Genomic DNA, 333,040 nt, shown 5'->3' with positions numbered 1-333,040 from the left:
GTTATCGCCAGAATCATTGTCTTACCAAAGAAATCCGTATCCCATGATCCAAAGACCACAGAAGACGGGGCATAACAAACTAATTCGTCGACTATGACACACTGTTGAGTTCTCAAGAATCAGACGCGCTCCGTCCCGGCTCTCTCGAGCCAGCGGCGGGGCAACCTGCAGAAACTTACCGGGTCCGATCCTGCTCGTCAACTCGGGGCTGACCGGGCGGATCCTCACGTACGAAGCTCCTGGTCGAGGCGCGCCGCACCCACGTCGTTCTGGCCTCTCGACCTGTTGTGGGAGCCGCTTGCCGCGACAAGAAGAACGTTAGCAGCGTCTGAACGCAGAGCCAAAACTGGGGGGTTTGGAGCGCCCCGGCCGGGGGTATGCGCGCTCAGAGCCGCTTGGCGGGGCGGTAGGTCGACACGCTCCGCTCCCCCGTGATCCAGAACCGCCACGGCCGTTCGGGAGCGCCCCGGAGCCCCACCCTGGGCCCCGTCGACACCTCGTCTACCGGCTCGCCGAGGCTCAGCGTGAGGGCCCCGCCGTCAGCGAGGTCGGCACCGTCGTGGGTGAGGCCGATGCCCAGGGCCCGGCAGAGCCGGGCGGGGCCACGGGCGAGGTCCCGGTCGGACGCGCCGGGACGTCGCCGCCGAGCGAGCTCGAGCCCCTCCACCACCTCGCCGGCACGGACCAGGACGGCGCTCGGTGTCTCCTCGGGGCCGCACACGACGTTGCAGCAGACGTGCATGCCGTAGGTGAAGTAGCAGTACAGGTGCCCGGCCGGACCGAACATCGTCGCGTTGCGCGCGGTCCTGCGCCGGTACGCGTGGGACCCCGGGTCGTTCGGCCCGTCGTACGCCTCGACCTCGGTCAGGCGTACGACGACGTCGCCGTGCCGGAGCGTCGCGCCGAGCAGACGCGGAGCCACCTCGAGCACGGGCGCGGACAGCAGGCCGCGCAGGTCACTGCAGGCGGTCACGGTGAGAGGCCACCACGGTGGTCAGCTCCACGAGCTGCTCACCCACCCGGTCGGGGGACGTGCCGCCGCGACCGTTGCGGGAGGCGACCGATCCCTCGGCCGTGAGCACGTCGCGGACTCCCGGCGTCAGGTGCGGCGAGATCTGCGCGAACTGCTCGTCGCTCAGCTCGTGCAGCTCGACGCCGAGCTCCTCGCAGCGCCGGACGCAGGCGCCGGCCACCTCGTGGGCGACCCGGAACGGCACGCCCTCGCGCACCAGCCACTCCGCCACGTCGGTGGCCAGGCTGAAGCCCTGGGGCGCCAGCTCGGCCATCCGCTCGACGTTGAAGGTGAGCGTCGCGACCATGCCCGTGAAGGCCGGCAGCAGGACCTCGAGGGTGTCGACGGAGTCGAAGACCGGCTCCTTGTCCTCCTGGAGGTCGCGGTTGTAGGCGAGCGGCAGCGCCTTGAGCGTCGCCATCACCCCGCTCAGGTTGCCGATCAGCCGGCCGGCCTTGCCGCGGGCCAGCTCGGCGATGTCGGGGTTCTTCTTCTGCGGCATGATGCTCGACCCCGTCGACCAGGAGTCGTGCAGCGTCACGAAGTCGAACTCCCGGGTCGACCAGAGGATGACCTCCTCGGCGAGACGGCTGACGTCGACGCCGATCATCGCGGTGACGAAGGCGAACTCCGCCACGAAGTCACGCGCGGCGGTGCCGTCGATCGAGTTGGCGCTCGAGCCGGTGAAGCCCAGCTCGGCCGCCACGGCCTCGGGGTCCAGCCCGAGGCTCGAGCCGGCAAGGGCCCCGGATCCGTACGGCGACTCCGCGGCGACGCGGGCGTCCCAGTCGCGCAGCCGGTCGACGTCGCGCAGCAACGGCCAGGCGTGCGCCAGCAGGTGGTGCGCCAGCAGCACCGGCTGGGCGTGCTGGAGGTGCGTGCGGCCGGGCATGATGCTCGGTGCCTCGGGCGCGAGGTGGCCGCGCGCCTGGGTGGCGAGCGCGTCCACGAGGTCGAGCACCTGCCCGGCGACCGCGGCGGCGTGGTCGCGCAGGAACGCCTTGAAGAGCGTGGCCACCTGGTCGTTGCGGCTGCGCCCGGCGCGGAGGCGGCCGCCGATCTCAGGACCGACCTCCTCCAGCAGCAGCCGCTCCAGCGCACCGTGGACGTCCTCGTCGGACGGGTCGGGCAGCAGGGTGCCGGCGGCGTACCGCTCCCCCAGCGCGTCGAGGCCGCGGTGGAGCTCGGCCGCGTCACTGTCGCTGAGCAGGCCCGCCGCGCGCAGCACGTTCGCGTGGGCATGGGAGCCCGCCAGGTCGTACGGCGTCAGCCGCCAGTCGAAGTGCGTCGACCGCGACAGGGCCTCGAGCTCCGGGGCGGGCCCGCCGGCGAAGCGGCCGCCCCAGAGCTTGCCCTCGTTGGTGGTGCTCACGTGTCTCCTCTGACCGCGGCGATCGCGGTGGTCATGATGGCGGGCAGGTCGGGCGAGGCCGCGGTGCCGTCGGCGGCCAGCGAGTCGGGCGTCCACCAGGCGGCACGCAGGACGTTACCGACCTCGGCGGGCTCGAGCCCGTCGAGGCTCACCTCGACGTCGCGCTCCATCGCCATGGCGAAGAAGGTCGAGTGGTTGAGGTAGGCCACGCCGTCCCACGAGAACTCGTGGGAGCCCCGGTGCACCGGGACGCTCAGGTCGGCCGCGACCGCCTCGATCCCGGTCTCCTCCAGCAGCTCGCGCAGGGCGGCCTCGACATGGGTCTCCCCCGGGTCGACGGCTCCCCCGATGCTGACCCAGTGCAGGTCGTCCGGCCGGGCCGGGTCGCGGCCCTGCAGCAGCAGGACCTCACCGGTGGGGCTGACCGGCAGCACCCGCGCCGCGGTGCGGTGGATCGGCACCATCAGTCGGTGCCGAACTCCATCGCGGCGTGGTCCAGGGCCAGGTCGCCGGCGTCGCCCTCCGCCTCGGGGTTCTTGGCGATCCGGGCGTACCCGCCGGGCTCGAGCTCGCCGTACAGGGTCCCGTTCTCGACGAGGACCTGGCCCTGGTCCAGCGGCTGCGCGGCGTACGCCTCGAGCTTGTCGCGCGAGTCGGCGATGTCGAGGTTGCGCAGGGTGAGCTGGCCGATCCGGTCGGTCGGGCCGAACGCGGCGTTGTCGGTGCGCTCCATCGACAGCTTGTCCGGGTGGTAGGAGAAGTGCTGGCCGGACGTGCGCAGGACCGTGTAGTCCTCGCCGCGGCGCAGCCGGAGCGTCACCTCGCCGGTCACCAGCGAGGCGATCCAGCGCTGGATGGACTCGCGCAGCATCAGCGCCTGCGGGTCGAGCCAGCGACCCTGGTAGAGCAGGACGCCCAGGCGCCGGCCCTCCGCGTGGTAGTTGGCGATCGTGTCCTCGTTGTGCACCGCGTTGAGCAGCCGCTCGTAGGCGATCCAGAGCAGCCCCATGGCGGGCGCCTCGTAGATGCCACGCGACTTGGCCTCGATGATCCGGTTCTCGATCTGGTCGGACATGCCCAGGCCGTGCCGGCCACCGATCACGTTGGCCTCGTGGACCAGCGCCACCGGGTCGGCGTAGTCCTTGCCGTTGATCGCCACCGGGCGACCGGCCTCGAAGCGGATCGTCACGTCCTCGGTGGCGATGTCGACGCTCGGGTCCCAGAACTTCACGCCCATGATCGGCTCGACCGTCTCCAGCGAGACGTCGAGGTGCTCGAGGGTCTTGGCCTCGTGGGTGGCGCCCCAGATGTTGGCGTCGGTGGAGTAGGCCTTCTCCTGGCTGTCGCGGTAGGGCAGGTCACGCTCGGTGAGCCACTGGCTCATCTCGGTCCGACCGCCGAGCTCGTGGACGAACTCGGCGTCCAGCCACGGCTTGTAGATGCGCAGCGCCGGGTTGGCGAGCAGCCCGTAGCGGTAGAACCGCTCGATGTCGTTGCCCTTGAACGTCGAGCCGTCGCCCCAGATGTCGACGCCGTCCTCGTGCATGGCCCGGACCAGCATGGTGCCGGTGACGGCGCGGCCCAGCGGCGTGGTGTTGAAGTAGGCGCGGCCGGCCGAACGGATGTGGAAGGCACCGCACGCGATGGCGGCCAGGCCCTCCTCGACCAGCTGGGTGCGGCAGTCGACCGCGCGGGCGATCTCGGCGCCGTACTGGAACGCGCGTGCGGGCACACCGGAGATGTCGGGCTCGTCGTACTGGCCGATGTCGGCGGTGTAGGTGCAGGGCACGGCACCCTTGGCTCGCATCCAGGCCACGGCCACGGAGGTGTCGAGGCCGCCGGAGAAGGCGATGCCGACGCGCTCGCCCTTGGGCAGGGAGGTCAGGACCTTGCTCACGTGTGTTCCTTACGTTCGGGGGTGTGGTCGCGACGGCTCGGCCGTCGGGAGTGGTCTGGGTCAGGGCGCCGGCGACTGGTGCGTGTCGGCCAGCGCCACGATTCGTCGCGCCAGCTCGTCGCCGCCGGTGGCGTCGCGGCTGATCAGCAGCACGGTGTCGTCGCCGGCGACGGTGCCGAGCAGTCCGGGGAGGTCGGCGCGGTCGAACGCGGAGGCGAGGAACTGTGCGGCTCCCGGCGGTGTCCGCAGGATCGCCATGTTGGCGCTCGCGTCCGCGCTGACCAGCAGCTCACCGAGCATCCGGCCCAGCCGGTGGGTCGCCGCGGCGGACTCCCCGGGTGCGGCCGGCCGCCGGTCCCCGCCCTCGGCGGGCACGGCGTACACGAGCGCGCCTGACTGGGTGCGGATCTTGACGGCGTCGAGCTCCACCAGGTCCCGCGAGAGCGTGGCCTGGGTGACGTGGACGCCGCTGGCGGCCAGCAGCTGGGCGAGCTCGCCCTGGCTGCGGACCTCGTGCTGGGTCACCAGCTCTACGATCCGGCGGTGCCGGGCGTTCTTGGTCGTCGGACGCAGCGAGGCCTCACTCATCGCGGGCCTCCAGCAGCCAGGTGAGCACCGCCTTCTGCGCGTGCCGGCGGTTCTCGGCCTCGTCCCACACCACGCTCTGCGGACCGTCGAGCACCGCCGCGTCGATCTCCCTGCCGCGGTAGGCCGGCAGGCAGTGCAGGACGATCGCGTCCGCAGACGCCTTGCCCAGCAGCTGCTCGGTGACCCGGTAGGCGTCGAAGACGTCGGACCGGGCGTCGGCCTCGGCCTCCTTGCCCATCGAGACCCACGTGTCGGTGACGACCACGTCGGCCCCGGCGACGGCCGTGCACGGGTCGGGCTCGAGCACCGCGGAGCCGCCGGTGGTCGCGGCGATCGCCGAGGCGGCCTCGACCATGTCAGGACCGGGCGCGTAGCCGTCCGGCGAGCTGACCCGCACGTGCATCCCGGCGGTCGCGCCCGCGAGCAGCCAGGAGTTGCCCATGTTGCAGGCCCCGTCGCCCACGAAGGCGACGGTCAGGCCGGGCAGGTCGCCCTTGTGCTCACGCACCGTGAGCAGGTCGGCGAGGAGCTGGCAGGGGTGGAAGTCGTCGGTCAGCGCGTTCACGACCGGGACGCCGGCGTGGGCCGCCATCGCCTCGAGGCGCGCCTGCTCGAAGGTCCGCCACACGATGACGGAGGCCTGGCGGCCCAGGACCCGGGCGACGTCCTCGACGGACTCGCGCACACCGATGCCGGCCAGGGTGCCGTCCACGAGCATCGGGTGGCCGCCGAGCTCGGCGACCCCGGCCGCGAACGAGGCCTGCGTGCGCAGCGTCGGCTTGTCGAAGATCATCGCCACCGTGCGCGGCCCGGAGAGCGGGCCCGGGTGGTGGAGCGCGTCGTACGGCGCCGCCTTGAGGTCGGCGGCCAGGTCCAGCACCCGGGCCTGCTCGGCCGGGGTCAGGTCGTCGTCGCGCAGGAAGTGCCGGGTCATGGCGTCGCGCCCAGGCCCTCGTCCAGGATCGCCGGCCAGGCCGCCAGGAAGGAGTCCACGTCCTCGCGGGTCAGCACCAGCGGCGGGGCCAGCCGGATCCGGTCGGGTGTCGGGTTGTTGATGATGAACCCGTGCCGCAGCGCCGCGGCCGTCACCTCGGCGGATGCCTCCGCCGAGAGGTCCAGCCCGATCAGCAGGCCCTCGCCGCGCACCTCGGTCACCCGGGGGTCGGCGGCCAAGCCGTCGCGCAGCACCCGGCCGAGCTCGGTGACGTGCTCGAGCAGGTGGTCGGACTCGATCGTGTCGATGACGGCGAGCGCGGCCGCGCAGGCCACCGGGTTCCCGCCGAAGGTGGTGCCGTGGTTGCCCGGCTGCAGCAGCCCGCCGGCCTCGCCCAGCGCGATGCAGGCACCGATCGGGATGCCGCCGGCCAGGCCCTTGGCCAGGGTGACGATGTCGGGGGTCACCGCGGTCTCGCCGGGATCGACCGCCGAACGGTGCGCGAACCAGCGGCCGGTGCGGCCGATGCCGGTCTGCACCTCGTCGATCCAGAGCAGCGCCCCGTGCGCAGTGGAGATCTCGCGAGCGGCCGCCAGGTAACCCTCGGGCGGCATGACCACGCCCGCCTCGCCCTGGATCGGCTCCAGCAGCACGGCGGCGGTCTCGTCGGTGACCGCGGCGGCGAGCGCCTCGGCATCGCCGTACGGCACGAAGGTCACCTCGCCGGGCAGCGGCTCGAACGGCGTCCGGTAGGCCTCCTTCGAGGTCAGCGCCAGCGCACCCATGGTGCGGCCGTGGAAGCCACCCTGGGCAGCCACCACGTGGGTGCGCCCGGTGCGCCGGGTGAGCTTGAACGCCGCCTCGTTGGCCTCGGTGCCGGAGTTCGCGAAGAACACCCGACCGTCGGCGTCGAGCAGCGACAGCAGCTTCTCGGCGAGCCGGACCTGCGGCTCGCTGGCGAAGAAGTTCGAGATGTGGCCGAGGGTGCCGAGCTGGTCGGTGACGGCCTGGACCAACGCCGGGTGCCCGTGGCCGAGCGCGTTGACGGCGATGCCGCCGAGCAGGTCGACGTACTCCTTGCCCTCGGTGTCCCACACGTGGGCGCCCTGCCCGCGCTCGAGGACCAGCTTGGGCGGGCCGAACGTGTTCATCAGGGCACCGGCGTACCGGTCCTGCCACGTGGTCTGCAGGGTCTGCTGGTTCGTCAACGCCTGGCCTTCCTGATCTTGGTGGTCACCCCGGGCAGGACCTGGGTGCCGACGCCCTCGTCGGTGAACAGCTCCAGCAGGACGGCGTGCGGCTCGCGGCCGTCGACCACGGTGGCCCGCGGGACCCCGTCCTGCACCGCCTTGAGGCAGGCGCCCATCTTCGGCACCATCCCGCTGGCCAGGGTCGGCATCAGCTCGGCCAGGGACTCGGGGCTGATCTCGTAGATCACGTCGTCGCTGTCGGGCCAGTCACGGAACAGGCCCTCGACGTCGGTGAGGACCAGCAGCTTCTCGGCTCCCAGCGCGGCGGCCAGGGCCGCGGCCGCGGTGTCGGCGTTCACGTTGTGCACGAGGCCCTCCGCGTCGGGCGCGACGCTGGAGACGACCGGGATCCGGCCGGCGTCGATCAGGTCCACCACCGACTCCGGGCGGACGTGGGCGACCTCGCCGACCAGGCCGAGGTCGACCTCCTCGCCGTCGACGACGGTGTTGGTCGCCTGGGCGGTGAACAGTCCGGCGTCCTCGCCGGAGAGCCCGACGGCCAGCGGCCCGTGCTCGTTGATGAGGCCGACGAGCTCACGCTGGACCTTGCCGACCAGCACCATCCGGACCACGTCCATGGCCTCGGGCGTGGTGACCCGCAAGCCGCCGCGGAACTCCGACTCGATGCCGAGCCGGTCCAGCATCGTGGAGATCTGCGGGCCGCCTCCGTGCACGACGACCGGCTTGAACCCCGCGAACCGGAGGAAGGCGATGTCCTCGGCGAACGCCCGCTTGAGGGTGTCGTCGGTCATCGCGTTGCCGCCGTACTTCACCACCACGATCTTCTGGTGGTAGCGCTTGAGCCAGGGCAGCGCCCCGGCCAGCGTCTCGGCCTTGGCCGGGTCCGCCGGCTTGGGCTGGTGGATCTTGCCGTCGGGGTGCAGGTCGGAGGGCAGAATCTTGTCGTCGCTCATGAGGAGTAGGCGCTGTTCTCGTGGACGTAGGCGTGGGTGAGGTCGTTGGTCCAGACGGTGGCCCGTTCGGAGCCGGCCTTGAGGTCGATGGTGACGCTGACCTCGCGGGGCTTCAGGTCGACCGTGGCGGGGTCGGCGTGGGGCGTGGACTGCTTGCAGACCCACACGCCGTTCATGGCCACGTCGAGGTCGGCGGGGTCGAAGGCGGCGTCGGTGGTGCCGATGCTGGCCAGCACCCGACCCCAGTTCGGGTCGTTGCCGAAGACGGCCGCCTTGAACAGGTTGCTGCGCGCGACACTGCGGCCGACGGCCACCGCGTCGTCCTCGGTGGCGGCGTTGAGCACCGTGATCGCGATCTCGTGGTCGGCGCCCTCGGCGTCACGCAGCAGCTGCATCGCGAGGTCAGTGCACGCCTGGGTCAGCGCCTCGGTGAAGTCCGGCAGCGACGGGGTGATCCCGCTGGCGCCGCTCGCCATCACCGTCACGGTGTCGTTGGTCGACATGCAGCCGTCGGAGTCGAGCCGGTCGAACGAGACCCGGGTGGCCGCGCGCAGCGCGGCGTCGAGGTCGGCGGCCGGCACGACCGCGTCGGTCGTGAGCACCACGAGCATGGTGGCCAGCTGCGGAGCGAGCATGCCGGCGCCCTTGGCCATGCCGCCGACGGACCAGCCGGCGCCCTCCACCACGACCTGCTTGCTCACCGAGTCGGTGGTCATGATCGCCGCGGCGGCGTCCGACCCACCCGCCGCGCTGAGCGCCGCGGTGGCCGCGTCGACCCCGTCGAGCAGGTTCTGCCGGGGGTTGGCCAGGCCGATCAACCCGGTGGAGCAGACGACGACGTCGACGGCACCGATGCCCAGGTTGTTCGCGACCTGCTCGGCGACGGCGTGCGTGGTCTGGAAGCCCTCGGCACCGGTGTAGCAGTTGGCGCCACCGGAGTTCAGCACCACCGCCCGGACCGTGCCGTCCTTGACGACCTCCTGGCTCCACAGGATCGGGTTGGCCTTGCAGCGGTTGCTGGTGAACACGCTGGCCGAGTCGTGGGTGGGGCCGTCGTTGACGACGAGCGCGACGTCCTTGGCGCCCGTCGACTTGAGGCCGGCGGGGACGCCCGCCGCGCGGAAGCCCTGGGGGTTGGTGACGCTCACTTGTTGGCCTTTCCGGTCGCGGGGACAGCCGGGGCGACCTCGTGACCGGCAGCCCGCCAGGCCTCGGCGGCGCGGTCGGCTGCGTCCGAGGGGACCAGGATCCAGTCGGTGTCGTGGGTCGAGAGGGTGAAGACGCTGATCGAGGCCTCCGCCAGCGGGGCGAGGAGCCCGCTGAGGATCCCGGTCAGCGCGAAGTCGAGCGGGCCCTCGACCTCGAACGCCGTGAAGGGCCGCTGCGCCACGGCCTTCGTCGGGACGCTGCGGGCAGCGCACACGACGGAGGTCTCGGTCGCGGTGGCGGTCACGGAGAAGATCGAGGACGACTCCGCCCACCTCGGCACCTCGGCGCCGGGGCCGAGCCGGACGACCGCGAGGGTCTCGGGGAACCGGTTGAGCTTCACGGGGCGACCCCCACCGTGGTGAGGCCGAGGCCCTCGTCGAGGCCCAGCGCGAGGTTCATGCACTGCACCGCGGCTCCGGCCGTGCCCTTGGCCAGGTTGTCGACGGCACCCACGGCGACCAGCCGGCCGGCGGCCTCGTCGACGGTCACCTGCACGTGCACGACGTTGGAGCCCGTGACCGACTTGGTCTGCGGCCACTGGCCCTGGGGCAGCAGGTGCACGAACGGCTCGTCGGCGTAGGCCTTGGCGTAGGCGTCGTACGCCGCGTCCGCCGAGAGGCGCTGCCCGTCCCCGGCGGCCAGCGGCGCCGAGCAGGTGGCCAGGATGCCGCGCGGCATGGGGACCAGCAGCGGGGTGAAGCTCACCCGCACCGCCCCGTCGACGAGGGCCGAGAGGTTCTGGACGATCTCGGGCGTGTGCCGGTGGGTCCCGCCGACGCCGTACGCGCTGGCGTTGCCCATGATCTCGCTGCCGAGCAGGTGCGGCTTCGCGGCCTTGCCGGCGCCGCTGGTGCCCGAGGCGGCCACGACCGTGACGTCGGGCTCGACCAGTCCGGCCGCGACGGCCGGGGCCATGGTCAGCGTGGAGACCGTGGGGTAGCAGCCCGGCACGGCGATCCGGTTCGCACCGGCCAGCTGCTCGCGCTGCCCGGGCAGCTCGGGGAGCCCGTAGGGCCAGGTGCCGGAGTGCTCCCCGCCGTAGAACTTCGCCCAGGCGTCCGGGTCCGAGAGCCGGAAGTCGGCACCGCAGTCGATGACCACGACCTCCTCCCCCAGCTGGGCGGCGATCGCGCCGGACTGGCCGTGCGGAAGCGCCAGGAACACGACGTCGTGGCCGGACAGCGTGTCCAGGTCGGTCGGCTCCAGGACGCGGTCGGCCAGCGGCACCAGGTGCGGCTGCAGGGTGCCGAGCAGCTCCCCCGCGTTGGACGCGCCGGTCAGCGCGCCGATCTCGACCTCGGGATGTGCGACCAGGTGCCGGAGCAGCTCTCCCCCGGCGTACCCGCTGGCGCCGGCAACGGCGACTCGTTTCCTCGTCATTTGCATGACTATACGGGATTACGTATGTGTATGTGCAAGTCGGTCGGCCCTGTCGAGGTGTCGGCGAATCCGGTTACCTTGCAGGGCATGGCCAAACTCGAGTTCTCCGACTACCTGGTGCGCATCCGCGAGGAGTCCCGGCGCTTCCGCGACGTGCTGGCGACCTGCGAGCCCACAGCACGTGTACCCAGCTGTCCCGACTGGGATGCCTCCGACCTGCTCTGGCACCTGGCCGGCGTGCAGTGGTTCTGGGCCACGACCGTGCGGACCAGGCCGGCCGGACCCGACGAGACCGACACCGGTCCGCAGCGCCCGGGCTCCTACGACGGGCTCCTGGCGGCGTTCGACGAGTACTCCGCGGCCCTGGTCTCACAGCTGGAGTCGGCCGACCCCGCGGAGACCGCCTGGACCTGGTCGACCGAGCAGTCGGTGGGCTTCATCTACCGGCGGCAGGCCCACGAGGCGCTCATGCACCGGTACGACGCCGAGCTCACGGCCGGCGCCGTGACCCCGCTTGACCGCGAGCTGGCGGCGGACGGGGTCCTGGAGTGCCTCGACGTGATGTTCGGGGGGTGCCCGCCCTGGGGCGAGTTCGCCGGTCTGCCGCACTACGTGCGCGTCGACATCACCGACACCGACGAGTCCGTGTGGGTCCAGATCGGCCGCTTCTCGGGCACCAACCCCGACGACGACGTCCACTACGACGAGGACGACATCCGGGTGGTCGACGACCCCGGCACGGAGCCCGACGCGACGGTCGGTGGACCGGCCGGCGCCCTCGACGCCTGGCTGTGGCGACGGGGCGACGACAGCGAGATCCACATCCACGGCGACAAGGCGGTCTACGACCACTTCCGGCTGGCGGTCAACCACCCGATCACGTGACGGGGTCGCCCGGCCCGTCCGGGCCGGGCGGTCCTCGTCAGGCGCGCTGGACGGCGCCGGTGCGCTCGGCGGCCAGGGCCACCGCGGCGTCTCGCGCGGCGGTGGTCTCCTGCTCGGTGAGCGTCCGGTCGGGAGCACGGAAGCGCAGCGCGAAGGCCAGCGACTTGTGCCCGGGGCCCACCTGGTCACCGGTGTAGACGTCGAAGAGCCGGATCGACTCGAGGAGGTCGCCGGCGCCCTCGCGCAGGGCTGCCTCGACCTCCGCCGCGGTGACCGATCCGTCGACGACCAGCGCGACGTCCTCCTTGGCCACCGGGTACGTCGAGAACTCCGGGCCTGCCACGACGTCCTGCGCGTGGCGCATCAGGAGGTCGAGGTCGACCTCCACCGCGGAGGTCCGCGGCGGGAGACCGAAGGCCTGGCAGACCCGCGGGTGCAGCTCGCCGGCGTGGCCGAGCTCCTGTCCCGCGACGGAGAAGCGCGCGCAGCGCCCCGGGTGCCAGGGCATCCGGGCTGCCGACTCCACGGTCAGGTCCACGCCGAGCTCGGCGGCCAGCCGGCGGACGAGGGCGATCGCGTCCGCCCAGCCGGCGTCGCGGCCCGAACCCCACCAGCCGGAGCGCTCCCGCTCCCCCGCCAGGACCGCCGCGAGGTGCAGCGGCTGCTCGGGGATCGCGTCGAACAGCTTGGCGAGCTCGTCCTCGGTCGGTCGCCAGTCGACGCCGTAGATCGGCGCCGGGCCGCGGTCGACCGGGAAGGCGACCGTGCCCGTCTCGAACAGCGCCACCCCCGGCGCACCGCGGCCGATGTTGCGGGCGGCCGCCTTGAACAGCCCGGGCAGCAACGTGGTGGTGTACGCCGGCTCCTCGGAGGAGAGCGGGTTGGCCAGCCGCACCGTCCGGCGCAGCACGTCGTCGTCCGGCAGGCCGAGCGCGTCGAACGCGGCCTCGCCGACGAACGGGAAGCTGAGCACCTCGACGCAGCCCGCCCCGGCCAGGGCGCGTCCGACGCGTCGACGCAGGCGCTGCTCGCGGGTCAGGCCGCGCCCCGACGTGGCGGTCGGCAGGATCGAGGGGACCTGGTCGTAGCCGACGATCCGCGCCACCTCCTCGACGAGGTCGAAGGGGTCGTTGAGGTCCGGGCGCCACGAGGGCGGGGTGGCCGTGAGCCCGTCGCCGTCGGTCTCGACCCGGCACCCCACCGCCCGCAGGTGCGCCACGGTGGTCTCGGCGTCGATGTCCATCCCGGTCACCCGGGCCGGGAGGTCGTAGCCGATGCGGATCTCCGGCCGCGCCGGCGCGGTGCCGACGTGGGTCGCCCCGGGCGCGACGCTGCCGCCGCCGTACGTCGTGAGCAGCTCGGCCACCCGGTCGGCGGCGTACGGCGGGAGCTCCGGGTCGACCCCCCGCTCGAACCGCTTGGACGCCTCGGAGGGCAGCTTGTGCCGCTTCTGGGTGCGGAACACCGAGGTCGCGTCGAAGTGGGCGGCCTCGATGACCACGTGGCTGGTCGTGGCGGAGAGCTCGGTGGTCTCGCCGCCCATCACCCCGGCCAGCCCGATCGGGCCGGAGTCGTCGGTGATCAGCAGGTCCTCGGTCGAGAGCGTTCGGTCGACCCCGTCGAGGGTGCGCAGCCGCTCCCCCTCGGTCGCACGGCGGACCCGGATCGGTCCGGACAGCTTGTCGCCGTCGTAGCCGTGGATCGGCTGACCGAGCTCGAGCATGACGTAGTTGGTCACGTCCACCGCGAGCGAGATCGGGCGCATCCCCGCGAGGAACAGCCGGCGCGACATCCAGCTCGGGGTGGGGGCGGCCGGGTCGAAGCCGGTGACGGTCCGCGTCACGAAGACGGGGCAGCCCGCCGGGTCGTCGACGACGACCGGGTAGCCGTCCGCGTCGGGCGCGGGGACCGGGCGCACCGCCGGGTCGGTGAACGGGATCGAGAAGGCGAGCGCCGACTCGCGGGCGATCCCGCGCAGCGAGAGCGCGTAGGCCCGGTCCGGGTTGATCTCGAACTCGATGACGTCGTCGCGCAGGTGCAGCAGCTCGAACACGTCGTCACCGGGCTTCCCGGCGTCGGCGGGCAGCACGATGATGCCCTCGTGGTCGTCGCCGAGGCCGAGCTCGCGCGACGAGCAGATCATGCCGGCGGACAGGTGACCGTAGGTCTTGCGCGCCGAGATCTCGAAGCCGCCGGGGAGCACAGCGCCGGGCAGCACGACCACCACCAGGTCGCCGGGCGCGAAGTTGTGGGCTCCGCAGACGATGCCCTGGGGCTCGCCGGTGCCGTTGGCGTCACCCACGTCGACGGTGCACCAGTTGATCGTCTTGCCGTTCTTCTGCGGCTCGGGGTCCATGGTCAGGACCCGGCCGACGACCAGCGGACCGGCGATGTCCTCGCCGGGCTTCTCGAGCGCCTCGAGCTTGAGCCCGAGCGCAGTCAGCTCGGCGGCGAGCTGCTCGGAGGTCAGCTCCTCCGGCAGGTCGACGTAGTCGCGGATCCAGGAAAGGGGGGCACGCATGCGTCTAGATTTCCGTTCCGAAAGCGGTGGTGAAGCGGACGTCTCCCTCGAAGAAACCGCGCAGGTCCTCGATGCCGTGACGGAACATCAGGGTGCGGTCGATGCCCATGCCGAAGGCGAAGCCGGTGAACCGCTCGGTGTCCAGGCCGCACGCGGTGAGCACCCGGGGGTTGACCATGCCGCAGCCGCCCCACTCGATCCAGCCCTCGCCGCGACAGGTGCGGCAGGTCTCGACGGCCGGGCTGGCGCCACGGCAGACGAAGCACACCAGGTCGACCTCGGCGCTCGGCTCGGTGAAGGGGAAGTACGACGGCCGGAAGCGGGTCGTGATCCCCTCACCGAACATCGCCTCGGCGAAGTGGTCGAGGGTGCCCTTGAGGTGCGCCATGGTGATGCCCTCGTCGACGACGAGGCCCTCGACCTGGTGGAACATCGGGCTGTGCGTGGCGTCGTACTCGTCGGTCCGGAAGACCCGGCCGGGGCACACGACGTAGATCGGCGGCGTCCGCGTCAGCATCGTGCGCGCCTGCACCGGCGAGGTGTGGGTGCGCAGCACGATGCCCTGGTCCTGCGGCGCGGTCCAGAAGGTGTCCTGCATGGTGCGCGCGGGGTGGTCGGCGCCGAGGTTGAGCGCGTCGAAGTTCAGCCACTCGGCCTCGATGACCGGCCCCTCGGCGACCTCCCAGCCCATGGCGACGAAGACGTCCGCGATCCGCTCGGACCCGGTCGTGATCGGGTGCCGGGCACCCGTCGGCTCGCGATCGGTCGGCAGCGTGACGTCCACGGTCTCCTCGACCAGCATCCGCTCCTCGTGCTCGACCTCGAGCACCGCCTGGCGCTCGGCGAGGGACTTGTTCACCGCACCCCGTGCCTGGCCCACGCGCTGGCCGGCCTCCTTGCGCGCCTGCGGTGGCAGGGCGCCGATCTCACGGTTGGCGAGCGCGAGGGGCGACCGGTCGCCCGCGTGCTCGAGCCGCACCCGCTTGAGCTCCTCGAGGTCGCGCGCCCCGGCGATCGCCGCGAGCGCCGCGTCGCGAGCGGCCTCGACTTCCTCGGGCTTCAACGGGGTGACCTCCACGGGGTCGTAATCGGTGTTCGGTCCCGACATGACTGCCTTTCGGGCTGTGCCTGCTCTTGTGCCTGCTCTGGGGGCTGCTCACGGGGTGACGACGGTCTGGTCGGCCGCCGGCGTGCGCGCCAAGTCTAGGAAGCCCGGCCCGCCGACCGCGACCGGGTTGCGCCCGGTGGGCACCGGCCCCCGGGTCATGCCTGGGGACGGCGGTCCTCGCTGGGCCAGGTGAGCACGATGCGGGCACCGCCCCCGGGAGCCTGGTCGATCGTGACGGTCCCGCCGTGCGCGCGGACCAGCCCGTTGACGATGTAGAGCCCGAGCCCCGACCCACCGCGGGCCCCGTCCTTCCAGAACTTCGTGAACACCCGGCGGCGCAGCTCGGGCGGGATCCCACTGCCTTCGTCGTCGACCACCAGGCGTACGCCGCGCCCGCCGTCCGCCTCGGCGAGGCCGGTCCCCTCGACAGCCACCCGGACGGTCCCGTCCCCGTGGCGCACGGCGTTCTCGACGACGTTGGTGACCACCTGGGTGAACTTGTCGGGATCGGCACTGACCTCGGGAAGGTCCGTGGCCACGTCGAGGTCGATCACCCGGCTGGTGCTGGCGCGCACCGACTCCACCACCCGGGTCACCAGCGTCGCCGCGTCGCACGGCCGGGGGTAGAGCTGCAGCCGGCCGGTGTCGATCCGGGCCACGTCGAGCAGCTCGGCGATCAGCCGGCTGAGCCGGTCGGAGTCGGAGGCGACCGTGGTCAGCATCAGCTTCTTCTGGTCGTCGTTCAGCTTGTCCCAGCGGTTGAGCAGGGCCTGCACGAAGCCCTTGACGCCGGTGAGCGGCGAGCGGAGCTCGTGCGCGACGGTGGCGACCAGGTCGGAGCGCTCCCGGTCCAGCCGGGCCCGGCCGCGGCCCGACCTCAGGCTGACGGCGACCCAGTCGACGGACTCGGCCAGGGCCGGCCGGTGGATGCGGGCCACCACCAGCACCTCGCTGCCGTCCGGGAGCAGCCACGGCTGCTCGGGCACCGCCGTCCGGGTGGCCAGACCCAGGTAGGGGCAGTTGGTCGAGAACCAGTCCCGGCCGTCCTGGTCCTTGAGGGCGAGGACCTCCGCCAGCGGCCGTCCGACCGCGTCGTCGGGGCGGACCCCGAGCAGCTGGCCGGCCGCCAGGTTCACCCGGGTCACCACACCGGCCGCGTCCGCGATGACGGCTCCGTCGGCCAGGGTGTCGAGGTCGGCTGCGGTCACCCGCTCACCTTACGGCCGACCTCGCGCACCGGCAGGGCCCGGCGCAGGCTCAGCGGCGCTGCTCGCGCGCCGAGGCGTAGAGGCAGAGCGCCGCGGCGGTCGAGAGGTTGAGGCTCTCAGCACGGCCGTGGATCGGGATCCGGACCCGGTGGTCGGCCAGCTCGGCGAGCTCGGGCGGGAGGCCCCAGGCCTCGTTGCCGAACAGCCAGGCGGTGGGCCGGGCCAGCAGCTCGTCCGACTCGTACAGCTCGACCTCGCCGGCGCCGTCCGCGGCAAGCACCGTCAGCCCGGCGTCCTGCGCGGCGCGCACGGCGGCCGCAGGGTCCGGCTCGACCGCCAGCGGGAGGTGGAACAGGCTGCCCACGCTGGCCCGCACGGTCTTGGGGTTGTAGGCGTCGACGGACTGCCCGGCGAAGACGACCGCGTCGGCGCCGGCCGCATCCGCGCACCGGACGACGGTGCCGGCGTTGCCGGGGTCGCGGACGTCGGCGCAGATGGCGACCAGCCGCGGGGCCCGGTCCAGCACATGGGCCAGGGGCCGGTCCACGAAGCGGCAGAGGGCCACCACACCGGCCGGGGTGACGCTGTCGCTGAGCGAGGCCAGGGCCCTGTCGTCGACGAGGGTCCAGGCGGGACCTGCCGCCGCCAGCGCGGCGTACTGCTCGGCGGCGGCGGGCGTCGCGTAGACCTCGACGACGCAGCCGGGCAGGGCCAGGGCGCCCTCGACGGCCTTCGGCCCGTCGGCAAGGAAAAGCCGCCGCTCGGCGCGAACCGAGCGGCGGCTGAGCTTCCGCGACTCCTTGACCCGAGTGTTGCCCGAGGTCAGGGGGAGCATGATCAGGCGGAGACCTTGGGCGCGTTGACGTCCTCGGGCAGCGCGGCCTTCGCGGTCTCGACGAGCGCGTTGAACGCGGCCACGTCGTTGACGGCGAGCTCGGCCAGGATCTTGCGGTCGACCTCGACACCGGCGAGGTTCAGGCCCTGGATGAACCGGTTGTAGGTCATCCCCTGGGCGCGGGCGGCAGCGTTGATGCGCTGGATCCACAGCTTGCGGAAGTTGCCCTTGTTCTTGCGCCGGTCGTTGTAGCTGTAGACCAGCGAGTGGGTGACCTGCTCCTTCGCCTTGCGGTAGAGGCGCGAACGCTGTCCGCGGTAACCGCTGGCGCGCTCGAGGACGACCCGGCGCTTCTTCTGGGCGTTCACTGCCCGCTTGACGCGTGCCACGTTGTTACTCCTTGTTGCTTGGTTCGGGGTGCGCTGGTCTCGACAGGCTCGACCGGCGGTGGTTCAGGGTCGGCTGAGGTCAGAGACCCAGCATCTTCTTGGCGCGCTTGACGTCGGACTTGGCGAGCTCGGTCGTGCCCGTCATCCGACGCGTCACCTTCGAGGGCTTCTTCTCGAGGTTGTGGCGCTTGCCGGCCTTCTCGCGAAGGATCTTGCCGGAGCCGGTGACCCGGAACCGCTTGCCAGCACCGGAGTGCGTCTTGTTCTTCGGCATCTCTCTGCTCTCTATCTCGTGGTCAGGCCGCGCAAGGGCGACCGATCGTGCGTCAGCGTGGGTGACACGGCGGGGCCGTGTCAGGCGTCGATCTCGGGGTCGAGGTTCTCGGAGCGGCCCCGCTCCTTCTTCTTCGCCACCGGACCAGCGGCGTGCGCGGCGTCGCGCTCCGCCTTCTCGTCGGCCTCGAGCGCGGCCCGCTCGGCGGCCTTCGACTCCTTGGCCGCCTGCATCTCGACCTTGGCGTCGGCCTTCTTCTTGTGCGGGCCGAGCACCATGATCATGTTGCGCCCGTCCTGCTTGGGCGCGGACTCGACGAAGCCCAGCTCCGTGACGTCCTCGGCCAGGCGCTGCAGCAGCCGGAACCCGAGCTCGGGACGGTGCTGCTCACGACCGCGGAACATGATCGTGATCTTGACCTTGTCCCCGGCCTTGAGGAACCGCACGACGTGACCCTTCTTGGTCTCGTAGTCGTGCGCGTCGATCTTCGGACGAAGCTTCATCTCCTTGATGATGACGTTCGTCTGGTTCCGACGTGCCTCACGAGCCTTCTGGGCGTTCTCGTACTTGAACTTCCCGTAGTCCATGAGCTTGCAGACCGGCGGACGGGCCATGGGAGCGATCTCGACGAGGTCGAGGTCGGCCTCCTGCGCAAGGCGCAGCGCGTCGGCGGTGGGAACGATGCCGACGGTCTCGCCACTGGGGCCAACGAGGCGGACCTCGGAAACCCGGATCCGGTCGTTGATTCGAAGCTCGGTGCTGATGTGTCCTCCTGGTGGAAATGTGGCCGGAGGTCTCTGCCAGTCCGGGCACCTGCCCGGAAATCAACAAAGGCTTCCGCTTGTCATCCAAGCGGAAGCCAGTCGCGACACACTCCCCGTCGGGAAATGCACCACCGAGGGGGACGGTCGGCGCCTCCGCGCCTCACGCAACTCTCGGGACCGGACCCGACGACCTGTTCACCGTGCGGCGAGGCGGTCGATGCGGGTGGGAGGCCTGTCGTACCGGTCTCCGCTTGTTGGATCTGCTCCGTCACCCCGTCGGGACAGGAATCAGGAACTGATCGGTCAACACGGAATGCTAGCGGATCATTCCGGATCCGGCCGAATCCACGCCGGACGGTCCCCCACCAGCGCGAGACGCCACCCTCTGGCCAGGGCCTCGAGGTCCTCCCCCTCCACCACCATGGTGGCAGGTCCGGCCACGTCGACGACGAGCGCCGCCGCACCGTCCTGCAGCGCCGACTGGGCCGCCACCCGGGCCGGGACCGGCACCGGCCGGGCCTGCGGGTCCCAGGCCGTCAGCGACGCGGTGCCGGTGAACGCCAGCAGGGCGAGGCGACCGTCCTTGCCCGTGAGCAGCACCGCCGCCATGTCGCTGGTCTTGTCGTGGGCGAGACCGGCCTCGTCGTACTCCACCTCACCGAGGACCGCGACGACCGGCACCAGCAACCGGGCCTCCTGCAGCGCGGCCAGCACCTCTACGTAGGAGCCGCGCGGGTCGGCGGCGTACGCCGCGAGGGCCTCCGCCACCGGTGCGGGGACCTCGCCCGTGTCGCCGGCGAAGCCGGAGTCGGGGATCCGTCGGGGCAGGTCGGCGTCGGTCATCCGGTCATTTTCACCGATCGGCCACGGGCCTCGACCTCCAGGGCCTGCCCCGCTCCGGAACGGTCCGCCCGATCGTGGGGTCTTGTGCCACGCTTGTGGTGTGGACGACGTGACCTGGGGTGCCTTCGCACTCACCCTGACCCTGCTCGGGGGGATCTGGACCTGGTACGCCTTCCGCCGGCGCGGCGTCGCGTCGGGGTTGCGGGCGGCCGCCTTCACGCTGCTGCCGATGGCGGCGTACCTGACCCGGACCCTGCGCCTCTTCACGCGGGTGGCCGGCGCGATCGGGGACTGGGCCGCCAGCCTGGTGTTCAACCCCTTCGTCTGGGTGGGCTTCGTCCTGTTCGGTGTCTCGGCGGGGCTCTTCGTGGTCTCCGGGCTGCTGCGCGCCCGTGAGCTCGGCGGCCGCCCCGAGAAGAAAGCACGGCGCGGCAAGCAGCTCCCGCCCGGCGGCAAGGGCGCACCTGCCATCGACGACGACATGGCCGAGATCGAGGCGCTCCTGCGCAAGCGCGGCATCTCCTGATGGGGCAGTCCTTCGTCGACCGCAACCGGTTGTGGGCGCGGCTGAACGGAGCCGTGGCCGCGCACGGCACTCCCCTGCCCACCCCGACGATGGTCGTGGACCTCGACGCCTTCGACGCCAACGCCGACGACCTGGTGCGCCGTGCCGGCGGCAAGCCCGTGCGGGTCGCCTCCAAGTCGCTGCGCGTGCCGGCGCTCCTGGAGCGGGCCCTGGACCACGACGGGTTCGACGGCGTCCTGGCCTACACGCTGCGCGAGGCGCTGTGGCTGCACGAGCACGACCTCGCCGACGACATCGTGGTCGCCTACCCGACGGTCGACCGGGGCGCCCTCGCCGACCTGGTCGGCTCCCCCTCCGCCGCCGCGCACATCACGCTGATGATCGACGACCGGGCCCACCTCGACCTCGTCGACTCCGTCCGCGCCTCGCTGGCGGTGCCGATCCGGATCGCCATCGACATCGACGCCGGCCTGCGCGTCGGCGGCCAGCACGTCGGGCCGAAGCGGTCCCCGCTGTGGGACGTGGCCGCCGTCGTCGGGCTCGCCCGCACCGTCGAGGCTCGCGGCGGCTTCCGGCTGGTCGGCGCGATGACCTACGAGGGCCAGGTCGCGGGGCTGCCGGACCAGCTGCCCGGCCAGCGCACCCGGTCGATGGTGCTGCGCCGGATGAAGACGCTGTCGCTGAGCCAGCTGCAGGAGCGCCGCGGCGAGATCGACGAGGCCCTGCGCCAGGTCGCCTCCTTGGAGTTCTGGAACGCGGGCGGCTCCGGCTCGGTGGAGGAGTCTGCCCACGACCCGATCGTCACCGAGGTGAGTGCCGGGTCGGGACTGCTGGTCCCGACCCTGTTCGACCACTACGCGTCGTTCCGGCCGCACCCCGCGTCGTACTTCGGAGTGCCCGTCGTACGCCGGCCCTCACCGCAGGTCGCCACCGTGCACGGCGCCGGCCTGGTCGCGTCCGGTGCCGCCGGGGCGGACCGGCTGCCCACGCCGTGGGCCCCGGCCGGCCTGCGGCTGACCGGGCTCGAGGGCGCCGGCGAGGTGCAGACCCCGGTCACCGGGCCCCCCGCTTCCCTGCTGCGGATCGGCGACCTGGTGTGGTTCCGGCACGCCAAGTCCGGCGAGCCGTTCGAGCACACCGCGACCGTGCACCTGCTGCAGGGTGACTCGTTCGTGGACTCGGTCCCGACGTACCGCGGCCTCGGCCTCGCGTTCTGACCCGTGGGTCCCGCCGACGCGGCCGCGCTGCTGCTGGACCTGGCCGAGTCACGGCCGCCCACGCTCGGGCCGGGGCGGCTCGTCTGCGTCGACGGGCCGGCGGGCTCGGGGAAGACGACGCTCGCCGGCGCGGTCGCGGCCCTCCGACCGGGTACCCGGGTGGTCCACATGGACGACCTGTACGACGGGTGGGCCGGGCTGCCGCACCTCGCCGACCAGCTGACCGGCCTGTTGCGCCCGCTGGCCGGTGGCGAGCCGGGCTGCTACCGGCGCTACGACTGGCACGCCGGCCGCTTCGCCGAGACCGTCGACGTCCCGCCCGGCGACCTGCTGGTGCTCGAGGGCGTCGGCTCGGGGTCACGGACGCACGCGGACCTCACCACCGCCCTGGCCTGGGTCTGGGCGCCCGCGGAGCTGCGGTTGCGGCGCGGTCTCGAGCGGGACGGTGTCGCGCTCCGTGGCCGGTGGCGGCAGTGGATGGTGGACGAGGACGCGTACTTCTCCCGGGACGCGGTGGCCGGGCGCGCCGACCTGCTCGTGGACGGGACCGGGCTGACGCCCCCACGGCTGCGATGACCCTAGGGTTGGGGCCATGCTCTCTCCCAGTGGCGACCAGTTCGAGATCAGCGGCGGTGGCTACCGCGCGGTCGTGACCGAGAGCGGCGCCGCGCTGCGGCTCCTGGAGTACGCCGGCCGGCCGCTGGTGGACGGCTTCGACGCGGACCGCATGTCGCCGGGTGGCCGGGGCCAGCTGCTGATGCCGTGGCCGAACCGGATCCGGGACGGCGCCTACACCTTCGACGGCCGCGACCTGCAGCTGCCGCTGACCGAGCCGGCCCGGCACAACGCCTCGCACGGACTCGTCCGCTGGGTCGCCTGGACCCTGGAGGAGCACACCGACAACTCGGTCTCGCTGGTCTACCGGCTGATGGCCCAGACCGGCTACCCGTGGACGCTGGACCTGCACGTGCTCTACGACCTGTCCGCCGACGGGCTCACCGTCACCCAGACCGCCACGAACATGGCGGCCGAGCCCGCGCCGTACGCCAGCGGGGCGCACCCCTACCTCGCGGTCGGCCCGGGCCCGATCGACTCGCTCGAGCTGACCCTGCCGGCCGGCACCCGGTCGCTGGTCGACGACCGGCTGCTGCCGGTGGGCCGCGAGGACGTCGAGGACACGGCGTACGACTTCCGGGTCGCGCGGCCGGTCCGCGACACGGCGTTCGACGACGCCTTCACCGACCTCGAGCGGGACGAGCAGGGCATCGCGACCGCGGTGCTGCGCGACCCCCACACCGGTCATGGCGTGGCGCTGTGGGTGGACGAGCGGCACCGGTGGCTGCAGGTCTTCAGCGCCGACCAGGCGCCCGGCACGGCCCGGCGCTCGCTGGCCGTGGAGCCGATGACCGCGCCCGCGGACTCGTTCCGCTCGGGCGACGACCTGGTGACGCTCGCGAGGTCCGGCGAGGCCGGCGACGAGCACTCCGCCTCCTGGGGCATCCGGGCCCTCGACTGATACCGGACGCTCCGGCTCAGCGGTTGACCAGGGCGCGGAGCTGGCTCACCGCGGTGCGGGCCCGGGCTCCGTCGGAGCCCTGGATGCCCAGCGCCGCCATGGTGGTGCCGTCGCTGAGGTCGAGGGTGACCCACGGCGCGCCGGGCGGCAGGTGCACCGCCACGATCTCGGCCCAGTCGAGCTCGCGGCGCCGGTAGCCGTTGACGACCACGAGCCGGTCCTCCTCGGCGACCACCCGGGACCTCACCAGGGCGAACCAGGCGGCGAAGGCGAGCAGCCCGAGGAAGACGAGCGTGCCGCGCTGGAAGGGCGTGAACTTGGCGCGCGTCTCGGGGTCGAAGGAGAACCAGGCGAAGGCGCACACGACGAGGAGCGCGCCGCCGAACACGACCCCGGCCAGGCGGGCGCCGAAGGGCCGCCACGTGTGCGGCAGCGAGACGAGGCCGGGCACGTCAGAGCCGGCAGGCATGGATGTCGGTGAGCAGGATCCCGCGGGCGCCGAGGTCGAACAGCTCGTCCATCAGGCGCTGGGCGCCGTCACGAGGAACCATCGCGCGGACCGCGACCCAGCCCTCGCGGTGCAGTGGCGAGACCGTCGGACTCTCGATGCCGGGCGTCAGCGCCACCGCCGCGGTGACGTCCTGGCTCCTGATGTCGTAGTCCATCATCACGTAGCTGCGGGCAACGAGGACGCCCTCGAGGCGGCGCTTGAAGACCTCGAAGCCGGACGGCACCGAGCCCGCGCGGGTGATGAGCACGGCCTCGGACTCGAGGATCACCTCGCCGAAGGTCTCCAGCCCGGCCTGGCGCAGGGTGCTGCCGGTCTCGACGACGTCGGCGATCACGTCCGCGACCCCGAGCTGGATGCTGGTCTCGACCGCGCCGTCGAGCCGGGTCACCGTGGCGTCGATCCCCCGCTCCTCGAGGAACGCCCGCACGACCCCGACGTACGACGTGGCGATGCGGGTGCCGGCCAGCTGGCCGAGGTCGGAGAACTTCCCCGTCGGGCCGGCGAAGTGGAAGCGGCTGCGGCCGAAGCCGAGCTCGAGCACCTCGTCGGCCTTGGCCCCGGAGTCACGCAGCAGGTCGCGGCCGGTGACGCCGACGTCGAGGGTGCCCTCGCCGACGTACAGCGCGATGTCGCGGGGGCGCAGGTAGAAGAACTCGACGCCGTTCTCGGCGTCGATCAGCGTGAGCTCCTTGGAGTCGTGGCGCTGGCGGTAGCCGGACTCGCGCAGGATCTCGGACGCGGACTGGGACAGCGAGCCCTTGTTGGGGACCGCGACCCGGAGCAGGGGTGCACTCATGGCAGACCTCAGAGGTGGGTGTAGACGTCGTGCAGGCTGATGCCGCTGGCGATCATGAGCACCTGGGCGTGGTAGAGCAGCTGACTGATCTCCTCGGCGGTGCGCTCCTTGCCCTCGTGCTCGGCCGCCATCCAGGACTCGGCCGCCTCCTCGACCAGCTTCTTGCCGATCGCATGGACGCCGGCATCGAGCTGCGCGACGGTGCCGGATCCCTCGGGGCGCTCCCGGGCCTTCTCGTTGAGCTCGGCCCAGAGCTCGTCGAACGTCTTCACGGTCGCCCAGCCTACGGCGTCCGCCGACCCGTCGCTTCTTCGCGTCCAGCCGCATCGACCCGTCGTTACCTGGGCCACACTCGCGGACGCAGCCGGCGACGGGTCGGCGTCAGGTCTCGTAGCCGCGCTTGATGGTGCGCAGGGTCTGGGCGGTGAGCAGGGCGGCGGACGTGGCCTCGTAGCCCTTGTCCTCCTTCGACCCCTCGAGCCCGGCCCGGTCCAGCGCCTGCTGGTCGTCGTCACAGGTGAGGACGCCGAAGCCGACGGCCGCCTGGTGATCGAGGGCGACCCGGGTCAGCCCGTCGGTGGCGGCGTTGCAGACGTAGTCGAAGTGCGGGGTCCCGCCCCGGATCACGACGCCGAGGGCGACCACCGCGTCGTACCCCTGGGCCGCGAGCGCGGCGGCGACCACCGGGAGCTCGAAGGTCCCGGGCACCCGGACCACCGAGGGTGCCTCCACCTTGAAGTCGCGGCACGCGCGCAGCGCGCCGTCGAGCAGGCCGTCCATGACCTGCTCGTGCCAGCTCGCGGCGACCACGGCGACACGCAGGTCGTGGCAGTCGACGGGCTTCTGGTCGGGGGCTCCGGCTCCGCTCATGGGCGGGCTCCTTCCTCGAGGGGCAGGTGGGGCAGGTCGTGACCCATCCGGTCACGCTTGGTGAGCAGGTAGGCGATGTTGTGGTCGTTGGGGTGCGGCGTGAGCTGGACCCGCTCGGCGACCGCGACCCCGAAGTCCTCGAGGTTGCTGACCTTGTCGGGGTTGTTCGTCAGCAGCCGGACGCTCTCGATGCCGAGGTCGCGCAGGACCTGGGTCGCGGTGCCGTAGTGGCGCGCGTCCGCGGGCAGCCCGAGCTCGAGGTTGGCGTCCACGGTGTCCCGGCCGCCGTCCTGGAGCTGGTAGGCCTGCAGCTTGGCCACCAGGCCGATGCCACGGCCCTCGTGCCCGCGCAGGTAGACGACCACGCCACGGCCCTCCTCGACGATCCGCTCGAGGGCCTCCTCCAGCTGCGGGCCGCAGTCGCAACGGTGGCTGCCGAAGACGTCGCCGGTCAGGCACTCGGAGTGGACCCGGGTCAGCACCGGCTCGGGGCCCGAGACGTCGCCGTACACGAGGGCGATGTGCTCGGAGGCGTCGACGGTGATGCGATAGCCGTACGCCGTGAAGTCGCCGTGGCGGGTGGGCAGCCGGGTCTCGGCCACCCGCTCGACGAGCGTCTCGTGGCGGCGGCGGTAGCGGACCAGCTCGTCGATCGAGATCATCGCCAGCCCGTGCTCGTCGGCGAACTCGCGCAGCTCGGGACCGCGCTTCATGGTGCCGTCGTCGTTGACCACCTCGACCAGGACGCCGGCGGGTGTCAGGCCGGCCAGCTTGGCGAGGTCGACCGCGGCCTCGGTGTGCCCGCGGCGGACCAGGACGCCGCCTTCGCGGTAGCGCAGCGGGAACACGTGGCCGGGCCGGGTGATCTCCCAGGGCTCGGTGGCCGAGTCGGCGAGCACGCGGACCGTGTGCGCGCGGTCGGCCGCGCTGATCCCGGTCGTGACGCCGTCCCGGGCGTCGACGGAGATGGTGTAGGCGGTGCGCAGCCGGTCCTTGTTGTGCGGCGTCATCAGCGGGATCTCGAGCCGGTCCAGCATGTCGGCCGGCATCGGCACGCAGATCACGCCGCTGCTGTAGCGGATCGTGAACGCCATCAGCTCCGGCGTCGCCTTGCTGGCGGCGAAGATGATGTCGCCCTCGTTCTCGCGGTCCTCGTCGTCGACGACCACGACCGCCCTCCCGGCGGCGATGTCGGCGATCGCGCGCTCGACGGGGTCGAGCCTGACCTTGTCGCTCATGCGTGTGCTCCTTGCTGGGGGGTCTCGGCTGCCGTGGGGGACGGGTCGGTGGTGGTGTGCCCTCGGTGGTCGAGCATCAGAGGTCCTGCCCCTCGGTCCCGCCTCGGAGCCGCTCGAGGTAACCGCCGGCCAGCAGCCGCTCGACGTGCTTGGCGATGACGTCGGTCTCGAGGTTCACCCGGTCGCCGGTCCGGCGGAAGCCCAGGGTGGTGCGGGCCAGGGTCTCGGGGATGAGGCTGACGGTGAAGCGGTCCTCGCCGGCCGCCACGACGGTCAGGCTGACCCCGTCGACGGTGATCGAGCCCTTGTCGACCAGGTAGCGGGACAGCTCGGGGGGCATGGCGATCTCCACGACCTCCCAGTGCTCACTGGGGGTGCGGCTCACGACGGTGCCGACGCCGTCGACGTGCCCCTGGACGATGTGGCCGCCGAGCCGCTTCTCCACGGTGACGGCACGCTCGAGGTTGACCCGGTCGCCCGGCGCGACGCCGTGCAGGCTGGTCTTGTCGAGCGTCTCCTGCATCACGTCGGCGGTCCAGAGGTCGGCGGGGCCGTCCTCGGTGGTCGACCCCGTCGACACCACGGTCAGGCAGCACCCGTTGACGGCGATCGAGTCGCCGAGCCCGGCGTCCTCGAGCACCGTGGCGGCGCGGATGGTGAGCCGGATGGCGTCACCCTGGTCCTCGACCGCCTCGACGGTGCCGAGCTCCTCGACGATTCCGGTGAACATGTCAGTGGCCTTCCTGGCGGGGCCCCGGGCACGGGGTCATGGTGAGGCGGACGTTGGGCTGCTCGCCGTCGACACCGTCGAGCACGGTCACGTCGGTGACCGTGGGACGCAGCGCGTCGGCGATGGTGGTGATCCCGAGGTCGGCGACCGCGTCGCGGCCGGCGCCGAGCAGCACCGGCGCGACGTACGCGACGATCTCGTCGACCAGGCCGGCGCGCACGAAGGCGGCCGCGAGGGTCGGGCCGCCCTCGAGGAAGACGTGCTGCCGGTCGCGGGCGTAGAGCTCGGCGAGGGCGGCGTGCGGGTCGCGGGTGCGCAGGTGCACGGTCTCGGCCCCCGGGGTCAGCTCGGTGTCGAAGATGCGTCGGCCTGGGTCGAGCTGCCGCTCCCCCATCACCGCGCGCAGCGGCTGCCGGTCCAGCGGGCGGTCGTCGGCGTCGCGGACCGTCAGCCGGGGGTCGTCGACCGCCACGGTGTTGGTGCCGACCAGCATCGTGTCGCAGAGCGCCCGCAGCCGGTGGGTGTCGTGGCGCGCGGCGGTGCTGGAGACCCAGCGGCTGGTGCCGTCGGCGGCGGCGCTGCGGCCGTCGAGGCTCGCGGCGAACTTCCAGGTGACGAAGGGCCGGCCGTGGTCGACGGCGAAGGTCCAGACCCGGTTCAGCTCGCGCGCCCGGTCCGCGAGGAGGCCGCCCTCGACCTGCACGCCCGCGGCGCGCAGCGTCTCGCCGCCCCCGGCCGCGACCGGGTTCGGGTCCGCCTGCGCGAAGACGACCCGGCGTACGCCGGCCTCGACCAGCGCCTGCGCGCACGGGCCGGTCCGGCCGGTGTGGTTGCAGGGCTCGAGGGTGACCACGGCAGTGGTCCCGCGGGCGGCCGGGCCGGCCTGCGCCAGCGCGTCGGCCTCGGCGTGGTCGGTGCCCGCGCCGCGGTGGTAGCCCTCGGCCACGGTGCCGCCGTCGGCGTCGAGCAGGACGCAGCCGACCCGCGGGTTCGGACCCAACGGCACGCCCGGGGTGGCGGCGAGCTCGAGCGCGCGCTGCATGGCGCGCCGCTCGGCATGGCTGGAGGTCATCCGCCGGGCCCCTTCCTGGTCCGCTCACGGGACTCCGGGGCGACGGCGGGGCCACGCGCTCACCGTCGATGACGGAGGGCGGCAGTCCTGCCTGCGTGCGCTTCCCATCCGGACTTTGACCGTCGGTCCAGGAGTTCCACCTGGTCAACCGGTCACTGGCTGTGACCGGGTCGCGGACTTCTGAGCGAAGCGAAGGAGCATTCGATCAGTCACCGCCGGCTCGGAATTGCACCGACCCCAGAGCACGCGAGCTCACTGAACTCGTCGCGGCAAGTTTGCCACAGGGCCCGTGATCGCGGCCCGTGAGGTGTCGCACACGAAGGACCCGTGCGGCCCGGGGCAACTCAACGGGCCCGGCGCGCGTCACACCGGCGTGACCCTGCTGCCGCGCGCCGTCCTCGTCCTGCTCACCGTGGCCGTCGTCGCCCCCGGCTGCTCGAGGGCCGGCACCGCCGCGACCGATCCGGGCGACACCCGGGTGACGCTCTCTCCGTCAACCGCCCGGCCGGGGACGGCGCCGCCCCGCACCCCTGAGCAGGTGGTCGAGGATCCGGAGTCCTCCCTGCTGGGCGTCGCGGTCGCTCGGACCCCGGCGGGACTCCGGGTGACGACCGGCTGGGCCTGTGTCCACCCCCACTGCCGCCACGACCGCGCAATCGCCGTGACCGACGACGGCTTCGTCACCGCGCGCTACGTGCGGTGGGACCGTCGTCATGGGGAACGCCTGCTGCCGGGCCCGGGGCAGGAGTCGACCTACCCCGCCCGGGCGACCGGCCTGACCGGGCTGCTGCCGTGGCCTGCGGCTTCGCTGGACCCCGGCGTGGTCGGGGTCATCGGCGGGGGTGACGGCGCCACGCTCTTCCCCTTCATGCGGACCGCGCGGTCGACCGACGGCGGGAGCACCTTCACCACGGTCGACGTCCCGGCGTCGCAGGGCGCGCGTGCCTTCGGCAGCGGCTTCGTCGTGCTGGCCGACGGCCGGCTGCTCGCCCTGCTCGACCACTGGAGCGACGACCGTGCCGGCCGTCCGAGCGACCGGTGGCACGGCCTGTACGCCAGCGCCGGCCGCGACTGGTCGGCGTACACCCCGGTGCGCCCGGACTTCACTCCGGAGCCGGGCCCTGCGCCGCGGGGCTTCTCCCCGCTGGTGTCCCTGGAGGCCGACCCGGCCCGGGGCGGCGTCATCTGGACCCGGACCTGGGACGGCCGGCTCTACGTGTCGACCGACGGCGCCCGCACGTTCGAGGAGACGGCTACGCGGTGACGGCCGCCTCCGCCTTGGCCCGCAGCTCGGCGACCATGGCGTCGGGGTCGTCGGCGGAGTAGACGGCCGAGCCGGCCACGAAGACGTCGGCACCGGCCTCGGCGCAGCGCTCGATGGTCTCCAGCGACACTCCTCCATCGACCTGGAGCCAGGTCTCGACGCCGTGCTTGTCCATCAGCGCGCGCGCCCGACGGATCTTGGGCAGGCAGAGGTCGAGGAACTTCTGGCCACCGAAGCCGGGCTCGACCGTCATCACCAGCAGCATGTCGAGCTCGGGCAGCAGGTCCTCGTAGGGCTCGATCGGGGTGGCCGGCTTGAGCGCCATGCTGGCCCGCGCGCCGTGGGACCGGAGCTCCCGGGCCAGCCGGACGGGCGCCTGGGCCGCCTCGACGTGGAAGGTCACCGACCCGCAGCCGGCCTCGACGTACGCCAGCGCGTTGTGGTCGGGGTCCTCGATCATCAGGTGCGCGTCGAGCGGCGTCTGCGTGGACCGGGCCAGGGCCTCGACCATGGTCGGGCCGAAGGTGAGGTTCGGGACGAAGTGGTTGTCCATGACGTCCACGTGCACCCAGTCGGCGCTGCCGATCCGGGCGACCTCTTCCCCGAGGTTCGCGAAGTCGGCGTTCAGGATGCTCGGCGTGATCTGGATTCCCACGCGTGGAGTGTAGTGACGGCCCTCAGTCCTGCTCGGAGGCGGGGACCCGCCAGTCCAGCGCCCCGCCGAGGAAGGTGTGGACGTACCCACAGACCAAGCACAGGAGCCTGCGTCCGGCGACGTGCACCTCGGTCAGCTGCTCCTCGGGAATCGCGAACTCGTCAGGCACTGTCGTCCCCCTCGGGTTCCGCGGGCGGGGCGGCGCCCTCCCCCTCGTCGCGCTCGGCCCACTCCAGCAGCGGGGCGATGTCGAAGACGTGGTCGTCGATGTCGGCGTGCAGGTCGCCGAGATCGGCGAACCGCTCGGGCACCGTGAAGATCGTGAAGTCGCGCGGATCGGCTGCGTCCACCTCGTCCCAGCGGATCGGCGTGGAGACGCGGGCGTCGGGTAGGCCGCGCACGGAGTACGCCGCGGCGATGGTGTGGTCCCGCGCGTTCTGGTTGTAGTCGACGAACAGGTGGTGCGGGTCGCGGTCCTTCTTCCACCAGGTCGTCGTCACGTCGTCGGGAGCCCGCCGCTCGACCTCCCGTGCGAACGCCAGCGCAGCCCGTCGTACGTCCTTGAAGCCGTGGTCCGGGGCGATCCGGACGTAGACGTGCATGCCCTTGCTGCCGCTGGTCTTCGGGAAGCCGGTGGCACCGAGCTCCTCGAGGACCTCGTGCGCGACGTGGGCGACCCGACGCACGGTGGCGTACTCGCACAGCGGCCCGGGGTCGAGGTCGATGCGCCACTCGTCGGGCCTCTCGGTGTCGCCCCGCCGGCTGTTCCAGGGGTGGAACTCCACCGTGGACATCTGCACGGCCCAGATCACGCTCGCCGGCTCGGTGACGCAGAGCTCGTCGGCGGTGCGGTTCCAGCGCGGGAAGTGCAGCTGCACGGTCTCGACCCACGGCGGGGCACCCGCGGGCAGCCGCTTCTGGTGGACCTTGTCCCCGGCCAGCCCCTTGGGGAAGCGGTGCAGCATGCAGGGCCGCTCGTAGAGCGCGTTGACGATGCCGGGCCCGACCGCGAGGTAGTACTCGACCAGGTCGAGCTTGGTGGCGCCGCTCTCGGGGAAGTAGACCCGGTCGGGGTTGCTGACCCGGACCACCCGGTCGTCCACCTCGATCTCGACGGAGGGCGACTTGGCGGCGGGCATGGCAGCACCGTACGACGTAGCGTGCGGGCATGAGGTTCGACCAGCCGCCGGTCGTGCGGATCTCCCTCGACCCGGACGCGCCGATCGGGCGCCGCACCTGGCCGATGACCATCCCTGCCGTCGCCGAGCTGGCCCGGGACGGGCTCGACCTCGCTCCCGGGGTCACGTTCCTGGTCGGCGAGAACGGCTCCGGGAAGTCGACGCTGGTCGAGGCGGTCGCGATGGCCTACGGGATGGCCGCGGAGGGCGGGTCGACGGGAAGCCAGCACAGCACCCGCGCGTCCGAGTCACCCCTGGGCAACGCCCTGCGGCTCCAGCGCGGCATCGGGGCCGCGCGCTGGGGCTTCTTCCTGCGCGCGGAGACGATGCACGGGTTCTACACCTATCTGGAGGACCACCCGAGCGAGCACGACCCCCGGTTCCACGCGATGAGCCACGGCGAGTCGTTCCTGGCGGTCCTGGAGCGGCGCTTCGACTCCCCCGGCTTCTACTGCCTCGACGAGCCCGAGGCGGCGCTGTCGTTCTCCTCGACGCTCGGGCTCGTCGCGGTGCTGCACGGGGTTGCAACCAGCGGTGGCCAGGTCCTGTGCGCCACGCACTCTCCCGTGCTGGCGGCGATGCCCGGCGCCACGATCCTCGAGGTCGGCGACTGGGGGCTGCGTCGTACGACGTGGGAGGAGCTGGAGCTGGTGCAGCACTGGCGGGCCTACCTGGACGCCCCGGGTCGCTACCTCCGGCACGTCATCGACGACTGAGCCGATCAGGACCTGCGGAACAGCGCCATGAACATGGCGTCGGTGCCGTGCCGGTGCGGCCACAGCTGCACGGTGCCGGGCGTGGGGCCGGCGCAGTTGGGCACGCCGGGCAGCAGCGTCGTGGCGTCCTCGAGGGTCGCCTCGGGGTGGGTCTGCAGCACGGAGGTGACCACCCCCTCGGTCTCGGCGAGGACCGGCGAGCAGGTGGCGTAGAGCACCACGCCCCCGGGCCGCACCAGCTCGAGCGCCGAGCCGACCAGCGCCCGCTGGAGCAGGACCAGCGCGAGCAGGTCGTCGGCCTTGCGGCGCCAGCGGGCCTCCGGGCGGCGGCGCAGCGCGCCCAGCCCGGTGCACGGGGCGTCGACCAGGATCCGGTCGAAGCTCCCGGACCGCCACGGCGGGGCGGTGCCGTCGGCCGCGACGACGCCGAGCACGCCGTCGGCACCCTCGAGCGCGCGGGTGACCAGCCGGGCACGGTGCGGCTGCCGCTCCCCGGCCACCAGCCGGGCACCCCGGCGGCCGGCCAGGGCCGCCAGCAGCGCCGCCTTGCCACCGGGACCCGCGCACAGGTCGAGCCAGGTCCGGTCCTCGCCCTCGACGGGAGCGGCGGCCAGCGCCATCGCGACCAGTTGCGAGCCCTCGTCCTGGACGCCGGCGCGGCCCTCGGCGACAGCGGGAACCGCGCCCGGGTCGCCGCCCTCGAGCACCACGCCGTACGGCGACCAGGGTGTCGGCTCGCCGGGCAGCTCCTCGCGGGTCGCCCGCCCGGGGCGGGCCACGAGCGTGACGCGAGGCGGCTCGTTGTCGGCCGCGAGCAGGTCGTGGAGCTCGTTCCAGCCCACGGCGTTGCGCAGCTCCTCGACGACCCACTGCGGGTGGCTGTAGGCGATCGACGCGAACCGGACCGGTGCGACCCGCGGGTCGGGCGCGACCCGGCCGATCCACTCGGCCAGCTCCTGCTCCGCCACCCGGCGCAGCACGGCGTTCGCGAACCCGGCCGCACCCGAGCTCACCTTGGCGCGCACCAGGTCGACCGTGGTGCTGATCGCGGCGTGGGTCGGGACCCGCATCGAGAGCAGCTGGTGGGTGCCGAGGCGCAGCGCGTCGAGCACCTTGGCCTCGACCTTGCTCAGCGGCCGGTCGACGCAGGCCGCGAGGATCGCGTCGTAGGTGCCGCGGCGGCGGATCGTCCCCGAGGCCAGCTCGGTGACAAAGGCCGCGTCGCGGCCCGTGAGCCCGTGGTGGCGCAGGACCGCGGGCAGCACGAGGTTGGTGTACGCCTGGTCGACGCGCACCGCCTTGAGCACGTCCAGCGCGGCCAGGCGGGCGGGGTCGACGCTCCCGCGCGCCCCCGAGCGCTGCTCGCCGGAGCGCTGCTGGCCCGAGCGCTGCTGGCCGGAGCGCTGCTGGCCGGAGCGCTGCTGGTCGGGCTGCTGGGTGCCGGTGCGTGGCTCAGCCATCGAGGTACGTCCTGGCCAGCGACCTGGGCGCCTTCGCTGCCCAGGCGTCGGTGATGATCTCGGCCAGCTCGTCGCGCTCGATCTCGTCGAGGCGGGACTGCTGGACCAGGACCGCGTTGAAGCCGCGGAAGTGGTCGATGGTGAAGAACGGGAGGCGCTCGTCCTGGACCAGGGACTCCTTCTCGACCGCCGACGGCGTCATGATGACCAGCAGGTCGTCGTACATCTCCCCGGTCGCGGGGTCGACCGCGGTCCGGTGCGGGGCCCGGAACAGCAGGAACCCCTTGCCGCGGACCTTGTACGTCGGCCGGTCGCCCCAGGACGTCCCGAGCTCGACCTCCGGGAGCGACATGCAGATCTCGTCGATGTCGTCGGTGCGGGCCCGGCGGGTCATGACCCCGACGGTATCGGGAGCCAGGGCGGCATTCATGCGAAACGGGCCCCTGTCTCGAGGCGTACGCCACGCGCCCAGTCGGCGGCGCCCATCTGCTTCTTCCCGAAGGCCTTGACCTCGCCGAGGCGGACCGGGACGGTGCCGGTGCCGACGTAGACGGCGTTCTTGGTGACGTCGAGGACGCCCGGGGCCAACCCGTCGCGGTCCGGGCACACGGTGACCGGGCCGATCTTGATGCGTTCGCCCTCGTGGGTCGACCAGGCACCCGGGCCCGGCGTGCAGGCCCGGATCCGGCGGTCGACGCCGACGGCGGGCTCGTCCCAGACGACACGGGCGTCGTCGACGGTGATCTTGGGGGCGAGGCTGACGCCCTCGGCCTGCTGCGGCCGTGCTTCCAGCGACCCGTCCTCGATGCCGTCGACGGTCGCCACCAACAGCCCGGCTCCGCCCTCCGCCAGCCGGGCGAGCAGGTCGCCGGCGGTGTCGGCGGGACGGATCCGCTCGGTCATCACCCCGAACGTCGGGCCCGCGTCGAGCTCCTTGACGATCCGGAACGTGGTCGCCCCGGTGACCTCGTCGCCGGCCCACAGCGCGTGCTGCACGGGGGCGGCGCCGCGCCAGGCGGGGAGCGCCGAGAAGTGCAGGTTGACCCAGCCGTGCACCGGGATGTCCAGGGCGGACTGCGGGAGCAGTGCGCCGTACGCCACCACGGCGCAGCAGTCCGGACGCAGGTCGCGCAGCGCCGCCTGGAAGTCGGGGTCGCGCGGGTGCCCGGGCTTGAGGACCGGCAGCCCTAGCTCCTCGGCGCGCTGCGCGACCGGGCTCGCGACCAGCTTGCGGCCGCGGCCGGCGGGCGCGTCGGGCCGGGTGATGACGGCGACGAGCTCGTGGTGGGACCCGGCGAGAGCGTCGAGCGAGGGGACGGCCACCTCGGGGGTGCCGGCGAAGACGAGGCGCATGGGCGTCTAGAACCCCAGCCCGCGGGTGGCGTGCGGCGAGACCTTGACGGTGGGCTTCTCGAGGCCGAACCAGTGCGACTCCCGGATCGCCTTCATCGCCGCCTTGCGTGCCTCCGCGTCGAGCCGGTCGACGAACAGCACGCCGTCGAGGTGGTCGGTCTCGTGCTGGATCGCCCGGGCCAGGTAGTCCGAGCCGCTGATCGTGACCGGCTCGCCGTACATGTCGAAGCCGTGCGCGACCACCGAGAGCGCCCGACGGCAGTCGATCGTGAGGCCCGGGATGGACAGGCAGCCCTCGGGCCCGTCCTGGATCTCCTGGGAGAGCTCGAGCCGGGGGTTCACCAGGTGGCCCACCTCGCCGTCGACGTTCCAGGTGAACGCCCGCAGCCCGACGCCGATCTGGGGCGCGGCCAGGCCGGCCCCGGGCGCCTCGAGCATCGTGTCGGTCAGGTCCGCGACGAGCTTGCGCAGCTCCTTGTCGAAGTCGACGACCTCGATCGCGGGCTTGCGCAGGACGGGATCACCGAACAGACGGATCGGCTGGATGGCCACAAGACTCCTTGGCTGGGGGGATGCGGGGACAGTCTAGGAGAGGGGCTCCTACAGGGTCGGCGGGTCCACCTGGATGCGCACGGCCGCGAGCTTGCGGCTCGACCGCATCCGCTGCAGGTCGCCGAGGGCGTGCGACAACGCGCTCCCCTGGGCCCGCGGGACCCGGATGACGACCCGGCTCTCCTCCTCGTCCACGTCCACCGGCCCGAGCACCTCGGCGGCCGGTGGCGCGGTGAGCAGGGTCAGCGCGTCGTCGACGGCGCCCGGCTCGCCGGTCACGGTGGCGATCCGGCTGGCCGGCGGCAGGTGGGCCTCCTGGCGCTCCTGCATCTCGCGGGACGCGAACCCGGCCGGGTCCCAGCGGACGAGCGCCTGCAGCGCGGGATGGGCCGGGTCACCGACGACCACGACCGTGCCCCCGGAGCGCACCAGCCCGGCCGCGTTGCTCCACCGCCGCAGCGCCTCCTCCTCGGTGCGCAGGTCGGTGCGGCCGAGCAGCAGCCAGGTGTCGAGCAGGACGACGGTGGCGTACCCGCCCGCCGCGACCGGCTCGGCACCCGGGGTGGCCACGACGACGGCCGGGCTGTCGTCGACGCCGGCGAGCACGCGGTCACCGCTGGACGTGCGGACCCGGACAGCCGGGAACGAGCGGCCCAGCTCCTCGGCGGTGCGGGCGTCGCCCAGGACCGGGGCACGCAGGCCGCGGTGCCCGCACTCCGGGCAGGACCAGCGCTCCGCCTCGGTCCCGCACCAGCGGCAGGCCGGCGGCGACGTCGCTCCGGTGAGCGCCAGCGGCCCGGCGCAGGAGGCACACCGCGCGGGGGTGCGGCAACGCTCGCACGCCAGCGAGGCGACGTACCCGGTCCGGGGTGTCTGCACCAGGACCGGCCCCCGCTGGAGCCCGGTCCTGATCGCGTCGTGGACCTGGCGCGGGATGCGGGCACCGCGCGCGAGCGGGTCGCGGTCGAGGTCGCGGTCGGCGGCGCCGGCGACGCTCACGGTGACGCGCTCGCGGACGACCGCGCGCGGCGGGGCGAGCTCGCGGGCCCAGCCGGTGCGGAGGAGGTACTCCGCCTCGACGGTGCGGGCGAACCCACCGAGCAGCGCCGCCGCGCCCTCGCGCTCGGCGCGCAGCAGCAGGGTCTCCCGGGTGTGGGGGTACGGCGCGCGTGGCTCGGCGTGCAGGTCGTCGCCGTCGTCCCACACGGCGACGAGCCCGAGGTCGCGCACCGGCGCGAAGCTCGCCGCGCGGGTCCCGACGACGATGCGCCGGGCACCCCGGCTGACGGCGAGGAAGTCACGGTAGCGGCGGGCCGGGCCGGCGTCCGCGGTGAGCAGCACGTGGTGCCCCTCCCCCAGCACCGCGGTCAGCGCCTCGTCGACGCGGGCGGCGTCCTTGCCGTCGGGCACGCAGATCAGCGTGCCGCGGCCGCCGGCGTAGGTCGCGGCGGCGGCGTGCGCGAGCGCGGTCGGCCAGTCGGTGGCCGGCGCGGCCGACCACACCGCCCGCGGGGAGCCGCCCTCGGCGAGGTGGTGCTGGAACGCGGCGGCCGGCTCGTGCCCGGCCCAGGCGGCCGCGGCGGCGTCGCGGTCCCACGGCCGCGGCGGCGGGGCCGGCGGCGACGGCTCCTTCTCGGTGGTGGCGTGCCGGGCCGGGACGGCCAGGCGCAGCACGTCGGAGCGGGTGCCGGCGTACCGCTCGGCGAGGTCCGCGGTGAGGCCGGCCACCTCGGGGCTGAGCACCGGCTCGGGGCTGACCACGCGCCGCAGCGGCATCAGCCGACCGGAGTGGTCGGAGGTGGCGGCGCGCGCCACGACGTACCCGTCGACGTCCTGGCCGGCGAAGCGCACCTTGACCCGGACGCCGGGGCGCGCGGCCCCGGCCATCGCCTCCGGGACGGCGTAGTCGAACGGCCGGTCGAGGTGGGCCAGCGGCACGTCGACGAGCACGCGGGCCACCGGGTCGACCTCGGTGATCGCCTGTGCGGCGGCCTTGCGGGCCCGGGTCGCCCGAGCCTTGGCCTGGGACTGCTTGACGGTGGCCCTGACCATCCCGGGCAGCAGCTCGGGCTGCTCGTCGGGCTCGGTCATGGGCGCAGTTCTACCAGCGGGCGCCGACGGGTCGGTCAGCCCGGTGGCCGCCTCGAGCTCAGCGGCCGGTGGCGGCCCGGAGGTCGTCGGCGCGGTCGGTGCGCTCCCACGTGAAGTCGGGCAGCTCGCGACCGAAGTGGCCGTAGGCGGCGGTCCGCGCGTAGATCGGGCGCTTCAGGTCCAGGTCGCGGATGATCGCGGCCGGGCGCAGGTCGAAGACGTCGAGGACGGCGCGCTGGATCTGCTCGTCGGGGACCGTGCCGGTGCCGTAGGTCTCGATGAAGACACCCACCGGCTGGGCCTTGCCGATCGCGTAGGCGACCTGGGCCTCGCACCGCGCGGCCAGGCCGGCGGCGACGACGTTCTTGGCGACCCAGCGCATGGCGTACGCCGCGGAGCGGTCGACCTTCGACGGGTCCTTGCCCGAGAAGGCGCCGCCGCCGTGGCGCGCCATCCCGCCGTAGGTGTCGACGATGATCTTGCGACCGGTCAGGCCGGCGTCGCCCATCGGCCCGCCCACGACGAAGCGTCCGGTCGGGTTGACCAGCAGCCGGTAGCCCTCGGAGGGGATCTCGAAGGTCTCGAGCACCGGGTCGATGACGTGCTTCTTCACGTCGTCCTCGAGGGTGCCGAGCTCGATCTCCTCGGCGTGCTGGGTGGAGAGGACGACGGTGTCGACGCGAACCGGGCGGTTGTCGGCGTCGTACTCGATGGTGACCTGGGTCTTGCCGTCGGGGCGGAGGTACTCGAGCGTCTTGTCCTTGCGCACGTCCGAGAGGCGCTCGGAGAGGCGCTGCGCGATCACGATCGGCAGCGGCATGAGGACCTCGGTGTCGTCGCAGGCGTAGCCGAACATCAGGCCCTGGTCGCCGGCACCCTGCTTGTCCATCGCATCCACCGAGCCGGTGCGGCTCTCGTGGCCGGTGTCGACGCCCTGGGCGATGTCGCCGGACTGGCCGCCGATCGCCACCATGACGCCGCAGGAGTGGCCGTCGAAGCCCTTCAGCGAGGAGTCGTAGCCGATCTCGAGGATCCGCTCGCGGACCACCTTCTTGATGTCGACGTAGCCGGTGGTGTCCACCTCGCCGGCCACCACGACCAGCCCGGTGGTGAGCAGCGTCTCGACCGCCACCCGGCTGTGCGGGTCCTGCTCCAGCATGGCGTCCAGGACGGAGTCGCTGATCTGGTCGGCGATCTTGTCCGGGTGACCCTCGGTCACCGACTCCGACGTGAAGAGACGTCCAGCCACTGTGCTACCCACTCCCGTTCGATGGCGATGATCCTCAACGATATCGACCGTCCCGAAATGCGGAACGGTTGTCTCAGTCTGGCAGCCGACCGGCCACTTCGTCCCAGATACGGTGCGCGAGGGCCGTCTTCGACCCGTACGGTACGTCGACCGCGGCACCGTCGGCGCCCAGGATCACCGCCTCGTTGTCGGGACTGCCGAAGACCGCTCCCCCGCTGACGTCGTTGACGACCAGCAGGTCGCAGCCCTTGCGCGCGAGCTTCGCGCGGCCGAGCTCGAGGACCGATCCGGTCGCGTCCCCGGTCTCCGCCGCGAAGCCGACGATCACCGCGCCGGGTCGCGCCCGGTCGGTGCTGATCTCGTGGAGGATGTCGGGGTTCTGCGCCAGCTCGATCGCGGGCGCCGACCCGTCGGCCGCCTTCTTGATCTTGGCGTCACTGACCTCGGTGGGCCGGAAGTCGGCCGGCGCGGCCGCCATCACCACGGCGTCTGCCGCGACGGCCGCGGCCACGACCTCCTGGCGGAGCTGCGCGGTGGTCTCGACCCGGACCACCTTCACCCCGGCCGGGTCCGGGAGCGTGACGTTGGCGCTGACCAGGGTGACCTCGGCTCCGCGGGCGGCCGCGGCCCGGGCGAGGGCGTAGCCCTGCAGCCCCGAGGAGCGGTTGCCGAGGAAGCGCACCGGGTCGAGGTACTCGCGGGTGCCACCGGCGGAGACGACGACCCGGCGACCGGCGAGGTCCGGGGCGGCGGTGCCGCGGGCGAGCACGCCGGTGCAGAGCTCGAAGATCTCGGCCGGCTCGGGGAGCCGGCCCTTGCCGGTGTCCTTGCCGGTCAGCCGGCCCTCGGCGGGCTCGATCACCACGCAGCCGCGAGCCCGCAGGGTGGCGACGTTGTGCCGGGTCGCGGCGTGCTCCCACATCTCGGTGTGCATCGCCGGGGCGAGGACGACCGGGCAGCGCGCGGTCAGCAGGGTGTTGGTGAGCAGGTCGTCGGCCAGCCCGTGCGCCGCCTTGGCCATCAGGTCGGCGGTCGCCGGGGCCACCACGACCAGGTCGGCGCTCTGCCCGATGCGTACGTGCGGCACCTCGTGGACGTCGCTCCACACCTCGGTCGAGACCGGCTTGCCGGAGAGGGCGGCCCAGGTCGGCGCGCCGACGAACTCGAGCGCCGCCGCGGTGGGCACGACGGTGACGTCGTGGCCGGACTCGGTGAACCGGCGCAGCAGCTCGCAGGCCTTGTAGGCGGCGATCCCGCCGGAGACACCGAGGACGACACGAGGCCGTCCCCCGGCACGGGAGACGGCCACGTCGTCGATGCTGGTCATGCGGCCCAGCCTGTCAGAGCTGGGTCACTCGGCGGCGGGGAACGACGACTCGAGGGCAGCGGCCTTGGCGGCGGCCTCCTCGGCGGCGAGCTCGGCGGGGTCGACGTCCTCGCAGGTCAGCAGGTCCTCGTTGATCTCGCGCAGGGCGATCGAGAGCGGCTTCTCCTGGACGTGCGTGTCGACGAGCGGCCCGACGTACTCCAGCAGGCCCTCGCCGAGCTGGGAGTAGTAGGCGTTGATCTGGCGGGCGCGCTTCGCGCTGTAGAGGACCAGCTTGTACTTGCTGTCCGTCTTGGTGAGCAGGTCGTCGATCGAGGGGTTGGTGACGCCCTCGGCGGCGATGTTGGGAGCAGACACGCGTGCAGCCTCGCTGGGTCAGATAGGGGGCAAAGTCAGAACTGGTCGGGAGCGAGCGGAGGACGCTCCTCTCCCACCGTCATCAAGGTTACCAACTGCTCGGCTGCAGCGTGAACTTCGTGGTTGACGATGGTCACGTCGAACTCGGGCTCGGCGGCCAGCTCCTCGCGGGCGGTCTCCAGACGGCGCTCGCGCTCCTCCTCGGTCTCGGTCCCGCGCCCGACGAGGCGGCGTACCAGCTCCTCCCAGGACGGCGGGGCCAGGAAGACGAACAGCGCGTCCGGCATCGTCTCGCGCACCTGCCGGGCGCCCTGGAGGTCGATCTCGAGCATCGCCGGGCGGCCGGAGGCCAGCGCCAGGTCCACCGGCTGCCGTGGGGTGCCGTAGCGGGCCGCCTTGTGCACGACCGCCCACTCGAGCAGGTCCTCCTCGGCGATCATCCGGTCGAACTCCTCGTCGGAGACGAACCAGTAGTGGACGCCGTTGATCTCCCCGGGCCGCGGCTTGCGGGTGGTGGCGGAGACGCTGATCCACACCTCGGGGTGCGACTCGCGCACCGCCGCCGCGACGGTGCCCTTGCCGACGGCGGTGGGACCCGCGAGCACGACGAGCCGGGAGCGGCGCTCCGGTTCAGTCACGCGCGGCGAACTCGCGCTCGAGCGCGGCCACCTGCTTGGTGCCGAGGCCGCGGACCCGGCGGCTCTCGGCGATGCCGAGCCGATCCATGACCTGCCGGGCGCGCACCTTGCCCAGCCCGGGCATCGACTGGAGCAGCTCGACGACCCGCATCTTGCCGATCACCTCGTTGTCCTGGCCCTCGCGCAGGACGTCGACGATGGAGGCGCCGGAGTTCTTGAGGCGGTTCTTCACCTCGGCCCGTTCCCGGCGGGAGGCGGCGGCCTTGTCGAGGGCCGCCTGGCGCTGTTCGGGGGTGAGCGGGGGCAGAGCCACGTGCGTCAGGTCCTTCGGTCGCGGTGGGGGCCGTCGGGACTGGCCCGGGCAGGGATCGGTGCTGGCTCAATCTAGTCAGAACCCTGCGGCCACAGCAATTAACTGGCGTGGCGCCCCGCGGCCCGCCGCGTCTCAGAGAGTGAGCGGCGTGTGGCAGACGTCGAGGACCTCCTGCTGCAGCCCCTCGAACGCCGCCAGCGTGGGGCCGCTGCCGAGCTCTCGGGCGGCGGCGTCGATGCGGGCCCGGTCCTCCCGGCCGAGGTCCTCGGGCGGATGGTCGCGGTCGTACGTCGCGGGGTCGACGCCGGCGTCGGCGAGGGCCCCGTCGAGGGTCTCGATCCTGCTCACCAGCTGCTGCCACTCGTCGCTGACGTCGCTGGGCGACTTGTCCCGGAGGTCCTTGAAGATGTCGAGGGCCCGGATCAGCGAGTCCTCGTCGCCGTCGCCGGTGATGGTGGTCAGCTCCTCCTGGTGGTCCTTGACCGCCGCGCAGTAGCTGTCCTGGCCGTCGCCGCACCCGGCCGCCAGCGGCAGCAGCGCGAGCACCAGCACGGCCGCGCCGGCCCTCGTCCGCCTGGTCACCTCGCGAGCCCCGCGAGCTCGTCGTTGACCCGGCGGGCGGCCTCCCCGAGGGCGCGGGGGTCCGGGCCGGCACGGAGCAGCTCGCGGCTGGAGCTGGGCAGCACCGCGCCCGAGGCCGCTCCGAAGATCCGCTTCAGGTCCGCGACGGTGCCGCCCTGGGCGCCATACCCGGGGGCGAGCAGCGGTCCGTTGATGTCCAGGTCCTCGCCGGTGTCCCCGATGGTGGCGCCGACGACGGCACCGAAGGAGCCCAGTGGCGCGGCCCCCTCGTTGAGGGCCCGGAGGTGGTCGAGCATCCGGCCGGCGACGGTCCCGTCGTCGACGCGGGCGTGCTGCACCTCGGGGCCCTCCTTGTTGGAGGTCAGGGCGAGCACGAACACGCCCGCGTCGTGGCGCCGGGCGGTCTCGATCATCGGGTCGAGCGAGCCGAAGCCCAGGTACGGGCTGGCGGTGATCGCGTCCACCGCGAGTGGCGAGGACGCGTCGAGGTAGGCGTCGGCGTAGGCCTGCGAGGTCGAGCCGATGTCCCCGCGCTTGACGTCGAGCAGCACCAGGGCGCCGGCGGCCCGCGACTCGGCCACCACCCGCTCCAGCACCGCGATGCCGCGGCTCCCGAACCGCTCGTAGAACGCGGACTGCGGCTTGACGACCGAGACGTGCGGCGCCAGCCCCTCGACCGCGGTCAGCGCGAACCGCTCAAGGCCGGCCACGTCGTCGGCCAGCCCCCAGTCGCGCAGCAGCGCGGCGTGGGGGTCGATCCCGGCGCACAGCGGGCCACGGTCCGCGATCGCGGCGTGGAGTCGGGTCCCGAAGGTCATCTGGGTGCCTCTCAGTCGATCGTGGGCTCGGGGACGACGTCGTGCAGGTCGGCGACGATCCGCGCGGCCGCGGTGGGGTCGTGCAGCAGCGCGGTGCCGAGCTGTACGGCGACCGCGCCGGCGGCGAGGAAGCTGCGCGCGTCGTCGGCCGAGGTGATCCCGCCGGCCCCGACGACCTGGGCGCCGGGCAGCTCGGCGCAGACCTCGGCCACGCAGCGCAGCGCGACGGGCAGGATCGCGGGTCCGCTGAGACCGGCCTGCCGCCCGTCCGGCATCGCCGCGGGCAGCGCGTTCCCGACCACGACCGCGTCCGCACCGGCGTCCAGGACGGTGCGGGCGCTCTCGACGACGCGGACCACGTCGGTGCGGAGCTTGGCCAGCACCGGGACGCCGCGGGGCAGGTCGCGGTGGACGGCGGCCACGACGCTGGCGGCGTGGAAGGGCTCCCGCACGTCGAACACGCCGGTGGTCGGCGCGTCCGGCGAGGAGAGGTTGACCTCGATCGCCGAGACTCCCGGCGAACGGCCCAGCCGCCGTGCCAGCTCGGCGTACTCCCCCAGCGAGCTCCCGGCGATCGAGACGACGACCCGGGTGCCCTGCTGCGCCAGCCACGGCAGCTCGGTGGCGAGGAACGGCTCGAGGCCGGGGTTCTGCAGGCCCACCGCGTGCACCAGCCCGGACGGGGTCTCCGCGATCCGCGGGAGCGGCCCGCCCGGGCGGGGGTTGAGCGTGATCGACCGGGTGACGAATCCGCCCAGGTCGGCGAGCGGGCCGTACGCCGCGAGCTCGCGGCCGGTGCCGCCGCAGCCGGAGGCCACGAGCACCGGAGCGGCGAGGGTGAGGCCGGCGAGCTCGGTCATCGCACCTGCCCCAGGTCAGCCCCGAGGTCGGCCCAGCGCACCCGGTCGCCGCGCAGCACCGGGCCGTCGTGGCAGGCGCGGACGGTCCGGGACACCCCGTCCTCGCCCACGACCGGGACCACGCAGCCCTGGCACAGGCCGGTGGCGCAGGTCAGCGGGCGTTCGAGGGCGGTCTGGCTCCAGGCGCCGTGGGCCTCCGCGGCGGCCGCGACCGCGTGCAGCGTCGGCACCGGGCCGGCCGCGTAGACCACCTCGGCGCCCGCGCGGGCGAGCACCTCGTCGACGGCGTCGGCGACCGTGCCCTTCCGGCCGACCGACCCGTCCGCGGTCACGACGGTGACCGCGCGGGCGGACCGGCGGGCCTCGAGCGCGGACAGCAGGTGGGCCTCGTCGGAGCCGGCGACGAGCAGGGTCACGGGGCAGTCGCGCTCCCGCAGCCGCTCGGCGAGCGGGAACAGCGGCGCGGCGGCGTACCCGTCCCCGACGAGGAGGCAGCTGACCGGTTCCTTGGGCAGGGCGAAGGGACGGCCGAGCGGCCCCGTGACCTCGAGCCTCGCTCCCGGCGCGAGCCGCGTCAGCCAGGTGGCGCCGGGTCCGGTGGCCTCGACGACCAGCTCGAGCGCGGCGCCGTACCCGCCGACCGGCTTGACCCGGTGGATCCAGAAGGACCGCCGGGCCAGCCGGGACTCGCCCACCGAGATGGCCACGAAGTTGCCCGGCCGGAAGCCGTCCGCGACGCCCGGCGCCACCAGTGTCAGGTGGTGGTAGGCACCGACCTTCTTCGTCGCCAGCAGCTCGCCGGTGACGTGGACGGGACCGCGCCGCGGGGTCTGGGTCACCCGGACACCCCGGCGACGATCCGTCGCGGCCAGAGCGGGCCCTCGTAGATGAACGCGGTGTAGCCCTGCAGCAGGGTGGCACCGGCCGCCAGCCGGGCCCGGGCGTCCTCGACCGTGGTGATGCCGCCGACGCCGATGAGGGTGAGGTCGTCGCCGACGCGGCCGCGGAGCAGCCGCATCACCTCGAGGGCGCGCTCGGTGAGCGGCTGTCCGCTCAGTCCGCCGGCGCCGATCTCCTCGACCTTCGCGCCGGGGGTGCGCAGGCCCTCGCGGGAGATGGTGGTGTTGGTGGCGATGATGCCGTCGAGCCCGATCGCGCCGGCCAGGTCGGCGACGGCCAGCACGTCGTCGTCGCTGAGGTCGGGGGCGATCTTGACCAGCAGCGGGACCCGTTGCTCGGTGACCGCGTCGGCCGTACGGCGTACGTGCTCGAGGAGGGGTCGGAGCCGCTCCACCGCCTGCAGGTTGCGCAGGCCCGGCGTGTTGGGCGAGCTGACGTTCACCACCAGGTAGTCGGCGTACGGCGAGAGCAGCCGCGCGCTCTTCTCGTAGTCGGCCAGCACCGCCGCCTCGTCGTCCTCGGGCACCACCTTCGTCTTGCCGATGTTGACCCCGAGCACTGGCCGCGTTCGCTGGTCGAGCCTGTCGAGACCACGGACCCGCTCGGCGAGCCGGCGGGCGACCACCTCGGCGCCGTCGTTGTTGAAGCCCATCCGGTTGACGACGGCCCGGTCCTCGGGCAGCCGGAACAGCCGCGGCCTCGGGTTGCCGGGCTGGGCCTCGCCGGTGACCGTGCCGATCTCGACGTGACCGAACCCGAGCGCAGCGAGCGCGTCGATGCCGACCGCGTTCTTGTCGAAGCCCGCGGCCAGGCCCAGGACGTTGGGGAAGGCCAGCCCCATCGCCGTGACCGGCGAGGAAGCGACGGGTCGACGCCGGGTCAGCGGTTCGGCGGCCCGGATCGCCCGGAACGCGGTGTGGTGGGCGCGCTCGGGGTCGGTGCGGGTGAGGACGTGGTCGAACAGCAGGCGGTAGGGCTTCACCGGCGGTTCCCGCGCAGCGCCCAGTCCTGCAGGCTGCGCACCCCGATCTCGCCCCGGGAGAGCGCCTCGATGCCCTGCACGGCGGCCCCGAGCCCCTGCACCGTCGTGATGCACGGGATGTTGGCCATGATCGCGGCCGTGCGGATCTCGTAGCCGTCCACGCGCGCCGAGCCGCCGCCGGTGGAGCCGTGCGGGGTGTTGATGACCAGGTCGATCTCCCCGTCGAGGATCAGCTGCACGGTCGTCTTCTCGCCGTCGGGGCCGGTGCCCTCGAAGTGCTTGCGCACGACCCGGGCACGGACCCCGTTCCGGCGCAGCACCTCGGCGGTGCCCTGGGTCGCGAGGATCTCGAAGCCGTGGTCGGAGAGCACCTTGATCGGGAAGATCATGTGCCGCTTGTCCCGGTTGGCCATGCTCACGAACACCCGGGCGCCCCCCTCCTTCGTGGCCAGGGGCAGCGAGCCGAACGCCGCGGTCTGCGCCTTGGCGAAGGCCCTGCCGAAGTCGGCGTCGAGACCCATGACCTCACCGGTCGACTTCATCTCCGGGCCGAGCACGGTGTCGACCTGGGCGCCGTCGGGGGTCCGGAACCGGTTGAACGGCATCACGGCCTCCTTGACCGCGATCGGCTGGTCCCCCGGCAGGGTGCCGCCGTCGCCCTCGGCCGGCAGCATTCCGGCCTTGCGCAGCGACGCGACGGACTCCCCCAGCATCACCCGGGCCGCGGCCTTGGCCAGCGGCGTCGCGGTCGCCTTGGACACGAACGGCACGGTGCGGCTGGCGCGGGGGTTCGCCTCGAGCACGTAGAGCACGTCGGAGCCCAGGGCGTACTGGATGTTCAGCAGCCCGCGCACCCCGACCCCACGCGCGATCGCCTCGGTGGCCTCGCGGATCCGCTGGATCTCGGCGGCGCCGAGCGTGATCGGCGGCAGCGCGCAGGAGGAGTCCCCGGAGTGGATGCCGGCCTCCTCGATGTGCTCCATCACGCCGCCGAGGAAGAGCTCCTCGCCGTCGAAGAGCGCGTCGACGTCGATCTCCACCGCGTCGTCGATGAACCGGTCGACCAGCACCGGGTGCTCCGGGCTGATCTCGGTGGCGCGCTCGATGTAGCCCTCGAGGGCGGAGTCGTCGTAGACGATCTCCATGCCGCGGCCACCCAGCACGTACGACGGCCGCACCAGCACCGGGTAGCCGATCTCGGCGGCGATCCGCTGCGCGTCGGCGAAGCTGGTCGCCATCCCGTGCTTGGGCGCCGGGAGCCCGGCCTCGGCCAGCACCCGGCCGAAGGCGCCACGCTCCTCGGCGAGGTGGATCGCGTCGGGCGAGGTGCCGACGATCGGCACCCCGGCCTCCTGGAGCCCCTTCGCCAGGCCCAGCGGCGTCTGGCCGCCCAGCTGGCAGATGACGCCGGCGATCGGGCCGGCCTGCCGCTCCGCGTGGACGATCTCGAGCACGTCCTCCAGCGTCAGCGGCTCGAAGTAGAGCCGGTCGGAGGTGTCGTAGTCGGTCGAGACGGTCTCCGGGTTGCAGTTCACCATGATCGTCTCGTAGCCCGCCTCGGCCAGCGCCAGGCTGGCGTGCACGCACGAGTAGTCGAACTCGATGCCCTGGCCGATCCGGTTGGGCCCGGAGCCGAGGATGATCACGGCCTCGCGCTCGCGCGGCTGCACCTCGGACTCCTCGTCGTACGACGAGTAGTGGTACGGCGTGGCCGCGGCGAACTCGGCGGCACAGGTGTCCACGGTCTTGTAGACGGGCCGGATGCCGAGCGCGTGCCGGACCCCGCGCACGACGTCCGCGCGCATGTCGCGGATCTTGCCGATCTGCGCGTCGGAGAACCCGTGCCGCTTGGCCGTGCGCAGCACCTCCGTGGTGAGCTCCGGCGAGACCGCGATCTCGCCGGCGATCTCGTTGATCAGCAGCAGCTGGTCGACGAACCACGGGTCGATCGCGGTGGCGTCGAAGATCTCCTCCGGTGTCGCGCCGGCGCGCAGCGCGTCCATCACCTTCTTCAGCCGGCCGTCGTGCGGTGTGCGGATCTCCTCCAGCAGGGCGGCCTTGTCCAGGTCGACCCACTCGTGGGTCCAGTCGAAGACGGCGTCCTTGCTCTCGAGCGAGCGCAGCGCCTTCTGCAGCGCCTCGGTGAAGTTGCGGCCGATCGCCATCGCCTCGCCGACCGACTTCATGTGCGTGGTCAGCGTCGGGTCGGCGCCGGGGAACTTCTCGAACGCGAAGCGCGGCACCTTCACGACCACGTAGTCGAGCGTGGGCTCGAAGGCCGCGGGCGTGCTCTGCCCGTCCTCCCGGGTGGTGATGTCGTTCGGGATCTCGTCGAGCGTGTAGCCGATCGCCACCTTGGCGGCGATCTTGGCGATCGGGAAGCCGGTGGCCTTCGAGGCGAGCGCGGACGAGCGGGACACGCGGGGGTTCATCTCGATGACGATCACCCGCCCGTCGGCGGGGTTCACGGCGTACTGGATGTTGCAGCCGCCGGTGTCGACGCCGACCTCGCGGATGATCCCGATCGCCAGGTCGCGCAGGTGCTGGTACTCGCGGTCGGTGAGCGTCATCGCCGGCGCGACCGTGATCGAGTCACCGGTGTGCACGCCCATCGGGTCGAGGTTCTCGATCGAGCAGATGATGACGACGTTGTCCGCCTTGTCGCGCATCACCTCCAGCTCGTACTCCTTCCAGCCGATGATCGACTCCTCGATGAGGACCTCGGTGGTCGGGCTGGCGGCCAGGCCGGCGCCGGCGATCCGGGCCAGGTCGGACTCGTCGTAGGCGATGCCCGAGCCGGTGCCGCCCATGGTGAACGACGGCCGCACCACGACCGGGTAGCCGAGCTCGCCGACGGCCTTCTCGCAGTCGTCCAGCGAGTGGCAGACGAAGCTGCGGGCCACCTCGCCGCCCACCTTCTCGACGATCGCGTTGAAGAGCTCACGGTTCTCGCCGCGGTGGATCGCCTCGAAGCTGGCGCCGATCATCTCCACGCCGTACTTGTCCAGCACGCCGTTCTCGTGGAGGGCGATCGCCGCGTTGAGCGCGGTCTGGCCACCGAGGGTCGGCAGCAGCGCGTCGGGGCGCTCCTTGGCGATCACCTTCTCGACGTACTCCGGCGTGATCGGCTCGACGTACGTCGCGTCGGCGAACTCCGGGTCGGTCATGATCGTGGCCGGGTTGGAGTTCACCAGGATGACCCGGACCCCCTCGGCCTTGAGCACCCGGCAGGCCTGGGTGCCGGAGTAGTCGAACTCGCAGGCCTGGCCGATGATGATGGGCCCGGAGCCGATCACCATCACGGACCGGATGTCGTCACGCTTCGGCACCTCAGGCCTCCTTCGTCATCAGGTCGGCGAACCGGTCGAAGAGGTACGCCGCGTCGTGCGGGCCGGCGGCGGCCTCCGGGTGGTACTGGACCGAGAAGCTCTTCAGCCGGCCCCGGTCGTCGCGGAGCTCGAGGCCCTCCACCACGTCGTCGTTGAGGCAGACGTGGCTCACCGTGGCCACGCCGTACGGCGTCGGGACCGGGTCGCCGAGCGGGACCCCGTCGGGCCACCGGACCGCGAACCCGTGGTTGTGCGCGGTCACCTCGACCTTGCCGGTGGTGCGGTCCATGACGGGCTGGTTGATGCCGCGGTGGCCGTACTTCAGCTTGTAGGTGCCGAGGCCGAGCGCGCGCCCGAAGAGCTGGTTGCCGAAGCAGATCCCGAAGTAGGGCAGCCCGCGCTCGAGCGCCCCCTGGAGCAGCGCGATCTGGTGGGTCGTGGCCGCCGGGTCGCCGGGCCCGTTGGAGAAGAACAACCCGTCCGGCTCCACGGCCAGCACGTCCTCGAGGCTCGAGGTGGCCGGCAGCACGTGCACCTCGATCCCCCGCTCGGCCATCATCGCCGGGGTCATCCCCTTGATGCCGAGGTCGAGGGCCGCCACCGTGAAGCGGCGCTCGCCGACGGCCGGGACGACGTACGCCTCGGACGTCGACACCTCACCCGCCAGCTCGGCACCGGCCATCTGCGCCGACTCGCGGACCCGCTGCAGGAGCGCGGCCGGGTCGGCCTCGGCCGAGGAGATCCCGACCCGCATCGCGCCGGCCTCACGCAGGTGCCGGGTCAGCGCCCGGGTGTCGATGCCGGAGATGCCGACGACCCCCTGCTCGCGCAGCTCGTCGTCGAGCGACCGGCGGGAGCGCCAGCTCGACGGGACCCGCGCGGGGTCACGCACGACGTAGCCGGACACCCAGATCCGGCGGGACTCGGGGTCCTCGTCGTTGATCCCGGTGTTGCCGATGTGCGGAGCCGTCATGACGACGACCTGACGGTGGTACGACGGGTCGGTCAGCGTCTCCTGGTAGCCGGTCATGCCGGTGTTGAAGACGGCCTCGCCGAAGGTCTCACCCCGGGCGCCGTAGGCCTCGCCGCGGAAGGTCCGGCCGTCCTCGAGGACCAGGATCGCGGACGATCGGGACGATCCGGTCGGGGGAACCGGGTGAGCGGGGGCATGCAGTGGCACGCCGTACCTCCTTCTCCGCCTCACGGGACGGATCGTTAAAGGATGCCGAGCGACCCCGACCCTACCAGCGCGGGCGGCCGTACCATCGAGGCGTGTCCGAGGGCCGGGTGCTCGAGCGGGAGACCGAGCTGGCGACGTTGACCGACGCCGCCCGGCTCGCCGCGGGAGGATCCGGCTCGGTGGTCCTGGTCTCCGGCGAGGCCGGCATCGGCAAGTCCAGCCTGGTGCGCGAGCTGCGCCACGAGCTCCCGCCCGACGCGCGGCTCCTCGTCGGCCAGTGCGACGACCTGGCCACCCCGCGCGTCCTGGGCCCGATCCGGGACCTCGCCGGCAGCGTCGGGCCCGACCTGGCCAGGGCGCTGCGCCACACCGGGGGCCGGGACGCGCTCTTCACCGCGCTGCTCGACGAGCTCGACTGGTCCGGGCACGCCACCGTGCTGGTGGTCGAGGACGTGCACTGGGCCGACGAGGCCACCCTGGACCTCCTGCGCTACCTGGTCCGGCGGGTCGCCGACCTGCCCGCGGTGCTGCTGCTGACCTACCGCGACGACGAGGTGGACGGCGGGCACCCGCTGCGGCGGCTGCTGGCCGGCGCCGCCGGCGCACCGGCGACCCGCCTGCCACTGCGGGCGCTCTCGGCGGCCGCCGTCCGGGACCTGTGTGTCGGCACGAGCGCCGACCCGGACGTGGTCCTCTCGCTGACCGCCGGCAACCCGTTCCTGGTCCGCGAGGTGCTCGAGTCACCGGACGGCGGCGTGCCGGCCAGCGTGGTGGACCTGGTCCTGGCCCGGCTGCACCGGCTGGACCCGTCCACCCGGGACGCCGTCGAGCGGCTCAGCGTCGTGACGTCGACCGTCGACCGGGCCCTGGTGGACGCGCTCGTGCCGGGTGGGCTGACCGCCCTCGCGGCCGCCGAGGACCACGGGCTGCTGGTCGTCGAGCCGCGCCGGGTGTACTTCCGGCACGAGATCACCCGACGCGCGGTCGTCGACGCGCTGCCGGCCGCCCGTCGTACGGCGTTGAACGCGGCAGCGCTCGCGGCCTTCGAGGGGACCGCCGCCGACCCCGCCCAGCTGGTCCACCACGCGGCGGGGGCCGGCGACGTGGCCGCGGTGGTGCGCCACGGCCCGGCGGCCGCGCGCGCCGCTGCCTCGGGGGGCGCGCACCGCGAGGCGGCCGCGCACCTGCGGCTGGTGCTGGGCCATCGCGAGCACTTCCCGGACACCGAGCTGGTCGAGCTGCTGGAGGCCTCGGCCTTCGAGTGCTACACCGTCGGCGACCAGGGCCGCAGCGCGATGACCGACCAAGCCGAGGCGGTGGAGCTGCGCCGGACGCTGGGCGACCCGGTGGCGCTGGGGGCCTCGCTGCGCTGGCTGTCCCGGATCTGCTGGTGGTGCGGCGACCGGCCGGGCGCCGAGGCCGCCGGCGCCGAGGCGGTCGAGGTGCTCACGTCGACAGGCCACCGCCGCGAGCTGGCCCTCGCCTACAGCAACACCTCTCAACTGGCGATGCTGGCGGACCGGTGCGACGAGGCCACCGAGGCGGCCCGGCGGGCCATCGACCTGGCCCGGGAGGTCGACGAGCCGGCGGTCCTGACGCACGCGTTGAACAACCTCGGCACCGCGCTGTGGTCGGGTGGTGACGCGTCGGGGCAGGCGATCGTGGAGCAGGCGCTCGAGGTCGCGGTCGCGCAGGGACTCAGCGAGCACGCCAGCCGGGCCTACTGCAACCTGGCCTGGCAGCTGCTGCTCGACCTGCGACCCCGGGAGGCGGCACGGCACGTCGAGGCGGGCATCCGGCACGCCGAGCAGGCCGAGCACGTCGTGTTCTGGAAGTACCTCCACGTCGAGCGGGGCCTGGTCGCGCTGGCGGACACCCGCTGGGAGGACGCCGTCGCCGACGCCCGGGTCGGGCTGGACGCGACGAACCCCATCCGCTGCACCGCGCTCTTCGTGCTGGGCCGCACCACCCTGCGCACGGGCAACCCCGCGCAGGACCTGGTCGACGAGTGCTGGTCGCTGGGCCAGGCGCTCGACGAGCTCCAGCGCACCGCCCCGGCCGCGGCGCTCGCCTGCGAGGCGGCGTGGCTGCGTGGCGACCTGGCGACGGTCCGCGAGGTCGGCCGGCCGTCGTACGACGAGGCCACCCGGCTCGGGTCGCGCTCGTGGCGGACCGAGCTGGGCCACTGGCTGGTGCTGGCCGGCGAGCGGGTCGACCTGTCCGACCTCGACCACCCGTACGCCGCCCTGGCCCGGGGCGACTGGCGGGCGGCGGCGTCGGGCTGGGAGCGTGCGGGCTATCCCTACGAGGAGGCGACGGCCCTCACCCACGCGCCCGAGGTCGACGTCGCGCTGGACGGGCTGGCGCGCCTCGACGCACTCGGCGCGGTCGCACTGGCGAACCGGGTCAGGGACGACCTGCGCGAGCGCGGCGTCCGCGTCCCCCGCGGCCCGTCGGCCGCCACCCGCGGGAACGTCGGCGGCCTGACCCCGCGCCAGGTCGACGTGCTCGGCCTGGTCGCCCAAGGCCTCTCCAACGCCGAGATCGCCGACCGGCTGGTGCTCTCGGTCCGCACGGTCGACCACCACGTCGCCGCGATCCTGCAGAAGCTCGGCTCCCACACCCGCAGCGAGGCCGTGGGGCGAGCCGCCGAGCTGGGCTGGGCGACGGGCTGAGCTGCCGGGGCATGCTAGTCGAGCTGGACGCGCCCCAGGTCGGGCGCAGGGTCGAGGATGGCTCCGTCTGCTGCCGGCTCCGGGTCCGGGACGGCCCCGTCCGCAGCTGGTTCCCGATCCGGGATGCCGGCCCGCGGCACCGCGGGGTCTGCGGCGTGGGCGGCGGCCTCGAAGTAGCGCAGCAGCTCCACCGGGAACGGCAGCACCAGGGTCGAGTTCCTCTCGGCCGCCACCTCGACCATCGTCTGCATCAGCCGCAGCTGCAGGGCACCCGGGGTCGCGGTCATCGCTGCCGCCGCCTGCGAGAGCTTCTGGGACGCCTGGAACTCACCGTCGGCGGTGATGACCCGGGACCGGCGCTCCCGCTCTGCCTCCGCCTGACGCGACATCGACCGCTTCATCGCCTCGGGCAGCGCGACGTCCTTGATCTCCACGCGGTCGATCTCGATGCCCCAGGGGGCGGCCGGACTGTCGAGCATCACCTCGAGGCCCTGGTTGAGGCGCTCGCGGTTCGACAGCAGGTCGTCGAGCTCGCTCTTGCCGATGATCGACCGCAGCGAGGTCTGCGCCACCTGGGAGATGGCGTACTGGTAGTCCTGCACCTCGACGACCGCCCGCATCGGGTCAGTCACCCGGAAGTAGACGACCGCATCCACCCGCACGGTCACGTTGTCGCGGGTGATGCCGTCCTGCGCCGGGACCGGCATGGTCACGACCTGCATGTTGACCCGCCGCATCCGGTCCGCGAACGGGATCAGCAGGGTCGGACCCGGTCGCCGCACCTCCCGCTGGGCCCGGCCCAGCCGGAACACGACGCCGCGCTCGATCTGCTTGACGACGCGGACGCTGGCCAGCAGGCCCACGGCGACGAGCACGAGCAGTGCCACGAGGACGAGCAGCAGGACGTCCATGACGACCTCCGGGGACGAGTAGTACCTCGTCCTCGAGCGTACGTCGGCCTCCCCGCAGGTCCGCTCCGTCCAGCCCGTCAGAGGGCGAGCGCGACGCGGACCGCCGGCCGCTCGAGCATCCGCGCGCACCACTCGAAGTGCCCGTCGCTGCCAGACGCGCTGAAGCAGTTGCTCGTCGTGAGGGCGTACGCCGCGCGGTAGGCCGCCAGGCGCTCGGGCCTGTGGCCGAACCGGTCCGTGAGCGCCTCGTCGAGGACGGCCTCGGTCTCCGCAGCGCGGGGGCCGTACATGTCGTAGATGCTGGCGGTGACAGCAGCGTCGAAGGCCGGGTCCCCGAGCGTCGTGAGGAAACCGAAGTCGAGCACGGCCTCTGGTGCCGTGGTGTCGTCCACCAGGATGTTGGCCGGGATCAGGTCGCCGTGAACCAGGCTCACCTTTCCCGGCTCCAGTCCTTCGAGCCGATCCACGACCGCCGCGGTGAGGGCGTCGAGCTCCGGCAGCCGGGCCAGCAGCGGTGCGCGGAACCGCTCCACGCGTCGCCTGACCAGCTCGGCCAGTGACCGGGCGAACGGGACCGTGGCGGCCTCGAACGCCCGCTCCCCCTCGAGCACCGGCAGGATGCCCAGGTCCGGGTCCGGGTCGACGGACGCAAGGGCGGCCAGGACGTCCGCCACGCAGGAGACGTCCCGGTCGGTCAGCGTCGGCGAGCTCCCGTCGGCGGTCCACAGCGGCCGGCCTCGCAGCCGTAGCTCGACCGTCGCGTGCTGCCCGTCGAGGGTGAGGACCTGCAGGATCCTCGGGGTGCGGATGCCGGGCGCCGCTGCCGTCACCGCCTCGTAGAAGCGCTGGAGCGCCTCGAGCTCCTGCAGGGTGCGCCGCTGCCAGATCTTGGCGACGCGGTCGCCGCGCAGTGCGACGACGGTCCCCTCCATGCCGGAACCCAGCACCGAGTGCGGCTCCAGGCCGGATCGACGCAGGAGCTCGGTCCACGGGGTCGTCAGGTCCGGCTGCACGGGGCGAGGATGCCATGCGTCACCCGTCGCGGAATCGCGCGCGCTCAGCCGGGGAGGCGCCCCACGGCCTCCGAGACGATCCCGGCGACCACGGCCGGCTGCTCGTTGAGAGTCAGGTGCCCGGCGTCCCGGACCACGCGCAGGCTGACAGTGGGGCAGCTCTCGAGCACTGCGCGCTCGTCGTCGCGGAGCCCGACGTCGTCGCGCTCGCCGAACACCACCCAGGCGGGCGCGCCGGACCGGCAGAGGGCCGGCGCGAGCGTGCCGTGACGCTGGAGGTACTCGAAGTAGCTGCGGATGGCCTGCCGCACGAAGCCCGCGTCGTTCTTCTTCAGCTCCCCCACCAGCACGTTCCGCCGCTCCGCGGACACCTTCACGTTCTTCAGGGCGGGACCGATCATGGCGAGCATGAACCGGAACGGCAGCTGGCCCGACACGGTGGCCATCTGGTCCATGACCCGTAGGAACCGGGACTCGTCCTCCCGGGAGAAGCTCGGCGACAACAGGACCAGCGGACCGGCGAAGCCGCCCGTGCGCGCCATCTCGATGGCGACGTTGGCGCCCAGGCTGTGGCCGACCACGACGTCGCAGCCCAGGTCGCGCACCAGCTCGACGGCCATCCGGCCATAGTGCTCCAGGCTGAGGTCGGCCGGCTCCGGCGTACCTCCGTGGCCGGGGACCGCCGTGACGACCAGCCGCAGCGACACTTCACCAAGCGCACGCTCGGCGACGAGGTCGTCGTAGAACACCGCCGTGCACATCCCGCCGGGCAGCAGAAGGACCGTGTGGGCGGCGTCCGAAGGTCCCGACTCGTGCAGGATCCAGCCCTGGTGCTCCCGTGCGTTGCCGGCCATGGCGCGCCTCATCTCCTCGACGGCACCCCTCATCCACGTTGGCACACGGGCACCTGGGTGTCACTCGCAGCGGCGTCTGCTTCTGATCCACTCGGGTGGTGGGTGCCCGTGTTTGGGTGGTGGGAGGAACTCGGGTCGGCCGTCGTCGGGGTTGAGGCGGACCTGCCAGGGGGTGTGGTGGATGACCCGGTGGTGCTGGCCGCAGAGCAGGACCAGGTTGTCGAGCTTGGTGTGGCCGCCGTCGACCCAGTGGGTGATGTGGTGGGCGTGGCACATGATCGGGGGCCGGGTGCAGCCGGGGAAGGCGCAGTGCCGGTCCCGGCAGACCACGGCCCGCCAGATCGCTGGGGTGACCAGCCGGCTGGTGCGGCCGACGTCGAGGACCTCGCCCTTGCTGCCGAGGGCGACGGGGATGATGTCGGCGTCGCAGGCCAGCCGCCGGATCACCGAGGGCGCCAGCTCGAGCCCGTCATCCGTGACGGCGGGGGTGCCGAGGGTGGCCCAGTCGATCTTCTGGCGCAGCACCTCCAGCGACGTGGTGACGGTGACCCGGGGTCTTGCGCCGTGGCAGTCCGGGGGCAGGTCGGTGTCCAGGGCGTGCTGGGCGGTCGCCACGAGCGCGTCCCAGAGCCGGGCGCCGTGGTCGCGGGGGTCGACGTTCTCCTCGCAGGTCTCGGGGTCGACGGCGGGTTCGGGCTTGGTCAACGGCAGAAACGCGGCCTTGAGGATCGCGGCGTCCTCCACGGTGCCGCGGCCCCGGAGCCGGATCCCGCCGGCGCCGTCCTCGGTGATGGACAGGTGCCGGTGCAAGTGCGCGGCCCGGTCCTCACGGTCCAGGGCCTTCTCGGCGTCACGTTCGGCCTTCTCGGGGTCGACCACCAGCACCAGGCGCTTGGCGGCATGGTGCAGCTCGGTGGCGGTCAGCCGGGACGCCGCCTCCAGCAGCAGCTGTTCGCCCTCCGCCCGGACCGACGGGTTGAGGGGGAGCTTCTCGACCGCGGCCACGATGATCGCGGCCTGCTCCGGGGAGACCCGCCCGGCCAGCAGCCCGGCATGGGTGGCGGTCCGCTCCGTCACCAGGAGCGGGGCCTGCTCGACGGCGCGGTGCCCCTGCCCCCGTTTCATCCCGGCCAGGTGGGTGAACCAGCCGGCGGTCGAGGACCAGGCCAGCTCCTGCTTCGGGACCTTCCGGGCCTCGATCTCGGCCAGCATCGAGGCCTCCAGGCCGGCCAGGTGCGCCCGGAGCGTCTCGGCCTCGGCGACCGCCTCGACCAGCTCCTCCGACGTCTTCGCCGCCCACAGCGCCTCGTCCAGGCAGGCCAGCCGACCGTTCACGTCCGCGACCACCCCGGCCGGGGTGGTGAGGAGATCGGTGGGCTGCTCCATGTCCTGACTCAACCAGAGCCCACCGACAGTCCCGGGCCCCTGACCTGTGCCTATCTCATCAGGTGAGACGCTATGAGAAAAAACTTTCGAACTCTTCGACGGGGCGCCAACCGTGAGCCGGCAGGCGGCCGGACCCCCGAGGAGGCCCCCGCCGTAGCCAGCCAAGACCGCAACCAGAGCAGACCCGCCTGCCGGGGACCGGCCCGAACCCCGAGCGGCCCCCGCCGTACGGCGACGCTCGCAGCCGAGTGCCGCGTTACCTCGCCTCGGGATCAGGCTGGTGGATGCCGAACGTGTTCCCCTCGGGATCGAGGTAGTACCCCTGCCAGGCCATCCCGGTGAGCGCCATCTTCGGCAGCGCAACCTGGCCACCCGCCTCGAGGATGCGGCGTTCGGTCTCGTCGTAGTCACCCACGCCGACGGTGCAGACGAAGGCATTCGTGCCCTGCTGCGCGGCGGGCGCGGGAGCCGGGCGCTGCAGCAGGCCGCCGTTGATGCCGGGCTGGTCCTCGGGACCGGTCACGATCCCCCAGTACGTCGTGCCGGTGAACGCGCCGTAGTCCTCGAAGGACCAGCCGAACGCCGCGCCGTAGAACGCCTTGGCGCGCTCCACGTCGTCGGCCTGGATCTCGAAGTGCACCACGCGGGACATGCAGGACCTCCTCGGTCGGGTTCGGACCGCCAGTCTCACACCGCAGTGGCGGCAGCGCGCGCGGGAACACCCGCTGATGTGGGCAGTCGGTGATCCCGACATGGGCAACCGCTGCGGATCCCGCCCGGCCTGCGACCGCCGTAGAACGGAACCAGGCGGCTCGGAGGGAGCCGCCACCGGAGGAGGATCAGCATGAGCCAGACCAGCCACCCGACCGCCGCCGAGCTCGACGCGGACCGGGCCCTGAAGACCAAGCACCGCGCCATGTGGGCGCTGGGCGACTACCCCGCCGTCGCGTCCGAGGTGATCCCGTCGCTCGGCCCGGTGCTCGTGATGGCGGCCGACGTGCAGCCCGGCGACCGGGTCCTCGACATCGGCGCCGGCTCCGGCAACGTCGCCGTCCCCGCAGCGCGGGCCGGTGGTCACGTGATCGCCTCCGACCTCACCCCCGAGCTGTTCGAGGCCGGACGGGCGTACGCCTCCGCCGAGGGGGTCGACATCGAGTGGCGCGAGGCGGACGCGGAGGGGCTGCCCTTCGCCGAGCACACCTTCGACAAGGTGCTGTCCTGCGTCGGTGTCATGTTCGCGCCCCACCACCGGGCCAGCGCCGACGAGCTCGTGCGCGTGAGCCGGCCCGGCGGGACGATCGGCCTGATCAGCTGGACGCCTGAGGGCTTCATCGGCCAGATGTTCGCGACCATGAAGCCGTACGTCGCGCCGCCGCCGGCCGGGGCGCAGCCCCCGCCGCTGTGGGGGCGCGAGGAGCACGTGCGTGACCTGCTCGGCGACCGTGTCCAGGACGTCACCGCCGAGCGCAGGACGCTGACGGTGGACCGGTTCGCCGACGGCGCGCAGTTCCGCGACTTCTTCAAGGCCACCTACGGGCCCACGATCGCGGCCTACCGCGGCATCGCCGACGACCCGGCCCGGGTGGCCGAGCTCGACGAGGCGCTCGCCCAGCTCGGCGACGCCGCGATCGGGACCGATCGGACCATGGAGTGGGAGTACCTCCTGTTCACCGCCCGCAAGCAGGGGTGAGCGCAGGTCAGGTCAGCTTGCCGTCCAGCACGGTGGCCTTGCCCCGCAGGAACGTGGCGACGACCCGGCCCGGCAGCTCCATCCCGGCGTACGGCGTGTTGCGCGACAGCGACGCCGTCTCCGCGGCCTCGACCGTACGTCGTGCGGCCGGGTCGTAGAGCACCACGTTGGCCGGGGCGCCGACCTCGATCGGGCGACCATGGTCGTCGACCCGGCCGATCCGGGCGGGGGCGTAGGACATCCGCTCGGCCACGCCCGTCCAGTCGAGCCGGCCGGCGTCGACCATCGTCTCCTGCACGATCGACAGCGCGGTCTCGAGGCCGAGCATGCCGAAGGCGGCGGCTGCCCACTCGCAGTCCTTGTCCTCGTGCGGGTGCGGCGCGTGGTCGGTGGCCACGATGTCGATGGTGCCGTCGGCCAGGCCGGCCCGCAGCGCCTCGGCATCGGTCGCCGAGCGCAGCGGTGGGTTGACCTTGTAGATCGGGTCGTAGGTCGCGGCCAGCTCGTCGGTGAGCACGAGGTGGTGGGGGCACGCCTCGGCGGTGACGTCCCAGCCCTTCGACTTCGCCCAGCGCACGATCTCGACCGAGCCGGCCGTGGACACGTGGCAGACGTGCAGGCGGGAACCGACGTGCGCGGCGAGCAGGCAGTCGCGGGCGATGATCGCCTCCTCGGCCACCGCCGGCCAGCCGGCCAGGCCGAGGCGGCCGGAGAGCTCGCCCTCGTTCATCTGCGCACCCTCGGTGAGGCGCGGCTCCTGGGCATGCTGGGCGACGACGCCGTCGAACGCCTTGACGTACTCCAGCGCCCGCCGCATCAGCACCGCGTCGCTCACGCACTTGCCGTCGTCGGAGAAGACCCGGACCCGGGCCGCGGAGTCGGCCATCGCGCCGAGCTCCGCGAGCCGCTCCCCCGCCAGCCCGACGGTGACCGCGCCGACCGGGTAGACGTCGCAGTAACCGGCCTCGCGGCCCAGTCGCCAGACCTGCTCGACGACTCCGGCCGTGTCGGCGACCGGCTCGGTGTTCGCCATCGCGTGCACGGCGGTGAACCCGCCGAGCGCGGCGGCCCGGGTGCCCGACTCCACCGTCTCGGCGTCCTCGCGACCGGGTTCGCGCAGGTGGGTGTGCAGGTCGACCAGCCCGGGCAGGGCGATCAGCCCGGAGGCGTCGATGGTCTCGACCTGCTCGACCGACGACCGCGACTCCGCGGAGAGGCCGGGACCCATCTCCTGGACGACGCCGTCGGCGAGCAGCAGGTCGGTGGGCTCGGCCCCGAGGACCGAGACGTTCTTGACGAGGTAGGTGGTCACTCCGAGAGCCCTTCGGTCGAGACGGCGGGCTGGCTGCCGCCGAGCAGCAGGTACAGGACGGCCATCCGCACGGCGACGCCGTTGGTGACCTGCTCGACGATCACCGACCGGTCCGAGTCGGCGACGTCGGCGGTGATCTCCATGCCGCGGACCATCGGGCCGGGGTGCATGACGATCGTGTGGTCCTGGAGGGTCGCCATCCGGCGACCGTCGAGCCCGTAGCGACGCGAGTACTCGCGCGCGGTCGGGAAGAAGCCGCCGTGCATCCGCTCGCGCTGGACGCGCAGCATCATCACGACGTCGGCCTTCGGCAGCACCGCGTCGAGGTCGTACGACGTCTCCACCGGCCAGCTCTCGATGCCCACCGGCAGCAGCGTGGGCGGCGAGACCAGGGTCACCTCGGCCCCGAGGGTGCGCAGCAGCAGCGCGTTGGACCGGGCCACCCGGCTGTGCAGGACGTCGCCGACGATGGCCACGCGCCGCCCGTCGAGCGAGCCGAGGTGCCGCCACATCGTGAACGCGTCCAGCAGCGCCTGGGTCGGGTGCTCGTGGGTGCCGTCACCGGCGTTGACGACACTCGACCGGACCCAGCCGGAGTTGGCCAGCCGGTGCGGGGCGCCGCTCGCGGAGTGGCGCACGACCACCGCGTCCGCCCCCATCGCCTCCAGCGTCAGCGCGGTGTCCTTGAGGCTCTCACCCTTGGAGAGGGAGGAGCCCTTGGCGGCGAAGTTGATGACGTCGGCGGAGAGCCGCTTGGCCGCCGCCTCGAAGGAGATGCGGGTCCGGGTGGAGTCCTCGAAGAACAGGTTCACCACGGTGCGGCCCCGTAGCGCCGGCAGCTTCTTGATCGGCCGGTCGGCCAGCGAGCGGAGCTCCTCGGCGGTCGTGAGGACGAGCTCGGCGTCGTCACGGCTCAGGTCGGCCGCGCTCAGCAGGTGCCGTTTCATGCGCCCTCTCCTTCGGTCGAGCCCAGGATCGTCACGGCGTCGACCTCGTCGACACCCTGCAGGCGCACCCGCACCCGCTCGACGAGCGAGGTGGGGAGGTTCTTGCCAACGAAGTCGGCGCGGATCGGCAGCTCCCGGTGGCCGCGGTCGACGAGCACCGCCAGCCGCACCGCCTTGGGGCGGCCGATGTCGTTGAGGGCGTCGAGCGCCGCGCGGATCGTGCGGCCCGAGAAGAGCACGTCGTCGACGAGCACCACGGTCCTGCCGTCGATGCCGCCGCTGGGGATCTGGGTGGGGAGCAGCGCGCGGGCCGGCTTCATCCGCAGGTCGTCGCGGTACATCGTGACGTCCAGCGAGCCGACGGGCACGTCGTACCCCTCGACCGAGGCGATGCGCTCGGCGATCCGCTCGGCCAGTGGCACGCCCCGGCTCGGAATCCCGAGGAGCACGAGGTCCGAGCCGCCCTTGTTGCGCTCGAGGATCTCGTGGGAGATGCGGGTCAGCGCCCGACCTATGTCGCGGGCGTCGAGGACGGTGCGACCGTCGTCGGTCGTCTCGTCGGGTGCAGCGTTGGGCGCAGGCATCGAGTGCCGGACCTCCTTCTCCGCCTCACGGGACGGCTCGTTAAAGGATGTCGATCGGGGCCGACCCTACCAGTGCCGCCGGGCCGCGCCCCTGCGGCGACGAGGGCCGCGTGCCGACGATCGGCCCCGCGCCGACGGGACCATCGGCCGTGGGCACGGCAGCCGCACCCCCGCGACCGTGGGACTGTCCACCCGGCTGCGCCGGAACGAGGAGGAGCCCGTGAGCGTCAAGTTCAACCTCGCCTACCGGTTCGGCGTCACGCCGTGGGACAAGGCCGGCGCCGGCAAGGACGAGGCCTTCCAGCGGCTCCTGGACCGCGAGGAGCAGGAGCGGGAGCGGCCGCTGGGGCGGGCGCTCGACCTCGGCTGCGGCACCGGCGAGTACACCCGCCAGCTGGAGAAGCGCGGCTGGCACGCGGTCGGCATCGACAACATCCGCCTCGCGGTCGACATCGCCGAGCGGCGCAGCGGCCCGGAGAGCCGGTACGTCATCGGGGACGTCACCCACCTCAAGGGCAGCGGTGTCGGCACCCACTTCTCGTTCTTCCTCGACGTCGGCTGCTTCAACAACCTCCAGGACGACGACCGGCTGGCCCTCGGTGAGGGCGTCACCGCCCTGGCGAACCCCGGCGCGACCATGCTGCTGCTCTGCACGGCCCCACACCCGACCGTGCTGCACCCACCGGGTGCCGGCCGCGACGCCGTCGAGACGGCCCTGCCGGCCTGGCGGGTCGTGGCGGCCGACCCGGCGGACGGGGCCGGGCTGCCGCACTGGCTGCGTCGGAACTCCCCGACCTGGTACCGGCTCGCGCTGAGCTGAGCCAGTTCAGCCGACGTCGACCAGCACCTTCCCCACGGCGCCGGTCTCCACGGCATCGTGCGCCTCGGCGAGGGACTCCAGCGGGTAGTGGTGCAGCGGCACCCCCGACTCCTCCCCCACCCGCAGGGCTCCGGCCGCCACCGCGGCGTTGATGTCCTCGGCGGCCGCGTCGACGAGGTCCTGGCCCAGCGTGTACAGCAGCACGAACTGGTAGCGCAGGTTCCGCGAGAACGTCGCGCGCAGGGGCAGGGTGACCTCGTCGCCGCCGTTGTTGGCGTAGATCGCGATGGTGCCGCGGATCCGGGTCACCGCCAGGTCGAGGGCGTTGTTCTGCGCGGGGGCCACCTCGACGACGATGTCGACCCCGTCGGGCGCGACCGCGAGAATCTCGGCCTGCGCGTCGGACTCCCGGTAGTTCACCGTGTGGTGCGCACCGGCCGCCTTCGCCAGCCGCGCCTTCTCCTCGCTGCTGATCGTGGTGACGACGGTGGCCCCGGCCCACCGGGCGAGCTGGATGGCCGCGTTGCCGACGGCACCGGCGCCGCCCGCGACCAGGACGACCTTGCCGTCCAGGGCCCCGGGGGACAACCGGCTGGGTCCACCGTCGGACGCGGTGAGGGCACGGTGGGCCGTGACCGCGGGGACCCCCAGGCTCGCGCCGAGGTCGTACGACGCGGCGTCGGGCAGCGGCACCACCCGGGCGGCGGGCTGCACGGTGTACTCCGCGGCCGAGCCGTGGGCCCGCTCGTGCTGGGCGAGGACCAGCCACACCCGCTGCCCGACCTCCAGGCCGGTGACGCCCTCACCGACCGCGTCGACCACACCGGCGCCGTCCTGTCCGGGCGTGACCTCGTCGTACGCCATCGCGGCGCCGCTGCGGAACTTCCAGTCGGTCGGGTTGACGCCGGCCCGGACGACCTTCACCCGCACCTCACCGGGGCCGGGGTCCGGGACCTCCCGGTCTACGACCTCCAGCACCGACGACGGGCCGGTCTCGCGGTACACCACTGCGCGCATTCGTTCGCCTCCGTAGTCTCGACTCCTCGAGCTCCAGTAACCCACAACGAGGAGGATCCATGCCCGAGCTGCCGTTCCCCGACCACGTCCGCGAGCTGCTGACCAAGCCGAACCCCGCGGTCGTCAGCACGCTGCGCTCGGACGGGCAGCCGGTGTCGGTGGCGACGTGGTACCTCCTCGAGGAGGACGGACGGGTGCTTCTGAACATGGACGGCACCCGCGTGCGCCTCCAGCACCTGCGCCGCGACCCCCGGCTGACGCTGACGGCCCTGGACGAGTCCAGCTGGTACACCCACGTCTCGCTGATCGGCCGGGTGGTCGAGATGGCCGACGACGACGCCCTTGCCGACATCGACCGGCTCAGCACCCACTACAACGGCCGGCCCTACCCGAACCGCGAGAGCCCGCGGGTCAGCGCCTGGATGACCGTCGACCGCTGGCACGGCTGGGGTGCCGCCACCAGCTGACGGGCCGGAACAGCGACCGCCCCTCAGAGCCGACCGCCCCTCAGAGCGCCGCGGCCATCCCCGCGCACGCCTTGAGCCACTGCCTCCGGGTGTTGGCCGAGAGCTGGCTGTAGGGCACCACCGAGCCCGAGACCAGCGCCGGGTCGTAGGGCACGCGGTAGACCCCGCGAGTGCGCTGCTGGTAGACGTCGACCAGGTCGTTGGCGAGCTTCGTGTCGACCTGCGCCGAGGGGTCCGAGAGCACCGTGACCGTCTTGTACTTGAGGTTCTGGTAGCCCGCGTCCTGCAGCGCGTCGAGCATCCACAGGCCGCTGTACCCGGTGTCCTCACGCACCGTGCTGGTCACCACCAGCAGGTCCGCGGCCTCGGCCGCGGCCAGCCAGTTCTCGGCCCGCATGTTGTTGCCGGTGTCGACCAGGATCACCCGGTAGAAGCGCTCGAGCAGCCGGTGCACCGCGCCGAAGTCCTGCGCCTTGATCATCCCCGTCACGTCCGGGCGCTCGTCGGAGGCCAGCACGTCGAAGTGGGCGTCGCCCTGCGACCGCACGAACGCGCCGAGGTCGCCGATCCGCGACTGGTAGACGTCGCTGAACCGCTCGAGGTCCTCCAGCAGCTCGCGGGTGGTGTTCCGGTGCGAGCTGCGGGTGCCCCGGATGCCGAGGGTGCCGCGGGTCTCGTTGTTGTCCCACGCGACGACACCACCGCCGCGGACGGTGCCGAAGGTGTAGCCGGCCGCCAGGACACCGGTGGTCTTGGCCGCACCGCCCTTGGGGTTGATGAACGCGATGGTGCGCGGGCCCTCGAAGTCCTTCTGGATCATCGACCGGTCCTGCTCGAAGGAGAGCTCGGCCGGGCCCATCCGCGGGCTGACCAGGCCGCCGCTCCAGCGACGGACCGCACCCCGCCAGCCCCACGTCGCGGGTCCGTTCTCCTGGGACTCGGCCCGGCGGTCGAGGAAGTCGGTGGCCGTCATGAACCGGCGGGGCTCGCCCGTCTGCTCACCGTCGGCGGGGGTGTCGACCGGGGTGCCGGTCGGCGACGGCTGGGTCTCCGGCGCCGCTGCGGGCGAGTCCTGGGCCGGTGGCCAACCGGCCGACGTCCCCGCGCGCTCGGAGCTCCAGGGGGCCGGTGCCGGATGCGGGTCCGGCGGTGCGCTCGGGGCACCGGTCGGCGGGGCACTGGTCGGCGAGACACTGGGCGGACCGCTCGGCGGAGCAGTCGGCGGAGCGCTGGGCGGTTGGGGCGAGCGCCGTGCCGCGGGCGCCGCGGTGCCCGGCATCGGGTCGGTGAGCGGGTCGCCGTACACGGTCCGCTGCGGCGGGCCGGAGGGCGGCTGCGAGCCGGACTGCCGCGCTGCGGAGTAGGCGCCGAGCTCCTCGGCTGTGTAGAGCCGGTCGCTGGTGTCCGACAGGTCGTGGTCGGTGCCCTGACCCCCCGAGTCGGGGTGCGACGGGTCCTGCGGTACCTGCGTCATGCCGTGCTCCTCGATGACAGGGTGGTGGTTCCTCGCGTGCGGGGCCGGGCCGCCGTCGAGCCGGCGGGCGCCAGGCGGTCGGTCACGCGCACAGTCGCTCCGCGGGCACCGGTGGCGTCTGGACCGGGGTGAACGGCTGCGCGTCGGCGGGGGCCAGCGAACCGCTGACCACACGTGCGAGCAGGACGCGCAGGCGCGTGAGCGATGACATGAGCCCACAGTTCCCTCTTGTCCCACACGTCAAACCCGTCCCCTGAGGTGTCAGAGGCCCAGGTCGACAAGGGCCCCGAGCACGACCCGGTGGAAGGTCGGGTAGGCGAAGTGCATCCGGCGCAGCGTGCCCACCGGGATCTCGGCGTGCACGGCGGCGGCCAGCAGCCCGAGGACCTCCCCACCGCTCGGGCCGACGGCCGTCGCGCCGACCAGCACGCCACGTCCCGCGTCGGCGACCAGCTTGACCAGGCCGTCGCCGCCTGGCCCGTGGATCCAGCCGCGGCTGGACCCGCCCAGGTCCGCCGACCCGACCCGGACGTCGAGACGCGCGGCCCGGGCCTGCTCCTCGGTCAGCCCCACCGAGCCCACCTCGGGGTCGGTGAAGGTCACCCGGCTAACCGCCCGGTAGTCCGCCCAGGGACCGTCCTCACCGAGGAGGTCACGCACGGCCACCCCGGCCTGGTAGAGCGAGACGTGGGTGTACTCCCCCTTGCCGGTGATGTCGCCCACCGCCCACAGCCGCTCCCCCGCGCGCATCCGCTCGTCCACCTCCAGGGTCGGCGCCGTGGGGTCGAGCCCCACCGTCTCCAGCCCGAGGTCGTCGAGGTTCGTCCGCCGCCCCGTCGCCACCAGCAGCGCCGACGTGGCCAGGTCCCCGCCATCGGTCCGGATCCGGAAGGCGCCGTCGTGGTCGATCCTCCGGATGTCCACCCCGGTGCGCACCTCGACGCCGTCCGCCCGGAGGGCTCGGGCCACCACGGTGCTCGACTCCGGCTCCTCCGGCCCCAGGATGCGGTCGGCGGTCTCCAGCAACGCCACCGCGACCCCGAACCGCGCGAAGAGCTGGGCGAGCTCGGTCCCGATCGGCCCACCGCCCAGGACGACGAGGCTGTCCGGCAGCTCGGTGACGCGGACGACCTCGCGGTTGGTCCAGTACGGCGTCGCGGCGAGGCCGTCGATCGGCGGGACGCCCGGCTCGGTGCCGGTGTCGAGCACGACACCGCGGGCGGCGGCGTACTCCCGGGGTCCGGAGCCGGTCTCGACGACCACGCGTCCCGGCCCGGCCAGCCGACCGTGACCACGGACCACGCTGACGCCGGCCTCCTCGAGCGGCCGGACGTGCGTGGCGTCGTCCCAGTCGTGGTTGGCATCGCGGATCCGCGCGGCGACGGGCGCCCAGTCCGGGCGGACGTCGACCTCGCCGGCGAGCGCCGCGGCTCGGCGGCTCTCGGCCAGCAGGTCGGCAGCACGGATCGCCAGCTTGGTGGGGGTGCAGCCCGCGAAGGGGCACTCCCCGCCCACCAGGCCGCGCTCGACCGCGACGACGCGCAGGCCCGCTGCGGCCAGCCGCGCCGCGGCGAGCTCGCCACCTGCGCCGAGGCCGACCACCACCACGTCGACGTCAGTGGGCGCTGTCTGGTCCACGCTGTCCGTCGTCCCCCGGGGTCGTCGCGGTCAGCGGGACAGGTGCCGCGCCCGGGCGAAGCAGAACAGCCCGTAGCAGCCGATCCCCACCGCGATCAGACCCAGCAGGTAGGGGCCGAACGGCTGCTGGAGCACCTTGTGCAGCGCGACGTCGAGGCCACCGGACTTCTTGGCGTCGTGGGTCACGGCCGCATAGACGAACAGCCCGCCGACGATCGCGAACGCGATGCCCTTGGCCATGTAGCCGACCTTGCCGAACCAGATGTAGGCGCGACCGGTGTCGCCGCTCTTGCCCTCGGCCGTGAGGTGCTCGCGGAACTTCTCGGTCCAGGCGCGGCGGCCCAGGTTGAGACCGTACGCGATGATCGCGAGGCCGATCAGCCCGACGATCCACTGCCCCGCGGGCCAGCTCATGACCGTGGCGGTGGTGTCGTCCGTGCCGCTCTTCTTCGAGCTCGAGCCGGAGCCCATCGCGATCTTGAGCGCGGTCAGGGCGACCGAGCCGTAGATGATCGCCTTGCCGAGCGAGGTCAGCTGCTTGCGAACCTTCTTGGTGCCCTCCTCGTCGCGGTGGCCGACGGCCGCCTCGAGCAGCCGCCACAGCACGAGGAGGAACATGCCGATCGCCACCAGCCAGATCAGCACGGCGCCGAACGAGCTCTGCGCGAGCTGGTGCAACGCTCCGGTGCTGCTCGCCGACCCGGACTTCTCACCGAACGCCAGCTGCAGTGCCAGCCACGCCACCACGAGGTGCACCACCCCGTAGACGACCATGCCGAAACGAACTCCCCGGTCCACCCACGGGTCGGTGTCCGCCCGTCTCCCCAGTGCAGTCGCCGACTGCTTCATGTCCACCATGAGCGACTTGTACCCACTGGAGTGGGCGGTGAATCACGACAGGTCGGCGAGAGCCGTCTCGATGGCCCGGTGGAAGGTGGGGTAGGCGAAGATCATCGAGCGCAGTGTGTCCGTCGGCACCTGCGCGTGCACCGCCACGGCGAGGAAGCCGAGGATCTCCCCGCCCGCCGGGCCCATCGCCGTCGCCCCGACCAGCACGCCGCGGTCGGCGTCCTCGACCACCTTGATCAGTCCGCGGGCGCCGGGGCCGTGCACGAACCCGCGAGACGACTGCTCGATCGGGGTGCTGCCGGTGCGCACGGTGAGGCCGGCGTCACGGGCCTGGCTCTCGGTCATCCCGACGCCACCCACCTCGGGATCGGTGAAGGTCGTGTGCGGTACGGCGTGGTAGCGCGCCGGCGGTCCGTCCTCGCCGGTGACGTCGCGCAGGGCGATCGCGGACTGGTACATCGACACGTGGGTGAAGGCGCCCTTGCCGGTGACGTCCCCGATCGCCCAGAGCTTCTCCCCCGCCCGCATCCGCTCGTCGACCTCCAGGGTCCGCGCCGCGGGGTCGAGGCCGACGGTCTCGAGGCCGAGGTGGTCGAGGTTCGGCGTCCGCCCGGCCGCCACCAGCAGCTTGTCGGCCGTCAACCGCTCGCCGTCACCCAGGGACACCGTGAACGCCCCGTCGGCGTGCGCGACCGAGCGGATGTCCGCCCCGGTCAGCACCCGGATGCCCTCGCCCACGAAGACGTCCGTCAGGATCTCGGCGGCCTCGGGCTCGTCCGGACCGAGGATCCGGGGGCCCGCCTCCACCACGGTCACCCGGACCCCGAACCGGGCGAAGACCTGGGCGAGCTCGCAGCCGATCGGACCACCGCCGACGACCACCAGCGAGGCCGGGAGCGCGGTGGCACGCACCGCGTCCCGGTTGGTCCAGTACGGCGTACCGGACAGCCCGTCGATCGGCAGCTCGGCCGGGCGGGTGCCGGGGTTGAGCACGACGCCGCGACGTACGACGTACCTCGCCTCCCCGCCGTCGGCCAGCGCCACCCGGACCCGGCCCGGGCCGTCGAGTCGTCCGACGCCGTGGTGGACGGTCACGCCGGCGTCCTCGAGGCGCTTGACCGCGATGGTGTCGTCCCAGCCGCTGGTGGCCTCCTCGTCGAGCCGTCTGGCCACCGGGGCCCAGGACGGCGTGACGACGGCGTCGCCCGCGAGCGTCGAGACCCGTCCCGCCTCGGCCAGCGCGTCCGCGGCCCGGATCATCATCTTCGACGGGATGCAGCCGTAGTAGGGGCACTCACCGCCCACGAGGTGACGGTCGACGACCACCACCTCGAGACCGGCGCCGGCGGCGCCGGAGGCCAGGGCCTCTCCCCCGGGGCCGGCCCCGATCACGACGAGGTCGACGGTGACAGCGTTGTCTGCGCTCATGCTCCTCAGCATGGCCCAGCCGATCAACCCAGCGGACCAACCCAGTGGATCGACCCGGCGGTCGGGATCAGCCCAGCGACGCCTTGTTGCGCATGATGTTGCCCAGGATGCCGTTGACGAACGCCGGCGACTCGTCGGTCGAGAGCTCGCGCACCAGCGCCATCGCCTCGGTCACCGCGACCGGGTCCGGCACGTCGTCGGCGTACAGCAGCTCGAACACCCCGAGCCGCAGCACGTTGCGGTCGACGGCGGGCATCCGCTCCAGCGTCCAGCCCTCGGAGTACTCGGTGAGCAGCTCGTCGATGCGGGCCTGGTGCTCGACGACTCCACGCACCAGCGCGACGGTGTAGGCGTTGGTCGGCGCGTCGCCCTCTGCGATCGCGGTGTCGAGGGCGTCGTTGGCCGACTCACCCCGCACGTCGGAGGCGAAGAGGACGTCGAGGGCGCGCTTGCGGGCCTTGGAACGGGCAGCCATCAGCTGGTGACGCGCCCCAGGTAGGAGGAGTCGCGGGTGTCGACCTTGATCTTCTCGCCGGTGGTGATGAACAGCGGCACCTGGACCGTCGCGCCGGTCTCGACCGTGGCCGGCTTGGTGCCGCCGGTGGAGCGGTCGCCCTGCAGACCCGGCTCGGTGTAGGTCACCTCGAGCTCGACCGACGCGGGGAGCTCGATGTAGAGGACGCGGCCGTCGTTGGTGGCGACGATCGCCTCCTGGTTCTCCAGCATGAAGTTGGCGGCGTCGCCGACGATCTCGGGCGCGACCTCGATCTGGTCGTAGCTCTGCACGTCCATGAAGACGTACGACGTGCCGTCGTTGTAGAGGTACTGCATCGTCCGCTTGTCGACGTTGGCGACCTCGACCTTGACGTCGGCGTTGAACGTCTTGTCGACGGTCTTGCCGGACTCGACGTTCTTCAGCTTGGTGCGCACGACGGCACCGCCCTTGCCGGGCTTGTGGTGCTGGAACCAGATGACCTGCCAGAGCTGGCCGTCGAGGTTGAGCACCATGCCGTTCTTCAGGTCGTTCGTCGTAGCCATGCGCGCGTGTCAGCCTTCAGTCGAGAGGGTCGTGAGTTCGGGTCGGCCACCGTGCCGATGGGGCCCGGGGCAACAGCGTCCGAGTCTATAGGCCGCCCGTCCCCGGCGCCGAACCAGAGCTACGTGCGCCCGGGCTCAGCCCAGCTGCCAGACGACCCGCACGGTCACCGTGAGCCGGTCCTTGCCGGTCCGGATCGGCATCGGCTTCGCGGCGGCGAGGTCCATGACACCGCGGCCGTTCTGCAGCAGGTAGCCCTCCGCGACGTCGGCGCGGCGGGGGGCGCTGACCTCCCGCAGGGTGACCACGTCGCCGAGCTCCCGGCCGGCGGCGGCGGCGTACTGCTCGGCCTTGGTCCGGGCCTCGGCGACCGCGGCGTCGCGCGCCTTCTTCATCGCGGCGTCCGGGTCACCCACCCGGAGCCGGATGTTGCTGACCCGCACGGCGTTGCCCCCGGTGGCCACCGCGGTGCTGACTGCCCGGCCGCCCTGCTCGAGCTCCTTGACCAGGACCGAGGCCCGCTGGGTGACGCGGTAGCCGCGGATCGTGGGCGGGGAGTACTGGTGGTAGTCGTAGACGGGGTACATGGAAAGTCCGGTCGTCTGCACGTCCCCCTTGGCCACCCCGAGGTCCTCGAGCGAGGCCAGCACCCGGTCCATCACCCGGCTCGCGTCGGAGAGCGCGGTGTCGAGGTCCGGGCGCATCAGCCCGACCGCGAGGTCGAAGGAGAGCTGGTCCGGCACGGCGGTGCCCTCCCCGGTGCCGGCCATCGTGAGGGTCCGCGGGTGAGCGTCGTCCGCCGGCGCCACCGGCGCCGCGGCCTGGGCCGGCGACCCGCCGTTGCCGGCGTTGCCCACGAGGTAGGCGCTCAGCAGCGCCAGTGCCACGACCACCGCGAGCAGGATCCCCCGCACGCTCACCGTCACCGTCTTCTCACCCATGCCGACCACGCCTCCCAGTTCGCTGGTGTCGGCGGTTGGACGGCGGCCCGGGCGAGCCGGTTCCCTCGGCGAGGGGTCAGCCGGCGTCGTGGGCGATCCGCTCCAGCGCCATCCGGTAGCCCTGGATGCCGTGCCCGGCGATCACCGCGACGGCGTGCGGCGAGACGACCGAGCTGTGCCGGAACTCCTCCGGCCGCTGGAACGGGTCGGAGATGTGCACCTCGACGAGGGGCGCCTCCAGCTGGGCGCAGGCGTCGTAGATCGCGTACGAGTAGTGCGTCCAGGCCGCAGCGTTCAGCACCACGGGGGTCGCGTCGTCGGCCGCGGCGTTCAGCCAGTCGACCATGACCCCCTCGTGGTTGGTCTGCCGCACCTCCACCTCGAGCCCGATCTCGCTCCCCCACTCCACGCACCGCTCGGCCAGCTCGTCGTGGGTGGTGGTGCCGTAGATCTCCGGCTGACGGCGCCCGAGGCGCCCCAGGTTGGGACCGTTCAGGACCAGCACCTTCATGCGTCCACCTCCTGCTCGCCTCCGGACAGCACGTCGTACGCCGCGCGCAGGTTCTCCTCGGACGGGCCGGCCAGCACGGTCGGGACCGCCAGGTCGGTCAGCACCACGAACCGCAGCTGTGACCCGCGCGCCTTCTTGTCCACCCTCATCGCGGCGTGCAGCTCCTCGAAGGACGCCCCGGAGTACGTCGTGGGCAGGCCGACGTGCGCGAACGCCCGGTGGTGGCGCTCCACGACCTCCGGCGCCAGCGTGCCCGCGCGCCGGGCCAGCTCGGCGACGTACACGCAGCCCAGCGCGACCGCCTCGCCGTGCCGGACCGCGTAGTCCTCCGCGCGCTCGATGGCGTGGGCCATGGTGTGGCCGTAGTTGAGCACCTCGCGGCCGGGGTGGCCGTCCTGGCCGCCGGTCTCCTTCAGGTCGGCCACCACCACGTCGATCTTGACCCGGATCGCCCGCTCGACCAGCTCGCGCAGCACCGGCGAGTCCGCGGTGAGCTCGTCGGGATCGGTGCCCTCCACGAGCGTGAGGATCTCCGGGTCGGCGATGAAGCCGCACTTCACGACCTCGCCGAGGCCGGCCACCAGCTCCGCCCGCGGCAGCGAGCGCAGCGTGGCGAGGTCGCAGAGCACCCCGGCCGGCTCGTGGAACGCCCCGACGAGGTTCTTGCCGCTAGGGGTGTTGACCCCCGTCTTGCCGCCGACCGCGGCGTCGACCATGGCGAGCAGCGTGGTCGGGACGTGGACGACGCGCACCCCACGCAGCCAGGTGGCCGCCACGAAGCCGCCCAGGTCGGTGGTCGCGCCGCCACCCACGGTGACGACGGCGTCGGAGCGGGTGAAGCCCGCCTCGCCCAGCGCGTCCCAGCAGGAGGCCGCCACGGCGGCGGTCTTCGCGCGCTCGCCGTCGGGGATCGGCAGCCGGGTCACCTCGTGGGCGCCGGCCAGCGCGTCGAGGACGGGGCGCGCCAGGTCGGCAAGGGACTCGGGGAAGACCACGCCCACCCGCTGCACGCCGCTGCCCAGCATCGCGGGCAGCCGGCCGGCGAGGTCGGTGCCGACGACGACGTCGTACGGCGAGGCGCCGGCGACCGGCAGCACGGTGTCACTCACGCCTGCTCCTCCCGATCGGCGAGCGTCGCCCGGATCTCCCCGGCGACATCCTCCGGACTGCGCCCGTCGGTGTCCACGACCAGCGTGGCGACCGACTCGTAGACCGGCGTGCGCTCGTCGAGCAGGGCCTTGATCCGGCCGCGGACGTTGCCGAGCAGCAGCGGGCGCGCGCTGCCCAGGCCGACCCGCTTCACCGCGTCGCTGAGGCCGACGCGCAGGAACACGACCGTGTGGCCGGCCAGCCGCGCGCGGGTCGACTGGTCGAGGACCGCGCCACCGCCGAGGGCGAGCACGCCGTCGTGGCCCTCCAGGGCCCGGGCGACCGCGTCGCGCTCCAGCCGCCGGAACTCCGGCTCGCCCGACTCGACGAAGATGTCCGCGACCGTGCGGCCCTCGGCCGCCTCGATGTCCGCGTCGGTGTCGCGGGCGCTCAGCCCCCAGGCCTCGGCCAGCAGGTTCGCCACCGTGGTCTTGCCGGCCCCCATCGGACCGACCAGCACGACCCGCGGTCGGTGATCGAGCTTGTCGAGCCGGTGATCGAGCTCGTCGAGATTCACTTGAACCTCAGCGTGTCCAGGTAGCCCTCGGCGTTGCGCCGCGTCTCGCGCACCGAGTCACCGCCGAACTTCTCCAGCACCGCGTCGGCGAGCACCAGCGCGACCATGGCCTCGGCGACGATGCCGGCCGCCGGCACGGCGCACACGTCCGAGCGCTGGTGGTGGGCGACCGCTTCCTCGCCGGTGGACACGTCGACGGTGCGCAGCGCCCGCGGCACCGTCGCGATCGGCTTCATCGCGGCCCGCACCCGCAGGACCTCACCGGTGGTCATGCCACCCTCGGTGCCACCGGAGCGGCCGCTGGAACGCCGGATCCCCTCGGCGGTGGGGACGATCTCGTCGTGGGCCCGGGAGCCGGGGGTGGCGGCGAGCTCGAAGCCGTCGCCCACCTCGACACCCTTGATCGCCTGGATGCCCATCAGCGCTCCCGCGAGACGGGAGTCGAGCCGGCGGTCCCAGTGCACGTGCGAGCCGAGACCCGGCGGCAGCCCGTGGACCACCACCTCGACGACGCCGCCGAGCGTGTCGCCGTCCTTGTGGGCCTGGTCGATGGCCGCGACCATCGCGGCGCCGGCCTCCGGGTCCAGGCAGCGGACCGGGTCCTCGTCGAGCCGGCCGACGTCCTCGGGCGCCGGCCAGAGGCCCGCGGGTGCCCTCACGCCGCCGAGCTCGATGACGTGGGACACGACGCGCGCCCCCACGGACTGCTCCAGGAAGTTCGAGGCCACCCGGCCCAGCGCCACCCGCGCAGCGGTCTCGCGCGCCGAGGCCCGCTCCAGGATCGGGCGCGCCTCGTCGAAGTCGTACTTCTGCATGCCGGCCAGGTCGGCGTGGCCGGGCCGCGGCCGGGTCAGGGCGGCGTTGCGGGCCAGCGCCTCGAGCTCCACCGGGTCCACCGGGTCGGCCGACATGACCTTCTCCCACTTCGGCCACTCGGTGTTGCCGACCTCGATGGCGACCGGGCCACCCAGGGTCAGGCCGTGCCGGACGCCGCCGACGATCGTGACCTCGTCCTGCTCGAACTTCATCCGGGCGCCCCGGCCGTGGCCGAGCCGCCGCCTGGCCAGGGAGTCCTGGATGTCGGCGGTGGTGACGTTCACGTGGGCCGGGAGCCCCTCGAGGATCGCGACCAGGGACGGTCCGTGGGACTCGCCCGCGGTGAGCCAACGCAGCATGCGGTCAGTGTTTCACGACCGAACCGCTTCGGTTTCAGGCTCCCCCGCCGACGAGATGGCCCCAGATGCCGGCCCCGATCCCGAGGCCGAGTACGGCCCCGACCAGCATCGCGGGGCCGAACGGGTACGCCGTGCGCAGCAGGCTGCGGTCCCGGCGTACCAGCGCGACCACCAGGCCCGGGAGGCCGAACAGCAGGAACGAGGCGTAGGTCCCGACGACCAGCTCCCCCCAACCGAGGTAGGCCAGCTCGAAGCCGAGCAGCGCGGAGAGCCGGACGTCCCCGAAGCCCAGGCCGGCCGAGCGGATCCACCACAGCACCCAGAAGACGGACCGGGCCGCCACCATGCCGATCAGGGCCCGCACGAACGCGTCACCGTCGGCGGTGACCAGGGCACACACGCCGGCCAGCACGATGACCGCCGCGTGGGTCGGCAGCAGCACCCGGCTCGGCAACAGCTTGGTGCGCAGGTCCACGTAGCCGAGCAGGACGCCCACCGGGACGGTCGGCAGCCAGAACAGCAGCGGCCAGCTCCATCCGAGCGCCGCCCCCACGGCCGCCCCCGCGACGGCGGCGACGACCGCCGTCCACCGGGCCAGGCCGGGGCGGGCGGCGAGGTCGACGTAGAGCGCCTTCGGCTCCGCCGCCGGGCCGTCCGCCGGCTCGGGGGCCGGCTGCGACGGCGAGTCGGCCGCGGGCTGCGGCACGGGCTTCGGCGCCGGCTCCGGGATCCGGGCGATGACCGACGGGACAAGGGCGCCGGCGAGACCGCACGCCACCGCCGCGAGCGCCGTCGCGCCCCCCGCGGACTCGAGCACGGTCATCCGGCCCGCCGCTCGGCGAGGGCGTCGACGCCGGCGGTCCGCATCGCCTCGAGCGGCGCCGGGACCCCGGTGAAGAGCTCGAACTGCAGGGCCGCCTGGTGGACCAGCAGGTCCATGCCACCGACCAGCACCCCGTCCGACACCGCTGCGGCGAGCGGGGTCGGCCACGGCTCGTAGAGGACCTCGAAGAGGACCGGCGCGCCGGCGCAGCGGGCCACCAGCCCGGCGTCCTGGGCCGCGGCCGGGACCGTGGACACCACCACCTCACCGCTCACCGGGTCACCGGCGAGCGAGCGGACCTCGACCCGGGGGGCCGACGGGTGTCGCGCGATGGCGGCGGCCGCCTCCGCCGCCCGCTCCGGCGAGCGCACCATCAGGGTGACCGTGCGGGCGCCGAGCTCGCAGAGGGCCAGGCCCGTGGAGGCGGCCGTCGCACCACCGCCGAGGACCGTGCCGGCGGTGACCGGGCCGTCGTACCTCTCCCGGACGGCCGCGACCGCCCCGGGCAGGTCGGTGTTGTCGGCCAGCACCACGGCGCCGCCCTCGAGGACCAGGGTGTTGGCCGCGCCCGCCAGGCGCGCGCGGCCGGTGGTCTCGGCCGCCAGCGTGAGCGCCGTCCGCTTCAGCGGCATCGTCAGGGACAGGCCGCGCCAGCTCGCGTCGAGCCCGCCCACGAACGCCGCGAGCCCGCGCTCGTCGACCCGCACCCGCTCGTAGTCCCAGTCCAGCCCGACCGCGGCGTACCCCGCCCGGTGCAGGACCGGCGACAGCGAGTGGGCGATCGGGTCCCCGAGGACGGCGCAGTGCATCTCAGCAGGCGCCCGCCGACTCGGTGGCGCAGTACTGCCGCAGCTCGTCCTTGTACTGGAGAAACTCGTCGTAGGTCGTGGCGAACATGGTCTCGCCCGTCTTGAGGTTGACCGTGACGTAGTAGTACCAGTCGCCGTCACTGGGGTGGGTCGCCGCGTACAGCGCGTCGTCCCCGGGCGCCTCGATCGGGGTCGGCGGCAGGCCGGGCCGCTGGTAGGTGTTGTACGGCGAGTCGATCTGCGTGTCCGAGGTCGTCGGCACGGCGGTCAGGTCGTTGTCGGCGGCGTAGTTGATCGTGGCGTCGATCTGGAGCAGACCGTTGGTCTCGTCCCCCTCGAGCCGGTTGTAGATGACCCGGGCGATCTTCGGCATGTCGTCACCGCGGCCCTCGGCCTCGACGAGGCTGGCGACGGTCATCAGCTCCGCGGGCGTGTAGCCCAGCTGCTCGGCCGCGCCCTCGAGATCCGCGTCGTCGGCCGCCTGCTTCCACCGGTCCACCATGTCCTGGAGGATCGACTTCGGCGTGGCGTCGGGGCCGAAGTCGTAGGTCGCCGGGAAGAGGTAGCCCTCGGGGTTGCCCTTCGCGTACCGCGGCAGCCCCAGGCTGCCGGGCGCGTCCAGCACCTTCTCGAACGCCGCCTGCTTGAAGTCGGTGTTGTCCGCCAGGATGCTGACGATGTCGGTGACGCGCAGCCCCTCCGGGATGGTCACCGTGTCCTTGATCAGGTTGTCCGGGTTCGCGAGCACCGTGACCGCGTCGGAGGCCCTCATCTCCTTCTTCAGCGGGTAGAAGCCGGGCTGGATCACCGAGCTCCCGGCCGCCGCGGTGAAGGCCCCGACGGAGGCCACCACGCCCTCCGCCTTCAGGTTGCGCCCCATCGCGGAGATGCTGTCGCCCTCGTGCACCTCGAAGGTGAGCTTGCCGTGCCCCGGCCCGGCGAAGTCCTCCGGATCGGCGAACTGGTCCTTGATCATGCCGACGCCCTTGGTGACCACGAACGCCGCGCCGCCCACGACCACCACGAGCGCGACGATCACCGCCAGGCAGCTCTTCATGGTGCGACGCTTGCGGCGACGTCGACCGCCGTGCATCGGCACCACGTCGTCCTCGCCCGGGTCGGCAGAGGTGCCCACGACCTCGTCGTCGTGGGGAGCCCGCGGCGGTGGGACGTACTGCCCCTCCTGCTCGGCTGCCTCGGGGTGCGCTTCGTCGTGATGGGTCACTCGTTCGTCTCCTCGACGATCTCGCCGGGCGCGGCCCCCGTCGCGCGTTCGGTGTCCAGTGCGTGCTGCAGGATCAGGACGGCCGCTGCCTGGTCGACGACGGCCCGTCGTTTGCCGCCCTTGCGGCCCCGGTCGCGCAGCATAGCCTCCGCCGAGACCGTGGTCAGCCGCTCGTCGCACAGCCTGACCGGGACGGGGGCCACCCGTCGCGCCAGCTTGGCCGCGAACTCCCGCGTCTTGACGGCCGCCGGGCCCTCGCCTCCCGACAGCGATCGCGGCAGCCCCACGACCACCTCGACCGCCTCGTCCTCGGCGACCAGTGCCGCGATCCGGGCCAGGTCGCCCTTGCCGCGCCGGACGGTCTCGACCGGGGTCGCGAGGAACCCGCTCGGGTCGCTGCGCGCGACGCCGATGCGGGCGTCCCCGGGGTCGATGCCGAGACGGACGCCGAACCTCAACCGATCGCCTGACCGGTGGCCCGGGCGACCTCGGTACGGACCAGGGCGAGCGCCTCGTCGATGCGGGAGGTGTCGGTGCCACCTCCCTGGGCCACGTCGTCCTTGCCGCCGCCGCGACCGCCGACCAGCGGGCCGATCGCACGGACCAGCTCGTTGGCGCTCACGCCGCGGTTGCGGGCCTCGTCGTTGACCGCGGCCACGACCGACACCTTGCCGTCGGTCCCGGCGCCGATGATGACCACGGCGCCGGCCTCCCCGACCGGGAGACGTCCGCGGACGTCCAGGGCGAGCGTGCGCACGTCGCCACCACCCGCGCCGTCGGCACGGTGCGCCACGACCTTCACGCCACCGACGTCCGTGGCGGACGCCGCGAGCTCGCCACCGGCCGCCAGCAGCTGGCCGAGCCGGACCTTCTCGATCTCCTTCTCGGCGGTGCGCAGCTTCTCGACGATGTCGTGGACGCGCTCGGGCAGCTGCTCGGGGCGCACCTTGAGCGCCTCGGAGAGCTGGGCCACCAGCACGTGCTCACGCGCCAGGAAACGGTAGGCGTCGCCACCCACCAGCGCCTCCACGCGGCGTACGCCGGAGCCGATGGACGACTCGCCCAGCAGCTTGACCACGCCGAGCTGGCCGGAGCGGTGCGCGTGGGTGCCACCGCAGAGCTCGCGCGCCCAGTCACCGACCGAGATCACCCGGACCTCGTTGCCGTACTTCTCGCCGAACAGCGCCATCGCGCCGGACCGGACGGCCTCCTCCTGGGTCATCAGCTCGGCGTGCACGGCCAGGTCGGCCAGGACCAGGTCGTTGACCCGCGCCTCGACGTCTTGCATGACCGAGGTCGGGACCGCGCCGGTGGCGGAGAAGTCGAACCGGAACCGGCCCGGAGAGTTCTCCGAGCCCGCCTGGGTCGCGGTCTCGCCGAGCGCCTCGCGGAAGGCCTTGTGGACCATGTGGGTCGCGGTGTGCGACCGGGAGATGGAACGCCGGCGCTCGACGTCCACCTTCGCGTGCGCGCCGAGGCCGGGCGCGACCTCCCCGGACAGCACCAGCGCCTGGTGGACGATCAGCCCGGTCACGGGCGACTGGACGTCGCGCACCTGCAGCAGCGCGCCGTTGTCGAGCTCGATGACACCCTGGTCGGCGAGCTGCCCGCCACCCTCGGCGTAGAACGGGGTGCGGTCGAGGACCAGCTCGATCTCGTCGCCCTCGCGGGCCGACGGCACCACGCCGCCCGCGGTCACGATGCCCCGCACCGAGCCCTCGCTGACGGTGTCGGCGTAGCCGGTGAACTCGACGGCCCGGCCGAGCGAGTCCGCCACCTCGCGGTAGGCGCGGGCGTCGCGGTGCTGGCCCTTCTTGGCCTTCGCGTCGGCCTTCGCGCGCTCCCGCTGCTCGGTCATCAGACGACGGAAGCCGTCCTCGTCGACGCTGAGCCCCTGCTCGGCGGCCATCTCGAGGGTCAGGTCGATGGGGAACCCGTAGGTGTCGTGCAGCGCGAACGCCTTGTCGCCGGACACCTGCGAGCCGCCGCCGCGCTTCACCTCGGTGGTCGCCAGGTCGAAGATCGCGGTACCGGCCTTCAGCGTCTGGCGGAAGGCGTCCTCCTCGGCGAACGCGACGCTGGAGATCCGCTCCCAGTCCCGGTGCAGCTCGGTGTAGGTCTCCCCCATCTTGTCGCGGCTCATCGGCATCAGCTCGGGGAGCGCGCGGTCCTCGTAGCCGAGCAGCCGCATGGAGCGCACGGCGCGGCGCAGCAGCCGACGCAGCACGTAGCCGCGGCCGTCGTTGCCGGGGGTGACGCCGTCACCGATCAGCATCATCGACGACCGGATGTGGTCGGCCACGACCCGGAACCGCACGTCGTCGCCGGGGTTGGCGCCGTAGCGGCGGCCGGTCAGCTCCTGGGCCTTCTCGATCACCGGGAACATGACGTCGATCTCGTACATGTTCTCCTTGCCCTGAAGGAGGAACGCGACGCGCTCGAGGCCCATGCCGGTGTCGATGTTCTTCTTCGGCAGCGAGCCGGCGATGTCGAAGTCCTCCTTGGACCGCACCGCGCTCAGCTCGTCCTGCATGAAGACGAGGTTCCAGAACTCCAGGTAGCGGTCCTCGGCGCTGAAGTCGCCGTCAGGACCGTACGCCGGGCCGCGGTCGATGAGGATCTCCGAGCAGGGACCACCGGGTCCGGGCACGCCCATGGACCAGTAGTTCTCCTTCTTGCCCAGACGGATGATCCGCTCGTCGGGCAGGCCGGTGATCTTCCTCCAGAGCTCGACCGCCTCGGGGTCGTCGTCGTACACGCTCGGGTAGAGCTTGTCCTCGGGCAGCCCGAAGCCGCCGTCGGCGATCGGGCGGGTGACGAGCTCCCAGGCGAGCTCGATGGCGCCGTCCTTGAAGTAGTCGCCGAACGAGAAGTTGCCGCACATCTCGAAGAACGTGCCGTGCCTCGTGGTCTTGCCGACGTCCTCGATGTCCGGGGTCCGCACGCACTTCTGCACGCTCGTCGCGCGGCGGTACGGCGGGGTCTCCTGACCCAGGAAGTAGGGCTTGAACGGCACCATGCCGGCGTTGACGAACAGCAGGTTCGGGTCGTCGAGCAGCAGCGAGGCAGACGGCACCGCCGTGTGTCCGTTTCGCTCGAAGTGAGCGACGAACCTCCGGCGAATCTCCGCGGTGTCCATCAGTGGCTGCCTTCCTGATCCTCGGTGGTCGACGCTGCCTGACCGTCGGTGGTCGAGCTTGTCGAGACCACACCGTGTGCGTTCGTGTCGGCGGCGGCCCGGTGCCGTCCGCCCTCGAGCTGGGGAGCTCCATCAGGCACGAGGCCGTAGCGCTGCCGCAACTCGGTTTCCTTCTCGACCCGGCCCTGGGCCACCTCGTCGCGGAACATCCTGGCGCCGACCTCGAGACCGTTGAGCCGGTCGCGAAGACCGTCGACGGTCAGGGCCTCGGCGGCCCGGCGGCCACGCACCATCGCGTAGACACCTGCCCCGGCCCCGGCGACGAACCAGAAGCCTCGACTCATGCTGCGTCCTCGTCCGCGAGCCGCGCCCGCTCGGTGGCCCGCACCTGCTGGGCGAGGTCCTTCATCTCGCGACGCCGCCGCTTGCGCGCGGCACGGATCTCCCGCTTGACCTCGAACCGGATCCGGTTGCGCGTCTCGGGGGCCAGGGCGCGGCGCAGGCCGTGGGCCAGCGAGGCGGTCTTCACCACCGTCTCCCGGAGGACGAGGTCGGCGAAGAGCGTTCCGTCGACCCGCGGCGCGCCGACGACCGCACGGCTCTCGTCGGGTTCGCGCTCCTGCTCACCGAGGTGCGTGATCACGTAGCCCGCCTCGATCCGGGGGCGGGCTGCCGGTTCGGCCAGCCGCCTCTCGATCTCCTCGACCTGCGCGCGCAGCGCGGCGGCCTCGGCGCGCGCCTCCCGGAGCTCGCGGGTGGTCCGGGCTCTGCCCCGCACCAGCAGCAGCACGAGGACCACGGCGAGCAGGGACAGCGCGCCGATGACGGCGGGCACGATCCACTGCTGCATGGTGCCCGACCCTATCGCGCGCGTCGGGACGTGCCGCTCCTCGGCCCGGAGCCCCGCACCAACCGCCGGATCCGCTCCCAGCGCTCCTTGACCGCGGCCTCGGCACCGAGGGCCGTGGGCCGGTAGTACTCGGCGTCCGCCACCACGTCCGGGGCGTACTGCTGCTCGGCGATGCCGTACGGCTCGTCGTGGCTGTACTTGTAGGTGCTGCCGTGCCCGAGCTTCTTGGCGCCGGAGTAGTGGGCGTCGCGCAGGTGGGCGGGCACCGGCCCGATCTTGCCGGCGCGTACGTCGGCCGTGGCGGCACCGATGGCGGTCGTCACGGCGTTCGACTTGGGCGCGACCGCCAGGGCGATCGTGGCCTGCGCCAGGTTGAGCCGGGCCTCGGGCATCCCGATCAGCTGGACGGCCTGGGCCGCGGCCACCGCCGTCGTCAACGCGGTGGGGTCGGCCAGGCCGATGTCCTCGCTGGCGAGGATCACCAGCCGTCTGGCGATGAAGCGCGGGTCCTCCCCCGCCTCCATCATCCTGGCCAGGTAGTGCAGGGCGGCGTCGGCGTCGGAGCCGCGGACCGACTTGATGAAGGCGCTGGTGACGTCGTAGTGCTGGTCGCCCTGGCGGTCGTAGCGCACCGCCGCCTGGTCCACCGCGGTCTCGGCGGTCTCCAGGTCGACGCTGTCCAGGCCTCGCGACGTGGCCGCGCCCGCGGCCGCCTCGAGGTAGGTGAGCGACCGTCGGGCGTCCCCTCCGGCGAGGCGGACGAGGTGGTCGAGGGCGTCGTCGGCCACCGACAGCCGGCCGGCCAGCCCGCGCTCGTCGGCGATCGCCTGCGCGAGCACGCCCCGGACGTCGTCGTCGGTCAGTGACTCGAGCCGCAGCAGCAGGCTCCGCGACAACAGCGGCGAGATCACCGAGAAGAAGGGGTTCTCGGTGGTGGCGGCGACCAGCGTGACCCACCGGTTCTCGACGCCCGGCAGGAGGGCGTCCTGCTGGGCCTTGCTGAACCGGTGCACCTCATCGACGAAGAGCACCGTCTCCCGGCCACCGCCGACCAGCTCGGCGCGCGCGGCGTCGATCGCCGCCCGCACCTCCTTCACGCCCGCGGAGACCGCCGAGACCTCCACGAACCGGCGGTTCGTCTGCTGGCTGACGATCGAGGCGATCGTCGTCTTCCCGGTCCCCGGGGGCCCCCAGAGCAGCAGCGACATCGACTGGTCACCCTCGATGAGCCGGCGCAGCGGCGCGCCGGGGGCGCGCAGCTGCTCCTGGCCCACGAGCTCGTCGAGGGTACGAGGACGCATCCGCACCGCGAGCGGTGCGGATGCGTGTGTGTTGGCGGCCAGTGACCCGCCGCCTCCACGAGGCGTGCCGGGTGCGTCGAAGAGTCCCTCCACACCGGTCACCGTAGGCGGTCGGTCGAAGACCGGTGCCCGCGACCGGTCAGGCGGACACCGTCTTCTGGGTCTTCACGTCGAACCACTCCTTCTCGAACCCCGGGTCGGTGCTGACCGTGGTGGCGGTCTCGCCGGAGACCGGGCTGCCCTGGCGGTCGACGCCGAGGAGGCCGGTGGTCACCGGAGCGGTGGGGTGATTCCCCAGCTCGCCGGGGAAGTGGCAGGCGACCTTGTGACGCGGCCCGATCTGGAGCAGCGGCGGCTCGACCTTGGCGCAGATCTCCTGTGCCAAGGAGCAGCGGGTGCGGAACCGGCAGCCAGACGGCGGGTTGATCGGGCTCGGCACGTCGCCCTCGAGGCGGATCCGCTCGCGCCGGCCACCGATCGCCGCCTGCTTGACGTCCGGCACGGCCGAGAGCAGTGCCTGGGTGTACGGGTGGTGTGCGTGGCCGTAGATCGTCTCGCGGTCGGCGACCTCCACGATCTTGCCGAGGTACATCACCGCGACCTCGGGGCAGAAGTGCCGCACGACGGCCAGGTCGTGGGCGATGAAGAGGAACGCCACGTCGAACTCGCGCTGGATGTCCTGGAGCAGGTTGATGACCTGCGCCTGGATCGACACGTCGAGCGCCGAGACGGGCTCGTCGGCCACCAGCAGCTTGGGGTTCAGGGTCAGGGCACGGGCGATGCCGATGCGCTGCCGCTGACCGCCGGAGAACTCGTTGGGGTACCGGTTGTAGTGCTCCGGGTTGAGGCCCACGACCTCCAGGAGCTCCTGGACGCGAGGCAGGATCTTGTTCTTCGGCACCACGTTGTGCACCGCCAGCGGCGCCCCCACGATCGCGCCCACGGTGTGCCGGGGGTTCAGCGAGGTGTAGGGGTCCTGGAAGATCATCTGCACGTTGCGGCGCAGCGGCTTGAGCTGGCGGTTGGACATCTTCGCGATGTCGTCCTCGCCGTCGCCGAACTTCATCGAGCCGCCGGTCGGCGTGTAGAGCCGGGTGATCAGGCGACCGGTCGTGGACTTGCCACAGCCGGACTCACCCACCAGGCCCAGGGACCCGCCCTTGGGCACCTGGAAGGAGATGCCGTCGACCGCCTGGACGTGGCCCACGGTGCGCCGGATGATCCCGGAGGACCTCACGGGGAAGTACATCTTGAGGTCCTGCACCGACAGCACCGACTTGGCGTCCGGGTCCAGCGTGGTCGCCGTGTGGCCCTGCTGGGCCACGTCGGCGAAGGTGAGGCCGGCAGCGCCAGCGGTCGGCGCCTCGGCCCCGTTGGTCGCGCCCAGGTCGGGGCGCTCTTCGCTCTTCTCGAGGTTCACGTCGGACATCAATTCTCCTCGACCAGCTCGGGCGCGATCTCGGGGAGCACCTCGGCCTGGTACACGGCATCGGGGTTGGCCAGGTGGCAGCGCTTCACGTGCCCTTCACCCCGGCTGCCGGGCGTCAGCAGCGGGAGCTCGGTCGAGCAGAGGTTGGCCGGCACCTTGTCGGCGTGGACGCACCGGGGGTGGAAGGCACATCCGGTGGGGGGGTTGAGCAGGCTCGGTGGGTTGCCCGGAATGGGGATCAGCCGAGCACTCGTGTCGGCCGCGACGTCCGGCACGCTCGAGAGCAGGCCCCAGGTGTACGGCATCTCGGGGTGGGTGAGGATCTCCTTGCCCGGGCCGTACTCCACCGCGCGACCGGCGTACATCACCAGCACGTCGTCGGCCATCTCCGCGATGACGCCCAGGTCGTGCGTGATGATGATGACGGCGGAGTTGAACTCCCGCTGGAGGTCCTGCAGCAGGTCCAGGATCTGGGCCTGCACGGTCACGTCGAGCGCCGTCGTCGGCTCGTCCGCGATCAGCAGTGACGGGTCGTTGATCAGCCCCATGGCGATCATCGCGCGCTGGCGCATGCCGCCCGAGAACTGGTGCGGGAAGTCGTCCACGCGGCGGTCCGGCTGCGGGATGCCGACGCGGTCGAGCATCTCGATCGCCTTGCGACGCGCGTCGCGCTTGGAGGCGTTCGGGTGGTGCTGGAGGTAGGCCTCGGCGAGCTGGCCCCCGATCTTGTAGAAGGGGTGCAGCGCCGCGAGCGCGTCCTGGAAGATCATCGCGACCTGGTTGCCGCGCAGCTTGCGCATCCGCGACTCGCTCAGCCCGACCACCTCGGTGCCGTCGATACGGATCGAACCGGTGATCTTGCTCGACTTCGCGTCGTGCAGGCCGAGGACGGCCATGCTCGAGACCGACTTGCCGGAGCCCGACTCACCCACGATGCCGAGCGTCTTGCCCATCTCGACGGAGTAGCTCAGGTCGGTGACCGCGGTCACCGCACCGTCCTCGGTCGGAAAGGTGACCGTGAGGTCCTCGACCACCAGGAACGGCTCGGAAGGATCTCCGCCGGTGCGCTTCGGGGCGACGGCGGTGCTGGTCTGCTCGGTCACGAAAGCCTCACCCTCGGGTCCAAGATGCTGTAGACGACGTCCACCACGATGTTGCTGACGATCAACATCGCAGCGGAGAACAGGGCCGTGGCCTGCACGACCGGCAGGTCGCGGCCGTAGACGGCCTCGAGGCTCCACCAGCCGATCCCCTGGATCTCGAAGATACGCTCCGTGAAGATCGTGCCGGCGAGAAGGGTGCCGAACTCGATGCCGAAGATCGTGATGATCGGGACCAGCGCCGCGCGCAGTCCGTGCTTGTAGACCACCGTCCGCGCCGGCAGGCCCTTGGCCTTGGCCGTGCGGATGTAGTCCTCGCTCAGCGTCTCGACCATGGCTCCGCGCGAGTAACGCGTGTAGGTCGTGCAGCCGAAGATGCCCAGGGCGACCCAGGCCAGGAACAACCCGGAGAACCACTTGGCCGGATTCTCGGTGATCGGGAAGTACCCGGTGTCGCTGACGCCCGGTAGCTCGAAGATCACCGTGAAGTAGAGCCAGGTCAACAGCGCGAACAAGTAGTAGGGGATCGAGCTGAGGAACAGGAAGCTGGAGACCAGCGCCTTGTCCGACAGCGATCCGCGTCTTCGGGCTGCTGCCACCCCGATGGGCACGCCGAAGAGCAGGTAGAGGGCACCGCCGCCGATGGCGACGGAGAAGGTCGCGGGCAGCCGCTTCTTCATCTCGTCCCACACCGGCACCTTGGTGCGGTAGGAGTAGCCGAGGCACGGCGCGTGGCACGGGTAGGTCGACGGGCCGATCTTGATCTCTCGGCCGACGAAGATCCCCTTGACGTACTTGCCGTACTCCTCGTAGACGGGGTTGTCGAAGCCCAGGCTGTGCTCGTAGCGGGCCAGGCGCTCGGGGGTGCAGTGGTTGCTGGTCTCGCGATCACAGATGGGCTGGGCCGGGCTGGAAGGGCCGTACCAGAACAGCAGGAAGATCGCCATCGAGACGAGGGCGATGACCACGACACCGGCAAGCACGCGCTTGACGACATAGGCAAACATCGGGGGGACTCTCTCCGGTCAGGAAAAACCGCGGGCCGGCAGGTGGGGGCTCCCAGTGTCCTGGGAACCCCCACCCGTCAGTTGTGTCTCAGATCAGCTCAGGGGAGCTGATCACTGCATGACGTACAGGTCCTTGTAGTCCGGCGCACCGATCTGGCCGTCGCCAGCGGGGTTACCGATCTTGGACCCGAACACGTACAGGTCGTTGCGGAAGGCCGTGGGGATGATCGGGAAGTACTTGGTCCCGATCTCCTCGTCCAGGGCACCCCACTCGTCGGCCTGCTGCTCGAGCGGCATGGTCGGGATCTCCGACATCTTGTCGTCGATCGACTTCTCGGAGAACTGCGCGGTGTTGTACGCAGCACCCGTGCGAACCAGCGGCGGGAGCATGGTCAGACCCGACGGCCAGTCCGAGCACCAGTTGACGCCGCGCATGTTCAGGGTCTTGTTGACCTTGTTGTCGGGGTCCAGCCAGATGTTGTACGGCGAGTCCTGGACCGGGATGCCCTTGACCGTGAAGCCGGCCTCCTGCATGCCCTTGACGAGGACCTTCTGACCGGCGACGGCCAGCGGGTCGGGCTCGTAGTAGACCATCGTGATCTTGAACTCGCCCGGCTCGTAGCCGGCCTCCTTCAGCAGCTCCTTCGACTTCTCCGGGTTGTAGGTGAACTGCTCACCGTCGACGAAGTAGTCGTGCTTGCCCGCCATGCCCGGAGGCATGATCGAGTTCGCGGGAACGCGCGTGACACCCGGGACCTCACCGGTGGCGAGCCACATGTCCTGGTAGGGGTACGCGTAGGCGATCGCCTTGCGGACGTTGATGTCGGTGATCTTGGTGTAGTCCGGCGACAGGAAGCTGGTGCACTGCGAGGACTGCTGGACCAGGCGGTCACCGAGCTCGGTGTTCGCACGGTCGTAGTTGTTCGAGCCCAGGGCGTTCGACAGAGAGGTCTGCGACTCGGTGTTGTCGCTGAGCATGATCTGGTCGACCTTGGCCTGGTCCTGGTTGAACTTGAAGATGAACTTGTCGGCGTACTGGTGACGCGCCGGGTCCGTGTTGGGGTCCCACTGGTCGTTCTTGACCAGGACGAGCTCCTCCTGCGGGCGGAAGGACTCCACCTTGTAGGGGCCGTTGGACATGATGTGCTTGCCGTAGTCCGGCGGGGTGCTGGCCTTGCCGAGCGGCACCGGGCCCATGGCCATGAACGCGCCCCAGTAGTCCATGTCCGGGAAGGTCTTGGCCATCTTGATGGTGACGTCCTGGCCGTCGACCGAGACCCCGTCCCACTTCTTGCCCTTGTCGGTGTAGGGGCCCTTGTACTCGCCCGCACCAGAGAAGTAGCTCTGCGAGTACTCCGTGCCCGGACCGGCCGGGAAGGTGTCGGAGTCCATGGAGCGCTGGATGCCCCAGGCGACTTCGTCGGCGGTGACCGGCGAGCCGTCCTCCCACTTGGCGTCGTCACGAATGGTGAAGGTCCACTCGGTGAAGTCGTCGTTGGGGGTACCCAGGTCGGTGGCGAGGTCCGGGACCAGCACCATCTCGCCCGTCTTCGGGTCGCGGGAGTACTGCGTCAGCGAACGGCTCGTCAGCGCCTGCTGGATCGAGTTGCCCGTGACCGACCAGCCGTCGGTCGGGTCCATCGAGTCAGGGCCCGGGTCGCCGGGCAGGTACACCGTGATCGTGCCACCGGCCGTCGCACCCTCGACGTCGGCGGCCGGAGCCTGACGCTCCGGGTCCTTGGTGACCTCGGCCGCGCCGGTGTAGGTCCTGTCTGCCTTCGGGTTGCCGCCGTCACTACCCGAGCCGCCACACGCGGCCAGGGCGAACAGCGCAGCACCGGCGACTACCGCCAGTGGCTTGGTCCGTCTCATTGTCCAGCCTTTCTTTTCATGAATCGCGTCCCCGAGGAGAATCGAGGACGACGTCTGTGGTCGCGTCAGCGACGTGTCTTCGGGTCGAGCGCGTCGCGGATCGCGTCCCCGAGGAGGTTCAGGGCCAGCACCAGCGCCACGATCCCGATCACCGGCTCCCAGAGGTAGAGCGGGTAGGACTCGAAGAACGGGGTGGCCTTGTTGATCGTCTGGCCCCAGGAGATGCCCGAGGTGACACCGATGCCGAGGTAGGCGAAGCCGGCCTCGGCGGCCACGAAGGTCGGGAGCATCAGGGAGATCGACACCACGATGGGCGCCGCCAGGTTGGGGAGCAGCTCCTTGAGGAGGATCCGCCGCGCCGGCATCCCGATCACGCGGGCCGCCTGGACGAACTCGCGCTCACGCAGCGAGAGCACCTCGCCGCGGATCAGGCGGGCCACACCCATCCAGCCGAAACCGGCCAGGACCACGATCAGCGCCCAGAACTGGATGCGCGGGTAGTTGTCGCTGGCGTTGAAGTTCTGGTTGATGATCGGCGCGATCACCAGGCCGGCCAGCAGGAACGGGATCGTCAGGAACAGGTCGACCAGGAACGAGATCGACTTGTCCACCACGCCGCCCACGAAGCCGGCGATCAGCCCGAGGAAGATGCCGAAGACCGAGGCGAACAGCGTCGCCGTGAACGAGATCTCCAGCGACGTGCGGGCGCCGTACACCCAGTAGGCCAGGTTGTCGGTGGCCGACTGCGGCGCGATGCCGAAGGGGTGGTCGATGGTGAAGCCACCGTTGGGCGGGCCGTACTCCGGGAGCGGGAGGCCGCCACCCAGGGTGTCGAGGTACTGGCTCGGCAGCACGGTGTCGGTGCTCACGTTGAAGATCGAGCAGATCGCGCCCGCGAAGACCGCGACCAGCACGAAGATCACGACGACGAACGCGCAGACCAGTGCGATCTTGTCGCGGGCCAGGCGGCCCATCGCGATCCGCATCGGCGACTTGCCGGTGATCGACTTGGCTTTCGTGCTGTCCTGCGGCTGCTGCGGCGGCTCGTCGCTGAGGTGTCCCAGCGTCTCGGGCCCGGCTGTCTGTGCCGACATGCTCTCCCCATCAAGGTCTGAGGTCAGGGATCTCCCGACCTGCGCCATGCGCGCCGAAGCGAGACTCTATGTGACACGGACCGCACCCGCGATCACCCTCGCGTAACGATCTGGTCTCGACCCTCGACGCACGATTGTTCGTGGAATCAGCCCTCGGAAGGGACATCCTTCGTCGGCTTGGCGTCCACGCCTGCCTCCTTGCGCTGCTCCGGCGTGATCGGTGCCGGGGCCGCGGTGAGGGGGTCGAAGCCCCCTCCGGACTTCGGGAACGCGATCACGTCGCGGATCGAGTCGCTGCCCGCGAGCAGCGCCACGATGCGGTCCCAGCCGAAGGCGATGCCGCCGTGCGGGGGCGCGCCGTACTTGAAGGCCTCGAGGAGGAAGCCGAACTTCTCGTCCGCCTCGTCCTCGCCGATGCCCATGATCTCGAAGACTCGCTTCTGGATGTCCTCGCGGTGGATACGGATCGACCCGCCACCGATCTCGTTGCCGTTGCAGACGATGTCGTAGGCCCACGCGAGGGCGTTCCCGGGGTCCTTGTCGAAGGTCTCGAGGTCCTTCGGCGAGGTGAAGGCGTGGTGCACCGCCGTCCACGCGCTGTAGCCGAGCGCCACGTCACCCGAGGCGGTCGCGTCGGCGGTCGGCTCGAAGAGCGGCGCGTCGACGATCCACAGGAAGCTCCAGGCGCTCTCGTCGATCAGGCCGCAGCGGCGACCGATCTCGAGCCGCGCGGCGCCCAGCAGGGCACGGCTGGACTTCACGGGACCCGCCGCGAAGAAGACGCAGTCCCCCGGCTGGGCACCCACGTGGGCGGCCAGGCCGGCCTTCTCCTCGTCGGTGATGTTCTTCGACACCGGGCCGGTGAGCTCGCCGTCCTCCTGGACCAGCACGTAGGCCAGGCCCTTGGCGCCGCGCTGCTTGGCCCACTCCTGCCAGGCGTCGAGCTGCTTGCGGGGCTGGCTCGCTCCCCCGGGCATGACCACGGCCCCGACGTACGGCGCCTGGAAGACGCGGAACGGCGTGTCCTTGAAGTACTCGGTGCACTCGACGAGCTCCTGGCCCATCCGCAGGTCCGGCTTGTCGGAGCCGAAACGCGCCATGGACTCGGCGTACGTCATCCGCGGCAGCGGCGTCGGCACGTCGTACCCGACGAGCTTCCACAGCGCCACCAGGATCTCCTCGGCGACGGCGAGGACGTCGTCCTGGTCGACGAAGCTCATCTCCATGTCGAGCTGGGTGAACTCGGGCTGGCGGTCGGCCCGGAAGTCCTCGTCGCGGTAGCAGCGCGCGATCTGGTAGTAGCGCTCCATGCCGGCGACCATGAGCAGCTGCTTGAACAGCTGCGGGCTCTGCGGCAGGGCGTACCAGCTGCCGGGCTGCAACCGCGCCGGCACCAGGAAGTCACGGGCACCCTCGGGCGTCGAGCGGGTCAGCGTCGGCGTCTCGATCTCGACGAAACCGTGGGTGTCGAGCACGTCGCGCGCCGCCTTGTTGACCTTGCTGCGCAGGCGCAGGGCCTCGTTCGGGCCGGGCCGGCGCAGGTCGAGGTAGCGGTGCTTGAGCCGCGCCTCCTCCCCCACCTCCACGTGCTCGTCGATCGGGAACGGCAGCGCTGCCGCGGCGCTGAGCACCTCGACGTCCTTGGCAACCACCTCGATCTCGCCGCTGGGCAGGTTGGGGTTCGCGTTCCCCTCGGGCCGCAGGTTGACCTCACCGGTCACCCGGATGCAGTACTCGCTGCGCAGGTGGTGGGCCACGTCCGGGTCGTGCACCACGACCTGGACCACGCCGCTGGCCTCGCGCAGGTCGAGGAACGCGACGCCTCCGTGATCGCGACGTCGGCCCACCCACCCGGCGAGGGTGACGGTCTGGCCGGCGTGGTCGGCGCGAAGGGCGCCGGCCTCATGGGTGCGGATCACTGCTTCTCCTCGTTGCTTGCGGTCTGCTCGGTGTTGCCTGCATGCGGCTCGTTGTTGCCTGCACTCGGCTCGGTGCTGCCTGCATGCGGCTCGGTGTTGCCTGCACTCGGCTCGGTGGTCGAGCCTGTCGAGACCACGCGGGGCCTCAGGTCCTGCTCCGGCGGCGTCCAGGTCGCCGGATCGGCCGCGACCTGCTCCCCCGAGCGGATGTCCTTCACCTCGTGGCCGCCGTCGCGTCCGGTGAACCAGACGTACGGGATGCCCCGGCGCTCGGCGTACCGGATCTGCTTGCCGAACTTCTGGGCGCTCGCGGCGACCTCGCAGGCTACGCCGTTGGCGCGCAGCGCCTGCGCGATGGCGTCGCTGGCGGGCCTGCTCTCCTCGTCGGGCAGGGCCACCAGGACGACGCTCGGGACCCTGCGGTCGGAGCTCAGCAGGCCGCGGCTCATCAGCGGCACCAGCGACCGGGAGATCCCGAAGGAGATCCCGACCCCCGGGTAGGTGCTGCGGCCGTCGGAGGCGAGCGCGTCGTACCGCCCGCCACCGCCGACGGACTTCAGGAACTCGAAGCCGACCATGTAGATCTCGAAGACGGTTCCGGTGTAGTAGTCGAGCCCGCGGGCGAGGCTGAGGCTGGCCTCGACCTCGAACCGGTCGCTGCGCACCGCGGCGCACCCGTCGATGACCGCGGCGAGCTCGGCCAGGCCCGTGTCCAGCAGCTCGTGCTCCACGCCGAGGGCGCGGACCTTGTCGACGAACCCGGAGTCGGTGGTGCTGATCGTGGCCAGCTGCAGGCACTGGTCGGCCTGGGCCCCGGACAGGCCGGCGTCGCTGCGCAGGAGCGCGGCCACCTGGTCGGCGGGCAGCTTGTCGAGCTTGTCGATGATGGTGATGACGGCCTGCGGGTCGGCCGCGCCGATGCCGCGGTAGAAGCCCTCGATGAGCTTGCGGTTGTTCACGCGCAGGCGCAGCGGCGGCAGGGGCAGCCCGGACAGGGCCTCGGCCATGACCCGGGCGACCTCGACGTCGAAGTGGAAGGGCAGCTCGTCCTTCATCACCACGTCGATGTCGGCCTGGGTGAACTCGCGGTAGCGGCCCTCCTGGGGCCGCTCCCCACGCCAGGCCTTCTGGATCTGGTAGCGGCGGAACGGGAACTCCAGCTTGCCGGCGTTCTCCAGCACGTAGCGGGCGAACGGCACGGTCAGGTCGAAGTGCAGCCCCATGCCGGAGTCCGCACCCTCGGCATCGGCCTGCAGCCGGCGCAGGACGTAGACCTCCTTCGAGGTCTCCCCCTTGCGCAGCAGCTGGTCCATCGGCTCGACGGCCCGGGTCTCGATCCCGGCGAAGCCGTGCAGCTCGAAGGTACGACGCAGGGTGTCGATCACCTGCTGCTCGACGAAGCGTTGTTCGGGCAGCAGCTCAGGAAACCCGCTCAGCGGGGTCGGTTTGGCGCTCATGGGGTGGTCAAAGTCCTCGGGTGACTCGTCCCGCGGAACCGTCCTGGATCAGGTCCTGCAGGAAGGGGTTGGTCGCGCGCTCGCGACCGATGGACGTCTGCTCGCCGTGGCCGGGGAGCACCACGATGTCGTCGGCGAGCGGCAGCACCTTGTCGGTCAGGCTGCGCAGCATCGTGGCGTGGTCACCGCCCGGGAGGTCCGTGCGACCGATGGACCCGGCGAACAGCAGGTCGCCGGAGAACATCACCTCGGAGACCTCCGCGGCGTCGTACGGCGTACGGAAGGTGACCGACCCCTCGGTATGGCCGGGGGTGTGGTCGATGACGAATCGGAGGCCCGCCAGCTCGAGGACCTGGTGGTCCGCCAGCTCCTGGACGTCGTCCGGCTCGGCCCACTCGTAGCTGCCGCCGAGCAGCATCTGGGTCGTCTCGCGGGACATCCCGGCCATCGGGTCGGTGAGCAGGTGCCGGTCGCGCGGATGGATCCACGCGGTGGCGTCGTAGGTCCCCGCGACCGGGGCGACGCACCACATGTGGTCGACGTGGCCGTGGGTGACCAGGACGGCCACCGGCTTGAGCCCGTGCTCCCGGACGACCTGGTCGACGCCCGCCGCGGCGTCCTTCCCGGGGTCGATGACGACGCACTCGCTGCCGGCGGCAGTGGCCGCGACGTAGCAGTTGGTGCCCCAGGGACCCGCGGGGAAACCGGCGATGAACACCCCCGCACACTATCGAGCGGCCAGGGCCCGCGCCGCATCGGTGCTGGCCCGCGTGCACGGGAGCCTCGAAGACCGTGACTAGCATGGGACCCTGAGGCCTTCCGCCGCCATGCGAACAGATCGATCGGGGTACATGCAGTGACGAGTCATCAGTGGGGTCGAGTCGACGACGACGGGACCGTCTACGTGAGGACCGCCGACGGCGAGCGCTCCGTGGGTCAGTACCCCGAGGGCACCCCCGAGGAGGCCCTGCACTTCTTCACCGAGCGGTACGCCGCGCTGGCGTTCGAGGTCGAGCTGCTCGAGCAGCGCATCAAGTCCGGCGTGCTGTCCCCCGAGGAGGCCGCCGAGTCGGTGAGCACCGTCCGTGGTCAGGTCACCGACGCGAACGCCGTCGGCGACCTGGCGTCGCTGCTCACGCGTCTCGAGGCCCTGGCCCCGGTCATCGAGGGCCAGCGCGAGGCCCGCAAGGTCGAGAAGGCGCAGCGCGCCGCGGCCTCGCGCGCGGACAAGGAGAAGATCGTCTCCGAGGCCGAGAAGCTGGCCGAGGGCACCGACTGGCGCCACGGCGCCAACCGGCTGCGGGAGCTGCTGGACCAGTGGAAGGCGCTCCCCCGGATCGACCGGTCCTCCGACGACGCCCTGTGGCGCCGCTTCTCGACCGCGCGGACGTCGTACACCCGTCGCCGCAAGGCCCACTTCGCCGAGCAGCACGAGAAGCGGGACGCGGCGCGGGTCATCAAGGAGCGCCTGGCTGCGGAGGCCGAGTCGCTGGCCGACTCCACCGACTGGGGCCCGACCGCGGGCCGCTACCGCGACCTGATGCAGCAGTGGAAGGCCGCCGGTCCGGCGCCCCGCGACGTCGACGAGGCGCTGTGGCGCCGGTTCCGCGGAGCCCAGGACGCCTTCTTCGGCGCCCGCGACGCCGCCACGAAGGAGCAGGACCAGGAGTTCGCGGCCAACGCCGAGGTCAAGGAGAAGCTGCTCGTCGAGGCCGAGGCGCTGGTCCCGGTGACCGACGTGGACGCGGCCAAGCGGAGCTTCCGGGACATCGCCGAGCGCTGGGACGCCGCCGGGAAGGTGCCCCGCGACCGGATGAAGGAGCTCGAGGGCCGCATCCGCAAGGTCGAGCAAGCCATCCGCGGCGTCGAGGACGAGCAGTGGCGACGCTCCGACCCGGAGAAGTCGGCGCGTGCCGACGACATGGTCAGCAAGCTCGAGGCCGCCATCGCCGACGTCGAGGCCGACCTGGAGCGGGCCCGCGCGGCCGGCAACGAGAAGAAGGTCCGCGAGCTCGAGGAGAACCTCGCCTCGCGCCAGTCCTTCCTGGAGATGGCGAAGAAGGCCTCCGCCGACTTCTCCTCCTGACCCGACGTCGAGTCGGCGCAAGCTCCCGTCTGAACAACGTCGAGTCGGCGCAAGTTCGTACGAGCTTGCGCCGACTCGAGCCGTTCTGCGCCTGACTTTGCGCCGACTCGACCTCTGGTTACTGGGTGACGCGGTAGGCGTCGAAGACGCCGGGGACGCCGCGGACTGCCTTCAGGACCGTGTCGAGGTGCTTGGCCTCGGCCATCTCGAATGTGAACCGGCTCTTGGCCACGCGGTCGCGGGTCGTCGAGAGGTTGGCGCTGAGGATGTTCACGTGGGCGTCGGACAGCACCATCGTGATGTCGGAGAGCAGGCGGGCGCGGTCCAGCGCCTCCACCTGGATGTTCACCAGGAAGGTCGACTGACCGGTCGGCGCCCACTCCACCTCGAGGAGCCGCTCGGGCTGTGACTGAAGGCTGGCGGCGTTGGTGCAGTCCTGGCGGTGCACGGACACCCCGCCGCCCTTGGTCACGAAGCCGAGGATCGCGTCGGGTGGCACCGGCGTGCAGCACTTGGCGAGCTTGACCCAGACGTCGGGGGCGCCCTTGACGATGACGCCGGCGTCACCGCCGGCCTGCACCTTCGACCGGCCGCGGCGCCCGGTGATGGTGACGCCCTCGGCGAGGTCCTCCTGGGCGCCCTGGTCGCCGCCGTGCAGGTCGATGACCCGGCGTACGACGGCCTGGGCGCTGAGGTTGCCCTCGCCGACGGACGCGTAGAGCGCGGAGACGTCGGCCAGCTTGAAGTGGACGGCCGCGAGCATCAGCGACTCGTGCGAGAGCAGCCGCTTGAGGGGCAGGCCCTCCTTGCGCATCAGCCGGGCGATCTGGTCCTTGCCCCGCTCGATGGCCTCCTCGCGCCGCTCCTTGGTGAACCACTGGCGGATCTTGGAGCGGGCCCGCGGCGACTTCACGAAGGTCAGCCAGTCGCGCGACGGGGCCGCGGTGGGCGCCTTGGAGGTGAAGACCTCGACCACGTCGCCGTTCTCCAGCGTCGACTCCAGCGGCACCAGCCGGCCGTTGACGCGCGCCCCGATGGTGTGGTGGCCGACCTCGGTGTGGACGGCGTAGGCGAAGTCGACCGGAGTGGCCCCCGTCGGCAGCGCGATCACGTCGCCGCGCGGGGTGAAGACGTAGACCTCGGCCCGGTTGATCTCGAAGCGCAGCGACTCGAGGAACTCCCCCGGGTCCTCCACCTCGCTCTGCCAGTCGAGCAGCTGGCGGACCCAGGTCATGTCGTCGAGGTCGGCGCGGCGCTCGGTGTCGACCCCGTTGCGGCCGTCCTCCTTGTACTTCCAGTGCGCCGCGACGCCGTACTCCGCGCGGCGGTGCATGGCGAAGGTGCGGATCTGCAGCTCGACCGGCTTGCCCTGCGGGCCGATCACGGTGGTGTGCAGCGACTGGTACATGTTGAACTTCGGCATCGCGACGTAGTCCTTGAACCGCCCGAGCACCGGGTTCCAGCGCGAGTGCAGCACGCCGAGGACGGAGTAGCAGTCCCGGTCCTCCTCCACGAGGATCCGGATGCCGACCAGGTCGTAGATGTCGGAGAAGTCGCGGCCCCCGACGATCATCTTCTGGTAGATCGAGTAGTAGTGCTTCGGCCGCCCGGTGACGGTGGCCTTGACCTTCGCCTCGCGCAGGTCGGCCTCGACCTGGGCGATCACCTCGGCGAGGAACTGGTCGCGCGACGGCGCCCGCTCGGCGACCATCCGGACGATCTCGTCGTAGATCTTGGGGTGCAGCGTCGCGAAGGCGAGGTCCTCGAGCTCCCACTTGAGGGTGTTCATGCCCAGCCGGTGGGCCAGCGGGGCGTAGATGTCCAGCGTCTCGCGGGCGGTGCGCTCCTGGCTGGCCTGCGGGACGTAGCGCAGCGTCCGCATGTTGTGGAGACGGTCGGCCAGCTTGATGACCAGCACCCGGATGTCGCGCGACATCGCGACGATCATCTTGCGGATTGTCTCCGCCTGGGCGGAGTCGCCGTACTTGACCTTGTCGAGCTTGGTCACCCCGTCGACGAGCTGGGCGACCTCGTCACCGAACTCGGTGCGCAGCTGGTCGAGGGTGTACGGCGTGTCCTCGACGGTGTCGTGCAGCAGCGAGGCGACCAGGGTCGGCTCGGTCATGCCGATCCCGGCCAGGATCGTGGTGACCGCGAGCGGGTGGGTGATGTAGGGGTCGCCGCTCTTGCGCATCTGCGACCCGTGCAGCTTCTCGGCGGTCACGTAGGCCCGCTCCAGCAGCGCCAGGTCGGCCTTCGGGTGGTTGGCCCGCACGGCCCGGAACAGCGGTTCGAGGACCGGGTTGCCGGGCTGGTTGCTGCGGCCCATCCGGGCCAGGCGCGCCCGCATGCTGCGGGTCGAGCCCGGGCCTTCGGGCGCTCGTTCCCGCGTCGGCTGCACGGCGCGGTCCTCGGTCACGGGACCAGTCTAGGGACGACGGTGGTCAGACCGTCATCAGCGTGGCGACCGGGAGGTCGCCGATCGCGTCGCGACCGGCCAGGACGCCCAGCTCCATCAGCACGGCCAGGCCGTGCGCCGTGCCGCCGCAGCTCTCGATCAGCTCCCGCGTCGCCCGGGCGGTGCCGCCGGTGGCGAGCACGTCGTCGACCATCAGCACCCGGTCCCCCGGCGCGATCGCGTCGCGGTGCAGCTCGAGCGTGGCCTCGCCGTACTCCAGGGCGTAGGAGACCGCGTGGGTGCCGCGCGGCAGCTTGCCGGCCTTGCGGACCGGCACGAAGCCGGTGCCCAGGGCCAGTGCCACGGGCGCCGCGAGGATGAACCCGCGGGCCTCCATCCCCACGACCTTGTCCACCACCGGGGCGCCGGACTCGTCGCGGCCCACGGCGGCCAGGGCCGTGATCACCGCCGTGAAGGCGGTGTGGTCGGCGAGCAGCGGCGTGATGTCCTTGAAGACGATCCCCGGCTCGGGGAAGTCGGGGACGTCGACGACCAGGCTCTCCAGGGCGGCGCGGGCCGCCGCCGCCCCGTCCGTCACTTCTTGCCCCGCTTCGACCTGGTCTGTCGCGACGGCTGCTGCCGGCCCGACGCGCCGCTGGGGCGGACCGGACCACGGGAGGGAGGTGCCACCCGGCCCCGACCGGCGGCCTCCGGGGACCGCCGCGCGCTGGGGGTACCCGAGACCGAGGCGTCCTCGGGCTCCTCCCCCGTCCCACGGCCCTCGGCGCCCGGCTCGGCGTGGATCGGCATGTCCTCGGTGAAGGCCGGGACCGAGGCGTACGGGTCCGCCTGGCGAGCACGGGCCGCGGCCCGCTTCTCGGCGAGCTGCACGTCGGACTCGCTGGACTTCAGCTGCACGAGCAGCGGCGTCGCGATGAAGATCGAGGAGTAGGCACCGGCCGCCATGCCGACGAACAGGGCCAGGGCCAGGTCCTTCAGCGAGCTGGCACCGAGCTGGACCACGCTGACGTAGAGGATCGCGCCGACCGGGATCAACGCCACGACCGAGGTGTTGATCGAGCGCACCAGGGTCTGGTTGACCGCCAGGTTGGCCTCGGCGGCGTACGTCGTACGACGCTCGCGCAGGCCCTTGGTGTTCTCACGCACCTTGTCGAAGACCACCACGGTGTCGTAGAGCGAGAAGCCCAGGATGGTGAGCACACCGGTGACCGTCGCGGGGGTGACCTCGAAGCCCGACAGTGCGTAGACGCCGACGGTGATCAGCACGTCGTGCGCCAGCGCCACGATCGCCGCGACCGACATCTTCCACTGCCGGAAGTAGGCCCAGATGAAGAGCACCACCAGCACCAGGAACACCACCAGGCCGGTCACGGACCGCTTGGCGACCTCCTTGCCCCAGCTGGCGCCGATCTCGTCCTGGGAGATGGCCTTGTCGGCGTTGACTCCGGTGTTCTGGACGATCGTGTCGACGATCTTCGCGCTCTCGGCGGAGGTGACCGGCTCGACCTGCACGAGGATGGCGCTGTCGCCGGACGTCGTCACGACAGGCGACGCGGCGCTGTCGATCCCGGTGCCGGCGACCGCGTTGCGGAGCTTGTCGGCGTTGTCCTGGGTCACCTGGCTCGAGTCCAGCGACACGCGGTACTGCGCGCCGCCGGTGAACTCGATACCCATGTTGAGGCCCTTGAGGTAGAGCCCCGCCACGGCCAGCACGATGATGACGCCGGACATGGCGTACCAGAGCCACCTGCGGCCGACGAAGTCGATGGACCGGCGACCCGAGTAGAGGTCGTTGCCCAGACGCGAGAACTTGCCCATCAGGCCCTCCCTCCCACGGTGATGCGATCGATACCGAGGTTCTCCGCGTCGAGCCCGGAGAGCTTGTGGCCCCGGTTGAAGAACTTGAACCGGGCCAGCCACGAGACCATCGGATGGGTGAACCAGAAGAAGATCGCCAGGTCGATGAGGGTGGAGAGCCCGAGTGCGAAGGCGAAGCCCTTCACCACGCCGGCGGCGAAGATGTAGAGGACGACCGCCGCCAGCAGCGAGACGGTGTCGGCGGCCAGACAGGTGTTCCGGGCCCGCTTCCAGCCGGCCTCGACCGCGACCCGCATCGACCTCCCGTCACGCATCTCGTCGCGGATGCGCTCGAAGTAGACGATGAAGGAGTCGGCGGTGATGCCCACCGCGACGATCAGGCCCGCGATGCCGGGCAGCGAGAGCGTGAAGCCGGCACCCTTGCTGAGCAGCAGCACCATCGCGTAGGTCACCGCACCCGCCACGAGCAGGGAGGCGATCACGACCAGGCCGAGGCCCCGGTAGTAGATGAGGCAGTAGAGCATCACCAGGAGCAGGCCGACGATGCCGGCAGTGATGCCCGCGCTGAGCTGGTCACCGGCGAGCGAGGGGCCGACCGTCTCGACCGACGTTCCGTCCTTCTCGAAGGCGAGCGGGAGCGCGCCGTACTTCAGGCTGGTGGCGAGGCTGTTGGCGCTGTTCTCGTTGAAGTTGCCGGTGATCTGCGCGCTGCCGTTCGGGATGACGCCGTTGAACGTGGGCGCCGAGATCACCCGGCCGTCGAGCACCACGGCGAACTGCTTCTCCGAGCCGGCCATCGCCCGCGAGAGGTCGGCGAAGACCTGCTTGCCGTCACCGCCCAGCGTGAGGTTGACCTGCCACTGGACCTGACCCTGCGCGACGCCGGCGCTGGCGCTGTCCAGGTCGGTGCCCTCGATCGCGGCCGGGGAGAGGAGGTACTTGGTGCCGGCGTCGTCGCCGGTGCCGCAGGTCACCAGCGGCTGGTCCGGGTTGTCCTCGACGACCTTGTCCGAGGGGCACGAGTAGGCGTTGAACGCCTTGACCGCGGCCTGGTCGGGGCTGTCGATGAACGCCAGCGCGGACTGCGCCGGGTCGCCGCTGTCGGACGGAGCCGGCGAGGGGGACGTCGAGGCCGACGGCGACTCCGAGGCGGAGGCGGAGGCCGAGGACGAGGGATTGCTCTGCTTGTCGTTCTTCTTGTCCGCCATCAGGAACGGCGCCCGGTTCTTCGAGCCGCTGCTCGACTTCCCGGACGACTGGGACGACGGCGCGCTCGGCGCGGTGGGCGCCGTGGGGGCCGTGGCGGCGGAGGCGCACGAGCCGGTCACCCCGCCCGGGCCCTCGGTGCAGGCCACGGTCCGGAAGCGCAGCTGCGCCTGACGCTTGACGGTGTCGACGAGGTCGCTGCGGCTCTTGCCGGGGATCTCGACGACGATGAGGTTGCCGCCCTGCGTGGTCACCTCGGCCTCGGTGACGCCGGTGCCGTTGACCCGCTGGTCGATGATGCCCCGCGCCTCGTCGAGGTTCTCCGAGGACGGGCTGCCCTTGGCGGTCAGCGTGATCCGCGTGCCGCCCTGCAGGTCCAGGCCCAGCTCGGGCTTCCAGGTGCCGCCGAGCGCCACCAGTCCGTAGGCGATCGCCAGACCCAGGAAGAACACCACGACGGTGCGTCCCGGGCGAGCGGTCTTGCGTGCCATGTCAGTTCTCCTCCGGACCGCGCTCGGCGGTCTCTGGCTGTGCGACCTGTCCCACGGCGCCGCGGGCGACCTTGACGGTCACTCCCTCGGCGATCTCGACCCGGACGTGGTCGTCGTCCGTGTCCCGCAGGGTCCCGAAGATGCCCGACGTCAGCATCACCTCGTCACCCACCTTCAACGAGGCCTGCATGCGTGCGAGTTCCTTCTGCCGCCGCGACGCCGGTCGCACGAGGAGCAACCAGAAGAGCAGGGCGATGGCCACCAAGGGCAGCAAGGAGACGAGCTCCGGCACGAAACAACCTCTCGAGCGAGCAGAAATGGTGTGTGATCGGTCGGAGCGGGCCGACCGACGGGCAAGCATAGCCGCGACTGTGATCCAGACCGCTATTGGCCGCGCTCAGTCGTCGAAGAGCGGCGCGTCGCCGCCGCCGAGGACCGCGGACGGCGGCACGGCGAGTCCGAGGTGCTGCCAGGCCGCGGGCGTGGCGACCCGCCCCCGGGGGGTCCGGGCCAGGAAGCCGTTGCGGACCAGGAACGGCTCCGCGACCTCCTCCACGGTCTCCCGCTCCTCCCCCACGGCCACCGCGAGGGTGGAGATGCCCACCGGTCCACCGCCGAACCGGCGGCACAGGACGTCGATGACCGAGCGGTCCAGGCGGTCCAGGCCGAGCTCGTCGACCTCGTAGAGGTCCAGCGCCGCCTGCGAGACCGGCAGCGTGACCACGCCGTCGGCGCGCACCTGGGCGTAGTCGCGGACCCGGCGCAGCAGCCGGTTGGCGATGCGCGGGGTCCCCCGGGAGCGCGAGGCGATCTCGGCGGCGCCGTCACCGGTGAGCTCCACGCCGAGCAGGCCGGCGGAGCGGTGCACGATCAGGTCGAGCTCGTGGGGCTCGTAGAACTCGAGGTGGGCGGTGAAGCCGAACCGGTCCCGCAGCGGCCCCGGCAGCAGCCCGGCCCGGGTGGTGGCCCCGACCAGCGTGAACGACGGGATCTCCAGCGGGATGGCCGTGGCGCCCGGGCCCTTGCCGATGACGACGTCGACCCGGAAGTCCTCCATCGCCATGTAGAGCATCTCCTCGGCCGGTCGCGACATCCGGTGGATCTCGTCCACGAACAGGACGTCGCCCTCGTTCATGCCGGAGAGGATGGCGGCCAGGTCGCCGGCGTGGGTGATCGCCGGGCCGCTGGTGAGCCGCAGCGGGGCGCTCATCTCGGCGGCGATGATCATCGCGAGCGTGGTCTTGCCGAGGCCGGGCGGACCCGAGAGCAGCACGTGGTCGGGCGCGCGGCCGCGCCGGCGTGCCGCCTCGAGGACCAGTCCCAGCTGCGCCCGCACCCGGGACTGGCCGACCACCTCGTCGAGCGTGCGCGGGCGCAGCGCAGCCTCCACGGCCCGCTCGTCCCCCTCGGCCTCGGCCGCGGTCAGCGAGCGGAGGTGCTGCTCCTCCGCCGCCTCGAGATGCTCGTCGTACACCGGCTCAGGCCTTGCTCAGGGTGCGCAGGGCGGCCCGGAGCAGGGCGCCGACGTCCGGAAGGTCGCCGGCCTCGGGGGCGACGGCGTCCACCGCCTTCTCGGCGTCCCGCGCGGGCCAGCCGAGGCCGACCAGGCCCTGGTGCACCTGGTCGCGCCACGCGGCCGGCGCGGCCGCCGCCGGCGTGGCGCCACGACCGCCGACCGGGGCCCCCAGCCGGTCCTTGAGCTCGAGGATGATCCGCTGCGCGCCCTTCTGCCCGATGCCCGGCACCCGGGTGAGGGTCTTGACGTCGTCGGAGGACACCGCACGACGCAGATCGTCGGGCGCGAGCACGGCGATCATGGCCTGGGCCAGCTTGGGGCCGACGCCGGAGGCGGTCTGCACCAGCTCGAAGACGGACTTCTCGTCCTCGTCGAGAAAGCCGAACAGCGTCAGCGAGTCCTCACGGACCACCATGCTCGTGGGCAGGGTCGCCTGCTGGCCGGTGCGCAGCGTCGAGAGCGTGCCGGGGGTGCACATGAGCTCCAGGCCCACGCCGCCGACCTCCAGCACCGCGCTGGACAAGGTGACGGCGGCGACCTCGCCGCGGACGAACGCGATCATCTGTCGGGACTCCTGCTCTGTCTGCCTGCCGCGGCGAGGGCGGCCTCGATGCGCGCCTGCGCGCCGCCGCGCCAGATGTGAGTGATGGCCAGCGCGAGCGCGTCGGCGGCGTCCGCGGGCTTGGGGGGCGCGTCGAGCCGGAGGATGCGGGTGACCATCGCCCCCACCTGGGCCTTGTTGGCGCGGCCGCTGCCGGACACAGCCGCCTTGACCTCGGTCGGCGTGTGCAGCGCGACCGGCAGTCCCCGCCGAGCGGCGCAGACCAGGGCGATCCCGCTGGCCTGGGCGGTGCCCATCACGGTGGAGACGTCGGAGCGGGCGAACACCCGCTCCACCGCCACCGCGTCGGGGGCGTACTCGTCGAGCCAGGCGTCGACGCCCTTCTCGATCGTGACCAGGCGCTGGGCGACCGGCAGGTCGGAGGAGGTCCGCAGCACGTTGACGTCCACCAGCGTGAGCGGGCGGCCCACCTGGCCCTCGACCACGCCCATCCCGCAGCGGGTCAGGCCGGGGTCGATCCCGAGCACGCGCATGAGCCAGCCTTCCGTCCGAACGTTTGTTCGGAGCAACGCTAGCCGGGGGGTCCGCCGGGCGGACCGCCGACACGCGGAGACCGGCGGATCGGCGTCACGCGTCGATGGCCTCGAGCACGTCGTCGGAGATGTCGGCGTTGCTGAACACGTTCTGCACGTCGTCGAGGTCGTCGACCGCGTCGACCAGACGGAACACCTTGCCGGCGACGTCGACCTCCGCCACCGGGATGTCCATGGTCGCCACGAACTGGACCTCGGCGGACTCGTAGTCGATCCCGGCGGCCTGCAGCGCTGTGCGGACCGCGACCACGTCGGAGGAGTCCGTCTGGATCTCGAAGTTCTCCCCCAGGTCGTTCACGTCCTCGGCACCGGCGTCCAGGGTGGCCTCGAGGATGTCGTCCTCGGTGACCTCCGCCGGCTTGCCGGCACGCTCCTGGCTCTTGCCGACCACGACGACACCCTTGCGGGTGAACAGGCGCGAGACCGAGCCGGGGTCGGCCATGGTGCCGCCGTTGCGGGTGACCGCGGTGCGGACCTCCATCGCGGCGCGGTTGCGGTTGTCGGTGAGGCACTCGACCAGGAGCGCCACGCCCTGGGGCCCGTAGACCTCGTACATGATGGTCTCGTAGTCGACGCCACCGCCGTCGAGCCCGCCGCCGCGCTTGACCGCGGAGTCGATGTTCTTGTTCGGCACCGACTGCTTCTTCGCCTTCTGGATGGCGTCGTAGAGCGTCGGGTTGCCGGAGGGGTCGGGCCCGCCCATCTTCGCGGCGATCTCGATGTTCTTGATCAGCTTGGCGAACAGCTTGCCGCGCTTGGCGTCGATGACCGCCTTCTTGTGCTTGGTGGTCGCCCACTTGGAGTGGCCAGACATGCGTCCCTCTTCTACTCAGCTCTCGGTGACCAGGTCCACGAACAGTCGGTGGATCCGGTTGTCCCCGCCCACCTCGGGGTGGAACGAGGTCGCCATCAGCGGGCCCTGCCGGACCGCGACGATCCTACCCGCGGCGGGGCCGTGGTCCACGCGGGCGAGCGGCTCGACGTCGTCGCCGACGGACTCGACCCAGGGTGCGCGGATGAAGATCGCGTGGACCGGCCCGTCGAGACCGGCGAAGTCCAGGTCGCCCTCGAAGGAGTCGACCTGGCGGCCGAAGGCGTTGCGCCGCACGGTGATGTCGAGCCCACCGAGCGTCTCCTGCCCGGCAGCGCCGTCCTCGATCCGGTCGGCCAGCATGATCATCCCGGCGCAGGTGCCGAACGTGGGCATCCCCTGCTTGATCCGGTCGCGCAGCGCTTCGAACAGCTCGAAGGTGCGGGCCAGCTTGGCCATCGTCGTCGACTCCCCGCCCGGGATCACGAGGCCGTCGCAGGCCTCGAGCTCGGTCGGGCGTCGTACGGCGAGGGGCTCGACGCCCAGCTCGCCCAGCATCCGCAGGTGCTCGCGGACGTCTCCCTGGAGGGCGAAGACCCCGATGGTCGGGCCGGTCACCAGCCGCGCTCGGCGAGCCGGTGCGGCTGCGGGAGCTCCTCGACGTTGATGCCGACCATGGCCTCGCCCAGGCCGCGGCTGACCTTGGCGACCACGTCGGGGTCGTCGTGGAAGGTGGTGGCCTTCACGATCGCCTCGGCACGCTGCGCCGGGTTGCCGGCCTTGAAGATGCCGGAGCCGACGAACACGCCCTCGGCGCCGAGCTGCATCATCATCGCCGCGTCCGCCGGGGTCGCGATCCCGCCGGCGGTGAACAGCACGACGGGGAGCTTGCCCTTCTCGGCGACCTCCTTGACCAGCTCGTACGGCGCCTGCAGCTCCTTGGCGGCGACGTACAGCTCGTCGGCCTCCAGCGCGGCCAGGCGGCGGATCTGCTTGCGGATGGTGCGCATGTGGGTGACCGCGTTGGACACGTCACCGGTGCCCGCCTCGCCCTTGGAGCGAATCATCGCCGCGCCCTCGGTGATCCGGCGCAGCGCCTCGCCGAGGTTGGTGGCACCGCAGACGAAGGGGACGGTGAAGGCCCACTTGTCGATGTGGTTCTCGTAGTCGGCCGGGGTGAGCACCTCGGACTCGTCGATGTAGTCGACGCCGAGGCTCTGCAGCACCTGCGCCTCGGAGAAGTGCCCGATCCGGGCCTTGGCCATCACCGGGATCGAGACGGCCTCGATGATGCCGTCGATCATGTCCGGGTCGCTCATCCGGGAGACGCCACCCTGGGCGCGGATGTCGGCCGGCACCCGCTCCAGCGCCATCACGGCCACCGCGCCGGCGTCCTCGGCGATCTTCGCCTGCTCGGGGGTGACCACGTCCATGATCACGCCGCCCTTGAGCATCTCGGCCATGCCGCGCTTCACGCGCGTGGTGCCGGTGCCGTCGCCGGGGGTGTGGAGTGCGTTCTCGGGGGTGTTGACCATGCCGCAATCCTACGGCGACACGCCGAAGGTCCCGCATCCGGGGACGGGGTCAGGAGGCCGCCCGGGCCAGCGCCTGCTTGCGCACCACCCAGACCCGCTGGACCACCGTGACGGTGCTCGCGACCGCCAGCGCCCACAGCGCGACGTACATCAGGACCGGCAGGTCGAAGATCGCGCTGAGGCCGGTCATCACCAGGATCGCCACCAGCCGGTCGGCCCGCTCCGCGATGCCGACCTTGGCCTGGAAGCCGAGCCCCTCGGCCCGGGCGCGGGCGTAGGAGGTGACCCCGCCCATCACCAGGCAGACCAGGCTCAGCACCAGGTAGAGGCGGCTGTCGCCGTCCCACGCGAAGTACAGCGCCAGGCCCGCGAAGATCGCGCCGTCGCCGATCCGGTCCAGGGTCGAGTCGAGGAACGCGCCGAAGGGGCTGCTCTTGCCGGTCAGCCGGGCCATGTGGCCGTCGAGCAGGTCGCTGAAGACGAACGCGGTGATCACCAGCACGCCGGTGAGCAACTTGCCCTGGGGGAAGAACACCAGCGCTCCGGTGCACACGCCGAGCGTGCCGACGAGCGTGACGACGTCGGCGCTGACCCCGAGCTTGATGAGCAGGTGGGCAACCGGTGAGATGACCTTCGTCCAGAAGGCGCGGAAACGATCCAGCATGGTCGGAGCAGGCTACCCGGACACCGCCCCGGCGCCGCGACGCCTCCCCGGCATGGGATCAGACCAGCTCCGGCAGCCTCAGGTGCGCGAGGGCCAGGTCGAGCTCGGCCACGTCGAGCACGTCGACGCCGGCGTCGCGGACCCCGGCGTCGCGGATCGTCCAGCTGCGCTCCCGGCTCGCGTCCAGGGCGGCGCGCGAGTCGTACGTCGTGGTGTTGCACGCACGGCCGAGCGTCCGGTTCACCAGCAGGCTGGCGCTGCAGAACCCGTCGATCGACTCCATCTCGGGCAGCATCGCGGCCCGGTAGAGGTCGATGCCCCGGTCGATGTCGTGGTGGTTCAGGCGCATCCAGGTCACCCGGCAGCAGGAACCCTCGGGCGCTGGGTGGTCGCGGTGCATGACCGCCACCTCCCACTCGTCGACCTCCGGCGGGCCGCCCATGATCTGGCCCCCACGCATCCGCATGGGCGCGAGGTGCAGGTTGCTGGCCTGCATGGCCTCCTCGGAGTCCCAGGAGCTCGTCACGATGCACTGGCCGGTGTCGCGGTCGATCAGCATGGACAGGCCGAGACACCCGTCCATGGCGGTCACCGTCGGCAGCACGTCGTCGCGCACGTAGGCGATGCCGTCGTCCAGGCGTCCCGGCTCGCCCATGATGGTGGTGGAGCGTGCGTACATTGGCCCGCCTCCTCGGGTCGGGGCAGCGCCCGACGGCGCCGCCGCTGACGTCCAGACTCCTCCCGATCGCCGGGAGGGACAATGGCCCGCCGGCGGTGCCGACGGGCCATTGCCTCGCGGTGTCAGACCAGCTCGGGCAGCCGCAGGTGGGCCATGGCCAGCTCGAACTCGGCGACGTCGAGGAACTCGACGCCCACGGCGCGGGCGGCCAAGTCGCGGATGGTCGCAGCCTCCGCACGGCTGGCCTCGAGCGCCGCGCGGGAGTCGAACGTCACGGTGCCGCAGGTCCGGCTGCCCACCCGGTCGATGAGCATGCTGGCGCTGCAGAACCCGTCCATCCGCTCGAACTTCGGGAGCAGCTCGTTGCGCCAGAAGTCGACCGTGGTGTCGAGGTCCGGGGCGTGGGTCCAGGTGATCCGGCAGCAGGAGCCGTCGCGGCTGGTGTGGTTGCGGTGCATGGCCGCCACCTCCCAGTTCTCGACCAGCGGCGCCTCGGCGTTCATGATCTCGGTCGCGCGCGACCGGATCGATCCGACCCGCTCGGCGCTGGCGTTCAGGGCCTCCTCGCTCTCCCACGCGGTCGTGGCGATGCCGCGGCCGGTCTCACGGTCGATGACGAACGACATCCCGAGGCAGCCGTCCAGCGTCGTGACCTTGGGGAGCACCTCGTCGCGGACGTGGGCGATCCCCGCGTCGACGGCGCTCGGGTCACCCTTGATGGTGGTGGAACGTGCGTACATGCGCACGCCTCCTTCGGGGTCGGGGGCAGCACCCCCAGCGGCGCCGCCGCACCCTCACCACGATGCTGCGGGGCCCGCGGGCAGGCAATCCCCAGAACGGGTCACCCCGCCTCGAGCGCCGCGCAGACCTCCGCCACCGCCGTGGGCGCACCGGCCACCGACCAGACGACGCCGCCGGCCGTCGTACGCCGGGCCTCGCCGCCGACCCCCCGGATGATGGCCGCACCGGGCAGCCGGTCCCAGTCGGACACGGTGTGCTGGAAGCTGACGCCGAGCTGCCCCTGCGCGATCGCCATCGCGTCCATGGTCCCGGAGCCCAGCATGCGCAGGGTGGCCGTGCCGGAGGCCGCGCGGACGAACGCCGCGCCGATCGCCGGATCGTGGAAGGGCGGGTGCAGGTAGGTCGTCGCGCACGTCTGGGCCAGGGCCACGTCGGCCAGGCGCGGCAGCGGCTCCCCGTTGCGCGTGGACGGCAGCTCCGGGCCGCCGACGAAGAGGGCGTCGTCGTGGGGATGGAACACCGCACCGAGCAGCACGTCGTCGGCGTCCTCCAGCGCGATGGCGGAGCACCACCAGCTCAGCCCGTGGTGGAAGTTGTAGGTGCCGTCCACGGGGTCGATCACCCAGGACCGGCCACTGGAGCCGGGCCGGTCCGTGCCCTCCTCGCCGACCACCGCGTCGTGGGGTCGCTCGGCGGCCAGGCGGTTCACGATGAGGCGCTCGGCGGCCTTGTCGGCGGCCGTCACGATGTCCGAGACCGAGGTCTTGTGCTCGGCGACCAGCCCCTCGGCGCGCATTCGCCTGGCCAGCAGCCCGGCCTCGTGGACCAGGTCTGCCGCCAGCGCGGCGTCGTCGGCGAGATCGGTCATCGGCCGTCCTCCCAGGCCTCGGCCAGCAGCGCCCGTGTCTCCCCCAGCAGCTCCGGCAGGGTCTTGGTCCGGCCGATGATCGGCATGAAGTTCTGGTCACCGGGCCAGCGGGGCACGACGTGCTGGTGCAGGTGGGCAGCGATGCCGGCGCCCGCGATGTGTCCCTGGTTCATGCCGATGTTGAAGCCGGCCGCGCCGGAGACCTTCCGCACGACCCGCATCGCCTCGCGGGTCAGGTCGGCCATCTCGGCCGCCTCCGCGTCGGTGGTCTCGGTGTAGTCCGCGATGTGACGGTAGGGGCAGACCATCAGGTGGCCGGGGGCGTAGGGGTAGAGGTTGAGCACGGCGAACGCGTGCTCGCCCCGTCGTACGACGAGCCCCTCGGCGTCGTCGAGCCGCGGGATCCGGCAGAACGGGCACTCCCCCGTCGAGTCGTCGGCCGGCTTGCTCTCCCCGCGGATGTAGGCCATCCGGTGCGGGGTCCAGAGCCGGTCTAGGGCGTCGGGGTCCCCCACTCCGTCCTGGCACACCGTCTCGTCGCTCATGGCCACCGATCCTAGGGTGGCGCCATGGAGACCCCGACCCTGCGCCCCGCCACCGTGGACGACGTCCCGGTCGTCGCGGACCTCTGGCACCGCGGCTGGCACGACGCGCACGCCGGGCACGTGCCGGACGGGCTCACCGCCGCCCGCACCCTCCCGGCGTTCCGGGAACGGACCGCGGCGGCGGTCCCGGTCACCACGGTCGCGGAGGTGGGCGGCAGGGTGGCCGGCTTCGTGATGGTGGTCGACGACGAGGTCGAGCAGGTGTTCGTCGACGCCGACCACCGGGGCACCGGACTGGCGGGCCGCCTGCTCGACGAGGCCGAGCGGCAGGTGGCCCAGGGCGGCCACGACGTGGCCTGGCTGGCAGTGGTCGTCGACAACGCCCGGGCGCGCCGGTTCTACGAGCGGCGGGGCTGGGCCGACGAGGGCGACCTCCCCTACGAGGTGACGGCGGCCGGCGAGACGTTCATCTCGCCGTGCCGCCGCTACACCAAGAAGGTGCGTTAGCTCAGACCTGCTCGCGGGACTCCACCGCGGCCACGACCCGGGCGATGGCCTCCTCGATCGGCACGCCGTTCTCCTGGTGCCCGTCGCGGTAGCGGAACGACACCGCACCCGCCTCCACGTCGTTGTCGCCGGCGATCACCATGAACGGCACCTTCTGCAGCTGCGCGTTGCGGATCTTCTTCTGCATCCGGTCGTCGGAGTGGTCGACCTCGACCCGTAGGCCGCGCGCCTTCATCTGCCGCGCCACGTCGTAAAGGTAGTCGTTGTGGCGCTCGGCCACTGGGATGCCCTGCACCTGGACCGGGGCCAGCCACGGAGGGAAGGCGCCGGCGTAGTGCTCGACCAGCACGCCGATGAAGCGTTCGATGGACCCGAACTTGGCCGAGTGGATCATCACCGGCTGCTGGCGCGAGCCGTCCTGGGCGATGTACTCGAGGTTGAACCGGTCGGCCGAGGGCTGGTTGAAGTCGTACTGGATGGTCGACATCTGCCAGGTCCGGCCGATGGCGTCGCGCGCCTGGACCGAGATCTTGGGGCCGTAGTACGCGGCACCGCCCGGGTCGGGCACGAGCTCGAGACCCGAGTCGGTCGCGACCTTGGCCAACACCGAGGTCGCCATCTCCCAGTCCTCGTCGGAGCCGATGAACTTGTCGGGCTTGGAGTCGTCACGGGTCGAGAGCTCGAGGTAGAAGTCGTCCAGCCCGAAGTCGCGGAAGAGACTGAGGCAGAAGTCCAGCAGGTGCTGGATCTCCGCCGGGGCCTGCTCAGGGGTGACGTAGGAGTGCGAGTCGTCCTGCGCGAAGCCGCGCACGCGGGTCAGGCCGTGGACGACGCCGGACTTCTCGTGACGGTATACCGAGCCGAACTCGAAGAGCCGCAGCGGCAGCTCCCGGTAGGAGCGCTGGCGCGAGCGGAAGATCAGGTTGTGCATCGGGCAGTTCATGGCCTTGAGGCGGTAGGCCATCTCGTCCACGTCGAGTGCAGGGAACATGCCCTCGCCGTAGTAGGGCAGGTGTCCGGAGGTGTAGAACAGCCCCTCCTTGGCGATGTGGGGGGTGCCGACGTACTCGAACCCCTCCTCGATGTGGCGCTGGCGGACGTAGTCCTCCATCACGCGCTTGATGACACCCCCCTTGGGGTGGAAGACCGGCAGGCCGGAGCCGATCTCGTCGGGGAAGCTGAACAGGTCGAGGTCGCGGCCGAGCTTGCGGTGGTCCCGACGCTCGGCCTCCTCGATCCGGTGCAGGTGCTCCTCGAGCGCATCCTTGGACTCCCAGGCGGTGCCGTAGATGCGCTGGAGCTGCTTGTTCTTCTCGTCGCCGCGCCAGTACGCCGCGGCCGAGCGCATCAGCTTGAACGCCGGGATCCGCTTGGTGGTCGGCAGGTGCGGACCGCGGCACAGGTCGCTCCAGGCCACGTCGCCGTTGCGGCGGACGTTGTCGTAGATCGTCAGCTCGCCGGCGCCGACCTCGACGCTCGCGCCCTCGGCGGCGCCCTCGGCGTGCCCGGAGCCCTTCAGCCCGATCAGCTCGATCTTGTAGGGCTCGTCCTTGAGCTCGGCGATCGCGTCGTGGTCGGAGACCGGGCGCCGGGAGAAGCGCTGGCCCTCCTTGACGATCTTGCGCATCCGGGTCTCGATCTTCTCGAGGTCCTCGGGGACGAACGGGGTCGCCACGTCGAAGTCGTAGTAGAAGCCGTTCTCGACCGGCGGGCCGATGCCGAGCTTCGCCTCAGGGAAGAGCTCCTGCACCGCCTGCGCCATCACGTGCGCGGTGGAGTGCCGCAGGATGTCGCGGCCGTCCGGGCTGTCGATGGCGACACCCTCGACCTCGTCGCCGTCGCCGAGCTCGTGGGCCAGGTCCTTGAGCGAACCGCCGACGCGCGCCGCGATGATCGTGGGGTCCTCGGCGTACAGCTCCCACGCCTTGGTGCCCGTCGTGACCGTCCGGTCCTCACGCGCGTCGGCGTGGACGAGGACGACCTTGATGTCGGACACAGGAATGCTCCTTGATGCGGGGATCTGGTGGACCCGTCGATCGTATCCGTCGGCCCTGTGGCGACGCGCCCCGGTTTCCTGTCGGACCGTACCCAATGCTGGGGACGTCTCCCCAACTGCTCGACGCACCTCGCCGCGCTTACACGACATTGGCCACGCCTCCGTCTGGGGAGGCGTCGGAGTCACATCAGTGGGGGGCGTGCGCGCATGTTCGGATCAGGGTTGTCCAAGAGGCCGGTACGGCGGCCGCGCACGACGTGCGGCGTGTCCCGGAGGTCCCGCCGGATCCCGCTCCTCGCCGCCGTCGCGCTCGCGGCGGGTCGCTAGGCATCGTCACGCCGGCGTCGGCCGCGAACGCCGCCCTGACGCTGACGGTCGTCGGGCTGAGGTGACCGTCCGGCCGGCCCCGGTGGCACCCGGGGCCGGTCGGGCTCACCCCGCCATGTCGCGGTAGCGCTGCGCCTTGGCCAACAGGTCCCGGACCCGGTCGGCGTCGCCGGTGCGCGGCTTCATGTCCGCGGTGCCCCAGCCCTCGGTGTACGGCGTGCCGTACGCCGCGGTGTCGCGCTGGTAGCGCCAGCCCTCGGACAACGGACCGGCGTCGACGGTGTCGTACCCGATGTCGTCGAGGAAGTCGGCCACCGCCTTCTTGGAGCCCTCGTCGTCGCCGGCGATCGCCAGGGCGCTGCGGTCCTCGCTGCCCGACGGGCGGGCGAGCTCGAGGAGGTGGCCGAAGTAGATGTTGTTGAACGCCTTGACCACGTTCGACTCCGGCAGGTGCGCCTGGAGCAGCTCGGAGACGGTCGTGGACTCGTCGTCCAGCTCGGCGATGTGGCCGTCGCGCTGCGGGTAGTAGTTGTTCGTGTCGATCACGATCTTGCCGCGCAGCGGCTCGACCGGGACCTCGCGGTAGCTCTTGAGCGGGATCGTCACGACGACGATGTCCCCCGCGGCCGCGGCCTCGGCGGCAGTGGCCGCGCTGGCGCGCTCCCCCAGCTCGTCCACGAGATCGACGAGGGTCTCCGGCCCCCGGCTGTTGCTGAGCACGACGACGTGCCCCGCGGCGACCGCGAGGCGTGCGACGGTGCTGCCGATGTGTCCTGCTCCGATGAGTCCGATGGTTGTCATGAGATGCAGAACGGCCCGGAACGAGTGATCATTCCGGTCCGTGCTGGATGCTGTTCGGGGGGCGACACCGGTTTCGGACCAGTGACCTCTTCGGTGCAAACGACAGAGCCGCGCTACCACCTCGTAGCGCGGCCCTCATCGTGGAACTGGTGGGCGATACTGGGTTCGAACCAGTGACCTCTTCGGTGTGAACGAAGCGCGCTACCACTGCGCCAATCGCCCCGGTTGTGCCTCACGGTAGCTCCCGTGCTGCGGTCGCAGACTTTAGCGCATGCGTCCGGCGTACTCACATTCTGGGGCCCTTGGTCCCTTTTGCGTCACGGCACCACGGGTGCACCGTCTTGTCACAGGACCGACTACGGGGGCCGGTCAAGATCCAGGACGGGGCGAGAGCCGACGTGACCCACCAGCCGATCTCTCGGACGCTCTCCCAGGAGCTGACCCTGCAGTGCGTGGACGCGCGCGGGCGCGGGGTCGAGCTCGTGGCGTCCTTCGGGTACGACCCCGACGACCCGTACGCCGTGTGGATCACGTTCCCGTCCGCCCAGGGCGACGTGCGCTGGGCGATGTGCCGCGCCACGCTGCTGCGGGCGCTGACCGATCCCGCCGGCCAGGGCGACCTCGAGATGTGGCCGAGCATCGACCACGAGGGGCGTGCGGTCGTCGTGCTGGAGTTCCGCTCCCCCGGCGGCCAGCTGATCGCCCAGGCGCACACGCACGAGGTGTACCGGTTCCTCACCCGCACCCTGGCGGCCGTCCCGGCCGGCACCGAGAGCGACCATCTCGACCTGGACGGCCTGGTGGCCGACCTGCTGCGTCCGGCGTAGCCCGACGCCTCAGCTGCCCAGCAGCTCGGGCTCCCGCTCGGCCCACAGCGCCGCGACCTCGCGGGTGACCGGTCCGGGCGCGGGCAGCTCGCGGGCGTCCCACGCCGAGACGCCCTGGACGTCGCGGGTGGTCGAGGTCAGGAACACCTCGCTCGCGGCCTCGACGGCCTCGATCGGCTCGTCGACCTCGACGCCGCCGAACCACTCCAGGACCAGCGCGCGGGTGACCCCGGCCAGGCAGCCGCTGGCCAGCGTGGGGGTGCGCAGCTCACCCTCGACGACGTAGAACACGTTCGAGCCCGTGCCCTCGCACAGGTGGCCCGCCAGGTTCGCGAAGATCGCCTCCGTGGCACCGCGCTCCTTGGCGGCGGCCAGCGCGACGACGTTCTCGGCGTACGACGTGGTCTTGAGGCCGGCGAGGGCCCCGCGCTCGTTGCGCGGCCACGGCACCGTCGCCACCCGGGTCGTCGCCGGCCACGGCGCCATCGCGTCGGCCACCACGACCAGCGTGGGCGGCTCGTCGCCGCGGCCGGAGCCGAGCGGGGCCGGGCCACCGGTGTAGGTGATCCGGATCCGGCCCAGCGGCAGGTCCTGGCCCTCCAGCACCGCGGCGACCCCCCGGCGTACGGCGTCCTCGTCGAGCCCGGGGAGGCCGAGCCCCGCTGCCGAGCGGGCGAGGCGCTCCAGGTGTCGGGTCAGGGCGAACGGCAGGCCGTCGACCACCTTGATCGCCTCGAAGACCCCGTCCCCCACGGTCAACCCGTGGTCGGTGACCCGGACCGCCGCGGCGGTGGGGTCGGACATCAGATGACCGTTGATCCAGGCGCGCATGAGGGCCACTCTAGGAGTCGGAACGGGCCGCGAACCGCAGGTGAACACGCCCACCGGGGGTCGATTTTGCACCCCCACAGGCATCGGCTACTGTTCTCACGTCGCCGCGGCCCGGGCAGCCGGGAAGCGGAGAGACAAGCGGACGTAGCTCAGTTGGTAGAGCGCAACCTTGCCAAGGTTGAGGTCGCGAGTTCGAGCCTCGTCGTCCGCTCGGAGAGGTCTCTCTCACGGTTTGGCCTCCACGGTGGAGTGGCCGAGAGGCGAGGCAACGGACTGCAAATCCGTCTACACGGGTTCAAATCCCGTCTCCACCTCGAACACCATCGGTCCCACCTGTGGGATCGTTGTTGCTCACGGGCGATTGGCGCAGTGGTAGCGCGCTTCCTTGACACGGAAGAGGTCACTGGTTCAAACCCAGTATCGCCCACCAGCACGAAACCCGCCCCTGACGCGAATCACGCGATCAGGGGCGGTGCTCATTTCGGCGCCGGGCGGCGGGCACTCAGTCGAGACAGAACTCGTTGCCCTCGACGTCCTGCATCACGAGGCACGACTCGTTGTCCTCGTCGGCGAGCAGCAGTCGCACGCGTGTCGCGCCCAGCGGGAGCAGGCGTGCGCACTCGGCCTCCAGTGCGGCCAGGCGCTCCTCCCCCACGAGCCCGGTGCCGACCCGCACGTCGAGATGCAGCCGGTTCTTGGCGACCTTGCCCTCGGGAACGCGCTGGAAGAACAGTCGCGGGCCCACGCCCGAGGGGTCGACGCAGGCGAACGCCGAACCCTGGTCCTCAGGGGGCAGCGCGCGATCGAAGTCGCCCCACGTGGCGAACCCCTCCGGTGGCGGCGGCACGACGTACCCCAGCACCTCGCACCAGAAACGAGCGACGCGCTCGGGCTCTGCGCAGTCGAAGGTGACCTGGAACTGCTTGACCGACGCCATGGGGCAACACCCTAGGGGCTCGTGGCGTGAGCACCGCAAGGCAATTGGCCGGCCGTCCGGGACCGGAGCGCCCCCGCCGACGGTTGTCGTGCCGACGGGGGGCTCCGGTCTGGTCTCAGGCCAGGGTCGCGGTGTCGATGACGAACCGGTACCGGACGTCGGAGGCCAGGACGCGCTCGTAGGCCTCGTTCACCTGGTCGGCCGGGATCACCTCGACCTCGGCCCCGATGCGGTGCTCGGCGCAGAAGTCCAGCATCTCCTGGGTCAGGGCGATGCCACCGATCATCGACCCGGCGTAGGACCGACGCGCGCCGATCAGCGAGAACACGTTCAGGCTGAGCGGCTCAGCCGGAGCACCGACGTTGACCAGGGTTCCGTCGACGGCGAGCAGCCCCAGGTAGGCGTCGACGTCGATCGGGGCGCTGACGGTGTTGACGATCAGGTCGAACCGGCCGGCGAGCTGCTCGAAGGTGTCGGGGTCGGACGTCGCGTGGTAGTGGTCCGCGCCCAGCCGGAGGCCGTCCTCCTGCTTCTTCAGCGACTGCGACAGCACGGTGACCTCTGCGCCGAGGGCGTGGGCGATCCGGACCGCCATGTGGCCGAGTCCGCCGAGACCGACGATGGCCACCTTCCTGCCCGGTCCGGCGCCCCAGCGGCGGAGCGGTGCGTAGGTGGTGATGCCGGCACACAGCAGCGGCGCTGCGGCGGCCGGGTCGAGGCCGTCGGGGACGGAGAGCACGTAGTCGGCGTCGACGACGACGTGGGTGGAGTAGCCGCCCTGGGTCGTGGTGCCGTCGCGGTCGGTGCCGGCGTAGGTGGGGACCATCCCGTCGAGGCAGTACTGCTCGTCGCCGTTGCGGCAGTTGGTGCACTCGCCGCAGGAGTTGACCATGCAGCCGACGCCGACCCGGTCACCGACCTCGTGGGTGCTGACCGCGGCGCCGACCTCGGTCACGGTGCCGACGATCTCGTGCCCGGGTACGACGGGGAACGGCTGCGGCCCCCAGTCGCCGTTGACGGTGTGGATGTCGGAGTGGCAGATGCCGGCGTACTCGATGTGGATGAGGACGTCGTTGGACCCGACGTCGCGGCGCTCGATGACGGTCGGGGCCAGCGGCTGGCCGGCGGCGGGTGCGGCGTATGCGTTGACGCGCATGGGGTGGTGCTCCTTCGCGGGTGGTGGTGCAGGGTTTCGGACGTGGCTGCTGTCAGCCGACGGGTGCCGCTGCGGCGTACTCCTCGTCGCTGACCGGGTCGAGCCAGTGCACGAGGTTCGCGGTGACCCGGGACGGGGCCGGGGCGGCGGCTACGGAGTCGATGTAGACGTCCCCGGTGAACCAGTCGCCGGGTCCCTTGGCGGTGTCGATCGAGCTGCGGGTGATCTGCATGGCTTCCTCCTTCGAAGCTGCGCTCTGGGCGCGTGGGTGGGCGTCGGGTGGGCATCGGGTGGCGGTGGGCAGGGCCGTGCCGGCACCGCTCCCGGTGTCGGGAGGGCTTGGCGGTTGCGGGGCGGTCCCTACGCGGGGACCTGGGTGGCGGCCCAGCTGGCCAGCAGCTTGAGCCGGTCCGCGGAATCGGTGCCGGGCTCGGCGGTGTAGATGGTCAGGTCGAGGACCCAGTCGTCGTCGGCGGCCAGGTCGAGCGAGTGGTAGACGAGATCCAGCGGGCCGACCTCGGGGTGGTTGAACTGCTTCTTGCCGGCGTGGTGGATGCGGACGTTGTGGGCGGCCCACCGGGTGCGGAACTCCTCGCTGACGGTGGAGAGCTCACCGACGAGCCGCCGCAGGTCCTTGTTGTGCGGGTCGCGGCCGGCCTCGGCGCGCAGCAGCGCCACGGTGACGTTGGCGGCGGCGTCCCACTCGGGGAAGTACTCCTGGGCCGTGGGGTCGAGGAACTGGTACCGGGCGATGTTGGCCGCGAGACTCCCGTCGTCGGTGGCCTCGGGCGAGAACATCGGCGAGTACAGCGCTCTGGCCAGGGCGTTGGTCGCGAGGATGTCCATGCGGCCGTTGCGGACGAAGGCGGCCGAGTCGCTCATCGAGTCGAGCATCCACTGCACCCGGGGCCGGACCTCGGCCTGCTTGCGCGGCCTCGGGGCCCGGTTCCGGGGACGCGCGGCTCGGGCCAGGTCGAACAGGTAGGCCCGCTCGGCCTCGTCGAGCTGCAGCGCGCGGGCGACGGCCTCCAGCACGTCTTCGGAGACACCGCCGATGTGGCCCTTCTCCAGGCGCGTGTACCAGTCGGTGCTCACCCCTGCCAGCACCGCGACCTCCTCGCGCCGCAGGCCCGGCACCCGTCGGCGACCGCCACCGGCCGGCAGCCCGACCTGGTCGGGACTGATCCGGGCCCGGCGAGTGGCCAGGAAGTCGCGGATCTCGGCGCGGGTGTCGGGTTGGTCGGTCACGCCCTCCAACGTACGTGGGATGCCAGCCGGAGGGAGGTTGAGCTTCTACCCCCATCGGCCCGGCCTCACTCCACCGGCACGTAGGTGTCCTTCACGATCGTGCGCAGCTCGTCGCGGGTCTGGCGCCCCACGCCCTTGTGGACGTACCAGTCCCACCCGATCGACGTCCCGACGCGGTGGTAGCCCTGGGCCAGGGTGGGGTCGAGCCAGTCCGGCACCGTCCCGCCGTTGCCGAGGGCGATCAGCGTCGGCTTCTGGCGCCCGACCCAGCGGCCGTAGCCGTCGCGTCCGCCGGGCCAGGTGTCGTCCACGTAGTCGATGAGTCCGTTGCCGAACAGCTGGAGCCTCGAGAGGTTGCGCTGGTGGGCGAGGACCAGCGGCTGCGGCGCCTCGACCGACAGGATGCGAGCGCCCGGGGGCAGCGCGTCGAGCACCGCGTCCACCGAGGCCCGCTGCTGGTCCAGCGTGTTGTCGCGGGTGCTGATCGCGTACGTCGCGCCGATGGCCGTCGCCGCGACGGTCCACGCCGCGGTGGCGAACACGGCGGTGCGCAGCGACACCCGGTGGGCGAGGCCGGCCACCAGGCCACCGATGCCGAGCGCGGCCGGCGGCAGCATGATGAACGCGTCCGGGAAGCCGTTGAAGGCCCGCAGCGACCACGCCACCCCGGCCAGCAGGATCGCGCCGGTCGCCAGCACGTTGACCCGTACGGCGTCGCGGCGGTCCGGCGACGGCCACAGCGCCCGAACGGCCAGGACCGTGATGGCGACCAGACCGGTGAGGAAGAGCGCGAGCGAGGGACCGTAGCCCTCGACCAGCATCCGCCAGGCCTCGTCGGGGTTGGTCACGAGCGAGATCTGCCGGGTGTAGCGCGCGTTGATGAGGAAGAAGTCGTCCCAGAAGACGTCGAAGGCGCCGACCGCGGCGTAGCAGGCCACCGTCACCGCGGTGGGGATCAGCCCCCCGACCACGACCCGTGCGAGGGCCTTGACCCGTCCCTCCGACTGGCCCAGCACGATGGCGGTCACGGCCCCGGCCATGACCACGAAGAGCACCGGCTGCCAGCAGAGCGTGGCCAGCGCGGTGAAGAAGCCCACGGTCAGCCAGCGCCGATGCACCATGGCGAGCATCGCGCCGAGCAGGAAGAGCACCATCGTGGTCTTCTCACGGGGCCCGTCCGACGCGTAGGCGATGAAGCCCTGGCAGCCCAGCAGGCTGGCGGCGGCCGCCACGCCCGCCAGCCGCGACCGGAAGACGTCGCGGCCGAGGAGGTAGGCGACGGCGATGGCCGCGATCGCGAAGAGCATGAGGAACACCCGCATGCCCACGACCTGGTCGACCCCCACCCAGCCCGACAGCAGGGCACCGATGCCGGGGATCAGGTGCGCCAGCGGGCCGGCACGGTTGACGACCGCGACGTACGGCGGCACGCCCTCGGCGACCTGCTGGCCGCCGTACGCGTAGTCGCCGAGGTCGCGCGAGAGGTAGCCGTCGAACCCGTGCAGCACGTAGAGCGTGGTCGCCACCGCGCACAGGAGCGGGACCAGGGGGTCCGTCCGCGCGAGCCGGTCGCGCACACCAGAGAGGGAAGTCATCGTGCGCACCACGATGTCAGAGCGCAATGAAGGCATGGTGAAGCGTCCGTGAACCTTCCGTTCGGGGGCACTGGCGATGCGACGGCCCGCCCCCGCGCGGCTGCGGGAGGCGGGCCTGTGCCGCGAGGACTACCGGAAGATGTGCCGCTTCGAGCCGGTGTTCCTGCCCGTGAGCGTGGAGGCGGCCACGACCAGGACGGCCGCGACGATGACGGCGACGATCCAGCGGACCCAGTCCACTCCGTTGGTCTCGCTGCCGCCGAACGCGGTGTAGACGTACCACCCGAGGATCACGCCACCGATGCCGCACAGGACGGTCAGCCAGATCGGGATGTTGTCCTTGTCGCCCGGGGCGACGAGCTTGCCGAGCAGGCCGATGATGATGCCCGCGACGATGACACCGAGGATTTCCATGCTTCCCTCCCCTTTCGGGTTAGGCCGCCTCGTGCGGCCTGACAGGCTCGTACCCCGGAAAGCCCCTGGTCAAGCCGTCAGGCGATCCGCTCGACGTGCTCCGGCTGCAGCTCGGGCATCTCCGCCATGACCGTGAGGTCCGGGTAGCTCTCGGACTCGACCCAGATCCGCGAAGCGCCGGACTCGACCAGGGCGGTCTCGAGGGAGGTCAGGATGGCGTCGATGGTGCTGTCACCCAGCGGCGGGTGGAGGGTGAGGATCTTGCGGGTGCTCGACACGGCGGGCTCGCTTTCCAGCGCGTTGGCAGGACCGGGCAGTTGAGACACGGGTCCAACGAGCGGGTGCCCGTCGAGTGATGGCACCCGCAGCACCTTTCTGACGCGGTGCAGGCTCACGCGGACCTGACTCACGCGCGGCGCGGGCGGCCGGAAATATGACGAACCGCCGGCGTCTCGGGTCACCGGCGGTTCATGAAGAACACTACTCGCGCGAACCTGAAGAGAGCCTCGATTTTCCTTCAAGATTCGCTCAAGTCTCCGGCTCGCGCTGCCCGGAGACAGAGCGAACGGCTGGCGTCTCGGGTCACCAGCGGTTCTGCCTCCCAGTCTAGCCACCACGAGCGCCAGATCCAGAGGGTCGAGGCAGGAAATCGGGTGGTCCAGTCAGCTGTCCCGGCCGACCCCCCCCGTCCACAGCCCCCGCCGAAACTTGTGGCATCGGGGCCGGACAGGCGTACTGTCGAGGCAGCCGAGAGTCTTTCGTGTCCCGCCAACCAAGGCGACTCCGTTCTCGGCCGCAGAATGAACCAGAAGTCTCGCCGTTCCGCATGGTGCCTGGCTTCGGGAATCCGGCTCTCATGCAGTTCTCGCTCCGATCGACCGTCTCACCGCCCGAGGTCCACCTGTCCATGGACGGCGAGCTCGACATCTTCACCGCCGGCCAGGTACGCCGCACACTCAGCGACGCGGTGGGGAACGGCTGCCGGAGCGCACGCCTGGACACCGCCGGCGTGACGTTCGTGGACGCCTCGGCACTCGGCGTCCTGGTCCGCGCACGCGAGCTGATGAGGTCGTGCGCCGGGACCATGGAGATCGTGGCGTTCAGCCCGGTCTTCCTCCGCCTGTGCGTGCTCACCGAGCTGATGACGCTGCTGTCGGTGCCGAGCGCGGAGCCGGAGCAGGTCGCGGCCGGCTGACCTCGCACGGGCCCACCGTCCCCGAATGCCCCCGTGGTTCGGGGACGGCGAGCACGCTCGGTGCGCTGCACGGCCCAGCCTGAAGCGCGCGACCGGCCCGGACCACACCCGGAAGGGTGAAACAGCTTCTACTCGTGCTCGCTCGCGAGGTCCTCGCCGTGGGTTCCGGGGCGGGGCGCCCACGGCAGCTCCTTGGCGGGACGGACGACGATCAGCCGGTCCCCGCGGGCGAGCTGGGTGACGACCGGGTCGAAGTACCGGTAGACCTTCTCGTCGCGCACGACGGCGATGACCTGGTCGGGCAGCGTCTGCGGCTGCTTGCCGACCTCGGAGACCAGCAGGTCCCGCTCGGCGACCTCGAGCCCCTCGCCGTACGTCAGCAGGTCCTCCATCACCGAGCCGAGCGTGGGCGACAGCGACGACAGCCCGAGCAGCCGGCCCACGGCGTCGGAGGAGGTGATCACCGAGTTGGCGCCGGACTGGCGCATCAGCGGCACGTTCTCCTGCTCGCGGACCGCGGCCACGATCCAGGCGTCCGGGTTCAGCTGGCGGACCGTGAGCGTGGCGAGCACGTTGGAGTCGTCGCGGTTCGTGGTGATGATGACCTGGTTGGCCGTGGCCACCCCCGCCCGCCGGAGCACCTCGCGCCGGGTGGCGTCGCCGGTGACCACCGCGAGCCCGTCCGCGTGGGCGTCCTGCAGGGCGATGGTGCTCGGGTCGACGACGACGATGCCCTCACGGTCCTGGCCGTTGTTGACCAGCGTCTCGACGGCGCTACGGCCCTTGGTGCCGTAGCCGACCACGACGACGTGCTCTCCCATGCTCTTCCTCCACCGGGCGACCCGGAACATCTCGCGGCCCTGGGAGGCGAGCACCTCCAGGGTGGTCCCGATCAGCAGCACCAGGAAGGCGATGCGGGCCGGGGTGATGACGAACGCGTTCACCAGTCTGGCCCGCTCGGTGACCGGGGCGATGTCGCCGTAGCCGGTCGTGCTCAGCGTGACGGTCGTGTAGTAGATCGAGTCGACCAGGTTCACGCCGTAGAACGGCGGGTCGTTGCCGTCCCGGTAGCCGTCACGGTCGAGGTAGACGATCAGGACAGTGCCGACGAGGATCGTCATCGCGGCGAGCAGGCGGCGGCCGAGCTCCCACCAGGGAGACCGCGACCGGTCCGGGAGGGCGACCTTGCCGCGGGTCGTTCCCGGGGACGCGTCGCTGGGCTCGTCGGGCACGGGCTGAATGTAGTCGACGGGTGGGCCGGCAGCGCGCACGACCGTCAGCTCGGCCGGTCCCGCACCGCCATCGAGCGGAGCCGCTGCACCAGCTCGAGCCGGGCGCGGGTCGTGGCCTTCTGGGGGAACACGGTGTCGAAGGCGGCGTTGACCGCCGCGCCGACGAGCACCGCGATCGCGACCAGGTAGAGCCAGACCAGGATGGCGATCGGCGCCGAGAGCGGGCCGTAGATCGACTTCGAGTCGGCCGCGGTGGCCGTCAGGAACCAGCGCAGCAGGTAGGAGCCGAGGATCCACACGACCAGGGAGAACGAGGCGCCGGGGAGGTTGAAGCTCCAGTTGGTCCGCACCGGCACCGACACGTGGTAGAGCGTGGCGAGGAAGCAGACGCACACCACCACGACCGTGGGCCAGTAGAAGTGCATGACGAAGTCGAAGCGGGTCGGCAGCCAGTCCGCCACCAGCGTCGGCCCCGCGATCACGAGCGGGATCGTCAGCACGCCGGTGACCATGGCCAGCACGTAGAGCGCGAAGGACAGGGCCCGGGTCTTGACGATCCCCCGGCGCCCGCCGAGCCCGTGCATGATCGTGATGGTGTCGACGAACACGTTGAGCGCCCGCGAGCCGGACCAGAGCGCCAGCACGAAGCCGAGCGAGATGACGTCGAAGCGACCGCCCTTCAGCACGTCGTCGATGGTCGGGATGATGATCCGGTTCACGGCGCTCTCCGTGAGCGCGCGCTCCGAGAGGTCGATCACGGCCGCGCGGACGTCGGCCACCTGCGCCGGGGTGAACCGGTCGGTGACGTAGCCGATCGCGCCGGCCATCGCGAAGATCAGGGGCGGCACCGAGAGCACCGCGAAGAAGGCCGCCTCGGCCGCCAGCCCGGTCACCCGGTAGCGCAGGCAGGAGCTCACGGTCGTCACGACCAGGCGCCAGACCACCTCCCGGGTGCTCTGCACCCAGGCCGCGCGGGTGGTGGTCGGAGCCGCCCCGGACGGGCGGATCTCCGACTGGGCCATGGGCCTACGGTATCCGTATGACGCCGCACACTCCGGACGACATCCGGGTCGTCACCAACCAGTCTCCCCCGCTCGTCGGCCACAACGTGGTCACCTCCGACATGGCGCTGGTCGAGGCCGTCGAGCGGCACGGGTCGGCCGAGGTCGTCGCCGACCTCACCGCGCTCGGGGCCGAGGCCGGCACGGCCGAGGCACGCGAGCACGGCGTGCTCGCCAACGAGAACCACCCGCAGCTGACGCCGTACGACCGCTACGGCAACCGGATCGACGAGGTCCGGTTCCACCCGTCGTGGCACTGGCTGATGGAGCGGGCCGTCGGGCACGGCCTCGCGGCCGCACCGTGGGAGTCGGACTCGCCGCACGCGCACGTACGCCGCGCCGCCGGCTTCATGGCCTGGTCGCACACCGAGCCCGGGCACGGCTGCCCGATCTCGATGACGTACGCCGCGGTGCCGGCGCTGCGGGCCGACGATGCCATGGCCAAGGAGTGGACGCCGCTGCTCGCCTCGACGACGTACGACCCCGGGGTGCGGCTCGCGTCGACCAAGCGCGGAGTGCTGGCCGGGATGGGGATGACCGAGAAGCAGGGCGGCTCGGACGTGCGCGCCAACGTGACGCAGGCGCGCCCGACGTCGACCGACGGTGAGTACACCCTGCACGGGCACAAGTGGTTCACCTCGGCGCCGATGAACGACGTCTTCCTGGTGCTCGCCCAGGCTCCCTCGGACTCAGGCGAGGGTGGCGTGACCTGCTTCGTGGTGCCGCGGGTGCTGGCCGACGGGACCCGCAACCAGCTCGACGTCGTCCGCCTCAAGGACAAGCTGGGCAACCGGTCCAACGCGTCCTCGGAGCTGGAGTTCAACGGCACCGTCGCCCACCGGCTCGGCGACGAGGGCCGCGGCGTCCGCACGATCATCGAGATGGTGGCCGCGACCCGGCTCGACTGCGTGCTCGGCTCGACGTCGCTGATGCGCCGGGCGCTCAACGAGGCGACCTGGCACGCCGCGCACCGCTCCGCCTTCGGCTCGCTGCTGATCGACAAGCCGCTGATGCAGAACGTCCTGGCCGACCTCGCGGTCGAGACCGAGGCCGCCACCGCGGTGGCGGTCCGGCTGGCCGCGGCCGTCGACGGTCTCGACAAGCTCGACCACCGGGAGCGTGCGCACGAGGCCGCGCTGCGCCGGATCGCGCTGCCGCTGGCGAAGTTCTGGGTCTGCAAGCGGACCCCGTTCATGGTCGCGGAGGCGCTGGAGTGCCTCGGCGGGAACGGGTACGTCGAGGAGTCCGTGATGCCGCTGCTCTACCGCGAGGCACCGCTGAACTCCGTGTGGGAGGGCTCCGGCAACGTCAACGCCCTCGACGTGCTCCGCGCCCTGTCGCGGGAGCCGGAGGTGCTCGAGGCGTGGATCACCGAGGTGGGCCTGGCCCGCGGCGCGGACCCGCGCCTGGACCGGGCCGTCGACGAGACGCTGGCGCTGCTCGGCGACGCCGCCACGCTCGAGTCCTCCGCACGACGGTTGGCCGGCCGGATGGCCGCCTGCCTCCAGGGCTCGCTGCTGGTCCGCTTCGCTCCCCCGGAGGTCGCCGACGCGTTCTGCGCCTCGCGGCTCGGCACGTCGTACGACGGCACGTTCGGCACCCTCGACGGCGGTGACCTGAAGGCGATCGTGGAGCGCGCGACGCCCACGCTGTGACGTGACGACGCCCCCGCCCGCAGCGTGCGGGCGGGGGCGTCGTGCGCAGGTCACACGGGCTGCGTGGCGACCGGCGACGGCTCGAGGACGGCGTGGTCCTCGTCCTCGTCGAGCATCGTGGTCTCGTCGAAGGGCTCCTCGCCGACGAGCACCCGGTCCAGCCGGGCCCGGTCGAGGCCGCCGGTCCAGTGCGCGATCAGCACGGTGGCCACCGAGTTGCCGGCGAAGTTGGTCAGCGCCCGCGCCTCGGACATGAACCGGTCGATGCCCACGATCAGGCCGACCCCGTCGAGCAGCTCGGGGCGGTGCGAGCTCAGCCCACCGGCCAGGGTGGCCATGCCCGCACCGGTGACGCCGGCGGCGCCCTTGGAGGCGATCATCATGAACAGCAGCAGCGAGACCTGCTCGCCGATGCTCAGCGGGTCGCCCAGCGCGGAGGCGATGAAGAGCGACGCCATGGTCAGGTAGATCGCGGTGCCGTCGAGGTTGAAGGAGTAGCCGGTCGGCACCACCACGCCCACGGTCGGCTTGTCGACGCCGGCGTGCTCCATCTTCGCGATCAGGCGGGGCAGCGCCGACTCGGAGGACGAGGTCGACAGGATCAGCAGGAACTCCCGGCCGAGGTACTTGAAGAGGCTGAAGACGTTGACGCCGGTGACCGCCTTGAGCAGCGTGCCGAGCACCACGAAGACGAACAGCGCGCAGGTGACGTAGAAGCCGAGCATCAGCACGGCCAGGCTCTTCAGCGCGTCCACGCCGGTCTCGCCGACCACCGCGGCCATCGCGCCGAAGGCACCGACGGGTGCGACCCACATGATCATGGACAGGACCCGGAAGACCAGCCGCTGCACGTGCCCGACGCCGCGCAGGATCGGCTCGCCGGTGCGGCCCATGGCCTGGACGGCGAAGCCGACCAGCAGCGCGACCAGCAGCGTCTCGAGCACCTCACCCGAGGTGAGCGCGGAGAACAGCGAGGTCGGGACGATGCCCAGCAGGAAGTCGGTGGTGGTGCCTGCTCCCTCGGCCTGCGCGGCTCCGGCGCTCGCGGCCTCGTCGGTCAGGTGCAGGCCCGAGCCGGGGTGCAGGATGTTGCCGACGACCAGGCCGATGGCCAGCGCCACGGTCGACATCGCGAGGAAGTAGGCCAGGGCGAGCCCGCCGACCTTGCCGACCCGGGCGGCGCTGCGCACCGACCCGACGCCGATCACGATCGTGCAGAAGATGACCGGCTGGATCATCATCTTGATCAGGGCGACGAACGCCGTGCCGAGCGGCTTCAGCTCGACGGCGAAGTCGGGGAACAGCAGCCCGACGAGGATGCCGAGGCCGACCGCGGCGACGACCGCGACATAGAGGTAGTGGGTGCGGTTCTGGCGCCGCGGCCTGGCTGTGCCGCGCGGCTCGGGGACGGTGACGCTCATGAGTTCCTCCAGGTCTTCGCCGGGCTGGACCCGGCTGGTGCGCCCATCGTGGGACGGCTAGTGACGCCGGTCACTGTTGTGGTCGTTGTGGTCGCCGGCGTCCGTACCCGGGGCGGTGCGGCACAATCCCCCGCATGGGCAGGCGTGGCACCGGACGGGAGCCGTCGGTCGCGCGCCAGATCCTGGTCCTGCAGGTGCTGGTCGTGCTCGTCCTCGTCGTCGGGGCCCTCGTCCTCGCGGCGTACGACGCCCGCCGGGACGCCCGGACGACCGCCACCGACCGCGCGGTGGCCGTGGCCGAGGCGGTCGCCGACTCCCCCACCGTGGTCGCCGCCCTCCGGGACACCGACCCGTCCGTCGCGCTCCAGCCGTACGCCGAGAAGGTCCGGCGCGACACCGGCGTGGACTTCGTGGTGGTGATGAAGCTGGACCGGACCCGGTACACCCACCCCGATCCCGACCGGATCGGCCAGCCCTTCGTCGGCGACCTCGGCGGCGCGCCGCAGGGCCAGGTCTTCACCCAGGAGTACACCGGCACCCTGGGCCCGTCGATGCGCTCCGTCGTCCCCGTCCTCGACGACCACGGCGACGTGGTCGCCCTGGTCTCGGTGGGCATCACCGTCTCCCGGATCGACCAGCAGCTCCGCCGCGACCTGGCGTTGATCCTGCTCGCCGGGGCGGCGGTGCTCGCCGCCGGGCTGGCCGGTGTCTGGCTGGTGAGCCGGCGCCTGCGCCGCCAGACCCACGGGCTGGGTGAGCGCGAGATCACCCGGATGTACGAGTACTACAGCGCTGTCCTGCACGCGGTCCGCGAGGGGCTGCTGCTGATCGACGACCGCGGCCGGGTCCAGCTGGTCAACGACGAGGCCCGGCGGCTGCTGGCGCTGCCCGACGACGTGGTCGGGCGCCCCCTCGACGAGCTCGACCTGCCGCCCGGGCTGGTGGCCGCGGCGCTCGGGCGGACCACCGAGGCCGACGACATCTACGTCGCCGGCGAGCACGTGCTGGTCGTCAGCTCGGCACCCGCCTCCTGGCAGGGCCGGGACGTGGGCGCCGTGGTGAGCCTGCGCGACCACACCGAGCTGCGCTCGGTCACCGGCGAGCTCGACGTGGTGCGGAGCCTCACCGAGTCGCTGCGCTCGCAGAACCACGAGGCCGCCAACCGGCTGCACACCGTGGTGTCCCTGATCGAGATGGGCCGCCCGGAGGAGGCGGTGGCGTTCGCGACCGAGGAGCTCGAGGTGGCCCAGCACCTGACCGACCGGATGGTCGGCGCGGTCGGCGACCCGGTGGTGGCCGCCCTGCTGCTCGGCAAGAGCGCGGACGCCGCCGAGCGCGGGATCGACCTCACCATCGAGGGCGACCTGCCCGACCTCGGCGAGGCCGTGGCCGGGCGCGACCTGGTCACCGTCCTCGGCAACCTCGTCGACAACGCCCTCGACGCGGTGACCGGCCGGCCGGACCGACGGGTCACGGTGCGGCTCGGCGGCGACCTCGACGCGGTCCGCATCGGCGTCGGCGACAGCGGTCCCGGGCTCACCCCCGAGCAGGCGGCCCGCGCGATGGACCGGGGCTGGACCACGAAGACCTCGGCCGACGACCTCGGCGGCCGCGGCGTCGGCCTCGCGCTCGTGGGCCAGGTGGCGCGTCGCCACGGCGGCGACGTCGCCATCGGCACCTCCGCGCACGGCGGCGCGGAGTTCACCGTGACCCTGCGCCCCGCCCGGGTCCCGGCGAGTGGTGGGCCGGGATGACCGTCCGGGTGCTGGTCGTGGAGGACGAGGCGCTCGCCGCGGAGGCACATGCGGCGTACACCGCACGGGTCGAGGGGTTCGAGGTCGCCGGCATCGCCCGCTCGGCCGCCGAGGCGGCCCGGTTCCTGACCCAGGACCGGCACGTCGACCTGATTCTGCTCGACATGCACCTGCCCGACGGCCACGGGCTCGGGCTGCTGCAGCGGCTGCGGGCCGCCGGGCACCTCTGCGACGTCATCGCGGTGACCTCGGCCCGCGACGCGGACGTCGTGCGCCACGCGGTCGCCCAGGGCGTTGTGCTCTACCTGCTCAAGCCGTTCACCTTCGCGACGTTCCGGGCCAAGCTCGAGCAGTACGCCGCGTACCGCGCCCGGCTCGCGGCGGCCCCGACCGAGGTGGTGCAGGACGAGGTGGACCAGCTGTTCGGCTCGCTGCGCCCCGCGTCCGGTACGGCGCCGCCCAAGGGCATGAGCGCGGAGACGCTCCGCGAGGTCACCGCGGCGCTGCGCGACGCCGGCACGCCGATGTCCGCGACCGAGGTCGCCGACGCGGTCGGCGCCTCCCGGGTCACCGCCCGCCGCTACCTCGAGCACCTCGCCGAGACCGGGCAGGCCGAGCGCCGCCCCCGGTACGGCGGCAGCGGCCGCCCCGAGATGGAGTACCTCTGGCGCTGAGCGTCAGCTGAGCTCCAGACCCGGGTAGAGCGGGTGCTTGTCGAGCATCTCGCCCGAGGCGGCCTTCACCTTGTCGGCCACCCCGTCGGCGAGGACGTACGACGCCTTCGACGGCCCGCCGGCCTTGGTGGTGCCCGGCTGGGTGTTGGAGAGCACCTGCACGATCAGGTCGGCGACGTTGTCGAACTCGTCGTGGCCGAAGCCGCGGGTCGTGAGCGCGGGTGTGCCGAGCCGGACGCCGGAGGTGTACCAGGCACCGTTCGGGTCCTGGGGCACCGAGTTGCGGTTGGTGACGACTCCCGCGTCGAGCAGCGCCGACTCGGCCTGGCGGCCGGTGAGCCCGAAGGAGGACACGTCGAGGAGCACGATGTGGTTGTCGGTGCCGCCGGTGACGAGCTTCGCGCCGCGCGAGACGAAGCCCTCGGCCAGCGACTGGGCATTGTCGGCGACCTGCTGGGCGTAGGTCTGGAACGCCGGCTGGCGCGCCTCGGCGAGGGCCACGGCCTTGGCCGCCATCACGTGCGAGAGCGGGCCGCCGAGCACCATCGGGCAGCCGCGGTCGACGTCGGCGGCGTACTCCTCCTGGGCCAGGACCAGGCCGCCGCGCGGGCCGCGCAGCGACTTGTGCGTCGTCGTGGTGGTGAGGTGCGCGAAGGGCACCGGGTTCTCGTCGCCGGTGAACACCTTGCCGGCGACCAGGCCCGCGAAGTGGGCCATGTCGACCATCAGCGTGGCGCCGACCTCGTCGGCGATCTCGCGCATCTTGGCGAAGTTCACCCGGCGCGGGTAGGCCGAGTAGCCGGCCACCAGGACGAGCGGCTTGAACTCGCGGGCCTTCGCCGCCACGGCGTCGTAGTCGAGCAGCCCGGTCTCGGGGTCGGTGCCGTACTGCTGCTGGTGGAACATCTTGCCGCTGATGTTCGGGCGGAAGCCATGGGTGAGGTGGCCGCCGGCATCGAGGGACATGCCCAGCAGGCGCTGGTTGCCGAACTCGTGGCGCAGCGCCTCCCAGTCCTCCTCGCTCAGCTCGTTGACGTTCTTGGCGCCGAGCTTCTGCAGGGCCGGGGTCTCGATGCGGTGGGCGAGGATCGACCAGAAGGCGACCAGGTTGGCGTCGATGCCGGAGTGCGGCTGGACGTAGGCGTACGGCGCGTCGAACAGCTCGCGGGCGTGCTCGGCGGCGAGCGACTCGACGGTGTCGACGTTCTGGCAGCCCGCGTAGAAGCGGTGGCCGACCGTGCCCTCGGCGTACTTGTCGCTGAACCAGGTGCCCATCGTCAGCAGCACCGCCGGCGAGGCGTAGTTCTCGCTGGCGATCAGCTTGAGCGAGGCCCGCTGGTCGGCCAGCTCCTGGCGGGTCGCGTCCGCGATGCGGGGTTCGACCGAGGCGATGACCTCGAGGGCCTGGGTGTACGCGCTGCTGATCAGGTCGTCCGTCATGGCCCCAGCGTAGTGACGTCGGCGCCGACCGCCAGCCCGCCCTCGCCCGGGGCCATGGTGTGACGTGGGCCGCACGCCTTCGCGGCTCAGGCGTGACCCGCCACGACACGTCTCACATTCTGGAGCAGCGTCTCACTCCACGAGATTCGAGTTTGTGGTCGGGACGTCCGAGCCCTGAGACTCCTTGACATGATCAGCGCTGCAACACACGCCTACCTCGTGGTTCGACGCCACGTGGACCTCGGGCGCACCCGCAGCATGATGTGTTGGCCTTCCTGACCGCCGTCGATCCTCCCCCGCGAGCCGACGGCCGCCCGCCCGACGACCACCAGTCCCCGGGCGCCCGGTCCGGAAGGTCAACCCGACGACGAGGTCGGGCCCTGACGAGTCGCGCGTCTCACAACCGCCCAAGGATCCGTCTTCATGTCGAACCAGGCCACCGCTCCTCGCCCCGCCCGTCCGCGTCCCAAGCGCGGTGAAGGCCAGTGGGCGCTCGGCTACAGCGAGCCGCTCAACGCCAACGAGCAGTCCAAGAAGGACGACAACCCGCTCAACGTCGAGGCCCGCATCCGCAACATCTACTCCAAGCGCGGCTTCGACTCCATCGACCCCGCCGACCTGCGCGGCCGCTTCCGCTGGATGGGCCTCTACACCCAGCGCGCCCCCGGCTTCGACGGTGGCAAGACGGCCACCCTGGAGCCGCACGAGCTCGACGACCGGTACTTCATGATGCGCGTCCGCAGCGACGGCGCCCTGCTGGGCCCGGCGCAGCTGCGCACCCTCGGCGGCATCTCCACCGACTTCGCCCGCAACACCGCCGACATCACCGACCGGCAGAACATCCAGTACCACTGGATCGACATCGAGAACGTGCCCGAGATCTGGTCGCGCCTCGAGGCCGTCGGACTCAGCACCCTGGAGGCCTGCGGCGACTCCCCGCGCGGATTCCTCGGCTCCCCCGTCGCCGGGGTCGCCAAGGACGAGATCATCGACGCCACGCCCGCGCTGGCCGAGATCAAGCGCCGCTACATCGGCAAGCCGGAGTACGCCAACCTGCCGCGCAAGTTCAAGACCTCGGCCTCCGGGCACCCCTCGCTCGACGGCGCCCCCGAGATCAACGACGTCTCGTTCGTCGGCATCGACCACCCCGAGCACGGACCCGGCTTCGACCTGTGGGTCGGCGGCGGGCTCTCCACCAACCCGATGCTGGCGCAGAAGCTCGGAGTGTGGATCGCGCTCGAGGACGTCGCGGACGTCTGGGAGGGCGTGATCTCGATCTTCCGCGACTACGGCTACCGCCGGCTGCGCTCGCGCGCCCGGCTGAAGTTCCTGGTCGCGGACTGGGGCGTGGAGAAGTTCCGCGAGGTCCTCGAGTCCGAGTACCTCCACCGCGCCCTGCCCGACGCCGAGTCGCCCGGGGTCGCCGAGCACAGTGGCGACCACATCGGCGTGCACGAGCAGAAGGACGGCCGGTTCTACATCGGCGCCGCTCCCACCGTCGGCCGCATCGACGGCGACGTGCTCACCGGGCTCGGCGACCTCGTCGAGGCGTACGGCGCCGACGGCGTGCGGCTCACGTCGTACCAGAAGCTGGTCGTGCTCGGCGTGGACGCGGACAAGGTCGAGGACGTCGTCGCGACGCTCGACCGGATCGGGCTCGCAGCGCGGCCGTCGCAGTGGCGGCGCTCCACGATGGCCTGCACCGGCATCGAGTTCTGCAAGCTCGCCATCGTCGACACCAAGCAGCGTGCGCACGACCTCGTGGCCGAGCTCGAGCGCCGCTTCCCCGACCTCGACACGCCGATCAGCATCAACGTCAACGGCTGCCCGAACGCCTGCGCCCGCACCCAGATCGCCGACATCGGGCTCAAGGGCCAGCTGGTGATGGACGGCGACGGCAACCAGGTGGAGGGCTTCCAGGTCCACCTCGGCGGCGGCATCGGCCTGATCAGCTCGCTGGGCAAGAAGCTGCGCGCCCACAAGGTCACCAGCGCCGGGCTCGACGACTACGTCACCGACGTCGTCTCGGCCTACCTGCAGCACCGCGAGGACGGCGAGTCGTTCGCGGCCTGGGTCGCCCGCGCCGACGAGGAGCACCTGCGCGGCGAGCGGAGCCTGGAGGCGGTCGGGTCATGACTGAACGCGCCGTCCCCTACCACTGCCCGTACTGCGGGGACGAGGACCTGCGCCCCCACGAGGTCGTCTCGGAGACCGGCGAGGTCACCTCGCCGCACGGGACGTGGGAGTGCCGAGCCTGCCGGCGCGCGTTCTCGCTGAAGATGCTGGGCCTGCTGCGCCCGTCGGGTGGTGGCTCGTCATGACCGCCGCCACCACCGCCTCGGCCCGCAGCTTCCGCGGCACCCACACCGCGGGCCGCTCCCCCGAGGAGCTGCGCGAGCTGGTGTCCCACGTCGGCGCCGAGCTGGAGCTCGCGCCCGCCGAGAACATCATCGAGTGGGCGGTCGCGACGTTCGGCGAGCGCTTCTGCATCACCTCCTCGATGGGCGACGCGGTCCTGGCCCACCTGGCGTCGAAGGTCGCGCCGGGCGTGGACGTCGTCTTCCTCGACACCGGCTACCACTTCGCCGAGACGATCGGCACCCGCGACGCCGTCGAGGCGACGCTCGACGTCAACCTGCTGACCATCACGCCCCAGCAGAGCGTGGCCGAGCAGGACGCTGCGTACGGCAAGGACCTCTACAAGACCGACCCCGACCTGTGCTGCGCATTGCGCAAGGTGCAGCCGCTGGCCGAGTCGCTGGAGCGGTACGACGCCTGGGCGACCGGGCTGCGCCGGGCGGAGACCCACAACCGGGTGATCGCCCCCGTCGTCGGCTGGGACGCCAAGAAGGGCAAGGTCAAGGTGTCCCCGCTGGCTCGCTGGTCCGACGAGCAGGTCGAGCGCTACATCGCCGACAACGGCGTCCTGGTGAACCCGCTCGTCCACGACGGGTACCCCTCCATCGGGTGCTGGCCCTGCACCCGTCGCGTCGCGCCCGGTGAGGACCCGCGCAGCGGGCGCTGGGCCGGCACCACCAAGACCGAGTGCGGGATCCACTCATGACGTCCCGCACCCTCCTGATCGACAGCGCCGTCGGTCGTCACACCACCACCCCGGTAGCACCGGCAACAACGAGGAGGCCGTACTGATGGCTGCTCCTGCCCTGGTGGCCCTGGCTCACGGAAGCCGTGACCCTCGGTCTGCTGCAACGATCACCGCCCTGGTCGACGAGGTCCGCGCGATGCGCCCGGACCTGCGCATCGAGCAGGCCTTCCTGGAGCTCTCCAGGCCGTCGTTCGCGACGGTCGTGGACCGGCTGGTCAGGGCGGGTCACGACGAGATCGTCGTGGTGCCGCTGCTGCTGACCGAGGCCTACCACGCCAAGGTCGACGTGCCGGGCGCCATCGCCGCGGCCACGGCCCGGCACGAGGGCCTGAAGATCCGGGCCACCTCGATCCTCGGCCTGGAGCCGTGCTTCCTCGAGGTGCTCGACGTGCGGATGCGTGAGGCGCTGAAGGCGGCCCGGGTCCGCGAGCTCGACGCGCTGGTGCTGGCCGCGGCCGGCTCCAGCGACCCGCTCGCCAACCAGGCGGTCGCCCGCCTGGCCCGGGTCTGGGGACAGCGCCACAAGCTGCCGGTCACCGCCGCGTTCGCCTCCGCCGCTCCCCCCGCCGCGGGCGAGGCGGTCCGCCAGTTCCGGGCCGAGGGCCGCCGAAACATCGCGGTCGCCTCGCTGTTCCTGGCGCCGGGCTTCCTGCCCGACCGGGCCGCCGAGCTGGCCACCGAGGCCGGCGCGATCGCGGTCTCCGACCCGCTGGGGGCCCACCCCGAGCTGGCCCGGACCATCCTGGCCCGCTACGCCGTGGGCGCGGTCGAGCTGGTCCCCGTCTGAGACGCCGAGTCGGCGCAAACTCACGAGCAGAGAGCTTCGAGTCGGCGCAAGCTCGTAGGAGCTTGCGCCGACTCGACCCCATCTGCGCCGGAGCTTGCGCCGACTCGGCCTCTAGGTGACGAGCTTGGACAGCAGGTGGTCGAGCTGCCGCGCGGGGTCGGTGGTGACGCCGCCGTGGACCGGACCGGGCTGGAGCACCGTGCTCCTCGGGGCCTTCAGGAAGCCGAACCGCTGGCCGGGCGGCTTCGCACCGGCCGCTCCCCCGCGTTCGTCGCCGGCGCACACGCCCTCGACGAACGTCAGCGCCTCGCAGACCTGGTCGAGGTCGAGGCCGGGGTCGAGGGCCGCGAGCCGGTCCCGGTCCACTTCCCAGGCCACCTCGAGGTAGTCGGCGGACTGGCAGTAGACCACCACGCCGACGTTCAGGAACTCCTCGCGGTCCACGCGCGGGACGCAGCGCAGCACGACGTACTGGTAGGCCAGCCGGGTCGAGGCGGTCATGCCCCCACCCCCGCGGGCAGCCACTGCCGGGTCGCGAGCCGCGCGCCCAGGAACGACACGTACGCCGCGCGCACCGCGGCCGGCGACTCCGCCCCCGGCACCGGCTCGAGCCACTCGTCGGGCACCGCGTCCAGCACCTCCGCGAAGACCGACTCGTCGAGCAGTCCCCGGATCCGGTCGTCGGCGGACGGCAGCTCGGCCGCGTGCGACCCGAGCACGTGGTCGGAGGGGTCCCAGGGCTGGGCGGCGAACCGTGCCGGAGCGCCCTCCCTCGACAGCGCGCCCCCGGACCAGCCGTGGTGGAAGTAGAGGGCCGCACCGTGGTCGATCACCCACAGCTCACCGTGCCAGAGCAGCAGGTTGGGGTTGCGCCAGCTGCGGTCGACGTTCGCGGTGAACGCGTCGAGCCACAGCACGGCTGCGCCGACACCACCGCCCGCGGGCAGGTCGCCGTCGAAGCCGAATGCGCCGGGCAGGAAGTCCACGCCGAGGTTGAGGCCCGCACTCGCGTTGAGCAGGTCCTGCACCTCCTCGTCGGCCTCGTACCGCGCGATCTCGGGATCCAGCTCGAGGGCGACGAGCCGCGGGGTCTGCAGGCCGATCCTCCGGGCCAGCTCGCCCACGACCACCTCGGCGACGAGGACGCGCAGCCCCTGGCCGGCGCCGCGGAACTTGCAGACGTAGGTGCCGAGGTCGTCGGCCTCGACGAGGCCCGGCAGGCTGCCGCCCTCGCGCAGCGGTGTGACGTAGCGGCTGACCGAGACGGTGGGGATCACGAAAGCGGCGCCTCGTCGACCAAGCGCTTCTTCTCGACCTCCACGTCGAAGTCCGCGACCGGCCACTGCAGGTCCATGCCCCGCAGCGTGTCGTCCAGGAGTCGCCCGATCGCGAGGTTGCGGTACCACTTTTTGCCGCTCGGGATCACGAACCACGGCGCGTGCTCGGTGTTCGTGCGCTCCAGCGCGATCTCGTAGGCCTCGCGGTAGCGCGGCCACTGGGCCCGCTCGTCGATGTCCGACGGGTTGAACTTCCAGTGCTTGCTCGGCTTGTCCAGGCGCGCGAGCAGGCGCTCCTTCTGGTCGTCGGCGGAGATGTGCAACATGCACTTCACGACGGTGGTGCCGGAGTCCACGAGCTCGCGCTCGAAGTCGTTGATCGCGGTGTAGCGCCGCTCGATCTCCTCGGGCGTCGCCAGCTCCCGCACCCGGGCGATCAGCACGTCCTCGTAGTGCGAGCGGTCGAAGACCCCGATGTAGCCCGCCTCGGGCAGCTGCCGACGGATCCGCCACAGGAAGTCGTGGGCCCGCTCCTCCTCGGTCGGCGCCTTGAACGACGTGATCTTCACGCCCTGCGGGTCGACCAGGCCGACGGTGTGACGCAGCACCCCGCCCTTGCCCGAGGTGTCCATGCCCTGCAGGACCAGCAGCAGGCGACGCTCCGAGCCGGACCGGCCCTCGGCGAACAGCCGTTCCTGGAGGTCGGACAGCTCGTCGCCGAGGGCGAACAGCGCCGCCTTGCCCTTCTTCTTGCCGCCCTTGAACCCCGGGGCGGCGTTCGTCTCGATGGAGGTGAGGTCCACGGGCCCGGCAGGCAGGCGGAACGGGTAGTGGGTCATGGCGTCACTATCCCAGCACCCTGGGGACGTCGAGCGTGCACCCGACCACGGTGTCCACCGTGCCGTTGTCCTGCGGCTCGTCGAACCACAGCCCCTCCGAGAACCCCGCCTTGGCCAGCACCCGCAACGACGCCGCGTTGCGGTGGTCGGGCGCGGCGAAGTACGACGTCGCGTCCGGGAAGCGACGTCGGGCCCGCAGCATCCAGGCCCACAGCATCCGTACCCCCAGCCCCCGGCCGACCCAGGCCGGATCGCCGATCAGGTAGTCGACCCCGATCGCGTCCGGGTCCGGCCCGAGCACGGCGTAGTCGGGGTAGTCGCCGATCCGGTAGTCCTGCAGGAACCCGACCGACCGGCCGTTGGCCTCCACCACCCACATCCGGGTCGGGGTGCGACCGTCGATGCGGGGCGCGTACTTCGCCTCGACCGACTCGTGCGTCGGCTCGCCGTCGGCGGCCCACCACCGCCGGACGTGGTCGCTCTGCCGCCACCTGACGACGTCGCCGAGGTCGCCGCGCGTCATGGCCCGGACCGTGACCACCCGGTCGTGGTCGACGGCGAACTGCTTGACCTCCCCGGACAGGTCAACCGGGACCGGGTCGGCGTGCACGCTCGCGCAGGTACGACGGGCCGCCGCGGCCCACGACTCCCCCGGGCGCACGACGCCCGACAGGTCATGTCCGCGGTCGTGGACGACGATCCGCAGCCCCGTCTGCTCCGACACGCACGTGAGCCTAGAACAAGCGCAGGCGGATGCTCAGAGATCGCCGTCGGCGTCCCGTCCGGCCTCGGCCAGCTCTTCGCGCACGACCGCGAACGCGAGCCCCGAGCCGTAGCCCTTGCGGGCGAGCATCCCGACCAGCCGCCGGGTGGCGGTGGTGTCGTCGACGCGGGACAGCGACCGCAGCTTCTTGCGGACCAGGGCGCGGGCCGCAGCCTCCTCGTCCGCGGGGTCGATCTCGTCGAGCGCCTCGCGGGCGACCTCGTCGTCGACGCCCTTGCGCCGCAGCTCCTGGGCCAGGGCCCGGCGGGCCAGGCCCTTGCCCGGCTGACGGCTGGCGATCCAGGACCGCGCGAAGGCCTCGTCGTCGACCAGCCCGACCTCCTCGAACCGGTCGAGCAGCCGCGTCGCGATCTCCGGCGGGACGTCGCGCGAGACGAGCTTGTCGCTCAGCTCCTTGCGGCTGCGGGCCTGTCCGGTCAGCTGGTCGAGCAGGATCTTGCGGGCCACCGACTCGGGGTCGGCATCCGGGCCCTGGGCCACCGGGTCCGGCGGGGCCGGGGCCACCGGGTCGGACGGTGCCGGGGTGGGCGCGGACGCGCGCTGCGTCCACGCGTCCACCCCGGCGGTGACGTCACCGGCCCACGACGGGGCGGGCCGGTGGTCGTCGAACCCCGGTGATCGAGCCTGTCGAGATTCCGGTGATCGAGCCTGTCGAGATTCAGAAGTCATCGACACCCAGCGGGTCGGCGGCGGGGGTCTCGGCGTCGACCGTCGGGCCGACTCCCAGCTTCTCGAGGATCTTCTTCTCCAGCTCGTTGGCCAGGTCGGGGTTGTCCCGCAGGAAGTTGCGGGCGTTCTCCTTGCCCTGGCCGAGCTGGTCGCCCTCGTAGGTGTACCAGGCGCCGGCCTTGCGGACGAGACCCGCCTCGACGCCGACGTCGATCAGGCCACCCTCGCGGCTGATGCCCTTGCCGTACATGATGTCGAACTCCGCCTGCTTGAACGGCGGGGCGACCTTGTTCTTCACGACCTTGACCCGGGTCCGGTTGCCGACCATGTCGGTGCCGTCCTTGAGGGTCTCGATGCGGCGCACGTCGAGACGGACCGAGGAGTAGAACTTCAGTGCGCGACCACCGGTCGTGGTCTCGGGCGAGCCGAACATCACGCCGATCTTCTCGCGCAGCTGGTTGATGAAGATCGCGGTCGTCTTGGAGTTGTTCAGCGCACCGGTCATCTTGCGCAGCGCTTGGCTCATCAGGCGGGCCTGCAGGCCGACGTGGCTGTCGCCCATCTCGCCCTCGATCTCGGCGCGGGGCACCAGCGCGGCCACCGAGTCGATGACGATCAGGTCGAGCGCGCCGGAGCGGATCAGCATGTCGGCGATCTCGAGCGCCTGCTCACCGGAGTCCGGCTGGGAGACCAGCAGCGCGTCGGTGTCGACGCCGAGGGCCTTGGCGTACTCCGGGTCGAGCGCGTGCTCGGCGTCGATGAACGCGACGATGCCGCCGGCACGCTGGGCGTTGGCCACCGCGTGCAGGGCGACCGTCGTCTTGCCGGAGGACTCCGGACCGTAGATCTCCACCACGCGGCCGCGCGGCAGGCCACCGAGGCCGAGCGCCACGTCAAGGGCGATCGACCCGGTCGGGATGATCTCCAGGGGGGCGCGCGTCTCGTCACCGAGGCGCATCACGGAGCCCTTGCCGAACTGGCGCTCGATGTTGGCGAGCGCGGTGTCGAGAGCCTTGTCCCGGTCTCCACCAGCCATGTCGTTCTTCTCCTTCGGGGGCTTGGCCGCCCCGCGTCGTGGTCGCTTCGTCTGGGTTGTCGTCGTCGTGTTCATCGTTGAGCGAGACGCTAGACGGAACCGCCGACAGTGCCGATCCGGGGACCGGGCTGCCTGTGGACGACGTCGACCAGAGCGTCACCTGTGCACCCACACTAGCCCGAACACGTGTTCGAGCAGGGCAGCCGGGTCCGGGCGTGTCGGAGCGTCGTACGACACCTCACACCGGCTCGGCGGCGGGCTCCCGGGGAGGCTCGGCGGGCACCCGCGGCAGCCGCACCCGGAAGCGGCACCCGGGCGTGTCGGCGGCCTCGACGTTCTCGACCTCCACCCTGCCCCGGTGAGCCTCGACGATCCCCTTCACGATCGCCAGCCCCAGCCCGGCGCCCCGGGCGTGGGAGGAGTCCTCGGTGTCGGGCGTGCGCGCCGCGCCACCCTGCCAGGCCACGTCGAACACGCGCTCCATCTCCTCGGGGTCCAGACCACCGCAGCCGTCGGTGACGCTCAGCTCGACCCCGTCGTCCACCGCCCGCCCGTGGATCTCGACGACGCCGTCGGCCGGCGTGTGGCGGATCGCGTTCATGACCAGGTTGGAGACGACACGCGAGAGCCCGGCGGCGTCAGCGGTGACCTCCACCCCGTCCTCCACGCTGCCGCCCAGCCGCACTCGCCGGGCGCGCGCAACCGGGTCGGCGCCGGCGATGGCCTCGCTGACCAGGTCGCCGAGCATCACCGCCTCGGGGCTGAGCCGCAGCACGCCCGCGTGGATCCGGGAGAGCTCGAAGAGGTCGTCGACCATCCGCACCATCCGGTCCACCTCGGCGCGGATCTGCCGGTGGTAGCGCGCCGGGTCGGAGGCGAGGCCGTCCTCGAGCGCCTCGGTCATCGCCCGCATCCCGGCCAGCGGGGTCCGCAGGTCGTGCGAGACCCAGGAGACCAGCTCGCGCCGCGACTCCTCGAGCCGCTCGGCCCGCAGCCGCGACTCCTCGAGGCGCTCGCTCGTGCGCGCCAGCTCGTCGGACAGCGCCTGGAACTCGCTGGGGCCGCGGCGTTCCCCGGCAAAGGTGCCGTCCACGCCCATCCGCCGGGCGTCCTCCTGCAACGACGCCGACCAGTGCACGATCGCGGCGCCGAGGGCGAGCGCGACCGCGACCGCGACGAGGCCGGCCACCAGGGCGACCAGGCTGATCACGCCCCAGTCGTGGTCGGAGATGAACATCAGCTGCGCCGTCGCCACGACCCCGGCCAGCACCGAGAGCACGGCGATCACCGCGACCAGCCCCAGCTGCCAGCGGATCGAGCGGTGCCGGAGCAGCCAGGCCAGGAAGAGGCCGACCGCGCCGACGCCGAGCGCGCACGCGGCCGCCACGAGGACGATCTGGACGTGGTCGGAGCTCATGTGGGGTCCCCGGGCGAAGCGGAGCGAAGCGAGCATTCGTCTGGGGTGTTCATGCAGAGGCCTCCCATCGGTAGCCGACGCCCCAGACCGTGAGCAGGCGTTCGGGTCGGGTCGGGTCGCGCTCGACCTTCTCGCGCAGGCGGCGCACGTGGACCGTGACCGTCGAACGGTCGCCGATCGACCAGCCCCACACCTGTTGGAGCAGGTCGTCGCGGGAGAAGGCGGTGCCGGGGTGCGCGACCAGGAAGCGCAGCAGGTCGAACTCGCGGCCGGTCAGGGCCAGGGGCCGGCCCTCGCGGGTCACCACGTGCCGGGCGCTGTCGACGACGAGGTCGCCGTCGGCGAGCCACTCCGGGACGGCCGGGGCCGCCTCGGTCGTACGCCGCAGCACCGAGTCGACCCGCAGCGCGAGCTCGCGGGGGCTGAACGGCTTGCTGACGTAGTCGTCGGCGCCCAGCTCGAGGCCCATCACCCGGTCGGTCTCGCTGCCCAGTGCGGTCAGCATGATCACCGGGACGTCCCCGCCGTCCCGCAGCTGTCGGCAGACCTCGAGCCCGTCGATCCCCGGGAGCATCAGGTCGAGCACCACCAGGTCGGCAGGTGCCTCGCGCATGGTCGTCAGCGCGGCCTCGCCGTCGCCGACCTCGAGCACGTCGTGGCCGTGGGCGCGCAGGTAGGACACCACCACCTCCCGCACGGTGTGGTCGTCGTCAACGACGAGCACTCGGGCCATCGGTGCTCCTTCCCTCCCGGCCGGCCGTGCCTCGCCGCGCCCGGACCACGGTGGCCACGACCACGCTCGTCAACACTAGTCCGGCCAGCACCAGCCACCCGGCCGTGTAGGGGCGGTCCAGCAGCGTCGCGTTGTCGGCGCGGGCCCCGAAGCGGCCGAGCACCGGCACCGCCAGCAGCGTGACGCTGCCGAGGACCACGAGGCCGACGGCGGCCGGGCCGCGCGCGGGTCGCGGCAGCAGCCGGGCAGCGGCCGCGGCCGCCACGATCACCAGCGGCGCGAGCACGAAGTCGTGGAGCACCACGCCGGCCGCCAGCCACACCGCCACCCCGGTCAGCCGGTCGAGGTCCTGACGGCTCAGCAGCAGCCACGCGCCGTACGTCCCGAGGACCAGGCCGGCGGCGCCGGTCACCAGGCGGGCGGTCATGCCTCCACCTCCAACCGGTGGACCCACTTGGTCTGCAGCACCCCGGGCCGGTCGGGCGCGATCAGCCGGCAGGGGTAGCCGTGGTCGATGGCCAGCGTCTCCCCATGGAGCTGCAGCGCCAGCAGGCTGCGCTCGTCGTCGGCGAAGTTCGACTGCAGGACCGGCTGGCGGAACGGCCCGCTCTCCTGCAGCGAGACCACCCGGACGTCGTGCCCGGGCGGCGCGCCGACGAGGTCGAGCAGGTCGCGGACCCGGACCCCGGTCCAGGTGGCGCCCGCGCTCCAGCCCTCGACGCACGCGATGGGCAGGCTCTCGGTCGCCTGCGGCATGGCAGCCAGGTCGTCACGGCTCAGCGAGACCTCGCGGCCGGCGTACGCCACGGTCAGGCGGTACGACGGGCTGGTGGCGGTCGCCGTGACCCCGGCGGCGCGCGCCGACTTGTTGATCGGCACCCCGGCGGGTCCGTCGCCGGACCGCACGCCGAGGACCGACACCCGGCGCAGGAGCGGCACGGTGCCGCCGGCGGTCGCCAGCACGGCCACGCCGGCCGCGAGCCAGGTCGTGCGCAGCAGCCCGCGCCGGGACAGTGCCCCGGGCTCGGTGGCCGCCGGGCGGTCCTCCCCGGTGGCGTCGACGTCTGCGGCCAGCGCGCGCCGGATCACCGGCAGCTTGACCGCCACGTGCAGGACCAGGGCGCCGATCGCGATCCAGGCCACGGCGTAGTGGGTCGCCCGGAACGAGAACGCCCACGGGTACCACTGGGCCGAGTTGGCCAGGCCGGAGGCGAGCTGGAAGACGGCGGCGGCCACCAGCACCCCGATCGAGGCGCGCTCGGCGGCCTCGACCGCGAGCCGTCGCAGGCCGCGCGGGGGGCGCTTGAACAGCCGGGGGTAGACCGTCCAGAGCTTCACCAGCAGCAGCGGCACGGCGGCGGTACCGGCCATGACGTGCAGGCCCTGGGTCACGCGGTAGCCCCACGACGGACTGGTCGGGAACGGCACCGGCTGGTCGGGCACCTGGGCGTAGTGGCTGATCAGGCCGGTGACGAACGCCACCGCGAAGCAGATCCCCAGCCACAGGCCGACCCGGGCGGTGACCGCGGCGCTGCGCAGCCTCGAGCTGAAGTCGGTGTCGGTGGGCGCTCTCACAGCTCCTCCTCCAGGACCGCGAACCATCGTTCCGCGTGGTCGTGGGTCGACAGCACCGCGAAGCCCGCCGCGGTCGCCACGTCCGCGATCGCGTCGACGCCGAGCACCGACCAGCGGAACGGCCGGGAACGGGCCTCGCCGCACTGCAGCGTCGCCCACACCGACCGCAGGCCCACCCCGGGTGCGGACAGCTCGACCACCACGCGCCCGAGCGGGTCGAGCAGCTGACCGATCCGGCGCAGCAGGGCGACCGGGTCGCCGCCGATGCCGATGTTGCCGTCGGCCAGCAGGGCGGTGCTCCAGCGGCCCTCCCCCGGCAGCTCCTCGAAGACGTCCCGCACGAGGGCCGACACGCCTCGCTCGCGGGTCTGCCGTACCGCCTCGGGCACGACGTCGATACCGAGCACGACGTGGCCCAGCTCGAGCAGGCGGGCGCTCAACCGGCCGGGCCCGCAGCCGATGTCCAGCGTGGGCCCGAGGCAGTGGGCCAGCATGGCGCTGTCGGTGCCGTCTGCCTCGCGGGCCCAGGACGCGACCGGCAGCGGCTGGGGCGCCTCCCCGACTCCCACCACCGAGCAGGGGAGCCCCCGCAGGGCACGGGAGAAGACGGAGGAGAACGACTCGTCACGGAGCCCCTCGTCACGGAACCCCTCGTCGAAGAGCTCGGTGGTCATGAGCCGACCTCGCGCAGGTTCGACCAGGCGTGGGCGAAGTGCCCGCCCGACAACCCGGCGGAGACCGCGTCGGCGTCCGCCGCGGTGTCGACGTCACGCAGGGTGGCGGTCGTGCCGACCCGCAGCCCGCGACCCTCGAGGGCGAGCCGGGTGTGGTGGTGGGTGTGCGGGGTGGACATCTCGACGCCCGCCAGCGCCGCCGCGTGCCGCGGGTCGTCGAGGGCGAGCACCCACCAGCCGCCGTCCTCCGCCGGCCCCAGCACCGCGTCGTACTCCTCGGTGGCGGCGGCCGCCCCGGTGAGCAGGCCGGGGGTGACCTGCGGGGTGTCCATGCCGATCTGCACGACCGGACCGGTCTCGGGCGCGAGGTCGAGGTGGGCGTTGACCAGCCGGGTGGCGAAGTCGGGCCCGCGCTGCGGACGCACCGACCAGCCGTTGACGGCGCGCACCAGCTCGTCTCCGCGCACCGCCCCGGACAGGTCGCCGGCGAGCGCGAGGTGGCAGCGGGCGGGGCCGACGGCCTCGACGCAGGCACGGAGCGTGTCGAGCAGAGCGGCCGCCGCGACCGCGGCGGCCTCGGCGAGCCCCACGTGGGCACCGAGCCGGGTCTTGACCAGTCCCGCGACCGGGGCCTTGGCGAGCACCAGCACCCGCGCCGCGCTCATGCCAGCACCTTCCAGAAGTCCCGGGCGGTCCGGACGGTCCCGACGACCGAGCCGGACACCTTCGACCGGGTGCCCTCCGCCCGCGGGTGGTAGGCGACCTCCCGCTCGCAGAATCGCCAGCCGGCCCGGGTGGCCCGGTCCAGGAGCTCGACCGGGTAGCCGAACCGGCGGTCGCGCACGCCGAGGGCCAGCAGGTCCGTCCGGCGGCACACCCGCATCGGCGCGATGTCGTGGGCCGGCATTCCGATCCGGTGGCGCAACCAGCGCACGATCACGGCGTTCCCGGCCCGGGCGTGCCACGGCCACACCCCGGCCCGCACCGGGCGACGGCGGCCCACCGCCAGGTCCGCCCGGCCGGAGCGCACGTCGTCCAGCAGCGGGAGCAGCTCGTCGGGGTCGAACGAGCCGTCGCCGTCCATGAACGCCACGTGGTCGTGACGAGCCGTGACCAGCCCGGCGTGCACGGCCGACCCGTAGCCCGGCACCGGCTCGACGACCACGGTCGCGCCCAGGCGCCGCGCCACGTCGGCGGTGCCGTCGCGCGAGCCGTTGTCGACGACGATCACGGCGAACGCGTCGGGGACCCGCGGCAGCAGGTCGGCCAGGGCGAGGGCCTCGTCCCGGCACGGGAGGATCAGGTCGCAGACAGGCTCCATGTCCGAAACCGTAGGTCGGCGGAGCGGCCCAGAGGCCGTGCAGAACTTACGAAGCCGTGACGTCACCCGCTGCGGCCCCGATCTCGGAGTCGCGCCGACCTAGGGTGGCGGACATGGCGACGACCGAGGCGACCGCACGTCCCGCCACCCGTCGCAGCCTCGCTTGCTGGGCGGGCCTCGGGATCGCCCTCGCGCTGCTCGCGGCCGCGCTCGCGCTGCCGCCGCTCCTCGACTGGGACGTGCACGCCCGGTTGCACAGCGGCGACGGTCTCGCGCCGCTGCACGGCTTCTGGGACCCGGGCGTCGGCCCGGGCACGGTGCCGGCGGTCCTGCTGGCCATCCTCGGCTGGCGGTACGCCGCCGCGCTCGCCGACCGCCTGCCCTGGCCCGGCCTGCTCGCCGCGTCGTACGCCGCCGGGCTGGCGTGGCTGCTTGCCCTGGCCTACGTCGACGGCTCCTCGGGGATCTCGCGGGTGCTGGGCAACGGCGCCGAGTACCTGCGCACGGCACGGGCGACGACCGACGTGCACGCGACGCTCCAGCAGTACGTCGACCGGATCCCGTACTCGGCTGCCGACAACTGGCCTACGCACGTCGCCGGCCACCCGCCGGGGGCGCTGCTGGTCTTCGTCGGGCTGGACCGGGTCGGCCTCGGCGGTGACTACGCCGCCGGCCTGGTGGTGACCCTGGTGGCTGCGACCACGGCGCTCGCGGTGATGGTGTGCCTGCGGACGCTGGGCGCAGAGGCCCTGGCCCGCACCGCCGCGCCGTACCTCGTGCTGGCGCCGGCCGCGGTGTTCATGGCGGTCTCGGCCGACGCGCTCTTCGCCGCCGTCGTGGCCTGGGGCCTCGCTGCGCTCGCGGTCTCGGCGACCCGGAGCCGGCCGGGCGGGGTGGCGGCCTGGGGGCTGCTCGCCGGCCTGGTCCTCGGTTGGTGCGTGCTGATGTCCTACGGGCTGGTGCTGGTGGGCCTGCTCGCGCTCGGGGTGCTCTGGCTGGCGAGGAGCTGGGCCCCGTTGCCGTTCGCCGTTCTCGGCGCGCTGGCGGTCGTCGCGGCGTTCGCGGCCGCCGGCTTCGCGCTCTGGGAGGCCTACCCGGTGCTGCACGAGCGCTACTGGGACGGGATCGCGCGCGTCCGCCCCGCGTCGTACTGGCTGTGGGGCGACCTGGCAGCACTGGTCGTCAGCGCCGGCCCGGTGCTCGGCGCCGGGCTCGGCTCGCTCGCGGCGAACCGGCGGAGAGCGGACCGCGCCGCGGTCGTGCTGGTCGCGGTGGCCGCGACGGCCGTCGTGCTCGCAGACGTGTCCCGGATGAGCAAGGGCGAGGTCGAGCGGATCTGGCTGCCGTTCGTCCCGTGGCTGCTGCTGTCGGCGGCTGCGCTCCCCCCGCGGTGGCGGCGGCCGGGGCTCGCACTCCAGCTCGGCACGGCCCTGCTCGTGCAGCACCTGCTCTACACGAGCTGGTGACCAGGGCACGTCCTAGGCGCGCAGCGGCGCGGTCGCGAGCTCGCGAAGGCCCTGCTCGGGCGGCACCGACGCGGTGAACCCCAGCTCGGCGCTGGCCCGCGCCGGCGAGGCGACCACGTGCCGCACGTCGCCGAGCCGGTAGCCGCCGGTGACCTCCGGGGCGATGCCGGTGCCGGTGCCGGCGGCGACCAGGTCCGCGACCCGCCGGATCGACACCGGTTCCCCCGAGCAGACGTTGTACGCCGCGTACCCGCCGGCTCGCCGGCCCGTCACCGCCCGCAGCGCCGCGAGGTTGGCCGCCGCGACGTCGCTGACGTGCACGAAGTCGCGCATCTGGCCGCCGTCCTCGAAGACCCGCGGGGCCTCGCCGCGCTCGAGGCTGGAGCGGAACATCGCCGCGACCCCGGAGTACGGCGTGTCCCGCGGCATCCCGGGCCCGTAGACGTTGTGGTAGCGCAGCGCCACTGCCGCCGCACCGGCCTGCCGCACCCATGCAGACGTGTAGTGCTCCTGGGCCACCTTGCTGGCGGCGTAGGAGCTGCGCGGGTCCAGCCGGGCGTCCTCGTCGACCAGCTCCCAGCCGAGGGCGGCCGCGCAGACCGGGCAGTGGTTCTCGAAGTCGCCCGCGTCGAGGGCGTCGACCGCCCGCGCCGGCGGCACCTGCGGGCCGTGGTCGGGGCAGGCGTAACGCCCCTCGCCGTAGACCACCATGGAGGAGGCGAGCACCAGCCGGCCCACTCCGGCCGCGTGCATGGCAGCCAGCAGCACCGCAGTGCCGTAGTCGTTGTGGCCCGCGTAGTCGGGCAGGTCCCCGACCCGCACCCCGGCCCCGACCACGGCCGCCTGGTGGCAGACGGCGTCGACGCCGGCGAGCAGGCCGGTCCACTCGTCGGCGTGACGGACGTCGAGCCGGTGCGTGCCCGGCGGCGGCTCGGTCGCCCCGTGCGCCTGCTCCAGCATCAGGTCGACCCGCACGACCTCGTCGCCCGCCGCCTCGAGCGCCTCGCCGATCGCCGTGCCGATGAAGCCGGCCGAGCCGGTCAGCAGGACCCTCACGCGTCCGCTCCGGGGACGTCGTAGGTCAGCTCGATGCCGTCGGCCCAGGTCGAGCAGCTGCACCCGCGGGGGTCGGGCAGCTCGGCGATGGTGCGGGTCAACAGCTCCTTGAGGCGCTCGAGGTTCTTGCGGAACAGCGCGAAGACCTCCTCCTGCCCCACCCCGTGACCGGCCTCCACGCCGGCGTCCATGTCAGTGACCAGGGCGATCGCGGAGTAGCACTGCCGCATCTCCCGGGCCAGCACGGCCTCCGGGTGGCCGGTCATGTTGATCAGGCTCCAGCCCTGCGACGCGTAGTGGCGCGACTCCGCCCGGGTGGAGAACCGCGGGCCCTCGATCACGACCATGGTGCCGCCCACGCCGACCGACGGGTCGGCGGCGGACACGGCAGCGGACAGGCGTGGGCAGTAGGGGTCGGCGAACGGCAGGTGCACGGCGCCGGTCTCCACGTACGACTGGGTGCGCCCGCTGGTGCGGTCGACGAGCTGGTCGGGCACCACGACGTCGCCGGGGGCGACCTCGTCGCGCAGGCCTCCCACGGCGCACGGCGCGAGCACCTGCGTGACGCCGAGCGACCGCAGCGCCCACAGGTTGGCGCGGTAGTTGATCCGGTGCGGCGGCAGCTCGTGGGCGAGCCCGTGCCGCGGCAGGAACGCCACCCGGCGGCCGGCCACGGTGCCCACGGCGACCGGCGCCGAGGGAGCGCCGTACGGCGTCTCGACGGCGTGCTCCTCGGGCTCGTCGAGGAAGGAGTAGAAGCCGGTGCCGCCGATCACGGCGATGCTCACGGGGTCGCTGCTCATGGGACTCACTCTGCCAGCCTGTCCCGCTCCCCCGCCGCGCCGAACGCGGCGACGACCAGGGCGAGCACCAGCGCGGCCGCCACCCAGGCCAGGGTGCTGTACCCCCAGGTCCCGACGACGACGCCGGCCAGCCCGCCCGCCGCGGCGGCGGTCACGCCCATCACCAGGTCAGCCGCGCCCTGCACGTCGGCGCGGACGTCGAGCGGGGCGTGGTCGGCGATCAGCGTCGAGGCGGAGACGGTGGCGAAGGACCAGCCGAGGCCGAGCAGGAACAGCCCCGCGAAGATCTGCCACGAGCTGCCCTCGGGCGAGGCGGCGCACAGCACCAGCGACACCGCCAGCACGACCGCTCCCACACCCAGGGTGGTGGCCCGTCCGCTGCGGTCGGCCGCCAGGCCGACCAGGGGCGCGAACGCGAACATGCCCAGCACGTGCACGCTGATGACGATCCCGATCACCCTCAGCTCGGCCCCACCGTGCTCCATGTGCAGCGGGGTCATCACCATCACCGACACCATGACGGCGTGCGCGGCGGCCAGCCCCACGACGGCGGAGCCGAGCACGGGCCGGTCCCGGACCGCCCGGACGACGCGGCCCCAGGAGGTGCCGGTCGGCGGCACCGGCGCCGCCCCGGCGGCGCGGCGCGCGAGCAGCAGCGGGTCGGGCCGCAGGAACACGGCGATGATGACGGCGGCGCCCAGCATCCCCAGACTGCCGAGCGCGAACGGTCCGGTGAGCGCCGGGATGCCGAGGCCACGGGCGAGCGACCCGGCAGGCCCGGTAAGGTTGGGGCCGGCGACCGCCCCGATCGTGGTGGCCCACACCACCGTCGAGAGCGACCTCGCCCGATGGGCGGCGGGGGCGAGGTCGGTGGCGGCGTACCGCGCCCCGTTGTTGGCCGCGGTCGTGGAGCCGAGCAGCGCGGCGCCGAGCAGCAGCAGCGGCATCGAGCCGACCACGCCGGCGACTACCGCGAGGACCGCGCCGCCGGCGCCGAGGACGTAGCCGGCGACGAGCCCGACCCGGCGGCCGCGGCGCGACATCAGCCGGGCCAGCAGGTACGACGCCAGGGCCGCGCCCAGCACCTGGAAGGTCTGCGCGAGCCCGGCCTGGTCCTCCGAGCCCGAGATGTCACGCGCCAGCAGCGACGCGGTCGCGATGCCGATGGTGATGCCGATCGCCCCGACCGCCTGGGCTGCGACGAGCGTCCTGATCGTGCGGCGCTGCGCGGCGGCGAGCTGGTGCGGCTCCACCGCCGGTGACGGGATCGCGGCGTTCATCGCTCGGAGGGCGGCAGGTTCAGCGCCTGCCAGACCGCCGCCCACACCTGCTTCGGCGGGACCCCCGCGTCGAGGGCCTCGGAGGCGGTCCGGCCGCCGAGCTCGCTCATGACGTACTGGTCCGCCCACGACCGGGCGTAGGCCACGCCGAGCACCTGCTCCATCCGGGCCCAGAACTCCGTGTGCCTCATGCGTCCCTCCTGGTGGCCAGGACCTCGAGCCAGCGCTCGCCGCGCGGCCCGTCGTGCCCGGTCAGCTCCTCCACGGACCAGCCGGCCCCTTCCAGCGCCGCCCGGAGCGGCCGCTCCCGCCAGAAGACGAACAGTCGCGGCGCCGCCACGTGGCCATGGGTCGACCAGGCCTCGCCGTCGCCCTCCTTGAGCGAGACGTGCAGCGTGCCTCCCGCCCGGGTCACCTCGGCCAGTCGCCGCAGCACCACCGGCAGGTCAGCGCGGGCCACGTGCAGCAGGCAGGCGCTCGCCCACACCCCGTCGTACGCCGCTCCCCCGCGCTCGGGGTCGGTCAGGTCGTCGGTCAGCGGGTCGAGTCGGTCGGCCCGGTGGCCGGCGGCGCCCAGCAGCGTGACGAAGCCCGCGGAGACGTCGGTGCGCCGGACGCTGAGCCCCAGCGCCTCCAGCGCCAGGGCGTCGCGGCCGGGCCCGCTGCCGATCTCCAGCACCCGGGACCCGGCCGGCACGCGGGCGACGAAGCGGGAGACCAGGTCACCCAGGGCCGCGGGCATGGTGACGGTGCCGTCGCGGTAGGCCTCGGCGGAGGCGTCGTACGCCGCGATCGTGGCGGCCCTGGCGACCCGGCCGACGTCCTGGACGTGGTGGACGACGTCGTGGAGGTGGTAGCGCCCGAGGCTCTCGACCGTGAACTCGCTGCCGTCGCTGCGGTAGCCGCGGCGTCCCCACGCCGCGTCCGGCACGCCGGCGTAGCGGGCCGCCACGGCCCTCGCCGCCTGCCCCAGCTCGGCCGCGACGGTCGCCGGGTCCTGGTCGGCGTAGCCGTCGGCCACCGCGGACTCGTCCTGGTCCCAGCTCGCGAGCCGCGGCGCGTCCTGCTCGAGCATGAGCCGGACCCGTTCGTCGAAGACGCGGTGCACGTCGCGCACGTGGCAGGCGTACTCCAGCGGGGACCACACACCCGGCTCGGGACGGGCCGCCACGTCCGGCCCGGAGAGCAGGGCGACCCAGGTGGCGGCGTTGTCGCGGATCGCGCCGGCGAGCCCGGAGGCGCGCACGTCGGCCGCCACGAACCCGCACTCGGGGCACGGGCGGGCCAGCACCCAGGTCCAGTCCTTGGTGTCGGGCTCGACCGGTGGCAGTGACATGGCGGTCATCCTCTCAACCCGTGCCCACCCGCACCGCGGGGGTTCCTGCCAGCCTTGGATACCTTTCGGCCATGCCGATCCGACCGGCCACCGCGCAGGACCTGCCCGCGATCAAGGCGATCTACGACCACGAGGTGCTGACCGGCATCTCGACGTTCGCGACCGCCCCACCCGGGCCGGACTACTGGCAGGTGCGGCTGGACAGCCGCGCCCCGGGCGACCACGTGTACGTGGCCGACGACGGCGAGGGCGTGCTCGGCTACGCGTACTCGTCGGCCTACCGCCCCCGCGAGGCCTACGCGCGCACCCGGGAGTCGTCGGTCTACCTCCACCCCGAGGCGCGGGGGCGCGGCGTCGGGCGGAGCCTGTACGACGTGCTGCTGGCCGCGATGCGGGCGGACGGCGTACGCCTCGCCGTGGCCGTGGTCGCCCTGCCCAACGACGCGAGCCGCGCGCTGCACCGGGCCTGCGGGTTCCGCTCGGTCGGGGTGCTGCACGACGTGGGTCACAAGCTCGGACGCTGGGTCGACACCGAGCTCTTCGAGCTCCGGCTCACGTGAGCAGCAGGGCCTCGAGGCGCCGGCGCACGATCGCGAGCCCGATCAGGCCCATCGCCACCAGGTAGACCACCGACACCGCCGACCCCCAGGACAGCGCGCCGGTGGTGAGCTCGCGGCACAGCACCACCCCGCGGTAGAGCGGCGTGCACTCCACCACCCACCGGACCACGGTCGGGAACGCCGTGACCGGGAAGAACGTCGCGGAGAACAGGAACATCGGCAGCGTCGCCAGGGTCACGAACTCGAAGTCCTGCCAGCTGCGCATGAACGTCGTCAGCGCCATGCAGATGCCCCCGAACGCCAGCCCGATCAGCAGCGCGGCCGGGACGACCAGCACCGCCCACCAGGACGACACGAGGTCCATCGCCACCATCACCAGGAGGAACGCCGCCGAGTAGATGCCGCCACGCAGCAGCGACCAGCTCAGCTCGCCGCGGGCGATGTCCATCGTGGTCAGCGGCGTGGCCAGCATCTGGTCGAAGAGCTTGTTGTACTTCAGCTTGAAGAAGAAGTTGAAGGTGGCGTCGAGCAGCGAGCCGTTCATGGCCGAGGCGGCGAGCATGCCCGGCGCGACGAACTCGGCGTACGGGATCGACTCGCCGTTGAACTCGAAGCCGGTGACCAGCTGACCGACGCCGACGCCGATCGAGAACAGGTAGAACACCGGCTCGAGGAAACCGCTGACGAAGATGTACCAGGCCCGGCGGTAGGCCAGGTAGTTGCGGTAGAGCAGCAGCGCGGTGGCCTCGCCGGACGAGATCGGGGAGGCGGCCGCCCGGCCGACGCTCGTGGTCAGCATGGCCATCAGTCCATGCCCCCGGATCCCCGACCGTCGCGAGCGTCGTCTGGCGGAGTGCCTGGCAAGGCGGAGGAGGGAGGCGACACGGAGTGTCGATGACTGACGACAACGCAGTCCAGGCGCCCGCGAGGCGGCGCGCAGCAGGTCGTGGGGTACGGGGTCATGGACTAACTGATCATCCTTCTCGTGAGGCGGCGGACCGCCCAGAACCAGCCCGCCAGGGTGAGGGTGACCAGGTAGGCCACGTGGACCGCGGCCATCGACCAGTCGACCTCGCCGAGGGTGAGCATCCGGGTCAGGTCGACGCCGTGCCACAACGGCGTGAGCTTGGCGAGCACCTCCATCCAGCGGTCCAGGTTGGCGACCGGGAAGAACGCGCCGGAGAACAGGAAGAGCGGGATCATCCCGAGCCGGAACACCAGCGAGAACGCGCTCTCGTCCTTCAGCCCCGCGGAGAAGGCGTAGATCGGTGTCGCGAACGCCGCGCCGATCAGCAGCTGCACGAAGAAGGCGCCGATCACGCCCGGGACCGACGCGAAGACCCCGAAGGGGGCCACCACCGCCAGGAACACCGCGCAGGTCGTGGCCACCCGGAAGATCACGAACCCGAGGTGGGACAGGATCACGTCGGGGACGCCCAGGGGGCTCGCGGTCATGCCGTAGTACGACTTGTGCCACTTGACCATGCCCATGACCGGATAGGTCACCTCACCGAAGACGGTGGTCATGGCCTGCGCGGCCACCATGCCCGGGGCCACGAAGGCGAGGTACGACGTGGCTCCCTCGAGCTTGGCCGGGTCCCCCTCGATGAAGCCGCCGAGCAGCACCCCCATCGCCAGGACGTAGAGCAGCGGGGTCACGAAGGACGAGATCACGCTGCCCTTCCAGGTCCGCTTGTAGGCGATGGCCCAGTAGTCGAAGAGCCGGGCCGCGCCGGCGAGCAGGTTGGCCGGTGCGCTGCTCCGCACCGAGGCCGCCGCTTGGTCGAGATCGGCCATCAGTCGACCAGCGTCCGTCCGGTGAGGCGCAGGAACACGTCCTCGAGGGTGGACCGGCGTACGAGCACCGCGGCGGGCTGCAGGCCGCGCTCGTGCACCTTGGCGATGACCTCCTCGCCGTCCTCGCTGTAGACGAGCAGCCGGTCCGGCAGCACCTCCACGCGGTCACCGAGGTCGGAGATCTTCTCCGCGAGCGCGTCGTGCTCACCCACGCCGAACCGCAGCTCGGCCACCTCGCGGGTGGAGTGGGCGCGGATCAGCTCCAGCGGTGATCCCTCGGCGACGATGACGCCCTTGTCCATGACCACGAGCCGGTCGCAGAGCTGCTCGGCCTCGTCCATGTAGTGGGTGGTGAGGACCAGCGTCACGCCCTGCTGCTTGAGCCGGAAGAGCCGGTCCCACACCACGTGACGGGCCTGCGGGTCGAGACCGGTCGTCGGCTCGTCGAGGAGCAGCACGTCGGGCCGGTTGATCAGCGAGCGGGCGATCGTCAGGCGGCGCTTCATGCCGCCGGAGAGGTCCTCGACCATCGCGTCGGACTTCTCGGTGAGCTGGACGAACTCGAGCAGCTCGTCGACGCGGGAGCGCACCTCCTTGCGGGGCAGCCCGAAGTAGCGGCCGTAGACGTAGAGGTTGTCACGGACGGTCAGCTCGGTGTCGAGGGTGTCCTCCTGGGGGCAGACGCCGATCCGGGCCCGGATCGAAGGCCCGTCAACGGCCGGGTCCAGGCCCAGGATCCGCAGGTCGCCGTCGCTGACCGGGGAGACGGCCGCGACCATCCGCATCGTCGAGGACTTGCCGGCGCCGTTGGGTCCGAGGAAGCCGAACGCCTCGCCGCGGCGTACGTCGACGTCGATGCCCTTGACCGCTTCGAAGTCGCCGAACGACTTGCGCAGCCCCCGAGCCAGGATCATGGAGTCACTCACAACACGGACCCTACAAAGAGTCACCGACAGTCCTCACCCGACTTTCGTCCCGGCGCTAGAACTCGGTGCGCGCCTCGCTGCGCGGATCGGTGACCCGACGCTCCTCGTAGATGTCGCCGACACGTGCCACGGCCCGCCAGGGACGGGCGTACCGCAGCGCCCCCTCGAGCTCCGGCGCGTCCCTGTCCAGCTCGCCCACGACCAGGCCCGCCTCGGCGCCGGCCCGGACCAGGGCCTGCCCGTCGGGCCCGACGAGAGCCGACGGGAACAGGTGGGCGGTCTGCGCCGGCACCGAGAGGCTGACCCAGTAGTTGTTGATCGCGGCGTGCGCGCGCACCTTCATCTCGAAGACCGCGTCGACCGGGTAGGCCGAGAAGAGCAGGCAGTCCACGCCGAGGCGCTCGTACTCGGAGAACAGCTCCGGGAAGTTCACCTCGATGCAGATCGCGCAGCCGAACCGGAACCCGTCGACCTCGAAGACGACCGGTTCGAAGCCGGGGCTGTAGAAGCGGGTGATCTCGGTGTGGGAGCAGATGCGCTTGTCGTAGCGGTCGATCAGGACACCCGTGTCGGTGATGACGTACAGGCTGTTGTGCGGCCGGTTCGGCGGCGTCAGCGGGTGGGCGGAGCCCAGGACCACCCACAGCGAGAGCTCCTCGGCCAGTGCCGCCACTTGTCCGAGCTCCGCACGGACCGCCGCCCAGTCCACCTCGGCCCAGTCCTCGATCTGCTCGACGGCGTAGCCCGACAGCATTCCCTCGGGGAAGTGCACCAGCCGGGCGCCCTCGTCCGCGGCGTCGCGCATCATCCGGCGCACCGTGGGGCCGTTCTCCCGCGCGTCGGCGCTCATGGCGGGCTGTGCGACGGCGATCCGGAGCGTGGTCACCGCGGCATGGTTGCATGGGGGCATGCCCACCGAGGCGTGGCGCCGCGTGTCGGTGTCGGACGCGGTCCTCGAGGTCACGGACCGCGGCTCCGGCGAGCCTCTGGTGCTGATCCAGACGGCCCTGATCGCCGACGAGCTGCTGCCCCTCGCCGACGATCCGGGTCTACGCGACCACTTCCGGGTCATCGCCCACCACCGCCGCGGCTACGGCCGGAGCAGTCCCGTGGCAGGGGCCGGCTCCATCGAGCGCGACGCAGACGACTGCCGGGAGCTGCTGGCCGGTCTCGGGGTGGGCCGAGCCCACGTCGTCGGACTGTCCTACAGCGGCGCCGTCGCGCTGCAGCTGGCGCGCTCCGCACCGGACCTGGTGCACAGCCTGTGCCTGATCGAGCCGCCCCCGCTGCACACGCCCAGCGCCGGCGAGTTCGTCGCCGCCAACGCCGAGCTCACCGATCTGTACCGGCGCAACGGTGTCCCTGCGGCGCTCGACCGGTTCGGGGACTTCATCGGCGCCGACTGGCGCCGCGTCCTCGAACGCCGGCTCCCGGGCGCCGGCGCCCGGGCCGAGCGGGACGCCGGCACGTTCTTCGCCACGGATCTCCCTGCCTTGCTGTCGTGGCGGTTCGGACCTGACGACGCCCGCCGGATCGGGCAGCCTGTGCTCCACGTCGGTGGCACCGAGAGCGGGCCGTGGTTCGCGGAGGTGCGCGAGCTGGTGCTGGCATGGCTGCCGCATGCCGAGGACGTGGTGCTGGACGGCGCGGACCACTCGCTGGCGCTCACGCACACGTCCGAGCTCGGGGAGGCGCTGGCGTCGTTCCTCCGCCGGCACCCGATGTGACCGCCTCACCTCAGGCGATCAGGATCCACCGGCCGGGACCACACTTGACGAATGCCGGGTAGCGAGCAGCCACCGCAGGTGGTGCGGTCGAGCGGTAGGTGAGTCCAGTCGGCGTCCGGGTCTCGACCACGTGGCCGGGACCCGGCCCCGGTCTCGCTCTCCAGCCGGGCGCCTGCTTCGCGTAGTTGCAGCTCTCGCAGAGCCCCTGCCCGCCCACGGCGCTCGTCTCGCCACCGTCCGCCACTGCGATGACGTGGTCTCGGTGCCGGATCGGTGCGTCGCACCACGGCGTGCGGCAGAACTGGTCGCGAAGATCGAGGAAGTGCCCGAGCTCCCCGGGAACCGTCGGCTTCGCGCATCCATCGCGACCAGCTCACCGGTGGCCGGACTCGTGTAGAGCCGTCGCAGCCAGGTCGCGGTCCCGGCGTCCAGCAGGTCGGCGACCAGTCCTCGCGCCACCTCGGCCGGGATGGCCCCGAAGCCGGCGACCTGTGCCGAATCGGTGGCACCTGCGAAGAGCGCCCTGTCGGTCATCACGAGGTCGATCGTCACCGGCACGACCGGACGTCCGTCGATCGATGGCGCTCCGGTCACCCGACCCACCAGGGTGTCGGGCATGATCTGCCCCCGGCTGCGCGGGTCGCCGCTCGCGACCAGGCGGTCGGCCTCGGCCTTGAGCGCGGCGTACACGGCAACGCCCTGTGCCACCGGCAGCAGTGCGGTCACGTAGGTCATCACGTCCGGAGCCGGCCGCACGGTCACCCGACGCTCCGACTCCGCGCGCCGGCGCCGCTTCGCCACCGACCGGGCGTCCAGCCGGGCCGCCAGCTTCCTCACCTCGGCCTCGACGACGCGGTCGCTGTATCCCTCCAGCGCGTCGGGATCACCCGCCACGGCGTGGTCCACCGTCTGGCGGTCCTCCAAGCTCAGGCAGGCGGTCTCCCGGACCAGCGCCGTGGCGCGGTACTCGGTGATCCGTCCCGCCCGGAACGCCGCCCAGGTGTGCGGCATCTCCGCGACCAGGACCTTGGCGAGTCCCAGGTGCTGGCGGCCGCGATGCGGCGACTCCTTCCGCGCGAGTGCGATCTGGTCGGCGATCCCGCGGTGGCGACGGCCGGGTCGAACGCCGGCGTCCGCCTGCTGCTGGCGCTGCGAGGCGTCGAAGTCGGCCGACAGTGCGGCCTGCGCGGCCGCGGCCGCGCGCGTCAACGTCTCCAGCTCACCGATCAGCTCGATCCGCTTCGCGTCCTCCGTGATCGAGCCCGTGCCTGCCAGCTGGCCGATCCAGACCCGAACGGCGTCGGCATCGAGCGTCGGAGCAGCGTCCACCCGCTCATGCGGACGTGGGAACAGCTCGGGACAACATGTGGAGGACGCCTGCCGGCGTGCGCGGAACGCCGACAGCAAGAGTCGTGCGCACGTAGAGTCGCTCGTCGTGAGCCGCCTCATCCACCTCAACGGGCCACCCGGGATCGGCAAGTCCACGCTGGCCAGGCGCTTCGTGGCCGAACATCCGGGAGTCCTGAACTGCGACATCGATGCGCTCAGGACCCTCATCGGCGGGTGGGAGCGCGACTCCGGAGAGGCAGGGGCGCTCATCCGGCCGGCGGCGCTCGCGATGATCGAGGCGTACCTCGCGAACGGCCACGACGTCGTGCTGCCACAGATGTTGGTCGATCCCACCGAGCTGGCTCGGTTCGAAGCGTGTGCCGTCGGCATCGGGGCGCAGTTCTTCGAACGCGTCCTCATGGACACTCCAGCGGCGTCAGTGACCCGCTTCCACAGTCGTGGCGGGTCGGCGTCCGAGGATCCGTGGCATGACCAGGTGCGGGCCATCGTGGCGGCGAACGGCGGGGACAGCGTGCTGACCGGCTACCACGCGGCGCTCGAGCGCCTGCTGTCAGAGCGCCCGGACGCGGTCGTGATCATGAGCGCCGATGGCGCGGTGGAGGAGACCTACTGCTCGTTCATCGAGTCCCTGACCTGAGACACACCCGGTCAGAACATGTGCCGGCACGCCTCGAGGCCGTCGACCACCACGCCGGGGCGCGGCACGGCGTCCCAGCGGGATCGGCTGAGGCGCAGCCGGTCAGACACGAGAACTTCCGAGCCGCGTGCGTCGCGGGAGATGCCGTCGGGCTCGTAGCCGAGCCTGCGGGAGACACCCTGCGAGGCGTGGTTGTCCCGGAAGACCTCGGTCAGCGCCGCGTCGGCGTCGAGGTGGTCGAACGCCAGCGTCAGCAGGCCGATCCGTGCTTCGGTGCCCAGTCCCTGCCCCTGGTGCGGGAGGCCGAGCCACGACGCGGTGGTCACCTCCCGGACGACCCGGAAACTCCTGGCCCGCAGGGTGACCACGCCGAGCGCCTCGCCGCTCGGGGCGAAGACCCCGAGTCCGAGCCGCCAGCTCTCGACCGACCACCCGGACAGCTGGCTCCAGTGCTCGCGCAGGACGAAGCGCGCCCGGTCCTCGGCGCTGCCGTCGGTCCAGGGCGTCAGGAACGGCCGCTCCGTGGGCGGGTGCACGCCCCGGCCCGCGAGCGCCGCGAGCTCGGCAACCTCCTCGTCGCGAGGTAGCCGCAGCTGCAGGCGGGGCGTGGTGATGCGGAGCCGGAAGGTGGGCCAGAGATCGCTGAGCACGCTGCGGATTGTGCAGCACTGTCGGTGCCATGGGTAAGGATGTTGGCGTGAGCGACGTCCTGGACAGGTTCAGCGAGCCGACCCGCACCTGGTTCGGTGCCGCGTTCGCCGAGCCCACCCCCGCCCAGGCAGGCGCGTGGGAGGCGATCGGCGCCGGCCGTCACGCCCTGGTCGTCGCACCCACCGGCTCCGGCAAGACGCTCTCGGCCTTCCTGTGGTCCCTCGACCGGCTGATGACGACACCGCCGCACGAGGACCGTTCGCAGCGCTGCCGGGTCCTGTACGTGTCCCCGCTCAAGGCCCTGGCCGTCGACGTCGAGCGCAACCTGCGGGCGCCGCTGACCGGGATCCGGCACACCGCGGAGCGCCTCGGCACCTCGGTCCCCGACGTCACCGTCGGGCTGCGCTCCGGCGACACCCCCGCCGCGGACCGCCGCCGGCTCACCACGGCTCCGCCCGACATCCTGATCACCACGCCCGAGTCGCTGTTCCTGATGCTCACCTCCCAGGCGCGTGAGTCCCTGCGCGGCGTGGAGACGGTCATCATCGACGAGGTGCACGCCGTGGCCGGCACCAAGCGCGGCGCGCACCTCGCTGTCTCCCTCGAGCGGCTCGACTCGCTGCTCCCCCGTCCCGCGCAGCGCATCGGCCTGAGCGCCACCGTGCGTCCGCTCGAGGAGGTGGCCAGGTTCCTCGGCGGCACCGCCCCGGTCGAGATCGTCGCGCCACCCTCCCAGAAGGAGTGGGACCTGCGGGTGGTCGTGCCGGTCGAGGACATGACCACGCCCGACGAGTACGACGAGGACTCCGAGGACCCCCAGCGCGCCCAGTCGATCTGGCCGCACGTGGAGGAGCGGGTCGTCGACCTGGTCGAGGCACACCGCTCGACCATCGTGTTCGCCAACTCGCGCCGCCTCGCGGAGCGGCTGACCGCCCGGCTGAACGAGATCGCCACCGACCGGTCGGCCCAGGCCGCCGGCGTGGTCTCGACGAGCTCGACCGCCGGGTCCGGCCCGCCGGCGCAGCTGATGGCCCAGTCCGGGGTCTCGACGAGCTCGACCGACGACCCGGGCGCCACCGTGATCGCCAAGGCCCACCACGGCTCGGTCTCCAAGGAGCAGCGCGCGATCATCGAGGACGACCTCAAGCGCGGCCGGCTCCCCTGCGTGGTCGCCACCAGCAGCCTCGAGCTCGGCATCGACATGGGTGCGGTCGACCTCGTGGTGCAGATCGAGTCGCCGCCGAGTGTCGCGAGCGCCCTCCAGCGCGTGGGCCGCGCCGGCCACCAGGTGGGCGAGGTGTCCCGGGGCGTGCTGTTCCCCAAGCACCGGGGCGACCTGGCGCAGACCGCGGTGGCCGTCGAGCGGATGCGCACGGGCGCCATCGAGTCGCTGCGGGTGCCCGCCAACCCGCTCGACGTCCTGGCCCAGCAGGTGGTCGCGGCGACGGCCCTCGACGCCTGGCAGGCCGACGACCTGTTCGAGCTGGTCAAGCGCAGCGCGCCGTTCACCGCGCTGCCGCGATCGGCGTACGACGCCACGCTCGACCTGCTCAGCGGCCGCTACCCCTCCGACGAGTTCTCCGAGCTGCGCCCCCGGATCGTCTGGGACCGGGTCACCGGGTCGCTCACCGGACGGCCGGGAGCGCAGCGGCTCGCCGTGACCAGCGGCGGCACCATCCCCGACCGCGGCCTGTTCGGCGTCTTCCTGGTGGGAGGCGAGGGGCCGGGCCGGCGCGTGGGCGAGCTCGACGAGGAGATGGTCTACGAGTCCCGGGTCGGCGACATCTTCGCGTTGGGCGCGACGAGCTGGCGGATCGAGGACATCACCCACGACCGGGTCCTGGTCACCCCCGCCCCGGGCATCCCCGGGCGGCTGCCGTTCTGGAAGGGCGACGCGCTGGGCCGGCCCGCCGAGCTCGGCGCCGCCATCGGCTCCTTCACCCGCGAGCTCGGCTCACTGCCGCGGGACCGGGCCGTCGGGCGGGCCCAGGAGGGCGGCCTCGACGAGTTCGCGGCCGGCAACCTGGTCACCTACCTGCACGAGCAGCTCGAGGCCACCAACGCGCTGCCCAGCGACCGCACCCTGCTGGTGGAGAGGTTCCGCGACGAGCTCGGCGACTGGCGCCTCGTCCTGCACTCCCCCTTCGGCACCCCGGTCCACGCACCGTGGGCGCTCGCGATCAATGCCCGGCTGCGCGAGAGGTACGGCGTGGACGGCCAGGCGGTCGCCTCCGACGACGGCATCGTCATCCGGATCCCCGACACCGACGCCGAGCCCCCGGGCGGCGACGTGGTGGTCTTCGCCGCCGACGAGATCGAGGACCTGGTCACCCAGGAGGTCGGCGGCTCCGCCCTCTTCGCCGCCCGCTTCCGCGAGTGCGCCGCGCGCGCCCTGCTGCTCCCCCGCCGCGACCCCGGCCGGCGCTCGCCGCTGTGGCAGCAGCGGCAGCGGTCCGCGGCGCTGCTCGAGGTGGCCGCGAAGTACCCGTCCTTCCCGATCGTGCTCGAGGCCGTGCGCGAGTGCCTCCAGGACGTCTACGACCTGCCCTCGCTGGTCGCGCTCATGCAGCGGGTGGACCGGCGCGAGCTGCGGGTCGTCGACGTCGCGACGCCGTCGCCCTCGCCGTTCGCGCGCAGCCTGCTCTTCGGGTACGTCGCCCAGTTCATGTACGAGGGCGACTCCCCCATCGCCGAGCGGCGCGCCGCAGCGCTCTCGCTCGACCAGGGGCTGCTGGCGGAGCTGCTCGGCCGGGCCGAGCTGCGCGAGCTGCTGGACCCCGACGTGCTCGCGGAGGTCGAGGCGGAGCTCCAGCGGCTGGCTCCCGACCGCCGGGCCCGGGACGCCGAGGGCGTCGCCGACCTGCTGCGGATGCTCGGTCCCCTCTCCACCGACGAGGTGGCGGCCCGCAGCGTGGAGGGCGCCGAGGTCGGGGGCTGGCTCACCGCCCTCGCCGATGCCCGCCGGATCACCCTGGTCCGGATGGCCGGCGAGGAGCGCTGGTGCGGGATCGAGGACATCGGCCGGCTGCGGGACGGCCTGGGTGTCCCGGTGCCGCCCGGGACACCGGACGCCTTCGTCGAGCCGGTCGAGGACCCGCTGGCCGACCTGGTCGCCCGGTTCGCCCGCACACACGGTCCCTTCACCACCGAGCAGGTCGCCGCCCGCCTCGGCCTCGGCGCCGCGGTGGTCCGCCACACCCTCCAGCGGCTCGGCGCGCAGGGACGCGTCCTGGACGGCGAGTTCCGCCCGTCCGGCTCGGGCTCGGAGTGGTGCGACGCCGAGGTGCTGCGCAAGCTGCGCCGCCGCTCGCTGGCGCGGCTGCGCAAGGAGGTCGAGCCGGTCGAGCCCGCGGCGCTGAGCCGGTTCCTGTCGGCCTGGCAGCACGTGGTCCCGACCGGCGGCGGCGGGCGCGGCGGCCTGCGCGGGGTCGACGGAGTGCTGTCAGCGATCGACCAGCTGGCCGGCTGCCCGGTCCCCGCCTCGGCGCTCGAGCCCCTGGTGTTGGTCGCACGGGTGCGTGACTACGAGCCGTCGTACCTCGACGAGCTCACCGCCTCCGGCGAGGTGATCTGGGCCGGCCACGCCGCGCTGCCGGGCGCCGACGGCTGGGTGTCGCTGCACCTGGCCGACCAGGCGCCGCTCACGCTCCCGGAGCCCCAACCCTTCGAACAGGCCGAGCTGCACGAGGCCGTCCTCGACGCGCTGACCCCCGGCGGCGCCTGGTTCTTCCGCCAGCTCGCCACCACGGTCGGCGCGACCAACGACGCCGCGCTGTCTGCTGCCCTCTGGGAGCTGGTCTGGGCCGGCCGGATCAGCAACGACACGCTCACGCCGCTGCGGGCGCTCACCCGCGCCGGCACCCCCAGCCACCGCAGCCGCCGGCCGCCGCCGCGGATCCGGATGTCCTCCACGACGGGCGGCCGCGCCCGGATGCCGGCCCGCACCGGCCCCCCGGAGACGGCCGGGCGCTGGGCGTTGCTGCCGGAGATCGACGGCGACCCGACCCGCCGCGCCCATGCCACCGCCGAGCGGCTGCTCGACCGCCACGGCGTGGTGATCCGGGGCGCCGTGGTGAGCGAGCGCGTCCCCGGTGGCTTCGCCGCCGTCTACAAGGTGCTGTCCGCCTTCGAGGACTCCGGCCGCTGCCGTCGGGGTTACTTCGTCAGCGGCCTCGGGGCCGCCCAGTTCGGGACCGCGGGGGCGATCGACCGGTTGCGCACCTTCTCCGAGCTGGCCGACGACGCCAAGCCGGGGGCGGTGGCGCTGGCCGCCACCGACCCGGCCAACCCCTTCGGCGCGGCGCTGCCGTGGCCGGTCGCGTCGAGCTCGACCGAGGCCGGCGAGAAGAGCGGGCACCGTCCCGGCCGCAAGGCCGGCGCGCTGGTCGTCCTCGTGGACGGCGAGCTGACCCTGTACGTCGAGCGCGGCGGGCGCACCCTGCTGACCTGGTCCGACGACGCGGAGCAGCTCACCCCGGCGACCGCGGCCCTCGCGGATGCCGTCCGGCGTGGCTCGCTCGGCCGGTTGACGGTGGAGAGGGCCGACGGCGAGCAGCTGCTCGGCTCGGGGGCCACCCCCCTGCGCGAGGCCCTCCAGGCGGCCGGCTTCGTGTCGACGCCCAAGGGGCTGCGACTGAGGGTGCCCAGCGGTGCCTGAGGGCGACACCGTCTTCCGCGCCGCCCGCCTGCTGGACCGCCGGCTCTCGGGGCAGGTGCTGGTGCGCACCGACTTCCGGGTCCCGCAGCTCGCGACCACCGACCTGGTCGGCGCCACCGTGACCGAGACCGTCTCGCGCGGCAAGCACCTGCTGACCCGCATCGACGGCAGCAGCGGCGCCTGGACGCTGCACACCCACCTGAAGATGGAGGGCTCCTGGCGGGTCTACGAGCCCGGTGGCGCGTGGCGGCGCCCCGCGCACCAGGCCCGGGTCGTGCTGGCCACCGACCGGGCCGAGGCGGTGGGGTTCTCGCTGGGCATCGTCGAGCTGCTGCCCCGGGAGGATGAGGACGCGGCCGTCGGACATCTCGGTCCCGACCTGCTCGGCCCCGACTGGGACGAGGAGGAGGCGCTGCGCCGGTTGCGGGAGGACCCGGACCGGCCCCTCGCGGAGGCCCTGCTCGACCAGACCAGGCTCGCCGGGATCGGGAACATGTACCAGGCCGAGCTGTGCTTCACCAGCGGCGTGCACCCGCGGACCCCCGTCGGCGAGGTGTCGAACCTGCCCCGCCTGGTCCGGCGCGCCAAGCAGATGCTGGAGCTCAACAAGGAACGACCGGTCCAGTCCACCACCGGGGACCTGCGCGAGCGCGAGCGGATGTGGGTCTACCGACGGGACAAGAGCCCGTGCCGCCGCTGCGGCACGCCGATCCGCGTCGAGATGGCCGGGCCCGAGGGCCGCGAGCGGGCGTCCTACTGGTGCCCGTCCTGCCAGCCCGCGGTGGACCAGGCGCGGTGAGCGGTCAGGCGGCGGAGGCGACGACCTCGCCCGGGCGCGGACGCGACGTGACCGAGATCGGGGTGGCGGCCACCGCGGCCTCCTCGAGCGCCACGGCGTCGGAGACCTCGCGCAGCACGGCGGAGAGGGGCGCATCGAGCGCCAGGCACAGGGAGGCGAGCAGCTCGGAGGACGCTTCCTTCTGGCCCCGCTCGATCTCGGAGATGTAGCCCAGGCTCACCCGGGCCTCGGCGGAGACTTCGCGCAGGGTCATGCCGCGCTGCATCCGACGATCGCGGAGCACGTCGCCGAGAAGCCGACGGAACAGCACCATGCGCGTCTCCTTTCCGGGGGGCGTGACTGGACTGCTGGACCAACGCTACCCGAGAGGCGTTTCTTCCTCGACGAGGATCGCGGCAACTGCCTCGAGCGCCTGGGCGCAGGTCTGCTCCTGGATCTGCTCGCGCTCCCCCTCGAGGTCGAGCTCGACGACCTCCAGCAGGCCGGGCCCGGAGATGCCGACGTAGACCGTGCCGGGGGCCTTGCCCTCCTGCTCGGTAGGACCAGCCACGCCGGTGGTGCTCACGCCGAAGGACGCGCCGGTCAGCGCGCGCACCCCGGTCGCCATCGCCTTCGCGCATTCGGCCGAGACCACCCCGTGCTCGTCGATGACCTCGCCGGGCACGTCGAGGATCGAGGACTTCACCTCGGTGGCGTAGGTGACGACGCCGCCCAGGTAGGTCTCCGAGGCGCCCGGCACGTCGGTGAAGTGGACCGCGAGACGGCCTCCGGTCAGCGACTCGGCGGACGCGATGGTGTGGCCACTGGCGCGCAGCAACAGGTGCACGCGGGTGTCGAGATCGGTCATGGTCGGATGCTAGACGCCGGCCCGACCCCGACGGCCAGGGCCGGTCTCAGCCCTCGCCGTCGCCCTCGATCACCACGACCCGGTAGTGCTCGTCGAGCCGCACGTCGACGGTGTCGCCGTTCGGCTTGGTCACCTCGACCTCGTACGTCGCGCCGTTCTCGGAGTCGGTCTCGACGCTGTTTGCGGTGCCGCCACCGGTGGCCTTGAGGGCGGCCTTCGTCGCCGCGTCGGCCTGCTCCTGGGTGTACTGGTGGCTGGCCGCGCCGTCGTCGCCGTTGCCGGCGACCGCGACACCACCCGCGACCACCGCCGCGGTGAGGCCCAGACCGGCTGCGCCGGCCACGATCCGCTTCCTCATGTCGTCTCCCTTCGTCGGCACCCACCCTGCCCGCTCGGCCCTGAACCCCTCCTGAACGCACGGTTCAGCGCGAGTTCAGCGGGGGCTCAGCCAACCCGTGCCACGCTGGAGGCATGCGGCTCTTGGTCGTCGAGGACGACAAGCACCTCGCGTCCGCGCTCAAGCGCGGCCTCGAGGGCGAGGGGTACGCCGTCGACGTCGCCCTCGACGGGATCGAGGGCGAGTGGCTCGCCCAGGAGAACGAGTACGACGCGATGGTGCTCGACGTGATGCTCCCGGGCCTCTCCGGCGACGAGCTGTGCACCCGCCGCCGCGAGGCCGGCGACTGGACGCCGATCCTGATGCTCACCGCCCGGTCCGGGCCCCGCCAGGAGTCACGGGCCCTCGACTCCGGCGCCGACGACTTCCTCGCCAAGCCGTTCTCGTTCATGGTGCTGGTGGCCCGGCTCCGGGCGCTGACCCGCCGGGGTCGCCAGGAGCGGCCCTCCGTCCTGGCCGCCGGTGACCTGCGGCTGGACCCGGCCAGCCACCGGGTCTGGCGCGGCGACACGCCCGTCGAGCTGACGCCCCGGCAGTTCTCGATGCTGGAGTTCCTGCTGCGGCGGGCCGGGGAGGTCGTCTCGAAGGCGACGATCCTGTCCCACGTCTGGGACTTCTCCTTCGACGGCGACCCGAACATCGTCGAGGTCTACGTCCGCCAGCTCCGGCAGCGCATCGACCACCCGTTCGGGAGGGCCAGCCTGCAGACGGTCCGGTTGGTCGGCTACCGGCTCGACCCCGACGGGGGCTGACGTGCGGCGCACGACCCTGCGCACCCGCGCCACCGTGCTCGCCACGGTCATCACCGGCCTGACCCTCCTGCTGGGTTCGGTCGCGCTGGTGCTGACCCTCGAGGCTCGGCTGCGCAGCGGCGCCGACGAGCTGGCAGGGTCGCGGATCCACGACCTCCTCCACCTCGCCGAGCTCGGCGCACTGCCCACGACGCTGACCAACCTCGACGACGAGGGCGTGGGCCAGGTCGTGGCGGCGGACGGGCGCGTCCTGGCAGCCTCCCCGAACATCCAGGGCAAGCCGGCCATCGCCGGGTTCGACCCTGGCGACGGCCTCGTCGTCCGCACCGTCGACGCCCCGGACGACGCGGAGACCGAGACCTACCGGCTCTGGGCCGGCACCGGTCCGAGTCCCGACGGACCGGTCACGGTCTACCTCGGCACCAGCCTGGAGTCCGTCCACGAGGCCTCCTCGGCGCTGCGTCGGGCGCTGCTGCTCGGCGTACCGGTCGTGGTGGCCCTCCTCGCACTCGGGACCTGGCTGGTCCTCGGCGGGGCGCTGCGCCGGGTGGACCGGATCCGCCGGGAGGTCGACGAGATCACCGAGGACCGGCTCGACCGGCGGGTGGCCGACAGCGGCGTCGACGACGAGGTCGGGCGGCTGGCCGCCACCATGAACCGGATGCTCGCCCGGCTCGAGGCGTCGGCGCGTCGGCAGCGGGACTTCGTCGCCGACGTCTCGCACGACCTGCAGAGCCCGCTGGCGGCGCAGCGGGCGCAGGTCGAGGTGGCGCTGGCGCGGCCGGGGTCCACCGACGTGACCGCGCTGGGTTCGGACCTGCTGGCCACGACCGCGCAGATGGAGCGGCTCGTCGGCGACCTGCTCGTCCTCGCGTCCGTCGATGCGGGAGCACCGGCGCCCGAGGCCACGGCGATCGACCTCGAGGACGTCGTGCTCGAGGAGGCGGCCCGCGCCCGCACGGCGAACGGGCTGGTCCTGGACACCAGCCGCGTCTCTGCCGCGCCGGTGCGCGCCGACCGCGGCGAGGTCCAGCGGATCGTGCGCAACCTGCTCGACAACGCGGTGGCGCACGCCTCGTCCCGGGTCGAGGTCCGGGTCTCCACGGAGTCGGGCGGCGGCCGGCTCGACGTCCTCGACGACGGCCCGGGCGTCCCCGACGAGGAGCGGGAGCTGATCTTCGAGCGCTTCCACCGCGGCGACCGGGCCCGCAGCACCGGGTCCGCGGTCAGGGACACCGGGGGCAGTGGCCTGGGACTGGCGATCGCCCGCGGCCTCGCCGAGCGCGCCGGCGGACACCTGGGACTGGCCGACCGGGACGGTGCACCGGCGCCCGGCGCGCACTTCGTCCTGCGGCTGCCTGGCACCGGTGGCTAACCTCGCTCCATGGCCCTGCCCATCGAGGACTACGCGCTCATCGGCGACCTGAGGACGGCCGCCCTCGTGGGTCGCAACGGGTCGATCGACTGGCTGTGCCTGCCCCGGTTCGACTCCCCCGCCTGCCTGGCGGCCCTCCTCGGATCCGAGGAGCACGGCCACTGGCAGCTGTGTCCCGAGGGCGAGTACGCCTCGGAGCGCCGGTACCTGGGCAACTCCGGGGTGCTGGAGACGACGTTCACCACCGCCACCGGCGTGGTCACGCTGACCGACCTGATGCCGCGCGGCGACGACCGCGCCGACGTCGTACGCCGGGTCCGTGGGGTCAGTGGCACGGTCACGATGAGCCACGAGTGGCTGGTGCGGCTCGACTACGGCGAGATCCGGCCCTGGGTGCGCCGGGAGACGATCTGCGGCGAGAAGGTCATCACCGCGATCGGCGGCCCCGACAAGCTCATCCTCCGGGGCCCGCGGCTGCCGGTCGCCACCGACCACCGCCACAACGACACCTTCGAGGTCGCCGAGGGTGACGAGCTGCTGTTCTCCACCACGTGGGTGCCCTCGCACATCGACCTCGACGAGCTGGGCGACTTCACCGACCGGATCCGCGCCACCATCGACGCCGACGAGGCCTGGGCCGAGCGCTGCCCCGCCGACGTGCCGCACCCGCACGTCGTACGCCGCTCGCTGCAGACGCTGCGCCTGCTCACGCACGAGGCGACCGGCGGGATCGTCGCCGCCCCCACCACCTCGCTGCCCGAGGACTTCGGCGGTGAGCGCAACTGGGACTACCGCTTCTGCTGGCTCCGCGACGCGGCGCTCACGCTCTCCTCGCTCATCCGGGCGGGCTACACCGAGGAGGCCCGCCTCTGGCGCTCGTGGCTGCTGCGCTCGGTCGCGGGCGACCCCGAGGACCTCCAGATCATGTACGCCGTGGACGGGGCCCGCCGGCTGCCCGAGCACACGCTGGAGCACCTGCCGGGGTACGCCGGCTCGAAGCCGGTGCGGATCGGGAACGGCGCCGTCGGCCAGCGCCAGTCCGACGTGCTCGGCGAGGTGATGATCGCGCTCGAGCACACCCGGCACGCGTTCGGCGCCTTCGACGAGAACTCCTGGTCCCTGCAGCGCACGCTCGTCGCTGACCTGGCCCGCTCCTGGGACCGGCCGGACCACGGCCTGTGGGAGATCCGCGGCGAGCCGCAGCGGTTCACCCACTCACGCGTCATGGTCTGGGCCGCCTTCGACCGCGCGGTGAGGGCCGTGGAGGAGTACGACCTCCCCGGGGAGGTCGCTGAGTGGCGCAAGCTGCGCGACGCGGTGCGGGAGGAGGTGCTGGCCGAGGGCTTCGACGCCGAGCGCAACACCTTCACCCAGCACTACGACACCACCGAGGTCGACGCCTCGCTGCTGGTGCTCCCCCAGGTCGGCTTCATCGAGGGCGACGACCCGCGGATGCTCGGCACCATCGCGGCGGTCGAGGAGGACCTGATCCGCGACGGACTGGTGCTCAGGTACCGCACCCAGAGCGGCGTCGACGGCCTCCAGGGCGACGAGCACCCGTTCCTGGCCTGCTCGTTCTGGCTCGTCTCGGCGTACGCCGCGGCGGGTCGCCGTGAGGACGCCGAGCGGCTCTTCGACCGGCTGGTCGGGCTCGTCAACGACGTGGGGCTGCTCGCGGAGGAGTACGACGCTCGCCGCGGCCGCATGGTCGGCAACTTCCCGCAGGCGTTCAGCCACCTCACCCTGGTGCAGGCGGCGTTCGACCTCGGCGGACGCTGACCCGGCCCCGGGCGTGCCGCAGGGGGCCGACCCTCGGGCCGACCCCCTGCGTCAGGGTGTTGCTGCCTAGCGCCCGGGCTTCTTGCGCACCCGGATCTCCACGGTCGTGGCGGACGACGAGGTGGTGTCGTCGCCGAGGTAGCTCACCTCGACCGACTTGCTGCCCGGTGAGGTGAACCGGTCCAGACGGACCTGCGCCCGCCCGTTCCTCAGCGTGGCCTCGTAGGTCCTGCCCTCGGAGACGACCTGCACGGTGCCGGTCGGCGTGCCGTCCTCCGAGCGCACCCGGATGTGCAGCTTGACCCGGGTCTTGCCGGCCGTGACCGTGCGGGGCGTCGCCTTGACCCGCAGCGAGGAGTCGGACTGGTCCGACGACTCGGTCGGGAAGCCGGGCACGTCGATGCCGATGACCTCCGGGTCGTGGTCGGAGGCCCGGAACTGGTCGGTCGCGTAGAAGTCGGTCGCGTTGTAGTTGTGGCGGCTGTACTCGAACGCCACCGCCTCGTCGGCGTTGATGTTCCAGATGTCCACACCGGTCACGTCGCCCAGCGCCTCGGCGTTGGCGAAGACGTGGTCCAGCGAGCCGGCCATCCCGCTGAAGTTGTAGCTCCACTCGTCCGGGGTGTCGGACTCGAGGTTGGTGTAGCCCTTCTCCTCGAGCTTCTGGATCGGGTCCTCCATCGTGTAGGCGTTGAAGTCACCGGTCAGGAACAGCTTGCTGATGCCGCGCTCGGCCTTGAAGTCGTCCGCGAACGTCGCCAGCGCCTCGGCCTGTGCCACGCGGTCCGGGTTGGCGTTGCCCTGGCCGGTGCCGTCGTCGGTGCCGGAGCCCTTGGACTTGAAGTGGTTGACGATCACGCCGAAGGTCGTGTCGTCGGCGGCGCCGTGGGGCTTGAACGTCTGGGCGAGCGGCTGCCGCGCGTTGTGGAACGCGGTCGACCCGGTCAGCACGTCGGAGGCCCCGACGAGGTCGACGGTGCCGGGGTCGTAGATGAACGCCGTGCGGATGACGTCCTGCTCCTCCAGCGGCGGGAGGTCGGCCGCGTCGGGCGAGGGGGCGAAGGCCCAGCGGGTGCTGCCGGCGGCGGCGTTCAGGGCGTCGACGAGCGAGGCCAGGGCGTCGTCGCGGTCGGCCTCACCGAGCGCCACCGAGTTCTCGATCTCCTCGAGGGAGACGATGTCGGCGTCCATGGTGTTGATCGCGGTGACGATCTTGTCGCGCTGCCGGACGAGGTCGTCGTCCTCGGCGGCACCGCGCGGGCCCGTGTCGCCACAGTCGCGGTCGGTCACGTGGTTGTCGTCCCGGTCGTCGTAGAAGGTGCACGACCCACCGGCCGCGACGTAGTCCACACCCGTGGTGTTGAAGTAGTTCAGCACGTTGAACGTGGCCAGGCGCAGGTCACCGCCGACGTCCCGGGGCGCGGCGTTCTCGGTCCGGGTGTCGCTGAAGGTCACGACGTCCGTGCCCTCGTCGGTCACCTGGTGGGTCGGCTGGAACTTCCAGGTGTTGTTCCGGTAGTCGAGGATCACCGGCTCGTGGAAGGTCGCCGCCGAGGAGACCCGCACCGGGTTCGTGGGGCTCAGCCAGGGCAGCGGGATGTCCTGGCTGGCACCGCCGCCGTACGGCAGGAAGTTGATGCTGGCACCGTCGTCGAGGGTGATCGCGCGGGCGGCGTTGGCCTCGGTGGCCGCCGCGATGCCCGCGGTGTCCTGCGCGTCGGTGGTCTCGGTCGGAGCGACCAGCGGGGTGTCGCCGGCGGCGAGCCCGATCTCGGCGTACTGGTTGGTGGTGTAGTTGTTGGTGACCGTGAAGTGCTGGCCGCTCACGTCGAGCAGCTCGCTCTCGTGGGCCTCACGGTCCGTCGCCGAGGCCGGGAGCGCGGTCGCCAACGGGGCCACCGGCGCGTGGTCGCCGGTGAGCACGGTGACGGCGCTGTGGCTGTCGGAGGGGTCGTAGGTCAGCTCGGTCAGGCCGCCGAACTCGGTCACGAGACCGGTGACCTCGACGTAGTCGCCGACGTGGCCGGCCACACCCCCGCTCTTCTGGTAGACGTACACGGCGTCCGAGGCGCCCGGGGTCGCGTCGTCGCCGCTCCCGGTGCCGGGCGTCTGGATCACGAAGCCGTAGAAACCACCGGTGGGGTACGCCGCGGTGACGACGCCGCGGGTGCGGACGTAGGTGTTGTCGTCCCCGGCGAACGGGCTGGCAGAGCCGGTGCCCTGCACCTCCGCGATGGTCTTGTCGACCGTCGTCACCGGCGGCGGGGGCGGCGGGGGCGCCGTGGTCGAGGCCTCCGGGGTCGGTGCTCCGGCCGTGAAGTCGGCGGCGTTGCTGTCGGTGTCGGCCCCTGCGGCGCTGCGGGCAACCGCGTTGGTGTTGGACGGCGCCGGGGACGCCGCCGTCTCGAAGGACGCGGCGGAGCCGCCGGCGCCGAGGAAGTCGACGATGCCGGTCGTCCCCGCGGGCACGTTGCCGGCGGGAGGCGTGAGCGCGGTGGTGGTGTCGGCCAGCCAGACCTGGAAGCCGGTGCCACCCATGGCGATCGTGCCCGTCGCGTCGGGCGTCGGGAGGTCGGTCGTACCGCCGCTGCCTGCCGCCTCCTGGACGAGGTAGTGGCCACCGGCGGGCACGCTGCCGGAGAGCGTGGTGACCGCGCCGGCCGCGGCGCCGCCGGCGCTGCGGTACTGCACGGACCAGCCCTCGACGCTGATCGCGGACGAGGTGGGGTTGTAGAGCTCGACGAAGTCGTTCTTGTACGTCGAGCCGCTGTTGCCGCCGCCGCCGTAGGCCTCGCTGATGACGAGTCCGCCACCGGCGGTGTTGGCCTGTGCGGGCAGCGCCACGGCCAGGCCGGTCGCGGCGACGCCGAGACCGAGGGCAGCCGCGAGTCCCGCACGGGACGAGGGCCGGGATGAGGGCATGGTGAGCCTTCCGAGAGGGGTGGGAACCGAGGGCTGCCGGTGCAGCCTCGGGTGGAGCTACGACACCTTGACCACGCGGATCGTGGTTGCGTCGTTGGTCATCCGGTTGGCGGGGGTGCCGAGGTAGGCCACCCGCACCTTCTTGCGGCCGACCCGTCCGTAGGGCTCGAGCGTGACGACCGCGGTGCCGTTCACGAGGCGGGCGGTGTACCGCCGTCCTCCGGTGCGCACCAGCACCTTGCCCGAGGCGGGGGCGAGCCCGGCCGTGACCGTGGCACGCACGACGGGCTGGGTCTCGCCGGCCACCGCGCGCCGCGGCGTGGCCTCGGCCTTCAGCAGGGCCGGCCACTTGGCGACCCGGACCGGGACCTTGACCGTGGTGCCGGTCGTGTCCCCGGTGACGGTGAGCACCCGGCGATGGGCCGATCCGGTCGGCAGCACCACGCTGACCTCGGCCGTGCCGTGCTCGTCGTACACGTCGTCGCCGACGATGCTGTCGACAGGGAAGGTCCCGAGGACCTTGTCGCCGACGCTGACGTCCACGTGGTCGTCGTGCCGGTCCCCCGGCCCGGTGAAGGCGAGCGAGGACAGGTCGAAGGAGACCCTGCTTCCCGGGTGGTACCAGGCCGGGGCGCCGTCGGGGAAGTGCACGCCGACCGCGCGCTGGCCGTCGTCGACGGGCAGCGCGGCACCGTCGCGGAACCGGGCCAGGTGGTCGACCAGGGCCTGCAGGTCGGTCCGGCCGGTGTCCTGCCGGCCGGTGCCGTCGGCGAACCCGGTGAAGTTGTCCCCGCCCGAGGCCAGGAACGAGTTCACCGTCACCGAGTACGTCTGCGCGGCGTCGACGGGGATGCCGTGCAGCCACATGCCGGTGACGTGCCGGCCCGCGGCCGCGCTCGGGTCGTAGACGTAGCGGAACCCCCGGGAGGTGCCGAGCCTGAGGAACGGCCGGGAGGCGCCCGCGGGCTGCCACTGCTGCTCCAGCACGGCACGGAGCTGCGCACCCGTCAGGTCCATGTTGACCAGGGTGTTCGCGAAGGGCTGCACCGTCGCGGCCTGCTGGTAGGTCAGCGTGCTCGGGTAGCTCCCCGGCGTGCTGCCCAGCAGGTCCGCACGAAGGCCTCCGGGGTTCATGAAGGCGATCTGCGCGGCGCCGGTGCTCGCCCCGCGGGTCGCCCAGCGCTGGACCTCGGCCACCAGGTTGCCCAGCGTCGACTCACCCCCGCGGTTCTCGGAGCCGTCGGACTTCCTCGCGCGCTGGAACGGGCCGGCGAGGTCCCCGAGCGGTGTGGCTCCCTCGACCTCGGCCGCGGCCACGGCGTCGTCGACGATGGCCGACGTGGCGGGATCGGCCGGGTAGCCGGCCGTCCAGCTGCCGTCGGCGTTCCGGGTCGTGAGCGGCAGCAGGCTGGTCTGCAGCGACAGCGGCCGCCCGGTCGTCGGGTCGACCGAGAAGGTCAGCTGGTTGAGGTTGTAGCCGTACTGGCCCGCCGAGACGACCGGACGCTCGGTCACCGGCCGGCCGGCCCAGGCGGCCACGGGGAACCGGCAGTCGTACGCCAGGTGGGTGTGGCCGGAGAGGATCGCGTCCACGTTGGCGTCGACGCCCGTGATGACGGACCCGAAGTCGGAGCCCGGGTCGTCGTCCATCGTCGCGCAGTCGGTGCCGGGGGCGCCCTCGTGCACGAGCAGCACGACCAGGTCCGCGCCCTGTGCCTTGAGCCGGTCAGCGGTGCGGTTGGCCGCGGTCACGACGTCCTCGACCTCGAGGTCGGCGATGCCCGCCGGCGAGACCAGCTCGGGCAGGTGCTCGGTCACGGCGCCGACGAAGCCGACGGTCACGCCGTCGAAGTCCCGGGTCCACGACTCCGGCAGCGCCGCGCCGTGGTCGGCCTTCCTGCGCAGGTTGGCGCCGAGGTACTGCCACGCCGCCCCGCCGTCGGGGTTGTCGGCGCTCTCCGCGGCCATCACCCGGTGGACCAGGTCGTCGTAGCCCTGGTCCAGCTCGTGGTTGCCGACGGCCGACACCTCGAGCCCGGCCTCGTTGAGCGCGTCGATGGTCGGCTTGTCGTGGTCGATGAACGACTCGAAGGTCGAGGCGCCGATCAGGTCACCGGCGGCGGCGAAGACGGTGTGCGGGTGCTGGGTCCGGATCTGGTCGACCGCACCGGCGAGCACGGCAGCACCTGCCTCCACCCCGTTGGAGCGGATCCGGCCGTGGAAGTCGTTGATGCCGAGCAGGTTGACCTCGACCGGGTCGGCCGCGTGCGCCGGCACTGCGACGACCGCGAGCGGCGCAGCGGCCATCGCGAGGCCGGCTGCCGCGGCCAGGGCACGTGCGCCCCGCCGAGCCCGAGAACTTGCAGGCACGTGGAAGACCCTTCGGCGATCCGAGTGAGAAGAGTGACGCGCGACACCCTAACCCCGCGAGGGCCGGAGAAAGCCGCTCTTCCCCGCGAATTCGCCGTAAAGACTTCTGCTCAGGCGGGCGCGGGCTCCCGACGCTGGCGGCGCACGTCGCGGAAGAACTCGTAACCCGACCACATGGTCATCGCGACGGCGCCGGCGAGCAGCACCTGGGCGAGGTAGAACACCACGAGGCCCACCGTGTCGAGGGCACCGTCGACCTGGCGCAGCGGCAGGCAGAGCAGGCCCAGCGCGAGCGCCTGCAGCGTGGTCTTGACCTTGCCGCTCTGGGCGGCCGGGATCACGATGTCCCGGAGCAGCGACAGCCGGAGCACGGTCACGCTCCACTCGCGGACCAGCACCACGATGGTGACCCACCACCAGATGTCGCCCACGACCGACAGCCCGACGAAGGCCATGCCGGTGATCGCCTTGTCGGCGATCGGGTCGGCGATCTTGCCGAAGTTGGTGACCAGGTTGCGGGCGCGGGCGATGTCACCGTCGATCTTGTCGGTGATCATCGCGACCACGAACAGCGCGCACGCGACGGTGCGCCACAGCACCGAGTCGCCGCCGTCGACCAGCAGCGCCCAGCCGAAGAACGGGACCATGACGATCCGCAGCGAGGTCAGGACGTTGGGCAGGTTCCAGTTGCTGACCTGGCGCTCGGCCCCGTCTTGTGTCGGTGTCATCGCTCGGCTCCGATCGGTCGGGCCACCAGGTCGACGCCCTGCGAGGCGATGACGACAGCGGGCAGCAGGTCGCCGACGCGGGTGCCGGCGGGGACGGTCTCGAGCGCGGTCGTGCCGTCGACCTCGGGACCCTGATGAGCGGCGCGCCCCTCGGCGGCGTGCTCGCCGTCGGGGTCCACGGACTCGACGAGCACGGTGACCTGCTCGCCGATCCGCTCCTCGGCCCGCTGGGCGTTGAGCTCTTCGACCAGCGCGGTGACGTGCTCGGCGCGGGCGCGCACCTCGTCCTCGTCGAGCTTCGCGTCGTACGACGCGGCCTCCGTGCCGTCCTCGTCGGAGTAGCCGAAGACTCCGGTGACGTCCATCCGCGCGGCGACCAGGAAGTCGCACAGCGTCTCGAGGTCGTCCTCGGTCTCGCCGGGGAAGCCGACGATCACGTTGGAGCGGACCCCGGCCTCGGGCGCGAGGGAGCGGATCCGCTCCAGCAGCCCCAGGAAGCTCTCCGGGTCGCCGAACCGGCGCATCCGGCGGAGCACGGCCGCGCTCGCGTGCTGGAAGGAGAGGTCGAAGTAGGGCACCACACCGGGCGTGCTCGCGATGGCCTCGATCAGGCCGGGCCGGGTCTCCGCGGGCTGCAGGTAGGACACCCGCACCCGCTCCACACCGTCGACGGCGGCGAGCTCCGGCAGCAGCGTCTCGAGCAGCCGCAGGTCGCCGAGATCCTTGCCGTAGGAGGTGGAGTTCTCACTGACGAGGAACAGCTCCTTGACGCCCTGCTCCCCCAGCCAGCGGGCCTCGGCCAGCACGTCGGAGGGGCGGCGGCTGACGAAGGAGCCACGGAAGCTCGGGATCGCGCAGAACGAGCAGCGCCGGTCGCAGCCGCTGGCCAGCTTCAGCGGGGCCATCGGCCCGCCGTCGAGGCGGCGGCGCACTGCGCGGGGCCCGGTGGCCGGGGCGCCGGCGCCGAGCTCGTCCAGGCCGTGGCCCGGGACGCTGAGCTCGACGGCCGCCCGCTCCACCGGCGAGATCGGCAGCAGCTTGCGCCGGTCCTGGGGCGTGTGGGCGTCGTGGGTCTCCCCCGCCACGATCGCGCGCAGCCGGGCCGCGATGTCCGGGTAGTCGTCGAAGCCGAGCACCGCGTCGGCCTCCGGCAGCGACTCGGCGAGGTCCTTGCCGTACCTCTCGGCCAGGCAGCCGACCGCGACGACGGCCTGGGTGGTACCCGACTCCTTGAGGTCGGCGGCCTCGAGCAGCGTGTCGACCGAGTCCTTCTTGGCGGCCTCCACGAAGCCACAGGTGTTGACCACCACCGTGTCGGCGTCGGCGGGGTCGGCCACCAGCCGGAACCCGTCGGCCTCGAGGCGGCCGGCCAGCTCCTCGGAGTCGACCTCGTTGCGGGCACAGCCGAGGGTCACCATGGCCACCGACATGGGGGCGCGGGGGTCGTCGGCGTGCTGGGGAGCGGCAGTGGAAGTCGTGGTCATGATCAGGTCGAGTATGCCCGCTCCGGAGGACCTGAACCGCATCGCGACGCGGGCCGGTGACCGGAGTCACCCACCCGCGTCCGCGATCAGTCGACCGGGAAGGTGTTCTGGGCCGGCTGGCCGTCGGCGCCCAGGTTGCCGCGGTCGCGCCCGGCAACCGTGACCTGGAGGGAGCCGTCGGAGGACTGCACCCGCACCGGCGGGGCGACCGACTTCAGCGTCCGGCTGTCGCCGAAGGACAGGTCGCCGGTGAAGACGACGTCGCCGGCCCCGTTGCGGACGACCACGTGCGCGCCGCCCTTGGTCGCGGTCAGCACCACCGGCACCGGGTCGGCCAGCTGGAGGTTGTTGTTGTTCGGGCCGGCCGAGCCGTTCAGCCGCGGCGGCGGCGGGGTGAGCTCGACCGGGCTGTCCATGACCAGCCGGGCCACCGACCACGCGAGCACCAGCGTCATCACGGCCGCGATCAGCACCGACCAGTTCGCGCCGCCCCGGGTGCCGCGGATGGAGCCGCCGGCCCCGGTGGCCAGCTCGGCCTCGAAGACCCGGCGCGGGTTGATCGGGGCGTCGGCGTACCGCTCGTCGTACGACGTGAGCAGCGGGGACGCGTCGACGCCCAGCACCCGCGCCAGCGTGCGCAGGTGGCCACGCGCGTAGAAGTCGCCGCCGCAGGGCGCGAAGTCGTCCACCTCGATCGACTCGATGACGTGGGGCCGGATGCGGGTGCGCTCGGCGAGCTGGTCGACGGTCAGGCCGAGCCGGGTGCGGGCCGCGGCCAGCTCCGGCCCGACGACGGGGTCCTCGGCGGGCTCGACCGCGAAGTCGTCGATCACGAGCGGCTCCACGGCCGCGCCCTCGCGGGAGATCGGTCGCACCCGGTCGCCCCAGACGACGGTGTCCTCGACGAGGTTGACCCGGCCGGGGCGGCGCAGCTCGCGGGACTCGGGGACGTCGCGGGCCTCGTCGGTGGGCGCGAGGGTCAGGTCGCTGCGGAACTCCGCACGCACCGCGACGACCGGGTCGCGCAGCGGGCTCGGGGTCGCGCTGGCGACCATCGCCGGCACCTCGGGCGTCACGGGCGCGTCCGGCACCGCGACGGTCGCCTGGTCGTCGAGCTGCTCGGTCTCGCCCGCGGGCTCTGCGTCGCGACGGTGCAGCAGCGCGGCGACGACACCGATGCCGTGGGCCAGCGCGGGACGCAGGTCGGGGAGGCGTCGGGCCGCGGGCGTCTCCTGGTGCTCGACCCCGTCGTCGGCCTCGCCCTCGTTGGCGAGCTCGGGCCGGGGCTCGGGCACCGGCTGGTCGAGCGCGTCCTCGTCCTCGACCGGGCCGGGCTGCTCGCGGGGGATGATCTCGACGACCGCCGAGGGGTCACCCGCGAGCCGCATCAGCGAGGAGGTGAGGTCCTCCCCCGCACCAGTCACCCGGGTCGAGAGGGCCAGCGGCACCGCGAAGGGCGCTCCGTAGAGACGCTCGGCGATCCGGGACTGGCGACGGCCGCTGCGGTCGAGCTCGTCCAGCACCCGCTCTGGGTTGCGTGCCACGAGCACCAGCCGTCCGTCGCGGAGCGGTCCGCGACGGGGCAGGTGCTCGACCCGGGACAGGGCGCCCCACGGCATGCCGCGCCAGGTTCGGCCCAGCCGGATCCGCACGCCCTGGGTGTCGGCGACCAGCAACGGCGTACGCGCGTCCACGAACGCGAGCAGGTACGTCACGCCGATGCCGCCCATGACCGCGAACAACAGCCAGTCCAGCCACGAGCCGGAACCCGTGGCCCGGGCGAGGTAGGCGATCCCCACCGCGGAGGCGACGACCCCGAGCAGCGCGGCCAGGCCGCCGTTGCGGCGGATCTCGACGGGTTCCGGGGCGAGACCGAGCGGCTCGGGCCCCCTGTCCTCGTAGGTCTCCTCGAACGACCCCTGGTCGCCGAGCTGGTGCAGGGCTCGTGCCTCCATCACATCTCTCCTTGGAGTGTGGCGATGACGCCGTCGATCTCGTCGGGCTTCACGAGAACGTCACGGGCCTTGGAACCCTCGCTGGGTCCCACCACCCCCCGGCTCTCGAGGATGTCCATCAGGCGTCCGGCCTTCGCGAAGCCGACGCGGAGCTTGCGCTGGAGCATCGAGGTCGACCCGAACTGGGTCGACACGACGAGCTCCACCGCCTGGATGACCAGGTCCATGTCGTCGCCGATGTCGTCGTCGAGCTCCCGCTTGCTGGCGGCGGGAGCGGTGACGTCCTCGCGGTACGACGGCTCGAGCTGGGTCTTGCAGTGCTTGACGACCTGGGCGATCTCGGCCTCGGTGACCCAGGATCCCTGGACACGCACCGGCTTGGAGGCACCCATCGGCAGGAACAGCCCGTCACCCTGGCCGACCAGCTTCTCGGCGCCGGGCTGGTCGAGGATGACCCGGCTGTCGGCCAGCGACGACGTCGCGAACGCCAGCCGGGACGGCACATTGGCCTTGATCAGGCCGGTGACGACGTCGACGCTGGGACGCTGGGTCGCGAGCACGAGGTGGATGCCGGCGGCACGCGCGAGCTGGGTGATGCGGACGACCGCGTCCTCGACGTCGCGCGGGGCGACCATCATCAGGTCGGCCAGCTCGTCGACGATCACCAGCAGGTAGGGGTACGGCGCCAGCTCGCGCTCGCTGCCCGGCGGCACCTCGACCTTGCCCGCCCGGACGGCCTTGTTGAAGTCGTCGATGTGGCGGAAGCCGAAGTTGGCGAGGTCGTCGTAGCGCAGGTCCATCTCGCGCACGACCCAGGCCAGCGCCTCGGCGGCCTTCTTGGGGTTGGTGATGATCGGCGTGATCAGGTGCGGGACGCCCTCGTAGGCGTTCAGCTCCACCCGCTTGGGGTCGACCATGATCATCCGCACCTCGTCGGGCGTGGACCGCATCAGGATCGAGGTGATCATCGAGTTGATGAAGCTCGACTTGCCGGAGCCGGTGGCACCGGCGACGAGCAGGTGCGGCATCTTGGCGAGGTTGGCGACGACGAAGCCGCCCTCGACGTCCTTGCCGAGGCCGGCCACCATCGGGTGGTGGTCCGAGCGTGCGGTGTTGGACCGGAGCACGTCGCCGAGCGAGACGATCTCCTTGTCCACGTTGGGGATCTCGATGCCGATCGCGGACTTGCCGGGGATCGGGCTGAGGATGCGCACGTCGGCCGAGGCGACGGCGTACGCGATGTTCTTGGACAGCGCGGTGACCTTCTCGACCTTGACCGCGGGGCCGAGCTCGACCTCGTAGCGGGTGACGGTCGGGCCACGGGTGTAGCCGGTGACCTGCGCGTCGATGCCGAACTCCTCCATCACCTGGGTGAGCCGGTCGACCACGGCGTCGCTGGCCTTGGACCGGGCCTTGTGCGGTGAGCCGGGCTTGAGGACCTCGTTGCCGGGAAGCGTGTAGGCGATGTCCCCGGAGAGCAGGAGCTGCTCGACGCGCGGCGGCAGCGGGGTGTGCGGGGGCGGCTCGAGCTCGGTCTTCGCGGCCGGCTCCTCGGCCGGCGGCGTGACGGCCGGGAGGCCGACCGGGTCGGTCTCGGCCAGGGCGACGTCGACGGCGTCCGGCTCCTTCTTGCGCCGACGCTTCTTCACCTCGCGGTCCTCGAGGACCGGGGTGTCGTACGCCGGGTCGCCCATCTCGGGGTCGATCTCGTCGTCGTCACGGCCGCGGCGGGTCCGCATCGGCCGGGTCTGGTCGCCGGCCTCGTCCTCGTGGTGGCGGCCGAGCATGTGGTCGCGGGTCTCCGCGAGGCGCGCGGGCACCTGGTAGAGCGGGGTCGCGGTGATGACCAGGATCCCGAAGAAGGCCAGCAGGGTCAGCAGCGGCACCACGACGTACGGCGTGCGGAGCAGGTCCAGCAGAAGGCTGGCGACGACGTACCCGACGGCACCTCCGGCGTCACGCAGGTCGCTCGCGTCGCCGAGGACGGGCTGCGGGTTGTCGTTGGCGATCTGGACGATGCCGAGGACGCCGAACGAGAGGGCCGCCCAGCCGACGACCTGGCGACCGGCCGGGCCGTTGTGCTCGGGGTCGCGCATGTTGCGCCAACCGATCCAGACCAGCGCCAGGGGCACGAGGAAGCCGACCTTGCCGACCGAGCCCTCCACGACGGTCCGCGCGGCGTCCATGACCGAGCCCGGCAGCTGCCACCACACGGCGGCGGCGGCGATGACGGCGAGGCCGAAGAGGAAGAGCCCGATCCCGTCGCGCCGGTGCTCGGGCTCGAGGTCGCGGGCGGTGTGGCCGATGCTGCGCGCGGTGGCGCCGACGGCGCCCGCGATCGCGAGCCAGACCGCGGCCACGCCGCGGCCGAGGGCCATGAAGGCACGGGCGACCGGGCCCGGCCCGCTGCGTACGGCGCGGGGCGCGGGGCGGCGGCTGCTGCTCGCCTTGCTGGTCCTGCTGCTCTTGCTGGTCTTGCTGCTCGGGGCGCGACCGGAGGACGAGGTCCGCTTGCGGGCCGCGCTGCTGCCGGACTTGCCGGTACTCCGGGATCGGGCGCTCGAGCTGCTGCGACCGGTGCTCTTCGTACCGGTCGTGGACGTGCTCTTGCTCCGCGACCCCGGCGGGGAAGACGTACGGGTCGCCATGCCATCAACGTAATCGATGGTCACACCTGTCACAGGGACCACAGGATGCGTGTCGCCCTGGACCTGCGTGCCGCGCCCGGTCCGACGAAAGTCTTCCGGCATCAACCACCCCAAAGGAGGTTTCTTGCGCGGACTCTGGACCGCTGCCTGACGGCGTACATAAGGTGCACGGGCGGTGGCGCATCTCACAGCGCGCCCGTGTCCACCCACGATCTCGGAGGGGAAACACCGTGAAGTTCTTCAGGCAGGGCATCAGCCTTGCGCTCCTGGGCGCCGGCCTGGCCGCCGTCCCAGGTCTGCAGGCCGCGGCCGCGGGGTCAGCCCCGCAGGCCGCCGCCGGCTCCCTCGTCCAGCAGATGAGGCAGCAGGCCGACGGCTCGGTCGCGCTCTCGAAGGAGCGCGCGACCGGCAGGGTCGGGTTCGTACGAGCGGCGCGCCACGGCGACCTGCTCCCCTCCGTGGCGGCTGACGACGCGGCCTCGGCGGCCCACAAGGCCACCGCGTACCTCGACAAGTACGCGCCCGCGTTCGGCACGACCGACGCGCAGCTCGAGCAGTCGGCGCTGCACTCCGACCGCTTCGGCTGGACCATCAGCTACACCCAGACCTACCGGGGCGTCCCGGTGTTCGGGTCGATGCTCAAGGCCAACGTCGACAAGGCCGGTGACCTCACCTCGGTCAACGGCTACGCCGCCCCGGCCCTCGACCTCGGCGTCACTCCGCGGCTGTCGGCCTCGGAGGCCGCCTCCCGCGCGGTGTCGACCGTGCGTGCCGTCCCGCCGGGTGGCGCCTCGACCGACACCCGTGGCATCGAGGCCGGCAGCAACCACCTGACGATCTACCGGATGGGCGCCATCAAGGGTGACCCCGGCGAGGCGGTCCTCGCCTACGTCGTCGAGGTCACCAACGGGCACAACATCCGCGACATGGTCTTCGTCGACGCGAACACCGGCAAGGTCGTCAACCGCTACTCGATGGTCGACAACGCGCTAGACCGCGAGCTGGACGAGGCCGTGGTCGACGACAACGGCACCCCCACCGACCCGTCCGATGACTTCGTCCGGTTCGACAAGGTGTGGGAGGAGGGCGACCCCTTCCCCAGCGACCTGAACGAGGACCAGCAGAACCTGGTCAACTCCTCGGGCGAGTCCTACTGGTTCTTCCAGAACGCCTTCGGCCGCGACTCCTACGACGGCGAGGGCGCCAAGCGCATCACGGTCAACAACGACCCGCGCATCTCCTGCCCCAACGCCAACTGGAACGGCGTGACGACCAACTACTGCGACGGGGTCACCTCCGATGACGTGGTCGCGCACGAGTGGGGCCACGCCTACACCGAGTACACCTCGGGGCTGATCTACCAGTGGCAGCCGGGCGCCATGAACGAGGGCTACTCCGACATCTGGGGCGAGACGCTCGACCTCATCAACAACCGCGAGGACGAGGAGGAGGGCAACATCGACGCGCCGCGGCCCGTCGGGCTGTGCTCCACGCACTCCCCCGCCAAGCCGCTGCTGACGATCAACTCCCCCGGGGACATCGCCAGGGACTGCGCGACCGGCGGGGCGTCGTTCGGCAAGCAGCTCGACGCCGCCGGCATCACCGGCGACGTCGTGCTGGCCACGGACGCCGCCGAGACCGGCGGTACGACGACGGACGGCTGCTCGCCGTTCGACAACGCGGCCGAGGTCGCCGGCAAGATCGCACTGGTCGACCGCGGGCTGTGCGCGTTCACCGAGAAGGCGCAGAACGCCAAGGACGCCGGTGCGGCCGCCCTGATCATCGGCAACCGCGACGACTCGGTCATCTCGATGTCCGGTGACGACCCGACGCTGCCGACCACCGTCTCGATCGGCCTTACCGATCGTGAGGCCATCAAGACCGCCCTGGCCAAGGGCGAGACGGTCAACGTCACCATGAAGGACGCAGGCGGCGAGCGGTACGACTCCTACCGGTGGCTCGTGGGCGAGAAGTCGCCGGCGTTCGGCGGCGCGATCCGCGACATGTGGAACCCGACCTGCTACGGCGACCCGGGCAAGGTCTCCGACGCCGAGTACCACTGCTCGACCGACGACAACGGCGGCGTGCACGGCAACTCCGGTGTGGTCAACCACAGCTACTCGCTGCTGGTCGACGGCGGCACCTACAACAACGTGGCCGTGACCGGGATCGGGCTGGACAAGGCCGCGAACCTGTACTGGTACACCCAGACGCACAGCCTGACGCCGACGTCGGACTTCGCCGACCTGGCCGACGGCCTGCAGAACGCGTGCACGCAACTGACCGGCAAGCCCATCAACGAGCTGTCCACCGAGAAGGACACCTCCGTCCCGGCGACACAGCTGATCACCCCGGCCGACTGCCAGTCGGTCGACGCGATGATCGCGGCCGTCGAGCTGCGTCAGAACCCGGCCCAGTGCAACTTCCAGCCGCTGCTGCAGAAGGGCGCCCCGGCGTCGTGCGGCAAGGGCTTCAAGTCGCGGACCTTCTGGAAAGACGACTTCGAGCACGGGCTCGGCGCGTGGACCAGGAGCGAGGAGGTCGTCTACGACGGAGCCCACGGCTTCCCGTGGCGGGCCACGAGCGAGGTCCCGGGCAAGCACGACTCCAAGGTCGCCTTCGGCCCCGACCCCGACCCGCAGGGTGCCAGCTGCGCCGCCGACGCCAACGACATCTCGAGCCGCGACTCCATCGCGAGCCCGCGGGTCACGCTGCCGGGTGGCAACTACCGCCGGCTCTCCTTCCAGCACTACGTGGCGACGGAGTCCGGCTACGACGGCGGCAACGTGAAGATCAAGGTCAACGGCGGCAAGTGGCAGGTCATCCCCGCCGAGGCCTACGTCTTCAACGCGCCCGACACCCTGGCCACGGCCGAGGAGGGCAACACCAACCCGCTGGCCGGTGAGCCGGGCTTCACCGGCACCGACGGTGGCGAGGTGTTCGGCTCCTGGGGCAAGTCCATCGTCGACCTGAAGAAGGCCGGCGCCGGCAAGGGCGACCGGATCAAGATCCGGTTCGACATGGGCCGCGACGGCTGCGGCGGGATCGACGGTTGGTACGTCGACAACGTCAAGCTCGTCGTGTGCAAGAAGAAGCACGGTGGCCACCGCGCCGAGGCGGGTGACCGCCGCTCCACCGTGAGCCGCTGACGCACGACCGCACCACGAGGGGCCCCGCCGGACACCGGTCCGGCGGGGCCCCTCGCTCTGTCATGCTGCGGGCGTGCGCATCGAGCTGGTGTGGGTCCTGCCCGCCGTCCTGGCCGCGACGGACTGGTGGGCGGTCGCGCGCGGCGATCGTCGTACCGAGACCTGGGCGAAGCCCGCGACCCTGGTGGCCCTGCTCCTCACCGCACTCGCCCTCGGCGCGACGGACAGCACGCCGGGCCGGTGGCTGCTCGTCGCCCTCGTCTTCGGCCTCCTCGGCGACGTCGCGCTGCTCGGCGACTCGCTGGGCCGCTTCCGCGCCGGCGTGGCAGCCTTCCTGGTGGGCCACCTCGCCTACCTCGTCTGCTTCGCGACGCTCGGGCTCCCCCGCCCCGGCTGGTCCTGGGCCGTGCTCGTGGCCCTGCTGGCGAGCCTCGTCGCCACCCGGGACGTGCTCCCGGCCACCCACCGCCTCGACGGCCCCGCCCTCTCCGTCCCGGTCGCCGTCTACACCGCCGCCATCGCCGCCATGCTCGTCTGCGCCTGGTTCACCGGCGAGTGGCTGATCGCCCTCGGCGCCACCGTCTTCGTCGCCAGCGACGCCACCCTCAGCATCAACCGCTTCGTGAGCCCGATCCCGCGAGCCCACCTCGTCGTGATGGTCACCTACCACGTCGGCCAGGCCCTCATCGTCGCCGGCGTCCTGACCGCCACCACCTGACCGACCACCCAGAACACCAGCAGGCGATGCCCGAGGACGGGACGGCCCCACCGCGGGCCCGAAGCCGCGGCCCCCGCCGGGGAGCGTAAAAGCGAGCCGCGGCGCCGGGAGGAGAGCGCAAGCGCGGCGAGCGTCGGCCGGCGCCGCGGCGAAGCAAGCGACCGGCGGGGAGCCGGGGCGCAGGGACCGCAGCAGATGCCGCAGCCGACCGAGGAAGGGCAGCCGGAGCCGCGCCCCCGCGCGGAACTACGCCTCGATGACCACCGGAATGATCATCGGCCGCCGACGGTGCGTGTTGCTCACCCAACGACCGACGACCCGGCGCACCGTCTGCTGCAGCTGGTAGGCGTCGGTGTTGCCCTCGGCGACGGTGCGGTCGAGCGCGTCGCAGATCGGCTGCTTGATCTCGTCGAACGTCGAGTCGTCCTCGGCGAAACCGCGGGCGTGGATCTCGGGCCCGCTGGAGACCTTGCCGGTGACCGAGTCGACGACCACGATCACCGAGATGAAGCCCTCCTCGCCGAGGATCCGGCGGTCCTTGAGGTCGGACTCGGTGATGTCACCGACCGAGGAGCCGTCGACGAACACGTAGCCGCAGTCGACCTTGCCGGCCACCGAGGCGACCCCGTCGACCAGGTCGACGACGACGCCGTCCTCCGCGACCACGACGTTCGGCACGCCCGTGGCCCGGGCCAGGTCGGCGTTGGCCCGCATGTGCCGGATCTCGCCGTGCACCGGCAGCACGTTCTTCGGCTTGACGATGTTGTAGCAGTAGAGCAGCTCGCCGGCGCTCGCGTGGCCGCTGACGTGGACCAGGGCGTTGCCCTTGTGCACGACCTTGGCACCCCAGCGCGCCAGGCCGTTGATGACACGGTAGACGGCGTTCTCGTTGCCGGGGATCAGGCTCGAGGCGAGCAGGACGGTGTCGCCCTCCTCGATGTGCACGAAGTTGTGGTTGCGCTGGGCGATCCGCGACAGCGCGCTCATCGGCTCGCCCTGGGAGCCGGTGGAGATGAGCACCTGGCGCTCGGGCGGCAGGTCGGCGAGGTCCTTGGTGTCGACCAGCACGCCCGGCGGCACCTTGAGGTAGCCCAGGTCCCGCGCGATCGCCATGTTCCGCACCATCGACCGGCCGACGTAGGCGACCTGCCGCTCGTGGGCGTACGCCGCGTCGAGGATCTGCTGCACCCGATGCACGTGGGAGGCGAAGCAGGCGACGATGATCCGCTGCTGCGACTCGTGGAAGACCCGGTCGATGACCGGGGTGATGGACTTCTCGGCCGGCGTGAAGCCGGGGGTCTCGGCGTTGGTGGAGTCGGTGAGGAAGAGGTCGACCCCCTCCTCCCCCAACCGGGCGAAGGCACGCAGGTCGGTGATCCGCCCGTCGAGCGGCAGCTGGTCCATCTTGAAGTCGCCGGTGTGCAGGACCATGCCGGCCCCGGTGCGGATCGCCACCGCCAGCGCGTCGGGGATCGAGTGGTTGACCGCCACGAACTCCAGGTCGAAGGGGCCGAAGGAGATCCGGTCCCCCTCCTTGACGACGTGGTGGACGGTCTCCTTGAGCCGGTGCTCGCGCAGCTTGCTGCCGAGCAGCGCCAGCGTCAGCTCCGACCCGACGAGCGGGATGTCGCCGCGCTCGCGCAGGAGGTACGGCGTGGCGCCGATGTGGTCCTCGTGCCCGTGGGTGAGGACCAGCGCCTCGACCTGGTCCAGGCGGTCCCGGATGGCGTCGAAGTCGGGCAGGATCAGGTCCACGCCGGGGTGGCTGTCCTCCGGGAACAGCACGCCGCAGTCGACGATCAGCAGCCGGTCGTCGTACTCGAAGACGGTCATGTTCCGGCCGACCTCGCCGAGCCCGCCGAGCGGGGTGATCCGCAAACCCCCCTTCGGCAGTGCGGCCGGTGTGGAGAGCTCGGGATGGGGGTGCGACATCTAGTTCCTTAGCAGGCCCGACGCGGCGAGTCCTGCTCGCAGCGCAGCCAGTTCGTCGTCGTCCAGGGCCACGAGCGGCCCGCGGACGTTGCGGTTGTCGAGGACGCCGAGGAGCTGGAGTGCTGCCTTGGCGGTGGTCGCTCCGTAGTTGGGGACGCCCATGACGGCGTCGATCGCGGGGAGCAGCCGCGTGAAGATCTCGAGGGCGCCGGCGTGGTCGCCGGCGAGGAAGGCGTCGATCATGGCCCGGGTCTCGTCGCCGGCCGCGTGGCCGACCACGGACACCACGCCGGCGGCGCCGTGCGCCAGCCAGCCGAGGGTGTTGACGTCGTCGCCGGAGTAGAGGGCGTAGCCCATCTGCATGATCTTGACGCCCCGCGCGAAGTCGCCGACCGCGTCCTTCACGGCGACCACGGACTCCCAGGCGATCGCCTGCTCGTAGACGTCGAGCGAGATCTGCGTGCCGGTGCGACCGGGGACGTCGTACAGCATCACCGGGACGTCGGTGGCCTCCGCGACCTGGCGGAAGTGGTGGAGCACGCCGACCTGGCCGGGCTTGTTGTAGTAGGGGGTGACGAGCAGCAGCCCGTCGGCGCCGAGCTTCTGGGCCTGCTCGGCCAGCTCGACGGAGTGGGCGGTCGAGTTGGTGCCGACGCCCGCGACGACCGTGGCGCGGTCGCCGACGGCGTCCCTGACCGCGGAGAGGATCTGACCGTCCTCGGCGACGCTGGTGGTCGGCGACTCGCCGGTGGTGCCGGACACCACGACGCCGTCGTGCCCGTGCTCGACGAGGTGGGCGGCGACCCGGGCGGTGCCCTCGAGGTCGACCGATCCGTCGTCGTGGAACGCGGTTGCCATCGCGGTCAGCACGCGACCGAACGGTGCCTCGGGCGAGTTCGTCATGTCCTACAGGCTATCGCCCACGGGACGCCGGGTCTTTCTGCCCTGCCGTCCTCCGTCCACGCGACGCACGGTGGAGGCGAAGGAGGGGGCCACCATGACAGTGCTGGTCGTCTACGGGAGCCGGTACGGCGCGACCCGCGGCATCGCCGAGCGCCTCGCCGAGATCCTGCGCTCCTGCGGCCACCAGGTCGACGTCCAGGAAGGCTCGGCCCTGGTGGACGCCAAGCCGTACGACGCGTTCGTGATCGGCAGCGCGGCGTACCAGGGGTCCTGGCTCAAGGGGCCGGTCGAGTTCGTGATGCGACACATCGACCTGCTCGCCGACCGGCCGGTGTGGCTGTTCAGCAGCGGCCCGCTCGGCACCTCCCCCACCGACGACGAGGGGCGCGACCTGCTGGAGATGACCCGTCCCAGCCAGTTCATGGAGCTCGAGGAGGCGCTGGCCCCCCGCGGCATGCGGGTGTTCTTCGGGGCGCTGGACCCGGACCGGCTGCACTTCCTCGACAAGATGGTGCGCCGGCTGCCCACGGGCCGACGGCTGCTGCCCGCCGGGGACTTCCGCGACTGGAGGGCCGTGGATGCCTGGGCCCGGGAGATCGCCGCCGACCTCCCGGGTGACGTGGCGCAGGGAGGTGTGTCATGAGCGCCATCGGCGACCTCGGCGCCTTCCTGCGACGCGAGACCCGGGCGGCCGCGGACGTGGCGGAACCCCGGGCGCCGGGCTCAGACGTGTGGCATGACCTCCTCGGCGACCAGCCGCACGTGGTCGAGGTCTGAGAGGTCCAGCACCTGGAGGTAGACGCGCTGGGTGCCGAGCGCGGCGTACCGGCCGATCTTGTCGACGACCTCGGCGGGCGTGCCGGCCAGGCCGTTCTCGCGCAGCTCGTCCCTGTCACGCCCGATCGCGGCCGCGCGGCGCTCCACCTCGGCCTCGTCGCGGCCGACGCACACGACCAGCGCGTTGGACCAGGTGAGCCCGTCCGGGTCGCGGTGGATCTCCTCGCAGGCACGGCGTACCCGGCCGAACTGGGTGCGCGTCGTCACCTCGTCGACGAACGGCAGGTTGAACTCGTCGGCGAAACGCGCGGCCAGGGCGGGCGTCCGCCTCTTGCCGAGCCCGCCGACGAGCACGGGCGGGCGGGGCCGCTGCACCGGCTTGGGCAGCGCCGGGGAGTCGACCAGCCGGTAGTGCTTGCCGTCGTGGGAGAACCGCTCCCCCTCGGGCGTCGCCCACAGCCCGGTGATCACGGCGAGCTGCTCCTCGAACCGGTCGAACCGCTCACCGGTGACCGGGAACGGGATGCCGTACGCCGAGTGCTCCTGCTCGAACCAGCCCGCGCCGATGCCGAGCTCGACCCGGCCGCCGCTCATCTGGTCGACGTTCGCCACCGCGATCGCGAGCGGACCGGGGTGCCGGAAGGTCGCGCTGGTCATCATCGTGCCGAGCCGGATGGTGCTGGTGTCGCGGGCCAGGCCGGCCAGCGTCACCCAGGCGTCGCTGGGGCCGGGGAGCCCCTCGGTGCCCATGCCGAGGTAGTGGTCGGAGCGGAAGAACGCCTCGAAGCCGAGCTCCTCGGCGGTCCTGGCGACCGCGAGCAGGTCGTCGTACGTCGCGCCCTGCTGGGGCTCGGTGAAGATGCGCAGCTCCATGGCGCCCACCCTGCCAGAGCGCAGGTCAGTACCCCTGGCGCCGTTGCCACCAGACCCGGTCGTAGTCGTCGCCGGGCTCCCGGCGGGTCTCGCTCCACTCGCCGGGGTCGAAGGTGGGATAGAGGACGTCGCCCTCGGGGTCCTGGTGCACCTCGGTGATGACCTGCTCGTCGGCGTACGGCATCGCCGCGGCGTACACCTGGGCGCCGCCCGCGACCATCACGTCGCCCGGCAGGCTCTCGGCTTGCTCCAGCGCGTCATCGAGGTCGTGCGCGACGAGGACCCCGTCCGCCTGCCAGGCGGGGTCGCGGGTCAGCACGATCGTGGTGCGCCCCGGCAGCGGCCGACCGATGGACTCGTACGTCGTGCGTCCCATGACGAGGGTGTGCCCGAGGGTGAGGGCCTTGAACTCGGCCTGCTCCCCCGGGATCCGCCACGGGATGTCGGGGCCGTTGCCGATGACGCCGTTCTCGGCGACCGCCGCGACCAGGACGATCCGCTTGCCGGTCGGGGTGGTCATACGGCGATGGGTGCCTTGATGCCCGGGTGCGGGTCGTAGCCCTCCACCGCGATGTGCTCGAGGTCGAACTCGTCCAGCGCGGTCACCGTCGGGTCGAGCACCAGCCGCGGCAGCGGGCGCGGCTCGCGGGTGAGCTGGAGCCGGGCCTGCTCGAGGTGGTTCTCGTAGAGGTGGGCGTCGCCGAGCGTGTGCACGAAGTCCCCCACCTCCAGGCCGGCCACCTGGGCGACCATGTGGGTGAGCAGGGCGTAGGAGGCGATGTTGAACGGCACGCCGAGGAACACGTCGGCCGAACGCTGGTAGAGCTGGCAGCTGAGCCGCCCCGGCCCGGTCTCGGTGGGGGCCACGTAGAACTGGAACATCGTGTGGCAGGGCGCGAGGGCCATCTGCGGGATGTCGGCGACGTTCCAGGCGCTGACGATGTGGCGGCGGCTGTCGGGGTCGCGGCGCAGCTGCTCGACGACCTGCGCGATCTGGTCGACGTGTCGCCCGTCCGGCGTCGGCCAGCTGCGCCACTGGTAGCCGTAGACCGGCCCGAGGTCGCCGTTCTCGTCGGCCCACTCGTCCCAGATCGTGACGCCGCGGTCCTGCAGCCACTTCACGTTGGTGTCGCCGCGCAGGAACCACAACAGCTCCGCGAACACCGACCGGGTGTGGACCTTCTTGGTGGTGACCAGCGGGAAGCCCTCGGTCAGGTCGAAGCGCATCTGGTGACCGAAGACGCTGCGCGTCCCGGTGCCGGTCCGGTCGCCCTTCGCGACGCCCTCGTCGAGGATCCGCTGGACGAGATCGAGGTAGGCCTGCACGGGGCCGAGACTACCTGTCGACGTCGCCCCGGCGGTCGAGGCGCGTGGCGCCCCCGGCGCCGAGACCCCGTGGGCGGCCTGCGGGCCGCGGGTGGTCACGGTCTTGGCAGCTACGGGGACGGGTACGTCGGGGATTGCGGTCGCTGTTCGGCTCGCGGGTCGCGCCCGGTGGTCGAGCTTCTCTCGGTGGTCGAGCTTGTCGAGACCACGCCACCCGGATCGCCCCCGGTGGTCGAGCTTGTCGAGACCACGCCGCCCCGGGTCCGAGAAGTTTTACTTTCCGATTTCCCCAGACCCGCTCAACCACGCGGTTTTCGGGGCCGGACTGTCGGTGCCCGGTGCTTGGATTGATCCATGCTCGAGGTGGACGCGATGGGACAGCCGGTGGTGGTCGAGGACCTCGACCCCGACTGGCTCCTCGCCCTGCTCGACGACGCCAAGATCGCCGCCCGGGTCGCCGAGCGATCCAAGCTCCGGCTCGCGGCGCAGTGGTGCGTGCGGCACCCCGCCACCACCGACACCGGGGTGGCCACCTGGGCCGGCGACGCCCTCCCGGGCGTGCTCAATGCGGATGAGTCCCTCGGCGGGGAGGGCACCCCCGCGGTCTCGGCGTTCGCGCCCGAGCCGGTGGCCGCCGCCCTCGGGGTCTCCACCCTGGCCGGGATGAAGCTGATCGCCGACGCCCTCGACCTCCAGCACCGCCTGCCCCGGATCTGGCGGCTCGTCGAAGACCTGAGGGTGGATCCGTGGAAGGCCCGGCACGTCGCCCAGGCCACCCACCCCCTCTCCCGCGAGGCCGCCGGCTACGTGGACGCCCAGCTCGCCCCGAAGCTGGCCTCGTGCGGGTTCGCCGCGATCCAGACCGCGGTCGCGATGGCGATCGCGAAGTACCATCCCGAGCTGCTCGAGCAGCGCGAGAAGACCGGCAAGAAGGGGTGGCACGTCACCCTGCGCCACCCCGCCCCCGGCGACGTCGACGGCACCAGCTACCTCGACGTGGCCGGCGACACCCTCGACCTGACCGCGTTCCACGACCTGGTCTGCGACCAGGCCGCCGCCCTCAAGGCCCTCGGCGACACCGACGACCTGGAGATCCGCAAGGCCAAAGCCCTCGGCGTCATCGCCGCCCAACAGGCCACCCTCGGACTGCAGGCCCCCGAACCGGCCGCGCCCACCACCCCGGTGCGGCGGCGGCAGACCATCTTCTACGTCCACGCCTCGCTGGCCGACCTGCTGCACCTCAACCTCGAGGGCACCGACGACGGACGACCCGGGGTCGGTGAGGTGGAGAAGCTCGGTCCGGCCACGCTGGCCAAGATCCGCGCCTGGCTCGGGCGTTCCGGGGACGTGGTGATCCGGCCGGTGCTGGACCTGAACGCCTGCCCCGCGGTGGACGGGCACGACCCGTCCGAGGAGATCCGGCAGATCGTGATCCTGCGCGACGGGCACTGCGTCTTCCCCTGGTGCCCCGTCGACGCCCGCCACACCGACCTCGACCACATCGAGCCCTACCTGCCCCTCGACGAGGGCGGACCACCCGGGCAGACCAACCCGCACAACCTGGGCTGCCTGTGCCGGCGACATCACCGCTGCAAAACCTCGGGCCGCTGGCGCTACCGACGCAGACCCGACGGCAGCTACGAATGGCACGGCCCCCACGGCCGCTCCTACCTGGTCACCCCGCTCGGCACCATCCAGCTCCACAACAACTGAGCACCCACCGAGTCAGCAGGCTCCACCACCCGGACACCGGGCGATGGAGCCCGCCGGCACGCCCCGGTGCGAACTGCCTCCGTTCGACACGCCCCTCCTGCCCGGGATCTCGCTCGACTACCGGATCACCGTGAGAGGGCCCTCGTCAGCGGTCGGGGGCTCGAAGTGGTCGAAGTGGTGGGCGGCGAGCTCTTCGGGCAGCACGTAGTCGTCGGAGTGGCGGCCCCGCCTGGTCCGCATCCGGTCGAGGACCGTCTCGCGGTCGGTGGCGAGGTAGATCGTCTCCGGCAGCACCCCGGTGGGTGCCAGGAGTCGTCGGTAGTCGTCACGCATCCGGCGCGACCAGAACGAGAAGTCGAGGACGACGTCACGGCCTGCGGCCACGAGCTCCAGCAACCGGGCCCGCAGATCCGCCTCGATCTCGTCGCGGACGTCCGGTGGCAGCGGCACCGTCGCGATCCCGCGACGCCACATCTCCACGTCGAAGGAGAGCCTGACCATCCCGTCGCTCTCCAGCCGTCGGGCGTACGTCGACTTCCCGGCCCCCGAGGGACCGCACATGAGGACCACCCGGCTCACGGGCGGGCACCAGAGCGTTCGTGGTCGGCCGACGGACCGGACATCAGAGCGCGACCTCGCCGGTGACCGTGGTGAGCGCGTCGCCGCCGACCCAGATCGTGCCGCCCTCGGTCTCGATGTGCACCCGGCCCCGGCGGCCGAGGACGGTGCCCTGCGAGGCGACGTACGACGCGGGCAGCCGGTCGCCGGCGAGCCACTGGGCGATGCCGGCGTTGAGGCTGCCTGTCACCGGGTCCTCGCCGATGCCCATGGAGGGTACGAACCCCCGGACCTCGACCGCGGCGTCGGCTCCCGCACCGTAGGCCCCGACCACGCCGATCTCCAGGTCGCCGAAGGCGGAGAAGTCGGGCTCCAGCGCGAGCACTGCGTCGGCATCGGCGAGCAGGACGGCGACCCAGCCCGGCCCGTTGTCGACCCAGTGCGCGTCGACGATCCCGTCCTCGCGGATCCGCAGGGCGCACGCGATCGCGGCGTGGTCGGCGGCGTCCACCGGACCCGAGCGGACCAGCGGCGGTGCTGCGAACGCGAGGCGGTCGGCTCGGCGCAGTCGGACCAGTCCGGCGGCGCACTCCTGGACGACCTCGCCCTCGGTCGCGGGCGTGCCCCCGGCCTCCAGCCACGCGTGGGCGCTGCCGATCGTGGGGTGCCCGGCGAACGGCAGCTCCCCGGCGGGGGTCCAGATCCGCAGGCGGTAGTCCGCCCCCGGCTGAGTGGGCGCGAGCAGGAAGGTGGTCTCGGAGAGGTTCGTCCAGCGGGCGAACCGGGCCATCTCCTCGTCGGCGATGCCATCGGCGTCGTGGACGACCGCCACCGGGTTGCCGAGCAGCGGCTCTGCGGAGAAGACGTCGACCTGGCTGAAGCGGCGCATGCGCGCCACGCTAGCGAGCCAGGATCGGCAGTGCTCCGGTGTGCGGGAACTTGGTGGCCCGCGAGCAGGTCCGCTCCCCCAGGTGGCAGGTCCGCAGCTCGTAGGGCCCGGTGAACGACAGCCGCACGAAGTCCGTGCCCTGCGGCTGGTCGGGACCGTGCGCGACGACGTACGAGACGGAGCCGTCGGACCCCAGGGTCGCCGCGACGACCACGTCCTGGGGTCGTACGCCGGTCCAGATCCTCTCCCCCGACCGGGTGTCGTAGATCAGCACCTTCCCGAACCGTCCGCCGCCACCCGGTGCCCGGGTCAGCACGTGCTCCCCGCCCGGCGAGAGCTGCGCGCCGACTCCGGTCCGCACGTAGTCGACGCTGAAGAACGGCTGGACGATGCGGATCCGGTCGGCGCCGGCCGCCTTGACGATCGTCGCGGCCGAGACGTCGAGGAGTCCGTCCACGTCGACGAGCCCGGTCCCGTCCGGCCCCCAGCCCCAGTCGCCGTCCTGGCCCGCGTAATAGACCTGGTTCCCGTCCACGGCGATGGGGTGGCTGCCCTCGTCGAGGCTGCCCCAGCGGGGCCCGCGGTAGGGCAGGTCCCGGGTCGCGAGGACCTCCGCGGCCTCGAGGTCGTAGACCACGAGCCGCGGCGCCCGGTCCCCCGGGTCCACCCACGCCACCCACCCCTGGTGCTCGGAGGCCGCCAGCGGTGCACCGGCCACCTTGTTCCCGATCGTGGTCAGCCTCCCGGCACCGTCCACGAGGACCACGTCGCCGTCCTCGTCGCCGATGACGGCACCGTCCCCGAGCTGGACGAGGTCCTCCACCCGCGGCATCTCGACGGCGGCGTGGCGCAGGTGGAGCACGTCGTTGGCCCACCAGGCGACGGCGGCCGGGTTCTCCACCCGGACGACCGGCGGCTGGTCGGGGCCGGGCGGGGGCTGCGAGCCCGGCCGGGTGCCGACCCAGGTCCCGAGCCCGACCACGACCAGGAGGCCCGCCACCGCCGCCGCGGCCGCCCGTCGCCGCCGTCGACGTTGCGACCGGGCCCGGGCCACGACCTCCTCGACCGGGGCGTCCGGGACGTCGATCGCCGTGCCCGCGAGCGCGAACACCTCCTCCGCGAGCTCCTGCGTCATCGCGACGCCCCCCACAGCTTCGGCAGGTCCAGCGCCGCGACCGCATCGGACAGACGGGACTCGACCTCGTCGGTCGTCAGCTCGAGCAGCTCCGAGACCTGGACCTCGCTGAGGCCGGCGGCGAAGCGCAGCACCACCGCGCTCCGGTCCTCGTCCGGGAGCCGACCGAGGGCCGCCTCGAGGGCGTGCCGGACCAGTACGGCGTCGGTCGCGTCACCCGCCACCGGCGCCGGGCCGGGCTCGGCCGGCTCGGCTGTGCCCGCACCGGCACGATCCCGGCAGTCCAGCACCTCCCGGTAGACCCGGACGTCGATGTCGTCGGCCTCGCGCACTCGCCCCCATGCCAGGTAGCAGCGGGCGAGTCCCTGCCGCGCGACCTCCTCCGCCTCCGGCTGCGGACAGCCGAGCAGCACCAGCGAGCGAACGATCGCCGGCCAGCGTGCCGCCGTGTAGGCGGCGAAGTCGCCGTCGTGGCGCATGTGACCATCCTTCGGCACGGGGACCCTGAGGACCAGACCCCTCAGGTGCCGCGGATGGTTCCCCGCTCCACGACGTACGCCGTGAAGCCGGCGGTGTCCCGCCCCCGGGCGGCCCGGTCATCGAGGTATTCGGAGCCGCCGCCCTCGGGGATTCCCCAACGGACCCGCAGCGGCGGCTGCCGCCGGGAGCTCAGGCATGCAGCGACATCGGGCCGTACACCTGGCGGTCGTGCTCGAAGAGGGTCACCGCATCGACCCCCTCCGCGGCCAGGTCCGACCAGTACTCCCCCACCCAGGACTCGGCGTCCGCCTGGCTCGAGAACCGTTGGTCGGCGAGCTCCTCGTCGACGGTCACCTCGGCGCCGGCGGAGCTCTCCAGCCGCCACCACCACGGGCGCTCGGCGGCAGCGGGCTGTCGGAACGTCGGGGGCTGGTCAGGGAGCATCATCACGCCTCTCGCACGGACGGGTCGACGAACGGGGGCTTCACGAGCTGGAAGATCTCCCGGCGGCCGCGGACGTCGACACCGACCTCGGCCTCGGCGTTCACGAACGACGGGACCAGGGCCAGGCCGATCCCCTTGCGCAGCGTCGGGGAGAAGGTGCCGGAGGTGATCTCGCACAGCGGCACGTCGGGGGCGAGCGAGACGCTCATGCCCGGCCGCGGGATCCCGCGGCCGACGGCGATCAGGCCGCGCAGCACGCGCTCGGGTCCGCGCTCCCGCTCGGCCAGCAGGACCTCCCGACCCCAGAACGCCTCCTTGCCCCAGCCCACGGCCCAGCCGAGCCGGGCCTGGTTGGGGGTCACCTCCAGGGAGATGTCCTGGCCGTGCAGGGGGTAGCCCATCTCGGTGCGCAGCGTGTCGCGCGAGCCCAGCCCGCAGGCGAGCATGCCGTGCTCCTCACCGGCCGCCACCAGGGCGTCCCACAGCGGGACCGCGACCGCGTTGGGGGCGATCAGCTCGTAGCCGCGCTCACCGGTGTACCCGGTGCGGCAGACCACGACCGTCGAGCCGTGGCCCCGCTCTTCCGGCGGGACTGCCTCCGCGAAGGACATGTAGTCGTGGCCGGTGGGTAGCCCCACGGCGTCGAGCACCTCGTCGGACTTCGGGCCCTGCACGGCCAGCACGACGTGGTCGCGGTGCTGGTTCGTCACGGTGACCCCGTCGGGCGCCTGGGCGGCGAGCCGGCGTACGACCTCGACGGTGTTGGCGGCGTTGGGGACGAGCAGCACCCGCTCGTCGTCGTGCAGGTAGACGATCAGGTCGTCGACGATGCCGCCGGTGGCGTCGTCGCAGCACAGCGTGTACTGCGCCTTGCCCGGCGCGATCCGGCCGAGGTCGTTGCTCAGCGTCGCGTTGACGTACGCCGCGGCGCCCGGGCCGCTCACCAGCGCCTTGCCGAGGTGGCTGACGTCGAAGATGCCGACCGCCTCGCGGACCGCGGTGTGCTCCTTCACGACACCCGAGGAGTACTCCAGCGGCATCGACCATCCGCCGAACTCGGCGAACTTCGCACCGAGGGCGACATGGCGCTCGTGCAGCGGGGAGGTCAACAGGTCGGTGGGGGCGGCCGGCTCGTCGGACATGGACGCGAACCTACCGCAGCGGCACCGTCGCACCGGGGGGCTGGTTATCCTGCCCCGGTGACGTCGTACACCCTGCGCAGCGCAAGCCCGGCCAAGACCCACACCGACGCCGTCGTCGTCGGTGTCGTCCAGGACACGAAGGGCGCCGAGATCGCGCCCGGTGGGGAGGACGTCGCCAAGGCCTACGGCCGCAAGCTCCGTCCGCTCCTGTCGACCCTGGGCGTGACCGGCAAGGCCGGCGAGGTGGTCAAGGTGCCCACCGCGGGCGCGCTGACCTCCCCGCTCCTGGTCCTCGTGGGACTCGGCAAGCAGGTCGATCCGAGCGCGGTGCGCCGCGCCGCCGGCGCCGCCGCCCGGGCCGTGACCAACGCCGCCTCGGTGGCGGTCGCGCTGCCGGCCGACACGCCGGAGCTGGTGCGCGCGGTGACCGAGGGCTACGAGCTGGGCGGCTACACGTTCACGGCCTACCTGCACGAGTCGAAGAAGGACGACACCGCGCCCGGCGAGGTCGTCGTGCTGGCCCCCTCGGCCCGCAAGAAGGACACGATCGCGGCCTTCGAGGAGGCCCGGATCGTGTCCCGGGCCGTGGCCGGCACCCGCGACTGGGTCAACACGCCCCCTGGCGACCTGACCCCGCCGAAGTTCGCCGACGCCGTGGCGGCCGCGACCAAGCAGCTCACCAAGGGCCGGGGCGCCCCCAAGGTCGGCATCCGGGTGCTCGACGAGAACGAGCTCGCCGAGCTCGGCTGCGGCGGCATCCTCGGCGTCGGCGCCGGCTCCTCCGCGCCGCCGCGCCTGGTCGAGCTCACCTACTCCCCCAAGGGCGCGACCCAGCACCTCGCGCTGGTCGGCAAGGGCATCACGTTCGACTCGGGCGGCCTGACCATCAAGCCGGCGCAGAGCATGGGCGAGATGAAGTCCGACATGGCCGGCGCGGCGGCCGTCGTGCAGGCGACATTCGCGATCGCCGAGCTCGGGCTGCCGGTGAAGGTCACGACCTACGCCCCGATGGCGGAGAACATGGTCTCGGGCTCGGCCACCCGCCCCGGCGACGTGCTGTCGATGTACGGCGGCAGGACCGTCGAGGTCCTCAACACCGACGCCGAGGGCCGCCTGGTGCTGGCCGACGCGCTGGTGCGCGCCACCGAGCAGAAGCCCGACGTCATCCTCGACGTCGCCACGCTGACCGGCCACATGGTCGTCGCGCTGGGTGACCGGGTCGCCGGCGTGCTCGGCTCCGACGAGGTCGTCGACCAGGTGCTCGCGGCCGCGGACTCCGCCGGCGAGGCGATGTGGCCGATGCCGATCCCCGAGGCGATGACCGAGCGGATCAACAGCAGCAAGATCGCCGACCTCGCCCAGCACGACTGGGTCCGCTGGGGTGGCGGGCTGTTCGCCGCGGCATTCCTGCGCGAGTTCACCGCCGGCCTGCCCTGGGCCCACCTCGACATCGCCGGGCCGTCGTTCAACTCCGGCAGCGCCTGGGGGCACACGACCGCCGGCGGCACCGGCGTCGCGGTCGCGACCCTGGTCGACTACGCGCGGACGCTCGCCGGCTGAGTCACAGGCCCTGCTGCTTGCGGCGCCGGTTGTAGTCCCGCATCCGCTGCGGGACGCCGACCACCGCCGCGTCGTACGACGGCACCTGGTGGGTGTTGCAGAACCGGTGCGCCCAGTCCACCGACGGCACCCGCCGTCTGGTCCACTCACCGTCGTGGGCGACGAGCAGCAGCGTCACGTCGCTGACCGCGGTGCGCGGCTCCACGAAGCCCTCGACGCCGCGGCGGGCGAGCACCCACTCGTGCAGGTGCTGCTCGTCGGCCGCGTTCGCGGCGCGGACACGGGTGGAGCCGGTGCGCGCCGCGTCGCGGGCGGGGCGGCTCATGCGCGGACGGGAGCCGCGGCGGAAGAGGTCGAACAAACCCATGGCTCCGATTGTGCCCTGTTGCTACTCGTGAGTCGCTCAAGGCCGGTGTGGACACGATTGGCAGAAGTGCAAAGATGGGGCCGATCATCAGCCCGGAAACACTCGGAAGGACCAGCGTGGCCGACGCCGACTACGACGTACTCATCCTCGGCGCGGGCTCGGGCGGCTACGCCTGTGCCCTGCGCGCAGCCCAGCTCGGGCTCACGGTCGGCCTGGTGGAGAAGGGCAACGTCGGTGGCACCTGCCTGCACGTCGGGTGCATCCCCACCAAGGCGCTGCTGCACGCCGCGGAGGTCGCCGACCTCGCCCGCGAGTCCGACCAGTTCGGCGTGCTGGCCAGCCTCGAGGGCATCGACATGGCGGCGGTCAACGCCTACAAGGACGGCGTCGTCTCGCGGCTCTTCAAGGGGCTCACCGGCCTGGTCAAGTCGCGCGGCATCACGGTCATCGAGGGCGAGGGCCGGCTGACCGGTCCGAAGCAGGTGACCGTGGGCGGCACGGCGTACACCGGCAGGCACGTCGTGCTGGCGTCCGGCTCCTACTCCCGGTCGCTGCCCGGTCTCGACATCGACGGCGAGCGGGTCATCACCTCCGAGCAGGCGCTGCGGCTGGACCGGGTCCCCTCGTCGGTGATCGTGCTCGGTGGCGGCGTCATCGGCTGCGAGTTCGCCAGCGTCTGGAAGAGCTTCGGCGCCGAGGTGACGATCATCGAGGCGCTGCCCCGCCTGGTGGCCGTCGAGGACGAGGCGTCGTCCAAGGCCCTCGAGCGGGCGTTCCGCAAGCGGAAGATCGCCTTCCGCACCGGCACGCCGTTCCAGAGCGTCAAGCACACCGACACCGGCGTGGCGGTCTTCGTCGAGGACGCCAGTGGTGAGCAGAGCGTGATCGAGGCCGAGCTGCTGCTGGTCGCGGTCGGCCGCGGCCCGGTCACCGACGGGCTCGGGTACGACGAGCAGGGCGTGGCGATGGAGCGCGGCTTCGTGCTCGCCGACGAGCGCTGTCGCACCAACCTCGACGGCGTCTACGCGGTCGGTGACATCGTGCCCGGCCTCCAGCTCGCGCACCGCGGCTTCCAGCAGGGCATCTTCGTGGCCGAGGACATCGCCGGCCTCGACCCGCAGCCCATCGACGAGGCGGGCATCCCGCGCGTCACCTACTCCCACCCCGAGATCGCCTCCGTCGGCCTCGACGAGTCGAAGGCCGCCGAGAAGTACGGCGCCGACGGCATCGAGACCGTCACCTACGACCTCGGCGGCAACGGCAAGAGCCAGATCCTCAAGACGCAGGGCTTCGTCAAGCTGGTGCGCCAGAAGGACGGGCCCGTGGTCGGTGTCCACATGGTCGGCGACCGCGTCGGCGAGCTCATCGGCGAGGCCCAGCTGATCTACAACTGGGAGGGGCACGCGGAGGACGTGGCTCCGCTGGTCCACGCACACCCGACCCAGAACGAAGCACTTGGCGAGGCCCACCTGGCCCTCGCCGGCAAGCCACTGCACGCCCACTCCTGATCCCACCCACACCAGACTTCCCACGAAGCGACGCGAGCGAAGGAACTCCATGGCCACCGAAGTCAATCTGCCGGCACTCGGCGAGTCCGTCACCGAAGGCACTGTCACCCGCTGGCTGAAGTCGGTCGGTGACACGGTCGCGGTCGACGAGCCGCTGCTCGAGGTCTCCACCGACAAGGTCGACACCGAGATCCCCTCCCCCGTCGCGGGCACGTTGCTCGAGATCAAGGCGCAGGAGGACGACACCGTCGAGGTCGGCGCGGTCCTCGCGATGATCGGCGACGAGGGCGAGTCCGCGGGTGACGCCGGCGGCTCCGACGAGGCCGAGGCCGAGGCCGAGGAGCCCGCCGCCGAGGAGCAGGCCGAGCCCGAGGAGGAGAAGGCCCAGGAGCCCGAGGCGGCGCAGGAGCCGGCTCCCGCCGCCGAGGAGGTCGAGAAGCCCGCGGCCGAGACCAAGCCCGCCGGCGGCTCCGGCACGTCGGTGACCCTGCCCGCGCTGGGCGAGTCGGTCACCGAGGGCACCGTCACCCGCTGGCTGAAGTCGGTCGGCGACGAGGTCGCCGTCGACGAGCCGCTGCTCGAGGTCTCCACCGACAAGGTCGACACCGAGATCCCCTCCCCCGTGGCCGGCACCCTGCTCGAGATCAAGGTCGACGAGGACGAGACCGTCGAGGTGGGTGCCGAGCTCGCCGTGATCGGGTCCGGCGAGGCCGCCCCCGCGCAGGAGGAGGAGCCGGCCGAGCAGCCGAAGGCCGAGGAGAAGCAGCCCGAGCCGGAGCCCGAGCAGGCGCCGAAGGCCGAGGAGAAGGCGCCCGAGCCGGAGCCCGAGCAGGTGAAGCCCGCGGCCGAGAAGGCCCCCGAGCCCACCCCGCAGGCCCCCGCCACCGAGTCGCAGCCCGCGTCCCAGGCCGCCGACCGCGGCGACGCGTCCGGCTACGTCACCCCGCTGGTGCGCAAGCTGGCGACCCAGCACGACGTCGACCTGGCGACCGTGACCGGCACCGGCGTCGGTGGCCGGATCCGCAAGCAGGACGTGCTCGAGGCGGCCCGGGCCAAGGAGGCTCCGGCCCCGGCGCCCGCCGCCCCGGCGGCACCGGCTGCCGCGTCCGCGGCGCCGGCTGCCCCGTCGGCGACGCCGTCGCCGCTGCGTGGCAAGACTGAGAAGATCACCCGCCTGCGCAAGATCATCGCGACCCGGATGGTCGACTCGCTCCAGACCTCGGCCCAGCTGACCCAGGTCATGGAGGTCGACGTCACCAACATCGCGCGACTGCGCGAGAGCGCCAAGGCCGACTTCCTCGCCCGCGAGGGCGTGAAGCTGACCTACCTGCCGTTCTTCGCCAAGGCGGCGATCGACGCGCTCAAGGTGCACCCGAAGCTGAACGCCGCGATCGACACCGAGGCCGGCGAGGTGACCTACTACGACCGCGAGAACGTCGCGTTCGCGGTGGACACCGAGAAGGGCCTGCTCACCCCGGTGGTCAAGGAGGCGGGCGACCTCTCGATCGCCGGCCTGGCCAAGAAGATCGCCGACGTCGCCGAGCGGACCCGCACCAACAAGATCGGGCCCGACGAGCTCTCCGGCGGCACCTTCACGATCACCAACCTCGGCAGCTTCGGGGCGCTCTTCGACACCCCGATCATCAACAAGCCGCAGGTGGCGATCCTCGGCCCCGGCGCGGTCGTCAAGCGCCCCGTGGTCATCGACGACCCGAACCTCGGCGAGACGATCGCGGTCCGCTACATGGTCTACCTGTCCCTGAGCTACGACCACCAGCTGGTCGACGGCGCGGACGCCGGCCGCTTCCTCAAGGACGTCAAGCAGCGCCTCGAGTCCGGCCAGTTCGAGGTCTGAGCGCAGAGAGGCGCCGTCCGACGAGCTTGCTCGTCGGTGGCGCCCTCTTGTTTGCGCGGCGCCGTCCGACGAGCTTGCTCGTCGGTGGCGCCCTCTTGTTTGCGCGGCGCCGTCTCGAAACCTGCCGGGTCAGAAGTCGTCGTCGAACGACACCGAGCCGGTCACGCCGACCTGGTACGCCGAGACACGGCGCTCGAAGAAGTTCGACAGCTCCTGGACGTCCTGGAGCTCCATGAACAGCAGCGGGTTCTTCGAGCCGTAGATCCTCGGCAGGTCGAGCCGCTCCATCCTCTGGTCGGCGACGTACTCCAGGTAGGAGCGCATGTCGCCGGTGGACAGGCCGGCCACCCCCTTGCCGAGCAGGTCCTCGGCGAACTGCGCCTCGGCGTCGACGGCCTCGATGACCATCTCCCGCACCCGCGCCGCGAGCTCGTCGTCGAAGAGGTCCGGCTCCTCGGCGCGCACGGTGTCGACCACGTCGAACGCGAACCCCATGTGCATCGACTCGTCGCGGAACACCCAGTTGGTGCCGGACGCGAGACCGTTGAGGAGCCCCCGCGAGCGCAGGAAGTAGACGTAGGCGAACGCCCCGTAGAAGAACAGTCCCTCGATGCAGGCCGCGAAGCAGATCAGGTTCAGCAGGAAACCTCGCCGGTCCTCGCGCGTCTCGAGGCGACGTACCTCGAACAGCTCGTCGATCCAGCGGAAGCAGAAGTCCGCCTTGTGCTTGATCGACGGGATGTTCTCGACGGCGGCGAACGCCTCGTGCCGCTCCGTCTCGTCCGGGACGTAGGTGTCGAGCAGGGTGAGGTAGAACTGCACGTGCACCGCCTCCTCGAACAGCTGCCGGGACAGGTAGAGCCGCCCCTCGGGCGAGTTCACGTGCTGGTAGAGATTCAGGACCAGGTTGTTGGCCACGATCGTGTCGCCGGTGGCGAAGAAGGCCACCAGCCGCGACACCATGTGCCGCTCGGCCGCGGACATCTTCGCGAGGTCCTTGAGGTCGGTGTGCAGGTCGACCTCCTCGACGGTCCAGGTGTTCTTGATGGCGTCGCGGTAGCGCTCGTAGAAGTGCGGATACCGCATCGGCCGCAGGGTGAGGTTCATGCCCGGGTCGAGCAGCATCGTCGGGTTCGTGGTCGTGGTCATTCGCAGGCCTCACAGGTCTCGGGGTTCTCGAGGGAACAGGCGACGGCGGCGGAGTCCGTGGTCTCGACCGGCTCGACCACCGAGGGACCGTCGACCGCTGAGGGTCGGCCGCCCACCGTCGTCTGCTGGATGCGCGTCGCCGGCCGCGAGCGCAGGTAGTACGTCGTCTTGAGCCCGGACTTCCAGGCGTGGAGGTACATCGAGCTGAGCTTGCCGATGGTCGGGCTCTGCAGGAACAGGTTCAGCGACTGGCTCTGGTCGACGTACGGCTGCCGCGCGGCGGCCATGTCGACGAGCGCCCGCTGAGGCAGCTCCCAGGCGGTCCGGAAGAGGTGGCGCACCTCCTCGGGGATCGCCTCGAGCCCCTGCACCGAGCCCTCCTGGCGCTTGATCTGCTCGCGCACCTCAGTGGTCCACAGGCCACGCGCACGAAGCTCGCGCACGAGGGCCTCGTTGACCTGGAGGAACTCCCCGGACAGGGTCTCCCGCTTGAACAGGTTGGAGACCTGCGGCTCGATGCACTCGTAGCAGCCGGCGATCGAGGCGATGGTGGCCGTCGGGGCTATCGCGACCAGCAGGGAGTTGCGCAGCCCGTGCTCGACCACCTGTCCGCGCAGCCGGGCCCAGCGCGCGGTCTGGGTCGGGGTGACGCCCCACAGGTCGGGATGCAGGTCCCCGCGCGCAGCCCGCGTGTCGGCGTACGCCGGGTGGGCGCCGTGCTCGGCGGCCAGCTCCGCCGAGCGCTCCAGCGCCGAGAGCAGGATCTCCTCCCCGATGCGCGTCGACAGCTCGCGGGCCTCCTCGGAGTCGAACGGCAGCCCGAGGGCGAAGAACACGTCCTGCAGGCCCATGCAGCCCAGCCCCACCGGACGCCAACGCGGGTTGGACGCGGCCGACTCCCGGCTCGGGTAGTAGTTGATGTCGATGACCCGGTCGAGGTAGGTCACCGCGGTCCGGACGGTGGCGCGGAGCCTGTCCCAGTCGATCGTGGTCCCGACGGGCTCGACCACCGAGGTCCTCAGGTGCTGGGCGAGGTTGACCGACCCGAGGTTGCACACCGCGGTCTCCGCGTCGCTGGACACCTGGACGATCTCGGTGCACAGGTTCGAGAGGTGTACGACGTTGCCCGGCGTCGCGGTCTGGTTGCAGGTCCGGTTGGCGGCGTCCTTGAACGTCATCCATCCGTTCCCGGTCTGGGCCAGGGTGCGCATCATCTTCGCGTAGAGGTCACGCGCCCGCACCCGTCGGACGACCCGGCCGTCCGCCTCGGCCGCGACGTAGGCACGCTCGAACTCCTCACCCCACAGGTCGGGCAGCTCGGGTGCGGCATCGGGGTCGACCAGGCTCCACTCCTCGTCGGCCTCGACGCGCCGCATGAACAGGTCGGGCACCCAGTTGGCGAGGTTGAGGTCGTGCGTGCGCCGGGCGTCCTCACCGGTGTTGTCGCGCAGCTCGAGGAACTCCTCGACGTCGGGGTGCCACGGCTCCAGGTAGACGCACGCGGCTCCCTTGCGCCGGCCGCCCTGGTTGACGGCCGCCACCGACGCGTCGAGCGTGCGCAGGAACGGCACGATGCCGTTGGAGTGGCCGTTGGTGCCGCGGATCAGGGCTCCCCGCGAGCGCACCCGCGAGAACGAGATCCCGATGCCGCCGGCGAACTTCGACAGTGCGGCCACCTGCGCGTAGCGCGAGTAGATCGACTCCAGCTCGTCGCGCGGGCTGTCGACGAGGTAGCACGACGACATCTGGGCGTGCCGGGTGCCGGAGTTGAACAGCGTCGGGGAGCTCGGCAGGTAGGCCAGCGAGGCCATCAACCGGTAGAGCTCGATCGCCTCGGCGGGCGTCGTCGCCAGCCCGCAGGCCACCCGCATCAGCCAGTACTGGGGCGTCTCGACGACCAGCCGCGTCTGCGGGTGCCGGAGCAGGTAGCGGTCGTAGACGGTGCGAAGCCCGAAGTACTCGAACCGCCGGTCGTTGGAGAGGTCGATCGCCTGGTCCAGCTTGCGGGCGTTCGCCTCGACGAAGTCCGCGGTGGCGTCACCGATGAGCCCCTCGAGCCGGCCGAGCCGCACGGATTGGCTGAAGGACGCGATCTGCTGTCCGGCGACCTCCTTCTCGAGGTACGCCGACAGCAGCCGGGCGGCGAGCCGGGAGTACTCCGGCTCGCCGGCGGTGAGCTCGGCGGCGGTCTGGATCGACAGCCGGTCCAGCTCGGCCGTGGTGGCGCCGTCGTAGAGGCCGGAGATCGTGCGGGTCGCCACGGTGAGCGGCTCGACGTACGACAGGCCGGTCGCGCACCGTTCGACGGCGCGCACGATCTTGTCGAGGTCGACCGGCTCGGTGTCGCCGTTGCGCTTGCGCACCACCATGCGCGTTCGGGCTGTCGCTCCGGTGGTCGAACCTGTCGAGACGTTCGTCTCGGGTGAATCGGTCTGGGTCATGCTGCTCTCTCCTCGCGAGCTCGCCGGATGCCCGGACCCCGGGGAGGAGACGACGACCCGGGCGCGGCCCAGGAACAGGGCGCAACCCGTGCTGCCGTGCGACCCACCCGCGAGGTCCGCGACGTACCGCGCACGGTCGTGCGCGGGCGCTGGCAGGTCTTCGGACTCGTGGGCGCTGAACTCGCGTGGATCGAGCTTGTCGAGATCATCCCTACTGACCGTCGCTTCCCAGCTCCGCGGACGGAGCCAGTGCTGTTGACGGCGTTCGTTCCCACTCACCGCTGCGGGGCAGTCCCGGAGTCGCACCAGGTTCCCTCTTGCCCCGGGGCGCCACCTGCAGGCGACGACCCGGACCAGCCCCAGCACCATATCCAGTGGTTCGACCAGATCGACGGCACCACATCTTGTGACGGCGTGTCGGGTGTGTTGGGTGGGCCTGAGAGGCTGTCGGCATGCAGTTCGTGATCGCCGGTGCGTCCGGCTTCCTCGGCAGCAACCTCACCGGCGCGCTGCGCGCTCGGGGCCACGACGTGACCCGGCTGGTACGCCGGCCCGCCGCCGCGCCGGACGAGTCGACGTGGGACCCGTACGCCGGCGCCTGCGACCGCGCCGTCATCAAGTCCGCGGACGTCGTCGTCAACCTCGCGGGGTCGCCCACGGTCGGCAACCCGCACTCGGAGAAGTGGGCGCGCGAGCTGCGTGAGAGCCGGGTGACCACGACCCGGGTGCTCGCCGCCGCGATCGCGGACGCGGGGACGCGGCCCACCTTCCTCGCCGGCAACGGCATCTCCTGGTACGGCGACCACGGCGGCCAGGTGCTGACCGAGGCCTCCGACAGCCGCGGGCATGCCCTGCTCACCGAGGTCACCCGCGACTGGCAGGCCGCCACCGCCCCGGCGGCCGACGCCGGCGCACGCGTCTGCGTGCTGCGGACCTCGCCCGTGATGGACCGGCGCGTGGAGCCGCTGAAGCAGCTGCGGCTGCTCTTCAAGGCGGGCCTCGGTGGCCGGCTGGGCGACGGCAGGCAGTACATGGCGATGATCTCGCTGCGTGACTGGCTCGGTGCCGTCATCCACCTCGCCGAGCACCCGACGGCCGCCGGCCCGTTCAACCTCTGCTGTCCCGAGACCCCGACCAACGCCGAGTTCACCAAGGCGCTCGCGCGTGCCGTGCACCGGCCGGCGGCCGTCCTCGTGCCGAAGGCAGCTCTCCGGCTCGGCGCGGGCAAGATGGCGCCCGAGCTGCTCGGCTCGCTCAACGTCCGCCCGGCGGCGCTGACCGAGTCGGGCTACGAGTTCCGCGACCGCGACGTCACGGCGGTGCTGACGGCCGGCCTGGCCTGAGCCCCCCGCCGAAAAACCGCGCGACGACCGTCGGCGGCGCGTCGTAGCGTCGTCCCCGATGACTCTCACCCAGGTCGACTCGGCTCGGCCGGCCCGGACCTCGCCGGCACCGCCCGATCTCGACCGCACCGTCGACTGGCGGCGGCTGCGTACACCCGTGGCCGCCTGGGCCCTGGTGTGCAGCGCCGTCGCCGCCGTCGGCACGTCCCTGGGCTCCCTGGTCGCCGGCCACCTCGCCGAGGACGCCACCACCTCGCTGGTCTGGGTGTTGACCGCGTGCGTGGTCGGAGCGGCGCTGCTCGACACGGTCGCCCGCACCATGTGGGCCGGCGTCGTCGATCGTGCCGAGGGCCGGCTGCGCGCCGACCTGCTCGACGCCGCGCTGCACCAGCCGCTCGCCGCGCTGTCCGAGCAGGCCGTCGGAGAGGTGCTGGACCGCGTAGACGACGACACCCACGAGGTCGGCGTCCTTCTCCGGCAGAGCGCCTGGCAGGCGATCCGCACCTTGCTCGCCTCCGGGCCGCTGTGGGTGATCGCGGCCGTCACCTGGTGGCCGGCGGTCGTGCTGTTCCCGCTGGCCGGCGTGGCCGCGTTCGCCGCCGTGCGGCCCCTGCTCCCCGCGATCTCGGCCCGCAAGGTCGAGGAGGAGGCGGCCTGGACCGACCACGCCGCGGCAATGGAGGAGGGCGTCGCCGGGCGTGACGACCTGCGCACCAGCCTGGGCCAGGGCCACATCGTCCGGCGCTGCACGGCCCTCTCCGCCGCCGTCCACGCCCGCTTCGCGGTCGTCCTCGGCCTCGAGAGCAGGGTCGGGCGCCGGACCGGGACGCTGCTCCACGCCGTGCTGGCCGCCACCGCACTGGTGGGGGTCGTCCTGGTCGTCGATGACCGCCTCGACACCGCCTCCCTGGTGACCCTCTTCCTGGTGACCACCATGTTCGTCGGCCAGGTCGACCAGCTGGCGCGACACCTGCCCGACCTGCAGGCCGGCTTCGGTGCCGTGCTCCGCCTGCGCGGCATGCTCGGCGCCGAGCGCGAGCCGCTGGGCGGCGACGACCTGCCCGACGGCTCGCTCGACGTGCACTTCCGCGACCTGCACTTCGCGTACGCCGAGGGCCAGTTCGCGCTCCAGCACGTCGACCTGCGGGTCCCTGCGGGCCACACCTGCGCCCTCGTCGGGCGCACCGGCTCGGGCAAGTCCACGCTGGCCTCGCTGGTCTCCAGGGCCGTCGAGCCCGAGCGCGGCACGGTCCTGCTGGGCGGCACCGACGTCCTCGACGTCGACCTGCAGCAGCTCCGCTCGGCCGTCGGCGTGGTCACCCAGCGCACCGAGATCCTGTCCGGGACGCTCGCGGAGAACATCGCGCTGTTCCGGCCGGTGCCCCGCGCGGTCGTCGAGCAGGCCGTGTCCGAGCTCGGCCTCGAGGGCTGGGTCGCCGGCCTCCCCCAGGGCCTGGACACGCCGCTCGGGCCGGGCGGCACCAGCCTCTCCTCCGGCGAGGAGCAGCTGGTCGCGTTCGCGCGCCTGCTCGTCCGCGACGTGCGCGTGGTCGTGCTCGACGAGGCGACGGCCCGCATGGACCCGGTCACCGAGGCCCAGGTGGTGCGGGCCGCCGAGCGGCTGCTCGCCGGCCGCACCGGGCTGCTGGTGGCCCACCGGCTCTCCACGACCGAGCGCGCCGAGCAGGTCGCGGTCCTCGACGGGGGCCGGGTCGTCCAGCACGGTCCACGCGAGCGCCTGGCCCACGAGCCGGGCCCGTTCCGTGCACTGCTCGAGGCCGCGGCCGAGCACGACGCCCCGGTCCCGACCGGTCACGCCACGTCCGACAACGCGGTCGGCACCGCCCGGCGTACCGGCGAGCCCCCCTCGCCCCCCGAGCTGCGCGCCGTCCCGGGCCTGGCCCGGGCGACCCTCTCGGCGCTGCTCGTCGAGCCGCGCTGGGGCCTGGCCGGCATGGCGCTCTTCCTGGTCGCCGCCCTGTGCGGCGCCTTCGGCGCCGTGACCGGCTGGATCTGGGGACACCTCGTGGTCGCGCTGCAGGAGGGTCACACCCCCGTCGACCTCACGATCGCGCTCGTGGTCTCGCTGCTGGTCTCGCCGCTGCTGCTCGCCGAGGCGTTCCGCCGCTACCCGCGCTGGTGGATCGCGGTGATGCTGCGGGTGCGCTCCTCCGTGCTCTCCGGCCAGACCGACCAGCACCGCCTCGAGCGGACCCCACCGGGCGAGGTCGTCGCCCGGGCGATGGACGCCGACCGGCTCGCTCGGTACGCCGACCGCTGGGTCGACTTCGTCAACGGGCTCATGATCGTGGCGGTGACGGCAGTCGCGGCCCAGAGCCTGCTGGCCGGCGGCGTGCTCCTCGCCGTCATGGTCGCCTCGGCGCTCGCCTCGTCGCTGGGCCGCCGGGTGGCCGGGCGGTCCGCGGCGGCGTCCGCGGCGGCACGCGCCCGGTTCGGCCGCTCGCTGGTCTCCACGCTCGACTCGGTCCGGACCGTGAAGCTGGCCGCCTCGACGCCGAGCGTGCACGCTCACCTGCGCGAGGTCGACGGCGGCCGCGTGGACGCGGCGGTCCGCGAGCACCGCGTCCAGGCGCTGCTGGACGGTGTCCCCATCGTGATGGTGCAGTGCGGCGTGGTGACCGCCTGGGCGGTGCTGGTGGCCGGCGGCTGGGGGCTCGCGACCGCGCTGCTCGTGGCCGGAGCGGTCAACGGCTTCGACTGGTTCGGTCGGGTGGCGGGCTCCGTCATCACCGAGGCGCCGGGCACCCGCGCGTGGATGCAGGCCACCGCGCGCCTCGCCGGCGGCGGCGACCTGATGGAACAGCCACCCGGGGTCGACCTGGTGCAGGGTGCCGCGCCGGCTCCGACCCCCGGCCCCCGCGACCCGCTGCGCACCCTGGAGCTCGTCGGGCTCACCGCCGTGCACGACGACGGCACGGTCGGGGTCAGTGACGTCGACCTGGCCTTCGAGGCCAACGAGCTGGTGCTCCTCCTCGGCCAGGTGGGGTCGGGCAAGTCCAGCCTGCTCTCGGCATTGGGCGGGCTGGTCGCCAGCACCGGCGAGATCCGCTGGAACGGCCGACGCGTCGAGGACCCGCAGACCTTCCTGCGTCCGGGACGCGTGGCCGCGGTCGCCCAGGTGCCCCGGGTGTTCTCGGGGACCTTCACCGACAACGTGCTCCTCGACCACCCCGACCGCGTGCTCGGCACTGCCATCGAGACCGCCCGGCTGGTCCCCGACGTGGAGGCCGCGGGCGGCGCCGAGGCGCTGGTCGGACACCGGGGAGTGCGGCTCTCCGGAGGGCAGGTGCAGCGGCTGGCGCTGGCGCGCGGACTCGCCTGCGACGCCGAGCTGCTGCTGGCCGACGACGTCTCCTCCGCGCTCGACGCGGCGACCGAGATCGAGCTGTGGAGCGCGCTGCGGCAGCGCGGCGCGACCGTCGTCGGGGCGACGTCCAAGCGCGCGGCGCTGGCCCAGGCCGACCGGGTCGTGGTGCTCGTCCAGGGCCGCGTCGCCGCGGTCGGGCCGTGGAGCGAGCTGTCCGGCACCTGGGGTCACCTGGCCGGCTGATCCCCGTCCCGGACCAGCGCGACCCGCCACTCCCCCGCGAGCCGGCGGAGCACCACGGTCCGCGTCGAGGGCGCGTCCCGGGGCAGCGGCACCCGGGTCCCGCGGCCCACGGCGACGGCGTGCGCGAGGCGATCGGTCACGACTACCTCGAGCCGGCGCTCCGAGCTCGTGCGCAGCTCCGCGGCCAGCAGCTGCATGCGCATCCCGCGCACCCGCAGGCCCCGGTCGCTCCAGGCCGCCAGCATCGCCACGTCCCGGCGACAGGCGGCGGACCCGGGCACGTACAGGTCGCGCAGGGCCCGCAGGTCACCGTGCGCCCAGGCCTCCGCCCGCCGCCGGTCCCACGCGCGCAGGGCGGCCACCGGGTCGCGCCCGGCAACCGTGGCGACGACCGGCCGCTGTGGCGCGACCCGCCGGGCGGCCAGCCCCAGCAGCACCACGGTCGCGGTGACCACCGCGGAGAGCACCAGCATCGCGAGGAGGGCTCGGGGCAGCACGCGGGTCCGGTCCATGTCCCACACCTTGCCCCGGCTCGGCGCGTCCGTGCGGGGCTCATCCACAGGCCGACGGCAGACTGGGCAGGTGGTGGAGAGACGACTGGGGCGCCGGGCCCTGCTCGCCGGTGGTGGGGCCGCGGTCGTGGCGGTCGGGGGCGCGGCGCTCGGTGTCGAGCAGGGGGTGCTCCCGGGCCGCCCCTGGCTCCAGGCGCGCCTCGGCCTGAACGGCGAGGCCGGAGTGGTCCCCGGCACCCGACCCGGTCCGGTCGTCAGCGGCTCGTTCGTCTCCCGGCACCGGCTCGGCGCCGAGACGGGCTGGTCGATCCTGCGGCCGCCCGGCGGGCCGCACCACCTCCCGGTCGTCGTCGCGCTGCACGGCCTCGGCGAGAGCCACGCGACCCTGACCGGCCCGGGCTTCGGTCTCGACCACTACCTCGCCGCGAGGGTCGCGGCCGGGACTCCCCCGTTCGCGATCGCGACGGTCGACGGCGGCACGACGTACTGGCACCCCCGCGCCAGCGGCGAGGACGCGGGCGCGATGGTGGTCGACGAGCTCCTGCCACTCCTCGCCGGCCACGGCCTGCGCACCGACGCCATCGGCCTGATGGGCTGGTCGATGGGCGGGTACGGCGCGCTGCGGCTGGCCGGCCTGCTCGGGCCCGGGCGCGTGCGCGCGGTCGTGGCGGCGAGCCCGGCCCTGTGGACGGATCCCGCCGACGCGTCACCCAGCGGCTTCGACAGCCGCGAGGAGTACGAACGGAACTCGGTCATGGGCCACCAGGCCGACCTCGACGGGGTCGCGGTCCGGGTCGACTGCGGGACGGGCGACCCGTTCTACCGCGACGTGCAGGACTACGTGGACGGGTTCGACCGACCGGTGACCAGCAGCTTCCAGCCGGGGGCGCACGACGCGGCGTACTGGCGGCGGATGCTCCCGACGGAGCTCTCCTTCCTCGGCGGGCGGCTCCCGAGGAGGGCGTAGGGTCGGGGCGTGAATGACCTGACCTTCCGGACCGTCGGCCTCGGTGACGACGCGGTCGACTACCTCGCTGCGTGGGACCTCCAGCGCGACGTGCACGCGGCCGTGTGCGAGGGCGACCAGCCCGACACCGTCCTCCTGCTCGAGCACCCGCCGGTCTTCACCGCGGGCAAGCGCACCGACCCGCACGAGCGCCCGGCCGATCCCGGTGGCGCCGCGGTCATCGACGTCGACCGCGGCGGCAAGATCACTTTCCACGGCCCCGGACAGCTGGTCGGCTACCCGATCGTCACGCTGCCCGACCACGTCAAGGTCGTCGACTACGTACGCCGGGTCGAGGAGGCGCTGATCGCCGTGTGCGCCGACCTCGGGGTGCCCACCGCGCGGGTCCCGGGCCGCAGCGGCGTGTGGCTGAGCGCCGACGAGCGCGGCCCCGAGCGCAAGATCGCGGCGCTCGGGATCCGGGTCAGCCGCGGGGTCACCATGCACGGGTTCGCGCTCAACTGCGACGTGGACCTCGGGTGGTACGACCGCTTCGTGCCGTGCGGCATCGCCGACGCCGGCGTCACCTCGCTGAGCCGCGAGCTGGGCCGCGACCTGACGGTTCGCGACGTGCTGCCCAGCGTCGAGCGGCACCTCGCCGACTACCTCGCCTGGGCGCCGTACACCCCGACCCCCGACTACGAGCCGCGGCCGGAGCCGGGCCGGACACCGCGCATCGAGCTGGTCTCCCCCGGCGCCTGAGCGCCTCGCCGGCCGAGGGCCGGCCGGGTCACTGGACGGTCATCGCCACCTGGTCGGGGGCGCCGCCGCCCGCGCTCTTGAGGTGCACGTCGAACGGGGTCTTCACGACCTTGATGTAGACCTTCGCGCTCTCGCCGGGTGCGAGGTGGAAGTTCGCCTCGTCCACGACCGCGGCGTCCGCCGGCTCGATGACGACCTGGTAGGCGTCGGGAAGCCGGCCCTTGTTGGTCAGCGTCTCGGTCAGCACCTGGTCGGGCTTCCCGGTGTCCGGGCCGCTCAGCTCGGCGGCGAACGGGTTCGCCTCGCTGCCCTGGCTGGGCACCGGCTCGGACGTGGCTGCTTCGGAGGTGGCCGGCGCGGAGGAGCTGTCGCCGGAGTCGCCGTTGCAGCCGGTGGCGAGGACGCCGAGCAGGACGACCGAGGTGGCGGCCAGGGCGCGCCGCGTGCGAGGGGTCTTCATGATGGCCAGACGGTACCCCGGGGTGGCCCCCAGCCGAATTGGGCGCCCCCAGCCCCCCGCGTACAGTGGGGCGACGTGACGCAAGCCCCAGCACCCGAAGGCCGCAAGCTCCTCCGACTCGAGGTCCGCAACGCGGAGACCCCGATCGAGCGCAAGCCCGAGTGGATCAAGACACGGGCGAAGATGGGCCCGGCCTACAAGGAGCTGCAGAACCTCGTCAAGGGCGAGGGCCTGCACACCGTCTGCCAGGAGGCCGGCTGCCCCAACATCTTCGAGTGCTGGGAGGACCGCGAGGCCACCTTCCTCATCGGCGGCGACCAGTGCACCCGCCGCTGCGACTTCTGCCAGATCGACACGGGCAAGCCGCAGCCGCTGGACCGCGACGAGCCGCGGCGGGTCGCCGAGTCCGTGCAGAAGATGCAGCTGCGGTACGCCACCATCACCGGCGTCGCCCGCGACGACCTCGAGGACGGCGGTGCCTGGCTGTACGCCGAGACCGTGCGCGTCATCCACGAGCTCAACCCCGAGACGGGAGTCGAGAACCTCATCCCGGACTTCAACGGCAAGCCCGACCTGCTCCGCGAGGTCTTCGAGTCCCGGCCCGAGGTGCTCGCCCACAACGTCGAGACCGTGCCGCGGATCTTCAAGCGGATCCGTCCGGCGTTCCGCTACGAGCGGTCGCTGGACGTCATCACGCAGGCCCGCGACTTCGGGCTCGTCACCAAGTCCAACCTGATCCTCGGCATGGGCGAGACCCGCGAGGAGGTGTCCCAGGCGCTGCGCGACCTGCACGACGCCGGCTGCGAGCTCATCACGATCACGCAGTACCTCCGCCCCTCGGCGCGGCACCACCCCGTCGAGCGCTGGGTCAAGCCCGAGGAGTTCGTGGAGCTCAAGGACGAGGCGGACCAGATCGGCTTCTCCGGCGTCATGTCGGGACCGCTGGTGCGTTCGTCGTACCGGGCCGGACGGTTGTACCGTCAAGCCATGGACGCCCGCCAGGGCTCCCCCGCCTGACCCACCACCGACCCGCGCACGTCACGAAGAAGGCAGCAGACCGCCATGGCCAAGGCCCCGCAGACCCCGGACCCCGAGAAGACGAGCCGCCGCAAGCAGTTCGTCGAGACCTACCGGATGGCCAAGAAGTCCGACCCGGCCATCGGCATGTGGATCGCCGGCGCGTTCGTGCTCGGCGCCGTCGTCGGCTACGTGCTGTTCTGGCTGCTGCCCGGCGAGGGCGTCCTCGGCCTGGTCCTCTCGATCGTCGGCGCCCTGCTCTTCGGTTCGCTGGCCGCGATGATCGTGTTCGGCCGGCGCGCCCAGAGGGCCGCCTACGGCCAGATGGAGGGCCAGCCGGGCGCTGCCGCGGCGGCGCTCCGGATGCTGCGCCGCGGCTGGAAGACCGACCCGGTGATCGCGTTCACCAAGCAGCAGGACGTCGTCCACCGGGTGGTCGGGCCGCCCGGCATCGTGCTGATCGGCGAGGGCAACCCCAACCGGCTGCGCCAGCTGATGGCCGGTGAGCGCCGCAAGCACGAGCGCGTGGTCGCCGACGCCCCGATCCACGAGGTGGTCTGCGGCAACGGTGAGGGCCAGGTCCCGCTGTCCAAGCTGGTCCGCCACGTCAGCAAGCTCAAGCGTCAGGTCAAGCCCGCCGAGATGACCGACATCCTCGGCCGCCTCCGGGCCCTCGACGCCAACCGCTCGAACATCCCGCTGCCCAAGGGCCCGGTGCCGACCAGCATGAAGGGCATGCGCCAGAACATGCGCGGCCGCTGAGGCTGGTCGGTACGCGGCCGGGCCCGTGGGTGGTGCTCAGCCGGCCATGCTCAAGCCCTGATCGGTGATCTGGTCCGCCGGGGGCGCCTCGATGCTGACGTCGGCCCCGAAGTCGGAGAGCTTCATCTCCGTGGTGCCTGCCGAGCCCATGTCCATGACCATCCGGCTGAACCGGCCCTCGCTGTCGAACCACGCGTCGTACGACAGGGTCTTGGGCAGCTGCGCGCTCGCCGGGACGTCCTGCCCCATCCCCTTCATCATCGCGGCGGTGTCGACGGTCGCCTCGTAGTGGTCCCCGTCGCCGTCGGCGCCGACGTAGGTGACCTTCTCCAGCGCGGACTCCAGCGCGTCCATGGACCGGCTCGGGTCCATGCTGTCGGCGAGCGACCCGAGCGGGCTGTCCGGCGAGTCGAGGTCCATCTTGACGAACTTGCCCTGCGTCATCGACCCCATGTCCAGGTACATCACGTTGTCGAGCATCCGCACCTCGAGGCTCTGCCCGCCGAACGCGGCGCCGTCCATCGTCATGGCGACCGCGGGGCTGTCCTGGGAGTAGTCGACGTCGCCCGCACCGGTGATCTGCTGCCCCATCATCGCGAGCTTCATGTTCATGTGGGCCGTGGTCGTGTTGTCGAAGGATTCGCGGTACAGGTCGGCGAAGTCCGCGGGTGCCACGGTCGAGCCCGCCTCCGGGGTGTCCGCGGCGGCGCTGCCGCCCGTGGAGCTCGACGAGGAGTCCTCGGCCTCGGCGCCCTCGTCGGAGCCGCAGGCACTCAGCGAGGTCAGGGCGAGGGGCAGGACCGCGGCCGCGACCACGCGGCGTACGACGGCGGGACGAGACATGGGCGGGGCCTTCCGCGTGAGGGGCTGCTGACCCCAGCATGACCCACCGGCCCCGGTCAGGAACCCGTACCCGTCCCCCGGGCGGTCTCGAGGGTCACCGTGGCGGTGCCGGTCATCATGTCGTGCAGCCCGCGGCCGTCGGGACGGAAGACCAGCGGCGGGATCACGGCGGCCACCAGGATGCTGCGGGCCAGCGCCGGCAGCAGCCCGACCGGGCGCCCGCTGCCGTCGGCCCGTACGACGCGCAGCCGGGTGGCCAGCTTGCCAAAGGAGCCGCCCGACAGTGCCGTCAGCACCGCGGTCTCCAGCACGAACACCACGAGCGTGAGGATCCCCGGGAGCGGGTCGGGGTCGACGGACTGGTCGGCGAAGAAGCGCGACGGGCCGAGCACGACGACGACCACCAGGCTGGAGGCGAACCAGTCGACGAACAGCGCGAGGATGCGCCGTCCCCACGACGCGGTCTCGAACGGGGCCGGGGCGGCAGTCACGCGGGCCAGCGTAGACAGCGGGCGCGGGTGGTCATGGACTGGGCCACCTGTTACATGCCCGAAACAAACCGGATACGGTCAAGAAACTGCCCCTGCGTAGTTTCGCGGGCAGGTCCGGAGCAGCGCCGCCCCGGTCCCCACTTTTGCAGACTTTGCCGGCTGTCCCTCGCTGGTCAGCCAAGGAGGACGAATGTTCCAGAACAGCGACGAGCTGCTGAGGTACGTCCAGGACGAGGGCGTCGAGATGGTCGACGTACGGTTCTGCGACCTGCCCGGCGTCATGCAGCACTTCACCGTCCCGGTCTCGTCGTTCGACCAGTCCGTGTTCGACGACGGACTGGGCTTCGACGGCTCCTCGATCCGGGGTTTCCAGGCCATCCACGAGTCCGACATGTCGCTGTTCCCGGACCCGACCACGGCGTACATCGACCCGTTCCGCACCGCCAAGACCCTGGTCGTGAACTTCTTCATCCACGACCCGCTCACCGGCGAGGCCTACTCCCGCGACCCGCGCAACATCGCACGCAAGGCGATGGCCTACCTCGCCAGCACCGGTGTCGGCGACAAGGCGTTCTTCGCCCCCGAGGCGGAGTTCTACGTCTTCGACAACGTCCGGTTCGAGACCAAGGCGAACGCCGGCTACTACGAGATCGACTCCCAGGCCGGCGCCTGGAACACCGGTGCCGCCTTCGAGAACGACAACCGCGGCTACAAGGTCAAGTACAAGGGCGGCTACTTCCCCGTCGCGCCGACCGACCACTTCGGCGAGCTCCGCGACGAGATGGTGATCGAGCTCGAGAAGGCGAACCTGCAGGTCGAGCGCGCCCACCACGAGGTCGGCACTGCCGGCCAGGCCGAGATCAACTACCGGTTCGACGAGCTGCTCAAGGCCGCCGACGACGTGATGAAGTTCAAGTACATCATCAAGAACGTAGCCTGGCGCAACGGCAAGACGGCCACCTTCATGCCGAAGCCGATCTTCGGCGACAACGGCTCGGGCATGCACGTACACCAGTCGATCTGGAACGAGGGCGAGCCCCTGTTCTACGACGAGACCGGGTACGGCGGCCTCTCCGACACCGCCCGCTACTACATCGGCGGCATCCTCAAGCACGCCCCGTCGCTGCTGGCGTTCACCAACCCGACGGTGAACTCCTACCACCGCCTGGTCCCGGGCTTCGAGGCGCCGATCTCGCTGGTCTACAGCCAGCGCAACCGGTCGGCCTGCGTGCGCATCCCGATCACCGGGTCGAACCCGAAGGCCAAGCGCATCGAGTTCCGCTGCCCCGACCCGTCGGCCAACCCCTACCTCGCCTTCTCGGCGCTGCTGCTGGCCGGCCTCGACGGCATCAAGAACAAGATCGAGCCCGCCGCGCCGATCGACAAGGACATCTACGAGCTGCCGCCGGACGAGATGGCCGACATCGACCAGGTCCCGACCTCGCTCGGTGCCGTGCTCGACAACCTCGAGCGCGACCACGACTTCCTCACCGCCGGCAACGTCTTCACGCCGGACCTGATCGAGACGTGGATCGACTACAAGCGCCAGAACGAGATCCTGCCGGTGCAGCTGCGTCCGCACCCGCACGAGTTCGAGCTCTACTACGACATCTGAGTTCGCATAGAGGTACCTGCGGCCCAAGCCGCGCAGAGCGTGAAGAAACGGCTCCTGACCAGCGAAGACACCGATCAACGTCTTCCACGGTCAGGGGTCGTTCTTCGTTTGATCTGACTCCACGTGCGGCCCCAGCTCGGCACAGACGGCGAGCCTGGGAATCAGATGTGGCACATCCGATGCGGCGCCTCTTGCTTCACTCCGCGCCGTGATCCGACACTCGTAGCATGACTCAGGACGGTCGGAACCATTCGTGCAGCCCGGCCGCTTCCCCATGAGTGCCGGGGAGGTAGTGATCGGGCTCATCTCGGCTCCGGGTACGGCCACGGACATTGCATCGACCCTCGCCGACGACCTGCACGGCGAGCTGAGTCTGCACCTGTCCACCGTCCAGTGGCGGTTGCGAACCGTGGTCGACGCGCTCGTGCGGCCACCTACCGACGACGCCGCCCTCGTCGCCGCGGCAAGGGAACGGCTGCTGAAGGAAGACTGGGATCTGGTCATCTGCCTCACCGATCTGCCGCTGAAGGCTCACCGGCGACCGGTCGTCGCTCACGCGAGCCCGTTGCACGGCGTTGCTGTCCTGTGCCTACCGGCGCTCGGCGCCATCGGGCTGCGTCGACGTACTCGTGACACGGTCGTCGGCCTCGTGCGCAGCTTGCTCGGGGACACAGACGACCACGCCTACTCGGGTCCTGTTGCTGGTCTCGGTGGCCGCGCTCGCGAGCTCGGAAGGAGCCAGCAGCCCGAGGGTGACGGCAGCGTGATGTTCACCGCGAGGGTCCTCAGCGGGAATCTGCGACTCCTGATCGGAATGATCCGGGCCAACCAGCCGTGGAGGCTTGCCATCGGACTCTCCAGGGCGTTGACCGCTGCGTTGGCCGCGGGGGTCTTCGCCCTCGTCACCCCCGACATCTGGCGACTGGGCGACGCGCTCGGTTGGGTTAGGCTCGCGATGATCGGGGTGGGGTCTGTCGCAGCGATCACCGTCGCGCTGATCGCCGGAGCCGGTCTGTGGGAACACGCGTCGCACCCGGTCGGTCGCAAGCAGGTGACTCTTTTCAACCTGGCGACCACGGCAACGGTGGTGCTGGGTGTGTTCTTCCTCTACGCGGCTCTCCTCCTGCTCGCCCTGCTGACCGCACCAGTGTTGGTGCCTTCGCACCTGCTAGAAGAGAAGATCGGGCATGCCGTTCGAGTTGGTGACTACATGAAGCTGGTGTGGCTCACATGCTCCCTCGCAACACTGGGCGGGGCTCTCGGAGCCGGTCTGGAGAGCGACGAATCGGTTCGGGCCGCCGCGTACACGTACCGCCAGGAACGGGTTCGGACCGTGCGGAAGGGGTGAATGGAGCTTGTCAACCCTGTGGCGTAGCCGCTGGTAGCAGTTCCTGGCTGCCGTCATCGCTGTCGGAAGGAACGCCTATCGCGTCGTCGCTCTACTCCTGTGGGCGTGGCAGGACCGTCAAGACCATGCCGATGTAGGTGCGGAACTCGGCCATGAAGGCGCGGAGGAACTCCTTGGTGGAGTCGTCGGTGACCTCGCCGTCGTCCTTGAACACCTCTGGGGAGTACTGGATGTAGGCCTCGGGTGAGGTCATCTGGCGGGCGTTGCAGAAGCTGAGCACACCGCGCAGGCTCTGTTGACCCATGGCGGTGCCGATCTGGCCGATGGAGGCTCCGATCACCGCGGCTGGGATGTGGTCGAAGGAGTTCTTTCCCCATGGTCGGGACGCCCAGTCGATCGCGTTCTTCAACGCTCCGGGGATGGAACGGTTGTACTCGGGGGTGACGAAGAGAATTGCGTCGACGGCTGCGATCGACGCCTTGAGCGCTCGGGCTTCAGGCGGGTAGTCGTTGTCGAAGTCCGGGCTGTACAGCGGCAGGTTGCCGATGGGAATCTCGCTGAACTCCAGATCCTCCGGGGCCACCCGGAGGAGGGCCTTGGACAGGATGCGGTTGATCGACGTCGACGACAGGCTTCCGACGAAGTAGCCGACCTTGTAGGTGGTCATGTGTTTCCTCCCGGTTTCGTGCCCTCTCGGCGGGCATCCCTCAGCGACGGCCCTCGGCTTCCAGGAACTCATGCACCTGGCGGATCGCGACCGAGCCCTCGCCGACGGCGGAGGCGACGCGCTTGACCGAGCCACTACGGACGTCGCCCACGGCGAACACGCCCCGGCAACGGGTCTCGAACATGCCGACGCGGCGTTCGGCGCCGGATCCGGTGAGCACGAAGCCCTTCTCGTCCAGCGGGATCATCCCCTCGAGCCAGCTGGTGTGGGGGGCCGCACCGATCAGCACGAACAGAGCGGTCGTGGCGACGCGGTGCTCCTCATCCGACTGGAGGTGGTGCAGGAGCACCTCTTCGAGCGCTTCATCCCCGATGAGCTCGCACACCTCGCTGTTGCGCCAGACCTTGATGCGTGGCGACTGCTCCACGCGGTCGGCCAGGTAGCGGGACATGTCCCTGCCCAGGTCGTCGTGTCGGATGACCAGGTTGACCATCGGGGACTGCCGGGCAAGGAAGCAAGCCGCCTGGCCTGCGGAGTTGCCGCCGCCCACGACGGTGACGGGGTCCTGTCGGCACAGCCGGGCCTCGAACTCCGTCGCGGCGTAGTACACGCTGCTGCCCTCGAGACGGTCCATCCCCGGGATGTCGAGGCGCCGGTAGCGCACTCCCGTGGCGACGAGCACGGCGTGCGCGATCAGGTCGTCCCCCTCTGCCAGCCCCACCACGTGATAGCCGTCGGCCTGCGTGAGAGAGGTCGCCTCGCCGGGGATGTTGAAGGCGGCGCCGAACTTGCGGGCCTGGACCACGGCGCGGTCGGCCAGCTCGGCGCCGGTGATGCCGGCGGGGAACCCCAGGTAGTTCTCTATCTGGGACGAGGTGGCCGCCTGGCCGCCGGTGGCGAAGGCGTCCAGGACGACGATCGAGAGCCCCTCGGAGGCGGCGTAGACCGCCGCGGCCAGACCGCCCGGTCCTGCGCCCACCACGACCAGGTCAAATGCCGCCCGCCTTGGCGCCGCTCGAAGGCCGAGGAGCTCGGCCAGCTCCGCGATGGTGGGGTTTCGCAGGACCGTATGCCCTTTCCAGATCACGACGGGAGTCTGGTCGGGTGGGATGTCGAACGCTCGCAGGGTGCCCTCTGCCTCGGGATCCTCCTCCACGTCATCCCAGCGGCACGGAATGCGATTGCGGCTCGCGAAGTCCCTGAGCCGGCGGGTGTCGGCTGAGTAGCGGGAGCCGATGATCCGAAGGCCGGCGCCGAGGTCCGCGTGAATGTTGCGTCGAAGGATGAAGGCCCGCAGGATCAGGTCGCCGAGCGCCTGATCCTGCGTGACCGCCTCCTTGAGCCGGTCGTAGACCACCTCGAGGACCTCCACGTCGGTCTGGGCGACCGCGGTGACGTAGACCGCCTGGCCGGTCAACATCGACAGATCGCCCACGAAACGACCCCGGCCGTGAACGGCGAGCACCCGCGACGCTCCCTCGGGGCTGTCCTCCTGGACGACCCGGACCCTGCCGTCAAGCACGACGAACACGCCGCAGTCGCGGTCCCCCGCGCAGAACAGCGTGGTGCCCTTGGTCAGCGACTTCCGCTCGCCGTACCGCGAGAGCAGCATGATCTGCGCCTCGGTGAGGCGGGGGTAGGCGCCGGTGGTGTCGGGGGTCTCGGGCAGGTCCGCGAGCTCGAGGTCAGACGAACTGCTCGTCGGCATAGCACCATCTCCAGTTCTCCCCGGGCTCGATCGAACGCACGACGACGTGGCCCGTCGTGGCGGCGTGTGCGCGCGCGTGTCGCATCGGTGACGAGTCGCAGCAGCCGACCTGGCCGCAGGTCAGGCACTGGCGCAGGTGCACCCATCGGGTGGCAAGCTGCACGCACTCCGGGCACACACGCCGGGCGGGTGGCGGCACGGGCCGGATGATTCCGAGGTGCGGGTCGGCGCCGACGCGCGTCGGGTTGGCGGTCATGACGCCCCCTTCGGGAGCCTGGACTCGAGCCACGAGCGCAGCTGGTGCTCCGGCATGGCGCCGATCTGCTTGTCGACCACCTCGCCGTGGTCGAGGAGGACCAGCGTCGGGATCGACTGGACCTCGAACCGCCGGCTCACAGTCGGGTTCTCGTCGGCGTTGACCTTGACGAGCTTGAGGTTGCCGGCCAGCTCCCCGGCCAGCTTCTCCAGGGCCGGGCTCACCATGCGGCAGGGGCCGCACCACGGAGCCCACACGTCCACCAGCACGGGCAGGCTCGACTCGTCCACGACGGCGTGGAACTCGACGTCGTTCGCGTCCACCACCCAGCGCAGCGGAGTGCTGCACTTCCCGCAGCGTGGCGTGCCCTCGGCAACCGCCGGAACGCGGTTCTTCGCTCCGCAGTTGCCGCACTCGACCTTCGTCGACTTCTGGGTGGTCGCAGTCATGCCACGGCCCTCCCTTCTGGCGGGTTGCCGACCGCAGTCACCGTGATCTTCCCGTCGGCGACGTCGACCGAGATCGCGCCTCCGTCGGCCGCGTCCCCGCGCAGCAGCGCCCGGCCGACCTGGGTCTCCACCTCGCGGGAGATGAGCCGTCGCAGCGGGCGGGCGCCGTACGCCGGGTCGAATCCCTGGTCGGCGATGAAGCGACGCGCCGCAGCCGTGACGTCGAGGGTGATCCGCATGTCGGCCAGCCGCTCGTGCAGCTCCTCGAGCTGGAGGTCGACGATGCGCTCGATCTCGGCGAGCGTCAGCGGCTTGAACATCACGATCTCGTCGACGCGGTTGAGGAACTCCGGCCGGAAGTGCGACTGCAAGGTGCGCATCACCATCGAGCGCGCGTCATCCTTGACTTCGCCGCCCGCGGTGACACCCTCGAGCAGGTACTCCGAGCCGATGTTGGAGGTCATGATCAGCACGGTGTTGCGGAAGTCGACGGTCCGGCCGTGGGAGTCGGTCAGGCGGCCGTCGTCGAGCACCTGGAGAAGCGTGTTGAAGACGTCGACGTGGGCCTTCTCGATCTCGTCGAGCAGGACCACCGAGTACGGCTTGCGACGCACGGCCTCGGTGAGCTGACCGCCCTCTTCGTAGCCGACGTAGCCGGGAGGTGCGCCGACCAGCCGGCTGACGGTGTGCCGCTCCTGGTACTCGCTCATGTCGATCCGGACCATGTTCTCCGCGGTGTCGAACAGGGCGGCGGCCAGCGTCTTGGCCAGCTCCGTCTTGCCGACGCCAGTGGGGCCCAGGAAGATGAAGGACCCGATGGGCCGCTGGGGGTTCTTGATGCCTGAGCGGGCGCGGACGACGGCGTCGGCCACCAGCCGGACCGCCTCGTCCTGGCCGATGACACGTTCGTGGAGCACCTCGTCGAGGCGGAGCAGCTTGTCGCGCTCCCCTTCCTGCAGGCGCGTGACCGGGATGCCGGTCCAGCGCGACACGATGTCGGCGATCTCGTCGGCGGTCACCACCTCGCGCAGCAGCCGGCGGCCGCCCTGCTTGCCGGCGAGTCGGGACTCGGCCGCCTCCAGTCGCCGCTGGATCTCCGGCAGCTGGCCGTGTCGCAGGGACGCCGCTCGGTTGAGGTCGTACTCGCGCTCGGCCCGCTCGCTCTCCAGCCGGACCTGCTCCAGCTCCTGGCGCAAGGACTGCACCTCGCGCAGTGCCGACCGTTCGGCCTCCCACTGCGCCCGCAGGGCATCAGCCTCGGCGCGCGCGTCGGCCAACTCCTTGCGCAGCTCCTCGAGGCGGGCCTTGCTCGCCGCGTCCTCCTCCACCGAGAGTGCCGCCTCCTCGATCTCCATCCGGGTCACCCGTCTGGTGAGCTCGTCGAGCTCGGCCGGCATGGAGTCGATCTCGGTGCGCAGCATCGCGCAGGCCTCGTCGACGAGGTCGATGGCCTTGTCGGGCAGGAAGCGGTCGGAGATGTAACGGTGGCTCAGCGTCACCGCCGCCACCAGGGCGCCGTCGTGGATCTTCACGCCATGAAATACCTCGAGCCGTTCGCGCAGCCCACGCAGGATCGAGAGGGCGTCCTCTTCGCTGGGCTCGTCGACGATGACCGGCTGGAACCGGCGCTCGAGGGCTGCGTCCTTCTCGACGTGCGTGCGGTACTCGTCGAGGGTGGTCGCGCCGATCATGTGCAGCTCGCCGCGGGCGAGCAGGGGCTTGAGCATGTTGCCGGCATCCATCGCTCCCTCGGCGGCGCCGGCACCCACGACGGTGTGCAGCTCGTCGACGAACAGCAGGATGTGGCCTTCGGCGCTCTGCACCTCGTTGAGCACGGCCTTCAGCCGCTCTTCGAACTCGCCGCGGTACTTCGCTCCGGCGATGAGGGCCCCCATGTCCAGGGCGAAGACGGTCTTGTCCCGCAGGCCCTCGGGCACGTCGCCGTCGGCGATCCGCTGGGCGAGACCCTCGACGATCGCGGTCTTCCCGACCCCGGGCTCGCCGATGAGGACCGGGTTGTTCTTGCTCTTGCGGGACAGGATCTGGACGGTCCGGCGGATCTCGGAATCCCGGCCGATCACCGGCTCGAGCTTGCCGGCCGCCGCTGCCGCGACGAGGTCGCGGCCGTACTTGTCCAGCGCCTCATAGGTCCCCTCGGGGGTCGCCGAGGTCACCCGCTGGTGACCGCGGACCTCGGTCAGTGCGGCCAGGAAGCTGTCGCGGGTCAGCCCCTGAGCGTGGAGGAGCCGCCCGGCCGCCGATCCCGAGCCCTCCTCCACCAGAGCGATCACGAGGTGCTCGACCGAGACGTACTCGTCCTTCAGCCTCCGGGACTCGCGGTCGGCCGTGTCGAGCAGCCGCGAGAGCCGCTGGGTGATGTGCACCTGCCCGGGCGTCACGCCCGGCCCGCTGACCCGCGGGCGCCGGCCGAGCTCGGCCTCGAGCTCCTCGCGCAGCCGGTCCGGATCGGCCCCCGCCCGGGCGATCAGTGGCGCGACCAGGCCCTCCGTCTGGTCGAGCAGTGCCAGCAGCAGGTGCTCCCCGTCCACCTCGACATGGCCGAAGCGCAGCGCCTTGGTCTGGGCGTCGTGCAGAGCCTCCTGCGACTTCTGGGTCAGCCTGTTCATGTCCATGGAGCGCCTCCTCGTCGTGACATCCGCCGTTGTGCCTTCTCCAGCTCTGCGATCCGGTCGAGCAGCTCCACGACCAGCCCGATGGCGGAGTAGCCGAGGTTCAGGCTCATCCGCAGCCGCTGGATCCTGGCCATCTCCTTCACCTGGGAGGGGTCGAACCACAAGCGGCCCTGCGCGTCGCGGGTGACTTCCAGCAGTCCGAGGGCAACCAGGCGGCGTACGAGCTCGGGATGTACGCCGGTGGCCTGTGCATAGCTGTCCAGGCTGAGCCTGTAGGGCCGAGCGAGGGCGAAGTGCGTGACCGCTGTCATCGTCTGCTCCTGGCGTCGAAGCTGGACACCTTCGCGAGCTCCTCGAAGAGCCGTTGCTCCTCGTCGGTGGGGGTCCCGGGCACGCGGACCTGCAGCTCGGCGTAGAAGTTCCCCGGCTTGCCTCGTGTGTGGGGAAGCCCGCGGCCCTTGAGTCGCAACCGGCGGTGGCTGGATGAGCCTGCCGGAACCTTCACTGTGGCGGCCCCTCCGGGAGTGTCAACGGACACGGACGCGCCCAGGGCGGCCTCCCAGGGAGCGATCGGCAGGAGTGCGTGCAGATCGCGACCTTCGACCCGGTAGCGCGGGTGGTCGGCGATCCGGACCACCAGGAAGAGGTCTCCGGCCGCCGCCGAGCCGCTGCCCGGGCCGCCCTGGCCGCGCAGCCGGATCCGCTGACCGTCGACCACGCCCGCCGGAATGGTGACGTCGAGCGTGCGGGGACCGTCAGGACCGCTGATCGTGAAGCTGCGCTCGGTGCCGTGGTAGGCCTCCTCGACCGAGACCTCCACCTCGGCCTCGTGGTCGGAGCCCGGCACCGGGCCCGGTCCCCAGCCGTCCCGGCCCCGACCGCCCCGTCCTCGCCTGCCGAAGATCCCCCCGAGCAGGTCCTCGATGTCGACCTCGTCACCGAAGTCGCCGGCTCCGAAGCCTCCCGACGGACCGGTCCCCGACGACCAGCGGCCGCGCGCGCCCGCCCCGGCGTCGGCGTACGTTCGGGCTTCACGCCAGGCGGCCGGATCCGTGTCGGGAGGGACGCGCCGGAAGTCCTCTCCGAAGGCGTCGTAGCGGCGACGCAGCTCGGGATCCGACAGCACGTCGTAGGCCTCGGCGATGTCCTTGAACCGCTCCTCGGCCTCGGAGTGCTTGTTGACGTCCGGGTGGTTCTGGCGCGCCAGTCTGCGATAGGCGCGTTGGATGTCGGCCGGGTCGGCGTCGCGGGAGACCCCGAGGACCTCGTAGAAGTCCTTGGCCATCAGGATGCCCTGGTGGCCACCACGACCGCGGCCGGACGCAGGAGCTTGTCATCGGGCCCGTAGCCGGGGCGCACGACATGGGCCACGGTGCCGGGCGTCAGCCCCTCACCGGACACGGTGCCGACCGCCTCGTGCACGGCGGGGTCGAAGGCCCTGCCGGCATCGTCGCGACGTGGGTACCCGAGGTCGGCCAGGACGCCGACCGCCTGCGCGAGCACGGCTCGGACGCCCTCGACCACGGAGTCGGGGTCGGACGACGCGTGCTCGAGCGCCCGCTCCAGGTTGTCCAGGACGGGCAGCCAGCTGGTGGCCACGGCCGCCCGTTCCTGCTCGCGGCCACGGACCACGTCGCGCGCGCACTGCTTGCGGAAGTTGTCCAGCTCGGCGGCCGTACGCCGCCACGCATCCTCCAGCTCGGCGATCTGGCGCGCCTGGTCGACGCGCTCGGGCGCGTCGTTGCCCGCTGCCTGGTCTCCCGGGGTCTCGGATGTCGGTGCCTCGGTCGTCGGTGCCTCGTGGTCGGACATGGCCGTCAGCGGGAGGTGAACTCGGCGTCGATGACGTCGTCGTCATCGCTGTCAGACATCTCATCGGAGGGGCTTGCCGGCCCGGTCGACGGTCCACCGCCACCCCGGGCTGCGGCGCTCAGCACCTGGCCCATCTGGTGGAGCTCCCCGGTCAGGGCGCGAAGGCGGTCCACGGGCTCGTCACCCTCGACCGCCTGGCGGGCCTCCTCGACCAGCATCTCGGCCCGGGCGCGGTCGTGCTGGGCCACCGACGCGCCGGCCTCGTCGAGGGCCTTGCGCACCTGGTAGGCCACGGAGTCGAGCTCGTTGCGGGCATCGACCCGCTCGCGCAGGGCGGCGTCCTCACCACGGTGGGTCTCGGCGTCCTTGATCATCCGGTCGACCTCGTCCTGGCTGAGCGTGGAGGTCTCGCTGATGGTCACCTGCTGCTCGGCACCGGTGTCCTTGTCGCGCGCCGAGACGTGCAGGATGCCGTTGGCGTCGATGTCGAAGGTCACCTCGATCTGGGGCACCCCGCGCGGCGCGGGACGGATGTCCTCCAGCCGGAACCGGGCCAGCACGCGGTTGTCGGCCGCTCTCTCCCGCTCGCCCTGCAGGACGACGACGTCGACGGCTGACTGGTTGTCCTCCGCGGTGCTGAAGATCTCGGTCCGACGAGCCGGGATGGTGGTGTTGCGCTCGATGACCTTGGTCATCACCCCGCCCATCGTCTCCAGCCCCAGCGACAGGGGCGTGACATCGAGGAGCAGCACGTCCTTGACGTCGCCCTTGATGATCGCCGCCTGGACGGCCGCGCCGATGGCCACGACCTCGTCCGGGTTGACGGTCATGTTGGGTTCCTTGCCACCGGTCAGGCGGCGTACCAAGGCCTGCACGGCCGGGATCCGCGTAGAGCCACCCACGAGGATGACCTCGTCGATGTCGTCGGCGGTGACCTTGGCGTCCTCCATGGCCTGCTTGACCGGGCCGAGGCAGCGGTCGGTGAGGTCGGCCGTGAGCTGCTCGAAGGTGGACCTCATCAGGTTGACGTTGAGGTGCTTGGGCCCGGAGGCGTCAGCGGTGACGAAGGGGAGGCTGACCGCGGTCTGGGTGACCGCTGACAGCTCGACCTTGGCCTTCTCGGCAGCCTCGAACAGGCGCTGAAGCGCCTGGGAGTCGTCGCGGAGGTCGATGCCGTTGGACTTCTTGAAGTCGTCGGCCAGGTAGTCGACGATGCGTCGGTCGAAGTCGTCGCCGCCCAGATGCGTATCCCCGGCCGTGGATCGGACCTCGACCACGCCGTCTCCGACCGTGAGGATGCTGACGTCGAACGTGCCGCCGCCGAGGTCGAAGACCAGCACGGTCTCGTTCTCGAGCTTGTCCATCCCGTACGCGAGGGCGGCAGCCGTCGGCTCGTTGATGATCCGGAGGACCTCGAGCCCGGCGATCTTGCCGGCGTCCTTCGTGGCCTGGCGCTGCGCGTCGTTGAAGTGAGCCGGGACGGTGATGACCGCCTCGGTGACCCGCTCGCCGAGGAACTTCCCGGCGTCGTCGACCAGCTTGCGAAGCACCTGCGCCGAGATCTCCTCCGGCGCGTAGAGCTTGCCGTTGACCTGGAAGCGCGCCGCGCCGTCCGGACCGGCGACCACGTCGAACGAGACGGTGGTCATCTCGCTGCTGACCTCGTCGTACTTGTGGCCGATGAAGCGCTTCGCGGAGTAGATCGTCCCCTTCGGGTTCAGGATCGCCTGTCGCCGGGCCATCTGGCCGACCAGGCGCTCGCCGTTCTCCAGGAAGGCGACCACGGACGGCGTCGTCCGGTTGCCCTCCGCGTTGGGGATGACCTGCGGCTGCCCACCTTCCATCGCCGCGATCACCGAGTTCGTCGTTCCCAGGTCGATGCCGACTGCCCTGCCCATGACCACTCCATTCACCGGAAGCTCGTGTCAGGGCCATGCTTCTCGCGGGCCAGGTCACCCGCATCCCGTGAACGGGTGCTTCTTGGCGGGCGGGGTCGCCCCTGGCTAGCCGATGGGGAGGCGGTGCTGCAGCGCCAGCACGGTCAGCTCGACCCGAGAGTGGACGTCGAGCTTGAGGTAGATGTGCTTCAGGTGGGCGTCCACCGTATGGCGGGAGACGGAGAGCTCCTCGGCGACCCTGCGGTTCGTCACCCCCTGGGAAACCCCGGCGATGACCCGCAGCTCGGCGTCGGTGAGCGACGCCCACGCGTGGTCTGTTCCGTCCTCGCCGTCCGCGTCTACCTTGACCAAGGGATACCGGGTCGCCGCAGCAGCTCTGGCAGCCGGCGGGTACTCCGTCGGAAGCATGTAATGGGGGTTGTCGATCACCGTGCCGTCCAGCAGGACCTTGGGGTGGGTATGGAGTACTTCGACGAGCATCTCGGCCCCGAACTTCTTCAGGTCGTACAGGCACATGAGGATGGCGGGCACCTGCTCGACGACGTGGTTGAGGGACGACTCGTAGACGAACAGCTCGTCCCAGCCGGGGGCGCCGGACAGCACCCACGACATCTCGCCGGCGGCTCTGAGGAGGTCGAAGTCGTCTGCGATCGCCGCGGCCACGCTCTCGGAGAGGAAGCTCACCATGTCTTCGACGCTGAACTCCCCCGAGCGGAGGTAGGCGTCCGATGATCGTTCGACGTCGAGCTGTGCCGATCGTCGCGAGTAGTGCGGGCCGGGCGGTCCCACGGCCCGGTCCCGGACCAGCGCCGGCTCGACATCGTCGATCAGGCACAGACACTTGTCGCCCTGGCGCAACCCCTCCTCGAGGAAGAGGTACAACAACCGGTCACGCTCGGCCGGGCCCGAGTAGAGCGCGCAGAAGTGGGTTCCTGGCCTGACAACGCCGACCCCGGGAATCCCGAGGCTCAGACCGTTCATGGTGGCCACCGTTTCACCGGATCCGAGGGACAGACTTGACACTACGCGCATTTGGCACGCGTCGCCTCCACGCCGGTTCGCAGCTGCACGCCACCACTGATGGCTGACAGGTTGGACTCATCGCGGCGTGCGAGTCAGTCGCGTGCGTGGATTCCCCCAGGTTCCCCCAGCAGAGCGCCCAACGAGCCCCTACTGGACGCCTGGCCCAGGGAGGCGTAGCGTCAGGAAACCCTGTCTGACCTGCGGAAACGCGTTCGCGAGATTGAGCTGAGGTCGTGATCCCGGCTCTACTACGACATCTGAGCCGAGGGGTCGACACCGGCCCTGACCCGAACGCGCGGCCCCCGCGGAGGAATCCCCCCGGATTCCCCCGAGGGGGCCGCCTTGCGTGACGCGGGTCATGCGTGCGCCGATTGCGCAGGCTCCGCCGTCCGCACGGACAGGCGCATGCACGTCGACCTTCGGCCCCGGGCCATCGGCACTCCGGAGCAGGTACGGGTGAGCGCTCCTCGTTCACCCGGGCCGTGACCGCGAAGCGTCAGGTCCCTGAGCGAGGACGCCGTCGCCGTGCACACCGACCCGATCTGAGTAGTCATGCCCGTAGCGCTCCGGATGCGGGCGACCCCATGGAGGGGCGAGCGTGGACCCCACGCCGTTTCGCCACCAGCCGAGGTCCCCCGATGCCAGCCGAATCGATCGTCGCCCCCCGCCACTCGAGCACCCACGCAGCCGACCGTCAGATCGAGTGCGGCGAGTCCATGCCGCGGCTCCGCCGCGGGGCCATCGCCTTGCGGAGCCGGATCGCCCAGACACTCCCCTGCTCCCGGCTCCTGCTCGGCAGCGACCCTGAGATCGGCTGGCAGCTACCTCCCCCCAGCGCCGGATGTCTACTGCTCGAGGTCGGCCGTTGAGCAGCAGGCCGCGACCGGTCCTGCTGGGCTACATCCGGGCCGACGTCCTGCGCAGCGCGTCCCACGTCGAGCGGGTCGAGGCGCAACTCTTCGACTTCGCCGACCGCGAGAAGTTCAGCCTCGGAACGGTCTACGTGGAGAGGGGCCTCACGGCCCCGGCGTTCCACTCGCTGATGACCGAACTGTCCCGCGACGCGGCCTGGGGTGTCGTCATTCCCGACATGCTTCACCTGACCGACGCGGTGCGGCAGGTCCTGAGAGGGCACGACGTGGGCGTCCAGACGCGCATCGTCGTGGTGCAGCACGGCCAGCGCGTCGTCGAGCGTCTCGAAATCCGCGTCCATGATCCGGCCGAGCTCGCCGACCCCCGCGCTGGGCCCCATGAGGGCATCGACCAGCACCGGGTCTGCCGACCGCGGGACTCAGGGCACCTCTACGAGCGAGTCCGAGGGGAGCGTCTGGCCTGGAGGAGGCCGCCGACGAGGATCCCGGCGCCGCCGGCCACCATGACGACACCGATGGTGGCGGGATAGTCCCGCAACGCGCCCAGCAGGACGAGGATGCCGCCCGGGACGGCGGTGATCGCGACCCCGGGTGCGGTGGGCAACGACGTGCGCAACCACATCGAGCCCAGGAGTGACGTCGTGGCCATGATCGAGACCCAGTAGCCCGCCCACATGCCCGTGGCGTCCGGCGGAAAGAGGGTCCAGTAGGCGACGAGGGCTCCGACCGCGCTGACCACACCGATCAGCCAGCCGACGTCGCGGGTCGGCTCCAGGGGCGCGGACGGCGCAGTGGGCGAAGGCCGAGGGATGTCGACAACGGCTTCGCGGCGTCGTTCCGGTGCTCTCATCGTTGTCTCCTTCATCTCGTGCTCCTTGGTGCTCCTTGGCTCGCCGGTCGGGTCCGGGACATACGAAGTGGAAATCGCGTAGCATGCTTCCTGTGCCACACGGAGAATGGACGTTCCTGTCCAACCACGGACACGTGCTGGTGTCGCTGACCCGGGATCCGGAAGCCCGGATGCGCGACGTGGCGGACGCTGTCGGGATCACCGAGAGGGCGGTCCAGCAGATCGTGAGCGACCTGGTGGCCCAGGGCTACCTGCACAAGGAGAAGGTGGGCCGCCGCAACCGCTACCAGGTCATCCGCCGGGCCCACTTCCGTCACGACCTGGAGTCGAGCGTCACCCTCGGCGAGTTCCTCGACCTGGTCGTGGGCCGTGGCCCCCGGCCGGTCGGCGAGGTAGCGCTCAGCCACGCCGAGTCCCTCGGCTGATCAGCGCGATGCGGTCGTGCGCGGTCAGCTCACCGTCGCGGACGAGGGCGAGCTGACCTCCGCGCAGGACGACCTGCTCCATCAGGTCATCGACGAGGTCGTGGACGAGTCCGGCCCCAGCCTCCCCCCGGCGGGTCCCGGAGCCGGCACCAGACAGCTCCCGGGAGGCGCCGGGGCTGGTGTAGCCCTCTTCGACCAGGAGCATCCCGGGAGCACGCACCTGCAAGCTGCGCCAGCACCGATCGATCCCGGAGGCGACGTCGACGGGGCGGTGGCGCAGGGCATGGTCGAGCTGGTCGAGGGCATCCTCACGTCGGGTTCGCAGGTAGCTCTCCACCGCCTCGGCGCTGGCCAGCGCGAGGTCGAGCACCGTCTGCTGGTCGCCCGGGGCGACGCGCCCGGCCAGCCGGTCGAGGTTGCGGCTGAGCCCGCAGAAGTGGTCCAACAGGTGGGGTGACCCGGCCAGGACGAGGGGACCGGGGTGCTCGGCGCGGTAGTCGCCCAGCATCCGGTCCACCTCGCGCAGGTGGGCGCTGGTCCGTTCCGGGGTGCACCGGCCCACCGGACGCAGGCCGCCGTCAGCTGCGGCGTAGAGGTCCGCACCGGTCGGCTGCAGGTCCAGTACGACGTGCGGCGGCATGCGGTGCAGGGCAGAGACCAGGGCGCGAGTGGCAAACGTGGGCTCGACCACGACTCGAGAGGGCACGGGCTGCGGGAGCCGGAACGCCCGGGAGACCGCCAGGCTCACATAGATGGCCAGGGCCCGGTAGGTGGGCTGCGCGGCCGACCGGCGCATCTGGTCCGCCAGCTTCCGCAGGAGGCGTGCCCGGCTGGTCACTCCGTGCTCCTGCAGCTCCTGGTCGACCTCGGCGACCAGCGCCTGCAGTCGCCCCAGGTCGGCCGGCGTCATCCGGCGCGCCGGCTCGGTCGGCAACAGGACCGAGATGCAGGGGTACCCCGTGGAGACGGCGAGGTCGGCGACATCGCGCGCCCGCAGGGCTATCGGCGCCGGCGCGAAGGAACTCGGGGTGGCGGGGCTGGTGGCGTTCATCGGACGTTGCTCCCTTCCTGGGTCGGGTGGTGGGTGAGGCGGTGTTCGCGGTACTGCCCCGTGGTGGGTCGTCGCCATCGGTGCCGTCGAGTCCGGACGGTGACCTGGGCCGACCGCGGCCCGGCGATGACCGCCAGCTCCTCGAGGCGCCGCTCACGTGCCGCGGCGATCCGGCTGCGTCGTACGGCGACCAGGGCGGCGTCCGTGGACCAGCCCAGCCGGGGCAGGACCAGCACGACGTGCACGCGTCCGCCCCGGTCCAGCTCGTGGCGGACGAGGTCCGCCACCAGCCCGTCGAGGGCGTACTCCACGTCGAGCACCATGCGTGCAGAGCCGCGCCCCGGCCCAGCGGAGGTCTCCCTGCCGAGGAGATCTGCCGCCCTCATCGCCCCACTCCCGCAGTCTCGGTGGCCGCGCCATCGGGCGCGCCGCCTGAGGCGCTTGGTGCGGCGCCTGGCCCCGGCCCCTGCCCCCGGGTTGCACGGAGGCTGGCCACCACCGCGATCGTGATGCAGGCGCCGATCACGGTCAGGGAGAGCCAGATGGGGACCTTGTAGACGTCCAGCAGAAGCATCTTGACGCCGACGGACACCAGGATCGCGGCCAGGCGGGTCTTGAGGTAGATGAAGCGGTGGACCAGGTCGGCGAGCAGAAAGTACATCGCCCGCAGTCCCAGGATCGCGAACGCGTTGCTCGTGAAGACCAGGAAGGTGTCTTGGGTGACGGCGAAGATCGCAGGGATCGAGTCGACGGCGAAGATGATGTCGGTGGTCTCCACCAGGACGAGCACGGTGAACAGCGGGGTGGCCACCCACGCCCCGGCCTTCCGCACCCAGAACTTCTGGCCGTGGTACTCATCGGTGCTGGGGACGCGCTTGCGGACCAGCCGCAGGACAGGGTTCCGCGACGGGTCCATCTCGTCGTTGCGGTGGGTGAACATCTTCCAGCCGGTGAAGACCAGGAACGCCCCGAAGAGGTAGAGGATCCAGGCGAAGCTCTCGATGAGCACCGCACCGCCGGCGATGAAGACGGCCCGGAAGACCAGGGCGCCGAGCACCCCGTAGAACAGGACCCGGTGCTGGTACTCCCGGGGCACGGCGAAGTAGGTGAAGATCAGGGCGAAGACGAAGACGTTGTCCACCGCCAACGATTTCTCGATCAGGTAGCCGGCGTAGTACTCCCCGCCGGCCTGGGCGCCGTACGCCCACCAGACCACACCACCGAACGCGAGCCCGAGGGCGACCCAGACCGCCGACCAGAGCGCGGCCTCCTTGAAGGAGACGACGTGGGCGGTGCGGTGGGCGAACAGGTCGATCGCCAGCATCGCGAGAATGACGGCCAGGACCGCGGCCCAGGCCCAGAACGGGACGTCCATCCAGAGCACCTCCAGCGTGCCCGCGCGTGGCGGGCAGTTGGAGGTCTCCCCCACCGTCCGGGTTCTTCCGTGACGGCCGACGTACCGGGCCAGTCAGGGCCGGCCGTACTGACGGTGACATCGCGAGTGGGGTACTCCCCTCGTGCGCTACATTATTCACGAACCTCACTTCGTCCGTCAAGGAGGAGGGGACGCCGATGACGTCGGACCGAACCGCCGCCGGACCGGCGGCAGCGCGACTGCGGCGCGCCAACGCGGTCGCAGCCCTGCTCCACCTCGGCCAGGCCGTGCTCGTGGTCATCCTCGCGACCGGCTTCGCACTCCCGGTCACCGCCACCTACCTGCAGGGCCCGCCCGGGACGCCGGCCCGGGACCCGGTGGTGCTGTTCGACATCCCCACCGGCGCCGCGGTCGCGGCGTTCCTGGCGCTCTCGGCACTCGCGCACACCCTGGTGGGCACGGTCTGGTGGCGTCGCTACCTCGCCGACCTCGATCGGAACCGCAACCCGGCCAGGTGGGTGGAGTACTCCCTGTCGTCCTCGCTCATGATCGTGCTGATCGCCCAGCTCGTGGGGATCTCCGACGTCGCCGCGCTGGTCGCGCTCTTCGGTGTGAACGCCTCGATGATCTTGTTCGGCTGGCTCCAGGAGCGCTACGAGGAGCCGGGCACAAGCGGCTGGCTGCCCTTCGTCTTCGGGTGCCTCGCCGGCATCGTGCCGTGGTTGGCGATCAGCGTGTACCTGCTCTCACCCGGGTCCACCTCCTCGGCGACCCCGCCCGGCTTCGTCTACGCCATCTTCGTCTCGCTGTTCGCCTTCTTCAACGTCTTCGCGCTCAACCAGTGGCTGCAGTACCGCGCCCGCGGTCGTTGGCGTAACTACCTCTTCGGGGAACGCATCTACCTCCTCCTCAGCCTCACCGCGAAGTCCGCCCTCGCCTGGCAGGTCTGCGCCGGCACCCTCGCCGGCTAGCCGTGATCACTTCCACAAGGGAGACCTTCTGGGATCACGCTGACGCGTGATCCCACTGGGGGCGGCAGAGCTCAGTTGGGGGCGTCAAGGTCGGGGACCAGCCGGAAGCCCCCGTCGGTGTACGACGCCCGCCTGTCCGGCCCCGGTGACACCAGGTCACAGCGCGCGGAGGCGAGGTCGCAGACGAGGATGTCGGCGTACCCCTCCCCGTGTGGGACGTCGGGGAGGGACCCGTCTCCCACGGCGCCGATGACGGCGAACCGGTCGTCGTCGAGCCACTGGAAGAGCCGGTACGTGTCGGTGGGGGTGTAACCCTCCGGGAGCCTGAGGTCGACCGGACGGCCCCCAGTGTCGTAGCCGCCGTAGCCGAACACGGCCCTCCCGTCGCCACGGCCGTCGCCGTCGACGTCGGGTCCCGTCTCACTGACCAGCCACTGGAGGGCGAGCCTGTCGCCGCGGGTCGCCAGCCAGGCATCGATGGCCACGACCTCGCCCGAGCGGGGGTCGTTGCTCTTCACCAGCGCTCTCGGCTGGTCGCGGAGGTCGTCCCAGAACGCCCGCGTGTCCGTGGCAGTGACGTCGCCCCTGGACACGTCGAACGCGAGGACCCGGTTCTGCGGCCCCGACGCGGCCGTCTCGTCCACCGGATCATCCACGTAGACCCGGTCGCCCACGATCCCCATCTGCGGGCACCCGGAAGAGCATCGCGGGATCTCCTGCTCGGCGACCACTCTGCGCTCACTGGTGTCGTAGACGACCAGCGACGCCGTGGGCTCGGCCGGAGTAAACCACGAGACCAGGGACCCGGCGTTCCCCGAGTCGACGCGACCGCTCGCCCACGGCAGGTCCTGCTGCGCCGTCTCGCCGATCCGCTCGACGGTCGAGCCGTCGGCGAGGTGGACGCCTCCGTGCTCGTCGACGAGCACCACTCCGTCGTCGGTGACGTCCATGTGCATCGCGTCGACGTCCAACCGGATGCGCTGGTCGCCGTACTGGATGCTCTGGATCAGCCAGTGCGGTCCGGGACTCCACCTCTCGCGGTAGTCGTCCGCGTAGGTGAGCCGATGTGCCGGTGCCTCGGCCAGCTTCGGTGTCGGGGTCGGGTTCCTGGCGGGCTGTCCGGACTGCTGGTTCGCCCCCGTGAGAGCAGCACCCGCCACGACGGCGGCGGCGACCAGACATGCTGCCCCGGCAGCGACGGCTGCCCTGCGCCGCCGCAGCCGGGCGTCGCCACGCTCGACGATTCCGTCGATGTCGAAGGAGGGGGGCACCAGGGCGTCGGCGCGATCGTTGAGGTCGCGAAGTGATGCGTTCATGAGATCACCGCCTGCTCGTCGACGGGAGATGTGAACCGGGAGCCCATCCCGGCGCGGAGCTTGGCGAGGGCGACGGAGACCTGACGTTTGACACTGCCGACCGAGCAGCCCATCAGCTGTGCGGTCTGCGCCTCGGAGAGGTCGTCGCAGAAGCGCAGCACGACCGTCGTTCGTTGGCGGGGAGGGAGGCTGCGCACCGCGGCCCAGAGCTCATCCTGCTCGGGGAGAAGATCGATCGGGTCGGGGACGCCCGGGTCCGGGAGCCTGTCGGCGGGCCGCTCGCGGAAGGATCGCCGACGACGCCAGGAGACGCACGTCGTGACGATGACCCGTCGGCTGTAGGCCTCGGCGTTGTTCACGTCGCGGAGCCGTGGCCAGGCCAGGTAGGTCTTCGTCAGCGACTCCTGCACCAGGTCCTGCGCGAGCTGATAGTCACCGACAACCAGGTACGCGGTCCTGAACAGGCTCGCCGACCTCGCTGCGGCGAACTCGGAGAAGGCCTCGGCATCCGGCTTGCGCAGCACGGCCATGGCACTCCTCCTCGGCAACGAGGCTCCTCAACGATCCTCCACCCAATAGACGCCCCGCGGTGGCAAGAAGGTTGAACGACTCTCGCCTGGCTGCCCGTCGGCCTCCGGTCGCCGGGCTCGACGCCCTGGCGCTGAGTACGTTCGCGACATGACCTCATCCGCGACGAGCCACCCCGTCTCTGCCCGCCTGACCTCGGCCTCCTGGTGGTTCCGCTCCCCGGACGGCCGGCTGGTCCTGTGGCAGCTGCCGAACCCGGCACTGTGCGTGTGGCTGGTGGCCGTGGTGCTGGGGAGGTTCGACCTGTCGGCCGCGCGCACGACGGCGGTCGACGGCGTAGGCCACGGAGCACTCCTGGTGTGGGCGCTCGACGAGGTCGTTCGCGGCGCGAGCCCGTTCCGGCGTCTCCTCGGCGCCGTGGTGCTCGTCGCTCAGCTCGCGTCACTCGTCCTCGGGTGACCTGTCCTGCTACGAGATCAGTCGTAGCTCCAGCTCGCGGCCCAGGATGTCGGCAAGTCGCGCGCTCTCCTGTCTGATCTCGTGATCGGGTCGTCGCCGCTCGTCGAGCCAACGGACCGTGAGCTCCTCGCCCTTGAGCGCCCAGGTCCCGCAGACCACCCCACCCACGATCACGAGGTTCGCCTTCCGGGTGACCAGCTCCCGTCGGGACGGTGGAGTGACGTGGACGTCCTTGGTGCCGGGGCCCATCACCCACTGGTCGTGCCCAGGAAGGAACCGCACCGCGCTCGAGGGCCGCGCCGCCATCAGGGAGTCGACATCCTTCTCGACGACGTACGCCGTCGTCCCCTCGACGTCGACTGCCACCAGCTCGTCCCGGGTCTCGGAAAGCCACCTGTCGACCCGTCTTCGGCCGGCGCTCAGGCCGTTGCCCAGCCAGTAGTGGACATGGTCGAACGTCGCCGGCCCGTACGTCCGGAGGTACGCTCTGATGGCTCGCGGGCCCGCGTCATCGAGGTGAGGCACACCCGGCCACCTGGGGTTGAGGTCGAGGCGTTGGAAGGTGCGCTGCCCGCCGCGCGACCGCGCGAAGCTCATGTCCCCCTGCCAGGTCAGCGGCTTGATCAGCGTGCCCGCACCCTCGTCGAAGACAGGCTTGAGGTGTCGGTACCCACGGTGTTCCGCGAGCGCCTCACCGAGCTCGGAGACGGTCAACGGCCCGTCGGTCAGCGCCTCACGCACGGCCGCGCGGAAGTCGGGCCAGTCCGAGGGGGCAAGTCCGTAGTACTCAACCCAGCTCGGCAGCTCCCACTGGCGCCCGGCCGACCGCAGCGCCAGGTAGATGCCGCCCTCGGCCGGCGAGAGGTAGTGCATCGACCCGCGGAACGCGAAGGCCTTGATCACCGTCCCGTCCGCCAGGGCGTCCGCGAGCTCCCCGGCTCGTGACGACGTACGACGGGTCCTGACGGCGAGCTCGGCGAGGGACTCGTCCATCGCCAGGACCGCACCGAGCCGGCGTACGACCTCTGCGACCGACTCCGAGCCGACGGGTGCGAGCAGCTGCCGCTCCGACCTCCAGGCCAGCGCCTGGCTCCAGGTGACGGAGGCGTGCGTCGGCGTGGTCATGCCGCCAAGGCTCCCACCCATTCCGGACGAGATGCGTCCTCTGTAGACAGCGATTCCTCCAACTGGAGGGGATGCTTGAGCGGGAGGTCCCCTCGAACGATGCACTGGGGATCCCGATCGCCTCGAGACGCTCGACGATCCCGCGGTAGAGATGGCGCTTCGCCTCGAGGGTCCGACCGGAGAAGCAGTCGCGGCGGGCCCGAGTGTGCGCGGACAGTGGTCTGGCTATGGTCGCGTCATGGGTCTGACTGATGCTGAAGTCGCGATCGCCGCGGCTCTGGCGGGGGCCGAGGTCGTCGCCCGCAACTACGGGTCCACGCACGAGCGCTTCGCGAAGTCCGCGACCGACTTCGCCACCGAGACCGACATCGATGCGGAGCACGCGATCATCAACGTGCTGGAGACGCACCGCCCCGCCGACGCGCGAACCGGCGAGGAGTCCGGAGACTCAGGACCCCGAGCGGGCTCGCGGCGCTGGCTCATCGATCCTCTCTGCGGAACCCTGAACTTCGCGGCCGGCACTCCCCTCGTCGCGGTCAATGTCGCACTCCTCCAGGACGACAGGAACAGCGCGGCGGCGGCCGCTGATCCGATGGCAGACGAGCTCTTCTGGACCGATGGCTCCGGCGCCTTCATCCGCCGGGGCAGCGGAGATCGCAGGCTCACCCCGACGTCACGCTCCAGCCTGATCGAGATCAATTGCGACGGGCCGCTGGACCGTCCGTTCGTCGGCGGTCAGCTCGTCAGCGATCCGCGGCTTCGAGCTGGCTACGGGCCCAGGGTCATCTCGTCCACGCTGGGAGTTGCCTGGGTCGCCGCGGGCCGCAGGGCGGCCTACATCTCTGACGGCTGGTTCCGCGAGAACCTCCACTTCGCTGCTGGGATCGCCATCGCTGAGGCGGCTGGATGCGTGATCAGCGATCTCGTCGGAGACCTGTTGCACACCGGGCGTGGCCTTGTCGTCTCAGCAGATCCGGCAACGCACCAAGCGGTGCTGGAGCTCGTCCGGCCGCACCTGGCGGACATGGAACGGTGACTCACATGGCCGACCTGCCCGACCTGCTCCACGAGTTCTGGGGCTTCAGTGGCGCTGAGGTGACTCCGCTCGGCGGTGGGATGAACTCGGAGACCTGGGTCGTCCGGCATCGCGGCTCGACGTACGTCGCCAAGCGGGTCTCCCCGACGGAGGTCCACGAGCTGCATGCGGGGTGCCAGGTGGCCTCGACACTGGGCGACGCGGGATTCGTCACGGGACGGCCCGTCCCCACCGGTGACGGACGGCAGGTTGTGACCCAGCATGCGCTTGCGCTGCTGGAACACGTGCCCGGTCGCGAGCTGGAGGGCGATTCCGACGAGGAGCAGGGTTGGATCGCGGGCACGCTTGCCGGTGTCCACGCCGCCGGCAACCCGGCCATCGGGCCGAGCACCGCCGGCTTCGCCCTCGACTGGCTGTCACCGCAGACGCCGGGTGTCGAGGCGCATCCCTGGCTCGCTGCCGCCATCGAGGCGGCCCGGGCCGAGACCGACCAACTGGCCTTGACCTGGTCCGTGCTGCACACCGACCCCGTGCCCGGGGCGTTCATCCACGACGACCGGACGAGCGTGACCGGCTTGATCGACTGGACCGGGGCGCGGCGGGGCCCGGTCCTCTACGACGTCGCCTCTGCGGTGATGTACCTGGGCGGACGAGAGCCGGCCTCGGCATTCCTGAGCAGCTATCAGTCGCAGGGTCCGGTCGCAGCCCACGAGATGCAGCACCTCGATGCCTTCCGACGGTTCCGGGAAGCCGTCCAGGGCGTGTACTTCGCCGGGCGGCTGGCGGCCAATGACCTCACCGGCGGAATCGAGGCTGCCGAGAACGAGAAGGGCCTCAGCGATGCCCGGCGGCGCCTTGGCGCGCTCGGCGTCGACACCGCCTGAGCCATCGTGTACTCGACGTCGAGTGGAAGGCGTCAGGAGTGTTCCGGCCGGGGCAGCACCGTGAGGACCCGGGCGGTGTGGTCGCGGAACTCCTGCATGAAGTCAGCCAGGAACGTGGCCGTCGACTGGTCGGTGACCTCGCCGTCGTCGGTGAACAGGCCGGGCCTGAAGGTGATGTAGGCCTCGGGGGCGGTCATCTGCCGGGCGTTGCAGAACCCCAGCACCCCTCGCAGGCTCTGCTGCGCCACGGCGGTCCCGATCTGGCCGGGCGACGCACCGATCACCGCCGCCGGCATGTGGTCGAAGGAGTTCTTCCCCCACGGCCGGGAGGCCCAGTCGATGGCGTTCTTCAACGCCCCCGGGATCGAGCGGTTGTACTCCGGGGTGACGAAGAGGACCGCGTCCGAGCCGGCGATCGCCTCTTTGAGCGCACGTGGTTCCGGCGGGTAGTCGCTGTCGAAGTCCGGGCTGTAGAGCGGCAGCTTGCCGATGGGCACCTCGGTGAACCCCCGGCAGCGGTCGGTCGGTCAGCGCACTCAGGCGTCGACGTACCGCCCGTCGGCGGTGACCGGGTGGTCCTCGTTGATGGCCAGGACGGCGTCGGTGAGCTCCGGCTCGACGTCGATCCGGCGGCGGTCCAGGTGGACGCCGGCGATCATGCAGCGCACCGAGCCACCGGCCAGCTCGATGGTGGGGATGTCGACGGAGACGATCTCGCAGGACTCCTCGATCGCCGCGACCTGCTCCGGGCGCAGGCTGCGGTGGGCGCGCGCGGACATCGCCATGATGTAGCGGCGCCGGCCCTCCGGCGTACGACCGCACAGCTCCACGGCGTTGCCGGCGAACTCGCGGATCTGTGCCTCCGTCAGCTCGACGACCGTGCGGCCGTTGACCGTGAGGCGCTCACGCACCTGCCTCCGACGGGACTCGTCGGGGATCATCTCCAGCGCGATCAGGGCGACCTCCGTGCCGATGCAGGCGATGACGTTGGTGTGGTAGACCGGCACACCCGCGGAGTCGACCGCCTCGAAGGCCATGGGCTCGTAGCCGAAGTCGGTGCAGAAGCGCTCGAGGACGTGGGTGTCGGCACGGTAGCTGCGCGCCGTGTAGGCGACCCGCGACACGTGGTCGAGCACCATCGCACCGGTGCCCTCGAGGAAGATGCCGTCGGGCTCGAGGCCGGAGTAGTCCACGATGGTCTGGACCCGGTACTGGGACTTGAGCATCTCCAGCACGTCGGCACGGCGCTCGTGGCGCCGGTTGGAGGCGTACATCGGGTAGACCGCGACCATGCCGCCGGCATGGGTGGAGATCCAGTTGTTCGGGAAGACGCTGTCCGGGCGGGTGTGGTCCTTGTCGTCGAAGACGTGGACCCTGACGCCGGCATCGCGGAGGGCCTGGGCGACGGCGTCCATCTCGGCCAGCGCCGAGGCCCGTGTCGAGTCCTCGGGCTGCCCCACCGGCACCTCGCGCTGGAACGCGTTGTCGGCGGCCGTGGCGGGGTTGGGGATGAATCGTTCTGCACGGATCAGGATGACGGCGGAAGGGGCCTGCGCACTCACGAAGGGAGCGTAGAACATGGGCCGTGCGGCTCTGGGAGGCCCCTGTGCGTGAGGTCCGGTGCTCCACGGCAGCCGATCCCTCACGGGCGCGACTCACCGCCACCTCTCCCCCGGGCACCGACATCAGGGAGCCCGGTGGCTAGCGGCCGCCTTCCTCTTCAGGCCGCGAGCCTGCCACCGCGTCAGGACCACGAGCCCGACCAGCAGGATGACGGTCACCACGTCGACCCACCGGGGCCCGTCGTTGGCGACGAGACCCCAGACGAGGAACGCGGCGGGCCACGCGCACCCGAAGACCCAGAGCGGCCAGGTGCGCGTGCGCTCGGTACCGGCCATCTCGAGTCCTCCTACAGCGATGTGCTCGTCGACGGTCGAGGCGAGCTGGCACCGCGCACGGTGACAGAAGGCATCCCATCACGTCGACGGCCGCTCGACCCGGAGGCGCACATGCGTTCACCGCCGGGCAGCCCCCCTCGCTGGACCCCGCCGGCTACCCCGATGAGTACTCGCGGCGGCGGTAGAGCATCAGCGCGAGCATGCCGACGATCGTGACCGCGCAGTAGGGGCCACACTGGGCACTCTCGGTGACGTCGAACCAGACCAGGCAGAGGAACGGGATCACCGGGATCGCCATCAGCGCAGCCATCTCGGAGGTGTTCCTCCAGCCCATGCGTCGGTAGAGCATCCAGGCCGCCATGGGGACCGTCATCCCGACAGCCGTCGCGAGGAGTGACTGGGTCGCGTACTCACCAAGGGAGGCTGGAACATCCCGCCCGGGCCCCGGGGTGGCCCGCACGGGCGACAGCCTCGCGGCGAGTCGGCCGGCCCCGGTCGGGCGCAAGAACCTCCTGTGCGTCCTCCTCGAGCCCGGCCAGCCGGAAGACGCCGAGGCCGATGACGAGCAGGCCGACGGCCTGCACCCCCAGGGCCCCGGGAGTGATCTCGGGGAGCTCACCCAGCACGACGGCGGCGAACACGAGGGCGACCAGGACGTTCACGATGTTGAGCACCGGCATGGAGACCGACAGGCGGCTGGACTGGTAGGCGCGCTGGTTCACCACGACCGCCGCCAGGCCGGCGGCCGTCATGATCCAGATCGGCCAGGTGACCAGCGTCGCCACGTAGCCACTTTCGTCGAGCGTGGTCAGCACCAGCTTCAGCAGCACCGCGACCAGGCCGTACAGCACGCCGGCGACCGCGCCGAGCCACATGCCCCTGCCGGTGGTGCCGGGGGTACGCCGGCGCGCGACCAGCACCCCCGTCGCAGCCGCGAGGAGCAGCACTGCCACCGTCGGCAGAGCATGGCTCGGCACGTGAGCGGTTCGCGCCGAGGGCCCCGTCGCGGCCAGGAAGGCAGCCAGGCCGGCCCACGTGACGAGGGCCCAGCCAGCCTCCGCACGTGTCGGAACCCGGCGATCGAGTGCAGAGCGGATGAGCACGGCGAACACGACGCCCGTTACGATCACCGGCTGCACGAGCACCAGCGACCCCCGGGACAGCGCCACGGCGTGCAGGCCGAAGGCAGCGCCGCTGAGCGCGGCACCCAGCACCCACAGGGGGGTGCGCACCAGCGTGACGAGCAGCCGGTCCGGACGCAGGTCCTCCACGCTGCTGGAGACGAGGTGTTGCAGCGACGTGGACAGGCCGAACGTCGCCGCCGACGCGGCCGCCGCACCGACGGCGACAAGCTGGGTCGTCACATGGCCTCCTGCGCTCGAGCCTCGCGGCATACCCCCCGGGGTGTTTCCCCACCAGAGACTACATACCCCCACCCGTATGACCACACGCGGGCGGAATACCCCCCGGGGTGTTACGGTTCTTCTGTGACAAGTACCCCCCGGGGTATTCGAGTCGACAGCAACGCGGGAGAGAACATGACCGTCCAGCGCAGCAGCGGCACCGACATCTCCGTGGTCCCCATCGAGACCGCGTCACTGGGCGATCGCTCCTACCTCGTGCACGACGGCGAGGTCGCCTTCGTCGTCGACCCGCAGCGCGACATCGGCCGCGTGCTCGCGCTGCTCGAGGAGCACGGCGTTCGCCTGACGCACGTCTTCGAGTCACACATCCACAACGACTACGTCACCGGAGGCCTCGCGCTCGCCGCGCGCACCGGCGCGGCGTACCTGGTCAACGCCGAGGACCAGGTCTCCTACGAGCGGACGCCCGTCCACAGCGGGCAGACGTTCGAGATCGGTGAGCGGATGCGTGTCACCGCCCTGGCAACTCCCGGGCACACGTTCACGCACCTGTCCTACGCGCTCGCCGACGGGGCCACGGGCGAGTCCCTCGCGGTCTTCTCCGGCGGGTCCCTGCTGTACGGCGCCACCGGCCGCCCCGACCTGCTGGGCGCCGACCACACCGATGAGCTGGTCCGCCTGCAGCACGCCTCGGCGCACCTGCTCGCCGAGACGCTGCCCGACTCCGCCGAGGTCTACCCGACCCACGGGTTCGGCTCGTTCTGCTCCGCCACCCAGTCCGAGGCCAGCTCCTCGACCATCGGAGCGGAGAAGCGCTCCAACCCCGTGCTCACCCAGGACGAGGAGACCTACGTCCGCGACCTGCTCGCGGGCCTGGGTGCCTACCCCGCCTACTACGCCCATATGGGGCCGGCCAACGCCGCCGGGCCGACCGAGCCCGACCTGTCCACCCCTGAGCAGGCCGACCCCGGCGAGATCCGGCGGCGGATCGAGGCCGGAGAGTGGCTCGTCGACCTGCGCAACCGCACGGTCTTCGCCGCCGGACACGTCCCGGGCAGCCTCAACTTCGGTCTCGACGGCGGTTTCGCCACCTACCTCGGCTGGCTCATCGAGTGGGGCACACCCGTGACGCTGCTCGGCGAGACCGCCGACGACGTCGCCCAGGCCCAGCGCGAGCTCGTCCGGATCGGCATCGACCGCGCCGCAGCCCACGCGACCGGCAAGCCCGCGGACTGGGTGGCCGGCACCGGGGTCGACCTGGCCTCCTTCCCGACCGCGACCTTCGCCGACCTGGCCCAGCTGCGGCACCACCGGCAGGCCACCGTCCTCGACGTCCGACGCATCGACGAGCACGATGCCGCTGCCATCGAGGGCGCGGTCAACATCCCCCTGCACGAGCTCCCCCGCCGCCTCGGCGAGCTTCCGGCCGGCGAGGTCTGGGTGCACTGCGCCGGCGGCTATCGCGCCTCGGTCGCCGCGTCGCTGCTCGATGCGGCCGCGGTGCCCGTGGTGGCCATCGACGACTCCTTCGACAACGCCGCCGATGCCGGTCTCCCCCTGGCCATGTCCTGACCGTCGCCGACACCGGCCCACGGACCGACCCGCAACACCCCACCCAGCTCGGCACCCGCCGACATTGCCTCAAGGAGAGACCCTCATGTGCTTCCCCGTCACCTGCCCCGCCTGCGGCAGGACCACCTGGGACGGCTGCGGCCAGCACGTCGCCGACGTCAAGGCCAGCGTCCCCCCGGAGTCGTGGTGCACCGGACACTCCGCGGGCCGGTGACCGTGGACCCGGCCGGCGTGGACCAGCACTTCACCTGGGTGCGGCTACGCCGTACCGACCACCCCGCTCCCCGCGACATCAGCACCTGACCAGTCCCAGGAAGGAACCCGCCATGACCGACCCCCTCACCCACCACCGCGTCCTGATCGTCGGCGGAGGCGCCGCCGGCATCTCCGTGGCGGCGCGGCTCCGCCGCGCCGGTGTCACCGACATCGGGCTGCTGGAGCCGTCCACCACGCACTACTACCAGCCGTTGTGGACGCTCGTCGGCGGTGGCCGCGCCGGCGCCCGCGAGTCCGCGCGACCCGAGGCGTCGGTCGTCCCTCCCGGCGTGGCCTGGATCAGGGCCGCCGCCACGGCGGTCGACCCCGACGCCAAGCGGGTCACCACCACGAGCGGTGCCTCGATCGACTACGACTACCTGGTGATGGCTCCCGGGATCCAGCTGGACTGGGACAAGGTGCCCGGCATGAGCGCGGCGCTCGAGACGCCCGACGTGTCCAGCAACTACGCCTACGAGCTGGCGCCCAAGACCTGGGACCGGATCCGCAACCTGCGCTCGGGGACCGCGGTCTTCACGCAGCCAGGAGGCCTCATCAAGTGCGCGGGTGCACCGCAGAAGATCGCCTACCTCGCCGCCGACCACTGGCGTCGCCAGGGCGTGCTGGCCGACATCGACATCCACCTCGTGCTGCCGACACCGGGCCTCTTCGGTGTCAAGGTCTTCGCCGAGGAGCTCGAGCGGGTCGTCGACCGCTACGGCATCACCGTGCACACCAACAGCGAGGTCGTCGAGATCGATGCCCAGGGGCGGCGAGCCGTGGTGACCGACCATGGCGGAGGGACCACGCACTCACTGGACTACGACTTCATGCACGTCGTGCCCCCGCAGTCCGCCCCGGACTGGGTCAAGGCGTCGGCACTGGCCGACCCCGCCAACCCGGCCGGTTACATCGAGGTCGACAAGCACACCCTGCGGCACGTGCGCTACCCCGAGGTGTTCGCCCTCGGCGACGCCGGGTCCACCCCGAACTCCAAGACCGGCGCGGCCGTGCGCAAGCAGGCCCCGGTCGTCGTGGCGAACCTGCTGGCGGCCATGGCCGGTGAGCAGACCCTGCCGGCCGGGTACGACGGCTACTCCTCGTGCCCCATCACCACCGCCCGCAACAAGATGCTGCTCGCCGAGTTCGACTACACGATGCAGCCGCACCCCACGATCCCACTGATCGACACCACCAAGGAGCGCAAGGACATGTGGCTGCTGAAGCGGTACGGGCTCCCCGCGCTCTACTGGAACCTCATGCTGCCCGGCCGGGCCTGAGCCGCTCCCCCCACCCGCGGCTCAGCCCCTGGGAGTCGTCGGGCTGCGGGCCGGACAGCGCGAAGCCCCCGGCGCACCTGGTGCGCCGGGGGCTCCGCGATCTTCCGGGGACGTCAGGCGACGTCGAACCGGTCCAGCTCCATGACCTTCACCCACGCGGCCACGAAGTCGCGGACGAACTTCTCCTGGGCGTCGTCCGCGGCGTAGACCTCCGCGAGCGCGCGCAGCTCGGAGTTCGAGCCGAAGACCAGGTCGACGCGGGTGGCGGTGCGGCCATCAGCCCGGAACGCCGTGGCCTCCTCGTCGGTGGGCTGCCACGTCGCGGGCTCGAGCAGGTTGACGAAGAAGTCGTTCGTCAGCGTGCCCGGCCGGTCGGTGAAGACCCCGTCGGTGGAGCCACCGTGGTTGGCGCCCAGCACGCGGAGGCCACCGACCAGCACCGTCATCTCAGGGGCGGTCAGCGTGAGCAGGTTGGCCTTGTCGAGCATGCGCACCTCGGCCGGCACGCGGTCGCCGGCGCGGCCGAAGTTGCGGAAGCCGTCATGGCGCGGCTCGAGGACCGCGAACGCCTCGACGTCGGTGTCCTCCTGGCTCGCGTCGGTGCGGCCGGGGTGGAACGGCACGGTGACCTCGACCCCGGCGTTGCGCGCCGCCTGCTCGACCGCCGCCGAGCCGGCCAGGACGATCAGGTCCGCGAGCGAGATCCGCGTGTCCCCGCCCCGGCCGTTGAACTCCTGCTGGATGCCCTCGAGGACCTCGAGGACCCGGGCGAGCTCCTCGGGCTCGTTGGCCTCCCAGCCGCGCTGCGGCTCGAGCCGTATGCGGGCGCCGTTCGCGCCTCCGCGGTTGTCGGTGCCCCGGAAGGTCGAGGCCGACTTCCACGCGGTCGCCACCAGCTGGGCAGGCGAGAGGCCCGACTCGAGGACCTTCGTCTTCAGGTCCGCGATGTCGCTCGCACCCACGAGCTCGTGGTCGACCGCCGGGACCGGGTCCTGCCACAGCTGGGCCTCGGGCACCCACGGGCCGAGGAAGCGCGAGACCGGACCCATGTCGCGGTGCAGCAGCTTGTACCAGGCCTTGGCAAAGGCGAGGGCGAAGGCCTCGGGGTCCTCGAGGAACCGGCGCGAGACCTTCTCGTAGGCCGGGTCGAAGCGCAGCGACAGGTCAGTGGTGAGCATCGTCGGCTTGCGCTTCGGCGAGTCGGCGGTCGGACCGGGGAATGTCGCCTCGGCGTCCTTCGCGACCCACTGCTTGGCGCCGGCCGGGCTCTCCTCGAGCTCCCACTCGTAGCCGAAGAGGTTCCGGAAGAACTCGTGGCCCCACTTCGTCGGGGTGCTGACCCACGTGACCTCGAGGCCGCTGGTGATGGTGTCGCCGCCCTTGCCCGTGCCGTAGGTGCTCTTCCACCCCAGGCCCTGCTCCTCGAGCGGGGCGCCCTCCGGCTCCGGGCCGACGTTGTCGGCGGGGCCGGCACCGTGGGTCTTGCCGAAGGAGTGGCCGCCGGCGATCAGCGCGACCGTCTCCTCGTCGTTCATCGCCATCCGACGGAAGGTCTCGCGGATGTCGTGGGCCGCCTTGAGCGGGTCGGGGTCGCCGTTCGGACCCTCCGGGTTGACGTAGATCAGGCCCATCTGGACCGCGCCGAGCGGGTTGGAGAGGTCACGCTCCCCGCTGTAGCGCTCGTCGCCCAGCCAGGTGTCCTCCGGGCCCCAGAAGATCTCCTCGGGCTCGTAGACGTCGTCGCGGCCGAAGCCGAAGCCGAAGGTCTTGAAGCCCATGTCCTCGAGGGCGACGTTGCCGGCGAGGACCAGCAGGTCGGCCCACGAGATCTTCTTGCCGTGCTTCTTCTTCACCGGCCACAGCAGCCGGCGGGCCTTGTCGAGGTTGGCGTTGTCCGGCCAGCTGTTGAGCGGCGCGAAGCGCTGGTTGCCGTCGCCTCCGCCACCGCGGCCGTCCTCGATGCGGTAGGTGCCGGCCTGGTGCCAGCTCATCCGGATGAACAGCGGGCCGTAGTGGCCGAAGTCGGCCGGCCACCAGTCCTGCGAGGTCCGCATCACCTCGGCGACGTCACGCTTGAGCTCCTCGACGTCGAGCTTCTGGAACGCCTCGGCGTAGTCGAAGTCCTCGTCCATCGGGTTGGAACGGGACGAGTGCTGGTGCAGCACTTGCAGGTTCAGGCGGTTGGGCCACCAGTCCTGGTTGCTGCGCGGGCGGTGCGTCCCCTGCGGCTCGGGGGACGGAATTACCGGGTTCTCACTCTCGGACACGGGGTCCTTCTCCTGTCTCGTTGGTTGAGGCTGGCTGCTACCGGGGTGTCGGTACGACACAGCTGGGGCACAGGCCCCAGTAGGTGACCTCGGCCTCGTCGATGGCGAAGCCGTAGTCGTCACAAGCGGTCAGGCACGGTGCATGGCCCACGGCGCAGTCGACGTCGGCGATCACACCACACGACCGGCAGACGACGTGGTGGTGGTTGTCCCCCACGCGCGCCTCGTAGCGCGCCAGGGCCCCGGACGGCTGGATGCGCCGCACCAGGCCCGCCGTGGTCAGCGCCCGCAGCACGTCGTAGACGGCCTGGTGGGAGACCACACCGAGGTCCGCGCGCACGGCGCCGATGATCGACTCCGTGTCGGCATGGGGATGGCGGTGCACGGCGCCCAGCACGGCGATCCGGGGACGCGTCACGCGCAGGGCAGCCTCCCGCAGCATTCGCTCGAGGTCCGACGGGGTGGGCACGACCGCAGTATCGTCCGATTTCTGGAATGGTTCAAGATCACCCCTGGTCGGTGCGTTGCCGCCCCGCTTGGCCGCGCGCTGGGTGCGAATCCCGCCTTTCGGTGACGCGCCGGTCCCGCCCCGCCGGGGAGACTCAGGTCTGCCGAGAGCCGAGGGTCGGTTCGCTGACAGTGACGGGGAACCCGCGTGGACCAGACCGCCCGAGGCAACGAGCCGACGGCACATCCGGTCGCCGCGGAAGAGCCCGTCGGTGTGCCCGGGCCCCGCGTCCGCGGTCGCCCGATGTGGACCCGGACCGCCCTGCTGCTGGTCGTGTCGCTGGTCCTCGCCACCGTGCTCAAGGCCCTGTTCGTCCAGGTCTTCTACATTCCCTCGGAGTCGATGGAGCCCGGGCTCATCCGGAACGACCACATCCTCGTGGAGAAGCCGTCGTACTGGTTCGGCGGGACTCCGCAACGCGGCGACGTGGTCGTGTTCGCCGACCCCGGGGGCTGGCTCGATCCCACGGACGTGGACGCGCCCGACGGCGCACTCGCCTCGGGCCTGGCCCGGATCGGCCTGCGGCCCTCCGGCGGCCACCTGGTGAAGCGGGTCGTGGGCGTCGCCGGCGACGTGATCACGTGCTGTGACGAGGCCGGACGCATCGCGGTCAACGGAACGCCCCTCGACGAGGACGGGTACATCACGCCGCAGCCGGAGTGCAACGGCCCGATGACCCAGAGCTGCCAGTGGAGCGCGGGGCCGGTCCCCGAGGGACACGTCTTCGTGATGGGCGACAACCGGAACCACTCTGCGGACTCCACCGTGCACCTGTGTCCCGACGCCGATGCCGGGTGCGTGCCCGGCGGCGAGTACGTCGACAGCGACCTGGTGGTCGGCAGGGTCGTCGCACGGATCTGGCCGGGCCACCGGATCACCTTGCTGCACCGCCCCGCGGACTTCGCGTCGGTCCCGGATCGCTGACCGCGTCGGTCGGAAACGCCGCCCACTCACCCCAGCCGCCGGTCCAGGTCGTAGGCGGCGCTGATCAGCGCCAGGTGGGTGAAGGCCTGCGGGAAGTTGCCGAGCTGCTCGCCGGTCGGCCCTATCTCCTCCGAGTAGAGCCCGACGTGGTTGGCGTAGGTGAGCATCTTCTCGAACGCCAGCCGGGCCTCGTCGAGCCGGCCGGCGCGGGCGAGCGCCTCCACCCACCAGAACGAGCACATCGAGAACGTCGCCTCCGTGCCCGTCAGGCCGTCGGGCGACGCGTCCGCGTCGTAGCGGCGGACGAGACTGTCGGAGACCAGCTCCTCGGTGATGGCATCGAGGGTGGAGAGCCACCGCGGGTCGGTGGGCGCGATGAACTTGCACAGGGGCATGAGCAGCAGGGAGGCGTCGAGCACGTCGCTGTCGTAGTGCTGGACGAAGGCCCGGCGGGTGGGGTTCCAGCCACGCTCGATGATCTGGTTGTAGATGGCGTCCCGGACCGCCATCCAGTGGAGCACGTCGGCGGGCAGACCGCGCTGCAGCGCGACCCGGACCGCACGTTCGACCGCCACCCAGCTCATCAGCCGCGAGTACGTGTAGTCCCGGCGGCCGCCGCGCGTCTCCCAGATCCCCTCGTCGGGCTGGTCCCAGTGGTCCATCAGCCACTCGAGGTTGCGCGTGAGCTCCATCCAGCCGTCGTGGTACAGCGGCCGCCCGTACTTGTTGCAGAGATAGACCGCGTCCATCAGCTCGCCGTAGATGTCGAGCTGGAGCTGGTGGGCAGCCCCGTTGCCGATCCGCACCGGGGCCGAGCCCCGGTAGCCCTCGAGGTGCGGCAGCTCCTGCTCGGCGAGGTCCTCCCGCCCGTCGACGCCGTACATGATCTGCAGGGGGCCCGAGTCACGGCCGGTCGCGTGGCGGAAGCGCCCCTCGAGCCACTGCATGAACGCGCCCGCCTCCTCGTCGAAGCCCAGCCTCAGCAGCGCGTAGAGCGAGAAGGCGGCGTCGCGCATCCACGTGTAGCGGTAGTCCCAGTTGCGCACTCCGCCGAGCTCCTCCGGGAGGCTGGTGGTGGGCGCGGCCACGATCGCGCCGGTGGGGGCGTAGGTGAGCAGCTTCAGGGTGAGCGCGGAGCGGTCGACCATTTCTCGCCAGCGCCCGCTGTAGCTCGAGCGCCGGATCCAGCTCCGCCAGAACGCCACGGTGGTCACGAACTCGTCCTCGACATCGGCATCGGAGCACGCCGGCGGCGCCTCGCCCGGCTCCACGCGGTCGAGCACATAGGTGGCCGCCTCACCGGCCCGGAGCTCGACGCGCGCACCGACGTCGCGGCCGTCGACGATCTCGAGCGGGCGCGACGCCGAGAGGCTGAGCACCAGGTCCGAGGACCGGAAGACCGCACCGTGGTCGGTCAGCGCCACCTCGTGACGGCCCCGCGCGTAGTCGAAGCGGGGCGCCACCTCGACGAGGAACCGCAGCTGCCCGCGCACGGCGACCACCCGGCGGACGATCCGGTGGCGGTGCGCCGCCCGGCCGCTCGCCGGCGGCATGAAGTCCTGCACCTCCCCCACGCCCTGGGGCATGAGGAAGCGCGTGATGAGGACGTTGGTGTCCGGCAGGTAGAGCTGCCGGGAGCTCCAGCCGTCGTGGTCGGGTGCGATCCGGAACCGCCCGCCGCGGTCGGCGTCCAGGATGGCCGCGAAGACGCTGGGTGAGTCGAAGCGGGGGCAGCAGTACCAGTCGATCGTCCCGTCGGTCCCCACCAGCGCGACCGTGTGCAGGTCGCCGATCAACCCGTGCTCGGCGATGGGCAGGTAGCGCGACCCGGACGACCACCCCCGGCGGCCGGCCACGAGCTCACCCGGTCGGCGTGCGGTGGCGGGTCATCAACCGGTCCCCTCGCCACGCTCCGGCACGAGCACCAGCTTCCCGGTCGCCGCGGTCTGCTCGAGCAGCTCGTGAGCGTGACGGACCTCGGCCAGCGGCAGGCGCTCGGCCACGACGGGGTGGATCTCGCCACGACGCAGGTACTCGAGCAGCTGCGCGAAGTCCTGCTCGAACCAGTCCTGGTGGTCGATGCGCAGCTTTTGGACCCGGTAGCCCAGGGCCCTTCGGCGCGGCGAGAGCAGCCCCCAGGCCGCGGTCACGGCCGTCGCGGGATACCACTCGAGCCACCCTCGCCAGCTCTTGTGACCCTGGGCGAGCGTGGCGTAGTTGCCCATCATGACGAGGCGGCCACCGGGGTCCCCGGTCACCGGGTTCCCGCGCCTCAGCGCGCGGAACGAGCGGAGCGAGACCAGGCCGCCGATCCCGTCGAGCACGACGTCCACGCCACCGTCCGTGAGCTGCCGGACCCGACTGACGAAGTCCTCGTTGCGGTAGTCGATCGCCACGGCACCGAGCCGCTCCACCGCGGCCAGGTCGCCTGCGGATGCGGTCCCGAACATGCGCAGCCCGGCCAGGGCGCCCAGCTCGAGCACAGCGGTGCCCACCCGACCGGCGGCCCCGTGCATGAGCACCGTCTCGCCCCGTTCCACCCGCGCCGCGCGGTGCAGCATCTGGTAGGCGGTCATGTAGGGGAAGACCAGGCTCACCACCTCGGCCGGATCCAGGTCGTCTGGCACCGCCACGGCGTACTTCTCCGGCACACAGACGCGCTCGGCGTTGGCGCCCCACACCGTGAGCGCTCCGACACGGTCGCCCACCCGGAGCCTCCGGCAGCCCGGACCCAGCTCCTCGACGATGCCCACGAGCTCGTAGCCCGGCGTGAACGGGGGCTTCGGACCACCGAGGTACGTGCCGGCGCGGATGAGCGCGTCGGTGAACGAGACACCGGAGGCCAGCACCCTGACCCGGACCTCCCCCGGACCCGGTCGAGGAGCCTCCTCCTCCACCACCTGAAGGACCTCGGGCCCACCGTAGTGGTCGACGACCACACGCTTCATACCTCGAACCTACGCCGGCCAGAGCGTCCCGCTACGGCCGTTCGACCCCTTCCGGAAGGGTCTCTCGCCGGAGGTCGGTCACGCCCGGTCGGGGCAGGGCGGCATGCCGGGGCGGGGCACCGGGTACCCGCCAGGTGAAGGCCCGCGCGAGGGGCCGGACCCGTCGACACGCGACCGCGGAAGGGAGCACTCATGCCAGCAGGAAAGCAGCCGGGGCCCGGGATCAAGGACGAGGAGCTCTACGAGAAGCTCCGCGACGAGGGCGAGAGCAAGGAGAAGTCCGCCCGGATCGCCAACTCGGCGGCCAACAGGTCCCGCACCCAGGTGAGCCGCAGCGGCGGCCAGTCGCCGCCGTACGAGAAGTGGACGGTCGAGGAGCTGCGTGACCGGGCGGGCGAGATCGGCATCGAGGGCCGCTCGTCCATGGACAAGTCGGAGCTCGTCGAGGCGCTCCGCGACCACTGACCCTCCCCGGCGGCGGGCGGCCGACCCGTAGGGTGTCCGGCACCTCATGCACACTCCTGGACACCCCACCGCCGAGCGCCGCCTGCTGCTCGCCGTGGACGCCCCCTCGTTGCTCCATCGCAACCACCACGCCCGCGTCGAGAGCGACCTCCGGGACCTCGGCGGTCGTCCGGCGTGGGCGCTGCACGGGATGCTGCGCCAGATCCTGGAGGCGATCGACCAGTTCGCCCCCGACGCGGTGGTCTTCGGGCTCGACGACCGGACCTCGTCGGTGCGCACCGAGGCCTACCCCGGGTACAAGGCCGGACGTGCCGAGAAGGATCCCGCCCTGGTCGACCAGCTGGAGCGCGCCGGCGCCCTCCTGGACGCCCTGGGGTTCAACACCCTCACCCCAGCCGGCCTGGAGGCCGACGACGTCAACGCCTCCGCGGCGGCGTGGGCGGAGCGATCCGGCTGGAGCTGCGTCCTGATCACCTCCGACCGCGACTCCTTCGCACACATCAGCGCCAGCACCCAGGTCCTGCGCCTCGTCAACGGCGGGATCTCCGGGTCACCGCTGCTCAACCCCGCGCGGCTCCATGCGCTGTACGGCATCGCGGCCGAGCACTACCTCGACTTCGCCGCCCTCCGCGGTGATGCCAGCGACAACCTGCCGGGGGTCCCCGGGATCGGTGAGAAGACCGCGCCGATCCTGCTGTCCCAGATGGGCTCGATGCAGGCCGTCTGGGCCGACATCGACCACTGCGCCGGCGCGAACCTGGTCGCCACCCTCGACTCCTACTGCGAGGAGACCGGGCTGCGCCGCATCGGCGCCGGCATGCTGAAGAGGCTCACGGCCCCGGGCGCCAGGGAGCGCTACGACTTCAACCTGTCGATCATGTCCGGGCGCACCGATCTGGACCTGGGGCTGACCCCCGAGGTCCCCGGCACCCCCGGGCTGCTCCCGCTCGACGCCGACCGGGTCACGCGGGTCGTCGGCCACCTCGGCGTCCCGACCACCACGCAGCTGGCGCTCCGGGTCCTCACCGAGCCGCCCGCCTCGACCCGGTGAGGACAGGACAAGGGCCAGGAGTGCGCGCTCAGGGGCGACGCTGCAGCCCGAAGTGCGTCAGCAGCGCGCGCATCTCCGGCTGCGCGGCGTAGGAGCCGGCTCCCAGGAACGACTCCTGCACGATCTGGTCCACCCGGTCTCGTGCCATGAAGTCGTTGCCCATCGCCTGCAGCTCCGCCCGCCCCGGCCTGAACACGATGACGGCGGTTCCGCTGTCCCGCAGCGCCCTGGCCTCGCGTCGGGCCACCCGCGCGGCGTGCCCCCGCGAGAGGCTGTAGAGGTCCGTCGGCAGGTTCGCCGGGCCGGACATCGGGGAGACCACGATCACGAGGTCGAGGGCCTTCTCACGCAGGATCGCGGCGTTCGTCGGTGAGTGGGCGCCGCCGTCGACGTAGGTGTGCTCGTCGATCGTCACCGGGGCGAAGTAGCCGGGCACCGCGCACGAGGCCGCGATCGCCAGGTGCAGCGGGGCAGCCGGGCTCCCCGGCCGGCCGAACACGACCCGCCGGCCGTCGCGACGGCGTACGGCGCAGATCCACAGGTCCTTCTCGGGCCAGGACTTCCCCTCCACCTCGCGGAGCATCCCGAGCTGCTCGGCGATGTCGAAGCGTCCGGGGGCCAGCAGCGCGAGCGCCGCCGCCATGGGCCGGAAGCTCCACGGGCGGATGACCGCGCGCTGCAGCATCTCCCGGCCCGGTGGATCGGGCAGCCGGCGCAGGATGGGCAGCACCCGGAAGGGCTCGAACACCGGGATCTCGCTGCCCAGCATGTCCTGCAGGACCATGCCCTCGTCGGAAAGCGGAGCCTGGACCACCCACGCGGCGAGCTCCGAGGCCGGGACCCCGACCCGCAGCAGCGTCCCGGTGATCGAGCCCGCGGACGTGCCGACGACGACGTCCGCGGTCCGGGGGTCCCAGCCGCAGTCGTGCTCCAGTGCCGCGAGCACGCCCGCGTGGTACGCCTGGCCGACGACGCCGCCGGCTCCCAGGACGAGCCCCACTGTGCTCATGGGGCAAGGATGGCCCCTCGACACGGGTCGGCGACAGGGCCCCCCTCCCCTTTGCTCCCCGAGGGGTCAGTAGCCACCACGCGTGCCCGACGACGCTCCGCTGGTGTCCTTCACCCACGAACCGTCCGGCGCGACGATCCACCACAGGCCGCCGGACAGGTCCTTGCCCTGGCCGTTCGCCTGGCCAGGCGAGCCGTCACCCGCGTAGGTGTACATCGGGTAGCCGTCGACCGTGAGCTGGGAGGAGCCGTCCGCGCGCTTGATCGTGCCGAACGTCGCGCTGATCGACGCCAGGCTCTGCTTCGGCACGTCCGAGCCCGGCACCGGCGGCCAGTACGTCGCGCAGGATCCGCTGCAGGCGGAGTGCCCCCGGGTGTCGTTCGCGAAGGCGTAGAGGGTCATCTGCTGGGGGTCGACGAGGACCTTCCCGAAGGCCGTGGTCCCGACCGCGACCGCGCCGGACGACGTCGGGCTCTGTCCGCTCGACGACGAGGAGGAGCTCCCCCCGTAGCCGCTGCCACCGGAGCCACAGGCGGCGAGCAGCAGCAGTCCTGCCCCGGCCAGCCCGGCCAGGGCGGTGGACGACGAATGGGTGCGCATCGTGCTCTCCTTTTCGTTGATCCCCGCACCCATGTCACGCAGCCGGGCGTCGCATCGTTCAACGCGTCGCCTCAGGGATGGTGCACCGCCACCACCTCGAACACCTCGCTGCCACCGGCGAGGTCCTTCTCGCGGACGATGCCGACGCCGCGGGCGTAGAACTTCACCGACACCACCCCGGGCTCCAGCCGCGTCCACTCCAGGCTCCGCACCGCGTGCCGGAACAGTCGGTACGGCGTCCGGACGGTGGCCCGGTTCTGGACCAACCACGCCTGGTCCTCGGCATGGCCCCGGTACAGCTCCTGGCGGTAGGCGTCGGTCGGGCGCGGGTCAGCGGGCATGACCAGTCCGGCCCGCGCCCCGTCGACACCGGCCTCCCAGGAACCTTCGCGGCTCTCGACGTGGCCGCGCTCGTCGTACGTCGCGGTGCGCTCGCCGAAGTACCAGACGTTGCCGTCCCGGTCACCGGCGTACCAGTCGTGGGTCTTCTCGGCGAGGCTGCCGTCGGCCCGGCGGACCACGTCGAGCACCACCCGCGTCCGCACCCCCTCGATCTGCTTCGTGTGGTGGGTGACCCGGACCTTCTCGCGGTACTTCTCCCCCTCGTCGGTGCCCCGCAGCCGGGTCACGGTGCCGGGCCGGAGCGGGAAGTAGGGGTTGGCGACGGGGTCAGCGAACGCGGCCGGGTCGATCCCGGGGCGTGCCTGGGTGCGGCCGGCCCCCTCGGCCGGCAGGGTCGCGGCGACCAGCGCTCCGGTGAGCGCGGCGCAGGTGCACAGGGCGGCGATGCTGATGGGCTTCATGACGTTCCTCTCGGTCCTGCCGATCATGTCCGGCGGGCGCTGAAGCCCGGCTGAACCCCGCAGGCGGGGAGGCGCGGAGAAATCAGTGGTCTGACGCGGACCCGCAACCGACCGAGAAACCCGATCCGCTCTGGCATCATCTGCACATGCCCACGGCCTCGGAAGACTCCAGGGTGGCCCTGGTCGTCGAGGACGACGAGGACATGCGCTCCCTCATCGAGTTCATCCTCAGCACCCAGGGCTTCCACGTGCTGACCGCCGGCTCCGGCACCGCCGGGGTCGACGCGGTCCGCGACCACGACCCGGACCTGGTCACCCTCGACCTCGGGCTGCCCGGGATCGACGGCATCGAGGCCTGTCGCCGGATCCGCGAGATCAGCGACGCCTACGTCGTCATGATCACCGCGCGCGACGACGAGGTGGAGAAGCTGATCGGGCTGGAGACCGGCGCGGACGACTACCTGTCCAAGCCGTTCAGCCCGCGCGAGCTCAACGCCCGCGTGAACGCGATGTTCCGGCGCCCCCGGCGCGGCCCCGGTTCCCCGGTCCCGGCACCCCCGACCGCGCCGCCGGCCCCCGGCCACGAGGTGCTGAGGCACGGGGCGATCACGGTCGACGTCGACGGCCGGCGCGCGTTCCTCGACGACACCGAGGTCGCCCTGACCCGCACCGAGTTCGACCTGCTGACCGAGCTGATGCGTACGCCGGCCCGGGTCTGGACCCGGGAGGCGCTGCTGCGTTCGGTCTGGGACACCGAGTGGGCCACGGACACCCACCTGGTCGAGGTGCACATCGGGAACCTGCGCCGCAAGCTCGGCGAGGGACGGGGCGCACCCCGCCTCATCCGCACGGTGCGCGGCGTGGGCTACCGGATGGAACAGGTCGGCTGACCCGACCCGGCGAGGTAGTCGCCGAGCGCCCGGTCCGCGCGCACCGCGGCGGGCCACAGCTGGGATGCCGAGAGCCGGGCCGCCGTGACGTCCTGGAGACGCACCTCGACCTCCACCTTCCTCGCGAGGTCCGCGAGCTCGCAGGTCCCGACGATGAGCGAGGACACCTTGAGGCTCAGCGCAGCGTCGAGGGCGGCCTCCAGGTCCAGCTGCTGCAGGGCGGTGGTGACGCGGGCGACCCGGCCGATCAGCATCTGGCGGTAGCGGCTGGCGAAGAGCCACGCGAACGCCCGGTCGTCGACCTCACGAGACATCCGACGCAGCGCCGCCTCGTCGAAGGTGGCGGCATCGGGCATGGGAACTCCTGGAACGGGACTCACGTGGCTCGTCCAGCGTGCCGCGACCAACTCAAGGAGAGTCCGGCGTTTCCGCAAGGAATGCTCAAGCGTCCCGGCGCAGCGTCAGCGTCCGCGGCCCGGGGACGAAGCCCATCGCCTGGTACAGCCGCTGCGGCCCCGGGTAACCGTCGTCGCCGCGGGGGCAGACCAGGCCGGTTCGCCCGCCCAAGTCACGAGCCGCCCGCAGCGCCGAAAGGCTGACCGCGGCGGCCAGGCCCCGACCGCGGTGGTCGGGGTGGCAGCCGACCGGCTCCACCAGGGCGACACCGGTGCGGTCGTCGAGCCAGACCAGGCAGGACGCGACCATGGCGCCCGCCCCGTCCACCGCGACCCAGTCCAGGTCCGGGCGGTAGGGCGGGGTCGCCATCAGGCGCTGGTACGCCGCGCCGCTGACCCGCGACGAGCCGCCCGGCGGCGCCCACGCAGCCCGGTGGCAGGCAGCCCGGTCCTCGGCCTCTCCCGGGGCGACGGCGCGGAACGAGTAGCCAGGGAGATCCGCGGCCGGCGGCAGCGACCCGAGGTCGAGGCTGTGGTGGGTGAACCACGGCTGCTCCTCCACCTCGAAGCCCTCCTCGGCGAGCCCGGCCAGGACATGGGCCTCGGTCTCGAGCACCATGGTCCGGACGGGGCCCTTCGCGCCCAGGCCCAGGAACCACCGGGCCGCCTCGGCCGCGACCTCCGAGTGCGCCGGGTCGACGCACAGCTCGAGCCAGTCGGGAGCCTCCGCCCAGGCCCAGGCGACGACCGGGCCGGCCGGGTCGCGGAACAGCGCGACCGGTCCGTGGTCGAGGTCGGCGGGCAGTGCGTACCGCGCGCTCCAGGCGAGCTGTCCCGGATGGTGCCGGCTGGTGGGGGCCCAGATCCGGGACGCCAGCTCCTGCATCGCGGGCAGCGCCTCGTCGATGCCGGCAACGGACTCGACGTACCTCACAGGCCGGCGATCTCCGCGTACCACGCCGCCACCTTGGCCGGGTCGAAGGCCAGCGCGGAGTCGTAGCAGCTCACCTCGGTCGTCGACACCCCCGGCACCGTGGTCTCCCTCCACGAGCCGCACGGCTGCACCTTCTCGCGCTCCATGAGGGCGGCCAGGCGCTCCTCGACGTCGTGCAGGGGGGCATCGGCGAAGACCTCGAAGGTGTTGATGTGCGGCGGGGACGGGTTGACCCGCAGCCCGGCGGCGACCAGCTCGCCGGCGAGGGCGCGCGCCCACGCGACGTACTCCCCCATCCGCGGGAGGCGGTCGCGCAGCCCGAGCAGCGCCGGTACGGCGTACGGCGTCAGCTGGTGCAGCTGGCCGCCCATGCGCTGGCGCCAGCCGCGCAGCTCGTCCATGGCGTCCTGCTCACCCACCACCGCCGCGCCGGCGGGGGCACCGAGACCCTTGTAGAAGGAGACGTACATGCTGTCGAAGAGGCCGGCGATCTCCGGCAGCGGTCGGTCGTAGAACGGCTGGGACTCCCAGATCCGGGCACCGTCGGCGTGCAGCGGCACCCCGAGGTCGCGCGCCGCCCCCGCCAGGGCTGCCAGGTCGTCCCACTCCGGGAGCAGGCAGCCGGCGTCCCGCAACGGCAGCTCGACCAGGGCCGCCCCGAGGCCCGCGGGCAGGGCGCGCAGGTCGTCCGCCGTCGGCGTGTGCCGGCCCTCGGTCAGCGGCTCGAACCGCAGGCCGTGCAGCAGCCGCGGCCCGTCGAGCTCGTGGAAGAGCAGGTGGGACAGGTCCGGGAGGGCCACCCGGCTGGAACCTCGGCGGTCGCACCAGACCCGCAGCATCGCCTGCTGGGCCATGGTGCCGCTGACGAAGAACACCGCGGCGGGCTTGCCGAGCACCTCGGCCACCTGCTCCTCGACCCGGGCGACCGCGCCGCCGTCGCCGTACCGGTCCCAGTCCTCGATGCCGAGCTCCTCGCAGGCGCTCGCCAGCGAGGAGAAGACCTCGCCCGGGGTGGTGCGGCGGTGCCAGACCACCATGTCGGTACAGGCACGGACTGCGTCGCGGAGGCGCTCGTCGAGGTCGGTCACGGGCGCCACCCTTGCAAGGGTCGCCGCCCGGCGGCAACGGCATTTCGCACGGCGGGCGCGCAGTCAGGTTCCTTGCAGGTAGCGTCGGGAACGATGACGGGCCTGACCCCGTCGAAGGAGAATTCGTGTTCGACCTGATCAACGGCCTGCCGATCCATCCGCTCGTCGTCCACGCCGTGGTGGTGCTGCTGCCGCTGGCCGCGATCGGCACCATCGCGATCGCCGTCCGGCCCGACTGGCGCCGCAGGTACGGCGTCCTCGTCGTCGTCGCCGCAGCGTTGTCCACGGTGCTGACCCCCGTGGCGACCTCCAGTGGCGAGGCGCTCGAGCAGCACGTGGGCAACCCCGGCGAGCACGCGGAGCTGGGCGACCAGCTGATCTGGTTCGAGATCCCGCTGCTGCTGCTCGCGCTCGCGCTGGTCTGGTTCGACCGCCGCCAGCGTGCGGCCGACGCCTCGACCCACGCCTCGACCGACGCGAAGGCCGTCTCGCCGACCGCCCTCAAGGTCGTGGCGGCCCTGGCCGTGATCGCCGCGCTCGCCACCAGCGTGCAGGTCTACCGCGTCGGCGACTCGGGCGCCCGGGCCGCCTGGGGCGACCAGGTGTCGTCCTCCTCGAGCGCCGGAGACGGCGACGCCGACTGACCGACGGCCCGCAGGGGCCGCAGGACGAGGAGGGCCGTGGTCACCGTAGGGCTCTGCGAGGACGACCCCGCCATCCGGCGCGTCGTGACGCAGGCGCTGGAGCTCACCGGCCACTCCGTCGTGACCGCGCACAACGGCGGCGAGGCCCTCCAGCGGTTCGGCACGGACGCGGTGCTGGACGCGATCATCCTCGACATCGGCCTCCCCGACGCCGACGGTCGCGACGTCTGCCAGGCCCTGCGCTCGGCCGGGCAGTCGGCGCCGGTGCTGTTCCTCACCGCGCTCGGCGCGGTCCACGACCGGCTCTCCGGCTTCAGCGCGGGCGCCGACGACTACCTGCCCAAGCCCTTCGACGTGAAGGAGCTCATCGCCCGGGTGGAGGCACTGGCCCGGCGGGGCCGGCCACCGGCCGAACCGGTCGGCGGGCTGGTGCTGGACCCGGCGCGCCACTCGCTGCGGCACGGGGACGCGGAGGTGCTGCTGAGCCCGACGGAGTTCCGGATGCTGGCGGCGATCACCTCCCGTCCCGGTGAGGTGGTCCGCCGGCACGTGGTCGTCGCGGCAGCGTGGCCCGACGGGGCCCGGGTCAGCGAGAACACCGTCGACTCCTACATCCGGCGGATCCGCGCGAAGCTGAGGGAGCTCGACGCACCGGTCGCGCTGCGCACCGTCCGCGGCGTCGGGTTCACGCTGCGGTGAGGGCGCCCCGCTGGCTGGCGACCAGCTTCCGCTCGCAGCTCGTGCTCACCACGATGGCGCTCACCGCGCTGGGGATGCTGCTGGTCACGCTCGGCCTCCAGCTGATCCTGCACCGCATCATCGAGGGCAACCTCGACCAGGTGCTCCACGACCGGGCCGGGTCCGTGCAGGCCGCGGTCGACTCCGCCTCCGGGGACACGCTCGTCGTACCCGACGGGGTCGTGGAGCCGGGGGTCCAGGTGTACGACGACCGGGGCCGCGCCGTCGCGGGCACGACCTGGGCGCGGCTGCGCCCGCAGATGGCGGAGCTCTCCCACGTCACCTCGCCCCGGACGGTCGCGGTCGGCGAGGAGTACCGGCTCTACGCCCGACCGTTCACCACGGCGTCCGGCGCGCACGGCGTCGTGGTGGTGAGCGAGTCCCGGCACGCCTACGAGGAGGCCGAGCTCTACATCCTGCTCACCAGCCTGGCCGTCGGGGTGATCGTCGTGCTCGCGGTCGGTGCGGTCGCCCGCTGGGTGACCACGCGGGCCCTGGAGCCGGTGGCCCAGATGGCCGAGCGGGCCACGGACTGGAGCGAGCACGACCTCGGCCGCCGCTTCGACCTCGGACCTCCGACCAACGAGATCTCCGCGCTCGGCGCCACGCTGGACGGCCTGCTCGAGCGGGTGGCGATGACGATCCGCGCCGAGCAGCGGCTGACGGCCGAGCTCGCCCACGAGCTCCGCACCCCGCTCGCCGCGATCCAGGGGTCGGCCGACCTGGCCCTGCTCCGCGGTGGCCTGAACAAGGAGGCCCGGCTCGACCTCGAGCAGATCGCCGCGTCCTCGCGGGTCATGGCCGACACGATCACCACGCTGCTGGAGCTCGCCCGGACCGCCGAGGCCCCTGACGCCGCGACCTGCCGGCTGGCCGACGTCCTCGACGCGGTCCGACCCCTGGTGCCCGACGAGCTGGTGCTCGACGACCACGTGGCGGACCCGGCCATCCGGCTGGCCGCCCCGCGCGACCTGGTCGTGCGGGCGCTCTCGCCCGTGGTGGAGAACGCCGTACGGCACGCCCGCACCCGCGTGCGTCTGGACGCCGTCCCCGCGGCGTCGTCGGTGGAGATCCGGGTCAGGGACGACGGGCCCGGGGTCGATGCGTCGGTCCGCGACACGCTGTTCGCGCCCGGGACCGTCGGACCGGGCGGCGGCACCGGCCTGGGTCTGGGCATCGCCCGCCGCGTCGCCCGCTCGATCGGCGGCGACGTGGACCTCGCGGACGGCGACGGCGGGGCGACGTTCGCGGTCCGCCTCCCCCGTCTCTGACTGCTGCGCCCCCGCCCTGCTGCGGCACTAGTGTGCTCAGGGTGAGCAAGCCGGTGCTGCCGCCGTCGCCCGGGGGCGACGCAGGCCGGCGCGTGCCACCGATCCTCGAGTCGGAGAGCTCCTCGCCCCTGCAGAAGACCGTCCGGTTCACGCTGTCGCTGCTGCTTCTCTACCTGATCTTCGGGCTGCTGATCCCGAGCTTCGCGTCCTACCAGGACGTCTGGGACGCGCTCACGTCGCTCGGGGCGGCCGCGGTGATCGTCCTGACCCTGCTCACGCTGCTGGTGGAGTCCTGCAAGGCCGGAGCGTTCGCCCTGATGATCGAGCCGCTCCGCTTCCGGGACGCGTTCCTCGCCCAGGAGTCGGCCGCGGTGGTCTCCAACACCGTCCCGGGCCCGTCCGGCACGGCTGCCCGCTACGTGTCGTACCGGAAGCTCGGCATCAGCAACGAGGACTTCGCCACGTCGTACGTCGTGAACAGCTCGATCAGCAACGGGCTCCCGCTCGTCCTGCCCTCGCTCGGCCTGGTCCTGCTCTCGACCCAGAAGGACGTGCCGGCGTCGGTCTGGACGCTCGCCCTGATCGGCCTCGGTGTGTCGCTGGTGCTGGTCGCGCTCGCCGTCCTGGTCCTGCGCAGCGAGCGGTTCGCCTACGGCTTCGGGGTGCGCGTCGGCCGGTTCCTCAACTGGGTCAGGGGTGTGGTGCGCAGGCCCCCTGGTGAGGAGCTCGGCGAGACGGTCGTGGAGTGGCGCCACGACGTGGTCGACATCTTCCGCGCCCGCTGGCTGGGCCTGGTCGCCGTCTTCGCCACCCGCGAGCTCGCGACGTACCTGATCCTCCTCGTGTCCCTGCGCGCGCTCGGGGTCGGCAGCGACGTCCTCACCGCGGTCGAGATCTTCGCCGTCTACACCGTGGTCCGGCTCGCGACCCTGGTGGAGATCACGCCCGGCAACGTCGGCATCAGCGAGGCGCTCTACATCGCGGCCCTGGACTGGGCGGCGGACGGACGCGACTCCGACGCCATAGTCGCCGCCGTGTTCGTCTTCCGGATGTTCACCTACCTCGGGCCCATCCTCCTCGGCGGCGGCTGCTCCTACCTGCTGGCGCGGAGGTTCCGCGGCATGGCGGCGACCTCTGCGCCCTGACCGGCCACCACCGGCGGTCAGTTCAGGAGGCGCATGGTGGGCGGTACGCCACCGCCGCGCCGGACGTCCTCGACCAGCTCCTGCAGCGCGGTGAGCGCGACGTTCTGGGGCATCGGCCCGTAGGACACCCGGGCCACGCCGAGCTCCTCGAGCCGGGCCAGAGAGGGCAGCCCCGGGATGCCGATCAGGGTCAGGCGCTGTGGTCCGAAGGCATCGACGAGCGTCTCGACCTGCGCCTCGCCGAGCCGGGCCGGGACGAAGACCACCGGGGCCCCGGCGTCGAGGTAGGCCCTGCCGCGCTCGACGGCGGCGGCGAGGTTGTCGGCGGGGTCCCGGCCGCGGCCGAGGTGGAAGGCGTCGGTGCGTGCGTTGAGCACGAAGTCGACACCCTCGAGCTCGGCGGCCCTCATGATCTTCTCGACGTTGCCGGCGGCCTCCTTGACCGGCCGCATCTGGTCCTCGATGTTGGCGCCGACCACGCCGACCCCGATCGCGCGGCGGATCGTCTCGGCCGGGTCGCCGTACCCGCCCTCGAGGTCGGCGCTGACCGGCAGGTCGGTCGCCGCGACGATCCGGCCGACCATGTCCAGCATCAGGTCGAGCGGGATGTTCTCGCCGTCCTGGTAGCCGTAGGTCGCAGCGATCGAGTGGCTCGCGGTCGCGAGGGCCGTCGTTCCCTCGACCGCGGCGACGGTGGTAGCGCTGACGACGTCCCAGACGTTGACAAGGGTCAGCAGCTTCGGGTCACGGTGGAGGCGGAGCAGCTCGGCCCCGCGCTCGATGGTTGCTTGGTCGGCCATGTCCCGAATCTAGCCGGACGTGACGGGTGCGCCGCGTGGGCTGGCGGGCGCCTACCGCCGCCACAGCGGGTGGGAGGCGTCGTACTTCAGGGCCTTGACCATGTGGACGACCGTGCCGGCCTGGGGCTCGTTGCGGAAGGCGAGGTTGTCGACGAGCGCGTGCATCAGCGTGAGACCGCGTCCGCTCTCCGCGGAGTCCCCGGCCCCGTCGGGGTCGGCGGCCCCGTCGAAGCCCAGGCCGTGGTCGACCACCGTGATCGCGCAACGGTCGGCCGCGAGCTCGACCTGCACCTCGTAGGTGTCGGTGTCGCTGGCGTGGTCGATGACGTTCGCGCAGGCCTCGCCGATCGCCAGCTGGACGTCGTCGATGTCCTCATCGGCGACGCCGAAGGCCCGGAGCGCCTGCGCGGCCAGCCGGCGGACCACCGGGACGCTCACGGTCTCCCGGGGCAGGTTCACGGACAGGTCCAGGCGCGGCACGGGCGCGTCGGCGGGCGGCGCCGACCCTGACGTGGGCGGCCAGACGTGCCGCTCACCGCGGACCTCCTCCTCCGGCGTGCCCAGCCACATCTGGAGGTGGCACTCCTCGTCGCCGGCGACGATCCGCTCGGTCATCAGCACGGTCGCCGCCCCGTTCACGCGGGCCCCGAGCCGCCCCGCGAGCGCCGACGTGACATGGCACAGCGCCTCGCCCTCGGCGATGCCCTGCCCGAACGGGCACCGGGTGACCGCGACCTCGACGACCTCGTCGGTGGCGGTCAGGACCTCCAGCTCGCTGCCGAGCGCGCGATGCGTGTCGACCAGCATCTGCGCCACGGCCCGCCCGTCGGCCGGCGGCTCGTCGCCCGCCACCCGGTCGGCCAGCGCTGCACCCGCCAGCGAGGCCTGCTGGCGGGGGTTCGCGGTCGGGTGGTCGGCCGCGGCACGCACCAGCGCCACCGCGACGCTGGCCATCCCGTCGCGCAGCGGGTCCGCGTCGATGGCGCCCATCGGCGGCGGCCCCTCCGCGTACGTCTCCGGGGCCCGGCGCTGGACCTCGATGGGGACGCGGGTGAGCACGTCGCCGGTCGCCGCCTCCAGCCTGGCCGCATCCCTCGCCGGGATGCCGGCGCCCGAGGGGATCCCCTCGACGCCGTCGCCCACGGGGCTCACCAGCACCAGCGCCTCGTCGGCGCGCCAGTCCAGGTGCAGGCGCAACAGGTCCGGCCCGTCGCCCACCTGCCCCAGCGTGCCGCGGGCCGCCTCCACCGCCTCGTCGACCCCGCTCTCCGCGGCGGCGTGCCGCCGCAGGTGGTCGGCGAGGAGCGCCAGGACACGCTCCGTCGACTCGGGGTGCTGCCGGTCGATGAGCCAGTCCATGGGTGCCGTCCTGGGGTGGTGGGTGGATGAGCCCAGAGAGTTCCCGTTCTGGCGGTCCACAAACCGGGGGCGGGTGCCTACCACCTCACACCGGCCGCGGCCGGGCTGGGGGTGCTTGCCAGCCCTGATGCTGCGGCGTGAGACTCAGGAACGGCGGGCAGCGAGAGGCGGGGACCATCGTGGGCAGCAGCAATGGGGCGAACGCGAGCGGCGGCGCGATCTACGGGCTGGGCATCTTCGGCGCCTGGGTCTGGTTCTGGCAGCAGGCCGACGGGTTCTGGGAGCACGCGTACGCCGTGTTCCAGGGCGTCTTCTGGCCCGCCTACATGGTCTACGAGGCCTTCGCGGCCCTCCGCTGACGGTGCTGCCGTCGGGGACCGACCGGGTCAGACCCTGATGGCGACCTTGCCCCGCGCGCGGCCCTCCTCGACGTACCGGATGGCGTCCGGGGCCTCGGCCAGGGGGTAGGTCCGGTCGATCACCGGCGTGACCTTTCCGGCCTCGATGAGCTCCTTCAGGACTGCCAGGTCCTCCGCCGACTCGGTGGAGACGAACGTGCCGAGCCGCTGCCAAACGAACGGTGACAGCAGCATCGCCCGGATCTGGCGGTCGAAGCCGCCGATGTCGAGGATCACGTCGTCGCGCCGCTCCCCCGTCGCGAAGTCCTCCCGGTCGTGGTCGATGACCCGGTCCACGCCCAGGGCGCCACCTGCTCGAGATCGAGGTTGGAGCCGGCTTCGGCGCCAGCTTGTCCTCGCGAGCGCGTGCGAGCTCGGCGAACGACCCCCGGGCGAGACCGAAGACCTCGTCGCCGACCCGGAACCGGGTCACGTCCTCCCCGACCGCCTCCACCACGCCCGCCACGTCCGTGCCCGGGACCGGGTTCTTCGGCGCCCGGAGCCCGTAACCCGCCAGGCGCACCGGGTACGGCGTTCCCGTCACCAGGTGCCACACACCCCGGTCGACGCCTGCGCCGTGCACCCGCACGAGCACCTCGTCGGCGGCCGGCGACGGCTCGTCGACGTCCTGGAGCCGGAGCACGTCGGGCTTCCCGTAGACGTCCTGCACGATCGCCTTCATGCCGCCTCCTCGCCCCTGGGCCCGGCTCCCAGTCTCCCTAGCCCCAGAACACCTTGTCCACGACGGCCCGCGCGTGCCGGGTGAGGCGCAGGTAGTCGTTGACCATCGTGTCCAGCTCCCCCGGCGGGTAGCCGAGGATGCTGGCCACCGCGGCCTTCTCCCGGGGGTCGCGTGGCAGGTGGTCGCCGGGCTTGCCGCGCACCAGCGTGACCGCGTTCCGGATCCGGCTGACCGTGCGCCAGGCGTGCGCCAGCTCGGCGGCGTCGTCGTCCTCGACCAGTCCCGCCGCGCGGGCCGCTTCCAGCGCGTCGAGGGTCCGCGAGGTGCGCAGGCCGGGGACCTGCCCGGCGTACCGCATCTGCAGCAGCTGCACGGTCCACTCGATGTCGGCGAGCCCGCCGCGGCCGAGCTTGAGGTGGGTCTGCGGGTCGGCGCCGCGGGGCAGCCGCTCCTGGTCGACGCGCGCCTTGATCCGGCGGACCTCGAGCACGTCGTCCGCGGAGATCCCCTCCACGGGGAAGCGCAGTGGGTCGATCAGCTCCTCGAAGCGGCGGCGCAGCTCGAGGTCGCCGACGACGGCGTCCGCGCGCAGGAGCGCCTGGGCCTCCCAGACCTTCGACCACTTGGCGTAGTAGGCGGCGTACGAGTCGAGCGTGCGGACCAGCGGCCCCTGCTTGCCCTCGGGTCGCAGGTCGGCGTCGATCTCGAGCGCCGGGTCGGCGCCCGGCAGCGACAGCAGGCGGCGCAGCTCGTTGGCCACCGCATGGGCGTACGACGACGCGACCTGCGGGTCGGCGTCCGACTCCGGCTCGTGCACGAACAGCACGTCGGCGTCGCTGCCGTAGGAGAGCTCGAACCCGCCGTACCGGCCCATCGCGACGACGGCCATCCGGGTGGGGGCGTCCTCGAGACCGCGCTGCTCGCGGACCGAGCGTCCGGCCACCCCGAGCGTGGCCTCCAGGGTGGCGTCGGTGAGCCGGGACAGGCCGGCACCGACGTCGGCCACGTCGATCAGGCCGAGCAGGTCGCCGGCCGCGATCCGGAACAGCTCCCGGCGCCGGATGGCGCGGACCGCGCGCACCGCCTTCTCGGGGTTCACCTGGCGGCTGGCCGAGGCGACCATCTCCTCGGTCAGCGCCTCCGCGCCCAGCGGCACCAGGTCCTCCCCCAGCATCCGCACGCCCTGCGGCTCCCGCTCCAGCAGGCTGGTGGCGTAGCGGGAGGTCGCGAGGAGCCGGGCCAGCCGTTCGGCGACCTGGCCCTCGTCCCGCAGCGTCTTGAGGTACCACGGGGTGTCGCCCAGGGACTCGCTGATCCGGCGGAACCCGAACAGCCCCGCGTCGGGATCCGGGGCGTCGGCGAACCACTCCAGCATCGCCGGCAGCAGGGTGCGCTGGATGTTGGCGCTGCGGGAGACCCCGCTGGTGAGCGCCTCGAGGTGGCGCAGCGCCGCCTTGGGGTCCAGGTAGCCCAGCGCCGCGAGCCGCTCGCCGGCGGCCTCGAGCGTGAGCCGCGCCTCGGTGCCGGGGATCTTGGCGACCGCCGCCAGCAGCGGCCGGTAGAAGAGCTTCTCGTGCAGCCGCCGCACCTCACGCCGGTGGTGCTGCCACACCTTGTCCAGGGCGTTCACGGGGTCCTTGACCAGCCCCATGCTGCGACCGAGGCGCCGCAACGACTCCTCGTCGGCCGGCACCACGTGGGTGCGCCGGAGCTGGAAGAGCTGGATCCGGTGCTCGAGGGTGCGCAGGAAGCAGTACGCCTCGTGCAGGGCCTCGCCGTCCTCGCGCCCGACGTACCCACCGCGGGTGAGCTCCGCGAGGGCGCTGAGCGTGGCCGGCGGCCGGATCTGCTCGTCGGCGCGGCCGTGCACGAGCTGGAGCAGCTGGACGGCGAACTCGACGTCGCGCAGCCCGCCGGAGCCGAGCTTGAGCTGGCGCTCGGCATCCCGCGGCGGGATCTGGTCGATCACCCGGCGGCGCATCGCCTGGGTGTCGCCGACGAACCCCTCCCGCTCGGCCGCGGTCCACACCATGGGCGAGACGATGGCCATGTAGTCGTGGCCCAGCGCGAGGTCGCCGGCGACCGGACGCGCCTTCAGCAGCGCCTGGAACTCCCAGGTCTTGGCCCAGCGCTCGTAGTAGCCGCGGTGGCTGGCCAGGGTGCGCACCAGCGGCCCCGCCTTGCCCTCGGGGCGCAGCGCCGCGTCGACCGGCCAGATGGTGCCCTCGCCGGTGTGCTCGGAGCAGATCCGGATCAGGTGGCCGGCGAGCTGGGTGGCCACGCGCGCAGCATTGTTGTCGTCCGCCCCGTCCGCGGGCTCGAACACGAAGATCACGTCGACGTCGGAGACGTAGTTGAGCTCGTGGCCACCGCACTTGCCCATCGCGATCACAGCGAGCCGCGCCAGTGACGCCTCCGCGCCGAGGCGCTGGCGGGCCACCGCCAGCGCCGCCTCGAGCGTGCCGGCCGCCAGGTCGGAGAGCTCCGCGGCGACGTCGTCGACGCCCAGGTGGTGGGCCAGGTCGCGAGCGGCCAGGCGCAGCAGGGCACGGCGGTACTCCACCCGCAGCGCGACCATCGCGTCGTCGTCGGCGATCGTGGCGGTCGGCGCGGGGTCGTCCGGATCGGCGCCCACCGCCCGCAGCAGGTCGGTGCGCAGGGCGTACGCCGCAGGCCGGGTGGAGCCCAGGAGCGGGTCCGTGAGCTCGCGCCAGTGGTCGGGGTGCCGCACCAGGTGGTCCCCCAGCGCCGCGCTCGCGCCGAGCACCGAGAGCAGCCGCATCGCCGTGCCCTCGTCGTCGGCGAGCTCGGCGAGCAGCTCGGCCGCCTCGGTGCTCGCCTCCACCAGCCGCGCCAGCGCGACCAGGGCCAGGTCCGGGTCGGCGGTGCGGGCCAGCAGGGCGAGCAGCGGGTCTGCGGCGGCACCGAGCTCGGCGAGCGCCGACCGGGCCGTGTCGGCGTCGCGGAAGCCGAGGCGCAGCAGCGCGCCCTTGCTGGTGGCCGGCCGGTTCACGGGTCTCCCGTGGTGCTCATCCGCGGTGGCCCGCGCGCTGCCGCGCCAGGGCGGCGAACCCGGCCGCGAGCGGCCGCCACGCCGCGTCGAGCTCCTCGCGCGCGCCGGCGATGTCCCGCAACAGCGCCTCCTGGTCGATGCCCCGGGCCTCGTGGGAACCGCGGTCGGACTCCGCCCAGGGCAGGAGCACCTCGACGTCGACCTCGGGGTGCAGCTGCACGCCCCAGACGGCCGGGGCGAACCGGGCGGCCTGGACCTCACCGGCCTCGGTCGCGGCGAGCAGGGTCGCGCCCTCGGGCAACCGGGTGACCACGTCGTCGTTCCACTGGACGCCCCGGCGCGGGGAGGCCAGGGCACCGAGCAGCTCGTCGCCGTCGGCTTCGCTCGTCCAGCCCACCTCGAGCAGCCCGAGCTGCTGGCCGCGCGGGTTGCGGCCGACGGCACCGCCGAGCGCCACCGTGATCAGCTGGTGGCCCAGGCAGATGCCCAGGGTGGGCACCCCGGTCGCCACCGCGTCCCGGACCCGGTCCTTCACCGGCCCCAGCCAGGCGTGCTTCGCGTCGGCCTCGGCCCCCATCGGGCCTCCGAGCACCAGGAACGCGTCGTACGCCGCGAGGTCGGGCAGCGCGTCGCCGGCGTAGGGCCGGCAGACCTCGAGCGCGCAGCCGGCCTCGACCAGCCAGTCACCGACCAGCGCCGGCGGGCACTTGTCCTCGTGCTCGACGACGAGCACGCTCGCTCCACTCACGCTGGCAACCTATCCGTCGGACGTGGGGCCCGGGTCCCGCCCCGGCAGCACGGCGATGAGCAGCAGCAGGATGCCGATGGCCGCCACCACGATCCCGGGGGCGGTCCGGCTGAGCAGCAGGCCGATCAGGACCACGACCCACGCGGTGCCCACGACCCAGGACCTGGCTCGGGGGTCACTGCGCTCGAGCAGCTTCAGGGTCCGGGCGGCGAGCGCGAGCATCAGCACCGCCGGCAGCAGCACGACCATCAGCACCAGCCCCGGGTCGGAGCCCCCGAGCAGGAAGAACACGGCGAACACGGTCATCAGGCCGGCCACCCCGACCACGACCCGCAGCAGGATCCGCAGCTGCCGTGCTCGCGCGGGCTCGTAGACGTGGCTCATACGACCGGCAGCATCCGGTCCCGCTCGAAGGCGGAGACCTGGCCGCGGTACTCCTCCCACTCCTGGCGCTTGTTGCGCAGGAAGAAGTCGAAGACGTGCTCGCCCAGGGTCTCGGCCAGCAGCTCGGACTCCTCGGCGATCCCGATGGCGTCGTGCAGGCTGCGCGGCAGCGGGTCGATGCCCAGGCTCTTGCGCTCGCGCTCGGAGAGCGACCAGACGTCGTCCTCCGCCTCGCGGGGCAGGTCGTAGCCCTCCTCGATGCCCTTCATGCCCGCGGCGAGCACGACGGCGTACGCGAGGTAGGGGTTGGAGGCGGCGTCGATCGTGCGCAGCTCGATCCGGGTCGACTGCCCCTTGTTGGGCTTGTACATCGGCACCCGGATCATCGCCGAGCGGTTGTTGTGGCCCCAGCAGATGTAGGACGGGGCCTCGCCGCCGAACATCATCCGCTTGTAGCTGTTGACCCACTGGTTGGTGACGCAGCTGATCTCGTTGGCGTGCCGCAGGATGCCGGCGATGAACTGCCGGCCGGTCTTGGACAGCTGGTACTCCGCGCCGGCCTCGAAGAAGGCGTTGCGGTCGCCCTCGAAGAGGGACACGTGGGTGTGCATGCCCGAGCCCGGGTGGGTCGTGAACGGCTTGGGCATGAAGGTCGCCCAGATGCCCTGGCTCAGCGCCACCTCCCGGATCACGGTGCGGAAGGTCATGATGTTGTCGGCGGTGCTCAGCGCGTCGGCGTACCGCAGGTCGATCTCCTGCTGGCCCGGACCGCCCTCGTGGTGGCTGAACTCCACCGAGATGCCCATCGACTCGAGCATCGTGATCGCCTCGCGGCGGAAGTCCGCGCCCATCGACTGGGCGGTGTGGTCGAAGTAGCCGCTGCGGTCCACCGGGACCGGGTCCGCGCCGGCGACCGGGGTGTCCTTGAAGAGGTAGAACTCGATCTCGGGGTGCGTGTAGAACGTGAAGCCCTGCTCGGCGGCCTTGCCGAGGGTCCGCTTGAGCACGTAGCGCGGGTCGGCGTACGACGGGGAGCCGTCGGGCATCACGATGTCGCAGAACATGCGCGCCGTTGCCGGGCCCTCACCACGCCACGGCAGGATCTGGAAGGTCGACGGGTCGGGCTTGGCCAGCATGTCGGCCTCGTAGACCCGGGCGAAGCCCTCGATCGCCGAGCCGTCGAAGCCGATGCCCTCGTCGAAGGCCCCCTCGAGCTCGGCGGGCGCGACCGCCACGGACTTCAGGAAGCCCAGCACGTCGGTGAACCACAGCCGGACGAACCGGACGTCACGCTCCTCGAGAGCGCGGAGAACGAAGTCTTCCTGCTTGCCCATGGCACGAGCCTAGGGGACGGACGCGGCGGGTCGGTCGATCAGGGCTTCTTGTCAGTACATGGCGTCCGTGGTGCCCTCCCAGCAAAAAAGGCATCCTCTGCCCGGTCTCCGATGGCCGGGCGCGGCCGCCTCATCCGGGCACGTTCTCCTCGAGCTCGGCCAGCCAGGCGGCGGCGCCGGCGTCCGACGGCATCCGCCAGTCCCCACGAGGAGACATGGTGCCGCCGGCACTCACCTTGGGCCCGTTGGGCAGCGCCGAGCGCTTGAACTGGCTGGCGAAGAACCGGTTCACGAAGACGACCATCCACTTGCGGATCGTGGGCAGGTCGTAGGCGACGTGGCGGTGCTCCGGCAGGTGCGGCGGCCACTCCCCTGCCTCGGCGTCGTGCCAGGCGTGCCAGGCGAGGAATGCGATCTTGCTCGGGCGGTATCCGAGCCGGAGGACGTAGAACAGCGTCAGGTCCTGCAGGGCGTACGGCCCCACCGACTCCTCGGTGGCCTGCGGCTTGTCGCTCTCCTTCTGGGGGACGAGCTCCGGGGTGATCTCCTGCTCCACGATCTCCTCGAGCACGTCGTTGGTCTCGTCGTCGAACTGACCGCTCTCCGCCACCCAGCGGATCAGGTGCTGGATGAGCGTCTTCGGGACCCCGGCGTTGACGTTGTAGTGCGACATCTGGTCGCCCACGCCGTACGTGCACCAGCCCAGGGCCAGCTCGGAGAGATCGCCGGTGCCGAGCACGATCCCGCCGCGGTGGTTGGCCAGCCTGAAGAGGTAGTCGGTGCGCAGCCCCGCCTGGACGTTCTCGAAGGTGACGTCGTAGACCTCCTCGCCGTGGCTGAACGGGTGGTCGAGGTCCTTGAGCATCTGCTCGGCGGCGCCGGTGATGTCGAGCTCCTCGAACGTGATGCCGAGCGACTTGGCCAGCCGGTAGGCGTAGGACTTCGTGGTCTCGCCCGTCGCGAAGCCCGGCATCGTGAAGCCGAGGATGTCGCTGCGCGGCCGCTCGAGGCGGTCCATCGCCTTGGCGGCGACGATCAGCGCGTGCGTGGAGTCGAGGCCACCACTGATGCCGATGACGACCTTCGGCTGCCAGCTGGAGCCGCCGATGGACTCGAGTCGCTTCTCCAGCCCGGAGACCTGGATGTTGTAGGCCTCGTAGCAGTCCAGGGCCAACCGCTCGGCATCGTCCGGCACGAACGGGAACCGGTCGACCTTGCGGCGCAGCCCGATGTCACCGGTCGGCGGCTTCAGCTCGAAAGCAACCGTGCGGAACTCGCGGATCCGTGCGTCGTGGGTCCGTCGGTTGTCGTCGAAGGTGCCCTGGCGCAGGCGCTCCTGGCGCAGCCGGTCGAGGTCGACGTCGGCGACGGCGCGTCGCGGGCCCTCGGGGAACCGGTCGCACTCGGCGAGCAGCTCCCCGCACTCGTAGACCATCGTCTGGCCGTCCCAGCTCAGGTCCGTGGTCGACTCGCCCTGGCCTCCGGCCGCGAAGAGGTACGCCGCGCTGCAGCGTGAGCTGGCGCTGCGCACCAGCAGCCGCCGGTCCTCCGCCCGGGCGACCGTGATCGGGCTGCCCGAGAGGTTGGCCAGCACCGTGGCCCCGGCGAGCGCCGCCTCGGAGCTGGGCGGGATCGGCACCCACATGTCCTCGCAGACCTCGACGTGCAGGGTCAGCCCCGGCACGTCGGCGGCCGAGAAGAGCAGGTCGGGACCGAACGGAACCTCGACACCGCCGAGCCGGATCGTCGACCCGCGCCGGTCGTCGCCGGGTGCGAACCAGCGGCGCTCGTAGAACTCGCGGTAGGTCGGCAGGTAGGACTTCGGCGAGACCCCCAGCACCCGCCCCCGGTGGATCACCACCGCACAGTTCAGGACGCGGGTGCCGTGGACGAGCGGTGCGCCGACGACGATGACCGGCACCAGGTCCGCGGAGCTCGCCGCGATCTCGGCGATCGCGTCCTCGACACCTGTGAGCACGATGTCCTGCAGGTGCAGGTCCTCGATGGAGTAGCCCGACAGGGTCAGCTCGGGGAAGATCGCCACCGCCACGCCGTCGTCGTGGCACGCCCGCACCTGCTCGAGCACCGTGCGCGCGTTCGCGGCCGGGTCCGCGATCTCGATCGGGATCGTGCACGCCGCGACGCGGGCGAACCCGTGGGCGTAGGCCGAGTAGAAGTCCACGTCTGGAAGTTTCCCACGAGGCGGGGTCCAAACCCGTCAGTCGCGCACGAGGTCCCCCGCCACGGCCCTCAGCCACGTGTCCGAGCCACCGGAGGAGACCAGCGACAGCTCGCCCGTCTCCACGTCCCATGCCACGAGCGACCAGGGCCGGCCGAGGGCCCTCGAGTCATCGAGCAGGAGGGTCTCGTCATCGAGCCAGGCCATCGGGCGCACGCCGTTCGCGCTGATCTCGACGATCCCCACCCCGGGTGTGTACTTCGTGCCGGCGATCGGCAGGTACGCCTGCGCGGCATACCCGGTCCTGTCGAGCACGAGGACCCCTGCGTGGTCCGTCGGCCGGTCGTCCCGCGGGATCCCCGACACCAGGCCGGCGACCCGGGTGTCGGAGGCCAACGGCGACCGGAACCGCCCCAGCGCACTGGCCACGACGGTTCTCGTCTCCTTCCCGTCCTCGATCTCGCGGATCACCCGGCCCTCGAGTCCCTCGCCGAAGAGCAGCTCCGTGCCGTCAGGGACCATGGCCACCCCGCTGATCTGCGCGGTGTCGTGGGTGTCGGCCTCCGAGGCTCCGGCGCCTTCGACGTCCACGATCCCGAGCATGCCGCCCCCGTTCCGGAGCAGCAGCTGCGCGTCGCCGCGCCACGTCATCGTCACGTCGAGGCCGGTCCACATGAAGGCCGGCCCGGGCGGGAGGTCGAGCCGTCGCCAGGCGCCGTCGCGCACATCGGTCACCCAGAGCTCGCCGTTGCCGGCGTTGGCCAGCATCGTCCCGTCGTCACTCAGGCTGGAGACGTACGCCGAGCCGGTGGGTGCCTCGGTGCTCGCCCAGGTGCCGTCCTCCCCCAGCAGGTAGAGCCGCTCCTGCTGGTCGGCGAGGACGAGCCGGGCACCACTCGTCAGCGGCAGCGGCACCGTGGTCGCCGCTCGGGGTGCGATCTCGGTCGGCAGCACCGTCGCGCGCTGCGGCAGCTCGCCCGCGGCCGCCGGGTCCCAGGTGGCCTGGACGGCGGAGTCGGGGACCGCCGGGACGGTCGGTGCGGGCATGACCGGAGGCTCGCTGCGGTCGGTGCCGGCGACGCCGCTGGCCACCGCCACCACGAGCACGAGGACGGCCGCCACGGCGCCGGCCACCAGGCCACGGCGGCGGTTGCGGACCACCCGGGCGCGGGCCAGCGCGGAGACCGCCGCGTGCTGCGGGGAGTCGGCGGGGTCGATGCCGTCGGTCGCGCGGTCGAGGACGGCGGACAGGTCGAGGTCGGTCATCGGGTCCTCCCGATCAGGTCGAGGAGCTCGGGGGCACCGGCACGCAGGCGGGCCAGCGCGGTGGCGTTGGTGCTCTTCACGGTGCCGACGTTGATCCCGAGGACGTCGGCGGTCTCCCGCTCGGACAGGTCGTCGAAGTGGCGGAGCACGAGCACCGCGCGCTGGCGGGCGGTCAGCCGGTCCAGGGCCCGGCGTACGACGAGGGCGGTCTCGGGGTCGCTCGACACCGAGCGCGCTTCGCTCTCGTGGGCCGTCGGCAGCTCGCGACGGTGCCGGCGCCACCAGGAGATGTTGTCGCGGACGATGATCTGGCGGGCGTAGGCAGCCGGGTTCCCGCTGCGCAGCCGCGGCCAGCGCAGCGCCACCTTGATCAGCGCCTCCTGCACCAGGTCCTCGGCGCGGTGCACGTCACCGCTCAGCAGGTAGGCCGTACGCAGCAGCCGGCGCTGCTGCCCTGCCACCCAGTCGATGAACTCCGAGTCGTCCACGTCAGCCTCTCGTCGCGTTGGTCTCACCCCTACAACGCCGTGTCCCCCGCCGACGGTTGTGCCGACTTCGCGCGTAGGCCGTCACCCGGGGACGAGCTCGGCGTGGAACCCGCCTTCGCCGAAGGTTGCCTCCAGCACCCCGGACTCGGGCAGGTCGACGAGATCACATCCCCCGGCTGAGCTGCTGCGTGCCCCGGACCGGTCTGCGTCGGAGGTGCGGCAGATCAGGTGCCGCCCGGACTTCGTGAGCCGGAAGTGGCCGTCGGCGTCGACCGGCACGATCTCTCCGCCGAGCTCGTCGACCAGGTCCCCACCGACGTCGAAGAAGGTGTAGGTGAGGGGCTCCGGCTGGTCCGACTCCCGCTCGCCGACGCTGTGCCACAAGTCGGGCAGCGGGGGCTCCGGGATGACCAGGATCCCACCACCTGGGTCAGGCCTGGAGGGCAGTCCGGTGTCGTCGAGAAGGATCATGCGGCCGGCCACACCGGGGCCGTCAGGTCGCCGGGGTCCGACGGAACCGCCGCACCCGGCCAGTACGGCACCAGCCAGGAGCAGCGCAGTCAGTCCCACGACGCCTGGAAGAGTGAGCTGGTGTCCACGCTCCATCACTGCGCCACCTCCATCCTCACCTGACAGACGCGGCAGAGATCTCCTCGGTTCCCCGACGGTCGACCTGGTCACAGGTCACACCCGCGCGGTCACCGTCCAGGCGGTCGCGGGGATCTCGAAGCTCCCCTGCGGCAGCCGCTGCGCGCACGCGGCCCGCACGCGTTCGCGCTCGGTCGGGTCGAGGGCGGCAACCCAGTCCCCGGCGGGGCCGACCCCCGCCGTGTACGGCGTCCACCACTCGTCGAAGTCCGTGTAGGACACGCGGACCGACAGCTCACCGGTGTCCACGTCACGGAGCCCGGCCTCCATGGCCAGCTCGCCGAGGTGTCCCTCACGCGCACCCGCGCCGCCGGCCTCGCCGCGGACGCCGGGCTGCAGTGCGTGGACCGTGCTCCAGAACGGCGACAGCGGGCCGCGGCCCCCGCCGTGGTCCCAGACGCACGCGGCGACCACGCCCCCGGGCCGGGTCACCCTCGCCATCTCGCGCAACCCCGCCACCGGGTCCTTCATGAAGTGCACCACCAGCTGAGCCAGCGACACGTCGAAGGCGCCGTCCTCGTAGGGCAGGTGCTCGGCGACCCCCTGGCGCACGTCGGCGGCCGGGAACCGCCCCCGGACCGCCTCGACGAACGGCGGGGACGGGTCGATCGCAGCCACCGCTTCGGCGCCGACCCGGTCGACGAGGACGCCGGTCAGCGCGCCCGGGCCGCACCCGACGTCGAGCACCCGTTGACCGGGATGCACAGCCGCGAGATCGGCGAACTGCGGCGCCAGCGGAGCGGCGTACCTGCCCATGAACCGGTCGTAGGCGTCGGCGGAGACGTTGTCGAAGGCCACCCCCAGAATGTACGGCCGTGCGTCCTTGCACGGCACCGATGAGTTCGCCCGCGGCGCGTGGTCTGTACCGACGAGCGCCGGGAGTCGATGCTCGGCCCCGACCCGAAGGAGTCCGCCATGACCTCGATCAGCCCGTGCCTGTGGTTCGACGACAACCTCGAGGAGGCGATGGAGTTCTACACCAAGATCTTCCCCGACTCCGAGATCACCGACGTCTCCCGATACGGCGAGGCGGGGCCGGGAGAGCCCGGCAAGGTGATGGCCGGCGAGTGGGTGCTGGACGGTCAGACCTTCCGCGGCATCAACGGTGGCCCGATGTACGCCGGCTTCACCGAGACGATCTCCTTCAGCGTCAGCTGCACCGACCAGTCCGAGGTCGACTACTACTGGGACAACCTCGTCGCCGGCGGCGAGGAGTCGATGTGCGGCTGGCTCAAGGACCGCTTCGGGCTCTCGTGGCAGATCGTGCCGACCCGGCTCTACGAGCTGCTCAGCGACCCCGACCCGGCCCGCAGCCAGGCCGCGATGCAGGCAATGCTCGGCCAGCGCAAGATCGTCATCGCCGAGCTCGAGGCCGCCGCCGCACACGCATGAGCCGCGAGCACGGGCCCCGTGCGAGGGTGGGCGCCATGAGGTTCACAGCCACGCCCGACGCGCCGTACATGAAGGCCTGACCGGGTGCGCGAACGACCGACGCACGTCAGCGACGCCGCGGTGCTGGAGGCGGTCCGCGCGGCCTGGGACCCGGAGATCGATGAGGTCGAGCACCTGCCGGTCGGCTTCGGCGCGCACCACTGGGCCGCCGTCGCCGGTGGTGAGCGCCGGCTCTTCGTCACGCTGGACGGGCTGGAGCCGCGGCACTCGCCGGAGTCGCTCGAGGGGGCGTACGCCGGCGCCGCCGCACTGTTCGGCGCCGGCCTGGAGTTCGTGGTCCCCTGCCTGCGAGCCGTCCCGGGCACCTGCACCATCCCGCTGGGCAAGGGGGCGTTGAGCGCGACCGGCTGGGTGGACGGCACCGTCGCGGGGACAGGCGACCTGCCCGACCGCGGGGCCGCGGAGGCCAACGCACTGGTCCTGGAGCGGCTGCATGCCGCCACTCCCCCGTCCGGTCTCCCCACCTGGCGTCCGCTGGTCGGCGACGCCTTCGCGGCGGTGCTCGAGCGGCGTACGTCCTCGACCTGGGACTGCGGCCCCTACGCCGAGCGGGCGCGGCGGGCACTGCGCGAGCGCCTGGACGCGATCGAGCGCTGGGTGGGCGCCTACCACCGGCTGTCCGACGAGGCCGGGGCCCGCCCCTGGGTCGCCACCCACGGCGAGCCGCACACACGCAACCAGCTGGTCGCCGACGACGACGGCGTCCTGCTGGTGGACTGGGAGTCGCTCAAGCTCGCGCCCCGCGAGCGCGACCTGCGAACGCTCGTCGACTCCGGCCACGCCGACCTGGCGCGCCCGCACTGGCCGATGATCGAGATGTTCGACCTCGAGTGGCGGCTGGACGAGATCAGCCAGTACGCCGCCTGGTTCGCCGCGCCGCACACCGGGGACACCAATGACGACGTGGCCATCGGCGGCCTGCTCTCGGAGCTCGAGCGTCCCGAGTGGAGCCATCCGAGTGCCTGAGCCCGGGCTCAGCCCATCATCATCGTCTCGCCGGAGGGGATGGTCAGGCCCGGCAGCGCGTCGGGCGCCACCAGCAGGAGCACCGCGAGGCCCAGGAGCAGGGCCGCCACCGGGTAGGTGAGACGGCGGCGCGGCGGGCCCGTCTTCTCCACCGCGATGATGACCGCGACCAGCGCCATCCAGGACACGCTCATCACCCCCAGGGCGAACAACGAGGCCATCAGCGCCCAGCAGCAGCCGACGCACCAGGCTCCGTTGCGCACCCCCATCCTGAGGGCCCCGGTGGGGCCCGCTCGCCAGGAGCCGAGGAGCGAGCCGAGGGGGCTGCGGCACTTGGCGAGGCACACGTTCTTGAGCGGGGTGACCTCGTAGACGGCGGCGACCACCAACGTGGCGGCGGCGATCTCCTGGCCCGCGCGGTCCCACGCGAGCACGTCCCCGAGTGCGGCGACGGCGAGCACGCCCACGGCGTACGCCGCGAGACCGGCGGCGGTCCACGTGAGCAGGTAGCCGCCGGCGAACAGCCACGGCGAGACCGGTGAGCTGTCCTTCGTGACCCGCGTGAACAGCGCGATCGTGGGAGCGACGGACGGGAACATCATCGCCGCCATCATCACCACCCAGACACCGAGGAACCAGCCGAGGCTGCCGAGGCTCGTCCAGGGACCGGCGTCCATGCCGCTCATCTCGTGCGCGGTCCAGATCCAGCCGACCACGGCGACCGCGCACAGCGCCGCCACCAGGCCGAGCCGGGCGCGTACGGCCACCGCCGCGGGCGTCAGGCCGGCGCCCCCGGGTCCCGTCGCCGACACCATGCGCGGTCAGGCGGCCCAGGAGAACTCGGAGGTGGACAGGCCCGTCCGACCCTCGTAGGAGATGCCGAACGCGTTGATGCGGGTGCGCTTGGCCTCGGCCATCGTGAGGTTCGACGCGACCGGGTGGAACATCCCACTGAACCGCACCGGCTCACCGGTCTCCACACCGAACGGGACGATGTCCTCGATCTCGAAGTCGATCGTGTCGCCGACCCGCACGCTGTGCACCAGCCCGTCGTCCGCGACGTCGATCGCGGCGCGCTCCACTCCGACGATCTCGCCGACCAGCGGCGCGAGGGCTCCCATCGGGCCACCGAGCTGCCCGCCGAAGACCTTGACGAGCTGGTCGAACTGCTCGTCGCTCGCCTGGTCGTCGATGTAGACACCGAGCCGCCAGTTCCCGTCGGTCATCACCTTGGGAGTGTCCGCGATCAGGACGACGCGACGTCCGGCGATGTCGGTGCCCTCGATCTCACCCTGTCGGATGTTGAAGACCAGGGTCACTCGGCAGAAGTCGTAGGTGGCCCCGTGGTCGAAGGACAGATTGCAGGGACACATCAGCTCGCACGAGCAGGTCTCCGCATAGCTACCGGTCAGATTCCACGCCATGGCGCGACCCCTTCCCCCGAGACATTCCAGTCTTCCCGCGGTCCCCGCACGCGTCAATGGACCGGCGGTGCCATCTGGCGCGGCGTCTTCCGGCGGGGGCCGAGCCCTCTTTCGGCGGTTGCCGGACTCTTCCGGCGGTGGCCGGGCTGTCTTTCGGCTGCGTCCGCCTGTGCTGGCTGGTGGTGGTTGGTCTCGGTCGCTGACGGCGCTCACTCGCGTCTGGGTCGGCTTCGGATCCAGTCCGGTGGTGGGTGCCCGCGTTTGGGTGGGGGCAGGAACTCGGGTCGGCCGTCGTCGGGGTTGAGCCGGACCCGCCAGGGGGTGTGGTGGATGACCCGGTGGTGCTGGCCACAGAGCAGGACCAGGTTGTCGAGGTTGGTGTGGCCGCCGTCGACCCAGTGGGTGATGTGGTGGGCGTGGCACATGATCGGGGGCCGGGTGCAGCCCGGGAAGGTGCAGTGCCGGTCCCGGCAGACCACGGCCCGCCAGATCGCCGGGGTGACCAGCCGGCAGGTGCGGCCGACGTCGAGGACCTCGCCGCGGCCGCCGAGGGCGACCGGGATGATGTCGGCGTCGCAGGCCAGCCGCCGGACCACCGAGGGCGCCAGCTCGAGCCCGTCGTCCGTGATGGCGGCGGTGCCGAGGGTGGCCCAGTCGATCTGCTGGCGCAGGACGTCGAGGCTGGTGGTGACGGTGACCCGGGGTCGGGCGCCGTGGCAGTCCGGGGGGAGGTCGGTGTCCAGGGCGTGCTGGGCGGTGGCCACCAGCGCGTCCCACATGCGGGCGCCGTGGTCGCGGGGGTCGGTGAGGGCCGCGCAGTCCGGGTCCTCTTCATCGACCGCGGGTGCGGGCTTGGTCAGCGGCAGAAACGCGGCCTTGAGGATGGCGGCGTCCTCGACGGTGCCGCGGCCGCGGAGCCGGATGCCGCCGGCGCCGTCCTCGGTGATGGACAGGTGCCGGTGCAGGTGCGCGGCCCGGTCCTCGCGGTCCAGGGCCTTCTCGGCGTCGCGTTCGGCCTTGTCGGGGTCGACCACCAGCACCAGGCGCTTGGCGGCGTGGTGCAGTTCGGTGGCGGTCAGCCGGGACGCCGCCTCGAGCAGCAGCTGTTCGCCCTCCGCCCGGACCGCGGGGTTGAGGGGGAGCTTCTCGACCGCGGCCACGATGATCGCGGCCTGCTCCGGGGAGACCCGCCCGGCCAGCAGCGCGGCGTGGGTGGCGGTCCGCTCGCCGACCAGGAGCGGGGCCTGTTCGACGGTGCGGTGCCCCTGGCCCCGTTTCATGCCGGCCAGGTGGGTGAACCAGCCGGCGGTCGAGGACCAGGCCAGCTCCTGCTTCGGGATCGTCCGGGCCTCGATCTCGGCCAGCATCGAGGCCTCCAGGCCGGCCAGGTGCGCCCGCAGGGTCTCGGCCTCGGCGACCGCCTCGACCAGCTCCTCCGACGTCTTCGCCGCCCACAGGGCCTCGTCCAGGTTCCCCACCAGGCCGTTGGCAGCCGACAGCATCCCCGCGGGGGTGGTCGGCGTCCCGGTCGGCTGCTCCATGTCCTGACTCAACCAGAGCCCACCGACAGTCCCGGGCCCCTGAACTGTGGGTATCTCATCTGATGAGACGCTATGCGAAGAAACTTTCGAGAGCATTTTCGGACGGGCACCGACCGCGAGCCGGGATCCGGCCGCAACCACGAGGAGACCCCCGCCGTAGCCAGCCAAGACCGCAACCAGAGCAGACCCGCGAGCGGGGAGGCTACGGCGACCCACAGGGACCCCGCCGTACCCGTCGAGTGCGAACGCAGCGAGCAGGGAGCAGGGAGCCACGTGACCATCCACACAGCCGCACATCCAACCCCGCGGACTAGCCTGACCAACGGTCCGTGGACTCCATCAGGGAGCCGCGAGATGACGCCCGAGGGGAGCTCGCCATGAGCGACGACAAGACCGAGCAGCCCGCGCCGTACGGCAGCGGCCCGGCCGCGGCGACCGCGCCGGCGAACACCGCGCCGGCGAAGCGGGTCCGCACGCATCACCTGCGCGAGATGAAGCAGCGCGGCGAGAAGTTCGCGATGCTCACCGCCTACGAGCAGTACGCCGCCCAGACCTTCGACGAGGCGGGTATCGACGTGCTCCTCGTCGGAGACTCCGCGAGCAACAACGTCTTCGGCAACGAGACCTCGCTGCCGGTGACCGTCGACGAGCTGATCCCGCTCGCCCGCGCCGTGACCCGCAGCGCCCGACGCGCCCTGGTCGTCGCGGACCTGCCGTTCGGCAGCTACCAGGCCTCGCCCGAGCAGGCCTACCTGACCGCGGTGCGGTTCATGAAGGAGGCCAACGCCCACGCGGTCAAGCTCGAGGGCGGGCTCGCGATGGTCCCCCAGGTCCGCAAGCTGACCGAGGGCGGCATCCCCGTCATGGCGCACATCGGCTTCACGCCCCAGTCCGAGCACAACCTCGGCGGCTACCGGGTGCAGGGCCGTGGCGACGCCGCCGCCCAGGTCATCGAGGAGGCGCAGGCGCTCGAGGCGGCCGGCGCCTTCGCGGTGGTCATGGAGATGGTCCCGGGCGACGTCGCCGGCGAGGTGACCAAGGCCGTCGGCATCCCCACGATCGGGATCGGGGCGGGCGTCGACTGCGACGGCCAGGTGCTGGTCTGGCAGGACGCCTTCGGGCTGCGGACCGGGCGGATGGCCAAGTTCGTCAAGCAGTACGCCGACCTCCACGGCGTACTGCTCCGGGCCGCGCAGGAGTACGTCGCCGACGTGAAGGCGCAGACCTTCCCGGGACCCGAGCACACCTTCTGAGCCCGACGCCCGGCGTAGGTTGGGCGCATGTGCGACGTCCTGGTCGTCATCGATGACGACGGGGTGCTGTTCGCCAAGAACAGCGACCGGGACCCCAACGAGGCCCAGCTGCTCGAGCACCACCCGGCGGCCGAGCACGCCCCGGGCGAGCTCGACTGCACGTGGTCCTCGCTCCCCCAGCAGCCGCGCACGCACGGCGTGCTGCTGTCCAGGCCGTGGTGGATGTGGGGCGCCGAGATGGGCGCCAACGAGCACGGCGTCGTGATCGGCAACGAGGCGGTTTTCACCCGCCGCGCCGGACGGCGGGACGGAACGCTGCTCGGCATGGACCTGCTGCGCCTCGCCCTCGAGCGTTCCGCGGACCGGCACGAGGCCGTCCAGACGATCGTGACCCTGCTCGAGGGCTACGGCCAGGGCGGCTCGTGCAGCCACGAGCACTCCGGCTTCACCTACGACAACTCGTTCATGGTGGCCGACCCCGGGGGTGCGGTGGTGCTGGAGACGGCCGGGCGGCACTGGGCCGCCGAGGAGGTGGTGGCCGGCGCCCGCTCGATCTCCAACGGCCTGACCATCCCCGGCTTCGCCGACCGGTTCGCCGACCCGGTGCGCGGCTGGGTCGCGCAGTGCCAGGTACGACGTGCCCGGACCGAGGCGTCCGGCCGCGCGGCGCGGGGCGTCGACGACATGGCGGCCGCGCTGCGGGACCACGGCGGCGACGCCCCGGCGTACCACCTCACCAACGGCGCCCTGTCCGCGCCGTGCGCGCACCCCGGCGGGCTGCTCACCGCCACCCAGACCACCTCCTCGTGGGTCGCCGACCTGAGCTCCGGCCGGCACTGGGTGACCGGCACCTCGGCTCCCTGCACGTCGGTCTTCAAGCCGCTCCGGGTCGAGCCGCTGCCGTACGCCGCCCCGGCCGCCGCCACGAACCGCTACGACTCGGCGCAGCCGTGGTGGCGCCACGAGCGCCTGCACCGGAGCTGGATGCGGGACCCGGGCCGGTACGCGCGCGCCGCGGACGAGCGTGACGCGCTGGAGAAGGAGCTCTTCACCAGCTCGCCAACCCCGGAGGACGCCTGGGCTGCGGCGCGGGACTGGGAGGACCGGTGGACGCCGACCGCCGACCCGGGTGATGCGGACGGACGACCGTTCTGGGTGGGCCGAATGTGGCGGCGCTGGGACCGAGAGGCAGGGGTGTGGAGATGAGCGTGATCGTCGTGGGAGCCGGGCTCGCCGGTCTCACCACAGCCAGGCGGCTGGTCGCGGCCGGCCACGAGGTCGTGGTGCTCGAGGCCCGTGACCGGGTCGGGGGACGGGTCCGCGGCGGCGAGCTGGCGGGCCACCCGGTCGAGGTGGGCGGCACCTGGCTCGGTGAGGGCCACGCCATGATGTACACCCTGGTCGAGGAGCTCGGCCTGGCGACCTTCCGGACCTGGAACGACGCGGGCTCCGTGCTCCTGGAGCTCGGAGGTCGGCAGAGCCGGCTCGCGCCGCACAAGGGAGCCACCCCGAGGCTCAACCCGTTCGCGCTGGCCGACCTCGCCCAGGGGCTGCTCCGCTTCGAGCGGATGGCCACCCGGGTGGACCTCGAGCGGCCGTGGGCGACCCCGGGCGCGCGCCGGCTCGACGGCCAGACCTTCGAGAGCTGGATCCGCCGCAACCTGCGCACGAGCGCCGGGCGGGCCTACTTCCACACGGCCTGCGAGGCGGTCTTCGCCGCCGACGCGTGCGACCTGTCGCTGCTGCACGCGCTCTTCTACGCCAGGTCGAACGCCGACTTCGAGACGCTGCTCGCCGTCGACCACGGGGCGCAGCAGGACCGGGTCGTGGGCGGCTCGGTGCGTGTCGCCGAGGGGCTCGCGGCGTCGCTCGGCGACCGGGTGCGGCTCGGGGCGGTGGTGCGCTCGGTCCGGCAGGGGGCCGACGAGGTCGCGGTCGAGCTGCGGGACGGCAGCCGCCTCACCGGTGAGCGCCTCGTGGTGGCGATCCCGCCGACGCTGGCCGGTCGCCTGGACTACGACCCGCTGCTGCCGTCGTGGCGCGACCAGCTGACCCAGAAGCTGCCCGCGGGCTCGGTCGTCAAGGCGTTCGCGGCGTACCCCACGCCGTTCTGGCGTGGCGAGGGGCTCAACGGCCAGGCCGCCACGGACCGGGGGCCGGTCAAGGTCACCTTCGACGTGTCCCCGCCGGACGCCGAGGTGGGCATGCTGCTCGGCTTCATCGAGGGCGGGGACGCCCGGCACTGGGTGCGCCTGTCCGCGCGGGACCGGCGGCGCAGCTTCCTGGACTCCCTGGTGCGCTACTTCGGCCCTGCCGCCGGCGACCCCATCGACTACCTGGAGCAGGACTGGACAGCCGAGGAGTTCAGCCGCGGCTGCTACGGGGCGCACTTCGCCCCCGGGGTCTGGACGGCCTACGGCGAGGCCCTGCGGCCGCCGGTCGGGCGGATCCACTGGGCCGGCGCGGAGTACGCCGTGCACTGGAACGGCTACATGGAGGGCGCGGTCCGCTCCGGCGAGGCCACCGCGGACGAGGTCCTGCGCGCGCTCGCGTGAGCCGGTGGTCCACACGGGGTGCGCCCGGGACGCGGGCTTGCCATGATGCCGGCATGCGTCTGGTCTCGGCAGCACTGCTCCTCGCCCTCGTCCTCCCGACCGCTCCGGCGGTCGCCGCGCCGGACGGCCCCGCCCCTGCCCCGTCACCGGCCCGCGGCGTACCCACGCTGCACGTGCACCGGCAGGTCACCGGCCTCGACCACCCCTGGGACGTGCAGCCGATCGGTCACCACCGGCTGCTGCTCACCCAGCGCGACCGGGCCACCCTCTCGGTCTGGCAGAACGGCCGCACCCACCGGGTGCGGTTCCCGAGCGACCGGGTGTGGGTCTCCGGGGAGACCGGCCTGATGTCGCTCGAGGTCGACCCGGACTTCGCGGGGAACGGCCGCTTCTACACCTGCCAGGGCGGCACCACCGCCTCCGGTCACGAGGTGCACGTGCTCGCCTGGCACCTCAACGCGCGGGCGACGCGGGCGCGACGGATCAAGGAGCTCGTCGGCGGCCTCCCCACCAGCAGCGGACGGCACGGCGGGTGTCGGCTGCTGATCGCGCGGGACGGGTCCCTGCTCGTCGGCACCGGCGACGCGGCCGAGGGCACCAACCCCGAGGACCTGACCTCGCTCGGCGGCAAGACGCTGCGGCTGGACCGTCGTACCGGCGCGCCGTGGCCGACCAACCCGTTCATCGACGCCCACAACCGGAAGACGCGGTACGTCCACACCTACGGCCACCGCAACGTCCAGGGCCTCGCGCAGCGCAGGGACGGGACCCTCTGGTCGATCGAGCAGGGCACCTACCGTGACGACGAGGTGAACCGGCTCGTCGACGGCGGCGACTACGGCTACGACCCCGTCCCCGGCTACAACGAGGACGTCCCGATGACCGACCAGGACCTGCCCGGGAAGCAGGTCGAGGCCCGCTGGAGCTCCGGCAACCCGACGCTGGCCACGAGCGGCGGCACCTTCGTCCGTGGCAGGGCATGGGGCGCGCTGAACGGCACCCTGGCGGTCGCGGCGCTCAAGGCCGGACGGATCGTGTTCCTGACCTTCGACGCCGCGGGCCACCTGCAGCGTGCCCGGGCACCGAAGGCGCTGCAGCGGTTCGGCCGGCTCCGCTCGGTCACGCTCGCCCCGAACCACGACCTGCTGGTCACCACCGACAACGGCAACGGGAACGACGCGATCCTGCGGGTGAGCCCGCACTGAGACCCGCAGCCCCGAGCCTCAGCCCTCGGGCCGGACGAGCACCTCGAAGCTGCGGCCGTCGCTGGCCGCGTCGAACCTCCCGACCCGGCCGAACCCCAGCGACTCCACGGTCCTCAGCGCCCGCGTGTTGAACGAGGCCACCGTGACCCGGAAGGCCGGCGGAGCGAACCTCTCCCGGCCGAAGGCCAGTCCGGCAGCGATGGCGTGCCGGCCCAGGCCCTGGCCGACCAGCTCGGGGCGCAGGCCCCCACCCGTGTCCAGCGCCGAGTCGTCGTACGCCCAGCCGGGGACCCGCCCGTCGGCTCCGAACGACCGGAAGCCGACCAGCCGCTCGTCGGCCAGCAAGGCGTAGACCCCGGCGTCGGGAGAGAGCAGCTCGTCCGGGTCGACCTCGGTCATGTCGTAGCAGTCGTACGGCGCCGGGTAGCCCCACGTGCAGATGTCGCGCGCGTGCTCGGGGGTCAACGGGGCGACGCGCAGGGAGCGCGCCGAGGGCAGCAGCGTCACGCGGTCCACCCCAGCCACGCTCCCCCGGCGTTCATCGCGGCGAACCAGAAGGCCACCGCGAAGAGCGCCACGAACGGCACCCGCTTCGGGTGCGGGGTCCACCACCGGGTCGCCACCACGAGCAGCACCACCCAGAGCACCAGCAGCGCGACCACCGCCCACCACGGGGCGAGCAGGCCGGACGCGGCGTACAGGAAGAACGCGCAGGCCATGCCGGCCATGCCGACGAACGGCCACGGCGAGACGGCGTTGGGGTTGTGACGACGAGATCTCGCCACCGATCAGGGCTCGTCGTTCCAGTTGGGGTCGTTCTCCCACTCCTGGTTGCGCTCGGCGGCCTTCTCCAGCGCGTGCTCGGCCTCCTCGCGCGTGTCGTAGGGGCCGAGGCGATCGATGGGCGGGCACCCGTCCGGGTCCTCGACCCGGTGGTGCTTGACGCAGTACCAGAACTGGCTCATGTCGCCTGAAACTACACTCGCCCGCGTGACTCCCCTGACTGCCGCCACGATCTCGCCGCGACGTCCCGTCCCCGCTCACATCCCGCGGCCGGAGTACGTCGACAAGCCGACGCCGGAGCGGTTCACCGGCAGCGAGGTCAAGGACGCCGGGACGATCGAGCGGATGCGCGTGGCCGGGAAGCTCGCCGCGCAGGCCCGCGAGCTGGTCGGCTCCCACGTGGTGCCGGGCGTCACCACCAACGAGCTCGACCGGATCGGCCACGAGTTCCTCTGTGACCACGGCGCCTACCCCTCCACGCTCGGCTACCGCGGCTTCCCCAAGTCGCTGTGCTCGAGCGTCAACGAGGTGATCTGCCACGGCATCCCCGACAGCCGTCGGGTCGAGGACGGCGACATCGTCAACATCGACATCACCGCCTTTCTCGACGGGGTGCACGGCGACACCAACGCGACCTTCCTCGCCGGCGACGTGGACGAGGAGTCGCGTCTGCTGGTCGAGCGGACCCGTGAGGCGCTCGACCGCGGCATCAAGGCCGTCAAGCCCGGGCGCCGGATCAGCGTGATCGGCCGGGTGATCGAGTCCTACGCGCGCCGCTTCGGGTACGGCGTGGTCCGTGAGTTCACCGGCCACGGCATCGGGACCGCCTTCCACAGCGGCCTGATCGTGCCCCACTACGACACCCCGGAGTACGACGACCTGATCGAGGTCGGGATGACCTTCACCATCGAGCCGATGCTCAACCTAGGCACCCACGAGTGGGAGATGTGGGACGACGACTGGACGGTCGTGACCCGGGACCGGCGCCGCAGCGCGCAGTTCGAGCACACCCTGCTCGTCACGCCGACCGGCGCCGAGGTGCTGACACAGCCCTGACGTCTCGGTCGGGTCTGTCGGCTCCGGTGGTCGAGCCTGTCGAGACTAGGTCAGGTCGTCGTACGACGTCTGGCCGGTCTCGGCGAGCCGTCGCTCGACGCGGAGCACCGCCAGCTCGTGCTCGGGGTCGCCGCTCATCGCGGCGGCCAGGCGCAGGTGCGGCAGCGCCTCGCTGAGCCGGGCCTGGCGCTCCAGGCTGCGGCCCAGGGCGTGCCGGGCCCAGTCGTCGTCGGGCCGCTCCTCGACCAGCGCGGCCAGCTCCGCCTCGGCCTTGGCCAGCTGGGCGCGCAGCAGGTAGGCCCAGGCCCGCAGCGAGCGCAGGCCGGTGTTGCGGGGTTCCTGCTCCAGGGCAGGCTCCAGCACCTCCAGCGCCTCGCGTGGCGCCCGGCGTGAGAGCAGGTCGTGGGCGGTGCGGTACGCCGTCTCGGGTCCCCGCCCCGGGAAGGTGATGGGCGGCGGCTGCAGCTCGTGGTCGTCGGTCATGTCGTCCGCCTCCCTCACGGCGCCGCGGCGCCGGCCGGCCGGTCGTGAAGGATGCGCTGGAACAGGAGATGGTCCTGCCAGGCACCCGCGATGAACAGGTAGTCGGAGGCCACGCCGTACTGCTCGAAGCCGCAGCGGCGCAGCACCGCCCGGGACGCGACGTTGCCCACCAGCGTGCCCGCCTCCACCCGGTGCAGGCCGAGCTCGACGGCGCGCCGGAGCGCGCACCCGACCGCGGCCGTGGCGAGCCCCCGGCCCGTGTGCCGGTGGTCGACCCAGTAGCCGAGCGACGCGCTCTGGAAGACCCCCCGCACGACGTTGTTGAGGTTGACCCGGCCGACCACCTCGTCGCCGTGGACCAGCAGCCACGGGTGCTGGAGCCCGAGCGCGGCGCTCTCCAGCTTGGCCTCGGCGTCCTTGCGCTGGGCGGCCTCGGTGAAGAACTCACCGGTGCGGCGCGGGTCCCACGGGGCGAGGTGCTCACGGTTGCGTGAGTACGCCGCGGCGAGGGCCGGCGCGTCCTCGACGGCGAGAGGTCGGATCCCGTATCCGGTGGGCAGCACGTCGGCCAGAGTACGACCGGACGCATCGTCCCCTATCCTTGCCATGCGGATGGGCTGGCCGGGCGACCGCGTCGTCTCCTCACGGAGGCGCCGAGGAAGGTCCGGGCTCCACAGGGCGAGGTGGTGGGTAACACCCACCCGAGGTGACTCGCGGGACAGTGCCACAGAAAACAGACCGCCTCCCGGCTCCGTTTCGACGGGACCGGGCGGTAAGGGTGAAACGGTGGTGCAAGAGACCACCAGCGACCCGGGCGACCGGGTCGGCTCGGCAAACCCCACCTGGAGCAAGGTCAAGAAGCCCGGCGTCTTCGGACACCGGGCGCGCGCACGTCTGAGGGCTGCCCGCCCGAGTGCGCGGGTAGACCGCTGGAGGTTGTCGGCAACGGCAGCCGTAGATGGATGGTCGCCCCCGGGACGCCCGCAAGGGCCCCCGGGACAGAACCCGGCCTACAGGCCAGCCCGTCCGCACCACCCTCATCGACAGCGACCGCGGTATCCGAGTTGGGCCTTGACCTCCCCGCAAGGACATGGACCGATACATGGCCGTCGCACACTGATCTCCCGTTTCCCCGAGAAGACGCGAAACCGGAGATATGGTCCGCCCATGGACCTGACTCGGTTGACTACCCCGCAGCGCATTTCCTTCGGCGCAATGATCGTTGTGGCGGTTGCCGCTTTCCTGCCGTGGGTCTCCCTGCTCGGCATCAGCGCCCGCGGCACGGACGGCGACGGCGTCATCACCCTCGTTCTCAGCTTGGTTGGCATCGTCGTGCTGGTCCTGTCATCGCGTGTCCTCAGTCCCGAGAAGACACCCGGGAAAGCCTCGCAGATCACGTTGACTGTCCTGGCCGCGATCGTGGCCCTGATCGGCCTCGCAGACATGAATGGCGCTGCTGCTATCGGCTTGTACTTGACCTTGTTCGCCGGCATGGCATGGCTTGTCGGCGCGATCTGGCAGTTGTCGGTCTCCAAGTCACAGGCCGCGCCCGGAACAGTTGTCTGATTCCGGCGCCCGGTAGGAAGCGCCGGTCGCGCCCTGCACGCGAGACGCATCGCCTCACCGGCTCACGACCGTCCCAAACCGAGCAAAGCCGCAGCCTCCAGTGGTGAATGTGTTGCAGTCAGCGGGCGTGCGGGCATTCTGAGGCCTGGCGCCAGCCCGTCCGCACCCCTCATTTGCGGGACTCGCGGCCAGACGCGCGGCACTATCGTGGCGAGCAGGGACGGGCCGAGGAGGCGCGCGATGCCGACACCGAGCCAGCGGGCGGTCGTGCGCTCGCGCGCGGAGCCCAACCGGTTCGCCCGGGAGCTGTTCGACGGGCTCCCCCGGCGCTACGACGTGCTGGAGGAAGTCCTCTCCTTCGGCCAGAACCGTCGCTGGCGGACGGCGATGGTCGACGCCGTCGTGGCGGGCAACCCGGCCACGGTCCTCGACGTGGCGACCGGGACCGCGGGCGTGGCCCTCGCGCTCGCCGACCGGACGAACGCTCGCGTGGTCGGGGTCGACCTGACCGAGCAGATGCTGCGCCGCGGCAGGCAGCGGGTCGAGGCGCGCGGCCGTGACGACCGCATCCGGCTGGCGGCCGCTCGCGCCGAGCAGCTTCCCTTCCGGGATGCCTCGTTCGACGCCCTGACGTTCACCTACCTGCTCCGCTACGTCGCCGACCCCGCGGCCACGCTGGCCGAGCTCGCGCGGGTGGTCCGGCCGGGCGGGGTCGTCGCCAGCCTCGAGTTCGGTGTCCCGCCGCCGCCGGTGTGGCGGCCCGCCTGGCGCCTGTACACGAGGGCGATCCTCCCGGTCGCGGGGCTCGTGAGCGGCGGCGGCGCCTGGGCACGCGTCGGGTCCTTCCTCGGTCCGTCCATCGAGCAGCACTACCGCGCCCATCCCGTCGAGCGGCACGTCGCCATGTGGCAGGCCGCCGGCCTCGAGAACGTTCGCGTCAGACCCATGAGCCTGGGCGGCGGCCTGGTGATGTCCGGACGCAGGCGGCATGGGTGAGCCGGCCGCCGCCTTCTACGCACGGCGGGGCAACGCGGTCTCGGACTGGTGGACGCTGCTGCACCCGCCGTACACCGCCTGGCACCTGAGCTACGTAGCGCTCGGGGCGGCGGTCGCTCCGGCCCTCGACTGGACCGACCTCGCGTTCACCCTTCTCGCGTTCTTCCTCGCGGTCGGCCTCGCCGCGCACGCCCTCGACGAGCAGCAGGGCCGCCCGCTGAGGACGGGCATCGCCTCGACGACCCTGTCGGCGGTGGCCGCGCTGTCGCTGCTCGGGGCCGTGGTCCTCGGCCTCGCCGGGGCGTTCTTCCGGGACGGGGCCAACTGGGCGCTCCTCGCCGCCATCCCGGTCGGGGCGGTGCTGGTGGTGGGGTACAACCTCGAGCTGTTCGGCGGCCGGCTCCACAACGACCACGTGTTCGCCTGGGGCTGGGGCGGTTTTCCCGTGGTCGTCGGCTTCCTCGCGCAGGCGCCGACCCCGGCGCCCGGGGCGGTAGCCGCCGCCGCAGCCATGACGCTGGCGGCCGTGGGCACGTCGTACGCCCAGCGCCGGCTGAGCACACCAGCGCGACGACTGCGCCGCGACACCGTGTCAATCACCGGGGACCTCACCACCACGGACGGGACCGCCGTGCCGCTGGACCGGGCGGTGCTGCTCAGCCCCCTCGAAGGAGCGCTGCGGGCGATGTCGTGGGCCGTACCGATGACGGCCCTCGCGGTGCTGCTCGCCAGCTCGAGTCGGGGCTGACGACGCCCACCCACCGGTGCCGCGGAGCCGGTGCGGACCACCGTCCGCATCACCCGTCGGTGACGACGCCGCAGGCCGCCGCGCACACCTACCGTGAGCCCATGACGAGGCACGCCCGGCCCAGGAGTGGCTGGTGGCACCTGCGCTGGGGCGACGTCGGGCGCGCGGTGCTCGCGGTGCTCGGCGCAGCCCTCGGCCTGCAGATCGCCTCGTGGCTGGTCCCGGAGTTCGACATCAAGGGCCCGGGCCGCACCATCGCCGCGGCGATCGCTATCGCCGTGGTCGGCGCCGTGCTCCGGCCGCTGCTGGTGCGCCTGGCCGTGCTCGTGGGATGGGTGGGCGCGGTGCTGCTCGGCCTGTTCGGTCAGGGGATCGTCGTCTGGCTGGTGGCGTGGGACTTCTCGGGTGAGCAGCACAACCCTCCCTTCCTCGCCGCCTTCGCCGCCTCCTGGGTCGTCTCGGCCGTCTCGACGGCGTTCGTCTGGGTGGCCACCGCGGGCACGGACGACGCGGTCACCGCGAGCCTGTTGCGCCGGGGACGCCGGGCGAGACCGCCCGACCTCACCGATCCCGACGTGCCCGGTGTGGTCTTCATCCAGGCCGACGGCGTGCCCTACCCGGTGCTGGAGTGGGGCGTGCGCGCCGGCACGCTGCCCACCCTGTCGCGCTGGATACGCAGTGGCTCGCACCGGATGGCCGAGTGGCGGCCCAAGCTCCCCGCCACGACGCCGGCCAGCCAGATGGGCATCCTGCACGGCACCATCGAGGGAATCCCCGCGTTCCGCTGGGTCGACCGGCCGACCGGCAAGGTCTTCGTCGCGAACAAGCCCGCGGACGCCGCCGTGATCGAGGCCCAGCACACCGACGGCCGCGGCCTGCTCGTCGACGACGGGGTGTCGGTCAGCAACCTGTTCACCGGCGACGCGCCGACGGCGTACGCCACGATGAGCGCGGTGCACCGGACTCGTGAGACCAAGCACGCCCGCGTCGCGCTGTCCACGTTCCTCGCCCGTCCGGAGGGCCTGGCCCGGAGCATGTCGCGGACGGTGAGCGAGGTCGCGCGCGAGCGGTTCCAGGCCGCTCGGGCGACGCGCCGCGACGTGCGCCCCCGGGTCGAGCGCGGGTGGGGCTTCGCCGGGGAGCGCGCCGCCGTGAGCGGGGTCCTGCGCGACCTGAACACCACGCTGGTGGCCGACTCGATGCTGCAGGGCCGGCGGGTCATCTACGTGGACTACGTCGACTACGACGCCGTCGCGCACCATGCGGGGCTGATGCAGCCGGAGTCGCTGGCCGCGCTGGAGGGCATCGACGCCGTCATCGCACAGCTCGAGCAGGTCGCGACGGTCTCCCCCCGCCGGTACCACTTCGTCGTGCTGTCCGACCACGGCCAGTCCCAGGGCGAGGTGTTCGCCTCGCGGTACGGCGAGGACCTCGCCGCACTCGTACGCCGGCTCACCGACTCCGACGTCGCCGCCGAGGAGGAGAACGCCGAGGCGACCGGGGCGCTGAACTCCATGATCGCCTCCACCAGCGGCACCGACACGGTGCTGGGCCGGGCGCTCGGCCGCGCGTCCGACCGGATCTCGGCGGGTCGACTCGAGTCGTCCCCACCCGACGGGACCGCACCGGCCCCGGTCCCGGCCGAGGAGGACGGCGCCGACCGGTGCCTCGTCTTCGGCTCGGGCAACTTGGGGCTGGTCTACGTGGCGGGCGAGAAGTCCAGGCTCACGCTGGACGACCTGACCGCGCACTTCCCGGCGCTGGTGCCCGGGCTGGTGGCCCATCCCGGCGTCGGCTTCGTCGTGGTCGACACGGCCGACCACGGACCCGTGGTCCTCGGGCCCGGCGGCGAGCACCGCGTGCGGGAGGGCGTGGTGGTGGGCGAGGACCCCCTGGCCGGCTTCGGACCCGAGGCGCCCGCCTTCGTCCTCCGTGCGGCGACCATGGCGGAGGCCCCCGACATCTACGTCAACAGCCTCGTCGACGACCTCGGCGAGGTCGCGGCGTTCGAGGGACTGGTGGGTTGTCACGGTGGCCTGGGCGGCTGGCAGGACCGGGCGATGATCATGTGGCCCGTGGCTCTCCCGGCACCGCCCCGACCGATGGTGGTCGGAGCCGATGCCCTCCACCGGGTCCTCGTGGGATGGCTCGAGCACCTGGGGCACCGACGGGACCTGACGGCGGCCGAGCCTGCCCGCCCGGTCCCCGACGCATCCCGACCACGGGCCTGAGCAACCCGCGGCACCGGCGAGCAATGCCCCCGTCACACTGCGTGAGTGCGACGGGGGCTCCCCTGTTGTTGCCGAGGCGCTCGCCCCGCTAGGCGGGGATTCCCGGGTCCTGCCACGCCTCGTTGCAGGCCCCGCAGTTCGGGCACACCACGATCAAGTCGAGGATGGCCTCCACGGTCCGCGCGCCCCGGATCAGCAGGAACGTGCAGGCACCGCACAGCAGGTCGATCTCGCCGAAGCTGAAGAACAACGGGCCGACCTGGCTCTCGTCCTCACGACGGATCACGGGCCGGCGCTCGAGCTGGGGGTCGGTGACGACGCGCAACGTCTCGACGTTCACGGATCCACCTTTGCCTGACCGTCCCCAGAGGTGGCTAGGGACCAATGGCCCGAACTGGCCAGGCCTCGGGACCTTCGACCCTGTTTCGCCGTTCTTCGCCGCAGGACGGTCCCACCGCCCTAGCCTCGAGGTCCAACACGTGCTCGGGGGGAGCAATGATGGGTCATGGGGAGCATTGACACCCGACAGTTCGGCGACCGGGACAGCCTCACGCTGGTGGAGTTCCTGCTCGCCCGGATCACCGAGGACGAAGCCGTCGCACGCGCCTACCTGGACCGGGAAGGGGCGTCGCCGAGCCCGCTGGTACGCCGGGTGATGGAGCGCGCCCTCGACGACTGCCTGGCCAGGCGCCGGCTCGTGGTGGAGCACGCGGCCGCCCCTCACCCCGACCGCGTCTGCACCGCCCTCAAGCTGCTCGCCGCAGGGCATCGCGACCACCCGGACCACCCGGGGCTGCAGCCGGCGTAGCCGGCCGGTTCCGCCATTCCCCGGCGGCAGCTGCCCCTCCGCACCTAGCCTCTCCCCGATCCCCCTCGGACCAAGGAGTACGACGTGCACGGCAAGGCCCGACTCGGCAGCTTCGTCCTGGCGCTCGGCATCGTCTGCGGCAGTGCCGCGATGCCCGTGACCGCCGATGCCCACACCACCGGCATCCACGACAACTGCACCAACCTCAACAAGAAGTGGCCGCACGGGGTCGGCCGCAAGAAGGCCCACGACCACACGTCCGGCACGCCGGTGAAGAACTTCTACCACAACACCAAGCAGTACAACCTCGCCGAGGGCCACAACGGCACCCTCGACGCGGACAACGACGGCATCGCCTGCGAGAAGGCCTGATCCATGGGCCTGGTGTTCCACCGACGCAAGCGGCTCGGCAGGTCGACGTTCCTGAACCTGTCCCGGGGCGGCGCCAGCGTCTCCAAGCGGGTCGGGCGGCTCTCGGTGAGCTCGCGCGGCCGCGGCAGGGTCCGCCTGGGCAAGGGCCTCTCGTGGCGCTTCAAGCTGTGAGGCGCGCGCCCCGCTGGCGCTGACCCCGGACCGCCACCACCCACCGTCCGGTGGTGGCGGGGCAGCCGCAAGCGGCGCGTGCGGCCCACCGGGATCAGTCGAGCACCGGCTCCGGACGACGAGTGGGCGAGAACATCAGCACCACCGTGGCGATCGTCAGCAGGACCGAGAGGCCGACCAGGAGCTTGATGCCCGCGGGCACGTCGACGAAGAACGCCGGCAGGCCGGTCAGGGTGACGACGATGATGGCGCCCGCGGCCACCCGCAGCGCAGCCCGGTTGCCCGTGCGCCAGGCCAGGACCACCGCCACCAGCCCGACCACGCCGAGCAGGCTGCCGATCACGAGGATCTCGAGCGGCGGGCCCTCCTCCCCGTCGGGCGCGGGGAAGAAGGCGCTGGGGATGTTCGCCAGGCTGTAGAGCCCGGCGAGGACCAGGCCGGCCTTCTGCCGACCGTGGGGGCTGTTGTCGGATGTGGTGTTCATGGTGGCTCCTCGGGTGAAGAAGTGGACGGGTCCACCGTGGGCCCCGCTCGCCTCCCGTCACGACCGACGGACTACCCCACCATGTTCCCCCTGATCCGCGCGCCGTGGGAGAAACTTCCCGGGTCGATGTGGGACCGCGACCGCCATCATGGGGACATGGGTCTGCGCGTGCTGATCGCCGACGACCATCCCGTCGTCCGCGGCGGGCTGCGCGCGCTCATCGACACCATCGACGGTCTCGAGGTGGTGGGGCTGGCCGCCGACGGCGACGCGGCCGTGCGCGAGACCCAGCTGCTGCGCCCCGACGTGGTCCTGATGGACGTCCGGATGCCCGGGACGGACGGCGTCGAGGCGACCCGGAGGATCCGCGCCAGCGTGCCGGAGGCGGCGGTGCTGATGCTGACGATGTACGACGACGACGCCACGGTGTTCACCGCCATGCAGGCCGGGGCGCGGGGCTATCTCCTCAAGGGGGCCGAGCAGGACGACATCGTCACCGCCATCCGCGCCGTCATCGCCGGGCAGGTGATCTTCGGCCCCGGTGTCGCGGCGCGGGTGCTGGGTTACTTCGCCGCTCCCCCGGCGCCGCGCGCCGAGCCGTTCCCGGAGCTCACCGACCGCGAGCGCGAGATCCTCGACCTGCTGGCGTCCGGCCGGCGCACGGCGGCGATCGCCGACGCGCTCTTCCTCTCACCCAAGACCGTGAGCAACCACCTGACCAGCATCTTCGCGAAGCTCGAGGTGGCCGACCGGGCAGCCGCGATCATCCGGGCCCGCGAGGGCGGCCTGGGCACATGACCGGCTACCCGTCGCTGGTGGCGCTGATGGCCCTCGGCGCCGGGGGTGTCGCCGGCGGAGTGGCCCTGCTGCCCATCCGCAGGGCCCGTCCAGCGGCTGTGCTGATGATCCTGAGCGGCTGCAACCTCGCGGCCGGCTCGCTCTTGGCGGCCACGGGCAACGACGGCGCGGCGCGCGTGGCCTTCGTGCTGGCCTCGGCGCTGCTGGCGCCGCTCGCCCTGACGCTCTACCCGAGCGCGCGGGTGCGCGGCCCCGTCGACTTCCTCGCCGTGGTCACCGTGGCCGCGGCGGGACTGCTCGCGTCGGCCTGGCCGGCCAGCACCCCGGTGCTGTCGTCGATGGGGCTGGTGCTCGGGTGCGTGCTGCTCGCCCACACGTGGTGGAAGATCGAGCGAGCCGACGGAGACGACCGTCGCGCCCTGATCTGGATGGCGCTGGCGGCGTCCGTCGCGGGGACGGCGGTCTTCGTCACCGGCTTCATGCAGCTCGGCACCGTGGGCCAGGTGGTCGCCTGGCTGACCCTGGCCGGCGTACCGGCCGCGATGGCCATCGGCCTGCGCCGTCCGGAGCTCGTCGACGTGCGGGGCCTGGTCGTCGAGGTCACCGTCCTCGGGACGGCGGCCACCGGGTACGTCGCGCTGTTCATGGTCCTGGAGTCCCTGCTCGAGATCCTCGGCGAAACCACCCCCTCCCCGGCGACGCTGGCCGTGCTCGGCGCGCTGGCGGCCATGACCTTCCACCCGTTGCGCGTGGTCCTGCACGGCGTCGTCGACGAGCTGCTGTTCGGCCGGCGTCCCGACCCCCTGGGTGCGGCGGCCCAGGTCGCCGGCCGGGTGGGGGACGACCCGGTGCTGGCGCTCCGGGCGATCCGGGAGGCGCTCGTGCTGCCGTACGCCGCGCTGCGGTCCGGCGGCGCGACCGTGGCGAGCTCGGGCACCGAGACTCCGCACCTGGGCTCGGTGCGCCTGGACCACGACCGGGACGCCGAGCTGGTGGTCGGGCTGCGTCCCGGCGACCTGAGGCTCACCGCGGGAGACCGACGAGCCCTCTCCCTGGTCGCACCGCTGCTGGGCCAGACCCTCCGGGCCCGGGCCCTGGCCGAGGACCTGCAGGAGTCGCGCGGTCACACGATCACCGCCCGCGAGGAGGAGCGCCGCCGGCTGCGCCGCGACCTCCACGACGGACTCGGCCCGCGGCTGTCCGGGATCGCCTTCACCGCCGACGCCGCGCGCAACCTGGTCGGCAGCGACCCCGCCGGCGCCGCGGAGCTGCTGCGGGTGCTCCGGGCCGAGACGGTCACCGCCATCGAGGAGATCCGCCGGCTGGTCTACGCGATGCGACCGCCCGCCCTCGACGAGCTCGGCCTGGTCCCCGCCCTCCGACAGCAGGCGGCGGGGCTCCGCAGCCGCGGCGGTCGGCCGCTCGCGGTGCGGGTCGACGCCCCGGAGGTGCTGCCGCCGCTGCCCGCAGCCGTCGAGGTGGCGGCGTACCGGATCGTGGTGGAGGCCCTGACCAACGTCGCGCGCCACACCTCCAGCCCGTCGGCCTCCGTGCGCCTCGAGTGCCGGGCCGACGGCCTGGCCGTGGTCGTGACCGACGAGGACGCCTGCGCGGACGCCTGGGCTGCCGGGGTCGGGCTGTCCTCGATGCGGGAGCGGGCCACGGAGCTCGGCGGGACGCTCAGCGCGGGGCCGACGCCCCAGGGAGGTCGCGTCGAGGCCTCGCTCCCGTTCGCGGTGGCCGAACCCCCGGGCCGCTCCTGAGTCACAGCAGCGTGAACTCGACCCTGCGCGCCTCGACGTCCGCCCGGGTCAGCTCCACCTGTACGTCGGTGCCGAGCGGCAGCCGCCCCGAGCCCACGACCGGCGCCTCGACGGCAGGCTCCTGGATGGTGACCACGCCCCGTGTCCCGTCCTTGCCGTCGACGTCGACGACGACCGCGTCGAACTTGTCACCGACCCGGTGCTGGAGCACGCCCGCCTCGACCAGGTCCAGGATCGCGCCCTCGTACCGGTGTGCGCGCCGGCCGGACTCCTGGAGCACCCCGGGCAGCTCGGGCAACCGGTCGAGCACCCAGGCCGGCACCGCCGTGCCCGCGCACAGCGCCACGCAGATCTCGCCGGCGTACCGGTCGCCCAGCCGCCGCAGCGGCGCCGTGACGTGGGCGTACTCCGAGGCGAGCGCCGCGTGCTGCGGGTCGGCGGGCACCCCGCCGTCGAATCCGACGTACCCGCTGCCGCGCAGCAGCCGGGTGCAGGCGGTGATCATCGCGGCGTGGTCGGGCCGGGCGGGGTCGAGCGAGCGGATGAAGTCGGGGTAGGGCTGCTCGGCCGGCCAGTCGACGCGCAGCGCCCGCGCCGTGCGGTGCAGCCGCTGGACGTCGCGCGGGTCCGGCGGCGGCAGGGTCCGCAGCAGTCCCACCCGGGCGTGCACCATCAGCGACGCGGCGCCGAAGCCGGTGAGCAGCGAGATCTGGGCATTCCACTCCTCGACCGGGAGCAGCGTGCGGTACTCCAGCTCCCACACGTCGTCGGAGACGTCGACCTCCTGCTCGGGCAGCGGCAGCGACACGCCCCCGCGGGCGGCCTCCCGCTCGAGGCGGAGCCGGCCCACCTCGGCCAGCAGCCGCAGCGACTCGTCGGCGCTGCCGTCGTCAATCAGCCGCTGGGCGCCCTCGTAGTCGAGCCGGGCGGTGGAGCGCACCCGGGCCCGCTCCACGGTGACGTGGGTGCCCGCGCCGGTGGCGTCCACCCGGATCGTCCACAGCAGCGCCGGGCGGACCTGGTCGGGCAGCAGCGAGGCGGCGTCCTCCGACAGCACCGGCGGGTGCAGCGGCACCTTGGAGTCGGCGCCGTAGAGGGTCTCGCCGCGGCGGTGCGCCTCGGTGTCCACCGGGTCGCCCGGGATCACGAAGGCGGCCACGTCGGCGATCGCGTAGTGCACGACGTACCCGGCCCCGTCGCGCTCGAGGTGCAGCGCCTGGTCGAGGTCCATGGACCCGGGCGGGTCGATGGTGACCAGCGCCAGGTCGGTGCGGTCCAGGTCGGGCAGCCGGGGAGCGGCGGCGGCCCGCGCCGCGGCCCGCTCGACCTCGCCCGGGAAGTCCGGCGTGACCTCCAGCTCGGCCTGGATTCGCGCGATCCCCGCGCGCAGGCTCTGGGCGGCCACCCCCTCGACGGCGGACCGGACGTGCACCACTCGGCTGCTGGGCATGTCCGCACCCTAGCCTTGACCCGTGCTGATCCTGCTGCCTCCGAGCGAGGGCAAGTCCGTCCCCACCCGCGGCAAGCCGCTCGACCTGGCGGGGCTGAGCCTCCCCGGCCTGACCCCGGCGCGGGAGACGGTGCTCGACGCGCTGGTGGAGCTGTGCACCGGCGACCCCGCGGTGGCGGCCGGCACCCTCGGCCTCGGCGGCACCCAGGCCGACCTCGTCGCGCTGAACGCGCGGTTGCGCACCGCCCCGACCGCGCGCGCCGACCGGATCTACTCGGGCGTGCTCTACGACGCCCTCGACGTCGCGACGCTCTCCGTCGCGGCCAAGCGCCGGGCGGGTTCGCGGCTCGCGGTCACCTCGTCGCTGTTCGGGCTGGTCCGCCCGGCCGACCGGATCCCGGCGTACCGGCTCTCGGGCGACACCACCCTGCCCGGCCCCGGACCGGTCGCCGGCGTGTGGCGCGAGGCCCTGGGCCCGACCGTCACCGAGGCCCTCGGCGGTGGGCTGCTGGTCGACCTGCGCTCGAGCACGTACGCCGCGTTCTGGCGGCCGCCGGCCGACCTCGCGCCGCGCGTGGCCACGGTCCGGGTGCTGCACGAGGTCAACGGCAAGCGGCAGGTGGTCAGCCACTTCAACAAGGCCACCAAGGGCCGGATCGTCCGCGCCGTCCTCGAGGACGGCGGCAGCCCGCGCACCCCCGGCGAGCTCGCCGACCAGCTCGCCGACCTCGGCTGGAAGGTCGAGCTCGGCGACGACACCCGCAAGGGCACCCAGCTCGACGTGGTGGTCAGCGAGGTGTGACCTCGTCCCGCGGGGACGTCATACGATCAGGTCGCCCGGGGTCACGCTCCGTATGACCTCCCGCGGGACGTCATACGACCCGGCGGCCAAGACAGCCACCTCGTATGACGTCCCCGCGCGCGCAGCCGGAGACCTACCAGGGACCGCCCTGGGAGAACGCGTCGTTGCCGGGCGGCAGCGCGTTGTACATCCGCAGCGACGCCCGGTCCTCGGTGCCGTCCTTGCCTCCGCGGAAGAACGACAGCACCGTCACCGAGGCCGGCGACAGCTCCATCCGGAACACCGCCGAGAGCGGCGCCTCGACGGCGTGCGCGACCAGCGTCTTGATGGGGGTCACGTGGCTGACGACGACCACGGTCTTGCCGCCGTGCTCGTCGAGCAGCCGCTGCAGCCCGTCGAGCACCCGCTTCTCCACGACCCGGAACGACTCGCCGCCGCCGGGCGCGACGTCCAGCGAGCCCAGCCACGCATCGAGCTCGTCCGGGTGCTGCTCGGCGACCTCGAGGAACGTCTTGCCGTCCCAGGCGCCGAACTCCATCTCCGCGAAGCCGTGCTCCACCTCGACGTTCTGCTCCAGCAGGTCGGCGACGATCTCGGCGGTCTCCAGGGTGCGGCGGACCGGCGAGGAGACGACCGCACCGACCGAGCTCGCCAGTGGCGCGAGCCAGGCACCGACGGCGCGCGCCTGCGCCCGGCCCTCCTCGTCGAGCCCGGGGTTGGCGCTGGCCAGCCCGCCGGAGAACCGCTTCTCGAGGGTGTGCGTGGTGACGCCGTGCCGGACCAGGATCACCGTGGTCGGCTCCCCCGCCGGTGCGGCCCACCCGCGGCGCGGCGCCTCGGCGGGGCTCTCGAGCTCCTCGATCAGCGAGTCCGCGCCGGGGTTCTCACCGACGACCGTGACCCCGCTGCGGGTGCCGTCGAGCGCCTCGTTGGCGAGCCGGTCCGCGTGCCGGTTCCGCTCCCGCGGGACCCAGGTGTACGTCGTGCCGAACGGCGCGAGCCGGCTGGCCTCCATGGCCAGCGGCTTCATGTCGGGGTGCTTGATCTTCCAGCGGCCCGACATCTGCTCGACGACCAGCTTGGAGTCCATCCGGACCTCGACCTCCGCGTCCGGCGCGTACTGCTCGGCCAGCCGCAGCCCCGCGATCAGCCCGGAGTACTCCGCGACGTTGTTCGTCGCCACCCCGATCGTGGTGCCCTCCTCGGCGATCACCTCGCCGGTCTCGGCGTCCTTGAGCACCGCGCCGTACGCCGCGGGGCCGGGGTTGCCGCGTGAGCCGCCGTCGGCCTCGATCAGGACGGACCGGTGGGTCACAGCCCTGACTCGGGGGTGCGCACCAGGATCCGCGAGCACTCCTCGCAGCGGATCACCTCGTTGCTGGGGGCCCGCTTGATGACCGCAAGCTCGGCGGTGTCGATGCCGAGCTGGCAGCCGGTGCAGCGGCGCTGGTGCAGCGCGGCCGCGCCCACCCCGCCCTTCTGGGTGCGGAGCTTCTCGTAGAGCGCCATCAGGTCCTCGGGCATGCCCTCGGCCGCCGCGGCGCGCTCGGCGATGACCTTGGAGAGCTCGGCGTCGATCTCGGCCAGCTTCTCGTCACGGGCGGTCGCCAGCGTCGCGAGGCGCTCGTCCGCGGCCCCGACCTGCGCCGTCAGCGAGTCGAGCTCGCGCTGGGCGTCCTCGACGCGGGCCATCACCTCGAGCTCGTCGTCCTCCAGCGAGGCGATCCGGCGCTCCAGCGACTGCAGCTCGTGCTGCATCCGCTCGAGGTCCTTGGGGTTGGTGATCAGCCCCTTGTCCATCCGGTCGCGGTCACGGACCCGGCGGGCCTTGACCTGCTCGACGTCGGCGTCGACCTTCTGCTGCTCCACCGTGAGGTCGTCCACCACGATGCGGGCGTCGCGCGCCTGGTTGTCCAGCGCGGTGCGGCCGGCCTGCAGCTCGGCGATCTCGGCCAGCTCCGGAAGGTTCGCCCGCTGGTGCCGCAGCTGGTCGGCGCGCAGGTCGAGGCCCTGGACGTCGAGCAGCTTCAGTTGCGCGAAGGGGTCGGATTTCAGCGTGGGCTCCTCGGTCGGGGATTCAGTTGCGGAAGGTCCACGGGTCGGTGCACCGCGTGCTGACCCGGGTCTCCACCGTATCGCCCAGCGCCTCCTCGACCCGCGCCCGGACCACCGGGAGCCAGGTCCACTCGGCGGCCCAGTGCGCGACGTCGACCAGGGCCGGGCCGCCCTGCTCGAGGAACTCCGCCGCCGGGTGGTGCCGCAGGTCGCTGGTCAGGTAGACGTCCGCGTCGGTGCGCAGCACCGTGTCGAGCAGGAAGTCCCCCGCGCCTCCGCACACCGCGACCCGGCGTACGGCGCGGTCCGGGTCGCCGGCCACGCGGACGCCGTGGGCGGTGGCGGGCAGCGCCGTGGCCACGGTCTCCGCGAACCCGCGCAACGTCGTCTCCGCGACGGTGCCGATCCGTCCGGCCCCGGTGGCCGCGGTCCCGGGGTCGGCGAGCTCGACGACGTCGTACGCCGGCTCCTCGTAGGGGTGCGCCGCCAGCATGGCCGCCACGACCGCCGCACGCCAGCCGCGCGGCAGCACCACCTCGACCCGGACCTCCTCGACGACCTCGGGAGTGCCGACCGACCCGATCGTCGGCGCGGCGCCCTCCAGCGGACGGAACCGGCCCTCCCCCGGGGTCGAGAACGACGCCTGGTCGTAGTCGCCGATCCGTCCCGCGCCCGCGTCGGCCAGCGCGGCCCGGACCCGGTCGGCGTCCGGCACCGGGACGTAGACCGTCAGCTTGTCCTGCGGCCCGTCCCACGAGGACGTGAGCGGCGCGAGGTCGGTCAGGCCCAGCGCCGTGGCCAGGGCCTCGGACACGCCGCCGACGGCACGGTCGGCGTTGGTGTGGGCGGTCAGCAGCGCGCAGCCGGCACCGGCGAGCGTGGCCAGCGTGCGGCCCTTGGGCGTGGTCGCGGCGAACCCGTGCACCGGCTTGAGGAACAGCGGGTGGTGCACCACCAGCAGGTCGGCCCCCCACTCGGCGGCCTCGCGCGCCACCTCGATCGTCGGGTCGACCGCGAACATCACCTTCCCGACGCCCGCGCCCGGCTCGCCGTGCACCAGCCCGACCGCGTCCCACCCGTCCGCCGTCGCCGGCGGGTACCACCCGTGCAGCAGGTCGACCAGGTCGCTGAGGCTGGGCATGCGGGGAGGCATGCGGGGAGGCTATCGCCGACCCGTCGCCCGTTGCTGAGTCAGCCCCGCCGACCCGTCGCGTGTCCACGCCGTACGACGCCGACCCGTCGCGTGTTGAGCCCCGGCCTAGGGTCGAGTCATGTCCGTCGTCAAGATCAACGCCATCTCCGTCCCCCCGCAGGCCCACGAGGAGCTGGAGCGCCGCTTCGCCGCGCGGGCGCACACCGTCGACAGCGCGCCGGGCTTCCTCGGCTTCCAGCTGCTCCGGCCGGTCAAGGGCGACGACCGCTACTTCGTCGTCACCCACTGGCAGGACGACGAGTCGTTCCTCGCCTGGCGCGACGGCGACGCCCGTGCGGCGCACGCCGGTGAGCGCGCCAAGCCGGTGGCCTCCGGCGCCGACCTGCTGGAGTTCGAGGTCGTGCTGGACGTGCAGCCCGGGAGCTAGTGGACCTGGCGGTCGTAGCCCTCCCAGTACGGCGCCCGCAGCTTGAACTTCTGCAGCTTGCCGGTGGCGGTGCGCGCCAGCACCTCCCGGAACTCGATCGAGGTCGGCGCCTTGTAGCCGGCCGCCTTCTCCTTGCACCACGCGATCAGCTCGGCCTCGGTGACCGTCGCGCCCTCCGCCAGCACCACCAGCGCCTTGATCGTCTCGCCCCACTTCTCGCTGGGCACGCCGATCACGGCGACCTCGGCCACCTCGGGGTGGGAGAACAGCACGTCCTCGACCTCGATCGAGGAGACGTTCTCGCCGCCGGTGATGATCACGTCCTTCTTGCGGTCGCTGATGGTGAGGTAGCCGTCCTCGCCGATGACGCCGCCGTCGCCGGTGTGGAACCAGCCGCCGTCCAGCGCCCGCGCGGACTCCTCCGGCTGCTCCCAGTAGCCCTCGAGCACCACGTTGGAGCGGGCCAGCACCTCGCCCTCGTGCTCCCCGGGGCCACCGATGTCGAGGCGTACGCCGATCGCCGGGACGCCGGCGCGGGTGAGCCGGGCCGCCCGCTCCTCGGTGGACAGGTCGTCCCACTCCGCGCGGGTCCGGTTCACGGTGAGCAACGGGGAGGTCTCGGTGAGGCCGTAGATCTGGATGAACTCCCAGCCGAGCTCCTCCTCGACGCGGGCCACGGTCTTCGTGGGCGGCGGCGCACCGGCCATGATGATCCGCACCCGGTCCCGGCCGGGGATCTCGCCCTCCCAGTCCTGCGCGGCCTCGAGCACCGCGGCGGCGACGGCGGGCGCGGCACACATGACGGTGACCCCGTGCTGCTCGACCCGGCGCAGGATCTCGGCACCGTCGATCTTGCGGATGACGACCTGCTCGACCCCCAGCCCCGTCATCGTGAACGGCATTCCCCACCCGTTGGCGTGGAACATCGGCAGCGTGTGGAGGTAGACGTCGCGATCGGTGACGGCCGCGTGCAGCCCGAAGGTGACCGCGTTGACCCAGATGTTGCGGTGGGTGATCTGCACGCCCTTGGGCCGCGCGGTCGTGCCGGACGTGTAGTTGATGCAGGCGGTCGCGTTCTCGTCGGGCTCCCACGGCCGGGGCTCGCTGCCCTCGGTGGCGTACAGGTCGGCGTCCTGGCCCAGCACGAAGCGGTGCTCGGCCTTCACGTCGGCGAGCTCCGCGTCGAGCTCGGGGTCGACGAGCAGCACCCGGGCCCCGGAGTGCTCGACGATGTAGCGCACCTCGTCGGGTCGCAGCCGGAAGTTCACCGGCACCAGCACCCGCCCGAACCCGGCCACCCCGAAGAACGACGTCAGCAGCCGGGCACTGTTGTGGCTCACGATCGCCACCCGGTCTCCGAACCCGATCCCCAGCTCGTCGAGCTTGGCCGCCTGGCGCCGCGCGAGCGCGCCGATCTCGGCATAGGTGAGCTCCCCGAGCGACGGGGCGGGCTGGCTGGGTTCGTCGACCACCCCGACCCGCTCGCCGTACACCTGCACCGCGCGGTCGATGAAGTCGGAAACGCTGAACGGGACGAACATCCGCACCTCCTGGTCGTGACCTGCGCCACTCTAGTCAGAGGCAGGTGGGTCCGTGGTTGGCCGGCCCGCGTACGCCGGCACGGGCGACCCCGATCTCGATGAGAGTCCTCTCATCGTGCTCTCACCCCGGCCCCACCATGGGGCAGGATCGTCAGTGGCATGAGCACCCTGGTGAAGATCCTCGTCACGCTCGGCCTCGTCCTCCCGATGGGAGCCTTCGTGGCCGGGTCGCTGGCCGCGTCCTCCGCCGACGAGCCGGCTCCCCGGGAGACGATCGTGATCCGCGACTCCCCCACGCGAAGCGCCGCTCCGGACGGCACGACCACCCGGTCCCCCGGCCACGACGTCGGTGACGACCACGGCGGGCCCGAGGTGGTCACCCCGAGCCTGGACGACCTCCGCGACGACCACGGCGGTGAGCACGGCCGCGGCGGCGGCAGCGACGACCGCGGCGGCGACGACGGCGGGCACGGCAGCGACGACAGCGGCTCCGGCGGCGACTCGGGCGGCTCGCACGGCGGCGACGACTCCGGTGGTGGTGGCCACGGCTGAGCAACCCACGCCGCGCGCTGACGCCCGACCGGCACGGTCGGGCGTCTCCGTGCGCACCCGGATCACGGCGGCAGTGGCCCTGCTCGTGCTCGTCACGCTGACGACCGCGGGCGCCATCGTCTACGCCATCGAGTCCCAACGCATCAACGAACGGATGTACGCCCAGGTCGACCGCGAGATCGCCGAGCTCACCAACCTCCAGCAGGACGGCGTCGACCCCGCCACCCAGCAGCCGTTCGCCGGCGTGACGCCACTGCTGCGCGGCTTCCTGGAGAGCAAGGTCCCCGACGACAACGAGATCCTGGTCGCCTGGCTGGGCGGCGAGCCCCGCTTCGTCTCCGCCTCCGGCACCGACGAGGCCTACCTGCGCAGCCAGGAGTTCCGCGACACGGTGGCTCCGCTGGTGAGCCGCAACGGCACCGTCCACGTCAGCGTCCCGTCGTACGGGGACGCGCTGGTCACCGTCCAGTCGGTGCGGAGTCGGCAGTCGACGGGGGCGCTGGTCGTGGTGACCTACCTCGAGAAGGCGCAGGCCGAGCTGATGGCGACGATGCGGACGTACGCGATCGTGGCCCTGCTCTCGCTGCTCCTGGTCACGGCGTTCGCGGGCTGGCTGTCCGGCCGCCTGCTGGCCCCGCTGCGCACCCTGCGCGAGACGACCGAGGAGATCGGCGAGACCGACCTGTCCCGCCGGCTCCCGGTCACCGGAAACGACGACATCACGGCCCTGACCCGCACCGTCAACGGCATGCTCGAGCGGCTCGACGAGGCGTTCGCCGGCCAGCGCCGCTTCCTCGACGACGCGGGGCACGAGCTCAAGACCCCGCTGACCGTGGTGCGCGGCCACCTCGAGCTGCTGGACACCGGCAGCCCCGCCGAGGTGGCCGAGACCCGGGAGCTGCTGCTCGAGGAGGTGGACCGGATGTCGCGGCTGGTCGGTGACCTGATCCTGCTCGCGAAGAGCGACCGACCGGACTTCGTGACCACCCGCCCGGCCGACCTGTCCCGGCTCACCGAGGACCTGGTCGCCAAGGCCCGCGGGCTCGGCGACCGGGACTGGCGGCTCGACGGCCTCGCCGAGGTCAAGGTCGTGGTCGACGAGCAGCGGATCACCCAGGCGATGCTCCAGCTGGCCGACAACGCGGTGAAGCACACCGGGCCCGGCGACGTGGTCGCGATCGGGTCGTCGTACGACGGAGGCTCGGCGCGGATCTGGGTGCGCGACACCGGCCCTGGAGTCCCGCCCGCGGACCGGCAGCGGATCTTCGAGCGGTTCGGCCGCAGCGCGGTGCCGGAGGGGGACGAGGGGTTCGGCCTCGGGCTGTCGATCGTGGGGGCCATCGTCGACGCCCACGGCGGCACCGTGGCGGTGGAGGAGGCCGACCCGCCGGGAGCCCGGTTCGTGATCACCCTGCCCGTCGTGGGCAGCGACGGCGAGGAGCACCCGTGGCCCGCATCCTGATCGTGGAGGACGAGCCCCGCATCGCGTCGTTCGTCGCCAAGGGGCTCCGTGCCGACGGGCACGTGGCGACGGTGGTCGGCGACGGTCGCGAGGGCCTGGACGAGGCGATGAGCGGCAACCACGACCTGGTGGTCCTCGACATCGGCCTGCCGGGGATGGACGGCTTCGAGGTGCTCGAGCACCTGCGGGCCCAGGGATCTTCGGTGCCGGTCATCGTCCTCACGGCCCGGGACTCGGTCTCCGACACGGTGAGCGCGCTCGAGGGCGGCGCCGACGACTACATGCCCAAGCCGTTCCGGTTCGCCGAGCTGCTGGCCCGGGTCCGGATCCGGCTGCGCCCCACCTCGGGCGCCGATCCGCGGTCCCGGGACGAGTCGCTCACCGCCGGTGGCGTGCACCTCGACCTGCGAACCCGCCGCGCCGCGGTGGACGGCAAGCAGGTGGACCTCTCGGCCCGGGAGTTCGCCCTCGCGGAGATCTTCATGCTCAACGCCGGGCAGGTCCTCTCCCGCGAGCAGCTCCTCGACCAGGTCTGGGGCTTCGACTTCGACCCCGGCTCCAACGTCGTCGACGTGTACGTCGGCTACCTGCGCCGCAAGTTCGGCTCCGGGGCGATCGAGACCGTGCGCGGCATGGGGTACCGCTTCACCAGCTGACCGGTCCGGACGGACGACGGCCCCGCGGTCGTCCCGCGGGGCCGAAGACTGCGACGTCAGTCGTCGTCGCCGTGGTGACCGTGGTCGTCGTGCCCGTGGTGGTGCCCGTGGTGGTGCCCGTGGTGGTGGCCGTGGTGGTGGCCGTGGTCGTCGTGAGCGTGGTGCCGGCCCTCGTGACGGGGCCCGTCCTCCGCATGGTCGCGGCCGCGGTCGTCGGTGGTCCTCACCACCGAGGAGTCGTCGCCGCCGGCGAAGGCGGCCGGCGCCTGCGCGGCCAGCATCCCGGTGGTGAAGAGCCCCGCGACGGCCAGGGCGCCGATCGGCATCAGCTTGTTCATGGTGTGTCCTCTCGTCCGGGGCCGGAGCCCCTGGTTGACGCTGTCGAGAGGGACGTTGCCGGGCGCGGGTGAGCCTGCCGTGAGGTCGTCGTGAGAGCCCTCTCACCCGGTCCGGGACTCAGGACAGGTGCTTGAGCGCCTCCCGCCGCGAGAGCGCCGACAGCCGCCCGTCGAGCCGGGCCACCTCGGCGCGCACCCAGCCGGGGTCGGTCCGCGCGAGGTCGCGCAGCGCCCACCCGATCGCCTTGCGCAGCCAGAAGGACGGGTCGTCCACGTTCGACTCGACCGCGTGCCGCAGCAGCTCGAGGTCGGTGTCGGCGCCCCGGCCGAGCTGGCAGATCACCGCCGTACGCCGGAGCCACGGGTCGTCCTCCGTGGCCCAGCCCCGGAGGACGGGGACCATCTCCCCCGGGTGCCCGACCAGGATCGCCCCGGCCAGGTGCACGGCGACGTCGTCGACGAGGTCCCACCAGGCCCCGGTCACGACCAGGTGCCGCACCAGCGGCACCAGGGCCGGGTCACGCCAGGGCCTCGCCGCTCGATGCCTGGCCAGCGCGAGCGCGGCGTACCTCTCCTCGCGGTGCGTCGCCCCGTCCCACAGGTCGCGCACGGTCGCCTCCCACTCCCCCCGCGACGTCGGTTCGTACGACGCCAGCAGCGGCCGCACCAGCGCGGTGAGCTGGGGCGCGCTGATGCCCCGGTACGGCATCTCCGACTTCATGTAGCGCTGCTGGGCAGCCGCACGCTCGGGATCGGCGGCGCCGGCCAGGCTCTCGCGGATCGCCCGGACGAGGGCGTGGTCGGAATCGGTCACGGCGGGAGCCTAGGGGTGGCGCGGACGACCGCGCCCGCGACTGCTCCCCCTGCGCGGTGGGCCGCGTTCGCCGACCGTTTGGCAGATCGAGCGGTCCAGTCCACTCGGGGCCCCTAACTTCCACGACGGAAAGTTGTCCAGGGCAACGGCATTGTCGACCTCATCGGTGGAGGAACCCCATGCAACCGACCGCTGCGATTCGGGCGCGCGGTGTCAGCAAGACGTTCGGCGACGTCATCGCCCTCGACGAGGTCGACCTCGACGTGCCGGCCGGTCAGATCCACGGCCTCGTCGGGCCCAACGGGGCCGGGAAGACCACGCTCCTCGGCGTCCTGCTCGGCCTGGCGGTTCCGGACGGCGGCACCTTGGAGATGCTCGGAACGCCGGTGGGCCGCGCGCTCGCCGTGCCCGGAGGTGTTGCCGGATTCGTCGAGGCCCCGGGGCTCTACCCGACCCTGACGGCGCGCCAGAACCTCGCGGCCCTGGCCGCCCTGCGCAATCGGGCGGACGGTCGACCCGACGACGTCGACGAGCTGCTCGATCGGGTCGGTCTCCACGAGGTGGCGGGCGACCCGGTCCGGGGTTTCTCACTGGGGATGCGGCAGCGCCTCGGGCTGGCCGCCGCCCTCCTCGGCGATCCGCGGCTGCTGGTGCTCGACGAGCCGGCCAACGGCCTCGATCCCGCCGGCAAGCGGCAGGTCCACCGGGTCCTGACCGATCTCGCCGACGCGGGCGCGACCGTCGTCCTCTCGAGCCACCGGATGGACGACCTGGCCGCGCTGTGCGACGAGGTCACGCTGCTGTCCACGGGTCGGGTCGTCTTCTCCGGGCCGCTGGGCAAGCTCTCCGCGGAGACCGGCGACCTCGACCACCGCCTGGTGACCACCGACCCCGAGCGCGCCCGGCGCGTCGTCCGGACCGTGCCGGACCTCAGGCTGCTGGCCGGCCGCACGTCACTGTCGTCCGGGGACGAGCGGGAGCTCGTCGTCCGTGGGCCCGAGGCGGCCCTGGACGACCTCGTCGTGCGCCTGGTCGCCGCGGGCATCGCGATCCGCGAGCTCGGGCCGGTCGTCCCCCCGCTCGAGGCGGCCTTCCTGGCGCTGACCGGCGCCGACCTCGCCACCCAGCCCGCTGACGAGGAGTCAGCCCGATGACCGCGACCGCAGTCGCAGCCGCCCCCGAGGTCCAGCCGGTGGCGCTGCGCCGCGTGTACCGATTCGAGCTGGTGAAGCTGACCTCGCAGTGGCGTCTCCGGCTGGTCTTCCTCGCCTGCCTGCTCGCCCCCGGCATCTACACGGCCGTGGTCAGCGCGCAGACCTCGCTGCCCGCCGATGCGGTGTACGGCCGCTGGATGAACCAGTCCGGATGGGCCGGCTCGCTGGTGATCCTCGTCTTCATGGGCACGCTCGTCCTGCCCTTGCTCACCTGCGTGGTGGCCGGCGACGTCTTCGCCGTCGAGGACCGGATCGGCACCTGGCGCCACCTGCTGGTGGCCGTGCGCTCGCCGCGCCGGATCTTCGTGGCGAAGGCGCTCGCCGCGCTCACCGTCACGATGGTCCTCCTCGCGGCGCTGGCCGTGTCGTCCGTCGCGGGGGGCCTGATCTCGATCGGCAGCCACCCGCTGCCCGGGCTCGACGGGCACCTGATGGGGCCCGGCGCCCTCGCACGGACGGTCCTGCTGGCCTGGCTCAGCATCGTCCCACCCACGCTCGCCTTCTCCGCGGTGGGCCTGCTCGGGTCGGTCGCGCTGGGCCGCTCGCCCCTCGGGCTGCTGATGCCGGTCGTGCTCGCGCTCGTCCTCGAGGGCGTCCAGCTGATGCCGGTGCCGGTCGCGCTCCGGGTCGCCCTGCCGATGAACGCGTTCATCGGCTACCGCGGCCTGCTCACCACCCCGGGACAGCTCGGGCCGCTCTGGACCGGGGTCGCGGTCAGCCTGGCCTGGACGATGCTCGCCACGTTCCTCGCCTACCGCCTGTTCGTGCGCCGCGACTTCACCGACCTGGCCCACGACGGCTCGGCGCGCCACCTCGTCGTCGCCGGCCTGGCCCCGCTGGTCGGGCTGACCGCGGCCACCGCCGTCGGGGTGGTTGCGGCGACCGGCGCCACCGGCTCGGGGATCGACCGGCCGAAGCTGGAGGACGCGCTGGCGACGTCGTTCTCCCACCTCTACGTGCTGCAGACCGAGGAGCTCCACCGCCCGGAGGTCACCGAGGAGCAGCTGCACACCACGGCCACGTGCGACAAGGGTGGCGACCGCGTCGAGGACCTGGGTCCCGGCGCCGACTGGCGCTGCGTCGTCACCTGGACCTTGCCGGGTGCGACCGCGACCGGCACTGCGATCTACCAGCTCGACGTGGCCGCAGACGGACGGTACGTCGCCGACGGCGACGGGCCGAAGGAAGTCAACGGGTTCTTCCAGATCCGCACCCCCACGGGTGACGCCCCGAACCCGCTGTGGCAGTTCGACGGCTTCGTCGACCTGCTCGACAACGCTAGGAAAGGACAGCAATGAGAGTGACGCGCAACCGCGTGGTGACGTCCCCACGTCAGCGCTTCTCCCGCAAGTTGCCGGTCGGCATCATCGGAGGGCTGGCCCTCGTGGTCACCGGGGGCGTTGCCTACGGCACGACCGTCGGCTTCGGCCAGCACCAGGTCGGCAGCGAGTACGCCGACGGCCTGCAGATCTCCTCCGACCAGATCCTCGATCCGCTGGGTGAGCGGCTCATGACGCCGTACGGCAAGTTCATGGGCTCGACCGTCAGCCCCGACGGGCGGTTCCTGGCGGCCACCTCCACCGACCGGTCGGTCTCGCTGCAGGTCTTCGACCTGCAGTCCTACAAGTTGCTCTGGCGCGGCGGCACCGCGTCCGGTGTCGACGCGCGGCTGTCGGACAACACCGTCGGCCAGGAGGGCCCCCTCTACTCGCCCGACGGCAAGGTGCTCTGGATGCCCAACGCGACCGGCCTCACCCGCTTCCCGGTCTACGACGACGGCACCCTGGGCACCGGCACCAAGGTCGCCATCCCCACCGAGGACGGCAAGCGAGCGCTGACCGCCGGCCTCGCGTACTCCTCCGACGGCTCCACCCTGTACGCCGCCCTCAACGGCCAGAACACCGTCGTCGCGCTCGACCCGGCCGACGGCACGATCAAGAAGACCTGGGACGTCGGCATCGCGCCCCGCCAGCTGAAGGTCGTCGGCTCGAAGCTCTACGTCAGCGACGAGGGCGGCCGTCGGGCCGTCCCGGGTGAGCCGACCCAGGGTTCCTACGGCACCGACGTCCCCGCCGACCCGAAGCTCGGCACCTCGACGACCGGGGTGCTCAGCACCATCGACACCTCCGACGCGTCCGCCCCGGTCGGCCAGGTCGAGGTGGGCCTCCACCCGACCGCGATGTACGAGAAGGAGGGCGTCCTCTACGTCGCCAACACCAACGACGACACGGTCTCGGTGGTGGACACCTCGACCGACCAGGTCGTCCAGACGATCACGACCCAGCCCTGGCAGGGGTCGAAGGTCGGCTACGAGCCCGACGCCATCACGGTCCAGGACGGCCGTCTCCTCGTCAGCCTCGGTCGCGCCAACGCGATCGCGGTCTACGAGCTCGGCGAGAGCGCGCTCGACCCGGTCAGCTACGTCGGTCTCGTCCCCACCGACTACTACCCGGAGGACGTCTTCCCCGTGGGCGACCAGCTCGTCGTGGCCAACCGCCGCGGCATCGACGCCCGGGGCCCGCTCCTCACGTTCAAGGCGGGCTACGGCACGACCCCGGCGACGGGGCACGGCACGCACGGCACGACGGCCTCGCTGACCCGCTTCCGGCTGCCGAGCGACGACGAGATCAAGGACACCTGGACGCCGACGGTCTTCAAGCAGAACGGCTGGGGCGACGCCGACACCGACGTCAAGCACGCCACCGGCAACCGGGCCAGGGCCGTCCCGGTCCCCCGGCGCATCGGCGACCCGTCGACCATCAAGCACGTCTTCATGATCGTCAAGGAGAACCGGACCTACGACCAGGTCCACGGCGACATGCCCGAGGGCAACGGCGACGCGTCGCTGGCCCAGTTCGGCGAGCAGGTCACGCCCAACATCCACGCGCTGGCGCGCCAGTTCGGGCTCTACGACAACACCTACGACATCGGCACCAACTCCGCCGAGGGCCACAACTGGATCATGCAGGGCGACGACCCGGAGTACACCGAGTCGAGCGCCGGGGAGTACGTCCGCTCCTACGACACCGAGGAGGACGTGCTCGGCCACCAGCGCTCGGGCTTCCTCTGGACGGCCGTCCAGGACGCCGGGAACACGGCGAAGAACTACGGCGAGTTCCTGTACAACGAGGGCCGGGCGTCGGGCTCCTGGCAGCAGTACTACTGCGCCAGCAGGAGCGTCGAGGACGGCGGCGACCCCGCCCAGCTCACCTCGCCGGAGCTGAAGGGCGACTACGGCTCGGTGATCCCGTCGCTGAACGAGATCACCAACCCGACCTCCCCACCGTTCGACCTGTCGATCCCGGACCTGTACCGCTACCAGATCTGGAAGCAGGACTTCCAGAAGTCCGGCCCCGCGAACTTCAACATGGTCTGGCTCTCCGACGACCACACCGGGGGCCCGGTCTCGCCGCGCGCCGAGGTGGCCGGAGGCGACCTCGCCGTCGGCAAGATCGTGGACACGATCTCGCACAGCAGGTACTGGAAGAGCTCGGCGATCTTCGTGCTCGAGGACGACAGCCAGAACGGCGCCGACCACGTGGACGGCCACCGCGCTCCGATCCAGGTCATCAGCCCGTGGGCCGCACACGGGAAGACCGTCTCGACCTACTACTCACAGCTCTCGATGGTGCGGACGATGGAGCAGATCCTCGGCGCCGAGCCGCTGAACCAGAAGGTCGCCGCGGCCACGCCGATGTTCGACGCCTTCCAGAAGAAGCCGGACACCACGCCGTTCACCGCGAAGCCGAACCGCATCCCGCTGACCGAGAACATCGCGACCGAGCCCTCGTGCGGCGCCGACACGCCCAAGGGCCGGGCCGCGGCCAAGGCGGCACCCACGCCTGCGAAGTACGTCTCCTACGCGACGGCGTGGCAGAAGTGGGCGAGCAGGCAGCACCTGACCGGTCGGCACGCGCGGCCCGACTTCGCCAACCCGGAGCAGATGAACCGCTACACGTGGTACGACACGCACCACTGGATGCTGCCGTACCCGGGTGACCCGAAGATCTACCTCCCCGGGGAGGTGCCGGGCGCCGCGCTGCCCGGTGCGGACAGCGAGTGATCCCGAGCTGAGGGGCTGGGACCCGACGCCGGGCCCAGGTGGCCCACCGGGAGACTCCCGGTGGGCCACCGTCGTCTCGCGCGCGGGCGCCTGCGGGCACCGCCGCAAGCCCTGTGCCCGGAGCCGACTCGGTGGGCGCAGAGGGGATCGAACCCCCGACCGCTGGTTTGTAAGACCAGAGCTCTACCGCTGAGCTATACGCCCTCGAAGCCCGCACAGACTAGCGAGCGAGGGCGACTCCCGCGAACCCCGGACCGGGTCCTGAAATAAGTCGAACCGCTGGCGTCTCGGGTCACCAGCGGTTCGACAAGCACAACACTAGAGGGTGCGTTCAAGGGCTGTCGCGGGTTTCCACACATCGACAGGAAATTCACAGGCAGCACGGGCCCCTGGGGTCACTCAGGCCACGGCCAGCAGCTGCTGGAGGTGCTCGTCGAGGTCACGACCCTCGGGCATCGCGTTGTGGAGCGACCAGCGGACCAGGCCCTCCTTGTCGACGACGTACGACGAGCGTCGGGGGCAGCCCTTCTTCGCGTCGAAGACGCCGTAGGCCCGCGACACCTCGCCGTGCGGCCAGAAGTCGGACAGCAGCGGGAAGTTGAGGCCGTCCTGGTCGGCGAACGCGCGCAGTGAGTACACCGGGTCGCAGGAGATCGCCAGCACCTCGGTATCGAAAGTCATGAACTCGGCCAGCCGGTCCCGGATGCCGGCCATCTCCCCGGTGCAGACACCGGAGAAGGCGTAGGGGTAGAAGAAGACAACCACCGCCTTGCGCCCGCGGAAGGAGGACAACGTGATGTCCTGGCCGAACTGGTCGCGCAGCGTGAAGTCGGGCGCCGAGTCGCCCAGGGAGAGTGCACTCATGATGCGGCCATCCTTGCACCCGGTCCTGAGCGGAGCACGGCCGAGGGCAGGAGGTCGCCGAGCGGCTCAGTCGTGGTCCACCAGATCCTTCTTGAGGACCTTGCCGGTCGCGTTGCGGGGCAGCTCATCGAGGAAGACGATCTCGCGCGGGACCTTGTAGCGGGCGAGGTTCTTCTTCACCCAGGCCCTGAGGTCGTCCTCCGAGGCGGACGCCCCGTCCCGGAGCGACACGAACGCCTTCAGCCGCTTCCCGTAGTCGTCGTCGTCGACGCCGATCGCGGCCACCTCCGCCACCGCCTCGTGGCGGGCCAGGCAGTCCTCGACCTCCTTGGGGAAGACGTTCTCCCCACCGGAGACGATCATCTCGTCGTCGCGCCCCTCGACGTACAACCGGCCGTCGTCACCGATCCGGCCGACGTCGCCGCTGGACATCAGGCCGTCGACGATCTCCTTGTGGCCGCCGCCGGTGTAACCGTCGAAGAGCAGGCCGTTGCCCACGAAGATGCGGCCGGGCTCACCCGGCGGGACCTCGGCGCCGTCGGGGTCGAGGATCTTGACGACCGTCGCCCACGGCGGCCTGCCGGCCGAGGACGGCGCCTCGCGGAGGTCGACGGGGGTGGCGATCGAGGCGTAGGCGACCTCGGTCGACCCGTAGATGTTGTAGAGGTTGTCCCCGAAGTGGTCCATCCAGTCCAGGGCCAGGTCACCCGGGAGCGCCGAGCCCGAGGCCGCGACGACCTTCACCCGGGAGAGGTCGTACCTGTCCAGCGTGTCCTCGGGCAGCGCCATGATCCGCTGCAGCATCACCGGGATGACGGCGAGCGAGTCACACCGCTCCGCCTCGGTGACCTTCAGGCACTCCTCGGGGTCGAAGCGGCGCCGGAGCACCACGGTCGACCCCAGCAGCATGGCCATCGCGAGGTGAGCGAAGCCCCAGGTGTGGAACAGGGGCGCGGCGATGTGGGTACGCCAGCCGTGGCGCAGCGGCATCCGCGACAGCAGCGACACGGCTGCCTCGATGCCGGCCTCGTTGCGGGGCGCGCCCTTGGGGGTCCCGGTGGTGCCGGAGGTCAGGATGACGACGCGCGCATGCCGCGCGGGCGGCTCCAGCTCGTCGTCGGAGCACCCCGCGATCAGCGACTCGAGCGAGTCGCCCTCGACCTCGTCGTCGGTCCAGGCCACGACCCGGTGCTTCATCTCCGCCTCGGCGAGGAGGTCGGTGAACTCCTGGTCGTGGATCACGGCCGTCGGCTTCTCGCGCGCCAGCACGTCCACGAGCTGCGGTCCAGCGAAGGCCGTGTTCAGGTACAGGATGTCGGCGCCGAGCTTCGCGACAGCGACGCTCGCGTCGACGAAGCCCCGGTGGTTGCGGCACATCACCGCGACCCCGTCACCCTCGGAGACACCCAGGTCCGCCAGTGCGCGGGCCAGGCTGTTGGAGCGCCGGTGCAGCTCGCCGTACGTCAGGGACCCGAGCTCGTCGATCAGCCCGATCTGGTGCGGCGACCGGATCGCCAGCGCCGCGAACCCGCCCGCCGGGCCGGTGCCCCACTGGCGCAGCACCCGCGCCATGCCGGCCAGGACCACCGGCGAGTACGGCCGGATGATCCCCGCCTCGGTCAGGACCTTCAGGCTGGTGCCGGCGGCAGCCGCCCGGCCGAGGACTTGTCGGAGCACGCGGTATCCCTTGCGGTCGGTCGGATCGGGCGGGGCGTCAGGCCGGTGTCTTGGGGGCGACCAGGCGGGTCGCCGACCAGTCCTTGCTGACCGCCGCCGTGGTCGTCTGGGCGAGCCCGGCGATCGGGGCCGCCTCGGCGATGTCGGCGGCGTCGACGGAGTTCGGGCGGCCGACCTTGGGGGTCAGCAGCCAGATCGCACCCCCGCCCACGAGGTCGGTCAGCGCGTCGACGAGGCCGTCGACGAGGTCGCCGTCCTCCGAGCGCCACCACAGCAGCACGGCGTCGACCACGTTCCCGTAGTCGCCGTCGACCATGTCGGCGTCGATGCGGTCCTCGATGGCGACACGGAGTGCGTCGTCGGTGTCGTTGTCCCAGCCCAGCTCCTGGATCACCATGCCGGGCTTGAGGCCCAACCGGTCCGCAGGACCGGCAGCAGGTCCGTCTGTCTGGGTGGACCCGCCACCCGCGGTCGCACTCACTGGCTCCTCCATCCGCGTCTGTCCTGCCGTCCGGCTCCCGGGCGGCACCTTCTACAAGGTGTGGAGTAGTCCAGCGGAGTTCACTCCCCTGCGCAACCCGTGTCCCAACAGTGGGGTACGGCGGACCGCCTCGCCGCCCGCGTGACAGACCTACCGCCGGGTAAATTTTGCGTGGTCCAGACGCGTGCAACGATGAGACCGTGACCGAAGACTCCATCACTGGTTCAGGCACTGGCTCCGACACCCAACGGAGCGGCTCCATCCCGTCCGTGATCCACGAGGGACTGCCCACCCAGCTGCCCGACATCGACCCCGACGAGACGCAGGACTGGATCGACTCCTTCGACTCGCTCCTCGACGAGCGTGGCCGCGAGCGCGCCCGCTACGTCATGCTGCGCCTCCTCGAGCGCGCGCGTCAGACCCAGGTCGGCGTGCCCGCGCTGCGCAGCACCGACTACATCAACACGATCCCGCCCGAGCGCGAGCCGTGGTTCCCCGGGGACGAGGAGGCCGAGCGCCGGATCCGCGCGTTCATCCGGTGGAACGCCGCCGTCATGGTCTCCAGCGCCAACCGCAAGGGCCTCGAGGTCGGCGGGCACATCGCGACGTACCAGTCGTCGGCCAGCCTCTACGAGGTCGGCTTCAACCACTTCTTCCGCGGCAAGGACCACCCCGGCGGCGGCGACCAGATCTACATCCAGGGCCACGCCTCCCCCGGTGTCTACGCCCGCGCCTTCCTCGAGGGCCGGCTCACCGAGGAGCAGCTCTACCGCTTCCGCCAGGAGGTGCAGCACGGGGCGCACGCCGGCCTCCCGTCCTACCCCCACCCCCGCCTGATGTCGGACTTCTGGGAGTTCCCGACGGTCTCCATGGGCCTGACCGGCATCAACTCCATCTACCAGGCCCGGTTCAACCGGTACCTCCACAACCGCGGCATCAAGGACACCAGCCAGCAGAACGTCTGGGCCTTCCTCGGTGACGGCGAGATGGCGGAGCCCGAGTCGCTCGGCGCCATCGGGGTCGCCGCCCGCGAGGAGCTGGACAACCTCACCTGGGTCATCAACTGCAACCTCCAGCAGCTCGACGGCCCGGTCCGCGGCAACGGCAAGATCATCCAGGAGCTGGAGTCGACGTTCCGCGGCGCCGGCTGGAACGTCATCAAGGTCGTCTGGGGTCGCGAGTGGGACCAGCTGCTGGCCCGCGACGTCGACGGCGCGCTCGTCAACAAGATGAACTCCACCCCTGACGGCGCCTTCCAGACCTACTCGGTCGAGAGCGGCGACTACATCCGCGACAGCTTCTTCGGCGGCGACCCGCGCCTGCGGAAGATGGTCGAGCACATGTCCGACGACCAGATCCGCAAGCTGCCGCGCGGTGGTCACGACTACCGCAAGGTGTACGCCGCGTTCGACGCGGCCAGCAAGCACGTCGGCCAGCCGACCGTGATCCTGGCCAAGACCATCAAGGGCTGGACGATCGACGCCCTCGAGGGCAAGAACGCCACGCACCAGATGAAGAAGCTGACCCAGGACGACCTCAAGAAGTTCCGGGATCGCCTCTACCTGCCGATCTCCGACCGCGACCTCGAGCGCTCCTACGAGGAGACCGGCGCCGCGCCGTTCTTCCACCCGGGCGAGAACGCTCCCGAGATCGAGTACATGAAGGAGCGCCGCGACGCGCTCGGCGGCTCGGTCCCCCGGCGGGTGGTGCGGGCCAAGAACCTCAAGCTGCCCGGCGAGAAGGTGTACGCCGAGCTCAAGCAGGGCTCGGGCAAGAACTCCATCGCCACGACGATGGCCGTGGTGCGCCTGCTCAAGGACTGGATGAAGGACCCCGAGATCGGCAAGCGCATCGTGCCGATCGCGCCCGACGAGTACCGCACGTTCGGCATGGACGCGATGTTCCCGAGCGCCAAGGTCTACAACCCGGCCGGTCAGCAGTACGAGTCGGTCGACCGCAACATGTTGCTTTCCTACAAGGAATCGGCCCAGGGCCAGATGCTCCACGAGGGCATCTCGGAGGCCGGCGCGATGGCCTCCGCGACCGCGGCCGGCTCGGCGTACTCCACGCACGGCGAGCACATGATCCCGTTCTACATCTTCTACTCGATGTTCGGGTTCCAGCGGACCGGCGACTCGATCTGGGCGATGGCCGACCAGCTCGCACGGGGCTTCCTCATCGGCGCCACCGCGGGGCGGACCACGCTCACGGGTGAGGGCCTCCAGCACGCCGACGGGCACTCGCCCCTGATCGCGGCGACCAACCCGGCGGTCGTGCACTACGACCCGGCGTTCGCCTACGAGATCAGCCACATCATGCAGAGCGGTCTCGAGCGCATGTACGGCGAGGACGCGGAGAACGTCATCTTCTACCTCACCGTCTACAACGAGCCGGTCTCCCAGCCGGCCGAGCCCGAGGGCGTGGACGTCGAGGGCATCCTCAAGGGCATCCACCACGTCTCGACCGCCGACGGCGAGGGCCCGCGCGTGCAGCTGCTCGCCTCCGGCGTCGGTTTCCCGTGGGTCAAGGACGCCGCCCGCATCCTCGCCGAGGAGTGGGGCGTCCAGGCCGACACCTGGTCGGTGACCTCGTGGAACGAGCTGGCGCGCGACGCGTCCGCGGCCGAGGAGTGGAACCTCCTCCACCCGGGCGAGCAGGCCCGGACCGCGTACGTCGCCGACAAGCTCGCCGACGTCGAGGGCCCGGTCGTGGCGGTGTCGGACTACATGCGGGCCGTGCCCCTGCAGATCGCACGCTGGGTGCCGGGCGACTACCGGGTGCTGGGCGCCGACGGGTTCGGCTTCGCCGACACCCGGCCGGCCGCGCGGCGCTTCTTCCACATCGACGCCCAGTCGGTGGTCGTGCAGGCGCTCCAGGCGCTCGCCGACGCGGGTCAGATCGAGCGGGAGAAGGTCGAGAAGGCCTTCGCGCAGTACCGCATCGACGACCCGACCGCCGTCGCCGGCGTCAAGCAGGAGGGCGGAGACGCCTGATCCGAGACGCGTCAGCGGCTCGGATGACGGTGGTCGAGTAGCGCGCGCGACTGAGGAACGAAGTCGCGGCCGCGCGTGTCGAGACCCGGTGAGACGAAAGCAGGGCGGTGACCGTGATGGTCACCGCCCCTGCTTTCGTCCGGATCAGGCGCTGGGAAGTGCGGTGACGGTCGCGGTCGGCCCGACGCCGGCCCGGCCGTTCTTCAGCAGGTTGCGGAACCGGGCCCGGCTGTAGCGCGCGGGCTGGGTCGAGCGGATGAACTCGTGCACGATCTTGGCGAACCTGTGCGGGTGGTCCTTGTGCGGGAAGTGCCCGGCGTTCGGGATCACCTCGACCCGGGCGTACGGCGCCAGCGCGGCGGCGTTGCTGGCGTGTCGCACCGGGATCACCTTGTCGTCGCGGCCCCACACCACCGCCATCGGCATCTCCTCGGTGAGGTAGGCCCGGTCGGCCATGGTCACGATCTGGCCGTGCCAGTCGACCACCGCCCGCACGACGTGCCGGATCGCGTGGCGCGCGTGCGGGTCCTTGAAGGAGTCGAAGATCTCGGCGACCTCGTCGAGGTCCCGGGTGTGCTTGCAGGGGGCCCCGGCCAGCGCGCGCATCCCGGCCTTGCCGACGTGCCGGACCCCCGGCAGCGTCAGCACGCCCATGACCTGGTGGAACCCGGGCGTGGTGATGGCCCGGATGGCCGGCGACACCTCCGGGCCGAGGCCACCGGAGGCGACCAGCATCAGCCGCTCGGTGCGCTCGGGGAACTGGTAGGCGAACTGCATGGCCACCCCGCCCCCGAAGCTGTGGCCGATCACGGTGGCCCTGTCGATACCCAGCACGGTCAGCAGGTCCCGCATGCCGTTGGCGTAGCCGCCCACGCTGTAGTCCGCGCGCGGCTTGTCGGAGAGCCCGTGGCCCAGCATGTCGGGCGCGATCACGGTGTACCGCTTGGCCAGGGAGTCGATCACCGGCGCCCACGTGGTGTGGTCACAGCCCAGCCCGTGGAGCAGGAGCACCACAGGGCCCTGACCGGCCTTCACGTAGGCACGGCGATGGCCGTGGAGCGTGACGTACTGGACCTCGTGGGCCGTCCCGGACAACGGAACCTCCTGGCTGCCCCGCAGCCGGGGCGTAGGCGTGTGATTCAACCAGAACTTGTTCCGCTTCCGGCCGAGAAACCCCCTTGTTCCATGGGGGTGTTCCCCGATTTCCGCGGCCTCAAACGGGGGTCCACTAGGGTCGGTCCGTGCCTCCGACCAGAGCAGTCGAGCCGAGCGGGCGGGCAGCCGATGCGCTGCAGCGCTCCACGGGCGCGCTCAGCACGGCCGCGATGGCCCGGATGGAGACCGGCATGCCGTGGTTCCGCGAGCTCAGCGCGGAGGACCGCTCCTGGGTCGGGCTCATCGTCCAGGCCGGCATCCGCGGCTTCGTGGACTGGTACCGCAGCGAGGCCGGTCGACCCGACGAGAGCGGCAGCGCCGTGGCCGCGTCGGTGTTCGGCGCCGCACCGCGGGCGCTGGCCGGAGTGATCAACCTCCAGCAGACGGTGGACCTGGTCCGCCTCTCCATCGAGGTGGTCGAGAGCAACATCGACGAGATCGTCGACCCCGCGGACGCCACCGAGGTGCACGCCGCGGTGCTCCGCTACGCCCGCGAGGTCGCCTTCGCCACGGCCGAGGTCTACGCCCGTGCCGCCGAGCTCCGCGGCGCCTGGGACGCCCGCCTGGAGGCCCTGGTCGTCGACGCCGTGCTCCGCTCGGAAGCAGACGAGACCCTGCTCTCGCGGGCCAGCGCGCTCGGCTGGACCGCCCGGGGCGACGTCACCGTCGTGCTGGGCTCGGTCCCGGCACAGCGCACCGAGACCGACCTCTTCGAGGAGGTACGTCGCAGCGCGCGGTCGGCGGGCATGGACGCGCTGTGCGCCGTGCAGGGCGAGCGGCTGGTGGTGGTCCTGGGCGGGGTGTCGGACTCCCGGGCGGCCGCCGAGTCGGTGGTGCACCTGTTCGGCGAGGGCCCGGTGGTGGTGGGCCCGGTCGCCGAGGACCTCGGCCGGGCACACGTCTCCGCCCGCGCGGCCCTCTCCGCGCACCGCTCCGCGGCCGGCTGGCCGGACGCGCCGCGTCCCGTGCGCAGCAGCGAGCTGCTGCCGGAGCGGGCGCTGGCCGGCGACGGCCACGCCCGGCGGCACCTGGTCGAGGAGATCTACCTCCCCCTGGTCCGGGCCCGCGGCACCCTGATCGAGACGCTGGCGGCGTACTTCCACCACGGCGCCTCGATCGAGGCCACGGCACGCGCCCTCTTCGTGCACGCCAACACCGTGCGCTACCGGCTGCGCCAGGTCGCCGACCTGACCGGTTATGCCCCGGCCCAGGCCCGCGACGCGTTCACGCTCGAGATCGCCCTCGTGCTCGGCCGTCAGTCCGGACGCGGGGAGGAGCCCCACGCCTCCGCCTGAGATTGTAGGAACCCTACAAAGAACCACCCGAGAGATTCGTGCGCGGCTGAGGCGAGGACGGGCCCGGGGGCACGGCAGAGTGGAACACGTGCTCGTCATCGTCGCTCCCGGCCAAGGCGCCCAGACGCCTGGATTCCTGCAGCCCTGGCTGGAGGACCAGGCCTTCGCGCCGCGCTTCTCGTCGCTCTCGAAGGCCGCAGGGCTCGACCTGGCCCACTACGGCACCGAGGCCGACGCCGAGACGATCCGCGACACGAAGATCGCCCAGCCGCTGCTGGTCGCCACCGGGCTGGCGGCGTTCGAGCTGCTGGCCGCCGGCGACGTCGGGGCGCTCTCGGGGCACAGCGTCGGTGAGCTGGCCGCGGCCGCAGCCGCGGGAGCCGTCACCGCCGAGGAGGCGATGGTGCTGGTCCGCGAGCGCGGCAACGCGATGGCCGAGGCCGCCGCGGCCGCTCCGACGGGGATGACCGCCGTGCTCGGGGGCGACCGCACCGAGGTCCTCGCCGCCCTCGAGAAGCACGGGCTCACGCCCGCCAACGACAACGGCCCCGGTCAGATCGTCGCTGCCGGCACCCGCGACCAGCTCGCGGCGCTGGCCGAGGAGCCGCCGGCGAAGGCCCGGCTGACCGCGCTCAGCGTCGCCGGGGCGTTCCACACCGAGCACATGGCACCGGCCGTGGGCCACCTCGAGAAGGTCGCGGCCGACATGTCGCCCAGCGACCCGGTCACCCCGGTGATCTCCAACCGGGACGGCCAGGTCGTCCGCGACGGCGCCGAGGTGCTGAGCCGGATCGTCGGCCAGATCGCCAACCCGGTCCGCTGGGACCTGTGCATGGAGACCATGCGAGAGCTCGGCGTCACCGGGATCCTCGAGCTGCCGCCGGCGGGCGTCCTCACCGGCATCGCCAAGCGCAACCTCAAGGGGGTCGAGACCTTCGCCCTCAAGTCCCCCGACCAGCTCGACGACGCCCGTGCCTTCTGCCACGAGCACGGAGAGGGAGTGTCCTGATGGCCGCCTTCCAGTCCCCCCAGGGCGCCCCCCACGCCGCCATCCTCGGCATCGGTGCCTACCGCCCGTCTCGGGTCATCCCGAACGCCGACATCGTCGAGGCGATCGACTCCAGCGACGAGTGGATCCAGCAGCGCTCCGGCATCAAGCAGCGGCGCTGGGCCACGCCCGAGGAGACCGTGCAGCTGATGGCCGTCGAGGCCTCGCGCAAGGCCCTGGCGAGCGCCGGCATCGACGCCCGCCAGATCGACTGCGTGGTGGTCGCCACCGTCAGCCACATGCTCCAGACGCCCGCCGTCGCCACCGCGATCGCGCACGAGCTCGGCACCGACCAGGCGGCCGCCTTCGACATCTCGGCCGCCTGCGCGGGCTTCTGCCACGGCGTGTCGATGGCCGCTGACTTCGTCCGTGCGGGCAGCGCCGGACACGTGCTGGTGATCGGGGTCGAGCGGCTCTCCGACCTCACCGACGTGGGCGACCGCGGGACGGCGTTCATCTTCGCCGACGGCGCCGGCGCCGCGGTCGTCGGTCCCAGCGACACGCCGGGCATCGGCCCGGTCGTGTGGGGATCGGACGGCGAGCAGTTCGACCTGATCCGGCAGCGCGAGGACTGGCGCGACGTCATCGCCTCCGGCGAACCGGTGATGCCCCACCTGATGATGCAGGGCAACCCGGTCTTCCGCTGGGCGTCCTTCGCCATGGCGAAGATCGGCCAGCAGGCGCTCGACCGCGCCGGGATCGGCATCGACGAGCTCGACGTGTTCGTCCCGCACCAGGCCAACATGCGCATCATCGACGCGATGGCTCGCTCCATGAAGCTCCCCGAGCGGGTCCGCATCGCCCGCGACATCGCCGAGCAGGGCAACACCTCCGCGGCCTCGATCCCGCTCGCCCTGGACCGGATGATCGCCGAGGGCGAGGCCCGCAGCGGCGACACCGCGCTGCTGATCGCCTTCGGCGCCGGCCTGTCGTACGCCGCCCAGGTCGTCACCGTCCCCTGAGCTGCACCACCCCCGAACGCACCACCCCCTGCAACCAACCACCGAGAGGAACCACACCAGATGGCCACCACCGAAGAGATCCGCGCCGACCTCGCCGACATCGTCAACGAGGTCGCGGGCATCGACGCCGACGACGTCCAGCTCGACAAGTCCTTCGTGGACGACCTCGACGTCGACTCGCTGTCCATGGTCGAGGTCGTCGTGGCCGCTGAGGAGAAGTTCGGCGTCTCCATTCCCGACGACGAGGTGAAGAACCTCAAGACCGTAGGCGACGCCGTCGCGTTCATCGAGCGCGCCCAGGGCTGACCCCAGCCGTTCCGCCCGTTCCCGCGGGCGCCGGCACCCCCACGACGTGGGGCCGGCGCCCGCAGCAGCACACCAGATCTGAGGATGAGATGAGCCGCACAAGAGTCGTCGTGACCGGACTCGGGACCACCAGCCCCGTCGGAGGAGACGTTGCCAGCACCTGGGACGCACTCGTGAACGGTCGTTCCGGCATCCGCCAGCTCACCGAGGACTGGGTCGAGGAGATGCCGGTCAAGATCGCCGGCCGGGTGGCCGTCGAGCCGACCGAGGTCCTCGAGCGGGTCAAGGCCCGCCGGCTCGACCGCTCCTCCCAGTTCGCGATGGTCGCGGCGATGGAGGCCTGGCGCGACTCCGGGCTCGACGCCCTCCAGGAGGCCGGCGACCTAGACGGCGACCGGGTCGGGGTCGCCATGGCTTCCGGCATCGGCGGCGTCAACACGCTCCTCGCCAACTACGACATCCTCAAGGAGAAGGGCCCCCGCCGGGTCTCGCCGCTGGCGGTCCCGATGCTGATGCCGAACGCTCCGGCCGCCAACATCAGCCTCTACATCGGCGCCCGCGCCGCGGTGAACACCCCGGTGTCCGCGTGTGCCTCCGGCAACGAGGGTGTGGCGCTCGCGCTCGACCAGATCCGCCTCGGCCGCGCCGACGTGGTCGTGGCCGGCGGCACCGAGGCCGCGATCCACCCGCTGCCCATGGCCGCCTTCGCGAACATGATGGCGCTCTCCAAGAACCCCGGTGACCCGACCACGGTGTCCCGCCCGTGGGACACGGGTCGCGACGGCTTCGTCCTCGGCGAGGGCGCCGGCGTGCTCGTGCTCGAGTCGCTGGAGCACGCCCAGGCCCGCGGTGCCCGCATCTACGCCGAGGTGCTCGGCGCCGGCATCACCGCCGACTCCCACGACATCGCCCAGCCCGACCCGGCCGGCCGCGGCGGCGCCCGCGCCATCGTCCGGGCCCTGGCCGAGGCCGAGATCGAGCCCGGCGACATCGCGCACATCAACGCCCACGCCACCTCGACCCCGCAGGGCGACATCGCCGAGGGCCTGATGATCCACGCGACGCTCGGCAAGCACGCCGACGACGTCGTGGTCACCAGCACCAAGTCGATGACCGGACACCTGCTCGGCGGCGCCGGCGCCCTGGAGTCGATCGCGACGGTGCTCGCGATCCACCACCGCGTCGCGCCCCCGACGATCAACCTCGACGACCTCGACCCGCAGGTCGAGCTCGACATCGCCACGAAGGCGCGCGACCTGCCGCAGGGCGACATCGCCGCGCTGAACAACTCCTTCGGGTTCGGCGGGGCCAACGTCGCGGTGGCGTTCGGCAGCGTCTGACGAACCCCTCCGGGTGACCGGGCGACGCCGGGGCCGGCGTAACGACTTCGCGGCCCCGGCGTTGTACCCGAGACGACCGTCACACCCACTCGGAGGGACTCCATGCAACGCCCGGCGATCCTCGCCCTGCTCACCGCGATCCTCGGCGGGATGTTGGTGGTGGCCGGCCCCTCGGTCGCCCAGGCGGCGTCGTACGGCCACACCGGAGCGCCGGACCGCACCCTGCGCAACGGGTGCCACAACTACCGCTACCACTACCGCGTGCGGCCTCCCACCGATGACTGGGTGCTGGAGACGTTCCTCGTCGATCCGCGAGGCAAGAAGATCGCGTCCGGGGCGTTCATCTCCGACTCGGACCCCAAGCGCGGGCACGGCAGGTTCCGCTTCTGCCGCTACAGCACTCGTGCCGGACGGTTCACCATCAAGGCCAAGCTGTCCTGGTACGACGGCTACGACGAGCACAAGGCCTGGCTCGACCCCTCGCACTTCCGTCTCTCCCGGCCCTGACGAGGGCCGGCGGAGGCCTAGACCACCTGGTGCAGCCAGCGCACCGGAGCGCCGTCGCCGGCGTGCCGGAAGGTCTCGAGCTCGTCGTCCCAGGGCTTGCCCAGCAGCTTGTCGATCTCGACCAGCAGCGTGGTGTCGCCGAGCGCGGCCTTGACCACGGCGGCCTTCAGCCGGTCCTCGGGGATCATGATGTCGCCGTGCAGCCCGGTCACGGCGTGGTAGACGCCCAGCTCGGGGGTGAAGGAGTAGCGCGCTCCCTCGGAGGCCGTGGTCGGCTCCTCGGTGATCTCGAAGCGCAGGTGGTTCCAGCCGCGCAGGGCCGAGGCCACGGCGGCAGCAGAACCCGCCTCGCCGGCCCACGAGAGCTCGGCGCGGTAGGTGCCGGCCTGGGCCGGTTGTGGCGTCCAGTCCAGGCTCACGGGCGTGCCAAGGACACCGCCGACGGCCCACTCGATGTGCGGGCACAGCGCTGACGGCGCTGAGTGGACGTACAGGACGCCCCTCGTCGCGGTGCGGGTGGCAGTGCGTGCGGTCACCGTGACCTCCTTCATCTCCGGCGCGAGATACGCCTTCCCCAGCGGTCTCTCAGTGGAGATTGAAGGTGCCGAGTGACACAGTTGTAAGTTGTAGGACCATTGTGGCGCATGTTGCGCGTGAGCACCAGCAATTCGACGAATCAGCCCGTGGACGGCGAGGCGCCGGCCCGGCGGGGTCCGAGCTCGAGCAGCGTCCCGATCACCTGCTCGGCGATCGCCAGCCCGCCGAGGTGGCTCTCCCCGTCGATCACGGTCAGCGTCGCGTCCGGGAGCCGGTCGACCATGTGCCGGCCGTGCGCGAAGGGCACGATGTGGTCGTCGTCCCCGTGCCACCACCGCACCGGGACCCGGACCTCCGCCGCCGAGAAGCCCCAGTCGCGGGTGAACAGCACCAGGTCGCTCAGCGGCGCCGAGGTCTGGAAGCGACTGCCGTTGAGCAGGTCGTCGAGGAACATCGCCTTGAACTCCGGACGCGCCAGCAGGGTCCTGTCCCCCGGCGGCTGCACGGCGGCGTACAGGTCGAGACCGGTCCCGGCCAGCGGCCGGACCAGGCGGATCGCGGCGGTCAGCGCCACCCCCAGGGGCACCCGGGCACCGGCGAGCAGCGGGGCGAGCCGGACGGCAAGCTGGATGATGCCGCCGGCCGCCGCGTCGGCCCCGCGCGTGGGCGCGACCCCGCCGAGGACCCCGACCCCGTGCACGCGCTCCGGCAACGCAGCCCCTGCGGCCAGCACGTAGGGGCCGCCGCCGGACAGGCCGACGAGGCGGACGGTGTCGATGGCCAGCGTGTCGAGCAGGATCTCGAGGTCGGCGGTCCAGTCGAGGATGTTCGGGTAGAGGTACGGCGTCGAGGAGCCGATTCCGGGACGGTCGATCCCGATGATCCGCACCTCGTGCCGCTCAGCGTAGGCGCGTGCCTCGAGCGGGATCTGCCGGCGGGCGCCCGGGGTGCCGTGCATCCAGATGATGGCCGGCCCGCGGCGCGAGCCGTACTCGGCGAAGCTCAGCCGCCGGTCGTCCCGCACCGCGACCGTGCCCTCGAGAGCGGGACGCCTCACGTTCGTCATGGCCGAAGTGTGACACGCAGTTACACGGGCGAGCGGGGCGCCGGGTCCGCGGCGTCCGGCAGGTGCACCGCGGCGGGGTCGACGATGTTGGCGGCCTCCTGGACCGCTCCGAGCAGGCGGCCGTCACCCACCACCAGCGGCCCCTCGATCACGTCGAGCACGACGCAGGTCACGTTGTCGCGGCCGCCGGCCACGAGCGCCGACTGGGTCAGCACCGCGGCGGCGGAGTGCGGGTCCTCCAGACGCAGCACCTCCGCGATTCGCGCGTCCTCGACGAGGTCGGTGAGCCCGTCACTGCACAGCAGCAGCCGGTCACCCTCGCGGACGTCGAGCTCGACGACGTCGATGTCGTGCGGGTCCGACCCGGGATCTCCGTCGAGCGAGCGCAGCACCACGTTCCGCCACGGGTGCGAGGCAGCCTCCTGCGCAGTGAGCTGACCGGTGTCCTGCATCTGCTGGACGTAGGTGTGGTCCCGGGAGACCTGGCGCAGCCCACCGTCGCGCAGCAGGTAGACGCGGGAGTCGCCCACGTGCCCGAGCACGACGCGCGCCCCGTCGCACAGGACCACGGACAGGGTGGTCGCCATCCCCTCGCGGGACTCGTCCATGCGGACGCCGTGGACCAGGCTGGCGCGCGCCGCAGCGACGGCGTCCACGACAAGGGGCTCCAGCCGCTCGCCGAACCTGGTCAGCGCCGTGGCCGAGACGACGTACGCCGTGGTCGCCGAGGCCACCTCACCGGCCGCCGCTCCCCCGACCCCGTCGGCCACGAGCGCGACGTAGGGGGCCACGAAGGCCGAGTCCTCGTTGTGCTCACGCACCCGACCGACGTCGCTGACACCTGCTCCCGAGAATCGCAGCATCAACGTCCCTTTCCTGCGGACTGAAAGGCAGTAGACCCCCGCCGAACAGCACGGGTCAACCCCCACGCGAGTGCGAGCTGCCCGGCAGCCTGCCCCGGCGGCGGCGTTCTCAATCCTTCGCGGGTGGGAAAACCGGAGCTCAGCCCTGGCGACGCTCGAGCTGCTCGGCCCGCTCGGCGGCGTCCGTGATCTCGTCCGCGTCGATGGCGTGCGTCCGGTGGAACCACGCGAGGGCGTCGGTCTCCCGGCCGGCGGCCTCGAGGGTGTCGGCGTAGGCGTACCGGAGCCGGACCACCCAGGAGGCGCGGGTCTTGGAGGTCAGCGGAGCCAGCTCGAGGGTGCGCAGTGCGGCGTCGACCTGTCCGAGGTCGCGCCGGGCACCCGCCTCGACGATGGTCATCTCGGCCTTCGCCTCGGGCGCGAAGTTCACCACCGAGGGGCTCTTGGCCAGCTTCAACGCCTGGTCGGGCTGACCCAGCGCGCGGTGGCAGTCCGCCATGATCGGCAGGTAGTCGGTGGCACCGTTCATCCGCTTGGCGGCACGCAGCTCGGCCAGGGCCTCGGCGTAGTGCCCGGCGGCGTAGGCGGCCTCCCCGGTCGCCTCGCGCACCACGGCCAGCCGGGGCGCGCGGGCACGTGCGGCCAGCGTGTGCTGGTAGGCGGTCTCCGGGTCCTCGTCGACCAGCATCCCGGCCGCGGCCAGGTGCCGGGCCACGCGGGCGGCCAGCTTCTCGGGCAGTCCCTTGAGCTGGGCGGTCACCGACCGGTCGAGCTCCCGGCCGGTGATCTCCTCGGGCAGGTCGGGGCCGTCGTACTTGGCCTGCTCGGCGCTGCGGTCGACCTGCTTCTCGGCGGGACGCTTCCAGTCGTTCTTGCGCCCCGGGCGGTCACCGGACTTGCCCCCGCGCTCGGGTCGCCCTCCACCCTTGCGGTCGGTGCGCTCCGGGCGCTCGGTCCGGTCACCGCGGGCCGGACGGTCGTCGCGGGACCGGGACGACGAGGGCCCGCTGCCCTCACGACGAGGGCCCGACGCGCGACCTCCATCGCGAGCGGGACGCTTGCTGCGACGGTCATCGGCCACGACTTCACACCTCTCCAGGATTCTTCTCGTAAATAGCGTAGAGGCCACCTTGCGGTGGCCTCTACGTAGTGTAGGTCCGGCGGCGTCCTACTCTCCCACAGCCTCGCGGTTGCAGTACCATCGGCGCTGAAAGGCTTAACTTCCGGGTTCGGGATGGGACCGGGTGTTTCCCTTTCGCTATGGCCGCCGTAACTCTGGCGG

The 333,040-nt window shown here is 72.1% G+C and carries 328 protein-coding genes, 5 tRNA genes, 1 rRNA gene, 1 other RNA gene, 1 pseudogene and 2 riboswitches; of the genes and pseudogenes, 98 read left to right on the top strand and 238 right to left on the bottom strand.

Going from position 1 to position 333,040, the window contains the following annotated elements:
- Positions 1–385: 385 nt before the first annotated feature.
- From ABD268_RS09685 to argC, 11 genes are read right to left on the bottom strand one after another with little or no spacing between them, the layout of a single operon-like run.
- Positions 386–973: a DNA-3-methyladenine glycosylase gene (locus ABD268_RS09685; protein ID WP_344150662.1), complete on the bottom strand. Its 588-nt coding sequence runs from the start codon at positions 971–973 to the stop codon at positions 386–388.
- The gene (gene argH / locus ABD268_RS09680) at positions 957–2,384 is read right to left on the bottom strand and encodes an argininosuccinate lyase (RefSeq protein WP_344150659.1); all 1,428 of its coding nucleotides are present in this window, start codon (positions 2,382–2,384) and stop codon (positions 957–959) included. Before argH ends, ABD268_RS09685 begins: the two co-directional genes overlap by 17 nt.
- Positions 2,381–2,848, bottom strand: coding sequence for an NUDIX hydrolase (locus ABD268_RS09675; RefSeq protein WP_344150656.1), 468 nt, complete (start codon positions 2,846–2,848; stop codon positions 2,381–2,383). The genes argH and ABD268_RS09675 overlap by 4 nt, the downstream gene beginning before the upstream one ends.
- Positions 2,848–4,281 carry an argininosuccinate synthase gene (gene argG / locus ABD268_RS09670; protein ID WP_344150653.1) on the bottom strand — a complete coding sequence of 478 codons (1,434 nt, stop codon included), beginning with the start codon at positions 4,279–4,281 and terminating at the stop codon, positions 2,848–2,850. Before argG ends, ABD268_RS09675 begins: the two co-directional genes overlap by 1 nt.
- 60 nt (positions 4,282–4,341) lie before the next feature.
- The gene (locus ABD268_RS09665) at positions 4,342–4,869 is read right to left on the bottom strand and encodes an arginine repressor (protein WP_344150650.1); all 528 of its coding nucleotides are present in this window, start codon (positions 4,867–4,869) and stop codon (positions 4,342–4,344) included.
- A complete protein-coding gene (argF, locus tag ABD268_RS09660) occupies positions 4,862–5,803 on the bottom strand; it encodes an ornithine carbamoyltransferase (protein WP_344150647.1) in 942 nt (313 codons plus the stop codon). Before argF ends, ABD268_RS09665 begins: the two co-directional genes overlap by 8 nt.
- The gene (locus ABD268_RS09655) at positions 5,800–7,011 is read right to left on the bottom strand and encodes an acetylornithine transaminase (RefSeq protein WP_344150644.1); all 1,212 of its coding nucleotides are present in this window, start codon (positions 7,009–7,011) and stop codon (positions 5,800–5,802) included. Before ABD268_RS09655 ends, argF begins: the two co-directional genes overlap by 4 nt.
- A complete protein-coding gene (argB, locus tag ABD268_RS09650) occupies positions 7,008–7,967 on the bottom strand; it encodes an acetylglutamate kinase (RefSeq protein WP_344150641.1) in 960 nt (319 codons plus the stop codon). The genes ABD268_RS09655 and argB overlap by 4 nt, the downstream gene beginning before the upstream one ends.
- The gene (gene argJ / locus ABD268_RS09645) at positions 7,964–9,115 is read right to left on the bottom strand and encodes a bifunctional glutamate N-acetyltransferase/amino-acid acetyltransferase ArgJ (protein ID WP_344150638.1); all 1,152 of its coding nucleotides are present in this window, start codon (positions 9,113–9,115) and stop codon (positions 7,964–7,966) included. Before argJ ends, argB begins: the two co-directional genes overlap by 4 nt.
- The gene (locus ABD268_RS09640; RefSeq protein WP_344150635.1) at positions 9,112–9,516 is read right to left on the bottom strand and encodes an ACT domain-containing protein; all 405 of its coding nucleotides are present in this window, start codon (positions 9,514–9,516) and stop codon (positions 9,112–9,114) included. The genes argJ and ABD268_RS09640 overlap by 4 nt, the downstream gene beginning before the upstream one ends.
- Complete coding sequence (gene argC / locus ABD268_RS09635) at positions 9,513–10,562, bottom strand: N-acetyl-gamma-glutamyl-phosphate reductase (protein ID WP_425573702.1); 1,050 nt, start codon at positions 10,560–10,562, stop codon at positions 9,513–9,515. Before argC ends, ABD268_RS09640 begins: the two co-directional genes overlap by 4 nt.
- An 81-nt stretch (positions 10,563–10,643) precedes the next feature.
- Between argC and ABD268_RS09630 the strand changes: the two genes are divergently transcribed.
- Entirely contained in the window at positions 10,644–11,441 is a 798-nt protein-coding gene (locus tag ABD268_RS09630; RefSeq protein WP_344150629.1) for a maleylpyruvate isomerase family mycothiol-dependent enzyme, read from the top strand.
- 37 nt (positions 11,442–11,478) lie between these two features.
- Here the strand turns inward: ABD268_RS09630 and pheT are convergent, their stop codons facing one another.
- The 8 genes from pheT to ABD268_RS09590 form a co-directional block, all read right to left on the bottom strand.
- Entirely contained in the window at positions 11,479–13,962 is a 2,484-nt protein-coding gene (gene pheT / locus ABD268_RS09625) for a phenylalanine--tRNA ligase subunit beta (RefSeq protein ID WP_344150626.1), read from the bottom strand.
- 4 nt (positions 13,963–13,966) lie between these two features.
- Entirely contained in the window at positions 13,967–15,070 is a 1,104-nt protein-coding gene (pheS, locus tag ABD268_RS09620; protein WP_344150623.1) for a phenylalanine--tRNA ligase subunit alpha, read from the bottom strand.
- Between the two features lie 155 nt (positions 15,071–15,225).
- Complete coding sequence (locus ABD268_RS09615; RefSeq protein WP_344150620.1) at positions 15,226–16,278, bottom strand: sensor histidine kinase; 1,053 nt, start codon at positions 16,276–16,278, stop codon at positions 15,226–15,228.
- Positions 16,279–16,327: 49 nt separating this feature from the next.
- Complete coding sequence (locus tag ABD268_RS09610; RefSeq protein WP_344150617.1) at positions 16,328–17,113, bottom strand: TrmH family RNA methyltransferase; 786 nt, start codon at positions 17,111–17,113, stop codon at positions 16,328–16,330.
- 2 nt (positions 17,114–17,115) lie between these two features.
- Positions 17,116–17,502, bottom strand: a complete 387-nt coding sequence (gene rplT, locus ABD268_RS09605; RefSeq protein ID WP_108345803.1) for a 50S ribosomal protein L20 — start codon at positions 17,500–17,502, stop codon at positions 17,116–17,118.
- Positions 17,503–17,581: 79 nt separating this feature from the next.
- On the bottom strand, positions 17,582–17,776 hold the full coding sequence (gene rpmI / locus ABD268_RS09600; RefSeq protein WP_180933408.1) for a 50S ribosomal protein L35: 195 nt from the start codon (positions 17,774–17,776) through the stop codon (positions 17,582–17,584).
- Between the two features lie 80 nt (positions 17,777–17,856).
- Entirely contained in the window at positions 17,857–18,510 is a 654-nt protein-coding gene (gene infC / locus ABD268_RS09595) for a translation initiation factor IF-3 (protein WP_344150697.1), read from the bottom strand.
- A gap of 354 nt (positions 18,511–18,864) precedes the next feature.
- A complete protein-coding gene (locus tag ABD268_RS09590; protein WP_344150606.1) occupies positions 18,865–19,383 on the bottom strand; it encodes an SseB family protein in 519 nt (172 codons plus the stop codon).
- Positions 19,384–19,483: 100 nt separating this feature from the next.
- On the opposite strand from ABD268_RS09590, the gene ABD268_RS09585 reads away from it, so the two are divergent.
- The 4 genes from ABD268_RS09585 to ABD268_RS09570 are packed head-to-tail and all read left to right on the top strand — an operon-like array spanning position 19,484 to position 22,642.
- Positions 19,484–19,909, top strand: coding sequence for a hypothetical protein (locus ABD268_RS09585; RefSeq protein WP_344150603.1), 426 nt, complete (start codon positions 19,484–19,486; stop codon positions 19,907–19,909).
- On the top strand, positions 19,909–21,126 hold the full coding sequence (locus tag ABD268_RS09580) for an amino acid deaminase/aldolase (RefSeq protein WP_344150600.1): 1,218 nt from the start codon (positions 19,909–19,911) through the stop codon (positions 21,124–21,126). Before ABD268_RS09585 ends, ABD268_RS09580 begins: the two co-directional genes overlap by 1 nt.
- Before the next feature lie 3 nt (positions 21,127–21,129).
- Positions 21,130–21,702 carry a uridine kinase family protein gene (locus ABD268_RS09575; protein WP_344150597.1) on the top strand — a complete coding sequence of 191 codons (573 nt, stop codon included), beginning with the start codon at positions 21,130–21,132 and terminating at the stop codon, positions 21,700–21,702.
- Between the two features lie 16 nt (positions 21,703–21,718).
- Positions 21,719–22,642, top strand: coding sequence for an aldose 1-epimerase family protein (locus ABD268_RS09570; RefSeq protein WP_344150594.1), 924 nt, complete (start codon positions 21,719–21,721; stop codon positions 22,640–22,642).
- Positions 22,643–22,658: 16 nt separating this feature from the next.
- On the opposite strand, the gene ABD268_RS09565 is transcribed toward ABD268_RS09570, so the two are convergent.
- The 7 genes from ABD268_RS09565 to ribD all read right to left on the bottom strand — a co-directional run bounded on the left by ABD268_RS09565 (position 22,659) and on the right by ribD (position 27,859).
- Positions 22,659–23,111 carry a PH domain-containing protein gene (locus tag ABD268_RS09565; RefSeq protein WP_344150591.1) on the bottom strand — a complete coding sequence of 151 codons (453 nt, stop codon included), beginning with the start codon at positions 23,109–23,111 and terminating at the stop codon, positions 22,659–22,661.
- The gene (gene hisG / locus ABD268_RS09560) at positions 23,095–23,949 is read right to left on the bottom strand and encodes an ATP phosphoribosyltransferase (RefSeq protein WP_344150588.1); all 855 of its coding nucleotides are present in this window, start codon (positions 23,947–23,949) and stop codon (positions 23,095–23,097) included. Before hisG ends, ABD268_RS09565 begins: the two co-directional genes overlap by 17 nt.
- Before the next feature lie 8 nt (positions 23,950–23,957).
- Entirely contained in the window at positions 23,958–24,221 is a 264-nt protein-coding gene (locus tag ABD268_RS09555) for a phosphoribosyl-ATP diphosphatase (RefSeq protein WP_344150585.1), read from the bottom strand.
- A gap of 109 nt (positions 24,222–24,330) precedes the next feature.
- On the bottom strand, positions 24,331–24,819 hold the full coding sequence (gene ribH / locus ABD268_RS09550) for a 6,7-dimethyl-8-ribityllumazine synthase (RefSeq protein WP_344150582.1): 489 nt from the start codon (positions 24,817–24,819) through the stop codon (positions 24,331–24,333).
- On the bottom strand, positions 24,816–26,057 hold the full coding sequence (locus tag ABD268_RS09545) for a bifunctional 3,4-dihydroxy-2-butanone-4-phosphate synthase/GTP cyclohydrolase II (RefSeq protein ID WP_344150579.1): 1,242 nt from the start codon (positions 26,055–26,057) through the stop codon (positions 24,816–24,818). The genes ribH and ABD268_RS09545 overlap by 4 nt, the downstream gene beginning before the upstream one ends.
- A gap of 76 nt (positions 26,058–26,133) precedes the next feature.
- Positions 26,134–26,787 carry a riboflavin synthase gene (locus ABD268_RS09540; protein ID WP_344150576.1) on the bottom strand — a complete coding sequence of 218 codons (654 nt, stop codon included), beginning with the start codon at positions 26,785–26,787 and terminating at the stop codon, positions 26,134–26,136.
- A gap of 1 nt (position 26,788) precedes the next feature.
- Positions 26,789–27,859, bottom strand: a complete 1,071-nt coding sequence (ribD, locus tag ABD268_RS09535) for a bifunctional diaminohydroxyphosphoribosylaminopyrimidine deaminase/5-amino-6-(5-phosphoribosylamino)uracil reductase RibD (protein ID WP_344150573.1) — start codon at positions 27,857–27,859, stop codon at positions 26,789–26,791.
- Positions 27,860–27,950: 91 nt separating this feature from the next.
- Positions 27,951–28,109: riboswitch (FMN riboswitch) on the bottom strand.
- A 123-nt stretch (positions 28,110–28,232) separates the two neighbouring features.
- Here ribD and ABD268_RS09530 point away from each other — a divergent pair.
- Complete coding sequence (locus ABD268_RS09530; protein ID WP_344150570.1) at positions 28,233–29,123, top strand: sialidase family protein; 891 nt, start codon at positions 28,233–28,235, stop codon at positions 29,121–29,123.
- On the opposite strand, the gene rpe is transcribed toward ABD268_RS09530, so the two are convergent.
- Genes rpe through ligD form a run of 3 tightly spaced genes read right to left on the bottom strand, consistent with a single transcriptional unit; the run spans position 29,113 to position 30,917 of the window.
- Positions 29,113–29,778 carry a ribulose-phosphate 3-epimerase gene (gene rpe, locus ABD268_RS09525; protein WP_344150567.1) on the bottom strand — a complete coding sequence of 222 codons (666 nt, stop codon included), beginning with the start codon at positions 29,776–29,778 and terminating at the stop codon, positions 29,113–29,115. The two genes, ABD268_RS09530 and rpe, sit on opposite strands and share 11 nt — an antisense overlap.
- Before the next feature lie 22 nt (positions 29,779–29,800).
- Positions 29,801–29,947 (bottom strand): hypothetical protein, encoded by a 147-nt coding sequence (locus ABD268_RS09520; RefSeq protein WP_344150564.1) that lies wholly within the window; start codon positions 29,945–29,947, stop codon positions 29,801–29,803.
- Complete coding sequence (gene ligD, locus ABD268_RS09515) at positions 29,940–30,917, bottom strand: non-homologous end-joining DNA ligase (RefSeq protein ID WP_344150561.1); 978 nt, start codon at positions 30,915–30,917, stop codon at positions 29,940–29,942. Before ligD ends, ABD268_RS09520 begins: the two co-directional genes overlap by 8 nt.
- A gap of 29 nt (positions 30,918–30,946) precedes the next feature.
- Here ligD and ABD268_RS09510 point away from each other — a divergent pair, with 29 nt between their 5' ends.
- A complete protein-coding gene (locus tag ABD268_RS09510) occupies positions 30,947–31,672 on the top strand; it encodes an AAA family ATPase (protein WP_344150558.1) in 726 nt (241 codons plus the stop codon).
- Between the two features lie 5 nt (positions 31,673–31,677).
- Here the strand turns inward: ABD268_RS09510 and ABD268_RS09505 are convergent, their stop codons facing one another.
- The 17 genes from ABD268_RS09505 to carA form a co-directional block, all read right to left on the bottom strand.
- A complete protein-coding gene (locus ABD268_RS09505; protein ID WP_344150555.1) occupies positions 31,678–33,132 on the bottom strand; it encodes an RsmB/NOP family class I SAM-dependent RNA methyltransferase in 1,455 nt (484 codons plus the stop codon).
- Positions 33,125–33,526, bottom strand: coding sequence for an MmcQ/YjbR family DNA-binding protein (locus tag ABD268_RS09500; protein WP_344150552.1), 402 nt, complete (start codon positions 33,524–33,526; stop codon positions 33,125–33,127). Before ABD268_RS09500 ends, ABD268_RS09505 begins: the two co-directional genes overlap by 8 nt.
- Before the next feature lie 32 nt (positions 33,527–33,558).
- On the bottom strand, positions 33,559–34,485 hold the full coding sequence (fmt, locus tag ABD268_RS09495; protein WP_344150549.1) for a methionyl-tRNA formyltransferase: 927 nt from the start codon (positions 34,483–34,485) through the stop codon (positions 33,559–33,561).
- A 6-nt stretch (positions 34,486–34,491) separates the two neighbouring features.
- Positions 34,492–35,037, bottom strand: a complete 546-nt coding sequence (gene def, locus ABD268_RS09490) for a peptide deformylase (RefSeq protein WP_344150546.1) — start codon at positions 35,035–35,037, stop codon at positions 34,492–34,494.
- Positions 35,038–35,085: 48 nt separating this feature from the next.
- Positions 35,086–37,128, bottom strand: coding sequence for a primosomal protein N' (locus tag ABD268_RS09485; protein ID WP_344150543.1), 2,043 nt, complete (start codon positions 37,126–37,128; stop codon positions 35,086–35,088).
- A gap of 58 nt (positions 37,129–37,186) precedes the next feature.
- The gene (gene metK / locus ABD268_RS09480; protein WP_344150540.1) at positions 37,187–38,377 is read right to left on the bottom strand and encodes a methionine adenosyltransferase; all 1,191 of its coding nucleotides are present in this window, start codon (positions 38,375–38,377) and stop codon (positions 37,187–37,189) included.
- Between the two features lie 73 nt (positions 38,378–38,450).
- Positions 38,451–39,704 carry a bifunctional phosphopantothenoylcysteine decarboxylase/phosphopantothenate--cysteine ligase CoaBC gene (gene coaBC / locus ABD268_RS09475; RefSeq protein ID WP_344150538.1) on the bottom strand — a complete coding sequence of 418 codons (1,254 nt, stop codon included), beginning with the start codon at positions 39,702–39,704 and terminating at the stop codon, positions 38,451–38,453.
- A gap of 24 nt (positions 39,705–39,728) precedes the next feature.
- The gene (gene rpoZ, locus ABD268_RS09470) at positions 39,729–40,061 is read right to left on the bottom strand and encodes a DNA-directed RNA polymerase subunit omega (RefSeq protein ID WP_344150535.1); all 333 of its coding nucleotides are present in this window, start codon (positions 40,059–40,061) and stop codon (positions 39,729–39,731) included.
- Between the two features lie 35 nt (positions 40,062–40,096).
- Positions 40,097–40,699: a guanylate kinase gene (gmk, locus tag ABD268_RS09465; protein WP_344150532.1), complete on the bottom strand. Its 603-nt coding sequence runs from the start codon at positions 40,697–40,699 to the stop codon at positions 40,097–40,099.
- Positions 40,692–41,012: an integration host factor, actinobacterial type gene (gene mihF / locus ABD268_RS09460; RefSeq protein ID WP_344150529.1), complete on the bottom strand. Its 321-nt coding sequence runs from the start codon at positions 41,010–41,012 to the stop codon at positions 40,692–40,694. The genes gmk and mihF overlap by 8 nt, the downstream gene beginning before the upstream one ends.
- 132 nt (positions 41,013–41,144) lie before the next feature.
- Positions 41,145–41,594, bottom strand: coding sequence for a hypothetical protein (locus ABD268_RS09455; RefSeq protein ID WP_344150526.1), 450 nt, complete (start codon positions 41,592–41,594; stop codon positions 41,145–41,147).
- The gene (gene pyrF / locus ABD268_RS09450; RefSeq protein ID WP_344150523.1) at positions 41,591–42,412 is read right to left on the bottom strand and encodes an orotidine-5'-phosphate decarboxylase; all 822 of its coding nucleotides are present in this window, start codon (positions 42,410–42,412) and stop codon (positions 41,591–41,593) included. Before pyrF ends, ABD268_RS09455 begins: the two co-directional genes overlap by 4 nt.
- 11 nt (positions 42,413–42,423) lie before the next feature.
- Positions 42,424–43,272, bottom strand: coding sequence for a tRNA-dihydrouridine synthase (locus ABD268_RS09445; RefSeq protein ID WP_344150520.1), 849 nt, complete (start codon positions 43,270–43,272; stop codon positions 42,424–42,426).
- Positions 43,269–44,111, bottom strand: a complete 843-nt coding sequence (locus ABD268_RS09440) for an iron-sulfur cluster-binding protein (protein ID WP_344150517.1) — start codon at positions 44,109–44,111, stop codon at positions 43,269–43,271. The genes ABD268_RS09445 and ABD268_RS09440 overlap by 4 nt, the downstream gene beginning before the upstream one ends.
- Complete coding sequence (locus ABD268_RS09435; protein ID WP_344150514.1) at positions 44,108–45,154, bottom strand: quinone-dependent dihydroorotate dehydrogenase; 1,047 nt, start codon at positions 45,152–45,154, stop codon at positions 44,108–44,110. Before ABD268_RS09435 ends, ABD268_RS09440 begins: the two co-directional genes overlap by 4 nt.
- Entirely contained in the window at positions 45,151–48,483 is a 3,333-nt protein-coding gene (carB, locus tag ABD268_RS09430) for a carbamoyl-phosphate synthase large subunit (RefSeq protein WP_344150511.1), read from the bottom strand. Before carB ends, ABD268_RS09435 begins: the two co-directional genes overlap by 4 nt.
- 1 nt (position 48,484) lies before the next feature.
- Positions 48,485–49,663, bottom strand: a complete 1,179-nt coding sequence (gene carA, locus ABD268_RS09425) for a glutamine-hydrolyzing carbamoyl-phosphate synthase small subunit (RefSeq protein WP_344150508.1) — start codon at positions 49,661–49,663, stop codon at positions 48,485–48,487.
- Between the two features lie 92 nt (positions 49,664–49,755).
- Here carA and ABD268_RS09420 point away from each other — a divergent pair, with 92 nt between their 5' ends.
- Positions 49,756–52,338 (top strand): ATP-binding protein, encoded by a 2,583-nt coding sequence (locus ABD268_RS09420; protein WP_344150505.1) that lies wholly within the window; start codon positions 49,756–49,758, stop codon positions 52,336–52,338.
- Between the two features lie 14 nt (positions 52,339–52,352).
- On the opposite strand, the gene ABD268_RS09415 is transcribed toward ABD268_RS09420, so the two are convergent.
- The 5 genes from ABD268_RS09415 to ABD268_RS09395 form a co-directional block, all read right to left on the bottom strand.
- Positions 52,353–53,249 (bottom strand): slipin family protein, encoded by an 897-nt coding sequence (locus ABD268_RS09415; protein ID WP_344150502.1) that lies wholly within the window; start codon positions 53,247–53,249, stop codon positions 52,353–52,355.
- Between the two features lie 77 nt (positions 53,250–53,326).
- Positions 53,327–54,262: a phosphotransferase family protein gene (locus tag ABD268_RS09410; protein WP_344150499.1), complete on the bottom strand. Its 936-nt coding sequence runs from the start codon at positions 54,260–54,262 to the stop codon at positions 53,327–53,329.
- 44 nt (positions 54,263–54,306) lie between these two features.
- Positions 54,307–55,116 carry an alpha/beta fold hydrolase gene (locus ABD268_RS09405; protein WP_344150496.1) on the bottom strand — a complete coding sequence of 270 codons (810 nt, stop codon included), beginning with the start codon at positions 55,114–55,116 and terminating at the stop codon, positions 54,307–54,309.
- Positions 55,117–55,176: 60 nt separating this feature from the next.
- A complete protein-coding gene (locus ABD268_RS09400; protein WP_344150493.1) occupies positions 55,177–56,502 on the bottom strand; it encodes an HNH endonuclease signature motif containing protein in 1,326 nt (441 codons plus the stop codon).
- A 256-nt stretch (positions 56,503–56,758) separates the two neighbouring features.
- The gene (locus ABD268_RS09395) at positions 56,759–57,154 is read right to left on the bottom strand and encodes a VOC family protein (protein ID WP_344150490.1); all 396 of its coding nucleotides are present in this window, start codon (positions 57,152–57,154) and stop codon (positions 56,759–56,761) included.
- Positions 57,155–57,346: 192 nt separating this feature from the next.
- Between ABD268_RS09395 and ABD268_RS09390 the strand changes: the two genes are divergently transcribed.
- Positions 57,347–58,192 carry a class I SAM-dependent methyltransferase gene (locus tag ABD268_RS09390; RefSeq protein ID WP_344150487.1) on the top strand — a complete coding sequence of 282 codons (846 nt, stop codon included), beginning with the start codon at positions 57,347–57,349 and terminating at the stop codon, positions 58,190–58,192.
- A gap of 7 nt (positions 58,193–58,199) precedes the next feature.
- Here the strand turns inward: ABD268_RS09390 and ABD268_RS09385 are convergent, their stop codons facing one another.
- From ABD268_RS09385 to pyrR, 3 genes are read right to left on the bottom strand one after another with little or no spacing between them, the layout of a single operon-like run.
- A complete protein-coding gene (locus ABD268_RS09385) occupies positions 58,200–59,504 on the bottom strand; it encodes a dihydroorotase (RefSeq protein WP_344150484.1) in 1,305 nt (434 codons plus the stop codon).
- The gene (locus tag ABD268_RS09380; RefSeq protein ID WP_344150481.1) at positions 59,501–60,451 is read right to left on the bottom strand and encodes an aspartate carbamoyltransferase catalytic subunit; all 951 of its coding nucleotides are present in this window, start codon (positions 60,449–60,451) and stop codon (positions 59,501–59,503) included. Before ABD268_RS09380 ends, ABD268_RS09385 begins: the two co-directional genes overlap by 4 nt.
- Positions 60,448–61,035 (bottom strand): bifunctional pyr operon transcriptional regulator/uracil phosphoribosyltransferase PyrR, encoded by a 588-nt coding sequence (gene pyrR, locus ABD268_RS09375; RefSeq protein WP_344150478.1) that lies wholly within the window; start codon positions 61,033–61,035, stop codon positions 60,448–60,450. Before pyrR ends, ABD268_RS09380 begins: the two co-directional genes overlap by 4 nt.
- A gap of 220 nt (positions 61,036–61,255) precedes the next feature.
- Between pyrR and ABD268_RS09370 the strand changes: the two genes are divergently transcribed.
- On the top strand, positions 61,256–61,855 hold the full coding sequence (locus ABD268_RS09370) for a class I SAM-dependent methyltransferase (protein ID WP_344150475.1): 600 nt from the start codon (positions 61,256–61,258) through the stop codon (positions 61,853–61,855).
- A gap of 6 nt (positions 61,856–61,861) precedes the next feature.
- On the opposite strand, the gene ABD268_RS09365 is transcribed toward ABD268_RS09370, so the two are convergent.
- Positions 61,862–62,872 (bottom strand): NADPH:quinone reductase, encoded by a 1,011-nt coding sequence (locus tag ABD268_RS09365; protein WP_344150472.1) that lies wholly within the window; start codon positions 62,870–62,872, stop codon positions 61,862–61,864.
- A 59-nt stretch (positions 62,873–62,931) separates the two neighbouring features.
- On the opposite strand from ABD268_RS09365, the gene ABD268_RS09360 reads away from it, so the two are divergent.
- A complete protein-coding gene (locus tag ABD268_RS09360) occupies positions 62,932–63,339 on the top strand; it encodes a TIGR03618 family F420-dependent PPOX class oxidoreductase (protein ID WP_344150469.1) in 408 nt (135 codons plus the stop codon).
- Positions 63,340–63,379: 40 nt separating this feature from the next.
- Here ABD268_RS09360 and ABD268_RS09355 read toward each other — a convergent pair whose 3' ends face one another.
- From ABD268_RS09355 to ABD268_RS09220, 28 genes are all read right to left on the bottom strand, one after another.
- Complete coding sequence (locus tag ABD268_RS09355) at positions 63,380–64,813, bottom strand: hypothetical protein (protein ID WP_344150466.1); 1,434 nt, start codon at positions 64,811–64,813, stop codon at positions 63,380–63,382.
- 82 nt (positions 64,814–64,895) lie between these two features.
- Entirely contained in the window at positions 64,896–65,024 is a 129-nt protein-coding gene (locus tag ABD268_RS09350; RefSeq protein WP_344150463.1) for a hypothetical protein, read from the bottom strand.
- 50 nt (positions 65,025–65,074) lie between these two features.
- On the bottom strand, positions 65,075–66,451 hold the full coding sequence (locus tag ABD268_RS09345; RefSeq protein WP_344150461.1) for a dihydrolipoyl dehydrogenase family protein: 1,377 nt from the start codon (positions 66,449–66,451) through the stop codon (positions 65,075–65,077).
- 30 nt (positions 66,452–66,481) lie between these two features.
- Positions 66,482–67,225 (bottom strand): DUF1206 domain-containing protein, encoded by a 744-nt coding sequence (locus tag ABD268_RS09340; RefSeq protein WP_344150459.1) that lies wholly within the window; start codon positions 67,223–67,225, stop codon positions 66,482–66,484.
- Positions 67,226–67,342: 117 nt separating this feature from the next.
- The gene (locus tag ABD268_RS09335) at positions 67,343–68,728 is read right to left on the bottom strand and encodes a dihydrolipoyl dehydrogenase family protein (RefSeq protein ID WP_344150457.1); all 1,386 of its coding nucleotides are present in this window, start codon (positions 68,726–68,728) and stop codon (positions 67,343–67,345) included.
- A 67-nt stretch (positions 68,729–68,795) separates the two neighbouring features.
- The gene (gene nusB / locus ABD268_RS09330) at positions 68,796–69,203 is read right to left on the bottom strand and encodes a transcription antitermination factor NusB (protein ID WP_344150454.1); all 408 of its coding nucleotides are present in this window, start codon (positions 69,201–69,203) and stop codon (positions 68,796–68,798) included.
- Positions 69,203–69,766: an elongation factor P gene (gene efp / locus ABD268_RS09325; protein WP_344150451.1), complete on the bottom strand. Its 564-nt coding sequence runs from the start codon at positions 69,764–69,766 to the stop codon at positions 69,203–69,205. Before efp ends, nusB begins: the two co-directional genes overlap by 1 nt.
- Before the next feature lie 135 nt (positions 69,767–69,901).
- Positions 69,902–70,705: an SIMPL domain-containing protein gene (locus ABD268_RS09320; protein WP_344150448.1), complete on the bottom strand. Its 804-nt coding sequence runs from the start codon at positions 70,703–70,705 to the stop codon at positions 69,902–69,904.
- A 76-nt stretch (positions 70,706–70,781) separates the two neighbouring features.
- A complete protein-coding gene (locus ABD268_RS09315) occupies positions 70,782–71,216 on the bottom strand; it encodes a type II 3-dehydroquinate dehydratase (RefSeq protein WP_344150445.1) in 435 nt (144 codons plus the stop codon).
- Entirely contained in the window at positions 71,213–72,325 is a 1,113-nt protein-coding gene (gene aroB, locus ABD268_RS09310; RefSeq protein ID WP_344150442.1) for a 3-dehydroquinate synthase, read from the bottom strand. Before aroB ends, ABD268_RS09315 begins: the two co-directional genes overlap by 4 nt.
- Positions 72,322–72,810, bottom strand: coding sequence for a shikimate kinase (locus ABD268_RS09305; protein ID WP_344150694.1), 489 nt, complete (start codon positions 72,808–72,810; stop codon positions 72,322–72,324). The genes aroB and ABD268_RS09305 overlap by 4 nt, the downstream gene beginning before the upstream one ends.
- 68 nt (positions 72,811–72,878) lie before the next feature.
- Positions 72,879–74,057 (bottom strand): chorismate synthase, encoded by a 1,179-nt coding sequence (gene aroC, locus ABD268_RS09300; protein ID WP_344150439.1) that lies wholly within the window; start codon positions 74,055–74,057, stop codon positions 72,879–72,881.
- A gap of 34 nt (positions 74,058–74,091) precedes the next feature.
- A complete protein-coding gene (locus ABD268_RS09295) occupies positions 74,092–74,880 on the bottom strand; it encodes a prepilin peptidase (RefSeq protein ID WP_344150432.1) in 789 nt (262 codons plus the stop codon).
- Positions 74,877–75,689, bottom strand: coding sequence for a shikimate dehydrogenase (locus ABD268_RS09290; protein ID WP_344150429.1), 813 nt, complete (start codon positions 75,687–75,689; stop codon positions 74,877–74,879). Before ABD268_RS09290 ends, ABD268_RS09295 begins: the two co-directional genes overlap by 4 nt.
- Before the next feature lies 1 nt (position 75,690).
- Positions 75,691–76,914, bottom strand: coding sequence for an endolytic transglycosylase MltG (gene mltG / locus ABD268_RS09285; protein ID WP_344150426.1), 1,224 nt, complete (start codon positions 76,912–76,914; stop codon positions 75,691–75,693).
- Positions 76,911–77,372, bottom strand: coding sequence for a Holliday junction resolvase RuvX (gene ruvX, locus ABD268_RS09280; protein ID WP_344150423.1), 462 nt, complete (start codon positions 77,370–77,372; stop codon positions 76,911–76,913). The genes mltG and ruvX overlap by 4 nt, the downstream gene beginning before the upstream one ends.
- Positions 77,369–80,053 (bottom strand): alanine--tRNA ligase, encoded by a 2,685-nt coding sequence (gene alaS, locus ABD268_RS09275; RefSeq protein WP_344150420.1) that lies wholly within the window; start codon positions 80,051–80,053, stop codon positions 77,369–77,371. Before alaS ends, ruvX begins: the two co-directional genes overlap by 4 nt.
- Positions 80,053–80,397: a DUF6167 family protein gene (locus ABD268_RS09270; protein WP_344150417.1), complete on the bottom strand. Its 345-nt coding sequence runs from the start codon at positions 80,395–80,397 to the stop codon at positions 80,053–80,055. Before ABD268_RS09270 ends, alaS begins: the two co-directional genes overlap by 1 nt.
- On the bottom strand, positions 80,394–80,903 hold the full coding sequence (locus tag ABD268_RS09265) for a hypothetical protein (protein WP_344150414.1): 510 nt from the start codon (positions 80,901–80,903) through the stop codon (positions 80,394–80,396). The genes ABD268_RS09270 and ABD268_RS09265 overlap by 4 nt, the downstream gene beginning before the upstream one ends.
- Positions 80,904–80,914: 11 nt before the next feature.
- The gene (locus tag ABD268_RS09260; RefSeq protein ID WP_425573701.1) at positions 80,915–82,204 is read right to left on the bottom strand and encodes a replication-associated recombination protein A; all 1,290 of its coding nucleotides are present in this window, start codon (positions 82,202–82,204) and stop codon (positions 80,915–80,917) included.
- A gap of 139 nt (positions 82,205–82,343) precedes the next feature.
- Positions 82,344–83,633 carry an ABC transporter ATP-binding protein gene (locus ABD268_RS09255; protein WP_344150411.1) on the bottom strand — a complete coding sequence of 430 codons (1,290 nt, stop codon included), beginning with the start codon at positions 83,631–83,633 and terminating at the stop codon, positions 82,344–82,346.
- Positions 83,633–84,736: an ABC transporter ATP-binding protein gene (locus ABD268_RS09250; RefSeq protein ID WP_344150408.1), complete on the bottom strand. Its 1,104-nt coding sequence runs from the start codon at positions 84,734–84,736 to the stop codon at positions 83,633–83,635. Before ABD268_RS09250 ends, ABD268_RS09255 begins: the two co-directional genes overlap by 1 nt.
- The gene (locus ABD268_RS09245) at positions 84,733–85,740 is read right to left on the bottom strand and encodes an ABC transporter permease (RefSeq protein ID WP_344150405.1); all 1,008 of its coding nucleotides are present in this window, start codon (positions 85,738–85,740) and stop codon (positions 84,733–84,735) included. Before ABD268_RS09245 ends, ABD268_RS09250 begins: the two co-directional genes overlap by 4 nt.
- Before the next feature lie 111 nt (positions 85,741–85,851).
- Positions 85,852–87,612 (bottom strand): ABC transporter substrate-binding protein, encoded by a 1,761-nt coding sequence (locus ABD268_RS09240; RefSeq protein ID WP_344150402.1) that lies wholly within the window; start codon positions 87,610–87,612, stop codon positions 85,852–85,854.
- Between the two features lie 65 nt (positions 87,613–87,677).
- Positions 87,678–88,706, bottom strand: a complete 1,029-nt coding sequence (locus ABD268_RS09235; RefSeq protein WP_344150399.1) for an ABC transporter permease — start codon at positions 88,704–88,706, stop codon at positions 87,678–87,680.
- 146 nt (positions 88,707–88,852) lie between these two features.
- Positions 88,853–90,625, bottom strand: a complete 1,773-nt coding sequence (gene aspS, locus ABD268_RS09230; RefSeq protein ID WP_344150396.1) for an aspartate--tRNA ligase — start codon at positions 90,623–90,625, stop codon at positions 88,853–88,855.
- Entirely contained in the window at positions 90,622–92,082 is a 1,461-nt protein-coding gene (gene hisS / locus ABD268_RS09225; RefSeq protein WP_344150393.1) for a histidine--tRNA ligase, read from the bottom strand. The genes aspS and hisS overlap by 4 nt, the downstream gene beginning before the upstream one ends.
- A gap of 7 nt (positions 92,083–92,089) precedes the next feature.
- On the bottom strand, positions 92,090–92,800 hold the full coding sequence (locus ABD268_RS09220; protein WP_344150390.1) for an MBL fold metallo-hydrolase: 711 nt from the start codon (positions 92,798–92,800) through the stop codon (positions 92,090–92,092).
- A 138-nt stretch (positions 92,801–92,938) separates the two neighbouring features.
- Between ABD268_RS09220 and ABD268_RS09215 the strand changes: the two genes are divergently transcribed.
- A complete protein-coding gene (locus ABD268_RS09215) occupies positions 92,939–94,168 on the top strand; it encodes a DUF349 domain-containing protein (protein WP_344150387.1) in 1,230 nt (409 codons plus the stop codon).
- A 118-nt stretch (positions 94,169–94,286) separates the two neighbouring features.
- Here the strand turns inward: ABD268_RS09215 and ABD268_RS09210 are convergent, their stop codons facing one another.
- From ABD268_RS09210 to ABD268_RS09135, 16 genes are all read right to left on the bottom strand, one after another.
- Complete coding sequence (locus tag ABD268_RS09210) at positions 94,287–96,518, bottom strand: RelA/SpoT family protein (RefSeq protein WP_344150688.1); 2,232 nt, start codon at positions 96,516–96,518, stop codon at positions 94,287–94,289.
- Positions 96,519–96,612: 94 nt separating this feature from the next.
- Positions 96,613–97,164, bottom strand: a complete 552-nt coding sequence (locus tag ABD268_RS09205; RefSeq protein WP_344150384.1) for an adenine phosphoribosyltransferase — start codon at positions 97,162–97,164, stop codon at positions 96,613–96,615.
- Positions 97,161–98,405: a protein translocase subunit SecF gene (gene secF / locus ABD268_RS09200; protein ID WP_344150381.1), complete on the bottom strand. Its 1,245-nt coding sequence runs from the start codon at positions 98,403–98,405 to the stop codon at positions 97,161–97,163. Before secF ends, ABD268_RS09205 begins: the two co-directional genes overlap by 4 nt.
- Positions 98,405–100,102, bottom strand: coding sequence for a protein translocase subunit SecD (gene secD, locus ABD268_RS09195; protein WP_344150378.1), 1,698 nt, complete (start codon positions 100,100–100,102; stop codon positions 98,405–98,407). Before secD ends, secF begins: the two co-directional genes overlap by 1 nt.
- A gap of 1 nt (position 100,103) precedes the next feature.
- Positions 100,104–100,394, bottom strand: coding sequence for a preprotein translocase subunit YajC (gene yajC / locus ABD268_RS09190; protein WP_344150375.1), 291 nt, complete (start codon positions 100,392–100,394; stop codon positions 100,104–100,106).
- Positions 100,395–100,499: 105 nt separating this feature from the next.
- The gene (gene ruvB / locus ABD268_RS09185; RefSeq protein ID WP_425573705.1) at positions 100,500–101,528 is read right to left on the bottom strand and encodes a Holliday junction branch migration DNA helicase RuvB; all 1,029 of its coding nucleotides are present in this window, start codon (positions 101,526–101,528) and stop codon (positions 100,500–100,502) included.
- 52 nt (positions 101,529–101,580) lie between these two features.
- A complete protein-coding gene (gene ruvA / locus ABD268_RS09180) occupies positions 101,581–102,180 on the bottom strand; it encodes a Holliday junction branch migration protein RuvA (protein ID WP_344150369.1) in 600 nt (199 codons plus the stop codon).
- A complete protein-coding gene (gene ruvC / locus ABD268_RS09175) occupies positions 102,177–102,713 on the bottom strand; it encodes a crossover junction endodeoxyribonuclease RuvC (RefSeq protein ID WP_344150366.1) in 537 nt (178 codons plus the stop codon). The genes ruvA and ruvC overlap by 4 nt, the downstream gene beginning before the upstream one ends.
- 94 nt (positions 102,714–102,807) lie before the next feature.
- Positions 102,808–103,587: a YebC/PmpR family DNA-binding transcriptional regulator gene (locus tag ABD268_RS09170; RefSeq protein ID WP_344150363.1), complete on the bottom strand. Its 780-nt coding sequence runs from the start codon at positions 103,585–103,587 to the stop codon at positions 102,808–102,810.
- 15 nt (positions 103,588–103,602) lie between these two features.
- On the bottom strand, positions 103,603–104,205 hold the full coding sequence (pdxT, locus tag ABD268_RS09165; protein ID WP_344150685.1) for a pyridoxal 5'-phosphate synthase glutaminase subunit PdxT: 603 nt from the start codon (positions 104,203–104,205) through the stop codon (positions 103,603–103,605).
- A complete protein-coding gene (pdxS, locus tag ABD268_RS09160) occupies positions 104,199–105,119 on the bottom strand; it encodes a pyridoxal 5'-phosphate synthase lyase subunit PdxS (protein ID WP_344150360.1) in 921 nt (306 codons plus the stop codon). The genes pdxT and pdxS overlap by 7 nt, the downstream gene beginning before the upstream one ends.
- A 49-nt stretch (positions 105,120–105,168) precedes the next feature.
- The gene (gene pgsA / locus ABD268_RS09155) at positions 105,169–105,783 is read right to left on the bottom strand and encodes a phosphatidylinositol phosphate synthase (RefSeq protein WP_344150357.1); all 615 of its coding nucleotides are present in this window, start codon (positions 105,781–105,783) and stop codon (positions 105,169–105,171) included.
- 58 nt (positions 105,784–105,841) lie between these two features.
- Entirely contained in the window at positions 105,842–106,462 is a 621-nt protein-coding gene (locus ABD268_RS09150) for an antibiotic biosynthesis monooxygenase (RefSeq protein ID WP_344150354.1), read from the bottom strand.
- Positions 106,463–106,584: 122 nt separating this feature from the next.
- Positions 106,585–107,202: an antibiotic biosynthesis monooxygenase gene (locus ABD268_RS09145; protein WP_344150351.1), complete on the bottom strand. Its 618-nt coding sequence runs from the start codon at positions 107,200–107,202 to the stop codon at positions 106,585–106,587.
- Positions 107,203–107,303: 101 nt separating this feature from the next.
- Positions 107,304–108,071, bottom strand: coding sequence for an inositol monophosphatase family protein (locus ABD268_RS09140; RefSeq protein ID WP_344150348.1), 768 nt, complete (start codon positions 108,069–108,071; stop codon positions 107,304–107,306).
- On the bottom strand, positions 108,068–108,616 hold the full coding sequence (locus ABD268_RS09135; RefSeq protein WP_344150345.1) for an HIT family protein: 549 nt from the start codon (positions 108,614–108,616) through the stop codon (positions 108,068–108,070). The genes ABD268_RS09140 and ABD268_RS09135 overlap by 4 nt, the downstream gene beginning before the upstream one ends.
- A gap of 24 nt (positions 108,617–108,640) precedes the next feature.
- On the opposite strand from ABD268_RS09135, the gene ABD268_RS09130 reads away from it, so the two are divergent.
- A complete protein-coding gene (locus ABD268_RS09130) occupies positions 108,641–109,123 on the top strand; it encodes a GNAT family N-acetyltransferase (RefSeq protein WP_344150342.1) in 483 nt (160 codons plus the stop codon).
- A gap of 1 nt (position 109,124) precedes the next feature.
- Here ABD268_RS09130 and thrS read toward each other — a convergent pair whose 3' ends face one another.
- From thrS to ABD268_RS09115, 3 genes are all read right to left on the bottom strand, one after another.
- Positions 109,125–111,119 (bottom strand): threonine--tRNA ligase, encoded by a 1,995-nt coding sequence (gene thrS / locus ABD268_RS09125; protein ID WP_344150339.1) that lies wholly within the window; start codon positions 111,117–111,119, stop codon positions 109,125–109,127.
- Between the two features lie 432 nt (positions 111,120–111,551).
- Positions 111,552–112,367, bottom strand: a complete 816-nt coding sequence (locus tag ABD268_RS09120) for an NADPH-dependent F420 reductase (RefSeq protein ID WP_425573700.1) — start codon at positions 112,365–112,367, stop codon at positions 111,552–111,554.
- 27 nt (positions 112,368–112,394) lie between these two features.
- A tRNA-Val gene (locus tag ABD268_RS09115) sits at positions 112,395–112,469 on the bottom strand.
- Positions 112,470–112,645: 176 nt separating this feature from the next.
- On the opposite strand from ABD268_RS09115, the gene ABD268_RS09110 reads away from it, so the two are divergent.
- Positions 112,646–113,074, top strand: a complete 429-nt coding sequence (locus ABD268_RS09110; RefSeq protein ID WP_344150336.1) for an SsgA family sporulation/cell division regulator — start codon at positions 112,646–112,648, stop codon at positions 113,072–113,074.
- A gap of 9 nt (positions 113,075–113,083) precedes the next feature.
- Here ABD268_RS09110 and ABD268_RS09105 read toward each other — a convergent pair whose 3' ends face one another.
- Positions 113,084–113,905: an aminotransferase class IV gene (locus tag ABD268_RS09105; RefSeq protein WP_344150333.1), complete on the bottom strand. Its 822-nt coding sequence runs from the start codon at positions 113,903–113,905 to the stop codon at positions 113,084–113,086.
- A gap of 138 nt (positions 113,906–114,043) precedes the next feature.
- Between ABD268_RS09105 and ABD268_RS09100 the strand changes: the two genes are divergently transcribed.
- From ABD268_RS09100 to ABD268_RS09090, 3 genes are all read left to right on the top strand, one after another.
- Positions 114,044–114,116 (top strand) — tRNA-Gly (locus ABD268_RS09100).
- Between the two features lie 32 nt (positions 114,117–114,148).
- A tRNA-Cys gene (locus tag ABD268_RS09095) sits at positions 114,149–114,219 on the top strand.
- Between the two features lie 41 nt (positions 114,220–114,260).
- Positions 114,261–114,335, top strand: a tRNA-Val gene (locus ABD268_RS09090).
- A gap of 72 nt (positions 114,336–114,407) precedes the next feature.
- On the opposite strand, the gene ABD268_RS09085 is transcribed toward ABD268_RS09090, so the two are convergent.
- The 7 genes from ABD268_RS09085 to ABD268_RS09055 all read right to left on the bottom strand — a co-directional run bounded on the left by ABD268_RS09085 (position 114,408) and on the right by ABD268_RS09055 (position 119,533).
- Positions 114,408–114,842, bottom strand: coding sequence for a VOC family protein (locus tag ABD268_RS09085; RefSeq protein ID WP_344150330.1), 435 nt, complete (start codon positions 114,840–114,842; stop codon positions 114,408–114,410).
- Between the two features lie 115 nt (positions 114,843–114,957).
- Positions 114,958–115,998, bottom strand: a complete 1,041-nt coding sequence (locus ABD268_RS09080) for an NAD(P)-dependent alcohol dehydrogenase (RefSeq protein ID WP_344150327.1) — start codon at positions 115,996–115,998, stop codon at positions 114,958–114,960.
- Positions 115,999–116,050: 52 nt separating this feature from the next.
- Positions 116,051–116,230: a cupin domain-containing protein gene (locus ABD268_RS09075; protein ID WP_344150324.1), complete on the bottom strand. Its 180-nt coding sequence runs from the start codon at positions 116,228–116,230 to the stop codon at positions 116,051–116,053.
- A 128-nt stretch (positions 116,231–116,358) separates the two neighbouring features.
- Complete coding sequence (locus ABD268_RS09070) at positions 116,359–117,246, bottom strand: helix-turn-helix transcriptional regulator (protein ID WP_344150321.1); 888 nt, start codon at positions 117,244–117,246, stop codon at positions 116,359–116,361.
- A 65-nt stretch (positions 117,247–117,311) separates the two neighbouring features.
- A complete protein-coding gene (locus ABD268_RS09065; protein ID WP_344150318.1) occupies positions 117,312–118,841 on the bottom strand; it encodes an ArnT family glycosyltransferase in 1,530 nt (509 codons plus the stop codon).
- Between the two features lie 129 nt (positions 118,842–118,970).
- Positions 118,971–119,255, bottom strand: a complete 285-nt coding sequence (locus ABD268_RS09060; RefSeq protein WP_344150315.1) for a GlsB/YeaQ/YmgE family stress response membrane protein — start codon at positions 119,253–119,255, stop codon at positions 118,971–118,973.
- 77 nt (positions 119,256–119,332) lie between these two features.
- A complete protein-coding gene (locus tag ABD268_RS09055) occupies positions 119,333–119,533 on the bottom strand; it encodes a hypothetical protein (protein ID WP_344150312.1) in 201 nt (66 codons plus the stop codon).
- Between the two features lie 578 nt (positions 119,534–120,111).
- On the opposite strand from ABD268_RS09055, the gene ABD268_RS09050 reads away from it, so the two are divergent.
- Positions 120,112–120,450 carry an STAS domain-containing protein gene (locus ABD268_RS09050; protein ID WP_344150309.1) on the top strand — a complete coding sequence of 113 codons (339 nt, stop codon included), beginning with the start codon at positions 120,112–120,114 and terminating at the stop codon, positions 120,448–120,450.
- Between the two features lie 128 nt (positions 120,451–120,578).
- Here the strand turns inward: ABD268_RS09050 and ABD268_RS09045 are convergent, their stop codons facing one another.
- Together ABD268_RS09045 and ABD268_RS09040 are read right to left on the bottom strand one after the other, a co-directional pair.
- Positions 120,579–121,682: a potassium channel family protein gene (locus tag ABD268_RS09045; RefSeq protein ID WP_344150306.1), complete on the bottom strand. Its 1,104-nt coding sequence runs from the start codon at positions 121,680–121,682 to the stop codon at positions 120,579–120,581.
- 44 nt (positions 121,683–121,726) lie between these two features.
- A complete protein-coding gene (locus ABD268_RS09040; RefSeq protein ID WP_344150303.1) occupies positions 121,727–122,704 on the bottom strand; it encodes a YihY/virulence factor BrkB family protein in 978 nt (325 codons plus the stop codon).
- 17 nt (positions 122,705–122,721) lie between these two features.
- On the opposite strand from ABD268_RS09040, the gene ABD268_RS09035 reads away from it, so the two are divergent.
- Positions 122,722–124,398, top strand: a complete 1,677-nt coding sequence (locus ABD268_RS09035) for an acyl-CoA dehydrogenase family protein (protein WP_344150300.1) — start codon at positions 122,722–122,724, stop codon at positions 124,396–124,398.
- A 50-nt stretch (positions 124,399–124,448) separates the two neighbouring features.
- Here ABD268_RS09035 and ABD268_RS09030 read toward each other — a convergent pair whose 3' ends face one another.
- Positions 124,449–125,819 carry a cation:dicarboxylate symporter family transporter gene (locus tag ABD268_RS09030; RefSeq protein ID WP_344150297.1) on the bottom strand — a complete coding sequence of 457 codons (1,371 nt, stop codon included), beginning with the start codon at positions 125,817–125,819 and terminating at the stop codon, positions 124,449–124,451.
- Between the two features lie 134 nt (positions 125,820–125,953).
- On the opposite strand from ABD268_RS09030, the gene ABD268_RS09025 reads away from it, so the two are divergent.
- Together ABD268_RS09025 and ABD268_RS09020 are read left to right on the top strand one after the other, a co-directional pair.
- The gene (locus ABD268_RS09025) at positions 125,954–127,573 is read left to right on the top strand and encodes a sensor histidine kinase (RefSeq protein WP_344150294.1); all 1,620 of its coding nucleotides are present in this window, start codon (positions 125,954–125,956) and stop codon (positions 127,571–127,573) included.
- Positions 127,570–128,247 carry a response regulator gene (locus tag ABD268_RS09020; RefSeq protein WP_344150291.1) on the top strand — a complete coding sequence of 226 codons (678 nt, stop codon included), beginning with the start codon at positions 127,570–127,572 and terminating at the stop codon, positions 128,245–128,247. Before ABD268_RS09025 ends, ABD268_RS09020 begins: the two co-directional genes overlap by 4 nt.
- A 3-nt stretch (positions 128,248–128,250) precedes the next feature.
- Here the strand turns inward: ABD268_RS09020 and ABD268_RS09015 are convergent, their stop codons facing one another.
- Positions 128,251–129,687, bottom strand: coding sequence for a glycine hydroxymethyltransferase (locus ABD268_RS09015; RefSeq protein ID WP_344150288.1), 1,437 nt, complete (start codon positions 129,685–129,687; stop codon positions 128,251–128,253).
- Positions 129,688–130,110: 423 nt separating this feature from the next.
- Here ABD268_RS09015 and ABD268_RS09010 point away from each other — a divergent pair, with 423 nt between their 5' ends.
- The 4 genes from ABD268_RS09010 to ABD268_RS08995 all read left to right on the top strand — a co-directional run bounded on the left by ABD268_RS09010 (position 130,111) and on the right by ABD268_RS08995 (position 133,580).
- Positions 130,111–131,823: a nitrite/sulfite reductase gene (locus ABD268_RS09010; RefSeq protein ID WP_344150285.1), complete on the top strand. Its 1,713-nt coding sequence runs from the start codon at positions 130,111–130,113 to the stop codon at positions 131,821–131,823.
- Positions 131,820–132,008 carry a hypothetical protein gene (locus ABD268_RS09005; protein ID WP_344150282.1) on the top strand — a complete coding sequence of 63 codons (189 nt, stop codon included), beginning with the start codon at positions 131,820–131,822 and terminating at the stop codon, positions 132,006–132,008. Before ABD268_RS09010 ends, ABD268_RS09005 begins: the two co-directional genes overlap by 4 nt.
- Positions 132,005–132,751: a phosphoadenylyl-sulfate reductase gene (locus ABD268_RS09000; protein WP_344150279.1), complete on the top strand. Its 747-nt coding sequence runs from the start codon at positions 132,005–132,007 to the stop codon at positions 132,749–132,751. The genes ABD268_RS09005 and ABD268_RS09000 overlap by 4 nt, the downstream gene beginning before the upstream one ends.
- An 85-nt stretch (positions 132,752–132,836) precedes the next feature.
- The gene (locus tag ABD268_RS08995; RefSeq protein WP_344150276.1) at positions 132,837–133,580 is read left to right on the top strand and encodes a sirohydrochlorin chelatase; all 744 of its coding nucleotides are present in this window, start codon (positions 132,837–132,839) and stop codon (positions 133,578–133,580) included.
- 111 nt (positions 133,581–133,691) lie between these two features.
- Here the strand turns inward: ABD268_RS08995 and ABD268_RS08990 are convergent, their stop codons facing one another.
- From ABD268_RS08990 to ABD268_RS08930, 13 genes are all read right to left on the bottom strand, one after another.
- Positions 133,692–134,081, bottom strand: a complete 390-nt coding sequence (locus ABD268_RS08990) for a DUF3037 domain-containing protein (protein WP_344150273.1) — start codon at positions 134,079–134,081, stop codon at positions 133,692–133,694.
- Positions 134,078–134,857: a HipA family kinase gene (locus tag ABD268_RS08985; RefSeq protein WP_344150270.1), complete on the bottom strand. Its 780-nt coding sequence runs from the start codon at positions 134,855–134,857 to the stop codon at positions 134,078–134,080. The genes ABD268_RS08990 and ABD268_RS08985 overlap by 4 nt, the downstream gene beginning before the upstream one ends.
- Complete coding sequence (locus ABD268_RS08980; RefSeq protein WP_344150267.1) at positions 134,854–135,696, bottom strand: PPK2 family polyphosphate kinase; 843 nt, start codon at positions 135,694–135,696, stop codon at positions 134,854–134,856. Before ABD268_RS08980 ends, ABD268_RS08985 begins: the two co-directional genes overlap by 4 nt.
- 7 nt (positions 135,697–135,703) lie before the next feature.
- Positions 135,704–136,420 (bottom strand): GNAT family N-acetyltransferase, encoded by a 717-nt coding sequence (locus ABD268_RS08975; RefSeq protein WP_344150264.1) that lies wholly within the window; start codon positions 136,418–136,420, stop codon positions 135,704–135,706.
- 33 nt (positions 136,421–136,453) lie between these two features.
- Positions 136,454–136,984: a regulatory protein RecX gene (locus ABD268_RS08970; RefSeq protein ID WP_344150261.1), complete on the bottom strand. Its 531-nt coding sequence runs from the start codon at positions 136,982–136,984 to the stop codon at positions 136,454–136,456.
- A gap of 154 nt (positions 136,985–137,138) precedes the next feature.
- Positions 137,139–138,185, bottom strand: a complete 1,047-nt coding sequence (gene recA / locus ABD268_RS08965; RefSeq protein ID WP_344150258.1) for a recombinase RecA — start codon at positions 138,183–138,185, stop codon at positions 137,139–137,141.
- A 238-nt stretch (positions 138,186–138,423) separates the two neighbouring features.
- Entirely contained in the window at positions 138,424–139,602 is a 1,179-nt protein-coding gene (locus tag ABD268_RS08960; RefSeq protein WP_344150255.1) for a sensor histidine kinase, read from the bottom strand.
- A gap of 49 nt (positions 139,603–139,651) precedes the next feature.
- Positions 139,652–140,335 (bottom strand): response regulator transcription factor, encoded by a 684-nt coding sequence (locus tag ABD268_RS08955; RefSeq protein WP_344150252.1) that lies wholly within the window; start codon positions 140,333–140,335, stop codon positions 139,652–139,654.
- Positions 140,313–140,762 (bottom strand): hypothetical protein, encoded by a 450-nt coding sequence (locus ABD268_RS08950; RefSeq protein WP_344150249.1) that lies wholly within the window; start codon positions 140,760–140,762, stop codon positions 140,313–140,315. Before ABD268_RS08950 ends, ABD268_RS08955 begins: the two co-directional genes overlap by 23 nt.
- On the bottom strand, positions 140,759–141,910 hold the full coding sequence (locus tag ABD268_RS08945) for a molybdopterin-dependent oxidoreductase (protein WP_344150246.1): 1,152 nt from the start codon (positions 141,908–141,910) through the stop codon (positions 140,759–140,761). The genes ABD268_RS08950 and ABD268_RS08945 overlap by 4 nt, the downstream gene beginning before the upstream one ends.
- Positions 141,907–142,584, bottom strand: coding sequence for a methyltransferase domain-containing protein (locus tag ABD268_RS08940; RefSeq protein ID WP_344150243.1), 678 nt, complete (start codon positions 142,582–142,584; stop codon positions 141,907–141,909). Before ABD268_RS08940 ends, ABD268_RS08945 begins: the two co-directional genes overlap by 4 nt.
- Complete coding sequence (locus ABD268_RS08935) at positions 142,581–143,249, bottom strand: TIGR04282 family arsenosugar biosynthesis glycosyltransferase (protein WP_344150240.1); 669 nt, start codon at positions 143,247–143,249, stop codon at positions 142,581–142,583. Before ABD268_RS08935 ends, ABD268_RS08940 begins: the two co-directional genes overlap by 4 nt.
- Entirely contained in the window at positions 143,246–143,905 is a 660-nt protein-coding gene (locus ABD268_RS08930; RefSeq protein WP_344150237.1) for a glycosyltransferase family 2 protein, read from the bottom strand. The genes ABD268_RS08935 and ABD268_RS08930 overlap by 4 nt, the downstream gene beginning before the upstream one ends.
- A gap of 113 nt (positions 143,906–144,018) precedes the next feature.
- On the opposite strand from ABD268_RS08930, the gene ABD268_RS08925 reads away from it, so the two are divergent.
- Positions 144,019–145,371 carry a hypothetical protein gene (locus ABD268_RS08925; protein ID WP_344150234.1) on the top strand — a complete coding sequence of 451 codons (1,353 nt, stop codon included), beginning with the start codon at positions 144,019–144,021 and terminating at the stop codon, positions 145,369–145,371.
- A 12-nt stretch (positions 145,372–145,383) separates the two neighbouring features.
- Here ABD268_RS08925 and ABD268_RS08920 read toward each other — a convergent pair whose 3' ends face one another.
- The 5 genes from ABD268_RS08920 to ABD268_RS08900 are packed head-to-tail and all read right to left on the bottom strand — an operon-like array spanning position 145,384 to position 149,846.
- Positions 145,384–146,427 (bottom strand): NAD-dependent epimerase/dehydratase family protein, encoded by a 1,044-nt coding sequence (locus ABD268_RS08920; RefSeq protein WP_344150231.1) that lies wholly within the window; start codon positions 146,425–146,427, stop codon positions 145,384–145,386.
- Positions 146,424–147,230 (bottom strand): S-methyl-5'-thioadenosine phosphorylase, encoded by an 807-nt coding sequence (locus ABD268_RS08915; RefSeq protein ID WP_344150228.1) that lies wholly within the window; start codon positions 147,228–147,230, stop codon positions 146,424–146,426. Before ABD268_RS08915 ends, ABD268_RS08920 begins: the two co-directional genes overlap by 4 nt.
- Positions 147,231–147,235: 5 nt before the next feature.
- Positions 147,236–148,510, bottom strand: a complete 1,275-nt coding sequence (locus tag ABD268_RS08910; RefSeq protein WP_344150225.1) for an MFS transporter — start codon at positions 148,508–148,510, stop codon at positions 147,236–147,238.
- Positions 148,507–148,701 carry a DUF3046 domain-containing protein gene (locus ABD268_RS08905; RefSeq protein ID WP_344150222.1) on the bottom strand — a complete coding sequence of 65 codons (195 nt, stop codon included), beginning with the start codon at positions 148,699–148,701 and terminating at the stop codon, positions 148,507–148,509. Before ABD268_RS08905 ends, ABD268_RS08910 begins: the two co-directional genes overlap by 4 nt.
- Positions 148,698–149,846 carry a DinB family protein gene (locus ABD268_RS08900; protein WP_344150219.1) on the bottom strand — a complete coding sequence of 383 codons (1,149 nt, stop codon included), beginning with the start codon at positions 149,844–149,846 and terminating at the stop codon, positions 148,698–148,700. The genes ABD268_RS08905 and ABD268_RS08900 overlap by 4 nt, the downstream gene beginning before the upstream one ends.
- 71 nt (positions 149,847–149,917) lie before the next feature.
- Here ABD268_RS08900 and ABD268_RS08895 point away from each other — a divergent pair, with 71 nt between their 5' ends.
- Entirely contained in the window at positions 149,918–150,406 is a 489-nt protein-coding gene (locus ABD268_RS08895) for a GNAT family N-acetyltransferase (protein WP_344150216.1), read from the top strand.
- On the opposite strand, the gene ABD268_RS08890 is transcribed toward ABD268_RS08895, so the two are convergent.
- From ABD268_RS08890 to ABD268_RS08875, 4 genes are all read right to left on the bottom strand, one after another.
- Positions 150,399–151,205: an ABC transporter permease gene (locus ABD268_RS08890; RefSeq protein ID WP_344150213.1), complete on the bottom strand. Its 807-nt coding sequence runs from the start codon at positions 151,203–151,205 to the stop codon at positions 150,399–150,401. The genes ABD268_RS08895 and ABD268_RS08890 overlap by 8 nt on opposite strands.
- 167 nt (positions 151,206–151,372) lie before the next feature.
- Positions 151,373–152,203, bottom strand: coding sequence for an ABC transporter permease (locus ABD268_RS08885; protein WP_344150210.1), 831 nt, complete (start codon positions 152,201–152,203; stop codon positions 151,373–151,375).
- Complete coding sequence (locus tag ABD268_RS08880; protein WP_425573698.1) at positions 152,203–153,129, bottom strand: ABC transporter ATP-binding protein; 927 nt, start codon at positions 153,127–153,129, stop codon at positions 152,203–152,205. The genes ABD268_RS08885 and ABD268_RS08880 overlap by 1 nt, the downstream gene beginning before the upstream one ends.
- Before the next feature lie 55 nt (positions 153,130–153,184).
- Entirely contained in the window at positions 153,185–154,015 is an 831-nt protein-coding gene (locus ABD268_RS08875; protein ID WP_344150207.1) for a carbon-nitrogen hydrolase family protein, read from the bottom strand.
- A 22-nt stretch (positions 154,016–154,037) separates the two neighbouring features.
- Here ABD268_RS08875 and ABD268_RS08870 point away from each other — a divergent pair, with 22 nt between their 5' ends.
- The gene (locus tag ABD268_RS08870) at positions 154,038–154,856 is read left to right on the top strand and encodes an alpha/beta fold hydrolase (RefSeq protein WP_344150204.1); all 819 of its coding nucleotides are present in this window, start codon (positions 154,038–154,040) and stop codon (positions 154,854–154,856) included.
- 18 nt (positions 154,857–154,874) lie between these two features.
- Here the strand turns inward: ABD268_RS08870 and ABD268_RS08865 are convergent, their stop codons facing one another.
- Positions 154,875–156,185 (bottom strand): 13E12 repeat family protein, encoded by a 1,311-nt coding sequence (locus ABD268_RS08865; protein WP_344150201.1) that lies wholly within the window; start codon positions 156,183–156,185, stop codon positions 154,875–154,877.
- A 106-nt stretch (positions 156,186–156,291) separates the two neighbouring features.
- On the opposite strand from ABD268_RS08865, the gene ABD268_RS08860 reads away from it, so the two are divergent.
- Positions 156,292–156,843, top strand: a complete 552-nt coding sequence (locus tag ABD268_RS08860) for an AAA family ATPase (RefSeq protein ID WP_344150198.1) — start codon at positions 156,292–156,294, stop codon at positions 156,841–156,843.
- A gap of 11 nt (positions 156,844–156,854) precedes the next feature.
- Here the strand turns inward: ABD268_RS08860 and ABD268_RS08855 are convergent, their stop codons facing one another.
- Entirely contained in the window at positions 156,855–157,493 is a 639-nt protein-coding gene (locus ABD268_RS08855; protein ID WP_344150195.1) for a GNAT family N-acetyltransferase, read from the bottom strand.
- A 29-nt stretch (positions 157,494–157,522) separates the two neighbouring features.
- Between ABD268_RS08855 and ABD268_RS08850 the strand changes: the two genes are divergently transcribed.
- Together ABD268_RS08850 and ABD268_RS08845 are read left to right on the top strand one after the other, a co-directional pair.
- A complete protein-coding gene (locus ABD268_RS08850; RefSeq protein ID WP_425573697.1) occupies positions 157,523–162,151 on the top strand; it encodes an ATP-dependent helicase in 4,629 nt (1,542 codons plus the stop codon).
- Positions 162,144–162,950 (top strand): DNA-formamidopyrimidine glycosylase family protein, encoded by an 807-nt coding sequence (locus tag ABD268_RS08845; RefSeq protein ID WP_344150189.1) that lies wholly within the window; start codon positions 162,144–162,146, stop codon positions 162,948–162,950. The genes ABD268_RS08850 and ABD268_RS08845 overlap by 8 nt, the downstream gene beginning before the upstream one ends.
- Positions 162,951–162,954: 4 nt before the next feature.
- On the opposite strand, the gene ABD268_RS08840 is transcribed toward ABD268_RS08845, so the two are convergent.
- From ABD268_RS08840 to ABD268_RS08830, 3 genes are read right to left on the bottom strand one after another with little or no spacing between them, the layout of a single operon-like run.
- Positions 162,955–163,263: a helix-turn-helix domain-containing protein gene (locus tag ABD268_RS08840; RefSeq protein WP_344150186.1), complete on the bottom strand. Its 309-nt coding sequence runs from the start codon at positions 163,261–163,263 to the stop codon at positions 162,955–162,957.
- A gap of 45 nt (positions 163,264–163,308) precedes the next feature.
- The gene (locus ABD268_RS08835; RefSeq protein ID WP_344150183.1) at positions 163,309–163,797 is read right to left on the bottom strand and encodes a CinA family protein; all 489 of its coding nucleotides are present in this window, start codon (positions 163,795–163,797) and stop codon (positions 163,309–163,311) included.
- A gap of 46 nt (positions 163,798–163,843) precedes the next feature.
- Entirely contained in the window at positions 163,844–164,155 is a 312-nt protein-coding gene (locus tag ABD268_RS08830; RefSeq protein WP_344150181.1) for a PepSY domain-containing protein, read from the bottom strand.
- 113 nt (positions 164,156–164,268) lie between these two features.
- Here ABD268_RS08830 and ABD268_RS08825 point away from each other — a divergent pair, with 113 nt between their 5' ends.
- From ABD268_RS08825 to ABD268_RS08815, 3 genes are read left to right on the top strand one after another with little or no spacing between them, the layout of a single operon-like run.
- Positions 164,269–164,946: a response regulator transcription factor gene (locus ABD268_RS08825; RefSeq protein WP_344150179.1), complete on the top strand. Its 678-nt coding sequence runs from the start codon at positions 164,269–164,271 to the stop codon at positions 164,944–164,946.
- A 1-nt stretch (position 164,947) separates the two neighbouring features.
- Positions 164,948–166,321: a sensor histidine kinase gene (locus ABD268_RS08820; protein WP_344150177.1), complete on the top strand. Its 1,374-nt coding sequence runs from the start codon at positions 164,948–164,950 to the stop codon at positions 166,319–166,321.
- Between the two features lie 9 nt (positions 166,322–166,330).
- Positions 166,331–168,100 carry a glycoside hydrolase family 15 protein gene (locus tag ABD268_RS08815; protein WP_344150175.1) on the top strand — a complete coding sequence of 590 codons (1,770 nt, stop codon included), beginning with the start codon at positions 166,331–166,333 and terminating at the stop codon, positions 168,098–168,100.
- 66 nt (positions 168,101–168,166) lie between these two features.
- Here ABD268_RS08815 and ABD268_RS08810 read toward each other — a convergent pair whose 3' ends face one another.
- The 6 genes from ABD268_RS08810 to ABD268_RS08785 form a co-directional block, all read right to left on the bottom strand.
- Positions 168,167–171,022 (bottom strand): ExeM/NucH family extracellular endonuclease, encoded by a 2,856-nt coding sequence (locus tag ABD268_RS08810; RefSeq protein ID WP_344150173.1) that lies wholly within the window; start codon positions 171,020–171,022, stop codon positions 168,167–168,169.
- A gap of 57 nt (positions 171,023–171,079) precedes the next feature.
- Positions 171,080–173,392: a bifunctional metallophosphatase/5'-nucleotidase gene (locus tag ABD268_RS08805; protein ID WP_344150171.1), complete on the bottom strand. Its 2,313-nt coding sequence runs from the start codon at positions 173,390–173,392 to the stop codon at positions 171,080–171,082.
- Positions 173,393–173,502: 110 nt separating this feature from the next.
- The gene (gene pgsA / locus ABD268_RS08800; RefSeq protein WP_344150169.1) at positions 173,503–174,120 is read right to left on the bottom strand and encodes a CDP-diacylglycerol--glycerol-3-phosphate 3-phosphatidyltransferase; all 618 of its coding nucleotides are present in this window, start codon (positions 174,118–174,120) and stop codon (positions 173,503–173,505) included.
- Positions 174,117–175,550 carry a 30S ribosomal protein S12 methylthiotransferase RimO gene (rimO, locus tag ABD268_RS08795; protein ID WP_344150676.1) on the bottom strand — a complete coding sequence of 478 codons (1,434 nt, stop codon included), beginning with the start codon at positions 175,548–175,550 and terminating at the stop codon, positions 174,117–174,119. Before rimO ends, pgsA (ABD268_RS08800) begins: the two co-directional genes overlap by 4 nt.
- 140 nt (positions 175,551–175,690) lie before the next feature.
- The gene (locus tag ABD268_RS08790) at positions 175,691–177,559 is read right to left on the bottom strand and encodes a helix-turn-helix domain-containing protein (RefSeq protein WP_344150167.1); all 1,869 of its coding nucleotides are present in this window, start codon (positions 177,557–177,559) and stop codon (positions 175,691–175,693) included.
- The gene (locus ABD268_RS08785) at positions 177,559–180,207 is read right to left on the bottom strand and encodes an FtsK/SpoIIIE family DNA translocase (protein ID WP_344150165.1); all 2,649 of its coding nucleotides are present in this window, start codon (positions 180,205–180,207) and stop codon (positions 177,559–177,561) included. Before ABD268_RS08785 ends, ABD268_RS08790 begins: the two co-directional genes overlap by 1 nt.
- A 230-nt stretch (positions 180,208–180,437) precedes the next feature.
- Between ABD268_RS08785 and ABD268_RS08780 the strand changes: the two genes are divergently transcribed.
- Both ABD268_RS08780 and ABD268_RS08775 read left to right on the top strand, forming a co-directional pair.
- Positions 180,438–183,356: a M4 family metallopeptidase gene (locus ABD268_RS08780; RefSeq protein WP_344150163.1), complete on the top strand. Its 2,919-nt coding sequence runs from the start codon at positions 180,438–180,440 to the stop codon at positions 183,354–183,356.
- A gap of 73 nt (positions 183,357–183,429) precedes the next feature.
- On the top strand, positions 183,430–184,074 hold the full coding sequence (locus tag ABD268_RS08775) for a lysoplasmalogenase (RefSeq protein ID WP_344150161.1): 645 nt from the start codon (positions 183,430–183,432) through the stop codon (positions 184,072–184,074).
- A 246-nt stretch (positions 184,075–184,320) separates the two neighbouring features.
- On the opposite strand, the gene ABD268_RS08770 is transcribed toward ABD268_RS08775, so the two are convergent.
- Both ABD268_RS08770 and dapA read right to left on the bottom strand, forming a co-directional pair.
- Positions 184,321–186,006 carry a ribonuclease J gene (locus tag ABD268_RS08770; protein ID WP_344150159.1) on the bottom strand — a complete coding sequence of 562 codons (1,686 nt, stop codon included), beginning with the start codon at positions 186,004–186,006 and terminating at the stop codon, positions 184,321–184,323.
- A complete protein-coding gene (dapA, locus tag ABD268_RS08765) occupies positions 186,007–186,909 on the bottom strand; it encodes a 4-hydroxy-tetrahydrodipicolinate synthase (protein ID WP_344150157.1) in 903 nt (300 codons plus the stop codon). It lies immediately after the preceding gene.
- Positions 186,910–187,003: 94 nt separating this feature from the next.
- Between dapA and ABD268_RS08760 the strand changes: the two genes are divergently transcribed.
- Positions 187,004–187,552, top strand: a complete 549-nt coding sequence (locus ABD268_RS08760; RefSeq protein ID WP_344150155.1) for a flavodoxin domain-containing protein — start codon at positions 187,004–187,006, stop codon at positions 187,550–187,552.
- 80 nt (positions 187,553–187,632) lie between these two features.
- Here the strand turns inward: ABD268_RS08760 and ABD268_RS08755 are convergent, their stop codons facing one another.
- Genes ABD268_RS08755 through ABD268_RS08745 form a run of 3 tightly spaced genes read right to left on the bottom strand, consistent with a single transcriptional unit; the run spans position 187,633 to position 189,885 of the window.
- Positions 187,633–188,559, bottom strand: a complete 927-nt coding sequence (locus ABD268_RS08755) for an LLM class F420-dependent oxidoreductase (RefSeq protein ID WP_344150153.1) — start codon at positions 188,557–188,559, stop codon at positions 187,633–187,635.
- A 25-nt stretch (positions 188,560–188,584) separates the two neighbouring features.
- Positions 188,585–189,079: a dihydrofolate reductase gene (locus ABD268_RS08750; protein WP_344150151.1), complete on the bottom strand. Its 495-nt coding sequence runs from the start codon at positions 189,077–189,079 to the stop codon at positions 188,585–188,587.
- Positions 189,076–189,885 (bottom strand): thymidylate synthase, encoded by an 810-nt coding sequence (locus ABD268_RS08745; RefSeq protein WP_344150673.1) that lies wholly within the window; start codon positions 189,883–189,885, stop codon positions 189,076–189,078. Before ABD268_RS08745 ends, ABD268_RS08750 begins: the two co-directional genes overlap by 4 nt.
- A 354-nt stretch (positions 189,886–190,239) precedes the next feature.
- On the opposite strand from ABD268_RS08745, the gene ABD268_RS08740 reads away from it, so the two are divergent.
- Positions 190,240–191,598, top strand: a complete 1,359-nt coding sequence (locus tag ABD268_RS08740; RefSeq protein WP_344150149.1) for an HNH endonuclease signature motif containing protein — start codon at positions 190,240–190,242, stop codon at positions 191,596–191,598.
- A 117-nt stretch (positions 191,599–191,715) separates the two neighbouring features.
- Here ABD268_RS08740 and ABD268_RS08735 read toward each other — a convergent pair whose 3' ends face one another.
- From ABD268_RS08735 to gcvT, 6 genes are all read right to left on the bottom strand, one after another.
- The gene (locus tag ABD268_RS08735; protein WP_344150147.1) at positions 191,716–192,177 is read right to left on the bottom strand and encodes a P-loop nucleotide/nucleoside kinase family protein; all 462 of its coding nucleotides are present in this window, start codon (positions 192,175–192,177) and stop codon (positions 191,716–191,718) included.
- Positions 192,178–192,220: 43 nt separating this feature from the next.
- The gene (locus ABD268_RS08730; RefSeq protein ID WP_344150145.1) at positions 192,221–193,045 is read right to left on the bottom strand and encodes a PhzF family phenazine biosynthesis protein; all 825 of its coding nucleotides are present in this window, start codon (positions 193,043–193,045) and stop codon (positions 192,221–192,223) included.
- A gap of 10 nt (positions 193,046–193,055) precedes the next feature.
- Positions 193,056–194,180 carry a hypothetical protein gene (locus tag ABD268_RS08725; RefSeq protein WP_344150143.1) on the bottom strand — a complete coding sequence of 375 codons (1,125 nt, stop codon included), beginning with the start codon at positions 194,178–194,180 and terminating at the stop codon, positions 193,056–193,058.
- A complete protein-coding gene (locus tag ABD268_RS08720) occupies positions 194,177–194,659 on the bottom strand; it encodes a sigma factor-like helix-turn-helix DNA-binding protein (protein ID WP_344150141.1) in 483 nt (160 codons plus the stop codon). The genes ABD268_RS08725 and ABD268_RS08720 overlap by 4 nt, the downstream gene beginning before the upstream one ends.
- A gap of 190 nt (positions 194,660–194,849) precedes the next feature.
- Complete coding sequence (locus tag ABD268_RS08715; RefSeq protein WP_344150139.1) at positions 194,850–195,107, bottom strand: hypothetical protein; 258 nt, start codon at positions 195,105–195,107, stop codon at positions 194,850–194,852.
- Positions 195,107–196,246: a glycine cleavage system aminomethyltransferase GcvT gene (gene gcvT / locus ABD268_RS08710; protein WP_344150137.1), complete on the bottom strand. Its 1,140-nt coding sequence runs from the start codon at positions 196,244–196,246 to the stop codon at positions 195,107–195,109. Before gcvT ends, ABD268_RS08715 begins: the two co-directional genes overlap by 1 nt.
- 57 nt (positions 196,247–196,303) lie before the next feature.
- Here gcvT and ABD268_RS08705 point away from each other — a divergent pair, with 57 nt between their 5' ends.
- Entirely contained in the window at positions 196,304–197,806 is a 1,503-nt protein-coding gene (locus ABD268_RS08705; protein WP_344150135.1) for a leucyl aminopeptidase, read from the top strand.
- A gap of 1 nt (position 197,807) precedes the next feature.
- Here the strand turns inward: ABD268_RS08705 and ABD268_RS08700 are convergent, their stop codons facing one another.
- Complete coding sequence (locus ABD268_RS08700; RefSeq protein ID WP_344150133.1) at positions 197,808–198,173, bottom strand: hypothetical protein; 366 nt, start codon at positions 198,171–198,173, stop codon at positions 197,808–197,810.
- A 116-nt stretch (positions 198,174–198,289) separates the two neighbouring features.
- Between ABD268_RS08700 and lpdA the strand changes: the two genes are divergently transcribed.
- Entirely contained in the window at positions 198,290–199,681 is a 1,392-nt protein-coding gene (gene lpdA, locus ABD268_RS08695) for a dihydrolipoyl dehydrogenase (RefSeq protein WP_344150131.1), read from the top strand.
- Between the two features lie 49 nt (positions 199,682–199,730).
- Positions 199,731–201,536 (top strand): 2-oxoglutarate dehydrogenase, E2 component, dihydrolipoamide succinyltransferase, encoded by a 1,806-nt coding sequence (sucB, locus tag ABD268_RS08690; protein WP_344150129.1) that lies wholly within the window; start codon positions 199,731–199,733, stop codon positions 201,534–201,536.
- Between the two features lie 129 nt (positions 201,537–201,665).
- Here the strand turns inward: sucB and ABD268_RS08685 are convergent, their stop codons facing one another.
- Both ABD268_RS08685 and ABD268_RS08680 read right to left on the bottom strand, forming a co-directional pair.
- Positions 201,666–202,685 (bottom strand): ribonucleotide-diphosphate reductase subunit beta, encoded by a 1,020-nt coding sequence (locus ABD268_RS08685; protein ID WP_344150127.1) that lies wholly within the window; start codon positions 202,683–202,685, stop codon positions 201,666–201,668.
- The gene (locus tag ABD268_RS08680; RefSeq protein ID WP_344150126.1) at positions 202,682–205,126 is read right to left on the bottom strand and encodes a ribonucleoside-diphosphate reductase subunit alpha; all 2,445 of its coding nucleotides are present in this window, start codon (positions 205,124–205,126) and stop codon (positions 202,682–202,684) included. Before ABD268_RS08680 ends, ABD268_RS08685 begins: the two co-directional genes overlap by 4 nt.
- Positions 205,127–205,260: 134 nt before the next feature.
- A riboswitch (cobalamin riboswitch) is annotated at positions 205,261–205,499 on the bottom strand.
- A 79-nt stretch (positions 205,500–205,578) separates the two neighbouring features.
- On the opposite strand from ABD268_RS08680, the gene ABD268_RS08675 reads away from it, so the two are divergent.
- Positions 205,579–206,469, top strand: a complete 891-nt coding sequence (locus ABD268_RS08675; RefSeq protein ID WP_344150125.1) for a TIGR01777 family oxidoreductase — start codon at positions 205,579–205,581, stop codon at positions 206,467–206,469.
- Between the two features lie 58 nt (positions 206,470–206,527).
- On the top strand, positions 206,528–210,040 hold the full coding sequence (locus tag ABD268_RS08670) for an ATP-binding cassette domain-containing protein (RefSeq protein ID WP_344150124.1): 3,513 nt from the start codon (positions 206,528–206,530) through the stop codon (positions 210,038–210,040).
- On the opposite strand, the gene ABD268_RS08665 is transcribed toward ABD268_RS08670, so the two are convergent.
- Positions 210,025–210,552 carry a hypothetical protein gene (locus ABD268_RS08665; protein WP_344150122.1) on the bottom strand — a complete coding sequence of 176 codons (528 nt, stop codon included), beginning with the start codon at positions 210,550–210,552 and terminating at the stop codon, positions 210,025–210,027. The genes ABD268_RS08670 and ABD268_RS08665 overlap by 16 nt on opposite strands.
- A gap of 70 nt (positions 210,553–210,622) precedes the next feature.
- On the opposite strand from ABD268_RS08665, the gene ABD268_RS08660 reads away from it, so the two are divergent.
- On the top strand, positions 210,623–211,519 hold the full coding sequence (locus ABD268_RS08660; RefSeq protein WP_344150120.1) for an alpha/beta hydrolase: 897 nt from the start codon (positions 210,623–210,625) through the stop codon (positions 211,517–211,519).
- A gap of 9 nt (positions 211,520–211,528) precedes the next feature.
- Positions 211,529–212,260, top strand: a complete 732-nt coding sequence (gene lipB, locus ABD268_RS08655) for a lipoyl(octanoyl) transferase LipB (protein WP_344150118.1) — start codon at positions 211,529–211,531, stop codon at positions 212,258–212,260.
- 28 nt (positions 212,261–212,288) lie between these two features.
- On the opposite strand, the gene ABD268_RS08650 is transcribed toward lipB, so the two are convergent.
- Positions 212,289–212,720, bottom strand: a complete 432-nt coding sequence (locus ABD268_RS08650; RefSeq protein ID WP_344150116.1) for a hypothetical protein — start codon at positions 212,718–212,720, stop codon at positions 212,289–212,291.
- A 75-nt stretch (positions 212,721–212,795) separates the two neighbouring features.
- Here ABD268_RS08650 and lipA point away from each other — a divergent pair, with 75 nt between their 5' ends.
- Positions 212,796–213,737, top strand: a complete 942-nt coding sequence (lipA, locus tag ABD268_RS08645) for a lipoyl synthase (protein WP_344150114.1) — start codon at positions 212,796–212,798, stop codon at positions 213,735–213,737.
- A gap of 45 nt (positions 213,738–213,782) precedes the next feature.
- Entirely contained in the window at positions 213,783–214,499 is a 717-nt protein-coding gene (locus ABD268_RS08640; protein ID WP_344150112.1) for a DUF4191 domain-containing protein, read from the top strand.
- A 36-nt stretch (positions 214,500–214,535) separates the two neighbouring features.
- Here ABD268_RS08640 and ABD268_RS08635 read toward each other — a convergent pair whose 3' ends face one another.
- Both ABD268_RS08635 and ABD268_RS08630 read right to left on the bottom strand, forming a co-directional pair.
- On the bottom strand, positions 214,536–215,342 hold the full coding sequence (locus ABD268_RS08635; protein ID WP_344150110.1) for an SCO4651 family lipoprotein: 807 nt from the start codon (positions 215,340–215,342) through the stop codon (positions 214,536–214,538).
- A gap of 56 nt (positions 215,343–215,398) precedes the next feature.
- The gene (locus ABD268_RS08630; RefSeq protein ID WP_344150108.1) at positions 215,399–215,833 is read right to left on the bottom strand and encodes an RDD family protein; all 435 of its coding nucleotides are present in this window, start codon (positions 215,831–215,833) and stop codon (positions 215,399–215,401) included.
- A 190-nt stretch (positions 215,834–216,023) separates the two neighbouring features.
- On the opposite strand from ABD268_RS08630, the gene glnA reads away from it, so the two are divergent.
- A complete protein-coding gene (gene glnA, locus ABD268_RS08625) occupies positions 216,024–217,448 on the top strand; it encodes a type I glutamate--ammonia ligase (protein WP_344150106.1) in 1,425 nt (474 codons plus the stop codon).
- Positions 217,449–217,701: 253 nt separating this feature from the next.
- On the top strand, positions 217,702–218,796 hold the full coding sequence (locus tag ABD268_RS08620; RefSeq protein WP_344150104.1) for a hypothetical protein: 1,095 nt from the start codon (positions 217,702–217,704) through the stop codon (positions 218,794–218,796).
- Between the two features lie 91 nt (positions 218,797–218,887).
- Here the strand turns inward: ABD268_RS08620 and ABD268_RS08615 are convergent, their stop codons facing one another.
- The 12 genes from ABD268_RS08615 to ABD268_RS08560 all read right to left on the bottom strand — a co-directional run bounded on the left by ABD268_RS08615 (position 218,888) and on the right by ABD268_RS08560 (position 230,964).
- Complete coding sequence (locus ABD268_RS08615; RefSeq protein WP_344150102.1) at positions 218,888–219,463, bottom strand: NADPH-dependent FMN reductase; 576 nt, start codon at positions 219,461–219,463, stop codon at positions 218,888–218,890.
- A gap of 40 nt (positions 219,464–219,503) precedes the next feature.
- Positions 219,504–221,075, bottom strand: a complete 1,572-nt coding sequence (locus ABD268_RS08610; RefSeq protein ID WP_344150670.1) for an FAD-dependent oxidoreductase — start codon at positions 221,073–221,075, stop codon at positions 219,504–219,506.
- 73 nt (positions 221,076–221,148) lie between these two features.
- Positions 221,149–221,427 (bottom strand): UBP-type zinc finger domain-containing protein, encoded by a 279-nt coding sequence (locus tag ABD268_RS08605; protein ID WP_344150100.1) that lies wholly within the window; start codon positions 221,425–221,427, stop codon positions 221,149–221,151.
- A complete protein-coding gene (trxA, locus tag ABD268_RS08600) occupies positions 221,424–221,876 on the bottom strand; it encodes a thioredoxin (protein WP_344150098.1) in 453 nt (150 codons plus the stop codon). The genes ABD268_RS08605 and trxA overlap by 4 nt, the downstream gene beginning before the upstream one ends.
- A complete protein-coding gene (clpB, locus tag ABD268_RS08595) occupies positions 221,873–224,509 on the bottom strand; it encodes an ATP-dependent chaperone ClpB (protein WP_344150096.1) in 2,637 nt (878 codons plus the stop codon). Before clpB ends, trxA begins: the two co-directional genes overlap by 4 nt.
- Complete coding sequence (locus ABD268_RS08590; RefSeq protein ID WP_344150094.1) at positions 224,500–224,820, bottom strand: chaperone modulator CbpM; 321 nt, start codon at positions 224,818–224,820, stop codon at positions 224,500–224,502. The genes clpB and ABD268_RS08590 overlap by 10 nt, the downstream gene beginning before the upstream one ends.
- Positions 224,817–225,794, bottom strand: coding sequence for a DnaJ C-terminal domain-containing protein (locus tag ABD268_RS08585; protein ID WP_344150092.1), 978 nt, complete (start codon positions 225,792–225,794; stop codon positions 224,817–224,819). The genes ABD268_RS08590 and ABD268_RS08585 overlap by 4 nt, the downstream gene beginning before the upstream one ends.
- A complete protein-coding gene (locus tag ABD268_RS08580; protein ID WP_344150090.1) occupies positions 225,794–226,321 on the bottom strand; it encodes a nucleotide exchange factor GrpE in 528 nt (175 codons plus the stop codon). Before ABD268_RS08580 ends, ABD268_RS08585 begins: the two co-directional genes overlap by 1 nt.
- A gap of 5 nt (positions 226,322–226,326) precedes the next feature.
- On the bottom strand, positions 226,327–228,219 hold the full coding sequence (dnaK, locus tag ABD268_RS08575; RefSeq protein WP_344150088.1) for a molecular chaperone DnaK: 1,893 nt from the start codon (positions 228,217–228,219) through the stop codon (positions 226,327–226,329).
- 105 nt (positions 228,220–228,324) lie between these two features.
- Entirely contained in the window at positions 228,325–229,200 is an 876-nt protein-coding gene (locus ABD268_RS08570) for an MEDS domain-containing protein (RefSeq protein WP_344150086.1), read from the bottom strand.
- 736 nt (positions 229,201–229,936) lie between these two features.
- On the bottom strand, positions 229,937–230,512 hold the full coding sequence (locus ABD268_RS08565; protein WP_344150084.1) for a hypothetical protein: 576 nt from the start codon (positions 230,510–230,512) through the stop codon (positions 229,937–229,939).
- Between the two features lie 32 nt (positions 230,513–230,544).
- Positions 230,545–230,964: a hypothetical protein gene (locus tag ABD268_RS08560; protein WP_344150082.1), complete on the bottom strand. Its 420-nt coding sequence runs from the start codon at positions 230,962–230,964 to the stop codon at positions 230,545–230,547.
- A 92-nt stretch (positions 230,965–231,056) separates the two neighbouring features.
- Here ABD268_RS08560 and ABD268_RS08555 point away from each other — a divergent pair, with 92 nt between their 5' ends.
- Entirely contained in the window at positions 231,057–231,389 is a 333-nt protein-coding gene (locus ABD268_RS08555) for a helix-turn-helix transcriptional regulator (RefSeq protein WP_344150080.1), read from the top strand.
- On the opposite strand, the gene ABD268_RS08550 is transcribed toward ABD268_RS08555, so the two are convergent.
- The 3 genes from ABD268_RS08550 to ABD268_RS08540 are packed head-to-tail and all read right to left on the bottom strand — an operon-like array spanning position 231,364 to position 233,869.
- Positions 231,364–232,440, bottom strand: a complete 1,077-nt coding sequence (locus ABD268_RS08550; RefSeq protein ID WP_344150078.1) for a baeRF3 domain-containing protein — start codon at positions 232,438–232,440, stop codon at positions 231,364–231,366. The genes ABD268_RS08555 and ABD268_RS08550 overlap by 26 nt on opposite strands.
- Complete coding sequence (locus tag ABD268_RS08545; RefSeq protein WP_344150076.1) at positions 232,437–232,763, bottom strand: hypothetical protein; 327 nt, start codon at positions 232,761–232,763, stop codon at positions 232,437–232,439. Before ABD268_RS08545 ends, ABD268_RS08550 begins: the two co-directional genes overlap by 4 nt.
- Before the next feature lie 59 nt (positions 232,764–232,822).
- Positions 232,823–233,869, bottom strand: a complete 1,047-nt coding sequence (locus ABD268_RS08540) for a TerC family protein (protein WP_344150074.1) — start codon at positions 233,867–233,869, stop codon at positions 232,823–232,825.
- A gap of 143 nt (positions 233,870–234,012) precedes the next feature.
- On the opposite strand from ABD268_RS08540, the gene heR reads away from it, so the two are divergent.
- A complete protein-coding gene (heR, locus tag ABD268_RS08535) occupies positions 234,013–234,786 on the top strand; it encodes a heliorhodopsin HeR (protein WP_344150072.1) in 774 nt (257 codons plus the stop codon).
- A 71-nt stretch (positions 234,787–234,857) separates the two neighbouring features.
- Here heR and ABD268_RS08530 read toward each other — a convergent pair whose 3' ends face one another.
- Positions 234,858–236,102 carry a hypothetical protein gene (locus tag ABD268_RS08530; RefSeq protein WP_344150070.1) on the bottom strand — a complete coding sequence of 415 codons (1,245 nt, stop codon included), beginning with the start codon at positions 236,100–236,102 and terminating at the stop codon, positions 234,858–234,860.
- Positions 236,099–236,632 carry a SigE family RNA polymerase sigma factor gene (locus ABD268_RS08525; protein WP_344150068.1) on the bottom strand — a complete coding sequence of 178 codons (534 nt, stop codon included), beginning with the start codon at positions 236,630–236,632 and terminating at the stop codon, positions 236,099–236,101. The genes ABD268_RS08530 and ABD268_RS08525 overlap by 4 nt, the downstream gene beginning before the upstream one ends.
- A 148-nt stretch (positions 236,633–236,780) precedes the next feature.
- Here ABD268_RS08525 and ABD268_RS08520 point away from each other — a divergent pair, with 148 nt between their 5' ends.
- Positions 236,781–237,089 carry a hypothetical protein gene (locus ABD268_RS08520; protein WP_344150066.1) on the top strand — a complete coding sequence of 103 codons (309 nt, stop codon included), beginning with the start codon at positions 236,781–236,783 and terminating at the stop codon, positions 237,087–237,089.
- Positions 237,090–237,098: 9 nt separating this feature from the next.
- Here ABD268_RS08520 and ABD268_RS08515 read toward each other — a convergent pair whose 3' ends face one another.
- Complete coding sequence (locus ABD268_RS08515; RefSeq protein ID WP_344150064.1) at positions 237,099–238,214, bottom strand: DNA glycosylase AlkZ-like family protein; 1,116 nt, start codon at positions 238,212–238,214, stop codon at positions 237,099–237,101.
- Positions 238,215–238,452: 238 nt separating this feature from the next.
- On the opposite strand from ABD268_RS08515, the gene ABD268_RS08510 reads away from it, so the two are divergent.
- Together ABD268_RS08510 and ABD268_RS08505 are read left to right on the top strand one after the other, a co-directional pair.
- Positions 238,453–239,250, top strand: coding sequence for an inositol monophosphatase family protein (locus tag ABD268_RS08510; RefSeq protein WP_344150062.1), 798 nt, complete (start codon positions 238,453–238,455; stop codon positions 239,248–239,250).
- 5 nt (positions 239,251–239,255) lie between these two features.
- Positions 239,256–240,134, top strand: a complete 879-nt coding sequence (locus ABD268_RS08505) for a phosphotransferase enzyme family protein (RefSeq protein ID WP_344150060.1) — start codon at positions 239,256–239,258, stop codon at positions 240,132–240,134.
- A 32-nt stretch (positions 240,135–240,166) separates the two neighbouring features.
- Here ABD268_RS08505 and ABD268_RS08500 read toward each other — a convergent pair whose 3' ends face one another.
- From ABD268_RS08500 to ABD268_RS08480, 5 genes are all read right to left on the bottom strand, one after another.
- Entirely contained in the window at positions 240,167–240,631 is a 465-nt protein-coding gene (locus ABD268_RS08500) for an NADPH-dependent FMN reductase (RefSeq protein WP_344150058.1), read from the bottom strand.
- A gap of 39 nt (positions 240,632–240,670) precedes the next feature.
- Entirely contained in the window at positions 240,671–241,696 is a 1,026-nt protein-coding gene (gene ctlX / locus ABD268_RS08495) for a citrulline utilization hydrolase CtlX (protein WP_344150056.1), read from the bottom strand.
- Positions 241,697–241,819: 123 nt separating this feature from the next.
- The gene (locus tag ABD268_RS08490; protein ID WP_344150054.1) at positions 241,820–242,032 is read right to left on the bottom strand and encodes a hypothetical protein; all 213 of its coding nucleotides are present in this window, start codon (positions 242,030–242,032) and stop codon (positions 241,820–241,822) included.
- 154 nt (positions 242,033–242,186) lie between these two features.
- On the bottom strand, positions 242,187–242,405 hold the full coding sequence (locus ABD268_RS08485; protein WP_344150052.1) for a hypothetical protein: 219 nt from the start codon (positions 242,403–242,405) through the stop codon (positions 242,187–242,189).
- 37 nt (positions 242,406–242,442) lie between these two features.
- The gene (locus tag ABD268_RS08480; RefSeq protein WP_344150050.1) at positions 242,443–243,396 is read right to left on the bottom strand and encodes a DMT family transporter; all 954 of its coding nucleotides are present in this window, start codon (positions 243,394–243,396) and stop codon (positions 242,443–242,445) included.
- A gap of 174 nt (positions 243,397–243,570) precedes the next feature.
- Between ABD268_RS08480 and ABD268_RS08475 the strand changes: the two genes are divergently transcribed.
- From ABD268_RS08475 to ABD268_RS08465, 3 genes are all read left to right on the top strand, one after another.
- Complete coding sequence (locus ABD268_RS08475; protein WP_344150048.1) at positions 243,571–244,968, top strand: rhodanese-like domain-containing protein; 1,398 nt, start codon at positions 243,571–243,573, stop codon at positions 244,966–244,968.
- Between the two features lie 85 nt (positions 244,969–245,053).
- Positions 245,054–245,182, top strand: a complete 129-nt coding sequence (locus ABD268_RS08470) for a hypothetical protein (protein WP_344150046.1) — start codon at positions 245,054–245,056, stop codon at positions 245,180–245,182.
- A gap of 112 nt (positions 245,183–245,294) precedes the next feature.
- Positions 245,295–246,503: an NAD(P)/FAD-dependent oxidoreductase gene (locus tag ABD268_RS08465; protein ID WP_344150044.1), complete on the top strand. Its 1,209-nt coding sequence runs from the start codon at positions 245,295–245,297 to the stop codon at positions 246,501–246,503.
- A 113-nt stretch (positions 246,504–246,616) separates the two neighbouring features.
- Here the strand turns inward: ABD268_RS08465 and katG are convergent, their stop codons facing one another.
- Together katG and ABD268_RS08455 are read right to left on the bottom strand one after the other, a co-directional pair.
- The gene (katG, locus tag ABD268_RS08460; protein ID WP_344150042.1) at positions 246,617–248,770 is read right to left on the bottom strand and encodes a catalase/peroxidase HPI; all 2,154 of its coding nucleotides are present in this window, start codon (positions 248,768–248,770) and stop codon (positions 246,617–246,619) included.
- Positions 248,771–248,807: 37 nt separating this feature from the next.
- On the bottom strand, positions 248,808–249,212 hold the full coding sequence (locus ABD268_RS08455; RefSeq protein ID WP_344150667.1) for a Fur family transcriptional regulator: 405 nt from the start codon (positions 249,210–249,212) through the stop codon (positions 248,808–248,810).
- Between the two features lie 309 nt (positions 249,213–249,521).
- Between ABD268_RS08455 and lepB the strand changes: the two genes are divergently transcribed.
- Positions 249,522–250,202: a signal peptidase I gene (lepB, locus tag ABD268_RS08450; RefSeq protein WP_344150040.1), complete on the top strand. Its 681-nt coding sequence runs from the start codon at positions 249,522–249,524 to the stop codon at positions 250,200–250,202.
- A 26-nt stretch (positions 250,203–250,228) separates the two neighbouring features.
- Here the strand turns inward: lepB and ABD268_RS08445 are convergent, their stop codons facing one another.
- Both ABD268_RS08445 and ABD268_RS08440 read right to left on the bottom strand, forming a co-directional pair.
- Complete coding sequence (locus ABD268_RS08445; RefSeq protein WP_344150038.1) at positions 250,229–252,058, bottom strand: glycoside hydrolase family 15 protein; 1,830 nt, start codon at positions 252,056–252,058, stop codon at positions 250,229–250,231.
- A gap of 33 nt (positions 252,059–252,091) precedes the next feature.
- The gene (locus ABD268_RS08440; RefSeq protein WP_344150036.1) at positions 252,092–253,150 is read right to left on the bottom strand and encodes a medium chain dehydrogenase/reductase family protein; all 1,059 of its coding nucleotides are present in this window, start codon (positions 253,148–253,150) and stop codon (positions 252,092–252,094) included.
- A 192-nt stretch (positions 253,151–253,342) separates the two neighbouring features.
- On the opposite strand from ABD268_RS08440, the gene ABD268_RS08435 reads away from it, so the two are divergent.
- Entirely contained in the window at positions 253,343–253,615 is a 273-nt protein-coding gene (locus ABD268_RS08435; protein ID WP_344150034.1) for a DUF7218 family protein, read from the top strand.
- A gap of 46 nt (positions 253,616–253,661) precedes the next feature.
- The gene (locus tag ABD268_RS08430) at positions 253,662–254,666 is read left to right on the top strand and encodes a 5'-3' exonuclease (RefSeq protein ID WP_344150032.1); all 1,005 of its coding nucleotides are present in this window, start codon (positions 253,662–253,664) and stop codon (positions 254,664–254,666) included.
- 28 nt (positions 254,667–254,694) lie between these two features.
- On the opposite strand, the gene ABD268_RS08425 is transcribed toward ABD268_RS08430, so the two are convergent.
- From ABD268_RS08425 to ABD268_RS08415, 3 genes are all read right to left on the bottom strand, one after another.
- The gene (locus ABD268_RS08425; protein ID WP_344150030.1) at positions 254,695–255,675 is read right to left on the bottom strand and encodes a patatin-like phospholipase family protein; all 981 of its coding nucleotides are present in this window, start codon (positions 255,673–255,675) and stop codon (positions 254,695–254,697) included.
- Positions 255,676–255,741: 66 nt separating this feature from the next.
- Positions 255,742–256,275, bottom strand: a complete 534-nt coding sequence (locus tag ABD268_RS08420) for a COG4315 family predicted lipoprotein (RefSeq protein WP_344150028.1) — start codon at positions 256,273–256,275, stop codon at positions 255,742–255,744.
- A 71-nt stretch (positions 256,276–256,346) separates the two neighbouring features.
- Positions 256,347–257,078 carry a hypothetical protein gene (locus tag ABD268_RS08415; RefSeq protein ID WP_344150026.1) on the bottom strand — a complete coding sequence of 244 codons (732 nt, stop codon included), beginning with the start codon at positions 257,076–257,078 and terminating at the stop codon, positions 256,347–256,349.
- A gap of 146 nt (positions 257,079–257,224) precedes the next feature.
- On the opposite strand from ABD268_RS08415, the gene ABD268_RS08410 reads away from it, so the two are divergent.
- A complete protein-coding gene (locus ABD268_RS08410; RefSeq protein WP_344150024.1) occupies positions 257,225–257,968 on the top strand; it encodes a response regulator in 744 nt (247 codons plus the stop codon).
- On the opposite strand, the gene ABD268_RS08405 is transcribed toward ABD268_RS08410, so the two are convergent.
- The 3 genes from ABD268_RS08405 to ABD268_RS08395 all read right to left on the bottom strand — a co-directional run bounded on the left by ABD268_RS08405 (position 257,944) and on the right by ABD268_RS08395 (position 260,385).
- On the bottom strand, positions 257,944–258,324 hold the full coding sequence (locus ABD268_RS08405) for a hypothetical protein (protein WP_344150023.1): 381 nt from the start codon (positions 258,322–258,324) through the stop codon (positions 257,944–257,946). The two genes, ABD268_RS08410 and ABD268_RS08405, sit on opposite strands and share 25 nt — an antisense overlap.
- Before the next feature lie 85 nt (positions 258,325–258,409).
- Positions 258,410–259,297: a GNAT family N-acetyltransferase gene (locus tag ABD268_RS08400; protein WP_344150021.1), complete on the bottom strand. Its 888-nt coding sequence runs from the start codon at positions 259,295–259,297 to the stop codon at positions 258,410–258,412.
- A complete protein-coding gene (locus ABD268_RS08395) occupies positions 259,294–260,385 on the bottom strand; it encodes a threonine aldolase family protein (protein ID WP_344150019.1) in 1,092 nt (363 codons plus the stop codon). The genes ABD268_RS08400 and ABD268_RS08395 overlap by 4 nt, the downstream gene beginning before the upstream one ends.
- A gap of 125 nt (positions 260,386–260,510) precedes the next feature.
- Here ABD268_RS08395 and ABD268_RS08390 point away from each other — a divergent pair, with 125 nt between their 5' ends.
- The 4 genes from ABD268_RS08390 to ABD268_RS08375 are packed head-to-tail and all read left to right on the top strand — an operon-like array spanning position 260,511 to position 264,183.
- Positions 260,511–261,029 carry a DUF2231 domain-containing protein gene (locus ABD268_RS08390; RefSeq protein ID WP_344150017.1) on the top strand — a complete coding sequence of 173 codons (519 nt, stop codon included), beginning with the start codon at positions 260,511–260,513 and terminating at the stop codon, positions 261,027–261,029.
- 36 nt (positions 261,030–261,065) lie between these two features.
- The gene (locus ABD268_RS08385; protein ID WP_344150015.1) at positions 261,066–261,728 is read left to right on the top strand and encodes a response regulator transcription factor; all 663 of its coding nucleotides are present in this window, start codon (positions 261,066–261,068) and stop codon (positions 261,726–261,728) included.
- Positions 261,725–263,038: an ATP-binding protein gene (locus tag ABD268_RS08380; protein ID WP_344150013.1), complete on the top strand. Its 1,314-nt coding sequence runs from the start codon at positions 261,725–261,727 to the stop codon at positions 263,036–263,038. The genes ABD268_RS08385 and ABD268_RS08380 overlap by 4 nt, the downstream gene beginning before the upstream one ends.
- Positions 263,039–263,079: 41 nt before the next feature.
- Positions 263,080–264,183 carry a lysylphosphatidylglycerol synthase transmembrane domain-containing protein gene (locus tag ABD268_RS08375; RefSeq protein WP_344150011.1) on the top strand — a complete coding sequence of 368 codons (1,104 nt, stop codon included), beginning with the start codon at positions 263,080–263,082 and terminating at the stop codon, positions 264,181–264,183.
- Between the two features lie 17 nt (positions 264,184–264,200).
- Here the strand turns inward: ABD268_RS08375 and ABD268_RS08370 are convergent, their stop codons facing one another.
- Both ABD268_RS08370 and ABD268_RS08365 read right to left on the bottom strand, forming a co-directional pair.
- On the bottom strand, positions 264,201–264,983 hold the full coding sequence (locus ABD268_RS08370; RefSeq protein WP_344150010.1) for an isocitrate lyase/PEP mutase family protein: 783 nt from the start codon (positions 264,981–264,983) through the stop codon (positions 264,201–264,203).
- Positions 264,984–265,034: 51 nt separating this feature from the next.
- Positions 265,035–266,342 (bottom strand): ATP-binding protein, encoded by a 1,308-nt coding sequence (locus ABD268_RS08365; RefSeq protein ID WP_344150009.1) that lies wholly within the window; start codon positions 266,340–266,342, stop codon positions 265,035–265,037.
- 179 nt (positions 266,343–266,521) lie between these two features.
- On the opposite strand from ABD268_RS08365, the gene ABD268_RS08360 reads away from it, so the two are divergent.
- Positions 266,522–266,701: a hypothetical protein gene (locus ABD268_RS08360; RefSeq protein ID WP_344150008.1), complete on the top strand. Its 180-nt coding sequence runs from the start codon at positions 266,522–266,524 to the stop codon at positions 266,699–266,701.
- A 27-nt stretch (positions 266,702–266,728) separates the two neighbouring features.
- Here ABD268_RS08360 and ABD268_RS08355 read toward each other — a convergent pair whose 3' ends face one another.
- From ABD268_RS08355 to ABD268_RS08305, 11 genes and pseudogenes are all read right to left on the bottom strand, one after another.
- Positions 266,729–267,037 carry a zinc-binding dehydrogenase gene (locus tag ABD268_RS08355; RefSeq protein WP_344150006.1) on the bottom strand — a complete coding sequence of 103 codons (309 nt, stop codon included), beginning with the start codon at positions 267,035–267,037 and terminating at the stop codon, positions 266,729–266,731.
- Positions 267,038–267,134: 97 nt separating this feature from the next.
- Positions 267,135–267,422: pseudogene (locus tag ABD268_RS08350) on the bottom strand (alcohol dehydrogenase catalytic domain-containing protein); the annotation flags it as partial.
- Positions 267,423–267,459: 37 nt separating this feature from the next.
- Entirely contained in the window at positions 267,460–270,435 is a 2,976-nt protein-coding gene (locus ABD268_RS08345; RefSeq protein WP_344150004.1) for a bifunctional [glutamine synthetase] adenylyltransferase/[glutamine synthetase]-adenylyl-L-tyrosine phosphorylase, read from the bottom strand.
- 16 nt (positions 270,436–270,451) lie between these two features.
- Complete coding sequence (locus tag ABD268_RS08340; RefSeq protein WP_344150002.1) at positions 270,452–271,183, bottom strand: type 1 glutamine amidotransferase; 732 nt, start codon at positions 271,181–271,183, stop codon at positions 270,452–270,454.
- Between the two features lie 9 nt (positions 271,184–271,192).
- Entirely contained in the window at positions 271,193–271,567 is a 375-nt protein-coding gene (locus ABD268_RS08335) for a hypothetical protein (protein WP_344150000.1), read from the bottom strand.
- Positions 271,564–272,901: a glutamine synthetase family protein gene (locus tag ABD268_RS08330; RefSeq protein WP_344149998.1), complete on the bottom strand. Its 1,338-nt coding sequence runs from the start codon at positions 272,899–272,901 to the stop codon at positions 271,564–271,566. Before ABD268_RS08330 ends, ABD268_RS08335 begins: the two co-directional genes overlap by 4 nt.
- Before the next feature lie 130 nt (positions 272,902–273,031).
- Positions 273,032–275,083: an NAD(+) synthase gene (locus ABD268_RS08325; RefSeq protein ID WP_344149996.1), complete on the bottom strand. Its 2,052-nt coding sequence runs from the start codon at positions 275,081–275,083 to the stop codon at positions 273,032–273,034.
- 36 nt (positions 275,084–275,119) lie between these two features.
- A complete protein-coding gene (locus tag ABD268_RS08320; RefSeq protein WP_344149994.1) occupies positions 275,120–276,346 on the bottom strand; it encodes a hypothetical protein in 1,227 nt (408 codons plus the stop codon).
- Positions 276,343–276,834 (bottom strand): SigE family RNA polymerase sigma factor, encoded by a 492-nt coding sequence (locus ABD268_RS08315; protein WP_344149992.1) that lies wholly within the window; start codon positions 276,832–276,834, stop codon positions 276,343–276,345. Before ABD268_RS08315 ends, ABD268_RS08320 begins: the two co-directional genes overlap by 4 nt.
- 81 nt (positions 276,835–276,915) lie before the next feature.
- On the bottom strand, positions 276,916–277,305 hold the full coding sequence (locus ABD268_RS08310) for a hypothetical protein (RefSeq protein ID WP_344149990.1): 390 nt from the start codon (positions 277,303–277,305) through the stop codon (positions 276,916–276,918).
- Between the two features lie 213 nt (positions 277,306–277,518).
- Positions 277,519–278,280: a class I SAM-dependent methyltransferase gene (locus ABD268_RS08305; RefSeq protein ID WP_344149988.1), complete on the bottom strand. Its 762-nt coding sequence runs from the start codon at positions 278,278–278,280 to the stop codon at positions 277,519–277,521.
- A gap of 117 nt (positions 278,281–278,397) precedes the next feature.
- Between ABD268_RS08305 and ABD268_RS08300 the strand changes: the two genes are divergently transcribed.
- A complete protein-coding gene (locus ABD268_RS08300; RefSeq protein ID WP_344149986.1) occupies positions 278,398–278,874 on the top strand; it encodes a VOC family protein in 477 nt (158 codons plus the stop codon).
- Between the two features lie 84 nt (positions 278,875–278,958).
- The gene (locus ABD268_RS08295) at positions 278,959–279,900 is read left to right on the top strand and encodes a phosphotransferase family protein (protein ID WP_344149984.1); all 942 of its coding nucleotides are present in this window, start codon (positions 278,959–278,961) and stop codon (positions 279,898–279,900) included.
- Positions 279,901–279,908: 8 nt separating this feature from the next.
- Here ABD268_RS08295 and ABD268_RS08290 read toward each other — a convergent pair whose 3' ends face one another.
- The 3 genes from ABD268_RS08290 to ABD268_RS08280 form a co-directional block, all read right to left on the bottom strand.
- Entirely contained in the window at positions 279,909–280,715 is an 807-nt protein-coding gene (locus ABD268_RS08290; protein ID WP_344149982.1) for a DUF2182 domain-containing protein, read from the bottom strand.
- Positions 280,716–280,721: 6 nt separating this feature from the next.
- Positions 280,722–281,324, bottom strand: coding sequence for a DUF1326 domain-containing protein (locus tag ABD268_RS08285; RefSeq protein ID WP_344149980.1), 603 nt, complete (start codon positions 281,322–281,324; stop codon positions 280,722–280,724).
- 209 nt (positions 281,325–281,533) lie between these two features.
- Complete coding sequence (locus tag ABD268_RS08280) at positions 281,534–282,865, bottom strand: HNH endonuclease signature motif containing protein (protein ID WP_344149978.1); 1,332 nt, start codon at positions 282,863–282,865, stop codon at positions 281,534–281,536.
- A gap of 377 nt (positions 282,866–283,242) precedes the next feature.
- Here ABD268_RS08280 and panB point away from each other — a divergent pair, with 377 nt between their 5' ends.
- The 4 genes from panB to ABD268_RS08260 are packed head-to-tail and all read left to right on the top strand — an operon-like array spanning position 283,243 to position 287,878.
- The gene (panB, locus tag ABD268_RS08275) at positions 283,243–284,118 is read left to right on the top strand and encodes a 3-methyl-2-oxobutanoate hydroxymethyltransferase (protein WP_344149976.1); all 876 of its coding nucleotides are present in this window, start codon (positions 283,243–283,245) and stop codon (positions 284,116–284,118) included.
- 27 nt (positions 284,119–284,145) lie between these two features.
- Entirely contained in the window at positions 284,146–285,324 is a 1,179-nt protein-coding gene (locus ABD268_RS08270; RefSeq protein ID WP_344149974.1) for a peptidase C69 family protein, read from the top strand.
- Positions 285,321–286,673 carry a flavin monoamine oxidase family protein gene (locus ABD268_RS08265; protein ID WP_344149972.1) on the top strand — a complete coding sequence of 451 codons (1,353 nt, stop codon included), beginning with the start codon at positions 285,321–285,323 and terminating at the stop codon, positions 286,671–286,673. The genes ABD268_RS08270 and ABD268_RS08265 overlap by 4 nt, the downstream gene beginning before the upstream one ends.
- 53 nt (positions 286,674–286,726) lie before the next feature.
- Positions 286,727–287,878 (top strand): PQQ-dependent sugar dehydrogenase, encoded by a 1,152-nt coding sequence (locus tag ABD268_RS08260; protein WP_344149970.1) that lies wholly within the window; start codon positions 286,727–286,729, stop codon positions 287,876–287,878.
- Between the two features lie 18 nt (positions 287,879–287,896).
- Here the strand turns inward: ABD268_RS08260 and ABD268_RS08255 are convergent, their stop codons facing one another.
- From ABD268_RS08255 to ABD268_RS08245, 3 genes are read right to left on the bottom strand one after another with little or no spacing between them, the layout of a single operon-like run.
- Positions 287,897–288,394 (bottom strand): GNAT family N-acetyltransferase, encoded by a 498-nt coding sequence (locus tag ABD268_RS08255; RefSeq protein ID WP_344149968.1) that lies wholly within the window; start codon positions 288,392–288,394, stop codon positions 287,897–287,899.
- Complete coding sequence (locus ABD268_RS08250) at positions 288,382–288,663, bottom strand: hypothetical protein (RefSeq protein ID WP_344149966.1); 282 nt, start codon at positions 288,661–288,663, stop codon at positions 288,382–288,384. The genes ABD268_RS08255 and ABD268_RS08250 overlap by 13 nt, the downstream gene beginning before the upstream one ends.
- A gap of 3 nt (positions 288,664–288,666) precedes the next feature.
- Positions 288,667–288,843, bottom strand: coding sequence for a hypothetical protein (locus tag ABD268_RS08245; protein WP_344149964.1), 177 nt, complete (start codon positions 288,841–288,843; stop codon positions 288,667–288,669).
- A gap of 25 nt (positions 288,844–288,868) precedes the next feature.
- On the opposite strand from ABD268_RS08245, the gene map reads away from it, so the two are divergent.
- Entirely contained in the window at positions 288,869–289,717 is an 849-nt protein-coding gene (gene map / locus ABD268_RS08240) for a type I methionyl aminopeptidase (RefSeq protein ID WP_425573695.1), read from the top strand.
- Positions 289,718–289,762: 45 nt separating this feature from the next.
- Here map and ABD268_RS08235 read toward each other — a convergent pair whose 3' ends face one another.
- Together ABD268_RS08235 and ABD268_RS08230 are read right to left on the bottom strand one after the other, a co-directional pair.
- Complete coding sequence (locus ABD268_RS08235; RefSeq protein WP_344149960.1) at positions 289,763–290,200, bottom strand: tetratricopeptide repeat protein; 438 nt, start codon at positions 290,198–290,200, stop codon at positions 289,763–289,765.
- A gap of 14 nt (positions 290,201–290,214) precedes the next feature.
- Positions 290,215–290,763, bottom strand: a complete 549-nt coding sequence (locus ABD268_RS08230; protein WP_344149958.1) for a GNAT family N-acetyltransferase — start codon at positions 290,761–290,763, stop codon at positions 290,215–290,217.
- 50 nt (positions 290,764–290,813) lie between these two features.
- On the opposite strand from ABD268_RS08230, the gene rnpB reads away from it, so the two are divergent.
- The 5 genes from rnpB (at position 290,814) to ABD268_RS08205 (ending at position 295,741) form a co-directional block, all read left to right on the top strand.
- Positions 290,814–291,229: RNase P RNA component class A (rnpB, locus tag ABD268_RS08225), an RNA gene on the top strand.
- Positions 291,230–291,367: 138 nt separating this feature from the next.
- Positions 291,368–291,766 carry a hypothetical protein gene (locus ABD268_RS08220; RefSeq protein ID WP_344149956.1) on the top strand — a complete coding sequence of 133 codons (399 nt, stop codon included), beginning with the start codon at positions 291,368–291,370 and terminating at the stop codon, positions 291,764–291,766.
- Positions 291,767–292,006: 240 nt separating this feature from the next.
- Entirely contained in the window at positions 292,007–292,762 is a 756-nt protein-coding gene (locus tag ABD268_RS08215) for a class I SAM-dependent methyltransferase (protein ID WP_344149954.1), read from the top strand.
- Positions 292,755–293,510 (top strand): hypothetical protein, encoded by a 756-nt coding sequence (locus ABD268_RS08210; protein ID WP_344149952.1) that lies wholly within the window; start codon positions 292,755–292,757, stop codon positions 293,508–293,510. The genes ABD268_RS08215 and ABD268_RS08210 overlap by 8 nt, the downstream gene beginning before the upstream one ends.
- Before the next feature lie 101 nt (positions 293,511–293,611).
- Positions 293,612–295,741, top strand: a complete 2,130-nt coding sequence (locus ABD268_RS08205) for a phage holin family protein (RefSeq protein ID WP_344149950.1) — start codon at positions 293,612–293,614, stop codon at positions 295,739–295,741.
- Between the two features lie 88 nt (positions 295,742–295,829).
- Here ABD268_RS08205 and ABD268_RS08200 read toward each other — a convergent pair whose 3' ends face one another.
- On the bottom strand, positions 295,830–296,081 hold the full coding sequence (locus ABD268_RS08200) for a hypothetical protein (protein ID WP_344149948.1): 252 nt from the start codon (positions 296,079–296,081) through the stop codon (positions 295,830–295,832).
- Positions 296,082–296,246: 165 nt separating this feature from the next.
- Between ABD268_RS08200 and ABD268_RS08195 the strand changes: the two genes are divergently transcribed.
- The 3 genes from ABD268_RS08195 (at position 296,247) to ABD268_RS08185 (ending at position 297,092) form a co-directional block, all read left to right on the top strand.
- A complete protein-coding gene (locus tag ABD268_RS08195) occupies positions 296,247–296,549 on the top strand; it encodes a DUF6221 family protein (RefSeq protein WP_344149946.1) in 303 nt (100 codons plus the stop codon).
- 84 nt (positions 296,550–296,633) lie between these two features.
- The gene (locus tag ABD268_RS08190) at positions 296,634–296,921 is read left to right on the top strand and encodes an excalibur calcium-binding domain-containing protein (protein WP_344149944.1); all 288 of its coding nucleotides are present in this window, start codon (positions 296,634–296,636) and stop codon (positions 296,919–296,921) included.
- 3 nt (positions 296,922–296,924) lie between these two features.
- The gene (locus ABD268_RS08185) at positions 296,925–297,092 is read left to right on the top strand and encodes a hypothetical protein (protein WP_344149942.1); all 168 of its coding nucleotides are present in this window, start codon (positions 296,925–296,927) and stop codon (positions 297,090–297,092) included.
- 94 nt (positions 297,093–297,186) lie between these two features.
- On the opposite strand, the gene ABD268_RS08180 is transcribed toward ABD268_RS08185, so the two are convergent.
- The gene (locus tag ABD268_RS08180; protein ID WP_344149940.1) at positions 297,187–297,576 is read right to left on the bottom strand and encodes a hypothetical protein; all 390 of its coding nucleotides are present in this window, start codon (positions 297,574–297,576) and stop codon (positions 297,187–297,189) included.
- Between the two features lie 156 nt (positions 297,577–297,732).
- Between ABD268_RS08180 and ABD268_RS08175 the strand changes: the two genes are divergently transcribed.
- Together ABD268_RS08175 and ABD268_RS08170 are read left to right on the top strand one after the other, a co-directional pair.
- Positions 297,733–298,374, top strand: a complete 642-nt coding sequence (locus ABD268_RS08175) for a response regulator transcription factor (protein WP_344149939.1) — start codon at positions 297,733–297,735, stop codon at positions 298,372–298,374.
- Positions 298,371–300,137: a sensor histidine kinase gene (locus ABD268_RS08170; RefSeq protein ID WP_344149937.1), complete on the top strand. Its 1,767-nt coding sequence runs from the start codon at positions 298,371–298,373 to the stop codon at positions 300,135–300,137. The genes ABD268_RS08175 and ABD268_RS08170 overlap by 4 nt, the downstream gene beginning before the upstream one ends.
- A 1-nt stretch (position 300,138) precedes the next feature.
- On the opposite strand, the gene ABD268_RS08165 is transcribed toward ABD268_RS08170, so the two are convergent.
- Positions 300,139–301,587 carry an RNB domain-containing ribonuclease gene (locus ABD268_RS08165; protein WP_344149935.1) on the bottom strand — a complete coding sequence of 483 codons (1,449 nt, stop codon included), beginning with the start codon at positions 301,585–301,587 and terminating at the stop codon, positions 300,139–300,141.
- Positions 301,588–301,609: 22 nt separating this feature from the next.
- Between ABD268_RS08165 and yaaA the strand changes: the two genes are divergently transcribed.
- A complete protein-coding gene (yaaA, locus tag ABD268_RS08160; RefSeq protein WP_344149933.1) occupies positions 301,610–302,389 on the top strand; it encodes a peroxide stress protein YaaA in 780 nt (259 codons plus the stop codon).
- A gap of 133 nt (positions 302,390–302,522) precedes the next feature.
- Here yaaA and ABD268_RS08155 read toward each other — a convergent pair whose 3' ends face one another.
- From ABD268_RS08155 to ABD268_RS08145, 3 genes are read right to left on the bottom strand one after another with little or no spacing between them, the layout of a single operon-like run.
- Positions 302,523–303,704 carry a bifunctional RNase H/acid phosphatase gene (locus tag ABD268_RS08155; protein WP_344149931.1) on the bottom strand — a complete coding sequence of 394 codons (1,182 nt, stop codon included), beginning with the start codon at positions 303,702–303,704 and terminating at the stop codon, positions 302,523–302,525.
- Complete coding sequence (locus ABD268_RS08150; RefSeq protein ID WP_425573703.1) at positions 303,701–304,414, bottom strand: zinc ribbon domain-containing protein; 714 nt, start codon at positions 304,412–304,414, stop codon at positions 303,701–303,703. Before ABD268_RS08150 ends, ABD268_RS08155 begins: the two co-directional genes overlap by 4 nt.
- A gap of 52 nt (positions 304,415–304,466) precedes the next feature.
- A complete protein-coding gene (locus ABD268_RS08145) occupies positions 304,467–305,597 on the bottom strand; it encodes a Nif3-like dinuclear metal center hexameric protein (RefSeq protein WP_344149927.1) in 1,131 nt (376 codons plus the stop codon).
- Positions 305,598–305,715: 118 nt separating this feature from the next.
- On the opposite strand from ABD268_RS08145, the gene ABD268_RS08140 reads away from it, so the two are divergent.
- A complete protein-coding gene (locus ABD268_RS08140) occupies positions 305,716–306,024 on the top strand; it encodes an antibiotic biosynthesis monooxygenase family protein (protein WP_344149925.1) in 309 nt (102 codons plus the stop codon).
- On the opposite strand, the gene ABD268_RS08135 is transcribed toward ABD268_RS08140, so the two are convergent.
- The gene (locus tag ABD268_RS08135; RefSeq protein ID WP_344149923.1) at positions 306,021–307,565 is read right to left on the bottom strand and encodes an AMP-binding protein; all 1,545 of its coding nucleotides are present in this window, start codon (positions 307,563–307,565) and stop codon (positions 306,021–306,023) included. The genes ABD268_RS08140 and ABD268_RS08135 overlap by 4 nt on opposite strands.
- Before the next feature lie 159 nt (positions 307,566–307,724).
- On the opposite strand from ABD268_RS08135, the gene ABD268_RS08130 reads away from it, so the two are divergent.
- From ABD268_RS08130 to ABD268_RS08120, 3 genes are read left to right on the top strand one after another with little or no spacing between them, the layout of a single operon-like run.
- Complete coding sequence (locus ABD268_RS08130; protein WP_344149921.1) at positions 307,725–308,117, top strand: hypothetical protein; 393 nt, start codon at positions 307,725–307,727, stop codon at positions 308,115–308,117.
- A gap of 49 nt (positions 308,118–308,166) precedes the next feature.
- Complete coding sequence (locus ABD268_RS08125) at positions 308,167–309,579, top strand: sensor histidine kinase (protein WP_344149919.1); 1,413 nt, start codon at positions 308,167–308,169, stop codon at positions 309,577–309,579.
- Positions 309,564–310,235 carry a response regulator transcription factor gene (locus ABD268_RS08120; RefSeq protein ID WP_344149917.1) on the top strand — a complete coding sequence of 224 codons (672 nt, stop codon included), beginning with the start codon at positions 309,564–309,566 and terminating at the stop codon, positions 310,233–310,235. Before ABD268_RS08125 ends, ABD268_RS08120 begins: the two co-directional genes overlap by 16 nt.
- Before the next feature lie 56 nt (positions 310,236–310,291).
- Here ABD268_RS08120 and ABD268_RS08115 read toward each other — a convergent pair whose 3' ends face one another.
- On the bottom strand, positions 310,292–310,573 hold the full coding sequence (locus ABD268_RS08115; RefSeq protein ID WP_344149915.1) for a hypothetical protein: 282 nt from the start codon (positions 310,571–310,573) through the stop codon (positions 310,292–310,294).
- A 118-nt stretch (positions 310,574–310,691) separates the two neighbouring features.
- On the bottom strand, positions 310,692–311,387 hold the full coding sequence (locus ABD268_RS08110; protein WP_344149913.1) for a DNA alkylation repair protein: 696 nt from the start codon (positions 311,385–311,387) through the stop codon (positions 310,692–310,694).
- Positions 311,388–311,566: 179 nt separating this feature from the next.
- Between ABD268_RS08110 and ABD268_RS08105 the strand changes: the two genes are divergently transcribed.
- From ABD268_RS08105 to ABD268_RS08095, 3 genes are read left to right on the top strand one after another with little or no spacing between them, the layout of a single operon-like run.
- Complete coding sequence (locus tag ABD268_RS08105; RefSeq protein WP_344149911.1) at positions 311,567–312,541, top strand: ABC transporter ATP-binding protein; 975 nt, start codon at positions 311,567–311,569, stop codon at positions 312,539–312,541.
- Positions 312,538–313,899: an ABC transporter permease gene (locus ABD268_RS08100; protein WP_344149909.1), complete on the top strand. Its 1,362-nt coding sequence runs from the start codon at positions 312,538–312,540 to the stop codon at positions 313,897–313,899. The genes ABD268_RS08105 and ABD268_RS08100 overlap by 4 nt, the downstream gene beginning before the upstream one ends.
- Positions 313,896–316,664, top strand: coding sequence for an alkaline phosphatase family protein (locus ABD268_RS08095; RefSeq protein ID WP_344149907.1), 2,769 nt, complete (start codon positions 313,896–313,898; stop codon positions 316,662–316,664). Before ABD268_RS08100 ends, ABD268_RS08095 begins: the two co-directional genes overlap by 4 nt.
- A gap of 132 nt (positions 316,665–316,796) precedes the next feature.
- On the opposite strand, the gene ABD268_RS08090 is transcribed toward ABD268_RS08095, so the two are convergent.
- From ABD268_RS08090 to ABD268_RS08075, 4 genes are all read right to left on the bottom strand, one after another.
- A tRNA-Val gene (locus ABD268_RS08090) sits at positions 316,797–316,868 on the bottom strand.
- Between the two features lie 195 nt (positions 316,869–317,063).
- Entirely contained in the window at positions 317,064–317,528 is a 465-nt protein-coding gene (locus ABD268_RS08085) for a peroxiredoxin (RefSeq protein WP_344149905.1), read from the bottom strand.
- A gap of 66 nt (positions 317,529–317,594) precedes the next feature.
- Positions 317,595–319,205: an AMP-binding protein gene (locus ABD268_RS08080; RefSeq protein ID WP_344149903.1), complete on the bottom strand. Its 1,611-nt coding sequence runs from the start codon at positions 319,203–319,205 to the stop codon at positions 317,595–317,597.
- A 37-nt stretch (positions 319,206–319,242) separates the two neighbouring features.
- The gene (locus ABD268_RS08075) at positions 319,243–319,686 is read right to left on the bottom strand and encodes a DUF3052 domain-containing protein (protein ID WP_344149901.1); all 444 of its coding nucleotides are present in this window, start codon (positions 319,684–319,686) and stop codon (positions 319,243–319,245) included.
- A 260-nt stretch (positions 319,687–319,946) separates the two neighbouring features.
- Between ABD268_RS08075 and aceE the strand changes: the two genes are divergently transcribed.
- Entirely contained in the window at positions 319,947–322,679 is a 2,733-nt protein-coding gene (gene aceE, locus ABD268_RS08070; protein WP_344150665.1) for a pyruvate dehydrogenase (acetyl-transferring), homodimeric type, read from the top strand.
- Positions 322,680–322,823: 144 nt separating this feature from the next.
- Here aceE and ABD268_RS08065 read toward each other — a convergent pair whose 3' ends face one another.
- Positions 322,824–323,774 (bottom strand): alpha/beta fold hydrolase, encoded by a 951-nt coding sequence (locus tag ABD268_RS08065; protein WP_344149899.1) that lies wholly within the window; start codon positions 323,772–323,774, stop codon positions 322,824–322,826.
- 146 nt (positions 323,775–323,920) lie between these two features.
- Between ABD268_RS08065 and ABD268_RS08060 the strand changes: the two genes are divergently transcribed.
- The 6 genes from ABD268_RS08060 (at position 323,921) to ABD268_RS08035 (ending at position 329,292) form a co-directional block, all read left to right on the top strand.
- On the top strand, positions 323,921–325,129 hold the full coding sequence (locus tag ABD268_RS08060) for a PucR family transcriptional regulator (RefSeq protein ID WP_344149897.1): 1,209 nt from the start codon (positions 323,921–323,923) through the stop codon (positions 325,127–325,129).
- Between the two features lie 88 nt (positions 325,130–325,217).
- A complete protein-coding gene (locus ABD268_RS08055; RefSeq protein WP_344149895.1) occupies positions 325,218–326,138 on the top strand; it encodes an ACP S-malonyltransferase in 921 nt (306 codons plus the stop codon).
- Positions 326,138–327,139, top strand: a complete 1,002-nt coding sequence (locus tag ABD268_RS08050) for a beta-ketoacyl-ACP synthase III (RefSeq protein WP_344149893.1) — start codon at positions 326,138–326,140, stop codon at positions 327,137–327,139. The genes ABD268_RS08055 and ABD268_RS08050 overlap by 1 nt, the downstream gene beginning before the upstream one ends.
- Positions 327,140–327,199: 60 nt before the next feature.
- Entirely contained in the window at positions 327,200–327,445 is a 246-nt protein-coding gene (locus tag ABD268_RS08045; RefSeq protein WP_185255099.1) for an acyl carrier protein, read from the top strand.
- A gap of 89 nt (positions 327,446–327,534) precedes the next feature.
- On the top strand, positions 327,535–328,785 hold the full coding sequence (gene fabF / locus ABD268_RS08040; protein WP_344149889.1) for a beta-ketoacyl-ACP synthase II: 1,251 nt from the start codon (positions 327,535–327,537) through the stop codon (positions 328,783–328,785).
- A 102-nt stretch (positions 328,786–328,887) separates the two neighbouring features.
- Positions 328,888–329,292, top strand: coding sequence for a hypothetical protein (locus ABD268_RS08035; RefSeq protein ID WP_344149887.1), 405 nt, complete (start codon positions 328,888–328,890; stop codon positions 329,290–329,292).
- Positions 329,293–329,309: 17 nt separating this feature from the next.
- Here ABD268_RS08035 and ABD268_RS08030 read toward each other — a convergent pair whose 3' ends face one another.
- From ABD268_RS08030 to rrf, 5 genes are all read right to left on the bottom strand, one after another.
- Complete coding sequence (locus tag ABD268_RS08030) at positions 329,310–329,843, bottom strand: DUF3145 domain-containing protein (protein ID WP_344149885.1); 534 nt, start codon at positions 329,841–329,843, stop codon at positions 329,310–329,312.
- A 125-nt stretch (positions 329,844–329,968) separates the two neighbouring features.
- The gene (locus tag ABD268_RS08025) at positions 329,969–330,895 is read right to left on the bottom strand and encodes an alpha/beta fold hydrolase (protein ID WP_344149883.1); all 927 of its coding nucleotides are present in this window, start codon (positions 330,893–330,895) and stop codon (positions 329,969–329,971) included.
- 20 nt (positions 330,896–330,915) lie between these two features.
- Positions 330,916–331,758: a PP2C family protein-serine/threonine phosphatase gene (locus ABD268_RS08020; RefSeq protein ID WP_344149881.1), complete on the bottom strand. Its 843-nt coding sequence runs from the start codon at positions 331,756–331,758 to the stop codon at positions 330,916–330,918.
- Positions 331,759–331,897: 139 nt separating this feature from the next.
- The gene (locus ABD268_RS08015; RefSeq protein ID WP_344149879.1) at positions 331,898–332,839 is read right to left on the bottom strand and encodes a tetratricopeptide repeat protein; all 942 of its coding nucleotides are present in this window, start codon (positions 332,837–332,839) and stop codon (positions 331,898–331,900) included.
- A 74-nt stretch (positions 332,840–332,913) separates the two neighbouring features.
- Positions 332,914–333,030 (bottom strand): 5S ribosomal RNA (gene rrf / locus ABD268_RS08010).
- Positions 333,031–333,040 lie beyond the last annotated feature (10 nt).

The organism is Nocardioides koreensis (genome assembly GCF_039531775.1).
In the GTDB taxonomy this organism is placed as follows: Bacteria; Actinomycetota; Actinomycetes; order Propionibacteriales; family Nocardioidaceae; genus Nocardioides; species Nocardioides koreensis.
This window is presented reverse-complemented; position numbering and strand designations above follow the sequence as displayed.

What these genes read in the sequence shown, in the direction of transcription:
- ABD268_RS09240 (WP_344150402.1), bottom strand. Translation starts at nt 87,612, where the DNA reads ATGAGACGGACCAAGCCACTGGCGGTAGTCGCCGGTGCTGCGCTGTTC.
- ABD268_RS08950 (WP_344150249.1), bottom strand. Translation starts at nt 140,762, where the DNA reads ATGACCGCCCGCCTGGTGACCGGCGCCGCCGGCCTGGTCCTCGGGACG.
- ABD268_RS08440 (WP_344150036.1), bottom strand. Translation starts at nt 253,150, where the DNA reads ATGAAGCGTGTGGTCGTCGACCACTACGGTGGGCCCGAGGTCCTTCAG.
- ABD268_RS08285 (WP_344149980.1), bottom strand. Translation starts at nt 281,324, where the DNA reads ATGGCGTGGAATCTGACCGGTAGCTATGCGGAGACCTGCTCGTGCGAG.
- ABD268_RS09380 (WP_344150481.1), bottom strand. Translation starts at nt 60,451, where the DNA reads ATGAAACGGCACCTGCTGAGCGCGGCCGACCTGAGCCGTGACGACGCC.
- ABD268_RS08715 (WP_344150139.1), bottom strand. Translation starts at nt 195,107, where the DNA reads ATGATGCTCCCTGACCAGCCCCCGACGTTCCGACAGCCCGCTGCCGCC.
- ABD268_RS08525 (WP_344150068.1), bottom strand. Translation starts at nt 236,632, where the DNA reads ATGGCCGTGCTGCGCAAGCCGGATGCCGAGGCCTTCTCCGAGTTCGCC.
- ruvA (WP_344150369.1), bottom strand. Translation starts at nt 102,180, where the DNA reads ATGATCGCGTTCGTCCGCGGCGAGGTCGCCGCCGTCACCTTGTCCAGC.
- ABD268_RS08370 (WP_344150010.1), bottom strand. Translation starts at nt 264,983, where the DNA reads ATGGCCGACCAAGCAACCATCGAGCGCGGGGCCGAGCTGCTCCGCCTC.
- ruvC (WP_344150366.1), bottom strand. Translation starts at nt 102,713, where the DNA reads ATGCGCGTGCTCGGGATCGACCCCGGCCTGACCCGCTGCGGGATGGGC.
- ABD268_RS09305 (WP_344150694.1), bottom strand. Translation starts at nt 72,810, where the DNA reads ATGGGGGCCGGCAAGACCACGGTGGCGAACCTGCTGGCCGAGGCCTGG.
- ABD268_RS09010 (WP_344150285.1), top strand. Translation starts at nt 130,111, where the DNA reads ATGTCGAACCAGGCCACCGCTCCTCGCCCCGCCCGTCCGCGTCCCAAG.
- ABD268_RS08330 (WP_344149998.1), bottom strand. Translation starts at nt 272,901, where the DNA reads ATGGGCAAGCAGGAAGACTTCGTTCTCCGCGCTCTCGAGGAGCGTGAC.
- ABD268_RS08790 (WP_344150167.1), bottom strand. Translation starts at nt 177,559, where the DNA reads ATGGAGGCACGAGCCCTGCACCAGCTCGGCGACCAGGGGTCGTTCGAG.
- ABD268_RS08290 (WP_344149982.1), bottom strand. Translation starts at nt 280,715, where the DNA reads ATGGTGTCGGCGACGGGACCCGGGGGCGCCGGCCTGACGCCCGCGGCG.
- ABD268_RS09135 (WP_344150345.1), bottom strand. Translation starts at nt 108,616, where the DNA reads ATGAGCGACGAGACGGTGTGCCAGGACGGAGTGGGGGACCCCGACGCC.
- ABD268_RS09130 (WP_344150342.1), top strand. Translation starts at nt 108,641, where the DNA reads ATGGAGACCCCGACCCTGCGCCCCGCCACCGTGGACGACGTCCCGGTC.
- ABD268_RS09105 (WP_344150333.1), bottom strand. Translation starts at nt 113,905, where the DNA reads ATGCGCGCCTGGATCAACGGTCATCTGATGTCCGACCCCACCGCCGCG.
- ABD268_RS08025 (WP_344149883.1), bottom strand. Translation starts at nt 330,895, where the DNA reads ATGACGAACGTGAGGCGTCCCGCTCTCGAGGGCACGGTCGCGGTGCGG.
- ABD268_RS09050 (WP_344150309.1), top strand. Translation starts at nt 120,112, where the DNA reads ATGCAGTTCTCGCTCCGATCGACCGTCTCACCGCCCGAGGTCCACCTG.
- recA (WP_344150258.1), bottom strand. Translation starts at nt 138,185, where the DNA reads ATGGCTGGTGGAGACCGGGACAAGGCTCTCGACACCGCGCTCGCCAAC.
- ABD268_RS08425 (WP_344150030.1), bottom strand. Translation starts at nt 255,675, where the DNA reads ATGAGCACAGTGGGGCTCGTCCTGGGAGCCGGCGGCGTCGTCGGCCAG.
- ABD268_RS08280 (WP_344149978.1), bottom strand. Translation starts at nt 282,865, where the DNA reads ATGGAGCAGCCGACCGGGACGCCGACCACCCCCGCGGGGATGCTGTCG.
- ABD268_RS08585 (WP_344150092.1), bottom strand. Translation starts at nt 225,794, where the DNA reads ATGGCCAAGGACTTCTACGAGGTCCTCGGGGTCTCCCGCGACGCCGAC.
- ABD268_RS08815 (WP_344150175.1), top strand. Translation starts at nt 166,331, where the DNA reads ATGGCCCTGCCCATCGAGGACTACGCGCTCATCGGCGACCTGAGGACG.
- ABD268_RS08760 (WP_344150155.1), top strand. Translation starts at nt 187,004, where the DNA reads ATGACAGTGCTGGTCGTCTACGGGAGCCGGTACGGCGCGACCCGCGGC.
- ABD268_RS08515 (WP_344150064.1), bottom strand. Translation starts at nt 238,214, where the DNA reads ATGACCACGCCGACGCACGCCTCCGTCACCTGGAGCCAGGCGCTGGCC.
- ABD268_RS08685 (WP_344150127.1), bottom strand. Translation starts at nt 202,685, where the DNA reads ATGACCACGACCACGAACCCGACGATGCTGCTCGACCCGGGCATGAAC.
- ABD268_RS08720 (WP_344150141.1), bottom strand. Translation starts at nt 194,659, where the DNA reads ATGCGCCACGACGGCGACTTCGCCGCCTACACGGCGGCACGCTGGCCG.
- ABD268_RS08310 (WP_344149990.1), bottom strand. Translation starts at nt 277,305, where the DNA reads ATGATCCTTCTCGACGACACCGGACTGCCCTCCAGGCCTGACCCAGGT.
- ABD268_RS08335 (WP_344150000.1), bottom strand. Translation starts at nt 271,567, where the DNA reads ATGAGCCACGTCTACGAGCCCGCGCGAGCACGGCAGCTGCGGATCCTG.
- ABD268_RS08580 (WP_344150090.1), bottom strand. Translation starts at nt 226,321, where the DNA reads ATGTCCGACCACGAGGCACCGACGACCGAGGCACCGACATCCGAGACC.
- ABD268_RS09320 (WP_344150448.1), bottom strand. Translation starts at nt 70,705, where the DNA reads ATGGGTGAGAAGACGGTGACGGTGAGCGTGCGGGGGATCCTGCTCGCG.
- ABD268_RS09365 (WP_344150472.1), bottom strand. Translation starts at nt 62,872, where the DNA reads ATGCGCGCAGTGGTGTACCGCGAGACCGGCCCGTCGTCGGTGCTGGAG.
- ABD268_RS09400 (WP_344150493.1), bottom strand. Translation starts at nt 56,502, where the DNA reads ATGGAGCAGCCCACCGATCTCCTCACCACCCCGGCCGGGGTGGTCGCG.
- ABD268_RS08605 (WP_344150100.1), bottom strand. Translation starts at nt 221,427, where the DNA reads ATGACCGCCAACCCGACGCGCGTCGGCGCCGACCCGCACCTCGGAATC.
- hisG (WP_344150588.1), bottom strand. Translation starts at nt 23,949, where the DNA reads ATGAGTGCACCCCTGCTCCGGGTCGCGGTCCCCAACAAGGGCTCGCTG.
- ABD268_RS08560 (WP_344150082.1), bottom strand. Translation starts at nt 230,964, where the DNA reads ATGAGAGCACCGGAACGACGCCGCGAAGCCGTTGTCGACATCCCTCGG.
- rimO (WP_344150676.1), bottom strand. Translation starts at nt 175,550, where the DNA reads ATGTCGGTGGCCATGGTGACCCTCGGCTGTGCCCGCAACGAGGTCGAC.
- ABD268_RS09665 (WP_344150650.1), bottom strand. Translation starts at nt 4,869, where the DNA reads ATGAGTGAGGCCTCGCTGCGTCCGACGACCAAGAACGCCCGGCACCGC.
- ABD268_RS08245 (WP_344149964.1), bottom strand. Translation starts at nt 288,843, where the DNA reads ATGAGCCAGTTCTGGTACTGCGTCAAGCACCACCGGGTCGAGGACCCG.
- aroC (WP_344150439.1), bottom strand. Translation starts at nt 74,057, where the DNA reads ATGCTGCGTTGGCTCACCGCGGGCGAGTCCCACGGACCGTCCCTGGTC.
- ABD268_RS08270 (WP_344149974.1), top strand. Translation starts at nt 284,146, where the DNA reads ATGTGCGACGTCCTGGTCGTCATCGATGACGACGGGGTGCTGTTCGCC.
- fmt (WP_344150549.1), bottom strand. Translation starts at nt 34,485, where the DNA reads ATGCGCCTCGTCTTCGCCGGCACCCCCGAGGTGGCCGTCCCCTCGCTC.
- ABD268_RS08265 (WP_344149972.1), top strand. Translation starts at nt 285,321, where the DNA reads ATGAGCGTGATCGTCGTGGGAGCCGGGCTCGCCGGTCTCACCACAGCC.
- ABD268_RS09510 (WP_344150558.1), top strand. Translation starts at nt 30,947, where the DNA reads ATGAGGTTCGACCAGCCGCCGGTCGTGCGGATCTCCCTCGACCCGGAC.
- ABD268_RS08220 (WP_344149956.1), top strand. Translation starts at nt 291,368, where the DNA reads ATGGACCTGACTCGGTTGACTACCCCGCAGCGCATTTCCTTCGGCGCA.
- ABD268_RS09140 (WP_344150348.1), bottom strand. Translation starts at nt 108,071, where the DNA reads ATGACCGATCTCGCCGACGACGCCGCGCTGGCGGCAGACCTGGTCCAC.
- ABD268_RS09060 (WP_344150315.1), bottom strand. Translation starts at nt 119,255, where the DNA reads ATGGAAATCCTCGGTGTCATCGTCGCGGGCATCATCATCGGCCTGCTC.
- ABD268_RS09040 (WP_344150303.1), bottom strand. Translation starts at nt 122,704, where the DNA reads ATGGCCCAGTCGGAGATCCGCCCGTCCGGGGCGGCTCCGACCACCACC.
- pheS (WP_344150623.1), bottom strand. Translation starts at nt 15,070, where the DNA reads ATGTCGGGACCGAACACCGATTACGACCCCGTGGAGGTCACCCCGTTG.
- ABD268_RS08195 (WP_344149946.1), top strand. Translation starts at nt 296,247, where the DNA reads ATGGGGAGCATTGACACCCGACAGTTCGGCGACCGGGACAGCCTCACG.
- ABD268_RS09390 (WP_344150487.1), top strand. Translation starts at nt 57,347, where the DNA reads ATGAGCCAGACCAGCCACCCGACCGCCGCCGAGCTCGACGCGGACCGG.
- ABD268_RS08035 (WP_344149887.1), top strand. Translation starts at nt 328,888, where the DNA reads ATGCAACGCCCGGCGATCCTCGCCCTGCTCACCGCGATCCTCGGCGGG.
- ABD268_RS08435 (WP_344150034.1), top strand. Translation starts at nt 253,343, where the DNA reads ATGCCAGCAGGAAAGCAGCCGGGGCCCGGGATCAAGGACGAGGAGCTC.
- pgsA (WP_344150357.1), bottom strand. Translation starts at nt 105,783, where the DNA reads ATGCTGGATCGTTTCCGCGCCTTCTGGACGAAGGTCATCTCACCGGTT.
- ABD268_RS08430 (WP_344150032.1), top strand. Translation starts at nt 253,662, where the DNA reads ATGCACACTCCTGGACACCCCACCGCCGAGCGCCGCCTGCTGCTCGCC.
- ABD268_RS08095 (WP_344149907.1), top strand. Translation starts at nt 313,896, where the DNA reads ATGAGAGTGACGCGCAACCGCGTGGTGACGTCCCCACGTCAGCGCTTC.
- ABD268_RS09580 (WP_344150600.1), top strand. Translation starts at nt 19,909, where the DNA reads ATGGGGCAGTCCTTCGTCGACCGCAACCGGTTGTGGGCGCGGCTGAAC.
- ABD268_RS08420 (WP_344150028.1), bottom strand. Translation starts at nt 256,275, where the DNA reads ATGCGCACCCATTCGTCGTCCACCGCCCTGGCCGGGCTGGCCGGGGCA.
- ABD268_RS09270 (WP_344150417.1), bottom strand. Translation starts at nt 80,397, where the DNA reads ATGAGTCGAGGCTTCTGGTTCGTCGCCGGGGCCGGGGCAGGTGTCTAC.
- ABD268_RS08300 (WP_344149986.1), top strand. Translation starts at nt 278,398, where the DNA reads ATGACCTCGATCAGCCCGTGCCTGTGGTTCGACGACAACCTCGAGGAG.
- ABD268_RS08165 (WP_344149935.1), bottom strand. Translation starts at nt 301,587, where the DNA reads ATGCCCAGCAGCCGAGTGGTGCACGTCCGGTCCGCCGTCGAGGGGGTG.
- pyrF (WP_344150523.1), bottom strand. Translation starts at nt 42,412, where the DNA reads ATGACCTTCGGGACCCGACTCCACGCCGCGATCGCGGACCGTGGCCCG.
- ABD268_RS08870 (WP_344150204.1), top strand. Translation starts at nt 154,038, where the DNA reads ATGCCCACCGAGGCGTGGCGCCGCGTGTCGGTGTCGGACGCGGTCCTC.
- ABD268_RS08670 (WP_344150124.1), top strand. Translation starts at nt 206,528, where the DNA reads ATGACTCTCACCCAGGTCGACTCGGCTCGGCCGGCCCGGACCTCGCCG.
- ABD268_RS08810 (WP_344150173.1), bottom strand. Translation starts at nt 171,022, where the DNA reads ATGCCCTCATCCCGGCCCTCGTCCCGTGCGGGACTCGCGGCTGCCCTC.
- ABD268_RS09355 (WP_344150466.1), bottom strand. Translation starts at nt 64,813, where the DNA reads ATGACGCAGGTACCGCAGGACCCGTCGCACCCCGACTCGGGGGGTCAG.
- hisS (WP_344150393.1), bottom strand. Translation starts at nt 92,082, where the DNA reads ATGAGCGCCAAACCGACCCCGCTGAGCGGGTTTCCTGAGCTGCTGCCC.
- ABD268_RS08915 (WP_344150228.1), bottom strand. Translation starts at nt 147,230, where the DNA reads ATGAGCAGCGACCCCGTGAGCATCGCCGTGATCGGCGGCACCGGCTTC.
- ABD268_RS08490 (WP_344150054.1), bottom strand. Translation starts at nt 242,032, where the DNA reads ATGGCCGGTACCGAGCGCACGCGCACCTGGCCGCTCTGGGTCTTCGGG.
- pyrR (WP_344150478.1), bottom strand. Translation starts at nt 61,035, where the DNA reads ATGCCTGCGCCCAACGCTGCACCCGACGAGACGACCGACGACGGTCGC.
- ABD268_RS09360 (WP_344150469.1), top strand. Translation starts at nt 62,932, where the DNA reads ATGCCCGAGCTGCCGTTCCCCGACCACGTCCGCGAGCTGCTGACCAAG.
- ABD268_RS08235 (WP_344149960.1), bottom strand. Translation starts at nt 290,200, where the DNA reads ATGACCGACGACCACGAGCTGCAGCCGCCGCCCATCACCTTCCCGGGG.
- pgsA (WP_344150169.1), bottom strand. Translation starts at nt 174,120, where the DNA reads ATGACACCGACACAAGACGGGGCCGAGCGCCAGGTCAGCAACTGGAAC.
- ABD268_RS09210 (WP_344150688.1), bottom strand. Translation starts at nt 96,518, where the DNA reads ATGCGGGCGCGCCTGGCCCGGATGGGCCGCAGCAACCAGCCCGGCAAC.
- ABD268_RS09235 (WP_344150399.1), bottom strand. Translation starts at nt 88,706, where the DNA reads ATGTCGGCACAGACAGCCGGGCCCGAGACGCTGGGACACCTCAGCGAC.
- ribH (WP_344150582.1), bottom strand. Translation starts at nt 24,819, where the DNA reads ATGAGCGGAGCCGGAGCCCCCGACCAGAAGCCCGTCGACTGCCACGAC.
- ABD268_RS09035 (WP_344150300.1), top strand. Translation starts at nt 122,722, where the DNA reads ATGACGCCGCACACTCCGGACGACATCCGGGTCGTCACCAACCAGTCT.
- ABD268_RS09260 (WP_425573701.1), bottom strand. Translation starts at nt 82,204, where the DNA reads ATGCGTCCTCGTACCCTCGACGAGCTCGTGGGCCAGGAGCAGCTGCGC.
- ABD268_RS08740 (WP_344150149.1), top strand. Translation starts at nt 190,240, where the DNA reads ATGCTCGAGGTGGACGCGATGGGACAGCCGGTGGTGGTCGAGGACCTC.
- ABD268_RS08470 (WP_344150046.1), top strand. Translation starts at nt 245,054, where the DNA reads ATGTGCTTCCCCGTCACCTGCCCCGCCTGCGGCAGGACCACCTGGGAC.
- ABD268_RS09415 (WP_344150502.1), bottom strand. Translation starts at nt 53,249, where the DNA reads ATGGACGTCCTGCTGCTCGTCCTCGTGGCACTGCTCGTGCTCGTCGCC.
- ABD268_RS08475 (WP_344150048.1), top strand. Translation starts at nt 243,571, where the DNA reads ATGACCGTCCAGCGCAGCAGCGGCACCGACATCTCCGTGGTCCCCATC.
- ABD268_RS08990 (WP_344150273.1), bottom strand. Translation starts at nt 134,081, where the DNA reads ATGACCGCCTCGACCCGGCTGGCCTACCAGTACGTCGTGCTGCGCTGC.
- ABD268_RS08145 (WP_344149927.1), bottom strand. Translation starts at nt 305,597, where the DNA reads ATGCCTCCCCGCATGCCCAGCCTCAGCGACCTGGTCGACCTGCTGCAC.
- ligD (WP_344150561.1), bottom strand. Translation starts at nt 30,917, where the DNA reads ATGCCCGCCGCCAAGTCGCCCTCCGTCGAGATCGAGGTGGACGACCGG.
- efp (WP_344150451.1), bottom strand. Translation starts at nt 69,766, where the DNA reads ATGGCTACGACGAACGACCTGAAGAACGGCATGGTGCTCAACCTCGAC.
- ABD268_RS09020 (WP_344150291.1), top strand. Translation starts at nt 127,570, where the DNA reads ATGACCGTCCGGGTGCTGGTCGTGGAGGACGAGGCGCTCGCCGCGGAG.
- ABD268_RS08725 (WP_344150143.1), bottom strand. Translation starts at nt 194,180, where the DNA reads ATGACGCAGGAGCTCGCGGAGGAGGTGTTCGCGCTCGCGGGCACGGCG.
- ABD268_RS08465 (WP_344150044.1), top strand. Translation starts at nt 245,295, where the DNA reads ATGACCGACCCCCTCACCCACCACCGCGTCCTGATCGTCGGCGGAGGC.
- ABD268_RS08215 (WP_344149954.1), top strand. Translation starts at nt 292,007, where the DNA reads ATGCCGACACCGAGCCAGCGGGCGGTCGTGCGCTCGCGCGCGGAGCCC.
- argB (WP_344150641.1), bottom strand. Translation starts at nt 7,967, where the DNA reads ATGAGCGACGACAAGATTCTGCCCTCCGACCTGCACCCCGACGGCAAG.
- ABD268_RS08140 (WP_344149925.1), top strand. Translation starts at nt 305,716, where the DNA reads ATGTCCGTCGTCAAGATCAACGCCATCTCCGTCCCCCCGCAGGCCCAC.
- ABD268_RS08905 (WP_344150222.1), bottom strand. Translation starts at nt 148,701, where the DNA reads ATGAGGCACACGGAGTTCTGGGCCCGGATGGAGCAGGTGCTCGGCGTG.
- ABD268_RS08050 (WP_344149893.1), top strand. Translation starts at nt 326,138, where the DNA reads ATGGCCGCCTTCCAGTCCCCCCAGGGCGCCCCCCACGCCGCCATCCTC.
- ABD268_RS09005 (WP_344150282.1), top strand. Translation starts at nt 131,820, where the DNA reads ATGACTGAACGCGCCGTCCCCTACCACTGCCCGTACTGCGGGGACGAG.
- ABD268_RS09025 (WP_344150294.1), top strand. Translation starts at nt 125,954, where the DNA reads ATGGGCAGGCGTGGCACCGGACGGGAGCCGTCGGTCGCGCGCCAGATC.
- ABD268_RS08930 (WP_344150237.1), bottom strand. Translation starts at nt 143,905, where the DNA reads ATGGAGCCTGTCTGCGACCTGATCCTCCCGTGCCGGGACGAGGCCCTC.
- ABD268_RS09075 (WP_344150324.1), bottom strand. Translation starts at nt 116,230, where the DNA reads ATGCAGATCACCCGCAGCTCGATCGACACCGCCAAGGGACCCGGCGAC.
- secD (WP_344150378.1), bottom strand. Translation starts at nt 100,102, where the DNA reads ATGGCACGCAAGACCGCTCGCCCGGGACGCACCGTCGTGGTGTTCTTC.
- dapA (WP_344150157.1), bottom strand. Translation starts at nt 186,909, where the DNA reads ATGACGAACTCGCCCGAGGCACCGTTCGGTCGCGTGCTGACCGCGATG.
- ABD268_RS08825 (WP_344150179.1), top strand. Translation starts at nt 164,269, where the DNA reads ATGCGGCTCTTGGTCGTCGAGGACGACAAGCACCTCGCGTCCGCGCTC.
- ABD268_RS08900 (WP_344150219.1), bottom strand. Translation starts at nt 149,846, where the DNA reads ATGTCACTGCCACCGGTCGAGCCCGACACCAAGGACTGGACCTGGGTG.
- ABD268_RS08455 (WP_344150667.1), bottom strand. Translation starts at nt 249,212, where the DNA reads ATGCTGCGGGAGGCTGCCCTGCGCGTGACGCGTCCCCGGATCGCCGTG.
- ABD268_RS08205 (WP_344149950.1), top strand. Translation starts at nt 293,612, where the DNA reads ATGACGAGGCACGCCCGGCCCAGGAGTGGCTGGTGGCACCTGCGCTGG.
- lepB (WP_344150040.1), top strand. Translation starts at nt 249,522, where the DNA reads ATGTGGACCCGGACCGCCCTGCTGCTGGTCGTGTCGCTGGTCCTCGCC.
- ABD268_RS08890 (WP_344150213.1), bottom strand. Translation starts at nt 151,205, where the DNA reads ATGCTGACCACGAGCGTCGGCCGGGCGGCCGCCTCCCCGATCTCGTCC.
- ABD268_RS08665 (WP_344150122.1), bottom strand. Translation starts at nt 210,552, where the DNA reads ATGGACCGGACCCGCGTGCTGCCCCGAGCCCTCCTCGCGATGCTGGTG.
- ABD268_RS08170 (WP_344149937.1), top strand. Translation starts at nt 298,371, where the DNA reads ATGACCGGCTACCCGTCGCTGGTGGCGCTGATGGCCCTCGGCGCCGGG.
- argF (WP_344150647.1), bottom strand. Translation starts at nt 5,803, where the DNA reads ATGACCCGGCACTTCCTGCGCGACGACGACCTGACCCCGGCCGAGCAG.
- ABD268_RS09445 (WP_344150520.1), bottom strand. Translation starts at nt 43,272, where the DNA reads ATGACCGAGCTCGCCGGCCTCACCCTCGCCGCTCCGGTGCTCGTGGCC.
- trxA (WP_344150098.1), bottom strand. Translation starts at nt 221,876, where the DNA reads ATGACTGCGACCACCCAGAAGTCGACGAAGGTCGAGTGCGGCAACTGC.
- ABD268_RS08410 (WP_344150024.1), top strand. Translation starts at nt 257,225, where the DNA reads ATGCCCACGGCCTCGGAAGACTCCAGGGTGGCCCTGGTCGTCGAGGAC.
- ABD268_RS09340 (WP_344150459.1), bottom strand. Translation starts at nt 67,225, where the DNA reads ATGGTCGTCTACGGGGTGGTGCACCTCGTGGTGGCGTGGCTGGCACTG.
- ABD268_RS08850 (WP_425573697.1), top strand. Translation starts at nt 157,523, where the DNA reads ATGGGTAAGGATGTTGGCGTGAGCGACGTCCTGGACAGGTTCAGCGAG.
- sucB (WP_344150129.1), top strand. Translation starts at nt 199,731, where the DNA reads ATGGCCACCGAAGTCAATCTGCCGGCACTCGGCGAGTCCGTCACCGAA.
- ABD268_RS08885 (WP_344150210.1), bottom strand. Translation starts at nt 152,203, where the DNA reads ATGGCCGATCTCGACCAAGCGGCGGCCTCGGTGCGGAGCAGCGCACCG.
- ABD268_RS09610 (WP_344150617.1), bottom strand. Translation starts at nt 17,113, where the DNA reads ATGCTCCCCCTGACCTCGGGCAACACTCGGGTCAAGGAGTCGCGGAAG.
- ABD268_RS09080 (WP_344150327.1), bottom strand. Translation starts at nt 115,998, where the DNA reads ATGCGCGTCAACGCATACGCCGCACCCGCCGCCGGCCAGCCGCTGGCC.
- ABD268_RS08830 (WP_344150181.1), bottom strand. Translation starts at nt 164,155, where the DNA reads ATGAGGAAGCGGATCGTGGCCGGCGCAGCCGGTCTGGGCCTCACCGCG.
- ABD268_RS08910 (WP_344150225.1), bottom strand. Translation starts at nt 148,510, where the DNA reads ATGAACGCCGCGATCCCGTCACCGGCGGTGGAGCCGCACCAGCTCGCC.
- ABD268_RS08545 (WP_344150076.1), bottom strand. Translation starts at nt 232,763, where the DNA reads ATGGTGCTCGACGTGGAGTACGCCCTCGACGGGCTGGTGGCGGACCTC.
- alaS (WP_344150420.1), bottom strand. Translation starts at nt 80,053, where the DNA reads ATGGACACCGCGGAGATTCGCCGGAGGTTCGTCGCTCACTTCGAGCGA.
- ABD268_RS08755 (WP_344150153.1), bottom strand. Translation starts at nt 188,559, where the DNA reads ATGGAGCTGCGCATCTTCACCGAGCCCCAGCAGGGCGCGACGTACGAC.
- ABD268_RS08405 (WP_344150023.1), bottom strand. Translation starts at nt 258,324, where the DNA reads ATGCCCGATGCCGCCACCTTCGACGAGGCGGCGCTGCGTCGGATGTCT.
- ABD268_RS08635 (WP_344150110.1), bottom strand. Translation starts at nt 215,342, where the DNA reads ATGTCTCGTCCCGCCGTCGTACGCCGCGTGGTCGCGGCCGCGGTCCTG.
- secF (WP_344150381.1), bottom strand. Translation starts at nt 98,405, where the DNA reads ATGGGCAAGTTCTCGCGTCTGGGCAACGACCTCTACTCGGGTCGCCGG.
- coaBC (WP_344150538.1), bottom strand. Translation starts at nt 39,704, where the DNA reads ATGACCAGCATCGACGACGTGGCCGTCTCCCGTGCCGGGGGACGGCCT.
- ABD268_RS09290 (WP_344150429.1), bottom strand. Translation starts at nt 75,689, where the DNA reads ATGCACTGCGCCGTCCTCGGGGACCCGATCGCCCACTCGCTGTCGCCG.
- ABD268_RS08895 (WP_344150216.1), top strand. Translation starts at nt 149,918, where the DNA reads ATGCCGATCCGACCGGCCACCGCGCAGGACCTGCCCGCGATCAAGGCG.
- ABD268_RS09150 (WP_344150354.1), bottom strand. Translation starts at nt 106,462, where the DNA reads ATGTACGCACGCTCCACCACCATCATGGGCGAGCCGGGACGCCTGGAC.
- ABD268_RS08045 (WP_185255099.1), top strand. Translation starts at nt 327,200, where the DNA reads ATGGCCACCACCGAAGAGATCCGCGCCGACCTCGCCGACATCGTCAAC.
- ABD268_RS08135 (WP_344149923.1), bottom strand. Translation starts at nt 307,565, where the DNA reads ATGTTCGTCCCGTTCAGCGTTTCCGACTTCATCGACCGCGCGGTGCAG.
- ABD268_RS09565 (WP_344150591.1), bottom strand. Translation starts at nt 23,111, where the DNA reads ATGCCTGCCGGCTCTGACGTGCCCGGCCTCGTCTCGCTGCCGCACACG.
- ABD268_RS08955 (WP_344150252.1), bottom strand. Translation starts at nt 140,335, where the DNA reads ATGGCCCGAGTGCTCGTCGTTGACGACGACCACACCGTGCGGGAGGTG.
- ABD268_RS08650 (WP_344150116.1), bottom strand. Translation starts at nt 212,720, where the DNA reads ATGAAGACCCCTCGCACGCGGCGCGCCCTGGCCGCCACCTCGGTCGTC.
- ABD268_RS09255 (WP_344150411.1), bottom strand. Translation starts at nt 83,633, where the DNA reads ATGTCCGACGTGAACCTCGAGAAGAGCGAAGAGCGCCCCGACCTGGGC.
- ABD268_RS09500 (WP_344150552.1), bottom strand. Translation starts at nt 33,526, where the DNA reads ATGACCCGCCGGGCCCGCACCGACGACATCGACGAGATCTGCATGTCG.
- ABD268_RS08700 (WP_344150133.1), bottom strand. Translation starts at nt 198,173, where the DNA reads ATGGGTTTGTTCGACCTCTTCCGCCGCGGCTCCCGTCCGCGCATGAGC.
- ABD268_RS08175 (WP_344149939.1), top strand. Translation starts at nt 297,733, where the DNA reads ATGGGTCTGCGCGTGCTGATCGCCGACGACCATCCCGTCGTCCGCGGC.
- ribD (WP_344150573.1), bottom strand. Translation starts at nt 27,859, where the DNA reads ATGACCTCCAGCCATGCCGAGCGGCGCGCCATGCAGCGCGCGCTCGAG.
- ABD268_RS08550 (WP_344150078.1), bottom strand. Translation starts at nt 232,440, where the DNA reads ATGAACGCCACCAGCCCCGCCACCCCGAGTTCCTTCGCGCCGGCGCCG.
- clpB (WP_344150096.1), bottom strand. Translation starts at nt 224,509, where the DNA reads ATGGACATGAACAGGCTGACCCAGAAGTCGCAGGAGGCTCTGCACGAC.
- ABD268_RS08680 (WP_344150126.1), bottom strand. Translation starts at nt 205,126, where the DNA reads ATGACCCAGACCGATTCACCCGAGACGAACGTCTCGACAGGTTCGACC.
- ABD268_RS08925 (WP_344150234.1), top strand. Translation starts at nt 144,019, where the DNA reads ATGGCGACGACCGAGGCGACCGCACGTCCCGCCACCCGTCGCAGCCTC.
- ABD268_RS08995 (WP_344150276.1), top strand. Translation starts at nt 132,837, where the DNA reads ATGGCTGCTCCTGCCCTGGTGGCCCTGGCTCACGGAAGCCGTGACCCT.
- ABD268_RS09295 (WP_344150432.1), bottom strand. Translation starts at nt 74,880, where the DNA reads ATGACCGTGCTCGAGTCCGCGGGGGGCGCGACGGCGCTCGCGGCGGTG.
- ABD268_RS08940 (WP_344150243.1), bottom strand. Translation starts at nt 142,584, where the DNA reads ATGACCACCGAGCTCTTCGACGAGGGGTTCCGTGACGAGGGGCTCCGT.
- heR (WP_344150072.1), top strand. Translation starts at nt 234,013, where the DNA reads ATGACGTCGGACCGAACCGCCGCCGGACCGGCGGCAGCGCGACTGCGG.
- ABD268_RS09630 (WP_344150629.1), top strand. Translation starts at nt 10,644, where the DNA reads ATGGCCAAACTCGAGTTCTCCGACTACCTGGTGCGCATCCGCGAGGAG.
- ABD268_RS08935 (WP_344150240.1), bottom strand. Translation starts at nt 143,249, where the DNA reads ATGAGCGCGGCGCGGGTGCTGGTGCTCGCCAAGGCCCCGGTCGCGGGA.
- ABD268_RS08320 (WP_344149994.1), bottom strand. Translation starts at nt 276,346, where the DNA reads ATGACCGACCTCGACCTGTCCGCCGTCCTCGACCGCGCGACCGACGGC.
- ABD268_RS08610 (WP_344150670.1), bottom strand. Translation starts at nt 221,075, where the DNA reads ATGCTGCTCTCGCGGTACGGCGAGCGGAAGTCGCTGACCAAGGGCACC.
- pdxS (WP_344150360.1), bottom strand. Translation starts at nt 105,119, where the DNA reads ATGGTCAACACCCCCGAGAACGCACTCCACACCCCCGGCGACGGCACC.
- fabF (WP_344149889.1), top strand. Translation starts at nt 327,535, where the DNA reads ATGAGCCGCACAAGAGTCGTCGTGACCGGACTCGGGACCACCAGCCCC.
- ABD268_RS09570 (WP_344150594.1), top strand. Translation starts at nt 21,719, where the DNA reads ATGCTCTCTCCCAGTGGCGACCAGTTCGAGATCAGCGGCGGTGGCTAC.
- ABD268_RS08260 (WP_344149970.1), top strand. Translation starts at nt 286,727, where the DNA reads ATGCGTCTGGTCTCGGCAGCACTGCTCCTCGCCCTCGTCCTCCCGACC.
- glnA (WP_344150106.1), top strand. Translation starts at nt 216,024, where the DNA reads ATGTTCCAGAACAGCGACGAGCTGCTGAGGTACGTCCAGGACGAGGGC.
- gcvT (WP_344150137.1), bottom strand. Translation starts at nt 196,246, where the DNA reads ATGTCCGACGAGCCGGCCGCCCCCACCGACCTGTTGACCTCCCCGCTG.
- ABD268_RS08840 (WP_344150186.1), bottom strand. Translation starts at nt 163,263, where the DNA reads ATGGTGCTGTTCCGTCGGCTTCTCGGCGACGTGCTCCGCGATCGTCGG.
- ABD268_RS09030 (WP_344150297.1), bottom strand. Translation starts at nt 125,819, where the DNA reads ATGAGCGTCACCGTCCCCGAGCCGCGCGGCACAGCCAGGCCGCGGCGC.
- ABD268_RS08640 (WP_344150112.1), top strand. Translation starts at nt 213,783, where the DNA reads ATGGCCAAGGCCCCGCAGACCCCGGACCCCGAGAAGACGAGCCGCCGC.
- ABD268_RS09405 (WP_344150496.1), bottom strand. Translation starts at nt 55,116, where the DNA reads ATGGCCGGCAACGCACGGGAGCACCAGGGCTGGATCCTGCACGAGTCG.
- ABD268_RS08960 (WP_344150255.1), bottom strand. Translation starts at nt 139,602, where the DNA reads ATGAGCTCCGACCACGTCCAGATCGTCCTCGTGGCGGCCGCGTGCGCG.
- ABD268_RS08730 (WP_344150145.1), bottom strand. Translation starts at nt 193,045, where the DNA reads ATGCGCCGCTTCAGCCAGGTCGACGTCTTCTCCGCAGAGCCGCTGCTC.
- ABD268_RS08085 (WP_344149905.1), bottom strand. Translation starts at nt 317,528, where the DNA reads ATGAGTGCACTCTCCCTGGGCGACTCGGCGCCCGACTTCACGCTGCGC.
- ABD268_RS09540 (WP_344150576.1), bottom strand. Translation starts at nt 26,787, where the DNA reads ATGTTCACCGGAATCGTCGAGGAGCTCGGCACCGTCGAGGCGGTCGAG.
- ABD268_RS09065 (WP_344150318.1), bottom strand. Translation starts at nt 118,841, where the DNA reads ATGACTTCCCTCTCTGGTGTGCGCGACCGGCTCGCGCGGACGGACCCC.
- ABD268_RS09000 (WP_344150279.1), top strand. Translation starts at nt 132,005, where the DNA reads ATGACCGCCGCCACCACCGCCTCGGCCCGCAGCTTCCGCGGCACCCAC.
- argC (WP_425573702.1), bottom strand. Translation starts at nt 10,562, where the DNA reads ATGCAAATGACGAGGAAACGAGTCGCCGTTGCCGGCGCCAGCGGGTAC.
- ABD268_RS09505 (WP_344150555.1), bottom strand. Translation starts at nt 33,132, where the DNA reads ATGGCTGAGCCACGCACCGGCACCCAGCAGCCCGACCAGCAGCGCTCC.
- ABD268_RS08030 (WP_344149885.1), bottom strand. Translation starts at nt 329,843, where the DNA reads ATGAAGGAGGTCACGGTGACCGCACGCACTGCCACCCGCACCGCGACG.
- ABD268_RS08530 (WP_344150070.1), bottom strand. Translation starts at nt 236,102, where the DNA reads ATGAACGCATCACTTCGCGACCTCAACGATCGCGCCGACGCCCTGGTG.
- ABD268_RS09335 (WP_344150457.1), bottom strand. Translation starts at nt 68,728, where the DNA reads ATGAGCGCAGACAACGCTGTCACCGTCGACCTCGTCGTGATCGGGGCC.
- ABD268_RS09170 (WP_344150363.1), bottom strand. Translation starts at nt 103,587, where the DNA reads ATGTCTGGCCACTCCAAGTGGGCGACCACCAAGCACAAGAAGGCGGTC.
- ABD268_RS08750 (WP_344150151.1), bottom strand. Translation starts at nt 189,079, where the DNA reads ATGACCACCCCGACCGGCAAGCGGATCGTCCTGGTCGCGGCGGTCGCC.
- ABD268_RS08510 (WP_344150062.1), top strand. Translation starts at nt 238,453, where the DNA reads ATGGGTCTGACTGATGCTGAAGTCGCGATCGCCGCGGCTCTGGCGGGG.
- ABD268_RS08980 (WP_344150267.1), bottom strand. Translation starts at nt 135,696, where the DNA reads ATGACCCACTACCCGTTCCGCCTGCCTGCCGGGCCCGTGGACCTCACC.
- ABD268_RS08415 (WP_344150026.1), bottom strand. Translation starts at nt 257,078, where the DNA reads ATGAAGCCCATCAGCATCGCCGCCCTGTGCACCTGCGCCGCGCTCACC.
- ABD268_RS08590 (WP_344150094.1), bottom strand. Translation starts at nt 224,820, where the DNA reads ATGACAGCGGTCACGCACTTCGCCCTCGCTCGGCCCTACAGGCTCAGC.
- ABD268_RS09145 (WP_344150351.1), bottom strand. Translation starts at nt 107,202, where the DNA reads ATGTACGCACGTTCCACCACCATCAAGGGTGACCCGAGCGCCGTCGAC.
- ABD268_RS09485 (WP_344150543.1), bottom strand. Translation starts at nt 37,128, where the DNA reads ATGACCGAGCCCGACGAGCAGCCCGAGCTGCTGCCCGGGATGGTCAGG.
- ABD268_RS08485 (WP_344150052.1), bottom strand. Translation starts at nt 242,405, where the DNA reads ATGACGGTCCCCATGGCGGCCTGGATGCTCTACCGACGCATGGGCTGG.
- dnaK (WP_344150088.1), bottom strand. Translation starts at nt 228,219, where the DNA reads ATGGGCAGGGCAGTCGGCATCGACCTGGGAACGACGAACTCGGTGATC.
- ABD268_RS08520 (WP_344150066.1), top strand. Translation starts at nt 236,781, where the DNA reads ATGACCTCATCCGCGACGAGCCACCCCGTCTCTGCCCGCCTGACCTCG.
- ABD268_RS08100 (WP_344149909.1), top strand. Translation starts at nt 312,538, where the DNA reads ATGACCGCGACCGCAGTCGCAGCCGCCCCCGAGGTCCAGCCGGTGGCG.
- ABD268_RS09015 (WP_344150288.1), bottom strand. Translation starts at nt 129,687, where the DNA reads ATGACGGACGACCTGATCAGCAGCGCGTACACCCAGGCCCTCGAGGTC.
- ABD268_RS08115 (WP_344149915.1), bottom strand. Translation starts at nt 310,573, where the DNA reads ATGAACAAGCTGATGCCGATCGGCGCCCTGGCCGTCGCGGGGCTCTTC.
- ABD268_RS08615 (WP_344150102.1), bottom strand. Translation starts at nt 219,463, where the DNA reads ATGACCACCTACAAGGTCGGCTACTTCGTCGGAAGCCTGTCGTCGACG.
- ABD268_RS09085 (WP_344150330.1), bottom strand. Translation starts at nt 114,842, where the DNA reads ATGGCGTCGGTCAAGCAGTTCCAGGTCACCTTCGACTGCGCAGAGCCC.
- ABD268_RS08105 (WP_344149911.1), top strand. Translation starts at nt 311,567, where the DNA reads ATGCAACCGACCGCTGCGATTCGGGCGCGCGGTGTCAGCAAGACGTTC.
- ABD268_RS09245 (WP_344150405.1), bottom strand. Translation starts at nt 85,740, where the DNA reads ATGTTTGCCTATGTCGTCAAGCGCGTGCTTGCCGGTGTCGTGGTCATC.
- ABD268_RS09350 (WP_344150463.1), bottom strand. Translation starts at nt 65,024, where the DNA reads ATGTCATCGCTCACGCGCCTGCGCGTCCTGCTCGCACGTGTGGTCAGC.
- ABD268_RS08835 (WP_344150183.1), bottom strand. Translation starts at nt 163,797, where the DNA reads ATGACCGATCTCGACACCCGCGTGCACCTGTTGCTGCGCGCCAGTGGC.
- ABD268_RS09545 (WP_344150579.1), bottom strand. Translation starts at nt 26,057, where the DNA reads ATGAGCGACAAGGTCAGGCTCGACCCCGTCGAGCGCGCGATCGCCGAC.
- ABD268_RS08180 (WP_344149940.1), bottom strand. Translation starts at nt 297,576, where the DNA reads ATGAACACCACATCCGACAACAGCCCCCACGGTCGGCAGAAGGCCGGC.
- ABD268_RS08785 (WP_344150165.1), bottom strand. Translation starts at nt 180,207, where the DNA reads ATGGCGACCCGTACGTCTTCCCCGCCGGGGTCGCGGAGCAAGAGCACG.
- ABD268_RS09675 (WP_344150656.1), bottom strand. Translation starts at nt 2,848, where the DNA reads ATGGTGCCGATCCACCGCACCGCGGCGCGGGTGCTGCCGGTCAGCCCC.
- ABD268_RS08185 (WP_344149942.1), top strand. Translation starts at nt 296,925, where the DNA reads ATGGGCCTGGTGTTCCACCGACGCAAGCGGCTCGGCAGGTCGACGTTC.
- ABD268_RS08210 (WP_344149952.1), top strand. Translation starts at nt 292,755, where the DNA reads ATGGGTGAGCCGGCCGCCGCCTTCTACGCACGGCGGGGCAACGCGGTC.
- ABD268_RS09590 (WP_344150606.1), bottom strand. Translation starts at nt 19,383, where the DNA reads ATGACCGACGCCGACCTGCCCCGACGGATCCCCGACTCCGGCTTCGCC.
- ABD268_RS08130 (WP_344149921.1), top strand. Translation starts at nt 307,725, where the DNA reads ATGAGCACCCTGGTGAAGATCCTCGTCACGCTCGGCCTCGTCCTCCCG.
- ABD268_RS08770 (WP_344150159.1), bottom strand. Translation starts at nt 186,006, where the DNA reads ATGTCGCACCCCCATCCCGAGCTCTCCACACCGGCCGCACTGCCGAAG.
- ABD268_RS09315 (WP_344150445.1), bottom strand. Translation starts at nt 71,216, where the DNA reads ATGAAGGTGCTGGTCCTGAACGGTCCCAACCTGGGGCGCCTCGGGCGC.
- ABD268_RS09395 (WP_344150490.1), bottom strand. Translation starts at nt 57,154, where the DNA reads ATGTCCCGCGTGGTGCACTTCGAGATCCAGGCCGACGACGTGGAGCGC.
- ABD268_RS09265 (WP_344150414.1), bottom strand. Translation starts at nt 80,903, where the DNA reads ATGCAGCAGTGGATCGTGCCCGCCGTCATCGGCGCGCTGTCCCTGCTC.
- nusB (WP_344150454.1), bottom strand. Translation starts at nt 69,203, where the DNA reads ATGGCTGCCCGTTCCAAGGCCCGCAAGCGCGCCCTCGACGTCCTCTTC.
- pheT (WP_344150626.1), bottom strand. Translation starts at nt 13,962, where the DNA reads ATGCGTGCCCCCCTTTCCTGGATCCGCGACTACGTCGACCTGCCGGAG.
- rpmI (WP_180933408.1), bottom strand. Translation starts at nt 17,776, where the DNA reads ATGCCGAAGAACAAGACGCACTCCGGTGCTGGCAAGCGGTTCCGGGTC.
- ABD268_RS08570 (WP_344150086.1), bottom strand. Translation starts at nt 229,200, where the DNA reads ATGAACGGTCTGAGCCTCGGGATTCCCGGGGTCGGCGTTGTCAGGCCA.
- panB (WP_344149976.1), top strand. Translation starts at nt 283,243, where the DNA reads ATGAGCGACGACAAGACCGAGCAGCCCGCGCCGTACGGCAGCGGCCCG.
- ABD268_RS08020 (WP_344149881.1), bottom strand. Translation starts at nt 331,758, where the DNA reads ATGCTGCGATTCTCGGGAGCAGGTGTCAGCGACGTCGGTCGGGTGCGT.
- ABD268_RS08365 (WP_344150009.1), bottom strand. Translation starts at nt 266,342, where the DNA reads ATGGACTGGCTCATCGACCGGCAGCACCCCGAGTCGACGGAGCGTGTC.
- ABD268_RS08675 (WP_344150125.1), top strand. Translation starts at nt 205,579, where the DNA reads ATGCAGTTCGTGATCGCCGGTGCGTCCGGCTTCCTCGGCAGCAACCTC.
- ABD268_RS08505 (WP_344150060.1), top strand. Translation starts at nt 239,256, where the DNA reads ATGGCCGACCTGCCCGACCTGCTCCACGAGTTCTGGGGCTTCAGTGGC.